The sequence below is a fragment of the Acinetobacter sp. WZC-1 genome (assembly GCF_052544965.1).
In genome coordinates this window covers 865,073-1,326,445 of sequence record NZ_CP199370.1, presented here as the reverse complement: position 1 = coordinate 1,326,445, position 461,373 = coordinate 865,073, and the positions used below count along the sequence as shown (strand labels likewise).

Below are 461,373 nucleotides of genomic sequence, written 5' to 3'. Positions count from 1 at the left end.
GTCGCGGTTTGCCCACTGAGGGTTCGCCGGATTGTGATTTAAAAATTCACGCCATACGACATCTGCAATATCAGCCATCCCCATTGGAGCACCCGGATGTCCGGAGTTTGCTTTTTGCACAGCATCCATTGCCAATACACGAATTGCATTGGCAACACGACGTTCATTCAGCGGGGTTGTCATAGATCAGAGTCCAATAAGATTAAAAATAAAGGAGGAGAATCAAAACTTGAAACTGCAACATATTGTCTTAAAAAAAGCGTACGGGGTAAAGACATAACTTTATATTTATGCAATGTGATGTCAAATTAATGAAATCGTACAGCCCGGAGAGCAACCACCAGACCGGACCGGATGCTGCACAGCCCGTATGTTAAAAATACCTGGACCCTTTTTGTAGCCAATCCTGACCGAAACATCAGGAAAACTCAGAATAAACTGAGATTTTTCATGCTCAGCCATCCACTGATGTGTCAGGGCACACCAGTGATAATCATTCTATTTTCCGATACTGAAAATATTTGATGCAATGCCTGATCACACTCATCAAAAAAACAACAAATTATTGTTTAATATAATATTTAATCCAAAAGGCAAATATAAAATGATGACAAGGATCCGCCATGCTGCCCGATCAGCCCCCGTAAATAAATGTAAATTGCATGTTTAATTTATTTTTTTCATCACAATGGCCTGGTGATTATAGGCAAGTGGATGTAACATATTGCATCTGAGAACAACAGCCGTAGGATTTTCATGCGCGAATACAGTGTTTTTACTTCTGAATCAGTAAGCGAAGGCCATCCAGACAAAATGGCCGACCAGATCAGCGACGCGATTCTGGATGCAATTTTAAAAGAAGACCCATATGCACGTGTTGCCTGTGAAACTTTAGTAAAAACAGGTGCTGTTGTATTAGCAGGTGAAATCAGCACAACGGCCAATGTAGACTTTGAAACTGTCGTTCGCCATACCGTCAACGGTATTGGCTATCATCATACGGATCTCGGTTTTGATGGTTCAACCTGCGCGATTATTAACATGATTGGCAAACAATCCCCCGAAATTGCACAGGGTGTGGATCGCCAGAAACCCGAAGATCAGGGTGCAGGCGATCAGGGGCTGATGTTTGGTTATGCCAGCCGTGAAACTGATGTACTGATGCCCGCGCCTGTCTCCTATGCACATCGACTCATGGAAAAACAGGCCGAACTGCGCCGAAATGGTCGTTTACCGTGGTTACGTCCCGATGCCAAAAGCCAGGTAACCTTTGCCTATGAAAATGGCAAACCTGTCCGACTGGATGCCGTAGTACTGTCGACTCAGCATGATCCTGAAATTTCTCAGGCGGCCTTAAAGGAAGCGGTGATCGAAGAAATCATCCGACCGATTATTCCTGCAGAAATGTTCCATGCGGGCACCAAATTCCATATTAACCCAACAGGCCTGTTTGTTATTGGCGGGCCGGTCGGTGACTGTGGTCTGACAGGTCGTAAAATTATTGTCGATACCTATGGCGGCATGGCCCGTCATGGCGGTGGTGCATTCTCCGGTAAGGACCCATCCAAGGTTGACCGCTCAGCAGCATATGCCGGCCGCTATGTAGCCAAGAATATTGTTGCAGCAGGCCTGGCAGATAAATGTGAAATCCAGGTATCCTATGCCATCGGTATTGCAGAACCGACATCCATTTCCATTAATACCTTCAATACCGGCAAAGTTTCTGATGAACTGATTATTCAATTGGTCCGTGAACATTTTGACCTGCGTCCTTACGGCATTACCCGTATGCTTGACCTGCTCCAGCCCATGTACAGACAAACTGCAGCCTACGGTCATTTTGGTCGTGAAGGTTCAGATCAGGCCTTTACCTGGGAAAAAACAGATAAAGTTGCCGATCTGCAAGCAGCAGCAAATCTATAATTTTTTGCTGCTGTCATTTTCCACCGGTTGATCCCTCCCTGGACAAGCGGCAATAAAAAAGAAGGGTTCTGTCTGAGCAGAACCCGTCTTTTTTATTCAACATTTAACCTGACTTAATCGTTTTAACCCAGATGCATCCGCCCCTGAATCCTGACCACTCCAACCTGATCGGCTCAGGATTATGATTTATTCTTCCCCCATCTGCCCCGGTTCGGACTGGTTTCCACCATACACCCCGGAATCAGTATTCCTCCCGGCATTAAAACCCTCTGTTTTTATCCTGTTTCAGTACATCCAGTAAAGTCTGCTGTTCCAGAACCTCACTCTGCTGATCCTGAACAAAAACATGCACCAGCTTAATGGTCACCACGACAGCAAGACATGCCATAACACAGAAAACCCATGCATTGAACGGACTGCGAATATGATGGGAACCGCAATGGGAACACTCTTTATCTTTACTGCTGAGAACCTTGTTACAGCAAGCACAGTGGTATTGGTACATCATTTATTTCTCCTATTTTTTTTATATGCCATCCATTTGCATATTTTATAATTGCAGCACTATATTATTTCAGCAGGATAAAAATTTCAATCCTGCATCGTTAATAAAATATGACTGCCTGCAATGGATGTCTGGGTTTATTAAAAAATTATCATCCATATATAGCAAACCTGTGGAGTGGATTCAACCATGCATGCTATTCCCGGCTGAAATATTCCAGAAAAGGCACATATAGCAAGATGCACTTTTTGAGCTACAATAGACAAACCCCTTTAAATTGCTTATCCATATGCCAAAGATATATTCAGAAGATTTACGCCGGAAAGTCATGGAATTCTACCGAAAGAGTGGTCATAAATCGAATACCTGCACGACGTTCAATATCGCCCGCACAACATTGGATGACTGGATTCTGCTTGAACAGCAGACAGGACAGCTGGCTCAGCCTAAACTTGTCAATGTGGGCAGACCTTCAACCATTAAGGATCTGCCTGCTTTCAAAGTATTTGTTGAAAATACAAAGTTCTCACAGGCAAAAGACCTGGTTCCACTCTTTAAAAACCAGTTCGGATATGCAGTTTCCTATGATGTCATATTGGCAACGCTTCATAAACTGGGATGGACGCATAAAAAAAGAGTTTCCTCTACAGACAGGCCTGCAAAATAAGCAGAACCGTATTTCAGTGGATTCTTCCTCAGTGGGAACAGGAATATGGCAGGGAAAATATTCTGTATATCGATGAATCAGGAATCAATACAACTGACACGGCAGAATATGGCTGGTCATTTAAGGGGAAACGCTGTCAGGATTTAAAGTCAGGCGGTCATGGAAAAAGAATGAGTATGATCAGTGCGGTAAGGTCGAGTGCTCCCTGCAGTTTTCTATCACCGCTGGTTTTTCAGGGTTCATGTGACAGACATTTATTTACAGGGTGGCTTGATTATTTATTTCGGAATTTACCCGGGTCAGGGTATCTTTTGATCCTGGACAATGCATCCATTCATAAAGGCCGGGAAATAGAACAGCTTGCTGAAACGTATAATGTACGGATCGCCTACCTTCCGGCATATAGCCCTGATTTGAATCCGATTGAACAGGCATGGTCTGTACTGAAAAGGAAAGTCAGGAATATTGTAAGTCAACAGAATATTTCCATCTGTGAGGCTCTGGATATCGGATTTAAAGAAATGTAGCCCTTAATTTGCATGTGGCTATAACATTTTGATGATACTTTTTGTGTTAAGATGCCATCTGTTAACATTTTCAGCCTCATCTGTGCAATTTTAGCTGAGCGTACAGATGGTTTGTGTACAACCAACAATCAACATCCACTTTTTTAAAGAATCCTAGTTATGGTTAAACTCATCAGCAAAGGCGGTTTCAGGGAAAGAGCCAATCGTAGTAAGGCTTATCAGTTTTCGGAGAACCGGCAAGCCGTATTGAATCCAGCACAATATCTACCGGCAAAAACACCATGTGCTGACAGCTCTGAAACAGCCACGCCACCCCGGGCCCTTACGAAAAAATCGGATGCGCCCTCTGAGAATACTTAAATAGATTTAGAAATTAAAAATAAAGTACAAAAAATCCAGCTATATAAAAAACTTAAAAAAGATCAATGGCAGCCAGCCATAAAAATACCGCAAAAAATAAAAAAAGCAGCCCGGCAATGATATCAATATAACTGCCCATCCGCTGATAACAGGCTTTTACACGGGGAATGGACAGCATCAGCATCAACAATGTAAAAACCACAAAACTCTGAACAGGAATGATGATCGCAAGCAGCAAAGTCAGGTTTTTATCTGTTGCAGCACTGAGTGCAAGTGAGAATACACTGCTGAAATAGATCAGCATTTTTGGATTGGATAAATTGGTAAATAAACCCCATAAAAAATAACTGCCACTTCTCTGCTCAACACGGCCATCCAGCACCACGTTCTGTTTCAGTAAAAGTATCCCACCTTTGAGCATGGCATAACCCATTTTTGCCAGTAAAAAACCGCCTGCCAGCATCAACAGCTGCTGTAACCACGGCCATTGCTTCATCAGCACATTAAAACCCAGCAGGGTTAATGCCACCCACACAATAACGCCTACAGAAATTCCCAGTATAATTTTCAGGGTATTGGTGCGGGTGGTCGACGCTGCACTCCTGGCCACCAGTAAAACGTCCGGACCGGGACTGAGCTGGGCAACAAAATGTAATAAGGACATGCAGAAAAAATTATGATTCAGACAAAAAGGAATTATAGCGCCTGTCTAATGTCTTCACTAAAAATTGATTGATTTTTCATATAAAAAAGCCGAATCGTTTCAATCGATCCGGCCGGATTTGCTTTGACGGACTGTCGTCACTGCTTCACCCGTCACTTATTCCTTACGGACATCCTTCACTTCAATCTGCTGACGTTCCGGCTCAACCTCACGCGCTTCACCGTCAATAATATCTGAGTCACCATACTGGCCACGCCCCTGAGCATTCTGCATGTCCTGCATCTGACGCATCAGATCTGCAAAAGGATGCTGGGCATCGCCTGCCTGATTCATATCCCCCATCATATTGCTCATCATCGCCTGTTGTTTTTTTGCCATATATTTCATGAAGGCCTGACGGGCAACAGACTGAACACCCGGGATCAGAATCAATAATGCAAGCACATCAGAGATCAGCCCCGGTATCATCAACAGAAAACCGGACATCACCATGGCCAGTTTTTTACTGACCTGTTTATCTGTCCCCATTTGTCCGGTCATCTGCATTTGCTGTAATTGCGGCATAATGGCAGATGCACTGGAACGGATCATATTCAGACCAATGACAAAGGCAATAATGAACCAGAAAAATACGTACCACCCGCTGATAAATTTTGCCACACCAATCCACACCAGGATTTCAGCAATGGTACCAATCAGGATTAGGGGAAATAATTTCATCAAAATAAATCGTCTCTGGGAAAATATAAATTCAATATGATAAGGCCTGATTGATCCGGCATTTTTCACATCTTATTTAATAGTATGGGCAGACTGATATTTTTAAAGGCCAGTACATGAATAAAATCAATAAACCCCCATAAAAATACTGTGCCATACTTTATTCAAATGCGTCATCCGGTTAGTCTATAGGAAAAATGGATGCTGAAACAGAAAATCCAGTCCGTATTGCACCATAGTGCATTGTCAGGTGAACATATCCTGCACCTGAAATCTGTACCTGTCATACACTCTGCATGACCCTCAAAAGGATTTCCATACTGAATGATGAATACCGCCACTGATCTTCGCTATACCTATCCGAATCAGATTGACAGACCGATTTCCGTCCTGAAAGTTGACTCAGGCATACCGGACTGGGAGTCCGGCGAGCATCAGCATCACCAGAGTCAGCTATTGGCCACCATTTCCGGCCTGATTACCATTTCAACGCATAAAGGCATCTGGGTTGTCCCGCCAAAAACAGCCATCTGGATTCCGTGCCATACCCTGCACTCTGCAAGCGGGGTCGGTATTTCGTCCTGCTACGTTGTCCTGGTAAAAGAACAGATTCTTGACCATGACAATTGTCAGATTATTCAGGTCAGCGATTTTCTTGACTCGCTGCTGAAAAGAACCAGTGTAATTGCGGTGGAGTATCAGGAAAACAGCGCAGAAGAACGCCTGATGCATGTGCTGATGGATGAAATTAAACAGGCACCACAGCAATGGCTGTATCTGCCTTTGCCGGAAGACAAGCGGCTGAAAAAAATCAGCACTACGCTGTTGAGTCATCCTGATTCAAAGGTGAGCCTGGCGGAATGGGCCACCATTTGCCACATGAGCGAGAGAAGCCTGACCCGGATATTCAAACAGGAAACCACTCTTTCACTGCACAACTGGCGGCGGCGTCTGCATATTATTCTCACACTGCAATGGCTGAGTGATGGCAAAAGTGTCACCTTCATTGCAAATGAACTGGGTTATATCAATGACAGTTCCTTCATTACCATGTTTAAAAAGGCCATGAAATATTCTCCAAAGAAATTCTTTGCGGAAAAAATGGTGGAATAACGGATCAATCAAGTGCCCTTTCAGACACTTTATTTCCCATTTTCACCGTAGGCAGGGTTTTCCAGACCACACAGGCCAGCACAAAAGTCAGGGCAATAATCAACAAAATATCCATGGTATAACCGACATACTGAGCCACCACCAGACTCAGGGCTGAATAAATGAATCCGATAAACACCATCAGACTCGTCTGCAGGGTAAAAACCGTTGCCTTGGATGTGCTATATGCGGTGCGATCCATGGCCATTGTAGCCAGTGTCGCCAGCAATGCAGGACTGATCGCGTTATAGCCCAGAATGGCAATATAAACAAACAATGTACTTGTATAGCCCACTGAAACCGGTAACAACAGCATCAGACTGGCAGCCTGTGCAAACGTCAGAAAGACCAATGTATTTTTTCGTCCCAGCCGATTCATCATATAAGTTGCAAAAAATGCCGAGCAAATACCAATCAATGAACCAATCACCTGAGTGGCAAACCCAATACTGCTCAGGGACCATCCACTGTCCACCAGAATCGGATTTAAAATGGAGAATCCTGCACTGAAACCAATGGGATACAACAGCAGCAAGAAAAACCAGTAACGATTCTGCCGGACAAAATTCACCGCATCGGCAATGATCGCCTTCATCTTCTGTTGTTTCAGGTCAGGCTGAGCATCCGCCGATAGCTCAGGCTCCCGGAACACAATAATCTGTAGCCAGCTGATCAGGGTTAAACCGGCAAGCAGCCACAAGGCACCCTGCCATTGCAACCAGGGATAAAGCATCAGAATAATACCGCCACCAATAATATTCCCCAACAGATTACTGCCATATTGCAGACTATTGGCCAGTTGTCGGTCATTTTCAGCAAAGACTTTACAGGTCAGGCCATCGATGGCTACATCCTGAATACTGGTGGCCAGTGTATATATAATCAGCAACAGCAGGATCGTATTAAAGTTCTGGTGAATATCCATCAGCCCGATATAAAATAACAGCAGCGCCATAACCAACTGAGAAAAAATCAGCCAGCTTCTATATTTGCCTTTAAAAAATAGACGAAAACGGTCAATAAAGGGAGCATAGAAAATCTTCCCGGCAATGGGAATGGCGATTAATTTCAATAAGGCCAGCTGTTTTAACTCCATACCGCTTTCCCGCAGAATGGCAACCGCAGCAGCAAGAATGAAAGCCACCCCAATATACTGGGTGGAGTAAATACTGACGAGTAACCATCTCGGTCTGACTGGTCTGGAATGAAGCGACATACGACATTACACCATGCTTGAACTGAAAATCATTCACCGATGACTGAAAGTGATCACTGTAATTGATAGCGGCGAATTCAGGTTCAGCTCACTCAGGCAGCATACTGAGCGACAAAATAACACCATGATCACGTTCAACTGTCCACAACCACTAAAGATCATCAGTCATCGGGCTGCAGTCTATTCAATAATAAGTCATCGGATAGACCGCAATTAGAATTGAGAATAATTATCATATGCAATAAATACCTGTAAATATATCACCAACCCGCCAGATTATTTATCAATTCAGCCAGGATCAGACGATTATTTATTTTAAATGACCCTGTTTTTCGGGGAAGGTCAAGAAAAGATGTGGGCGTGGGTGAAGAAGAAAAGGAAAGAATGGTGAGTGGACATCACTATTTCAATTATTTTTACAGATATGTATGGGGGATTACCCTCCATACCGCCGTATTTGCTTTTCCAAACATAATAGGTGGCATTACCAATACCATGCTTACGGCAGATATCATCCACTTTCATCCCAACATCTGCTTCTTTCAAAATGCTGATGATTTGGCTCTCGGTAAATCGTGATTTCTTCATGACTGTCTCCTGACCTTATTTAATCAGAAAACTTCCAATTATGGATGTCTCAGTTTAAGGGAAGTCGACAATTGCGTAAAACATCATCATCTATTTTCGATGGTTTATGTGGTCGGGTTCTTTTGATCTCTATACGTTTTTTCCATTGAACAATCGTATTTTTATCAATTTCAAGTTGTGCAGCAACCGCTCGAATAGAATAACCTTCATCGAGCTTTGCCAATACTTTTTGTCTAAAATGTTCTGAATAACTCATTTTACCATTGTATGGGATTTATAACAATTTTACTATAATTGAGACAGACCCTGGATCTTTTTCAAGACCATCCCTCAGGAAGCTCACTTACTTGTATTAACTCCACTCGAGTATCTCCAACAACTTTAAAAATATAATCACCTCTAGGCAATCTAATAATATCTCCTGTACTCACAGTAATATCTTCCAGAGTATCCCTATTTCGAAATAACATTGTGCCTTTTTGAATATAGTAAGTAGTAATACCAGATGAATGAGCCCAAAAACCATTTATGCTATCAGTTGGATTCCAATGATTTGATTGAATTCTATAGTTACCAGTATGGATATATCTTTTTTTTACATTTTCTAGAGTTAATGGCTCATCTGTTAAATCATTCCAACTTTTTGAAGTTAACATTTATACAACCCTCACGATTAATATATCTTAATATTGTTGCTTTTAAAAGCTGCCTCAGCAACAGCTTTTACGACTTGATTTTCAAGTTTCGTGGCTGCATTTAAAAAATGCCCACTATTCTGGTCCAAATCAAATGCAATAAATCCTCCTTTACCATCGGAAGCGATTTGGACTTCTCCAGCAGTTAATACCGGCTTTCCACCAGTGATTACAGCATGTTTAATTTCTACCCCATCTACATTTTTAGGAATAAAAAGCAAATTTCCATCTTCAGTAACCGCATATTTTAAATGGCCGTCATTAGCAACGATTCCTGCAAATCCATTATCTGAAATATTCATAGGCTTTACACCTAACCTGCTAGCATCTGCCATCTCATCAGCTAAACGCTCTGGAAGTAAATTATTAAATACATATTTGCCATCCTTAATTTCACAACACGCATTGTGAACCCATGTACCTAAACGCCCCACATGGTATGTGTGTGTTGCTTCAACCTCAATATTATAAACAGTGTCTGTATGTACTAATTTTTCATGATATATAACTTCTAAAACTCTATTATCTCTATCCACAAGCTTCATACCAGCTTGAAGTAACGCTGCTTTTAACCATCCTTTATTTTCTATCCAAAATGGATGTTCTTCCGTTGTAAATATAGTATCTTCTATGTTTTTATCATTTTTTATTACAATTTTATGTATAATTTGATTGTCTGTACGTTTAGTGCCAATAATCGCTTGATAATTATATTCAAAACTTGAATCATTTCTTGACCAAACAAAATCACCACTTTTCAATTGTTCAATAGGCTTTAATCCTTTATCCGTTTCTACTAATGTCCCAGCAACAAAACAAGCTGTGCTACCACACAGAGACGCATTTAATGGTTTATAATCTTGTTTTAAAACAACTTTACTATAAAGACCCTTTAGTTGATCTGCCTCTTTAAGCATTTGGTTTCTGGCCGCCAATGTAACTCCAGCTGCTCCAGGACCATAAATCGCCCCATCAGTAAACAAACTATCTATTGCTACGCGAAATGATACATTACATGCTGCTGTATTTGCTAAACAACTTCTAATTGCAGTTGTAGTAACGACACCACCACCCACTGAAGCAACCATTCCCAACAAAAGTACGATATCCGATTGTTGTTTTTCTTGATAGTTTTGCCATTTTGTATTACAAGTTGCATTTATAGTCCCACCACAATTGACATCAATAAACGCTAAAACTTTTGATGTACTTTGAATAAAAGCAGTATCGCCACTTGCACTTTTTAATAAGCCTATAGCAGAAGAATCTTGCCTATTAATAAATTTAGTCTGCAAATTATAATCAACAAATGGTGTGTTCTTTTTAGTTAAAATTCCAGCTTGACGCGCTGTCTCATGTTCTAATTTACAATCTAATGTTGAATAGCCACTAAGTTTGTCGATACCGAATAGTTAGATAAAATAGCTAATTAAGAGGTGTTTTTATGAGTGGCAAACGATTTACCGAAGAGTTCAAGATTGCAGCAGCGCAGCAAGTCATTGAGAAAGGCTACAGTGTTGCAGAGGTTGCGGGAAGATTAGGCACAACGACCCATAGTGTTTATGCTTGGGTTAAGAAATACTTTCCTAAAACACCCCAAGCTACTGCTCTTGAAGATCAAACCAAAGAGTTGGCTCGATTAAAGAAAGAGCTGCAACGAGTTACAGAAGAGCGTGATATCTTAAAAAAGGCCGCGGCGTACTTCGCCAGCCAGTCAAAATGAGGTACGCCTTTATCAAGGATCACCAGCAGGTCTGGTCAATTTATAGAATGTGCTCGGTACTGGAGGTTCATCCCAGTGGCTATTATGCATGGTTGAAACAACCTTTGAGTGCTACAGCCAAACGTAGCAAACAACTGTCAGGCCTGATTAAACAGTTTTGGTTAGAGTCAGGCGGTGTATATGGCTATCGCAAGATTTTCTGTGACTTGCGTGATATTGGTGAGCCTTGTGGAGTTAATCGTGTACATCGACTGATGCGACAGGAAGGCTTGAAATCCCAACGTGGCTATCGAAAACCAGGATATTCAAAGGGCTATCAACCTATTGTTCAAGCCAATACATTAGATCGGCAGTTTAATCCTGCACAGCCAAATCAAGCATGGGCAACAGATATCACTTATATCCGTACTCATGAAGGCTGGCTGTATTTAGCTGTTGTGATTGACCTTTTCTCAAGGTTAGTCGTTGGCTGGTCTATGAAACCAATGATCACTAAAGAGCTAGTTCTTGATGCTTTATTGATGGCAGTTTGGCGTAGATCGCCAACAAATAAAGTATTGGTTCACTCTGACCAAGGTAGCCAATATACCAGTCATGAATGGCAAGCCTTTCTGAAGCAACATGGTTTGGAAAGCAGCATGAGCCGTCGCGGCAACTGTCACGATAATGCTGTGGCAGAGAGCTTTTTCCAATTACTGAAACGAGAAAGAGTTAAACGGAAAATATATTCAACGCGTGCTGAAGCTAGATCAGATATATTTGAGTATATTGAGATGTTCTACAACGTGAAACGTCGCCATGGTGCTAACGACCAGCGGTCGCCAAAGGACTTCGAGACGTTTTATGAAATGAAGCTGGCGTGTATCTAGATTCTTAGTGGCTATTCATGTTTTACAATTTAAATATGCTTCCTGATTAATCGCAAAATATCCATTCTTACCAAAATATTTATTATCAACTTGGTTTAAGCAACTACTATCTCCACTGCAATCTCGGATATCTTTATCTAACTCAACCACTTGTTGAGAAGTTAAATAGTTATTACTAACAGCCACATTAGCTGCATTAGCCGCAATATTCACATCATAACCGGCATAAGCTGAAACTGTGCCTGCCAGTAACTGAGAAAGACCCAGCACCTTTTTACCATATTCAATTCGTTCATCGTCTGTCATTTGATCTACTGGTTTATTACTTGGAATTGCTCCTGCTACAATTTCACCAATTGCCGCTCCAATTGCGCCAGCTTCGCAGCTTTTTTGTAGAGCACCTGCAACGGCAACCAGCTGCAGCATGGGCAATCTTATGTAAAACGTAGTTTCCTTCCAATCCCTTTATTTGTTGAGCAAGCTCACCTTGTAATGCACCAGCAAGACCTGATAATAATGCTACTTTAAGATTTTCACTTAGATCACCACCATTAATTGCAGTTTGAACTAAAGTGGATCCTACCGAATTAGTGAAGTTATTAATTATTCGATCAGACAATAAAGTACTATCAGGTCGTAAACCAAGTGTAGTTCCTACTTGATTTAATAATCCAGCTGTAACCACGGAAGCTACAAGCCCTTTAACATTATCCTTACTACCCAAATCTTTAAGCGTTTTTCCAATATCACCACCATTATTAATCAAACTAACACTAGCCTGTGAGGCAAGTGTTGCTACAGCAGCTTGTGCTCCCGCCCCTAATGCTGTACTTCCAGTGGCACCTGCTACAGATGTGGCAGCTCCTGTACCTGCCCCAGCTGTTAAGACTGTTACAATGATTACAATAAGTGCAGCGCCAGCCCCCGTCAGGCCTTGCTGAGAATAATCCCAATCTTTTTGAGTTAAAATGACTCTATTCCAGTCAACATCATTTCTTTGAGTAAATTCTTTTAAATATTCATAACCTGGTTGATTTGAAAGTTTTACAATTTCATCTTTAATCTGAACTTTATTTTGATCTTGTTCACTAATTGGTATCTGTACAATCAATCCTCCTTCAGCATTAAAAACTGGAGCAGTTGGGCCATTAAAGCTTGGTAAAGTCATCGTTTGTGTTGTACTGCCTTCACCTTCCATTTTTTGCCATACAACACTGTTTTTCTCTAACGTTTTTGATTCCTCGATAATATTAGACGCACCTAATAGAGCTATATCGCCATTCGCTTTAATAGTCGCATCTTTCAAATAATCAAACTGAGTCCCGACAAAAACCGTATCTTGATTAGAATCCGTCGATAAATAATCGCCTTGTAGTTTCACAGGAAGTTGTGAAACACTCGTTCTATTACTATTAACTTTAGTTGTATCGTATTTAATCCCTAACAAAGAAGACGTAGATTTCGAATCGCTATCATATTTGTCTAATTCTTTTGAGGTGAAAAAGTAAAGATTTTCACCAATTATATCTACCTTACCCCCATTCGCTGCCATCAATGTTGAATATAATTCTATGTCTCCACGTGCCTGTAAATTGATATTATTTCCAGTTAATATTGTTGGTATAGCAGTCGCCAACTGCTTTTGCTCTACAATTGTTTTCGACTTTCTTTTCAAACCTGACCAGGATTCATTAATATACATTGTCGTAGATTTATCATAGGATTCTTCTACACCAGACTCCATTGCAATATTACCGTTTGATTTAATATTGATATTACCTTTAGATACTAAATCAGCAGCATTAATTACAATATTATCTTTTGCATTATTAATCACTTTTTTCAGCTGAATAGGTTGTAATTCAGCTTGAGTGTAATCTCCGCTTAACTGTGGATTATCCATCCACAATATTTCACCGAAACTCCCACTTGAAGTAATATTAATATCTTTATCAGCACTGATCATTGTGCTATTCACCAAACTTCTTTCCATATAGTTTGGATCCGTTTCTACACCTCTTTTGAATAGATCAACAGTTCCGTCAATGACAATAGCTGTATCAATTTGATCTTCTGGATTAGTCGCTGTTATAGTTTTATCCAATAATCCTTGTGCTTCTATGTTAACACTGCCTTTTGACTGTATATCAGCACTTCTCAGTAACACACCAGACTTAGATGCTATATTGACATCACTATCTGAGTTAATTTTACTACCTATATGGCGACTACCATTTAGATCTGCCAAATAAAACCCAACTTCTTTTTCTAATGAGTTAATTAAATTCTGTGTTATATTATCTGTTTTCCACTCGCAATTAATTCATCTCTTAGATTCTGCACAGGATTAAGTAAATCATACTGCCTCTGATTTACCTCGTTTTGCTCAAGTGCATTAACAACAACATCACCTGTTGTTGATATTAAGTTAACAGCATTATCAGCAGAAGAGTTTATTAATAAGGCGGAATTTAAATTAACACTTGAAGCATTTAAATTTATCCCACCTCCAGACTTCAAAGTTACGGGGTCAACCATTAATTGTTGAAACTTATCGTTGTTTACAGGGGGAGCTTTCCCATTTAAAGTTAAATTGCCTTCTGTTCTAACTTCCATTAGCCCTGTCGATAAAAAAATTGGCTTTACTTCCTGGTATTCAATACTTCGCCCAGAGTTATCAATTGCATTCAGAACTAAATCGGACTTTGTATTAACACTTAAATTTCCATTTATTTTTTGAAGATTTTCATCATTTTTCAATAAATCCGAACCAACTGCATTGATTGCAAACGATTGCCGAGGTTTTAATTCAGCTGATTGAGCAACATTTAATGCACCCCCAGATTCAATTAATACGGCTCCCCCAACCAAATTCGAATTGCTAATATTCTGATCCAGATTACTTGTTAAAGAGAGCACACCCAATGAATTCAATTGAGAGTATTCAGTAGACGTTGAATCAAGTGGCCCAACAGGAATGTAGCTCAGATCTGTTGTTCTCCAAGCATTATTTGTACTGGTATCAAGAACAATATTCTTATCAGAGTGTAACGCTGTATGACTTTTAGAGTTCGAACTAATCCCTTTCAACACTAAATCATTTTTTGCAAAAATTTCAATATTATCTTTTGTATTGAGTGAAGTATCATTAATATTTGCACCACCTTCACTGCGAATTTTTATACCAGATTCAGTAGAGTTTATTTTCGCAGCTTCAATATTGGTATTTCCTGTTCCTGTTGTTCCTATAACAACTCCATTTTTTGCTTCAATGACAATGGCATCTGAAGTAACAGCGGGAATCCTAGGAGGCAAACCTGGAATATCAGGAAAAGCACTAAATGGTTTATTTTTATTTAAATTAGCATCACCATAAGCGATCAATGAAACTTGTCCTGCTTCTGATTTTGCTTTTAAATCATAACTATTAAGATTGCCTTTTAAAGCTAAAACATTGATATCAGAACCTGCTGATAAATCAGTTCCTAAATTCAAATTAAGATCACTTTCTGATGCTGTGAGATTAATATCTTTATTTGATTTGAGCTGACTGTCCACGATCAACTCTGTTCCCAATAAATTAATTCCATCATTTGTAATAAACTGACTTCCTGAAATATCTAATTTACCATTAGAACGTAAATCCAATTTACCTGTAAATACAGGCAAAGAAGTACCAGCTTTCTGCCAAGTCAAATCACCTTGTGCATTTACATTAAAATTTTTAGTTTTTGTTGTTTCACCAACTTTATCTAAACCAAGATTGTTTATAGAAACAACACCTGCCCCATAAATATTAACATCTTTTTCGGCATTTAAACTGGTTGAATTTAGTGTCAGATTAGAGTCTTGCTTAGTCGTATCTAAATTTATATTTCCAGAATTTGCCCAAATTGGTGTCGTGTTCAATGACAATAAATCGCCTGCTGACAAATTAACATCATTGGTGCTTGATATATTTTTTACTGCATCGGCTTTCAGATTTTGTTGAGCGTCAAGCACAATTGAACCGTTGACTCCAAGATTGATATCATTGCCAAGATTGATATTATTTGCATCAATGTATAAATCCCCCCCTTCACCAAAATTTTGAACATTGCTACTGTTCTGTAAATTGACATCTCCTTTGGCACTCACAGAAATAATATTCTGATTATCAACGCCATGTTTTTCCAGCTTTGCATTATCCAGAGTAATATGCTGCCCAGATTCCAAAAACAAATTGCCATTAGTAATCATTGCCCCACTACTGACAATATCAGCTCCATCACCCGTACTGATACTCAATAAGCCACCTTGTGGATTGGTATTTTGCATAACCCCCGTATTTTCAATTTTACCTGTACTGGTGATGACTAAACTTTGCGGAGCTTGCAGAGTTCCCGCATTACTTACCCCTAAACCTTTATCCGTTCCAATAATGTAGATATTATTGGCATACATCCCACCGAGTGCTTTCACGTCTAATGCAAATGTTGGGGTGATGCTATTTTCTTGATTGGGTGTAATTGAACTCAAATCATCACTAATTGTATTTGAACCTGTAACCACTTGTAACGCTTGATTGGCATGAACCTGGGCATTGAGTTCAACAGCTTTTGCATAAATATCGACATAATCTGCATTGTTGTTATTACCACCAAGCCCTAAATTGTTTCCATTTGAGCTGACATTGACTGTTCCCTGGTCAACTACGAACTGTTGAATACTGCCATCTTCATTCAGTTGCGGTTTCCCTGTAGTAAATATTGCCTTATTGGCATTTATGAATCCACCACCTTGAATATTAATGCCTGATGGATTGGCAATAATCACATCTGCACGCTGACCAGCGACCTCAAGATTTCCCTCAAAACGTGAAGCTGCAGCAGAATTTACTTCATTTAAAATGACTTGCGCCTCACCTGTTTGTAGATAAGGGTTGGCTCCCACTTGTCCCACAATCACTGATTCTGCACCATTACGACTGTTATTTAATACCACACCAGGTTGCAATACATCAAATTGATTATAGATATTATGAGACACCCCATTTTTAGGTGTTTGAATATTCACCACAGGGACATTTTGACCTTGTTGGTTTTGCCCTACACCAATACTTGCCTGTTGATGAGCCGCTGCAGCAGGATCTGCCTGCATCTGTGCATAGACAGGTGAAAATGCTATAAATAAGCTCATCGATGCAACAATACTTTTAACTTGCCACAACTGATGAAATGATTTTGAATTTTGTATATTTACTGACTCTGCAAAGGAAGCTTGTTGTGTGCTTTGTCCTGCAGCTTTTGTTTGGTTCTTTATATTTTCTGCAACAGCAACAAACATATTTTTTGCTTTGCTAAAAATAATACGATAACAATTTTTATTCATTTCTTAGATTCCTAAAAAGTTTTTTGATTAATATGAAAAATTTAAGCTAAAGCCCGTAATCCATTCTTTCTTGATTACCTTAGGTGCCTTAATACCATGTCCAATAAAGGCATCCAAATAGATACCTTTAAAATAACTACGCGTGCCAAAGACACTGCCAATCAGATGGCGTTGTCCAGAATAACTATTGTGTCCATTTACCCATCCCTGATCTATACCTGCATAAAATTGTGTCGCAGGAATAGGTGAATTCCAGCTGAATTCTTGTTGTAAGTAGTGACCATTATCTCCAGACAGCATCACATCTCCATCAAAGCCTCTGACGCTATAACGCCCACCAATGTAAAAACGATCCTGAGGAACTAAAATTTTGGGTGCAAATTGTCCACGCCAATTTAGACGATACTGAACAGGACGGTTTAAAATAGTGAAAGGCTGGGAATAACGAAAGTCAGCACTCCATAGCGGAGCTCGAGCATATCCTTCCGCAGGAAGAATGATTTGCTGTTTTTTTACAGGATCATAAGCTGTAATTCTTTCTTCTGGTGCAGGTTGGGCGTTCAATGCTCCTGTACCTCGGCGGTAATCAATATTTAAATCCAGTAACGCATTGCCGATATATTAGACTTCTTGCGTAAGTCATATTTTAATCATCCAGTTGATAAGCCCTGCAATTAAATTCATTCTTAAGCCAAATCTTCTCCGCCTGTTTCTATATCGTTCACTAAGAATACGAAATACTTTTATTCTTCTATTTAAATGTTCAATTGGAATTCGGCGGCGGCTTATTTCCTTATTGATCAGTTTCGCCTCTGGAGAGAGCTCCTTTTTCTTTAACTTTTTTATTGGAATTAGTAACTTACTGCTTATCTCTTTAAAACCCTTATAAGCCAGATCACCTATAACAAACGCAAAATTCGCTAATTCCTTTGCATGTTTACGGGCTATTGTAAGGTCATGGGTTGTTCCTGGATCGATCTGGATACTGATAATTTGATTCAATTTCGTACTAAAAATAACCTGTGTCTTAAGCGTATGTTTCTTCTTTTTCCCACTATAGTACATTTTCTGTTTTTTTAGGGCGTTCTATTTGTGATTCGGTGACATCAATCAGCACAAAGTCATCATTTTCAATCTCCTGATTTCTCTTCGGTAAAACAAAATGGCGGGATTGAACAAGTGCATTCTCTATTTTCTGAATCGTTCGATTCACATTACTTTCAGCTAAGCCATAATCAGCAGATAATTCAATCTGAGTTCGATATGAGCGTAAGTAATTCAAAGTTAATAGTAATTGATCTTGCAGAGTCAGGGAATGAGGGCGACCGGATTTCTTCTTCGCACGTTCTGCCTCTTCCAAAATGCTCAACATTTTAGAAAATAAAGGGCGCGGAACTCCAACCAGACGTTTAAATTCCAGATCATCAAATCGCGTTAAATTTTCATATTTCATTCTCAAATTATAAACCCATTTTATACTTTCGCAAGAAGTCTATTGTCTATGTTGAATACCCGCATTCCACCCCGCAGTTTCTCTACGCTGCACACCGATCTCAACATTTTCAATAAAATTCTGATTTTCTTTATGATAACCCTTTGCGTAAATACTGGTTTTATGATGTGCACCGCGGCTAATCATACGAGATAGTGTGAGATTACTTTGTTTGGTTTTCCCACTATATAAAATCGGCCCATTAAAACCGGCAACTTTTTGCTCATATTTATATTCATTATGGGTTGCTGATAATTCATAATTTCGAAATGGAATTGAATAATTGATATAAAAGCTTTGATTAAAGTCTTTTTTCCAATCATCGAGCGAGTGACTTAAATTGATATTAAGCACATCATTCAAACGCAAGGGGTTATTTAAGCTAACCCCTAAACCACCAATATATTTCCCAGTATTTTTTAATCCGGAATTGTCAATATTTAAGCTCAATCCTAGTTTTTTATAAGACCTGGATGTCACAATAAGATCACTATAACCAACCAGTTCCGTACCATCTTGAGCTACCGTTGGCTCTATCCTGATATCCACATCTCGATTTGAAGTGCGCTTTAGATTTTCTAAACCCTGATCAATATTTTTAAGATTTAAAATTTCATTATTTTTTATCGGTAAAGCAGTGAATATCTCTATCTTATTTACAGATTTATCCTTTGAAAGAATTTGATGAATTCGTCCTACATATATATTTAAAACCAAACTACCTTGAGTCAAATCCTGTGGATTTACCACAATCTGAGTTGTAATCAATCCTTGCTTGATCAGCTCATTTTGTGCGTATTTCACTAGATTTTGTAAGCTCTTTGTCCCGATACATTGGCCAACAACAAAGTTTGGCTGATTTAGACCATATAACAAGCTATTGAAAATATTTTGATTTTCACTTTGTAAAGGATCGTTTATAACGAAACGGAGTTGGTTTATTTCAAAACATGGTTCTTCAGGAACAATGACATTATCACGACTAACTTTTTCACTTTTTTGTTGTGGCGCCAACAAATTATTTTCTTCATTTAACTTTTTTTCCAGTTCATTGATACGTTGGTCTTGTCTAATATTTTCATTTATTGACAAATCATCCTGGGCAGATATTTCTTGTGTAAATAAATAGGAAATCGTTAAAAATAAAACAATTTTTCCTCTATTTGCGATAATTTCCATAATATTAAAATATTAATTTTAGATTAATTTTGTACATATACTATACCACAGTTAACTAAACCACCACAATACACCCACATTTAATTAGCTTAGTTTTCCACCAAAAAAATGATAAACTTTTGATTTAAAATTAATATTTTTTAATAAAAGATATAATCTTTATCTCACTGTATTTAATATAAATTTCACTTAATTATTAAAAATAAATCTCTTGTTTTATATGATGTTAAAAGTAATTAACCCGAATCACAGATAAGGAATTGACTTGAAAAAACAGTAGACTGGAATCATCAGTTGAGTTACCACACCAAACTTACAACCCTATAGCTAAATTCTTATTTTGGGCTACAAATAAGTCAAATATTTACTTTCGTTGAGCACAATAGCTGTTTTATCTACCAATTTGAGAGTCCGAGCTGTGAAGCCTACGGACACAAAAAAGCAACCTCAACGCAAGCCTAAAAAAAGCACCCACTAAAAGGGTGCTTTCCGATTAACCAAGAGATCGGATTACGGTTTATGCTTCCGCTTCCTTCATTTTAGACAGGGTCAGGGCCAGATCCTCAATCATATCCTCCTGCCCTCCAACCGTACCACGACGCCCCAGCTCAAGCAAAATTTCACGTGCCGATACGCCATATTTTGCTTCAGCACGTTTTGCAAATAACAGGAATGATGAATACACGCCGGCATAGCCCAGTGTTGCAGCATCCCGATCAGCACGAATCGGATTGTGCATCATTGGAATCACCAGCTCTTCTGCAATGTCCTGGACTTTGAACAGATCAACACCAGTTTCCATCTGCATACGATTAGCCACAGCAATAAACAATTCAAGCGGCGTATTCCCAGCTCCGGCACCCAGTCCTGCTGAAGCAAGGTCCACCCGTATTGCACCGGCTTCAACCGCAGCCACGGTATTGGCCACCCCCATTCCCAGGTTATGATGCCCATGAAAGCCAAGTTCAATATCCGCATCCAGCTGCTGACGCAATAAGCCAACCCGGTCAGTGACATCCTGCGGGAGCATATAACCGGCAGAATCAGTCACATAAATACAGTTGGCGCCATAGGACACCATTTTTTCAGCTTCTTTCAGCAGCTGTTCCGGTGTCGCCATGTGTGCCATCATCAAAAAGCCCACCGTGTCCATACCCAGTTTACGGGCAGCTGTAATATGCTGTTCTGAAACATCGGCTTCGGTACTGTGTGTGGCCACACGAATGGTGGACACACCCACATCATAAGCCATTTTTAAATGGTCAACCGTCCCGATCCCGGGCAGCAACAATGCAGAGATTTTCGCCTGTTTCATGCGGGGAACAACTGCCCGGAGATATTCTTCATCCGTCGCCGCAGCAAAACCATAGTTGACGGATGAACCGCCCAGCCCGTCCCCATGCGTCACCTCAATCAGCGGCACGCCGGCTTCATCCAGTGCTGTGGAAATGGCAATCATCTGCTCAACTGTAGTCTGATGGCGCTGTGGATGCATACCATCGCGCAGGGTCATATCATGTACAATAATCTTAAACATCTGTTTTGCTCCTTAAGCCCCGGCCGTCGCCAGTAAACGTTCTGCAAACATTTCTGAAGTCCGTGCGGCGGCGGCCGTCATAATGTCCAGATTGCCCGCATATTTCGGCAGAAAATCCCCCAGGCCTTCCACCTCCAGAAAAACAGAAACCCGCTTACCATCAAATACCGGCCCATTCACCAGTCGGTAACCCGGCACATATTTCTGCACCTGCTGGATCATGGCATGTACGGATTCGGTAATTTTCTGCTGATCCGGCTCGCCTTCCACCAGGCAATGTACGGTGTCACGCATAATCAGCGGTGGTTCAGCAGGGTTAATAATGATAATCGCCTTGCCCTGTTTTGCTCCGCCAACCTGCTCAATTGCAGCAGCAGTGGTCCGGGTAAACTCATCAATATTTTTACGTGTTCCCGGGCCAACAGATTTTGTAGAAACCGTTGCAATAATTTCACCATAACTGACCGGCTGAACCTGTGAAATTGCAGCAACCATGGGAATTGTCGCCTGCCCACCACAGGTCACCATATTGACATTTGGCAGCTCACCGGCTTCCATCAGCCTTTCAAGGTTCACAGGAGGCACACAGAATGGTCCGATTGCCGCTGGCGTCAGATCAATCATCTGCACTCCGAGCGCATTTAATTTACGGCTGTTTTCGGCGTGAACATAAGCTGACGTTGCATCAAAAGCAATTTTGATATCATCTTCAATCACATGTGGCAATAAACCATCCACACCGTCGGCAGTGGTTTTCAGTCCCATTTTTGCAGCACGTGCCAGGCCTTCAGAGCCAGGATCTATGCCGACCATCCAGACCGGTTCCAGTACTTCACTGCGCTGCAACTTATAAAGCAGATCTGTTCCGATATTACCTGGCCCGATCAGTGCACATCTAATTTTGTTCATTTACATTCTCTTAAATCAGTTAAAAGCATGGAAATAATCGGATATTTAAAATCGATGATGTAACCACTCGATAATGCTGGGTTTAAACGATTATTTTCAGTACAACCGCACTGGAATTGTTTTGTGTTTAGATTCTAGTTGAGAGCATCACAATATGAATATCCAGTTTTGGACATTAATGTAAAATTTATTACTTAATTTTAAGTGAGTAGAAAAATTTCAAAAAATAAATATAATTCAAAAAGATAAATTTTAAAAACTCAATAAGTTTTAATAATAGCCATATTCCGTAAATTCATTGGATTCACTGGACCACCTTCAAGTAAGGTAGAGTGAATATATACATATGGAGTTTGTAATGATCGAAGATATTAAAACATTACCATTATATATCAATGGTCATTTCATAAATACAAAAAAAACATTTAAGAATATCAGCCCGGTCACCGGCCAGGTACTCTGTGAAGTATCTGAAGCCGGCATGGATGAAGTTGACCAGGCAGTTCGTTCAGCACGTCATGCAGTCGATCACGCATGGGGGAAATATCATCCCTCACAACGCGCCGATCTGCTCGATGAAATTGCCGATGGTATTGAAAAACGCTTTGAAGAATTCGTTCAGGCTGAAGTAGCTGATACTGGCCGTCCCATATATCTGGCCAGAACGCTGGATGTACCACGTGGTATTGCAAATTTCAGAACTTTTGCCAGCATTTTACGTGCCGGTGTCAGTGAAAGTGTCGACAGCTTAATTGGCGATGGTTCCAGACTATTGAATTATACGGTACGCAAACCCCTGGGGGTGGTTGCTGTAATTTCGCCCTGGAATTTACCGCTATTACTGCTCACCTGGAAAATTGCACCGGCTCTTGCCGCGGGAAATGCACTGGTCTGCAAGCCTTCGGAAGAAACCCCCTCCTCTGCGGCACTGCTGGCTCAGGTTATTGAACAGACCTCACTGCCCAAAGGCGCTTTTAATCTGCTTCATGGTTTTGGCAATCATTCAGCCGGCGCATTTTTAACACAACACCCGGATATCGATGCCGTATCATTCACCGGTGAGTCAAAAACCGGTTCACATATTATGGCTGCCGTTGCTGGAGGCGTAAAGGAAGTCTCCTTTGAACTGGGCGGCAAAAATGCTGCTGTCGTCTTTGAAGATGCAGATTTTGATCAGGCCGTTGCAGGTATTGTTAAATCTGCATTTTATAACAGCGGTCAGGTCTGTATGTGCACCGAACGGGTCTATGTGCATCGCACCATTTTTGACAGATTCGTCCAGGCCCTGAAACAGCAGACCGAAGCACTGATTGTGGATTTACCCGATACGGAAAATGTTGATCTGGGGCCATTGGTATCCTATAAGCACCGTGACAAAGTCACATCATATTTTGAGCTTGCCAGGCAGGAAGGCGCTACGGTCATCACCGGAGGCGGTATCCCGGTATTTGGTGATGACAGGGACAAAGCCGCTTTTGTACAGCCCACCATCTGGACCGGACTGCCGGATCATGCCCGCTGTGTGACGGAAGAAGTATTTGGCCCTGTCTGCCATATTGCTCCCTTTGATACCGAAGAAGAAGTGCTGGTACGTGTCAACGACAGCAAATACGGGCTTGCCTGTTCCATCTGGACGGAAAATGTATCACGAGTGCATCGCCTGACCCCACAAATCCATACTGGAATTGTCTGGGTGAATACCTGGTATTCCCGTGATTTACGCACACCTTTTGGTGGTACCAGACTGTCCGGCCTGGGGCGTGAAGGCGGTCAATATTCCATTGACAGCTATTCTGAAATCACAAATGTCTGCATCAAATATAGCTAATTGAGAGTCGAAATTATGGGAATTCAAAAAGATATCTTAAACAGGGCCGCCAGCTTGCTCTGGGATGCGGAAAAGAACAAACAGGCCTGCGCCCCGGTCAGCACCTTATTGGGTGAACATGCCACCATTCATGACGCCTACGCCATTCAGCAAATCAATATTGAAAAGAAGATTGCAGAAGGAGCAAGAATTGTCGGCAAGAAAATTGGCTTGACCTCCACCGTCGTTCAGCAACAGCTGGGGGTCGATCAGCCTGATTTTGGCAGTATCCTGCATGACATGATCCATACCGACGGAGCCAGTATTGCACTGTCTTCCCTGTTGCAACCCAAAGTCGAAGCAGAAGTTGCCTTTGTACTCAAAAAAGATCTGAACCGACAACACAACACCTTCCTGGATATCATTCATGCCATCGACTATGTACTGCCTGCCATTGAGGTGGTGGACAGTCGCATCCGGGACTGGAAAATCACCATTCATGACACCATTGCCGATAACGCTTCCTCTGCACTGGTGATATTGGGACAAAAACCGGTTTATCTGAATGAGATCGAAATCAACCAGCTGGGCATGTCACTGTATGTCAATAATGAACTGGCCACGACCGGGCATTCTGCCAGTTGCCTGGGCAGTCCACTGATTTCCACGGTCTGGCTGGCCAACACGCTGGCACAACAGGGTTCACCCCTGCGGGCCGGTGATCTGGTATTAAGTGGCGCACTGGGCGCCATGACCAGTATTGACACGCCTGCGCATGTACGTGCCGAAATACAGTCCCTGGGCAGTGTACGGGTCAATTTTGTCTAATGGTATACACAAGTATATTTTGAATAATAACGGATAAGGTGGATCAGAATCATGACTGAACAATTAAGGGAAATTGCCGGGCAACTGGATCAGGCACGTATTGAAAAGCAGGACATTGCTTCAATCTGCGGGGACAACTATACCCTTGAACAGGCATTTGAAATTCAGAACATCGGGGTACAGCTCCGTGAACAACGCGGTGAAAAACAGATTGGTGTCAAACTTGGTTTTACCAGTCATGCCAAAATGAAACAGATGGGAATTGATAAGCTGATCTTTGGCCGTCTGACCGATGCCATGCTGCTCAACAGCAATGACACTGTTGATGTGAAAGACTTTATTCACCCACGGATAGAGCCGGAAATTGGTTTTGTCACCGCCCGGGATATTACTGAACCCTTATCACTGGTCAACTATATTTATTATATTGACGGTATTTTCCCGGCAATGGAAATTATTGACTCACGCTATCAGAATTTTAAATTCACCCTGGCAGATGTGGTTGCAGATAACACCTCAGCCGCCGCTTTTGTGCTGGGTGAAATCCGGGATTTTTCACATTATGCCGCAAATATGGGCGTCATACTGTCTGAAAATGGACATGCAGCCGCCTATGGCTCCACGGCTGCAATTCTGGGGAATCCCATTCTTTCCCTGATCCAGGTGTCTCAGATTTTAAGTGCGCAGGGACAGACCCTGCCGGCAGGTTCCCTGATTCTGGCCGGCGCTGCGACCAATGCCATTCATATGCAGAACCACAGCTTTTATGAAACACAGGTTCATGGCTTAGGCACAGTTTCCATCAACACCGCTGCAAATTAATTCAGGAGCACACCATGTCTTCAACTGTCGTTACCGGTAAGGCAAAACCCAGAGGAAGATTTCCTCATGTAAAAAAAGTCGGCCATTTAATTTTTGTTTCCGGAACAAGCTCACGCTTACCGGATAACTCATTTGCCGGTGTTCAGGTGGATGAAATGGGCTCAACCAACCTGGACATCAGCGTTCAGACCGAAGCTGTGATTAACAATATCAAGGACATCCTGGAAACTCAGGGTGCTTCACTTGAACATATTGTCGATATTACAGCCTTCCTGGTCGATATGAATGACTTTGACCGCTATAACAAAGTCTACGCAAAATATTTCGATTATAACGGTCCGACCCGGACCACCGTTGCAGTGCATCAACTGCCACACCCGCATTTACGCATTGAGATCAAAGCCATCGCTTATCTTGATCCCTCTGCATGACCACAATCATCAGGAGAGATGAACATGGATTATAAATACGGTTTACCCAAAAACCTGAAGGACTGGGCAGAAAACCATTCAAATTTACTGGCCCCACCGGTCTGTAATGCAGCTGTTTTTGAAAATGGTGATTATTTTATCAATATGGTTGGCGGCCCAAATTTCAGGACCGATTTTCATGACAATCCAACCGAAGAAATTTTTTATCAGATGGCCGGTTCTGCCTATGTGATTATCTGGGACAGAAATAAATTTGAAAAAATTGTCCTGAAGGAAGGCGATATTTTTGTCATGCCAGCACATGCACAGCATTCACCACAGCGGCCGACTCCCGGATTGTGCTTTCTGGTTGAACATAAACGTCCGGAACAGGAAGATGACCGCTTTAACTGGTATTGCAGCCAGTGTGCCACACTGGTCTATTCAGATCAGCAGCACGTCCATGACCTGGTCGCCCAGTTACCGCCCGTTTATCGGACCTTCTACAACACCAGTGACGAAGTCCGTACCTGTCCATCCTGTGGATATATACACGCAGGTAAACATGCAAATCAATGGATTTCAGAGTTAAAACTTTAAATACGGACATCATGTATGAAAGTCATCGATATGCACTCTCACTTTTTCCCGGTTGTGTCTGAAGAAAGTGCCCATGCCATCAACCCCAGCACCGTGCCGTGGCTGAAGGTCAATGCAAATGCCCGTACAGGCAGCATTATCCTGAATGGAAAAAATTTCAGACCGGTCATCAGTCCGTTATGGTCACCGCAGGATCGGGTTGAAGAACTGGATCGAAACCATATTGACCTACAGATCATCTGTGCCACGCCCATTTTATTTGCATATGCCGAGCCCGTTGCCGCAGCCGTGGCATGGAATCAGCGGATTAATGACCTGGGTTCAGAGTTCTGTCATGCCTTTCCGGAGCGTTTAAGAGTGATGGCTCAGGTGCCCTTACAGGACATTGACGCTGCCTGCAGGGAATTATCCAGATGCAAGGCAAATGGTCATGTAGGCGTACAGATTGGGAACCATGTCGATGATAAAAGCCTGGATGATGAAGGCATACTGACCTTTCTGACCCATTGTGCCAGTGAAAACATGCCTGTGTTCATACACCCGTGGGACATGATGGGCGGCCCACGCCTGAAAAAATGGATGCTGCAATGGCTGGTGTCCATGCCTGCTGAAACTCAGCTCAGCGCACTGTCCCTGATTCTTTCCGGTGCCTTTGAGCGGCTGCCTGACAACCTGAAACTGTGCTTTGCACATGGCGGAGGCAGTCTGCCCTATCTGATCGGTCGTGTGGACAATGCCTGGAAACATCGGGACATCGTCCGGGAAGACTGCCCTCAGTTACCCTCCAGCTATTTAAACCGCCTATGGGTGGACTCAGCCGTCTTTGATCAGCCGGCACTCAATTACCTGGTCGATAAAATGGGTGAAGACAAAGTGATGCTCGGCTCAGATGCACCCTTCCCGCTGGGTGAGCAAAACATTGGGGCACTGGTCAAGGAGAGCACCTTATCAGATGATGCAAAAGCGAATATTTTATGGAATAATGCCAGGGAGTTTTTCAATTTGCCATAATATGGATATTCGGTGAGCAAAAAGCCCTTTCGCGTTCAGGATATTGCATTAAACAGAATTAAGCTCCGCCCCCTGGTGATTTTTCATCAGGTGGTGCAGAGTGGATCCGTACTGCGTGCTGCCAAAGCACTGAGTTTAAGCCAGCCGGCAGTTACCAAAGCCATCCAGGAACTGGAAAGTGAGCTGGGTGCCACACTTTTCAACAGAACCAATAAAGGTGTATTTCCAAGTGATGCCGGTCAGATCCTGGCCCATCGTGTATCCAGCCTATTTACCGAACTCCGTTACCTGATTGATGATCTCAACAGTTTTAATAACGGCAATTCCGGGCATATTGTCATTGGTTCAGTCCTGTCCGGCGGCGAATATTTAATTCCTGAGGCCATTCTGAAATTAAAACAGGACAATCCAGGAATTGTGGTATCCATTAAAATCGCCAGTATCAACGAGCTGTATCTTTCTCTGTCCAAGGGGGAACTGGACATGGTGGTGGGCCGTTTACCCAGGCCGCACTCTCCGTTTTACAGCAAATATAACTTTATTCATCAGCCCATCTACGAAGAAAGACTGTGCCTGGTTACCTCCACAGCTAACCCGAATATTGAAAAATATCTGCAGTCCGGTCAGTTATCCGATCTTTCTGAATTAAACTGGATTCTGCCTCATGACGGCTCTTCCATGCGTGAGTCAATTAACGAATATTTTATCAGTCATGACGTTCATATCCCTGCCAATATTGTTGAATCCACCTCTTTACTAACCAATATCAAACTGATCAGTAAAGGACACTTTATTGCTTTCATGCCTGAACTGATCAGCAAAAGTTATTGTGAAATGGGCATACTGCAAATATTGTCTACAAAGGAGTTTACAGAACTGGATAGCGTCGGTATCAGCTATAACCAGGATCGTACACTCAGTTCAGCTTGTCTGAATTTTATCAAAGCACTTGAAAATACCAACCCCTATCTGAATCAGTGATTTTAAGGTATTCACTTTTACATCATTTTTATTCCGTTATTCAGTCAGTAGATTATAAACAAAGAGAATTTAGCCAGTATTCAGATTAATTCCCCCCGGACAAACATAAATATATACTAAAATAGTAAATATTATATAACCAATCATGGATATAAATTTACATACCTGTAATATCACAAACATTCATACAGCACAAACAGCTGTTTATATTGAATATTTTTAAAATAATTTTTTGAAGACCTTCCCACTGAAATATAATTTGCTATATTAAAAAAATACATTTGAAATCGATCAGTATTTCTTAGTCACATGGATTTATGGTGAATGTTATGATTTTTTATTCTTATTATAAACGCACTGGAATAACACTGAACGATCAGGCTATTTTCAATTTTGATGACAATATTGCATATCGTTCACCAGAGGCTTCACAGCATTCACAGACAGGCCAGGCAAAGACACAGGCACTGGACTCCGGGCACATTCAACAACCATTATGCGGCTCGGCACTGGATACGCCTTTTTTTCTGATCAAAGCCCTGGTTTATATAGAAAATAATATTGTCAGTAAAATTCATATCAGTGACCTGGAAATCGCTTCCGGAGTCTCTGAAAAAACGCTGTACCGGTCCTTTAAAAAGAAATTTAAGTTATCTCCGATGAGTTATATCAAATTTTACCGCTTATATCATATCCGGGATGAATTAATGAATGCAGATAACTCCGCCAATATTACCGATACAGCCTTTAAATGGGGAATCACCCATATTGGCCGCCTTTCAGGTGAATATAAATTTTTCTTTGGAGAAAAGCCAAGCGACACACTGAAACGCTCAAATTTTCATCGCGATGCATAATCCCCAGTGTGATTTTCATTCAGACATTGTGCTTATGATTCCTCTCTGACTTATTAATGACGAATCTTTGCAACGAAGGAATAATGACAGGACATATCACCATTGTGCCAATTTTAGAAGGATTTAAAATGCCGTTTATACATGTAAATGATATAATTGACCAGAATAAACTTTCTTCATTGCAATGGTCTGTATTTGTACTGGCTCCTGTATTCAGTGCAGCCTTAAATAATCAGCAGCAAAAAGCGCAGAATATTCTGGCAAAAATTACAGGAAAACCGCCAGGGTCCGACACAACACTGATGTTATCTCCGTCAGATGAAAAAAATGCCGCAGTGCATCCTGTCAAAATGGTCCTGACGCGCCATCTGTGGATTTCCTGCATGCTGTGGTTATGCTGTTTTATGAGCCTGCTGGTCTTTTATCTGCTGAGCAGCTGGCTACCTGTCATTCTAAAAACAGCCGGATTCAGCACCTGGCAATTCAGCCTGGCCGGTATTTTCCATATTCTGGCTATTCCAACCCTGCTGGCATTTATGGCTCTGTATTTCAAAGTTATCAGGGAGCAACAGCATGTCTGAATATGTGCTGTTTATCCAGCAATTTACAGCCGATATCAACCAAGCACTCCATCCGATACTGGAATCATTTGAATACGCAGCGGCCTACAGACCTGCCAGGCTTCATGTAACTGCAAAACAATCCCTCAGACCATTGATAAAATTACTTTTTTACTCAGGAGAATAAAATGGAATCAATACAACTTGGTGCAAATTCATTTGACTATGATGACGGTGGTTCCGGACAGACGTTATTGCTGCTGTCCGGATGGTGTCAGGACCATCGTCTGTTCAAACATATTGTTGAACCCTTAAGACAGAATTTCCGGGTCATCCGTCTTGACTGGCGTGGACATAACAGTGCCCGCAGTTATGATGGTGATTTTACTGTCGATGACCAGATCAGTGACGTGGTGGCCTTCCTGGATGCAAAACAGATTGACCAGGTCATTCCTGTGTCAACCTCCCATGGCGGATGGGCCAATATCGGGCTGTCTGAACGCCTTGGCGTACAGCGGGTTCCCAGAACCATCGTGATTGACTGGCTGATGAAAAGCGCCTTTACCGGATTGATGGAAGATCTGCGTAACAGTCAGATCCCTGAAAAATGGAAACAGGCCCGTGATCATCTGTTCAATGAATGGGTCTCACATACTGACAATCAGGATGTGATTGATCATGTCTGGGTGGAAATGGATTCCTTTGATCAGGAGATGTGGGTTCGTTCCTGCCGGGAAATTGAACGGGCCTATGGTAAATGGAACTCTCCACTGGAACGCATTGCAGCCCTTGCACCGAAACGTCCGGTCGCACACATTTATTCCCAGCCGGTGTCTGAAGAGTATGATGAATTGCAGACCACATTCTCCCGGGCGAATCCTTGGTTCAACCCTTTTAAAATTACAGGAGAAACCCATTTTCCGACCCTGGAATCACCGGAAAAAGTCGTCAGCATTATTCAGGAATTCTGCTCTTAATTAAAACGCGCTTCCAGTCGCTCATCCGGATCAGCACCTGATGGGCAACGTGCAGGTACAGGCCTGTACTGATGAACTGGAGAGTACATCATTCTGATACATGGCTCGCAGTTCATTACCACAGCCACAATCAGACAGCAGCAACGTACAAGCAACCGGATCATTTTTATGTCTTATATTTATCGTTACCATGACCAACAGGAACTGGACCGCCAGTATTTTATCCGTGGCACTGTGCCGGATATTATGCCCATTATGCAGCAATATGCTGAACGTACAGCAACAGTCCGCAGGCAAATCCCCTGTTTCCTGGATATTGCCTATGGCGATACTGAAGCTGAACGACTGGATATTTTCCCAGCCACTGATCGCCAGTCGGATGCTCCCGTATTTGTATTTATACACGGCGGATTCTGGAAAATGCTGAATGCTGCTGATTCAGGTTTCATGGCCAGAACCTTTGCCGACCAAGGCGCCTGTGTTGTTGTGATCAATTATGCACTGGCACCCACGGCAAGTATTGACCAGATTGTAGACCAGTGTCGCAAGGCCATTGCCTGGACATACCGGCACATTACTGAATATGGTGGCAATCCCGATCGGATCCACGTTGGTGGCAGCTCAGCAGGGGGACATCTTGCCGGAATGATTCTGGCACAGAACTGGCGCGAGCACTATCAGGTTCCTGCCTTAAAAATTAAAGGCGGCCTGATGCTGAGCGGTTTATACGATCTGTTACCCATTGTACCGACCCATATTAACGAATGGGCCCACCTGGATGAAGACAAAGCCATACGCAACAGTCCAATCCAGTTTTTACCCGAAGCCGGCGTATCACTGATTTTTTCCTATGCCCCCAATGAAACCGAACAATTTAAAATGCAGACTGAAAGGTATATGACTGCCTGTCAGGTCAATGGCTGTTCATGCCAGTTCGTTGCTGTGCCGGACAGTAATCATTTCGATATTGTTTTTGAAATGGCTGATCCCGACAGTGAAATGTGCCGTCTGACTTTTGAAATGATGGGAATTTAAGCTGAACCTGTCCGGCGATCAACCCGTTAAATATTCAGGGGTATATTCAGACAGTTTTCTCAGCCACAGAGATAACCAGGCAATGCATCAGCAATTCACCCGCAGTAAATAAACCATACATAGATAAATTAACCATTCAAAACCATATTTTTATATGCAGTATCTTCCAGAATTGAAATAATATTGGACTGTGACGGTGTCAGTTTTCGCTCTGCATACCAGATCAGCCCAATATCAATATAAATATTTTCCATTTCAAGCGGTATAATATCAATCACGCCGGATTTCTTAAAATAATCTGCAAGCTGTTTTGATAAAAATCCAATCGCCTCAGTTTCCTGCAATACCCCAATATTGGTCAGTGTGGATAATGATTCCAGATAACGCTTGGACAGATTTACCTTTTTATTCAGCAGGAATTCTTCAATAATGGTCCGGGTCGAAGCAAATACCGGTGCCAGTACCATCGGATAATTGGATAAATCTGCCCAGTTGATCTGTTCCTTCTGAAACAATGGGTGAGCACTTTTCGCGACAATAACAATGGGATCCTTGTACAAATGTTTGGTTTTAAACTCAAGGCCCAGCGGTTTGTCCGATAGATTACCAATGGCCACATCCACCTCGCCGGCCCTGAGCAATGCCAACAGAGCATCTGAGCTGCCTTCCTTTGCTGAAATACTGGCAATGATATTGTCATTACTGATAGTTGACACAAATTTTGGAAATAACGATAAGGAAATGGAAGGCAATATACCAATGGAAATACTGGTGTCCCGTCCCTCACTGATTGCCACCAGTTCATCCCGTGCAGATGCAATTTCATTTAAAATGGTTTTTGCATGCTTAAGTAAGGTGACTCCGGCCCTGGTCGGTATCATTCCCCTGGTGGAACGCTCAAAAAGCTTGATATTCAGACCATCTTCAAAATCTGCAAGGGTTTTTGAAACTGCCGGTTGGGTTACATTTAAAAAACTTGCGGCCTTGCCAATATGACGCATTTCATCCAGCGTCACCAGTAATTGCAAATGTTTTAATTTTAAATTCGAGCGTAAATAATTATCGATTTTAGCCATAATATATAATTTACTCCAATTCCATTTACTTCAAACAGACCTTATGTATTTCTCTTTTATATACAGGTCTCTTCTGCTTAAATCAGCCCATTCATTATGGGCTTTTTTTAAGAAAAATGCATAAAATAAATGTAAATTTTAGTCAAAATTTCATCCTGATACTTTATAATGAAAACGCTGATTTTAAAACGTCCGGAATGCCAGTTCAGCAGCAATGGGATATAACAGAATCATTGTATCACTGATCTGATTCCCACTCGCCATAACAATATCTACAGACTCAAAGCATTCAGTTGTGTTCAGCTATCGATTCGCTGATCGATCAATAGAACCACCCCAGAATAAAAAGCAGATTGCCCGTTCAGGCAATCTGCTTTTAGCGTCCGCTTACTCGGTTGGCTGCTTTCTTACTCTATTCTCTTAGCTTCCTTAGCCCCTTTATTTTACTGAATCGCTGAAACCGAAATGATTCATCTGAAAACAGATGAATCAGCCCATCGGATACAGTTTAAATAAGCAGGTTTTTAAGAGGTCAACGCAGCATAGTGGCCACAATGGAACAGTAAGGGTTCTGCCTGATCATGCTGTCTCAGACCCGTGACCAGTCCAACAAACAGGGTATGATCTCCACAGGGATAAGCGAACTTTAACTCAGTGACCAGCTGCACACAGGCATTTTCAATGACTGGAAAACCATTCAGATATTCAAACTCAGGTTCAAAATTCTCAGAACGCTTGCCGGCAAAATGGTTACTGACCTGAAGCTGTTCAGCAGTCAGAATACTGATGCCAAAACGCTCACCCAGGGTAATTTTCTCATGCGATGCGGCACGATTTGCAACAGAAACAATCACCATTGCCGGGTCCAGTGAGCCTGACATAAACGCATTGGCGGTCATGGCATGCACCTGATTTTCATGCTGTGATGAAATGACCACCACGCCGGTTGCAAATTTCCCCATTGCATTGCGAAAATCGCGCTCATTAAAATCAACATCCATTTGGCTGGCCCTGACAATACTCATCATTTCACCCAATGTTGTCTCTGCAAGATTTGCTACTGCCATTGTTCATCTCCTTTCAGAACAGTACAGATCGTGATGATCAAGCATTTTTACGAATCAGAATACTGACATCGTCAGGATTAATTAAGTCCGGTACAGTCCATCCATTGATGTCATATTCATCCATCGCAGACTGTGCAAAGTCCTTGCAATAATCCAGTAAGCCTGTCCCCTGTGCAGCAAATAAATTGGTTTGCCGGGTGAGATCATTACTACCGATATAGTTAATTTCATAGAGTTCATGTCGGGCACCGAACTCTGTGCCAATGGAATCCCACAGTAATTTCATGACCTTGACACGCTCCATGGCATCCTTGCCATTTGAACCACGGACATAGGTGTCCAGATATTTGCGGATTTCCGGGTTTTTAAAATCATCAGCATGCGAGTTCAAATAGATCAACCCACTTGCAACAATCTGTTCAATGATATTTTTAATGCGGGGCATTGCCGTCTGGTTCATGACCCGATAGGCACCTGCATGATGCGGATCCGGTCGGATCATACCCTGCCACGCAATCCCGCTTTTGGCCATGGCATCCGAGAGTGCCCAGAAAGTATTGCGCCATGCAATCACTTCGCCCATCTGCGACATGACGCCATGAAATTTCTCGGAACCTGTAATTTCCAGGGCTTTTGCAAGTGTTCCCACCAGAAAATCCAGTTTGACCGCAAAACGGGTACAGCCATGCAAAGACGCTCTTTCCAGAAATCCTGAACCGATATTGAACGCATTGGCCTGTTCAAGGTTGTTATAAATGAAGACATCTTCCCAGGGAATGAATACATTATCCATGACGATAATGGCATCGTTTTCATCCATACGGCTGGACAATGGATAATCAAAGGGACTGCCTAAAACAGCGGCCCGATATTCATTGGAAACACGGCACAATAATTTCACACCAGGCGCATTGGTCGGCATCATAAACACCGGGGTATATGCCGGGTCCTGAATGGGCACCTGTCCCACATGACCAATAAAGGTGTAATGAGTCAGCACTGAACCTGTTGCCACAACTTTTGCACCGGAAACATAAATTCCCTTATCGTCTTCCTTAACCACACGGACAAATACATCCTTACCGGCATCAGCTCCCATGCCACGGTCCACCGGTGGGTTTAAAATGGCGTGGTTAATAAACCAGGTTTTTTCCTGCGCCTTGCGATACCAGCGGCGTGCGTTGTCTTCAAAACCTTTGTAGAAATCTGCATTGGCACCCAGCGAACCCAGCAGACAGCCCTTATAATCGGGAGAACGGCCCATCCATCCCCAGGAAATACGCTGCCACTCTGCAATGGCATCACGCGCAGCCAATTGCTCCTCAATGCTGTGTGCCGCACGGAAAAAGCGGTGTGTATAACCTCCCCACTCTGTGGGTACAGTCAGAATATCCTTACGTTCAGGGTCATGCAACGAGTCATACATTCGGGCAATCATTCGTGCTGAATTACGGAATGCCGGGTGTTCTGCCACATTTTTAACACGCTCACCATAAATCCAGACTTCACGATCATCATTCAGACTTTCCAGGTATTCCTGACCTGTAAATGGAATGTAATCTTTATTTATATTCTCATTTGCTTGTTGATGCATACCTTTCTCCATTAATTTAAACGCTATATTTTTCCATAAACGCTTTATCCTGGTTTTAAATGTTTTATTCGCCTCAAACATTTTCACTTGGTTTAAAAAAAGGTAACAACGATATATTATATCGTCCAATAATGAATTAATATGTGATTTATAACTTTAAACTTATAACCCAAATGATTCATGGTGATATTTTTAGACAAAAAAACAAAAATACAATTAAAATACAAACAATTATAATTTAAATAAAATTACAGGCAGATACAAACACCCCTATATAAAATAGGGGAATAGTTAAATAACAAAAACCTATACCACCCTACTATTATAAACTATCAAAAGAACAATAATGGTGCCTATTGTGATTATTATAAAGCACCACTTAAATAAAATGCACTCATATTGTACACTTTATATTGCAAAGGCCCAATAGATGAACCATTTAAATACTTTTGATATATTTTTTACTGAAGCTCCTTGCTTCCCGGTCAACTTCAATAACGGTCTCAATATCCGTATACTTTTTATTTTCAAGCGTGTTTAATACCTGCTCAATCAGCTGGACAATGCCAATATAGTCAATCTGCGAATGCATATAGGCATCTACAGCCACATCATTTGCCGCATTCAGAATAGCGCCGGACACACCTCCCGACTGAATGACGCTTTTTACCAGTTGCACTGCCGGAAAACGCTGAGCTGCCGGTTGCTGAAACGTCAGTACGGCACCTGTAAATAAATCCGGCAGGGATTCTTCTGAATGAAAACTCCTGAAAATGGACCAGTCCAGCGCGACCGCAATGGATTTATTCAGATCAGGATTGACCGCCTGCAGCAGGTTGGAATCATTACTGATTCTGATAATGGAGTGAACTTTATGCTGCGGATGTATGGTGAGATCCAGCATATTTTCGCTCAATGCACAAAAATGACTGAGGTTAACTAACTCCTGTCCCTTATCCATCAGCGTGGATGAATTAATCAATTGCTTCAGCTCATTCCTGGTGACCGATTTTTTTACAATATCGTCCGGCTTGACCTGTTTTAGCTCACTGAGCGGCATATACAACAGCGAGCCACCTGAAGCTGCCAATAAAACCTGTGAAATCTCCATATGCTGAAAATCATCTTTATCCTGCCGGTTAAAATACGTTAACAGCCTGTGCTTAATTAAATTGTATTCATAGTTAATGGGCAAAATGACAGCCCGACTGACTTCAGCCGCCTGCATCAGCAGGCTGCCTGCCATCATTAAGATATCGGTATGCGCCAGCAACAGTCGTTTCCCGGCCTTAACCGCAGCAAAACATGAAGGCAATGCCGCCACACCACTTAAGGCTGAAACAACAATATCAACAGATGAATGTGAAGAAACCGCAATCATCCCTGTTTCACCGGTCATGATGTCCGTCTTGATCTGATTTTCCCGGAACAGCTTCTGTAATTGATCCTGCTTATTTGCCGGGACGACCACAATACGTGGTCGGTATACTCTGCACATTTCCACCAGCTGTTCCAATGCCCCAGATGCAGAGATTGCAAAAATGGAATATTGTTCAGGCTGGCTGGCCAGTAATGCCAGCGTACGTTTGCTGATTTCATTAGTGGATTCAAGTACAGTGACATTGCATCTCATATTTTTACCTATATTCTTTCATCACTTTTCAAATTTAATGCAATCGATCCGGTACGTTTTCAAGCAATTGAATGAGCGAATAACTCATGCCCCTGGCAATTTCAATGGCTTCATCCTCCAGTCCCTGCACAATCGCTTTCACCAGGTTTTCATGTATCTGCTGACTGGGTTCCTGTAAGCGGTGGTCCAGTATGATCTGCCTGGTATAAGCCAGGCTTGAGTTGACAAAATAACGGTAGGTACCATAGAGCGCCTGGTTATGGCAGGAGGCAGCTATGGCCAGGTGCAGATCCCGTTCAATCATCAGAAATTCATCCAGCGCTTGCTGATAATCCGCATTGGAACGCTTTTCCAGAAAATAAAAAATGTTCTGAATGTCTTCATCAGTTCTGCGTTGTGCAGCAAAACGGGCCACCTCAATGTCCAGGATATAACGGATTTCCAGATGATCACGCAGATAAGCATGGTTCACCATCAGAATGGATTCTGAGAAATCATCGACAGCACGGACATAAGTGCCATCGCCCTGACAGACTTCCAGCACCCCCAGATAAGCCAGTATTTTTACGGCTTCCCGAACAGTATTACGGCCTATGCCAAAAATTTCACTCAGTTCAGCTTCGGCTGGAATCCGTTCATTCATTTTCCAGGTTTGATTCTGAATATTGCGTCTGATGGCCTGAATGGTTTCATCCACCAATGAATTTTTTTTGATTTTGTTCAGCATCACATCAGCTCAATGTAGATAAAACATGGAATGATACTATCATCCCATGTTTAAATGAGCAATGTTTAACCACCTACTCCCCCGGCAACGGCTCAGTCAATGAGCATCAACCGGCCCTGAGTTACAAAGCCCTGATAGACGTCTGGGTCAGCCTTATGTCTGCCTGAAAAAAATGCCATAAACCATGCTGGTTGATGGCATATTTCATGATGAATCCGTTTTATTTGACCACCAGTAACGGCACATTCGTATTCCTGAAAATTGTGGTCGTTACACTACCCAGGAAAAACTGCTGGATTTTACTGTGACTGAACGCCCCCAGCAGAATCATCTGAATCTGATGCTGCTGCTGATAATCAAGAATATTTTCAGCTACATCACCATAACGGTATTCAACCACAACATCCATACCGGCATCCCTGAGGAACTGAGCCGGTTCATTTAAAATTTCGGGATGATCACCGACGTACAGCAAATGACATTGCAGCTGACGCAACAAATCACTTCTGGCAACACGTTTCAGCATTTTCTGAACAGTTTCGGAAAGTTCGTAGGCAAAAATAAACCTTGTGGGCGGTTTAAAGCCATCACCCACCGTTAAAACCGGGCATTTGGCACCACGAATAAAGTTCTCAACATTCCCACCAATGATTTTATGTTTCTCCGCAGAGCGTTCACCCACCCGGCCGATCACCACGAAATCATTTTCGGTCAGTACCTGAAAACTCTGCTCCAGGAAGTCACCTTTTTCCTGAATACGGGCGGGCGTAATCCCATATTTTTCAGAAATCATATCCGAAATATGCTGAAGTAAATTATTGCTGTAATCCAGTGCAAGCTCACTCTGCTTCTGCTCAAGTTCTGCCAGCTCCTTCAGCAGCATGGCATTACTTTCAAAGCCAATCACACCACTGATCTCACCCAGGTGGTAACTCGCCGGATAATAATCAAGCACCTGTAACAACACCAGTTCACGCTGAGTTTTCTGCGCAACCCACGCTGCGGCCTCAGCAAGTGCATTAATACAGGGTGAAGAATCTATACAGGCAATCACACGATTCATTTTAGTCTCTCCTACCGGTCTGAACAGCCCCGGTTTTTATATTTATGATTTTAAGCTAGCATAACTGATCAGGGTGTTGGACTGTTTTAATGTAATCAATGTCAGGGCTTTATATGATATGCGTACAGAACATGCATCAGTCACGGTAACGGATGAATTTCGCCGGGTTCCCTGCAACAATCTCCCTTGTCCCGACGGATCGGGTCACCATACTGTTCATTCCAATGACAGCCTGTGCTGCAATTCTGACACCATCCTTCACACCGGTATGCGCCCCTAGCCAGACATCCCTTTCAATTTCAATGCCCCTGGAACGCACTGCCTGCTGATACACCGGCTGACTCAGTGCCATACCATGATCAAAAGCATATAAATGACAATATGCCGCCATACGCACCTGATCATGCAGCTTAATCCCGGCACGACCACCATCCAGAATACAATGATGATTAATGGCAACTTCATGACCAATATGCAACGGCCCATGCAGGGTACAATCTGCAGCAATAAAACTATGGTCACCAATGACAATTTTACGCCCGGGTTCAGCAAAAATATGGGCCAGTGGCGAAATAAAGCAGTTTTCGCCAATTTCAATAGTTTCAACGGACATTAAATATTGCTGATATTCATGCTGCCATTGTTCCGCCCAGCTGCGGTTTTTCGGTTTCAGTGACCAATAGAGCCACGGCATGTAATTCAGACGGTGCTTATGCTGTTCACGATATTGCAGCAAAGCGCCCTGCTCAGTCATGCTGTTGCTCCACAATGATTAACTGTTCACGTCCACGGGTCATATCCTGAATTTTTAATGCCAGTGGATCAAGCAGATGCAGCGCCGGCATCGCCTCAATGTCGACACCATCTGTTGTGTACCGCTCGATATATTCAATATCCTGCCGCTGTAATTCATATTGCATGATGGCCCACTCATGAAAAGTACAGCTGAAACGGACTTTTTTCCTTTCCACCAATTCAGTTTTTTCTGCCAGCAACAGACACTGACCGGCACAGCCGCCATAGGCACGGGCCAGGCCACCGGTGCCCAATTTAATTCCGCCATACCAGCGGTTGACCAGTACAATACTGTTGGTCAGTTCATGTGCTTCAATGGCATTCAGAATCGGCCGGCCGGCCGTTCCGGATGGTTCACCGTCGTCATTAAACCGGACACTATGGCCGATTTTCCACGCCCAGCACTGATGGGTTGCCGATGCATCTGCATATTTGTGCAGGAAATCCCTGAGCTGCTGTTCATTTTCCACAGGCGCTGCAATCGCCTGAAAGCGACTTTTTTTAATTTCCTGTTCACAGGTGGTTTCAGATACAAGACTGACAGGCATAATTGGTTTCTTTTATGGCGTCCATTTTCAAAAGCCGACTTTTATTCAGCCTTAAAACGTTCATTCACCCCTGAAAATTCAATTAAACCTTGAAGTCATCGCCCAGATATACTTCACGTACTGTCTCATCAGCCAATACTTCCTCCGGTGTTCCAGCCGCAATCACTGCACCCTCACTGACAATATAGGCATGCTCACAGATAGCCAGCGTTTCCCTGACATTATGATCAGTAATCAACACCCCGATGCCCCTGTTTTTCAACTGACGGATAATATCCTTAATATCACCCACAGAAATCGGGTCCACCCCGGCAAAGGGTTCATCCAGCAACATGAATTTGGGATCAGCGGCCAGTGCACGGGCAATTTCAGCACGCCGGCGTTCCCCCCCGGATACGCTCATGCCCAGTGAATCCTTAATGTGTGAAATTTTAAAATCTTCCAGTAATTCCTTCAGTCGTTGCTTGCGCTGCTGCTTGTTCAGATCCTTACGGGTTTCCAGAATGGCCATAATATTCTGGGCAATGGTCAGTTTCCTGAAAATGGATGCTTCCTGCGGCAGGTAGCCAATGCCCTTACGGGCACGCTCATGCATGGCTAGATCGGAAATATCCAGCTCATCCAGATGAATTTCGCCCTTATCCATCCGCACCAGGCCCACCACCATATAAAAACTGGTGGTTTTACCGGCACCGTTAGGGCCGAGCAGGCCAACAATCTGCCCACTCTGCATGGTAAAGGAGACATCCCTGACCACCCAGCGCTTGTTATAAACTTTTGCCAGATGCTTAATGCACAGGGTCTGTGGCTGGTTTGGCTGAGTCATCAGTTACGTGCCCCCGGAAATGATCGGCTGCTGGAGGGCGGGACAATAATCTGAATCCGGCCTTTGTCTGAACCACCCACATCAGAGCTGCCTGAGGCTTCAATATCCCCCTTGTTCATGCTGTATTTCAGACTGTTGCCGCGAATACTGGCGCCGTCCTGATACAAATAGGCATTCCCGATTAAATTAATGATGCCGGTTTCAGCATTGTAAATAATTTTCTGCGCTTCACCGCGGGCAATGCCCTTATTACTGTCCAGCTGTTGTTGAAATCTGGCCGGAGAACCGGTTGCCGTCACAGTACTGATCTGCTTACTCTTATTCAGTTGTGCCACAATTGAAGCAGCCTGTAATTTCATGGTGCCCTGCTCAACAACCACATTACCGGAATAAGTCATCAAACCGGTTTTTTCGCTATAAGTTGCCCGGTCTGCCGCCAGCGAAATCTGCTGACTACGATCTGAAGACAGCGCAAAAGTCATTGCAGAAGCCATGCATATTCCTGCGGTGATCAATACTTTTGCAAGGAAAGTTTTAGAAAAATAAAGTGATTCAGTGTGGTGCATACTTTCCTCGAATATTAAAGAATTCGTATTGACCTTCATTCAGATTTGCCTGTAAACCATTGCTGACAAATGTACCATTCGGTGAGGTCACCGTAACCTGATGAATTGTTTCCATTGTCCGCCGCTTAGGATAACCCGTCAGCTGATCCGTCTCAAAAACCATTGTACCCTGCCCGCCAATTTTAGTCGCCTTGACATTACCGGTTAAAATAACTTTCTCATTGTCATTGTACCCCTGCGCCTGCCGGGCAAAGAAGGTGGAATCCACCTGCTCATTGTGATACATCGACGCATGAAGATTGGTCAGCCGAGACGTTTTTTTCTGTACATCCTGTTGCAGACGGTCCACATCTGCCCTGATATATAACCGTCCCTGCTCGTCTGTTTGCAGCAAATGAATACCTTCAGCAGAGTCGGTTCTATTCTGTGCAGAGTCTGCATCCAGTTTTTTCCCCTTACCACTGTACCAATAATATCCACCACTGACCGCTGCAATCACAATCGCGGTTATATATAAAACTCTAGTATCCATAAATGATCATCTGAAAACTTCAGGCAAATATCAGTATTTGCTTATTAATGTGGTATCGCTGTAAATTTTTCAAGTAGTTCCTGGTAAACGCCTTTTGCACTCAGCAACATATCGCAGACTTCCCGGACTGCCCCACGCCCGCCCATTGCCTGGGTTACCAGATCAGCTCGGCGACGGACCTCAATATGGCCATTGGGCACTGTCACTTTCATACCGGCAATTGCAAATGCAGACAGATCAGGCCAGTCATCGCCCATATACAGACAGTCTTCCGGCAGAAGCTGAAACTGCGCACAGGCTTCCCTTAAGGCCACGCCCTTGTCTTCACGTCCCTGAAAAACCAGATCAACCCCCAGGTCAGACATGCGCTTTTCAACAATATGACTTTTACGGCCGGTAATAATAATGACTTTCATACCCGCCTGCTGCACCAGTTTCATTCCCAGCCCATCACGGATATCAAAGGATTTAATTTCGTCACCGCTATTGGTCAGAGTCACAAAGCCATCACTTAAAATACCGTCCACATCCAGCACCAGTGCTTCCATATGGCGTGCCTGTTCCAGCAAAACATAAGATGCCATGCGTTAGTTTACTCCAGCCTGAATCAGGTCATGCATGCTGATGACACCAATCAGCTTATGTTCATCATCCACCACAATAAACTGACTGATTTTCTTTTCATTCATTTTTTCCAGCGCCTCAACTGCACGGGCTTCCTGAGAAATGGTGGCCGGATTTCTGATCATCACATCTGCAACCGGTAAACTGATATCAAAACCCTGCTGTCGGTCAATCAGACGCCGCAAATCACCATCGGTAAAAATCCCCAATAACCGGTCACTGGCATCAACCACTGTGGTTAAGCCCAGACGCTTATTGGATATTTCATACAATACTTTATTCATGGGCGTGTCCGGAGAGACTTTTGGCAATTCAGCACCTGTATGCATCAGGTGTTTTACATGCAAAAGTAGCCGTTTTCCCAATGCACCTGCAGGATGAGACATGGCAAAGTCGTCTGCGGTGAATCCGCGCGCATCCAGTAATGCAACCGCCAGTGCATCCCCCAGTACCAGCGTCGCTGTTGTACTTGATGTTGGCGCCAGTCCTAATGGACAAGCTTCCTGGATTTCCCCCAGGGTCAGGGCAACATCCGCGTTTTGCGGCATCGGCCCCCGATCATCGCCACTAATGGTAATCAAGGGCACCTGCAAATGTTTGATCAGCGGCATCAGCATCATAATTTCATCGCTTTTGCCTGAATTTGAGATGGCAATCAGCACATCACCACGCACCAGCATGCCCAGATCACCGTGCCCGGCCTCGCCCGGATGCATAAAAAATGAAGGGGTACCTGTTGAAGCAAAAGTCGCTGCCATTTTACGGCCAATATGACCTGATTTTCCCATGCCGGTAATCACCAGCCGTCCCCTGCATTGCAAAATGATTTCACAGGCACGGGTAAAACGTGCGTCGATCTGAGTGGCCAGCACCTGCAGGGCATGTTCTTCAATACGCAGGGTGTGCAGGGCAATTTTCTGGAAATCAATCTGATCTGACTGGCTGGATGGGTTCAAAGTGCGCTTACCTTAACTCTGCAAAGAGTTGTTTAATTTCAGTCTGAATATTTTTGTGCATTTTAGCATAGCAATGCAACGGACTGCTTTTCGAAATGTATAAATTTCATCTGTATAGAAAAATAACGTATAAAACTTTATGAAGTATGGCGCTTACGTTATGATAATCGACCTTTTATCAAATTTTTTTCAGATCAGCCATGCAACCATTTGTTCTATATAATTCCGAACAGCGTAAAAAAGTTGAATTTGTACCACGTCAGGAAGGACATATAGACATCTACGTGTGTGGCATGACGGTTTATGACTACTGTCATATTGGCCATGCCCGGGTCATGGTTGCCTTTGACCTGATTACCCGTTTTTTACGCAGCCAGGGCTGGAAGATCAGATATATCCGCAATATTACCGATATTGACGACAAGATCATTCAGCGTGCCAATGAAAATGGTGAGACCATCACCGAACTGACTGACCGTTTTATCCGGGCCATGAATGAAGATGCCGCACAGCTCGGCTGTCTGCCGCCGGATCAGGCGCCCCGGGCCACTGAATATATTGGCCAGATGCAGAACCTTATTGGCAATCTGGTGGAAAAAGGCACCGCATATCCTGCAAAAAATGGCGATGTCTATTTTGAAGTGGAAAAATTTGCAAAATATGGCCGTCTTTCCGGTCGTAAACTGGAAGATATGCAGGCCGGTGCTTCTGAACGTGTCGATGTGGAAGTAGAGAAAAAACACCCTTTTGACTTTGTGCTGTGGAAACACGCCAGGGAAAATGAACCATTCTGGGCTTCGCCCTGGGGTAATGGACGTCCCGGCTGGCATATTGAATGTTCTGCCATGTCGACCTGCTGCCTGGGCAACCATTTTGACATTCATGGTGGTGGTTCAGACTTATTGTTTCCACACCATGAAAATGAGATTGCCCAGAGTGAAGCGGCAACAGGTGAACAGTATGTAAACTACTGGATGCATGTCGGCTTTATTAATGTCGATGGGGAGAAAATGTCCAAATCGCTGGGGAATTTCTTTACGATTCGTGAGGTCATGCAGAAATTTCACCCGGAGGTCATCCGCTACTTTATTGTGTCCTCGCATTATCGCAGTCCTGTCAACTTTTCAGATGTTGCATTAAAGGAAGCCAAAACAGCCCTGTCCCGTTTTTACCATTCCTTTAAAGCCTATCAGCAGGCCTATGGCGAAAAAACCGTTGAAACCCTGGATGAGACCCTGGTGGAACGTTTTAATCAGGCTATGCGTGATGATTTTAATACCGCAGAAGCGCTGGCGGTATTATTTGAAGTCAATAAGGAATTGAATCGTGCAGTCAAGGATCAGCATGCTGAACAGGCCACGGTGTATTATTCCACCTTACGTCACCTCACCAATATTCTGAGTCTGGTGCAGCACAACGTGGATGACTTTCTTAAATCAGACATTGGTCAGGAAGCTTCTGGTCTGACAGAAACTGAAATTGAGGATTTCATTCAGCTACGCCAGAATGCAAAAAAAGCGAAGGAATTTGCGAAGGCAGATGAAATCCGTCAGTCCCTGCTTGACCGCGGTGTGGTGCTGGAAGATACCCGTCAGGGAACCATCTGGCGTCGTGCTGATTAATTCACCATTTAAGCGCATAGAGAGTTGACAGTTTAATGAAATTCTCTATAATGCTGATCCATATTGCGGGAATAGCTCAGTTGGTAGAGCATAACCTTGCCAAGGTTGGGGTCGGGAGTTCGAGTCTCCTTTCCCGCTCCAGAATTTAAAGCCCTGATTCATCATCAGGGCTTTTTTATTGTCCGACATCTTCCGCCACTATATATAGATATAGCAAAAATTCCCAGCGATACGGCAATAAATCAATATCTGCAAAAAAAATCTGTTATTTCCAACTCCGCCATACCGATCAATCCATAACATCTGACCCCTCCATATCGCTATATTCAGTTTTAAATTTCCATTCCATCACAATAAATTTATTTATAAAAAACATATATTTGTATAAAAGTTAAATACAGATTTCATAAATAAGCCTTAGGCTGATCATTAAAAATGCTTTTTAAATTAATTGTTATGTTATAACATAACAAATAACCAATTAATAATTCTGCGCTGAACTGACGACGGCACGAAATACCATGAAGTCAATATACTCTGTGAGCCTGCTGTTATTGCTTTCTGCATGCAGTCCATCACGGCAACCCATACAGAAGGTGGTGCAGCCACAACCGCTGGTTACACAGAACAGCCACACATCGCATGCACATCCACCTGTTTCAGCAACTTACCTCAATTGGTTAGCCCTCCCTGAACACCAGCAACAGGTACAGCAGTATAAAAACTTCCTGGGCCAATACCATCTGGCCAGTGTGGTTCCCGATGATGCGTTATTCCACAGTGCAAGAGACTGGCAAAAATGCAATGCGCAGGAGTTTGAGGTCCCGCCCCAGGCGCTGTGGCATAACATTGTTCCCACCCTCAGCATACTGAAACAACTGGTGGATCATAGAATTCTGACGGATTTCACAGTGACCTCGGTATATCGCAATTCATACCTGAATCGCTGTGCGGGCGGTGCAGATTCATCCCGCCATGTGTTGAATGCCGCACTGGATTTCCGGATCGGGCCTGAACAACCATCCATAGATGAGCAGGCACACATCCAGCTCACCAAAACTAGATTGTGCCAGTTCTGGGCGCAATATGGTGAACCACTGCATATGGGACTGGGCGTTTATGCATCCGGACAGATTCATATTGACAGCCTGGGATATCGTTCCTGGGGGCCGGATCATCTCAGTACCTCTTCAATATGTTTAAAGCGCCATGATTTCCCCGGGCATCCCACATGACGCAATCAATTATCTGAAAAATTTTATCCTCCAGACATGAGAGCAGCAGCCAATGGACAATACTTCCTTAGCCACATCCAGCAGACTTCCTGTAACGGTTTTATCCGGATTTTTAGGGGCTGGAAAAACCACGCTTTTAAATCATATCCTGAATAATCGTGAAGGCCGCCGTATCGCCGTCATCGTCAACGATATGTCAGAAGTCAATATTGACGCAGCCCTGGTCCGGGAAGGCGGTGCCGAACTTTCCCGGACTGACGAAAAACTGGTCGAAATGAGCAACGGCTGCATCTGCTGCACCCTGCGTGAAGATCTACTGGTGGAAGTCCGCCGGCTGGCAGAAGAACAGCGTTTTGACAACCTGGTTATTGAATCCACTGGGATTTCCGAGCCCTTGCCTGTTGCAGAAACCTTTACCTTTGAAGATGAACAAGGCGCTTCACTGAATGAGTTTGCCCGACTGGATACCATGGTTACCGTTGTGGATGGCTTTAATTTTTTACGGGATTATGGCTCAACCGATCATTTACAGGAACGTGGTGAATCACTGGGTGAACAGGATGAGCGTACTGTAGTGGATTTGTTGATTGATCAGATTGAATTCTGTGATGTGATCGTCCTGAACAAGGTCGACCTAATTAATGATGAGGAAAAAGAACGTTTATTTGCCATTCTGCACTCTCTGAACCCCAGAGCACATATTGAAGTTTCCGAGTTTGGCAAAGTCAATCTGGATAAGCTACTGAATACACAGTTATTTGACTTTAATGAAGCCGCCCAGGCACCGGGATGGTTAAAGGAGTTGCGCGGTGAGCATACCCCTGAAACTGAAGAATATGGCATCAGTAGCTTTGTCTATCGGGCCAGACGTCCGTTTCACCCTGAGCGTTTTTACCAGTTTGTGAATACTGACTGGCCTGGTGTGGTCCGCTCCAAAGGTTTCTTCTGGCTGGCGTCTGATCCATCTCTTGCCGGTTCATGGTCACAGGCCGGGGCAATGGCACGTCATGGTGTTGCCGGTTACTGGTGGGCTGCCGTTCCTCAGGAAAACTGGCCACAGGACCTTCAGAGCATTACAGCCATTGAAAACAATTGGGACCCGAAAACCGGCGATGCCCGTCAGGAAATTGTCATTATCGGCATGAACATGAATGAACAGGCATTGAGACATCAATTGGATGAATGTCTGTTAACAGACACGGAGATGGCGCAGGGACCTGAAAGCTGGATGCAGCTGGCTAATCCGTTCCCAGGCTGGAATGATGTTAGCGCATAACCGAATTTAATGAAAAGGCGCGATTCACCGGTCATCAATGGATTGCCGGTGAATCTTATATTTTTCAGGCTACCTGCATGGCAGTGAACATCGGAAACGAATTCTAAATATTCCACCCATTTTTCTAAGCTGCCTACATGGCAGTGAACAGTAAAATTAACACAAAAAATAAAGCTATAACAGTAGGTTAAGCTTTAAATCCAATCAAAGACCCAAGTTTCAACCCACGTTTATAACTTATTGATTTTATTAAGCTATTAAAGAGTATAAAAATATTGGGTTAAAATTCGGGTACGGAACTCTGTGAACTTAAACCATAGGTACTAAAAATCTGAGTTTCAGATTTTTCAGCGGGTTTCTTTTCAATGAACAACTTAAACCGTTTCTTATCTTGTTCATCAGAAGTACTTAAACTTAGCAATTGGATATAAGGTAAATCCGTTGTTATTACAGCATTGCTATAACGAACCAATGCTTCATCAAAACCAATATCACCACGCTTCACACGATGATGAGCCAAACGCTGCGGATTAGTTTTCACCTGTTTACGCTTATATCTGTCGTCCAGATTGACCTCCTCCCGAAAATGAGCTTCTCCAGCAATATATTTATACGGCGATATCCAGGGGAGGATTCAGCATATATTCAACCGACAGGACTTTTGCAAGCACATCCTCAGACAACAGATTTTCTTCACGGATTAACTCAATCACACTTTTACCTGACTCGGCTGCGCTCTTTGCAATCCGGGTGGTCGTTTCATAGCCAAGATAAGGATTCAATGCAGTCACAATACCAATCGAATTTTCCACATAGTCCTTACACTGTTGCTTATTGGCAGTAATGCTACTGATGCATTTTGTTTCAAACATCTGCATTGCATTACCCAGCAAATCCATTGACTCAAACAACTTAAAGGCAATAAGTGGCTCCATGGCATTTAACTGTAACTGACCTGCTTCAGCGGCAAATGTAACAGCCAGATCGTTGGCAATAACCTGAAATGCCGAAATATTCACTGCCTCCGGAATCACGGGATTCACTTTACCTGGCATAATCGAACTACCCGGCTGCCGGGCCTCCAGATTAATTTCATGAATCCCGGTACGGGGGCCACTGGACAACAACCTTAAGTCATTGGCAATTTTGGATAATTTAGTTGCAGTTCTTTTGAGCAGACTGGATAAAAGCACAAAATCACCCATATCTGAGGTTGCTTCAATTAAATCCGGTGCAGATTTAATGGTCTTCTGACTGATACCGGCCAGTGCCGTAACAGCAAGCTGAACATACCCGGCATGCGTATTGATACAGGTACCAATCGCAGTTCCGCCTAAATTTACATAACTCAGGCTGTCAGGAACAATGCTGTTGATTTTCGCGAGGTCTTTTTCCAGAGTTACCGCAAATGCATAAAACTCCTGCCCCAGCGTCATGGGTACGGCATCCTGCAACTGAGTTCGGCCCATTTTCAGGACATCACTGAATTGTTCAGCTTTCATTTTCAGACTGGAAATCAAGCTTTTGAAACGCAGATTCAAACGGTCCAGGTCAAATAATAACGCCAGCCGTATCGCTGTGGGATACACATCATTGGTCGACTGTGACATGTTGACATCATTATTCGGATGTAAATAACGGTACATGCCCTTGTCATGCCCCATGAACTCGAGCGCAATATTTGCAATCACTTCATTGGCATTCATATTGGTGGAGGTCCCTGCACCACCCTGCAACATATCCACAGGAAATTGCTCATGAAATTTACCGGAAATCAGTTGCTGACATGCATATACAATACTGTTGTACTTTTCCTGATCCAGTAGTCCCAACTGATGATTCGCTGCTGCACAGGCCTGTTTCACCATCGCCAGTGCTTTAACGAAATTAAAATGATCACCGATTTTCGCCTGGGTCAGATTGAAGTTCTCAACCGCTCTTAAGGTCTGAATACCAAAATAAAACTGCTGAGGAACTTCCTTTAAACCCAATAAATCTTTTTCAGTTCTGGATAGAATTTCTGCGTTCATGCTGACACTACACTTTAAATGCGTTGACTCATCATAAGCAGTGGAATTTTCTGTCGCTAATGCATTGTCATCTTTTGCTATGCGTTTTTTGCATAGTTTGATTTATAATAATTCCTGAATTGTCAGCTGCCCCTCATCATGAATTTAGAAATCAGATGGATTGAAGATTTACTCGCGCTTGAAAAAACCAGATCAATTTCAAAGGCTGCCGAGGTACGCTTCATCAGCCAGTCTGCCTTCACCAGACGCCTACAGCATATTGAACAAACCCTGGGTTTTCAGGTTGTTGAAAGAAACTTCAGAGACATTCAGTTTACCGAGGCGGGTCAGGTCCTTCTTTCAACTGCCCGGAATATTGCCCGGCAATTACACGAAACCATCACCCTTTTGCATAACATGGAAAAGGAAAATAATCTGTCCATCCGTTTTGCAGTTGCCCATTCACTGGCATCCAACTTCTTTTCGAACTTTATTAAATTATTTCCCGGAAATATTGCCAACTTCAAACTGGAAATTATTGCCACCAATGTCAACGAAGGTATTAACCTGTTAAAGGAAGGCTCCTGTGACTTTATGATCTGCTATGCAGATACCCAGTTAATCTCCACCATCAATTCCAGCATTCTGTCCTATATGAAAATCGGGGAAACCGATATTATTCCGGTCACGCTGATGGATCAGCATCAACATAAAAAATTCAATATTCATCAGAATTTCCCGCTCATCACCTACAGCCCCAAAGCCTATCTGAGACTGCTGGTCAACAAACTGCTGATTGCAGAGCATCTGAATTACCGGGTTTTATACGAAACGGATAATGCCAACAATGTAAAGGATCTGGTCCTGCAGGGCCTGGGGATTGCCTGGCTACCGGAACTGACCGTCAGCAATGAATTATCTGCCGGTCAATTGGCAATCTGCGATGAGCGGCTGATTTACAGAAATCAGCGAATTTATATTTTTAAAAGTAATCTGATGCACCGGGAATCGATTTTAATGCTGTGGGAAAAGCTGATACAGCACCAATCGGCAACTGACCAGAATCATTCATAAATAAATCCAATATGGATGTATGTTTTAAATTTTAGATGGGTAAATTGAGTTTACAGACGGCTGAATGCCTGCGTGATGAGAATGGAACGCCACGGATTATGCCCCGTAAGCGAATAATTCTGATAGATATAAATGGTGGGCCCACCGTGACTCGAACACGGGACCAACGGATTATGAGTCCGCTGCTCTAACCAACTGAGCTATAGGCCCTAAACTTAAATCATATTTTATGTATGATTAATGCTGCCTGATCTTAGTCAAATTTAACTTAAATTACAAGCAGATGATTTTATCAAATTACTGAAAATAATGTTAAAAATCATAAACTGCGCTGATTTTATCTGATCTTCCCAGCTTGAGTAAAGATCATATTGCACTATTTTGATCATTAATAAGACATCCAATTTTTTTCATCTGGTGTTTTAGGATATGTATTTTCCTGAAAACTCGTATTACACTGCTGCGACGCAAAGCCTATGATGATAAACATGAAAAAATTTTTAGGAAAATCTATTTTTAAAGCAACAGGTTGGGAATATAACGTTGACCCAGGCATTTTAGAAAAAAAACAAGTCATTATTGGCTTTGAGCATACCTCAAATCTGGATACCATCCTCTCCCTCGCTTTATTTGAAATTTTAGAACTTAAAATTCATACCCTAATCAAAAAAGAATTATTCAAAGGCCCGTTGAAACCAGTCTTAGAACGTTTAGGCGGCATTGCAGTCGACCGTAAAGCCAATAAAGATATCGTGACGCAAATGGTTGAGCTATTTAATCAAAATGACAGCTTTAATCTAGTGATTGCGCCTGAAGCAACACGTGCAAAAGATGGTGAAGAGCGCAAACCTATCCGCACTGGTTTTTGGCATATCGCCAAAGCCGCCAATGTGCCGATTATTTTGATGTATGCCAATGCACGCACTAAACAAGGCGGAATTTTAGGTAAAATTTACCCAACAGATTTGCAACAAGATTTAGAAAAAATCAAAGCACTTTATGCTGAGTATGATATTGATGTGAAAATTAACTAAATTATTCCATCTATTTGATCAATCTTTGATACTTGATCAAGATTTTAAATTTTGAATATTGGCTCCGAGAGTTTTCAACAAAACCATCGCTATGCTAATATTCCTGCACTTTTTTGAGTTTTAATTTTTTGGAGTTACTTCCATGGCGGGTCATTCTAAATGGGCCAATATTAAGCATCGTAAAGCGAAACAAGATGCGAGTCGCGGTAAAGTTTTTACTAAATACATCCGTGAAATCGTGACTGCTGCAAGACTAGGCGGTCCAGACGCAGCGAGTAATCCTCGTTTGCGTGCTGTTGTTGAAAAAGCACTTTCAGTAAATATGACACGTGACACGATTAACCGTGCCATTCAGCGGGGAGCCGGTGGCGAAGACAATGATGATCTGAAAGAGATCACGTATGAAGGCTATGGAGTTGGCGGTGTTGCAGTTATTGTTGAAACCATGACCGACAACTTAAACCGTACTGTACCGGATGTCCGGCATTGTTTTTCCAAAACCAATGGGAATCTGGGAACCGCAGGTTCGGTTGCCTATCTGTTTACCAAACGCGGTGAAATCAGCTTTGAGGATGTCTCACTGGAAGACAAAATCATGGATATCGCGCTGGATGCCGGCGCCGAAGACATTGAAGTCAGTGAAGACGGCATTCTGGTGATTACTACGCCGGAAAGTTTCGGTGATGTACAGGATGCCCTGGCCGCTGCAGGACTGAAATCAGACAATGCAGAGGTGGTAATGAGTCCATCCACCAAAGCAGAAATTACTGATATCGATCAGGCAAAACAGATTATGAAAATGATTGATATGTTTGAAGATCTGGATGATGTTCAAAACGTTTATACCAATGTTGAATTCTCAGATGAAGTGCTGGAACAGCTTGACGCTTAGTTGCATGCTTTGACGCTGGACGGTTTCAGTTGAGTCAGTACAGATTAAAACGCACGGTTCGCTGTGCGTTTTTTATTTTCAGTAAAAGCTGTTGCATCATCCCGGACTATCCAGTTCCAGTCATGATGGATAGAAAATCCTGTGCCCTCAGTCATTCATACCCGGTCCAGTAAACCACTGCAATTAAATACCTTGTATTCCTTAATGACAAAACTGGAATGCAGTGCAACCACATGCTCAATCTTGCCCACCCGCTTTAATAGAATTTCACTGTAATTTTCCATATCCCTGGCAATCACTTCCACAATAAAATCAGCCGCCTGACCGGTAACCAGAAAAGCATTGATGACTTCAGGGATGTTTTCAAGTTCTTCCAGGAATCTGGCAAAGGTGTCGCTGTCATGTTTATTCAGGGACACCTGCAATAATACATGCAGGCTGAACCCCAGTTTCTCAAAATTAATATCGCGCTTCAGCCCTGTCATCACGCTGCTTTCAATCAGATTTTTTATCCGGCGATGCACCGAACTGACCGATAGATTAATACGCTCTGAAAGCTCATTCAGATTAAGGTCTTCGTGGGTCAGAATTTCAAGAATTTGTTTGTCGTAACGATCCAGTTCCATCACGGACTCCATCGATTGTGGTCATTCATGGCGGATGTGGACCTATAGTCATAAAGTGATATCAGGCAAATGATCAGGGTCAGGGGAAAACTTCCGTTTACTTCAACAACTATAAGGTCTGTAACTTATAGCCTGTGCCTATCAACTTGTGGTCAATAGCGTTTTCAGCCGAATCGAGCTCCTGTCGATGTTGTCAGCGTCCTTCTCCCAGATTCAGCTGACATGCTCTCTTCGATCCCCGTCTCACCCTGTGATATAAGTTACCGCTATCCTGCCCGAATTATTTCCCTAAAACAGATTAATTTCCATATTTTTTAATAAATATTTTCATATTTAAAAATAATTCCGGGAATTTTTATCAAAACCTGATATTTTACTGATTTTTTTCTCGTAACCCTGTCGTAAATTGCAATTTTATTCCACTGGATCTGATGAACAGCATGGTCTGTTCCCTGCTGTTTTATCACAGTGACGGATGTGCCGAGTACTGCTGAATCACAGGCTATTTTAACTTATGTATTTGTACTGTTTTAACTTATATACCTGGTTTTACATCCCACGCCAATCGACTCTGGCATTTCGTTCAGTCATATAAATGCGCTGTACATATTGCCCCAGTGGCAAATTCAGCAGATTTTGCTTATATTGAGTGAATTCTTCTGAGCCGGTCTGGTCATGCTCCTTTTCCCAGGGCGTTCCTTCCAGTTCGAGCAACGGCACCAGCATGGAACATACGGCAATATCAGCCAGACCCAACCGATCTGCAATGAAATAGCGGCAGCCATTCTGGACCAGGTAACCGTTCAGTTCGTCAATAATTGCATCCATCCGCTGCCGCGATTCGGCAACTTTGTCAGCATCGAGCTGATAACTCCTGGACACCAGCGTTTTGAGAATCGGCTTGGAAAATTTCTCAAACTGCCGCAAATACCCTTTTTCACCAATCATGATTTCCAGTGACTCATCGCTGTCTGCCAGGGTATGTGCCAGGCCCCAGCGGCGGACATGGAATCCCAGTTCACTGGCCAGTTGATTGACCTGCAATGCAGCTTCCCTGAGCCGGGGGTCTGAGCGCAGCAACGCATGCTCGGGATACACATCATCCAGATACAGGGCAATCTGTGTTGAATCAGCCGTCCAGTGATCACCATCCCTGAGTATCGGCAGATTGTTCTGTCCTGTTTTCATCTGAGCAAAAGCCCGATGTACACCCGGTATTAAATTATGCGCAACATAATCAAGCGCTTTATGATCAAGTAACCAGCGGGCTTTCTCACAAAAATGAGATAAAGGAAACTGGTAAAGCGTACGCATAAATTCTCCGGATTATCTTTAAATGGCATACTGACACGGACAGCGGGCCAGCCTGAGCAGCCCATAAACGTCATCATACTGACTCTAGTCATCTCAGACCCGTGTTTCAATGTACATTATGTAGTGAATATCCGTCAAAAAATCCATGTTAATCTGTTGAACTATCTATTGATTATGATCAGTTTATAATGTCATTCCGGGCATTTTAGCGTATTTATCGGAATCTGCTGTCTGACAGACTCATCCCTCATCCCGGCATGAATCATGCCTGAATCCGGGAAAAAGAATCCGGTCACGCCAGGCCATGCAGCTTTTTAAGGCAGTTGTCTGCCATGACCTGACTTTGTCATGGCTTTCATGTAAAATCATCCACAATTTTTATATTACACTTTGTGAGTCATTTCATGGGTTTTAATTGTGGTATTGTTGGCTTGCCTAACGTCGGTAAATCCACCCTGTTCAATGCATTAACCAAAGCTGCCATTGCTGCTGAAAACTTCCCATTCTGTACCATCGAACCCAATACCGGAATTGTGCCGGTACCGGATCCGCGTCTGGACAAACTGACTGCCATTGTAAAACCCCAGCGTGTAATTCCCACCAGTATGGAGTTTGTGGATATTGCCGGACTGGTCGCCGGTGCATCCAAAGGTGAAGGACTGGGCAATCAGTTCCTTGCCAATATCCGTGAAACAGATGCCATTGCCCATGTGGTCCGTTGTTTTGAAGATGAAAATGTGATTCATGTCAACGGCAAAATTGACCCATTGGATGACATTGCCACCATTAACACTGAACTGGCGCTTGCTGACCTGGAAACCGTGGCCAAGGCAATTACCCGGCTGGCCAAATCGGCAAAAGGCGGTGATAAGGAAGCGGTTGCCACCAAATCCGTTCTTGAAAAAATTCAGCCTCTGCTGGACGAAGGAAAACCTGCCCGTGCTGCTGATCTGGATGATGATGAACATAAACTGGTGCGTGGTTTCGGTTTAATGACTTTAAAACCAACCATGTATATTGCCAACGTAGCAGAAGATGGTTTTGAAAATAATCCGCACTTAGACGCTGTGAAAAAGTTAGCTGCTGAGGAAAATGCCATTGTGGTTCCCCTCTGCAACCAGATTGAAGCGGAAATTTCATTGCTTGAAGATGAAGATCGTGCTGAATTCCTGGAAGCACTGGGTATGCAGGAACCGGGGCTGAATGTTGTGATCCGTGCGGGCTATTCCCTGTTGGGGCTACAGACTTACTTTACCGCCGGTGTCCAGGAGGTACGTGCATGGACTGTAAAAACAGGAGCAACTGCACCTCAGGCTGCCGGTGTGATTCACACCGACTTTGAAAAGGGCTTCATCCGTGCAGAATGTGTTGCCTATGACGACTTTATTCAGTTCAATGGTGAAAATGGTGCCAAAGAAGCAGGTAAATGGCGGCTGGAAGGTAAAACCTATGTTGTACAGGATGGCGACATCCTGCATTTCCGCTTCAATGTATAAAGTTTGAATATAAAAAACTCCCGTTACCGGGAGTTTTTTTATCATTCATCAGCGTATCAACCTATTGTTGCATGCGTACTTTTTGCATTCATTTCTGCGCGTTGCTTTCTCGCTTCGTTCAGCATAATACTCTGTAGTTCCTTACGAAAACCAAGTAAAAAGATCAACTCCGCCAATACAAATAACGGGCCGATGATTAATCCCTGCAAATCATCAACGAATGCGGGTTTTTTCTTTTCATAATAATGTCCAATGAACTGAAAAACCCATCCGAAGACAAAAATACCGACACTGATGGCAAGCCAGCTCATGGTATCCATCTGGGCAATCTGCCACGCAAATGGATACGCCACTGCCAGCAACAACGTCAATATGCCACCAAAGATACGATCCAGATTCAGATAATAAATACCACTGATCACAATCAGCACCATGGCCAGTGTAACATCAAAACCTGAGACCATAAATCCTGCCCGTGCAGTCAGACAAAGGATCGAAAATACAATAACTGGGACACCAATAAAATGTGTCACAATATTTTTATGATCCAGATGATATGCTGCATATTTACTCAATACCTGTTCGAGTCTGGTCATGACATTCTTCCTTGTAAAATTCATTTTTATACCATATAAAAAAACAGAGCACAGGAATGTCAGATAGCTGACAACTTTACAAGAAATATTAAAAGGACAAACAATGCACGGAACCGCACACCTGAAAGACCTTGAAAATAATACATGGTTTTCCGCACTGCCCCAGCGATTTAAAACACTCCTACTGGAGCATGCCCGATATCTTCGGTTGGATAAACAGCAGAGCATTTTTCATGCAGGTGATCCCTTTAATGGGCTTTATGCTGTGTTGGACGGTGCCGTTCGCCTGGGCTATATTGACCTTGAGGGCAAAGAAGCGATTGCAGCCATTGCCGAACCCTTTATGTGGTTTGGTGAAATCTCACTGATTGATACCCGGCCACGCTCACATGATGCCATCACCATACAGAAATCTGTGATTCTGCACATTCCGGGAACCAACATTCAGCATTTATTACAGACAAACCCCGAACTCTGGTATCATCTGGCACAATTGGCTACGCATAAACTCCGCTACGCTTTCAGGGAGCTGATTGCAATTCATACACAGCCCCTCACCCAGCGGCTGGCTCAGCGACTGCTGTTTATTCTGAATGGTTATGGCAATCATCTGCATATTGAAAATAATGTCATTCATCTGTCACAGGAACAACTCGCGCAAATGCTGATGTGCTCAAGACAGACCATTAATCAGGAATTGCATCTGCTGGAAAAAAAGGGTTTGTTAAAAGTCTCTTTCCGCAAAATTGAAGTGCTGGAGATAGAAAAACTGACCGAAGCCGCCAACGGCATTATTCAGCTTTCATCGGGTTAAGCAACATTCTGAGGTAAGATTGTATATAACCAGTCTGTCAGTAATCACACCTTCAGGAGAACAAAAAGTACATGCACAGGACAGTCATATTCAGACCGTAATGTCCTGTCAATTGAACATCAAATGGACCTGTCATCCGTACGTTTACAGAATTTCACCGGAATAACAATCCATCATTTCAAGACATATATTTCTTAAAGGAAAACATACAGAACCCTTGTTTTTTCAGCTAAAAAATTATCATATATTGCGAAAATGGTGCTATTACCATAGTCAAATAAGCTGAAAAACCATGAAAAAAATCGCAACCCTGTTCACAGTCAGTCTCTTCACAATGCTAAGTGCCACAGCATTTGCATGTCCCAAAGGAACCACCATTACCGGCGGAAGCGGTCCCAACCATAAAGGCGGGAAATGTGTCGGTGCTTCAGGCCTGGTAAAAACCACAACCCGAACCAGCCATACGGCCGTTAAAACCACCCATGAGAAAGTCAGTCAACCTGCTGAAAAAGCAGCAGATAAAACTGCAAAAAAAGCAAAAGATACCGCAGCAGCGGTAAAACATGATTCAGCAATCACTGCAGGCACAGCAACAGAGAAAGTAAAATCGAAAAAAACTGAAGCGAAAAGCAGCACTTCAAAGGCAAAAGCTGATCTTAAAGCGCTGACTAAATCCTGATCATTTAAAAAAGCGGGATCAGGCATCCCGCTTTTGTTGTTTTCAGACCATTCTGCAAAGAAATTTTTAAGAGATGGATTTTTAAAAGCCATTAAAACAAATTGCTATAGGCTTTTGTATTGCCCTGAGCCGGGTTATCAATTGCATCCTTACATTGCAATTTGTCACGCTCATAGTCCCGCTGTTTCTGAAGCAGTAAACTGTCCTTTTCAAGCGTTGCACGGGCCCAGCTATCCAGGCTGGTCAATGCCTTACGGCACAATGCATATTTACCTTCCGTCACAGAGTCTGTCATCTTGACATGAATACGCCAGTCGGTACTTAATTTGCGTATCGGTTTACGTACTTTTGCTTCAATTAAATTCAACTGTTTACGGTAAACAAAAGCATCAACCTGGTTCATCAGTTTCCATGCTGCAGCCGCATAGACAGTCGCGTCATTGGTCAGTACAGGCGCGGCTTTAATTTCCACTTTCTGCTTTTGCCCTGAACCCGACTCCGACGACTCACCACACGCCTGTAATCCAACCACAGTAACGCCCAGCATCAACAAACATAAGCGTGTCTTTATGACTGACATGATTAAATCACCCGAAATAAACCATCCGGCACTATGCTAGTGAATTCGGGTTGAATACACAATCATCATTTTCCATTTTAATCTTCTTTTCAGTGGCAGATGCCACCTCTGCTTGTGTCAGCTATTTTAAATTCAGGTTCATTGCCCCGCTTAGCTCCGCCGGCCTGCAGCATCATTGCAATAACGTGATCTGAATATATACTTCATAAAACTATTATTTTATGTGAATCAAGGCTTAACACCGGTTGCAGTTCTGCTATGCTTAAAGCTCATCGCATTAAGATTAAGCACGGATGATTCATATGAGCGTAAGCATAGGCACTCCACTTCAACCCTCTGCCTTTCGGGTTCTGTTACTGGGTGCAGGTGAACTGGGCAAGGAAGTCGTGATTTCACTGCAACGCCTGGGCGTGGAGGTACATGCTGCTGACCGTTATGCACATGCCCCTGCCATGCAGGTTGCCCATTTCTCCCATGTCCACAACATGGCTGATGCCGCTGAACTCAGAAGACTGATCGAAAAAGTCAGACCCAATTTAATTGTTCCAGAAATTGAAGCCATTGCAACTGAAGTGCTGCTGGACATTGAAAACAACCAGACCGTAACGGTCGTTCCCTCTGCCAGAGCCGTCAATTTAACCATGAACCGTGAGGGAATCCGCCGGCTGGCAGCCGAGGAACTGGGTCTGCCCACATCCGCCTATCGCTTTGCAGACTCACTGGAAAGCTTCCGGGCAGCCTGTGATGACATTGGTTACCCCAGCTTTGTCAAACCAGTCATGTCATCTTCCGGCAAGGGCCAGTCCCGTATCAGCGAATTTGCAGAAGTTGATGCCGCCTGGGACTATGCACAGACCGGCGGACGCGTCAATCAGGGCAAGGTCATTGTCGAATCACAGATTAATTTTGACTTTGAGATTACCCTGCTGACGGTACGTGCGTGTAACCCGGAAACCGGTGAAATTCAAACCCATTTCTGTGATGCCATCGGTCACCGTCAGGAAGCCGGTGATTATGTAGAAAGCTGGCAGCCACAGCCCATGTCAGAGTCGGCACTTGAAGAGTCCAAAAGGATTGCCCATAAAGTCACGGCAGCGTTGGGTGGCTGTGGTGTTTTTGGTGTGGAACTGTTTGTCAAAGGTGATAAAGTATGGTTTAGTGAAGTGTCTCCCCGCCCACATGACACAGGCCTGGTGACACTGGCATCGCAATTTCAGAGTGAGTTTGAGTTACATGCCCGCGCCATTCTTGGCTTAGCGGTCAATACCCGTCGTCACAGCATTGCAGCCAGTGCTGTAATTTATGCAGGTGTGGATGCTGACAATCTTTCGTATAGCCATCTGGAACAGGCCCTGGCAAATCCGGACACTGACCTGCGCCTGTTTGGTAAACCCGAAGGTTTTAAACGCCGGCGCATGGGTGTTGCAACTGCCCGTGCCGAAACCACGGATCAGGCCCGTGAAATTGCAGCGGATGCGGCGGCAAAAGTCACGGTTAACAGCTAAAGTTACCTCATAGTTTATACTTGTCGGACCACATTCATGATTAAAACCCTTCCTCTGCTCCATTGTGTATCCGATGATCACGACATTCAGGCGATTAACCAGTGGCGTACCGATGTCGAACAGCAGTTGCAGGAACGTTTTGATCAGGGCCAGAGTATCCGTGAAATTGTCCGTGCCCGCTCAGACTCCATAGATGAAGCCTTAATTTTTATATGGAACCATGCCGGACTGAGTCAGATCCAGCTGGGGTTATTTGCCGTGGGCGGATATGGCCGCCGGGAAATGCTGCCCTATTCAGATGTTGATCTGATGATCCTGTCAGAAGGGGAACTGACCGAAGAACAGGAAAAAATCGTCTCTGCCTTTATTTCTTCACTGTGGGATGTCGGTAATTTTAAGCCGGGGATCAGCGTACGCAGCATTCCCAGTTGTTATGACCAGGCCAGCAGTGACCTGACCGTTGCTACAACGCTGATCGAAGCGCGCCTGATCACCGGAAATCCTCATCTTGAAAAATGGCCCCGTCAGATTGTTTCCCAGACCTGGACCGACAAAACTTTTTTTGATGCCAAAATGGATGAACAGGCCCGGCGTTATGCTCAGCACAACAATACCGAAAGCAACCTGGAACCGGATATTAAAAATGCACCGGGCGGCATTCGTGATATCAACCAGATTGGCTGGATTGCCAAACGTCACTTCCGGGTCAATCGTATCGATGACCTGGTACATCTGGGGTTCATCTCCGAGTTTGAACTGGGGGTACTGGAAGAAGCGGAAAGTTTTCTATGGGAAATCCGCCATCATTTACATCGCCTGACCAAACGGGATGAAAACCGCCTGCTGTTTGATTATCAACGTGAAATTGCAGCCAAATTCGGTTATGTCCGGGAAGAAGGCAAGCATATTAATTATCCAATTGAACAGTTCATGAAACGTTACTACCGGACGGCTCAGTCGGTGACCACGCTGAATGAAATGCTGCTTGCCTACTTTTATGAATCCGTCATTGCACCACGTCTGCCGGGTTATGAGCGCAATATTGAACATATCAATGAACATTTCAAACTGGTGGATGGCAAACTGGCGGTACAGCACCATAAAATTTTTGCAGAAAATCCGAGTGCAATTCTCGAGATTTTCCACTTACTGGCAAATCGTCCGGAAATAGAAGGCATTCGTGCACGCACACTGCGCCTGTTGATTCTGGCGGCACGGCGTATTGACCAGAACTACCGGAATAACCCGAAACATCAGGCCCTGTTCATGGCGATTATCCGCTCCCCCTATCGCCTGTATGACACACTGGTGTCCATGAAACGCTATGGCGTCCTCGGAAATTATATTCCGGCATTCGGACAGATTATGGGGCTGATGCAATATGACCTGTTCCATATCTATACCGTGGATGCGCACACGCTGTTACTGATCAGAAATTTAAACCGATTCAGGGAACCGGAATTTGCCCGGGACTATAGCGTGGTCAGCTCGGTATATCAGCGACTGGTCCGCCGCGATATTGTGCTGCTTGCTGCATTATTTCATGATATTGCCAAGGGCCGTGGCGGTGATCACAGTGAACTGGGGGCTGTGGATGGCGTTGAGTTCTGCCGGGCACATGGTTTTACCGAGCGTGAATGTAACCTGGTGGCCTGGCTGATTCAGAATCACCTGTTAATGTCCATCACTGCCCAGAAAAAAGATATTTCCGACCCGGATGTGGTCAGGGAATTTGCTGAAAAACTGGGGGATATGGAACATCTGGATTATTTGTATACACTGACCGTTGCCGATATCAACGCCACCAATCCCAAACTGTGGAACACCTGGCGGGCCTCCCTGATGCGACAGCTGTATACCCATGCACGGGATCTGATCCGGTCTGGGCTGGGGCGTCCTGTCGACTATCAGATGCTGATTGAAGATACCCGGTTTGCAGCCAGTGAACAACTGGTCAACGACTTTTCCCTGGAAGATGTGGAAAAAGTCTGGCAGGAACTGGGAGATGAATATTTCCTCAAGGAGTCTGCCGATGAAATTGTATGGCATACCCGCGCCATTTTACAGCATGGTGATAACCCAGCCCCGCTGGTACTGATACGTGCCCACCGCAAGGCAGCACAGGATGCCGTACAGATCTTTATTTATACCCAGGACCAGCCAAATTTATTTGCAACCACCGTGGCGGTACTGGACAAAATGAACCTGGATGTCCAGGATGCCCGCATTATTACTGCAACCAAGGCATTCAGCCTGGACACCTATGTGGTCCTAGATCGCTTCGGGACCCTGCTGACCGACCCGGAACGTGAACATACCGTACAACAGGCACTGATCCAGGCCTTGAGTAATGCAGATGTCTATCCAGGCCTGATGCAGCGCCGTATTCCAAGACAGTTGCGTCATTTTGATATTGAAAATACGGTTGATATCAGCCTGAATGAAGCACTGCAACAGAATATGATCGAAATCTCAACGCTGGACCAGCCGGGTTTACTGGCCCGTGTCGGTGGAATCTTTATGATGCAGGGGCTGGACATTCATTCTGCCCGGATTGCCACACTGGGAGAGCGGGCGGAAGATATCTTCTTTGTCACCAGGAAAGATGGCACGCCACTGCCACAGGAGCAGGCACAGCTCTTTGCCAGTCAGCTGAAATCCGCACTGGATGAAGCATCCAGCCTGGTCTCCAGCCAGCATGAATTTTAAAAGCATTTATTGAAATCGGTACATCGTTCATGAACCCAAGTCTGTCCCTGCTACACCCTTATCCTTTTGAAAAGTTAAATCAGCTTTTTCAGGATATTCAGCCCGCCAATTTACCGCTCATTCCCCTGTCAATTGGTGAGCCTAAACATCCTGCACCTGAATTTGTAAAACAGGCCATTATTGATCAGCTCAATCATTTATCCAGTTATCCAAACAGCAAAGGCCTGCCGGATCTGCGCCGAAGCATTGCCGACTGGCTGAACAGACGCTTCCAGCTCAATCACATCAGCGCTGAAGATCATGTGCTGCCAGTTTCAGGCACCCGTGAAGCCATTTTTTCCTTTGTCCAGGCCTGCATTAACCGTGACGAAGCGCCCTATGTGGTCATGCCCAACCCCTTTTACCAGATTTATGAGGGCGCAAGCCTGCTGGCCGGTGCCAGACCGTATTTCATCAACTGTACTGAAGCGAACCAGTATCTGGGAGATTTCGATGCTGTACCGGCCGAGGTCTGGGAAAAAACTGCATTATTATTTGTCTGCACACCCGGTAATCCCACAGGTGCAGTACTTTCCGGCGAACAGCTGAAAAAACTGATTGCACTTTCAGATCAGTATGATTTTGTGATTGCCTCTGACGAATGCTATTCCGAATTGTGGTTCGATGAAGCCCCGGTCGGCCTGTTGCAGGTCTGTGCTGAAATCGGACGTGATGATTATAAAAACTGTGTGGTTTTCCATTCACTGTCCAAACGTTCCAACCTGCCTGGTCTGCGCTCCGGTTTTATTGCAGGTGATGCAACTTTACTCAAACCTTATCTGCAATATCGCACCTACCACGGTGCTGCCATGCCGGTTCAGCATCAACTTGCATCCATTGCGGCCTGGAATGATGAAACCCATGTCGAAGAAAACCGTCAGCTTTATCGTGCAAAATTTGAGTTATTTCAGCATGAACTGGGCGGATTGCTTGCTCTGCAAAAGCCGGACGCCGGTTTTTATTACTGGCTGAACGTTGAGGATGATGAAAAATTTTCCCGAATGTTGCTGCAACACGCCAATATTAAAGTGTTGCCTGGCCGTTATTTGTCACGAAACACTGAACATGGAAATCCCGGCGAGAATCATGTCCGCATGGCACTGGTTGCCGATATTGCGCAATGTGAAGAAGTGGTCCGGCGGTTAAAGACCATTCTTTGATTTCTGATCATCCGGAAAACAAAAAACCTCAAAATTGAGGTTTTTTGTAGAGTTATAATTCATTAAAAATCAAAACTGGCACTCAGCATAAAGGTGCGTGGTTGACCTGCAACTAAATAACCATTGTTGGTATTACCTTCGTTATTGATATTATCGTATAAGCCAACCGACCCCCAATAATCCTTATCAAACACATTATTAACCATAAAGTTAAACGTTGTCGGAATCTGACCAATCTTTGTTTTATAGATAGCGCCGAGGTCCAGGGTTGTCCAGTCATTTACCTTCAGATTATTATCCAGGCTGGCATAGGTTGATCCGGTATATGTGATCTGAGCATTCAGTGAAATGTTCTGAGGAATTGGTAATTGCCAATCTGCTCCTAAATTTGCCTGGAACTTTGGAACACCGACTTCATATTTTCCGTCATAAGCTGCATCTCCAGTATCTTTTTGCCTGGCATGCATCCAGGTCAACCCACCCAATATTTTTATATCCTCAGTTAATTTTCCATAAGTATTTAATTCCATGCCACGATGGACATACTCACCACCATCACTCAAATTACCATTTTCCATGATGCCACGTTGTTTATTGATGTCATATAAACTGATGCTCGCACCAATCAGATCATTCTCATATTTGGCCCCGATTTCTTTTTGTTTAGCCACAAATGGTTTGAGTGATGTATTTACATTATTTACTGTGCCATTTAAACCTTTTGCCAATGACTCGATATAATTACCATACACTGAGATTTCAGGTGTAATTCTATAGGTTACCCCAACGGCTGGCGTAAATTTACTTTTATCATAAGATGGATCCTGCCCTCCGTTATCATATTGATAATTTTCCTGCATTATCGTCTGATAACGCCCCCCCAGCATAACGATCAATTTATCGTCCAATGCCTTTAGATTATCGCCAATGGCAATACTCCTTAGCCGAGTCCTGGTCTGGAGTTTTGGAGAGCCCATATCATTACCACGCCACATTGGTGTTAAAGCTGGTGGCTGATCATAGCTCACGGGCCGATAAATATTGGTTGAGAATTGATTCCCCATATCCATGAAATAAGCATTTCGGGTATTTATCTGGAATGCAGAAGCTGACACCACAAGATTGTGTTCAATCGGACCAGTATTGAATTTACTACGAATTCCAACTTCCCCAGTATTCACCATATCCTTACGGGCATTATCAAAACGATAAAAAGTTCCATCGCCTGTCGCTGCATTTGTTAGTGTGACATTCCCCAGACTATTCTGCTCTTCTCCATGTCTGAAACCATATGCTGCGTACGCCGTTATGGCATCATTCAGATCATATTCAGCACGGTAACTGCCAAAATAGTCTTCTTCATTGGAATATGACCATTTCTGGGCAAAATTATCAGAACTATCTACAGCCGAAGGGACTGAAGTGATGCCGCTACCCAGGGTCACACTTGGACGGGTCTTCTTTAAACGATTATTGGTATAGCCCATATCTCCGGATAAACGTAAACGGTCCCCACGGTAATCCAATCCAATTGAAACCACGCCTAAAGAGTTTTCTTCATCATCCACCGGTGTATCACCACCGTGGTAAGCCGTATTCAAGCGTACCCCGAATTGCTGATCTTCACCAAAACGATGCGATAAATCACTGGAGATATACCCCCCGTTAAAATCTGTCCCCACTGTGACTCGATTTAAGGGATCATTACCTGCCCGTTTTGGCAGTACATTAATTACCCCGCCAATGCCGCCGCCACTTGGCGCTGCACCATTTAAAAATGAAGAAGCCCCCTTAAAAACCTCTACTCGTTCAAAGAGTTCAGTTGGAATATACTGACGGGGTAAAATTGAATACAAGCCATTATAAGCGGTATCATCTGAGCCCAAATTAAATCCCCGAATATAATAGTTTTCCTGGAAATTACCAAAACCACGTCCAACCCGAACACTCGGATCAGCTTTCAGCACGTCACCCACACTTTTTGTCTGACGTTCCCGAATATATTGATTGGTATAGCTGGTCAGGTTAAAAGGTGTATCCAGATTTTTCTGATTGCCAAAAATGCCGACCCGACCACCTTTGGCAACCTGCCCACCGGCAAACTCCCCCATCAGACCTTCCACCGATGCATCAGCACTTGCCACAATATGAATCGTATCCAGTTTTGCAACCTGATTATTGTCGGCTGCTGTCTGATCTGCAGCAAGCTGCTCCGCATACACTACACCACACGTTGACACATATGCCATCATCATGGCCAATGGTTTGAGCTTTAACATCAATATTCCACTTTTAGAAAATCCGGCCTCAAATGATAAATGAGAATAGATATCATTCATACTATTTTTATATCAATGTACCTATATTTTTAAATAGAGATGCATAAACTGATGCTGATCATTGCTTTAAAACATGTCAATTTACACGCGACCGCACCATGCCGGTAAGCATCAGGCATAGAGCAACAACACCGCAAAAAGAACAAAACCGCTACCGCTGACATAATACAGCCATCGGGATTTCTGTCTGAATCTGCGAATCAGCCGGCTGTGACTGAATAAACGCAGTAACAGCATATTCCAGCTGAGAACCATCACCACCATCCACAGGCTCAGGCCCACGGTTTGCAACGTGTTGAAATTCCCATCAACCAATAACATCAGGTTACTGTAAAACAGAATATTTTTGGGATTGAATAGACTGGATTGCAGCCCCAGTGCCACATTTCCCCAGCCTGAAAATCGGCTATGTGGCACATTCGCTTCAGCCATTCCCGGCATTTCAGTCCCGCCGGAGTCATCCCACTGATAAAATCCCCGATAAAAGCAAAGTACCGCCAGATAAAGCAGATAGATGCTGCCTGCAATACGGATCAGATAAAATATTTCTGCATCCAGGCCACCCGCCATCGACAATCCGACTTGCAGGGCAACCAGAATAATGGCATTTCCTGCTGCAATCCCTACTGATACCTGCCGAGCGGCTGTTTTCCCCTGGTGTAACAGCGTGGTCAACAACAATAAAAAATCCGGCCCAGGTGACAGCAAAGCCATGAAATGTGTCAGCGCAATCGCAATAAAAAGTTCCATACTGCCCTCATTCATCTTCCGGACAGATTAAATGTGAAGAGGAATTAATTCTTGTATGAAATTGCGCGTTTTTTAAAAGCACGCTGATAGTGCCCCGGCGTGATGCCGGTATGCATTTTAAACACCCGATGAAAATGGCTCTGATCGGTAAATCCCAGCGCATGGGCAACCTGGGCAATGTCCACAGGCTGTTTCAGCAGTTGCCGTGCCCGATTAACCCGCTGATTTAACTGAAAGGCGTGTGGGGTCAGGCCTGAATGGGCCTTAAAGATACGAATCACTGCATAGCGGCTTACGCCTATTGCATCCGCCATTTCCTGCAGGCTCATCCATGAGGTGGACTGGGTCAGCTGATCCATTAAATGCTTCAGCTGTGCAGTAAAATAATGCTTCGCCCCAATACGCTGTAACTGAAACTCAGGCAACAGCAGATCAATCAGCATTGTAATTAATCGTTGTTCCTTTTCAGAAATACTGACATCCGGATTAAATAAATCGTGATTTAAGCGACAAAAAGCAGAATAAAGTACAGGCTGACTGAGCACCTGCGGCCTCAGCCTGGGCAAGCTGGATTGCATGACGCTGTTCAGTGGAGTGTCCACCGTTTCAGTCAGTAATTCATGCAGCCAATCAGCATCCAGATGCATCATCTGGTAACTCCATGCCTGATCCGGCAATGGATTACATGAATGTTCGACATGCGCCGGTATCACCACCAGACTTCCCGCCTGTATATGCTGTTCCCGGGCAAAATAACTACGGAACTGACTTTGCCCGGCATCTACTGCACCAATGGAAAATGTCGGATGACTGTGCGGCTTATAGCAGATCCGGCTGTGACATGCCCTGCGTGTTTCCACATAGGGCATCCGGGAATCCCCCCAGAACTCAACAGGCTGTTGCCCTGTGGCTGGATATACGCTGCCATGTCCTGCTGACATTACTATTGGGCCAGTGCTTTTTCGATATCTTCTTCCAGACTTTCCGGTTTGGTGGTCGGCGCATAGCGATGAATGACTTCACCCTTTTTATTGATTAAAAACTTGGTGAAATTCCACTTAATGCCACTGCCCAGAATGCCCTTACTGTTATTGGTCAGATATCTGAAAATTACATGCGCTTCCGGACCCTTGACATTCACTTTGGCAAACATGGGAAATGAAACCCCATAATTACGCTGACAATAGGCACCAATCTGTTCATTGCTCCCCGGGTCCTGTCCACCGAATTGGTTACAGGGAAAGCCCAGTACTTCCAGCCCCTGATCCTTATACTTTTCGTATAATTTTTCCAGTCCTGCAAATTGTGGGGTAAATCCACATTTGCTGGCCGTATTGACGATTAATAAAACCTTGCCCTGATAATCTGCAAATGCTTTATTTTCCCCTTCCAGTAATTCAGCTTCAAACTGATAAATATTACTCATGGATAACTTTCCTCATCACTTTTTTCCTGTGTCTGTAATTCCAGTGAAGCTGAATTGACGCAATAGCGCAGTCCTGTCGGTTGTGGACCATCTTCAAAAACATGTCCCAGATGTGCGCCACAATGGTGGCAGATGATTTCTGTTCTTGCCATGCCATGGGAATGGTCATCATGTTCCTCAATGGCCGCAGCATTCACGGGTCTATAAAAGCTTGGCCAACCACTGCCACTGTCATATTTTGTTTCAGATGAGAAAAGTGCTGTACCACAGCAACGGCAGACATAAGTCCCGTGTTGTCTGGTGTTCCAGTATTTCCCGGTAAATGCCGGTTCCGTTCCCCGCTGGCGGGTAATTTTGAATTCTTCTGGTGATAACTCTCTTTGCCATTCCCGGTCTGTTTTATTGAGTTTTCCCATCATTAAACTCCTTTAAATCTTTGACATTCAATGTCATGCTTCTGTACTTCCATATTTACGCCAGAGTCTTAAAAAACTCCAGCAAAATTTCAACATAGATTGTGATATTTCAGTAATCTATTTTCTCAAATTCAGAATGGGTGAATGAAACAATGTCCGTTTTAGGTAACACGACACCACGCGAAATCAGGAAATCGTCAAAGCTTGAGCATGTCTGCTACGACATTCGTGGACCTGTGTTACGAGCCGCCAATGAAATGGAGGAAGCCGGGCATAAGATCATTAAACTCAACATTGGTAATCCTGCACCGTTTGGTTTTGAAGCACCGCAGGAAATCATCAATGATGTGGCGCTGAATCTGCCGAATGCAATCGGTTATACCGACTCAAAGGGTATTTTCCCGGCACGTAAGGCCATCTGTCAATATTACCAGCAAAAAGGCATTCTGGACCTGCATGTCAGGGATGTCTATATCGGCAATGGAGTCTCCGAACTGATTGTCATGGCCATGCAGGGCTTACTCGATGATGGCGATGAAATGCTGATTCCCATGCCGGATTACCCCCTGTGGACCGCAGCCGTCAATCTGTCCGGCGGCACCGCAATTCACTATAAATGTGATGACCGGAATAACTGGTACCCAGACATTGCCGACATGGAAAGTAAAATCACCCCCAATACCCGTGGGATCGTGATTATTAACCCGAATAACCCGACCGGTGCGGTTTATCCACGTCATGTGCTGGAGCAAATGGTTGCGCTGGCAAAGAAATATGACCTGATTCTGTTTGCAGATGAAATTTACGACAAAATTGTCTATGACGGCATTGAACATGTGGCCGTTGCCGCCCTGGCCGGAGATCAGCTCTGTATTTCCTTCAATGGTCTATCCAAAGCCTACCGGGTCGCAGGTTACCGCTCCGGCTGGATGGTCATTACCGGAGATAAATCCCGTGCTGCCGATTACATTGAAGGACTGGACATGCTGGCATCCATGCGCCTGTGTGCCAACCATCAGGCGCAGTATGCCATCCAGACTGCACTGGGTGGCTATCAGTCCATTAATGACCTGATCCGTCCGGGCGGGCGTTTATACGAACAACGCAACATTGCCTGGGAAATGCTGAATGAAATTCCCGGGGTGTCCTGTGTCAAACCTGAAGGCGCAATGTACTGCTTCCCCCGCCTGGACCCGGAGGTTTATCCGATTCAGGATGACGAACAGTTTATGCTGGATTTTCTGCGGGCAGAAAAAGTGTTGCTAGTTCAGGGCACCGGTTTTAACTGGCCAACACCGGATCATTTCCGGGTGGTGTTCCTGCCGGCTGAAAATGAATTGCGTGAAGCCATGACCCGCCTGGGCCGTTTTCTGGCCAGAATGCGCTAAGCGACCAGGCGTCTGTCGGTTCTTTATTGCAGGGTAATATTTCAGATTAGATTACAGGTTAAATGTCGATCGTCGCTATTTAACCTGATTTTTATTTCGCTGGTTTGGTAATCCTCCTATAAATAACCGGACGAACACATCAGGGGAAAGTATGTAATGGCAGAATGCCATTTGAAACATTACTTGATGGAAAACATATTTGGGCTGAAAAGAATTTAGCTCAAATTTAACCTGACAGCCTCAATCAAATATCGGTAACTGTCAGCTCAGGTTTGAACTACTACATTTAATAAAATGTAGCAAAGTTTTTTTTAATTGGCTATATATATTTTTAGCTTCTCAAACTCTTCAATAACATTAAAATACTCATCATCACTCAACTTAAATCGAATATATGGTAATACCCCCATTTTTAATTGAATTAATGGGTAGAAAATCCAAAGCCCCTGTTATTGTTTAAAAATAGGTGGACAGCCATTTACTGACATATGAGGCCGTTCATGATTATAAAAGTACTGCCAGCCAGTTGTATAGTCCTCAACTTCGCTCAGATCTCGAAATAAATACTGATTTAGACACTCATAACGTACTGTACGGTTAAATCGCTCAACATAGGCATTTTGCTGTGGATTGCCTGGCTGAGTAAATACATGCTCAATACCATGCTGATCACACCACGTTTCCATTAGCTCACTGATATATTCCGGACCATTGTCGCTTCTAATACGTTTAGGTTTACCTCGCCATTCAATCAATTGATTAAGCCCTCTCAGCACACGTTCTGCGGGTAATGAAAAATCAATCAATATATCCAGTGACTCGCGATTATAGTCATCAATCACGTTGTGTACTCGATAGCTACGCCCATCACTGAGTTGATCATGCATAAAGTCCATGGACCATGATTCATTCTTAGCTGTCGGTACTGCAAGGGATTCAGGCTGTTCCCGTTTAATGCGCCTCTTTGGCTTGATACGTAGATTAAGTTCCAATTCCTTATAAATACGATAGATACGTTTATGATTCCAACCATATCCCCTGACATTGCGAAGATACAAAAAGCAAAGTTTAAAGCCCCAGGTCTGATGGTCCCTGGTAAGCTTTATTAGCCAGTCTGCGATCACCACGTTCTGCTGCTTTAATTGAGCTGCATAGCGATAGCACGTTTGACTGACATCAAAGATCAGGCAGGCCTTACTCACAGAGACTTGATATTGCTCAACAGCTTGTTGAGCAAGTAGTTTACGTTGAGCTGGCCTCACAACTTTTTTGAAAGTGCATCCTGAAGGATATCTGTTTTAAGGCGCTCATCAGCATACATGCGTTTAAGGCGGGCATTCTCGGCTTCAAGCTCTTTCAGTCGGGTTATCATGGAATGATCCATACCGCCATATTTGCTCTTCCACTTGTAGAACGTAGCAGAGCTCATACCGTGTTCTCGGCACAAATTCGGTACCGGGGTACCTGCTTCTGCTTGTTTCAAAATACTCATGATTAAGCTGTCTGAATATTTAGATGTTTTCATGGAAAATCTCCTTAAATCAAGGGTATTCGATTTTCTACTTTTAAGTTCAATTATTTTTGGGGAGTATTACCATATGATTGAATTATACTAGTTTCAAAAAGACCTACTTTCTTAATATTTAAGATTATAAAAAATTCATTATCTTCTTTACTCAAAATTAAATTAAAATTATTATCAATACTGTTAAATTCAGACTTTGTGAAAGTTTTACTTCCTAAAGAAGCTAAAAAACTATCATATTTTTTTGTTTCCACCCAGACTTCTCCGACATGCTTTAATTCATTTTGCATATTCGAAGTATCAAGATTGAATAAGAGTTTCATTGATGGAAGATGCTCATCCAACTCAATAACATTTAAATTTAACTTAAAAGGTGTATTAATTAAAAAATCCATTGCTTAACTCTCATTTAGGTAAGGCATGTTTAATTACTGGTAGTATTGCACCAGGTCCAGGCTGAGAAAAAATAAGCTCCCAACCATCCACTACAATTGGTTTATCATACCTAATCCCATTTAAAGTTGCTGTATTCACAGCACTTTGAAGACTTTTCAGCTGTATTTGGGATGATAATTTAACCGCTTCCGGTGTAAAATTCCCAGCTTTCGTTTTTGCAAATTCAGCAAGATGTTCTGTTGCATTACCATTAACACAAAGTTTTTGACCATTCTCAGGGTAATCCCCCCTAAAAATAAATAGTGTAAAAATCGTGCTTCTTCCTAAAACAACAGAAGCACGGATATACTCATTTTATTTTGTTAAGATTTTCCACATTTATAACAATGACAGTTTCACAATATAATTTACAGGCTGCATAAATACATTAATTTACAATTAACTATTATTTAGCCTGAAATGAACAAAAAACCGGATCAGAGATTTCTTTAGATTCACTCAAATCGTTACACCAATAATCCATAAAAGTTAGCTTAACAAAGTAACTATCGAAAATAATTAATTTAATGGCTATACGAAATAAATTGAATTCCTGTTGATCTGTTTGATCTAAATAGACCTCTGAATACGCTTGAAAATGTTTAATCTCACTTTCTACTGTCTGCCATTCTGATACCGCTGGCGGATAGCTTTCAATTAATTCTTGAATACTGGATTCAGCATAGTCCTGACGACTTTCTTTTTCCTGGTCAGGTCGATCCCATGCACCAATAAACAATTCTTTTTCAATAGGTGAATCATAACCATCTGGTGTATAAAAAAATCTAATTTCTTCAACTGTTCCAGTTGATAAGTCTGCTTTTTGTTCAGGATAAGCTTGTATAAGCCATTCTTTCGATAAAGCCACCTTCCACATATCCGTATCGATAAGTCTAAGTTGACTTAATTTTTCAGACTCATTTTGCATAACATCACTTTCAGCATATTGCTCTGAATTTTCAATTGTAAAATGCGGTGTATTAAAGACTTTAGTGCTATATTCTACTCTTGGAATCCGAATTAGATCATTTTCAGATCTCCCTGAAAAAAACCATAAAGTATCGCTACCTTTATATCCTTTCTCAGGTGTATAAAACACATAGCTATTTAAAAACTTTTTAATTTCTTCACGCTTAATTCGAATTTCTTCAGTTTTTTCTACAACATCACTAATACTTTCTGTTAATTGTATAAAAATTAATTCATCTGATAATTTTTCAACTTTAAAGGCAGGTACACCTAATAATAAGCTTTCTCCCCACAAATCAATATAGGGCTTGCCAAATACGACTCCCCAATACATATCAGGTAGCCAATGACGTAATTGATCCGTTGTTGGCTCAACTCCACCAATATGTGGATTAGCAAGATTCCAACTATCATTAACCTCTATATCAATAATAGCTAAGTCAGCATTAAACTCCAGACAAACTTTTTTTACATATTCGGTTAGCTTATGTTGATCAGTTTGTTGTAACTCACTGTGAATTACCTCATTAGCATGCATGTTACCATGTATAGGAACACTAAAAGCTCCCCAAGCTTTGGTTTTCTTAGCTTTAGACCAATACAGGCTATCAGCCTGTCCACCACGATCATCAGGTATTAATGTTTCGATGATGTCTGGAGAAAATTTAATTTCAAACGGTTCCCAAAAACCACATTTTTCAGGAACTAACTCAGGGTAGTTTTCACATCTAAACTTTATGCGCCGAAAAAAATTTTCGGGAGCGGCCAAGTTCTGATGAGTATAAATATTTGTACGTATGGGAGTGCTGATTTTCATATCAGTAGAGTTCCTATTTTTTGCTGAAATCTTTTAATATTTTCAGATCTTTCGTTTTCTGATTAAATGTATAAATAGTTCCTTTAGAATCTCGAATCGTTTGCTCAATAGTACCAGAGTATTTTGTATCTGGATTAATTACTAGTTTCACAGGCTTTTTAGTCGCAGCATAACCTCTAAATTGCTTTGTATCAGTAATGTACTTTCGGATATACGTAATGTCCATCAAATTCGAGCCAGAATTATTGAATCAATCCTGAAAGCTTTTGAATTCTTCAATATATCGTTTGCTACTGCTCATAAACACCTCGTTAATCAGCCATTTTATCTAACTAAAGAATGTCTGCAAAATCGGTGATTGTTCAAATTCAAGGGTTTGAATTTAAATGATATACAAGGATATGAATTGATATAATTTTATGATAATAGTCCCGATGGCCTGGACAGTGCCCTGAAAATACAGAAATATTGAAAGACACTATCCACGGAAAAGCTGAGTTGCTTTTGTTCCAGCACTGACCACAACCTGGCCTGATTGCGCCCGGACAGAAGATTACCCTTCAACTGATACAGGTAAACAGCCTGCTGATGCGCCAGAGCCTGGTTTTGCACCTGTGAATCCTGCGCTCCCCATAACTGACGGAAAGTATTGCGGGGAGAATCAATACGCCATTTCTGGCTGAACCACAGTTGTAATAAATCCCCCAGATACAAGGGCTGGGCTTCCAGAGGCCAGATTTCAATCCAGGCATCCCGTACCTTTGTGCTGTACTGAAGAGGATCAGAGATAATGGAAAGGTAGTGTTGTTTATAAAAATTCAGATTTGCAAAAATATCGGAAATACTGAGCGTATTCATTAGCTGTCTCCTGTTTAGCCATTTTAGTGCTGGCAAGTTGGTTTAAATCCACACTGTCTGAGCTGATACTCAAACCTTCTCATGGCTTTACTCTAACAAAGACGATACCCATGATGCAAGCCGCCATATCCTGTTTTTTACGTGCTTGTTTTTTTGTTCAAATAAAAAGCAGATGACCTAAAAATAAAAAAAACATGGTCATTTAGGCTTGACCCTGGTTAAAATCCCCTTATAATCGCATGCAGATTCTCCAATAGCTCAGTCGGTAGAGCGACGGACTGTTAATCCGCAGGTCCCTGGTTCGAGCCCAGGTTGGAGAGCCAGATTCTAAAAAGCCCGTTATATGATTAACGGGCTTTTTTTATAAAAAATAATTATTTCCAGAATCAGCTGCTGATTTCCGAATCAGATGATGCAACCCGTGCCGGTACGCCACTATGAAAACGAAAGGTATCATCAGGGCTTAAAATCAGCTGCTTTTCCACTTCACGAATATGTACAATACAACGCTGAATGTCTTCTTCCGGATCCTTCATTTTCGCGGTCTTTGCTACGTCCATTGCCAGTGCCAGATAATCTTCAAAATGACGTGACTCAGACTTCAGCAAATAACGGTAATAACGTCCCAGTTCTTCATCCACCAGCGGAGCCAGTGCATAAAAACGTTCACAGGAACGGGCTTCAACAAAAGCACCTATCACCAGCACATCAATCAGGGCTTCCGGCTCATAGGTACGGATTTCCTTACGCAAACCACCGGCATAACGTCCGGCACTGACCGCTTTCCATGACTGCCCACGCTTTGCCATGAATTCCAGCACCTGCTCATAATGCAACATTTCTTCCCGCACCAGCTGAGCAAGCTTCACCTGTAAATCGATAAAAAAGCTATAACGGAACATCAGGTTCATGGCCGTACCCGCTGCTTTTTTCTCACAGTTTGCATGATCCTGCATCAGTAATGGCAGATGATTCAGTGCCTCCTCCAGCCAGGCGGCCGGTGTCTCACATCCCAGGAAGTCAATCACCGGTTGCATCAGTTCAGCATAATTCATATTAGACATGGTTTTATTCAATGGTGTTGATTCAGTGATATTTGTTCAATGGCCAGGGACAGACTAACGGGCCGACTGTATCGCCGCCTGCATATCCCTGACAGCCTGTGCCAGCCCGACAAAGACACTGTCCGCAATAATCGAATGCCCAATATTCAATTCGTGAATCCGGGGAATCGCCGCAATCGCTGTCACATTATCCAGGTTCAGTCCATGTCCGGCATTGACTACCAGACCTTTGGCCACAGCATATTCAACACTGCTGACAATACGTTTCAGCTCCGTCTGCTGCACCTCCAGTGTTGCTGCATCTGCATAGGCACCGGTATGTAATTCAATGGTCGGCGCACCACAGGCGATTGCCGCATCAATCTGGGCAAAATCCGGATCGATAAACAAGGAAACATCACATCCGGCAGCCGCCAGTCTCTGAGTCGCTGCCTTGATCTGCGTCAGCTGAGCCACCACATCCAGACCGCCTTCGGTGGTCACTTCCTCGCGTTTTTCCGGAACCAGGCAGACATGCTGCGGTTTTATCTCCCTGGCAAACTCAATCATTTCCTCAGTCACAGCCAGTTCCAGATTCATCCGTGTTTTCAGCACCTGACGCATACGGCGCACGTCATCATCCTGAATATGACGACGGTCTTCCCTTAAATGCAAGGTAATTCCGGCTGCACCGGCCTGTTCACAAATCAGTGCTGCTTTGACTGGATCAGGATATACGGTTCCCCTCGCCTGTCTGAGCGTTGCTACGTGATCAATGTTTACACCAAGTAATGCAGTCATGATATGGTCCTAACTGAGTTTTGATTGAGAATTCTGAATCCACAGCTGACGACTCTTTAAGGGGCGATCACCCAATAGCGACGTAATCATCTGCCGATACAACCGGGTTAATAATTGTAACTGTTCCGGGTTGAAATCCATACCCTTCTGATGGCTCAGCATACTCTGAATCTGAGCACCAGCCAGGGTTGCAGATGACGTATGAGCCACCGGAATAAAACCATCATTCAGCTGAAACTGATAGCGCTGCTCCGGCAGCAGTTGCTGCTGCGTTGAATCATGGCTGAAATCGATGGCATAGCCCAGCTCCTGCAGCAGCACATGTTCAAACTGACGTAAAATCTGTTTCAGAAACAAAGCCGCATCCGAATGGATGGCTAAGGTCTGCAATGCTTCGAGGGTCTGGTGATATTGCTGAAAAGTTTCAGGCATGGCTTCTTCAAGCGGACAGAGTCGCAAAAGTACTTCATTCAGGTAAAACCCGGAAAAAAAAGCATCGCCATAAAAGAAAATCGGCTGATTCAGAATTTCCAGCTGAGTAAAATTTTTCAGTTCCGATTTGCCACTGGCCTGCAAACGGATCGGCTGATATTGCGGAGGCGGTGTCTGCCTGAGGATTCCATCCATACGGCCGTATTCCTCAGTAAACAAATGCACAATATGACTGCGTTCACGATATTTTCGATGATGGATCAAATAGCCATGCAGGACCTCATTACGCATCTTGCTGTCGCTTAATCATCCTTATCTTTTTTCTTGTCATCTTCATCATCATCGCCATCCGGAATGACTGCGCCGACCACAGCAGCAGTGCCCTTCACCACGCCCTTGGTGGTCTTATAGGCAATTTTCACAGGAACCGTAACGATTTTATGAATACAGCCCTGCAACATGAATACACAGGCAACAATTGCGAGTACTTTCATCATTTTCGGTTATCCTGTCGGTTATCCGCTGTTAAATATTGCTTGCTAAATATCACTATAGCCCAGACTTTTCAGGGCACGCTCGTCATCTGACCAGCCACCCTTGACCTTGACCCACAGCGTCAGCATGATCTTCTGTTCAAACATCTTTTCCATGTCAGTTCGTGCTTCTATACCGATACGCTTCAGTTTAGCGCCCTTATCTCCAATCACAATGGCCTTTTGCCCCTGACGTTCAACAAAAATTGTTGCATCAATATAGGTACAGGCCGGCTTTGGACGTCCGGTTTTTTCATTGACGGTCGCTTCTTCGGTCTTGAAGGATTCAATCTGTACCGTTAAATCATAGGGTAATTCCTCACCCAGCTGACGCATAATTTTTTCACGAATCACTTCCGATGCAAGAAAACGCTCTGAACGATCAGTAATCTGGTCCAGTGAATACAGCGGTGGCTGAAACGGCAAATAACGCTCAATGGTATCCCGCAGATGATTAAGGTTTGCACCGCGCAATGCTGAAACCGGCACAATTTCAGCAAAGTTCATCAATTTAGCACGTTCCTGAATCAGCGGTAATGCCTGGTTCTTATTCTCCAGCGTATCCAGTTTATTGATCACCAGAATCACCGGCATATCTGCATTTTTCAGTTTTTCCAGCACCAGTTCATCATTCTGGGTCCACTTTTGTGCATCAACCACAAATAACACCAGGTTAACATCACGCAATGCAGAATGTGCTGCCCGGTTCATCATTTTGTTGATGGCACGGACTTCCTTCTTATGCATGCCCGGCGTGTCCACAAACACCGCCTGTGATTTGTCACGGCTGTCGATACCAACAATTTTATGACGGGTGGTCTGCGGTTTACGTGAAGTAATGGAAAGCTTCTGACCCAGCAAATGGTTCATCAGGGTGGACTTACCCACGTTGGGGCGTCCGACAATGGCCACAAATCCGCTTTTATAATCCGCAGGAATCTCTGTACCCTGTGAACTGAAAAACTGATTCAGCAGATCATTGGTTTCCTGAGTTTCAGACTGATCGGTACGCTTGTGCTCATCTTGAGTCGACATGAAGATTATTGCTCCAATAGCTTTAAAAATTCTGCCGCTACCGCCTGTTCTGCGAAACGACGACTGGATCCCTCACCCACCAGTTTTGGCAAGCCTTCCACTGCACATTCCACCCTGAAATGCTGATTCGGTGCATCCCCCTGAATATCAATCACCTCATAAACAGGAAGCGGCTTTTTATGCGCCTGTAAATATTCCTGTAAACGTGATTTCGGATCCTTCAGCTGGTCTGTCGGTTCTATATTTTCCAGATACGGCTCATACCATTTCAGAACAACGGGTTCCAATACGGTCAGATCATTACAATCCACATAAATCGCACCAATAATCGCCTCGACGGTATCGGCCAGTATGGATTCACGATGATGCCCACCCGATTTTAATTCACCGGTACTCAATATTAAACTATGACTGAGTTTCAAATCGTTTGCAATTTTACCCAACGCTTCCTGACGCACCAGCGTCGCCCTCATTCGGGTCAGGCGTCCTTCATTTTCATATGGATAAGCATGGTACAGATAGTTTGCAATGATCATTCCCAGCAATGAATCTCCCAGGAACTCGAGACGCTCATAGTTGTATTTGTGGCTGACCGACCGGTGTGTCAGTGCCAACTGGAGTAACTCCGGCTCCAGGAACTGATAACCGATACGGCCGATTAAACGTGAATCACTGATTTTCAGCTGACCTTTGATCAAAATTTTTCTCGAATGTTAAGACTAAATCAATATTCAGCAGGAAATGTTTCCTGATTTCATATTTCTTGGCGACGCTCAGACCATCCTGGGTGGAAACGCTGGCAATATCGTCAAAGTGAATATCACGGATATTGTTCATTTCCAAACGCCGTCCCATCTGAGATGAGAATTTTAATGGCGTCATTTCAGCCGTACTGTCCTTCATCAGCTCAGTAATCTGATTGTTAATGACACGATCATCCCAATATGACGGCCATACTGCAACGATTATTTTTGCAATAAATGCAAAAGCCATGACCCCAAGTAAAATCGTAATATACGATGCACCCTGTTGTGTTTTACGCATTTTTTATTATCCGGCATCAAGCCCAGTCATTAATTAATTGTTCCATTGCGACCAAATGAAGGCAAATTAAGCCCTGGCTCCTTATGCATCCATATATAAATCGCATGCCCTGTTAGATTTTCTTCAGGAACAAAGCCCCAAAAACGGCTGTCCGCACTCTGATCACGGTTATCCCCCATGGCGAAATAATGCCCCTGTGGCACCGTCACTTCCCACGCCTGACCATTTGAACGGACAAACCGGTCAGTGGCCTGTGCAACAAACGGAATCTGACCGCTGTTAAATGCACTGGCCAGAATATTCTGCCCCTGCAACAAACGAACCGGATGTTTGTGCGTCCCCATCGTTTCATAATAATAAACCGGTTCAGGCGTAGCCATCATATCTTTCTGACGATTGAATTTTGCCGACACCTGCTCAATTTTTTTGCCATTGATGATCAGCTGGCCATGGTCAAATTCGATATGGTCGCCAGGCAGACCAATAATACGTTTAATATAACTGATTTTAGGATTTTCAGGATATCTGAACACTGCGACATCACCCCGTTGTGGCTCACCGACATCAATAATTTTCGTATTGGTAATCGGTAGACGCACACCATACTGATATTTATTCACCAGAATGTAGTCTCCGATTTCCAGCGTCGGTACCATCGATTCAGACGGAATATTAAAAGGTTCAAAAAAGAAGGAACGCAGCACCAGTACCACAGCCAGCACTGGCCAGAAATCATAAGCCCAGGTAATGATAAAATTTTCATTGCCCTTACCTTTGGTTTTACGCTGTTTAAATACCAATTTATCCAAAAGCCACAGCACAAAAAACAGCAGTGTGGCAGGGACCAGAATTAAGTTAAAATCAAAATCCACGGGTGTACATCCTCTTTTATTATCTTTCCACTTTTAATACAGCCAGAAACGCTTCCTGCGGGATTTCAACACTGCCCACCTGCTTCATTCGCTTCTTACCTTCTTTTTGCTTAGACAACAGTTTCTTCTTCCGGGAAACGTCGCCACCATAACATTTTGCCAGTACATTCTTACGCATTGCCTTGACTGTGGAGCGGGCAATGATCTGTGCACCAATGGCCGCCTGAATGGCAACATCAAACATCTGACGCGGAATCAGATCCTTCATTTTTTCCACCAGCGCAATACCACGATGCCGCGCATCATTGCGGTGGCAGATCATGGCAAGCGCATCCACTTTTTCACCATTAATCAGCACATCCACTTTAACCAGTGACGAACTTTCAAAACGTATAAAGTTGTAATCAAGTGAAGCAAAACCACGGGAACATGATTTCAGACGATCAAAGAAATCCATGACCACTTCCGCCATTGGGATTTCAAAAACAATGGAAACCTGATTCCCCAGAAACTTCATATCCTTTTGAACGCCACGACGTTCAACACACAACGTCATTACATTTCCAAGATATTCCTGTGGCACCAGGATATGACACTCTGCAATCGGTTCACGCAGGTCTTCAACAGCTGAACCATCCGGCATTTTGGATGGACTGTCGATATAAATGGTATCACCGGCTTTGGTCAATGCCTCATAAACCACGGTCGGTGCCGATGTAATCAGATCCAGATCATATTCACGTTCCAGCCGTTCCTGTACGATTTCCATATGCAGCATGCCCAGGAAACCACAGCGGAAACCAAAACCAAGCGCATCTGAGCTTTCAGGCTCAAAGAATAAAGCGGAATCATTAATCTGTAATTTATGCAGCGCTTCACGGAACGGTTCAAAATCACTGGCATCAATGGGGAATAGACCCGCATAGACCTGAGGTTTGACCTTTTTAAAGCCAGGTAAAACAGCAACCTCGGGCGTGGTGGATAAGGTAATGGTATCGCCGACGGGTGCCCCAAAAATATCCTTAATGCCGGCAATGATAAAACCGACTTCGCCTGCTTCCAGCATCCCGGTTTCGGTATGTTTTGGATTAAAAATACCTACTGAAGTGATGATATGGGTCTGACCGGTGGATTTGACCAGCATTTTATCGCCCTTACGGACCCGCCCCTGTTTAATACGGACCAGGGACACAACCCCCAGATAGTTATCGAACCATGAATCGACAATCAGGGCCTGTAATGGCGCCTCACGGTCATCCTGCGGTGCCGGAATGACATTGACCAGGGTTTCAAGCACAGTGTCGACACCCAGACCGGTTTTTGCCGAACAAGTCGGCGCATTGGTGGCTTCTATGCCAATAATTTCTTCAATTTCATGAATGACACGCTCCGGGTCAGCCTGCGGCAAGTCAATTTTATTGAGGACCGGCAGCACTTCCAGCCCCTGTTCAATGGCGGTATAACAGTTGGCCACTGACTGGGCTTCCACGCCCTGTGCAGCATCCACCACCAGCAATGCGCCTTCACAGGCCGCAAGTGAACGGGAAACTTCATAGGAAAAATCGACATGTCCCGGCGTATCAATAAAATTCAGCTGATATTCCTGGCCATTCGGATGGGTGTAATACAATGTCACCGATGCTGCTTTAATGGTAATCCCACGCTCACGCTCCAGCTCCATCGAGTCCAGTACCTGCGCCTGCATTTCACGATCCTGCAAACCACCGCACATCTGAATAAAACGGTCAGCCAGCGTCGACTTGCCATGATCAATGTGGGCAATAATCGAGAAATTGCGTATATTTTTAATATCAACGGATTTTTTAGCTTGCGCCATGGGTTACCCTGAGAAAATATGAGTGCCATACAATATGTCGGATTGCACAGCCAAAGCAGTTAAACAAAATTGCGGGAGATTATAACAGATGGCCTTTTCAATGTATTCATCTTAATGACTGCAGTCATGGAATTATTTAAGCAAAATACAATAAACCTCTTTCATAAATCAAAAAACGTTCATCTTTTTGTTTATTTTTCATCCTGAAAAATTTTAGATTTTCACGCATAATCTGTTTAGGCTTTGTTCGAAGTCTCATTCGTCTTTGCGGATCAGACTGGAGAGCACCTGTCCACTTCCCATTTATTGAGACACTTCTAAACTGGAGTTTTCCAGTTTTGCCCTGTACACCGCAGGGGGTAAATTGCCTAAACTTTCATGTGGTCTTTGCTCGTTATAATCCAAACGCCATAACCACGCCATTTCTCTGACCTGAGTCAAATTCTCAAACAAATACGCATTGAGAAACTCTCGCCTAAACGAACCATTAAATCGCTCAATAAAAGCATTCTGCTGTGGCTTCCCAGGTTGTATATGCACCACTTCAATGCCTTGATCTTTACACCAGTCCAGCAATCGCGCAGATATTAGTTCGGGACCATTATCAACACGAAGCTGCTTCGGCAAGCTACGTTGTTGAGCCAGTCGATCCAATACTCTGACAACACGCTCAGCCGGTAACGATGTGTCTACTTCTATATCCAGACATTCGCGAGTCCCCTCATCAACTATATTCAAGGTACGGAATCGTTTACCGCAATACAGACTGTCACTCATAAAATCCAGCGCCCATTGATGGTTGGCTTGTGCAACCACTTGCAGTGGTCGTGCAATACGCTGGGGCAACGTTCGTTTCTGTCGACGGGGTAAGTTCAATCCCATCTGGCAGTACACTCGATAAACACGTTTATGATTCCAGTCATAGCCCTGCCGACGTATGCGACCAAAACACTTCCAAAAGCCAGACTGGGGAGATTGTTTTAACACCTGATTTAATGCATCAATGACAGCAGCATCCCGTTTGCGCCAGCTCGTACTTTGCCGATAATAGCTGGCTCGACTTAGTCCACTCAGGCGACAGGCCTGTAATACAGTTAACCCAAGTGAAGCCAGAATACGAACGCATTCTCGTTGATCTGCTGTCACCAACCCTTTTTTGAGAACAGTTCCTTCATGGCATGGTTCTCCAGACTGAGTTCCGCAAACATCCTTTTAAGTCTGGCATTTTCTTCTTCCAGCTCACGCATGCGCTTAACGTCAGATGCCTCCATACCGCCGTATTTGCTTTTCCAGACATAATAGGTGGCATTGCCAATACCATGCTTACGGCAGATATCATCCACTTTCATCCCAGCATCTGCTTCTTTCAAAATGCTGATGATTTGGCTCTCGGTAAATCGTGATTTCTTCATGACTGTCTCCTGACCTTATTTAATCAGAAAACTCCAATTATGGATGTCTCAGTTTAAGGGAAGTCGACAACTCAACAGATTCGAAATTTTTGGGTGAAGGAGAATAGAAACGTAAAAAACATCAGCCTGAATATAGTCGGCAATGGCGTAAATTACATATTGCGATAGACGCTACCACCTTACAAATACGGGCAGTTCAGCTCACCACAAATAACGTGGGTGATTCACAGGTGCTCGGTGATTTACTTGATCAGATTCCACAGGATGAACCGATTGATTCTGTTTATACCGATGGAGCTTATGATACGAAATGCTGCCGACAGGTGATTTCAGATCGACAGGCGCATGCAGTGATTTCACCCCGAAGAAATGCCAGGCCGTGGAAAGATAAAAGAGCAAGCTCGATTGCAAGGAACGAGCTATTAAACACGATAAAGCGTTTAGGTAGAACCATATGGAAAAAATGGTCAGGTTACCATCGGCGGAGTCTGGTGGAAACTAAGATGCACTGTATCAAACTATTGGGAGATAAACTCAGCGCAAGGAATTTTCAACGTCAGGTGAATGAGGTGCATGCTCGTATAGCTGTATTGAATAAATTTACTGAATTAGGCAGACCTCACACCCAGGTTATATCTTAAATTTGGCAGGCTTGGGAGAAATATGCCTTTTAAATGTTTGTGCAACAAAGCCGTCCTGAACCAGGTTTTAGATTTTAAGATTAAGGTAAAGTTCAAAATAATCCCCCAAAACCTTTTTCACTTAGTTCTTCTCATAGATTTTTTTTAAATCTGGTCTAATTTTATGTATGTTACTTTGCAACTCAAATACATGGCTCAAGGCCTTTCCAATTAACAAAATATTTTCTCTGTTTTCTAATTCTGGAGCTTCCTGAATCATTTTTGGAATACCATCCAATTTAGAAGCAATTTCATACAAATCTGAATTTATAGTTTCCAATATGCTCATCTAGCGCCTCTGGGAATGAAATTGGCTCTTGATTATTAGAATTTCAAGAGCCAAAAATTTAAATTATAGTTTCAATTGAAGTTGGACCTTTATCAATAGATCCAAATAAATTCATCAATTTATTAGCAGTTGGTACTGGTAGATTTGGTGGAATCCAATCACCTGAAGTCATGCATGTATTTAAAGAATTTCCACACTGACTCATTCCACCACTACCAGCTGATCCATATATTTCTATGCAATCAGTATAATATTCTGCACACAACTCCTTAGACAAATAATATGAAGGGGTTGTAGGGTCAAATTGAGCTGCCAATGTAACACTACTGATAAATACTGTAGATAATATTAATAATTTTTTAAAAACCATTGTCGTTTTTTCCAATTTTTATGATAGGAAGAACAAAAAATACTTAAAATAAAATTAAATGTCAAGAATACATTAACAATTACACCAAAAGTCAACAAATAACTTTGCAACCTCACAAAATCCTCAAGAAATTGAATTGTATTTATATATCACACTAGAATTAAATCAAAATTATTTAATCATGAATAAAATTAAAACCAAATTAAAAAGCCTTTTGTACAAGCACTAATGATCAATGAAACCAATGAGCACCTGCAGTGATAAATTACTTTTAAAAAACAGCTCTTATTTAAGCAAAATACGATGATGGCTATTTATCCTCATTTTCATGATCAACATCTGAAAAATCGAATGGATTCAGTTCATGGCCCAATGGCTGATATGCCTGAGTAAAAGCTGGAGACATACGTTTTGGCCGGCCCGTTGCAATCTCAATACATGCCCATTTAGTACTCCCGGTAAACAGCAGACTTTTATCTGCGGGACGATAAAAAGCATACTGACGGAAAGAATAGAGAGAACTGAGATCATTCAGCCATGTACGCAGTATAACTTCCTCATCTGCCAGGGCTGCCTTACGGTATTGTACCTGATGCTCAACTGCAACCATTGCATGTTTAAGTGCCAGATACTGAGGCAGTCCAACCCCGAGCTGTTCAATATGAGCAGATGCCACATCCTGCATCCACTGTACATAGACCACATTGTTCACATGCCCAAGTACATCTATATGTTCAGGCTGTACAGTCAGTTTCAGGTCAAAAATTCCACTCACAGCACTTATCCTCTGAACCGTTTATATCTTGTTTTATGTAAAGCTTGCTATCCTGATCCAGCAAAACCTGCCCAGGAAATCTGCTGCAATAAAAAACCACTCATTTCGAGCGGTTTCTTAAGTCCGGTCATTTCATATTACTGAATCCGCAGACCGATCATGGCATGCTGACCTTCACGGACAATGGCAACCCGGGCAACGGTATTCTTCTGCAGCCCGGAAACCGCATCGACAAAATCATTGGGCGTGGTCACTTTTTTACCATTAATCTGCGTGATCACATCACCCGGCATAATTCGGGACTGTGCCGCCAGACCACCCCGGGTCACATCCTGAATCAACACACCGCCATCCAGATTGAATCTGGATTTTTCCATTTCAGTTAAAGCACGGATCGCTACGCCCAATACCGGTCCTTTTCTGGCGGTCAAAGCCGGGGTGGCACCTGCTTTGGCAGGGGTATCATCCGGAGCGGTGGTCAGCGTGGCTGAAATCACCCGTGGTTTGTCATCACGCAATACTTCCAGCTGGATCACCTGAGCCGGCGAGGTTCTGTTCAGATAATTCAAAAGATCCGCCGTTCTTGAAATAGGCGAGCTATTATATTTCATAATCACATCGCCTGATCTGAGTCCTGCTTTTGCCGCCGGGGAGTTCGGAGTCACCTGCGTAATCAGTGATCCTTCCGGTTTTGGCAGTTTGTAGGCTTCTGCCAGGTTGCGGTCGATATCCTGCAGCATCACGCCCAGATAGGAACGGGTCACCTTACCATTTTTCTTTAACTGGTCCACGACATCCATTGCCACATCCACCGGAATGGAAAATGACAGGCCCATATAACCACCAGTCCCACTGAAGATCCGGGAATTGACCCCCACCACCTGACCCTGCTGGTTAAATAACGGCCCCCCCGAGTTACCTGGATTCAAAGCCACATCTGTCTGGATAAAAGGCACCGACGTTTCACCCATCATATTGCGTGATTTTGCGCTGACAATCCCGGCAGATGCAGAGTAGTCAAACCCAAATGGCGAACCAATGGCCAATACAGGCTGACCCACTTTCAACTGATCAATATTGCCAATCGCCAGTGCCGGATAATTATTGCCTTCCACTTTCAGTAAGGCAACATCGGTCCGTTCATCACTTCCGACCACTTTTGCATCAATTTCACGGCGGTCATTCAGCATGATGGTAACCTTTGAGGCATCTTCCACCACGTGGTGATTGGTCAACAGATAACCATCCCGGCTGATAAAAAATGCGCTGCCGTAAGCTGTTTTTTCCTGTGGCATGCGCTGTTGCGGAATAATGATCTGATTACCAAAGAAACGCTTCAGAATTTCAGGAACCTGCTGCTGTAAAAGCTCTTCCTGAGACATTTTTTTTACAACATTGACACTCACCACGCCAGGGCTGACCTGTTCAACCAGGTTTGAAAAATCCACTGGTGCTGATGCCTGAGTTTGCGCTGCTGCCATTGTAAATACCGCAGCGTACATTCCTTTTTGTATAGAGCGACTATTCATGAAACACGAACCCATATAGATTAGATAATGATATTTCCGAAAAATTATTTGTAACATATTAATTGATGCATTTGCGTAATAATATGTTTCTATAGTTTTATAAAACAACACTTTACTTAAAGAATGCTTAAATTTATTACCCATACAGATTTTAACTGAAAAAGCTGGGCATCCTGCGCTTGTATTTTTATGAAAAAAATAGTGTTATTAGCAGACTTTATTTTTTAATTCACTGATGGACATGCCTAATTTAAACACAACACATCATTTCGATGTGATTATTGTGGGAAGTGGCGGTGCAGGTTTAAGTCTGGCCTTATCGTTACCTGATCATTTCAACATTGCCGTACTGGCAAAATCCGAACTGACCGATACAAGCACCTTTTATGCTCAGGGAGGTGTTGCTGCAGTACTGGATGAAACTGATTCCATTCAACAACACATAGATGACACCATGATTGCAGGCGCGTACTTGTGCGAAACTGCAGCGGTCAGACAGACAGTTGAGGGCGGAAAAGCCTCTGTGGATTTCCTGCTTGAACATGGAGTGCAGTTTACCCTGGATGAAGATGAACAACTGCATTTAACCCGTGAAGGCGGCCACTCCCAGCGACGTATTATCCATGCTGCCGATGCAACCGGACGTGCAATCTCCACAACGCTGGTGGAACAGGCCCGGGAAAAGAGCAACATTGTAATTTTTGAAAATTTTATTGCCATTGACCTGATCACCACCAGGAAACTGAATTCTGGGAATCAACCCAATCGGGCCGTTGGTTTATATGCGCTCGATGAAAAAAATGAAGGGGTGCACACCTTCCTGGCGCCGTTTACCGCACTGGCCTGTGGCGGTGCCATGAAAGCCTATCTGTATACTTCCAATCCGGATATTGCCACAGGTGACGGAATCGCCATGGCATATCGGGCCGGCTGCCGGGTGGCCAATATGGAATTCAACCAGTTCCATCCCACTTGTTTATATCATCCCAAAGCACGTTCATTTCTGATTACCGAAGCCATGCGCGGTGAAGGTGCCTATTTGCGCTTACCGGATGGTGAACGCTTTATGCTGCGATTTGATGAACGGGCAGAACTTGCGCCACGTGATATTGTTGCCCGGGCCATCGACTATGAAATCAAGCGGCTGGGCATCCGGCATGTCTGGCTGGACATCAGCCATAAACCGGCTGAATTCGTGAAGGAACACTTCCCCACCCTGTATGCGCATTTACTCGGGCTGGGTATTGACATCACCCGGGATATGATTCCGGTGGTTCCGGCTGCACACTATACCTGTGGCGGTGTCATGGTCAATGAGAACAGCCAGACCGATATTGAAGGGCTTTATGCCATTGGCGAAACCTCCTATACTGGTCTGCATGGTGCCAATCGCATGGCCAGTAATTCCCTGCTGGAATGTTTTGTCTACGGCCTGAGTGCTGCCCGGGATATTGAAGCAAAATTCAGACCATGCCTGAAAGTGCCGGATGTTCCTGCATGGGATGCAACACAGGTTGCCAATCCGGATGAAGATGTCGTGATTCTGCAGAACTGGGATGAGCTTCGCTCCACCATGTGGAACTACGTGGGTATTGTCAGAACCACCAAACGGCTGGAGCGTGCCCTGCATCGTATTGAGATGCTGAAACGTGAAATTACCGAGTACTACCGCGACTACCATGTCAGTAAAAATCTGATTGAACTGCGTAATCTGGTACTGGTTTCCGAAATGATTGTCCGCTGTGCCATGCAGCGCAAGGAATCACGGGGTTTACATTACACGCTGGATTATCCGGAGTTGTCTCCCGAGCTGCGTAAAACTGTGTTGATTCCACCAAATTTCGGCGTGGAGCAACCATTGGTCAATCACTGAGAATAAAATACGAATAAAGCCTCAGTGTGTGCAGATCTGCTGACACACTGAGGCCTTTTTCTGGAGCCTGACTGTCTGGTTGATATTTTGCCCATATTTTGCCTATGTTTTTACATCAGCAATCATATCACCGGGTTGCTCATCAGTTAACCGAAGGCCAACAGACTGCTTCCATCAGTTTTTCAGTGCTGCCAGATAGGGCTGAAAACCACTGATGGAATGTCTTCATCTGCTTTTAAATTAGCCGGCTTTTAAACCAGCCTGATTTTAAATCACTCCGCCTTTAACACTGAGTTAATGACTTCCTCAGCCTGTTGCCGGTTTTCAACAATAAACATCGGATAGCCGGAAAATTTAATAAAGTTATTGGCAAATTTCTGGGCCTCCAGACGAATTTTTTCATTGCTTTCAATCTGTATGAATGCTTTGACATACTGACTCAGAATCTCACGCCTCTGTTTTACCCAGGCAGCAACTCTTTTACGTTCTTCATGATCAGTTTGTCTGCGGCCATCCATCTCTGCCCGTTCCTGTGGGAAAGAAGCTTCATGCAGGAATACAAACTGTTGCTTTTTATCTAGCAGGGACTCGTAAATCGCCATATTTTCCTCAAATGGAATTTCGTCTTCAGGCAGAAAACTGACTTTGACCACCGGAAAATCCTGTGTATTTTTAATAAACATAACCGCCACCTAAAATAAGAATGATTATTATTTTTAATTATTTCTGATCTTCCCACACCCTGCAATTCAGCCAAAAAATTATGCTTTCCGGCCAGGTTTGTATATTCTGGATACAATTCTGTCATCAGCGGAATACAAAAAAAGGCTTGGCCCATTTCAGAACAACCCGCTTCCAGAAAAACGTTCAACTCCACTTTGGGAAAACCGTTATTTCAGATAATCCACTGCCTGCTGAAACACCTGTTCAGGCAGTAAAGTTGCATCCAGACGTTTCATACGCTCCGGTTCACGGGCATAAATTTCTGCATAACCTGAACGGACCTTTTCAAAGAAATCATATTTCTCCTGTTCAAAGCGATCCAATGCACCCCGTTCACGGGCACGCGCCATCCCGGTTTCAATCGGGGCATCCAGCCAGAAGGTCAGATCCGGCATTCTCAGAACAAAGTTGTCATTCAGCAATCTGAGTTTTTCCCGGCTCAGGCCACGCCCTGCACACTGGTATGCAAAGCTTGCATCACAAAAACGGTCACATAACACGGTTTTCCCGGCATCCAGGGCCGGAATAATCACCTGTTGCACATGCTGTGCCCGGGCTGCATACATCAGCAATAGTTCCGTATCATGGCTCATGGCTTCATCATGACTGACCGACAGTAATAAAGCACGGATCTGTTCCGCCAGCGGTGTGCCGCCAGGTTCACGGGTGAGCAACACCTCCTGACCGTTCTGCTGAAAATAGTCATGCAGCGCAGTAATCAGCGTGGTCTTTCCGACCCCTTCAGTCCCTTCAAAACTGATAAACATCATTCACTCCTTCACTTTTGAACGCAGGACGGTAAGGTATTCCTGTACTGCACGGTTATGCTCCGGCAGAGTACTGGTAAATTTATGTCCTCCCTTACCAGTTGCCACAAAATAAAGCGTGTCCGAATGATCCGGATGCATGGCGGCTTCAATCGCCTTTTTGCCGGGCAGTGCAATTGGCGTCGGCGGCAGGCCATTGATGGTATAGGTGTTATAGGCAGTCGGTGTGCGTAAATCCTGCCGACGGATATTACCCTGATACTGATCTCCCATGCCATAAATGACTGTCGGATCTGTCTGTAAGCGCATGCCTTTTTTCAGGCGGCGAACAAAAACACCCGATACCTGTTGCAGTTCGCTGTCCAGACTGGTTTCCTTTTCAATAATGGATGCCATAATCAGCGCTTCATATTTATTTTTATAGGGTAAATTCGGCGCCCGTTTCTGCCATGCAATGTCCAGGATTTTCATCTGGCGCTGGTATAAATCATGCAAAATATGCTGATCAGTAGCGCCTTTATCGAAAAAATAAGTATCCGGTGCAAACAGCCCCTCTGGATGATCATAGGGAATATTCAGTGCTTTCAGCATTTTTGCAGTGGGTAAACTCACAACACTATGCTTCACCGCAGGGTCTTTTTTCAGTGCAGCAATCAGCTGCTTTGCTGTGGTGCCTTCAATCACCAGAATACGATTCATTTGTGCATTTTCAGCATCGGATACCATTTCCAGCACCTGGCGGACATTCATCCCCCCGGACACTTCATACACACCGGCCTTTAAGGTATCGCGGATAAAAATCTTACGGTATAACTTTAAAATGATCGGAAAATGGACTTTCCCGTCTGCCGCGAGCCGATCAATAAAACCGGTATAGGTTTCACCCTGATTGATGGAAAGTTTCAGCGTCTGACCCTGAACAGGATATGTCCTGAAAATACTCATTTTTAAGATGACTGCCATAACAATCACCAATGTAATCAGCAGTACCGCAATGACCTGATAAAACCGATCGACTGGCTTTTTCTGCATTTTTTTCTTTTTCGGTCGGGTTCTGGTCTTGGTCTTAGGCATGGGCAGTCAGCTGGTTCAGTTGCAGGGTTTCTGATAGTTCAATACAGGTCTGAGCGTCCAACAGGCGTTCATCCAGCTGCCGGACTATTTTCATTGGGTTCAGCGCATTACAGAAAAACAGAGCCTGAATGTTTTTAATTTCATCAAAATCAACAAAGCGCTGTATACAGACCACATTATGCTGCTGCATCCGATTGAGAATTTCTGCCCGCATCACACCATGCACACCATTATAGCGAAGTTCCGGCGTAACCCAGCCATCATTTATACGAATAAAACAATTACTGCTTATTCCTTCAACAACAGCACCCTGCACATCTGTCACCAGTGCCTCCGACCACTGCCGTTGCTGTGCTTCTTTTTTCAGCAACACCTGTTCCAGCCGATTCAGCGTTTTTATCCCCACCAGACCCGGCATATTCAGGCCAATGGCCTGCTGCAATACACCACTCTGGATCAGTACAGGCTGAAACTCCACCACCGGACCCGGCTCATACAATACATAAATGTCTGCAGCATGCTCCGGCAAGGCATAGCCCCGTGTTCCTTCACCACGGCTCAATATGATTTTCAGCGTTCCGTTCAATACCGCAAACTGCTGTTGCAATGCATCCAGACTGCGCTGCAAATCTTCAAAATCCACCTTTAAAAATAGCCGTTCCGCAGACAGTTTCAGGCGGGCCAGATGCAGTGTCTCAAGCTGAAAAACATTCTGATGAAAACGTGCTGTACTGAAACAGCCATCTCCATAATGAAATGCCCGATCCATCACCGGTATGCAGTCAATCTGCTGGCCATTTTTAAAACATATCATGTGGTCTGTCCACCTTCCTATTGCATGAATTCTTCAAAGCATATCAGCATAATATATTTCTCTTTTGTTCATATAAAATGCTTTTTTTATTATTTTTTATGAATAAAGACTGGCGTTATTCTGCCTCCATATTACCGAAGTTCGCACCTATTTGGGGGAAATAACCATGCGTTTTTCAAAAATAAAACTGGCCGTTGTTGCAGCTTTAATCTCTGTGTCATCTGTCAGCCAGGCTGCAAAAGATTTTCTGAATGTTTCTTATGATCCGACCCGGGAACTGTATGATGACTTCAATAAGCAATTTGGCGCTTACTGGAAAAAAAGTACCGGTCAGGACATCAACTTCAAACAATCACATGGTGGTTCAGGCAAACAGGCCCGTGCCGTGATTGACGGCCTATCCGCCGATGTGGTGACGCTGGCACTGGCGGCCGATATTGATGCCATTGCAGACAAAACCACCCTGCTTCCAAAAGACTGGCAAAAGAAGTTTCCGCAGAATTCCACACCCTATACATCCACCATTGTGTTTCTGGTGCGTAAGGATAATCCAAAACAGATTAAGGACTGGGGCGATCTGATCAAACCCGGGGTGGAAATTATTACACCGAACCCGAAAACCTCAGGCGGAGCACGATGGAACTATCTGGCGGCCTGGGCATGGGCAAAACATCAATATGGCAGCGATGCCAGAGCACAGGACTTTGTCCGCCAGATTTACAAGCAGACCAAAGTGCTGGATTCCGGTGCCCGTGGCGCAACCACAACCTTTGCAGAGCGCGGGATTGGAGATGTTCTGCTGGCCTGGGAAAATGAGGCTTATTTAGCCGTTCGTGAACAGCCCGGCAAGTTTGAAATTATTACACCATCACTGTCGATTCTTGCTGAGCCTCCAGTGGCAATTGTAGACAAAAATGTACAGAAAGATGGCAATGCCAACCTGGCAAAAGCTTATCTGAACTTTTTGTATTCCCCGCTGGGGCAGGACATTGCAGCGAAAAATTACTATCGCCCACGCAATGCATCTGTGCTGAAAAAATACAGCACCGTATTCAAGCCACTGAAACTGGTCACTATTGACAAGGAATTCGGTGGATGGGGCAAAGTACAGAAACAGCATTTTGAAAACAACGGTATTTTTGACCAGATTGTCAGAGCCAATAACGCCAGATAATCGGGTGACACAGGGGAGCACAGACATGATTCATACAGTAATTGTACCCGGTGTAGGTGGCAGCGGTGCTGATCACTGGCAATCCTGGTTACAGCGACAACTGATGTCCTGCTCCCGTGTACAGCAATCGGACTGGAACCTGCCAATACTGGATGACTGGATTGCTCATTTTGTTCACACCATAACTCAGGTGAACAAACCAGTTCAGATTGTTGCACACAGTTTTGGCTGCCTGACCGCTCTTGCTGCACTGAATCAGTATCCCGAGCTGGCCGCAGGCGTGCAGAAACTGATTCTGGTCGCGCCTGCAAATCCCGCTCGTTTTGGTGAGCGGGGCTTTGCCCGTGACAGTCAATCGGACTACCAGGCCTACTTTTATTCGCTGAAAACACCGGTACCGACTGAAATGATCATCAGTGAAAATGATCCGTGGCTGAGCTTTGAAGACGCCCTGAAACTGACCATTGCCTGGAAAGTCAGATCACGTAATCTGGGACAGGTCGGACATATCAATGTTGCTTCAGGTTTTGGACCATTTCCTGAAATTTATGCGCATCTGATTCCTGAGCAGCAACGCCTGTCGCTGCATATCATGGATGACAGCGCAGCATTATGTGGATTTGCAGTTTAACCCGGATGGTCGATCTGACCTGATGTGTTTGATCCCGGTTTTAAATGTGGATGGCTCTGACTTTGTTTCTCCATCCGGATTCATTGAACTCTGATCTCAGACCTGATCCTGAACACCCTGTTTTATGGTCATATTTTTATTTGCTGACTGATTTCAGTCGGCCTACTCTCTTTGAGGAGTCAACATGTCGCAGCGTTCCCGAGTGCTGCCAGGATTTGGACTTTCACTGGGTTTCAGCCTGGTGTATCTGTCCTTGCTTGTGCTTATTCCACTGTCCGCAGTCTTTATCAAATCATCCGGTATTGGCTGGGACGGTTTTCTGGAGATTATCCGTTCTGAACGGATTCTGAAATCCTTACAGCTCAGTTTCAGCACTGCATTGGTTGCTGCCCTGATCAATGTGATTTTCGGCTTGTTGCTCGCCTGGTGCCTGGTGCGCTACCACTTTCCCGGTAAACGGATTATCGATGCACTGGTGGATTTGCCCTTTGCCCTGCCCACAGCCGTGGCAGGTATTGCGCTGACCTCACTTTATGCACCGACCGGCTGGATTGGGCAGTATCTGGCACCCCTTGGCATTCAGATCGCCTATACCCCGGTCGGCATTACCCTGGCGCTGATCTTTATCGGCATTCCCTTTGTGGTGCGTACCGTACAGCCTGTGCTCAGCGACCTGGAAACCGAGCTTGAAGAGGCGGCATCTGCGCTGGGGGCCAACCGTCTGCAGACAGTCATCCACATTATTTTACCGATTCTGTTCCCGGCCCTGTTAACCGGTTTTGCACTCGCTTTTGCCCGTGGTGTCGGTGAATATGGCTCGGTGATTTTCATTGCCGGCAATCAGCCCTTTAAAACTGAAATTGCACCGCTGATGATTATTTCCCGGCTTGAAGAATATGATTATGCCGGTGCCACCACCATTGCCGTGGTTATGCTGGTCATTTCATTTGCCATTTTATTCTTCATTAACCTGATTCAGGCCTGGGCAAGTCGTCGTACCGGGAGGACCGTACAATGAGTCTGATCACCAACAGCAATGCACTGGCTGAAAAACTGCAATCCCGCGATGCCACCCGTGAACCGGGATGGATGCGTTATCTGCTGATCAGCATTGCCCTGATTTTCTTTATCAGCTGCCTGATTCTGCCTCTTATTCTGGTCTTTGTTGAAGCTTTCAGACAGGGAATTGATGTCTATATTCAGGCCCTGACCAATTCAGACACTTTATCTGCGGTTAAATTGACCCTGTTGACCGCTGCAATTGCTGTCCCACTGAACGTTATTTTTGGTGTGGCTGCTGCATGGTGTGTTGCAAAATTTAATTTCAGGGGCAAAGCCATACTGACCACCATCATTGACATGCCCTTTTCAGTCTCTCCCGTGATTGCAGGTCTGATGCTGGTATTGATTTTTGGTTCCCAGGGATGGATCGGAGCATGGCTGATCGCCCATGACATTAAAATTCTTTATGCCACCCCTGCCATAGTACTGGCCACTATTTTTATTACCGTGCCCTTTGTCGCACGTGAGCTGATTCCCTTAATGGAGGCCCAGGGCACTGAAGAGGAAGAAGCTGCAATGGTGCTGGGGGCTTCCGGCTGGCAGACCTTCTGGAAAGTGACCCTGCCCAATATCAAATGGGGGCTGATCTATGGCGTCATTTTATGTAATGCCCGTGCCATGGGAGAGTTTGGTGCAGTCTCTGTGGTTTCAGGGCACATCCGCGGGGAAACCAACACCCTGCCACTGCATGTTGAAATTTTATATAACGAATATACCTTCAGCGCCGCATTTGCAGTGTCTTCACTGCTGGCTTTACTGGCAATTGTCACCCTCATTTTAAAAACATGGGTTGAATTACACCAGCAAAAGCAGGATCGCCGCCATGAAGAAACCACGATTTAAGGAATGAGCTCATGAGTATTCAGGTTCAAAACATTGACAAACATTTTGGTGCATTCCACGCACTGAAAAATATCTCACTGGACTTTCCCGAAGGTCAGCTGGTTGCCCTGCTGGGACCATCCGGTTGCGGTAAAACCACATTACTGCGAATCATTGCCGGACTGGAATCTGCCGATGAAGGCCAGGTGTTGCTTGAAGGTCAGGATGCCACGCATGTTCATGTCCGGGAGCGTCAGGTGGGTTTCGTATTTCAGCATTATGCCCTGTTTCGTCATATGACTATATTTGACAATATTGCCTTTGGCCTGCGGGTACGCCCACGTGCCACCCGTCCGAGTGAGGCTGAAATTAAAAAACGGGTGACCCGTTTACTGGACCTGGTCCAGCTGGGTTTCCTGGCTGGCCGCTACCCTGCTCAGCTGTCCGGTGGACAACGGCAGCGTATTGCCCTGGCACGCGCCCTGGCTGTCGAACCCCGGGTATTACTGCTGGATGAACCCTTTGGCGCACTGGATGCCAAAGTCCGCAAGGAACTGCGTCGCTGGTTAAGAACACTGCATGACGAATTGCATATCACTTCCATTTTTGTCACCCATGACCAGGAGGAAGCGCTGGAAGTTGCTGACCGGATTGTGGTGATGAACAAAGGTGAAGTACAGCAGACCGGTTCTCCCCGGGAAGTTTATGAGCAACCGGCAACCCCTTTTGTTTTTGATTTCCTGGGCCAGGCCAACCGCTTTGAAGGCGAAAACCACCAGGGAGTGATTCACATCGGTGACGACCGGATTCATGTGCCTCAGCCACAGCACGCGCCGCAGGGCAAGGTTATCGCCTTTTCACGCCCGGATGAATTACGCATTCACACTCAGCCCACTGAGCATGCAATACAGGCGACCTTTCTGCGTGAAATATGGATCGCCGGCAAAGTCATGGCCGAGTTGCAGGATCGTCAGGGTCAATTGATTGAAATTTCACTGAATCCTGAAGAGACAGCATTGCATCCATTCAAACCCGGCCAGACGGTCTGGATCCACGCCGTTTCACTACATTTATTTGCAAATCCGGTGACTTAGCTATATTAATATAGGTGAGCCTGGATAAGCTCACCTATTTTTGAGGGATTAACCACAATGAATTTCCAGCAATTACGAATTATACGGGAAACAGTCCGACAAAATTATAATCTGACAGAAGCTTCTGCTGCCCTGTATACCTCCCAGTCTGGTGTCAGTAAACACATTAAGGACCTGGAGGATGAATTAGGTGTACAACTGTTTATCCGTAAAGGCAAACGTCTGCTTGGTCTGACCGACCCCGGTCAGGCATTGCTCAGTATTGTAGAGCGCATGCTGATTGATGCAGAAAATATTAAACGACTGGCGGATGACTTTAATAAAGTCGATGAAGGAACATTAACCATTGCCACCACACATACCCAGGCACGCTATGTGCTACCGCCCATTGTCAATGCCTTTAAAAAGCTGTTCCCGAGAGTACACCTGATTTTGCAACAGGCCAGTCCTGTGGAAATTGCAGAACTGCTCTTACTGGGCGAAGCAGATATTGGCATTGCAACCGAATCCTTAACCACAGAGGAAAATCTGGGCAGTGTGCCTTTTTATGACTGGAAGCATTGTATTATTACCACGCAGGACCATCCACTGGCCAAAATGGATCCACGGGAAATCACGCTGGAGAAAATGGCGCAGTTCCCCATTATCACCTATCATGGCGGTTTCACCGGACGCTCCAGAATTGACAAGGCATTTGAAGATGCCAGTCTGCATGCAGATATTGTCATGTCAGCACTGGATGCCGATGTCATTAAAACCTATGTTGAACTGGGGATGGGCGTCGGCATTGTCAATGATGTGGCCTACGACCCAGAACGTGACCGTCGCTTAAAACAGATTGATACCGATCTGTTCGGTGTCAACACCACCTGGATTGCCGTGCGTAAGGGACATTTACTGCGTGGCTATGGCTATGAGTTTATTTCCCTGTGCGCGCCGGATGCAGATATTAAGGCATTGAAGCGAATTTCCTACCCTGAGGACTGACACAGACCTGGCCCGTGTTTCAGCTGAAACAAATCAGGCACCCTCTGAAAAATCACTTCATTCACTGCATAAAAAAACGGGCCGCAGCCCGTTTTTTTTATGCTTCATTTAAATACTGACTTTTACCAGTGAAAGCTGACACCCACTTTACCTACCGGTAACCATTCGTATTTATCATCATTACGGATTTTATTTTCTTCAGCACGTAAATCATTATCAAAATTAGCGCCGTTTACATTAACAAAGTTGCCGTTTGCATTCAGATTAACCGAAGGGTTCCCTGTGTAATATGCACCAATTTCACCAAACACCCCCCAGTTTTTTGTGATCTTAGGGGCATAACCCAAGCCTACATAAGGCGCAATATCATTTTTATAAGACATTTTGCCATCAACAGATCCATTAAAGTTATAGTTATTACCATTCACTCTAATCGTACCATCACTTGAGCGCTTGGATAAGTCATAGTCATTGTCAAGGTAAGCCACACCAGCTGCTACGTAGAATGCCTGCGCCCATCTGTTCTGACTGGCACCCCATGGACGGACTTCAGCGTTTAAATAAACGTTGTTATTGTCCATATCCACATCATATTTCGTTCCATTAATGGACAGGTCGTCACGCCATGAAATATCACCGCCATTATAGCCCAGCGCCAAACCGACATATGGATTTGCTGTCCACAGTAAGGCACCACCATAACCTGTGGTACCGACTTCAGCACGTACGCCGGTCGGAATCAGTTTGTTTGCTTCAAACACGTGACCAGGATTCACCACGGAATCATCAGCCATTGCGAAAGCTGATGCGGATAAAGCAGTGCTTACTGCAAGTATTTTGAACACTTTCATTTCTATAGCTCCTCAAAAAAAAATCAAAGTTTGTTCTTTAGTCATTCATATCTCTTGATTGACAAATATTAATTGATAACTTGTGCACATTTAATGGGCTTCTTGTGGGAATTTAACAATCATATTGATGATTTTTTGTTATCTTTTGATACAATTAATTTTTAGTCATTGTTTTTCATTCATTTTTATAAAACTTTAATTGTCTTAATCCCTGATTGCCATCTCCGCCTTCACTCTGCCCTACTGAATTTTACAGCCGGCTTGCGTATTTTTCTCTAATTCATACCACAATCTGGTGTAGAATCTGTGAAACTTTTTTGGGAAGGAAGATTATGTCTCAGCTTTCAACACTTATTGAACAGGCCTTTGAAAACCGTGCTGATTATTCTGCAGCGGAGTGCCCTGCGGAAATCCGTCAGGCCGTTGAAGAGGCCATTGCCGGTCTGGACAATGGCAGCCTGCGTGTTGCTGAAAAAATCAATGGCGAATGGGTGGTTCATCAGTGGTTGAAAAAAGCCGTGCTTCTGTCCTTTAAGCTGAATGACAATAAACCTGTTGAATCCGGTGATCTTCGTTTCTACGATAAAGTGGATACTAAATTTAAGGACTGGACGGAAGAACAGTTCCAGGCTGCCGGTGTCCGTGTTGTACCGCCTGCTGTAGCACGTAAAGGCAGTTTTCAGGCAAAAAATGTCGTGCTGATGCCGTCTTATGTCAACATTGGTGCCTATGTCGATGAAGGTACCATGGTGGACACCTGGGCAACCGTCGGTTCATGTGCACAGATCGGTAAAAATGTTCACCTGTCCGGTGGTGTCGGTATTGGCGGTGTATTGGAACCTTTGCAGGCCAATCCAACCATTATTGAAGATAACTGCTTTATCGGCGCACGTTCTGAAATTGTTGAAGGTGTCATTGTTGAAGAAGGTTCAGTCATTTCAATGGGCGTATATATTGGCCAGTCTACCCGTATTTATGACCGTGAGACCGGTGAAATTCATTATGGCCGTGTTCCGGCCGGTTCCGTTGTTGTTCCGGGTAACCTTCCATCCACCGACGGTAAATACAGTCTGTATGCTGCCATTATTGTGAAAAAAGTGGATGCACAGACCCGTGCCAAAACCAGTCTGAACGATTTATTACGCGCTGACTAATCAATTCATGCTGATCCAGTCCCTACGATCAGTCATGATCGCAGGGATTTTTGTTTTTCCATCATGTGGTTATTGTCTGTTATGAACGCTCTTCGATCTTCTGCCATTCCTGTTTCCGATCCGTCTGCGGGATTACGCATTACGGAGATTTTCTATTCCCTGCAGGGTGAAGCCAATACCGCAGGCCTGGCGACGGTTTTTATCCGCCTGACAGGCTGCCCCTTACGCTGCAATTACTGTGATACCACTTACGCCTTTGAAGGCGGTGAACGGCAGTCACTGGATCAGATTGTTCAGACAGCCCTCAGTTTTCAGACACCCTATATCTGTGTAACAGGCGGCGAGCCACTGGCTCAGCCCAATGCACTGCCCCTGATGAAAACACTGGCCGATCTCGGTTGTCAGGTTTCCCTGGAAACCAGCGGTGCGCTGGATATATCTGCGGTGGACTCCCGGGTATCCAGGGTACTGGACCTAAAAACCCCGGCTTCAGGTGAGGAACGACGCAATCTGTTCAGCAATCTGCAATATCTGACCCGGCATGATCAGATTAAATTTGTCATCTGCAACCGGGAAGATTACGACTGGTCAAAACAACAGCTGCAACAGCATCAGCTGCATGAAAAGGTCAGTACCGTCTGGTTTTCGCCTGCCTTTGCCGTTGAAAAAGGTGCTGCGCATCTGCCTCAGCTGGCCCGTGATCTGGCCCAGTGGATCCTGGAAGATCATCTGCCGGTACGTCTCCAGTTGCAGTTACATAAACTGCTGTGGAATGATGAGAGCGGACGCTGATGCAACCCATGACTGATTTAATCCGGAGAATTTAATATGCGCCCTCGTGCCATTGTCCTGTTATCAGGTGGACTGGATTCAACAACCTGTCTGGCCTGGGCACAGGCACACTATGAATGTATGGCCTTAAGTTTTATGTATGGACAGCGTTCAAGTACTGAACTGGATGCCGCCAGGGGTTTAACCCGGCGCAGCGGTGTGGAACATCGTGTCATTAACATCGATTTAGGTAATCTGGGCGGTTCTGCGCTAACAGATCATAATATTGATGTTCCTGAACAGTTGCAGGAAGGTATTCCTGTAACTTATGTTCCAGCACGTAACACAATCTTTCTCTCTTATGCGCTGGCAGCAGCAGAGGTTTTTGACGCTGAGGCCATTGTTATTGGCATCAATGCTGTTGATTATTCAGGATATCCTGACTGTCGGCCTGAATATATTGAAGCCTTTGCCCAGATGGCACGGCTGGCAACCAGGGCCGGCGTTGAAGGAAAACCCCTTAAATTTGAAACACCTTTGTTACATTTATCCAAAGGGAATATAATACGCCTGGGGCTGGAACATGGCGTAGACTATAGTCAAACAGTCTCGTGCTATCAGGCCGATGACCAGGGGCGTGCTTGTGGTAAATGTGATAGCTGTCGTCTGCGTAAGCAGGGCTTCATTGATGCCGGTGTCGCTGATCCAACACGTTATATACCGCAATAATAGGTACAATTTATGAAAAATTTTAAATCAGGTCTTATTCTTTCTGCTTTATTTTCTGCAACAGCATTGCTGGGTACAGCAGTTCAGGCCGCTGAATCCAACGGCATTCAACAGGCTTATAAAAGTACTGATGTAAAATCTGCATTAATTAATGTATGTAAAACTGAAACAGCCAAAGGTGGAAAACTGAGTACGGCTGAAGTCAGCAAATACTGTAGCTGTGCGGTTGAATCCGATGGTAAATTGACCAATGCACAGAAATGGGAAATTCAGAGTTCAATCAACCAGAAGAAAAATCCATCCAGCCTGGCTTTTGTCCAGAAACAGAATCAGGATTTACAGGCATGTTTCGGCCCTCAGTTAACCACCAAGTTAAAAGGCCTGACTGAACAGGCAATGAAGGCCGCTCAAGCGAAGAAGTAATTGATTCCGCGATAGAAAAGCCTGCGTAATGCAGGCTTTTTATTTGCACCCTGCTGATAAAAAGCTGCCTGTTTAAAAACCAGGCTATCCTGAAAAATAGCGGGCTATTTCAGGACTGGCCATTTTTTTATCGCTCAGAAATGCTATCTTTATGGTATTTGCACCAAAATACACTTTATTTTAATTTCTTTATTGTAATGACGGATGACACCATGTCTGCACAGATTACCCTTCCCAGTCAGCGTTTTGCTGCAACCACAGGCGAAATTAACTTAACCGAACTTTCCACCAGCTGGTTGATTTTATATTTTTATCCGAAAGATTCCACGCCGGGCTGCACCACTCAGGCCGTTGGTTTTTCCTGTCTGAAAGATCAGTTTGACGCATTGGACACCACCGTGATTGGCGTATCACGGGATTCAGTCAAGGCACACCAGAACTTTACCGAAAAACAGTCACTGAGCATTAACCTGATCAGCGATAAGGAAGAAATTTTATGCCGTCATTTTGACGTCATCAAAGAAAAAAATATGTATGGCAAGCAGGTAATGGGCATAGAACGTTCCACCTTTATTTTTCACAACGGCACACTGGTGAAGGAATACCGCAAGGTCAAGGCAGCCGGACATGCAGAACAGGTGCTGCAGGATTTAAAGGCTCTACAGACCGCTGAATAAATTCAGCAATACCGAACACAGCACAGCGATACAGTGATGAAACTGCATCGCTGTTTTTTTATGGTATTGCTTATTTGACCAGCGAGATTGCAATTCCCCACATCATGCAGCCAATGAGAAAATCGAGTAGTTTCCATGCCCTGGGGTTTCTGAACAATGGAAATAATAAGCGGGCGCCATAGCCCAGACCATAAAAAAACAACCATGAAGCAACAATGGCACCCAACGCAAAATACAGTCTGGCGGCGGCTTCAAACTGAGTTGATACTGAGCCGATTAAAACCAGCGTATCCAGATAGACATGTGGATTTAACCAGGTCAATGCCAGACAGATTAAAATCATTTTCCACAAATCATTTTCCTGGCCTGATGCAGGTTCCAGTCGATGCGTTGCCGTAAATGACTGATAAAAATGCTGGATACCATAAACAAATAAGAACACGGCACCCGTGTATCTGGCCACACTCAGCAGCGCCGGGTAAACCAGCATCAGTTTTGAAAAGCCCAGTACACCCATCAGAATCAGGATTGAATCCGACAAAGCACAGACCATGCAGATCCAGAAGACATATTGTTGCTTCAGCCCCTGCTTCAGTACAAAGGCATTCTGCGCACCGATCACCACAATCAGACTCAGCCCAATCATCAGACCCTGTAAAAATGCATGAAACATAATGCGAAAATAACCGTGAAAATGAATGCTGTGATTATCTATGTTTTTTTATAAAAATAAGTAAAATTAAGAAAATATTATATTTGATAAGTTTTTCTTAGTTATTGTTCAAGTATTGAGGCAGCGCCATGTTACAAAGCAAACAAAGTGAGGCCTTTCTGGCTGTTGCAGAAACCGGAAGTTTTGAGCTGGCCGCAGCAAAACTCTGCATCACCTCCTCAGCAGTGACATTACGTGTACAAAGTCTGGAAAAATCACTGGGACATATTTTAATTGTCCGGGAAAGGCCCTGCCGGGTGACGTCAGCCGGACAAGCTCTGTTGCAATGCCTGCAACATACCCGGTTGATGGAACAAAATTTAATGCAGCGTCTGATGGGGCAGTCTGATACATCCGCATGCTATAAAGTCAGCATTGCCTCCAATGCAGACTCGCTTGCCACCTGGCTGCTGCCTGCATTACAACAGACGCTGTTGCGTGAACATATTGTACTGGAGCTGAAAATTGAAGATCAGACCCAGACCTATGCCTTACTTGAAAATGGCCTGGTCAATGCCTGTATCTCCACCGAAAGCCAATCCATGCCTGGTTGTCTGGCAGAACCTTTAGGCAAAATGTACTACAGGATGGTGGCCACACCGGAGTTCCATCGAAAATGGTTTGCTCAGGGCATCAACAGGCAAAGCCTGAAAACCGCACCTTCTGTTATTTTTAATTCAAAGGACCATATTCATACGGAAATCCTCTCCAGCCAGGTCGGTTTGCCTGAAAACAGTTATCCGTGTCATTACATTCCATCATCCACCGCTTTTGTGGAAGCCATTGAACTGGGGCTGGGTTATGGTATGGTGCCTGAATTTCAGCTGGGAAATAGCCTGGAAAACGGCACATTGCTGGAAATCATGCCGGATGCCCGTACCGCCATCATGCTGTACTGGCATCACTGGAAACGTCCGTCAGCTCCCATGCAGCAACTGACCGTAGACATCATCAATCAGGCACAACAGATACTCAGTCAGTAATCCAGGCACATCGCATTCAACAGACAGGAACATGCATAAAACACTGCGCCCTGACCATGCCTGATAAACCTATTATTTGAGCTTCCACTGACCACTGACCTGAAGATTCACTTTTTCGCCAACACCACCCGTTGCTTTTTTCATACCGAAATCACTGCGATTGATCACAGTCGATCCTTCGGTACTGATCAGTTCAGGATTGGCAGGATCAGGTTTTAAAGTCGTATTGAATTTTACAGGTCGGGTCACTCCGCGCAATGTTAAATTTCCGGCCACGATATATTTGTTATTTCCCAGCGATTTAAAACCGGTGCTCTTAAAACTGACAGTTTTATATCTGGCTGCATAAAATAAGTCCTCTCCCATAATCATATTTTTCAGGGAGGATTTACTGAGACTGAGGCTATCCACATCCATAACAAAAGAGGTAGAAGAGCGTTCCGGGGCTTTAACATCAAAATCCATTGTGGACTGCACACGATTAAATTTCCCTTTCACAAGGGTCATTCCCAGCGAGTCGATATGAAAACCAACATTGCTGGACGGCGTCAGTGACCATGTTGCGGCACCAGCCTGAACCATTGCTCCCCATATACTCATGCCCAATACCAGCATCATCTGTTTTTTTGTACGGCCCTTTACATTCATCATCATGATTCAGTTCTACTCCATAAACTTTATCTGCATAGTCTAAATAATCCGGCATTCATACGAATGAACCCCGTGTTTAAGATTTGTGCAAAAATTGTCTTTAAAACGGGACATCACTGGTTTTTTTGTAATAAATCCAATTGATCAGATGTTCAGGCCCAACGTTATTCAACAGGAATATCTGAATGATCATCGCTCAGATATTTCTGTTTTAATTGCTGATAAATCTCTGTATGCATAAATTTCTGTAAAAAATCACGTGTCCCCAGCGGAAACTCGGATTCCACAATTTCACCACGATAATATGCCTCCCGCAGGGGCGTCGCCGAAATAGCATTATTCAGACTGGCCAGTTCAACCAGTTCCCAGTCTGGAAACAGCTGTAAATAGTAGGAGGATTCATCCTTGAAATGTCCAATTAAACCGACTTTATCCTCAGGTCTGACCACAGCGGCCACCAGGTTTTTTAACAGTTCAACCCATTTTTCATCGTTATGGACATCAATGACAGGAACAAACTCAATCCGCTGCTGATTAGTCTGCGAAAAATTAGACAGAATCATCTGTTCACGTTCTTCCGCCGTAAAGGGATTTTTGATATTGCGTTCATGCTGTGCGGAACCAAGTGCCAGAATAATCCGATGACTTTGCTGTAATGCAATTTTAACCGTTTGCATATGCGCCAGATGAAAAGGCTGGAAACGACCAATATAAACGAGATAATCGAAGCTGTATGTCATAGCGTTAGTTTTTTATGAACTCATCAGTTGCAACACAAATTCAAATATGCGACATAATGAAAACATAAAATTGTATTTGGTTTAAAGCAAGGATAGTACGATGACACTCAGTTGTATTCAACAGCCGCATCAACATTTAAATGCAAATCTGGAAAATGGCGTTCTGATGCTGGCCATTAACCGTCCTGAAGCCAAAAACGCGCTGTATGGCGAACTTTATTTGTGGATCGCCCGTGCCCTGGATGAAGCTGATCAGGACAATAAAGTCCGGGTGGTCATTTTACGCGGTGCCGATGCAGATTTCACGGCAGGCAACGACATGCAGGACTTTATGAAATTTATTCAGTCACCAGTGCAGGGCAAAGCCGGTGATGCTCCTCCTTTTGTTTTGCTCAAGGCCGCCGCCCGTTTTTCCAAACCCTTAATTGCTGCTGTGCGTGGTGTGGCTATTGGTATTGGTGTGACCCTTCTGTTGCACACAGACCTGGTGTACAGTGACACAACTGCCCTGTTCCAGATTCCTTTTGTCAGCCTTGGTCTTTCACCTGAAGGCGCTGCAAGTCAGTTACTGGTTCAGCAAGCCGGCTACCACAAAGCCGCTGAACTGCTATTTACGGCACAGAAATTCAACAGTGACAAAGCCCTGAATGCCGGCATCGTCAACAGCATAGAAGATGACGTCTACACACACGCACTGCAACAGGCACAAACCCTGGCAGCACTGCCACTGGCGTCCATCAGACAGACCAAGGCACTGATGAAACGCAACTTGCAGGACATTATTGACTGTGTGGACAGTGAAGCAGAAATCTTTATGAAGCGTGTCTCATCGCCTGAAATGGCAGAGGCTGTTGCCGCTTTCATGCAAAAGCGCAAGCCGGATTTTTCTCAGTTTAACTGATACAGTTGCTATACATCAAAAGCCGCTCAGTCAGATGGATAATTGAGTGGCTTAATCTTTTCCCCGTCTTTTACCCATTGATTCATGCATGAGTGTGCCGATATGACCCGTCAGACAGAAACCGAAAAGAAACGTTACTACGAACCTGCACCGCAGGATATTGATACTGAAAACTTCCGCAAGGTAATTCAGAGCCGCCGTTCTGTACGTAAATTTACCGACAGGGCCATCCCGGAACATGTGCTGAATGAATGCCTGGATCTGGCCTTACTTGCGCCGAACTCTTCCAACCTGCAACCCTGGACATTTTATGTAGTCAAAACACCGGAAAAGAAAAAACAGCTGGTCAAAGCCTGCTTAGGTCAACTGGCTGCAAAAACAGCCGCCGAGCTGATTGTCTGTGTGGCACGCACAGACCGTATAGATGAAATGGCCAGCAGGAACATCAGTGAATTCCCCTTTCCCGAAGCCCCTGCCACAGTCAAAAAATACTACCGTTTTATTCCCTATAACTACAAAACCGGTTATCTGAATACCTTAGGTAACTTTAAGAAAGTTGCTTTCAAAATTGCACGAACGATGGATAAGCAACTGCCAGTCACTGCATTCAATCCGGCCGATGCAAAACTCTGGGCCAGTAAAACCACGGCGCTGGCCTGTGAAAACTTTGTACTGTCACTACGCGCTTATGGTTTTGACAGCTGTATGATGGAAGGTTTTGATGAACCGCTGGTACGTAAACTGCTTAAGCTGAATGATCAGCAATATCCTGTCATGGTGATTGGTGCCGGTGAACGTGCCGAGGATGGTGTATTTTTCCCACAATACCGCTTTGACCGCAGTTTATTTATTCAGAAGGTTTAATATTGACTTTCTCAATGGAATCCTTTTATTAAAGTTTTAATTTCAGGATTAACCTTCGGTTCGACCTACTTTTCTTTCGGGAAAAGTAAGCAAAACCATTGTCATTCGCAAAACTCGTTCTATTCCGCCTTTTATCAATTTAGTCGCAGAAACTTTATCTGATAAATTAAGTCCTGCTTCAAACAGTTGCGAATGACGTTAACGTGTATCAAATATATTTTTAGATTCACCATTAAAGAACATCGACCATTTGAATAAACTCAAAAGCTGGCTCTTCATAGGGATGGCTTGCCTTTAAAGCGCTCGCAACCTGAGGAGCTTTATCTTCAGAAACAATGGTTTCCACACGCCACTCGGGTATTTGCTCCAGTATGTCCTGCAGACCGATGAATGGCTTCGCTCCCTTGATAGGCTTGAACTGTCCCATGCCCAATACCTGCCAGGCACAGTGTTCATAGTTGCCAACCGCACCGGCACCGGCTGCAAAAATCGCCATTTTAGTGGATTCCAGATGGGATTCAGGAACATAGTAGATCAGTTTCAGCATGGATACAGATACTCTCCATTCAGGCGCTTCAGGCCTTCATCACCCCCGATCGGGGCAGTCAATAACCCGCGTTCATGACCCGGATACCACCTCAGGCCACCAACCCCTGGACATGGTTTAACTCAGCCTGATCCTGCAATATATTTTTATGCACGTTATCGTTAAAAGTTGCCTGCCTGCAGGTTCAGCATAACCGGGCAATCATGACCCCGGCAATTGCATATTATTTGACCTTAATGGTCCATTCCACCTTTTTCTTCAAATGCAGGGTCGCAGAAATATAATCCGGATGATGACGTACATAGTCCAGGTACTGCTGCATATTGATCCCGAATAAGTCGACATCATCAACAATCAGACAACTTCCTGCATGTAAATTATGTTCAATGATTTTAAATACATCAAAGACCAGATCAGGAAATCCATCCAGCAAAACCAGATCAAAGCTTTCCGGTCTATTCTGCAGTGTCTGTAAGGCATCGCCCGTCAATATATGCACATATTCAGCCAGTCCTGTATCCTCTAAATGCTGACTGGCAATTGCCACTTTTTCAGGCAATATTTCCGTACTGATGACACGTCCACCGCCATTCTCCTTGACTGCACTGGCCATAATCATGGTGGAAAAGCCATGTGATGTACCAAATTCCAGCACCGATTTCGCTTGTAAGGCACGGATCTGCATATAAAGCCAGACCCCCTGCTCCGGTTCAATTGGGATGATTTTATTCTTAAAAAACTGAATATCGCTGGCTTTCCAGCGGATATTTCCGGTTTTCATCAGTTCAGCCAGGCGGGGCAAAAAATATAAGTTAATCCCGGCATATTCCTTATAGGCTGCCTGATAAAGCTCGGTCAGCTTCTTTTCCAGCACGGCATCATTTAAAATGGATAAATCAAATTTTCTCATTGACCATCCCCCCTGGTGATTCAGCACTACATAGTTATTTATAGTTATTAGCGATATGAGCCGGACTAAACCATCCTTCCTTACGGTTTAAATATGATTTTAATACCAGAAAACACAATCAGAAAATTACACAGTACAGCTGCCGGCCAGAACCGGGACAGGGTACATAATGCCTGGATTGTAAACCTGGCAGCCTGCACTCAGGCCTCCCGGACCAGCACGAGTCAGAAAACACCTGAGCAAGTCCCGGTATTAACCCATAAATTTACGGGCATTCCGGAACATACGTAACCATGCACCATCTTCAGTCCATTCTTCAGGCTTCCATGAATGCTGAATGGCACGGAAGTTACGTTCAGGGTGTGGCATCATAATGGTGGCACGGCCATCCTTTGACGTAACACCCGAAATGGCTTCCGGTGAACCATTCGGGTTCATCGGGTATTGCTGAGTCGGATTACCCAGGCTGTCTACATAACGCAGAATCACCTGATTCCCGGCACTCAGGGCAGCAAAGCTGTCTGCATCTGCTACAACACGACCCTCACCATGCGCAACAGCAATGGGTAGAATTGAACCTTCCATTCCCTCCAGCAACACCGAATCTGATTTTTCAACGCGTACATTGACCGCACGCGCTTCAAATACTTCTGAAGTATTACGATGGAACCGTGGCCAGTTGTCCGCCCCCGGAATCAACGGCGCCAGTTGTGACAGCATCTGACAGCCATTACAGACACCAAGACTGAAGGTTTCATCACGATGAAAGAATTTTTCGAACTGATCACGCAGTTTAGGGTTAAATAGCACAGATTTGGCCCAGCCACCGCCTGCACCCAGCACATCGCCATACGAGAAGCCACCACAAGCCACCAGTCCCTCGAAATCATCCAGATCTATACGGCCGGCAAACAGATCACTCATGTGGACATCAACTGTATTAAAACCGACTTTGTCAAACGCAGCTGCCATCTCGACATGACCGTTTACACCCTGCTCACGCAGGATCACCATATTGGGGCGACGTGAATTAATAAATGGTGCTTCAACAGGTTCGTTCAAGTCAAATGTCGGTTTTGCAATCAGGCCCTGATGTACACTATCGCTGATCAGAGAGAATTCCTGATCTGCCGTTTCCACATTGTCCCGTAAACGCTGGATCTGGTGTGACACCTCAGTCCATGCCCGTTGTAATTCAGCACGTTCCAGTACCAGACCATTAACAGATAACTCATCTGTATCATTGACCTGGCCCACAACGGCAATGGCATCCTTTAGGCTGGATGCAGCAATTTCAGCCTGCAGTGCTTCCCAGTCCGCCACAGAAATCTGCAGTACTGCACCAATTTCTTCAGCAAATAAGCTTGTAGTGGATTGATCCTGCAGCGTAACCCCCAGACGTGATGCAAACATCATTTCTGCAACAGTGGCCAGTAAACCACCATCACCAATGTCATGATAGGCCTGGATCAGACCACGGTTGTTCCAATCCTGAACCAGGGCAAAGAAGGCCTTGAAATCATCAAAGCTATCCACATCCGGCGTGATGCTACCAATGGCTTTATACACCTGTGCCAGGATGGAAGCCCCCAGACGGAACTGCCCCCTGGATAAATCAATACGGACCAGCAGCGAACCCTGAACTTTTTTCAGTTCAGGCGTCAATGTTTTACGGACATCAAGTACCGGTGCAAAAGCAGTAATCACACCCGACATCGGCGAAGTCACCGCTTTATCTTCACCCTGATCATTCCAGGTCGTGCGCATGGACAATGAATCCTTACCCACCGGAATGGCAATGCCAAGTGCCGGGCACATGTCCATGCCAATGGCCTGAACACCTTCAAACAGTGCCTGATCTTCACCTTTCTGACCTGCTGCAGCCATCCAGTTGGCAGACAGTTTAATGTCGCTGATCTGTTCAATACTGGCACACATGATATTTGAAATGGCCTCTGCCACCGCCAGTCGTGCAGAAGCAGCAGGATTCAGCAATGCAACCGGCGGCCGCTCCCCCATTGCCATCGCTTCACCGGTATATCCCTGTAAGCTGGTCGTGGTGACTGCAGCATCCGCAACCGGAATCTGCCACGGACCCACCATCTGATCACGGGCAACCATACCGGTAATGGATCTGTCACCAATGGTGATCAGGAATGATTTGGACGCCACTGTCGGGTTTTTCAGCACCCGGAAAATAGCATCCTTTAAATCAAGCTGAGATGCATCAAAGTCATTGCCTTTGCGCTCAATCGTTTCATATGAACGACTCATGCGTGGCGTCCCCCCCAGCATCACCTGCATAGGCATATCCACGGCTTTATTTGCAAAAAGTGGATCATCGACCGTTAACTGACGGGCTTCGGTCGCCTCACCCAATACAGCAAACGGACAGCGTTCACGTGCACAGATGGATTCAAACAGAGGCAGTGATTCAGGATGAATCGCCAATACATAACGTTCCTGCGCTTCATTTGACCAGATTTCCATTGGAGACATGCCCGGCTCAAGCGATGGAATCTTACGCAGATCCAGCACCGCACCCAGTTCATGGTCATTGACCAGTTCAGGCATGGCATTGGAAATACCGCCCGCGCCGACATCATGTACCGAAACAATCGGGTTAAAGTCTTCCATGCGCCAGCAACTGTCAATCACTTCCTGACAACGGCGTTCCATTTCCGGGTTTTCACGCTGTACCGAAGCAAAGTCGAGTTTTTCTCCCAATTTACCGCTGTCCACAGAAGAGGCTGCACCACCACCCAACCCAATCAGCATGGCCGGCCCACCCAGTACGATCAGTAAATCGCCGGGTTGAATGGCGTCCTTTTCCACATGATCAGGACGGATGTTGCCATAACCACCGGCAATCATAATCGGTTTATGAAAGCCTTTTACCTCACCATTGACCTTCTGTTCAAAGGTCCGGAAGTAACCATTCAGTGCAGGACGGCCAAACTCGTTATTAAACGCAGCGCCGCCCAGAGGACCCTCAATCATGATCTGCAACGGTGATGCCATGCGTGACGGCTTGCCATAGTTGTCTTCCCACGGCTGTTCAAAACCCGGAATATTCAGGTTGGATACGGTAAAACCGGTCAGCCCCGCTTTTGGTTTACCGCCACGTCCGGTTGCGCCTTCATCACGGATTTCACCACCTGAACCGGTTGCAGCACCTGCAAATGGTGCAATTGCAGTCGGGTGATTATGCGTTTCCACCTTCATCAGAATATGAGCGGCCTGACTTTTATATTTATAGATATAGTGCCCTGTTTCAGCATCCAGTTTCGGATAAAAACGCTGGGTGTCAAAACCGACAATCACCGATGCATTGTCCTTATAGGCGGATAATACGTCGGTTGGAGATTCCTTATAGGTATTTTTAATCATCTGGAACAGGGACAATGGCTGCACTTCACCATCAATGGTCCATTTGGAACCGAAAATTTTATGACGGCAATGCTCAGAGTTGGCCTGAGCAAACATCATCAGTTCAATATCATGCGGATTACGGCCCAGTTTAATAAAAGCTTCCGTCAGATAATCAATTTCCTGATCCGACAATGCAAAACCAAACTCAGCATTGGCCCTGACCAGGGCTGTTTTGCCCTGTCCCAGAATGTCAATGGAATTTAATGGCTTCGGTTCAGTCTCCAGAAACAATGCAGCAGCGTCATCCACCTGATCGAAAACACTTTCTGTCATACGGTCATGCAGGATCTGTTTTATTTCATCCGAAACCTCAGTAATACCCTTTAAAGTAAACAAAACACCGCGTTCAAGGCGGTGTACCGGGGTATTACAGCTGGCAAAAATATCAGTTGCCTTGGAAGACCACGGTGAAATTGTGCCAATACGTGGCGTCACTAAAACCTGGACTTCATCATTGGCCGCCTGGCGTAATTCAAAAGACTCACCGTCATTTAAAAGCTGTAAAGCAGATTGCTGTTGTTGCCCGTCCAGCGTCTGATCAAACAGATAAACCCACTGGCTATCACAGGACTGGACAGCACTGACTGACGTCAGACGTGATAATAATTGGGTTTTCTTAAAGGTAGAGTGTGCTGCTGCACCGGCCACGATAAACATGCTGAACTTGGCTCCACGGGCAGGTCTTGTGAACCTTGCCACAATGTGACTTGAAGAGAGCGCATATTCTACTTCGAAAGCATATTTTCAGCTAGTCATATCCATTTTAAAAATCGGCGTTTTTCAGATTCAATCCTTTCAATTTATTTCAATCTGCTTTATTTCAGGATATTTATTCCCCTGATTCCCGTTCCTTAATTTCAGGGACAGTGCAAATATCGCAGTAACGGGCTAGTCTTTTGGCATAGTGCATCCGCCACAATAAAAAGACAAGTTGTGTCGCACAAGCCTGGTACTTTGCCTGCTTTTCTGGCATGATGCAGACAGGTAATCAACGAATAAAGATCAATGACTGAAATGCGCTGGCTGGAACTGCTTTCCACCGTCCGGATTGGCAGTAAAAAGCAAAGTTCGGAACAGGCCCGCAGCCCGTTCCATAAAGATTATGATCGTATTATTTTTTCTCAGAGCTTCCGGCAGCTGAACCGTAAAACCCAGGTACACCCCCTGACTCAGCATGACGGCATTCATACCCGCCTGACCCACTCACTGGAAGTGTCCTGCATTGGACGTTCACTGGGAATGCTGGCCGCTGAAAAAATTAAAAATGAACTGCCGATGTGGATCTCACCGGCCGATGTCGGTGCCATCATCCAGGCGGCCTGTCTGGCCCATGATATTGGCAATCCGCCCTTTGGCCATGCCGGAGAATATGCCATCCGGGAATGGTTTGACGATGCCTCACATACCGATTTCCTGAAAGATCTCAGTCCGGAACAACAGGCCGATGTCCGCCAGTTTGAAGGCAATGCCCAGGGGCTGCGCCTGCTGACTAAAATTGATTACCATCCGAATGACGGTGGCATGCGTCTGACTTACGCCACCTTAGGCGCTTATCTGAAATATCCGTGGCTCTCCAGAACCATTGAATCCCAGGGAGATAAGCCGGCCAGCCAACGTGCCAAATTTGGCTGTTATCAGGCGGAAAAAGAGATTCTCAGACAGATTGCCGATCAATTGGGTCTGATTCAGCTGGACGAGTATCGTTATTGCCGTCATCCACTGACCTATCTGCTGGAAGCCGCAGATGATATCTGTTATGCACTGATTGATCTGGAAGACGGCATTATTTTAAATATGCTGCAGTATGAGGAAGTGGAACCGATTTTCCTTGACCTGATTGGGGACTATGGACAACCGGAAGAACTGAATATGCCCTATACCACCTGGCAACAGAAAATTGCTGCCCTGCGTGGACGGGTCATGAAACGACTGGTGGATGAAGTCACCACTGCATTTGCCAGACACCATAGCGAAATTCTGTCCGGTCAGCTCAGGGGCAGTTTATTGCAATATTGCAGCAGAGACATTGGCACCGGGATTAATAAAGCCAAAAACCTGGCACGGGACAAAATATTTGAGCATCCTCAGAAATCAGGTCTGGAAATTATTGCGCACCAGAGCTTACAGCATATACTGGATGCCTTTATTCCGCTGACAACACCCAATAAAATGCTGAATTTCAAGGATGGCCGCCTAAGCTCCATTCTCAGTCGTTTTGGTGCACGTTTCAGTGATGATCATTACGACAATATCATGCAGGTGCTGGATATTGTCAGTAAGTTTTCAGATCATCAGGCCTACAATCTGGCACAGGAATTACAGGGAAATAAGGTGGGGTTCTTTTAATATGACAGCAATCCATTGATAATAACCCCTGATAATACACTGGCCACAGAACAGCTGACCGCAAAATCATGGACTGCTGTCAATCAACCCATTTTCGGGCGGCTTACCATTCAACCAGCAAAAAGTGAATCTATTGAATGATCGGATGTCTTATTGGTGAAGTATTTGCGCTGGAAGCGCCCACAGTCCTGTTGAATGTCAATGGTGTCGGTTATGAAATTGACACCCCGCTGTCAACCTTCTGCCAGTTGCAAAAGGGCCAGAAGGTTACACTGTGGACGCATCTGGTGGTCCGGGAAGACGCACAGCAGCTGTTTGGGTTTATGCATGCACAGGACAAAATCATTTTCCGCACCCTGCTGAAGGTCAATGGTGTCGGCCCCAGGATGGCGCTGGGTATTTTATCCACACTGAGTGTGGAACTGCTGATTCATACCGTTGAAAGTGAAGACATCAACACCCTGATTAAAGTGCCTGGAGTGGGCAAAAAAACCGCTGAACGACTGATGATTGAACTGCGTGATCGCTTTAAGGCACTGGCGGGCGGATCAGCTCCGATAAATTCCACCGCCCCTCAGATCCAGTTCAGTGCAAATTCTCCTGTTGCTGAAGCAGAAGCTGCCTTACAATCTTTAGGCTATAAACCGGCTGAAGCACAAAAAGCAGTGGCTGCAGCAAAAAGTGAATTTACCGAATCTGCCGATATTATCCGTGCTGCACTTAAATCAATGATGAAATAAAGAAAAGAATCCTATGCAAGATCGTCTCATCAGTGGAACCGAAAAACCGGAAGATCATTTTGATCGGGCCATTCGCCCCACCTCACTGGAGGACTATATTGGTCAGCCGGTGGTCCGTGAGCAGATGGAAATCTTTATTGGTGCGGCACGTGGTCGTGGTGAAGCGCTTGACCACACCCTGATCTTTGGCCCACCGGGTCTGGGCAAAACCACACTGGCCAATATTATTGCCCGGGAAATGGGCGGGAATCTGAAATCCACTTCTGGGCCGGTACTGGAACGAGCCGGTGATCTGGCCGCCATGCTGACCAACCTGGAAGAAGGCGATGTATTATTTATTGACGAGATTCATCGTCTTTCTCCGGTAATTGAAGAAATTCTCTATCCGGCAATGGAAGATTATCAGCTGGATATCATGATCGGTGAAGGTCCGGCCGCCCGTTCCATCAAACTGGAACTCCCGCCTTTTACCCTGGTGGCCGCAACCACCCGGGCCGGATTACTGACTTCTCCACTTCGGGATCGCTTCGGCATTGTGCAACGGCTGGAGTTTTATTCTGTTGATGATCTTACTCATATTGTAGCCCGTTCAGCCAGCTTAATGAATGTGCCGACCACCCCGGAAGGTGCCCGGGAAATTGCGCGCCGGGCACGGGGTACGCCACGTATTGCCAACCGGCTGTTACGCCGGGTCCGGGATTATGCTCAGGTCAAGGGCACCGGTGAAGTTACCCGGGAAATGGCACAGCGCGCGCTGGATATGCTGAATGTCGATAAGGACGGACTGGATACGCTGGACCGTCGTTATCTGAGCATGTTACTGGAACGTTTTGATGGTGGCCCGGCCGGAGTGGAAGCGCTCGCCGCAGCAATGGCCGAAGACTCAGGCACACTGGAAGATGTGATTGAACCCTACCTGATTCAACAGGGCTATGCCATGCGTACCGCCAGAGGACGTATTGCCACTGCTCAGGCTTATTTACAATTTGGCATGACACCCCCCGAACCTAAAAACTGATCCTTAAAACGTGATGAATTTTAGGCAATTGAATTCATTTACATTGACTCAATTACCACAGTGATGTTTTATATCCCTTTGTTAAAACAGATCAATGTCAGAGTCATTGGCCAAAGATTCATCCGCCCTGCCAGAAAAGGACCTTATTTCATGCCATCTCAAATTTTAAAATCACTGACTTTAGCGGTCAGCCTGCTTGCGGTTCCATTTTCTCTTTATGCAAAAAATAATGTGGTTGTGGTGGCAACAGGTGGTACCATTGCCGGTGCCGGTGCAAGCTCAACCAACAGTGCAACCTATACTGCGGCAAAAGTTCCTGTCAACGCTCTGTTGGATGCAGTACCGCAGATTCAGAATCTGGCAAATGTTACGGGCGTTCAGGCGCTGCAGATTGCCTCAGAAAGCATCACCGACAAAGAGTTACTTTCTCTTGCCCGTCAGGTCAATGACCTACTGAAAAAACCTGATGTGAATGGCGTTGTCATTACACATGGCACAGACACACTGGAAGAAACTGCATTCTTTTTAAATCTTGTCATTCATTCAGACAAACCAATTGTAGTGGTCGGCTCCATGCGTCCTTCCACAGCCCTGTCCGCAGATGGTCCGTTAAACCTGTACAGTGCCGTTGCACTGGCAGCAGATGAAAGTGCCAGAGGCAAAGGCACCCTGGTCATGATGAATGATGATATTTTTGCAGCCCGTGATGTGACCAAGGGTATTAACATTCACACCAATGCATTCGTCAGTCAGTGGGGCGCACTGGGAACCCTGGTGGAAGGCAAGCCTTACTGGTTCAGACAGTCGGTCAAACGACACAATAAAAGCTCTGAATTCAATATTGAAGACATCAAGGGTGACGCATTACCATCCGTACAGATTGTCTATGGTTCCGGTAATATGCTGCCTGATGCCTACCTCGCCTATGCCAAAGCCGGTGTTAAAGCAATTGTCAATGCAGGAACAGGCAATGGCTCAGTTGCCGGCTATCTGGTACCCACGCTGAACCAATTACAGCAACAGGGCGTACAGATTATCCGTTCTTCACGTGTTCCACAGGGTTTTGTATTACGTAATGCTGAGCAACCGGATGATAAATATGGCTGGGTGGTTGCGCATGACTTCAACCCGCAAAAAGCAAAACTGCTGGCTGCACTTGCGCTGACCAAAGGCAAGGATGCAAAGGAAATCCAGCGTATTTTCTGGGAATACTGATGATGTAACGGATGTTCCATTCATCTATTTAAATCCCCCTTTTAAAAGTGCTGATCTGATTTCAGCACTTTTTTGTTATAGATATTTTTTATGATATACAGCGCTGCCAGGGTCTGACGATCCACGCTGTTGTCGATTCTCCACATGATGATCCGGCAACACAAAGACCTGCAAAAAATAACCGCTGATAGCCCCGTGTCTGGATGAGACCAGTAAAATATTCAGGATAAAATCCATCTGTACTGCCTTTTATGCCATAAATCACGATATGTTTTTATGTTTTTAGCTTGATGCAAAACCTCAGCCAGATATAAAAAACTCCCCGCGGATTCAATTGAAAAACTGACTTTTGTTCATGATCATCATTATGATCAGGCCAATGCTCAAAACCCTGAGCCGGATCAGATCAAAGACATTGCGAATCAAGTAATTGCAACAAAAAAATAAACTGCTGCACGGATGCTCCCGGATCATCCTTTCAAGTCATCCGGGATCAGCTGATCACATTACAGACACGAGCCACTGTATCTGATCCCTGTCTATGGCATTGAAGGCAAGTTTCCTCAGCACGAGCGTGAAAGAGCGTGCTAAAATAATGGCCGGTTCAGCACAGGATTGATTTATGCAGTTTGTACATCTTGGTATTCATACAGAGTTTTCGATTACCGAATCGATTGTACGTGTGCCTGATCTGATTAAAGCTGCTACCAGTGACACCATGCCGGCACTGGCCATTACTGACCTGTCCAATCTGCACGCCGCTGTTAAATTTTCCAGAAGTTGTTTGAGCCAGGGCATTAAACCCATTTTCGGCAGTACCCTGCGCTTAAATGATGCCGAACATAAAGTGACCCTGCTGGCCATGAACAATGATGGCTGGCGTGGTCTGACCGAAGTGGTCTCACGTGGCTTCACAGAAGGCCAGCAGATGAGTATTCCCTGCGTCCAGAAAGACTGGATCCTGGAACAGTCCCAGCACCTGATTGCCCTGCTGGGTTTACACAGTGATGTCGGCCAGATGCTTTGCTCTGCCTATCCACAGAAAGCAGAGCCATTGCTTGAAGCATGGATCGAAAAATTCGGCAATCGGGTCTATCTGGCACTGACCCGGACCGGACGTCCCCAGGAAGAACAGTTCATTCAGGAAGCGGTCCGACTGGCGGCTAAATACCAGATTGGTGTGGTTGCACACAATGATGTGCATTTCATTCACCCGGAAGATTATGAAGCCCACGAAGCCCGTGTCTGTATTGCAGACGGTTATGTACTGGGGGACAATCGTCGTCCCAAACAATACAGCACTGAACAATATTTCAAGACTGCCACACAGATGGTGGCGTTATTTTCAGACATCCCGAGTGCCATTGAAAACAGCTGGCAGATTGCCCGACGCTGTAATGTCAATTTACGACTGGGCTTTAACGATCTACCGGATTATCCCATTCCGGACGGTTATACCATTGATAGCTTCTTTGCCCATATTTCCCGGGAAGGTCTGGAAGAGCGCCTGAATTTTCTTTATCCCCCTGCGGAACGGGATGAAGACTGGCCGGATGTCCGTAAGCCTTATGATGAACGAATTGCCTACGAAATTGATATTATCCTGAAAATGGGTTTCCCGGGTTACTTCCTGATCGTCATGGACTTTATCCAGTGGTCAAAAAACAATGGCGTTCCGGTTGGTCCGGGCCGTGGTTCGGGTGCCGGCTCACTGGTGGCTTACAGTCTGAAAATTACCGATCTGGACCCGCTGCGCTACGACCTGCTGTTTGAACGTTTTCTAAACCCGGAACGTGTCTCCATGCCGGACTTTGACGTGGATTTCTGTATCGCCGGCCGGGACCGGGTCATTGACTATGTCTCCCGTCAGTATGGCCGGGAAGCGGTTTCACAGATCGCCACCTTTGGGACCATGGCGGCCAAAGGCGCCATTCGTGATGTTGCCCGGGTACTGGGTAAGTCCTATGGTCTGGCCGACCGGATTTCCAAAATGGTTCCAACCAAGCCGCTGGGAGTGGATTTACGTGGCGCCATTGAAATGGAGCCACAATTAAAGGATATTGTCACCAACCCATCCAACCCGGATTATGACGATGCAGCCGAAATATGGGAAATGGCGCTTAAGCTTGAAGGCATTACCCGCAATATCGGCAAACATGCCGGCGGTGTCGTCATTGCCCCGAGTAAAATTACTGATTACTCTGCGGTACTCTGTGATGCAGATGGCACCAACCGGGTGGCTCAGTTTGACAAGGACGATGTCGAAGCAGCCGGACTGGTAAAATTTGACTTTCTGGGGTTGCGTAATCTGACCGTCATTGAAGATGCTGTACAGAATATTAATAAACAGATACCACCAGATCAGCAGAAAGTGGATATTGCCCATATTCCACTGAACGATCCCAAAGCCTATTCAATTTTTGCAGATGCCAATACCACGGCAATCTTTCAATTTGAATCCACCGGCATGAAACGAATGCTGAAAGAAGCCCGTCCCAGCAAATTTGAGGAAATTATTGCCTTCGTTTCCCTGTACCGTCCAGGTCCGATGGATCTGATTCCAGATTTTATCCATCGGATGCATGGTGGTGAGTTTGAGTACTTACACCCCTTACTGGAAGGTGTACTGGAACCCACCTACGGCATTATGGTGTATCAGGAACAGGTGATGCAGGCCGCACAATACTGCGCCGGCTATACCCTGGGCGGTGCAGATATGCTTCGTCGTGCCATGGGTAAAAAGAAACCCGAGGAAATGGTCAAGCAGCGTCAGATTTTCATTGAAGGCGCAGCAACCAAACAGATTGACGAAGCCACTGCCAATCATATTTTTGACTATATGGAAAAATTTGCCGGCTATGGCTTTAACAAGTCCCATGCTGCAGCCTATGCATTGGTGGCTTATCAGACCGCCTGGCTCAAAGCCTATTACCCGGCTGAATTCATGTCGGCTGTGCTGTCCTCGGAAATGCAGAATACCGATAACGTGGTATTTTTGATTGATGACTGCCGGAACAACCAGCTGGCGGTGCTGCCACCTTCCATTAATATGTCGCTGTATCAGTTCCATGCCAGTGATGAAAAAACCATTGTCTATGGTCTGGGTGCGATTAAGGGCGTAGGTGAACAGGCCATGCAATCGGTGATTGACTCACGCATGCAGGATGGTCCCTATACAGACCTGTTCGATTTCTGTCACCGGATTGATCTTAAAAAAATCAACAAGCGCACACTGGAAGCACTGATCCGTGCCGGTGCACTCGACTGCCTGCGCATTGAACGTTCCAGTCTGATGGCGCAGTTACCGGAAGCCGTCCAGGCCGCTGAACAGGCCCGTTCCAACCGGGAAACCGGTATGATGGATTTATTTGGTGAGGTGGAAGAAATTCAGCGCAAACCGGCAAAACCGGTGAAGCCCTGGAGTGATGAAGTCCGCCTGAAAGGTGAGAAAGACACGCTGGGACTTTATCTGACCGGTCACCCGATTGATATGTATCGCCCTGAACTGAAAGCGTTCGTTCCGGTCCGGATTAATGAACTGACACCGACCCGCCGTGGTGTCACCACGGTTTTTGCCGGATTGGTGGTGGATGTTGCCAATTTCCCGAACCGAATGATGATCACCCTGGACGATGGAACCGCACGCATAGAAGTCTCTGCAAATCATGAGCGTTTTCAGCGTTTCAGAGAGATTATTCAGAATGAAAAAGTGGTGGTGGTTGAAGGCGAAATTTACGAACGTGAAGGTTTTGACCGCCCGATGGGCCGCCTGAACAAAGCCTTCAGCTTAAATGAAATCCGCCAGAAACGGGCCAGCCACATTGCGATTTCCCTGCCTCCGGAGGTGATCACTAACAGCCTGGCCTCAGAACTGAAAAAAATACTGCTGCCCTTTTGCAATGTGGATATGTGTCAGCATATTCCAGTACAGATTCAACTGGATTATGACTATGCAACGGCTGAATTACAGTTGGCACAGCAATGGAAGGTGGCACCGCTGGATGAGCTTCTCTATGCCCTGCGCGAGTATTTTGGCAAGGAAGCCATTCATATTGAATATCAGGTCAAATCCAGGGCGGCCAGGTCTGCAGAACCCTCACTGCCTGCATCCATGCCGGCGGCTCCGCCCGTCGACATGAGCATGGACGATGCCATGGATCAGTATCAGGCTGAAACTGGTCAGTACTCTTAAATTCCGGAACATATTATGGATCTTATTGACAATGCAGCCGTTTCAGCGCATTTGAGTCATGTACGTATTGTCATGGTTAACACCACGCTGCCAGCCAATATTGGCAGTGCCCTGCGCGCCATGAAAACCATGGGATTATCCCGGCTGGTACTGGTGGCACCGAAAACCTATCCGCATCCGGATATCGACGCCCTGGCGGCCGGTGCAACAGATCTGATTGAACAGATTGAGATCACGGATTCTCTTGAAGATGCCATTCAGGACTGTCAGCTGGTGTTTGGTACCAGCGCCCGGAACCGGACCATTCCCTGGCCTCTGCTTGAAGTCCGTCCTGCTGCCCTGAAATCGATGCAGGCCGTTATCCGCCAGCAACAGGAAATTGCCATTGTTTTTGGTCGGGAAGACCGTGGCCTGACCAATGAAGAGCTTGCATTGGCCAATTATCATGTCACCATTCCGGTCAATACCGATTATGGCGTGCTGAATGTCGCACAGGCCATTCAGATTTTATGTTATGAAATGCGTATGGCCACCCTTGCCCTGACTGATAAACAAGTGGATGATCAGGCCGACATGCCGGTGACCGATGAGCAGGCCATGCGCTGGGACGAACCACTGGTGACCCAGCAGCAAATGCAGCAGTTTTATCCACACCTGGAAAACATGCTGGCTGATATTGAATTTATGGATCCAGATAATCCAAGATTACTTCCTTTACGCTTGCGTCGATTATTTGGTCGTATACAATTGGATCGTATGGAATATCATTTACTCCGTGGCATATTCAGCCGGGTGCAGGCGCTTAACAACGGCACATGGAAAAAATCACAACCAGATGAGGATCAACCCAATGCTTAAACAGCTCAAAGAAGATATACAGGCTGTATTCGCACGCGATCCTGCGGCACGGAATATGCTGGAAGTACTGACCACCTACCCGGGGGTTCATGCAGTGTTCATGCATCGCCTTGCACACGAGTTGTGGAAAAAAGACTGCAAGGGCACCGCACGGCTGCTCTCTTCCTTCAGTCGTTTTGCAACCGGAATTGAAATTCACCCCGGTGCGAAAATCGGCCGGCGTTTTTTTATTGATCACGGCATGGGTGTGGTGATTGGTGAAACCGCAGAAATTGGTGATGATGTCACGCTTTATCATGGGGTGACCCTGGGCGGGACCACCTGGGATAAAGGCAAGCGCCACCCAACCCTCGAAGATGGTGTCATTGTCGGTGCAGGAGCCAAAATTTTGGGGCCATTTACCGTTGGCAGAAATGCCAAAGTCGGTTCCAATGCAGTAGTAACCAAAGCTGTCCCCGAAGGTGTGACTGCAGTCGGCAGTCCGGCCCGGTTTATCTCCCCGGTTAAAACAGCTGAAAATGAGCAGGAAGCACGGCGTCGTGACTATGCTGAAAGTATCGGCTTTCAACCCTATGCTGCTACACAGGATCAATCTGACCCGGTGCTGGAAGGTTTACGGGTGTTACTGGACCGATTACAACAGAATGAAAAACGCATGAATAACTTATGTGAACGTTTGTCACTGCTGGATCCGACTTTTAAAAAACGGCCCCAGGATGAACAACAACCCTATAGTCAGGAAGAATTACAGATTATTGAAGAAGTCAGGCGTGAATGTGAAGCTCAGAATAGCCAATCCAAAGCCTAATGTATAATTTTTAATAACAAAATGCTTTTCAAGTTGCATGTTCAATTTTCTTTTTTTAGACTGTTGAACATGCATTTTTTCACCTATACAACATCTATTCCCGGATAAAACATATGACGATTAAGCCGTTGGCGTACGCTTTGATTGCAGCATCAACCCTGACAGCGTGCAGTACCCCCGTTAAACAGAATAACATTAATAATGACCCTATCGTCTACACGGAACCTGACCTGACATCGGCCTTCTACCCACTGAATCCCTTTAATTATGACCAGCCACCGGCTTTTGAACTGGCCCTGAAAAAAGCTGCGGCTGAACCTGTCAATAAAATGGAAGTGACTGATCCGCAAAACCCTGGCAATAAACTGCTGCTGGACACCAACAAGCTGATTATCCCGACAGTCAACAATAACCAGCGAACCATGAGCTATGCGGTACTGGCCGGTGAAAATGAAATGGATATCACCAGTATTGATGACTTTTTACAGATGGTGGAAGCCAAGGCACGACACTATCCACCGCAGTTCAGTGACCGTCAGGAACGCAAGGGCTTTGAAAGTAAACTCAAGGAAGTCTCTACACAGCTGGACGGTCTGGCCGCAAAGGATAACGCCTCTTTTGATATCCTCATCCGTGCGTTCAAGGCAAGTGTGCTGGGGCGCAACCTGGATCTGGGGTCCAGCTACACCACCAAATCACTGGCCTATGCACAGCGCATTTTAAAACTCAATAAAGATGATCCTGAAGCCAACCTATGGTTCGGTTTCTCTTTATCTGAGGGCGGTGGCCAGAAAGAAGCCGTGCCTTATCTGGATAAAGCCATGAAAGCAGGTGTTCAGGAAGCTTATCTGTCTGCTGCCAACAACTACATTGGCATGGAACAAAAGAAAAATGCCATCCAGACCTTAAAAAACTACAAAGTCAAATACCCTGACGAAGCCGAAGTAGCAGACCGTCTGATTCAGGAAATTGAAAAACAGGGCCGCTATAATGTATGGCAGGTTCTGAAAACCCCGGCACAGCCATAACCGGGCCTGACAACACTGATGAAAAAATAGACTGAACATTCAGTCTATTTTTTTGATCAGCAAATTGCAATCTCTGCTGAATATCGTATGATCACAGCATTACCCTCGACCTTCTCTCTCAAGATCAGTATGCAGCATTCCAAAAAAAATATTCTGCTTGCCTCCATTGCTGTTGTCGCCACCATGGCATTCAGCGGTTGTCAGGTGGTCAGCGTCAAAAACCAGAAGGTCAACGTAACGCTGGCCAATGAGCGGGACAGCATTCTGACACGCTCCAGAATGAGTGAAGCCAGCCTGAATGTACTGTCCATGACCGGTCGTGAAGCAAAGGTCTGTACTGAAAATCCTGTCAACTGCGTACAGGAACTGGAAAAAATCCCACAGATTCAGGATGAACAGCTGCTTTCCACCGCCAGCGAAATTTATCTGACCAAAGCGCTGGCCCTCGGCACATCTTCAAGCTGTAAAATGGGTTTATTGTCCAGGCATCAGTCCAGGGAAAAACAACAGGCTGATCAGCAAAGTTATCATCAGTGCCTGGATGAACAGATGAACTTACTGGATAAAAGCATCCGTTATAGTTATGCCTACCTGTTTAAGAGTAAACGTCATCCTCAGGACCGGATTTTTGATAACAGACAGGTTCAGATCCGTGACTTTTATAATCAGGCACTCGCCAGACTGATCAGCACCTATTATCTGCGGCACCAGGATCAGAAAGTCAGAAAACAGATTCAGGTTGGTCAAAGTACCTACCTGATTGATTATGAAAACTATCCACAACTGGCCCATACTACACTGGACAGTCTGCTCTCCAGCTATAACTTTAACTTTTCAGGTTTACGGTCCATTAACCGCAGGGATGGTTTCGGTGCTGAATTTGTTGCCATTCTGCCGGACTCAAAAGCACCCGAAGAAGATAAATATATTATTGATCCGGTACATCATCGGTATCAGAACGGCATCAACCCCAACATTCATCCGCCCCGGTATTTATCTGTCACCATCACGGCAGAGCCTGTCAATGCGAAGCAATCGGTTGACAGTATTTTAAACAGTCCTGATTTTCAGCTGAAAGTTTTTGACCCCTACAGCGTCAGCAGCCTGAAAGTCGGCGCAAAGGATTACCCATTGGCAGCCAACTTTTCTGCGCCCTACGGCCTGTGGCTGGCAGAAAATAATCTGGGCATTGCCGCTTATCTCAGTTTAATTGACCGGGATAAACGTCTGACCATGCCACATTTATACATGCTCGAACCCTATAATCCCCAGAAAAAAGTGATTGTACTGATTCATGGCCTGGCCAGCAGTCCGGAAGCCTGGATCCGACTGACCAATGATGTCATGGGTGATCCTGTGCTGCGTGATCACTATCAGGTCTGGCAGATTTTTTATTCCACCAATATGCCGATCCTGGAAAGCCGATTCCAGATTAATACCATCATTAATCAGACCTTTAACTCGCTGGACCAGAATTCATCTTCAGTCAGGGATGCGGTACTCATCGGTCACAGTATGGGCGGAATTATTGCCCGTTTACTGGTCAGTGACGCAAACCTGACTCAGCCGGCCATAAAAATGATGAAAAACCACCAGATCAGCCAGTTTCAGAAAAATCAAGTGCTGATGGAACGACTGCAAATCAATTCAGTGCCAAACTTCAGCCGGGCCATCTTTATTGCCTCGCCACACCGGGGTACAGATTTTGCTGACCGATGGTTTACCCTGGCCGCACGCAGGATTATTAAATTACCGGGCGCATTCCTGGGTGCCCTTGCAGATGCAGTCGATGACAAGGATATGGATATCAGAAACCTACTGAAAGATGCCGGCCAGGGATTGGTACAAAATGGTCCAAGTGACCTGAGTCACAACTCTAAATTCACCCATTTGACAGAAAATATCATGCCAAAAAATGGCATGGTTTATCACTCCATTATGGGAAATATTACCAATAGCCATGATCCAAAGGTCATGACAGATGGCATTGTGCCTTATACCAGCTCACATCTGGACGGCGCCGTTTCCGAAAAAATCATCAAAGGCGGACATTCCATTCAGGAAACTCCGGAGGCAGTATTGGAGTTAAGACGAATTCTCAGACTGCATCTGAACCAGCTGGGCCTGTATAAATAGACCTGGGCTGTACACCGGCAGACCCAGGATCATCAGGTTTTTTTACAGCAATACTGCATCACTTTGATCCCTTGTGCCATGCCATAAAAATGACATTATGCTAAACTGTCATGCCCTGCGGCGTATGATTCCATACAGATTTTAGTTCATCGGGCTGAAAAAATACCTGTTGGCTTGCCCCGCATGCACTCCATCATTTATGTCAAAAATGGGACCGTATCATGGCAAACAGATTTGAATTCCAGCTCCGCGTATATATTGAAGATACTGATGCCGGAGGAATTGTTTACCATGCCAATCATATCCGTTTTATGGAACGTGCCCGCACCGAATGGCTGCGTGCCTCGGGCATAGATCACTATTGGCATCAGAAAGATTATGGCTTTGTGGTACATAAAATTGCGCTGAAGTACTCAAGACCCATTCTGATGGATGATTTTATTACTGTTACAGCAAGTGTAGTTTCGTGTAAAGCTACGTCATTTGTATTGCAACAGGATATTTATCGTGGTGAAATCATGCTTGCTTCCGGCGAGGTGGAACTGGCATGTATCAGCGCAGAAATGAAACCCCGCAGAATTCCTGAGCAAATCCGTGATTTAATTCAGAAAACCTTAAATCATGAATAAAAAACATCATTGGCACATGTAATTATGGCAACACACATCGAATCTTCTCTTCACGTTTCTGATTTAATTTTACAGGCCAGCCCTGTGGTTCAACTGGTCATGCTGGTGCTGGTGCTGGCTTCTCTGTTCAGCTGGTATCTGATTGCCAGAATGCACATGGGATATAAAAAAGCCAGTCAGCAGGATGAACACTTTCAGAAAATTTTCTGGTCCGGTGCAGAACTGAATACCCTGTTTAATAATGCCCAGCTGAATTCAAAGCGCGAAGGCCTGGAAGATATCTTCTATCAGGGTTTAGGCGAATTTTTAAAACTGAAAAAACGACATGCTGAAACCACACCGATGATTGAAGGCACAGAACGTATTTTACGGGTCGGTCTCAGTCGTGACCAGAGTCGTCTGGAACAGGGTTTAAGTGCACTGGCCAGTATCGGTTCCGTTGCTCCCTATGTCGGTTTATTCGGCACGGTCTGGGGCATTATGAATGCTTTTATTGGCCTGGCACAGGTTGATCAGGTCACACTGGCAACTGTGGCACCAGGCATTGCCGAGGCGCTGATTGCAACAGCCATTGGTCTATTTGCAGCAATTCCTGCCGTATTGGCCTTTAACCACTACACCGCTAAAAGCGAAGAAATTTACTCTGATCGTGCTTTATTTGCCGAGGAAATGGTGGCGCTGCTGCAACGTCAGTCTGTGGGATCTGCACAGGAAAATGACTGATGGCGATTCAACGATCCGGACGCTTTGAGCGTATTAAAAAGCCCCTGAAAAGTGATATGAATGTCGTCCCGTATATCGACGTGATGTTGGTTCTGCTGGTCATTTTTATGGTCACAGCACCCATGATTACCACCGGGGTTGATGTCGATTTACCGCAGGCAAATAACAACCCGATTGAATCAAAAGATGCACCGGCCATGGTGACACTGGATGCGAGCGGTAAAATTCTGCTGACTTATAAGGAGCATCGGGATGAAGCATTATCCCTGGAACAGCTCCAGGAAGTTTTAAGCACAGCGCAATCAGAAGCTGAAGCAAATAAACATCAACTGACGGTGATGATCAATGGCGATAAATCCCGGGCCTATGGCGATGTCATGAGCCTGATGGCAACATTACAGGATGCCGGATTAACCCAGGTTGGATTACTGACCAAGCCAGTAAAGTAACATATGAAAGATCTCACGCAGCCACAATCCACAGAAAAAAAAATTGCACTTGGATTTACCATCGGGGTCCATATAGTAGCGATTACAGCTTTACTTTTTCTGGGAATGAGTAAGCCCCCTGAACCGCCCAGACCCATCAAAACTGTTCTGGTGAAACCGGAGGACCTGGCTCCACTACAACAGACAGATTCCACCGAAACAGCCGACACTCAGGTTGCAGAGCATGTCCAGCAGACAGCTGAGCCTGATCAGACTGCACCTGAAATTCCTGTTGCTGCTGCACAACCTGTTCAGCAACCAAAAGCGGATATGCAAAAAGCACTGGCAGAAGCAAAAGCCGTAGAAGCAAGACAGGCTCAGGCCAAAGCAGAAGCGGCTGAGAAAGCCAGAGCGGACGCTGCAGAAAAAGCCCGACAGGCGAAAACAGCTGCGGAAAAAACCCGGGCGGACGCTGAAGCAAAAGCGGCAGCGGATGCCGCTGCAAAGGCTAAAGCAGATGCTGCCGAAAAAGCCAAAGCTGACGCTGCTGCAAAAGCCAAAGCAGATGCCGCGACAAAGGCCAAGACTGAAGCTGCTGCAAAGGCTAAAGCTGACGCCACTGCAAAAGCCAAAGCGGATGCCGCTGCAAAGGCTAAAGCTGATGCTGCTGCAAAAACCAAAGCTGACGCTGCTGCAAAAGCCAAAGCAGATGCTGCCGAAAAAGCCAAAGCGGATGCCACTGCAAAAGCCAAAGCTGACGCTGCTGCAAAGGCCAAAGCTGACGCTGCTGCAAAAGCCAAAGCTGACGCTGCTGCAAAGGCCAAAGCTGACGCTGCTGCAAAAGCCAAAGCAGATGCTGCCGCAAAAGCCAAAGCAGATGCTGCTGCAAAAGCCAAAGCTGACGCTGCTGCAAAAGCCAAAGCAGATGCTGCCGCAAAAGCCAAAGCAGATGCTGCTGCAAAAACCAAAGCTGACGCTGCTGCAAAAGCCAAAGCAGATGCTGCCGCAAAAGAACAGGCAGATGCAGAAGCAAAAGCATCTTCTGCCAAAAAAGCAGCAGAAGACGCGGCCAATAAAAAAGCTGAAGTCCGAAAAATTGCATCTTCTGCCAAACGTGATTTTGAGAACAAAATCAAAGGTGCATGGCGGATGCCACCAGGCTCTTCAGGACAGAAAGCAACTGCTCGTGTAACTTTAACAGATAGTGGAGCTGTCGCCTCTGTCGTTGTCAATGCATCTGATCCAGACGTGAAAGCCAGTGTGGAACAGGCTGTCCGTGCAGCAGCGCCTTATCCGATGCCTTCGGACCCCGATGCACGACGTGAAGCCAAAAGCTTCAGCTCATCATTTACAGTTAAATAAAACCAGTTAACTCTGCATTCACCCTGTCCCGACAGGGTGAATGCTTATTCAGACATCAGGTTTCACCGGCAGAGTTGTCCATAAGAACCTTAAGATGGATCTACAAATTTTATGACTGAATAAAAATTCATCTTAGATTCATATTTACATGCTTTATATAGATTAAAATCATGTCTGTATGTTACAAAGCTAAAACCAACGAAAAACCCGTATTTGAGTACATGGCGCCCAATGAAAATCACGTCTAAACATTTTTTAGGTCTGGCAATTATCGCAGCGTTCAGCCCTGCCGTAATTACAACCTCATATGCACAACTTCATTTAGAAATTGCCAAGGCACCGGAACAGGCCCCTAAAATTGCCATCGTGCCCTTCAGTGGTGATCAGTCCATTTATCCCATTGTGGAAAATGACCTGAACCGCTCTGGACGCTTTACCAGTGCTTCAAAAAATTTACCTGCAACCGCCAGTTTAAACAATGTCAATGCAGAGGCATGGAAAGCTGCCGGTGTTCCCTATGTGGTTTTAGGCAATGTCAAACCGAATCCGGACGGCAGCCTTGCAGTGCAATACCAGCTGTATGATGTGGACAAACAGAAATTTCTGCTGAATGAACTGCTGACTGTTCCTGCATCACGTGTCCGTTCAGCGGCGCATATGATCAGTGATGCAATTTACCAGGCACTGACGGGGATTCCCGGAGACTTCAGCGGCCGCATTGCCTATGTACTGCGTAACCCGGCCACACCGGAACAGCGTTACACCCTGCAGATTGCAGACAGTGACGGCGAACGGCCCAAGACTGTACTCAGCTCACGTGATCCGATTCTTTCACCGGCCTGGACGCCGGATGCAAAAAAAATTGCCTATGTTTCTTTTGAAACCAAACGCCCGGCCATTTATGTACAGGATCTGGCCACCGGCCAGCGTGAAAAACTGGCTGCATTCCGCGGTCTGAATGGCGCACCGAGTTTCTCCCCGGACGGTAAATACATGCTGTTTACTGCATCCATACATGGTAATCCTGAAATTTATCAGATGGATCTGAGTACACGCCAGCTGCAACGCATGACCAATGACAGCGCCATTGATACAGAAGCACGCTACGCTCCGGATGGTAAATCCTTTATTTTCACCTCGGATCGGGGTGGTTCAGCACAGATTTACCGCTATAGCTTTGCTGATGGCAGTACCCGGCGCCTGACCTTCCGTGGCGCATTCAATGCACGTGGTACCCTGAGTGCAGATGGCAAATATGTGGCATTGGTACACCGCCCATCCGGCAGTAACTATAAAGTGGCCATTCAGGAAATTTCGACCGGTATCACCAATATACTGACGCCAACTACCCTGGATGAATCTCCAAGCTTTTCACCCAATGGACAGATGGTGGTCTATGCAACCCGTGAAGGCAATCGTGGATTATTGTCCATTATGTCCACCGATAGCCGCTTCCGCATGAATTTACCAAGTGAACAGGGCGAAGTGCGTGAACCGGCATGGGCACCCAAATAAATACCTCTATACTTTTTAAAGACTACCTTCATGGAGATGAGTATGAATACTCTTAAATATTTAGCGTTACCCCTTCTTGCAGCCAGCCTGGTGATGACCGGTTGTGCCAGTCGCAAACCTGCTGCTGAAGTGACTGCGGGCACCAATCCAAATGGTGCGGTCAGTACCGATGGCTTAAGTGAAGATGCCGCTCTGAATGCACAGAATCTGACGGGTGCTTCTGCAAAAGGCGTGACAGACGCCAATAAGGCATTCCTGGCAAAACGTGCCGTACACTTTGACTATGACAGCAGTGACCTGTCCACTGAAGACTACCAGACCCTTCAGGCGCATGCCCAGTTTCTGATTGCCAATGCCAACTCTAAAATTGCCCTGACCGGTCATACAGATGAACGTGGCACCCGTGAATACAACATGGCATTGGGTGAGCGCCGTGCCAAGGCCGTACAGAGCTATTTAATCACCAACGGTGTCAATGCCAGCCAGCTGGAAGCTGTCAGCTATGGTAAGGAAATGCCAATTAATCCGGGTCACAATGACGCCGCATGGAAAGAAAACCGTCGTGTGGAACTCAACTATGAAGCTGTTCCTCCCCTGCTGAAATAATCGATCCGACATAAAAAAGCGCTCATTGAAATGAGCGCTTTTTTACGAAATCAATTAAATTAGGCGTCTGACTCTGCCTGAGCAGAATTCTGCAGGGATTCAATCAGATCATGTTTATTGAATTTCTTATATTCAGGTTTAACCTCATAATCCTTCCATGCATCCTTCATATGTTCAGCACTGATTTCATCCAGATCAATACCTTCACTTTCGGTCGGAGTCGCTTCAAACTTCTGAGTCGTCATGTGAGTACTCCCTCTATCCATGCTTCTGCAAATTAAACATAGCACTTTCCCCAACACTTGCAAGGGAAAAATCGCAACAAATAACACAGGATCATTTTTATTTTGTCCTGAACTCATCTAAAATAACAGAACTATTGAATTTATCAGCCTTATTGCCAGCGCGGAGCAGCCCTGATTATGTCTTATCGCACCTTATCCCAATACCTGGAACAGCAATCAGAACCAGGACAGGGAAATCTGACAGCTGAACTGGCGGATGTCATTCAGACCATTGCCACCACCTGTAAAACCATTGATCAGGCATTGCAAAAGGGTGCACTGGCCGGTGTGCTGGGCAGTGCTGAACATGAAAATGTCCAGGGCGAAACACAAAAAAAACTCGATGTCATTTCAAACGATTATCTGATCGATGCATTAAAAACCCATCAGAATGTCGGTGGATTGGCGTCTGAGGAACTCGATGATTTCACGCCTGCACAGGAAAATGGTCAGTACCTGGTGTTATTTGACCCATTGGATGGTTCAAGCAATATCGATATCAATATGTGTGTCGGCACCATTTTCTCCATTCTTCCTGCAAAAAATGCACGGACTCAGGCCAGTGATTTCATGCAGCCAGGCACACAACAGGTTGCAGCCGGCTATGTGCTGTATGGTCCATCCACCATGATGGCGCTGACCATCGGTACCGGCGTGGTGTTCTTTACCCTGGACCCTGAAAGCCAGCAGTTTCTGCTGACTTCTGAAAATGTTCAGGTTGCAGCCGAGACAAAGGAATATGCAATTAATGCGTCCAATCAGCGTCACTGGGAAGAGCCGGTGAAACGCTATATTGCCGAGCTTCAGGCCGGAAAAACCTCCGTCCGTGAAAAAGATTTCAACATGCGCTGGGTGGCCTGTATGGTGGGTGACATTCATCGTATTCTGTGCCGCAGTGGTATTTTCCTGTATCCATACGATACAAAGGATCCACAAAAAGCAGGTCGGTTGCGCCTGATGTATGAAGCCAATCCCATGAGTATGCTGATGGAGCAGGCAGGTGGTGCCGCAACAACAGGCCGTGTCCGGATTCTGGACATTCAGCCGACCGAACTGCATCAGCGTGTTCCTGTGGTGATCGGTTCCAGCAGCGAAGTTGAACGTGTCACCAGCTATCATCAATCACATCAGTAACGCAAACCTCCATTACTCAAAACCGGGCGTCTGTTCACACACGGACGCCCGTGGATCAGCTGCCCATGCCCACGATTTTCCTGGAATCCAGAGACAACCCGAAAATTAAACACTTACGTGGTTTGATTGAACAAAACACTTATCGTAAAAAACAGGGCCAGACGGTACTGGAAGGCACCCATCTGTGCCTGTCATGGCTGGAGCAAAACCGGAAAATCAATTCCATATTCACCACAGAACATGCACTTGAACACACCGATTTTGATGCCATTACGGCCTACTACCAGGGAACCATCTTTGTTCTGAGTGAATCACTCTATAAAGATTTAAGCACATTGGGCACCACCCTTGCCTGCCTGGCTATTGTAGATTTACCCAGTTCCAGTCAGTCGCTGAATTTCGAAGCGGATACCCTCATCCTGGAAAATGTTCAGGACCCGGGCAATGTCGGCACCCTGCTGCGCTCTGCTGCCGCGGCAGGAATCCGACAGGTGGTCTGCACCACAGGTTCTGCATCGCTCTGGTCACCCCGGGTACTACGGGCGGGCATGGGCGCTCATTTTTCATTGCAGACCTATGAAAACATTACGCTGGAACAATTGCTGGAACAATTCAGCATCCCGGTTTATGTCACCAGTTCACATCATTCGGACAGTCTTTACAATAAAGACTTAAGCCAGCCCTGTGTATGGATTCTGGGCAATGAAGGTCAGGGCGTATCTGATTATGCACTGACGCATGCCAAAGCAGTCAGCATTCCACAGCCCGGCGGACAGGAGTCGCTGAATGTGGCGAGCGCAGGTACGGTCTGTTTTTTTGAAATGGTCCGGCAGCGGCTTTAAACGTTAAATTATTGTAAATACAGCCTCAAGCCCCACAAAATCATTTACACTGTTAAAATAATTGCTTAAGTTGTCAACCTATCATTATTTTAAAACGTTATATAACTAATGATTTTTAAAATAATGGTGGGTACCCTATGACGGGATTTTCCATCTCTATGGACTTAGCACCAAAACATTCACAGTCTGAGAAAGCCAGTACCCAGGTGGGTACGACTGAACAACGCCTGAAATATTTTATGCAGGACGTGACTGGACGTGCACTGGTGATGATGGAAAGTGCCACACAGGGCCAGAATGGTATTGCCATGGATCTGGTACAGGAAGCTTTTATATCGCTGCATAAAGCCTATGCCGACAAAAGTACCGAAGAATGGTATCCGCTGTTCTACACCATTTTAAACAATAAACTACAGGACTGGCGCCGTCGGGAAGCGCGCCGGGCATCGCCTTTTTCTTTATTCAGAAAAACAAATCTGGATTCAGACGACCATGAAGCCATGGATGTGGTGGACGACTCCACCCCCAACCCGCTTCAGTTCCTGGACCAGCAACTGACTGTTGAAGAAATTCAGGACGCCATCAACAAACTTCCGGCCCGCCAGCAACAGGCTTTTATGTTAAGGGCCTGGGAAGGCTTTGATACCCAGACAACAGCACAAATTATGAATTGCAGTGAAGGCAGTGTTAAAACGCATTACCATCGTGCAATTCAGGGTTTAAAAACAACATTAGCTCATTTAAATCCTTATATGGGAGGGTCATCTGATGAATCATGATGATTTTACAAAACAGGTTATTTCCAGACTGGATGGTCTTGCAAAACACCATCGCAATAAAGTCATGGTCATGAATAATGTCCTGGAGCAGATTCAGGATAAATCGGTATCACGTTATCGCTCCTGGAAAATGACAGGTTTCGCACTGGCTGCTGCCATTACCGGTTTTGCGATATTACCCAATGCATTGGAACTCAGTGAAAAATCGCCTACTCAGCAAGTGATTGTCAGCCCCAAACTTTCACCGCAAATGGTGGAGGATCTGGAAATGTTATCGGTATTCGGCGAGGACAAAACCGCTCATGGCAGCTAGAAAACTAATGCTGGCATTCTGTGCGCTCAGTGTTCTGCAAAGCAGTTTTGCCGGTTTTGAACGTTTCTGGATTTTTTCAAAAGACACAGACAAGCAGGCCGGTGAAACCTGGAATGCTTTGTCTGAGGATGAACAGCGCGCGTTAATCAAACGATATCAGAACTTAAGGGAAATTCCGGAAGAGCAAAGTGATGCACTACAGCAGCGCATGGATTGGTTTACCCAGCTGCCTGAACAGGAAAAACAAAAAATGCGTGAAGCCTGGCAACAAATGAGCACCAGTGAACGCAATGAATTGCGCAAAAAAATGCAAAAAGCATCCACCGCTGAGCAGCGTACTGAAATCAGGGAACACTATCTGCAAAAATATTTAGAGATACAGCAAACCTCTTCAGTTCATTAAAAATCGGGCCTCCCATTGGGAGGCCATTGGCTGATCAGCTTGAAGCAATAACTCAAAAATACAGCATCTGTTATAAATAATCCCCTGCCTGCTCCGGCTGATAAATCACTTTTTCAATTTTTACTTTCATCAGCTGACCATCCGGCTGAGGCCATTCGATCTGCTGGCCTTCCGTCAGTCCCAGAATCGCAGCGCCAATAGGGGCCAATACATTCACCTGCCCTTTCTCACCATGAAAATCATGTGGATAAACCAGGCTTACTTCGGTCGGCTCAGTTGCCGGTGCAAGGCTGATCAGTACTTTTGCATTCATGCTCACCACATTTGCCGGCACATCCTGTGGAGCAACCACTTCAGCCCGTGCCAGTTCATCTTCAAGATGCTGCATGGTCGCCGTGAATTGCGTCTGATGTTCCAGCATGGTCTGCAAACGCTGTAAGTCCTGTGATGAAATAATAATATCCGGTTTTGTCATCGTCTGATGTCCTGTATTTAATCTATTCAATCCGGCAAATCAATCACCGGTCTGGCATTTTTGTTTCAAGTACGGTGCGCTGCTCACAATGTCTGTAGACAGGTGATTATGCACTGTTTCCAGGCGCCATAAAAAAGCCTCCCTGAGGAGGCCTTTTCAGGGATCAGGGCTTATTTTGCATAAACCGGAAATCTGGCACATACCACAGCCACTTTTTCTTTCACGGCATTGATCACTGCTGCATCACCCTTACTGTCAAGAATATCTGCAATCCATCCGGCCAGATCACGCACTTCCACTTCACCAAAACCACGTGTTGTCACCGCTGGCGTACCAATGCGGATCCCCGAGGTAACAAATGGAGAACGTGGATCATTTGGAACCGCATTTTTATTAACGGTAATATGTGCAGCGCCCAGCCAGGCATCTGCATCTTTACCGGTAATATCCTGTTTGATTAAGGACAACAGGAATAAATGGTTTTCAGTCCCGCCGGATACCACATCATAGCCACGCTGAATCAGTACTTCAGCCATCGCCTGAGCATTTTTCACCACCTGCTGCTGATACACTTTATATTCCGGTGTCATGGCTTCCTTAAAACAGATCGCCTTGGCCGCAATCACATGAACCAACGGCCCACCCTGATTACCCGGAAAAACCGCAGACTGAAGTTTTTTCTCAATTTCTTCATTGGCCTTTGCCAGAATCAGACCTGAACGCGGGCCACGCAGGGTTTTATGTGTGGTTGTCGTGGTCACATCTGCAATCTGAACCGGATTCGGATAGACCCCGGCTGCCACCAGACCTGCAATATGCGCCATGTCCACAAATAAATAAGCACCCACTTTGTCAGCAATGTCACGGAAACGCTGCCAGTCCACCACCTGACTATAGGCAGAGAAACCGGCCACGATCATGCGCGGTTTATGTTCCAGTGCCAGACGCTCCACTTCTTCGTAATCAATCTCGCCAGTTTCCGTATTTAAACCATACTGCACTGCATTATAGGTTTTACCTGAAAAGCTGACTTTGGCCCCGTGTGTCAAATGACCGCCATGAGCAAGACTCATCCCCAGCACGGTATCCCCTGGATTCAGAAGTGCCAGATAAACTGCTGAGTTGGCCTGAGAACCGGCATGCGGCTGAACATTGGCATAGTCAGCACCAAAGAGTTGCTTTGCACGGTCAATCGCCAATTGTTCAATAATGTCAACATATTCACAACCACCATAATAGCGTTTGCCTGGATAGCCTTCCGCATATTTGTTCGTGAGTTTTGATCCCTGTGCTTCCATCACTGCCGGAGAACAGTAGTTTTCAGAGGCAATTAACTCAATGTGCGCTTCCTGGCGCTCATCTTCTGCATCAATTGCTTTTGCTAATTCTGGATCAAATTCAGAAATGGAAATATTGGCGAACATTAGCGATGGGTCCTATCAATCAGGGCTTTTAAGCCGTGCTAAAATTGCGCATATTGTAGCATGAATTTGTTATTAAGCAGCGTGAAGTTTGCTCAGCATCAAATAAAAATGGCCCATGTCACACGCAACATAAGCCATTCGGAACCCCCATCAACATCAGACCTTTTCGTCTGACTCTGACCTGAATCCCTGCTACTGCACAACCATCCAGATATTATTTAGACAGCATATCTGTCACATCATTGACAATGTTATCAATATTCGCTTCATAGGCTGTAACGTGAGTCCACTCGGCGTTTTTAATATAGTTCACTTTGGTTCCCAGCGCCTCAGCCTGTTTAAACAGCCGGTCTGTTGCCCGTACAGGCACGGAGATATCTGCCTCACCCTGATAAATGGTTATTGGTGTTTTGACCCGGACCTGTAATGGCTGCGAATCCTTATCCATGAATTTCCTGATAATCGACTGCTGCATAAAGTTGTCGACAGTACGCGGGTAACCATCCAGGGTCTGGTTATGCGTCTCTGCATACTGATTCATGGCTGCTTCAAACTGGTTGATCATCGGCCACATACAGGCAGTTTCTGCACTGCTGGCCATTTCATCCATCGGAGATTTAAAAGCCTGACTGTACTGATACTTCGGATAAATACCTCTCAGTCCTGCAACAATCATGGATGTAAATACATCCCACTGACGATAGAAGGCAATCTTTTCTGCCACCGTTCCATTGGCCACTGCTGCATTACCACTGGTAATAATGAATTCAAAATTTGATCCAGGAGCAACGGCGATACTGCCCTTATAATCCAGATTTGCACGGGTTGCATACTGGGCGGCCCCAAGTGCCGCCTGTCCGCCCTGGGAATGACCGACAGCCACCCATTTTTCAGAGGTTTTGTTTTTCAGCCAGCTGCGTGTAGCCACGACTGCATCAGTAATGGAATAGGCACCACTTTTCAGGTTCAGATAAGGATGCATTTGCTGCCCCCCCGGCTCTCCCAGTCCCTCATAATCCGGTGCAACCACTACATAACCCTGGGCCAGCAATTTGGTAATCATGCTTTTAATCGCTGTCGGCATTACGTTACGGCTGGGAGCACAGTCATCTGCAAGACCCGTTGTCGGGTGAGCCCATACCACAATTGGCCATCCGCCTGCCGGAGCAGCCGTCTTAGGCGTAAATACCTCTGCTGTCGCCTGAACCACATTACCTTTAACACCCTTCATTTTATAGGTCATGATGACGCTGTCAGCCGCCACGTCCGACATATCATCCAGCGTATATGGTGTTGTCCGCACAACAGGGTTTTTAATGTTATTGACATCAACAGCAGCCGATGGCCTTATTGTATGATGGTGATGGGTTTTGCCATGATGACTGGCTTGTATATCATGGTTGGCTTTACTTTCAAAAGCCACCAGTCCTGAACTGAGTAATAGAACCGTAAGAAGCGTCTTTTTCATGTCATGATCCTTTTAAATCGTTATATTTCATTGTTTTTTACGAAATTCAGAAAACCTACTTCTTTAAGAATGAATTCATCATCACATAAAAACATTACGAGTAGTTCACAAAATATAGAGGATATTTTGTTCAATGCGCAATATATTTTTAAGTAATTCTTAAATGTTCACACAATCAGCCCCACACCAAATTCATAAATCATGATGTATTTTAATATTTTAGAGATAAACCGCATCCTGCCATTATTTGTATAAAATTATGTAAAGTTTATGATCGAATAGAATGAAATTTCCACAATACAATAAAAAATGGCCTATGTTGATTAACATAGGCCATTTGACATCAGCGCCTGCCTGTTTTTAGCCGTGCAGCTTCGACGATCGCATCGACAAAACAAGCGGCCCCACGATAATCAGCACATTACTTAGACAACATATCGTTGACATTGGTCACAATATTATCAATATTATCTTCAAAGGCCGTAACGTGAGTCCACTCGGCGTTTTTAATATAATTGATCCTGGTCCCGAGGACTCCAGCTCTTGCATACAGAACATCGGTTACCTGTGCCGGTACTGTAGTATCTGCCAGCCCCTGATACATCACAATCGGAGTCTTGATCTGTACCTGTAATGGCTGTGAATCCTCTTCCAGAAACTTTCTGATAATCGGCTGTTGTATAAAGCCATCCACAGTCCGTGGGTAACCATTCAGTGTCTGATTACTGGCGGCATAAGTCGCCATTCCGGCAGCAAACTGCTGATACAGTGGTTCCAGACAGATTGTTTCTGCATTTTTGGCAATATCGTCAGTCGGTGATTTAAATGCCTGATTATATTGGAATGTCGGATTGTTACTTTTCAATCCTGCTGCAATAAATGCAGTATACACATCCAGTGCTGCATAAACCGGGATCTGTTGATCCGGGATTGCACTGGCAACTGATGCATTACCGCCGGTGATAATCAGTTCAAGATAGGATGGAGGAGCAACCACAACGGTTCCCTTATAGTCCATATTTGCACGGGCTGCATATTGTGCAGCACCCAATGCAGCATGTCCGCCCTGGGAAGCCCCAACAGTCATCCATTTACCGGACGCCCTGCTTCCCAGCCAGTTCCGTGCTGCAACCACAGCATCGGTAATTGAATACGCTTCGCTTTTTAAGTTCAGGAAAGGATGTAATTCCTGGCCTCCTGGTTCTCCCAACCCTTCATAGTCAGGGGCAACCACAACATACCCCTGGGCCAGCAGTTTCTTGATCATTTTCTCGACCGAAGTGTCCAGGACTTTCCGACTTGGCGCACAGCTATCTGCAACGCCGTTTGCACCATGTGCCCAGACCACAATAGGCCATCCGCCCGCAGGAGCCGGTGTCTTCGGTGTAAATACCTGAGCAGTTGCCTGAACTTCATTGCCATTGACCCCTTGCATTTTATAGGTCATGACAATACTGTCAGTGGCCACCGCCGACATATCCGTCAATGTGTAGGCCGTTGTGGTCACTACAGGATTCTGGATCTGATTGACCTCTGTATTATCAGAAGGTGATGCAGCATTAGAACCATCATCACTGCCATTACAGGCCGTCAGCAATAATCCGGAACTGAGCAATAAAGCTGTCAGCAGATTCTTTTTCATGTGTCCATCCTTAAATCGATTATTTTTTTCTCACCTGTTTCAGAATCCTGAGACTCCACCAACGGGAACGGGTGAATCATGACGTAAAAATATGGTATTTTGCAAGGGGATTATTCCTTTTTTTCTCATGTAATGAACAATTCAATACATTTCACTTTCGTGACAAAGTCAATGCATTTAAAATTGGAAGTTTTCTTCATCCGGATTGATTTTAATTTGAAAGCTGCCGGTCCGGCAGGTACATTAATATTACCTTCCAATTTGCCCTGAAGCCGATCATGCAAACCATTATCCTCGATACCGAAACACATACCCTGAATGGCCTGCCGATCGAAATCGCCTATGCGCCCATTGAAATTCAGAACGGGAAGCTCAGCCTGGATCGCAGCCGGATGTTCGATCAGCTGTATAGCATTGGTGATGAAAGAATATCGCATGCTGCAATGGCTGTTCATCATATTCTGGAAGCGGATATTACAGATCAGCCCAATTTCGGCACTTTTGAGCTGCCACCGGAAACCCGTTACATTATTGGTCATAATATTGATTATGATATTCGTGCGATTCAGCAATGCGGTGTCGATACAAACGGGATAAAAGCCATCTGTACCCTGGCACTGGCCCGCCTGGCCTGGCCGGATGCAGAAGCACACACACTTTCCGCCCTGATTTATATGATCAGCAAAGGCAGTGAGAAAGCCAGGGAAATGCTCAAAGGCGCACATCGGGCAGATGCAGACATCATTCTGACCGCCAATATTCTGATGCATATCATTTATAAGTTGAACATTCAGAATATTGAGGAATTATTTACAGTCTCAGAAGATGCCAGAATCCCCCGCAGTATCAGTTTTGGTAAACATCGGGGCACGGCTATTTCCGACTTGCCACCCGACTATATCCGCTGGTTACTACGCCAGGATGAACTGGATCCCTACCTAAAGAAAGCCCTGGAAAATGTGATCAATATCACAATTTAACCCATTGATTTGTAATATAAAAGTCATATTAGTGTAATTATCACTCATTATAATGATGGCTAATTTATTTTGGGGAATAAATTGGATTATGGGTCATTATATAAAAACTGAACTGGGCATTCAGACTTTAAAACAACGTACACTTGATTTAAATGCCCGTCAGCGTCGTCTGCTTGTATTAATTGGTACTGAAGATTTTCAGATTCTGAATGCATCCATAAAGCAGAGACTTGCTCCACCTGAATTACTACAGCAACTCAGCGACATGGGGCTGATTACTCCCGAAAATACCCGGCCTGAAACAACGCCAATTCAGCCTGAAACCGGGGTCATCACATCAGCCGACCTGAACGTCAATCATACCCATCCGACTGAAACCATAACGCCTGCTGAATTGCAGCATTTTCATCCACCACAGGCAGAAGCGCCTCTGCCCCCCTTACCCAGACTGGGTTTTGACGAAATCCGCCAGCTGATGATCTCCATGTTGCAGCAATATTGTGGACTCATGGCAAAACAACTGATTATTCAAATTCAGGGCGCGCAGAATTTAAGATCACTCAAGCTATGTCAGATGCAATGGCTGACAGCCATGCAGGAAACCCGGATTTCACCTGTTGAGCTCAACAGGAATATGCAGCAGATTAATTCATCACTGCATCAGTTACAGCCTTCATAAGCCAGATGACACATGAACAGGCATGCTTTGAAAATGGCCTGCCTTTTCATGACCCTGTGATGTTTACTTACAAGTACCACCTGGCATTTTTACCCGAAAACCGCTATGTTCATGAGAGAAACTTCCCAATAAATCAAAGGAAAATAGACATGACTAAATTTGTTACCAGGCACACCAGCAAGACTGCACTGATTTTATCCAGCTTCCATTCCACCTTTGAAAACTCAATTTCAGGTTTGCATGCCATCAAACCCGCCATCCAATTAAATCTGCGCAATGACCCGGTTTCAACTCAACATATACTGGTTGAGCGTTTACGAAATGGCACTGTTGTTTCAGATAATTTCCGGCTGGAAAAGAAAGACATTGAAGACGCGAACAATGACCGACAGGCTTTATATCACCTGATGGCGACAGTTCTCAATCATTTTGGTGCCACATCCTGATACCGGGAAAATAAATCATAAGGCCATTCCCGAAAGCTGAATGAAAGATTAAAAGACAGAAGAAAGCCCACATTGCTGTGGGCTTTTTACGTTGGAAGGCTAGTGCTTATTTCTTATTTAAACTCAGGGAGTGATAAATTCAATAAGCTGTCATTGATCCGTCCAACCACAATGTAGCATCCTGACGGGCTACGATGATTTAAATATAGGATAGACTGTCCAGGCATACAATCCCTGCCAGCATTTCAAAACATTGACTGCCATAAATCCAGATTGAAAAAACAGTATTTCAGGCGGATAATGGATGCTTCGCCTGCAACAGGCTGCTTCAGCGGAACCAGCGTCAACTTCTTCAACAGCACCATGATGACGATGAACTGCCCGAATGGAGTAGCCATAATGTCCGGCTTTGCTGTTTCTACCGGGATATGAAAGACACATGCTGATACCCCGTGCAACTGTTGGAATATCAATTGCATCGGGGCCACGGAGATAGACTGCAATGAACCAGACAGATGCAGGATAAGCAGTAATCAGTTTTCAGAGGGTATACTTAATTGTTTTAACTCACTCCATTTTAAATCGAATCATATCCTGCCTGCATTTGTGCTTTAATAGTTTCATTATTCTGAGATTTAATAAATAACTCCATTTTAGATTTATATTCAGAATGGCCAGCTTTATACATCATTAATAAATATGCGAATTCCCCCAATACATAATCAGGATCATTTTCAGGTGTTTTTTTCAGTTCCTTTGCTAAAAGTTCCGCAACATTTTCATAACACTCCTCTACTTCAGAAGTTTTTTTATTCATTAGCAATAGTATCTGACATTTGAAAACCCGCCTGGCTGATTGCTCCGGATCTTGCTTCAACAGTATTTCGTTTAAATCATAAGCTTCCTGATACATGTTCAATAAAAGGTAAACATTCATTAAGATTTTATTACGCTCAGAATCATTTTCTATACGTTTAATCTGAGGAATATAGTTTTTCAGTTTTTCAAAAGTTTCTGTCGACTTCCCTTAAACTGAGACATCCATAATTGGAGTTTTCTGATTAAATAAGGTCAGGAGACAGTCATGAAGAAATCACGATTTACCGAGAGCCAAATCATCAGCATTTTGAAAGAAGCAGATGCTGGGATGAAAGTGGATGATATCTGCCGTAAGCATGGTATTGGCAATGCCACCTATTATGTCTGGAAAAGCAAATACGGCGGTATGGAGGCATCTGACGTTAAGCGCATGCGTGAGCTGGAAGAAGAAAATGCCAGACTTAAAAGGATGTTTGCGGAACTCAGTCTGGAGAACCATGCCATGAAGGAACTGTTCTCAAAAAAGGGTTGGTGACAGCAGATCAACGAGAATGCGTTCGTATTCTGGCTTCACTTGGGTTAACTGTATTACAGGCCTGTCGCCTGAGTGGACTAAGTCGAGCCAGCTATTATCGGCAAAGTACGAGCTGGCGCAAACGGGATGCTGCTGTCATTGATGCATTAAATCAGGTGTTAAAACAATCTCCCCAGTCTGGCTTTTGGAAGTGTTTTGGTCGCATACGTCGGCAGGGCTATGACTGGAATCATAAACGTGTTTATCGAGTGTACTGCCAGATGGGATTGAACTTACCCCGTCGACAGAAACGAACGTTGCCCCAGCGTATTGCACGACCACTGCAAGTGGTTGCACAAGCCAACCATCAATGGGCGCTGGATTTTATGAGTGACAGTCTGTATTGCGGTAAACGATTCCGTACCTTGAATATAGTTGATGAGGGGACTCGCGAATGTCTGGATATAGAAGTAGACACATCGTTACCGGCTGAGCGTGTTGTCAGAGTATTGGATCGACTGGCTCAACAACGTAGCTTGCCGAAGCAGCTTCGTGTTGATAATGGTCCCGAACTAATATCTGCGCGATTGCTGGACTGGTGTAAAGATCAAGGCATTGAAGTGGTGCATATACAACCTGGGAAGCCACAGCAGAATGCTTTTATTGAGCGATTTAATGGTTCGTTTAGGCGAGAGTTTCTCAATGCGTATTTGTTTGAGAATTTGACTCAGGTCAGAGAAATGGCGTGGTTATGGCGTTTGGATTATAACGAGCAAAGACCACATGAAAGTTTAGGCAATTTACCCCCTGCGGTGTACAGGGTGAAACTGGAAAACTCCAGTTTAGAAGTGTCTCAATAAATGGGAAGTGGACATTTCCTTGTCATCAGATCCTTTTAGATCCATTAACATTTGATTATAAGCCTCTATAATGTCCATATCATGTTCAGAAATTTGTATTTTCTGAACATGAACGTCATTAGATAATTTTTTTTCCTGTGTTGACGTGCTAAATGCAGTTAAAGGACTAACTGCAAAACAGATCAATAATGAAAGAACATATTTTTTCATTGGACACGTCTGGCTGCAGAGTTTAGGGGGGAATTACCAAAGCAAATATCATCCAAATTAAAGAACGGAAAAAGGGAATGGAAATGCCCTGACTTAATAAAGATCAGAGCATAAGTTGGGGAGGTGATGATTGCACACCTACTTTAATGTTAAACATTTTAGTTGATCTAAATAATCTTTATCTTCATTAAGTCTCTTAATGTAGAGATGTTGAAACTCTAAAGATTTCTTTGTATCTTCTTGAATACTTTGAGGCGTTTTTTTTAAATCTATAAGTGTTGAATACTTCTGAATGAACTTATTCATAATACATAGACCGTCTATTGTTTCTAATGACATATACTTATTGACGTTAATATCATTCTTAAAACTATCATGATTCACTTCATAATTCCCTATTAATGAATCCACCTTGCGAACAGTATAGATAAATAATTCATTATTTATTTCTGATTTATTATTAATAGTGTTATATGCCGTTATATATAATCTTCGTGATTGGCTTATATCATCTGCAATAGCAATAGTCCTGGATTTAAGTACATCACTAATTTCATTTTCACGCTCTTTTTGAGCCATATCATCTGCATGACTACAGCCTACTAAAGCCACACTAAACAATAAGATTGCTAAATAATTCATGAACTCTACCAACTCTTTTTCTTTATATCAAGGATTTCATTTTCTTCAGAGATTGGAACTTGATAACCATATTCTGTTCGACATAGCTCATAGGCTTGTCTATTCCATTTTTTATTGAAGATCATTTGATAGAGTCTATGTCCAATCATCAATGCACCTCTATTGTTTCTATTATTCATAGCTAATGCGGTGTATCTTGCGTTATCAAAAATACCATATCCTGCGGGAGTTAGCTTTATAATATCTTCTAAATTTTTATACTGTGCTGCGACTCGGATATCAAAACTATCTTTTAAAAGTTCTGTAGCTGCAATAAGTGCTTTATCTCTAGAAATTCTATATAGATAAGCAGAAAACCGCAGATACATCAATGTATGAAAGTATTGTGTATAAATAAACCCCGGATTATCTTTATCAATTTCCCTTAAATCAAATTCCAGACCAAATCGTAAAGCCATATCATATTCAAACGGCTGTTTTCTTTTTATATGATCCCAAAGATGTTGTGGAATACAAAAAGTATAGGGTACTATTTTTTTTACTTTTATTAGATTTTTCCAACCACTACATGCTGTCAAATACCCATCATCTGCCCGGCATAAATTAGTAGTTTCTTTTAGATTTATTCGACTTAAGGCTTCGGAACTTATAGCTGTTTTATCATAGTTTGAATGGAAAATTAATCGACCTTCATTGCTACTAACTCTATTACTGCTTCCCATATATATCCCTTAAAGCTCTTCTAATGGTTTTGATAAATCTACAGTGATTAACTGGACTGATTCTGGAGAATATTCGCTTTCATAAAGAGCAGTCATCCCCTGTTTATCTGTATATCCTCTTACCAGCAAGCTACCAGTATCTTTACTATAAATCTCATATAGCATTTCAGAGATACCTTCCTCTGTATCCTCATCTACAATTTTGAACTGAATTTTATGGATTTCTTCAGATGAAGTTTCCACAAGGGAGTTTTGTAAAGATGTCATAGGTGTCGCTGATGTTGAAGAATAATTAGAACCTTGACTATCTCCAACCACATGAGATTGTTGAGGTAAAATTCTCGCACCACAACTGAGTAAATCATTAACATAAGCTACGGGTTGACCATACATAATAATATGATTATGACTTGGCTGTATTGTTGACCAGCACTTACACTGAGGACAGTAGTGACCATCTCCTGCACGTAGAAATAAATTCCCCATTTGAGATGCGCGTTGCTGTGTTGCCTGAATAATTCCACCGTGAGTAGTCATGGAATTATGAATTGCAAAACCTTTCACCATGTTTCTATTCCTTTATATATCAGATTAATCTTATTGAAAATAGACTTCTTGCGAAAGTATAAAATGGGTTTATAATTTGAGAATGAAATATGAAAATTTAACGCGATTTGATGATCTGGAATTTAAACGTCTGGTTGGAGTTCCGCGCCCTTTATTTTCTAAAATGTTGAGCATTTTGGAAGAGGCAGAACGTGCGAAGAAGAAATCCGGTCGCCCTCATTCCCTGACTCTGCAAGATCAATTACTATTAACTTTGAATTACTTACGCTCATATCGAACTCAGATTGAATTATCTGCTGATTATGGCTTAGCTGAAAGTAATGTGAATCGAACGATTCAGAAAATAGAGAATGCACTTGTTCAATCCCGCCATTTTGTTTTACCGAAGAGAAATCAGGAGATTGAAAATGATGACTTTGTGCTGATTGATGTCACCGAATCACAAATAGAACGCCCTAAAAAAACAGAAAATGTACTATAGTGGGAAAAAGAAGAAACATACGCTTAAGACACAGGTTATTTTTAGTACGAAATTGAATCAAATTATCAGTATCCAGATCGATCCAGGAACAACCCATGACCTTACAATAGCCCGTAAACATGCAAAGGAATTAGCGAATTTTGCGTTTGTTATAGGTGATCTGGCTTATAAGGGTTTTAAAGAGATAAGCAGTAAGTTACTAATTCCAATAAAAAAGTTAAAGAAAAAGGAGCTCTCTCCAGAGGCGAAACTGATCAATAAGGAAATAAGCCGCCGCCGAATTCCAATTGAACATTTAAATAGAAGAATAAAAGTATTTCGTATTCTTAGTGAACGATATAGAAACAGGCGGAGAAGATTTGGCTTAAGAATGAATTTAATTGCAGGGCTTATCAACTGGATGATTAAAATATGACTTACGCAAGAAGTCTAATATTAAATTATTTATAAAAACTTACTTTGCAGATAATGAATAATATAGTTAATCAATTAAAAAATGCAAATGCCCCGGTGTAACCGATCATTATTTTTTATTTCCAAACACCCGCTTTTTCTTCACTATCAGGTGATTTTCCATGTGCTGAGATAGCAAATCTGATTTGCTATCAGTAAGTTTTATAATGGTTTGAGGCATTTTTACGGTACATTTTTATTAGATTTTGCAACATCCCCCCCCATATCTACCTTTATTATGAGGGTATACACAGAAACAAACTGCTACGAGAAGAATGTCCAGATGCTTCTAAAATATAAAGGCTCTTTTGAGACCAATTGAAACAGGAAGATGGTGCGCTCAGCGGGACTCGAACCCACGCCACAGGCTTCGGAGACCTGTACTCTATCCAGTTGAGCTATGAGCGCTATTTTCAGACTGCGCACATCATAACAAAAAAAAGCATAAGGTAAAGCACCTATCCACTGTTTCATGCTTTTAACTGCTTATGCTTTATACAACGTTGCAGATACGCAACACATAATTCACTGCCTGATACTTGGTTTCACTGCCAGGATACCGCACAATACACCCACATTCTCCCGAGTAAATATTTCATGACTGATGCATTGATACTGAGAAATTTGTCCAAAACCTATCGGAATGGTTTCCAGGCACTCAACGAAATTGACCTGACCGTTCCAGAAGGCGAATTTTATGCCTTACTTGGACCAAATGGTGCAGGAAAATCAACCACAATCAGTATCATCAGCTCATTAATCCGTAAAACATCAGGTATCGTCCAGATTTTTGGCAATGACCTGGATACGCAACCATCACATGCCAAACAGCGCCTGGGCGTTGTACCTCAGGAATTTAATTTTGGTCACTTTGAAAAGACCATGGATATCCTGGTGACCCAGGCTGGTTATTATGGCATTCCCAGGAAACTGGCCGAACAGCGTGCCGAATATTATCTGGAAAAACTGGGGCTGTGGGAAAAACGTAATCTCCAGGCCGGTAAACTTTCCGGGGGAATGAAACGGCGCCTGATGATCGCCCGGGCCATGATGCATGAACCCCGTCTGTTAATACTGGATGAACCGACTGCCGGCGTGGACATTGAATTACGCCGTTCAATGTGGGATTTTCTGACTGAAATGAATGAAAATGGCACTTCCATTATTCTGACCACACACTACCTGGAAGAAGCTGAAATGCTGTGCCGTCGGATCGCCATTATTGATCGCGGTATTATTAAGGAAGACACCAGCATGAAATCCTTCCTGAGTCAGCTGCATGAAGAATCCTTTATCTTTGATCTGGAAGAGGCTGCCCTGCCCATACAGGCGAATATTATCGGGGTGAAATTTCACCTGATTGACCCTTTTACCCTGGAAGTGACCATGGACAAGGCCTATAGTCTGAATGACCTGTTTCAGCTGCTGGAAGCACAGGGCATCCGGGTCAGAAGTATGCGTAATAAATCCAACCGACTGGAAGAACTGTTTGTGAAAATGGTGGAAAAAAACCTTGAAGGAGCAGCACAATGAACCTGACTCAACTCAGAATTGCGCTGTTTACACTTGTTCATAAAGAAATTCGCCGCTTTATGCGGATCTGGCCACAGACACTGCTGCCACCTGCCATTACCATGAGCCTGTATTTTGTGATTTTCGGTAATCTGGTCGGATCCCGTATTGGACAGATGGGCGGTTTCAGTTATATGCAGTTCATTATTCCCGGCCTGATCATGATGGCCGTGATTACCAACAGCTATGCCAACGTATCCTCCAGTTTCTTCAGCGCTAAATTTCAGAAAAGCGTTGAGGAACTGATCATGAGTCCGATTCCCCTGCATATGATCATCTGGGGTTATGTGATTGGCGGGATGGCCCGCGGCGTACTGGTCGGTGTCATTGTCACCGCAGTCAGTCTGATATTCTCTGAGCTGAGCATACATAACTTTTTCATTACCATCTATACCATCATCATGACGTCGTTATTGTTTTCCCTGGGGGGGTTTATCAATGGCGTATATGCAAAGACATTTGATGATATTTCCATTATCCCCACCTTTGTACTGACACCACTGACTTATCTGGGCGGCGTGTTTTATGCCATTAATACCTTAAGCCCATTCTGGCAGAATCTTTCCCTGATCAACCCGATTGTCTATATGGTCAATGCTTTTCGTTTCGGGATGTTAGGCCACAGTGATGTCAATGTTTCTCTTTCCCTGCTGGTCATTACACTATGCTGCGGTGTCCTGTATCTGATTGCGTACTATTTACTTTCCCGCAGCTCAGGAATACGTGAATAATGGCTGTAGAACTTTCCCCACTGGGCAAAAGCACCAGTTACCCGGTCAGCTATCAACCGGATATTCTGTTCCCGATTGCCCGTGCACAGGCAAGGGAAAATTATGCCCATATTGATGGCATATATCAGGGACAGGACTGGTGGCATGTGTTTGAAATTTCATGGCTGAATGCCCATGGCATTCCCCAGGTAGCCATTGGCCGGATCAGTCTTCCGGCTTCATCACCCAATCTGATTGAATCCAAATCACTGAAACTGTACTTCAACAGTATGAACTTCACTGAATTTGAGTCGGAACAGCACTTTATTGACACCGTTGAAAAAGATCTGTCGCAAGCGGCCGGAGCAGCAGTGACTTTAAGCCTGTTTCAGGTCGATGAACTGGCCATCAGTCCGCCTGAAGGAATCTGTCTGGATGCACTGCAACCGGAACAGCTGGCCACGCATCCGGATGCATCATTATTGCGTCTGGAAGAAAATACTGAGGCAATGGAAGTACAGCTCTATTCAAATCTGCTGCGCAGCAACTGCCCGGTGACAGGACAACCTGACTGGGGCACTATTTTTATCCGATATCGGGGCAAAAGACCTTGTTATCGCAGCATTTTAGCTTATATTATCTCCTATCGTCAGCATAATGGTTTCCACGAGCAATGCGTGGAACAGATTTTTGCCGATCTATGGCAGAATTTAAAACCTGAAAAGCTGATGGTATATGCAGCTTATACACGCCGTGGTGGACTGGATATCAACCCGTGTCGTGTATCCGATGAAACATGGATGCCGGGGCCGATCCGTCTGGCGCGACAATAAAACGAAAATATTGAGGTTTTGACCATGCCCTTTTTTGGTTTTGTACCTTCTGAAAATTTACTGAAAAATATTCAGATCGGTATTGAGAAAAAAAATTCCAATGAGCCACTCTATCCCTTACGTGATCAGACTGCACTGCTCATTAATGATGAAATCATGGATGCCGTTTTAACTGAACTGGTCCGACATTTTCCGGCCAGCGAAAAACGGGATACCGCAGAAAAACTTGCCGGTTATATCAAATCCACAGTGGCGTTACTGCTGAAACAGCTGCTGAGCAAAGCCGATAACAACGTGGTGCGTCAGTCCATTGAGTTTTCAGAAAAAAGTTTATTTACAGACCCGCAGGGTCAGTACCGGGTAGGTGAACCACTGGACGCCAGTCTTATCAGCGGTATAAAGCAGAGCTTTACTGCAATTAAAGCAGGCAATGAATTGAATCGGGCTGTACTGTCCGGGCAATACAAACAGTTTGCAGATGCCACCATTCAGCATTTTATGCGGGATTTCAATCAGACCCTGGATCTGGGCATGATCAAGCGCAAAGCTGCTGATCTTGGTGCAACAGCAGTGACCAAAGCCGTGCATATCGCCATTGATAAAATCATCCCTCACCTGACTGAAGATGAATTGCTGGTGGTAGCCGAATACCATGACACCCTGTTTTTTGACTGATTGGTCCGTCAGATCCAGTGAATATAATCAATGTCCTTTTCAATAAAGGGCATTTTTTTATCGGCCGGTTTGCATCCACTGTTTGGCTGTTGATTATCATGCCTTATCATCAACACTACAACCCCGCCATAACCCATGCAGGACCAATAAAGTTATCCACGGATATGCATTGCCTTCACCGGGGATTGTGTTAGCATTTGCACAGCATTTACCTTAAATATTCAAAAGATCAATGGCGCCCAGTTCTCAGTATAAATTTCTTCGTCAGGCCCCACGGGATGGACTCAGCACAGCCATGCTGCCTTCCAGGTGGCAGCGTTTGCATATTGATCCCTGGCTGTGTCTATTTCTCATCATGAATGCCCTGCTCGGTTTGACCGTACTCTACAGTGCTTCTGCTCAGGACACAGCACTGGTCACCAGACAGGCCATCAGTTTTGGTATTGGTTTTGTGGTGATGTTTTCCCTCGCTCAAATTCCTCCCAAGGTTTATCAGGCCTTTTCACCTTATTTTTATATTATCGGGGTCTTCGGTCTGCTTGCCGTGATTATTTTTGGTGAAATACGCATGGGAGCCCAGCGCTGGATTGATATTCCGGGTTTTGGCAGTGTCCAGCCGAGTGAGTTTATGAAAATCGGCATGCCACTGATGATTGCCTGGTTTTTATCCCGTGGACCATTACCCCCCGGATTCAGGAATGTCCTTGCATCCCTGCTGCTCATTGGTATTCCATTCGTGCTGATTGCCGAACAACCGGACCTGGGCACTTCCCTGCTGATTCTGGCCAGTGGTATTTTTGTGCTTTTTCTCAGTGGTCTATCCTGGAAAATGATTCTGGGCGCTGTGGCCGCGGCCGGCGTGTTGATTCCCATTGCCTGGGCGTTTTTACTGCATGACTATCAGCGGCAACGGGTGCTGACCCTGCTTAACCCGGAAGCGGATGCACTGGGTACCGGATGGAATATTATTCAATCCAAAACAGCGATTGGATCGGGCGGTTTCATTGGCAAAGGGTTTCTGGAAGGCACCCAGTCGCACCTGCATTTTCTGCCTGAAGGCCATACCGATTTTATTATTGCAGCATTTTCCGAAGAATTCGGTCTGATTGGTATTCTGATTCTGATTCTGATCTATTTTGCCATGATCTTCCGCATCCTGCAGATCAGTCTGAATTCTTTCCATAATTATGGACGGCTTGTTGCCGGAGCTTTCGGTTTGTCATTTTTTGTATATGTCTTTGTCAACGCAGGGATGGTCAGTGGTATTTTACCTGTAGTCGGGGTACCGTTACCCTTTATGAGTTATGGCGGCACGGCAATTATTACTTTAATGGCGACCTTTGGTATCGTCATGTCAATTCATACACATCGCTGAGCACAGACCATTCACAAATAACCTAATCCACAAATTATCAGGAAAATAGAACACATGTTTAAATATGGGCTTTTTCAGAAAGTACGCAATTTAACTTTTTGTGCAGCTGCTTTTTCTTTTTCAGATTTTTCACAGGCCAATGATTTTGCAGGCCATCCCGATTATAACAACTTTAAAACCAGAACCATGCAAAGTTATGGCCTGAGCAGTGAACAGGTCGACCAGGCCATGAATGGCGCCCGTAATTTACCCAATATTATTAATATCATGAACCGTCCAGGTGAAAGCAAACCCTGGTATCAGTACAAACCAAACTTTCTGGTTGAAAGTACCATCCAGCGCGGCGTCCGGTTTAAGAACCAGTATGCAGATACCCTGAACCGCGCAGAACAGCAGTATGGGGTGCCAAAGGAAATCATCCTGGGCATTCTGGGGGTGGAAACCGGATTTGGTGCCAACAAGGGTTCCTTTATTACCCGGGATGCACTGGCCACCCTGGGCTTTGGTTATGCACGTCGTGCTCAGTATTTCCAGGATGAACTTTCCGCATTAATTGCCTGGTCATATAAGGATGGAGTACTGACAAATTCAGTGGTCGGCTCCTATGCCGGTGCCATCGGTTATCCACAATTCATGCCAAGCAATATTCCTAAGTTCGGTGTCGATTATGACGGTAATGGACATATTGACCTGCGCAACTCTGCGGTGGACGCCATCGGCTCCATTGCACATTATCTGGCCCAGCATGGCTGGCAACGCAATCAACCCATTGCTTTCGCTGCACGCTACACAGGCAATAATCCCGATGCGGTTATTGCAAAGGATTTAACCCAGCCAACCCCCTACGGTGTGCTCAGACGTCAGGGGATTTCCCCGATGAACCCCATCGTAAAATTTGATGACCTGGATATGGTCAATATCATTCAGCTTCAGGAAAGTTATGGGCCGGTGTATTACATTACCTATCCTAATTTTCAGGTGATTACCACCTACAACAAAAGCAGAATGTATGCGACTGCCCTGTGGTTACTGGGTACAGAAATCACCAGTCGCTAATCATTAATTTTAACAAATGCAAAAAAGTCAAGAAATATTTTTGCAAATAAGGTCACAAAAACAGCTCATTTAATATCCTGTTACAATATTGATTATTTATTAACCATAAACTGTAAAGATTAATCCTTTTTGTAACTGTTTATCAAAAATTAGTAGACAGTTTTATGACAGCATGAATATTATCGCTACCGTTAAATGCAGTTGCGTAAGTGAATTTACAGCCCTCTATGTTTAATTTTCAGCAACTTATGAAAAATTAAACCCGGGTTTCAGGAGTTAAACGATGCATGCTTCGCTTAAATATATCACCGCGCTGACTATAGGTTTAAGTATGACGGCAAATGCTGAAATGGTTCAGTCATCATACTTAAACAATGAGTCAGACAACTCGAGTCTTGCTTCCCGTGTGATCAGCAAGGATTCAGGTAATTTTAATTCACATTTTTCAAACCTGAACAGCCTGGCCATTACGGAACGCTCTGGTGATCAGGTCCGTCGTCAGACTATTGCAGCGAAGATCGAAGTGCCTGAAGATGAACCTTCAGTCATTGACAGACTGAATACTGTTGCATCCAATACTGTACGTAAATTCAGCCAGACCGGTGTAGCTTCCTGGTATGGTCGTCAGTTTCATGGCCGTAAGACTGCCAGCGGTGAAACATTCAATATGAATGACATGACTGCCGCGCACCGCAGCCTGCCACTGAACTGTTATATTCGCGTGACCAATAAGGAAAACGGCAAAAGTGTTGTGGTTAAGGTAAATGACCGCGGTCCTTTCCATGGTAACCGTGTACTTGATTTATCCTACGGCGCTGCCAAACGTTTAGGCATTACCAATGCCGGTACAGCAAAAGTAAATATTGAACGTGTAGATGGACCAAATTCCTGAAATTTGCACATCGCTCCGCATTTAACATAAAAGCCACTGTTGAGTGGCTTTTCTTTTTCCCATTGTGTAACCTGACAGCGCATTGTCCGGCTTTTTTGTCTTAAAAGGCACCAGGGTAGCCTCCCTGAGCATAACTTCGCTACAAACGCATCCAGCAGCCAGGAATGCCACCCCACTCTACCGCGAATAATATCCTTATCATCCAGCTGCATGATCGCCGGCATAAATAGCAGAGAAACATCAGAAAAAGACCACAACCTGATGGCAAGTTTCGAAAAAGCATTCAAATATTCAACCTGACATGAGTCAGTACAACACAGAGTCGCTGTTTTATTTTTACAATCAGCCGGCATCAGCCATAAGTTTTCCCTTCATGCTTCAGCCAGCCGTTTTCATGCTGTCCCTGTGGATCATGATGCGTCCAGTGAATGACACCACCCTGAGTACTGTATTCATATTCACCATAAAATTCGACAACATCTCCTTTTTGCAGATGATCAATTCTCGGTGCCAGATCAATATTATGAGCAACCAGTACGGTCAGGCCATTCTCCAGTGACAGAATAAACTTCTGATGCCTGGAACCGTCATTGTCATCACGCAAAACAGCCTTTACCGTTCCACCGGCCTGGACCTGCATATTACTGGCACGGCGCTCATAAGCCTGCCGGATAACTTTCAGCCCATTCCGGTTTGCATTGTATTGTGCAGATGCTGAAGCCTGCCCCTGCTCAGTAACAGACGGAGATTGTGAGTGATCAGTCGTCTGCTGACGGGGATCAAGACCAAAATATGCCGCCGCCAGTAATGCCGCTGCAATCCCAATTCCCACTGTAGTTTTATTCGCCATAGAACAAAAATTCAAATAAGATAAAAAATATTATATGAGAATTATATCTGCCCCGGCGATTAAATTTTTACGCTGTTAATGGCTCAAAGTCAGCTGAACTTTATCTGGCATTTTTTCTGCGGAGACCGCTTAATTTTTTTAAATCATGCCAGGACTGATCAGCCAATAAAAAAGGCTCCCGATCAGAACAACCGGGAGCCTTTCATGCAACTCAGCAAAAAATTATTTTGCAGCAGCCTGAGCAGCAGCAACTTCTTCAGCGAAGCTTAATTCTGCTTTTTTCTCAATCCCTTCACCCACTTCAAAACGGACAAACTGAGTGATGGTTGTTGCTGTTGCCTTTAAGATTTCAGCAACTTTTTTGTCGTTGTCAATCACGTACATCTGACGCTCAAGCACAACTTCGTTCAGGTATTTTTCAACTGAACCAGAAACCATTTTTTCAACAATATTTGCAGGCTTACCAGATTCAATTGCTTTGGCTTCTGCAATTTCCTTCTCTTTTGCAACCAGGTCAGCAGGAACATCTTCAGCAGTTACAGCAACCGGGTTGAACGCAGCAACGTGCATTGCAATACCCTTACCGGTTTCAGCAGAGCCCGTGTATGCCACAACAACACCGATTTTTAAACCGTGTCTGTAAACTGCAAGGTTTTCACCTTCAACAATTTTCGCACGACGCACCTGGATGTTTTCACCGATTTTCTGAACCAGTGCAATACGCGCTTCTTCAACAGTGGCGCCATCTTCCAGTTTCAGCTCAGCAATTTTAGCCGCATCTGTCTCATTTGCAGCCAGTGCAGCAGCAGCAACCTGTGCTGAGAAGCCGGCAAAGTTTTCATCTTTGGCAACGAAGTCAGTCTGACAGTTGACTTCAACCAGAATGGCCTTGTTCCCTTCCTGAACGATGGTGATTGCACCGTCGGCAGCAATGTTTCCGGCTTTTTTAGCCGCTTTTGCCTGACCTGACTTGCGCAGATTGTCAATCGCCAGTTCAACATCCCCATTGGCTTCTGTCAGGGCTTTTTTACATTCCATCATTGCAAGACCAGTACGGTCACGTAATTCTTTTACCATGCTCGCAGTAACTGCAGTCATGTTGTTCTCCTAAATACGGTAGAAAAATGAATCTGTTCAACAAAAACGGCCCAAAGTATTCCCTGGGCCGTTTTGCTTTCTTGACGCTTAATTTGCCACGACTACATGTCGCAAAAATGACAAGCCTGCGTCAAAAACGCATTAAGCCTCTGGCGCTTCCTTAACAGCAGCTTCCTCACTCTTAGCCTGAGCATTGGACTGAGATTGCGCATATTCCTTACCGGCAAGAATTGCATCAGCCATTGCAGAAGTATACAGTGTCACCGCACGGATCGCATCGTCATTGCCCGGAATCACGTAATCCACGTTATCTGGATCAGAATTGGTATCCACGATACCAATGACAGGGATACCCAGGTTTTTTGCTTCCTTAATCGCAATCGCTTCATGATCGACATCGATAATGAATAATGCGTCAGGTAAACCGCCCATGTTTTTCACGCCGCCTAAAGCACGTTCAAGTTTATCCATTTCACGGGTACGTTCCAGCGCTTCACGCTTGGTCAGCTTGGCAAAAGTACCATCAGTAGACTGAGTCTGCAGGTCTTTTAAACGGTTAATGGACTGACGAAGTGTTTTCCAGTTGGTCAGCATACCACCCAACCAGCGATGATCCACATACGGCTGGCCGGCACGCTGAGCCTGTTCACGGATGATTCCGGAAGCAGCGCGTTTAGTCCCGACAAACAGTACTTTGTTCTTTTTAGTGGCCAGGTTGTTAACAAAATTCAGGGCATCATTCAGCGCCGGAACAGTGTGCTCCAGGTTGATGATATGAATTTTATTGCGGGCACCAAAGATGTATTGACGCATTTTTGGATTCCAGAAACGTGTCTGGTGACCGAAGTGCGCACCTGCCTGTAGAAGGTCACGCATACTTACGTTGTAATCTGCCATTTTTTTACCTTAAAAGTCTTGGGTTAGGCCTCCATATGTCCGCATTCTCCACCCTTTTTAAGAGCACCCAGAGGAATGTGTCGACATATGTGCGGATTTTTAAATAAGCCCTATCAGTTTTTTCATGAATTTAGTCACGAAAAGCATTTGATAAATTGGGCGGCTATTTATACCATAGTCACATATAAATTTCCAAAAGTTTTTAAAGATCATGAACAGTATTTACCAGGCTCCCCGTCGATTAATCAAAACCCCCGATGAAATTGAAAAAATGCGTGTGGCAGGGCGACTGGCGGCAGAAGTACTGGACATGATCAAACCGCATATCCAGCCTGGAGTAACCACGCTGGAACTGGACACCATCTGTCATGACTATATTGTCAATGTCCAGGATGCTGTTCCTGCCTGTCTGGGTTACGGCGCAGCACCCGGTCGTCCGGCTTTTCAGCACACCATCTGCACCTCCGTCAATCATGTGGTCTGTCACGGCATTCCCTCTGAAAGCAAGATTCTGAAAAAAGGTGATATCCTGAATATTGATGTAACCGTGATTAAAGAGGGTTACCACGGCGATACCAATATGATGTATATCGTCGGCGGTGAGACATCCATTCTGGCAAATCGTCTTTGTGCAGCTGCCCAGGAAGCTATGTACCGCGGCATGGAAACAGTCAGACCGGGTTCAACCATTGGTGATATTGGCCATGCGATTCAGAAATATGTTGAATCCGAACGTTTCAGTGTGGTTCGTGAATACTGTGGCCATGGCATTGGTACGGTTTTCCATGACGAACCTCAGGTGCTGCACTATGGTCAGGCACACAGTGGCATGGTGCTGGAGGAAGGCATGACTTTCACCATTGAACCCATGGTCAATGCCGGCGTGTGGCAGACCCGGCTGCTGGGGGATAAATGGACGGTCGTCACTAGGGATCATAAATTATCTGCTCAGTATGAACACACCATTTTAGTCACAAAAAATGGACTGGAAGTGCTGACTGCACGCCCGGAAGAGGACCTGTCACGCTTTAATCAATGATTGTCATTGACCCAAATTATACATATATACTTCAAAAGGTCACTCCGGGTGACCTTTTTTTACCGCAACAAAATTCAAATAAAATATAAGACATTGTTTTTAAAATTATTATTTACAAAATACAAACCATTATTACCATGTAACAAAACTGTACAATGTTACAGATTTTGTCATATTCCTTACGTTGTGAAAATAATTTGTCAGAATTGTAACATTGCTTAAAAAAAGTCATGTCAAATTCAACAATCAAAAAGCGCCGAAAATTTTAATAATGGGTGCATATAAAAATTAACATTAATCTGCTGGATCTATGGACATGGAGTCCCTTACGTATGAACAAGCCCCTATTGTGCCTTACTGCATCCTTACTCACATCTGCTGTACCTGCATTAAGTCATGCTGACTCTCCTTACTTCAGTCTGAAAGATGGAGACGGATTCAAGCGTTTTTCTGTCTCTGCCGGCTGGCTGCATGTCATGCCGCAAGGTAAGGGCAATCCTTTACAAACCAATACTTCTGTTTCTGAAGGTACACAATCCACGGTTGGAGATGTCTCAAAGAACGCTGTATTGGATTCAGCCGTAGAGAGCTCCAATCCCATCCTGTACAACCTCATTAAGCTATGGCCATCCAATGACCTTCCTGGAGCGATAACAGGTACAGCAACAATTAATGGACTTTCCGACTGGACGTCAGAGGGTACTGGCCTGGAAGCACAGGATGTTGATACACTTGGACTGATGGGCAGCTATTATTTCACTGATCATCTTTCCATTGAAATGAAAGCCGGTATTCCACCCAGAGTGGATATTAAAGGAATAGGCCAGGTCTTTGCACCTTTAAGAGGAAGAGATGAGATATCACCTGGTATTGGCCTTGATCTGAATAAGGATATCCCCATCACTAATTTATCAGGGCCCAGTAAAGCTGCATCAGCCCGCGCCTGGACACCTGCCATAGAGTTACAATACCAGTTCGGTAAATCAGGGGTCAATAAATTCAGACCTTATCTGGGCATTGGTGTAATGTATGCCTATTTTAATGATTTAAAACTTGACCCGGGAATTGAATCTGATCTGATTGCCGCAGGCCACATGATTCAGAATATTCATGACAACAAAGCCGGGCAATCACTGGATAATAAGACATCCAGTGCTGATCCAAGGGTGAAACTGGAGGCAGAAGATGCATGGGCACCCATGGTAACTGCGGGTTTTACCTATGATTTCAATCCGAACTGGTTTGCAGTTGCTTCGGTATCCTATGCCAAACTGGGCGGTGACAGCACCATTGAGGTCATCGACAATAATACAGGCAATCAGTTGATTCATTCCAAAACCAAAATTGATATTGATCCAATTATGACCTATATGGGCATCGGCTACAGATTTTAAGCACATATAATCTGAATATCATCTCCGCAATAAAAACAGCCTGTCATTTGACAGGCTGTTTTTATTGCGCTTTTAGCACCGGTGGTTTTCAGAACAAACCATCAGAACAAGCGGTTTATGCCATTTAAAGTGGCAACACGGTATGCTTCGGCCATCGTCGGATAGTTAAAGGTGGTCTCCACAAAATACTTAATGGTATTGTGCCCGCTTTGCATAACTGCCTGGCCAATGTGAATAATTTCCGCAGCATTATTGCCAAAACAGTGGACACCCAGAATTTCCAGGGTATTGCGGTGGAATAAAATTTTCAGTTCCCCGACAGTATCCCCGGTAATCTGCGCACGGGCCAGATGCCGAAAAGACGCCTGCCCCACCTCATACGGAATTTTTTCTTCCGTGAGCTGCTGTTCAGTCTTACCAAAGAATGAAATTTCCGGAATGGTATAAATTCCGGTCGGAATATCCTTCACCGGGTTGATATCCTGCTCACCTGCCATGTTGGAGCCAGCACAGCGTCCCTGATCATAAGCCGCAGAAGCCAGTGATGGCCAGCCAATCACATCACCGGCGGCATAGATGTTGTCCACTTCTGTCTGATACTGATCATTCACGGTCAACTGACCGCGGCTGTTCGGCGTGATTCCGACATTTTCCAATCCCAGTCCATCTGTATTTCCGGAACGGCCATTACACCACAGGATGGCATCCGCTTTAATTTTTTTACCGCTCTGCAGAGACAGCACCACATGATCATCAAATGTTTCAAGTTGATCAATCTGCTCATTATGACGCACCAGTACCCCCTGCTCACGCAGATGATAAGACAGGGCATCTGCAATTTCATCATCCAGATAGCTGAGCAGTTGATGCTGGGTATTAATCAGATCGACCTTATAATCCAGTCCGATAAAAATTGAGGCATATTCACAGCCGATGACCCCGGCCCCATAAATAATGATTTTCTGGATTGAAAAATCCAGGTCCAGAATTTTATCTGAATCAAAAACGCGGGGATGATTAAAATCCAGTCCCTGAGGACGATACGGACGGCTGCCTGTGGCAATGACCAGCTGTTTGAATACGATGGTTTCCCTTACTCCGTCTTCACTGAAAATAATGACGGTGTTTTTATCCTGGATATAGGCACGGCCATGAAAAACACTGATCCGGTTGCGATCATAAAAACGGGAATGCGTTTCAACCTGTTGCTGAATGACCTTATGTGCATGACGAAGCACCTGCTTCATGGTGAACTGTTTCCATTCACCGACTTTCTGAAACATCGGGTCACGCTGATAACGGATAATACTGGAAACGGTCTGACGCAGGGCCTTACTCGGAATCGTTCCGACATGGGTACAATTTCCGCCCAGTTGTTCACGCACATCGACAATTGCCACACGCTGACCTGATTTTGCAAGCTTCATTGCCGCGCCTTCTCCCGCAGGACCCGAGCCGAGTACGACTGCATCGTATTTCACAAAACTTCCGGCGGTGACTTCTTTTTTACGTGGCATCTAAAGCTCCTGATACTCAAAATCTGTCTTATGTTCTCTATATTATGACTGAATCTCCACGATATTTCTGTATTTCCCCTGCATATATTCAATGATACCCACATTTAGTATATGAATGGTGTTTTTATATCGGGGCCGGCCATTTAAGCATATAATATGCAGGAGTCTCTCCCGGCAAAACAGTGGAAAAGTCAAATATGTCAGTAAACCGTAAACCTGAACAGGGTGTAAAACTTCGTGGTGCAGAAAAAGTTGCGCGTATACCTGTCAAAGTGATTCCTACGGTTGAAACACCCCGAAAGCCTGACTGGATCCGGGTTAAAATGGCGGCGCCGGATGAAGTGCAGCGCATTAAAACCACATTGCGTGCCCAGAAACTACACACCGTCTGCGAAGAAGCTGCCTGTCCAAACCTGCCGGAATGCTTTGGCGGCGGTACGGCAACTTTTATGATCATGGGCGATATCTGTACCCGTCGCTGCCCTTTTTGTGACGTTGCACACGGCCGTCCGAATGCACTGGATCAGGATGAACCACGGCATATGGCAGAGACCATTGCCAACCTGAAACTGAAATATGCGGTGATTACCTCGGTAGACCGGGATGATCTGCTGGATGGCGGCGCTCAGCACTTTGTCGACTGTATTAAGGCAGCCCGTGAATTAAGCCCCGGCACCCTGCTTGAAATTCTGGTGCCGGACTTCCGTGGCCGTATGGATATTGCATTACGCATTATGACCGAATGCCCGCCGGATGTTTTCAATCACAACATTGAAACCGTACCACGCCTCTATAAAGCCATGCGGCCAGGTTCAGATTACCAGCACTCGCTGAATTTACTGAAAATGTTTAAGGAATATTGCCCGGACATCCCGACAAAATGCGGGCTGATGGTCGGTATTGGCGAAACTGAGGAAGAAGTGATTGCCCTGCTCGATGACTTAAAAGCCCATAATGTGGACTACATCACCATCGGCCAGTATCTACAGCCTTCAAAGGAACATGCAGCCATTGACCGTTTTGTGACCCCCGAAGAATTTGAGCGTTACACTGCACATGGTCAGCAGCTGGGTTTTAAAAATATCTGGGCAGCTCCAATGGTCCGTTCCAGTTATTTTGCAGACCGTCAGTATTATGGAGAACCCGTGCCTGCGGTGCGCCGCAAAACTGATCCTGCAAAGAAAATCGCAGTGCGTGCCATTGAAGCCTGAGCTGCAATTGGCGCTGCTGTTCTGTTAAACCGGTTCCTGTGCAGCAACCGCCTTTTACACATAAAGGCGATTGCTGAGACTGAAACCACCCGCTTCACACCCTCTCCCGCGCTCCCCACATGTTCGCATATTGTTAACTTTTTGTGACAAAACAATGTGTTTTCACACTTGATCAATGGCTCAGAAACCAGCTAAATCTAATAAAGATGAATTTTTGTCGCCAGCCTTCATATTCATTTTAGAATTCTTCCAATGAAATAGAAATAATTCAGCGCTCAACTGCTGATTTCTATTCGTCTTATCTCACTGAATTCAGATTTAAAGTTATAAAGGAGTAAGATTTTTATGGGCTTTTTACTATTTCTATTGAGCATCATTATTCAAATTATTGCACTCTGGGCAATTTTCTTTTTTGCCCTGCCACGATCATCCGGGGCGATCGCTACCATCATTATTGCAGTATTTGCAGCATTGATTACACCGTGGGCACTGCTGCTGGGCATTCCATTGATTGCAGTCAGTATAATTGTCATAGTCGACTCCCTTCGAATGTCGCTGTTTACCCGGCCAGCCTATCAGGCACTGGCCAATGCCATGCCCAGCATGAGTACCACCGAAAGAGAAGCACTGGATGCCGGCACCAGCTGGTGGGAAAAGGAGTTATTCATGGGCGCACCGGACTGGTCCACCTTTGAGGCCTATCCGTATCCAGAACTGTCTCAGGAAGAACAATCGTTTATTGACCATGAAGTCGAACAACTATGCAGCATGCTGGATGAATGGCAAATTCATACCGACCGGGATTTACCGCCGGAGGCATGGCAGTTTATTAAAGACAACGGTTTCCTGGGTTTAATTATTCCGAAGTCCTATGGCGGCCGTGAATTCAGTTCATTTGCCCAGAGCCGCATCATGAGCAAAATTGCGTCACGCTCACTGACCGCTGCGGTCACCTGTATGGTTCCCAACTCACTGGGACCGGGTGAACTGTTACTGCACTATGGTACCGAAGAACAGAAAAACCGTTATTTACCCGGCCTGGCCAAAGGTACTGAAATGCCATGCTTTGGCCTGACCAGTCCAGAAGCCGGTTCAGACGCCGGAGCGATTCCGGATACCGGGGTGGTCTGTCACGGCGAATATGAAGGACAGCAGGTGCTGGGCCTGAAAATGAATTTTTCCAAACGCTGGATTACCCTGGCGCCAGTAGCAACAGTGATCGGGCTGGCATTTAAGCTTTATGATCCCGATGGCTTACTGGGCGATGCAGACAAACAGGAATATGGTATTACCTGTGCGCTGGTTCCAGCCTCACACCCGGGGGTGGAAGTTGGTCCACGGCATAATCCCGGCGGTGCGCCATTTATGAATGGAACTATTGAAGGAAAAGACATCTTTATTCCCATTGACTGGATTATTGGCGGACCTGAAAATGCCGGTAAAGGCTGGCGCATGTTGATGGAATGTCTGGCCGTGGGACGTGGAATCTCCTTACCGGCACTTTCCACCGCAGCAGCAGAAATGACCTATCTGACGGTCGGTGCATTTGCAAAAATCCGTCAGCAATTTAAAATTTCAGTCGGCAAATTTGAAGGTGTGCAGGAAGCCACCAGTGATATTGCCAGTCAGGCCTATATGATGGAAGCCTTCCGCTATCTGGTGACCTGTGGTCTGAATCAGGGTGGAAAACCTGCGGTCATGACCGCCATGGCAAAATACTATGCCACTGAAACCATGCGTCGACTGGTCAACCACGGCATGGACGTGGTCGGTGGCCGGGCTGTCCAGCAGGGTCCACGGAATTTCCTGGCCCCGATGTATCAGGCCATTCCGGTCTCCATTACTGTGGAAGGTGCCAATATCCTGAGCCGTTCCCTGATGATCTTTGGCCAGGGTTCCATGCGCTGCCATCCATATTTATTTGAAGAATTACAACTGTTGCAGTCAGAGAATAAAGACATTGCCCTTCAGCGCTTTAATGAGATGCTATACCAGCACTTAGGCTATACCTTTAATCGCGCAGCGCGTGCCTTTGCCTATGGCTTTACCGGTGGTTCAGGCGATGCCCCGAAAAATGCAGACAGTTTCAGTGCGCCTTATTATAAAAAAATTAATCGTCTCAGTGCCGATTTTGCCCTGACGGCGGATATGTGTTTAGGACTACTCGCCGGTGACATTAAACGCAAGGAAATGTTATCCGGGCGACTGGCCGACATGCATGGCTACATGTTTATTGCCACGGCCATTCTTAAATTTTATGAACATGGTCAGAAAACTGAGCAGGAACAGACCCATGCACGACTGGCTCTGGAAGATGCCCTGTACCGGGCGCAGGAAGCCTTTATGGGACTCTATGATAACTTTCCGATGCCATTGGCCGCAAAGCTGGTGAAACTCATCTGCTTCCCATTCGGTCGTCCTGTTGCTAAACCTTCGGATCAGCTCAAAATCGAAACCGCTGAGCTGATCATGCAGGAAAATGCTTTCCGGGATCAGCTGAAACACCATGTGTATTACAGCACCGAACCCGATAATGTGACCGGCCGTATGGAAGCCACCTTCCAGATGCTGCTGAAAGTTGAACCGCTGTGGGACAAGTTCAAAAAAGCGGAATCAAAAGATCAGTTCAAGGGTTTAACATTTGAGGCACATGTTCAGGATGCCGTGGCAACGTCCTTTATCAGTCAGCAGGAAGCCGATCAGTTGATTGAATATAACGCCATGCGTTATGACAGCATGCTGACGGATATCTTCGATCAGCAGCTGAATGAAGTGCTGCCATTGGACAACCCACATTTACCTGAGCAGAAGACACCGGTTGAACCATCGGCAACGTCTGCTTCAACACCGGTTTAACCGCCCCTGAATGGCATAAAAGTGACTGATTTTTGTCGCTTTTATGCTGTTATGGACTGTATGATAAAGATCAAATTTGTGTAACCAGCTGAACAGGGTGAAAAATGTCACAACAGGATTATGAAAATGGTTTAAAGGTCCGCACTCAGGTGATGGGCGAAAAGTTTGTAAAACGGGCCCAGGACAACACCGTACCTTTTACCCAGCCCCTTCAGGACTGGATTAATGAACATGCATGGGGCTCAACCTGGCAACGTGAGGGCGTATTACCGCTTAAATACCGCTCACTGATCACCATTGCATTTTTAATTGCCCAGAAAAGCCCGACTGAACTGAAAGGCCATGTCCGTGGTGCACTCAATAACGGGGCAACGATCGAAGAAATTCAGGAAGTCCTGTTGCACAGCCTGCCTTACTGTGGTGCTCCGGCAACCCAGGAAGCCTTTCGTGCGGCACTGGAAGTGATTCAGGAATATCAGCAAGGCGAATCGTAAGCCGTCTGAGAATGATCCGGATCCAGTCGGGAACATTGCAATATTGCACTGCACTGTATTCCTGTACTGTTCCATATTCAGGCTTTGTTCCATTCGGGCTTTTTGAACAAGGTAAGTCACTTTAAAGAATATAGATCACGTCCCTTGCCGGACGTGTCTCCAACCGATTTTTCAGTCAGATTATTTTTCAGCAAAGAACATTGGAACAGAATTAATTTCCAGGTACAATGCTGCACAGGTCGAGGGATGTTGCGACGGTTTATCCACGTCAAGGGAAATCGCCAGGCTCGACAACCGGTCAATTCAAATCTGAACGGCCAGTAACGGCATCCGCGAACAGAATGATCCAGTCCATTATTTACAGGAGATCCTGATGAACGCGGTTACTGCTTCTCAAGACTACAAAGTTGCTGATATTTCCCTTGCCGATTATGGCCGTAAAGAAATTAAACTCGCCGAAGCAGAAATGCCGGCATTGATGGGCTTACGTCAACGCTATGCCGCGGCAAAACCACTGGCCGGTGCTAAAATCCTGGGTTGTATCCATATGACCATCCAGACCGCAGTGCTGATTGAAACCCTGATTGAACTGGGTGCCGAGGTGCGCTGGACCTCATGTAATATTTTCTCGACTCAGGACCATGCTGCTGCAGCCATTGCCGCTTCCGGCATTCCGGTATTTGCCTGGAAGGGTGAAACCGAAGAAGAATATAACTGGTGCCTGGAACAGCAGATTAATGTCAATGGCAAACCGTGGGATGCCAACATGATTCTGGACGATGGCGGTGATTTAACTGCACTTGTACATGAAAAATATGCTGAGCTGCTGAATCATATTCACGGCATTACCGAAGAAACCACCACAGGTGTTCAGCGTCTGCTGGAAATGTGGAAGGATGGTTCACTGAAAGTCCCGGCCATCAACGTTAATGATTCTGTCACCAAATCCAAAAATGACAATAAATACGGTTGCCGTCATTCATTGAATGATGCCATTAAACGCGGCACTGATATGCTGTTGTCCGGTCGTCGAGCACTGGTCATCGGTTATGGCGATGTCGGTAAGGGTTCTGCCCAGTCGTTGCGTCAGGAAGGCATGATTGTCCGTGTCACTGAAATCGATCCAATCTGTGCCATGCAGGCTTGCATGGATGGCTATGAAGTGGTATCTCCCTATAAAAATGGCGTCCAGACCGGTAAAAAAGAAGACATTAATCTGGCGCTTCTGCAAAATACCGATCTGATCGTGACCACGACCGGTAACTACCATGTCTGTGATGCTGCCATGCTGGATACCCTGAAAGCCGGTGCCGTCGTTTGCAATATCGGTCACTTTGACACTGAAATTGATACCAGTTATCTGCGTGGCTACACCTGGGTGGAAGTCAAACCTCAGGTACATCAGGTCTATCGGACCGAAAATGAAAGTGATTATTTAATCCTGCTGTCCGAAGGCCGTTTAGTCAATCTGGGCAATGCAACCGGTCACCCATCACGGGTCATGGACGGTTCCTTTGCCAACCAGGTCCTGGGTCAGATGCACCTGTTTGCTGAAAAGTTTGCCGACCTTCAGGCAGATCAGAAAGCGAAAAAAATCCGTGTTGAACTGCTGCCCAAAAAACTGGATGAAGAAGTGGCAGCGGCCATGGTTGCCGGTTTTGGCGGTGTACTGACCCAGTTGACGCAGGTCCAGGCAGATTATCTGGGCGTGGCTGTTGAAGGCCCGTTCAAATCTGATGCCTATAAATACTAAACGATAACCTGACCCTGTTCCTGCATGACGTTAAACAATAATACTTCCACATGCAGGAACAGACTCCCGTCTTTCAATGCACCTTTCAGCCAGATGTACTGCAGATGATGACGGTGACAGAGCAGCCCCATAAAAAAGGATTTGAAAATGACCCGACGTGTTCCGATTTCATTTGAATTTTTTCCAAGTAAAACAGATACAGGTGCAGAGAAACTGCGTGTCGTGCATCAGCAATTACAACTATTGAAACCTGAATTTTTTTCCATCACCTATGGTGCAGGGGGATCAACACGTGAACGTACCCTGGCAGCAATTCGCGAATTTAATGAAAAAGGCACACCGGTGGTCCCTCACCTGTCCTGCATTGGCGATGACAAGGCACGTATTACAGAACTGCTGAATATCTATAAAGCACTGGGGATTAATCGCGTTGTGGCACTCCGTGGTGACTTACCTTCCGGTCAGGTAGGTTTGGGTGAGCTGCCTTATGCACAGGATCTGATCCGTTTTATTCGTGAACATTCCGGTGATCATTTCAGCATTGAAGTGGCCGCATATCCTGAAATGCACCCACAGGCTGAAAGTTTTGATCAGGACATTCAGCGTTTTGCAGAAAAAGTCCGAGCCGGGGCAAACTCAGCCATCACCCAGTTTTTGTTTAACCCGGATGCCTATTTTTATTTTATGGATCGTCTGCAGAAGCAAGGCATTGATATCCCTGTTGCTCCGGGTATCATGCCCATTACCAATGCCAGCAACCTGATCCGCTTTGCCGATGGTACCGGTGCGGAAATCCCACGATGGATCCGTAAGCAATTGGCAGCCTATGGTGATGACAGTTCAAGCATTAAAGCCTTCGGTCATGAGGTGATGGTCAATCTGTGTAATCGGCTGATTGACGGTGGTGCTCCCAGCCTGCATTTCTATAGCATGAACCAGATCGAACCCAACCGTCAGCTGGTGCTGGATCTCGGCCTGGCCTGATCAGACCTGCTCATCCACTGATCTGAGAGTATGTGACATGCCCCGTTTTTATATTGAAGCTGACCTGACCATCGATACCGATCTCGAGTTAACCGAGACCGTTTTCCATCACTGGGTCAGGGTATTGCGCGCTCAGGTCGGTGAAACAGCCGTTTTGTTCAATGGTCAGGGCGGCGAATATGACGTCACGCTCACGGAAGTCACCAAAAAGTCTGCGCGGGTGTCGGTTCAGCAGTTTCATGCTGATGATCGTACGCCGCCCTTCAGCACAGTACTGGGTCAGGTGATGAGCAAGGGTGACCGAATGGATTATGTCATTCAGAAAGCCACTGAACTGGGAGTAACACAGATTCAGCTGCTGACCTCTGAACGCTGTGAGATGCGGCTGAAATATGATCGTGATCAGAAAAAAATAGATCATTGGCAGGGCGTCGCCATTGCAGCCTGTGAACAATGTGGTATGAACCGTATTCCACAGGTTCTTGCACCCTTGCCGCTGAATGAATGGCTGAACACCACACTGCCCGGAACCCGGCTGGTCCTTGCACTGAACCAGCAACAGGACAACAGGCCTGCGCTTGAAGATGCCGGTACAGATATTGTGCTGCTGACTGGTCCCGAAGGCGGATTAAATGAAATGGAAATTCAGTCCGCCAATCTGGCAGGATTTAAAAACTGGTGCATCGGTAACCGGGTATTACGTACAGAAACTGCGCCTGTTGCCGCATTAGCCATATTAAACTATGAGATAAATAACACAATTTCCTGAAAACGATATTTAAATCAAAAAAATATTGATTTTACATATGATCCAAAGTAATTTACGATCACTTAAAGCACGAACTGAAGTGTTTTACCCCACGTGTTATCACATCATTTATTCCAATATCTTCACCGCATAGATATTACAGGTACTGCAATATATGACTGATGTTCAGGAAGAGCTTCTTTCGCATGAAGTGTCAGCATCGCACATTAAAAGTGCTGCACATCTTATGCGGATATTCCTTATATGGGTCTTATTTGCATGCTTCTATGATATTTCCATCTATCATTTTAATGCCGATCAGTTTTCTCATTATCTGAATCTGTGTTTCCTGGGCATCAGCTGTGTGGCCGTGATCGGCTGGTCACTGATCACTTATCTATTATTTTCCAGAAATACCCATGTCTTTAATCTCGATATTTTATGTCAGTTATTATGTCTGATTATTGGCTGTGCACTTGGAATCGGGATCTTCATTATCAACCATTCTTCAGTTATGGTAAATGAACCTTTAAATTATATTAATCTTACTGTGTTGCCCGGATTAACACTGAGCATTGTGCACATATTGGGAATCACTTATTTAACACAAAGATTTCGTTACTTTTTATTTATTTTTATCCCTTCGGTTATTTCTATTTTTTTCTGGCAACTGTTATTCCCCCAGAATATACCGACATTATATAATTTAATTATTAATATCTGGTTTACTGTAATTTTTGTCAGTGCCGTTATTGCACACCAACATCGGAAGCAGCTGGAGCTGCTGAAATTTAAAAGTGACCACCTCTCTGAGCAATCAGAAATCCATCAGGAAAAAGCATATTTTCTGCAAAGCAAACTTCAGGAGGAAATCAACAAATCCCAGGAAATTAAACAACAGCTGCAACTGAACAATCAGCTGCTGGAGCAAAAGGTCAAGGAACGGACCTATGACATTAAACAGATTAATGACCGACTGGAAAATCATCAGGCCAATTTAACCCTCGCGCATGAGACTGCCGGCATCAGTTCCTGGCTGTGGAATATTGATAAAAGAACAATTTCCTTTTCGCATTCCAGGACAGAAACCTCTGATCGCCAATTTACCACTCATGCTTCAATTTTTGACGTACTCATCCATCCCGATGACCTGGAAAATTACCGTCAGTTAATGAGGCGGCATCTACGGGGCTTCACTGAACGCTTTGAAGCCACCTATCGTATTCATCGCCTGGGGGAGTGGTTCTGGATTCAGGACATCGGGAAAGTGGTTGCCCGGCACCCAGCCACGAATAAACCATTGCGCATGGTCGGCATCCATCGGGATATTCATAAAGAGAAAAAAGACCAGGAACAGTTAAAACTGGCAGCCAGTGTCTTTGACCAGGTGGCCGAAGGTGTATTCATCCTGGACAATAACCTATGTTACCTGGATGTGAATCCATTTTTTGAAAAACTGATTGGATTCAAAAAGGAACAGCTCATCGGCCAGCATATTTTTGATATTACCGTAAACGATCAGCGCGAAATTCACCAGACCCACAGTCAGCTGACCCAGCAGCTGATTCTGACCGGTGAATATGATGCCGAAATCCAGGAGGAATTTTTATCCGGAAGGAAGCTGACGCTATGGATTCATATCAATTCAATTACCGATGATAAAAACAAAGTCATTAATTACGTCGGTATTCTGACCGATCTGACTGACCGGATTAAACAGGAACAGCGCCTGTCCTACCTGGAAAATTATGATCTGCTGACCGACCTGCCCAACCGTTTTTATTTCAATTTGCAGCTTCATCATTACGTCACCAATAATGCACAATCCCTGAAGCATTTTGCCGTGATCCGTATCAATATTGACCGGTTCAGATCATTCAATGAATTCCTGAGCAATCATGCCGGCGATGAGTTGCTCAAACAGGTCTCGCAGCGTTTAAGACAATGCTGTGCCAATGCCCTGCTGATTTCCTATCTGAACAATGATGATTTTGCCATTATTTATAATCTGAACCACAACAATACCTCCATTCATCAGCATACTCAGAATATTCTGAATACGTTCAGGCAGCCTTTTGTCATTGATGGTCAGGAACAGATTATTTCCATTTCCATCGGGGTTGCGGTCTACCCTGAACATGGACGCCAGATTGACAGTTTAAACAGTCATGCCGAGCTGGCCCTGTGTGAAGCCAAACGACTGGGCGGCAACACCATTCATTACTATGCCAATAAATCTGCGCAATTACTGAATAAGGGCATCAACCTGGAACGTGATCTGCGTAATGCCATCAGAAATAATGAGTTTGAAGTCTATTACCAGCCTAAACTCTGCCTGCAGACTCGGCGTATTTATGGCTTTGAAGCATTGGTCCGCTGGAATCACCCGGAACTCGGCCTGATTGCACCGGACATGTTTATACCGCTGGCTGAGGAAAGCAGCCTGATTACAGATATTGGTCAGTTTGTGCTTTTTGAAACCTGTAAACAGATTAAAAGCTGGCAGAATATGGGGTTCGATAATCTCCGGGTCTCGGTCAATATTGTGGCTCAGCAGATTCACCGTGGCCAGCTGCTGGATGATATTGACCAGGCGCTGGCCAGATACCGGATGTCCGGCGATATGCTCGAACTTGAACTGACCGAATCTTCGCTGCTGGATAAATCGGAACATGTCATGCAACTGCTGCGGCAGATCAAGGAGCGTCATATCTCCATCTCACTGGATGACTTTGGTACCGGTTACTCCTCCCTCGCCTACCTGACCAACTATCCGATTGACACACTGAAAATTGACCGGGCCTTTATTTCAAAAATCGGACAGGAAAAGGATGAGGCCATCGTCAATGCCATTATTGCCATGGGAAAAGCCATGGGAATGACCCTGATTGCAGAAGGCGTGGAAACCCGGCAACAGGTCGAATTCCTGGAAAATCAGGGTTGTTTCATATTACAGGGTTTCTATTATGCAAAACCGCTGAATGCAAACGATAGCACCCTGTTTCTCAGCCAGTATAAGTTTTAACATTTCCGCTGATTCAGAATCCCTGCCTGCCCGGGTTTGTCCGAAAATTCAGCTTTTTTGACTGTCCGTAATGCTCAAGTAATGGTATATTCAAGAAAATTCAGTCACCCTGCCAGCGTTGCTGGAATATTGCAACAATAGAGATTCTGATGGACGATCAATCATTAAAACAGCAAGCCCTTTATTACCACGAATTTCCTACACCGGGAAAAATCAGCGTCACGCCAAGCAAACAACTGGTTAACCAGCATGATTTAGCCCTGGCCTACTCTCCGGGGGTTGCTGCGCCATGCCTGGAAATTGAAAAGGATCCGTCCACAGCAGCCCTGTATACGGCACGTGGAAACCTGGTTGCTGTAGTCAGTAATGGTACTGCGGTACTGGGGCTGGGCAATATTGGTCCGCTGGCATCAAAACCGGTCATGGAAGGTAAAGGCGTTCTGTTTAAGAAATTTGCCGGCGTCGATGTATTTGATATCGAAATTGCTGAAAATGATCCAGATAAAATCGTTGATATTGTCGCAGCACTGGAACCAACCTTCGGCGGCATCAACCTGGAAGATATTAAAGCACCGGAATGTTTCTATATTGAACGCAAACTCCGTGAGCGCATGAAAATCCCGGTGTTCCATGATGATCAGCATGGGACATCCATTATTGTCGGTTCTGCCCTGCTCAATGCCCTGAAACTGAATCATAAAAAAATTGATGAAATCAAGATTGTTGCTTCAGGAGCTGGTGCTGCTGCCATTTCCTGCCTGGATTTACTCTGTGCGCTGGGAGTGAAAAAGGAAAATATTGTTGTCGCGGATTCACGTGGTCTGCTGACCACCCGGCGTGAAGGTCTGGATGATTCCAAAAAACGCTATGTCCAGGATATTGAAGGTACACAGCTTGCAGATGTCATGGCCAATGCCGACATGTTCCTGGGCCTGTCAGCAGCGGGAATTCTGACCCGTGAAATGGTCAGGGAAATGGCGGCTGATCCTATCATTTTTGCACTGGCAAATCCTGATCCTGAAATTTTACCGGAACATGCTCATGAAGCCCGCCCGGATGTGATTATGGCCACTGGCCGTTCTGACTATCCAAATCAGGTAAATAACGCGCTCTGCTTCCCTTATATTTTCCGGGGAGCGCTGGATGTCGGTGCAACCACCATCAATGAAGAAATGAAAATTGCCTGTGTGCATGCCATTGCCCACATGGCACATGTCGAAGCAGACGCGTCCACCTACGGGGAAAAATCCGCTGTTTTTGGTCGTGATTATCTGATTCCACGTCCACTGGATCAGCGCTTAATCCTGGAAATTGCTCCGGCTGTTGCTCAGGCGGCCATGAGTTCAGGTGTGGCCACCCGCCCAATTGAAGATTTTTCTGCCTATCGGCAGCGCCTGTCCGAATTTGTCTATAACTCAGCCTTCATCATGAAACCAATCTTTACTCAGGCAAAATCTGATCCCAAACGCATTGCCTACGCTGAAGGTGAAGATCCGCGCGTACTGCGGGCGGTACAGATTGCAGTGGATGAGGGACTGGCTTACCCGATCCTGGTGGGACGTACCGCAGTCATTGAGGCAAATATCAAAAAATTGGGCTTACGCTTACAGCATGGTCAGAATATTGAAATTGTCGATCAGGAAAAAAATCCTGATTATGAAAAATTTGCGGACGATTACTATCAGACCATGAAACGTAAGGGCGTGACCGTGGAATATGCACAGCGTGAATCACGCCGCCGCTCCACACTCATTGCCGGTATGCTGGTTAAATTCGGCAAGGCGGATGGCATGCTCTGCGGTACTTATGCCAGCTATGACATTCACCTGGATTTTGTGCGCAACGTCATTGGCCTGAAAGCCGGCATGAATAACTTTTTCACGCTGAATGCGCTGATGCTGGAAGACCGCAATCTGTTTATTGCTGACACCTATGTCAATACCAATCCAACGGCTGAACAGTTGGCTGAGATGACCATTCTCGCTGCCGAAGAAGTCCGCCGTTTTGGCATAACACCAAAGATTGCCCTGCTTTCACATTCAAGCTTTGGTTCGGATCAATACGATCCAAGCGCACAGAAAATGCGTAAAGTGTTTGAAATTCTGAGTCAGATTGCACCGGAACTGGAAGTTGAAGGTGAAATGCATGGTGATGCAGCACTGGATGAGAACATCCGTCATTTTGCCTTCCCGAACTCACGTTTCAAAGGCTCTGCAAACCTGTTGATCATGCCGAATCTGGATGCAGCCAATATTTCATTCAATCTGCTGAAAGCAACCTCGGGCAATAACGTGACCATTGGACCAATTTTACTGGGCGCTGCAAAACCTGTACAGATTTTAACACCAACAGCCACAACCCGCAGAGTCGTCAATATGACAGCGCTGACGGTTGCTGAAATTCAGCAGGCACAGGCTTAAAAATCAGCAACCTGTGTGAAATACTAAAGTTGCACCCTTGAGAAAACCTCTGTTCTGTAGCATGATGACCATGAGAATAGAGGTTTTTTCATGCAAGTTTATTTAGTCGGCGGTGCTGTCAGAGATCAGTTACTCGGACATCCCTACCATGAGAAAGATTATGTTGTGGTGGGTGCAACTCCCGAACAACTGCTTGCTCAGGGTTACCAGCCTGTGGGCAGGGATTTCCCTGTTTTCCTGCACCCCGATACAAAGGAAGAATATGCGCTTGCCCGTACTGAACGTAAATCCGGGCATGGTTATCACGGTTTTGAATTTTTCACCTCCCCGGATGTTTCCCTTGAAGACGATCTGATCCGTCGTGATCTGACCATCAATGCCATGGCAATGGATGATCAGGGCAAAATTTATGATCCATGGCATGGCCAGGATGATTTAAACCATAAAATATTGCGTCATGTGTCCGATGCCTTTTCTGAAGATCCGTTACGAGTGCTGCGTGTAGCCCGTTTTGCAGCGCGTTATTATCCCTATGGCTTTACCGTAGCAGACGAAACCCTGGCGCTGATGCAGCAACTGGCACAATCCGGTGAGTTACAGACCCTGACTGCTGAACGGGTATGGAAAGAAACTTCACGTGCCTTAATGGAATCACATGCAGACATTTATTTTGAAATACTGCGCCAGTGTGGTGCCCTGAAAGTATTATTCCCTGAAATTGAAGCATTATTCGGTGTGCCGCAACGTCCTGAATATCATCCTGAAATTGACTGTGGCATTCATACATTCATGTCGCTGCGGCAGGCCTGCAAATCAGATTATTCACAGGATGTCCGTTTCGCGGTTCTGGTACACGATTTGGGTAAGGCCCTGACCCCCAGGGAGGAATGGCCACGCCACATTATGCATGAACAGCGTGGTATTCAGCCGGTCACCGAAATCTGTGACCGGTTAAAAGTGCCATTACAAACCCGGCAGCTGGCACTTGCAGTATGTAAGGAACATTTAAAATGTCATCAGGCGTTCAACCTTAAAGCAGGAACATTATGGCGCCTGTTACAGCGGCTTGATGTGCTGCGCCGCCCTGAACGGGTCAAAGCCTTTGTCCAGGCCTGTGAATGTGATGCCCGGGGACGACTGGGACTGGAAGACCGGGAATACCCTCAGGCACAATTCCTGCTGGAAGCAATGGAGATTGTCAGAAATATCAAGGCGCAGGACTTACCCCCTGAGATCAAAGGCCCGGATATTGGTGAAATGCTGATTAACAAACGTATTGAGGCCATTGCCGAATTAAAGCATGCCTGCCCTGAACTGAAATAAATGAATCCGGGGAAGGCAAAGTCTGACCTTTCCCGGATGTATTCATCAGGAGAGATGTGCAGGAAAGCTGATCACCTTCTCCAGTTGCATCTGCCGGGTAATGATCATCAGCAGACGGTCAATGCCCAGTGCAATACCCGAGCATTCCGGCATCTGAGCCAGTGCCGCCAGCAAATACTCATCCACAGGCATGATCTGCAGGCCCAGTTTTTGCCGTTCGGCATTATCCTTCATGAAACGTGAACGCAGCACCTCTGCATCAATCAGTTCATCATAGGCATTGGCCAGTTCCAACCCTTCAATATACAGCTCGAAACGTGCGGCCACCAACTCACCCTCTTCATCCATTCTGACTTTTGCAAGTGACGCCATTTCCGGTGGAAAATCGGTCAGAAACACCGGCGTATCAAATCCAAGACTCGGTTCAACCATATGGGAAAACAGCAAGTCGATATAAGCCAGCCGATCATCTCCCAGTTCAATATTTAAACCGACACGCCGCGCTGTATCTTTCAGCTGGCCGAGTGTTGCCTGCAGGGGATTAATCTCGAGACGATCCATAAATGCATGCTTATAACTGATCACCACAGGACGGACTTCATCAAAACGTTCTGCCAGCACCACATTCAGCAGTTCAGTCACTTCATGCATCAGTCCCTTCAGGCTAAGCCCCGGTCTGTACCATTCCAGCAGGGTGAATTCACTGTTGTGCTTACGACCATGCTCACCATCCCTGAAAACCTTACAGAGCTGATAAATTGCACCACTGCCACTGGCCAGTAATCGTTTCATGGCAAACTCAGGAGAGGTCTGCAGATAATGCGTCTGTGCCTCGCTACCCATATGACGCTGTGCTGATACAGAGGCCAGCTGTACATCGGTGGCACCGGCCTGAGACAGAATCGGCGTTTCAACTTCCAGTACATCACGTACCGCAAAAAACTGCCGGATCTGCGCATACAGCCTGGCCCGGGTTTTCAGTATGTCAATCTCGCAGGTTGGCTGATAATGACGTGTTTGCTGTAGATCACTCATGCCGCCGGCCCTCCATGTGCAGCCCACTCACGACGCAAGGGATAATTTCTGCGCAATTGGTCAAAGGCTTTCTGATCGACTTTACCCTCACGGATACAGGCATGCAGATCAGCATCATCCCGGGCAATATCATAAATATGATGAAGATATTGTTGCAGCACCGCCTTTAAATCCAGTGTGGACATGTTCTTTCCGGTAAAATATGCTTCCGTTTCAGTTAATTGTGTTTCAAATCGCTTATCTGCCTGTAACTGAAAAGTATGACAGAATGCTTCGTAAATCATCTGTGTCCCACGGGCTTTGCCTTCAAGGCTATAACCGGCAATATGCGGTGTTGCCAGACTGAGCACATTCAGCAATTGTTCCGAAATCTCAGGTTCATGTTCAAAAACATCCAGTACCACCTTACGCTGAGTTTGCTGGATATCTGACATTAAGGCAGCTTCTTCAATGACCGCACCACGTGCAGTATTCACCAGCATCGTATCCGGTTTTAATAATCCCAGTCGCTCTGCATTGATCAGGTGCCAGGTGGGATATGGCCCGGATTCAGTCAGCGGAACATGGATACTGACGGCATCCACGGATTTTAACAACGTGTCCAGATCAACCTGCTGAACCTGTCCGGATTGCACCAGCGGATCATAACCCAGTACGGTCCAGCCCAGCAATCCTGCCATATAGGCCAGCCGTTTGCCTACGTTCCCCAGGCCAATAATACCAAGACTGAATGGTGAATGCTGAGACAGCAGTTCCGGTTTCAGATATACAAGTGCGGTCAACACATATTCTGCAACAGCCTGTGCATTACACCCTGCTGCATTTGACCAGGCAATGGCATGCTTTTCGATGGTCGGAATATCCAGATGATCGGTGCCTATGGTGGCACTGCCAATAAATTTAAGCCCAGTCTGCTGAATCAGCGTCTCATCGACCCGCGTCACAGAACGGATCAGCAATGCTTCAGCATTTTTTACATCAGCATGGTTCAAATTGCGTCCGCTAACCTGGTGAATTTCTCCGAAATCTGAAAAAAAATATTCCGTCAATGCCAGATTTTCATCTGCGACAATTTTCATAACCCGCTCCCATTTCAGCTCTCATGCCAACTCCCACGTCAGGTCAGCGCCATCATAACGCTTTGCCACGACAATGACCATATAGCGCTATTCGCATACAAGCCGGTCGAGCATTATTTACATCGTGACTGTTAATCCGTCAGCCATGAAAAAATTCCGGTACTGGCAGCAATCCCCTCATAAAAAAACCGCAACACCAGGTTGCGGTTTTTTAGATGACAGGCATAAATCACCCGGTCATCAGTTCATGATTATTTCCACTGAATCCCCACAGCGGCACCACCGCCCATATTGCCACGGCTGTCACCAGTCCCTGAGAATTTCCAGACATAGTTGACCGGTTTACCAAAAACTTTTTTGTCTTCTGTGACACCCGAAGCCCCAATAGCAATACTTGACTCACCCTGCCATGCACCGGTACCGGCACTGAGCATGGTATAGCCCTTTTCAGTAGGCTGCGGTAAGGTTGCCACAGCCAGTGCCGAAGCAATACCGGCATTGGCTCTTTTCTCTACATCGTGAATCCGCCTATTGGTGTCATAAAAGGCCTGTTCCAGGGTATCTATGCGGTTATTGATTAACACATCCGCCTTATTCAGGGCACCCACCGCATCTCCGACATTGTTATATACGGAATTGCCAACTTTATAGTCCGGGTCCTTAAAGGTTTGTGTGATATTGTCATAGCCTGCACCTCCTCCCAGCGCTTGAACAACCGCCTGATTGGTGTTATTCAGCTGAGAACCATTCACCGCATCGGTCGATTTGTCATTCACTGCACCAGCCGCTACGCCTGTCACAGTACGCTCACCAGCCGTACCGGCCACATTGACACTTTTACCGCCTGTGTCTTTCGCGACAGTGACCTCGGCATCCTTGTCAGCCTGCCGGACCAACCCCACACTGCCGCTATTGATATCGTTTTTAATATTACTGATATCATTGCTATTATTGGTAATTTGTCCCTGCAGGTTGTCACGGACATTCGCAAGCTGGCCACCATTTATCGCATCTCTGGAGCCGGCTTCAATCTGTCCATCTGCCACATTGGAAATCTTCGTACCTTCTTCGCCACCAGCCAGTGTAATCGAATTTTTATCGACTACACCATTCTCATTCCTGTCGTACTGAACAGCACTGCCTGACAGGTTATCAATGTTCTGATTAATGTTGCCAATGGCATTATCCAGTTGTCCCTTGTTGACTGCATCGTTCCGATTAACACCATCAGCAACATTGGTCATGGTCCTGTTGCCGGCATTAATCCCCGCTGTCGTCACACTTGGACCACCATTGATCAGCAGACCTGTATGATTCACCTGAACAGTATCACCGACTTTCACACCGTTATCATTGATCACCGTATTTCCGGTTGTCACACTGTCCACTTTCAGATCTTTGTTCAGAGCAACTTTAATGTTGCCATCCTGATCAGCTGTGCTGGTCTGACTGACAGTCAGGTTGTCATCGCCTTCAAAATTCACACTGGAATTTGGCTTAATTTTTTTGCTGGTCGTAGCATCACCATTTGCCGAGAGTGTCCAGCCGGCATTGGCAGTGTTGCCGGCATTGGTAATGGCAGTATCAAGCGCCGTCAATGCATCCCCGACATTGGTTTGCTGAGTATTGGCCACATTGTAGGTCGGACCGCTCATGGAACCATCCTCATTGACTTTTGCACCACCGCCCAGAATTCCGGCAACCGAATCCCCGGTTTTAGTCACTCTGTTATCTACAGCTTTTAACTGCGCCACATTGGTTGCGTCGCTGTCCTGGGTTCCTGCTGCCACACCGGTAATCTGACGATAGACACCATTTACAGCATCACCCACAGCAACCGCACCTGTGGTTGATCTGGTGGCAGTAATCGCTGCCTGATCAGCAGCCGATGCAGTGGGCATATAACCATCCACATCCGCACCCGTTCTTGCAGCAGACTTGCCCCCCAACACAACAGACCCGGCTGTCGTTTCAGTGACATCATTGCCCAGTACAAAAGTATCATCCGTAGCCACAGTGTTGTTATTACCTACCGAATAACTGTTATTGCCATCAACCACTGTTGGATCACCAATCGCCCCTGAGTGATGGCCATTAACCACGTTCCCGACCCCGATGCTGATGGACTGATCACCTGTTGCCTGACTTAATTTACCAATTGCAATACTGTCCTCACCGGAAGCCAGTGCATCGTCTCCGACAGAGTTCACCCGGAAATATTTCACCCCCAGGTTGGTCTCCTGTAACTTATTAATTTCAGTATTTAATGCAGAAACAGCACCGGCAACTGTTGGTGTGCTTGTCGAGCCAGCCGTAGCAGATACTTTGGTACCGGCTACGTCTGTTTGCTGATCCTGACTATTTGCGGCCGTATAACCGGTCACTGCAAACTGTCCTGCTCCACCCTGTCCATTATCAATGCCCAGTATTTTATTCATCTGACCTTTATTGACCGCATCAGAATCATTGACCGCATCACCGACATTGTTGATGGTATTTCCACCTACATCGACCTTATTTGAATTGACCGTGACGTTCCTGCCATTGGAACCTGTGATTCCAAAGCCATCCGCACCATAGTGGGTATTGTTACCCGCTTTGTCCGTTACCGTCATCCCCTGGCCATTTGTAACCGTCTGGTTGCCGTCTGCATCCACCGTTTCAACACTGTTCAGGCCCTTCAGGTCCTTATTCAGGGCAATCGCGGCCTGACCCTGGCTCACCGTCGTGGTCAGGTTGCTGTCACCCACAATTGCAAATTCGGAACCCAGCGGGTTCACTGAGCTGCCGGTCCCGGCATCCTTAAAGGTCAGCGGCTGATTCACTGCCGTGTTCAGGCTGCTGATCGCATCACCCACGTTGTTCACGGCCGTTGTGCTGCCGGCGTCATTCGGGTTGCTGGTCACGGTGTAGGACGGGGCACTCACTGTACCGGTATTCCGGTCATACTCCGCACCGCCGCCCAGGTTCGCCGCAGTGCTCTGACCCAGTGCATCGCTCTTGTCGCTGCCTGCCTTGCTCACCGCAGTCAGCTGGTCAACGTTCACCGCGTCCTTGCCGTCAACACCGTCCTTCACGTTGCTGATGCCGGTGCCGTTGGCGTTGATGCCGTCCTTGCTGACGGTGACGCCGCCAGCATTCAGGCCATCCCTGCCGACAGTCACTGCACCGTCATTGACATTCAGGCCGTTCGCACCATAAACGCTGGTATCCGTGCCGTCGGTCACTGTGGTGCCGTCCGCTGTCAGGGTTGTGAGCTTGCCATCCGCTCCCGTCACCGTCGTGCCCTTGCCGTCCGTCACCACGCTGTTGCCGTCTGCATCCACCGTTTCAACACTGTTCAGGCCCTTCAGGTCCTTATTCAGGGCAATCGCGGCCTGACCCTGGCTCACCGTCGTGGTCAGGTTGCTGTCACCCACAATTGCAAATTCGGAACCCAGCGGGTTCACTGAGCTGCCGGTCCCGGCATCCTTAAAGGTCAGCGGTTTGTTCACCGCCGTGTTCAGGCTGCTCAGTGCATCACCCACGTTGTCTGATGTCTTCGATGTACCCGTGGTCGGATCCGTGGTCACGTAGCTCGGTGCCGTGATTGCACCCGTCACCGGATCATAGCCCGATCCGCCGCCCAGGTTCGCCGCAGTGCTGTTCCCCAGCGCATCGGTCTTCGCGCCGCCCGCCTGGTTCGCTGCATCCAGCTGGCCCTTGTTCACTGCGTCCTTGCCGTCAACACCGTCCTTCACGTTGCTGATGCCGGTGCCATTCGCGTTGATGCCGTCCTTGCTGACGGTGACGCCGCCCGCATTCAGGCCGTCACTGCCGACCGTCACTGCACCGTCATTGACATTCAGGCCATCCGGACCATAGACGCTGGTGTTCGTGCCATCGGTCACTGTGGTGCCGTCCGCTGTCAGGGTTGTGAGCTTGCCATCCGCTCCCGTCACCGTCGTGCCCTTGCCGTCCGTCACCACGCTGTTGCCGTCTGCATCCACCGTTTCAACACTGTTCAGGCCCTTCAGGTCCTTATTCAGGGCAATCGCTGCCTGACCCTGGCTCACCGTCGTGGTCAGGTTGCTGTCACCCACAATTGCAAATTCGGAACCCAGCGGGTTCACTGAGCTGCCGGTCCCGGCATCCTTAAAGGTCAGCGGTTTGTTCACCGCCGTGTTCAGGCTGCTCAGTGCATCACCCACGTTGTCTGATGTCTTCGATGTACCCGTGGTCGGATCCGTGGTCACGTAGCTCGGCGCCGTGATTGCACCCGTCACCGGATCATAGCCCGATCCGCCGCCCAGGTTCGCTGCAGTGCTGTTCCCCAGCGCATCGGTCTTCGCGCCGCCCGCCTGGTTCGCTGCATCCAGCTGGCCCTTGTTCACTGCATCCTTGCCGTCAACACCGTCCTTCACGTTGCTGATGCCGGTGCCATTCGCGTTGATGCCGTCCTTGCTGACGGTGACGCCGCCCGCATTCAGGCCGTCCTTGCCGACCGTCACTGCACCGTCATTGACATTCAGGCCATCCGGACCATAGACGCTGGTGTCCGTGCCATCGGTCACTGTGGTCCCGTCCGCCGTCAGCGTCGTGAGCTTGCCATCCGCTCCCGTCACCGTCGTGCCCTTGCCGTCCGTCACCACGCTGTTGCCGTCTGCATCCACCGTTTCAACACTGTTCAGGCCTTTCAGGTCCTTATTCAGGGTCAGCGTTGCCTTGCCCTGCTCAACCGTGCTGGTCAGGTTGCTGTCACCCACAATTGCAAATTCGGAACCCAGCGGGTTCACTGAGCTGCCGGTCCCGGCATCCTTAAAGGTCAGCGGTTTGTTCACCGCCGTGTTCAGGCTGCTCAGTGCATCACCCACGTTGTCTGATGTCTTCGATGTACCCGTGGTCGGATCCGTGGTCACGTAGCTCGGCGCCGTGATTGCACCCGTCACCGGATCATAGCCCGATCCGCCGCCCAGGTTCGCTGCAGTGCTGTTCCCCAGTGCATCGCTCTTGTCGCTGCCCGCCTTGCTCACCGCAGTCAGCTGGTCAACGTTCACCGCGTCCTTGCCGTCAACACCGTCCTTCACGTTGCTGATGCCGGTGCCGTTGGCGTTGATGCCGTCCTTGCTGACGGTGACGCCGCCAGCATTCAGGCCATCCCTGCCGACAGTCACTGCACCGTCATTGACATTCAGGCCGTTCGCACCATAAACGCTGGTATCCGTGCCGTCGGTCACTGTGGTGCCGTCCGCTGTCAGGGTTGTGAGCTTGCCATCCGCTCCCGTCACCGTCGTGCCCTTGCCGTCCGTCACCACGCTGTTGCCGTCTGCATCCACCGTTTCAACACTGTTCAGGCCTTTCAGGTCCTTATTCAGGGTCAGCGTTGCCTTGCCCTGCTCAACCGTGCTGGTCAGGTTGCTGTCACCCACAATTGCAAATTCGGAACCCAGCGGGTTCACTGAGCTGCCGGTCCCGGCATCCTTAAAGGTCAGCGGTTTGTTCACCGCCGTGTTCAGGCTGCTCAGTGCATCACCCACGTTGTCTGATGTCTTCGATGTACCCGTGGTCGGATCCGTGGTCACGTAGCTCGGTGCCGTGATTGCACCCGTCACCGGATCATAGCCCGATCCGCCGCCCAGGTTCGCTGCAGTGCTGTTCCCCAGCGCATCGGTCTTCGCGCCGCCCGCCTGGTTCGCTGCATCCAGCTGGCCCTTGTTCACTGCGTCCTTGCCGTCAACACCGTCCTTCACGTTGCTGATGCCGGTGCCATTCGCGTTGATGCCGTCCTTGCTGACGGTGACTCCGCCCGCATTCAGACCGTCCTTGCCGACCGTCACTGCACCGTCATTGACGCTCAGGCCGTTCGGACCATAGACGCTGGTATCCGTGCCATCGGTCACTGTGGTCCCGTCCGCCGTCAGCGTCGTGAGCTTGCCATCCGCTCCCGTCACCGTCGTGCCCTTGCCGTCCGTCACCACGCTGTTGCCGTCTGCATCCACCGTTTCAACACTGTTCAGGCCCTTCAGGTCCTTATTCAGGGCAATCGCGGCCTGACCCTGGCTCACCGTCGTGGTCAGGTTGCTGTCACCCACAATTGCAAATTCGGAACCCAGCGGGTTCACTGAGCTGCCGGTCCCGGCATCCTTAAAGGTCAGCGGTTTGTTCACCGCCGTGTTCAGGCTGCTCAGTGCATCACCCACGTTGTCTGATGTCTTCGATGTACCCGTGGTCGGATCCGTGGTCACGTAGCTCGGTGCCGTGATTGCACCCGTCACCGGATCATAGCCCGATCCGCCGCCCAGGTTCGCCGCAGTGCTGTTCCCCAGCGCATCGGTCTTCGCGCCGCCCGCCTGGTTCGCTGCATCCAGCTGGCCCTTGTTCACTGCATCCTTGCCGTCAACACCGTCCTTCACGTTGCTGATGCCGGTGCCATTCGCGTTGATGCCGTCCTTGCTGACGGTGACGCCGCCCGCATTCAGGCCGTCCTTGCCGACCGTCACTGCACCGTCATTGACATTCAGGCCATCCGGACCATAGACGCTGGTGTTCGTGCCATCGGTCACTGTGGTCCCGTCCGCCGTCAGCGTCGTGAGCTTGCCATCCGCTCCCGTCACCGTCGTGCCCTTGCCGTCCGTCACCACGCTGTTGCCGTCTGCATCCACCGTTTCAACACTGTTCAGGCCTTTCAGGTCCTTATTCAGGGTCAGCGTTGCCTTGCCCTGCTCAACCGTGCTGGTCAGGTTGCTGTCACCCACAATTGCAAATTCGGAACCCAGCGGGTTCACTGAGCTGCCGGTCCCGGCATCCTTAAAGGTCAGCGGTTTGTTCACCGCCGTGTTCAGGCTGCTCAGTGCATCACCCACGTTGTCTGATGTCTTCGATGTACCCGTGGTCGGATCCGTGGTCACGTAGCTCGGTGCCGTGATTGCACCCGTCACCGGATCATAGCCCGATCCGCCGCCCAGGTTCGCCGCAGTGCTGTTCCCCAGCGCATCGGTCTTCGCGCCGCCCGCCTGGTTCGCTGCATCCAGCTGGCCCTTGTTCACTGCATCCTTGCCGTCAACACCGTCCTTCACGTTGCTGATGCCGGTGCCATTCGCGTTGATGCCGTCCTTGCTGACGGTGACGCCGCCCGCATTCAGGCCGTCCTTGCCGACCGTCACTGCACCGTCATTGACATTCAGGCCATCCGGACCATAGACGCTGGTGTTCGTGCCATCGGTCACTGTGGTCCCGTCCGCCGTCAGCGTCGTGAGCTTGCCATCCGCTCCCGTCACCGTCGTGCCCTTGCCGTCCGTCACCACGCTGTTGCCGTCTGCATCCACCGTTTCAACACTGTTCAGGCCTTTCAGGTCCTTATTCAGGGTCAGCGTTGCCTTGCCCTGCTCAACCGTGCTGGTCAGGTTGCTGTCACCCACAATTGCAAATTCGGAACCCAGCGGGTTCACTGAGCTGCCGGTCCCGGCATCCTTAAAGGTCAGCGGTTTGTTCACCGCCGTGTTCAGGCTGCTCAGTGCATCACCCACGTTGTCTGATGTCTTCGATGTACCCGTGGTCGGATCCGTGGTCACGTAGCTCGGCGCCGTGACCGCACCCGTCACCGGATCATAGCCCGATCCGCCGCCCAGGTTCGCCGCAGTGCTGTTCCCCAGCGCATCGGTCTTCGCGCCGCCCGCCTGGTTCGCTGCATCCAGCTGGCCCTTGTTCACTGCGTCCTTGCCGTCAACACCGTCTGCAACATTCACCACTTTCTGATTGTTTGCATCAAAGCCGTTTGCCTTCACCTGGCCTGCAAATACCGGAGCATCCACCACATTGTATTTGTAAGTGTTGGTGGCAGGGTCATATACCGCTTTGGTATTGGTCCCGTCTGCAAAGTTGACGGTTTCACCCAGTTTGACGTTATCTGCCGTACCGCCATTGGCACTGAAATTCAGGCCCTTGTCTGCGGTTGCCTGGGCAGCAACGGCTTTTCCATCCGCTGTTGCTGCATTGGTTACTGCGGTATTCGCTGTGGTTTGCGCAGCATCTGCCTTCGTTCCTGCGGTATTGGCTGTAGTTTGCGCTGTCGTTACATTCGTATTGGTTGTATTAAGCTGGTCGCCTGTAACTGCATCTTTAGACCCTGCTGCAACCGTTCCATTTGCAACATTAATTACTTTTTGATTATTCGCATCAAAACCATTGGCTTTGACTTGGCCCACAAATACCGGTGCATCCACAATGTTGTATTTATAAGTGTTTGTTGCTGCATCATAGACTGCTTTGGTATTGGTCCCGTCTGCAAAGTTGACGGTTTCACCCAGCTTGACGTTATCTGCTGTACCGCCATTGGCACTGAAGTTCAGGCCCTTGTCTGCAGTTGTCTGGGCAGTATTTGCCGCTGTCTGGGCCGCAACGGCTTTTCCATCCGCTGTCGCTGCATTGGTTACTGCGGTATTCGCTGTGGTTTGCGCAGCATCTGCCTTCGTTCCTGCAGTGTTGGCCGTAGTCTGAGCGGCATTGGCTGCATTCTGTGCCGTGGTGACATTCTGGTTGGTGGTGTTCAGCTGACCGCCATTCACCGCATCCTTTGAATTGGCCGCAACAGTGCCGTTTGCAACATTCACCACTTTCTGGTTGTTTGCATCAAAACCGTTTGCCCTCACCTGGCCTGCAAATACCGGGGCATCCACCACATTGTATTTATAAGTGTTTGTTGCTGCATCGTAGACCGCTTTGCTATTGGTCCCGTCTGCAAAGTTGACGGTTTCTCCCAACTTGACGTTATCTGCCGTACCGCCATTGGCACTGAAGTTCAGGCCCTTGTCTGCAGTTGTCTGGGCAGTATTTGCCGCTGTCTGGGCCGCAACGGCTTTTCCATCCGCTGTTGCTGCATTGGTCACTGCGGTATTCGCTGTGGTTTGCGCAGCATCTGCCTTCGTTCCTGCAGTGTTAGCTGTAGTTTGAGCAGTATCTGCCGTATTTTTAACAACCGTTAATTGAGAAACCGTCACTGCATCCTGTGCTGCTGCGCCATCAGCAACATTCTGAATACGTCGACCACCTACAGCGACAGATCCATTACTTGTAGGAGCAGCCTGATTCGTTAAATATGAATTCCCCGTCAACGCGCTGGTCACAGACCCAGCCCCTAATGCCACACTATTGACTATTGCCGCTGTTGCTCCATTTCCCAGTGCAACTGCATTATTTGCTGTAGCTTGTGCCTTGTTACCAACAGCCAATGAATTTGCACCTGTTGCTGCAGAGATATGCCCTATTGCCTGAGCAGCACTACCCGTTGCTGCTGACTGTCGCCCTATCGCCAAACTACTATCTCCAGAAGCCTGCGACCATACTCCCAGCGCAATTGATGAACTGGCTGTCGCTTGTGCCAATGAACCGAGCGCCAGTCCAAATGGACCTGTAGCTTTGGCTTCTAAGCCAATTGCAACACCGGCACCAGCTTTACCAGCAACATAAGCAGTATTATACGGATTCCCCCTATCCAGTATATTTCCTAAAAACCCTCCTGCTTGAGCTACACAACCAATTGCAACTGCATAATTTTCACTGGTATTTGCTTGAGGATCCCCATTCGCACAATTACCAGATATCGCTGTCCCACTACCCGTACCCCCGTCTATTCCAACCGCAGCAAACAGATTCGGAGTAACCGTGACCGCCCCCACCAGAGCAAGTGCAGTACCCACTTTAGATTTTGCTGTTGTTTTTGTTTTACTCTTTGCCAGTTCAGAAACTGCCACCCAAGCCCCTAACGATACATTCCAAATCACTCGATATACTTTGTTCATACAGTTTCCCAACCAGGTCTGACAAAAGATTAATAGTGTTATGATTACTCAGGATGTTTACTACTTTGAGTAGGTTTTAAGTATAATTATTATACAAAACACAAGGTGATGTAAATCACATTTATTATTATTTTTGCTGGTATATTTATTTTTTATGAGAATAAGTAACTATACACTCCCGTATTCGACTTCGGGTTTCAACCAAACCTGTTGCATCAAGTATTTTTCAAGTAATTCCAAATTGTAAGTTCCAGTAATCAAATGAAGTTTTAAGCCCCGCCCTTTCTCTTAATTTCTGTATATTTCAAGTGAAATTTTAAAGAGTTTTAATATACTCAAGACATACTCGACTCTAACTTTCCATGTATTTAATTTCTCAGTTAAATCATATTAACCCATTATCAATTGTTTAACTTTTTTTGGCGTCTTATCTCATTTAAGGCATTGTATTGGAATACCTGTAGCATACCCCATAACATGCTCGTCAGCTTCTCCCCCCGCTTGATTTGATCAAGCATATGGTAAACTGAACGACTCTCAACTGATAGACAACCATCGACTGTCTACATGCTGATAAGTGACCCCTGAAGTTACTTCTTTGGACTCCATCGTGATCCCAATATGCTTCATGCACTCTTTAGGAAAATTAAAACCTTCAGTTCAATACTCTTTATCCAACAAGCTTCTAACAAGATAAAGACAACAGACGCTAACTATATCTCAATATCGTGGAGCACCTCCTTCATCCTAAAAACTTTAGACATTTGCATGGATTCACGCCAGACTAATACACCTCAATGATCCAGGCCCTTATGTCGTCATTATGTCTCACCTCTCTCGCTTAAGAGCACAACTACAACATCAACGCCGACAGCTTTCCATTTATCAACAACAGGTGACTCAGACCCACGTTACTCATCATTTACTTCGATTTTCACGGTTTCAATCTGCACAACGAGTTGGGCTGTACCTGCATGCATTTGGCGAGGTCTCTACGCACCGTTTAATAGAAACCTGTTATCAGCACCATAAAGAAGTGTATTTACCGATGATCAATACAATGAACCAGCAATTAGTCTGGGTGAAGGTAAGTCAGCATCAATACCGTAATCGGCGTTTTTCACATCATTCACTCGGTATGCAGGAACCAATGGCCAGCCGTGGTCAACATGTTTCCATTCTGGATCTTTTAATCATGCCTTTATTGGCCTGCGATCACTGGGGAACACGTATAGGAATGGGTGGTGGATTTTATGACCGAACCTTAGCCTCGGCAAAACACCGGCCCTTTCGTCTCGGTTTAGCTCATCAATTTCAATACATGCAGACGGATTTACCGCGCTCTTGCTGGGACCAGTCACTCGATGCACTCTTAACTCCCGATCATTTTTATCGGTTTAAACGCTAGACAGCAATTGCTTTTCAATGTTTATGCTGCGCTGCACAATGCACCATTTTTCAAGATTTTCTATTGTCATCCCCTTGTAATTTTTTAAATACCCATCACTATACAAAACATGGCAACCTCGTTGTCACTCATTAGGAGTGCCCATGTCTGAACATATTATGAACATAGAAACCTTAGAACCACAGGTTCCGACTGTATTACCGCTTTTAGCACTACGTGATGTGGTGGTTTATCCACACATGCAAATTGCGCTATTTGTCGGCCGTGAGAAATCCATTAATGCAGTTGATGTGGCTCGTAACAGTGACAATTTAGTATTCGTTGTTGCACAAAAAGATTCTCTGACCGAAGACATCGATCACAACAACCTTTATCAATACGGAACTGTTGCGAAAATTGTGCAAGTTGTAAACCATGAGAATGATGAAAATTGCATCAAGGTATTGATTGAAGGCCTGTACCGTTCACAGCTGGTCAAAATCATTGAAAATGACGAATACCTGTCTGCTGAACACGCACTCAGCCCGATGACGGTATCCACCGATGCGGATACACAGGCGACGCGTGTCCAGGAATTACGTGCATTGTTTGCTCAGTATGCAGAAGCAAAATTACGTAATGCCCGTGAGCTGATTGCGGCAGCCAATAAAATTGATGATCTGCTTCAGTTGCTGTTCTTTGTTGCAACACGTGTACCTCTGAATATCGATGTCAAGCAGAAGTTTCTGGAACAGGATGAGTTCGAAGCGCATTTACAGGAACTCATGACTTATCTGTTACAGCAGTCTGAAGAACAGCAGATTGAACAGACCCTGCATGACTCGGTTAAACGCCAGATGGAGAAAAATCAGCGCGAATACTTCCTCAATGAAAAAATGAAGGTGATTCAGCGTGAACTTTCCGACATGAATGGCGGAGGCGAAGATGACATTGCTGAAATAGAAAAACGTCTGGCAGAAGCCGACTTACCGGAACATGTCCGTAAGAAAGCCGAAGCGGAGTTCCGTAAGCTGAAAGCGATGCAGCCTGCATCCAGTGAAGCCGCTGTAGTACGCAACTACATTGAAGCCATACTGGATACACCGTGGAATAAAGCGAGTAAAGTCAGCATTAATCTGACCAAAGCGCAGGAAATCCTGGATACTGACCACTATGGTCTTGATGAAGTGAAACAGCGTATTGTGGAATACCTGGCAGTACAGTCACGCGTCAAAAAACTGCGTGGCCCGATTCTGTGTCTGGTCGGTCCTCCAGGGGTGGGTAAAACCTCGCTGGGAGAATCCATTGCCAAGGCAACAGGTCGTGAGTTTGTGCGTATGGCGCTGGGTGGTGTACGGGATGAAGCTGAAATCCGTGGTCACCGTCGTACCTATATCGGTGCGATGCCGGGTAAAATTGTGCAGTCACTGACCAAAGTCGGCGTCAAGAACCCATTGTTCCTGCTCGATGAAGTAGACAAGATGGCACAGGATTACCGTGGTGATCCGGCTTCTGCATTGCTTGAAGTACTGGATCCATCTCAGAACAGTAAGTTTAACGACCACTATCTGGATCTGGATCTGGATCTGTCCGAAGTAATGTTCATCTGTACTGCAAACAGCATGAATATTCCAGAGGCATTGCTGGACCGTATGGAAGTGATTCGTCTGCCGGGTTATACCGAAGAGGAAAAAGTCAACATTGCTGACCGTTATCTTGTTCCTAAAGCAATGAAGAACAATGGTCTGCGTGGCAAGGAGCTGACCGTTCATGAAGAAGCCATTCGTGACATCGTACGTCGCTACACACGTGAAGCCGGTGTCCGTAGTCTTGAACGTGAAGTCTCTAAAATTGCCCGTAAGGTTGTAAAGGAGGCGGTCAGCAAAAAAGTGAAAAATCTGCATGTTGATGTGACTGCCGAGAATCTGCCGGACTACCTGGGCGTCCATAAGTTCGACTATGGTATGGCAGAGGAAGAAGCTCAGGTTGGTCGTGTAAACGGTCTGGCATGGACTTCTGTCGGTGGTGAGCTGCTGACCATTGAAGTTGCGGCCATGAAAGGTAAAGGTACTTTTGTGACCACAGGTTCGCTGGGTGATGTCATGCAGGAATCCATCAAGGCGGCAATGACCGTGGTACGCACCCGTGCCGATGAATTGGGTATTGAAGCAACGCGTTTTGCTGAAACAGATATACACGTTCACTTGCCGGAGGGTGCAACCCCGAAAGACGGTCCTTCAGCCGGACTGGCACTCACCACGGCATTGGTCTCTGCCTTTACAGGGATTCCAATCCGTGCAGATATTGCCATGACCGGTGAGACCAGTCTGGGTGGCCGAGCCATGCGCATTGGCGGTTTAAAGGAAAAACTGCTGGCTGCACACCGCGGTGGTATTAAACTGGTGTTCATCCCGCAGGAAAATGTGCGTGACCTGGTTGAAATCCCGGACAACGTCAAAGAAGGACTGGAAATCAGGGCTGTCAAAAGTATTGATGACATCCTGCCACTTGCATTAACAGAAATGCCGAAGCCCTTGCCGAAAGCACCGATTGTTAAGCCTGTGGATGAAACCAAGGCTGCACGTCACTAAGCGGACGGCCGGTGTCATAAATCCTGAAAAAAGAGAGCTTCGGCTCTTTTTTTTATGGATGTTCATCCAACAGCTGAAGTTTAAAATAATGCTTGAAAAATGTACAGACAGCCTCATATACAAGGTATACTGAACTGATTCGTGTTGTTTTACTTCAATTACTGACACTTTTTCTGTACTCCAGACAGATGAAGTGTTGAATCGCAGTCCTATCACCCCTTTTAGGACTGCGTTTTTTTAATCTCCTCATGTCTTTATTTCCATGGTTTTTCAATTTTTAAGATTACCTTAAAAGTAGTGGACCGGTCAGGTTTTATCTGCCGATATACTCCATAAAAATGTCAATATAACGCTATAATCGGCGTCGGACAGCACATTTTAGACTTCAATCCATGAAAATTCGCATTCTCACCATTGGCCAGAAGATGCCAGACTGGGTACTGACCGGTTTTGCAGATTATTTCAGGCGTATTCAGCCGTTTGTACAAACCCAGCTGATTGAATTGCCTATGGCAAAACGCGGGAAAAATGATTCGGAAGCAGATATTCAGAAATATTGCCAGATTGAAGGTGAAAGCATTCTGAATGCGCTGAAGAGCGCAGAAGTGCTGATCGCCCTTGAAGTGGGTGGCCGTGAATTCAGTACTGAACAACTGGCGGATACCATGAAAGGCTGGATGCTGGAAGGACAGGATATTGCACTGGCAATTGGTGGGCCGGATGGGCATTCTGAAGAGGTCCGTAAGGCCGCTGCCTGGCACTGGTCATTATCCAGACTGACCCTGCCACATCCTTTAGTACGTGTGATGCTCATTGAACAATTGTACCGGGCGATGAGTATTAATCATCATCATCCCTATCATCGCGCCGGATAACACCGCGCCGTCGATTGTTGCAATTGTAAAACGATTCGTTGAAAGATCATGGGTTTTCGTTTGACATTATTTTATGCATGATGGAGTACAGCAGGACAAATCAGGCGCACTGACATGCATTTACAGACACTCCCCGGTTTATATATTTCTCATGGGTCACCCATGCTGGCACTTGATCCTGAGCAGATCGGTCCAGCCCTTAACCGTCTTAGTCTGAACCTTCCCCGGCCACAGGCCATTGTGGTAATGTCGGCACACTGGGAAAGCAATGCCATGGAAGTCAGTACTGCAATACGCCCCGAAACCTGGCATGATTTTCGGGGATTCCCTCAGCCCCTGTATGAAATCCGCTATCCTGCGCCAGGAAACCCGGAACTGGCTGAGGAAATTTTACGTCTGCTGGCAAATGCGCATATCCCGGCCCATGCCAACAGCACTCATCCCCGTGACCACGGTGTATGGGTGCCTCTGTTGCATATGTATCCTGACGCTGCCATTCCTGTCATTGAAATATCGCTGCCTGTTCACATGGATGCCCACGGCATTTATAAGGTCGGCCAGACCCTTGCTCCCCTGCGCGACAAACAGATTCTGCTGATCGGTTCAGGCAGCATTACCCATAATCTGCGTGAACTGTCCTGGAATGATCAACAGGCAGATACGCCCGAATGGGCATCCACCTTTAAGAGTCACGTCATCAGTAAACTGACGCATGGCGATTATGAGGCGATCCTGGACTGGAAAAATATTCCGCATGTTCAGCATAATCACCCGACCCCTGAGCACCTTTCTCCCCTGTTTTTTTCCATGGGAACCGGTCACCGTTTCAGTATTGTACACAGCAGTTTTTCCATGAGTACCCTGGGCATGGACATCTACCGCTTTGACTAAACCGGACCGGATTTCAGATCATCACAGCTGATGTTGCAGCAGCCAGTCACCGGGGCATCCTGTAAAAAAACTGCTCTATGCCACACAGAATATGGATACAAATAAAAACTGAAATTGTATCCATTTCTTTTCGGGGTTCATGGTTTAATCCGGATATATATTTTTATCAGCATTATTTTTATTATGAAATTTAAATATTTAGCGACCATATTATGGCCTGTCATACTGACAGCCTGTCAGGCAGATATGACACGAAATATTCAGGATGCCGCAGTGACCATGCCCCCACAGCAACAGCCGGCCCAGACCCTGACTGCCTATGAATGGTCATATCAGTTGCCAGGGACAGAACAACCGCTCATTTTACATTTTGATGAACAGCATTTGAGCATGACAACCGGCTGTAACAACCAGGGCACTTCCTGGAAAATTGAACAGAATCGGATTGTCACCACTGAACTGACATCCACCATGATGGCCTGCTCCCCTGCACGGATGAAACAGGAACAACTGAGCAGTGCTATTTTTCTGAAAGGTTCGGTTCCATTTGTACTGGATAGCACGCATACCGGGCACCCGGTACTGACATTAACAGATGCTCAGGGCCAGACTTATGCTTTCAAAGGCAATATGACCCCTGAAACCAGATACCAGTCACAGGCTGAAATCATTTTCCTGGAAATTTCACCTGAAACCAGATCATGTACCGGTGTAGCCCCGCAGACCTGTCTGCAGGTGCGTGAAATCAAATATGATGGCAAAGGCACCAAAACCCAGATTGATAAAGACTGGACCTTATTTTACGATCAGATTCAGGGGTACATCCACCGTCCGGATCAGCGCAGGATTATCCGGGTCAAACGTTATGAACTGAAGAACCCGGCAGCAGATCAGTCGAAATATGCCTATGTCTATGACATGACCATTGAACAGGAAATGGTGCAGCCTTAAGCCCACAGATTTATTGCATGGCTGATCTGATGCATTACACAATGCAGGATCAGCACAACCAAACCATTCATACCCTGCAAAATCGAATGTAGGCACGCGGATGTGACATAAATGCCACACGTTTCCCGACATGACAGGCTTATGTTTTTTTAAATTCCTGAACATCCGCACATTCTGCTCAGTAAATGCCCTGCGCCAGCATGGCATCGGCAACTTTAACAAAACCTGCAATGTTTGCCCCATTCACATAATTCACCCTGCCATCCGGCTCGGTGCCAAACCTCACGCAATTACGATGGATTTCCTTCATAATGGCATGCAGACGCTCATCCACCTCTTCAAATGTCCACCCCAGACGGATGGCATTCTGCGACATCTCAAGGCCTGAAGTGGCAACACCACCGGCATTGGAAGCTTTACCCGGCGCATACAGAATATCTGCCGCAACAAATTTTTCCACTGCCTCCAGTGTAGATGGCATATTCGCCCCTTCAGCCACACAGATGACCCCATTTGCCAGCAAAGTCGCCGCATCGTCTGCATTCAGCTCATTCTGGGTGGCGCATGGCAGAGCAATATCACACGGCACACTCCACGGGCGCTGACCTTCCATATATTCAAAGCCATGTTGTGCGGCAAATTCCGCAATCCGGCCACGCTGAGTATTTTTAAGCTGTATTACTTCAGCCAATAGTTCGCTGTTCAAACCATCCTTCAGATATACCGTTCCATTTGAGTCTGAAAGTGTGACCACTTTTGCCCCCAGAAACATGGCCTTTTCTGCCGCATATTGTGCCACATTGCCTGAACCGGAAATCGCAACCACTTTATCCTGAAAACTTTCACCACGGGTTTTCAGCATTTCTTCGGCAAAATAAACGGTACCGTAACCAGTTGCTTCAGGACGTGCCAGCGAACCACCAAAGGACATGCCCTTGCCGGTAAATACACAGGACGTGTCATTACTGAGCTTTTTCATCATACCGACCATATAGCCGACCTCACGGGCACCAACCCCGATATCACCGGCCGGGATATCAGTATTTGCCCCCAGATGACGGTAAAGCTCGGTCATCAGTGCCTGACAGAAACGCATGATTTCACCTTCAGACTTGCCCCGGGGATTAAAGTCAGCGCCTCCCTTACCACCTCCCATAGGCAAAGTGGTCAATGCATTTTTAAACGTTTGTTCAAAGCCCAGAAATTTGAGAATGGATAAATTGACTGAAGGGTGAAAGCGCATGCCTCCCTTAAATGGACCAATGGCAGCGTTATACTGAATCCGGAATGCCCGATTGACCTGTGTCTGTCCCTGATCATCCACCCACGCCACACGAAACTGGATCACACGCTCCGGCTCCACCAGCCGCTCCAGCAACCCCTGCTGGGCATATTGCGGATTTTTTTCAATAAATGGCCATAAACTGGTCATGACTTCTTCAACCGCCTGTAAAAATTCCGGTTGATCCGGATCACGCTGTTTCAGGCAATTCAGAAAGTCATTCAGGCTGGTGTATTTCAAGGCTTAACCCTCAGAAAAAGTGAAACAAAATTGATCACTGCGTTTTAAAATGTTTCATTTTAGCGCAAAATATTAAATCTCTTTTACATGACTTCCATCATAATTTCCACGAAATATTTATGATATTTTTTTAATATCAGTTATTTATTTTACAGATATAAAGCCACCTCATGGGTTTGAGCAATAGCGGCTTTATAAGCATGCTGTATTTACATGAGCAATGTTTGTGCATTTTTTGCTCCATATAGATGCAATCCATTCCATACAAAAACATGCTAAAATTGAGGCAGCTTTTCAGGCATTCATATGCTCACCCAGTGTGACAATGACGCTATAATCAATGGTTGGTTCTCTCCTGCAAGTTTTTTCAGCATGAATTCGCATATTTCCCTCATACAGCAAGTCGATGCTTTATTGCCACAGACCCAGTGCGGTCTGTGTGGGCATCGTGACGGCTGTCTGCCCTATGCCAGGGCAATCACTGATGGAGAAGCAGCCAATAAATGTGTACCCGGTGGACAGCCGGTTGCAGACTCACTTGCACAGCTGCTGAATCGTCCCCGGCTCATTGCTGAGGCCAGTGTATGGCCCATCCAGCCGGATGGCCGTCCACAACGGATGAAAGCCGTGATCCGTGAAGATGAATGCATTGGCTGTACCAAATGCATCAGCGCCTGTCCGGTGGATGCCATTATCGGCAGTGGCAAGCTCATGCACAGCATTCTGACAGAACTGTGCACCGGCTGTGAACTCTGCATTCCACCCTGCCCTGTGGATTGTATTGACCTGGTGGAAGACCATCAGCCCATTCCGGCAGAACAGTTGCGGATTGCGGAACAGAATGATTTACGCCAGCGTTACTATGCCCATATCCAGCGCGAGGAAAAACGCCGCCTGAATCGTAAGGGGCCTGTAGTCCGTGCAGAGATTGATACTGAATTATTTGCTCAGTTATTTGCTCAATTCCCGCAGCACAGTCAGGTGGTTCCCGCCATTGAAATCACCAATCAAAGCCAGTCGGCCGTCAGTCAACATGCCGGGACCACCATAGAACTGGCCCGGTTACGTACTCAGATTAAAAAACTTGAAAAACAGTTAAGTGTCCGTGCTGATGATCAGAAACAGTTGCAACTGGATGAATTACAGCAGCAATTATCTGCATTACAGGGAGTCTGAGGCATGACCGTAAAAAATATGACAAAGAAGCAGATTCAGATTTTTTTTGAACGTCTGAGGGCACAGCGGCCACATCCGGCCACCGAACTGAATTATTCCAATGCCTTTGAATTACTGATTGCGGTAACGCTTTCAGCACAGGCTACTGATGTCAGCGTCAACAAGGCAACCGATAAATTATTCCCCATTGCCAATACCCCTGAAAGCATTTATGCGCTGGGGGTGGATGGACTGAAGCAATATATAAAAACCATTGGCTTATATAACTCCAAAGCCGAAAATGTCATTAAAACCTGTAAAATACTGATTGAAAAACATCATAGTCAGGTTCCCGACAACCGCGCTGAACTGGAAGCCCTGCCCGGCGTTGGTCGCAAGACCGCCAATGTGGTACTCAATACTGCTTTTGGTCAGCCGGTCATGGCTGTGGACACGCATATTTTCCGACTGGGCAACCGGACTGGACTGGCAGTCGGCAAAAATGTGCTGGAAGTTGAACAACGCCTGGTGAAAGTCATCCCACAAGAATTCATGGTGGATGCCCATCACTGGTTAATCCTGCATGGTCGTTATTGCTGCATTGCCCGCAAACCGAAATGCCATGAATGCGTTGTGTCTGATGTATGCAACTGGCCTGACCGTTTTGAATTCGGTGCTGCCCGTCCGCTCAAAATCTCCGCCGGTGCTACATCTTCATAGCTGCGTCATAAAAGCAGCAAGCTGCTCAATATCGCTGCTTATTGATCCGCTTCAGGTTTATTTTTTCCGGATCGTTGCTGTTTCAGTTGTTCGATTTTTTTCAATTCTTCAGCCAGTTTCGGATGCACGCGATATGACAGCGGGTTTTCACGACGTTCCCGCGCCTGCTGTTGCTGCGCCTGACGCAATAATTTCTGACTGAGATACAGCAGATACAACAGCAAGGCAATACTCAGCACCACCAGCAGAATCAGTACAGTTTTCAGCACAATATGGTCTCCCTTGCTCTTCAGTGACGCCCGGATAAAATAAAGGGAGCCTTCTTCAATCAGGGCTCCCCGAATCCGGATTCAAACCGGGCCACTCAACACACAGGCCGGTAAATTATTTGCCCTGTTCCAGAATGGCAAATAAATCCTTCTGTACTTCTTCAATTGCCCGCAGACCATCCAGTTTATTGTAGGTCGGTGCGTTTTCACCGGACGCTGCGCGGCCCTGATAAAAACCAACCAGTTGTTCAGTTTCTGCATGATAGGAGGTAAGACGTTTGCGAATGGTTTCTTCCCGGTCGTCCGGACGCTGAACCAGTTCTTCACCGGTTTCATCATCCCGGCCTTCAACAGCGGGCGGATTATACACAATATGATAAATACGACCGGATGCAGGGTGCTGGCGACGGCCTGAAAGGCGTTTGACAATTTCTTCATCCGGCACAGCAATTTCAATCACATGATCAATGCTGATCCCTTCTTTTTCCAGGGCTTCAGCCTGCGGAATCGTACGTGGAAAGCCATCAAAAATACAACCGCTGGCACAGTCCGGCTGTGCAATACGTTCCTTGACCAGACCAATAATCAGTTCATCAGACACCAATCCGCCTGACTCCATGACACTTTTAGCCTTCAGACCTAATTCAGTCCCTTCACGAATTGCCGCACGAAGCATATCACCGGTTGAAATTTGCGGGATATTGTAGCGCTTACAGATCAACTGAGCCTGAGTACCTTTACCTGCTCCAGGTGGTCCGAGTAAAATAATGCGCATAAAAAACATCCTCATTAAAAACAAATAGGTATGACACCTTTCACACTGTCAGAAAAAGCAGCATCACCGATATCAAATTATAAGAAAGCCACAAACAAATGTATTAAACCTGCAAAAAATCCTGTGACGCCCCCCAGCACAATCAGAATCCATTCATCTTCCCTGAATGCAGGACGCAACAAATTCTGAAACTCGGTCGGTGTTAATTCACGAATCCGCTCTTTAAACATCTGAAAAATTTTCTGTGCCCGACTTGCATTAAAGGCCGGGTCACATACAGGCACCATCGTAATTTCAATTGACCGATCAATCAAGTCCGACTTCAGTTTAGCATATTCAGACGGGCCAATTGAAAGCTGTAATGCGGTCCGGATTAAAGGGGTTTCCATAATGCCGTTGACATGCCGTTTAATAATCCGGCGTGTTTTTTCCTTTTTCGGTCCATACATCATTTCAGTCATGATTGATTTTAGCGTAATCAGGTCTTCCGTGACTACACTTGCAAAAACATCAGAGACTTCTTCCTGACGCTTCATGAATGCGCCCTGAATATTATAGCTGCCAATCCGGGGAATGACCGGTTTAATCCAGGGAAATTTACGATTACTGGTCCGTTCAAAAATTTGCGGATAACGGATGTAATGGGGTTCCACCGGATTAAATACCATCCAGATGGCAATCCAGTTGGTCAGTAAGCCCCAGATGGCGGCAAAAAAGGGAACTGTCCAGTGCTGTGGCACAAACACATAGACAAACATCTGAAAAATACCGAAGAAACTGCCAATCAATGCACTGATATGCCAGATAAAATTAATTTCTTTCTGCCCCACTTTCAGGAACATGCTGACCATTAAACGGCGGTCACCTTCCATCTGCCGGACAATCATTTCCTTCATGTCCACCAGTGACTCAACGTTCATGGTCAGTTCAGTCACCAGATCCCTTAGAATGCCAGGCATCTGCCGATGCGCCTGGGCATAAATCCGGCGCTTGATGGAATAAGGCAGGTTTTCCCACAATACTGCATTACGGTCAATCATGACTTCATCAATCAGATGCTCAAGCTCAAAACCGACCTGTTCCCCGATGATGCGCGCCATATCCGCAGGGTCCATCGCCTCAAGAAATTCCTTGAGTGACCCCAGTTTGGACAGGGTGTTGTCGGTAATAATTCCCGAGATACGTCCTGCTTTACGCGGTACGATGCCCTGCCAGCCCACAGGCAATGGTCCGATATGGAAACCCCAGAATTTGATCGGGTAAAACACCATTTTCAGTGCCATCCACACATGTGCCCATGTTACAAAAGCGGTCACAGGGATAATACTCAGGATCGCAATATAATCCGGTCGACTGGTAAAGGCCTGCCACAGACCACTGAGGTATTCAAACATGCATGACACTCATATTCAGTTCCATATGCGGGTGAATGAATAATATAAAATTATCCCTGCGTCTAAAAACCAACACTCAGGGTATACGCAAATTGTATTTGAGGTTTGCTTTCAAATACAATTGAATTTCCATGAGAGGACTCATCGCCCACTCCAATTCCCACACTGAAAGTGCTGATTCTTTCCTTATTCAATAATACATAGGAAAGATCCACGCCACCACCTGCCTGGGTATCATCGCCATTTCCAACCGATTTACTTTTTAAATGGCCGGCATAGAACCCCAGATAAAAACCATTACTGTCTGTACCGTTCAGCACCACCGGATAACGAAAACCGAACTGAACTCCCGGTTCATGGTCACCATTAATAAAAGCACCCGCTTTGGCATAGGCAATGCCATAAGCGTTGACCCATTCTGCATTCAGATGAGCAAGCTTCATGGTCATCCCTGCGCCGGCATTCCACCTGGAAACAGCTGCAGATTTTAATTTTGCTTCAGGTAAATAGTCCCCAATATCTGCATAAACCGCACTTCCGGTCATCATCAGCATGACCAGGGAAAATATTTTTCTCATTATTTTATCCATAACCCCCAGTTATCTCCATCGCCCCGGCTTTCACTGGATTCCTTCCAGCACCTTCCCTATTTTTGACTTTAACAGAATTATTTAGCTGCATCATATACAAAACAATGGAAATTTACTGTCTGCAAAGTCAAAGTACGTTATATTTCCATCGGTCATGTTTGACCTTTTTCCGTTCCCGGTCTGTTTCAGGGTAGAATTGTACCCTGCACTCTCCTGATTAATGAGTTAGATAAGCCAACGACGTATGAAACAGCAGTTCCCCCTCAAAAATGTTCAACAGGAAAAACGTATTTTTCGTGGCCGTATCTTTTTTGCCATGGGACTGGTCACATGTTGTCTGCTGTTGCTGGTTGCACGTTATGCCTATTTGCAGATTTTTCATTATGAACAGTTCAGTGAGGCTTCAGACAAAAACCGCATACGCCTGCAACCGATCCCACCGGCACGCGGTTATATTTATGACCGTAACGGCATTTTACTGGCAGACAACTATCCGGTTTTTACCGCGACATTAAGCAAGGCCGATGTGAAGGATATTGACGATACCGTGAAACGGCTGACCCCGGTCATTAATCTTTCACAGGAAGATATCGAACGCTTTAACAGTCGTGTTAAAACTGCCAGAAAGACTGAACGTGTCACCCTGAAACTGAATCTGACTGAAACCGATATCGCGCGGTTCAGTGAAACCAAATTCCTGTTTCCCGGGGTGGATATTGAAACCCAGATGACCCGTTACTATCCACATGGTGAACTGTTTGCACATGTCATTGGCTATGTCGGACGCATCAATGACCGGGAACTGAAAAGCATTGATAAGGATGCCTATACCGGCACCAATTTAATCGGGAAAATCGGGGTTGAAAAGTATTATGAAGATTTATTGCATGGGATTCCCGGGTATGAGTCCATTGAAGCAGATGCACATGGCAATGTACTGCGTCATTTAGGACAAAAGCAATCCATCAGGGGCAATGATCTGTATCTGTCGCTCGACTATGGCCTGCAGACCGTTGCAGCAGAACAACTGGCCGGACGACGCGGTGCAATCGTGGCGATTGACCCCAGAACCGGTGAAATTCTCGCACTGGTTTCAAGTCCAAGTTTTAATCCCAACCTGTTTGTGACCGGTATCGGCCATGCAGAATACAGCGCATTGCGTGACAATCTGGACCAGCCGCTTTATAACCGGGCATTGCAGGGAACCTATCCACCCGGTTCAACCATCAAGCCAATGGAGGGTCTGGGCGGTATCCATTATAAAACCGTGGACTGGGATACCACCATTTTCGATCCAGGCTATTTTCACCTGCCGGGTGACTCACATAAGTTCCGTGACTGGAAAAAATCCGGACATGGTACGGTCAATCTGCACAAATCCATTGTGGAGTCCTGCGACACTTATTTTTACGTGCTGTCCTATCAGATGGGCATAGATCGGATGAATGAATGGATGCGTCAGTTCGGTTTCGGTGAAAAAACCGGCGTGGACTTACCCAGTGAAAGTTCCGGGCTGTACCCGAACCCTGAATGGAAAATGCGGACCCGTAAAAGCAAATGGCTCAAAGGTGAAACCATCTCGGTCAGTATTGGCCAGGGTGCATTCATTGCCACCCCCTTACAACTGGCCATGGCCACCGCAATTACTGCCAATCATGGTGCTCATGTCACCCCGCATGTGCTGCGCTCCACCCGGGGTGCCAGGGAACATCCGGTACATAATGCGCCCACCGGCAGAATTAATTTCAGTGGCACAGATGAAGACTGGATTAAAATGCGCAATGCCATGGTCGATGTGATCCAGGCAGGTACCGGCCGTGGAATCCGCACTGCTCAATATAAAATTGCAGGGAAAACAGGGACAGCTCAGGTTAAAAGTATTGCTCAGGGTAAACGCTACAACGAAGCACTGCTGACAGAACGTCAGCTGGATCATGGTTTATTTGTGGGCTTTGCACCTGCTGAAAATCCTGAAATTGCCATTGCAGTCATCTGGGAAAATGGCCGTCATGGCGGTTCTGCGGCCAAACTGGCCCGGCCGATTATGGATTACTGGTTACTCAACCGCAAAAAAAATCCAATTATCCCCACTCATCATCAGGTCAGTGGTGGCCTGATGACTGCCGGTATTAAACCCGGTGACCTACCCAGCGGCGAAATTCCGTTGTCAACTGATCCCCGTGCTGTACCCGGGTCAGATAATCGCGCAACTGCCTCAGTACCCGCTCAATCAGCTACCCAGGCACCACCGGCAGTCAACTCCGCAGATGTCAGTGAATAACGTGAAGAATCAACTACGCATTATCGGCGGACAATGGAAGCGCAGACTATTGCCTTTTGCAGAGATTGAAGGTCTGCGTCCGACACCGGACCGTGTCCGGGAAACCCTGTTCAACTGGCTGATGTGGGATATCCAGCATGCTGATGTACTGGACCTCTGTGCAGGTTCCGGCGCCTTAAGCTTTGAGGCATTATCACGTGGTGCTGCACGGGTGATCATGATTGAACCTGACCCGGTCCAGGCCCGCATACTCAAAAACAATATTGATTTGCTGCAGGCCACCCGCTGTACAGTAAAGCGCATGACCGCCCAACAGGCAATTCCCACATTAAATCATGACTTTGATCTTGTATTTATGGATCCACCCTATCGCCTTGATCTGTGGCAGGAGCTGGCAATCCTGACAGATCGGCTGGTCAGGGAAAATGGCTATATTTATGTGGAAGCAGACCGACCGCTGGATGATTTGTCCCTCCCCTTCAGCTGGAAACTACAGAAGCAGACCCGCGCCGGAATGGTACAAGCTGGCTTATTTCAGAAAGTTACACATGGTGACCACGACACAGCATAAACTGGAAACATGGAAATCATCTATTCCCACTGACTTATTTTCTGATTTATTCCTTTATCTGATTTCAGCCCATTCATTGTGCCCTGATCAGGTCATGAATAAGCAGACATACAGCCCTGCGCATATAGTCAAACTACCTAATTATTCACACACGTAATTTGATTCAGACTATTGGTTATCAATTAGTTTTTTGTACTTTTTAATCATGGATGGTTGTCCTGTCGTGGGGCGACATGGATGTCGCCTTTGGGCGGACTTGCGCTGCCTTCAAAGCAATGCTTTTATAGTTGCTCAGGATGCCCCCCTCGCCCATCAGAAGATTTTTGTCATCTTTTCATCTGAGCAAAAACAAAGCACTGCTTTGTTTGCAGCGCAAGAGTGAGGTATCGCCTACGCAAACTTATTCAAACTTTCAAAGCAAAATGTGGCAATGAAAGCTTTTTTATAATCAAACAACTCATTTTCTCATGCAATTGATTTAATTTAAAATATGAATCAAGAGAAATTATATTCATGTGTATGAGTTGTTTGACAGGTTGACTATAGACTTTATCTGGGTGCATTCCACCCTGGACGGCCCCGATTATAATCCCAACCCGGGCGCTGTGAATTTTTATGCCGCCAGTCAGGCCGCTTATCATCACGATCATAGCGGTAATCCCGATCATAATGATGGTGCCGGCGTGGATGGTCATCATAAGGAGCAACAATACAGCCTGTCAGTGAAATACCGGTTAAGGCCAGCAATAGTAATTTCTTCATCTCTTTATTCCTGATTCTGTCATGGGAATAAAGAGATTATTGAGCGGCTCTGTGGATTCTCCCGGTATGCACTGTTTCAAATTGCAATGTTTTTATGATATCAGTCACACGATATGCCATTTCCCTTCATGGTTGAATTTTCCCCGGATCCATCCTGCTGATGGAAAAATACAGGGCAATACAACTGGCCCCACTCCGTCAGTGACTGATTTCATAACGTCCAAGCTTGCCCTGATCATCATAATACAGGGTAACCCTTTTGGCCGTGTGCATGATCTGAATGTCCTGAATACCGACCTTAAAGCTTTCTGCAAGCTGCTGCTTACTCAGATCCTGCGGTGCCTTACGGCGTTCATTACCCGAAAAGCGTATCCAGTTATAAGATGCCCACAGCAATAAAAGCGAAATAAATACCGCAATCATGACTGCCATATTCACCAGGCTGAGCGGACTGTTGGGTCCGGCCTGAATCACCATCTGCTGGTAGATGGTTTTTCCCTGAAACCACCAGAAAACAGCAGTCAGCAATGGGAGAAATAACCACATCCACGCCAGCCAGCCAATGGCAATCAAACCATAGCCGGTCCCTTTTTTACGAATGTAGTCCGGTTGATCGATATATTCCGGCAATTCAAGTTTTGATTCATCACTGATCGGTTTATAGTCATTGTGAAGGGCCATTTTCAACTTCTCCTCGGAATCCGCGGTCAGGACTGACCCAGCGGGCCCGTTTCTGTGTTTTAAACAGGGTTTTCGGTAATGCAACCACGGTGGTCAGCATAGTCAGCAGCCAGAAAAATAATGGATACCAGATAACCCAGAAATAATTTCTAAGCATCCGATTTTTATCGTATGGTCTATCAATAAATAAGCTCACAAAAAACTGGATCAGGCAGGTCAGCCCCAGAATCACACCGTACCACTGTGGCAACATAGACTGGATGGCCCATTCGCCAGGCAATGAAAAGAACAGACCATAGACATATAAAACCAGAATACCTGACATGACATAAGCCCAGACCACACTGACCATTGATTCAATGGCAATGGGCCACATACGGCGCAATCGCCAGCAACTGGCAAGACGCGGCAAATAGGCCAGTAACACCTCAATGCCACCCTGGGCCCAGCGCAGGCGCTGTTTCCATAGGCCTTTCAGCGTCTCAGGCATGTAGATGTAACACAGGGCCCTTGGAATATATTGCAGATCCCAGTGATCAAACTGCAATCGCCAAGATACGTCAATATCTTCGGTAATCATGTCATCACGCCAGTAGCCAATGCGGTCCAGGGCCGATTTACGGAAGCCGGCAATAGCCCCTGACACCGTAAAAATCCGGCCATAGGTTCGCTGTGCCCTTTTGATCAAACCGATAATTGAAGAAAACTCGCCCACCTGAATTTTTGCTAGTACACTTGAACGGTTCACAATTCGCGGGTTGCCGGTCACTGCACCCACCCGGGGGTAGGTGGTTAAATGATGCATCATCCACAACACGGCATGAGGATGCAGCAATGCATCGCCGTCAATACAGATCAGATATTCATTCTGACTGACCATGGCACCGGCCCGCAGTGCATAGGCCTTGCCCTGGTTTTCTGCAAGATGAACCACCCGCAGTAAAGGGTACTGATGCGATAACTCATCCAGAATCTCTGCTGTTTTGTCCTTACTGCCATCATTGACCGCAATAATTTCAAACGCAGGATACTGACTCTGCATGGCAAATTTAATGGTTTCACGCACTTGTAGTTCTTCATTAAAACAGGGAATGATAATGCTGCAGGGCTGATCACCCGGTTGTGGCAATGCCGGTTGTCTGAGCTCACGTTTTAAGTAAAACCATATCCCGCCTGCAATCCAGGCCCAAGCCATGAATAAGGGATAGAAAAAAGCAAAACCAAAATATAGATCACTGGCACGAAGCTGGCTGAACCATTCCATTATTTTTTCTCCAGTGCAATCGTATCATTCTGATAGGGATCACGATAAGTTAATGGACTGCCATTTAAACTCAGGTCCTGATAGAGATAGCGATGAAATGCTGATCCACGTTTCAGCTGATAATTATTAATTCCAATTTTCTGCACAGCCAGGCTTCTTAATAAGCTGTAATCCTGCTGGTACTGCTTCCACTGTGCTTCGTTTGCATCCGGCCGGATCGTAAAGCTGACAATCAGGCGCTGAACCTCCTGCATATTCATCTGTCGTATCTGTTTTTTCAGCGCGTCAAAAGTTTCAGGCTGCTGAACAGGATCCAGTGTAATGTACAAAAAATCCGTATATTTCAGGCTGTAGTTCAACAGCGTCTTTAGGCCCTCAAGCTGCGTTCCCTTCAGGCCGAATTTAAAGGCGGTCTGATAGTTATTACTGATATTCGAATAATATTTTGCCTGCTGATTCAGCCGTTCCTTGAGATGCACCACATGGTTGACCTGCTGTGTACATGCCTCTGTCCATTGCTGCTGTTGTACCGCACATAACAGCTGATCATCTGTTTCCAGCATCAACCCCTCAATGGAAGGATTATTTCTGACCATGTCTGCGGTTAATTCAGCAAGATCGATCTTCTGCCGGGTTTCCAGCCGGATCGGCAATTCAGCGTATACACGGTGATGTGCCCGTGTCCGTGACTGCCACACCATACGGTTCAGAATGTCCTGGCGTACTTTCAGCTGACTGTTCGGAAAGTAGGCGACATCTATATTGCCATCGCCATCTTCATCACGGACCGCCTTTAACACCATGGTGTTGGACCTTAATGCGCTGGACTGATCCAGAAACTGACCAAGTTTTGCATCGAACTGAGCCGTTGTCTGACTTTCCATTTCAGCAAGATCCATGCGGATAAAGCTTTTTCGCTGTTTATAGGGCGCTCTTGCATAAGCCAGGAAATCCATCATTTCTTCCCGGATCATTTCAGGCGTCGGATTATTCATAATCAGAACCCGCTGATAGGTTTTGACCGAATCCGCAAGCGTAGCAATACTGCCGAGGCTGAACGACATTGGTAACCCGGCCTTGCCGGCAAAGTCTTCTGTTCCCGTGGTGACAGCACCATAAGGCCAGAAGATTGCCCGACTCTGAATCCCCAGTTCCTGCTGCAGGATCTGTCTGGATTTTTTCAGGTCGGCAATCACACGATCCTGATACGCCTGGTCAGACTCGTATTGACCGGTCTGGTTGCTGTATTGCCGTGTAATTGCAGCAGGTTGCATATTCTGCTGCGGATTGGCCAGTATTCCCTTGTGCATGTCGTCTGAATGAGACGCAAATTCAGCCAGTCCTGATTGCTGCATCTCCCGCATCTGATCCCAGTTCATCAGGTTACCTTCACCATAGGCTTCATAACCATCCTTGAAATTACCATTGATCCAGCTGGTGGGAATGGCAAAAACCGCCGGGAACTGATATTGCTTCAGCAAAGGAAAAACCCGGGTATAACCACTTAATGCGCCATCATCAAAGGTCAATAACACGGCCCGGGGCGGCAGTTTCTTTTTCTTCATCCTGGCCTGCCATACATCTTCCAGCCGAATCGGCTGCCAGCCTTCCTTTTTCAGCCATGCCATAAACTGTGCCAGATTTTTCGTACTGATCGCATAAGGATCACGATCACCACTTCTGGCGACATCATCGCGTACATCATGAAAAGTTAAGGTCACAAACTGATTTTCCGGCCGTTCTATGGCTGTCTTTTCTGTCTTTTCTGTCTTTTCTGTTTTTGCTGTTTTTTCTTTTTTCTCAGCAGCGAAACTCTGAGTGGCTGAAATCAGCATTGCCACCAGGGCAATGGCTGAAACAGGAATGATGATGATTGATTTCATTAAAAGCGCCCCTCAAATCCAATGACTGCATAGGTTTTATTTTCATCTTCGCCATCATAGGGATGCACCCCCCAGCCGATGCCATAGTTGAGTGCCCAGGTGCGGGATAGCTGCCAGTCATGCTGATAGAGCAAGTTATAAACAGCTTTTGAGGAATATTCAGCCTGATTGAAACTGCCGACACTGGCCACAAAATGCTGATTTAAACGCCGTTCATAGTTACGCCAGGTCATCCAGTCATGTTCCAGTGACAACTCTACACTGCGGCTTTTTTTCGGGTTGTAATAAACCACAGGCACATCATCATTTTTACCGTAGTAACCACTCAGCGTGGCGCGGGTAATATGATGTGCTGACTGTAAAAGCTGCTGTCTGAAATAGGCTGATACTTCCTGACGGGTATTGCCATCATCAATATCCGTCAGCTGATAGCTGAGTCCGGCCTTGCGCGATTCATTTTCCTGCCACCTGAATCCGGTTGAATACGACTTGCCTTCATGATCCTGCCGCAGTGCCTGCAAGGGAATACTGGCCTGACTGTCAAAGCCCAGTACATATTGCCAATGATCATTCAGCCGCCGGGTCCAGTTCAGCTGTAGCCCCAGGCGGTCTCCATCGGTAGATTGTGACAATACTGCCTGAGCGGATTTACCATTTTCTGCCCATTCAAGTCCCAGGCCCAGACGCTGATCATCAATAACGCCTTCGTCATATTTTGCCTTGCGATAATTGTGATCAATAAACATGCGATAGTTTTCGGCAAACCAGGGACTGGCCAACCGGGTCCAGTTACTCTGTTCACGTGTTCCCTTTAAACGATCCAGCAACTGCGAATTATCGGCCTTGCTGTGGGAAAAATGACTCTGATGCTGAATGGATGCGTGCTGTCGGTCTTCCAGTTCTTTCCGGCTTTTGATGACCCCGGTATCATTGGGAACTGTAGCTGACAGCGCTGCACTCTGCTGACGCCATTCGGTAATTTTCCCCAGTGCCTGTACATTCTGCAGGTGATTAATCTCTGTTGACTGATCCACCGGTTCAATGCCATTCCACTGTGCCAGGGTCTGCTCTGAAGTCCGGGGCTTTTCACGCCAGCGCTGCACCAGCGCCAGCGCATTCTGATAGGCAATGTTGTTCGGCGCACGGGCCACCAGCGCCTTGAAATATTGCTCGGCTCTGGCATGCTGATTCTGATAGGCATAATTCAATCCGACCAGGCTTAAATATTCAGCCCGATCATCATGTGCAGTTCTGTCAACGCCCCTGGCTTCACTGTAGCGAAAAACCGGTAGCAGCTTGTCCATTTGCTGAATCAGCTGATTGGCTTCCTTGTACCGGTCCTGTTCTATCAGTGAATAATAAAGCCCTGAGTAAACACTATAATCTGCATAGTTCCTTTCATTAAGTAAGCTTTTATAGTTTTTTTCCGCCAGCGCCGGTTTTTGAATTTTCAGATAGGATTCTGCCAGTGCCTGCCTGACATAGGCAGGTGTCTGCTCGGATGGCAGATCAATTTCAGACAACTGCGCTACAGCCAGTTGTGCATGACTTCTTTTATTCAGTGCATAGATATAATTGTAATAAAACTCACGCCTTATACTTTTATCTTCCGGCAGTTCAGACTGATAAGCCTGCATATCCGCCAGTACTTCATCCAGCTGCTGATAAGCAATATCACCATGTCCTTTATACATTGCAACTTTATAGTATTGGACGGCATTCTGAATACGCTGCGAAAACTCACTTAACTTGACCAGATGCTTTAATGCCGGTCGTTCTGCATTAATCTTTCCATGCTGTAAAACCTGCCAGGCTTTGCTGTAATCACTGCTGGCAATCAGTGCCAGCACATATTGCTCCTGTATATTGGTATTCGTACCTGTCTTCGGCTGCCGTTCCACCGCCAGTGTTGCAGCATTCAGCGCTTCCAGCGGCATATTTACCAATCGATATGCATAAGCGACCTGTGCCAGATAATCTGCGGTCAGTGTTGACTGATTTAATCGGGCCAGGTTTTGTACGGCTTGCTCTTTTTTACCGGCTTCAGCCTGAAGCACTGCGATCCACACCCGCCAGTCCTGTTGTCTGGATGTCCGGGCAAAGTTGCTGGCCCATTGTTCAGCCACATCCATCTGTTTCAGATCCCGCAGGGTCTTGATGACAGCAACCTTGCCGTATTCTGGATAATGTTCAGGCTGGATATGAGAAATATACTGAACAGCATCAGAATCAGCATGTCCGGTTTCATAGGCACTGACCAGATAATCTGCAATCAGTTTCTGATTTTCCGGCTGTCGGGCCAGTAATAATCTTAATTGTTGCAGGCCTTTGTCCACCTGACCCGCCCGGATCAGGGCAACCCCCTGCTCTCTTTGCCTGTCAGTGCCATCTGTTGTTGCAGAAAATGAGCCGGAAAATGGTATACAGCAAAGCGCTGATATATAACATGTAGACATTATGATTCTATGCTTTATCATCAAACATTCTCTATATAAACTAACCTAAATATTTAAAAATTCTTAAGAATAATGTGATTATTATCACTGATTATAAATTTTTAGTGAATAATTTAACACAATATGTAACATTATTTGTACGATGCAGGGCTCAATGGAAAAACCTGAAACTTTTAATTATCTTTATATTTATTTTTCATGTACTTAACTATGAAAATATTTCTAATCCGGGTCGTGTAAATTTTATGTATGATGGCCTGGATAACTATTGGGTATGCAAAATATCCAGTGAAAACCACATTTTTAAAAATGCAGTCCCATTTGTTCGACTGACTGTCAGCTCGCCTGCAACAAAACCGGATACAGAAAAACCGGGCACAAAAATCAGGCACAAAAAAAATGAACATACCGGAGTACGTTCATTTCTGATTCAGTTCAGTCGTGCTGAGCCAGCGACCGACTTAAGCCAGACCTTTGTCCTTCAACACCTGTAACATGGTTGAACCCAGTTCAGCCGGGCTACGTGTATATGCCATGCCTGCTTTCTCAAATGCAGCAAATTTTTCTTCCGCCGTACCCTTACCACCGGAAATAATCGCACCGGCATGTCCCATACGCTTACCTTTCGGCGCAGTCACACCCGCGATATAACCGACTACAGGCTTGGTCACATCAGATTGAATGAATTCAGCAGCTTCTTCTTCAGCAGTACCACCAATTTCACCGATCATGATAATGGCATCAGTCGCCGGATCCGCCTGGAACAATTTTAAGGCATCAATCTGATTCATGCCTGGAATTGGGTCACCACCGATACCGATACAGGTCGACTGTCCCAGACCCAGCTTGGTGGTTTGTGCCACAGCTTCATAAGTCAGGGTACCTGAACGGGAAATAATACCAATACGGCCTGGCTGATGAATATGCCCTGGCATGATCCCAATTTTACATTCTCCCGGTGTAATGACACCTGGACAGTTTGGTCCCACCAGACGAGTACCATTACCATTGGTTTCCAGATAACGTTTGGCTTTGAGCATATCCAGTGTCGGTACGCCTTCTGTAATGACAACGATCAGTTCAACACCCGAGTCCACAGCCTCAACAATGGAATCCAGTACAAATGGCGCCGGTACATAGATCACAGATGCATCTGCACCCGTTTCACGGACTGCGTCCTTCATGGTGTTAAACACAGGCAGGCCAATATGCGTCTGACCACCCTTGCCCGGTGTTACCCCACCGACCACCTTTGTACCATAAGCAATGGCCTGTTCCGAATGGAACGTACCATTTTTACCCGTAAAACCCTGTACCAATACTTTTGTGTCTTTATTAATTAATACGCTCATGACTGATACTCCTTACGCTTTTACTGCAGCAACAATTTTTTCCGCAGCATCAGACAGACCTGTTGCAGAAATTAATTTTAATCCTGATTCATCAAGTAATTTGAGACCGAGCTCAGCATTGTTCCCTTCCAGGCGAACCACAACCGGCACAGTTACATTGACTTCCTGAACTGCTGCAATAATTGCTTCAGCAATCATGTCACAACGTACAATACCACCAAAGATATTGATTAAGACGCCCTGTACAGACGTATCTGCCAGAATAATCTTGAATGCTTCAATCACACGTTCCTTGGTCGCGCCACCACCGACATCCAGGAAGTTGGCCGGCTGACCACCATAAAGTTTAATGATGTCCATGGTCGCCATCGCAAGACCTGCACCATTGACCATACAGCCAATGTTTCCTTCCAGCGCCACATAGTTCAGATCAAATTCAGACGCTTTTAATTCGCGCTCATTTTCCTGAGATTTATCACGCATCTCCGCAACCTGCGGTAAACGGTACAACGCGTTGGAATCAATTCCGACTTTGGCATCCACACACAGAATTTCGCCGTTTTCACGTACTGAAAGCGGGTTAATTTCAAACAGTGCAAAATCATTTTCAACAAAGGCTTTGTAAGCACCGGTCATAATGGTAACAAACTGACTGACCTGTTTGTCTTTTAAACCCAGGGCAAACGCAACTTCACGTGCCTGGAATGGTTGCAGGCCCACCAATGGGTCCACTTCAACCTTAATAATTTTTTCAGGTGTTTCCTCTGCGACTTTTTCAATTTCAACACCGCCTTCTGTCGATGCCATAAAGGTCACACGACGGCTTGAACGGTCCACCACTGCACCCAGGTACAGTTCACGCTCGACCGGATAAACGTCTTCACAGATTAAAATACTGTTGACCGGCTGACCGTTGGCATCGGTCTGATAAGTCACTAAACGTGTGCCGATAATTGAATTTGCATACGCTGCAACTTCTTCCCGGGACTTGGCAACCTTGACGCCACCAGCCTTACCACGACCACCAGCATGGACCTGAGCCTTCATTACGGCAAATTTTCCGCCGAGTTGCTCAAATGCAGCAACTGCTTCATCAGCATTGGTCGCAAGAATACCCTCCTGAACAGGCATTCCATATTTTTTTAATAGCGCTTTTGCTTGATACTCGTGTAAATTCATTTAATTACCTTTTTACGACTTATGACCACGTTGACTGACCAATACATGGATCTGTATTGCAGTAAATATTGGAATCGATAACATGATTGTCCACTCCAGAGAACGACAATCACTGAAAATCAAAATAGAAAAGAGCGGTCGGAACCGCTCTTTCCCATTTTATTTGCGTTTACGCTGAATCGCATGAATTGCACGTCCATCCACCGACAGTGCAGCTTCATGAACCACCTCTGAATAGCTTGGATGTGCAAATGTCATCAGTTGTAGATCTTCAACTGAAGATACAAATTCAAGGGCAATCATGCCCTGATGTACGATATCTGAAGCACCGGCACCAATCACATGCATACCCAGTAAACGATCTGTTTTTGCATCTGCCACGAACTTGACAAAACCGGCAGATTCAGCTGCGGCAAGCGCACGGCCATTGACCGCAAATGGGAACTGCCCGGTTTTCACTTCATGACCTTTCTCGACAGCCTGCTCTTCGGTCAGACCCACCCACGCCGCTTCCGGATGCGTATAGATCACGGAAATGATGGTATCGTAGTTGACCTGAGCCGCCTGACCGTGCATACGCTCTACGGCCATAACACCCTCTTCCATGGCCTTATGCGCAAGCATCGGTCCACGAACCAGGTCACCAATCGCATAAACGCCATCGACAGATGTCGCACACCAGTCATTCACTTCCACAAAGCCACGTTCAGTCAGTTTGACACCTGAATCATCGCTCAGCAGTCCTTCTGCATAAGGTTTACGTCCGACACAGACAATCAGCTTATCAAAGGTCTGAGTTTTGTCTTCACCGGCCTGGTTATACTGAACAGTGACTTCATTACCATCAATCTGCGTACCGGAAACTTTGGCACCAATACGAATATCCAGGCCCTGTTTGGTCAGAATTTTCTGATACTCTTTGGACAGTGCCTTATCAGCCATGGGCAGGAATGCGTCCAGTGCCTCAAACACCACCACTTCAGAACCCATGCGACGCCACACTGACCCCAGTTCAAGACCAATGACACCGGCCCCGATAACCCCCAGTCGCTTAGGAACTTCCTGGAACTCCAGTGCACCTGTTGAATCAACAATCAGGTTATCATCCACTTTGGCCACAGGAATACTCACAGGAACGGAACCGGATGCCAGAATCACATATTTAGCATCCAGTACCTGACCATCACCACCTTCCAATGGCGTAAATTCAACCTTTTTACCGGCCAGTAATTTACCTGTCCCCTGTAGCCACTCAATGCCATTACCCTTAAGTAACTGAGCAACACCACCGGTCAGCTGATCCACTACCTTGTCCTTACGGGCAAGAATTTTCGGCAAGTCAAAGGATACGTTTTCCACGGTAATACCGTGATCATCCAGACCGTGCAGGGTATATTCATAATGATGTGACGAGTCAAGCAACGCCTTGGACGGAATACAGCCTACATTCAGACAGGTACCGCCCAATGAAGGTTTACCCTTATGTATACGCTTTTCGATACAGGCAACCTTGAAACCCAACTGTGCAGCACGAATTGCTGCTTCATAACCGCCAGGTCCGCCGCCAATGACGACTAAATCGAACTGTTGAGACATTTTTATCTCCATGACCGGAATAGAGGATCACTCCATTCCGGATTTCATTTTATTGGTAAGTATTAAAGATCCAGGATAAGTTTTGCCGGCTCTTCCAGTAATTCCTTAATGGTCACCAGGAAGCCAACCGCTTCTTTACCATCAATCAGACGGTGATCATAGGAAAGCGCCAGGTACATCATTGGCAGGATTTCCACCTGACCGTTGATCGCCATAGGACGCTCCTGGATTTTGTGCATGCCCAGAATAGCAGTCTGAGGCGGGTTCAGAATCGGTGTTGAAAGCAGTGAACCAAAAGTACCACCATTGGTAATAGTAAAGGTTCCGCCGGTCATTTCCTCAATCGACAATTTACCGTCACGTGCTTTGGCAGCATAGGCAGCAATACCGGATTCAACCTCGGCATAATTCATACGATCCGTATCACGCAGTACAGGGACCACCAGACCACGGTCAGAAGATACCGCCACACCTACATCATAATAACCATGATAAACAATATCATCGCCATCAATAGACGCATTGACCGCAGGATAACGCTTCAGTGCTTCCGTCGCCGCCTTGATGAAGAAAGACATAAAGCCCAGACGCGCACCATGACGTTTTTCAAAGGCGTCCTTATATTGCTTACGCATTTCCATGACCGGTTTCATGTTGACTTCGTTGAAGGTTGTCAGCATGGCTGTCTGCTGTGTTGCAGCAAGCAGGCGCTCAGCCACACGCTTACGCAGGCGGGTCATTGGAACACGTTTTTCGATACGCTCACCAACAGCCACACTCAGTGGTGCCGCCGCAGCTGCAGCCGGTTTGCTCTGATGATTCACCACATCTTCCTTAGTGATGCGACCACCACGGCCTGTCCCTGAGACATCCGCAGCATCAGTACCGGTTTCAGTCAGTGCCTTGCGTACAGCAGGTGCCTGGTCCTGAGCAGTCTGAGCACTGGCTGCTGCAGGTGCAGTTTCAGGCTGTGCTGCCGGTTGTTCCGCTTTGGCTTCAACTGGCGCTGCTGCCGGCGTTGCCTCTGCTGCACCTGTTGCCGCACCGGCTTCAAACTGTGCAATGACTTCATCGGAAATAACCGTATCACCTTCATTTTTAATGATGGCAGTCAGACTGCCATCGGCAGGAGCAACAACTTCCAGAACAACTTTATCAGTTTCGATATCACAGATCACTTCATCACGTGAAACGGGTTCCCCCACTTTTTTATGCCATGTTGCGATGGTTCCATCTGCAACTGACTCTGGGAATACCGGTGCTTTAATTTCGGTTGCCATTAGTTTGAATCTCCTGATTGATCAGCTGTGATCGCAAGCGCGTCATTGACCAGCTGAGCTTGTTGTTTTGCATGCAAATAAGGTGAGCCACAGGCAGGTGCAGCGGATGCTTCACGGCCTGCGTAACTGATACGAATGTGTTGTCCGGATTTGATGATATCGTCGTATAGACGTGGGGCGAGGAACAACCAGGCACCCTGGTTTTTCGGCTCTTCCTGACACCACACAACTTCCCTGACATTCGGATAAGTCGCCAGCACTTCCGCAATACGTTCTTCTGGATATGGATATAACTGTTCAACGCGGACTATGGCAATGTTCAGATTCTGTTCACGACGCTTTTCAAGCAGATCGTAATACACTTTACCGCCACACAGTACCAGACGGGTCACATCAGCTTTATTAATCTGATCCACTTCATCAATCACGGTCTGGAAAGTGCCTGTTGCGAGCTCATCCAGCGTGGACGTTGCCAGTTTATGCCGAACAAGTGATTTCGGTGACATCACAATAAGTGGCTTCCGAATTGGACGAATCGCCTGACGACGCAATGCATGGAAAATTTGTGCAGGTGTTGTCGGTGTAATCACCTGCATGTTCTCTTCAGCACATAACTGCAAATAACGCTCTAAACGTGCAGATGAATGTTCAGGACCCTGCCCCTCATAACCATGAGGTAAAAACATGGTTAAACCACACACACGTTCCCATTTGGTTTCACCAGAAGCAATAAACTGATCAATCACAACCTGTGCACAGTTCGCAAAATCACCATACTGCGCTTCCCAGATAATTAAACTATTCGGAATAGTGGTGGCATAACCATACTCAAAGGCAAGGACAGCTTCTTCTGAAAGTAATGAATCGTAAAGTGCAAAACGCGGTTGATTTTCTTTCACATGACATAACGGGATATAGACAGAACCATCCGCCTGGTTATGTATTTTTGCATGCCGATGAGCAAAGGTACCACGCCCAACATCTTCACCAGTTAAACGCACCAGGTAATCCTGATCCAGCAATGTAGCATATGCAAGCGTTTCAGCAGCCCCCCAATTCAAAGGCGTTTCACCCGTTTGCATTTTCAGCCGATCATCAATTACTTTTTGCACCTGACGTTGCATCACAAAACCTTCAGGAAGTGCATGCATGCTTTCGCCAAGCTCTTTTAAACGCTCAAGCGGGAAAGAAGTATCCCAGACATCAGTGTAATTATGCCCTAAATATGGCGTCCAATCGACAAACATTTTTTTGTTAGGCTCAAGAACAAGCGCATTAGCGACATGATTGCCGGCTTCTAAATCTGAACGATAACCATCCATCATCTGGTCTGCTGTTGCACGATCAAGCACTTTCTCCTGAACCAGTTTATCGGCATACAATGTTCGAGTGGTTGACTGTTTGCTAATGGCCTGATACATCACCGGTTGCGTTGCCGAAGGTTCATCTGCTTCGTTATGGCCCCGGCGGCGGTAACAGAACAAATCGAGCACAACATCTTTACGGAACGTATGACGAAAATCATGGGCCAGTTGAGTAGCAAATATGACTGCTTCCGGATCATCTCCATTGACATGGAAAATTGGTGCCTGAATCATTTTAGCCACATCAGAACAATATTCTGTTGAACGGGCATCCAATGGGTCTGATGTTGTAAAACCAACCTGGTTATTCACAATAACATGAACCGTACCACCGACCGTATAACCACGGGTCTGTGACATCTGGAAGGTTTCCATATTCACGCCCTGAGCTGCAAAGGCAGCATCCCCGTGAACAATTACCGGAAGCACGTCATCACCACCAATATCCTGACGACGGACTTGACGTGCACGCACCGAACCTTCCACCACAGGCCCGACAATTTCCAGATGAGAAGGATTAAATGCCAATGCCAAATGAACCTCACCACCTGACGTCATCACGTTAGATGAAAAGCCCTGGTGATATTTGACATCCCCCGAACCTTTTTTATGAATTGCCTTCCCTTCAAACTCACCAAACAGGTCAACCGGATTTTTACCCATAATATTGACAAGAAGATTCAAGCGTCCACGATGGGGCATTCCAATCACAACTTCTTTACACCCAACAGCACCTGCGCGTTGAATGATTTCATTCATCATTGGAATAAATGACTCTCCCCCTTCAATACCAAAGCGTTTTGCACCGACATACTTATTACCCAGATGCTTCTCTAACCCTTCGGCAGCAGTTAACCGTTCCAGAATATGTTTTTTCTGCGCGGAGGTAAAATTAAATTGGCCACGCGCTTCTTCAAGACGCTGTTGAATCCAGCGTTTTTCTTTGGTATCCACAATGTGCATGTATTCCACACCAATGGAAGCACAATACACCGCTTCCATTGTTTCCACCATTTCAGCCAGGGTGGCTCCAGATTTCCCAATAGCCAGATTACCGGTATTGAAAACCGTGTCCAGGTCAGATTTGGTCAGGCCATGCGCAGCAAGGTCAAGATCCGGCACGTCTTCACGGACTGCAAGACCAAGTGGGTCAAGATTTGCCTTTTGATGGCCACGGTTACGATAAGCTGCAATAAGTTGCAAAACACCAATTTGACGACGCTCATGCTCCGTACTGACTTCACCCTGAACGACGGGCTGGACACGGTTTGAGTTGCGGCCCAATAACAGGAATTGCTCACGGATATTGCCGTGTGGCTGGTCGCCCTTAGGGAATTTATCAAAGTATTTGCGCCAGTCTTCACCAACCAGATCAGGAGAAGAAAGGTACTGTTCGTAAAGCTCTTCAATATACGCTGCACTATCAGCGGAAAGTTCAGTATCAAGACGCATTGCGTCAGCAACTTCTTGCATTTGTGGACCCATTTCCTATTGCAAAAACATTACAGGATGCTTTTTAAGCATACCCATGATTGATTATGCCAAATTGGTAAAATGACATTCACCCTGAGCTGGCACTATGACCACGGGCGTTCTGCACACTGTTTTTTTCAGTGCGCTCGACGAATCACAACACCTTTCTTTCGGTATCATCACTCATTTCAATACTCGATCTGGACCGAGCAATTTTTGCAAATCGACTTAGAAAAATAACCCCGGCCGGGCAACTTTTCTAAAACGACTCATCCATTCAATTTTATATACTTATCCAGCATCGGCATATGTTGAAAAAATGTATGTCAGGCCATTATTTTCACATATAAAATATTTTATAAATCCTAACATGATCCTGGCATTCGATTGATTTTTTTGACACATACCATTCATAAATTAGCTAAATACATAATCCTGATGATCAAATAACATATGGTGCTTTTTATAACGTATTTCAAGCAGACAGCCTGCCTTAAAATCATGACGGATTTATTGCTTATGACTAAAATATGACAATCACAAAAGCAAAAACCGGATATCGATAAAATAATAAGTCCGCCGGCTATAAAAGCCGACCTGTTTCATAAAGGCATATTCAATCAAAGTATGTTGCATAAAAATGTATTCAATAAAAAATCATCAGCCATAAAAAAGAGCGCATGTCCCAGGACTGCGCTCTCTCTTCGCTCATACGATCTTAACCGGCCTGCTCAAGCAGCATGCTGCGGATATGACCAATGGCTTTGGTTGGGTTCAGGCCTTTAGGGCAAACGGATACACAGTTCATAATGCCCTTGCAGCGGAACAGACTGAATGGATCATCCAGACGTGACAGACGATCCTGAGTTGCTGTATCCCGTGAATCAATAATGAAGCGGTATGCATTCAACAGTGCTGAAGGCCCCAGGAATTTGTCCGGGTTCCACCAGAATGACGGGCATGACGTTGAACAACATGCACACAGAATGCATTCATACAGACCATTCAGATGATCACGCTCTTCCGGAGACTGTAAACGCTCTTTCGGTGGCGCTGGCTGATTATTGATCAGGAATGGCTGAATCTTGTCATACTGATCATAGAACTGGTTCATATCAACCACCAGATCCTTGATCACCGGCAGACCCGGCAATGGACGAATGACAATCTTTTCAGGTAAATCATTCAGGTTCCACAGACAGGCCAGACCATTTTTACCGTTGATGTTGACACCATCAGAGCCACAGATCCCTTCACGGCATGAACGGCGGAAGGTCAGTGATTCATCCTGCACTTTCAGCGCCAGCAGCGCATCAAGCAACATACGGTGCTTGTCTGTCAGCTCAAGCTTGAAAGTCTGCATATACGGTGCTTTATCCTTGTCAGGATCATAGCGGTAGATTTCGAATGTACGAGTGCCTCTACTCATCTTTATTCTCCCGATTAGAATGTACGTGGTTTAGGTTCAATGGGCTCAACCGTTAATGGGCTGAAACGAACCGGTTTGTATTCCAGATGATTATCCGATGAATACCATAAGGTATGCTTCATCCATTCATCATCACGACGGCCATATGAATATTTAGGATCATCCGCAGCCAGTTCATAGTCTACAACCGTATGCGCACCACGACATTCCTTACGCGCAGCAGCCGAGATCAATGTTGCTTTGGCGACTTCATACAGGTTTTCAACTTCCAGTGCTTCAATACGTGCTGTGTTAAAGACTTTGGATTTGTCTTTCAGATGAATATTGCGTACCCGTGGCTCAATGGCAAGAATCTGTCTAACTCCTTCATCCAGCAAGGCCTGAGTACGGAATACACCGGCATGATCCTGAACAATATCACGGATTGCATCGGCAACTTCCTGTGCATTTTCACCGGCAGTGGAATCATCCAGTTGATGGATCCGCTTCATGGTGTTTTCAAGCACATTGACCGGAAGTGGCTGATAGTCATCGCCATGATGTTTGGTTACATAGTCAATGATATGTTCACCGGCAGCTTTACCAAATACCACCAGATCAAGCAATGAGTTGGTCCCTAAACGGTTTGCACCGTGTACTGACACACAGGAGCATTCGCCAATGGCATAAAAGCCTTTAACCGGTCGGGTAAAATCACGGTCGCCATCAACATGATATATTTTCGAATCGCGGTCATAACCTGCAACCAGTGCAGTCTGTTGCTGCTGCTCAACCGGTACACACACCTGACCATGAATATTGGTCGGAATGCCTCCCATCTGATAGTGGATGGTCGGTACAACAGGAATTGGCTCCCTGGTGATATCCACGTTTGCAAACTTCTTGCCGATTTCAAATACCGACGGCAAGCGCTTCATAATGATTTCTGTTCCCAGGTGGGTCATATCCATCAGAATATAATCACCTTTGGGACCACAGCCACGCCCTTCCTTGATTTCCTGGTCCATTGAGCGTGATACGAAATCACGTGGCGCCAGATCTTTCAGGGTCGGTGCATAACGTTCCATGAACGGCTCGCCGTCCTTGTTACGAAGAATTGCACCTTCACCACGGCAACCCTCTGTCAGCAATACGCCGGCACCTGCCACCCCTGTCGGGTGGAATTGCCAGAATTCCATATCCTGCAGCGGAATACCGGCACGTGCTGCCATGCCCAGTCCGTCACCAGTATTAATATAGGCGTTGGTTGATGCACGGTAAACACGGCCTGCGCCACCGGTTGCAAACAATGTTGCCTTGCCCTGGAAGACTGCAATATTACCGGTTTCCTGGTCAATTGCGGTTACACCCAACACATCACCGGCTTCGTTACGGATCAGATCAAGGGCAATCCATTCCACGAAAAACTGAGTACCCATTTTTACATTGCTCTGATACAGCGTATGCAGCAGTGCATGACCTGTACGGTCAGCCGCAGCGCAGGCACGTGGAACTGCTTTTTCGCCATAGTTGGCAGAGTGACCACCAAAAGGACGCTGATAAATTGTACCATCGGCATTCCGGTCAAATGGCATGCCCATGTGCTCAAGCTCATAAACCACTTTAGGAGCTTCACGACACATAAATTCTATGGCGTCCTGATCACCCAGCCAGTCAGAACCCTTGACCGTATCATAAAAGTGGTAATGCCAGTTATCATCCTGCATATTGCCCAGTGATGCACCAATACCGCCCTGTGCTGCAACTGTATGTGAACGTGTCGGGAATACTTTTGTTAATACAGCAACTTTCAGACCAGCCTGAGCGAGCTGATATGAAGCACGCATACCTGAACCGCCACCACCGACAATTACCGCATCGAAAGTGAGGTTTTGAATGTTTGTATAATCTTCTTTAGGGGTTATCGCGCCCATGATATTTTCCTATCAATTCGCCCAGAAAATCTGGATCGCCCAGATTGCATACGCAAAGACTGCAATAATGACAGCAGAGGTCAGCACCAGACGCAGACCGGAAGCTGAAGGACCCATCTGACGTGTCGTCACATAATCAGTAAAGACCTGCCACATGCCGATCCAGGCGTGTGCAACAAGAGATAAGACCGCCAGCAGGGATAAAATCTTCATTGGCAATGTCATCATAAAGCCTTTCCACTGGGTGTAGTCAAAACCGCTGTGACAAAGTATCCAGCCAAATACGGCAACTGTATAAACTGCCAGTACCACAGCACTGACCCGCTGGATATACCAGTCGCGGGAGCCTGAGCCCGTTAAACCTGTAGCACTTTTCATCAGAGAACAATCCATATAAAGGCTGCAACAATACCGATTGCAGACAGAATCAATGAAATAGTAGCTGCAATACGGCCACTTTGCAGTTCTTCAGCAAAACCAAGATCGGCAATTAAGTGCTTGATCCCTGCAATAAAATGAAAAATCAGGCCGGCTACAAATACCCATACGATGAAACGTACAATGAAGTGACCCAGAACTGCCTGAACCTGTGCAAAACCTTCCGGTGAAGACAGTGATTTATCCAGCAGCCACAAAAGGACCGGTACAAGCAGAAATACGATGACACCTGAGAGACGGTGTAGAATTGATGCAATAGCCACAGGTGATTTTAAATTGACTTCTAAAACCTGACCCATGGACAAATTGACAGGTCTGTTGCTTTTCACAGCGGGCATCCTGTAAGTAGAAACTCCTTCCGGAGTTTGTTGGAATTAGTTCGAAGGAAAGCTAGCATTGTCAGACAATATGATGTCTGAACTTTTAAACATCACTGAATTATAAAACGTGAGTTATCAAAATACAAACGATGCCGTGATGCTTTTTTCCTTTAAATTCATAAAATAAGAATCATTTACATTTAAATCAAATCCCGCCCTGTTGCCCATGATAAAACAATAAAAGTGTATCTTGTTATTTTTCAAAAGCTTTACACCCAATAGAAAATCATTGTGTTCCCGCCGGATTCATGACTGACACCTCCTGCGGTTCAACAGCTGCAGACAAAGAAATACTTTTCTCTGCATTGTTTTCCTCAATTATGCCGATATCGGTCAAAAATCCGACAATTTTTTAAATATCCCTGTCAAAGCAAAGCGCTTTTGCATTGAACAGAGCATGATGGTCTGCACTGTAAAATCCGACGATTTTTTAACCGAAAATTGCCACCGTTCTGCCTTGTCCGGACCTATGCAACATAAAAAATGAAAAAAAATATTTCAATAATTTCATCACTTATTCCTTATCCATATTCGGTCATCACAAATGTAAGTTATGAAATTTATATGGTTTTAACCGGAGTAACTGCCTCTGAACCGAAATAGCGTCATCCGCATTCCCTGACAAAAAAACCGATCCTGTCTGTCAGGATCAATTATTTTTCTGCACCTGTTCCTGAATTTACCTTATTATACTGATTCGATACTGACGTTTTCATACTTATACTCCCATGTGATTATCCGACACTAAGCCACTGTGCCAGCGTCACTTTTTATCCATAGATATGATTGACAAAATTTCAGTACTCACTAAGCTTATAGCTATTTTGATCCGTCTGACCCGTACATGAAAAATGACACTTACGAGTCAGATAAAACATTCACCAGGACAGGAGATCTATTGAATGTCTGAAGCAACTGGCAAAAAAGCCGTTTTACAGCTTGATGGCAAAGAAATTGAATTACCAATTTACAGCGGCACACTGGGCCCAGATGTAATCGACGTTAAAGATGTACTGGCCTCAGGCCATTTCACTTTTGATCCTGGTTTTATGGCAACTGCTTCCTGCGAGTCTAAAATCACCTTCATCGATGGAAACAAGGGCATCCTCTTACATCGTGGTTATCCGATCGATCAGCTTGCAACACAAACTGACTACCTGGAAACCTGTTATTTGCTGTTGAATGGTGAACTCCCAACCAAAGAACAGAAAGTTGAATTTGATGCAAAAGTGCGTAACCACACCATGGTGCACGATCAGGTCAGCCGTTTCTTCAATGGTTTCCGTCGTGATGCGCACCCAATGGCGGTCATGTGTGGTGTTGTCGGTGCGCTATCTGCGTTTTATCACAATAGTTTTGATGTTGAAAATGTTGATCACCGTGGAATCACGGCTGTGCGTTTAATTGCCAAAATTCCAACACTGGCTGCATGGACCTATAAATATACGATTGGCCAGCCATTGGTTTATCCGCGCAATGATCTGACTTATGCAGAAAACTTCCTGTATATGATGTTTGCCACACCGGCAGATCGTGATTACAAAGTCAATCCAATTCTTGCCAAGGCAATGGACCGTATTTTCACGCTTCATGCAGACCATGAGCAGAATGCATCCACTTCAACTGTACGCTTAGCCGGTTCTACAGGTGCCAATCCATATGCATGTATTGCTGCCGGTATTGCTGCACTGTGGGGACCTGCTCACGGTGGTGCAAACGAAGCTGTGCTGAAAATGCTGGATGAAATCGGCACCAAAGACAATGTTGCTGGCTTCATGGAAAAAGTAAAAACCAAAGAAGTCAAACTGATGGGCTTTGGTCACCGTGTCTATAAAAACTTTGACCCTCGTGCCAAAGTCATGAAACAAACCTGTGACGAAGTGCTTGCTGCATTGGGAATTAACGATCCTCAGCTTGAACTGGCCATGGAACTGGAACGCATTGCATTGTCTGATGACTATTTCATTCAGCGTAACCTATACCCGAACGTAGATTTCTACTCCGGTATTATCCTGAAAGCAATTGGCATTCCGACTGAAATGTTTACAGTGATCTTTGCACTTGCACGTACTGTGGGCTGGATCAGCCACTGGCTGGAAATGCACAGTGCTGCTTACAAAATCGGTCGTCCACGTCAGCTTTATACTGGCGAAACCCAGCGTGATATCAAACGCTGATCGACCTGATCAGACTGACCACCCTGCGGGGTGGTTTTTTATTTCACAAGATTTTAGTGTAAGACAGCAGTATCTTTGTTGATTTTACATGAATAATCACACAATAATAATCAATCATAAAAATTTCTATTGGCCCTGAATATCTGCGATTAAAAAATGCATAAGCAGCATCACCGCTCATTTTTCATCCTTATAAGAACGGAAACTTACAATTATTACACCATTTAACATTAGGCTTATCCTGTTAAATTTCCTTACCATTTCCATGAGTTTTATAGTTTAAATTTCATATTTTCTTCAAAAGGACTGAAGATGCTTAAAGCACAACGACAGAATGATCAGTCATTTTTTGGCCACCCACGACCATTAAAGGGTCTGTTTTTTACCGAACTATGGGAGCGTTTTTCCTACTACGGTATACGACCTTTATTGATTTTATATATGTCTGCCATGATTGCAGAGGGTGGACTTGGGCTGGATCGTCCGACTGCTGCGGCCATCGTTGGATTATTTACCGGTTCGCTGTACCTGATCACCATCCTGGGCGGATGGATTGCAGACAACTGGCTGGGACAGGCCAGAGCAGTATGGTATGGCTCCATGCTGATTGCACTGGGGCATTTATCCATTGCCCTGACTTATTTTTTCGACCAGTTTTTCTTTTATTTCGGACTGGTGTTAATTGTACTCGGTTCAGGACTGTTTAAAACCTGTATTTCCGTAATTGTAGGCACCCTGTATTCAGCTCAGGATTCGCGTCGTGATGCCGGATTTTCCATCTTTTATATGGGCATCAATTTAGGTTCTTTCATGGCACCACTCATTACCGGTCTGTTGATTCAGGATCATGGCTGGCACCTGGGTTTTGGCGCCGGAGGGATCGGAATGCTGATTGCCCTGCTTATTTTCCGTTTTATTGCCATACCACAGCTCAAAACGTTCAATACGTTGTGTGGTGAGGGCAACAACTGGAACCATGCCGTCGTCAGGAATAAAAATGCACCCCGTGTTGTATTGCTCTTTTTGCTGTTGGTGATGGCGGTTCTTACATTGACGTTCACCGGCATCATCACCATCAACCCAATTCAACTGGCAACCAGACTGAGCGTTGTCATCGGAATTGGCGTGCTCGGCTATTTTGCATGGTTACTGATTTTTAAGGGCCTGAATAAAACTGAAAAAATTCAGATCGTGGTTTGTTTTGTCCTGTTTATGGCGGCAGCATTATTCTGGTCGGCCTTTGAACAACAGCCCACTTCCTTTAATCTATTTGCTCAGGACTTTACCGACCGGCATGTGCTGGGGTTTAAAATTCCGGCAGTCTGGTTCCAGTCCGTCAATCCACTTTTTATTATTATTTTTGCACCGGTTGCCGCATGGTTATGGGTAAAACTGGGGAAAACCAATAAAGACCCCGGTTACATCAGTAAATTTATGATTGCGCTATTACTGGCAGCAGCCGGTTTTCTATTGATGGCATTTGCCAGTCATTCCGTTGCAACCGGTCATGGTGTGGCCATTTCTCCTTTGTGGATAATCGGCAGTCTGCTGCTTTTAACCCTGGGCGAGTTATGTCTGAGTCCTGTGGGCCTGTCTGCCATGACCCGGCTGGCCCCCGCAGTCATCCAGGGCCAGGTCATGGGACTGTGGTTTACAGCAACGGCACTGGGGAGCTTAATCGCCGGTCTGATTGGCGGTCATGTATCCGCAGACTCGATTGACCACCTGCCTGACCTGTTTATGCGCTGTGTCTTTATACTGGTGGCTGGTGCCATTATTTTACTGCTGTTGAAATCCCCGATTCAGAAATTACTGAACCAATGTCATTCAGAGTCCACTAAAACGGAAACACCATGAATACACTGACCATTCCTGAAAAACTGCAACAACTTCGCCGCCATATGCAGACTGCCCGAATTGATGCTTTTATCGTCATGAGTGCAGACCCGCACATGTCTGAATATTTACCCGAGCACTGGAAAATCAGACAGTGGCTGACCGGTTTCAGTGGTTCTGTCGGAACCATTGTCGTGACTCAGGACTTTGCCGGACTGTGGGTGGACGGTCGCTACTGGGTACAGGCCGAACAGCAACTGAGGAATACCGGTTTCAAATTACAGAAACTCAGCAGCGATGCATCGTCCACACATCTGGCATGGCTGGGCCATCATCTAAACCCACATGCCGTCATTGCGGTCAATGGGCAGACCATCTCGGTACAACAATTTGAATTACTCCAGCAGCTCGCCGAAAAACATCAGTTGCAGATACAGACCGGGCTGGATTTCATTGCAGACCTCTGGCAGGATCGCCCGGCGCTGCCGCTGCAACCGATCACACTTATGGCAGAAGGCTTGAATGCCTTCAGTCGCAGACAAAAAATTGCCATCATCCGTCAGCGCTTAAAGGATAGACAGATCGATGGGCATTTCATTTCCTCGCTGGACGATATCGCCTGGTTACTGAACAGCCGTGGCAGCGATGTTGACTACAACCCGGTTTTCCTGGCGCATCTTTACCTGAATGCACGGCAGATTGTTTTATTTGTGGATGCTGCAAAAATGAATACAGCGCTCAGACAGAAATTCCGGCAGGATGGCATTGAAATTCAGCCCTATGAAGCAAGCACTCAATTTTTAAGCCAACTCAGCGACCGGACTGTACTGATTGACCCGGCAAAAGTCTCCATTCTGCATCAACAATCAATTGCTGCACAGATCAGCGTTCAGCATGATATTAATCCGGCTACTCTGCTGAAATCATGCAAGGCACCTGCTGAAATCGCACATATCCGCAATGCCATGATCAGTGACGGTGTGGCGCTGTGTCATTTTTTTCACTGGCTGGAAACTGCCTTAAAGAATGGGGAAAACATCAGCGAACTGAGCATCGATGAAAAAATCACTGCGTTCAGGGCGCAGCAATACGGTTTTACAGGCCCGAGCTTTGCCACCATTGCCGGTTTCAATGCCAATGGCGCACTGCCACACTATCGGGCAACCAGAACGCATTACCAGATGATTCAGGGCGATGGCCTGCTGCTGATCGACTCCGGTGGCCAATATGTTGACGGCACAACCGATATTACCCGGGTGGTTGCTGTCGGCATTCCATCTGCAGAGCAGAAAAGAGACTACACCCTGGTTTTAAAATGCCATATTGCACTGGCTACCACGGTTTATCCTGAAGGACTGGCGGCCCCGCTGCTGGATGCAATTGCCCGGCATACCTTATGGCAACAGGGCCTGGACTACCGCCACGGTACCGGTCATGGGGTCGGCTATGCCCTGAATGTACATGAAGGTCCACAGGTATTGTCCTATTACGCGCCAATCACGCCCTACTCCGGTCTGCGTGAAGGCATGATCATTTCCAACGAACCCGGGCTTTATCATGAAGGTCAATACGGTATCCGTATTGAAAATCTGATGGTTAACCGTCTGAAACAGACTGAACACAAAAACTACGGAGATTTCCTGGAGTTTGAAACCCTGACGCTCTGCCCGATTCATCAGGAATGTATTGTCAGTGATCTGCTGAATCCAGCCGAAATCCAGTGGCTGAATGCCTACCATCAGATGGTCAGGGAACGCCTGTCCCCTCACCTACAGGGAGAAGTATTGCAATGGCTGATGACACAGACCCGCCCCTTAAGCTGATGGGCTGAATGCTTCATGTCGTGTAAGGTATAACCATGTATAGTATACTTTTTCCAGTATGAACAATGGGCCGGGGCTATGTTGAATACCACACGGATATTGATAAAACTGCTTAAAATCGATCAGTTCAGATATCGCCCACTGACTGAGGGCGAAATCCGGATCAGCCGTCAGGTGTTTGGTCATCTGATTAACTATCGCCAGGTCAGGATTATGAATCACCCTTTTCTGCCCTGGCAACCGGCCGGAATGGTCATGGCACCGAAGGGCTATATCCATTTAAAACACACAGATTACTGTACCGATTTTTCCCAGCAGAGTCTGGCCTGGCAGGCGATCTTCATTCACGAAATGGCCCATATTCTGCAACATCAGCAACAGATTAATGTCTTCCTGAAAGGTGCCGTGTTACAGATTGCGCACTACGCAACTTTTGGCCTGTACAACCCCTATGCCTACCAGCTGATTCCCGGAAAAAGTTACGCCGACTACAACATTGAGCAACAGGGCGATATCGCAAAAGATATCTTTCTGCAAAAAATAGACAATATTATCCTCAGGCCACAGATCAGCCCCTGAACAGGAAATAAATGGCTACGGCAAGCCCCAGGTTTTCATCACGGAAATGTACTGAATACTGACTCAGAGCGTCACGTCATCGAATAATTATTTTTATCGCTGGCATCTGATGTTTTTTTGGTTAAAATAGTCAATGTCTGTAATTTTTGCGCTGCAAGAAAATAAAGATTCCTTAATCATTCACTGATGATTTAAAAATTTCGCCATTTGGCCACATATGCAATGTCTGAACGCACAGCACTGAAAAATATTTTTATAAAAATCAGTAATTTTTGTGTGGGTCATGCTACAGGAACAGGACTCTGTTTAAATGAAAAGTTTTACAATTGCTCTTGCGCAATTTTCTCCACATGTTGGCAATATTGAATCCAATGTTCAGAAAATGATTGAACAGGTCAACGCAGCGAAAAAGCAGAATGCTGACCTGATTGTATTTCCTGAACTGTCCACAATCGGCTATCCGGCAGAAGATCTGCTGTTGCGTCCAAGTCTGAATAAGCGTACCGCACAGGCTTTTGAACAACTGGCTGCTATTCGGGACATTGTACTGGTATTCGGTTTTGTCAACCATACGGAAGATGGCCAGCGCTATAACTCAGCAGCGGTTATGAAGGATGGACAGGTACTGGGCGTTTATAACAAACAGAACCTGCCAAATTACAGTGTGTTTGATGAAAAACGCTACTTTAATGAAGGTCATCAGCACCTGGTCTTTGAATATCTGGGGCACAAGTTTGGCGTGCTGATCTGTGAAGATATCTGGTCGATCAATACCGTTCAGCAACTGACCCAGCTGAATGTTGAAAGTGTGCTGGTGCTGAATGCCTCACCCTATGAAGTCGGTAAACCACAGCATCGTATTTCGGCCCTGAAGGAACTGGCAAAACAACTGAATATTCACGTGGTGTACAACAACCAGGTGGGTGGTCAGGATGATCTGATTTTTGACGGCACAAGTTTTGTGATTAACCACGATGGCAACGTTGCACTACAGGCACCCAGTTTTAAGGAAGGCCTGTATTTTGCTGAATATGAGGCAAAGGATAAGTGCTATAAAGTGGTGGAGTCTGAACCGCCGCTTGAGACTATGGCCGAAATTTACCAGAGTCTGGTCATGGCCACCCGCGATTATATCCAGCATTCAGGTTTTCCAGGTGTTATCCTGGGATTATCCGGCGGGATTGATTCAGCACTGACGCTGGCGATTGCTGTGGATGCCATTGGTGCAAATAAGGTCCAGGCTGTCATGATGCCCTATACCTACACCTCACAGATCAGTGTTGAAGATGCAACCGAACAGGCAAACCGCATGGGTGTGACCTTTGGAATTGCTGAGATTCACCCCATCGTCAATAGTTTCATGCAGACTCTGTATCCCTTCTTTGGTAACGCCCCGGCAGACGCAACTGAAGAAAATTTACAGGCACGTGCCCGTGGCACTCTGTTAATGGGTCTGTCCAATAAATTTGGCAACCTGGTGCTATGCACCGGAAATAAATCTGAACTTTCCGTAGGTTACTGTACGCTATACGGTGACATGGTTGGTGGTTTTGCCGTACTGAAGGATGTGTATAAAACCATCGTCTTCGAACTGGCCAAATACCGTAACAGTATCGGTGAGACTCCGGTCATTCCTGAGCGGGTCATTACACGTCCACCTTCTGCCGAATTACGCCCGGACCAGAAGGATCAGGATTCCCTGCCCGCTTATGATGTACTGGATGCAATTCTGTATGCCTATATTGAAGAAGATCTGAGTCAGCAGGATATTATTGCCAGGGGTTTTGCAAAAGACGTGGTGGAAAAGGTCATTCAACTGGTCGACCGTAACGAATACAAACGTCGTCAGGGTACCATCGGCCCACGCATCACATCCCGCGCTTTCAGTCGTGAGCGTCGCTATCCGATTATCAACGGATGGAAACCCGGCATCTGATTCACCGGAATCTTTCACTGCTATGCGTCAGAAGCATTGTCTATCGGGGAATTTACTCAGCTTTTTATCTGAGTAAATTTCCCGATGCTTCTTATGCCCATTCCCAGCTTCATCAAACAAAAATTATCCGGCCATATTTTAGCTGGTTCATTCATCAAATGATATTGTGCAGGCAGTGGCCTGGCTTCTGAAAGATTGAAACAAAAAATACAGATTTTTTTAGCTAGTTATCATCAATTATTTTACAGACACAAAAAAAGAGACCATGCGGTGAGCATGGTCTATAAAAATGGTGGCTATGACGGGACTCGAACCTGTGACCCCAGCATTATGAGTGCTGTGCTCTAACCAACTGAGCTACATAGCCAAAAACTGTTTCGGAATTATCCAGACTTACAGACCATGAGTCAAGCGCTTTCCAGCTCTATTGATCATGCTTTAAACAATTGATAAATCAATGTTTAAAATCAGTACAGCTTTTGCCTTATATGGCTGCATTACGATTGTTTAATCATTAAACAGCACTGAATAGCTGTATCTGGGTAAGTCTGATTTCGTCCTTGTTTGCCTTTTTCTTCTGTATACCATGGAGGTATCAGGATCAAAAGATCACGATATTTTCCCGGTTAATCAACGCCCGGTTGGTTATAAGAAAGCCAATGGGTTGTACGATAAATTTCAGGTATAGGCTCATCATCTGAAAATTATATTACTGAATAGGCCTTTAGAGATAGGTTTGTACAACAAAGCCGTTTGTTTGAAAATACAACACATAAAAAAAGACCACGTTTTAGGAACGTGGTCTATAAAATGGTGGCTATGACGGGACTCGAACCTGTGACCCCAGCATTATGAGTGCTGTGCTCTAACCAACTGAGCTACATAGCCAGAAACTGTGCGCGCATTATCTGCTGTAATAGACATAACGTCAAGCACTTATTCAGAAGAAAATTGATTGAAGTGGGCCGATAAGCCGGGTTCTGTCGAAGACGATCATTCCTCTAGGCGTACAATCACTCATACGCTCAAGCAACCTACCCGAATCCAGTATGGGCCATACCTCAGGATTCCTATTTGGTCTTGCTTCAGGTGGGGTTTACCATGCCATGAACTGTTACCAGCCATGCGGTGCGCTCTTACCGCACCCTTTCACCCTTACCTCACGAATGAGGCGGTCTGCTCTCTGCTGCACTTTCCGTCGGCTCACGCCGCCCAGGCGTTACCTGGCACCTTGCCCTGTGAAGCCCGGACTTTCCTCTCCTGCTTCAGTCACGGAGACCTCCACAGCAGCGATCGCCTGGCCCACTTCAAGGGGCGCATGTTAGCAAACTTTGCATTTAATTGCTCGTGCTTTTTTGCGCAATCAGCCTTTTATACTTCGCCATCAGATCATCATGGCTTTCTGCATGCTCAGGGTCATGGGGAATACAATCCACCGGACAAAAAAGTGAACACTGCGGCTGATCATGGTGCCCCACACATTCCGTACACAGGTCCGGATTGATCTCATAAATCAGCTCTCCCATGAAAATGGCTTCATTAGGGCATACGGGTTCACAGACATCACAATTGATGCATTCATCCGTTATATATAGAGACACCTTACCATCCCTGCTGATGCTTGCGTTCAAACGCATCCACCACAACCTGCGGTACAAAGCGGGTGACATCTCCCCTCAAGCGGGCAATTTCACGGACCAGTGTCGATGAAATAAAGGAATATTGCTCTGACGGCGTCAGAAAAACCGCTTCAAACTTTGGGTCAAGCTGACGGTTCATATTCGCCAGCTGAAATTCATATTCAAAATCAGAAATGGCACGCAAGCCACGCAGCACTGCTGTAGCACCCTGTTCATGGAAAAAATTGACCAGCAGGCCATCGAAACCAATAAACTCGACATTCGGTAAATGACTCAATGATACTTTGGCCAGCTCTATGCGTTCTTCCTGGCTGAAAACAGGATTCTTATGATGTCCAAACGCAATTGCAACAACCACTTCGTCAAACATTTTCGCTGCACGTGAGACCAGATCAATATGACCATTGGTCATTGGATCAAATGTTCCAGGATAAATAACACGGGATTTAGACATCCATTAATACTCTGATTCGTTGTCATAGACTGACAGTTTACCTGAAACTTATTTCTTAGCGAAGATGCTGCTTTATTTTGAAATCACTTCACCTTATGCTGAGTTTAAGGCAAAATATGGCCAGTTCTGGAATATTAGTCTTATGTCGAAAACAATTGTGGTAAAAAAAAATAATGGTGGCACCATTGCACAAAACAAACGTGCACGTCACGATTATTTTATTGAAGAAAAATTTGAAGCAGGTCTTGCCTTACAGGGCTGGGAAGTTAAATCACTGCGTGCAGGTCGCATGACCATTACCGAAAGCTATATTCTGTTTAAGAACAATGAAGCATTCCTGTTCGGTGCCCAGATCCAGCCACTTTTATCAGCATCCACACATGTTGTACCGGAAGCAACCCGCACCCGTAAATTACTGCTATCACGCCGTGAAATTGAAAAGCTGCTTGGTGCTGTCAATCAGAAAGGTTATTCCTGTGTTCCACTGGCCTGTTACTGGAAAGGTCATCTGGTCAAAATTGAAATTGCCCTGGTGAAAGGGAAACAACTGCATGATAAACGTGCCACTGAAAAAGACCGGGACTGGCAGCGTGACAAAGCCCGTATTTTTCATAAATAAACCTACTGCAGACATTGTTCTATAAGTTTTAAAACCATTGAATCTTCAGCCCGGCATTTGCCGCTGTTCATACTGTAATGTCCGCTGCATGAGCGGCCCTGAAACAAAACTATTTTGCCTTTCATGAATAAAATCATATATATTCAGTCATCATCTCACTGATTAATCTAAATGAATTATGGATAAGTTACAGTGCATGGAAGCATTTGTCCGTGTCGCCGAAAGTGGCAGTTTCATTAAAGCTGCGGAACAACTTGGGGTCACACGATCTGTCATTACAGCCAGAATTCAACAGCTGGAAAAATTTGTCGATGCGCCGTTGTTTTTCAGAAGCACCCGCTCGGTCAGACTTTCCGATACCGGGCTGACCTATTACAAAGAATGTGCCGGGTTAATTAATAAGTTTGAACAACTGGTTGATCAGATGGCAAATTCCAGGTCCACCCTGCATGGTCGACTCAGGATTCACATGGCACCCGGCTTTGCCATTGATTATTTTGGGAAATATTTAACTTTATTTTTGCAGAGCTATCCGGATATCGATATGGATATTGTGGTGAATGACAAAGTCATTGATCCGATTTCTTCCGGTTTCGACATTGTGTTTCAGATGTTCCCACCCAATGGTGAAACGCTGATAGACCGAAAGTTGTTTAGTGTGAACCGGGTCGTCTGTGCCACTCCTGAATTCATTGAAAAACATGGTAAACCTGAGCACCCACAGGATCTGGAACAATTTACCCTCGGATTTTACTCAGGCTATCCCACCCGCAATAAATTACAGTTTTTAATTGATGATCAGTTTCAGGACATCAATTTAAACGTCAAGGTTTCTTCTTCATCCATTCATTTACTGCGTGATTTTGCCCTGAATCACGGGGCAATAGTCTGCCTGCCCACGCTTGTGGTTCATGGAAATATCCTGGCTGGAAAACTGACCACGGTTTTAAGGGATTTTCCACTGTCCAATTATGGACTGAGAGCAGTTTTCCCGGCCAATTCCAAAAATATTTCAAAAATAAGAAGTCTGCTCGATTTTCTGATTGAACGCTTAACCAATATTCCGGAATGGGATATCAAATTAATCGAGCAGGGTTACTTATCCGAACGGATTAAACATTTTCCCTGATTTCATACCCTTTCAATGATCATGGCAATGCCCTGACCCACACCGATACACATCGAACACAGCGCATACCGGCCACCCGTCACTTCAAGCTGATTCAGCGCCGTGGTCACCAGCCGTGCACCCGACGCTCCAAGCGGATGACCCAGGGCAATCGCTCCCCCGTTCGGATTCACCCGGGCCGCATCATCCGCCAGACCCAGTGCACGGGTACAGGCCAGCGCCTGTGCTGCAAATGCCTCATTCAGTTCAATCACATCCATCTGCTCCAGCTCCAGCCCGGTCCGCTCCAGCAGTTTGCGGATTGCCGGCACCGGGGCATAACCCATGATCCGTGGTTCAATCCCCACCGTCACTGAACCGATGATCCGCGCACGCGCCCGAAGTCCATGCTGTTGCAAAGCCTGATCCGAGGCAATCAGCAGGGCCGCGGCACCGTCATTGATCCCCGAGGCATTGCCCGCAGTCACGGTCCCTGTCGCTTTCACCACCGGTTTCAGTCCCGAAAGCCCCGCTGCCGTGGTCGAGGCACGCGGATGTTCGTCCTCTCTGATGGTCAGTGCATCTCCCCGCCGCTGGGGAATGGTCACCGCGGTGATCTCCCGGTCAAAGTAACCGCGCTGCTGTGCTGCTGCCGTGCGCTGCTGGCTGTTCAGTGCAAAGCGGTCCTGGTCCTCACGGCTGATGCCGAATTGTTCCGCAACGTTCTCCGCAGTCTGCGGCATGCTGTCCACGCCGTACATTTCCTTCATCTGCGGGTTGATGAAGCGCCAGCCCATGGTCGTGTCCTCCAGCTGCTGGCTGCGGCCATAGGCGGTACCCGATTTGCCCATCACGTAGGGGGCACGGCTCATGCCCTCCACTCCGCCGGCAAGGATCAGTTCAGCTTCTCCGGAACGGATCGCACGGGCCGCCATGGCGATGGCATCCATCGAGGAGCCGCACAGCCGGTTGACCGTGGTGGCCGGAACGCTATAGGGCAGACCCGCCAGCAGTGCCGACATGCGCCCGACGTTGCGGTTGTCCTCGCCGGCCTGGTTGGCACAGCCGTAGATGATGTCATCCACCTGTGTCCAGTCGAGTCCGGGCTGGCGCTGCATCAGGGCACGGAGCGGAATGGCACCCAGTTCGTCACTGCGGATTGCCGACAGCGCCCCGCCATAGCGCCCGAACGGGGTGCGGATCGCATCCACGATCCAGGCCTGTCTGTCTGTAATCTGTGTCATGTCTTGTTCTCCTGTCCCGCGGCGCCGGTGGCATCCGTCAGTTCGGCACCGGTCAGTGCCTGCAGCTCTGCAAAGCTCAGGCCCGGAATGATTTCTGTCACCTGCAGCCCTGCAGGGCTCACCTCAATCACGCACAGGTCGGTGTAGATGCGGTCCACGCATTGTTTGCCGGTCACCGGGTAGCTCAGGGCAGAGACGATTTTCGGTTCTCCGCTGCGGGTCACGTGTTCGGTGGTGACAAAAACCTGTTTTGCGCCTACGGCAAGGTCCATCGCACCGCCCACAGCCGGAATGGCATCGGCGGCTCCGGTGTGCCAGTTGGCCAGGTCGCCGTTGGCCGCCACCTGAAAGGCCCCCAGTACGCAGATGTCCAGGTGGCCGCCGCGCATCATCGCGAAGGAGTCGCCGTGGTGGAAGTAGGCGCCCCCCGGCAGCAGGGTGACGTATTCCTTGCCGGCATTGATCAGGTCCGGATCTTCTTCTCCTGCCGCAGGCGGTGGGCCAAAGGCCAGCAGGCCGTTTTCCGAGTGCAGGAAGATGTCCCGGTCCGGTGGGAGGTAGCTGGCAATTTTTGTCGGCAGGCCAATGCCCAGGTTGACGTAAGCTCCTTCCGGGATGTCCTGTGCCACCCGGCGGGCAATCTGTTCACGGCTCAGTCTGGTATGGCTCATGGGGTTTCTCCTGGCTGGATCGGTATCACGTGCTGTACAAAGATGCCCGGGGTGATGATCTGTTCCGGGTCAAGGCTGCCCAGTTCCACCACTTCGCTCACCTGGGCAATGGTCACCCGGGCGGCCATGGCCATGATCGGGCCAAAGTTGCGGGCGGCCTTGCGGTAGTTCAGGTTGCCCCAGCGGTCTCCCTGATGCGCACGGATCAGGGCGAAGTCGGCATGGATCGGTTCTTCCAGTACGTAGTCCTTCCCCTGGTAGTGCAGGGTCGGCTTGCCTTCTGCAAGCAGTGTGCCGTAGCCGGTCGGGGTGTGGATCGGGCCAAGGCCCAGGCCCGCGGCCTGAATGCGGCAGGCCAGGTTGCCCTGCGGCACCAGTTCCAGTTCGATTTTCCCGCTCCGGTACAGTTCATCAAAGACCCACGAGTCGGACTGTCTTGGAAAGGAGCAGATGATTTTTCGGACAGCCCCGCTTTTCAGCAGCCGGGCAAGGCCATGATCGCCATTGCCGGCATTGTTGCTGATGATCACCAGATCGCGTACACCCTGTTCAATCAGGCCATCCATCAGTTCCGCAGGCTGGCCGGCCAGGCCAAAACCGCCCACCATGATCCGGGAACCATCACCTATGCCTGAAAGGGCTTCCATCAATGAAGCTGAAATTTTATTGACCATCATCCATTCTCAATAAATAAGATTCATCATAATGAATTGATACATCATAAGAACGCTGATTCAGCAGACATGATTGTTTGTCAAAAACAAACAATCATGTCTAAAATTCTATTTATGATGTTTTTTTCAATCTGGAAACATCATAATGAATCAGCAACTCATTCAGACACTGGAAAATTTGCGCTGTACCGCATTAAGTGAAAAAGATTATGACCGCTTTAAAAGTCTATGTCACCCGGACTTAATTTACATTCATACCAGCGGAAAAATTGAGCATCTCGAAGAATATTACCAGAAGCTCTGTAGTGGCTTTTATCGCTATGAAGCCATTGAGTTTCAGATTCAGAACAACATCGACCTGGGAAGTTCCCTGCTGGTTGTAGGCGAATTCAGGTCTCAATTGACCGTGGATGGCAAACAAAGAATATTGCATAACCGAACCACATCCACATGGTTAAAAACCGATGCTTCATTTCAGTTAATCTGCTACCAGTCCACGCCAATGCCCTGACAGGCTGCTGTGAATAACCGTTCTGAATAAACACGGCACTGAATCAATGCCTCTGAATCCCGGTGACCAGCCCCAAGGGGGAGGAAAGCCAGACGTGCCAGATACAGAAAATACAGCGACTCCACAAACAGCCATCAACAAACCACTATCAAAAGGTATAGCGATATGTGGTAATGACTCGGTTTTCGGAATAATCACCACCAAAGTTATTTCGGTAATTGATATTCAGCCACTGAAATGCCAGCCCTTTAAACATGCCCTGCTGCACTTTATAGTTTAAAATAAAATCCATCTGCGACTCACGGGCATCCTGTCTGTTCTGTGTGCTGAAATCATCACCATTTATATATTTGACAGCGAAATTCAAGCCCGGCACCAGCCTGTCAAGATTATGACGATAAATCAGATGTACAGATGCCTCACCGGCACGGTTAAAGGTTCCCTGAGTCCAGTTGATGTAATCCAGTACCGGCACGGCACCATCCAGCATTGGAAAGTCAGTGTCTCCTTCCAGTTTCTGATAACCCATGCCAAACGTGTGCGCCCCGTAGTTCAGTTCCTGTAAAAAGCCATAATACTGGCTGTCGACATTCCCGAGTTTTTCATCGCCTGATTCCTGGCTGCTATAAAACCTGAATTTACTGGTCAGCAGAAAATCTGCGTAATTCTGCTGATATTGCAGTCCCACTGAAAACTGATCATACAGATCAATTAAATTGCCATAATAAAGGTTCAGTCTGGTTTTCTGTGTGGCATCAACATTGACATCCACATAGTTCAGTCCATCTGAGTCGGTATTTTTTACCGATAATTTTCTGAATTTTCCTTCATTGCGCGGTGAAAATTTATTGATCCGCCCCATTTCAAGTTCGGTATTGTGGGGAAATTTACCTTTATAGACCACGCCGTCATAAATGGTGACCAGCTGGCGGCTGTAATCTGTAGTCGCCAGCGGCGTATCCAGCCACTGTTCACCCCAGCTCAACTGATGCTGCTGATATTTCAGTCCAATGGATCCCGCTACTTTGTTATAGTTTTCTGCCTGTTTCTGATTTTCCGTATCAAAGGGCAGAATCATATCATTCAGATGTTTGTCCTGACTCAGCCGCTGTGCATACTGCACCGATCCTGTAAACAGTACATCCAGGTCTGAAGCCACTTGCTGACTACCTTTCAGCTTAGCAGTAATGCCCTGACTCCAGCTACCACGGTCCGGCTGATTGTCCCGGGCATCCCGTTCTGCGTAAAGATTTCTGAGTAAAATTTCAGCCTCGATATTTTCTGCGGACAAAGCCGGGCTTATTCCCCCTATTCCGGCAAGAATAGGAAGCCATTTCCATGTATTCATTATAATAATCCTTTTAAGTTTCTTTTTTCTTCACTGTCCTGAAACCAACATGACTGATTGCCAGATTGGCTTCCTGGGATTGTCTGGCAGTCGCCCGGTATCGCGCACAGTAATTCTCTGCACACAGATATGAGCCGCCCTTGATGGTGTAATGATTTGCAATTCCGGCGCTACCGCCTTTCAGCTGTTCATGATTTCCCAGGTGATCATCATGACTGCCTGAAAATGGGGAACCGGTATATTCCCAGACATTTCCCATCATGTCGTATAGGCCAAACGGATTCGGCGCATAGCAACCGACCGGTGCGACATCCTCAAAACCGTCTTTTACTTCATTGTCATAAGGGAACTGACCCTGCCATACATTAGCGCTGATATGCCCGTCATGATCATGCATGGACACATCCCGTTCATGGCTGAATGCTTTTGCAGCATATTCCCATTGCTCTTCGGTGGGAATTTCACGTCCCAGCCAGTCAGCATAGGCAATGGCATCCTTCAGCGTTACCAGTCTGACCGGTTCCGCAGGCAGAATTTTTCGTGCACTGTGGCTGCCCCACGGCTGACGCCATGAAATACCTTTTTCCAGTTTCCACCACCCCAGTTCCCTGACCTGATGTTCAGGCTGGACAAAGATCGCCGCCTCTCCCTGTTGTTCAGCTTCGGTCACATAACCGGTTGCCTGAATAAATGATTCAAACTGGGCATTGGTGACTTCTGTTGCATCAATATAAAAATCATCCACGGTCCGCTGACTGTTCAGCAGCGATTTTTCTTCGGGATAGGCATGGTTATTGCCAATCTCAAATGAGCCACCCTTGACCAGCACCATGCCTGAATTTTTACTTTGCTGCCAGCCTGGCGGTAAACCGCTATATTGACTGCATTTATCACGGTCGCCCAATTGCGGCAATGCTGCTGTCTGCTGCGGTGACGCTGCCGGTTGCCGTGATGTCTGATCACAACCGGTCACCGTCAGCAAGGTCAGTAAACACATGATTTTTTGTTTTTTCATATGACAATCCTGTCATCATCTTTCCGGCATTCAATGTTCAGATCATGGTCAAATCAGCGATCATGAAAATGAAAATAAACCGGTAAGTTTAAACCCTGTTCAGCTGCTGATTACAGCAACATTTTTTATTTTAAAACCAGGCCGACCATTTACGCAGCAATGGTCGGCCGTTCTGATTATTTTAAAAAGTCCGGTTGAATACAGGTGTCATAGAAACAGTTCATCTGACCATATTTAAACCGGATCGGTGCCTCAACAACCCCGACATGCTGTGCATATTTATTCCACTCCATCGCCAGGCCTTCCACTTTGTCCGGATACTGGGCAGAAACATTATGCAGGAAACTCGGGTCAGTTTTACGATTATAAAGCTCCCATTTTCCATTGCCATACGGCGGTGACTGCATCTGAACAGCCCAGTCGCCACGGTACAAGGCACGTCTTGAGTTAAACTCCCATCCCAGTGAACGTTCAGGCAATGGCTGATTTTTAAAGATGGGCAGGAACGATATACCATCCATCGCCAATAGCTGATTGCCCTTATATTCCGTTGGACGCGGTGCCTGGGTTAATTCCAGAATGGTTGGTACAAAATCCTTGACATGAATTAAATCAGATTTCACAGCACCGGATTTAACCAGTTTTGGATAGCGGACAATCGCCGGAACATGAATGCCACCATTTGCAAGCAGGCTTTTAAAATATGGCAGCGGTGTGGATGCCACCTGTGCCCACTGTGGCCCAAGTGTCACATAAGAGCCTTTCTTGCCCATATTTTCCAGGCTGTTATTAAAGTTCTGATCCACCCATTCACGAATACCGTGCTGGTCATCATTGGTTCCCAGTGATTCCGGTGTAGAAGATTCAGCGCCGTTATCCGACATGAACAGAATCAGGGTATTGTCCAATTCACCTGAGCTTTTCAGATAACTGATCACCCGACCAATGTTGTAATCCATGTTATCAATCATGGCGGCATAAATCTGCATGGTCTTGATCTGATCGGCCTTCTGCTGAGGTGTCAGTGCATCCCACGATGGAAATTTATCAAGCATCGGGTTATTGGCCTTCGTACCGGTCGGAACAATCCCCAGCGCAATCTGTTTCTTTAAACGATTCTGACGGATGTATTCATAGCCTTCCTTATAGGAATTTTGATACTTTTTCAGGAACTCATCCGGTGCCTGCAAAGGCCAGTGAGGTGCTGTATAGGCCAGATAGGCAAAAAATGGCTGATTTTTTTTACGGTCATTTTTCAGGTAGGACAACATTTTGTCAGTAAAGAAATCTGTTGAGTAAAAATTATCACCCATCGGCAGCTGTACATCCCTGCCATCTTCCATATAGCGTGCTTTATATTTACCCGGGAACATCGGACTGGTATCCATATGCGATGCACCACCCGGCATCAGGGTAAATGATTTATCAAAGCCCCGGGCGCTTGGCACACTGCTCTTTGTCGCACCCAGATGCCATTTCCCTGTTACAAATGACACATAACCCTGTGATTTCAGAATTTCAGGCAATGTCATCACCTGCTGATTGAGAATGCCCTCATAACCCGGCTTACCCTGCTGTTCAGGCTGTAAATATTCTGCCATCGTGCCAAAACCAGCCTGGTGATGGTCATTGCCCGTCAACAGCATGGACCGGGTCACTGAACAGGTTGGACCGGTATGAAAATTGGTCAACGTACTGCCGTCTTTTGCCAGTTTTTTAATATTGGGGGTCTGAATTTCACCACCGAATGGTTCTGTATCTGAAAATCCCAGATCATCGGCAACAATCACCAGCACATTCGGTTTACTGACTTCCTTGGCATAAGCCAGTTGCCATACCATCATTGAGGGTATAATCACCCCCAGGGCAATTTTTTTAATACCCATAAATACATCCTTTTTAGGTTAAACGAAAAATCCACCATTGACTGGCGGCCATTTAATTAAGCTAATTTTAAAAGTGTTTTAAAAATTGAGTTCAATATCCAGACTGGATGAACAATTATTGAAATACAGTATCCGGTCCATCACTTCGCATTTGATCTGACTCAGATGCTGCCCCTTGCAGGGACCGTCGATACATTCACCAGTCTGAATATTAAAAAGCGCAGAATGATGAGCACACATGATGACTTCATTGTTATAAATTGAAAATTCGCCCTCCCTGTAATCAAGTTGTACGGAAAAATGTGGACAGACATTTTCGTAGCCGAAATACTGCCCATCCCGATGGATCACCACAATTGAAATCTCCGGCCTGAAAGGATGTTTCAGCTTAACCGCCTGTTTCTGATGAAATGCATCGATATGACACAATTGAATCCGCTCTGCCATGCTTAACTGGCCTCAGGCAGTACAAACTGGTATTCAATTAAGTGAAATTGCTGTCCTGCTTCAACAAAATCAGACCATTGCTGATCTGCAATCAGGGTCTGATAGTCCACAATCAGCTGATCCTTTACGCCAAAGACAGTATCTTCCCGCAGGTGATCATCCCCGCTGACAAACAAATGGGTCACCAGGGTCTGATAACCCGGCGCAGTAATCATAAAATGAATATGCGCCGGCCGCCAGAAATGGCGTTTTGCATAATTGAGTAATTCGCCTACCGTACCATCAGAAGGAATCTGATAACTGATGGGTAAAATGGATTTAAGTGCATAGGCACCATCCGGCTGACTGATAAAGGCACCACGCATATTTGAAATGCTCTGTGCCGGATCCTGCCCGGAGTACATGCCATTGTCTGCAGTCTGCCACACTTCAATCTTAGCCCCGGCAACGGGCTGCTGTTGCTGATTCAGAATATTTCCCCGAATAATCAGGGGAGGCTGCGACGTCTCTTCCTCAATAATACTGTCCTTATATTCCCTGAGCGGCATATTGGGAATAAAGAAAGGACCAAATACCGTGCTTGGTGTCTGTTCAGCACTTTTTGAATGATTGATTTCATCCACAAGCATTGAAAGCCCCATGACATCCGAGAGTAAAATATATTCCTGACGGTGTTCATCACACTTTTGTCCTGTTCTGGTCAGGAAATCAATCGTCTTTTCCCATTCCTGCTGAGTCAGCTGAACTTCATTCACAAATTGATGAAGTGTCCGGGTCAACTGCTGGATCAGAAATTTATTACGCTCAGATTCAATTTTACCAAAACTGTCTATAGCACTCTGAGTCACTTTATTCATATAAAAATCCTTTTAAAGCGATGGGTATTAACCTGGCGGTAAACCTGCATAAGCAAGCTTCAGCAATGCCTCCAGTTCTGCCTGATCATAAGGACGTGGGTTGTAATATGGGTTGGCACAGGTAATTCGTGCCACCTCCTGAGGACCATCCTCAGGTAAGCCGATATCTTTTAAGGCCAATGGAATATTGAGTTGCTGATTCAGTTGATAAATCAGTTGCCCGACCTGTTCATGGCTGGTACCACCCAGCGCTTTTGCCAACTGGTCCATCGCTTCAATATCTGCATTACGGTTGTAATGCACGGAATAGGCCAGGGTAATGGCATGTGCCTGGGCATGCGGTAAATTAAAGGTTCCCCCCAGGGTATGACACAGTTTGTGATGCAATGCCATGCCCACTGATCCCAGACAGATTCCAGCCAGCCATGCACCATAGGTCGCCTGCTTACGGGCATCCAGATTTTCCGGGGACTGGACAATCTGTGGTAATGCCTGACTCAGGGAGCGGATGGATTCCAGTGCCAATAGCGTGATAATCGGATTTTTATCCTGCGCATATAAAGCCTCAATGGAATGCGCCATTGCATTCATACCGGAACTTGCCGAAATATCGGCGGGCAGGGTCAGACTTAATTCAGGATCATAAATCACCACCTTCGGCAGCACCCGAATGTCTTTTCCGGTCTTTTTCAGCTTGTTTTCAGTCAGTCCGTAAACTGTGGTCATTTCACTGCCGGCGTAGGTGGTTGGAATGGCCACAATCGGAATACCGGTCTTTAATGCAATTGCCTTGGCCAGGCCAATGGTTGACCCACCACCCAGCGCAAGACAACAGTCAATATTTTTATTCAGGGCAGTTGCAACCGCCTGGTCTGCAACTTCAACGGGAACATGCATGACCGCATGCGGATAAACCTCTGCGGTTAAGTCCCCAAGTTGCTCTGCCATGGCCAGTCCCGATTTATTTTGTTCCGGCGTAGTAATCACCATCACGGACGAATAACCCTGTTCGGTCAGAATGGATCTGACTTTACTGGATTCGCCCTGTCCAAAATAAACCTGAACAGGTAAAGCCCTGTAATAAAAATCTTCAATCATGATGTGCCCCGCTCCAGGTGAGGTGGAATTTTCGCATCGATATTGACCCAGACAGATTTTGCTTCCGTATAATCATGGATGGATTCAAATCCCATTTCACGACCATACCCTGATTTACCCACACCGCCAAACGGACTGCCTGGATTGACACGTTTATAGCTGTTTATCCAGCACATACCGACTTTAATTTTTCGGGCCAGACTGTGCGCACGCTGTAGATTACTGGTCCATAAACCACTGCCCAGACCATATTCGGTACTATTGGCCATTGCCAGTGCTTCTGCATCATCCTTAAAGCGCATGACCGCCACAAACGGACCAAAGACTTCTTCCTGAGCCACGCGATCCATCGGTTTTGCTTCCACAATGGTCGGCAATACGTAGAATCCATTTTTCAGATTTTCATCTTCAGGCACTGTGCCACCCAATAAAATTTTCCCACCCTGCTCTACAGCAATCTTTGCATAAGACAACACTTTAGTGCGGTGCAGCTCTGAAGTCAGAGGGCCCATTTCAGTATTTGCATCCATGGGATTGCCCAGACGAATGGTTTTTGCCAGTGCAATGAATTTGTCCAGGAACTGATCGGCAATGCTTTCATGCAACATCAGACGTGAACCCGCAATACAGGCCTGCCCCTGATTATGAAAAATTGCCCAGATTGCGCCGTTGACGGCAGCGTCAATATTGGCATCTTCAAAGACAATATTTGCACCTTTTCCACCCAGTTCAAGCTGAATGCGTTTCAAATTACCGGTAGAGGCATTGACAATATTCCGGCCGGTCTGTGTAGAACCAGTAAAGGAAATCTTACCAACATCCGGGTGCTCTGCCAGCCGCTGACCTGCAGTATAGCCATAACCTGGCACAATATTGACCACACCATCAGGGAAACCAGCCTGTTTAATCAGTTCTGCAATCCTTAATGTGGATAACGGGGTAATTTCAGATGGCTTCATGACCACCACATTACCGGCAGCCAGTGCCGGACCCAGTTTCCAGCTGGTAAACATCAACGGAAAATTCCACGGCACAATCTGCCCGACCACACCAATCGGTTCACGTGTCACATAATTGAGGAAACCCTGCTCCACCGGAATGACGCTGCCTTCAATCTTGTCAGCCATGCCGGCAAAATAGCGGAAACAGGCCACGGTACGCGGCACATCCAGACGACGTGAATCACGAATCGGATGTCCGGTGTCCAATGATTCCAGCTGGGCCAGTTCTTCCGTATGCTCTTCGATCAAATCGGCCAGCTTAAACAGCAAACGGCCACGTTCTGCCGCAGGCATTTCAGACCAGGCCGGAAATGCCTTTTGTGCAGCACTGACGGCAAGATCCACATCTTCTGCTTCTGCCGCAGCAATACGGGTAATTAATTCACCTGTTGCGGGATTCAGCACATCAATGGTACCGCCATTTTTTGCAGCCACAAATTCGCCATTAATAAATAATTGCGTATTGATATTCATCGCACTGTTTTTTTCAGGCGCAGCTGAACCTTCAATCGATACTTGAGTATTCATTTTGTTACCTATATTTGAGAACCAATCATAAAGAGCAGCCCAAATGATCGTGCTTAAAAACTCACGGGATATGGCGGCAGTTCACCTGATGCATATTTTTCAGGTAAATCCGGCGTTGCATTTTCCCAGACCAACAACATGGAACGTTTAGTGGAATAACCCTGATGACGAATATCAGCAGGCATGGCGCAGATATCTCCCGCTTTCATGACAATACGGGCAAACGGACTGCCATCATTTTTGTCTGCAATATCCCAGGTCAGCTCATCTGACATTTGCAGGAACCATTCCACACGGTCATTGCCGTGGAAAATCGGCAGAATATATTCCTCAGTTGTCGGGCAGAACAGGCTGGCCTTACAGACTGAAGTCACGGAAGGATTCCAGGTCACATCTGAACGTGACAGGTATTTAAATAAATTAAATGCGCCCAACTGACCTTCAAAGCCCGGCTCACAGGAAACCAATGGCTCATCCTGTGGTACATCCATAAACTGCCGGTTGACAGGCAAGTCATCACGTAAGGGTGAATCTCCTTCCATACCGGACATGCGTTTGGTGGCAATACGGTAACGATCAATGGCTTCGGCATTATCACCATGCTTACGCCCGAATGCACTGCCGGTTTCCTCCGGTGCAGCAAACGGGTCAAAGCCCTCATTAACCCAGTCGTGTAAAATTGCCTTGAATGTGGCCATGATTTTCGGTGTTTCAAAATTTTCCACGTAATCAACACCGGCTTCACTCAGCACACCATTAAAGGTCCCGGCATACATATCGACACTGCCATAATGGTTCTGAGTCCCGACCACGTGGTCAAAATTCACCCAGCCATAAAAAAAGCCCCATGCCACGTCACGCATGATCGCCCTTAAAAACGCGTCGGCAGACATTAAATGAGAATGTTGCTGGCCTTTGGCAGTCCAGCTGATTTTTGCGAAATATTCATCACGGGTCAAATAAAAATTGCCCAGTTTGAACTGCATATAGCCTGTAATGGCATCCTGGCCCGTGACTTCGACCTGCTCGCTTGCGAAAGTATTGCTAATAGAGTTCATCCGTATTCTCCCGTGCTTATTTAAGGCAAATCTCATCCCACTTTTCCAGTGAAAGTGGGCCTTTAATGGTCTGGATCAATATTGTTGCCGGTTTCTGGCTGTTAAAACGATACGCTGAACCTGCAGGAAGAAGGGCCTGATGCCCCTGTTTCAATACAACATAGCCCATCGGTTGCCCATCCGGCTGCTCGCCTGCCAATTGAGTACCTTCAATTGCGCTGTCTATAGCCTGGTTTAATTTCAGAAAATCAACACGAACCTCACCGTCCATTGCAATCACAAATTCATCGTGAGAACATGTGTACCAGGCTGAAGTGCCTTCTGCACGGACTGATTCAATAATATATTTCTGGTTCATACCCACTACCGTCTTATCATACGGTTGTGCATTACCCGCCACCTCAAATATATTTGAAAAGGCATAGTTTGAAGCCTTACCCTGAATCAGCTGGATGGTTCCCTTCTCGTAGTTATCCAGACTACCGAATTTTGTTGTATAAGTATTCATTCCATTTCCTTGACTGTCTTCATGACATACCTAAAAGTAAGTCAAGTATCTGCAGATGACAATGGCATTTTCTCGACAAGAATGTTCGTTATTCATGAACAATAATTTTATAATCATATTCAGCAACTACCATTCAAACCCACTAGCCACGCCCATTAAATAGAATGTAAATATAAAAATCCCACGCAGCAATAAAAAACATTCAACACTTAAACAAAACAATCATTAGCTAAAATCAAACAATAATCAATTATGAAAATTCAGCAAAAAACTTATATGCAATAACAAACACAACACTTCAGCATATCCGGACCATTAAAAACAACAAAATATGCATAACCTCATTCCATGGCATTGGTACCAGCTGGAACAATTAACATCCCGCACATAAAGATCACAACTTTTTATGTGTTTAAAAAACAAACAATCAAATATCCATTATCCGTCATAAAAATTTCATTATTCTTATAGTTTATATTTTTCAGCATCTTATATTTCATTGAATTTAAAATATTTTCATAAAAATACATATTTCTGCACAACACTCACTCCGGCAACACTTCATTTTTCCAACAAAAAATGCAGCGTGAACATTTCACTCCACATGCATAAAATCAATAAAAAAAAGACCATATTCTTTATCATAAACAACTAAACACACAAACTAATCAAAGAAAATAAAAATATTCCATGAAAATCATTAAAAGCAAATATTAAAAATAATTTAAAACACAATTCAAAGAATAGAAAATATAAAAAAATAATTAATTGATGGTTTTAAAATTAACTCAATATTAAATATAAAATTATTCATAATACAGCATAATTTTTTAATTACTCCCAACTGAATCACCCCTGAAATTATACGATGAAAATGTATAAATCCGATTTTATGGCATTTTATATACTTGACACATTTATGACTTTTACTCTTCAATAAATATGATTCACACAGGAACAATGTGTGAAATACGAACAATACTAAGAACAAACATGGACATGGTCGTCCAATGGGAACCAATGATGAAAAGTACATTATTCAACCTGAGTATGGTTGTCAGTCAGCTGCTGCTCTTTTCAGTGGATGCACTGGCAGAACAGCAACCTGCCCAGCCTCAGGGCTGGTTATTTGACCCAGTTATCCATAATGATTATGGCATCAGCGTCTCCGGATGGGCTCAGGCCAGTATCGCAGACAGCAACCATCATGGCCAGCTGACGCCAGCCACAGGCCTGAGACGGCATAATGGATTTACGCTCGACCAGGCCGGAATTATGGTCGAAAAAAAGCTGAACAGTAATCTGATCAGTCGTGTTGGGCCAGTGCCCGGCGAAATGCCTGCAGATTTCAATTGGGGATTTAATATTTCCATGCTCTACGGTGCGGATGCATTTTTCATGCGCACCTATGGACTGGACGAAGACTGGTCAACCAACCAGGTCGGTAATTTCAGATCATCTGACTATTACGTGGCACTGTCGCAGGTCTATCTTGAGTTTTATTTCCCCTACTTCGGCGGCAGCAATCTCATGGCCGGTTTATTTCATTCCCCCCTGGCCCGTGAAATCGGCTTCCCACTTCCGAGCCCGATGCCGACAGAGTTTTATACCCGGGCTTACAGTTTCATGCACGCCCCCGGCAAACACGCCGGCCTGCTATGGAACAGCTATATTATCAATCAGCCCGACCGTGCAAAACTTTCCTATGAACTTGGTGTAGTGAATGGCTATAACACGCTACAGCATGTAGATGACAACTGGAATGTAATTGCCAATCTCCGCTGGCGCAGTAAGGATTTTGCAACTGCAATTGACTTTGAAAATCTCTATGGCAATAACGCCAATGACTCCATTGCAAAATGTGGTTGTGGTTCACCCTATCCCACAGATTCAGCATTGGCCCAGGACAATTCACTGAAACGCTACCAGAGTTATTTAATCGTTTCACATCAGCTGGATGAAAAGAACACTGTGGTCGCAGAAGCCACCTATGGACGGCAGCAAAAATCACTGATTGCAGATATTTATAATCAGCCGCCGATCGGCATCCCCGCAACAGGCGGCACGGATGCATCCTGGTCAGGGATCAATTTTATTTACAAACATCAGTTCAATGACAATCTGAACACAGCGCTGCGTGCCGAATATTTTGATACCGATGGCGCCAATGTCATGTTGCCGTATGGCGGAGCCTATAAAGCCCTGACCGCAAATGTTGCCTGGTTTCCAGTGTCGTGGATCCGCCTGAGACCTGAAGTCCGTTATGACTGGTACAGCGGGAATGCCCGTCCCTATGGCGCCCGGGGCACTGACAACTATGCGCCTCCATTGGTCAACGGCAGATACGACGATCAGCTCAGTTACTCACTGGATCTTAGCCTGTTCTTCTGACTGGCTTTCTTTTGACTGACTGTTTTGCTTAATTTCCTTTTACTTGATTTTCTCACCCACGGATATGATTTGAGGTATATACAGAATGGATACGAAACAATGGAATACCAATTATGAATGGAAAGCTGTTTTACTGCTGTCCTTAGGCTTTGCACTGGTTGGATTGGATCGCTGGATTATTGCACCATTGCTGCCCTCCATCATGAGGGATTTGTCCTTAAGTTATCAGGATGTCGGTATTATTTTTGGTGCACTGGGCATTACCTGGGGAATTTTTGCCATTATTGCCGGTAATCTTTCCGACAAAATTGGTCATCGAAAAATATTGATTCCATCCTTAATTATTTTTTCACTGGCCTCCGGCTTTTCCGGTGCAGCCACCGGCCTGGTCAGTCTGATTTTTGTCCGTGCCATTATGGGAGTGTCCGAAGGTGCATTTTGCCCGACCAGTTTTGCAGCCACAGCCGTTGCAGCGAAACCTTCACGTCGGGGCAGCTTACAGGGCTTACAGCAAAGTGGTTTCGCATTATTCGGATTAGGCCTGGGGCCAATTATTGCAACACAACTGTTACTGGTGGTGCCGTCCTGGCGTGAAGTCTTCTGGGTGGTGGCCATTCCCGGGCTGATTCTGGCAGTTTTCATGTATTTTATTATTAAAGAACCTCAGGATACCCAAGGCGGACAATTGCTGCAGGCTGAAATTGCCAGTCTGGCGGAAAAACCGAAAGTCAACTGGGGGCAGTTGCTGAGAACACGCAACGTGCTGCTCAGCATGCTGGGGCTATTTTGTACTATGTCCTGTGTATTCGTCATCAGTGCCATGGTGCCACTGTATCTGGAAAACTATCTGAAACTGAGTTCCCAGAATATGGGGATCGTGGTTTCTGCCATCGGCTTCGGTGGCTTCCTGGGGCAATTTCTTGTTCCAGCGGTCTCTGACTGGATTGGTCGTAAAACTGCATGTTTTCTTGGGTTTCTGGGGTCCAGTATTTTTATCTGGTTCTTTGCAAATGCAGATGCCAGTGTGGTCACGTTGTTTACACATCTCTTTATTTTGTCATTCTTCAGTTTAGGGCTGATTGCCTTACTCAGCGGCCCGATTGCAACTGAATCTGCGCCTATCGGCCTGGTGGCTTCATCCATTGGTCTGGTGGTCGGGGCCGGTGAGATTTTTGGCGGCGGTATTGCACCATTTCTATCTGGTGTGGTCGCCGAACATTACGGAATTCAGAATATCTTTTATCTCAGCCTGGTCGGAACCATTGCCGGTATGATCGTCAGCTTATTTCTGATTGAAACTGCGCCACGGAAAAAGCAGGTTGCAACACCTGTTGCTGAATAAACACCAATTTATGGTTGTTGGTTCAGAACCACGCCCAAAAAAATCAGTAAATGGAAGCTCAGACTTCCATTTACCGGTGCTTTCCTTATGATTTTACTTCAGTGTATGACATATGAAATCATGGAATGGACTATTTTCTTCCTTTTCTTTCGCATAATCAGGCATTTTATTAAAATCAGCGATTTTTGAATATTTTTCAATAAATTTATTGCTGACACATAGTCCATCCTTTTATTTTTAGGGAGGATTATAGCCAGATATATTTTTTGAGCTACAATAGTAAACCCTTATTAGATTGCCTGCTATCATGCCAAAAATATATTCAGAAGATTTGCACCTGAAAGTCAGGAATATTGTCAGTCAGCAGAATATTCCCATCTGTGAGGCTCTGGAGGTAATACTCCCCAAAAATAATTGAACTTAAAAGTAGAAAATCGAATACCCTTGATTTAAGGAGATTTTCCATGAAAACATCTAAATATTCAGACAGCTTAATCATGAGTATTTTGAAACAAGCAGAAGCAGGTACCCCGGTACCGAATTTGTGCCGAGAACACGGTATGAGCTCTGCTACGTTCTACAAGTGGAAGAGCAAATATGGCGGTATGGATCATTCCATGATAACCCGACTGAAAGAGCTTGAAGCCGAGAATGCCCGCCTTAAACGCATGTATGCTGATGAGCGCCTTAAAACAGATATCCTTCAGGATGCACTTTCAAAAAAGTTGTGAGGCCAGCTCAACGTAAACTACTTGCTCAACAAGCTGTTGAGCAATATCAAGTCTCTGTGAGTAAGGCCTGCCTGATCTTTGATGTCAGTCAAACGTGCTATCGCTATGCAGCTCAATTAAAGCAGCAGAACGTGGTGATCGCAGACTGGCTAATAAAGCTTACCAGGGACCATCAGACCTGGGGCTTTAAACTTTGCTTTTTGTATCTTCGCAATGTCAGGGGATATGGTTGGAATCATAAACGTATCTATCGTATTTATAAGGAATTGGAACTTAATCTACGTATCAAGCCAAAGAGGCGCATTAAACGGGAACAGCCTGAATCCCTTGCAGTACCGACAGCTAAGAATGAATCATGGTCCATGGACTTTATGCATGATCAACTCAGTGATGGGCGTAGCTATCGAGTACACAACGTGATTGATGACTATAATCGCGAGTCACTGGATATATTGATTGATTTTTCATTACCCGCAGAACGTGTGCTGAGAGGGCTTAATCAATTGATTGAATGGCGAGGTAAACCTAAACGTATTAGAAGCGACAATGGTCCGGAATATATCAGTGAGCTAATGGAAACGTGGTGTGATCAGCATGGTATTGAGCATGTATTTACTCAGCCAGGCAATCCACAGCAAAATGCCTATGTTGAGCGATTTAACCGTACAGTACGTTATGAGTGTCTAAATCAGTATTTATTTCGAGATCTGAGCGAAGTTGAGGACTATACAACTGGCTGGCAGTACTTTTATAATCATGAACGGCCTCATATGTCAGTAAATGGCTGTCCACCTATTTTTAAACAATAACAGGGGCTTTGGATTTTCTACCCATTAATTCAATTAAAAATGGGGGTATTACCTGGAGATCGGTTTTAAGGAAATGTAGTCCTTAATCCACATGTGGCTATACCTTTGACTATAGAGTTGATGCCGTACCAGAAAGTATATTTTGCTATATGAGCCTAATAACTCTTTCCAGGAATGCAACAACGTTCAATATCCATAATTGTCTCAGTTAAGATTTAAGCATTGTGATCCGTTAATTAAATCAGGGTCATCCTTAAGAATACTAATATAGTTATTTTGATATTCAAGAGTCTTTGCCAAGACATCTGCATACATTTCTAAGATTTTTTCATTTTTTAGTTGTGGTTTATATTTTTTAAAAATTTATTAATAATACACATAGAGTCAATACCTTCTGATGAAACCAGTCTATACGTTCCGATCTCCTAACTATAGTTCAATTTTCCCATGTCATAAGAATTGAATAAAGACTCGATTGTATCTAAAGCATATATAAACAGTTTATCATTTATGTCAGATGGCCGATCTGCAGTCTTATACGCTGCCTTATATAAAAAACCTGCCAATTGAATATTACTCGAAATTGCCATAATTCTAGTCTGAACTATTTGTTTATCCAACTCTGCCTCACTAATATGCCTGGTATCTTTTGCACTACTGCAAGATGACATAGAACATGCCAATAAAATTATACAAAATAACTTTTGCATTAATAATAATCCCCGGATTGCTTATAAAACTCTTCTATTCTCGGCGTCTGATACCCTTCTGATCTGCATAAATTATATGCTTGCCGGTTCCAATTTTTTCCAAAAATCATTATATACAACCTTTCACTAATCATGAATTGACCACGATTATTTGAAATCTGCCCTGCCCTACCTATATATTCTGCTTTGGAAAACATTCCATACCCTGCAGGAGTTAAACTGACAATATCTTCCATTTTTTTGTAGAAGAGTGTCCACTTCCCATTTATTGAGACACTTCTAAACTGGAGTTTTCCAGTTTCACCCTGTACACCGCAGGGGGTAAATTGCCTAAACTTTCATGTGGTCTTTGCTCGTTATAATCCAAACGCCATAACCACGCCATTTCTCTGACCTGAGTCAAATTCTCAAACAAATACGCATTGAGAAACTCCCGCCTAAACGAACCATTAAATCGCTCAATAAAAGCATTCTGCTGTGGCTTCCCAGGTTGTATATGCACCACTTCAATGCCTTGATCTTTACACCAGTCCAGCAATCGCGCAGATATTAGTTCGGGACCATTATCAACACGAAGCTGCTTCGGCAAGCTACGTTGTTGAGCCAGTCGATCCAATACTCTGACAACACGCTCAGCCGGTAACGATGTGTCTACTTCTATATCCAGACATTCGCGAGTCCCCTCATCAACTATATTCAAGGTACGGAATCGTTTACCGCAATACAGACTGTCACTCATAAAATCCAGCGCCCATTGATGGTTGGCTTGTGCAACCACTTGCAGTGGTCGTGCAATACGCTGGGGCAACGTTCGTTTCTGTCGACGGGGTAAGTTCAATCCCATCTGGCAGTACACTCGATAAACACGTTTATGATTCCAGTCATAGCCCTGCCGACGTATGCGACCAAAACACTTCCAAAAGCCAGACTGGGGAGATTGTTTTAACACCTGATTTAATGCATCAATGACAGCAGCATCCCGTTTGCGCCAGCTCGTACTTTGCCGATAATAGCTGGCTCGACTTAGTCCACTCAGGCGACAGGCCTGTAATACAGTTAACCCAAGTGAAGCCAGAATACGAACGCATTCTCGTTGATCTGCTGTCACCAACCCTTTTTTGAGAACAGTTCCTTCATGGCATGGTTCTCCAGACTGAGTTCCGCAAACATCCTTTTAAGTCTGGCATTTTCTTCTTCCAGCTCACGCATGCGCTTAACGTCAGATGCCTCCATACCGCCGTATTTGCTTTTCCAGACATAATAGGTGGCATTGCCAATACCATGCTTACGGCAGATATCATCCACTTTCATCCCAGCATCTGCTTCTTTCAAAATGCTGATGATTTGGCTCTCGGTAAATCGTGATTTCTTCATGACTGTCTCCTGACCTTATTTAATCAGAAAACTCCAATTATGGATGTCTCAGTTTAAGGGAAGTCGACAAGAGCTCTTGCAAAAGTCAAAATTTTCACAACTATAAATTATGATTTTTTAACATCCAAAATCATTAAAAATGATACTTTCGCAAGAAGTCTATTGTATTAATTCAGAGTAGTTTTTTTACTTTTTATATTATAGATAAAGGTAGTAGTGAATTTGTTAGAGTCGACTCCTACTCCTATATCATTATTACTTTTAATAAAAAAACTAGAGATATCTGAATAAATAACTTTCGTATTGTTTTCAATTAGACTTTGTAGTGTTATATCGGAACAGTAATCAGGGAGAGATTTATTTACGGAAAGACACGGCGAAATGAAACTATTTATGCTCTTCAATACATCATACTTAGAAGTTTTTTTATCTTTAAGATACTCTGAAAGACTCAACTCCTTTTTATTGGAAAGACTCAGTGTGTAATACTTATTAAAGTATCTTTCTGTTGAGTTGCTGATATTATAATTAATTGAAAAACTTAATATATCTTTACTCTGAAATAGCTTTTTAAAACTGATTTCTGTAGGATACTCTTCATCTGCTCTATCAAAATTGGTTGCGATAAATTTAAAAATAGAATTATTAATCTCTTTAAATTGATTTCCTTTTATTGAAGGATATGAACCATTTAATTGAAGATTATGATTTGGTTTAACATCATTGCTAATTAAGTAGTTATTTGTTTTTGCATGTCCTATAGTTATGTATAAAAAACCCATAAATATTAAACTGAATATTTTAAACTTCATGCTGCTTTCCAAAAAATAGTATGACCTGCTGTTACTTTAGCAGTTAGTGATTTACTAACGTTGCTACCCGTGTTGTATTCAAAATTACCACTCGCCCAATTTATATTATCTTTAAAAACTTTTGCAGGAATTTCATAAAAAATACCACCATATTTAACTCGCCCTTTAGGATATTCCTTCAATGATCCAGCTAAAAATTCATCATATATTGCTTTAGGAATTATGATTTTTTTATATTCTCTAAATTTAGCATGTGGTTTATTTGTATTATTTTTATATTTATACGGACTTTCTAACCCCCATGCTAAGAAATCTGTTCCATCCCAATGTGTTGCCCCACCTGCAGGATCTTCCTCTCCTAGACAAACTTTTAAAACACCTTTACGTGCAAGTCCATATTTAGGGTCTTCTAATTTTCCACTATTTGGTTTATCTGGTAAGGGGGTCTTTGTTCCTGTGGGCATAGTGGAATAGCCTGACATTAATAATGAATGTAAATCCTTTTTTACTTGTTTTGCGTAATTTTTAGCAGTGAAAGCAATATATATACATTCTATGGTCGCTGTTCCTGATTCATGTGAAACAACCCTTGAACATTCTTGGAATTTTTTATGAGTAATATTTGCATATTGGGGAGAGATAAATTCGCTATCTGATTTCTTTCCATTACAAGCATATACATCTTCTAAATTACCTTTCCCATTAGAAATTCTCCCTTCATATAATCCTGTTTCTATATTGTAGTAATAACCATTCAAAAGCTCATTATTACTATCCATTAAATTATTATTGATATTTTGTTGGGAACTAATAGGCTGAAAAATAGGAGTAGAAGAAAGGAAACTTGAACCACCACTATCTCCAACCACATGAGATTGTTGAGGTAAAATTCTCGCACCACAACTGAGTAAATCATTAACATAAGCTACGGGTTGACCATACATAATAATATGATTATGACTTGGCTGTATTGTTGACCAGCATTTACACTGAGGACAGTAGTGACCATCCCCTGCACGTAGAAATAAATTCCCCATTTGAGATGCACGTTGCTGTGTTGCCTGAATAATTCCACCGTGAGTAGTCATGGAATTATGAATCGCAAAACCCTTAACCATGTTGAACATCCTCTTCTCGTTTTAAAAAACCTTCTGGAGCTTTGTCACCTTTAAAAATATTAATAGCAAAAAATTTATTGGGACTATCAACAATTTCGTCACCATTTTCCAGATGGCTACCCACCAATGCAACAGGCTTCCCTTTCACAATACAGGCGCTGCCTGCCCCTGAAACAATTTTAGAGATTGTACCATCTGCATAAATGACATCATCACCGACCCGGGCAACGGATAAACCGTCAATGATTAAACCGCTGACAGATGCCTTCACCAGGCCACTCTCCCTGGATCTGGCACCATTGACCGCCAGGTCGTGAACGGTTCTGGGCTTATTCTCCAAATAGAGTTGTTCAGCTTTTAAAGTCTGCTTAATATCTTCCTCTGACATTTGCTGTAATTGTTCAATGGGTAATTCATGTAAAAAAGTCGGCTTGGCCATTTTTATATCCCTTCCGGATGATCTGACTGAAAAGAGTGAATTAATTATAAGGAAATGACTTTATTTATTAAATCATATGTTTAACACATGCATAATGCAAACTTCAGATGTAACGGATCATTACAGACTGGCTGAAAAGTTCGGTATATGTACATTTCCCCGCCATAAAAAAGATCAGATGCAGGCTTATCATCCTGCCTGTATCTGACCGTTATCATGAATTCACCGCTATGCATTGATTAGTTATTATTCATCTGACAGTGATTCATTGAGTTGTGCAAACTCATCTTCAGGTGTTCCCCTGACCAGGTGATGCCGGCTATAAACCACAAAATAAACAATAAACAGCACATAAATGCCTGCGGAAAGCAACCATATTGCGGGATTCACCATTAAGCCGGCAACCACTGCAGCAACAGACAGCAGCAATGCAATAGCGGAGGTCAGCAGGCCACCCGGAGTTTTATAGGGCCGCGGCAGTTCAGGACGGGAGATTCTCAACCGGATATGTGACAGCATCATCAGCACATAGGAAATGGTGGCACCGAACACCGCCATTAAAATCAACAGATCGCCTTCGCCGGTCAGTGACAGAAGAAAACCGATAATTCCAGGAATAATAATGGCCAGATACGGTGTCTTATTCTGATTGGTCAATGACAGACGCTTTGGCAGATAACCAGCACGGGATAGCGCAAATATTTGCCGTGAATATGCATAGATAATGGAAAAAAAGCTGGCAATCAGGCCGGCCAGTCCCACAAAATTAACAAAAGTTGCCAGCCCGCTTTGTTTTCCGTATACGGCAATTAAAGCATCCACCAATGGCGCACCCGAGTTTTTCAGTGCATCTGAACCTGCAGCACCGGCACTTAAAAATAAGATCAGCAAGGCAAATACCGCCAGAATCATCATGGAACCAATCAGGCCACGGGGCAAAGCCCGTACCGGATCCCGGGCTTCTTCTGCGGCCAGTGGCACCCCTTCAACTGCCAGAAAAAACCAGATGGCATAGGGAACAGCAGCCCAGATGCCAATATAACCAAAGGGAAGAAAGGAACTGGCACCGGTATTTTCGCTCACAGCAATATCAAACAGACGCTGACTGTGAAAATGTGGCAGCATGGCGACAATGAACACCACCAGCGCCACACAGGCAATGGCGGTAATAACAAACATAATTTTCAGGACTTCGCCGGCACCCTTTAAATGCAAGGCCATAAATACCGCATAACACAGCAGATAAATCAGCCACCCGCCAATACCAAACAGGGATTCACAATATGCCCCGATAAACACGGCAATGGCGGCAGGTGCAATGGCATATTCCATGAGAATGGCGGTCCCGGTCAGATACCCACCCAATGGACCAAAAGCCACCCGTGCAAAACTATAACCACCGCCGGCAGTCGGTAGCATGGTGGACATTTCAGACATCGCCAGACTCATGCATAAATACATCAGCGCAGCAATCAGTGTCGCAATGAATAATCCGCCCCAGCCACCCTGGGCCAGGCCAAAATTCCAGCCGGCAAAATCACCGGAAATAACATAGGAAACTCCCAGCCCCACCAGTAACAACCAGCCGACAGCGCCCTTTTTTAATTGTCGTTTTGCAAAATATTCCTGCTGCGTTCCGGCATTTTCCATGTCGGTTTTCTGGTCAGTCGCTGCATGTTTCATGTGATGTAATCCTTATTCATGCGGTTGATCCTGTTCATCTTGCTGAAAAAGAATCCACAAAACTTGACTCTAAAACCCGGCTTCCATCTTCTGAAGTCAAGTTCATTCATTTTTTCTTTTATAAGATCAGATCATTCACCACCACACCATGTGTAGACAACCCAGCCCGAAGGGAGGATTTTATGTCCGTACAGCAAAATGAATTTTTAAGTGCTGAACAGCTTTTATCACTTGCCGGGCAGGCCATCCAACTCTATCCCCCCGAATACAGAGGCACCGTCCGCCTGCTGTGTCAGTCAGAAAATGCCACCTTTTCAGTGCAGACCGAACATGCACGATATGCACTCAGAATTCATCGCCCCAACTATCATTCCAGGCAGGATATTGAAAGTGAACTGCAATGGCTGCATGCCCTGAATGAATATGGCATTGCTGTACCTCAGGCTATTGCTGATATGCATGGGCAACATGTACTGACCCTGTCACTGACAGATGACATACATCGCTTTGCCGTACTGTTTAACTGGATTGAAGGTGACATGCCAACAGTGGATGTCGATCCAACCGCTTTCCGGCAGTTGGGACAAATTACTGCCCGGTTGCATCGGCACAGCAAAAGCTGGCAACGACCGGACAATTTTCAGCGGATTATATGGAACCATGAAACCATGCTCGGTACAGACGGTCACTGGGGGGAATGGCGTCACGCGCCGCATTTAAAACGGGCAGATCATCCATTGCTGGAAGAAACCATTGCAAATATTGGCCATGAACTGAATGCATTTGGAAAATCGGAGGATCGTTATGGTCTGATTCATGCCGATTTACGGCTGACCAATTTATTGCTGCAACATGAGCGCATTGGTGTCATTGACTTTGATGATTGTGGCATGAGCTGGTTTATGCATGATCTGGCCGCTGCCATCAGTTTCAATGAACATCATGCTGCTGCCCCTGAATGGGTGGAATGCTGGCTGAATGGTTATGAGCAGACGGGGCATATCAGTGATGCAGAGTATCGATTGATCCCGACCTTTATCATGCAGCGCCGTATTCAGATGATGGCCTGGAATGGTTCACACGCACAGACTGAAATGGCACTCAGTCTGGGAGACCGGTGGTCAGATGAAACCGCCCGCCTCTGTAAAAAATATCTGGACAACCAGCTCCCGGTCGGCGTCTGATTATCTGTTCTTTTGCTGCACTGCCTGTCCGTTCTCTCACTGCGTTTTGTCGGCCCGCGATTTGCCTGGTACATATTTTGCTTCATTTATACAGCAATTCAGCCTGCATGAATGAGGTTTTACATGATCCGGAGCAGTTCAACCCAACACCTGACGGCCAGTATGTGCAATCAGGGCGTATTATCAGCCGCAGCATCCGGACTGAGTGACTTTATTGTCAACAAAGGCGCCGATGTAGACCGGGTGTTTGGCATCAGTGGGATTAACCCGGAACTTTTACTGAGTCCAACCCTCAGTTTACAGCTGCCCAATTATTGCCGGGTGCTGGAACAGGCTGCGGAATTATCCGGCTGTGACAACTTTGGCCTGCATTATGGACAACAGTTTCAGCCTAAATCACTGGGGCTGATTGGCTATATTGGCCTTTGCTCGCCCACCCTTGAAACAGCCCTGCAGAATATGGCTGAATATTTTCATCTGCACCAGAAAGACACGCTGACCCGCATGGTGGACCTGGGTGAATGCTGGCGTCTTGATTATCAGATTCAGCACGGTGCAATTCTGACCCGGCGTCAGGACGCTGAATTAACCCTGGGCATGTTGATGAATGTCATTCGGGAAGTATTGGGTGCTCATTATTCTCCCCGTGAAATTCATTTTGAACATACCCGCCCCGAACTGTGGCAGGAACACAGTAAATTATTTAATGCATCGGTATATTTTGATCAGCCTTTTAACTCGATTGTGCTGCTGAAAAAGGATTTACAACACAGCATGCCCACCAGTGATCCACTGTTACTGACCGTTATGCTGGATAGTCTGCGTCTGTTGAATCTCAGCATGCAGTCACAGCAGTTCAGCGATCAGGTCCGCTCACATATCCAGCTGGAACTGAGTGAGGGTGAACCGGTGCTTGAAAAGGTTGCAGCAGATTTAGGGCTGCGCAGTTATGTACTGGCCCGGCGTTTAAAAACAGAAGGACTGAATTTCAGTGCGCTGGTGGATCAGGTGCGTTGTGAATTGGCTGAACACTATATCGGACAGAAAAACATCTCCATTTCAGAGATGGCTTTGCTGCTTGGATATTCAGAAGTCAGTGCCCTGTCCCGGGCTTTTAAGCGCTGGTTTGGCGTCAATCCACGCCAGTTGCGCCACTGAATAAAACCATCTTATACAACTTATACAACGCTGCTGTCGCTCAGGCACCGAGTCGGGTCAGGGACTGATCAAGCGCTCCCACCAGCCAGTCAATATCCTGTTGCTGGAACGCCAGCGGTGGACGAAGTTTCAGCACATTACCATATGGACCGGCCACGGAAGTCAGAACACGGTGCTGATTTCTCAATTCTTCAATCAGATCTAATGCCAGCAATTGATCAGGCGTCCGGGTAGAGCGGTCCTTCACAATTTCAAATCCAATAAACAGCCCTGCACCGCGTACATCACCAATACAGGCATGTCGGTTCATTAACTGGATTAATTCCGACTGGAGCTGCGCCCCCACCCGCTGACTGTGCGCCTGTAACTGTTCTTCCTGAATCACGTTCAGCACTGCCTGTGCTGCAGCCATGGCAACCGGATTGCCACCAAAGGTATTGAAATATGGAATCTGATCACTGAATGCAGCCAGTACATGGCTTTTTGCCAGTAATCCCGAGACCGGAATACCATTCCCCATGGGTTTGCCTGTGGTAATCACATCCGGGACCACGTCATGACGCCCAAAACCCCAGAAGGCATCCCCGGTACGTGCAAAACCCGGCTGGACTTCATCAGCAATAAAAATACCGCCATTGGCATGTACCACATCCACAGCTTGTTTCAGAAAACCCACCGGCCCGGGCATAACACCATCAGATGAAAAAATGGAATCCGCCAGCAAACCGGCAAATTTAATGCCATGTGCCTTCATGTCATCAATCTGCTGCTGGATCTGCTCAGCAAACCATATCCCCAGATCAACAGCATCCACCCGGTACGCATCCGGCGCCGCAACCAGACGGGTGGTTTCAGCCAGCGCCTGTCCTGCACCCAATGCCGGTGAACAGCCTGAAGTCAGGGCGCTGGTGCCATGATAAGCTTCCCGCGACACAATAATTCCCGTACCGCCACTGTACTCCCGGGCAATACGGATCGCCAGGTCATTGGCTTCTGAGCCGGTACACATATACATGGCACGGTCAATTTCGTGCGGTGTGGTCTGCAGCAATGCCTCGCTGTAATTCAGAATGCCTTCATGCAGATAACGGGTATGCGTATTCAGCATTTGCATCTGCTCATGCACTGCGTTGATGACTGCGGGATGACAATGCCCAATACTGGCCACGTTGTTATACACATCCAGATATTTATGTCCGGCGGCATCCCATAAATATTGCCCTTCCCCTTTCACCAGATGTACCGGATTCCGATAAAACAACCGATAGGATTCACCTAAGACCCTGCTGCGTTTATCCGTGAGTTCGCGGGTTCCTGCATCCAGCGCTTCGGCATGTTCCGCACGGAAACTGTTGGTATCCATAATGGTTGAACGTGTTGTCATGCTTCAATCCTCAGCTCTGTCTGATCCGGCAGCAGATCATTTTGATGATTCTTCTGTATGTTCTGATCATAGTCAGCTTTTGCATTAATCACAATAAAATACACAAATACTTTTTTATACATACCTATATTCGCTTTTTCGTCTTTTACAGGTAATATCTCCCGATCCAGTGTTATTTTAATCCAGCATTTTTTATGTCCGGGAAATTGCTTATGCTGCAGCAAGAGCGTTTACATCGTATTCAGGTATTACTGACCCAGTTACAACAGATCAGTACTGAACGGATCATGACAGAATTAAATATTTCCCGGGAAACAGCACGCCGCGATATGATTGAACTGCAGGTCATGGGGGTGGCCCGACGGGTCCACGGAGGCATGGTCTCGGTAAACAATCCCGCCACGGAGGCGCCGCTGAATGTCCGATCTACCCGGTATGCCCGGGAAAAACGGGCCATAGCCAGAGCCGCTGTTTCCCGTTTGACCGCCGGTCAGAGCTTATTTATTGATTCGGGCAGCACTACTGCCATTCTGGCAGAGGAGCTGCGCAGCCTGTCCGGTTTAACCATCATCACCAATAGTCTTCAGGCAGTCCTGAATCTCAGCATGGCAACAGAGCCGGATTCACTGAAGCATGACATCATTTTACTGGGCGGCCGGGTTCAGCAACGACCGCAGACTCAGGGCGATCTGGTGATTGCAGAGATCCATCGCTATCATGCAGATATTGCGCTGCTTTCTCCCGTCGGTGTCTCTGCTGAATATGGTGCAAGCAGTTTTTATAGTGAAGAAGCCGCCATTGCACAGGCCATGATCAGACAAAGCCGGTACACCATGATTCTTGCAGATCACAGTAAACTGGATGTCATCAGTCGTGTCCGCTATGCCAGCGTGCAGGACATTTCCACCCTGATTACCGACAGCCGGGCCACTGCACAGATTGCAGCTTCAGAATACCGGCACAGTTTCCCGGACCTGGTCATTGCTTAAACATCCAGCACCGGGCAACACTCTTTGTGCAGCACCATGCAGATAAACAGGCCTGGAACGCTGAATTTTTAGTTTTTTACATGATGAATCAAATATTGATCTGATGATTTAAATCTGATCAAACACAGCTCCCCCCATTTCTACATGAAGGGATTGCAACATTTAAACATGGATGAAAGCCCAGTATCCTCAGTTGGATTTTATCGCACTGGGGCAATATGTAGTCTATGCCCACAGCAACGATTAAACCCGGTCATCAATCAGAAAATTGCCAGATCTCTACAGATTTTAAAGTTTGAGAATGACTGATCAAAGTCACATTTGAATGATTTGATTCAGATCAGTTTTTCAGGCCTGCCAGCACACTGTTAATGCAACACTGAAACGTGTCTGCCTGATTCAGGACAAGACAGAAATGATCTTCATAAAAGCAGTCATAAAAAAAGAAGGTCCTGAGACCTTCTTCCTTTCTATCCAACAGTTTTAACAGTCAAATCAGAATAACAGCTGATGGTTCTGCACCAGTTGATCCAGCATTGTATCGGTATTATGCAATACCAGTAACTCGGTCGGATTATAGGTGGTACCACTGCTGCCATCCCTGTCAATACTGAGTACTGTATCGGCCCCCACTTTAGTGACCGTAACAAATTGACCGATATTGGCATTATTAACAGTCTGGCTTGTCAGCAAGGCTGTCACATCAACCTTATCACCTTCTGCAAGTTTGAAATCAGTCCAGTGATCCTTACCATTTCCACCTGCAGCATTAGTTGCATTCAACAGACTGAATATGACCGTATCTGCTCCGGCTCCAGTGGTATAAGCATCATTACCCGCTGTACTGGTTACAAAATCATTGCCAGTCCCTGTATTAAAGTGCTGTCCCAGATGCATGGTCAGAATTGCCACATTGCTTTCGTCACCATTGGCTGCAACCAGCTTATAGTTGAAAATCGCTTCTGTCTTACCGTCTGCACCGGCATTCGGTGTAAAGGTATAACTGCCATCAGCAGAAATTTTTAAACCGCCGGTACTATAGGCCAGCGTCTGACCGGTTGCTTCAACAAAGACACCCTGTGGATTCTCAATGAACACCCTGGTACCGGTGCCGCCGATCGTATCCTTACCTGCACCATTGTCATCAGTCATCAGGTTTCCTGACGCAGCTGTAAATGTACCGGAGGCAGTGAACTGATCATTATGGGTCAGGACCGGCTGTACAGAAGTCTGTACCGTGGTACTGTTGGTTCCATTGACAAGGAAAATTTCATTGCTTTCAGTGCTGCTGAACACAACACGCCACTGACTACTGGCTGCTGCAGCAGGAATTGTGTAGGTATCATCCACAATGACGACGTTGGCACCCGACAATATATTGTAACTATACACTTTAGTCGGCGCAGTATAGACACTTTTCCACACCCCACCTTCGAACTGCTGCACAATATAACCGAAACTGTCTCCATTGGCAGTACTGCCCTGCGTGGATGTGATTTTAATGGACAACACTGCCGAAGCATTTTTATCCACAGTAATCGTGTCCGATGTATCTGCACCTGCAGCCCGGTTCATGGTAAAACCACTGAATATACTACCCGTACGTGTCACCGACGCAGCCATTGAACCTGTATCCACAGCCCGTGTTTCAACACGGTTGGTATAATCCACCTGAGCATCATTACTGTTATTGACAGCAACCAGATGAACCGTACCATCCTGAGTTGGATCTGCAGGCCAGGTGATATCCACCTGTGAACTATCAATATGAATGTTCAGATTAGCCGTTGAAGTATGACCATCAGGGTCCTGAATGGTATAGGTAAAGGTGTCCACCTTACCAATCGTGTGCAGATCCTTTGGATTACGGATATATTCATAGTTACCATTTTTATCGATATACAGTGTTCCGTATGCACCATCGATTTTCTGGAAACCGGTTACAGACTGATTCACCGCCAGGGTCTGTCCTGTCTCTGACTGAACCTGAGTGACGGTCAATGCCTGATTTTCAGGGTCAACATCCGCTACATCACCCGGTGCCACAGGTACAATCACATTACCCTTGGCCACAGTTTCGCCATAATCCGTTGCCACGCCACCGGCTGGAATTGTCAGTGTCGGGAAGCCCAGACCGGTAAAGTTCAGACCCTGGCCATTTGACAGTACAATTGCATATTTACCCTGCGGTAAATCGGTAATATTCGTGCTTCCTGTATAGAACCCGATTGCAAGTGCCACCGCCTGCCCGGCGTTGGAAATATGTTTATATATTTCAAAGGTACCGGTATTTTCATTCATTCGGAGAATATCAAGTCCCAGAGTAATTGTCCCCAGACCTGTATAGAGCCCGCTGATATTGATTTTAAAATTTTCCAGTGTTCCCTGCGGTACATCAACCGTCAGCGCATTATTGGCAGCCCAGGTCGTGTCAAGACTCAGCCCGACAAATGAAGGATAAACCGCTGAAGTTTTACTTTGCCCCGGAACAGCACTTTCCACAGGATCAACTTTTGCGTCAAGCACGGCAAGATCGTCATGAGCCACCAGTTTTTCCGGTGCATGTACAATGGTTTCCGGTGATTTATTGCCACTGGCATCAGTCAGTGCCACCTGAGCTTCGGCACCACTGCTCAGCGGATTTGTAAGGCCCACTGTAAAAGTACCATCCGGGCCGACTGTACCGGTTCCGATTGGATTACCATCCTTATCATTCACCGTCACTGTACTGCCAGGCTCACCCTTACCGGTCACCTGGGTACCATCTTCACTGACTACAAGATCAGTTGGTGCCGCAGGTGCTGTGGTATCCGGCGCCAATGCAGAGACTGAAGGCGAACCGTTACCGGCCGCATCTGTCTGAACTGCCCTGACTTCCTCGCCATTGGTCAATGGTGTCGCCAATGGCGCAGTAAAGCTGCCATCAGCTGCCACGGTTGCCGTGGCAATTGGGTTACCATTTTTGTCACTGATGGTGACTGTCGCACCCGGTTCACCCTTACCGGTCACCTGAGTACCATCTCCACTCACTGCAACATCAGTCAGTGCAGGCGGTGGCGTGGTATCCGGATTGGTCAGAACCGGTGCAGTGGCAGTAGCCTCAGCAGAAGTGTTATTGGCTGCATCCTTCTGCACGGCACTGATATGTTCACCATTGGTCAGTGGTGTGGTCAACGGTGCTGTAAAGCTACCGTCAGCAGCCACAGTTGCGGTCGCAATCGGATTGCCATTCTGGTCACTGATGGTGACTGTCGCACCCGGCTCACCCTTACCGGTCACCTGCGTACCGTCACCACTCACTGCAAGATCCGTCGGTGCTGCAGGCGCAGTCGTATCCGGTGCAGTGGCAGTGGTTTCCGGTGAGTTGTTATTGGCCGCATCCGTCTGCACGGCCCTGACCTGTTCACCGTTGGTCAGTGGTGTCGCCAATGGTGCAGTGAAGGTACCGTCTGCTGCCACAGTTGCCGTGGCAATCGGATTACCATTCTGATCATTAATAGTAACTGTGGCACCCGGTTCACCCTTACCGGTCACCTGAGTTCCATCACCACTCACCGCAAGATCAGTCGGTGCTGCAGGCGCTGTGCTATCCGGTGCATTGGTGGTCGCTTCCGCTGAGGTATTGTTGGCTGCATCCTTCTGCACAGCCTTCACTTCTTCACCATTGGTCAGCGGTGTGGTCAACGGTGCACTAAAAGTACCATCGGCCGCGACTGTCGCGGTGGCAATCGGGTTACCATCCTTGTCACTGATGGTGACCGTATCGCCCGGCTCACCCTTACCGGTCACCTGCGTACCGTCTGCGCTCACTGCAAGATCAGTCGGTGCTGCAGGAGGTGTGGTATCCGGTGCCTTGGTGGTCGCTTCCGGTGAGGTATTATTGGCTGCATCCGTCTGCACAGCCCTGACTTCTTCACCATTGGTCAGTGGTGTGGTCAGAGGCACAGTAAAGCTGCCATCTGCTGCTACGGTTGCCGTACCAATCGGATTACCATCCTTGTCGCTGATGGTGACCGTATCGCCCGGCTCTCCCTTACCGGTCACCTGAGTTCCATCCGGACTCACCGCAAGATCCGTCGGTGCCGCAGGCGCTGTACTATCCGGTGCATTGGTAGTCGCTTCCGGTGAGGTATTATTGGCTGCATCCTTCTGCACAGCCCTGACTTCTTCACCGTTGGTCAATGGAAATGCAAGGCCAACCGTGAAATTACCGTTCGCATCTGCTGTCGCAGTACCGATTGGATTACCGTCCTTATCACTGACAGTCACTGTGGCACCCGGTTCGCCCTTACCGGTCACCTGCGTACCGTCTGCGCTCACTGCAAGATCCGTCGGTGCTGTAGGCGCTGTGGTATCCGGTGCCAGTGCAGAGACTGAAGGCGAGCTGTTACCCGTTGCATCTTTCTGCACGGCTCTGATTTCCTCGCCGTTGGTCAGCGGAGTCGCCAGCGGTGCAGTAAAACTGCCATCTGCTGCTACGGTTGCCGTGCCAATCGGGTTACCATCCTTGTCACTGATGGTCACTGTCGCACCTGGTTCACCCTTACCGGTCACCTGCGTACCGTCCCCACTCACCGCAACTTCAGTCAGCGCCGCAGGCGGGGTGGTATCCGGATTGGTCAGTACCGGTGCAGTCGTCACAGCTTCTGGTGATTCGTTATTGGCTGCGTCTTTCAGAACGGCAAACACTTCTTCACCATTCACCAGTGGAGCTTCCGGCGTTACACTAAAGGTTCCGTCTGCACCTACTGTTGCAGTTCCCAGTTCATTACCATTCTTATCATGGAGCGTTACTGTCGTACCTGGCTCACCCTTACCGGTGACCTGAGTCCCATCTGCACTCACTGTAAGATCAGTCGGTGCTGCAGGGGCTGTGGTATCCGGTGCATTGGTGGTCGCTTCTGGCGACGTATTATTGGCTGCATCTTTCTGCACAGCCTTCACTTCCTCACCATTGGTCAATGGCGTGCTCAGCGGTGCACTAAAAGTACCATCGGCAGCCACTGTCGCTGTCGCGATCGGATTGCCATCCTTATCACTGATGGTCACTGTCGCACCCGGCTCACCCTTACCGGTCACCTGGGTACCATCCGCACTCACCGCAACATCAGTTGGTGCCGCAGGCGCTGTGGTATCCGGTGCCAATGCAGAGACTGAAGGCGAGCTGTTACCGGCAGTATCTGTCTGCACAGCCCTGACTTCCTCACCATTGGTCAATGGTGTCGCCAATGCTGCAGTAAAGCTACCGTCAGCAGCCACGGTTGCCGTAGCAATCGGGTTGCCATCCTTATCACTGATGGTCACTGTAGCACCCGGCTCACCCTTACCAGTCACCTGGGCCCCATCTGCACTTACTGCGACTTCAGTCAGTGCAGGCGGTGCAGTCGTGTCCGGATTGGTCAGTACCGGTGCAGTGGCCGTGGCTTCAGGAGACGTATTGTTGGCGGCATCCTGCTGGACTGCACTGATATGTTCACCATTGGTCAATGGTGTGGTCAGTGGTGCGGTAAAGGTTCCGTCTGCTGCCACGGTTGCGGTCGCAATCGGATTACCATTCTGATCATTAATGGTGACTGTCGCACCCGGTTCACCCTTACCGGTCACCTGCGTACCGTCCCCACTCACCGCAACGTCGGTCGGTGCCGCAGGGGCAGTCGTATCCGGTGCATTGGTGGTCGCTTCCGATGAGGTATTATTGGCTGCATCCTTCTGCACAGCCCTGACTTCTTCACCATTGGTCAATGGTGTCGCCAATGCTGTAACAAAAGCACCGCCAGCTGCCACTGTCGCAGTACCGATCGGGTTACCGTCCTTGTCACTGATGGTCACTGTGGCACCCGGCTCACCCTTACCGGTGACCTGAGTTCCGTCCGGACTCACTGCAAGATCAGTCAGTGCCGCAGGTGCAGTCGTATCCGATGCATTGGTGGTAGCTTCCGCTGAGGTATTGTTGGCTGCATCCTTCTGTACAACCTTCACTTCTTCACCATTGGTCAGTGGTGTGGTCAACGGTGCACTAAAAGTACCATCGGCCGCGACTGTCGCGGTGGCAATCGGATTACCATCCTTATCTGTCACTGTTACTGTACTGCCCGGTTCACCCTTACCGGTCACCTCAGTTCCGTCACTACTTACTGCAACATCAGTTGGTGCCGCAGGCGCTGTGCTGTCCGGCGCCAATGCAGAGACTGAAGGTGAACTATTACCGGCAGTATCTGCCTGAACCGCCCTGACTTCCTCACCATTGGTCAATGGTGTCACCAATGCTGCAGTAAAGGTCCCGTCTGCTGCCACAGTTGCTGTGCCAATCGGGTTGCCATTCTTGTCACTGATGGTCACTGTCGTACCCGGCTCACCTTTACCGGTGACCTGGGCCCCATCTCCACTCACTGTAACTTCAGTCAGTGCAGGCGGTGCAGTCGTGTCTGGATTGGTCAGTACCGGTGCAGTGGCCGTGGCTTCAGGAGACGTATTGTTGGCTGCATCCTTCTGTATTGCACTGATATGTTCGCCATTAGTCAATGGTGTGGTCAGTGGTGCGGTAAAGGTTCCGTCTGCTGCCACGGTTGCCGTGGCAATCGGATTACCATTCTGATCATTAATAGTGACTATGGCACCCGGTTCACCCTTACCGGTCACCTGAGTCCCGTCCCCACTCACCGCAACGTCGGTCGGTGCCGCAGGGGCAGTCGTATCCGGTGCATTGGTGGTGGCTTCCGGTGACGTATTATTGGCTGCATCCTTCTGCACAGCCCTGATTTCCTCGCCATTGGTCAATGGCGTGCTCAATGGTGCAGTGAATGTCCCATCGGCAGCAACTGTTGCCGTAGCAATCGGGTTACCATCTTTATCTGTTACAGTCACTGTACTGCCAGGTTCACCCTTACCGGTCACCTGGACCCCATCTGCACTCACTGCAAGATCCGTCGGTGCCGCAGGCGCTGTGCTGTCCGGCGCTGTGGCAGTGGCTGCCGGCGACGTATTGTTGGCGGTATCCCGCTGAACTGCACTGACTTCTTCACCATTGGTCAACGGGGTCGCCAGTGGTGCAGTAAAAGTGCCATCGGCAGCAACTGTTGCACTGCCCAATGTATTACCATCCTTATCCGTAATGGTCACCGTATCGCCCGGTTCACCCTTACCGGTCACCTGGGTACCGTCTGCACTTACTGCAAGATCAGTCGGTGCCTCAGGCGCTGTGGTATCCGGCGCCAGTGCAGAGACTGAAGGTGAACTGTTACCGGTAGCATCTTTCTGAATAACTTTAACTTCTTCACCATTGGTCAATGGCGTGGTCAGAGGTGCTGTAAAGCTGCCATCTGCACCCACAACTGCCGTGCCGATCGGGTTACCATCCTTATCACTGACAGTGACTGTAGCACCCGGTTCACCCTTACCGGTCACCTGCGCACCATCCCCGCCCACCGCAACATCGGTCGGGGCTGCAGGTGCTGTAGTATCCGGGTTGGTCAGCACCGGTGCAGTCGCAGTTGTTTCAGCAGAACCATTGCCTGCCGCATCCCTTAAAACTGTTCTGACTTCTTCACCATTGGTCAATGGTGGGACCAGGCTTGCACTGAAAGTTCCATCAGGTCCTACGGTGCCTGTTGCAATTGGTGTTCCGTTATGGTCACTGATTGTTACTGTACTGCCAGGTTCACCCTTACCGGTCACCTGGGTACCATCCGCACTCACCGCAACATCGGTCGGTGCCACAGGTGCTGTGGTATCCGGTGCCAGTGCAGAGACCGAAGGCGAACTATTGCCTGCTTCATCTTTCTGAGCTGCTCTGACCTCTTCACCATTGGTCAATGGTGTCGCCAATGGCGCAGTAAAGCTGCCATCTGCACCCACAACTGCCGTGCCGATCGCGTTACCATTCTTATCCGTAATGGTCACGGTATTGCCCGGTTCACCCTTACCGCTGACCTGACTGCCGTCCCCACTCACCGCAACATCCGTCAAAGCCGATGGTGGTGTGGTATCCGGATTGGTCAGTACCGGTGCAGTCGCAGTTGCTTCCGGAGAAGTATTATTGGCTGCATCCTTCTGCACGACGCCGATATGTTCGCCATTGATCAACGGTGTCGTTAAATCTGCACTAAACGTTCCATCTGCACCGACTGTCGCCGTAGTAATCGGATTCCCATTCTGGTCACTGATGATAACTTCAGCACCCGGCTCACCCTTACCGGTGACTTTACTGCCATCCGGGCTGATCACGACATCAGACGGTGTCAGCGGTGCAGTAGTATCCTGTGCCGTTGCACTTGTTTCCGGTGAAGTATTGCCCGCTGCATCCGTTAGAACAGCCCTGACTTCTTCACCATTGGTCAATGGTGTCGCCAGTGGTGCAGTGAATGTTCCATCGGCAGCCACGGTTGCCGTAGCAATCGGGTTACCATCCTTATCACGGATGGTCACCGTATCACCCGGTTCACCCTTACCGGTCACCTGAGTTCCATCCGGGCTCACTGTAACATCAGTTGGTGCCGCAGGCGCTGTGCTGTCCGGCGCCAATGCAGAGACTGACGGTGAACTGTTACCGGCAGTATCTGTCTGTACAGCCCTGATTTGCTCCCCATTGGTTAATGGTGTCGCCAGTGGTGCTGTGAAAGTGCCATCTGCACCCACTGTCGCAGTACCAATCGGGTTACCATCCTTATCACTGATGGTCACTGCCGCACCTGGCTCACCCTTACCGGTCACCTGAGTTCCATCCGGGCTCACGCTAACATCAGACGGTGCCGGCGGTGGCGTACTGTCTGGATTGGTCAGCACCGGTGCAGTCGCGGTTGTTTCCGGGGAAGTATTATTTGCTGCATCCCGCTGGACTGCACTGATATGTTCACCATTGGTCAATGGTGTCGCCAGTGGTGCCGTGAAAGTGCCATCGGCGGCCACGGTTGCCGTGGCAATCGGATTGCCATTCTGGTCATTGATGGTGACTGTAGCACCCGGCTCACCCTTACCGGTCACCTGAGTACCATCCGGACTCACTGCAACATCAGTTGGTGCCGCAGGCGCTGTACTGTCCGGTGCGGTTGCAGTCACTGCAGGCGAATTGTTACCAACGATGTCCGTTTGTAGCGCTTTTACTTCTTCACCATTGGTCAATGGTGTAGTCAGGGGTAAAGCAAAACTGCCATCTGCACCGACTGTCGCAGTACCGATCGGGTTACCATCCTTATCACTGATGGTGACTGTATTTCCAGGCACCCCCTTACCGGTCACCTGAGTACCATCCGGACTCACTGCAACATCAGTTGGTGCCGCAGGCGCTGTAATGTCCGGTGCAGTTACTGTTGTCGCAGAGGAGACATTATTCGCCGGGTCCGTCTGTATCACACTGATCTGTTCACCATTGGTCAGTGGCTTGTCCAGCGGCGCCGTAAAGCTGCCATCTGCACCCACGGTTGCCGTGGCAATCGGATTACCATCCTGATCCCTGACTATCACTGTACTGCCGGGCTCACCCTTGCCGGTCACCTGAGTTCCATCCGGGCTCACGCTAACATCAGACGGTGCCGCAGGGGCTGTGCTGTCCGGCGCCAGTGCAGAGACTGACGGTGAACTGTTACCGGCATTATCTGTCTGTACAGCCCTGATTTCCTCGCCATTGGTCAGTGGCTTGTCCAGCGGCGCCGTAAAGCTGCCATCTGCACCCACGGTTGCCGTGGCAATCGGATTACCATCCTGATCCCTGACTATCACTGTACTGCCGGGCTCACCCTTGCCGGTCACCTGAGTTCCATCCGGGCTCACGCTAACATCAGACGGTGCCGCAGGGGCTGTGCTGTCCGGCGCCAATGCAGAGACTGACGGTGAACTGTTACCGGCATTATCTGTCTGTACAGCCCTGATTTGCTCCCCATTGGTCAGTGGCTTTTCCAGCAGTGCCGTAAAGTTACCATCTGCACCGACTGTCGCAGTACCGATCGGGTTACCATCCTTATCACTGATGGTCACTGCCGCACCCGGCTCACCCTTACCAGTGACTGTTGTCCCGTCCGTACTGACTGCAACATCAGACGGTGCCGGCGGTGGCGTACTGTCTGGATTGGTCAGCACCGGTGCAGTCGCGGTTGTTTCCGGGGAAGTATTATTCGCTGCATCCCGCTGGACTGCACTGATCTGTTCACCATTGGTCAGCGGCTTGTCCAGCGGTGCCGTAAAGTTACCATCTGCACCCACTGTCGCTGTCGCGATCGGATTGCCGTCCTTATCACGAATGGTCACCGTATCACCCGGTTCACCCTTACCGGTCACCTGAGTCCCATCCGGACTCACTGTAACATCAGACGGGGCCGCAGGGGCTGTACTGTCCGGTGCAGTTACTGTAACCGCAGAGGAGACATTATTCGCCGGGTCTGTCTGTATCACACTGATCTGTTCACCATTGGTCAATGACTTGTCCAGCGGCGCCGTGAAGTTACCATCTGCACCCACGGTTGCCGTGGCAATCGGATTACCATCCTTATCCCTGACCGTCACTGTACTGCCGGGCTCACCCTTGCCGGTCACCTGAGTCCCATCCGGACTCACTGTAACATCAGACGGGGCCGCAGGGGCTGTAGTATCCGGTGCGGTGACTGTAACCGCAGGAGATGTATGACCGGCTGGATCAGTCACGCCCACGCTGACTGTTTCACCATTGGTCAGTGGCTTGTCCAGCGGCGCTGTAAAGCTGCCATCTGCACCCACTGTCGCTGTCGCGATCGGATTGCCGTCCTTATCCCTCACCGTTACTGTACTGCCGGGCTCACCCTTACCGGTCACCTGAGTCCCATCCGGGCTCACTGTAACATCAGACGGGGCCGCAGGGGCTGTAGTATCCTGTGCCGTTGCACTTGTTTCCGGTGAAGTATTGCCCGCTGCATCCGTTAGAACAGCCCTGACTTCTTCACCATTGGTCAGCGGCTTGTCCAGCGGCGCTGTAAAGCTGCCATCTGCACCCACTGTCGCTGTCGCGATCGGATTGCCGTCCTTATCCCTCACCGTTACTGTACTGCCGGGCTCACCCTTGCCGATCACCTGAGTTCCATCCGGACTCACCGCAAGATCCGTCGGTGCCGCAGGGGCTGTAGTATCCGGTGCGGTGACTGTAACCGCAGGAGATGTATGACCCGCTGGATCAGTCACGCCAACGCTGACTGTTTCACCATTGGTCAGTGGCTTGTCCAGCGGCGCCGTAAAGTTACCATCCGCACCCACTGTCACCGTCGCGATCGGATTACCATCCTTATCCCTGACCGTCACTGTACTGCCCGGCTCACCCTTACCGGTCACCTGAGTCCCATCCGGGCTCACTGTAACATCAGATGGAGCCGCAGGGGCTGTACTGTCCGGTGCGGTGACTGTAACTGCAGGAGATGTATGACCGGCTGGATCAGTCACGCCGACGCTGACTGTTTCACCATTGGTCAGCGGCTTGTCCAGCGGCGCCGTAAAGTTACCATCTGCACCCACTGTCGATGTCGCGATCGGATTACCATCCTTATCCCTCACCGTCACTGTACTGCCGGGCTCAGCCGTACCGATCACCTGGGTACCATCCGGACTAATAGTTACCCCGGATGGCGCTGGTGGTGGGGTGGTATCCACTGGCGGCTGAGCTGGTGATTTATCACTGCTGCTGTCATGACTGGCAGCTGCTGCAATCCCTCCAGCAACCAAAGGAATCGCAGCCCATGCCCACGGGCTGATGGATGATGCTTCATGGTACAGAAGTGGATTGATTGATTCTATAGGCTGATAGGAGATTGCATCCAGTGCAGCACCCTGAGCATCAGTAAACTGTGCCAATTGCAATTTACCTGCTGCGTCCTGAAAGACCAGGCTATTTGTTACAGGTCCGGTATCACTAAAAAAGTTCTCGATGGTAATCACTTCGCCATTCTTTAAATGAATGACTGCATTGGAACCATCCCTAACGACCTCCTGAACATCTGCAACCGGCACATTGACGACCACGACGGAAGGTTCAGACAGCGTTGCTGAGTTATTTGTGGTTGTTGCAAGGACCTGATGACTATCCTTGGCAATAATTTGTATTTGTGACATGAATACTCTCCACCTTACGGCTATTTTCAATGAAATTAACTTGTTATGCTTTTGTTCTGTACGTCTGATTAAAAAAACTTATAGATTATATTAGCCATATTCATTGTGAAAAATAAATGCTTATTTTTAATAAGAAATTAGGTGAACTTGTAACTTCAAACAAAATATTTCAACGACTCCTTATAAATCAATCTTCTTGCTGATTTACAGTGTCATATAATATTTTCAGAATAGAAAATCAAAATCTGGATCAAACAGGAAATAATCAGTAAATAAAGGACTTAGCCCTTATTTTTAATGCAATAAAAAAACCCTGAAATTTCAGGGCTTTTCTTTTATTATCTTTCACGTAAAGCTTCTTTTGCCTTATTAAACGGTTTCAGCAGATAATCGAGTACTGTTTTTTCTCCGGTCCGGATATCCACCGTTGCCACCATACCCGGTGTGATGCCAAAAGCTTTTCCCTGCTTATTGTAAAGCTTGTCGGAATCGGTACGAATATACACACGGTAATAAAACTGATCCTGTTTGACTTCATCACGGATCGTATCCGGGGAAATGACCGTCACTTTACCTTTTAGACCACCATAGATTGAATAATCATAAGCCGTAATTTTAACCAGTGCTTCCTGCCCGGGGCGGATGAATGCAATATCCCTGGGTGAAATGCGGGCTTCAATCAGCAGTTGTTCATCAATCGGTACAATGGTCATTAATTTGCCATTCTGTGCCACGACCCCACCATGTGTGGGGACTGCAATTTCCTTGACCACTCCTCTGACCGGTGCCTTGAATACCGCTCTTTGCAGACTGTCATTCCGCCCCAGTACCACCTGCTGCTGTGTTTCAGTATCTGTATTGGCTTTGGCAAGTTCTTCACGCGCCTTGACATAATACTGGTTTTTGACGTCATTCATTTTATTCTGTAAATCGTTGGCTTCCCTTTTTAAACGCAGTACTTCAACCTCACTGGCAGCACCTTTGGCAACCAATGGTTCTGTCATGCGCAACTCCTGTTGTACCAGCTGTAAAGCTTCTTTGAGCCCGGCAATAGATTCTTCCAGATTTTCCCGTCTGGAGTTATAAAGTGCGGTTTCTTCACGCACCAGGTTGGGATCCTTCCTGACCACCTCAGGGAAGGCCAATGGCTTACCGGTCACTTCCGCCTGTAAGCGCGCCGCAGTTGCCTGGGCAGAAATCAGCAGTGATTTTGACTCTCCGACATTGGAAGCAAAACGGGTCGGGTCCAGTTGGGCGAGTACCTGCCCTTTCTGTACAATGTCGCCTTCCTGAACATTTAATTCAGTCAGAATCCCTCCCTCCAGCGATTGAATCACCTGCTCCTTGGACGTCGGAATCACCTTACCGGTTCCGGTGGATACCTCTTCAAGCTCAAAGGTCCATGCCCAGATCAGAAATGCAAGAAGACCAATGCCGACAATCCAGATCACCAGACTTGCCCGCGGCAATGGCGGCTCTGTATAGCTGACATTCATTGAACGAGTTTCCGGTTTCTGTTCGCTCATGAATCTTCTCCCTGTTTTATTTGTTTCGGTGAATTTGCCGATTGACTGAGAATCTGATCCCGCGGCCCATCCATCACAATTTTGCCATCACTGATGACAATAATCCGATCCACCAGCTCAAGCACTGCCCGGCGATGAGTGGCCACAATTAAAGTCCGATGTGCAAGCCAACTCTTTAAATGATCAATCAGCTGTTTTTCAGCGACATCATCAATTGCAGCTGTCGGTTCATCCAGCAGCAGGATATTCGGTTGGCGAATCAACAATCTGGCGAGTAATAACGCCTGTTTCTGACCACCGGAAAAACCGACACCACCTTCCAGCACCAGATGATCCAGTCCTTCTTTCTTTTCCTGCACAAAGCCATGTGCACCTGTCATCTTCAGGGCACGCAGAATATCTTCGTCTGTGGCCAATGGCGCACCCAGCGTCAGATTTTCACGGATCGTGCCATAAAACAAATTTGCATTCTGATTCAGCAGACCGGTATCCCGGCGGACATCGGATGGATCAATCAGTGACAGGTCCAGTCCATCCAGATGAATGGCACCCTGCACAGGAGACTGCATTCCTGCCAGCAACTGCAACAGGGTTGATTTCCCCGCCCCATTCCGTCCCAGTATCGCTACTTTTCCCCCGGCATTTATTTTCAGCTGCTGAATGGCAAGACTTGGCCTGGCATCTTCCTGGCCATACTGAAACAGCACAGCTTTTAATTCATAATCACCATTTAAAACAGCCTTATGCACCAGATGAGAACGATCAGCCTGATCAACCGGTTTCTGCATCAGACCATCCAGGCTTTGCTTGGCCACCCGGGCCTGCTGTAGGCGCCCCAATATTCCGGTAATCTGCGAAATCGGGGCAAGCATCCGGGAAGACAGAATCGAACAGGCCACCAGTGCACCTGTGGTCATATGCCCTTCCATGACCGCAAAACAGCCCACAAGTACCACAATGGCATAAGTCAGGCCCTGGATTTTCTGTGTCCATGCCGTCAGTACACCCACAATTTTACGCTGCTTCATGGAAATATCGGCAGACACTTCATTCATGTGATTCCACTGATTCTGAAAACGTGACTCTGCCCTGAGCAGTTTAATATCTTCAATGCCCTGAACCGCTTCAACCAGAATGGCATTCCGAATGGAAGACTCCCTCAGCCCTTCCTGTGCCAGCTGCGCCAGTTTCTTCTGGACCAGCAGCCCGGGAACAATCATCAGTGGGACCACCACCAGCATCACCCAGAATAAGTTGCCACCAATCAGCGCAAAAATAATCAGGAACAAAAAGAAAAAAGGAAGATCTGCAATGGCACTGACGGTGGTTGAAGTCACCAGATCACGTACGCCCTCAAGCTCACGGATCTGGGAAATAAATGTTCCGGTCGACCTGGAGCGCTCACTATTTTTAATTCTTAAGGCATGGCCAAATACCCGGTCAGAAATTCGCAAATCCGCACGTTTTCCAATAATATCAGATAGATATATACGAGCCACACGCAGCACAAATTCAAAAATGGCTGCAATCAGCACACCGCCAGCCAATACCCATAACGTTGGTACTGACTGGGACGGCACAACCCGGTCATACACCTGCATGGAAAAAATGATGGTCGCCAGCGCCAGTATATTGGCAATCAATGACGCCAGCATAATGTCGACATAACGCTTCCAGTCCCTGAGCACAATGGACCAGAACCAGCTGGCTTCATAAGGTTTAATGTATTCATCAATCCGGGCATCCGGTATGGAGGTTTCCGGTCTTAAAATATAAATATGACGGATGGTCCGCTGCAGTGCATCAATATGAAAATGCTGGGATAATCCCTGATCACCACTGAACTGAATACTGATATTCCCTTCAGTATCCGCCTTATCAATCACACCGACCTGCCCGTCATTGAATTCAGCCATCACCGGCAATCGCCACGGATTGATCAGATCCTGATCAAATTTCACTTTACGCAGATTCAATCCAACCTGACGGGTGATCAGTAGCAGAATGTCATCAATCTGCTGATTCTGATTCCAGTCCAGCTGTAGACGGATTCTTTCTTCAGAAGGTTCAATACGATAATGCCCGGCAATGGTCAATATGGCCTGCAACCAGGGTTGATAATTTATTTTTGTGGTCATGGCTGAACTTCAAACCCCTGAATTGAAATATTATTTAAACCGTAAGCCAGCCGTGAACGGCCTGTTGCTGCAACATACTGCACAATGCTGTCGTAAATATCATACCGGGCAATTTCCAGTTCACTGTTTGCGCTGTGGATCGCCTGTTCGGCATTGAGCAGATCAACCAGGGAACGTGTGCCCAGTTTATATTGTTCCTGGTACAACTCCCGGGTCCGTACAGTGGTGTCCTGCCGGTCCACCAGCACCTGTATCTGCTGCTGTTTATTTTCAATCTGCTCGCGCGTCGTGCGCACCTGATCCAGCACATTCATATAAATTGAGCTGACCTGGGCCTTTGCCGCTTCTTCAGCATAACTTGCAGCCCGCACCTGCGAAGAAACAGAACCGCCCTGATAAAACTGACTGGATGCTTCCAGCATAATGGAGCTATACAGCCCGTCATCCTCATTATTATTCGGGTTTCGCCCATTCACCGCCTGACTCACTGAACCCCTGACCGACAAAGTCGGATAACGGCTTAAACGGACCTGCTCTTTCTGGGCTTTTGCAACTTCCACATTGGCCTGTGCCGCAATCATTCGGGGAACATGAGTAAATTCCGGTTCACTGTATAAATCTGAAAGTTTGACCAGATCTTCGGGAATCGCCCATTCCACCGGGCTGACATCAAAGCCTAAAAGCGTTCTCAGATGCTGCTGATACTGACGCAGCAAGGATTGCTGGGCAATCAGCCCGGCCTGAGCCGTCTGCAGATAGGACTGTGCCTGAATCGGATCTGCCTGACTGCTGATCCCGGCCCGGGCACGCAAATCTGCAATGCCCCGGATTCGCTGAATCCCGTCAACCTGCTGCCCTGCAATCCGGATTAAGTTCTCATAACGCTGGATATTGACAATGGTCTCTGCAATATCTTTGGAAATATCCTCAATACTGACCAACACATTGGCCTGTTCCGCCTGAAGTTTCGCCTGCTCAATGGAAACCCCGGACTTGACTTTGCCAAAGTCAAAAAGCATTTGTGATGCATTCAGACTCAGCAGCTGCCTGCCCCGCTCACCCTTGGTTAAGTCTCCGGTAGTGAGCCCACCCGAAAGCTGCGGGTAATAACCGGCCTTTGCAACATCAATATTTGCATTCTGACTGGCCAGGCTGGCAATTGCTGCTGAGATATCAGGATTACGCTGTATGGCAATCTGTACAGCCTGGCGAATCGTCATCTGTTTGCCATATGCATGACCCTGTATGCTATCGGGCAATGGATTGGGCTGACCGACGATCGGTAATTCCTGAATCTTCGACTTATCAATTTCAAAGTTACTGAGTTTTTGCAGGTTTGCAATTTTGAAGTCGTCATTACTGGCCGGCGCGAACAGCTGCGTTATGTTGTCCTTTAAGGTGTGATATCGCTCACTGGGTTTCGCTGCATATGCAACGGGCGTGTATATCAAAAAAAATACCAATAAAGTCTTTGTATATAAGTAGTTTACTTCTGTCTTCATATTTCTTACTGAGTCAATGAATGCTCTATTCGTCATGTTTTTTTACTTAGGGCATAAAACGGTTAAACGAATACCATACTTTATGAGGAATATAAAACAAATATTTGGACTTATTTACATTTCATATATGATTGTAACCGTAGCATTTTTGGGGCTGTACGGACAAAACTGTCTTCATGCTGTCATACCACGAAGCAATCCACTGTTTCGCTTTAATTAAATGACAGACATCCCCCATAGCGCTTCCATATGAACCGGCAATTCAGCAAATACTTTTTTTTAACCCTTTAACTTCCAGTTCCCCCGGGCATTCCGTGTCCCCAGTATTTTCAGTACCAATACCAGACTCAGCAATAACAATAGATACCACGATCCCAGTTTTCCCCATCCCACCATATGCCAGCCATCCATCTGACTGGGATACAGCCAGATCTTATAAAAAGTGCTGATATTTTCAGCAATCCAGATCATAAACGCCAGTATCAGCAATACCGGCAACATAGGCAGCCGTATCAGCTGATGCTGAAGCCTGAACTGAATGCGGGTTCCCCAGAAAATGGCCACGCTCCACAAAAACAGGACATAGCGGAAATCATGAATAAAAAACTTGGTCATGAAATTCAGATAAGATAGCACCGCCAGCGTCAGCATCTGGGCAAAAGTCGGTAAGTCGGAAAATGAAACCTGATACAAACGCAATGACCGGGCAAAAAAACTGCCAACGGCAGAATACATAAAACCCGCAAACAAAGGAACTGTCATTATTTTAAATACAGCCGGTTGCGGATATTGCCACGACGCAATCTGTGGATGGGTCAGAAAAATTTCCATCACCATCGCCATGAGATGAAACAGCGCAATGACTTTTGCTTCAGCCCATGACTCCAGTTTCAAATACAGCAGACAGATCTGGATCAATAGTGCATAAATCAGCAGATAATCATAACGGAACAGCCCCAGATATTCATGACTGCCCATGCGCGCCGTTACTGCAAATGCAATCAGCAGTAAAATACCAAATAAGGCAGCGGAGGCTGCCTTATATAAAAGTTCGGAACATAATGTTAAATAGCGCATCACCGCACGTCAGCCTGAATATTTCACACTGTATTCATGTACAGTATCAATAAAGACCTGTGGTTTCGCTGGATCCACCCACTGGGTAATGCCATGTCCCAGATTTGCCACATAGCCAGTTTTTTCACCATGAGCATAAGCATCATCCAGCATGGCTTTCACAGCCTGTTCAATCGTAGCAGATGAACCATATAACGTTGCCGGATCCAGATTACCCTGGAGTGCCGCACGGCCATCCAGTGTCTGTCTTGCAACATTCAGTGGCGTGGTCCAGTCCAGTCCGAATGCATCGGCTCCTGTGGCCAGCATCGGTTCCAGCCACTGGCCCCCACCTTTGGTAAATAAAATCACCGGGACTTTGCGCCCTTCATTTTCACGCTTTAAACCTGCAACAATCTTCTGCATATAGTTCAGGGAAAATTCAATATATTCACGGTGTGCCAATGCCCCACCCCAGCTGTCAAAAATCTGGATGGCCTGAGCGCCGGCATCAATCTGCGCATTCAGATAATCAATGACTGCATCAGCCAGATGGTCCAGTAACGCATGCAGCACTTCAGGCTGCGCATACATCATCTGTTTGCTGAATCTGAAATCCTTACTGGAGCCGCCTTCAATCATATAGGTCGCCAATGTCCAGGGACTGCCTGAAAAACCGATCAGAGGTACCTGCCCCCCCAGTGCAGAACGGATTGCCGCTACCGCATTCATCACATAATCCAGGTCAGAACTGGCTTTCAACTCTGGTAAAGCAGCGACATCCTCTGCGGTCCGGATGGTTTTATGAAATTTAGGGCCTTCACCCACTTCAAAATAAAGCCCCAACCCCAATGCATCCGGTATGGTCAGAATATCTGAAAACAAAATGGCGGCATCAAGTGCATAACGACGCAGCGGCTGTAAGGTTACCTCACAGGCAAAATCGGTATTTTTACACAGGGAAAGAAAATCACCGGCCTTTGCACGTATGTCCCGATACTCAGGAAGATACCGTCCTGCCTGACGCATCATCCATACTGGCGTGACATCCACTGGCTCACGCAATAAGGCACGTAGAAAACGATCATTTTTTAAGGCCGTCATTCACTTTCCCGGTTTACTTTAGAAATTGCCCCCATCATAACAAAAAGGCTTCAGATATAATAATTTCCTGCAGACCAGATTTCGGCATTCTGTCCATGTTTCGACTGAAATTTCAGCACTGTCTTCATAAAAACCGGGGTTAAACAAAACAGATACTGCATATGACTTTATTTTCTGCGATACTCCCACATTAATTTAAAAATCAATATGAATAATTCTTAAGGTTGAATTACATGTTTGTACGCTCAATTCTTGCTTTGAGCTTAAGCTGTATCCTGACTGGCACAGCTTTCGCCGCTTCTGACACCGCTGAGCAACCATTAAACCCTAAAAAAGTTGTCTCTGCAGAAAGCGTTGAAGATCCGATTGATCCACTTGCAATTGACACAGTGACTTCATCTGCGCCGGTCAATACGGCTTCCAGTGAAGGCGAAGCCCAGGTCACTCAGCAGGAACAAAAAGATCTCAATCAGGCTGCCAATACCCTGCAGCATCTGGAAAATACTGAAGATACCAATGCAGACATCGGTGCCACACCGACCACAGATACAGCCCCGGCTCCAGCGACGGATATCCCGGCAGCAGCCACCACTTCCGGATCTGCTGCACCCAGAAGCACATGGACACTGGACGATTTAAACCAGGCAGAATGGTATGAAAACATTGGTAAAGGCCAGTTTCCGGTCTATGCCCGTGCACATGTCATGCTGAACAACGCGCACGCTTCACCAGGTGCAATCGATGGCGCCAGTGGTATGAATACCCTGAAAGCCATTGCATCATTTCAACAGATCAATGGCCTGAAACCAACAGGCATTCTCACCAGAGAGACCTGGGACGCCCTGATTGCAAAGCAAGGCAACAAACCGGCTTTTGTTGAGTACACCATTACCGAACAGGATCTGAAAGGGCCTTATGCTGCTTCAATTCCGCATGATTACGCCTTACAGGCAAAAATGAAAGGGCTGTATTACACCCGCGTGACCGAAATGCTGGGTGAAAAATTCCATATGGATGAGAATTTTTTAAAGAAAATTAACCCTGGCGCCACTTTTAAAAAAGCCGGTGAAAAAATTATTGTCACCAGCATCCGCAATGAATTACCTGAAAATATTCATTTGATTGTTGCTCATAAAGGTGCAAAACAATTGTATCTGTTCAACAGCCAGAATCAGATGGTAGGGTCTTTCCCGGCAACCATTGGCAGCTCAGATACACCATCACCTACAGGCACCTACAAGGTGACCGGGGTCGCACACAACCCGTGGTACAGCTATTCTCCAGGCAACTTCCTGCAGGGCAACAACCGTAAACCGCTGTCCCTGCCACCGGGTCCAAATGGTCCAGTCGGCAATATCTGGATTGGTTTAAGTAAAAAATCATTCGGGATTCACGGAACGCCTAATCCATCGGCAATTTCCAAAACGGCTTCACACGGCTGTATCCGTCTGACCAACTGGGATGCCAATGACCTTGGCAACAAAGTAAAATCAGGTGTGACCGTAAAATTCCTTGAATAATCGGTATGCTGTACACTGAACAATATACAAAACCTGCTTTCGGGCAGGTTTTTTTATTGCGCATATTTTTGCTGGGGGACTTTATTTTATTGCCCCTGACCCAGCCCTGCATCGTTTCATGAATAAAACAATACGTCTCTTATATCGACTTTTTTTGTCCCGGTCACACAATTAACATGGGAACCAATGAAAGAATAAAGATTTGGAGATTGAACATGAATACTTTCTTACACCGCAGTGAAGACCGTGGTCATGTCAAAGCAGGCTGGCTGGACACCAGACACAGTTTTTCATTTGGCAGCTGGTATGACCCTAAATACATGGGCGTTGGTTCCTTACGTGTCATTAATGATGACACCATCGCTGCGCATAATGGCTTTGGTACACATCCACATGACAACATGGAAATTTTAACCTGCGTATTGGCCGGCACAATTTCCCACCGCGACAGTATGGGCAATGAACGCCATATCAAAGCCGGTGAATGGCAGCTGATGAGTGCCGGGACCGGTGTACGGCACAGTGAAATGAATCACGGCGATGATCCTGTGCATATGCTGCAAATCTGGATTATTCCCAATGTAAAAGATGTTAAACCTAATTATCAGCAAATTCAGCGTGATCCGAAACAGACGCCGAATGAATGGCAGTTGATTACCGGACCTGGTTCCGATGCACCCATGCATATTCATCAGAATGCAGAAGTCAAAGCTGCGTGGCTGGAAAAGGGCCATGAACTGCCTGTACAGGCAACTCAGAAGTTCAATTATGTGCATGTCATTGAAGGTGAAATTGAGATTGCCGGTCAGAGTGTAAAAGCAGGTGATGCATATCTGTTTGATGAACCTGCAACGCTCAAAGCACATAAGGACAGTCAGTTTATCTGGTTTGATCTGGCTGCTTAATCTTCAATCTGCTCCAATACAGCCCCGGTTTATCCGGGGCTTTTTTAGGACGAGACGGATAACCATTATTAAAGTTTTTATTTTCGTAAATCCAGTTCTGTCAGTAGAAGATATGTCCCGGGACAACCATTGGTCCAACCACAAATAGAAGCTTGTAAGGATCAAGTAAAATCAGAGACGGACATAGAGAGATGATCTATTTTCTGCAAAACCCATCCAGAGTACAAAATAATTCTGTAATATTATCCATCGAAACAAAGCTTGTAGCCTGTTAACCGAACCTTATAATTGCAAGAGATTTTTGTATTTTCTTATGTCGGACTCAGGATTTGTTTAGTTCATTTTGTCTCGGAATTGATTTGGTGTCTCATTCGTGTTTTTTCGAAAGAATTTCACAAAATTAGTCGATTCACTAAAACCCAGACCATAAGAGATTTCATGAATCGACTTTGACGTATGCACCAGCCAGCGTTTGGCTTCTAAAATAATACGATCATCAATAACACGTTTCCCTGATTTGCCTTCTGCAGCAATACATGCTCGACTAATGGTACTTTGTGAATACCCTAATCGTTGTGCGTAAAATTGCAAGTTATGTTCTTTACTATAAAAAGACTCTAATTCTTTTTTAAATAACCGATAAGTGTTCCGATGTGTCGCAGTTGTAAAGAGGGTTTGAAATTTTGAAAAGAGTTGTTTTTCTATACGCAACAGTAAATTTACGACACCCAAACGTACTAAAGATGCATCCAGGTTACTGCCATCATATTGTCCGAGATCTGCTTTAAGTTGCTGAATATAATTTAAGAAGTAAGTTGTCTGATGTTCTGTTAATCTAGAAATAGCAGGCCACTCTTCCAGCATTGAATGAATGTGATCTTGTTGTGCTAACGAATCGTGTTGAGAGGGGATTGCATCTGCAATGAGTAAAATAATTTCTGAATTAATGGGGTCAGAAGGAAACCATTGTTGAACTTGATTAGGTTTCACAAAAATCAGTGTGTTTTTTTCTAATTTATGTTCAATAAAATCGATAGAGTGACGCCCATGTCCCTGAGTCACCAGCATAAGTACATAAAAGGTCACACGTTCGGGCGTGGCAAAATTGATATGACTGATTTTTGCCCGAATATCTGAAAAATTAATGACTTCAATTCCTAAAGACGCTAAACGGTCATTACGAAACTCAGTGCTTTTGAGTAGATTGGTATCCGTCAAACCGAACCCTCCTCCTTGCTCGATTTTTACCATTAAATGACTTTAATGTACCTTTAATGTTCTGTCCAATTGATTAATAATTTTTGCATGGTATACGAATGATGAATTTAACAAAAATTTAGGAGTTTATAATGTTACTCAATAAAGTAATGAAAGCTGGCGTATTAGTTGCTTCCTTAATCGGGCTCAATACAGGCGCTATGGCAGCGACAAGTGAAATCAGTAATAAAGAAAAAGTGGTAGCGTTGTTAAAAAGTATTGAAACTGGCGAGAGTGGCCCAGTCGCATACATCAACCCAAATAAATATATCCAGCACAACTTAGGCATTGCAGATGGTTTGGCAGGATTTGGTGAAGCATTACAAGCTTTACCTGAAGGCAGTGCCAGAGTAAACACTGTACGTGTGTTTCAGGATGGACCTTATGTGTTTGCACATACGGATTATGACTTTTTTGGCCCAAAAATTGGTTTCGATATTTTCCGTTTTGAACAGGGGAAAATTGTTGAGCACTGGGACAATTTACAAGAGAAACCAACGAAGTTAAATCCGAGTCAACGAAGTATGATTGATGGATCAACTACCATTAAAGATGTAAAATTAACCAGACATAATAAAGAGTTTATTCGTTCGTTTGTAACCGATATTTTAGTGAATGGGAAAATGAATAAGATCAATCACTACATTAAAGGTGATCATTATATTCAACATAACCCTGAAATTGCGGATGGTGTGACAGGTTTAAAGGCTGCGCTAAAATCTATGGCTGAACAGGGTGTTACCATGAAATACTCAAAAATTCACCAGGTTCTTGGTGAGGGTAATTTCGTGTTAACGGTAAGCGAAGGTGAGTTTGCCGGCAAGCCAACAGCTTTTTACGATTTATTCCGTGTTGAAAATAGAAAAGTTGTCGAGCACTGGGATGTTATTGAAACGATTCCTGCACCGTCTGAATGGAAAAATAGAAATGGTAAATTTTAAAAACTTAGATTGTTGGATTAAGTGCAACAGAGCTTAATTTACCGGGAGGAAGCAAGATGAGCGAGCATTTTGTTTCCGACCGACCAAAGTTTAAACTGCACTATAAAAACAATCACCAGAGCAGCCAGCACTGAAAAAGAAATGGGACTGATCAGAGTCAACCCACCCATCCATTTCGATTTTTGTGCATCAATCGACTGGTCTCTAAATAAGTTTTTATTCATATTTTCAGGCTCTATTGCCGGTTCCATCCTCAGCCTGTTTGATGGAACCGGCACATTGACATAAACTGATCAGCCAAGAATTTTTTCAACCAGTGGCGAGCTGAATAGTGAGAAAGGATCATAGTCATTTAAAACCTGACTTACCGAACTGATGGTTAATGCTGCAGGCTGCCCGTGGGCATGCACCTTCGGCAATTCCTGCTGAAAATAAACCACACTATCCCAGGCACTGAAATCACTGTAGCCCCAGCCTTTGGACCATTCAGGACGGATCAGTGAATCACCCTGATAACGCTTGCTCATCCATGCTTCCACTTCAGCATAAAACTCATTGGCAAATGGCGTTCCCGGCAGGGTCAGAATATCGAACCACACGGCACAGTCCCATTCAGGGTGATCGGGACAGGGCTTAATTGCCGATAACGCAGCGGTCTGTGCATTTTCAATCATGGAATCGGATGGATCATCCAGCCCCGTGACCCGAATTTCGACCGGACCATTCATGGGATATTTATTCAGTTTTTGATATTCATCCACTTTATCTGTGTAATATTCACAAAAATCTGCAATAACCGTCTGAATGTTGCTGCGACTGGTCAGCACAGCATATCCGTTTGCGGTAACCCGCAATGTTGTGGGCTTGACATATAACAGCAGATTTTTTGAAGCGCCCCACAAGTCATACGTCTGTGTCGATGCAACACCCTGGGTCAGTATTGTTGAAATCGCAGACAGCATTGTCCCCTGCAAGCCTGCCTTTGAAATCTCCAGCTGCATGCGTCCAAATTTCGGGGTTAACCAGGTGCTTTTATTGACAACAATTGCATGAATCAAATCCGTCATGGGTTTAATCAGATTATCAGAAAACCAATAGTTAAACGGCTGATTGACAATCCGTGAAGTCAATGGTCGTTCGGCAGTAACGGACCATACCTTTAACCAGGGATAATCGGTAAAGGGAAACCAGATGGCTTCCACCCGGCCTGAACGATCCAGGAAATGGGCAAAGGTCCGCCCTGAATCAGGATTGGCTGCAAATAATTCCCGGGTGTTAATGTCTGTAAAACTTTCACATCTCAGATGTTGATCGGCTGAAGTCTGTAACTGTACGGACAGAATAAATGCCCGGCCAACATGCACCATGAATGCCCGAATATCCGGATCCGTTCTTGAAAAAGTCCGTGCAACATACTGACCCAGCTGCGGGTCATAGACCACAGCCGTCACAGAAACCAGCAGATTACTGATTGAACCATAACTTTGACCTGCCAGGCGACTTTCATCCAGGGCAGGAATACCAGTCCCATGACCGCCAATCGCCAATACACCTCCCAGCGTCAGGTCACCCGGTGCAGGTATTGCAAGAAACCCACGCCCCTGTTCCTGCATCATATTCAGCAGTGCTTCCATCTGAATGCCGGCTTCAGCCGTGACTACGCCATTGCTGTCAATTGAGACCTGATGAAGATGAGAAGACATATCCACCAGCAGGATGCGGGTCACCTTGTCCTGATCATCCAGCATCAGTGGCGACCAATTATGTGACATGCCCTTGGCTCTGACCTTATAGCCATTCTCTTTTGCCCAGTTCACAATGCTCAGAATCTGGCTCTGATTTTTCGGAACAGCAGTCCAGGCATCTTCATAGCGTGATTCACCAGACCAATTTTCATAAAGCTGTTTATATAGCTCAATATCTGCAGGAAAATTTTCAATTCTCTCACGGGGTAAAAACCACCATGCTTCCGCCCGCTGAACGGGCAGCCAGGCTGAAACGATACCGACTGCTGCAAGTCCGCTCATGGTTTTTATAAATTCACGTTTGGATGGGTCAAATTCATTGTTATCATTCATATTTATAAACCTGTCTGATTTTTTATTTTTTAGGACAGGGAAGCAGATGACTGCTTCCCTGCTGGTTACGGATAAAACCTACGCCAGATCAGCCATAAAACTCAGCCGAAAGGATACAGGCCTTCCCCTTTCTCTTTTTCATAATGATTCTGCGTTTCAGCAATATCGCCACCTCTAACGCACGGCCCGGGCAATACTGGTTTTTGAAGCAACCAGGCTAACTTTCTCTGTGGCCTGATGAACTACCCCAGACCTACGACACTGGCAACCACACCAACAGATGAAAGCAAGGGAGTATTTAAAATCTGGTCAAGGCTATTGACTACAGTGATGATGATGCCCAATAAAGTACCTGCATCGGAAATTTCATTGATTTCTTCTTATTTCAGTTCTGTTAAGCTCATTTTTGCTCCCCTCTTTTTTGGATATTATGAAGATTGATTCAATTTAATTATTAACTAATTTTCAATATATATCATACTTTATGAAAAATATGTTAAATAAACCACATTATTTTTATTTTTTTGCAAAAAATTTTACACCCGGATCTGTTCAGCTGGAATTCATGATAAGAATCATTGCGGTATGACAAAAAAGTCAGAGAAATCAATCCAATCAATCAACCTCTTGTTACTGGCTAAACACATTCAGCCCCATGACAGCCGGAAAAAATAGGTAATCCATTGACTCAATGAATGGCATCAATAGCAGGTCGATAATCATCAATCACATTCAACAAGCGATATTTCCGCCTATCTGCAAGTTGGTCATATATAAAGTCCAGTGCCCCCATACCTGATCTGGACGAGTTGGCTCTTTTAATGGTTCAGGCGCATGTCATTTTTGTGTACCCTTTTTTAAATCCACCATAAGAAATAAAGTGGACATTGTATCTTTTGATTTTTTTAGCTTGACTCTATGATTATACGCATCAATACTCCCATCTGGCCACCGTGATGAATATATTCACCCAAGATTGATTAGTGAAAATTGCAACCCACAAACCTTATAAGAAATTGATATATTTAAATAAGAATTTTTACATTAAAACCATATCAACAATAAGCACGCCCCCTAACTCTCAAGACCTGCCCCACATCCATTTTGTCCGATTTTAACCCCGTTTTAGTCCGTTTTAGTACTCTCTATATTTACAAAAATATGAGTATATTTATTTAGAAATATTTCATCAGAAACTTCATCTAAATTCAGAGCGTTGATATGTCGGCAATCTTTACTATTAACAACGAACCATTTGTATGCATTATTGGCGCGGGGCCTGGGGGGCTTAGTGCTGCACGTGCCCTAAAATCTCAAGGTATTCAATACGAACAGTTTGAGCGACACAGTGATGTGGGTGGCGTTTGGGATATAAACAATGTGGGTAGTCCAATGTACGAATCTGCTCACTTTATCTCATCTCGCGCCATGTCAGGATTTTCTGACTTTCCAATGCCAGTAGAATACCCCGACTACCCCAATAATCAACAAATTCTGGCTTATGTCAGATCATTTGCTCAAGCCTTTGATCTTTATAAGCATATCAATTTCGGTGTTTCAGTTAAATCGATTCAAAAAACAGAAAATAATCGTTGGGTAGTCACTTTAGATAACATGAAGAGTCAGACTTATGATGCTGTTATCTGTGCCACAGGATGTAATTGGGATGCGAATTTACCTGAAATACAAGGAAGTTTCAATGGTGAGATTCGCCATTCTGTCACTTATAAACGTGGAGATGAGTTTAAAAACAAACGGGTTATGATTGTTGGTGCAGGCAACTCTGGTGCAGATATATCCTGTGATGCGGCCATTTATGCAGACAAGGCATTCATTAGTATGCGCCGTGGTTATCACTTTATCCCTAAACATATATTTGGTGTTCCAGCTGACGAGTTCTCTGAGAAAGGCCCCCATTTCCCCCTATGGCTTCAACAGCAGTTATTCAAAGTAATTCTTAAGTTTAATGTTGGGAAACTGTCCAGATTTGGACTTCCCAAACCAGATCACAAGTTATTTGAGAGTCATCCATTGATGAACACTCAATTGCTGCATTATTTGCAACATGGCGATATTTCGGTACGTCCCGATATTGATTATTATGATGGTGATGAGGTGGTGTTTAAGAATGGTCATCGAGAAAAACTGGATTTGGTATTGTATGCCACAGGTTATAAATGGAGTGTAAAATATGGTGATGAATATTTTGAATGGCAATCAGGTCGCCCACAAATGTACTTATCAATATTCAATCGAAAACATAAAAACTTGTTTGGTATTGGTTATATAGAAACCAACTCTAGTGCATTTAAATTATTTGATATGCAGGCACATTTAATTGCGAGCTATCTGCGGGAGCAAAATGCAAATTCTGAGAAGTTCCATCAATTTAACGAACTGATAGCAAACGACTACCCAGACCTTTCAGGTGGTGTAAATTTTATTAAAACACAGCGACACGCGGTCTATCTGGAAGCGTATGCGCTTAAAATTTATATCAGCAAAATTTATAAGCACATTGGTTTTCCTGCTTTAAAAAAAGGAGACTATATTCCAATGTTAAATTCACAATATCAATCCAGTGTAGAACCTAATAGTCGTCCCGCAACAATACGTGGATAAGTCACCACCTAATCGTTTAATTCTGGAGATCTAAAACGCATGATTACGGAGTAACCTGGACAAATTGGGGCTCAGGTGTGTGCCTATGATTGAACCGATGCTCCGTTTCTTCATGGTGCAAATAAAACATTATGCCGTTGAGACATCAGTTTCCAACAGCTATATTTTATATTCCATGCCTAAAACTACTGGGGGTCATTCCTGTCCATCGTTGAAAAGCTCGACGAAAATCCCTTAAATCATTGAAACCCAATTGATTACTAATAGCCGTCAAAGAAAGCGTAGAGTTTACCAACAGTGACCGAGCTTGTTTTTCAAGAACGCGATCACGAATTGCACTAAAGCTTTCATTAGCCTCAGTTAAGTTACGTCGTAACGTCCTCTCCGTTAAATTAAGTTGTCTGGCTACTTCCACCATCGATAATCGAACAGGTAAACTTTCTAATAAGATTCTTTTAATTGAACCCACTAAATCATAAGTGACATCTGATGCTTGAATCATTTGATGACATACTGCCAATGCTGTACTAAAACTGGAAGGGCTATAAGTAGAGATAGGATGCTCTAACAGCACCGTATCAAAAACCAATTTATTCGCAGGACTATTAAAATGAATTGGGCAATTAAAAAACTGACTATACTCCTGCGCATAAATAGGCGGTGGATACGTTAACTCAACACGGTGTGCCGATGTTACTGCTGGATTCAACAGTTTAAATAACGCAAAGGAACTGGAAAACACTTCTTCACACAAGAAAGGGAGTATATCTGGCTCAAAAAAGCGCGCTTCAAGTTTTAATGCGGCTTCAATGGCTGTTATTTCTGCAACCGCATCAATTAAGCTGCCCGCAGCTTGATGGTGCTTCACGCCAACTTCAAAGGCTTCTCGCATATTTCGACAAGATAGCATTGCAAAGCCTAACATTCCAAACGAGACCAAACCAGTTTGATAGCCTAAATGTAAACCTAATGCTGACTTGGGAAACTCACGTAAAGCACGACGGATAATAATGGCGGCCTGCCGAAAAGAAATTAATGTGTCTGGTAAATAGAGCTGATGCATTGTTAAACCAGTCCCCATAATCCAACGTTCTGGAAACATATTATTTTTGTTGCCATAATCTATCACACCAGCAATAACCAGCGGTGGAATCGTTGCCTCAGTGTATTTGGGATCGTCTTTAGGTTTTAACATATTGTAAAATGTCCGTTTATCCCCTCATTCTAGTCAAAGCTACCCTCTTAAACAAGTCAGAACTTTGTTTAACTAACCTGCATGGAAATAGTTTGTTGATGGCAAAATGAATAGCCAATTTCCTAATTAAAAATCTCTCTACGATTTTGACAAGTGATTCCAATGGTTCTGTTCTTATTTAAAAATATGCATACTACCAAATGTGTTATCGATAAGCCCCTAAAGGTACCATGATGAACTCCAGAATTAATAAATCTCAACAGATAGAGACAACAATAGTAAACGTCTCACCTCGCCCAAAAAAGGTGCATACGTTTAGCAATGATGCGCTTGGAGACCATGATGCAACGGGCATTGCCAAACTTATTGACTCAGGTGAGGTCAGTGCATGGGAAATTAATTGTGCAGCGATTAACCGTGCTCAATTAATTAACCCCTACATCAATGCAGTTCAGATTGATTGTTATGACAACGCATTGCAACAAGCAAATTCAGCTAAAAGCGGAGGGTTTTCTGGTGTGCCTTTTTTCTTAAAAGACAATACAGATATTAAAGGAATAGCCAGCAATCATGGATCCCTGGCTGTTAAAGCATTATCCGCTAAAAAAAATAGTGTCGTTACAGATCAGCTACTTGCACAAGGTTTTGTAGTGCTTGGTAAAAGCACATTACCCGAGCTTGGTTTAAATGCCAGTACAGAGTTCATGTCTCTTCCACCTACACGTAACCCCTGGCATACAGACTACTCCGCAGGAGCATCCTCGGGAGGTGCTGCTGCGCTTGTTGCTGCTGGCGTAGTTCCTATCGCCCATGCCAATGATGGCGGTGGCTCGATCCGTATTCCTGCTGCATGCTGTGGCTTAATCGGACTAAAGTCTTCCCGTGGCAGATTTATAGATAGTGATTTAGCCCGCGCATTACCCATCAATATTATTTCAGAAGGCGTAGTGACACGTAGTGTGCGAGACACTGCTCACTTCTTTGCGGGTATGGAAAAGACCTTCCAGAATAAAAAGCTTGCACCTGTCGGCTTAGTGGAAGGCTCAAGTAAAAGGCCGTTACGGATAGGTTTGGTTCTCGACTCAATCACTGGGAATACGGATGTAGAAACACGTGATAGCGTATTGGCAACCGCAAAATTGTTAGAAAGTATGGGGCATCACATCATAATGAGTCGATTTCCCATAGACCCTGTTTTTAGCAGTGATTTCAAACTTTATTGGGGCTTTTTGGCTTTTATGGCATCAACTTTTGGAAAAAAAAGTTTAAGTCCAAATTTTGATGCCAGTAAGCTGGATAATCTCAGCGTAGGATTATCCTTGTTTTATAAGAAAAATTTTTATAAAACACCATTGATGTTCTACCGTCTAAAAAAAATATCGTACACCTACTCTAAAGTTTTTAATCAATTTGACGTCATTCTCTCACCGGTACTTGGTCATACCACTCCTGAGCTTGGCTATTTATCACCTAATCAGCCGTTTGAGCAGCTATTTGAACGCCTTCAAAATTACGCCAACTTTACCCCCTTACATAATATTGCTGGCGCACCAGCTATTTCTCTACCTGTAGGCCACACCCATCATGGGCTACCAATAGGTGTGCAGTTTTCTGCCAAACATGGAGAGGAAAGAACACTATTGGAAATCGCTTTTGCAATTGAAGAAGCAATGCCCTGGCGCAGAATTCAAGATGAGCAGCGCTAATACAGTGAGGTATTAGATATCCATCCGCTTGTTAAGCAAGAAAATGAAGGCTTTAAATTAAATCTGAAGAGGGAATATCATCATGAGCAACCAAAGTAAGCTGGTAATAATGCTCGCACTGATGACTGGGCTGTCTGGTTGTGGTGGTGAGTGGATGAACTGGTTTGAAACCGAGAAAGTAACGCCAGAGTATCTTGCTCAGCCAGAAAACGCCGCACAGCTCACAGATTATGTGACAAAAGCAAGTTTAAACGGCAAACGTATTCGTATGACAGGTTCGGGACACTCTGCCTCAGATATCACCATTACCAGTGATGCATTACTCACACCAGAAAAACTAAACAAACCCTTATCACTCAACGTTAATAGCCTAAAAAACCCAAATGAAAGTCAACTTGTACGCGTACAAAGCGGCATCCGTATCTCTGACCTTAATGATTATTTAGATAAAAATGGCTTAGCTTTACAGAATATGGGCGGCTATGATGGACAAACCATCGCAGGGGTGATGATGACAGCGACCCATGGTTCTGGTTTGGCTTATGGGCCAATTGCAGATCAAGTGATGAGCCTGCAAATGGTCGTAGATGGTGGCCGAATGGTGCAAATTGAACCTACCAATGGCATTACTAATCCAGCAACATTTCATGGCCGATTAGATGAAAATACCAACATCCCTATCCAACTCATTCAGGATGATGATGCATTTAATGCTGCGCGTGTATCGATTGGCTCCATGGGAATTATATATTCTGTGATATTACGTACAGATCAAAAATTCTGGTTGCGGGAAGTGCGAACTTTAACCAAATGGTCTGAATTAAAAAAACCAGATGGTCAGCTTGACCGGCTATTGAGAGGGTTACCAGTTCATGCGGAGGGAGCCTCACCTGAACATTGGGAACTTCAATATACCCCTTATGCAGATAAAGATGGTGATCACTCATTTTTAATCACTGAACGCTATCGATCTTACACACCTTTACCTGAACAATCAGCAAGTGAGCGTGGTCAACCTGGCACAGACTTCCTTTCAACATTATTAACGCTTCGCCCAGTAGGAGTGTCCGCTGCAGCATTTTTAGACCTGTTCCCCTCTCTTGGTAAAACGCTACTTGAGACCACATTGAAATCTCAGCAAGACGACAACTACACCAATGTCAGTTATAAGGTTTTCAATATCGGGGTGGTCAACCACACTGCCGCTTTAGGTATTGAAACAGCCTTCGATATTAACCAAACCATTTCTGCCATTGAACGATCTTTTTCAGTAGCGAACGAAGAATTTAGTCAAGGCAGAGTACATTCAGCGCCAATAGCCATTCGTTTCGTTAAACAATCTAATGCATTAATTGCTATGCAATATGGCCATGACACCATGTTTATGGAAGTTATTGGCTTACGCGATGGTCAGCATGTCCGCGACTTGTTAAGTGCTCATCAACAGACCTATTTACAAGAGTTCAATGGCCGACCACATTGGGGACTTGACCTTAATTTTTTAAATAATGAAGCCCAATTACGTGCTTTATATCCGGCCTGGGATCGTTGGAAAACACAATATCACCGATTTAACGTAACAGGTACCTTTGATGGCAAAACCACAGATCGCTTAGGTATCTCTGTACGCCCACGTTAATAAAAACATAAACAGTGCATTGAGGAATGGATATAACCCAATGCATCACACAATTAAGGGACTGCATGATATGAAATCTAATATTCTTGTAAAAAATATACTTGTAACCATAGTTGGACTATGTATCTTCGCCATCATAGGCTTTACTTTAATGATAGCCTCTTCAGAAGGAGACATTTTTCGCCCGATAGTAAATAGCCCATCTTCATCATCAAGTCAAATTACCGTAAAAAATGAGCCCCCACCAGAAACTAACACAGCCACAACATATGAAAACAACGGAGAAAGCAATGCTTTGAGCTCATTACCACCTATCTCAGACAGTCAAAAAAAGCAGGTTCTTGCGCAATTTTTTGATGCAGCAGACCATGATATTGCTACATTAGAAAATGACATTAAAAATGCAAAGAACCTGGGCGAATCAAATGAAAAAATTAATGAAAAAGAAATCCGCCTCAGTCAGATGGAAGATATTCGCCAAAAAATGATGACTCAGAATATAAAATATCTATTCTAAATTAATAATATATACATTATGCATTTATCGGAGTTTACATTATGAAGATATGACCCCCAGCGAATTTGTAAGGAATCACCAACAGGTCATGCCTACAGTTTAGAGTGTATCGACTTTGGGAAGGAGGTCAATTTATAAAGTATTGAAGTCATCTCAAACCATCAAAATGAAGGATAGCAAATAAATAATGAAAATCTTAATCGTGGGTGCCGGTGCTGTTGGGCAAGTCTATGGCTGGCACTTGAAACAGGCAGGACATAACGTTACTTTTTTTGTTAAAGATAAATATATCACCCAGCTGTACCAGGGATTAACGTTGCATCGTTTAGGCTTTTTGGGCAATAAGACACAACATTGGTCTAAGATACAGGCTATTAGTGAGCTTGGTGAAGTAGCAAATGGACAATGGGATCAAATATGGTTAACGCTTTCATCTGATGCTTTACGTGAAGAGCTTGCCGCTCAAGTGATGGCCTTAGCAGATGCAGCCACTGTGGTTTGTCTACAACCGGACATGGAGGATGGTGACTATGTTAAAGCACATGTCGCGAACGAGACTCAGGTGGTTCAAGGTCTCATTACTTTTATTAGCTATCAATCACCTTTGCCAAATCAAACAGGACCCGAAGGAATCGCATATTTCTTAACACCGATATCACCTGGTTTATTTGCTGGTGATAAAACGCGTGTCCGTGACGTTGTTAAAGCATTGAACTCCGGTGGCATTTCAGCACGTATTATTCCTGACTTTGCAAAATCAGCCGCGAGAGCTCCTGCATTAATGCAACCCCTTATTGCAGCATTAGAAGCAAATGCATGGCAACTCTCAACCTTTAGTCGTGGCCCTTATCTTCGCTTAGGATTAAAAGCTGCCAGTGAAGCACTTTCAGTGGTCCATCACGAAACTGGAGCAAATATAAAGAGCTTCAAATGGCTACATAAGACAACCCTTTGGCGAATAATTTTACCTTTAAGCCAACTTCTATTGCCGCTTCCATTAGAAGCTTATCTACATTTTCATTTCTCAAAAGTAGGAGAACAAACTCGTTTTATGCTCAACACATACATCCGTTTAGGTAAAAAACATCAATTAAATGTTGAAGCTTTAGAAAAATTACAAAGCTTATTGACAACGGATTGAATAGTCACTAAGAATCTAGATACACGCTAGTTTTATTTCATGAAACGCCCCATACTGAATTATATAAATGACCTTATCCTGTCATTAAACAAGGTAAATGATGACTATGAACGGCTCTAAAGTATCCACTACACCTGAAATGCCGCTCATGGCCCATGCATCAGCGCAGTTGGTCGATCAATTTGGTCGTCATAAACATAAACTCAGAATATCACTGACAGATCGTTGCAATTTTCGTTGCAGTTATTGCATGCCCGATAATCCTGAATGGCTGACCAAAAAAGATATTTTAAGTTTTGAAGAATTATTAAAATTTTGCGAAGTCATGGTGCATCTGGGTATTCAACATATCCGTTTAACAGGTGGTGAGCCGTTAATGCGCCAGGGTGTTGTAAACTTTGTTCAAGACCTAAATCGGTTAAAGGTACACGGTTTACAACGTATTTCCATGACAACCAATGCGTTCTATTTAAAAAAATATGCTCAGGCACTACAGCAAGCGGGCCTGGATGATCTGAACATCAGTTTAGATAGTATTCATGCCGATACCTTTAAGCTTATGACTAAACGTCCACTTGAGCCAGTGTTACAAGGTATAGTTGCAGCACAACAGGTTGGTATTCCTATTAAGTTAAATTGCGTTTTGGTTGCAGGCAAAAATGATCATGAAATTGTTGAACTCACTCAATGGGCGTATCAACAGAATATAGAATTGCGTTTTATTGAATATATGCCTTTAGATCAACCCGAACATTGGCAGCCCGAAAAAGTGATTACGGAAGATGGGATTATTCAAAAACTTGCTGTTTATTTTCACATAAACAAACAACAAAGACAGCATGATCCTGCAACAATTTATCGACTCAATGATCGCTATAAATTAGGCATCATCTCTACAATTAGCAAACCTTTTTGCCAGACTTGTGATCGTTTACGTATAACTGCTACAGGTGAACTGTTTACTTGTTTATTTGCCAACTCAGGAACACCTTTGCGTCAATTACTTCAGCAAGATGATTTATCTTCACTGACATCCACAATTATGAATGCTGTATGGCATAAAAAAGCGGGATTTATTGCTCATCAACAAGCACCTTCCCGTAAAATCAGCATGCATGCCATTGGAGGTTAATTCCCTGGTGAATTTGGTGTTTATCAGACAGTGGACTGTATCATCACTTATTTTTATGTTATCTAAATAAGAAATTATTTTCCCTCTGATCAAAGTGTTTACTGTAGGTCAGTCCCTTAATTTTCGGAATATTCTATGAAAAATGTTGGCATGAAGCCAGAAAGCTATCGAATTGCTACTGCAACTTCTGAACTGCTTGCACCAGCACATTGTTTACAACTTCTTGCAGATGGCAATACCGAAAAAGGTGATGCGTTGAAAACAGCACGAATTGCAGGCATTCTGGCAGCAAAACGTACCGATGAACTGATCCCGCTTTGTCACCCTCTCCCGATTTATCGCGCAGATGTAGATTTTGAATTACTTGCAGATCGTGTCGTTATTCAGGCAACTGTTGAAACCATTGCACCCACTGGTGTGGAAATGGAAGCACTGACTGCAGCCAGCCTTGCAGCGCTCACCATTTACGATATGCTCAAACCACATTGTGAACCCCACGAACTCATTATTCAGCAATGTAAATTAGACCTGAAAAAAGGTGGAAAATCACACTACAAACGTCATTTACGCCAACCCGTTTCGGCTGCGGTCCTGGTGCTCTCTGATACTGTTGCAGCTGGTCGAAAACCAGATACAGCGGGACGTTCAGTGGTAGATACTTTAACCGAAGCAGGTTTTGACCCGATTCATTATCAAATTTTGCCTGACGAAGCAGATCAGTTAAAAGAATTGGTCTTAAAACTCACTGAATCCTATGCTTGTATTATCACGGTAGGTGGAACGGGTATTGGTAAGCGTGACATTACTGTAGATACTCTACAGCCTTTGTTGGAACGTGAGTTAAATGGCTTGATGGAAGCTGCTCGTGCATTTGGACAAAGACGTACCCCTTATGCAGCGATGTCCCGTGGCGTTGCAGGTTTTATTGATCGCTCACTGGTGATTACCCTACCGGGAAGTCGTGGTGGTGCGAGTGAATCCATGGCAGCCATTTTACCTGCTTTGGTACATATTTTTGATGTATGCCGAGATCTACCTCATCCCGGAGGTTATGAATGAGTTGTTCAGGTATCGGTTTAATTACAGTTGATCAAGCACTTGCACACTATCGTTCAGTCAAAACACTCTCTACTGCTTCTCTGCCTTTAATTCAGGCACATCAGCATGTTTTAGCCACAGATGTACGATCAACGGTTTCACTACCACTGTTTACTCAAAGCGCTGTCGATGGTTATGCACTCAGAAGTGAAGATTTACTTGCGGGCATCACTGAATTTGAATTGGCTGGAGAAGTCCGTGCAGGTATCGCAGAACACGTAGAAATTCAATCAGGTCAAACTGTGCGTATCTTTACAGGTGGAAAACTGCCCGATTCAGCAGATACTGTTGCAAGACAGGAAATCATCACTCGTACAGACAATCATACGATTTTAAATCAGGTTTTAGAAAAAGGGACGGACATTCGCTATCAAGGCGAAGAACTCACTGTCGGGACAATACTGGCACATAAAGGTCAGCGATTAAGCAGTGGTTTAATCGCAGCGTTGAGTATGGCAGGCGTGCATGAAGTACAGGTTTATCAACAACCTAAAATTGCGGTATTGATTACAGGTGATGAAGTCAGTACCCAGCTTGATAATGAATCTAAAGTTTTTGATGCAAATGCGCCTATGATTTTAACGTGGCTCAAAGAGCAAGGTTTAACTGATGTACATTTACAACATGTGATTGATGATGAAAATATTCTCAGCCAGGCCTTATCCAATGCAATGCATCAATATGACCTGGTCATTACAACAGGTGGAGTTTCTGTCGGAGACTATGACCTCATTCGACCTGTTTCCATGGCTTTGGGGGCAAAAGAAATTTTCTGGCAAGTTGCTCAAAAACCGGGTAAACCGCTTTATTTTGCAGAATATCAACGAGACAATCACTGCGCCTATTTACTTGGCTTACCGGGGAATCCAGCGGCTGTGCTCACCTGCCTTGCTATACATGCATCAACCTTAATAGCGGCATTACAAGGTATAGATTCACCCGCACCCGCCTGGAAAAAAGCTCGATTCACAGAAACGGTCAAACAAGACAGCCGTGAACAATTATTGAGAATGGTGGTTAATGTAGATGATTACGGTCAATTGACCGTTTCTAAACTAGGAAAACAACAATCGCACATGCTGAGTAATTTGAATCAAGCCAATGCACTTGTTCGCATTCCAGCCCGTCCAGATGTTACTATTGCAATGGACTATGTCGATTTTATCTCTTTATAATTGTGTACGGTTTTATGAAAACTGATTGATTGCGCTATGAGTGAACCATTTGCATGACTATCTATAGCATTGATTTCATTACTCTGGTTCCAGATGAATGTAGTAGATGCTTCAAAATAAATCATTCAAGATTCATTCAACAGCCAGTTAAATATCGTATATCGCTTTTAGGCAGAGATCAGGTAAATAGGATGCAAGACTACCCTGCAACAGCACTGGTTATTTTAGCAGGCGGACAAGCCACACGGATGAATGGCGTTAATCAGCTTTTACAAAGTTTTGACCATGAAATTCAGCTATTAAAAATATGTCATGCTTTTCAAGGCAACGTACAGGAAATGTGGATCAATAGCCATAGAGACTATGCCCGTTATCTTGAGTTGATGCCTGATATTGCGTATTTCAAAGATGATCAGGATGGCTTTCTTGGCCCTTTAATGGGCATGAAAAGTGCCTGGTCACATGTTCAGTCAGATTATATTTTATTTGTACCATGCGACATTACCGAGATTCCACGCGAAATCTTATCCAGTCTACACGCAGCATTGAAGCAAAATGCATCATCTTCTGTCGCCTATGTGTCATTTAATGGACAAGCACTCTACCCATTTTGCTTATTAAAACGTAGCAGTGTTGCAACATTAACAAAACACCTGGATCAGCAACAATTCAGTATCAGGCGATGCTTTGCAGAACTTATGCCACAAGTCGTGAATATTCAGAATCAGGAGCTGAATTACCATAGCCTGAACTCATTGGAAGAATTGCAACAGTATCGAAAATAACCCTTGTAAATAACTCTATTTACAACCATAAATGTTTTGATCCTATATGGAGATAAAATTGACTACACCACAGAAAATTGCTGAGAAAGCTGATGAATAAGTCACTTTCAGAAAATTACTTTTTCATTTTGATGATTAAATTGAATAATGTTAAAGTGCGTGAATAGCTAATTTTAGCTCGATGCACGATTGATTATTTTAAAAACAGTTTCAACAGAGGCAGATATGCAGGAAATTAATATTAAAGTCGAATCTTATGGTGCTATTGAAAAACACCTACCTGCTGACCTCAGCCTGACTTGTGCATCAAATAGTCCTGTTGCGGATGTACTCAATCAAATTAAAGTAATTTATCCATCTATTTCAGAGATGGTTGAACGCTGTGCCTGTGCAATTGGTGAGGATATTATTTCACGTCAAAGCATCTTAGAAAAAGACAGCACTTTAGTTCTACTCTCACCTGTTGCAGGAGGCTAATATGTTACAGTTCCCCCGAATTCAAGACACAGCACTTAACTTAGAAACATTTGACACCATTCAGGCTTTCCCTGAATGTGGTGGAACAGGAATTTTTATTGGTACGGTGCGAAATCACCATGAAGGTCGTGCAGTTCAAACACTTAAATATACAGCTTATGCACCTGTTGCAGAGAAAATGATCCGAGCGATTGAACAGGAAATACAAGAAAAATATGCGGTGCATTACGTCCGTGTCATCCATCGTATTGGGGCATTAGATATTGGTGATAAAGCAATTATTGCAATTGCCTATGCACCCCATCGTAGAGAAGCATTTCAAGCCTGTGAAGAAGCAGTTGAACGTGTAAAACACGAAGTACCTGTATGGAAAGAAGAATTTTATACGGATGGTAGTAGCCAATACGTTGCAGGTTGTTGTATTCGACAAGATTATGATCAAAACACTGATGAAAAGCATCAACATTCACACAAACCCCACACGCATGGGCATACATGTACATAAATTAGGTAATATTCCGTTAAATTTGTGTTGATGGCAGTTTTAAATAATAGACATTGAAAATCATTTTGTATAAATGGATATTTGAATAGTAGAATTTTAAAACTAGAGATCATGTTCTTAAATCTGAATTGTAGTTCTCATGAATGTTAAAATCACATAAAACTAAATAAACTCCACAAAAAATTAACTTTGCATATTCTACTTACAAATAATATTTTTTACTAAGCAACCTCTATTGACTTTAAAGTGTACTTTAAGCTTAGGATGATGGTTGAGCAAAAATGAAATCATTGTTCAACTCATCTAAACGGTTATCAAGGAGTCACATTATGAGCTATGTAAAGACTAATGACGGTGTGGAAATTTTCTATAAAGATTGGGGACCTCGTGATGCGGAAGTGTTGTTTTTCCATCATGGTTGGCCACTCAGTTCTGATGATTGGGATGCACAATTATTATATTTTCTTGGAAAAGGCTACCGAGTCGTTGCACATGATCGTCGTGGACATGGTCGCTCATCTCAAGTTTGGGATGGACATGACATGGATCATTATGCGGATGATGTGGCAGCAGTAGTGAAACATTTAGGCATTGATAAAGCGGTACATATTGGTCATTCGACTGGCGGTGGTGAGGTTGCGCATTATATTGCTAAACATGGTGAAGCCCATGTATCAAAAGCTGTATTGGTTAGTGCTGTTCCTCCATTAATGGTCAAAACAGACCAAAATCCAAATGGCTTGCCGAAAGCAGTCTTTGATGATTTACAAAATCAACTGTTTAACAACCGTGCAGAATTTTATCGTGCTGTTCCAGAAGGTCCTTTTTATGGATTTAACCGTCCAAATGCAAAACCTTCAGAACCTGTTATTCAAAACTGGTGGCGTCAAGGTATGATGGGTGGCGCAAAAGCGCATTACGATGGGATTGTGGCATTCTCTCAAACTGATTTTACTGAAGATTTGAAAAAGATTTCAGTACCAGTATTGGTTATGCATGGTGATGATGACCAAGTTGTACCTTTTGAAATTTCAGGAAAATTATCTGCGGAATTGGTACAAAATGGGACTTTGAAAGTGTATTCAGGCTATTCACATGGGATGTTGACTGTGAATGCAGATGTGATTAACCCTGATTTGTTGGCGTTTATCCAAAGTTAATACATGAATATTTCAATGAAAAGAGCAACTCAATGAGTTGCTCTTTTTTATTTGAAAATATTTTTTTGAAGATGTATTGACCTTAAAGTTTACTTTAAGGATATCGTATGTTCATAAACCATGAGGTCTATCTTATGAACATCTTCGAAACTTTGGCTCTACCAAACGGCATCAGCATTCCAAATCGCCTTGCGAAAGCAGCGATGGAAGAAAATATGGCAGATCAACATTATGCGCCATCATCCGCATTATTTAAGCTTTATCAGTCATGGGCGGATGGTGGTGTCGGTCTAATTATTACAGGAAATGTCATGGTGGATTATCGTGCGATGACAGGACCGGGAGGCGTTGTTTTAGAAAATGATTCAAATTTAGATGCTTTTAAAAAATGGGCTAAAATCGGGCGTTCAAAAGGCGCACAATTTTGGATGCAGATCAATCACCCCGGTCGCCAAATGCAATCAAATTTGGGGCAAGCAACATGGGCACCATCAGCTATTCCATTAGATTTGGGTAAAATGTCAGATAAGTTTGATACCCCGATTGAAATGACACAACCAATGATTGAAGAAGTTATTTATCGTTTTGCGCATACTGCTGAACTTGCAGAACAAGCGGGATTTACAGGTGTGGAAATCCATGCTGCACATGGATATTTATTGAGTCAATTTTTATCACCATTGAGTAATCAACGTAAAGATCAATGGGGTGGTTCTTTAGAAAATAGAGCACGTCTTTTGATTGAAATCGTGAAAGCAGTTCGTTTAGTCGTATCTAAACAATTTGCGGTTGCCGTCAAATTGAACTCAGCGGATTTTCAACGAGGCGGATTTAGTGCAGATGATGCGAAACAAGTCGTTCAAATGCTCAATGAATTACCTGTGGATTTGGTTGAATTATCTGGTGGTAGCTATGAAGCACCTGCTATGCAAGGTCAAGCACGTGATGGAAGAACATTAGCACGTGAAGCGTATTTCCTCGAATTTGCCACTGAAATCCGTAAAATTGCCAAAATGCCGATCATGGTTACAGGTGGTATTCGTCGTAAACAAGTAGCTGAAAATGTGGTTGCAAGCGGTGTGGAAATGGTAGGAATTGGGACTGCTCTTGCACTCGAACCTGATTTACCTAATGCTTGGAAAGTGGGCAATAATGATGCTCCTCAACTTAAACCGATTAGATGGAAAAACAAAGCACTTGCATCCGTTGCCAATATGTCTACAGTGAAATATCAACTGAAAAAATTGAGTCAAGGAAAAACAACCAATGCAAAAGTTTCACCACTTTGGGCATTGATATTGCAACAACTTGCTATGATGAAAAGGACAAAGCAGTATCGAAATAACATGCAAAATTAAAATAAAAAAATCGAGTGCTGAATAGCACTCGATTTTTTTATGGAGCTTGTGTCCGAACAAAATTATTTATTCCACACATCAATCGGTGTTGGCATATGCAACGCTAACTGCGCATCTTTGATTACATCCATACGCAAGATTTTCTTTGCACCCAATTGATCTAACAATTGGCTCACTGGACCACCATTGCGTTTTAACTCCACATGTTTAGGGAAAAACTTTTGCGCAAAAGTTTGGTTGTTTGCTTGAACGTAAGAGCTATACCAAGTCCCATCTACTTGATTGAGCATGGTTTTCTTTTCCTGGCGAGATTCATTTTTTACAGTTTTTAGTTTTGGTGTTGACGCAGTTAAACTGATATCTATATTACCTTTGGTATCATAGAGATGTGCTTGAACTTGATCATCTATTTTGAGATCAATCGCAGTTAACCATTTCGGTAAGCTATAGCCATATACACCACGAACACGCGCAATTTCAGTATCTACAGGTAAAGCAAGTACATAACCATAATAGTCACGATTACGAATAGAACTCATCAATTCAGATAAATTTGATCCTTTTGCATTTGGACGACGTACTACGATGGCAACGGATACTTCATCATAGGGATCATTATCACAAATATCATATGCAAAAAAGGTTAATGAAACCAAACCATAGCCATGAATCGGACTAAGTGGCTCAACTTGAGCAGGCAATTTGGCTTTTAATTTTTCCAAAGGTGCGAGCATCAACAATTGAACATTACTGGTTTTATAATAATAGTTAGGTGACCACACTTTACCTGCACGTGTTTCCACCAATTGTTTCGGTATTTTTCTAAAGAAATCTACATTTCCCACCAAAGGATCTTTAGCCACTTCATCTAAATTGGGTTGCATATGAAAGCGGTCATAAAAACCATCTTTAGGAACCAGTGCTTTATGTGGTCCAAATTCAACTTCCACAAATTCTTTGGCATTCGGATATTGTGTCTTTGGTTCATCTGCAATGACTAGATTTGTACTTGGCGCTGTATTGGTATTATTTTGCATAACCGTACCCTTTGGTGAATGTGAATCACTTGCAAACTGAAATGTTGGTACTAAATCCGTTGCAAAAGCCGAGTTTGATAAAGCTAAGCTCATGACGAGGACTTGAGAAGATCGTTTTAGGTTGGATAAAGAGGACATTTTTTTGTGCTCAGATTAAACGTTGATCTTATGCTATGTTTAAAGTTAACTTTAAGGTCAATAGGATGTTTTGAATTTATTTTATACATTTGAATAAAGTTGTATGTCAGATCGAGTGCTATGGATTTTTATTGAAATATATTCAGGATAAGATTAAAGTAAACTTTAAAGTAATGAGGTGCGTTATATGAATATCAGTGAACTTTCAAAATTGAGTGGGCTAAATTCACCAACGATTCGTTATTATGAACAAATCAAGTTGTTGCCTAAACCATTGCGTCTAGCAAATGGCTATCGGAAATACAGCAAAAATGATTTACAGCAGTTACTTTTGATCAAAAAAGCTCAACAGGTGGGTTTTACCTTAGAAGAAATCAAATCGATGATGCCTTCCAGCGTAGATCGTTGGGATCATGACAAATTGATCAACACCTTAAATGAAAAAGTTAAAGACATTATTCAGATGCAAAAGTTGCTTGCGACGAATAAGAAAAATTTATTAACCTTGATCGATTCAATTCAAAATAAACCAAATGATATGACGTGTACTGAAAATGCGCAGCGTTTAATGGATATTTATTTGGTTGAACCTGAAAAAGATAATATCGATGGACAAGCATAGCAATTGTCAGGATAGAAATTTTTATATGCAAAACAAGGATGTTCGAAATTAATTAAAAAGAATAAAAAATATACTTGACCTTAAACCTAACTTTAAGCTTATTCTTATACTGAAATCATTAACAGAGCAGTGTTATGTCAAAGGTATGGTTTATTCAACAGCGTTTTATTCAACAAATCTTGGTTATATTAGCAGCAATATTAACCATGCAATTGGCTTTTGCAGACAATAATATGAGTACGGCTATGTCAAATATATCAGCTCAAAATAAAGGTAAGATTTTGGTGGTTATGACCAATCATTCCAAATATCCAACACGCAAAGATACAACTGGTTTATGGGTAACAGAACTTACTCATTTTTATGATGTGGCGCGTAAAGCGGGTTATGACATGGATTTTGTTAGTCCAAATGGCGGTGCTGTACCTTTAGATGAACGTAGCCAAAAATGGATTTATATGGATAAAGAAGCTCGCGCGCATTTGGCTGATCCTGCTTTTATGAACCTTTTAAATAACACATTGAAGCCAACTGATGTAAAAGCTTCTGATTATAAAGCGATTTATTTCACAGGGGGTCATGGTGTAATGTGGGATTTTCCAAATAATCCTGAATTGACTGGGCTTGCTGAGCAAATTTATCGTCAAGGTGGCGTAGTGTCTGCGGTATGTCATGGTGTGGCGGGGGTACTTGCATTGAAAGATGAACAAGGACAACCTTTGATTGCAAATCGTAAAGTGACTGGATTTTCTAATCGTGAAGAAGTGCTTTCGGGTATGAAAAAACAAGTTCCATTTTCACTTGAGGATCAGCTAAAGTCTAAAGGTTCAAAATATTCTGAAGGATTCTTGCCATTTACGTCATTTGTGGTGGTTGATGATCGTATTATTACAGGACAAAATCCGCAGTCCCCACGTGAGGTGGGCGTGGAAGTTGTGAAGAAACTTTCGACAATAAAATAAGTTATCCCAAGACTCCTAACATAAAGGAGTCTTTTCTAATTTAGTTCGGTACCTAATCTAATCTATCTATTAATTTGGATAATACATTTTTATGTACATTTAATGTTCTAAGGTTATCTGATTCAGTAGTACAAATATTTTCAAGCATACTTTTTGTAAATGGATACTCATCGAGTATCTTCTCTATAAAAAAAAGCTCTGAATTTTTACTGTCAATTTTTTCAATTACATCTGTTAATTTTGTATTAAAAAGAATTTTCATTTTTTCATTAATTTTTGTCGACTTCCCTTAAACTGAGACATCCATAACTGGAGTTTTCTGATTAAATAAGGTCAGGAGACAGTCATGAAGAAATCACGATTTACCGAGAGCCAAATCATCAGCATTTTGAAAGAAGCAGATGCTGGGATGAAAGTGGATGATATAGCAAAATGCATTTTTTGAGCTACAATGGGTAAAGTCCTTTAAATTGTTTATCCAGATGCCCAAAATATATTCAGAAGATTTACGCCGGAAAGTCATGGAATTCTACCGAAAGAGTGGTCATAAATCGAATACCTGCACAACTTTCAATATCGCCCGGACAACACTGGATGACTGGATTCTGCTTGAACAGCAGACAGGACAGCTGGCTCAGCCTAAACTTGTCAATGTGGGCAGACCTTCAACCATTAGGGATCTTCCTGCTTTCAAAATATTTGTTGAAAATACAAAATTCTCACAGGCAAAAGATCTGGTTCCACTCTTTAAAAACCAGTTCGGATATGCAGTTTCCTATGATGTCATACTGGCAACACTTCATAAGCTGGGATGGACGCATAAAAAAAGAGTTTCCTCTACAGACAGGCCTGTCAAATAAGCAGAACCGTATTTCAGTGGATTCTTCCTCAGTGGGAACAGGAATATGGCAGGGAAAATATTCTGTATATCGATGAATCAGGAATCAATACAACTGACACGGCAGAATATGGATGGTCCATTAAAGGAAAACGCTGTCAGGATTTAAAGTCAGGCGGTCATGGAAAAAGAATGAGCATGATCAGTGCGGTCAGATCAAGTGCTCCCTACAGTTTTCTGTCACCGCTGGTTTTCCAGGGTTCATGTGACAGACATTTATTTACAGGGTGGCTTGATTATTTATTTCGGAATTTACCCGGGTCAGGGTATCTTTTGATCCTGGACAATGCATCCATTCATAAAGGCCGGGAAATAGAACAGCTTGCTGAAACGTACAATGTACGAATCGCCTACCTTCCGGCATATAGCCCTGATTTGAATCCAATTGAACAGGCATGGTCTGTACTGAAAAGGAAAGTCAGAAATATTGTGAGTCAGCAGAATATTTCCATCTGTGAGGCTCTGGATATCGGATTTAAAGAAATGTAGCTCTTAATTTGCATGTGGCTATATCTGCCGTAAGCATGGTATTGGCAATGCCACCTATTATGTCTGGAAAAGCAAATACGGCGGTATGGAAGCATCTGACGTTAAGCGCATGCGTGAGCTGGAAGAAGAAAATGCCAGACTCAAAAGGATGTTTGCGGAACTCAGTCTGGAGAACCATGCCATGAAGGAACTGTTTTCAAAAAAGGGTTGGTGACAGCAGATCAGCGAGAATGCGTTCGTATTCTGGCTTCACTTGGGTTAACTGTATTACAGGCCTGTCGCCTGAGTGGACTAAGTCGAGCCAGCTATTATCGGCAAAGCACGAGCTGGCGCAAACGGGATGCTGCTGTCATTGATGCATTAAATCAGGTGTTAAAACAATCTCCCCAGTCTGGCTTTTGGAAGTGTTTTGGTCGCATACGTCGGCAGGGTTATGACTGGAATCATAAACGTGTTTATCGGGTTTACTGCCAGATGGGATTGAACTTACCCCGTCGACAGAAACGAACGTTGCCCCAGCGTATTGCACGACCACTGCAAGTGGTTGCACAAGCCAACCATCAATGGGCGCTGGATTTTATGAGTGACAGTCTGTATTGCGGTAAACGATTCCGTACCTTGAATATAGTTGATGAGGGGACTCGCGAATGTCTGGATATAGAAGTAGACACCTCGTTACCGGCTGAGCGTGTTGTCAGAGTATTGGATCGACTGGCTCAACAACGTAGCTTGCCGAAGCAGCTTCGTGTTGATAATGGTCCCGAACTGATATCTGCGCGATTGCTGGACTGGTGTAAAGATCAAGGCATTGAAGTGGTGCATATACAACCTGGGAAGCCACAGCAGAATGCTTTTATTGAGCGATTTAATGGTTCGTTTAGGCGGGAGTTTCTCAATGCGTATTTGTTTGAGAATTTGACTCAGGTCAGAGAAATGGCGTGGTTATGGCGTTTGGATTATAACGAGCAAAGACCACATGAAAGTTTAGGCAATTTACCCCTGACCTCCTCCCCAAAGTAGCTACAACCTAAACTGTAGACATGGCCTGTTGGTGATTCCTTACAAATTCGCTGGGGGTCATATAACCGAGTGAGCTATGGGGTCTTTCCCGGTTATAATCCTCACGCCACGCTTCAATCTTATTTCTCGCATCGTCCATGGATAAAAACCAGTGTGTGTTTAAACACTCATCCCGTAGCTTACCATTAAATGATTCTATATAGGCATTATCTGTCGGGGTTCCCGGTCGGGAAAAGTCCAGGATAACACCTTGCTCATACGCCCATTTGTCCAATGCCCTGGAAATGAATTCACTGCCGTTGTCCGTTCGTATTTTTGCCGGCAGCCGGCCATGTAACAGCCTGAGCTCCTCCATAGCCATGACCACATGCTCCCCCTTAATCGAAGCAGCAATATGAATCATAAGACATTCCCAACTAAAATTATCGACTACAGTCAAGGCCCTGAAACGCTGACCATTGAAGAGGTTGTCAGCGACGAAATCCATGCTCCAGCACTGATTGATATCAAAGACCGGATCACGCTGCATCCGATGTTGTCCGCTGACATGACGACGGGGGCGTTTTCGTCGCAAATGCAGCCCTTCCTGACAATAGATACGATAGGTTTTTTTATGGTTAATGAGCCAGCCTTCCCGACGCAGCAGGACATGAATACGTTCGTATCCGTACCGGACCCGCGTTTCCGCAATTTCCCTGATCCGTTGTGTAATCACACGATCATCCTTACAGGATCGGTAGTGGTAATACGGCAAACCTCAGCGACCAGGACGCCACTTTCAGATTGCTTCAGTGCAAACGCGATTTGCTCTTCAGTAAATTTGCTTCTCTTCATCTTTGCATGCCTCTTAACATGAGTTAAATATACGGCATATCTCCAATTTTAAGTGAGCCTGTTTTCAGGGCGGAGGTCACTTAATATAACCGTATCAAAGCTATATTTAATAGCAAGTTTCTTAGAAATTGATGCAAAATCATTGTTGCCATAAATAATTAATCTAAACTATGTAGAAATCAATTTCTGAATTGACTTATAGCTTTTGGTCATTTTAGTGGAAATTACTAGTCAGTTAGGTTGAAAATCTCTTGTTCAAAAATCTTGCTTTTTAGTGGGCAATTAGGCTGAAAATATCCATATAAAAGACATTGTATTGGGGTCGATCTAATTTTTCCAATTGAGTCAAATGACATGCTCGATTCGAAATCGATATGCCTTGAGAAAAAACTCTGTCCAATTGACGATACGCTTTTCTAAAATTAGAAGTATCCAGAACCCCCATTAACATTTCTGATAAAGAGGTTTTTGAAAAATTACTAAAATATTTTTTGCAATTCAACAGGAATACCGTTGAGCGCCGCATTTCCTGATAAGGCATCAATAAAGTTATGATCCGTAATATCATTTACACTAATACCCGGATTAGATGAAGCGACCGAGAGCTGCATACCTTTTCGATGGTGTCCCCACCCATGAGGTAAGCTCACTACATTTGGCATAATATCTTCTGTGATCGCTATAGTGACTTTTAACGCCCCAGTCTCACTCGTAATATAGACTTGTTCTCCATGCTCAATGCTATAAACATTTGCTGTTTGAGGATGGATAAACAAGTCACAACGATTTTTACCTTTGACTAACCGTTGACTATTGTGCATCCATGAGTTGTTTGTACGCAAATCACGCCGACCAATTAAAGTCAATTTCTGCACATGTTCATGTCGGTTAACATAATCTTGTAAACGATTTAAATCATTGATAAATTGCTCTGGAAATAAATTTATTTTTTTATCTTTGGTAAAAAGTTTATCTGGTAAGCGAGGTTCAAGCGCTCCCAGATCCAGCCCATGCTTATATTGTTTGAGTTTCTTCAAAGTTAAGCCTTCACCTGTAAGATAGCTCTTCCAGCCACCGCCATAATGACCATTACGTAATCCCATATCGATAATATGTTCAATCGTCATCAATTCCCTTAACTTATGTTTTTGCTTCATTTTTAGTTTAGAGAAAGTTTTTTGTTTACCCGCTTTCAACTCTTCAATACGATTAGTCAGACTTGTGTAGATTTGTGCATCAGAACGCATAAAACTTTTTTTCTTGAAGAGTGGTTCAGAGAATCTTGTTACATTTCGAACAGCTAAATTAGTAAAGACCAGATCATAAAGCGGATGCTCAAATGGTCCACATGGCGGAAGAATAATATCAGCATGTTTTGTGGTTTCATTAATATAAAAATCGATCGCGACCATAAACTCCAAATTAGCCAGTGCTTGTTCCAGACGGCTGCCATTTGGTGTTGAAATCACAGGATTTCCAGCCGTGACAACAAAAGCTTTGACCTGCCCCTCACCTGATGTCAGCATTTCGTCAGCCAAAGTCGCAGATGGTAACTCACGATTAAACTCTGGTAATTTACGCACTCGACTATGGAAACCTGCAAAACTGCCCCGACTCACAATATCAGTCATATCTATCGCAGGTGTCGTAAACATCATCCCCCCTACACTGTCTAAATTTCCAGTAACCACGTTGAGAAGCTGAATAAGCCAATGATTCAGAGCACCGAACTCCTGGGCTGCAATTCCCATTCGACCATAGCATACAGATTTTTCTGCTGTTGCAAATTCCACAGCAATACGCTCTATTTCTACGACAGGAATATGCGTCAGCTCTGAAATTTTTGTTAATGGAATTGTATTAACCAAAGATTCTATATCTTTGATATTTCCATTTAGCGGAAGCCTGGACTGAACATGAGCCAAGCCTTTAGAAAAAATGACTTGAATCAGTCCAAGTAGAAACAGTGCATCACTTCCAGGTTTAATAAAATGATGTTCACTTGCATATAAGGCTGTCTCGGTTCGACGGGGGTCAACCAGGACTAATTTCCCCCCACGTGTTTTAATGCGTTCCAAACGTCCTAAGATATCGCCAGCCGTCATCAGACTACCATTCGATGCCGCAGGATTTGCCCCAAGCATCAGCATATAGTCTGTACGATCAATATCAGGAATCGTAAAATTCATACTATGACCATACATCAAATATGAGGTCAACATATGCGGCATCTGGTCAAGACTGGATGCTGTAAACATATTCTTTGAAGCAAGTGCTTTTCTAAAGGGTCCAATATTGATCATGACCTCAATATTGTGCGAGGCAGGATTACCCCAATAACCAGCTACAGCATCATTTCCATATTTCTTCTGGACCATGACAATTCGCTGTGCAACTTCTTCTAACGCCTCATCCCAGTCAATATCAACCCATTGATCACCAATTCGCTTTTTCGGGGTTTTTAAACGATCTGGATCATTGTGTAAATCCTGTAAGGCATACCCTTTGGGACAAATATGTCCATCACTATGTTTATCATGCTGATCGCCTGCTATCGAAATGATCTTTTCACCCTGATATTCAACAACAATGCCACACATTGCCTCACAAAGTGTACAGGTACGATGATGTGTTTGAATCGATTGAGATGAATCATAGTCTTTTACAGATACAACATTTTCACTCTCAGAAGTCGCTTTAGCGATCAGTGCTTCATTTACAGATTTAACATGGATCATTTCCTGTATATCAATTAGCTTATGACGAGGGCGACCAGCAGAAAGACCCAACTTCATCTCATGGCTATCCAATGCAATCCAATCCGCAAAAGTGAAAAAACCAACACCTTTTTGACTCAAATATTTTTTAAGTGAAATGGGATTATCAATCTTCGAGTCAGTCTTTTTTTCATTTAAATCAAACACAAGTTTTTTAACAGTATTCACAGCACATTGCTTATTGGTACCAATCACACCGCTCGCACCGCGCTTAATCCAGCCTGCGACGTATTCCTTTTCAGAAAGACTGCCATTTGCCAATAATGCCCTGCCTTCATGATGAACAATCGTACCGCGCATTTCATCAAATTTCAGACCCGGTATAGCTTTGCCCTGGTACCCCGTTGCACTGATGATTACACCTGTTTCCAGTGTTTTTCTTTCACCTGTGGCTTCCACGACAATTTTATGTTCAGAGTCCAGAGTGACTTTATTGATCCCAACACTTAAACCCTGAATACCTTGTTCAGTGTGAATGACCTCTTCCGGATTGGCATTAAAAATGAATCGGATAGTTTTTTTTGCTTTAACTTCCCGTTTTAAAATACTGCGAAGCAAAGCCACATTTTCCTTTGCTTCACTATTTTCGGGCAAATCCAGCATAGCTTCAGTTGCTTGATCCAATGCCAGATCATGAGGATTCACCTCAAGATTAATTTCAGAATGGTTGAGCAACTGTCGTAATTCTTTAGGTGTAAATGCCGCTTGAGCTGGCCCCTTACGAGCAATTACATTCACTGTCTGAATGCGACTTTTAACAATCACTTGCAAAGCGTGATCAGCAATATCTGTTTTTTGTAGCTCTTTTTCAGGCAGACAAACAATCCTTGCAATATCAAGTGCAACATTCCCCATACCGATAATAGACATACTGCTATGGTTCAACTCCGGGGCAAGTAATGCTTGTTCAGGGTGACCATTATACCAGCCAACAAATTCAGCTGAACCATAAATACCCAAGGCTGAAGCACCCTGAATTGTTAAGGCCTTACTTGCTGACCCACCCGTTGTATAAATAATTGCATCATAGTTTTCAAGTAAAGTTTCCCGATCAATATCTTTCCCGACTTCTACATTACCGTAAAATTTAAGGTTGGGATTCTTTTTAACAAGCTGAGTAAAATTTCCTGAGACTGATTTTATATCAGGATGATCCGGTGCGACACCAAACCGGACTAAACCAAACGGGGTTGGAAGTTTTTCCATTAAATCTATAGATGCATCAGGATACTGCTTCAATAAAGCTTCGCTGGCAAAAAAACCGGAAGGACCCGCCCCCACAACAGCAAACTTTTTATGATATAAATTAACTTCTTGATTTTTTGTAATATTTTCAGTCTTGCGCTCAGTAATAACTGGATGGCGTTTCGACTCGAGCGCATTAATTTGAATATATTCGTTCTGGTCTTCTGGAACTGATGACTCTGGGTAAATGGCGCGCGTAGGACATTCCGTTAAGCAGGCGTTACAACTAATGCAGACATCAGGGTCGATATAAAGCATATCATCGCCTTCACGAAATGCATTTACAGGACAAACATCAACACAGTTTGTGTATTTAGCGCCACTGCATGCACCAGTAATTACGTATGCCATTTTCCAATCCCTGTCATCATCCATTAGACCATTAAAATATTAATGCAGTAGAAAATAAGAATATTGACAAAATTTATACTATTTGTCATATTGTGCCAAAAGTACGATCAAAATATAAATATGTCAAAAAACTTCGTTTCATCCAGTTTTCTGAATACCTTACTCGTCTATTTGGAATCCAATGGCTATGACGATATAGAACTCATTTCAAAAATAGAACAATTCAAGGAACGTTATCAATGGCAGATGCCAAGAGAAGATTTTCTTCATTTACTGAATGCAATCAAGACCCGTTATAATCGACCTGCTTTAGGCTTTAGAATTGGCCGTGGATTAAAATCAGAACACTTTGGCATGGTTGGATATATGGGGATTTCCTGTTCAAGTTTAGGACAAGCTTTACGCCGTTATCACCATCACCAGCTATTAGTGGATTCAACACTCAATACATCATTTGAAACAACGGACACGCAAATTACGATACGATGGTGGCAGAATGATCCTACAGCACATGGTATCTGGGGAGAGTTTGGAGTCATGGTTTTTATTAATTTCTATCAAGCACTGATTGGGCGTGATATACCTCCTGAATGTGTAGAACTGCCCTGTAAACCTGATGGAGATCCTAAAATCTATGAAATTCTTTCAGGTTGCCCTGTTAAATTTGAAGCAGATGCTGTAGGAATTACTTTACCCAGATCTTTATATTCGATGAAAATAAGTACAAGTGACCCTTATCTTCGTAGTTTATACGATAGACAAGCAACTGCACTTCTTCATGACTTTTCTGAAAAAAGTGATTTCCTGTCTTTAGTGAAGCAGGCAATTAAAGAGGGTTTACAAGATGAACAAGATAAAGCGGAAGATATTGCAAAAAAATTAGGTTTATCACTACGAACATTTTACAGGCGTTTAGATGAACAGGGCTTTCGTTATCGTGCCTTATTGGCAGATACGCGTTTTGCCTTAGCTAAAACTTATCTTCAGGATAAAACTCTATCACTTTCACAAATCTCATTGATGCTCGGCTATGCTGAACAAAGTGCATTTACACGAGCATTCATAAGTTGGGGAGGTTTGTCTCCTTCCAAATATCGTAATAGGTATTATGGCGTAAAGTAGAGTTATTTTTTATATTAAATATTAAAATGATCCAAATATTGTCTGGACAGTGTACTCCAGTGTGCTATGTCATCGATAGCATGCATGTTAAGTAACATTCAAAGTCAATTTTTCTACTGTTTGTGAAATTTTTTCAAGCATTTTTATGCGTTCCGCTGGATTTAAAAAGTAAAAGTGATCTCCTTCCAACTCAACACTACCTAACCAATTGTCTGTGTGTTGCTGCCATGCATCCATCATTATTTTGTCCGGGATATCAGGATCATTTTTGCCATAAAACGTCATGACAGGAACCTCTGTCTTACGCAGTTTTTCGCTCAGCAATTGATCACTAAGATAGAAATCATTACGAATGATTCTGAGGAAAAAGGCCAGCGCCTCCGGATTATTTAGGATTTCATCTGGAAAATTATTATATCTCTTTAATTCATCTATAATTTTTTTATCCGTCAACTCATGTTTATAACGCATATGCTGGATATAACCATGTTCTGGACGGCTACTGATCACAATCAATTTCAACTGATGAAGCATTGAACTTGTCTCAAGCACATGGAGCACCTTCCAGATCAAACCTCCGCCAACGCTATGTCCAAACAAAATAAAGGGGAGTTCAGCATAGTGCTGTATCTCCTCCACAATCTGCCTTGCCAGCAAATCAGGATCGTCAAGCAACGGTTCATTTATTTTTAGACCATGCCCTGAATATTCAATCGGTTGAATACAGATATTCTTTACTTCAATCTTTTTCCATGAGTGATAAATACTCGCACTACTCCCTGCTGGCGGCAAACAGAACATGTTATGTTGATCTTTATTCATTTTTAATGATCCTACAGCCCCCTGAGCATTGCAAAATGCTCAGGGGGGTTCTGCATTAATCAGGTAAGGCAGATGCTAAAGTCAGTGTCTGGGTTGGTTGCCAAATCGTTGCGTCACGATGCGTAACAAAAATAACCGTAGAAGATAAACCACATATTTCTGCAACGATTTTTTGTTCAGTCCCTTCATCCAGGGCAGAAGTCGCTTCATCAAGTATTAAAATTGGCGCATCTTTGAGTAACGCCCGGGCAATCGCAACGCGCTGACATTCTCCTCCTGACAATGCTGAACCTTGTTGTCCGACTGATTGATTGATTCCTTCTGAATTGCGGTCAATAACCGTGCCCAATTCAACCCTTCTCGCAACAGCCTCTATTTCCTCGGGACTTGCGTCAGGTTTTCCCAACCTGATATTTTCCGCCAGGCTTCCTGTGAATAGAATCGGTTCCTGAGCTACATAAGCGATGTTTGCGACCAGATCCTCATAGTCCATTTGATCAAGAGATATTCCACCAAAAGTAATTTTTCCTTTTTGTGGATCGTCGAACCGCGTCAGCAATTCCAGTAAAGAACTTTTACCACTGCCACTTGGTCCAGTAACCCATACTCTGCTACCGAATGGAATATCGAAAGTAATATGTTCAAGTGCAGGCGCATAACTTATGCTTTTTATCGAAATATCGAAGCCAGCAGGAGTTTGAGCTTGCAATGGCTTAGGTAACTCTGGTGGGTGTGTAATCTGATTAAAGTTTCGTAAGGACGCAATCAAGTCATTAATATGTAAGCCTGCCACGGCGAGTTCAGCTAAAGGGGCTGCTGCACGTCCAATCAACACCAGCAATGCCAGCACCAGCGCAGCATTATTACTCCCCGTAAGTACCAGAAAGATTGCCATCCCTGCAATAGGTAAAAAACTTGCCAGGGTTGCAATAAAATTTGCAAATGCCGCAGCACGATTAATACGTAATAAAGTCGCTTCCTGTTCTCGCCAGCGATGCTCTATACGTTGAACTGCACCTTCTGGACCTGCTGCTGTTCGTAATAACTCAATATGATCCACCAATTCCAAAGTTGCTTGCGAAGCAGCTAAATCAACACTGTTGCGTTTTTCATCCGTACGCATCAGTGAACGTTGTGCAAGGAATTGTGCCAATAACGAGAGTAAAACCAGAATCAAGGCGACCAATGCAGTTCGCAATCCAGCAAGTAATGCTATTCCAGCCACTAAGAACAACGGCATGAATGGCGCATGTAAAAATGTTTGCAATTGATGAGCAGGGACGCTCATAAATCCAGGGATTCCCTGTCCTGCAATCGCAGCAACCTGAGTACGCTGTTCATTGCTAAACCAGGAAAGTTTAGCGCGAGCTAAAGATTTACCCAGCTCTTCAAATAAATCCCCAGCCAGACGAACGCCAGTAAGAAAACCAGCACGAGTAACAACCACTGTCACCAAAATGGCTGCAAAGGCACTGATCACAACCCAGATAGGAGACCAGTGATTCACCATTGCAAACGCGAGTACGGTATATGCAATTGCCTCAATTGCTGCAACAAAGATCCATCCTGTTCCAACGACAATTAACTTTTGTCTGGCAGCAGGAGGAAGCTTTGAAAAAACCTGTTCCTGGTTTAATTTAGCTGCAGTATTCATAAATATCTCCCTGCATCATTGATTGCATCGAGCGCTAACCTGCTATCTGCGCCGGCAGCTAAAACCAGATCATGTGTTACGATGACAATCGTTTTATTCTGGTTCCTGGCCAGGTCATTTAATTCATGCATTAATCTCGTGGTATTGACATGATCCAGTGCACTTGTTGGCTCATCCAATAAAATAACAGGAGCTGATGATAAGAATGCACGGGCAATTCCTACGCGCTGTTTCTCACCACCTGAAAGTAAAGTTGCATCTGCATCCAGATCTACTTTTAATTGAGCCTTGAACAATGCCTGCTCAAGCTGTTCATCGGTTGCATCAACAGCAGATAAGGCTAAGTTTTGTCTGACTGTTGCAGCTAATACATCACCACCTTGTGGGATAAATAAAATCTGTTGATGCCGCAACTTTTCGTGTAATTGTGATAAATCTGTTTCTGCAAATCGGACAACGCCTTTTTTCAATACAGCCAAACCGGCAAGCGCTCTAAGAAGTGTTGTTTTTCCAGCACCACTGGGTCCTGTAATTGCCGTGATTGACTGAGGTGGAAATGAATAACTTATTTGATCAAACACCGGCTGATCATCAATAACAAAGCTTGCATCTACAATTTCAAGAGGAGCATTTCCTTCAAGCTGTTGTATATGTCCCGATGGGAGCATTGGCTCTTTTAAGAATACAGATAAACGAGTAGCTGCTGCCCGCCCGGCAGTCACATAATCAAGCCCATGCCCTAACCGCAACGAGGGTGTCACGATAGCCAGACTAAAGAAAAGTGTTGCAGCCAATGTCATGCTGTCATATTGATAAGCCACGAGATAGGCTATGGCAAAGGTTGAAACAGCTTGTAATAATGCAATTGCAACAGCGGCAACGGTTGCCACTTTACCCACCCAGGAAACCATACTCTGAGTAAAATGTTGTGCAGACTGGGTATAGGCTGTTAAAGCACCAGACTGTTGACCATAGATTCGATTATCACGTATGCCACGCGCATAATCATCGGCAGCCGCAATAATATCGAGCATGACCTGCATACGCGCAGCGCCATCTCGTTTCGATACATGAGGTACGATAATCAAATAATACAACGAGGCTATTGCACCTGGTAACAGCACCCAGAGTGCCATTGGACCCACCAATAACAACAACAAAATAATTGAAGCCAGCGGGATCACAACAAAAATTGCAATTTCTGAAGGTAAATGTGCCACCATATGATGTAAGGTCGCAATATCATCTGAAACCAGACGCTTTAATTTTTGATCGCCTTGCTTAGCAAGTGTAGTCGTAGGTAAACGAGTTAAATGATGGACAACCTGACGGCGTAATCGAGCTGAAAATCCAGCTTCAGCATCATGTACCAGCCATGAAGCAAATGCTGCCAATACAGCTCCGATGATCCAGAACGCAACAGAAAAGATGACCCAATAGTAAGACAAGTTACCAATCAGCTGAACCATTGCCCATAACGCAGTTAACATCGCTAAACCTGAAAGTACAGCAACTAAAGTTCCTATCAATAGTTTAGGAAACGCTGGTCTCAGCGCAGGTGCCAGTGATGGCTCCATCATCACATGAGATAGCTTTAAATCACGCATACTCAACTCGCTTTATATCGAATGGAAAAACCAAAAGGCTATATCTTCTGGCCTCGTCCTTGTGTTGCTTTATTTTCAGCTTGAATAGCACATATCTGAAAACGCTATTTAATAAGTGTTCTTTTAAAATATTAAATTGCATACATTATTTCCTGGCAGCTATATCCGCGCATTTTTAGCTTATTTGCGATGTCTTAAAATAAATATTGATTCGATAAAACCGCACGGGTGGAGATCATTAAAAACCAACAGTACGTTTCGATGCACCTTGTAAATCAAGAATGACATCGTCAATTAAGCGATCAATCTGCTGGCTATCACGATGATGTGCTGTGGTAATTAAATGGGCAATATTTCCTGAGATTGCCAGATAATGCTTTTTCCATACCCGCTCTGAAGGACACGGGAAAACCACAGTAATTGAATTTGGATTTCGCCAGGCCGGGATTCCAACTGCCTGAAAGCGATCAACTGCATACTGGGCCATTTTCAAGCAATGTTGAACTCTCTGCTGTCTCTGTGAAAATGTCTGGCTACGTATTGCAGCCCACATAAGTAAAACCGTATGCCCATTACGGGAACCACTAATCGTTTGATCACGGGTGGAGATATAGTCGACATCTACTGCAATACGCCCCACATTTTGACGTTTTGCCACGACAATACCGCAAGGGATAGGTGAACCAATCATTTTATGACCAGACACACAAATCGAATCAACCCCATCAGCAAAAGAAAATGCCTGAGGATGATCAACAAAAGGTAAAATCATGCCACTCAATGCAGCATCGGCATGGATATAATAATCCTGCCGCATTAATCCGATTTGTTCCAACCGCGTTTGAATCATATTGATATCATCGATAGCACCTGTCATGGTTGTTCCAATATTGGCAAAAATAATGGGGTGCTTTTCTTTCGCGATCTGGATTTTGTTGATCAAATCATCATAATTAATTTCACCATTATCCAATGACTCAATCACACAGGATTTCATTTGCAATAATTTAGCAATTTTCACCACTGAATAATGTGTATCTCTTGAATAGTACAATGTTGCATCCGGGAATAATTCACGTGCCAGATAGCACCCAAACATATTGCCCTCAGTACCACCATTGGTTACATATCCCCAGCTTTCTTCAAATGGGATTTGAAAAAACTCAGCAAAATAACGCATGACATCCTTTTCAAAGTCAAAGGAGTTCAGGGCATAGTTACTGTCATCTTTCCAGTCACCACAATTATTAATAGAGAATTTGAAAAAACGAAATAATGAGGAATAATCGAAATCTGCAGATTCAGGATATCCAATATTAAAATATTGATGTTTTAAGCAATAATTCCAGAAGCTTTCTATTCGGTCTTGATCAGCAGGCGATAAAATCATTTTTTGCTCCGTTGCTATGACGATTACAAGTTGTCTAAGGAGTCGCTATCAAAGATGTAAATTTTCTATATAAATTTAGCGACCAGGATTTGCCTCGTACCACATAACCACAATCATTTAGCCCGCAACCCTTTGCCTCGCATCAACGAGTGACCACCAGTTAGATAAAGTGGGAGTGCGCCCAAGTTCTTCAAAACTGACATTGATTCCCTGTGCTTTAAGTTCAGAAGAAAATTGCATAATACGAAGTGAGTCCAATCCATATAGAATGAGATTTTCATCTGGATCTAATTCTTCATCTTCTTCAATCAATTGCTGTACACGTTTTTCTAACCATTGACGCGTAATGGTCTGAAGATCTTCCTGTAATAAAGATTGCGTATCGGTGACCTGACCACAACGTGAAGAAACATATTTCAATGCAAGACGGTGTTCATCTTCTGAGAAATCAGCAACCGCATCACCCACTAAAAATGGTTGTATATCACTCATGAAAGCTTCCACTGCTGTGATCATGCAACCAATATGTGCATAAACACCACCAATAATGAGCTGATCACGGTTCCAGTTCTGCATTCGCTCAAGCAAATCTGAGCGTTTAAAAGCGCTGTAACGCCATTTTGTTAAGACAATGTCCTGCTCATCTGGAGAGAGCTGATCAATAATTTTCTGCTGATCAATGGTTGAAGCAGGCAAACCCGCCCCCCACATTGCATTCAGTAATGCACGATCATCAGCTGGCTGCTCATAAGGCTGTGCTGTGTAAACAACTGGAACATTGTGCTGATGTGCCCATTTTTTTAATCGGACCAGATTATCAATAACCGTTTTAATTAACTCACTTTCAGTATCATAAAAATTCAAAAAGTAACGCTGCATATCATGGATTAATAAAACTGCTCCAGCAGGATCTAACTGCCAGTCTGTTTTGTTATCTGGATAGCTCTCCGGTTTGGGCATGAGATAAGTCGAAATCTTTGAAATAGCCATATGCTGCTCAATATTTATTTAAGATGTTGTAGAGGTATTTAAAATTGTGCGAAGTTGTTTTTTATCCACCTTACCCACTGCAGTCAGCGGTAAACTGTCAACAAATTTGATCTGATCTGGAAGTTTGTATTGTGCGATACCCAATTCCATTAAATGACGTTTAAGCGCCAAAGCTTTTAATGCAGGATTACGCGAGACAATAAAGGCACAACTTTTTTCACCAAATTGTTCATCGACGATTGCAACCAATGCGGTATGCACAACATCAGGATGTAAAAGCATGAGTTCTTCTATTTCCTCTGAAGCAATCTTTTCACCGCCGCGATTAATCTGGTCTTTAATCCGTCCTGCTACGCGCAAATTACCGTCAGGAGTACGTTGAACAAGATCACCTGAATAGTAATATCCCTCCTGATCGAACACCTGCGTATTGTGCTCAGGGCTGTGATAATAACCACAAAAAGTATAAGGCCCCCGGGTTGCAAGCATGCCAATCTCTCCGTCTGGGACTTCTCTATACTGCTCATCAACAATTTTAATTTCATCATCAGGACTGATTGGACGTCCCTGTGTGGTAAATATTTGTTCGTCAGTATCATCCAGTCGGGTATAATTGACCAAGCCCTCCGCCATACCAAAGACTTGCTGTAATTGACAGTTCAAAACCTCAGGCACTTGACGGGCTAAAGATTCCGGAAAACTTGCACCACCCACCTGAAGCAAAGCCAAAGACTGGATTTGAGCTTTATATTGTGGTGCTTTTTCCAGCCACATAATGACAGCGCTTGGTACCAAAGAGGCCATATTGACTTGATGACGTTGAATTAACGCAAAACAGTTCAACGGCTCAGGGTTTGGCGCCATCACTACACATCCACCCGCATGTAAAACACCCAATGCACCCGGTGAACTCAACATAAAATTATGAGGTGCAGGCAAAGCACACAGTAGCCGGGTATCTGAACTTAAACCACATATCCCGGCACTGGCTCTCACACTATAATCATAGTCATTATGCGTCCGTGGAATCAGTTTCGGTGTCCCCGTACTTCCACCTGATAATTGAAAAAATGCAACCTCACCGGCAGGCGTAGATGCAAAATCCACAATGCTTGTCGCTGCTGTTTCAATCCAGTCGACCAACCCGGAATCTGTCGGGTGATGATTAAACATCAGGACAATTTCAGGTGCCAGACAAACTTCATGAAGTGCATCAATAAACTGATTATTACTAAAGACTTCATGCTGCCGTGAACCGATTAAAAGCCTGGGTTGAATTTGTCTGACAAATGCATTCAGCTCATATTGCCGATGGCTATATAATGCATTCAGCGGTACAACACCAACCTTGAGCAACGCAAAAAAGACAATATAAAATTCTGCCACATTGGGAAGTTGCACTAAAGCGGTATCACCTTTACTCAAGCCATTCTCAGCCAATCGCGAAGCTAAATTGGTTGATAGATGATCCAATTCAGCATAACTAAACTGTCGTTCTCCACATATCACTGCGGGTGAATGTGGATGCAACTCAGCGCCTACCGTTAAAATTCGCGTCAAAGGCTGGTCAATCCAGTAACCTTTATTTCGATAACGCTGCGCCCGCTCCCTAGACCAGTAAACAAATTCAATCATCTGATTTTTCATATCGTTCTAAATATTCAAAATGGTTTAATGGTTACCAGGATATTGATTTTTCAATATTTCATCTCTACCGGCTACCAAACATTTTTAATCCATATCCAGTAAAAGAAATATATTGAGACCGAACAAACGATCTGTTTACTACAGCTAACTGAAAATGGCTATCAAAATGCAACTGGTAATCATTTTCATTTGTTTGTATGATGCTAAAACAAGATTAATTTGTCAACCGAGTTATCGTTCAATGTGTGAATTAACCTCGATGCAAGCTGCCTGTTGGTTTGGGCGGTCTGGCAGTACAACCTTAGGTGGAGTTTCAGCCCATCTTTATGCTGAATTTGATGGTCAACTCATCGATCTGCAAAAATTAAATTTAGCCATTCAACGGCTTTATCAGGAACACGACCTACTGCGGTTAAATTTAAGTGTCGATGGTGTCCCAGACATCACAGCGCATATTCATCCTCAAATATTGGAAGTCGAAGATTTTTCAATGCTGAGTAAAAATGAACTTGAGCAAAAACTCTTACAAAAACGTGAGCAATGGACGCATCAAAAATTAGATTTAAACAACAGTCAAACCGCAAGATTTTCTATCAGTGTATTCAAAGATGGGCATTTTCGTTTTCATATTGATACCGATATGATTGCAATTGATCCCTCCAGTTTTCGCAGGCTGATGGAAGACCTTTCTTTGTTCTACGAAGATCCAGAAGTATCATTCACTCCCCCCCCTGATTTTTTTGACTGGCATCACCAGATGCGCACAGATCCTGAGCTTAAAAAATTAACTCAGAGAGATCGATTATGGTGGAAACAACGCCTGCCCAATATGACTCCAGCACCATCATTACCTTTCATTAATGAAGAGTTACAAACAGCAAAAAGTTATCGTTTAAGCACATGGTTACAGCCCGAAGAACGCAAAGCATTGCGACAACTGGCACGGAAGCAGCACATCACGCTTTCCAGTCTGGTATTGGGGTTATTTGCATATACCCTTGGCAATGCAACTCAGGACCCTGCTTTTCGATTAAACATTCCGACCTTCTGGCGTGAACCTATTTTAAAAAATATCGAACGGAGTATCGGTGATTTTGCCAATCTGGTGATTCTCGATGTTCATATGAAGGAAGCAGATACCTTAGCGACACTATGCAAACAAATAGCAAAGCAAATGCTGGATTTACTCGACCACTCGCATTATTCAGGTATAAATATTCTGCGGGACCTATCACGCTATCATGGTCGTGCCGAACTTGCTCCAGTGGTGTTTACAGCAGCACTCGATTTAGCAGAGGGTGATTTACTTTCTGAACGTGTACACCGTGTTTTCGGTGAGATGAACTGGGTCATTTCACAAGGTCCACAAGTTGCACTTGATGCTCAGGTTGCCAGTCTCAATGGTGGCATTTTAGTCAACTGGGATATCCGTCTGGATGCATTACCCAAAACATGGATTACCACCTTATTTGAATCTTTCAGTAATTTACTTAGAGAACTTGCAGCACATCCCGAACAGCTCCATACCCCAATTATCGCTTCAGAACAGCGTCTACCATCACATATAACATCAACAAAATCATTAAATGCATTACAGCAGGCATATTTATTAGGTCGTACTCAGGCGCTTCCTCTTGGGGGTGTCGCTATGCAGGAGTTTCGCCAATATCACGGCAGCATGAATATTGTTTTATTAAGACAACGCTTAACCGAAATGGTACGACGGCATGAAAGCCTGCGCACTTATATTGATAAAAATAAATTGACTCAATATGTAAGTGATCAAATTACGGTTAACCTAAAAGAAATAGATTTAAGAGCGTTGTCGCCAGAGCTCGCTTTTGATCAAATACAATCTTATAAAGATCGCTATACACATGCCCTGTTTGATTTAAACCAGTCCCCATGGAATATAACGCTATTTTTATTAAAAAATAATCTATTAACGATTTTTGTTCGTTTTGATGCATTAATTTTAGATGGTCGATCTATTGCTGCACTGATGCTGGAACTATTTGATGATCAACAATATGATATTGAAACACAAACCCTGGAACATCAAATACCAGATAGCTCGTCTATACACCAGTCTGATCTGAGATACTGGAAAGAAAAATTTTCCAGACTGGCTGGTATCCCACAGCTCCCATGGACGACCCCCTTACAGCAGTTGATGACATCACATTACCAACGTAAAAGCCTAATTATTGCAAAAGATCAATTTAAACAATTGTCCAGAATTGGAGCAAAACATTCACTGTTTAAAAACTCAGTTATTATGGCTGTCATTTTAGAAGTATTGTCTCACTGGAATACAGATCGGGCATTATGTGTCGCCATTCCTACATTACCCTTATATACAGGACCATTTTCAAATAGCTCTACATTTATTGCTGTTGAATGGAAACATGCAGAGCAATTTATTCAACAAGCCAGTTACTTACAAACAGAAATCCTGGAGGGTTTACAGCATCTGTCATTTTCAGGTGTTGATCTCGCTCGACTCCTATTTGAAAAAACAGGCATAGCTCCTGTGTTGCCTATTGTCATTACAAATGGATTGTCATGGTCTATGCTACCAGAATCTCATTGTATCCGACTGGAGGACGGGCTCACTCAAACACCTCAGGTTGCTATCGATATCCGCTTTAGCACGCAAAATGATGGTGCTTTGGTCTTTGATATTGATTATGCCGAAGATGCACTTTCATCAGAGCTGATTGATGACTTTTTGCATATGCTTCAATCAGCAATCAACCAGATGATCGACTCAAACATGTTTACATTTGATTTAACTGAGTTTTTTTCAGTGCTTCAAAGCAATAGGCAATATTTCAAAAACAATGTTGCTAAACATCAATACAGATCACCTGACAATAATATTGCGGAGAACAAACAGCGTCATCAACTGTTGCAAATCTATTTAGAGACATTGGGTCAGTCTAAAAATGACATAACCGATGATTCGATAAATTTTACCCATATGGGACTCCGCCCACATCATCTAAAGATTATTTCGAAACGCATCAGTGAAACTTATGCAATTCAGCTCTCACCTGCTCAACTTATCCATTGTCGAAACATTACAGATGTGGAAAAACTCCTTGCACCCTATTCACCCGTATTCTGAACTTTAAACCTTTTGGAATTATATAAAGTATACTCATGAAAAATATAGATATTACTGGAATTGGTATTGGACCCTTCAATTTAGGATTAGCGGCTCTACTTTCACACCACCCTGAAATAAAAAGTATATTTCTGGAACGTAAACCAGAGTTTCGCTGGCATGAAGGACTACTCTTACAAGGTACGACCTTACAGGTTCCTTTTTTTGCTGATCTGGTCACCATGGCTAATCCCTGTCATCCATTGGGCTATATTAATTACTTACATCAGCATGATCGTTTACATCAGTTCTACTATTACGACAGTTTTCTAATTCCCCGCCGTGAATATGACCATTATTGTCGCTGGGCTTCAAAGCAATTACCTGACTGTCAATTTGGAGAAAATGTGAATAATGTTGAATATGATTCAACACTCGATAAATTTTTGATAGAAAGCGAATCTGCTTCAGGCAAAAAACAAAAATATATCAGCCAGAATCTGGCGATTGGTATAGGAACCAAACCCCGTATTCCTCAATGGCTGGAAGCATGCAGACATCCCCTGGTCAAACATGCCGCTGAATTTGCACAAATTCAGGAACAACTCAATCAGTGCAAGCAAGTCACTATTATAGGTTCTGGTCAAAGTGCTGCAGAATGTGTACTGGCGCTATTTAATGCACTGACTCCAGAACAGGTGGATGCAGGTGCATCCATTCGATGGGTGACACGCTCAGCAGGTTTTCATCCGATGGAATACTCCAAACTTGGACAAGAGTGTTTTACACCAGCGTATATGCAATATTTCCAGAGTCTCCCCAGAGCAAAACGTCGCGATATTGCTGCTGGTCAGGGCCTCATCTATAAGGGGATTAGCTTCTCGACCATCGGGGATATATATGATCTCCTCTATGAGCGTTCAGTCGGTGGGCAGAAATCTGGTCTTAGCTTATATTCAAGCTGTGAAGTTGAAGCGATTAAAGAATTAGAGCCTGGCAAGCTTTCCATCACCTGCTTGCATACACAATTAGAACAGCGTTGTCAGCTGGAAACGGATGCAATTGTTGCAGCAACAGGCTATGTTCATGACTGGCCTGAATGGTTTGAAAATATGAAAGGCTCAGTCTTAGCAACTGATGAACAAAATGATTGTATCGTTCAGGAAGACTTTACCGCTTTACGTTGTGATCAAGGACAAGGGCGAATTTTTATTCAGAATGCTGAAATTTTTCAGCAAGGTGTAGGTTCACCCGATTTAGGAATCGGTGCGACACGTAATGCTGTTATTATTAATCAGCTTTTGAAACGTGACGCTTATCGTATACCGAAAAAATCATCTTTCCAACACTACGGTTTGCCTGAATAAAATATTGATCCAATAAAAAAACCCGCGATTGCGGGTTTTTTATTAGTTTAATGGTTACAACAAATTAAAAGTCATATGACGCAGATAACATATACGTTCTTGGCGCGCCTAAAGCCAAATTCGTCAATTGTGGCTGTGCCCAATACGCTTTGTTGGTTAAATTATAGATATTGGCACGGAAAGTAACGGGGTGATTCGCGACTTTAGTGCTATAGCGTGCTCCAACATCTAAAAGTGTACGCCCAGGCACAGACAATGTATTTTCTGCATTAATATATTGCCTGGAAACTGCATTGATATTCCCTGATAGGGTTAAAGTCCCTGGTGCCACTTGTGTATCCCACTCTACCCCAAGCTTAGCTTGTCTTTTTGGAAGAGCAATTGCTGTATGACCATCATTTGTTCCATTCTGGGTATTGGTCAGTTCAGGATCAAGATAGGTAAAACCACCCATTAAACGAACATGCTCAATTGGCGAACCAAAAAATGACCATTCAACACCACGATTTCGTTGTTCTCCATCTGAAACAAAAGTGGGTAAGTCATTCACAAGCTGTGAAGCATCTGAATAACTACTTGGTTTGGTAATTTCAAATGCACTCAATGTATGCGCAAATGTACCAAGATCAGCCTTCAAACCAAGTTCTTTCTGTTTGGTTTTTTGAGGAGGAAATATTACCCCTGCATTTGATGTAGCTGCAGACGCCTGCTCACCCCTTGTCAAACCCTCAATATAGTTTGCATAAACAGAAATTTTATCGGTTGCTTTAATCAGTAAGGCTGCGCCAGGCGTGGTTGCTGTTTTACCATTTTCGGGCAGCGTATTAACAGAGTTTGTCGCTTTTACAGTCTGTTGACGAAGCCCCAGGGTCAATTGCACTTTATCCTGAGCAAACGATAATGTATCAGCTAAACCGATGCTGGAGATGGAGAGTGTCGTGTGATATAAAAATGGTGACGTAAATGGTGGTTCAGGTCCCCAATTCGGATTTGGATCATAAATATTCGTAATGATGGGGCCAAAACCCGGAGTACTTCTATAACCATAATCATCTTGCTCATGGTTATAATAGGTTGCATTGGCGACCCACTGATGTTTTACAGGACCTGTCTCAAACTTGCCTTTAAACCCTGCATCTGCAGATTTTTTATCGACTTGAAAAGCAAGTTGGCCAAGGGCTGTATTCAGTGTACCAATGCTGTCTGTAATAGTCCCCACAATTGCACCATTGTATTTATATTCAGTTTTACTCTGTCCGTAAACAGCATATGCCGTCAACTGGTCAGAAAAATCATATTCTCCACGGATCATTGCACCTTTATCTTTGGTTTCAACAAAGCCCCAATCCGGACTGAGCAAGGTATCTGCTTTCGGTGGTTTCGGAATTCCAACTGCAGTAGAGGCATTAACACCACGTATCACACCATCAACATGATCCAGGGCATCGTAAGCATCAACAAAAATACGTGCTTTCTCACCTTGCCAATCCAGGCCCAGAGAAAATAAACGATTTTCTTTTGCTTGATCATTAACTGCTGCATCTCCATCCCGATACATGCCATTTATACGAACACCAAACTCTTTATTTTCTCCAAATCTTCTTCCGAGATCAACATGTCCACCGAACTGAGCGTCAGACATATAAGTTGCGGTCAATCGTGCAAGCGGTTCATCAGCAGCATATTTGGTGACAAGGTTTACCGCTCCACCCACCGACCCTGCCGGTGGCATACCATTTAACAAGGCGGAAGGACCTTTCAACACTTCAACACGACTGAACATTTCTGGAGAAGTCCGATAAAACGGCGTGATACCAAAAAGTCCGTTCATCGACATATCATTCGTGCTCGCAGCAAATCCGCGAATATAATAGTTTTCACTCCAGCCACCACTTGCACCATTGGTATATATTGATGGATCAGTCGAGGCAATTACTTCTGTAATATCTTTTGCCTGTTTATCTTCGATATATTTATCAGTATAACTAATGGTATTAAATGGCGTATCTAGAAATTTTTTGCTGCCGAGAAATCCGATATTGCTCGATGTTGCAACTTGCCCACCCGCATAAACTGTTCCATTTTCAGCTCTTAATCGAATAACAGGCAAGGTTAAACCATCTGTAGCTGTGGTTCGTTCTTGTGTTTCGTTCTGGCTGACATCACTCACCGTTTCCGCATAAGCACTGGGTACACAGATAAATAATGTCCCAAGTGCACTCCCGAACAATAATGCCGTTCGTGCTGAGGTAATACGATTTAGCATAAATGAAGATTTTTTATGCGCTGCACACTCTATCTTTTTGACTTTATCTTTAGCGATATACTTGTTCATAGAAGATCCCTTAGTATTTTAACTGGTTTTTATACTCACAAAATACGGGTATTTTTTGAGTAAATTCATACGACTAATCATAAAAACCACATCAAAAAATATTATTTTTGATAGCCTTTTTTTACATCATCCATCATGATTTTAAGTGATGTCGGACTGGCAGCAGTGGTGTACCAGGCATCCGCATCGACGAAAATGACACGACCATTTTTCCAGGCCCTGGTTTGACGTAATAAAGGGTTACCAACACTTTCTGCATTAATCTTCGGGCGATGCTCCATCACAGCAGTTCGATCAACGATATAAAGAATGTCTGGATCTGCCTGTTTGATGAATTCACTGGAAATTGGTTGCCCATGTAAACTTGTATCTATAACGGTACTCGCAGGCTTTACCCCTAATGCATTAAAAACAAAGCCATATCTGGACTTAATACCAAAGTTGCTAAATGCACCATTATTATGTAAAACGACCAGTGCCTTTTCAGGACGATTGGCGGTTACCGCCTGTACCTGCTTCACTTCCGCATCAAGTTCCAATGCTTTCTGACGAGCCAGATCTTCTTTATTAAATATCCGACCTAAAGTCATTAAATGATCTTTAACGAGATTGATATGATTGCTCTCACTATCATTAAAATTAATATCGTAATGAATGGTTGGGGCGATCTTAGACAACTCCTGATAGTGATTAACATGCAATGGCGTCATCAAAATCAAATCCGGCTTTAATGCATATATCCTTTCCATATTCGGCTGTACAATTGCACCTAAATCCTGAATTTTCGGATCACTTTTATACTTTTCCAGAAAGTGTGGAATGTAATCTTTTGGCATGCCCACAATCGGGACATCCAGTTGATCCAGAAAATCAGCTTCATTCATATCAAGTACGGCGACACGCTGTGGAAGATGATCAATCACTGTATTTCCAAGCGCATGTTTTACCGTAATCGGTGCTGCTAACTTCTGCGAACTTTCGGCAGTATCAGCAGCTTTTTTATCACATCCCTGTAAAGTTATAGCTGCTGTGATTGCGAGGGCTAAGCCCCAATACTTTTTTTCCAATTTCATATTTATTCAAGCTCCAGATGAGTTGAAGTAATTGCACATACAGCCACGCGCACTGTATGTAATTTCAAAATCAAGTTCATACAGATCGTTGAGTTGTGCCTCTGTAATGACTTGCTCCGTTGGTCCACTAAAGTGAAGCTTGCCGTTCTTTAGCGCGACAATATGGTCTGAATAATTCGTGGCAAAGTTAATGTCATGAATGACTAAAATCACCGTACGCCCTTGTTCATCACATAATCGCCTTAATGCGCGCATAATTTGAACGGCATGTTTCATATCAAGGTTATTTAAGGGTTCATCCAATAAAAGTACGTCTGTTTGCTGAGCGATTGTCATCGCCAGAAAAGCCATTTGCCTTTGGCCACCACTGATTTCATCTATATAAGATTTTCGTAATGGCTCTAAAGAAAGGAATTCAATCGCATCATCAATGACCTGATGATCCTGTTCGGTTAAAGCACCGCGGCTATACGGGAATCGCCCAAATGAAATCAGCTCCTCTACGGTTAAACGCAGATTAAATCCCGGGGCCTGCCGTAAAGTTGCAATCTTTTTGGCGTATGCAGCAGTGCTTATATTGGCAATATTTTGATTATTCAGAAAAATATCACCTTTATCAGGCTCAATCAGACGTGCCATCATCATGAGCAAAGTTGATTTTCCTGCACCATTTGGACCGATGAGTGAAGTTATTTGCTGTGTAGGAAACTCAACATTCACGTCAGAAAGTGCAGGCTTTCCACCATATGATTTATAGATATTCCTGACATTAATCATGTAATACCCCTGGTACGAACCATTAGCGTCAGGAAATAAATGCCACATACCAGATTGACAAGAATACTGACGGTCGTTTTGTAATTGAAAACATGCTCAACCAGAATTTGAGCAATAATAAAGATGGCTATCGTAACCGCGCATCCGAGGGGTAAAGTTAATTGATGCTTATAATTGCCTGCCAATGCATAAGCGATATTTGCAATAAACACCCCCATGAATGCTGTAGGACCAATCAGACTTGTAGATACTGCGACAAGAATGGCGATCATTGCTAAATAGAAGCTGACATAGCGATGATGATTAATTCCAAGTGAGATCGTTTGCTCACGACCCAAAACGAGAACATCCAGCACAGGGAGTGTTTTTCTGGCCAACCATAAAACCATTGCTACAGCCAGGCTTGCATAAAATAGTGTTGCTGGCTGGGAACGATTAAATGAGGCATAACTAAAGCCCTGGAAGACAGAAAATTCCCCAGGACTGATTTTAAGTTGAATAAATTGAGTAATGGTTCCAACTACCATCGTAAGGACCAGACCCAATAGCAATAGCAAAAAGACATCGTTTCGACCAAATGGTAATAACCATTTATGAATCACCCACGAATAGAGCAACATTAAAATAATAGAAATGAAAAAGTTGCCATTTAATCCCAATAGGGTTAATCCATGTGTTCCTAAAAAAAACAGCAGCAAAACCTGCCACAATAAATAGATCGCTTCATAGCCCATAATTGAAGGGGTTAAAATACGATTACCAACTATGGTCTGGAAAACAATTGAGGAAACCGCAACACAAATACCGCCCAGAATGATTGTTGCAAGACGAACAAGCCGTTTAGGAATAACATAATCAAAATCCAGCCCCGAATTCAGGAATACAAAAAGTACAGCCAGACCCAGTACCAACAGAGAAACGATCCATAGCTTCGCAATACGCATTATCGAAGCCCCCTCAAAATGAGGATCAGGAAAATAACTCCTCCTACACCACCAGCCGTCAGTCCAATAGGAACTTCAAACGGATAAATGATTGAGCGGCCAATAATGTCACAGATCAACAATAACGAAGCACCGCCTAAAGCGACAATGGGTAAGGTTTTAGCTAAATTCTCACCGTATTTCAGTACAACTAAATTTGGAACAACCAATCCAACAAAAGGAATGGCACCTACAGTAATGACCGTTGTCGACACAGTAATAGCAACGAGTATTAACCCAATAGCCACCATAACGGCATAACTCAGTCCCAGGCTTGAAGCCATCTCCTCGCCCATCCCAATCACGGTAAAGCGATGTGCAAATAAGTAAGTCAGTAAAACGATCGGGAAAATGATGTAAATGATTTCGTAGTGACCCTGGACAATTTTTGAAAAATCCCCCATGAGCCACCCTTGCATACTTTGTAGAATATTGGTGCTATAAGCATAGAACTCAGCTAATGCACTCAGCACACTGCCATACATCAGGCCAATCACAGGAACCAATACCGTATTCCTGAAACGGATACGGCGAAGAATCGCGATATAGATTAAGCTTGCGATAAAACAAAAAAACATCGCAAACAGCATTTTACTGAGCGTACTCGTCACTGGAACCAAAGTTAACGACACCAGAATACCCAGTTTGGCCGCATCTAAACCACCTGACGTTCCTGGTTCTACAAATTTGTTACGGACAATGTGCTGTAAAATGACACCACAAACTGATAATCCAATGCCTGTCAGCACAATCGCAATCAAACGAGGTATACGGCTGGCTGTCAGAGTGAGCCAGCTATCTCCAGAAAATGAAAGCAATGCAGACCATTCAATTTGCTCGGCACCGAGCAACAATGAAACGATACATAAAACAATAAAAAGACAGAATAAGCCCGGTTGCATTAAGGGCATGCCCCACTTAAACGCGATAAAGCTGAAAAGAATCGAAAATCGAGGCACATACAAAAATTGTGATTGAAAACATGTTCAATATTTAATGTATTCATTGACCTTTCATGATTGAATATTCTCATGAAAATCCCTCAACCCTGTCGTAACTAAATGGCAAGTTCTCCCACGAAAAAACTAATTCAAATCAATATTCGTGAGTCTTTTTAATCATTTTTTAAGCTGTAACAACCGTGCAAGTTAAAGACAATTTAACTATTAATCAATAACTTACAAAAAACCAACAAGAGGTAGATTATTGTTACAGCGCTTATTAAAAATGATAATTTTAGTGCAAATGAGAATCAATTATAGTATGTTTTAAATAAAATGTAACCCCTGTTGGCACATGCATACCGTTTATGTGGTGGTCAATTCATTAAAAAAAGGGGGGTTACAAGCATGCAAATACATAACATCATGAATTATATAAATTTTAATCTGATGCCCAAAAATTTGCGAAATGGAAAATGATCAAAATAGCTTAATTGATAAAACAGGATTCATTTATGTTGGCACAACCTTCCGAAACTTCATCTCTCATGCCTGTTAGTGACCACGAAGAGCACATCTGGATGCTGCAATTACAACAACCAGAGCAAGTAACTCGTCACTTTAATCTATGGAAGCTAAATCAAGGATCCAATCTCCAGCTCCTCAACAAAGCAATTCAGGAAATCGTTGAAACTACACCTTATTTAAATGTACGTTATAAATTCAGTGATGACGGTGATTTATATAAATATCTGTTTGATGATTGGTCATCGTGTCTGGAACTTAAAAACATTAACGTTGAAAATATATTTGATCAGGTGACTCGATTAAAAGCACAAATCTGGAATGCAGAAATCGATCCCCCTTTTTTCACTTATATTTTTGATACTGAACAAGGTGTTTTCCTGCTTTTAACCCTTCACTCCATTCTTGATCAATCCTATCGAAAAGCCAATTTCATTGAGGCAATAAAAGATAAATATCAGCAACATTCAAAAAACAACGCTTCACTAATACTGACTGAAATTGAAATACCAAACCATATCGTTGAAAACACAACACAAACTCAGGCAGAGACTGATCAAAGCTCTATTTCTCAGGTCATTCTGGAGGAGTTCCGAAATACGCTTGCCGAACCTGAGATGACCCAGGATGATGACTTTTTTGATTTTGGTGGCCATTCACTATTAGCAACACGGATCATTGGGAATTTACTTAACAAACACGGGATTGAAATTCGGTTTAATGATTTCTTTAAATCCCCATCTGCTGCCGGTTTAGCGACCTATACATCCATAAAAACCGAGAAAATTAAACCAGGTACATTAAAAAATATAGAAAAAGCCCCCCTCACCCTGGCTCAGGACTTTCTTTGGCAGGCATATTCTGCTTTCGATTTCAGTCCAATTTATAACTTACCGTTTGCAGTAGAGTTTCTGGAAGAAATAGACGAGGATATTTTCTTTCAGGCAGTTAAAGATATCGTTGAGCGACATGCAGGCTTGCGTACCACTTTCCATACTGATGATGGACAGACCTATCAACAAACTGTCCCCGTTTCAGAGTTGAGTCAAAAAAAATGGTTCTGGAAGAGTAATGAAAGTAACAATACTACGCTTGCAGATGAGGCTGCATATAAATTTGATCTTAGCCATGAACTGCCGATCAGGATACGCCTGCTTCGAAATGCACAAGGTCGGCAAACATTATCATTTTTAGTCCATCACATGGTAATTGATGAGTGGTCTTTAAATACGATTATGTCAGACCTTGCACATGCTTATCTTGCCCGATCTAATGGCGAAATGCCTATATGGAAAGCACCAGCTCAAACAATTCATGATTTTTCCTTACTACAGCAAAAACAAGGGATAAATCAGGATCACATTAATTACTGGACACATATGCTGGAAGGCGCAACCCAAGGGTTACAACTCACCATCCCAGATCAGGAGTTAAACACTTCGGAAAAAACACCTCAGGTTAAATGGCTGGAAATCAGGTTTGAATCAGAAATGCATAACAGGCTTACTAAATTTGCCAGACAGCACAGCGCTTCTATTTTTACGGTTCTCTATACAGCTATTGCGGATGCCTTACATAAACAAGGGCAACTAAAAGAAATCGTGATTGGTACATCTGCATCTGGTCGAACTGATCCTCAATTTTTTGATACGGTTGGCTACTTCACAACAATGGTTGCACACCGTACCATATTTAACCCATTAGACTCATTCCAGTCATTACTTCAAAATATCAGTACGATGATTAATGATTCAATGGCATATGCAGATATCCCAATTAACCATATACAAAAAGCTTTAGGCATGCGTGCCGACGAAGGATTATTATTCGATGTATTTATCCACATTCATTCAAATAATGCTTTAAATGGCGCACTAAAATCACCACAGGGTCGGGATATTCCTTACCGTCAAATCCTGCCTGAGCGCGAAGAATCCATGTTCGGATTACATTTTGAAATCATGGAAAATGTCATTGATGGACAACATCAACTCAGTATGATCATCACTTATCAGGCGCATCGCTATCCAACTGCACTTGTAGAATGTATTTGTGAGAAAATTAATACAACCTTAGCGCAAATCCAGGTACCGTAAAAGACTGATAACAGCAACTGTGCTTAAAAGAAAGGATCATAAATCCAACTTTTAAGCACATTGCAATCCTTTACAATTCGAATCCACTTAAAGATTAAAGAAACATCAAAGCTGTCACAAAATAATCTAAGGATTTATTTTCTGCTGTACTTGATTCACAACATCCTGAACCGTTTTACATGAAATCAATGTATAAAAATCAATTTTTATATCAAGCCTTTGAGAAATCTTCTGTGCAATACTCATCAGTTGTTTAGGTCGAATTCCCATATCCAATATTTCACTTCTATAGAAAATATCTATATTCTCATCTTTATTTTCAGAGATATATTCACGAAAAATCATTAAAACGGAATTTCCTACCTCATGGAATGTTGACTCCGTTTTAACATAAGCAGCATAAATTTGATCCTGTGCAGTTGTCTGCAAAGTTTTCCGATCAATCTTACCATTTCGAGTTAATGGGATAAGATCGACGGCTAAATATCTGGACGGAATATGAGAGTCAGGCAAATGAGCTTTTAAAAAACGCTTTAACTCTAAACCATTTAACTCAGCCGTATTATCACGATCTACTATTGTGTAAATCGCCACCAGCTCCTGTGTTTCAGTGGTTGGATGCGTACAACCCACCACAACACAGTGATGAATATTCGGATTCTTTGATAAAGTATTCTCAACTTCAGCAGCTGAAATTCTCACCCCTTTTATCTTTAAATAGCCATCTTCACGCCCGGCAAAAATAATATTTTGATCTGGTCTGAAATAACCTTGATCACTCATACGAAATGCAGTTTGTCTTTCATTTTCATTGACTTGAATCTCAATAAAGTCCTGATAATCAATCTCCCCATCGCGTAAATATCCATTTGATAAATTTATCCCTGCCATATACATCGTACCCACCTCACCAATCTGGCAAGGCTGCATATTTTCATTCAGGATAAAATATTGATTGTTCTTTAAGGCTTTTCCATAAGGAATAACATCCTGATCCTCATCACCAATTTCATGCCATATACTCCAGATTGTGGTTTCTGTAGGCCCACCCAATGAAAATAAGCGTGCATTCTGCAATTGCTGTCTTAACCTGGATATTAACGAAGGTTTTACATAGTCACCGCCTTGCGCTATTAAACGTAGCGACTGTAGTTGCTCAGTACGAGCTACACTGACTAACATATCCACAATTGCTGGAACACTGCTCCAGATCGTTACTTTATATCTATCCAATAGTTCCGCCCAAACCACAGCATTCTTACTCTGTTCAAACGATGGAACAATCAAAGTTGCACCAACCGCCATGGTAGCAAATACATCGAACACAGACATATCATGGTGAAAAGGTGTTATCGCCATAACGACATCATCAGAACCAAGCTTCCATTCTGCGATGGTATGGGATAGCACATTTGCGGTTGCCTGATTGTTTAATACAACACATTTCGGCATTCCTGTACTTCCAGACGTATATAAGTAATACGCCGGGGCACGATTGATCTCATAACCCCAGTCTGGTTCACAGGCCATCGCATTGAACAACGCCTCATTTATATTTAAATTCAGAATACCCGCCACGAATGAATCACTTACAACGATATCTGCACGACTATTAGACAATAGATAATTCAGTCTTGATGGCGGTGAATCCATATCTATAGGTAACCAAATCATCCCTGTTAACGCACATGCTAAAGCGGTATAAATATGTTCAGGACTTTTTCTCAAACAAATTGCGACCACTGATCCTATTCTTAAATCCTGCTTTTTAAATGCAGCAGCAATTTTAATGACATTCTTTCCCACTTCAGCATAGCTGATATGCTGACCATTGAATATTAATGCTGTTTTATTAGAGTTTCCACCTGATATATTTTCATAAATTTTTTGAAGATAATTCTCTAAGTTTATATTTTTACTATCAATTTTTAGTAAATCTTGATTTGAATCTTTTTGCATACAACCCAATCCTCAACACATTCGCTATCTGGTACCGTCAAATCGAACATTCAAAAATAATGTGATAAAAATACTGAAAAATAAAAATTTAAGGCATCATTGGATTTGATCCAGATAGTTTAAAATGGATTGCCAAAACAACGATTAAAAAACCTTCTCTCTTATACTCTCTGTTCAATTTTCTGACAGTTTAACAAAATAATACAAATGATAATCATTTTCAATTGCTAATTGGTTAATCTTAACTCGATAAGCCTTTTTAAGAATTAAAAATTTGACTTGATCCTTATCCATAGTCAAACCACCTAATTATTCATACACTTGTCATACACTTGGTTTGATTCAAACTATTGGTTATCCATTAGTTTTTTGTACTTTTGAATCATGGATGGTTGTCCTGTCGTGGGGCGACATGGATGTCACCGTTGGCGGACTTATTCAGACTTTCAAAGCAAAATCCGGCAATTAAAGCTTTTTTATAATCAAACAACTCATTTCCTCATGCAATTGATTTAATTTAAAATATGAATCAAAAGAAATTATATTCATGTGTATGAGTTTTTTGACAGGTTGACTATACCTCTATCTAAACTGAAGAATATGGATGGAGAATTTCGCCTTCCGTTAGGTTTTTTTCACCTTTTTCATCTTATAAAAATCAAAACGGTCAATCACAAAAGCAAGGATGGCCATACCTAATCCCAACAAGGCACAGACTGACCATCCCCAGTGTTTCCACGCATATACCGCCATAAAAGACCCCAACGCTGCGCCACCAAAATACAGAGTCATATAAATTGAATTAATCCGGGAACGCGCCTGTGCTGAAAGCCGATAAACCAGATTCTGGTTCAGCACATGAAAAGCTGATAAACCAAAATATGCCATAATGACACCAATGGCATAAAAAATGAGGGATTTCTGGGCAAAGAACAAAGGTAACCATGCAAAAATCAACAGCCATGAGCAAATCATTGCAACTTTATTTTCTCGTTTGGCTACAATCTTTTTACCAGCCCACGACGTTGCAAATACACCAGCTAGACCCACAATCCCAAATAAACCAATTTGAAAATCATTAAAATGATAAGGTGCATTGGCGAGAATAAAAGTCATCGTGGTAAAAATCAGGGCAAGCATACCAAACCCAATACCACCTGCAAGACCACGGCGCAATAAATGCGGCTGATCAATGGATAAGGAAAATAAAGAACGATAAACCTGAAAAATATTTAACTGATGATCATTTTTAGCAGTAGGTAACTTTAACCACATAATTACAGCACAAAGTAAAATCAACACACCACTCGAAAGATAAATGGTATGCCATGACCAGATGGTTGACATTAAACCTGAGATGGATCGAGCCAACAGAATACCTAAAAATAATCCTCCCATCAGTGTCCCGACCAATTGGGGACTTTTTTGAGGTGTAGTTAAGCCTGCGGCAAACGGAATTAAGACTTGTGTAGCAATGGAGAAAAAGGCAGCAAGACCAGTAAAAAGATATAAAACAGGCAGTGTTTCGCTCCAGGCAAGCCCTATTTGTGCGAGACCTGTACAACACATGAGCAAACAAATATAGCGGCGCTTTTCAAACAAATCACCCAGAGGTACCAGTAAAAATAACCCCACGGCATAGGATAATTGACCAACCACAATGGTGAACGCAACTTGCTCTGCACTCACATGCAAAGCGCCGGCAATAGAATAAATTAATGGTTGGTTATAATAGTTCGACCCAGCACAAATGCCACAGGTCATTGCCATAATAAAAATAAAACCTCTGGACAATACCTGCTGGTTTGAACGGGATCGAACATTTGAAGTCATGTTAAATGATTCTTACTAGAACTTATACATGGACGTAAAATTAACACGAGAAACATCTGCTGTTCGACCATCAAAAACCTCACGTTTGCCCAAATGATACTCTACACCGAGATCAACTTGACTCACAGGACTATAAAATACGTTGGCAGCATAATCCGTTAAACGCTTATTGGCATCCTGATTGAGTCTGGCATATTCTGTCCCATCATCATATTCAAAAACTGAAGCTGATAAATTCGCACGCCACTGATCATTAATTTTATAGCTATACCCGACATTCAAGCTATTGAGTTTATTCATCTCTATATCGGTTTTATCTTCATTTAAAGAGAAATCACCCGCTGCATTTAAATTCGCACTTCCTGCATTCGCCAAACCACTTTGCACAGTGTAAGGCATAAACTTCTGGTCACCCACAATATATTGATAGTTTGCCTGTATAGAATGTTGAGGATTAAATTGATATTTAATGCCTGCGCCTGCACCCCAACTGACTTTTTTCACTGTGTCTTTTGAAACATCAACTGATTTTTCATTGACAAAAGCTTGCCCCAATGCAGTTAAACTGCCGTCTTTAAACACATATTTAGTGGTCAACGATGGAAATGCCGAAACGCGTGAACCTGTATATTCCAAAGCAACTTTTAGAGCATGATTCTGATCAATTTTCCAGTCATAGCGAACCTGTGGCGTTCGGGTATAAGATGTCCCGACAAATTGAGTATAATCCACAGATTCTGTACGAGTTTCCATATTAGACATCAATGACCATGTTTGCCCAAAAGTCCAGTCTTTATAGTTAAAGAATGCATGGCGAATACGGAATTTACCGTCTCCCGTTCCCCAGTTGGAGCTATCAAAAAAGTCTGCTTCCACATTACCTGTCACTGCTTTATCCGGGCTATTAAAATAAACCCCTATACGACTGGCATTAATGGTTGCATCAGAACGGGCATGATCAGCACGAGCGGCACTTTCAAATGGTGTCCGAAACAAGCTGCTGGTGGTACGTCCACCTGAGTCGGGTGAAGACTTAAAATCCACTGCCGCATCCAGACGGGCAATCCCATAAACCTTGACATTATCTGCCCAGGTAATCCATGACGGTGCGATGGGTTTATCATTTACAGCTGCTTTTTCCTTTTCAACCTGCTGCACAATACTGGCTTGCTTGACCTGTAGATCATTTTGAGCCGTTTTTTGTGCTTGAAGTTCAAGCTTTAAGCGTTGTAATTCAGCCTCAAGTACATTAATTCGCTGTTCAGTGCTATCTGGTGTATTTGCGAAAACAGTCCCTGAAGCCACTGCACAGGCAGTAGCCACAATTATTTTTTTCATCTTTGTTCCTTAAAGATTTCTTAATCGTCGCTCACCTGCATCACCTGTAATGTATCCATTAACATCGCGTCATGCAGGCAAGTGTAGTTTGAGATTCAGTTGAAAAGTTTAGTGACGGACATCCATCAGTGGACAGCCTGTTACGGCCTGCAACTCATCAAAGCTCAGGCCATCCACTATTTCAATCACCTTTGCCTGCCCATGATCGAGTTCAATAATGCACAGATCTGTATAAATCCGATTGACACATTGTTCACCTGTAATGGGATAAGTCAATTGACTGACTATTTTTGGTTCCCCTTGCCTGGTGATATGTTCCATATAAACGTAAATGCTTTTTGCACCTACTGCCAGATCCATTGCGCCACCTACGGCAGGGATATCATCTTCTTTACCTGTGTACCAATTGGCCAGATCGCCATTAACTGCTACCTGAAACGCACCAATCACACAGATATCAAGATGTCCTCCACGCATGATGTCAAAAGAGTCACCATGATGCATATAGCAACCACCTTCCAATAAAGTAATCGGCTGTTTTCCTGCATTCACAAGATCTTGATCTTCCTCACTTTCTGTTGGTGGCGGACCAAAAGCCAAAATGCCATTTTCAGAATGCAAAATGATTTCTTTATCTTGAGGTAAATATTTCGCCACATTGGTTGGCAACCCAATCCCTAAATTGACATACGACCCTTCTGGAATATCCTGAGCAATGATTTTTGCAATATCTTCACGAGAACGTTTTTGAATTGACATTAGATATCTCCTACCCGTACCACATGCTGTACAAAAATCCCGGGGGTAATAATGCCTTCAGGATCAAGCATACCCAATTGCACCACTTCATTTACCTGAACAATGGTTGTTTTAGCGGCTTTCGCCATAATTGGACCAAAATTACGAGCTGCCTTACGGTAAGTAAGATTGCCCCAACGATCTGCTTTATCGGCGTAAATAAAGGCAAAGTCTGCTTCCAGTGGATACTCCAATACATAGTTTTTACCATTAATGGTGCGCGTTTCCTTGCCTTCGGCAATTTGTGTACCATAACCTGTCGGGGTAAATACTGCACCCAACCCCGCACCTGCGGCCTGAATACGACAAGCTAAATTTCCCTGTGGTACAAGCTCTAATTCAATTTTACCTGCCCGATACATATCAGGGAAAACTGTTGAGCTGACTGACTTAGGAAAAGAACAGATTAACTTTTTCACCTGTCCTGCCAGAAACAATTTCGTTAATCCGTCAGGACCTGATGAAGCATTATTGTTAATAATCGTGAGTTCTTTAGTACCGATATCGAGCAATGCTTCAATTAACTCTGCCGGCTGACCTGATGTACCAAAACCACCTGTCATGATGGTTGATCCATCAGGAATCTGCTTTAAAACTGCTTCTATATCACGGGTAACTTTATTTATCATAGGATTTTACCTTTTGCTTAAAGTTGGACCGTTGGCCTTAATCTGCTTTTTGTGGGTTATATAAACGGTCTTTGATAAACAGCAATGGAATCACGCCACAGATAAAGTAGGCCCCTGCCATCACCAGCAAGCCCAGACCAATCGAACCATTTTGAGATAAATAACCAATTGTTAATGGTGAGAAAATAGACAGCACCTTGCCAACATTATAGGCACCGCCCACTGCTGAACCACGAATCGAGGTTGGGAAACTTTCCGTCATATAGACCGCATTGATGGCGTATGGAATTCCATACAGGAAACCAAAGAACAGCATGAGCCATAAAATGTTGGCTGGGGTATTCAGGTAGACAATCACAGGAATAAACAACGCTGTCCCAATTGTACCGAAAGCAAATACCGCACGACGACCCAGCCTGTCCGCCACAATACCCGCAATGACTTTGGCAAAAATCATGATCAGGAATGTACCGACCATATACATCGCCATTTCCTTAAACTTGATCCCCAGATCAGATTCCAGATAGGCAGGCAACCAGTTACTGACTCCGTAATAACCAAACTGCAATGCACCCGTACTAATTACCCAGAGAATAAACATGGTGCCATGCTTTTTATCCTTGAAGATTTCACGGTAAGTGCTTTGTGGTTTAGCTGCCTGAGTACCGGATTCCATTCTTGCAGCCCGAAGCTGGCGTGAACGTTTCCATGACTCGGATTCAGGCACCATAAAGTGCATCAGGATAGACAGTACAATCGGGGTAATGGCAATATAGTATAGGAAACGCCAGCCGTGCTCTGGAATAATATAACCTGCCAGTAAAGTCGCCAGTAATGAACCCAGCGTATAACCTGTCATCAGGGCAGCCAATGCAGTGGAACGATGCCTGGTCGGAATCATTTCCGAGATCAGCACGTTACAGGCAATATACAGCGCACCCAGTCCCATCGAACCAAATACACGAACCGTTGCAAATTGTTCATAGGAATGGGTAAAACCCAGTCCACAGGTTAAAATTGACGAATAGGCCACAAAAAACACGATAACCCGAACTCGCCCAAAACGGTCACAGGCCCAGCCCCCCAATAAACCGCCAATTGCCGAACCAAGCAGTGTCAGACTACCCAGCGTACCTGCCTGTAAACCTGTTAAATGAAACTCTGTCTTTAAACTGGTTAAACTTAATGCAAGAAAACCCAGATCTGCGCCATCACATAACAATGCAAAAAAGGCAAAGATAAATGCGGTGACCCATATTTTTTTAGGCGTCTGAATAGCTTCAGCCGTATTGCTTTCCTGCTTTATTGTATCTGTTGTCATTTCCATATCCCCCGGAGGAAGCATGAGGCATCCTCTGCCCCATGACTGATTTAAATTCTTATTAAGTAGTCACTTCCCGAATCATATTTTTGGCAATAATGATCTGTTGAACCTGTGTGGTGCCCTCATACAGACGGAACAAACGCACGTCACGATAGAAACGCTCAATCGCATACTCGCTGATATAGCCCGCACCACCGTGAATCTGTACACAACGATCCGCAACACGACCACACATTTCAGTGGCAAACATTTTGGCGCATGAAGCTTCGGTACTCATGTTCTCACCCTTATCACGACGACGTGCAGCATCCAGTACCATACATTTCGCAGCATAGATTTCCGCTTTTGAATCTGCCAGCATGGCCTGAATCAACTGGAAACTGGCAATCGGCTGGCCAAACTGTTTACGTTCAACCGCATAATGCAAGGCATCATCCAGCATACGTTCAGCTACACCCACACTATAGGCACCAATATGCAGGCGACCTTTATCCAGTACTTTCATTGCTGTTTTAAAGCCCACGCCCTCAACACCACCGATCAGGGCAGAGGCAGGCACACGACAATTTTCAAAAATCACGTCACAGGTATGTGAACCTTTCTGACCCATTTTCTTGTCGATTTTGCCCAATGAAATACCCGGGATACCGGCTTCCACCAAAAATGCCGAAATGCCACCTGCACCCTTGATTTCAGGATTGGTACGTGCCATCACGGTAAAGGTTGAGGCATGTGGTGCATTGGTAATAAAGCGTTTAGTACCGTTTAGGATATAGCTATCACCATCTTTTACCGCAGTGGTTTTCAGTGAGGCCGCATCCGAACCCGCTTCAGGCTCAGTCAGACAAAACGAACCAATAATTTCACCACTGGCATAACGTGGCAGATATTTCTGCTTTTGCTCTTCTGTACCATCAATCACCAGACCGCTTGAACCAATACCGTTATTGGTACCAATCAGGGAACGGAACGCCGGAGAAGTATGGCCCAGTTCAAAAGCCACATTGACTTCCTCTTCCATGGTGATACCTAAACCACCGTATTCTTCAGGAATAGTCAGACCAAACAGGCCGAGTTCACGCATCTGTTGCACAATATCTTCAGGAATCCGGTCAGTTTCCGCAACCTCATGTTCCCGAGGAATCAATTCATTTTTTACAAAATCCCGAATAGTCGAGAGTAGCTGCTCCAGCATCCCTTCATCGCGAATCATTGATACACTCCCTTTTATATTTTGCTTTAGCAATTCTGAATAAACATTTCGATCAACGATGTTCAAACTTCGCACTCCGAAATCTGATTTTTCATCTTATGCATTTCATATTACGAGAACAAAAAGCAAAAATTCAAGCTTTTTTAAAAATTAATTCCGTTAAACGAAATTAAAAAAGCTACCACACTTAAATATCAATGACTTATTAATGATGGTCTATCAAATTTGTCAGCGATAAAGAAAAATTGCTTGAAATAAGTTTCAAAATAAGCATTATTATAGAAATAAAATTTTGTTATGCGAAACAAAGGATCTAAAAATGAATACAAATTCAGGGAAGCATTTTGTAGAAATCGACTTCAGTATGCCGCAAGTCGCTCTGGTTCAAATCAACCGTCCTGATGCCAGAAATGCCTTAAATGGCGAAGTCCGTAAGCAACTGGCACAGGCATTTACTGAACTGAGTTTCAATGATGATATACATGCCATTGTCCTGACAGGCGGTACAGAAGTGTTTGCTGCGGGTGCAGATTTAAAGGAAATGGCAACTGCAAACTCCACTGAAATGTTGTTACGTCATACCGAACGTTACTGGAATGCAATTGCACAATGTCCAAAGCCTGTGATTGCCGCAGTCAATGGCTATGCATTGGGCGGTGGCTGTGAATTGGCGATGCATGCCGACATTATTATTGCAGGCAAAGGTGCAATTTTCGGTCAGCCTGAAATCAAGGTCGGTTTAATGCCAGGCGCAGGTGGTACACAACGCCTATTCCGTGCGGTGGGTAAATTTCATGCCATGCGCATGATTATGACAGGGGTCATGATACCCGCCGAAGAAGCTTATCTGATCGGTCTGGTGTCCCAGGTTACTGAAGATGACGACACCATCCCCACTGCCCTGAAAATGGCGCAAAGTCTTGCCAGAATGCCACCGATTGCGCTGCAACAAATCAAGGAAGTGGCACTCATGAGTGAAGATATGCCGTTAAATGCAGGCCTCACCCTTGAACGTAAATCGTTCCAATTGCTGTTTTCAACCGAAGATAAAAATGAGGGCATCAATGCCTTTATTGAAAAACGCAAGCCAGACTATCAAGGTAAATAAATCATTAAATCCTTAAGGAATGGAACATAACATGAATAAAATTTTTTATCAGCGTAGGCAACTCAGGACAAATTTTGCTGATTGATGGTAATAGACAGTATTTAAGTTAACCGCAGTTTAAACAGCAATCGATTTTAAAGATAAAACTTTCAGGATGAGCAAAATGAGTGATCAGATTAAAACCATTGCAGTCATTGGTGTTGGCATTATGGGCAGTGGTATTGCCCAGATCGCAGCACAGTCAGGTCATGTCACCTATTTATATGATGCCAGGGCAGGCGCAGCAGAACAGGCCAGGGCCAGACTGGCAGCAACCTTTCAAAAACTGGTGGAAAAAAACAAGATTTCCGCAGAACAGGCGCAGACTGCTCATGATAATCTAATCATTGCCGAACAACTTGAAGATTTAAAAGCCTGTGATCTGATTGTTGAAGCGATTATTGAACGCCTCGACATTAAACAGGGCTTGATGCAACAACTTGAAACCATTGTCCCAGAAAATACCATTCTGGCCTCCAATACCTCTTCGCTATCGATCACGGCAATTGCAGCCAGCTGCCAGCATCCTGAACGTGTAGTGGGCTATCACTTCTTTAACCCGGTACCATTGATGAAAGTGGTGGAAGTAATTCAGGGTTTAAAAACTGATCCAGGTATTGTAGATAGACTAAATGAGCTATCTCGTACCTTTGGTCATCGTCCCGTGGTGGCAAAAGATACCCCAGGATTTATCATTAACCATGCGGGACGTGCCTACGGTACAGAAGCACTGAAAATCCTTAATGAAAATGTCTGCGACATCAGCGAAATTGACCGTATTTTACGGGATGGTGTCGGCTTCCGTATGGGGCCTTTTGAATTGATGGACTTAACAGGTCTGGATGTATCGCATCCTGTGATGGAGTCCATTTATCATCAATATTATGAAGAAGCCCGTTATCGCCCGAATCCATTGACCAGGCAAATGCTGGATGCCGGGCAACTGGGCCGTAAAGCTAGTCGGGGTTTCTACACCTATGCTACAGGCAGCAAAACGGGTGAACAGCCAGCGCAAATTGTTGAACGTCTGAAACAATATCCAGGTGTCTGGATTGATGCAGACTTCCCAGAAGATAAACAACAGTTGCTTGATTATTTAACAAGTCAGAATATTAACCTGGATACAGGCGCAACACCGCAAACAGATAGTTTATGTCTATTGGCTTGCTATGGTGAAGATACCACGCAGGCAGCGCAGCGTTTTAAGGTTAATCCTGAACATACGGTTGCCATCGACATGATATATGGTATCCAGAAACACCGTACCTTAATGCCATCTCTGGTCACCAAAGCCGATTATCGTCAAGCCGCTCACTCGATCTTTAATCTGGATGATGCAACCGTCAGCATGATTGCCGAAAGCATTGGTTTTGTGGCGCAACGTGTTCTGGCAATGGTGATCAATCTGGGCTGTGACATTGCACAGCAGAATATTGCCACTGTGGATGACATCAATGCAGCCGTGCGTCTTGGCTTAGGCTATCCATTTGGCCCGATTGAATGGGGTGACCATATCGGCAGCAAAAAGATTCTACTGACACTGGAACGGATTACCACCTTAACCCATGACCCACGTTATCGCCCAAGTCCGTGGCTACAACGCCGTGTCACCCTCAATTTACCGCTTACTTTTAACGCATAATTCTGAAAAAGGAACTTCACCATGCTGAATGCTTATATTTATGATGGTTTACGTAGCCCATTTGGTCGCCATGCAGGCGAACTGGCTTCAATTCGTCCTGATGACCTGGCTGCAACTGTAATCCAGAAATTGGTTGAAAAAACAGGTGTGCCTGCGGCTGACATCGAAGATGTCATTCTGGGCGATACCAATCAGGCAGGTGAAGACAGCCGTAATGTGGCTCGTAATGCCCTGTTGATTGCAGGTTTGCCTGTGACCGTACCGGGTCAAACGGTGAATCGTTTATGTGCCAGTGGTTTGGGTGCAATTATTGATTCTGCCCGTGCCATTACCTGTGGTGAAGGTGATTTATATATCGCAGGCGGTGTGGAAAGTATGTCCCGTGCGCCATTTGTGATGGGTAAGGCTGAAACTGCCTATAGCCGTGATGCCAAGATTTATGACACCACCATTGGCTCACGTTTTCCGAACAAAAAAATTATTGCCCAATATGGCGGCCATAGCATGCCTGAAACAGGTGACAATGTTGCCGTAGAGTTTGGTATTAGCCGTGAACAGGCCGATTTATTTGCGGCACAATCACAGGCAAAATATCAAAAAGCCAAAGAAGAAGGCTTTTTTGCAGATGAAATTACCCCAATTGAAGTATCTCAAGGTAAAAAACTGCCACCAAAATTGATTGAAGAAGATGGTCATCCCCGTCCAGGCTCAACCGTTGAAGCATTAACCAGATTAAAGCCACTGTTTGAGGATGGTGTGGTGACTGCGGGTAATGCTTCTGGAATTAACGATGGTGCAGCTGCCCTGCTCATCGGCTCAGAAGCGGCAGGTCAAAAATACGGCCTTAAACCGATGACCAGAATCCTGTCTGCGGCTGCAGCAGGAATTGAACCTCGTATCATGGGTGCTGGCCCAATTGAAGCCATTAAAAAGGCAGTTGCTCGTGCAGGCCTGACATTGGACGATATGGATATTATTGAAATCAATGAAGCCTTTGCCTCACAGGTATTATCTTGCCTTAAAGGCCTGGGTGTTGATTTTAATGATCCCCGTGTCAATCCAAATGGTGGCGCAATTGCTGTTGGCCATCCATTAGGCGCATCAGGTGCCCGCCTGGCACTCACCGTATCCCGTGAACTGATCCGTCGCAATAAAAAATATGCGGTGGTCAGCCTATGTATCGGTGTCGGTCAGGGCCTGGCAATGGTCATTGAAAACGTGGCTGCCTAACGTTTTCTTCCATTGCTTAAAAATCCATTCATCATGGCTTAAGCGTGATGAATGGATTAATTTTGTATTGCGAAATATAATGGCCCCCATTAAATGGCTATTATATTTTTGAGGATTGAATGTCTCAGCCGGTAGAAACAGAAAAAACTGAAAAAACCACCAATTTTGATGAGATACGTTTAGACCCGATTTCACATATTCATCGGGAAAATAACCCGCAATTTATTGCGTCTCTGGCTCGTGGGCTGGAACTATTACGCTGTTTTTCTGCCAGCAATCAAGTGCTGGGCAATCAGGAACTGGCAAAAATGACAGGTTTACCCAAACCAACCATTGCCCGTATTACCAATACCCTGGTTTCTTTAGGCTATTTAAAACAATTGCCTAATTCTACTAAATATACACTGGATATTGGGGTGTTATCGCTAGGCTATGCGGCCTTGTCCAATATCTCGATTCGCAATATTGCCCATCCCTATATGGAGGAGATGAGCAAATATGTACAGGCACCTGTGGCGATAGCGACCCGTGACCGTTTAAACATGATTTATATTGATGTGGTACAAACTGAAACGACATTAAATATGCGTCGCCCCATTGGTTCAACCCTGCCCCTGTATAGCAGCTCAATGGGACGGGCTTGTCTGGCCGCCACACCGGAACGGGAACGCAATTTTTTAATGGATGCGCTGAAAAAACGTCATTCTGAGAACTGGACAGCGATTCAACGTTCTTTAGAACGTGCCTTCCGGGATTATCAGGATTATGGCTATTGCCTGTCTCTGGGTGAATGGCATAAGGCGGTCAATTCGGTGGCTGTGCCTTTGGTCAGCTCCAAATATGGACTTTATGTGTTTAACTGTGGTGCGCCCAGTTTTCACCTCAATCCAGAAAAACTTGAAAATGAAATTGGTCCACATTTAATCCATATGGTGAATAACATTCAGGATGCCCTGAACGAAAGCCATTAAAACAGTATAAACCTGATTCCTGCTGCAACTGGATAAATAGCGACCTTTTTCATTGTGAAACTCTTTATGATGAAAAACTCGATTTATACGCCCACCATTATTTTAATGGCCATTGCAGCAGGCATCTGTACAGGCGGTAACTACTTTAGCCAGCCCCTGATTCACTCGATTAGCCTGAATTTGCATCTGTCCGAAACGACAACGGCATGGGTGCCGACTCTGGCGCAAATCATGTATGCCTGTGGCTTACTGTTCCTAATGCCATTGGGCGATATTCTGGAAAAACGCAATCTGCTGTTTATCTTTATGCTGCTTGATGCTGCTTGCTTCCATTGGATTAATCATCAGTGGTTTTTCCCACAATATCCATCTGCTGATTTTCGGCACCGTGATCACTGGATTATTTTCCAGTGCAGCCCAATTGCTACTTCCGCTCGCTGCTAGTCTGGTTCCAATTCAGCAGAGTGGTCGTGTGGTCGGTTTCCTGCTCAGTGGCTTGATGATGGGTGTGTTACTCGCCCGTTCCCTGTCTGGGTTAATGTCCAGTCTGTTTGCATGGAATATGATTTATCTGGTCAGTGGTTTTCTGCTACTGGCGATTGCAATTATTTTATATCGCAATATTGGCATCTTTCCCCCAACCCGGTCGGAAAACTATGCCAAAACGATTGCTTCACTTCCCTCAATTTTTCTACACAACCAGCGTCTGAGAACCCGTACCTATATTGGCGGGTTGACCTTTGCAGGCGTAAGCATGACCTTTACCACCATGTCATTGCTCTTAGCACCTGCCCCTTATAATTTTAGTGACTTTAGTATCGGGCTGTTTGGTTTTGTGGGAATACTGGGCACATTGATTACCAATTTCTCAGGCAAATTTATTGATCAGGGCTATATACATCAGATCTCAATGTGTTGCGGGATCGGGATGATCCTGAGCTGGCTGTTATTTTTATTGTTGCCTTATCATTTTGGCTTTTATATTATTGCCACCCTGTTACTTTATGCCAGTCTCTCGGCAGTCCATGTCACCAATCAAAGTATTGTATTTAAACTGAATCAACAACTCCATGCCCGTTTTAATGCCATTTATATGACCGGCTATTTTGCAGGTGGTGCATTGGGGACAACCACAGGCAGTTATGCGTGGAAGCATTTTGGCTGGACGGGTGTTTGTATACTGGGAATGATTTTTGCCTGTTTATGCCTGATCTTTTGCAGGATGGATGCAAAGCAGACCTTAAAGACAGATCATTCTTAAATCCATCCCGAGTATTTTCCATTGAAAGCAATACAGGCAACCCTGAGTCCTCTGTATTGATGAAAGGAAAACATAAAAACTATAACAACCCCATCAAACGCTGGCGAATAATATCTTCAGCGTCTTTTACAATGCGCTTTACCAACTCTTCACAGGTTGGAATATCATGGATCAAACTGGCAACCAAACCACATGACCATGCACCTGCATCCATATCACCCTCAAGCATGATTTTCGGATAAACCCCTGCCACCTGCTCAATAATATCCTCAAATTTAAGTTGATCACCCAGGGCTTTTTCAGTTGCCATAATTTTTTCAACGGCCGTATTGTTCATGACCCGTTCAGTATTGCGTAAGGAGCGCATAATCAGGCGGGTGTCCCGTTCTGTTGCATTCAGAATAGCTTGCTTGACATTGGGATGGACAGGTGCTTCCTGTGTGGCAATAAAACGGGTTCCCATATTAATGCCATCTGCTCCCATTGCCAAAGCTGCTGCCAGAGAACGGCCATCCGCCATACCACCCGAAGCCACAAATGGAATGTCCAGCGCATCGGCAGCCAACGGTAATAAGATCATGTTGGGCACATCATCCTCACCTGGATGCCCACCACATTCAAAACCGTCCACAGATACAGCATCACAGCCAATTTGCTGCGCCTTTAAACTATGGCGAACCGAGGTACATTTATGAATCACCTTAATTCCCGCAGCTTTCAGGGCAGGCATGACTGCTACTGGATTACGCCCTGCGGTTTCCACAATCCTGACGCCGCCCCTGATAATCACATCCACAAAACCAGGATAATCAGGTGTATTCACCGTCGGTAAAAAGGTTAAATTAACGCCAAAAGGCTTATCGGTCATTTCCCGACAGCGAGCAATTTCCCTGGCCAGGTTTTCAGGGGTACGCTGGGTTAGTCCTGTAATCATGCCCAGACCTCCCGCATTGGAGACTGCTGCAGCCAGTTCGGCAAAACCGACATAGTGCATGCCACCCTGAATAATCGGATGCTCAACTTCAAATAATTCGGTAATTCTGGTTTTCATCGTTGTTTCTACTCACCGCTTGTATTGCTCAGATTGTTTGTTTCCACACTTGCCTGAACATGTTTAGGTTAATAATACATTTTTGTAAATGACAATCATTACATAAATTGCAAATTCCACCGTTATTTTATCCAGAAATTTCACAATACAAAATTATATACCAAAATATAAAACATATTATTAGCAAAATACATTTCCGCTAATATCGTTTAAATTTAAAGGGATTTAAGACAGTAACTTTTAAAATTCCCTTTTTAAATCATTACTTAGCCTAATAATAAGACGTCATAATGCAACAGGAAGACAATGTAAAAGCGCAGGTTAACTACAGGCACAATCAGGCAGGAGCAGGATGGAAAAGTCCTGACCTGGACCATAAATACACCCGACAAGAAAAATGCCATTCATTATGATATATATCCAGCCATGAGTCAGGCACTGGATCAGGCTGCAATCCATGATGATATGCATGTGGTACTGCTGACAGGAGCAGATGGGTATTCACCAGTGGAGATGAATTTAAGGCTGCCCTGTCCACTTTCCAGAAAAACAGGAAAGCTGCTATACAGCCAGAATAAATTTTAGACATTGTTTTGCCCAATAAAAACCAGCGCATCATGCTGGTTTTTTTAAGTTATCCGATCTAGCTAATCTCAGTGCGGATATTATTCACCATATGTAACAGACGAGGTGCAATATCATCTTCGAGCTTTGCACGGTTCATGATAAAGCTTGGGCCACCACAGTTAAACACCAGTAAACCATGCTGCTCATGTACTAAAGGCACAGCCACCGAATTGACATCCTTATGCCATTCGCCAATCGAGAAACAATAGCCAAAATCCTGATAATCACGGAATGCCTTATCCAGATCACGATTGATTTTAATCCAGTCTTCCTTATGTTTATTGCGAATCGCATCCAATAGAAATGTCCGCTCATCTTCTGGCATGGCAGCCAGACAAGCCCGCCCCATGGAACTTAAATGAATCGGCAAATAGGTTCCAACCTGACGACGCATGGTCATGTTGCCCTTGCCCTGCACAACATCCAGATAGATCATATTCAGGCGATCACGGGCAGCCATCGCCACAGCTGCACCTGCATAATCGGCCAGATTATTCATATAGGGATGAGTAATTGAACGTATCGATACATTAGACAGCATGGAATAGCCGAATGCCAGCACACCCACTGAAAGCTGAAATTTGCTTGAGTTGGGAACCTGCTTAATATAGCCCAGACGGGACAAGGTATAGGTTAAACGGGTAATGGTCGGCTTGGGCAGACCTGTCATTTGTGCCAGTTCCTGATTACCCAGATGCTGGTGTTTGGGGGTAAAACAACGTAGCAATTCCAAGCCACGAGCCAAAGCCGTAATAAACTGACGGTCATTTTCATCCTGCATGTCTTCAATCGGATGCAACAACTCATGCCTTAAAGACACTAATAATTTTTCTGTTTGCTCGATCTCTATTGCATCTGTCATGTATTAGCCCAACCATCCATTTATTTCGCACTGCGAAAATTATAATCTATTTACTGAATAAATAGCAAAAAAGCAAACGCCACTTTTACGCTACGCCTGCTTAATTTTTTAAAATGCCTCAATACATCAGGGGCTGTTGACATTTCAGCCAATGACTCCTTTATCTTTAAGTTCCGCCAATTTCTCAGCAGACACCACCCGCCCTAAAATCAGACGGGTATGCTCTCCCAGCAACGGTGGAGCATTACGGTATTCAACAGGTGTACGTGACAACTTAATTGGAGAACCAATCAAAGTCAGGTTTTCACGCAGAGGATGCGGCATATGAATCAACATATTACGGGCAATGACCTGCGGCTCTTTAAATGCCTGTTGCAGATTATTAATCACACCCACAGGCACTTTTACCGCATGAATTGCAGCAACCCATTCATCCGCAGTTTTATTCAAAAAATGCTGTGATAAGATTTCAACGATTTCAGAGCGATGCCTGATCCGATCTGCATTACGTTTAAAACGAGTATCATTGGGCAACTCAGGCAACCCAATACTATTACACAATTGAACAAACTGACCATCATTACCACAGGCAATGATAAATTCCCGATCCGATGCTTTAAATACCTGATACGGCACAATGTTGGCGTGAGCATTGCCATAACGTACAGGCACTTTACCTGAAGATAAATAATTCATACCCTGACTGGCGAGGGTCGCAATCTGTACATCCAGCAGCGCCATATCAATATATTGTCCCAGCCCCGTGCTATGACGGTTCAGCAAAGCCGCCTGAATGGCAATGGTTGAATATAAACCCGTGGTTAAATCAGAAAAAGCCACACCCACTTTTTGCGGGCCGCCTCCAGGCAGATCATCCTGTTCCCCAGTCACCGACATCAGGCCACCCATGCCCTGAATAATAAAATCATAGCCAGGTTCTTCGGCACGTGGGCCATTTTGACCAAAACCCGTAATGGAACAATACACCAGTTTCGGATTAATCGCAGACAGTGAATCATAGTCCAGCCCATATTTCCTGAGTGAACCTGCTTTATAATTTTCGATGACCACATCAGTATCCTGAATCAGGGCCTTAATCAACTCCTGCCCATTAGGACTGGCAATATCAATGGCAACCGACAATTTATTGCGGTTGGTCGACTGATAATAGGCGGCTTCATGGGTATCTTCGCCTGCATCATTTTTCATCCACGGCGGGCCCCATAGACGGGTATCATCACCCAGTTCCGGCCGTTCAACCTTGATCACTTCCGCACCCAGATCGGCAAGGATTTGACCACACCAGGGCCCTGCCAACACCCGACTTAAATCCAGTACCCGAATTCCGTTTAAAGCACCCATTTTTCAATCCACTCACTGATCTTGATTATGCCTACTCCCTTTCAGGAGAATCGATATAAATTTCGCATAGCGATATTATTTTTCAATATACTCTTCTCTATCTAAAAATCAATTTTTAATTTTTGAATCCATTGAAATCAAGGATTATCAATTAATATATACTTTATAAATCAACCAATTAAAATATTCATAATATATCGCATTGCAGGAAATCGGAATCCACCTGTCCGCTAAGGCCAGGGGCTGAAATATCAAATGATAGGGCAAGATGCTATGGATAGGTTAAACATTTAAGAGATTTCTGAGTAAATTCAATTACTTTAACATAAATCAAAGTGATTATGGTCTTATGTCGGTAATGGATTATGACTACAAGTTATAGTAATAATGTTCGTGCAATACGTTCATATACATGGAAAATTGCATTTATTTTTGTCTTTCTCGTCTTGCTGATTAATGACTCAGACCGTGTTATTGCCGTATAGCCTCAACAGCATTAAAGCCGGCCCTGGACTTAGTTCAGTACAGGCTGAGTGTCAAGCAGCTTACCCTTGCAGGCATGGCAGCAATCGCTGCCTACAAAGAAATATTAAGAGTAAACAAAACTCTGAAAATATCTCAACCCTTAAGTTAATGTTTCAAGATAAACGCAATCGCAAAAGAAAAGCAATTGATCCTCAAAAAACTGAATGTAAATTTTAAAACGCTAAGCCAGCTAATTAGCTGGCTTTTTTGTATATTCAAAACATTTTCCATCAATGGGAGTTTTTTAATTGCCATAACATAAAAAATAAACTAAAGTATCGCTGAGCGAAATAGAATTTCTTAAAATGGAAGATTTAAAAAGAGAGTCAATGGAGTTTGACGTAGTCATCGTAGGCGCTGGACCTGCGGGTTTATCTGCTGCGATTAAAATTCGTCAATTAGCGATTGAAAACAACCTACCGGATCTTTCTGTTTGTGTGGTTGAAAAAGGCTCTGAAGTTGGTGCGCATATCCTCTCTGGTGCTGTACTTGAACCACGTGCCATGAATGAATTGTTCCCGAACTGGAAAGAAGAAGGCGCGCCGCTGAATGTTCCGGTTACGGGAGACAAGACTTATTTCCTGATGTCTGCTGAAAAATCTCAGGAAGCACCGCACTGGATGGTTCCTAAAACCATGCACAATGATGGCAATTATGTCATTTCATTGGGTAATGTTGTTCGCTGGTTAGGTCAAAAAGCTGAGGAATTAGAAGTTTCAATCTTCCCGGGCTTTGCTGCTTCAGAAATTCTTTATCATGAAGACGGCACAGTAAAAGGTATTCAAACAGGTGATATGGGTATTGGCAAAAATGGTGAGCCAACACATAACTTCACGCCTGGTTATGAACTGCATACCAAATATACCTTATTTGCTGAAGGCTGCCGTGGTCACCTCGGTAAACGCCTGATTACAAAATTCAATCTTGATAAAGATGCTGATCCCCAACACTACGGTATCGGGATTAAAGAACTCTGGGAAATCGATCCTGCGAAACATAAGCCAGGCTTAGTAATGCACGGTGCAGGTTGGCCTTTGTCTGAAACAGGTTCTTCTGGCGGTTGGTGGTTATACCACGCTGAAAATAACCAAGTAACTTTGGGTATGATCGTCGATTTATCGTATGAAAATCCGCACATGTACCCATTCATGGAAATGCAGCGCTGGAAAACACACCCAACCATCAAGCAATTCCTTGAAGGCGGTAAACGTATTGCTTACGGTGCACGTGCAGTCGTCAAAGGTGGTTTTAACGCTTTACCTAAGCTTACTTTCCCAGGCGGTTGCTTAATCGGTGATGATGCTGGTTTCCTGAACTTCGCAAAAATCAAAGGCTCACACACTGCAATGAAATCCGGTATGTTGTGTGGCGAAGCAGTCTTTGAAGCGATTGCTGCGGGTGTTGCCAAAGGTGGTGATCTTGCGATTGCACGCGTACTCGAAGGCGACGACCATTTCGACAAAGAGCTTACCTCTTATACTGACAAATATAACAATTCCTGGTTAAAAGAAGAGTTATATCGCTCACGCAACTTTGGTCCAGCGATGCACAAGTTTGGTCAATGGGTGGGCGGTGCATTTAACTTTATCGATCAAAACATCTTTAAAGTGCCATTCACTTTGCATGATCTTAAACAAGACTTTGCAGTGCTTAAAACTGCGGATGCTTCAACGTTTAAACCAAACTATCCAAAACCAGATGGCAGGCTCACCTTTGACCGTCTGTCTTCTGTATTCGTATCAAACACTGTACATGAAGAAAACCAGCCTGCGCATTTGAAGTTAACTGATCCTTCAATTCCAGTGAACCTTAACTTACCAAAATGGGATGAGCCAGCTCAACGCTACTGCCCTGCGGGTGTTTACGAAATTATGGAAAATGATGATGGTTCCAGGCATTTCCAGATTAATGCTGCGAACTGTGTTCACTGTAAGACATGTGACATTAAAGATCCGTCACAAAATATCACTTGGGTAACACCTGAAGGTGGAGGTGGTCCTAACTATCCAAACATGTAATGATTGGATAGTTTTGCGGAGATTTAATTGCTCTATCCCGAACAAATTGAGGTATTACTACTCTCGATTTTAATTTTTTAGGTAAGCTTAGTTCCTGCGGGAGCTAAGCTTAAAAACAAATTGATAGGAATTTTATAAAACAATCATGAAGGAATAAATAATGAGCCGTGTAGAGTTTAACTGGAATGACCCTTTTCTAATTGAGCAACAACTGAGCGAAGAAGAACGCATGATTCGTGATACAGCCCATGCATTCTGCCAGGACAGGTTAATGCCACGGGTACTTGATCAATTCCGTCATGAAAAAACTGATCCGCAAATCTTTAGAGAAATGGGAGAGTTAGGCCTACTCGGACCCACCATCCCAGAACAATATGGTGGTGCAGGCTTGAATTATGTGAGCTATGGTCTGATTGCCCGTGAAATTGAGCGTGTAGACTCTGGCTATCGCTCTATGGCAAGTGTGCAAAGCTCATTGGTTATGGTCCCAATTAATGAGTTTGGTACAGAACAGCAAAAACAGAAATACTTACCTAAACTTGCAACTGGTGAGTGGATTGGTTGTTTTGGATTAACAGAACCTGATCATGGGTCAGATCCTGGCAGCATGGTTAGTCGCGCCAAAAAAGTAGAAGGTGGTTACCGTTTAAGTGGCTCAAAGATGTGGATTACCAACAGCCCGATTGCGGATGTTTTTGTGGTATGGGCTAAAGAGGTTTCGCCTGAAGGAAATGTCGGTCCTATTCGTGGCTTTATTTTAGAAAAAGGCTGGCAAGGGCTTTCTGCTCCAGCAATTCACGGTAAAGTCGGTTTAAGAGCCTCTATTACAGGTGAAATTGTCATGGATCAGGTTTTTGTTCCTGAAGAAAATGCATTTCCCGAGGTCCGCGGCTTAAAGGGCCCTTTCACCTGCTTAAACAGTGCCCGTTATGGCATTGCCTGGGGTGCAATGGGTGCAGCTGAATTTTGCTGGCATACTGCACGTCAATACACCCTGGATCGAAAACAGTTTGGTAAACCACTTGCTGCCAATCAGCTCATTCAAAAGAAACTTGCGGACATGCAAACTGAAATTGCGCTCGGTTTACAGATTGCTCTTCGATTTGGCCGAATGAAAGATGAAGGTATCGCATCGCTTGAAGCCACATCACTGATTAAAAGAAATAACTGTGGAAAAGCATTGGATATCGCTCGCCTGGCACGAGATATGCTGGGTGGAAATGGTATCAGCGATGAATTTGGGATTGCTCGTCACCTGGTCAATCTTGAAGTTGTGAATACCTATGAAGGAACCCATGATGTACATGCGTTAATTCTGGGTCGTGCTCAAACGGGACTGGCGGCTTTTTAAATCAGAATATTCCATAAGTGTACCAGCTCAAACCTGATCTGGCAGTTACCTATTTTTATTGTGTCTGTCAGTTTAAATTTAAGCTAAATTCTTTTCAGCCCGGTAATCCTCCCATAAATAACCGAAGTTAAAAGTAGAAGTTAAGCAGCCATTGACCTCCTCCCCAAACAACGCAGGATTAAATACATCACAATAGTGCTTTTGCGTACTTCCACGCTTATGATGCCATTTTCCCTGGGTTTAACAAACCTTGAGGATCAAAGTCTTGTTGTGCCTGAATAATTGCAGGATCCAAGTGACCGGCATGTTTACCATCCGCCAGGGTATAAACATGAGGATCATAAACCCGTACCCCTAATTGTCGGTGAATTTCAATCAATTCACGCAGCCGCGCATCATTACGATAGCGAACCAAAGGCATATAGCCACATGTAAATTAAAGGCTACATTTCTTTAAATTCGACACCAAAAACCCATTCTTAGAAATAACCATAGTCACTTTTCCATTGAGGAAGAGCTTAGAGTCTATCCAATGTAGTTCAAAAAGTGCATTTGGCTATATTAGTTCCGACTTGATCTGACACAGGTCTTGAAAAAGAAGAAGTTACCGATTTTGATTAAAGGTATCGAATCTCAATCAATAAAGGTAACTTCTCATGTTGCATACTGACAATCAAATCATCAAACACAAAGTGGTGGCAGCCCATTATTCATTTGCCTAAAAAGTATTGCTATATTAAACACTCATAAGTAAATAAAGTAGATGCGGTTATGAGATTGGAATTTCTTTTACCTGATGCACCATTATTGCGTGAGATCGCTAAACCTGTGACAGATTTTGGGAGTACAGAGCTCCAGATTCTTGTTGAAAATATGTTTGAAACAATGCGTGAAGGAGGTGGTGTTGGATTGGCTGCACCACAGGTTGGCATTTTACTTCGGGTTATTATTTTTGAATTTTCAGGAAGTGAACGTGCACCGAATGCGAATCCAATTCCTCCCACGGTACTAATTAACCCAGAGATTTCCTATGCCGAAGGAGAAGCAGAAGAAGACTGGGAAGGTTGCTTTAGTGTTCCTAGTCAAAGAGGCTGGATTTCGCGCCCTACTCTTATTCACTATCAAGCACAGGGATTAAATGGTGAACATATTAAAGGTGAGGCTGAAGGTTTTCATGCAAGAATTATAGCACGAAATTGATCATCTTAATGGTATTCTTGTCCACTTCCCAATTAATGAGACACTTCTAAACTGGAGTTTCCCAGTTTTGCCCTGTACACCGCAGGGGGTAAATTGCCTAAACTTTCATGTGGTCTTTGCTCGTTATAATCCAGACGCCATAACCACGCCATTTCTCTGACCTGAGTCAAATTCTCAAACAAATACGCATTGAGAAACTCCCGCCTAAACGAACCATTAAATCGCTCAATAAAAGCATTCTGCTGTGGCTTCCCAGGTTGTATATACACCACTTCAATGCCTTGATCTTTACACCAGTCCAGCAATCGCGCAGATATTAGTTCGGGACCATTATCAACACGAAGCTGCTTCGGCAAGCTACGTTGTTGAGCCAGTCGATCCAATACTCTGACAACACGCTCAGCGGGTAACGAGGTGTCTACTTCTATATCCAGACATTCGCGAGTCCCCTCATCAACTATATTCAGGGTACGGAATCGTTTACCGCAATACAGACTGTCACTCATAAAATCCAGTGCCCATTGATGGTTGGCTTGTGCAACCACTTGTAGCGGTTGAGCAATACGCTTCGGCAATGTTCGCTTTTGGCGGCGAGGCAGATTCAAGCCCATCAGGCAGTAAACCCGATAAACACGTTTATGATTCCAGTCATAACCCTGCCGACGTATGCGACCAAAACACTTCCAAAAGCCAGACTGGGGAGATTGTTTTAACACCTGATTTAATGCATCAATGACAGCAGCATCCCGTTTGCGCCAGCTCGTGCTTTGCCGATAATAGCTGGCTCGACTGAGTCCACTCAGGCGACAGGCCTGTAATACTGTTAACCCAAGTGAAGCCAGAATACGAACGCAATCTCGTTGATCGGCTGTCACCAACCCTTTTTTGCGAACAGCTCCTTCATGGCATGGTTCTCAAGGCTCAGCTCAGCAAACATCTTCTTGAGCTTGGCATTTTCTTCTTCCAACTCACGCATGCGCTTGACGTCAGATGCTTCCATACCACCGTATTTGCTCTTCCACACATAATAGGTGGCATTGCCAATACCATGCTTACGGCAGATATCGTCTACTTTCATACCAACATCAGCTTCTTTCAAAATATTGATAATCTGGCTTTCGGTAAATCTTGATTTTTTCATGTATGTCTCCTGACCTTATTTAATCAGAAAACTCCAGTTATGACTGTCTCAGTTTAAGGGAAGTGGACATTCTCTATCCAGATATTGCAAATCGCGTAGAAATATTCGAGAGAACTTAAAATCTCTTTCATAAAGGCTTTGTTGCACAAACCTACCGATAAGGTCTTATTCCGCAATATAATTCTGAGATGAATAAGCCTACACCTAAGATTTATCGTACAACAAATTGGTCATCCTACAATCGCGCTTTGATCAATCGAGCAAATCTCTCAATTTGGTTTGATCCCAAAACTCAATGGTATGCCCAGGCAAAAGGAAAACAAGGACGAAATCAAACTTATTCTGATACTGCCATCCAGTGCTGTCTGATGATTAAATCTCTCTTTCGATTGTCTTTACGTATGGTCACAGGCTTTGTTAAAAGTCTCATTAAACTGTGTGGTCTGGATTGGACAGCTCCGGATGATTCGACCATCTGCAGAAGACAAAAGCATATTGACATTTAAATTAACTATCAAAAAAGCAGTGGTGGGCTTCATATACTCGTCGATTCCACGGGCTTAAAGTTTTAGGTGAATGGAAACGCAAGAAACATCAACCTGAATATCGTCGCCAATGGTGTAAATTACATATTAGTATAGATGCTAAAACCCTGCAAATACGGGCAATACAGCTTACAACGAATAATGTGAGTGATTCGCAGGTTCTCGGGGATTTACTTGATCAAATCCCACAAGATGAGCAGATTGACTCCGTTTATACCGATGGTGCTTATGACACAAAAAAATGCCGTCAGGTCATTGCAGACTGGCAAGCACATGCAGTGATTCCACCCAGGAAAAATGCCAGGCCCTGGAAAGATACAAAGACCCGTTCGCTAGAGCGAAATGAATTACTTCGGACAGTTAAACGTTCAGGCAGGACACTATGGAAAAAATGGTCAGGCTATCATCGCCGCAGTCTGGTAGAAACCAGGATGCACTGCATCAAATTATTGGGCGATAAACTCAGTTCAGGAAACTTTCGAAGCCAAGTCAATGAGGTTCATGCACGTGTAGCAGTCCTCAACAGATTTACGGAATTAGGTCGACCACATACCCAGGTTGTAACTTAAATTTGAGTTGCTTAGGAGAACTCTATCTTTAAAGGCTTTATGCAACAAAGCCGTTTCAATGTGGGACAAAAGCACAAGCAATAAAAAAGCCCTTGTAAAAACAAGGGCTTTTTAAAATATTTGGCGGAAGCGGTGAGATTCGAACTCACGGAGGGCGTGAACCCTCGTCGGTTTTCAAGACCGGTGCATTAAACCGCTCTGCCACGCTTCCAATGGCGGCTATCATATAAATAAAAACCCGTCTTGGCAAACTTTTTATGTGTTTTTAGTCGCAAATGTTCAAAATAAAATCAATCCATCAACACAGGAAATTCTGACTCTGCATAATGTTATAGTCCTGATATAACAAGGTTTGTAATATAAATGCCCTGTCTGGCACTTCCTTTCAAACCAGGCTGAGCACATGAACCATTCCATCATATGTAGACCAGCAGAATAAGCATAAATTTCTTTTCCTGCTGTCCTGAAAGTTTTCACCCAGCCGACTGATTCTCAATCAAACCACTTACCAGCTTGCCCTGACCCCCAGGCTGCCACGAATCGGTTGGTCAGTTTCTGCTTCACCTCCCACACTCCACAATCTGCCAATTTCCCCATAAAGACCGGTACTGTCATTTAAAGCCACTGTTAAACCTGCTACCAGTTCCATTCGGGTCCCCCCCTCCTTGACTTCTGTAGCAGTAGAACCTACCTGTGTAGCAAAATCCGTACGGCTGGCTCCATCAAACTGATGATAAACATTAAGCTGACCATAAGGCTGTACCAGCCCAACAGGGGTATTGATCATATTCTTCAGCTGCAATCCTCCCCGAACCGTCCAGCTATTGTCTGAATCCTGTGCCACCCTGGCATAGGCAATATCAAGATCCTTTAAACGCTGATGTGTGTAAATCACCTGTAGCTGTGGTTCAAGCCACCAGTTTCCTGCCAGCAACATTTCCTGACCTGCTTCCACAGAAGTCAGTAAACTACGGCCTTTACCCGCATACCCCATGTTCTGAGGATGTATTGAATACTTACTCCATCCTGCCTGTACAACACCATCAACATAGAATCCCGTCTCATTATGGTAAGTAAGATAAGAACCCACATATTTATTGCGCAAATCATTTTTCCCGGCATATTGATCAGCAAGCCCTCCCACAACACCACTGACAGAGGCATCACCGAGAAGCTGGCCGATATAGAAACCCTGACGCCAATGGTCACTGGCAAACAGATCAACCCCTGTCTGAAAACCACTGATCTCTCCATTGCTGTCAGGCGAAGTTAAACCCTGCTGACTGGTTTTCCATTCCGAAGCAATAAATCTTCCCCATAGCCGTGGGCGAGCTGTAATCTCCACAGATTCAGCAGACTGCACAGAACTGGCATTGACCTCATTACCCATTCGCTGGCTCCGACTCCCAAGCATTGTCATATCGGATTGATACAATTGCTGAGGTAATGCCAGAAACAGGGAAACCTCAGGTCGGTAAGATGTTTGTCCGGTCGCACTGGATGATCCCAGATAACTGCCTGTCCCAATATTATTCAACCGATAGCGATAAGCTCCGCCATCAATATAGCCACTGCCTGCAAGTCTGAATGCTTCCCCTTCAATCCTTGCTCCGCTCTCGGTACCGACCACTTCAATTCCAGAGCCTGTAGTTACCTTCCCAAGCACAGTTCCAGCATTTTCAATACTGACCCTGGTTTCACCACTGGCTACGGCATCTGTACCACTCAGAATGACCTGATCACCTGTTCCGTCAGTAGCCACATTCATCCGAAGCAACCCATTTCCTCCCTGCCATGGGCCCGTTACTTTCAGAAAAGATGGATTTCCCGCTGCCATGGAAATAACACCGGCATTGGTCACACTGGCCACCTGCTGGGAATACCCAGCCAGATCCAGTGTCCCCGCGCTGTGTACATTCATCGCACTATTGGGACTGAACGCATTTTCAGCACCGGCTCGCAACACGCCGCCTGTGACCAGGGTTGGTCCTGAGTAAGTACTCATCCCTGAAAGGGTCAATATACCGGCACCGGCCTTGTTCAGACTGCCACTATAATCCGCCTCTGTCTTGACTTTCAACGCATCAATACGAGCCTGTAATATTTCAATTTCATTTGAAATCGCTTCCTGATCAGCTGCATCTGATAATTGCGCTTCCAGCGCTGCTTTTTGCTGTGACCAACCGGCAATCTCTGCTACCTCCTCCTGTTGTCGGTGTCTTAAAGCCGCATCCGATATTGGATTACTCCAGTGATCACTGATATTTTCCGGAAGATCCGCCACAAAATCGCCAAGTAACTGGCCAGGACCATTTAAACCCTTTTGCAGATCAGGAACACCCCAGCCAAAGGTTTCATTTGGCAAGTCTGCTGCCCCCTCTCCCTGATGTGCCGAAGTTGTCAATAAAATTGTTCGAATCTCATTATTCCCAAGATATGGATAGCGCTGCATCAGCACCCCAACAGCACCCGTCACATGCGGTGCAGACATGGAGGTTCCACTACTGGTTTTATACTGATCATTCCCTGCAATATTTGCACTGACAATATTCACACCCGGTGCTGCAACACACCAGTATTTAGCCACCCCACAACGGTTGAATCTTGTCCCACCCTCCTGATTCAAACCACTGACTGCGATCCAGTGCTGCTCCAGCTCAGGCCTGAAATAAGGTAAAATTGCTCTGATACTTGAATTATCCACACCAGCATTTCCATTTGCCCATACCTGCAATACATTATATTCCTGAGCGACATCTGCGGCAGCATCCAGCCAGGTTCCAGCCCCTTTCTGCTTCAATCGAATATACGCTGCGACCACACCTGAAACAGAATCATAGTTATCTCCCTTCGGTGGACTTCCCCAACTGCTATTGATTACACGCACCCCCTGCTTCGCCAGGTTGCCGTAGGCCGCCTTAAAATAATTGTAGTCCATATTCGAGCCATAAATGGAACCATCAGTTCCATTCGTATTACTGACATAGTAAGTACCATCAAATGCTACTCCCAGTATTCCAGTTCCATTTTTAGCCGCGACAATCGTACCAGACACATGATTACCATGGTTGTCATTTATCCCTTCAATATAGCTGCCCTGAACCGGTCCAAAGGCCTGACCTGCCTCCCATCTTACATCATCAGTTTCCCGATCATACTGGCTACCAGCACTGTCATAGGTTCCCTCTATCCCCACCCCATGTACATTTCCACCCTGAAATTCCTCATGGTTGACCAAATAGCCTGAATCCACTGCTCCCAATGTCACACCACGACCGGTCAGACCCTGTGCATAGGCATATTGCGCTTTCATGGCAGCCAGCCCCCAGTTCGCCTGGAATTCAGGTGCATTTTCCCAGGACATGACTGCTGACCTGAGATTATTTGCTACAGAACCATCATAATTGATAAAATTTTCCGCTTGTCCATGTACACTCACACCGGCTCCCAGAACCAGCAATATCGCCATCTGCAACTGATGAAAACGAAAACCTGCCTGCTGACCAATTATCCACCTTCTGTTTTTATTACTCATTCCCTACCTCATTCTTAATTTATAATGGTTAAAAGTTCTTATGCCCAGCCTGGTGAATCATACCAAATAGCAGCAAATCACATGCCAGTTTTTCTCACTCTTTCCAGGAAACGCAGATACCACCAGGAGATTCAGATTGTAATGACTGAATCTCCAGCAAATATTCAGGACCCGTAATTTATTTATATTTGATGAATAGCTACCATCAAGTCCAGCCCTTTCTCAACCTCCTGGAGTTTTTATCATGAACCGAAAACTTTTAACTGCTGAAGGTTACCAGCGTTTACAGGATGAACTGAATCATCTGGTGCGTAAGGAACGCCCTGAAATTACCGCAATTGTTTCCTGGGCTGCCAGTTTAGGGGACAGATCGGAGAATGCGGACTACACCTACAACAAAAAGAAATTACGGGAAATCGACCGAAGAATCAGATATCTGACCCGACTTTTTGAAACAGCCCAGAAAGTGGAATACCATCCGCAGCAGGATGGCAAAGTCTATTTTGGTGCCTGGGTTGAACTGGAGAATGACGACGGCGAAACAGTAAAATTCCGAATTGTCGGTGATGAAGAAATTTATGGAAATAAAAACTATATTTCCCTTCAGTCCCCCATGGCAAAGGCCTGTTTAGGTAAGTCGACAGATGATGAAATACAGGTCCAGACCCCCAAAGGGAAAATCAGTTGGTTTATTGCACAAATCAACTATCATTCTGATCCTTAATTTTTCCATCTGCAAGCCACCGATTGATCCTGCATGATTTAACTCCCGGCGTTGGAATACTGCCATTCAGCCAACGGGCGATTGTGTGGAAAAACAGTAGCAAAAAAACGATCATTCAGTTTATGTTCATAATTCAGGACATCCATAACCCAAACAGAAATTTACATATTGAAATCATTTGTCCGTCATTTTCACACAGCGCTGCATTATAAAATTAATTCCCGAAATGAATCAGTTAATTGTGTTACTTATGAGCAATAAATTCTGTACAAAATTTGACAATGCTATTTTTCATCTTTATGATGCGCCCTTGTTTTAGCTGAGATGCTTTTTTCATTCTGTAAATTTTCTGCGAAATTTCTTTCAACGCCATATGTCATTTTGAATGACGTCCATGAATGCCCACCCTTATTGTATTTCACAACTTTAAAAGTTCAGGCAATGTTTTGTTTCAACTTTTCAGGGCAGTAAATTACTTGTAGCGGAGACAACATGCACAGTAGTTCAACTTCCGGGTTGAGGCCTTACCTGAACTCACCATTTCACAAACTTTCCCTAAAAGCACTGGTGTTATCCAGCGTCTTCATCCCCTTTCACAACATCAATGCCACCAAAACCAGTCAGTTTAATGAGGTGGTCAAAACCAGCACACTGACCGTGGTTGCCGTATCCAACCCATCCATTGTTTTTAAGGATGGTGATTTTGCACACGGATTCGGACATGACCTGGTGAACAGCTATGCTCACAGTCTGAATGTCAGACTTGATTTCAAAACAGTACCTGATAATGCCACGGCACTGAACATGGTGGCACAGGGTAAAGCAAATTTTGCCATGACCACCGCCAGCATGTCCGGTATTGAAGCAAAGCAACTGACGGCTTTCTCAGTCAGTTGCGGTGACTTTAACAGTCTGCAGAAAAATGGCCTGAACAGTGAAATCAACTGGGTGTTTAAGCGTGCCGATGATCCACTGACCGATACCGCAAGCGGTTTTGTCTGTCAGAGCAAACAGAATGGCACCATTCAGCAACTGGCTTCTTTTTATAATCGTAATATTGTCAAAAAGAATGACTGGGATACCATCCAGCGTGATCTGAGCAAGCGTATGCCCATTTACAAGGCAAGCTTTAAAAAGACTGCCAGGCAGTATGACCTGGACTGGCATCTGCTCGCGGCCATCGGTTATCAGGAATCCTACTTAAAACCAGATTCGGTTTCACCGACCGGTGTGCGTGGCATTATGATGCTGACCAATGATACTGCCCGGGCGATGGGCGTCAGTAACCGTACCGACGCTGCACAAAGTATTCAGGGCGGTGCCAGATATTTTGATTTAATGCTGAGCCGCTATGCCGGCATTCCCAATCCAGACCGTAACTGGTATGCACTGATTGCCTATAACATGGGGCCGGGTGCCGTGGACAATATTCGTAAACAGCTGAAAGCCCGCGGCAAAGATCCTGACAACTGGCTGAACATGTATGATTACCTCAACCGTAATCAGGCACGCAATGGTCGTTATAAACAGGCGGTCCAATACGTGAAGCGTATCCGCATCTATCTGGAACATATTAAGACCACACCAAAGCTACAGCAAATCTGATAGCCCGGTGGTCCGATCAATATGCAAAAAAAGCTTAACCGAAACGGTTAAGCTTTTTTATTTACAGCAAAAACGACAGCAACCGGAAAATCAGGCCGTCTGTTCAAGAATTTTCGTGAACAGATCTTTTTGTTCCTGACTTGGTTTGGCAGTCTGTAATGCCATTAACTGAGACATATCGCCCTGGACCTTAATCTTACCGGTCATGAAGGCCTGCATGGCTGCAGCCATATCAAACTCAAGGAATACCTTACGTAAAGTTTCCGCATCCATATTCAGCGTTGTTTTGGCATTCGGTGAACTGCCCTTCTGGATTTTTCCGCCATCCAGGAATAACGCTGTATTGCCGTCTGCATCTGCAACCACCAGATTAAGTGCCAGACCCGCCAATGCAGGTGGTAAATTTAAATCACCAGCTTCGGCAGTCAGTTTATCGACTGTTGCAAACCAGTCATCAGTTAAAAATGCAGGCATAACCATTCCTCAAAATTATTTATTTCATTCATTGTGTTGCCAGTCTGGCAACATGATGGTGAAGCGATTTTGCTTGCACATTGTTATAGCATGATATTTAAAGTTTGCGATAAAATTTTTTGTACGCAGAATTCAGTTTTTATATAAACAATTATTTTGCATAAAAAAACAGGCACTGAATTCGTTAATCAGTGCCTGAAAAAATATCAGTCTGAAAAAACCGTCACTCCGCAGCAAAGCTGAGATTGACCAGCTCCAGTCGATTCTTCATTTCCCCGGCATCACATTTCAGGTCAAATTCACGCTGCCCGTCCAATGCTTCAAAATCAAATAATTCACGGTCTGCCAGCTGCGATGGCGATACATTCTGCAAAGCACCGAATATGCTGTGCAGACGTTTGGGATATTGCCTGTCCCACTCACGCAACATCTCGTTGATCATGGCACGCTGCAAGTTTTCCTGAGAACCGCACAGATTACATGGAATAATTGGAAACTTACGCATTTCTGCATATTTGATAATATCTTTTTCCTCCACATAAGCCAATGGACGAATCAGGATATTTTTCTTATCCGAAGACAGAAGTTTCGGTGGCATGGCCTTGAGACTGCCGCCATGAAACAGGTTCAGAAAGAACGTTGCCATAATGTCATCACGGTGATGGCCGAGGGCAACTTTGGTCGCCCCAATTTCCTGGGCAAAGCCATACAGGGAACCACGACGCAAGCGGGAGCACACCGCACAGTAGGTTTTACCTTCCGGTGTCAGCCGTTTGGTAATGGTATAGGTGTCTTTTTCCAGAATATAATATGGAATATTATTTTCTTCCATATAGCGTGGTAGGACATGCTCCGGGAAACCCGGTTGTTTCTGATCAAGATTGACCGCCACAATATCAAAATTGATGGGCGCAATCCGTTTAAACTGCAGCAGAATATCAAGCATGGTATAACTGTCTTTACCGCCGGACACACACACCATGACCTTATCGCCGTCTTCAATCATTTTATAATCACGGATCGCATGACCGGTCTGGCGACGAATTTTTTTCAGTAAGCGGTGATATGCCGAGCTTACCGGTAATTCCGGTTTAAAATTAAACCCCTGGTCGGACTCAACTGGCGCGTACATAGACAAGATTTACCCATAAAAAAATACCGGGCAATTTTAGCTGATTTGCGATCTGCCCGCATCTAAAGTTTTCTGATTTTTATATCTTCATTTTTTCTTCATGTTTTTGTCTTACTGCTGTCTTATTCATGTATCTAAAATGGGAGTTTACGATCTTTTTTTATACAAGGTGCTTATCTTTTGGACTTTTCCACAGTTTTCCACAAAACCTGTGGATAAAATTGTGGATTCTTTAGTACTTGACATGGGAAACTATCGCAACAACGGGGATCGCGTTTAGATTGACTACTTTTTAACCACTGTTTTTTATTTTTATTTTTCAACATCTTATACAAGTCAAGTTTCAACTGGAAAAAAAAATTTTTATTTTTTTGCGAATTATCACTGCAATCATTGCTTGATTTTTTGCTGACGAATTGCTAAAACTGTAAACACGCTTTTTAAAGCAAAAAACACCTGTTCAGACACCCGTCGTTCAACACGCCAGGTCAGGGCCATAACGAATTACTACAATGAAAATATTGTTTACATGTTTGCTGCGCAGTTTTTTGGGGTATATCAGCCTGGTCTGTATTATACCGCACAGTCATGCCGGTCAGATTTATGTATATCAGGATAAAAATGGCAGTACCCTGCTGACCAACCGAAAAAGCTCAGATCAGTCCTTACAGCGCATTAAAGTCACCTATTATCCTGACAGTAATATTCACAGTTATAGCAACTGGGGAAAATCTGAATCTTCAGTACTGCCCAGTTACAGTAAAAATAAAAATGCCTACGATCATCTGATTCGCCAGGCGGCACAAACCCACGGAATTTCAGAAGGCTTGATCAAAGCAGTCATGCATACCGAATCCGGGTTTAATCTCAATGCCCGTTCACCGGTGGGTGCTCAGGGACTCATGCAACTGATGCCGGCAACAGCCCGGCGCTTCAATGTTGCCAATGCCTATGACCCGCAACAGAATATTTTCGGTGGTGCAAAATATCTGGGCTGGTTGCTCCGGCGCTTTAACGGCAACACCCAGCTGGCGCTGGCAGCCTATAATGCCGGCGAAGGCAATGTTGATAAATATGGCGGTATTCCGCCCTTCCGGGAAACCCAGGACTATGTCCGCCGGGTCACCAGTCGGCTGAATAACCTTTATTCAAACGGGATATCTTCCAGCAGCAATGATTCATCTGCCCTGCCCCGGCAGGTGATTGCCCAGTCGGTCAGTGATGGTGATGCAGACCGTACAGCATCAGCGACACCGGTTGTTACAGCAGCAAAATATTCACCGCGCCCCATTATTGTTGCCAGTGACGGAACATTTACTGATGCCCCTTCCCGTTCATATTCCACCTCTCACGCCACGGCGTCAGCACGCATCACCATTTCAAATTAACCATTCGCCATTAAAATATTAATTTTGCAATTATTCTTGATTTTTTAAACAGGCATACCCATATCTCATGCATGATTTATAATTTATAAATCAGATCATTTTTTATTTATAAGAGGATAATCTCAATGATGCGGATTGGTTTGTTTTTGCTAACCAACCTCGCGGTTCTGGTTGTAGCTGGTATCATCCTGTCTTTGCTGGGTGTTGGCAGTTATTACGGTGCTGGTGGTCTTAACCTAGGCAACCTGATGGTCATTTGTCTGATTTTTGGTATGGTGGGATCGCTGATTTCACTGTTCATGTCAAAATGGATGGCTTTAAAAACAACAGGTACCGAATTAATTGATCCCAATGCTCCACGCAGTCAGGCCGAAGTCTGGCTGTTACAGGAAGTTGCTCAATTATCTCAGCGGGCCGGTATAAAGATGCCGGATGTTGGTATTTTCCCTTCATATCAATCCAATGCCTTTGCCACTGGATGGAATAAAAACGATGCACTCGTTGCCGTTTCAACCGGTTTACTGGAGCGGATGAATAAGGATGAATTACGTGCAGTACTGGCGCATGAAATTGGCCACGTTGCCAATGGCGACATGGTCACACTTGCACTGATTCAGGGGGTGGTGAACGCTTTTGTCATGTTCTTTGCCCGGGTGGTCGGTGATTTTATTGACCGCAGCGTATTTGGACGTGCCAATGGTGAAGCACCTGGACTGGCTTATTTTGCAATTACCATTGTACTGGATATCGTGTTCGGTATTCTGGCTTCTGCCATTGTCATGTGGTTCTCACGCCATCGCGAATACCGGGCTGACGAAGCAGGCGCACGTTTAGCCGGTAAGGATGCCATGATTTCTGCCTTACGCCGTTTACAGGCTGAATCGGAAATGCCGGATCAGATGCCAAAGGAAATGAAGGCTTTTGCAATTGCTGAAGGCAAAGAACAGGGGTTCAGTCTGGCGGCCTTATTCCAGACACACCCAAGCATTGACCAGCGTGTTGCAGCCTTACAACAACTCAATGTCAACTGATCATATGAATTGATTCCCCCAACAGACATAAGCCTCCACATTGGAGGCTTATGTTTTTTTGTTTGTTGCCGGTCATCCTGACAATTTTTCAGTCATCCCCGTCTTCCAGACGGATACAACGCAGCAGGCTGCCATTCGGATCAATCAGATAAAACAGATCAATCTCTTCAAGCTGTTCAATGCCCGTCATCCGTGCCCCCGGATACTGACGCCAGTCAAGTGCCTTCCACTCATTGAGTAAATCCTCCAGTGCCTGCACCCGGACACAGGCACTGTGCCAGGACTGTGATCGATCCAGCTGAGGATGATGGAAAAACTCCAGATGCAATTGTCCCCGCTGCAAAATCATCCACTCATCAGACTGATACTGACAGTCAAATCCCAGTTGCCGGTAAAACTCCCGGGTCTGGTCAAAATCAATCGCCGGTAAATTGGCAGAAATATAATCCTGCATGATCACACCCTCCTGTACCCATGTTCCTCCCGGTCCATGTTCAACCTGAGCCAGACTCTCTCCGATTAGTCATATTCCCGCTTGACATGCTCCTGCCATTCAGCCCTTCTTACATTCACAGGCCCTGATACCACTGCCATAAACCACTGAATGCAAACCAGCTGCCTACAGCAATCAGCAGCAACACCAACAGACCGAATAAATCAGGAATATGCAGCCACAGCCACGCCACAACCGGATTTCTCCACAATGCAGAGTGCTGCTGCTTCTGTTCCAGTCGTTCATGCAGAAATGGATGAATGACATGATCCTCGGTTTTGATCTGATATTCAGTCCGGATATGTTCATGCACCACATCCAGTGCTTTACGGCTTGGGCGAATAAAAATATCAAACAGAGTCCCGGCAACGGGAATAAAACCAACCACAGCATCAATTGCCGCCAGTCGGATCACTGCATTGAGCTTCGCCTGAGGGACACCGATCTGTCGGGCTTTATATACGGCATAACAGGTCAGTACAAAACCTGCGGCATCACCGGCAACTGGAATGGTACTTAATGCAGCGTCTGCACCAATGCCCTGTTTTGTGAATGGAATCCGCACCACAGCATCCATCATATTGGCAAATTTAGCCAGTTCACGTTCCAGCCGGATCACCTGCTCGGTGCTTAATTTTTTTTGTTCACTCATCTGTGTTTCAGACACCTGTCAGAATCATGGAGGCAATGAATAAATAAACCAGTACGCCAGTTGCATCGCAGATTGAGGTCACCAGCGGCGCTGATGCACTGGCCGGATCCAGTTTCATCCGATTCAGAATAAACGGCAGACTCATACCGATTAAACAGCCCAACAGCACAATTCCCATCATGCTTAAAGCAAGTACCAGTGCCACCTGAGCATCTCCCCGATAATAGCCCAGTAAGGAAACCGCACAGGCCATGGTTGCTCCGAGACAGAGTGCAACCAGCGTTTCCTTGCCAATCAGGTAAAACCAGTCCTTAAAATGTACGTCCCCCGTGGCCAGAGCACGGACCATCAGTGTGGCTGATTGTGAACCTGCATTTCCACCGCTGCCCACCAATAAAGGCAGAAAGAATACCAGCACAATATTGGCAGCAATAATGTCTTCAAAATGCGCAATACCAATGCCGGACAACAGACTACCAAACACCAGGATCACCAGCCAGTAGACCCGCTTCTGATATAACTGCAATACGGGCGCCGTTTTCAGACTCAGCCTGGAAGACGCCTCCACAGCACCGACTTTCAGAAAGTCCTCGGTGGCCTCATCCCGGGCAACATCCATGGCATCGTCATAAGTAACTATACCGACCATGACCCCTTCAGCATCAACGATCGGCAATGCCAGCAGATCATAACGGGCAATGATTTTGGCCACTTCATCCTGATCGGTATCCACATTTGCAAAAATCAGGTTCGTGGTCATCAACTGATCAATCCGGTCCGTTTCCTGGGCGAGAATTAGCTCTTTCAGTGACACCACACCCAGCAAACGCCGCTCTTCATCCAGGACATAGGCAAAATAAATGGTTTCAGTATCCGGCGCTTCCTGACGCAACATTTTAATCGCATCGGCAACGGTCATATTGGTTTTCAGCGTGGCATATTCGGAGCTCATAATCGCGCCGGCCGTTTCCTCAACATAAGCGGACAACTGACGGATATCTTCCCGCTCAGCCTGCGCCAATGCAGGCAACAATGCATTCTGCTGTTCCCTGTTCAGGCACTTGAATACATCCGTCCGTTTATCTGATGGCATTTCACCAATGATTTCAGCCAGCGTGGCGCGTGGCAACACCCTGGCAAACTCGACCTGTTGTTCAGGTTTCAGATAGGAAAAAACATAAGCCCGGTCTGGCAGATGCATCAGCAGTATCTGACTGGTCTGAATGGGCAACTGAGCAAGCACATCTGCCAGGTCAGCAGCCTTAAAGCTTTTGACTGCTTCCAGGGCACGTGACAGGTGCTGATTTTTAATGGAATCGCTGAGAAGATCAATAAAATTATTATAGCTCATAAAGCCTGCCCCTTTCAGGTCAGACCGATATAAAGGCAATGCAACTTAATCCGTTCATACAATGCTGCCCCTCATATCCGCCTGACCAATAAAAAATAATTCAATTCAGTGTTATCAATCATTGTGCATCATGCAATGATACATTCATTTTCCACCGCTTATACGGTACAGCAATCTGATACAGATTGCCTTATTTCTGCGGAAAAATTCCGGTATATGTCTGTTTTATATTAAGCAACACACAGCCCTGGTCCTGTACCCCGGTAAAACGGCTGAAATACTCAACCTGGCCATTGACCGTGCAACTCTGTCTTTAGTCCGAATTTCCAGGTGAAGATCGTGTTATGTGCTGATTTTTCCACGGAACATATTGCGGATAATCACATACATAAAGGGAATAAAGATCAATACCAGCACGGTCCCGAAAATTACCCCGCCCAACACGCTGACCCCAATTTCCTGACGGCTGGCAGCACCGGCACCGGAGGCCAGTACCAATGGAATCACGCCGGCGCCGAATGCCAGCGAAGTCATCAGAATCGGACGCAGTCGCAGACCGGCACCTTCCACCGCAGACACGATGGCAGATTTTCCCTGCTGCTGTGCCATGGCCGCAAATTCCACAATCAGGATGGCATTTTTACAGGACAGCCCAATGGTTGTCAGCAAAGCAATCTGGAAATAGATGTCATTAGGGAAGCCTGTCAGCCAGCTGAAAAAGATATTCCCACCAATCCCCAGCGGAATCGCTGCAATCACCGCCGTTGGAATTGACCAGCTTTCATACAATGCTGCCAGACACAGGAAGATAAATCCAACCGAGATTAAATAAAGCCAGATCGCCTGACTGCTGGATTTATGTTCCTGAAATGACAGCCCACTCCACGCAATATCAATATCCTTATGCTGAGCAACCAACCGACTGATGTCCTGCATCGCCTGTCCTGAACTCACCCCATTGGCCGTATTGGCCTCCATCTGCAGGGCCGTATAGCCCTGAAAACGGTTGACCACATCAGCTCCGCCATCCCAGCTGATTGTAGAAAAATTACTGAAGGGAATCATCTGATTATCAGCATTGCGTACTGTCCATTGCTGTAAATCTTCCGGTTTCGAACGAAACTCCGCATCACCCTGCATGATGACCCGCTTGATCCGCCCACGATCAATAAAGTCATTGATATAGGAGCTGCCCCATGCAGCAGTCAGTGTGCTATTGATGGCAGACTGATTCAGCCCGTTTGCCAGTGCAAGCTTCTGATCAATATTGACTTTCAGCTGAGCTTTATCCGGATTGGATTTTTTGTCAATGTCTGTAAAACTACTGTATTGCCCGGCTTCTTTTTGTAAGATGCTGAGCTGGTTGTCCAGATACTGTCGCCCCTGTCCATTCAGATCCTGAATCCAGAACTCAAGGCTGTCGGTATCGCCCAGACCATTCACCGAAGAGGGCAAATTCACCATGATTCTGGCACTGCGATTTTTATTGAAATAGGCCATGGCCCGGTCACGAATGGCCTGGGCTGAATTGCGGCTGCCCGGACGCTGATCCCAGTGCTTCAATGCCACAAATCCGGTACCCAGATTCTGACCTGTCCCGGAAAAATTCTGTCCGTAACGAATCAATACAATCTCGACATTCTGTTTTTCCTGTTCCAGGAAATAACGACGGATCTGCTCACCGACAGCTGCACTGGCCGACATGGGTGCGCCATCGACCAGACGGAACTGGACACTGAGAATCGCCTGATCCTCACTGGGAATAAAGCTGGTCGGTAAGGCCTGATACACCAGGGCAAAGCTACCAGTCAACCCGACAAAAATCACCAGCACCACCAGTTTCAGATTCAGGGTTTTCTGAATCAGGCCGACATATGTCCGTTTCAGGCGTTCCATCTGACGGTTAAACCATACCGCCCAGTTCGATGCCCTGACATTGGGTTTTAAAATCAGGGCACACAGCGCCGGTGTTAAAATCAGGGCAACCAACAGCGACAGTGACATGGCCGCCACCAGCGTGATTGAGAATTGCCGGTAAATGACACCGGTGGAACCGCTAAAAAAAGCCATCGGAATAAAAACCGCTGTCAATACCACGGTAATCCCGACCAGTGCGCCGCTCATCTCCCGCATTGATTCAATTGAAGCCTGTGTGGCACTCAGCTGCTGTTCATGCATCAGCCGTTCCACATTTTCCACCACCACAATGGCATCATCCACCAGCAGGCCAATGGCCAGTACCAGTGCAAACAGCGTCAGTGTGTTGACACTCATCCCCAGCGCAAACAGGATGGCAAAGGTACCCAGAATCACAATAGGAACGGTAATGGCCGGAATCAGTGTAGCCCGCCAGCTTTGCAGGAACACAAACATGACAATCACCACCAGCACAATCGCCTCGAACAGGGTTTTGACAACTTCCTTAATGGATTCCTGTACAAATGGTGTATTGTCCCGTGGATACACAATTTTATAGCCGTCCGGCAATTTCTGTGCAATCTGACTCAGCTCAGTTTTAATCAGTGCCGAGGTGGCCAGTGCATTTGCACCCGAAGACAAGGAGACTCCCATACCTGCCGATGGATAGCCATTAATGGTGTTATAGGACTGGTAATTTTCAGCACCCAGTTCCACCCTTGCCACATCCTTCAGATAAATGAAGCTGCCATCCGGACTGGATTTGACAATGATATTCTTAAACTCATCCACAGTACGCAGACGAGACCCGGCGGTGACCTTCGCATTTAAGTACTGGTCCCGCAACGTGGGCAAATCACCAACACCACCGGCAGCCACCTGGGTATTCTGTGCTTCAATTGCCGCACGGATATCACTGGGCATCAACTGATATTGCCGCAGCTGATTGGGGTTCAGCCAGATCCGCATGGCATATTGCGAACCAAAAATATTGACCTCACCTACACCTTCCACCCGGGAAATCTGCTCTTCAATATGATCGGCCATATAGTCAGACAGCTGAATATTGTTACTGTGACCATTGGAATCAAACAGCCCGACCACCATAAAGGTATCACCCAGCGACTTCATCACCCTGACACCCTGGCGCTGTACTTCTTCCGGCAAGCGGTTAATGACACTGTTGATACTGTTTTGCACCTGAACCTGTGCGGTATCCGGGTCCGTGCCATTTTCAAAACTCAGGTTAATACGGGCACGACCTGAAGAATCACTGCTTGAACTGAAATACAGCAAATGGTCAATACCCTTGATCTGCTGTTCAAGCACCTGCGTCACGCTTTCTTCGACGGTTTCTGCGTCTGCACCTGCATAATTGGCAGAGATGGTAATTCGGGGCGGCGCAATATCCGGATAACGTTCCACAGGAAGATTCAGAACTGAAAAAATACCCAATGCCATCACGATGATGGCGAGCACACCTGCAAAAATTGGACGTTCAATAAAGAATCTGGAAAGCATCAGTTTTCATTCTGGTCAGTGATGATAAGAAACCGGCAGGATACCCATTTCAGAGACATTTATATTCTGCGTCCCAGATTGAAAATACAAGAATAAATAACAGAAAGCTGAATATTTAGAGTCAATTAAGAAGGAATTATGGAGAGGCTTATGGCAGGATGCACTCATCTCATTCTTTATTGTAGACAGATCAATATGTCATTTTCCTGAAAAATAAAGTTTTTATACTCAACTGGAATAAACCAAAAATTCCCTGAGGATATAATGATTAAGAAAGCATTGCTGGGTCTGTGCCTGGCCGGTCTGTTGACTGCCTGTAATGATGACAAGGACCCGGTTGTCATTTCGGTACCAGAATACTCCGAACCTGACATTATTATTATTGGACATCGCGGAGCAAGTGCCCTGCGCCCTGAACATACACTGGCAAGCTACCAGCAAGCCATGGATGATGGTGCAGATTTTATTGAGCCGGATCTGGTGCTGACCAAAGACAATGTGCTGATTGCACGTCATGAAAATGAAATCAGCGAAACCACCAATATCAGTACACTGTCACAATTTGCTGATCGCAAAACCACCAAACAGATTGAATGCAGAACCATCAAAAAGGATGACTGTAAAATCTATACGGGCTGGTTTACCGAAGATTTCACCGCAAATGAACTGAGTCAGAATGTCAGAGCCCGCGAACGTCTGCCACAATATCGTCCTGACAATGCCGCCTACAATGATCAGTTCCCTATTCCGACCCTGGATCAGATTATTGATCTGGTCGAACAGAATTATAAAAAAACCGGAAAAATTGTCGGTCTGTATATTGAAACCAAGCACCCGACCTACTTTAAACACAACCAGCAGGACATGGATGGCATTTTACTGAAAACCCTGGCCGAACATGAATATACCCGGGACATTGCCCCAGTCTACCTGCAGTCCTTTGAAGTGAACAATTTAAAGGAAATGAGAAAACAACTGGAACAGGATAAGAACCTGAAACATGTGAAATTTGTTCAGCTGCTGGACAACCCGACAGATCAGCCTGCTGATTATGCCGATGAAGGCAGCGCTCAGACCACCTATGCAGATATGGCCACACCGGAAGGCCTGAAACAGATTGCCACCTATGCAGAAGGTGTCGGACCCAGCAAAACCTATATTTTCTCCAATACAGAATTCACAAAAACCAGCTTCATTGAAGATGCGCATACAGCAGGCTTAAAAGTTCATCCCTATACCATGCGTCCGGAAAATGATTTTATGCCTGAATACTTAAGATGCGGTACCGCTGGTACGGATCGCTGTGAAAGCGGTTCCACTACCGAGTTTGAAAACTTCTTCAAGGCAGGTGTCGATGGTCTGTTTGCCGATGATCCTGGATTTGGCCGCAGAACACTGGATGCCTATTTAAAGAATAACCCATCTATGAAACCATAAAGCTGAACCAGATAAAAAGGCTCAGACTGAGCCTTTTTATTAGCTGATACAACGGGTTTAATTCTTTTTTAAGCTGACTGTGCTATGTTCCCCACGACTTTCCAGAGTTTTTAAGTGATGAATGAACACTCTCCCTTTAAAGGCCAGACGGGTTTAAAGCGCATTATCAATGCCACCGGTTATTCCCTGGCAGGTTTTAAGGCAGCTTATCTGAATGAAGCTGCATTCCGGCAAATTGTGCTGATCAATATAATTCTGATACCGTTGAGCTTCTGGCTGGATGTCAGCCGGGCTGAACAGGCTCTGATGGTTGCAGTCTGTCTGTTATTACTGATTGTAGAATTGTTTAATTCAGCATTGGAAGCTGTGGTGGATCGTATTTCACTGGAACAGCACCAGCTTTCCAAAAATGCCAAGGACATGGGCAGCGCAGCCCAGTTTATTGCATTGGCCATTCTGTTTTCCACCTGGTCAATTATTCTCTTTACTTAAGGCCTGTGGCTTTATCAGCACGGGAAATAAAAAACTCCCCGCGTAAGGCGAGGATTTTTTATTTACAGGCCAGGTACAGGTGTTGTATGTACTTACTGCATTACATCACTCTTACCTTTTATGTAGAATGGGAATCCGCAACATTAAAAAAGGTCACAAATAAATTTGTGACCTTTTTTGTAACAAACTCGAATGTGAGTAACATTATGAGTAAGTTTAACAAATATAGTTTAAATATTATTAAATTATAATAACTTAAACTACATATGAGTGGTTTACATCATGCCGCCCATACCACCCATGCCGCCCATATCAGGCATGGCTGGTTTTTCTTCAGGGATATCGGTAATCATACATTCAGTTGTCAGCATTAAACCGGCAACAGAAGCTGCATGTTCAAGTGCAGAACGGGTCACTTTGGCCGGGTCAAGAATCCCCATGTCCAGCATATCGCCGTATTCACTGGTTGCTGCATTATAACCGTAGTTGCCTTCACCCTGTTTCACTGCATTAATCACCACTGAAGGCTCATCACCTGCATTGGCAACGATCTGACGCAGTGGTGCTTCAATAGCACGGCGCAGAATGTTGATCCCGGCATTCTGGTCATCATTGATGCCTGCCAGACCGTCAAGCGCTTTTGCAGCACGAACCAGCGCAACACCACCACCGGCAACCACACCCTCTTCAACCGCAGCACGTGTTGCGTGCAGGGCATCGTCGACACGGTCTTTTTTCTCTTTCATTTCAACTTCAGTAGCTGCACCGATTTTAATCACGGCAACACCGCCTGCCAGTTTGGCAACACGTTCCTGCAGTTTTTCCTTATCATACTCAGACGTTGACTCTTCCACCTGGGCACGAATCTGCTGAACACGTTCAGCAATGGCAGCAGTATCACCGGCACCGTCAACAATAACGGTATTTTCCTTGGAAACGGTAACTTTATGCGCTGTTCCCAGATCTTCCAGCGTTGCCTGCTCAAGTGACATACCGACTTCTTCGGAAATCACATTGGCACCGGTTAAAATTGCGATATCCTGCAACATGGCCTTACGACGGTCACCAAAGCCCGGCGCTTTTACAGCACACACCTTGATGATGCCACGCATATTATTGACCACCAGGGTCGCCAGTGCTTCACCTTCAACATCTTCAGCAATAATAAGCAGCGGCTTGCCGGTTTTTGCAACAGCTTCCAGTGTCGTGATCAGCTCACGGATGTTACTGATTTTTTTGTCCACCAACAGAATGAACGGATTTTCAAGTTCCGCAGTCAGTGTATCCTGTTTATTGGCAAAATACGGAGAGATATAACCGCGGTCAAACTGCATACCTTCCACAACATCCAATGCATCTTCAAAGCCTGAGCCTTCTTCAACAGTAATGACGCCTTCCTTGCCAACTTTTTCCATCGCCTGAGCAATCAGCTTACCCACTGTTTCATCAGAGTTGGCAGAGATCGAACCGACCTGTTCAATGGCACGGGTATCTGAAGCAGGTTTAGCCGTTGCCTTAATGTTTTCGACAACCTTCTTAACCGCGAGGTCAATACCGCGTTTCAGATCCATTGGGTTCATCCCTGCAGTCACAGATTTGATCCCTTCATTTAAGATCGCCTGAGCAAGTACAGTTGCAGTGGTGGTACCATCACCGGCAATATCATTGGTTTTTGATGAAACTTCACGAACCAGCTGAGCGCCCATGTTTTCAAATTTGTCGGCAAGTGAAATTTCCTTGGCAACGGTCACACCGTCCTTGGTAATGTGCGGTGCACCGAAAGAACGGTCTATCACTACATTACGGCCTTTCGGGCCTAAAGTCACTTTGACTGCATCTGCAAGTGTGTTGACACCGGCAATCATTTTTGTACGCGCTGAATCACCAAATTTTACGTCTTTAGCTGACATGTTCAACTCCAAATATTCTTAAATTTTTAAAAATTTTCCATCAAAAAACCAGTCGGAATCAACCTTCCAGCACCGCCAGAATATCAGCTTCCTTCATAATCAGCAGTTCTTCACCGTTCACTTTGACCGTCGTACCCGCATAAGTACCAAACAGTACTTTATCACCCACTTTAACATCCAACGCGCGTACACCATTGTCCGTGATCTGACCATTACCCACAGCAATCACTTCACCCTGAGCAGGTTTTTCAGCAGCTGAACCCGGCAACAGAATGCCTCCGGCAGTTTTGGTTTCTTCTTCAACACGACGGATTACCACACGATCATGCAATGGACGAATATTGCTCATAAAAAAACTCCATCAGACTAAGTCTTATATAGTGGACAGGGATGATGACTTTTTATTCCTCGGGTCATCATTCATTAAAAATAATTTCGATGACACTTTTGTGGGGATGGAAAAACTCTCTTCAAGGGGAAAACCAAAAAATATTTATCATTTTGTACTTTTTTTATGCTTTTATTCAGATATTCAATATTTTCAGTACAGATCAGACTTTTAAGATGAATTCCCGGGTCGCTTCATCAAAAATATAATGCTGAAAACGGCCATCATTCAAAATCACATTAAAACTGTTGGGCATATGGTGATACAGACGGTATGAGGTGGCAGTCCCTGCGTGGACTTCATAAACCGGACGTTCAAGCTGCAAGCCATAGAGCTGATTCAGGTCATGCACTGCAGTATGGTGCAAATGACCATGCAATAATGCAAATAAACCATGTTCACCCCACTGGCTCACCGCACGCCGGGCCCGTACCGGACAGTCCCTGCGGTGATGATCCTGAATGGCCGTATAAAATGGCTGATGACTGACAATGATATTCAGTTTATTCTTCGGCGCCTGCAGCAGTTGCTGGTCCACCTGCTGAATCTGTGCCACTGAGATATCTCCCCGGGTATGGTAGCGCCGACGAATGCTATTCAGCCCAATCAGATAAAAATGCGCCGTGACCAGGGTTTTTTCAGGACTGCCAAAAAAAAGCTGATACAGACCAAAGGGCCGCAATAGTCGATGCCAAAGGTGATACAGCGGAATATCATGATTTCCCGGCACCACCAGATAAGGTGTTTGCAGCGAAGTCAGAAATTCTCTACAACGCTGGAATTCACTACGCCTGGCCCGCTGGGTCAGATCTCCGCTGACCACCACCGCTTCAGGTCGATGCTGCACACAGAACTTTTGAATGGCCCGCAGACATTCATCCCGTTCGGTACCGAAATGCAGATCAGACAGATGCAGCAGCATGAGGCACCATAATGTTCAGCGCATTCTTTTCAACATGAATATGCAATGGGGTATTCATTTCTACAATTTCACCGTCAATTGCAACCGTCAATCTTGATTTTCTGGAATACACCCGGACCTGAACAGCACTGAAACTATACACATCAGATGCTTCTTCCAGCTGACCACGGACCAGCTGAAACAGCGTCTTAAACAAGGTCATTTTATCTGCCTTTGCCACAACCACACCGGCAACCTGCCCAATTTTTGCACATTCCGCTATTTTCAGTTTCATTTCTGCCAACTGCAACTGATTATTCCCAAAGAAAATCAACGGGGTTTTGACCGGATACTTTATGCCATCCACCTCAACCTCAAGTTTCAGCTCCTTCCGGTCCCGGATCAGTACATCCAGACCCGAAGTATAGGCATTCAACGGCAAACGTCCAAACCAGCGGTTATATTGCTCACGCTTTTTAATAAATAAGGGATAAAGCCCCAGGCTGGCATTATTTAAATAAATATGGTCATTGATTCTGGCCACATGGGAAGCCCGGGCAACCCCGGTTGCAATTACCTTTGCCGCATCAATAATATCCAGCGGAATATTCAACGCCCGAGCCACATAATTAAAGGTGCCCAACGGTAAAATCCCCATTGGAATATCCTGACCGGTCAGCATGGAAGCCACCGCATTTAAGGTACCATCGCCGCCGGCCGCCACAATCACCCCCTGCGCTGTATATTCTCCATGCCTCTGCCGCACTTTCTCCATTAACGTTGCAATATCCGGCTCTGTACTGACATCAAATACCTGTATTTCATAGCCATAAGCAGTCCATATGGTCATGAGTTGCTCATAGACTTCCTCGTGTTTACTCGCATGAAATCCTGATTTTTCATTGTAAATCAGGGAAAGTGGTTTTAAATGTGTCAGCATCGTCCTGATTATTCTGCAGTAATACCTTTAATTTCGCCGAAATATTCGCCAGATAACAGTACCTTTATGTAAAATACAAATGATACTCATTTATTTAATCAATCATAAATTGCATCAAAAATAAATAATTAAGTTTTTAATTTTTAAAAATATTTTTTTTAAAAATACCATCCATAATAAAAAAATATGTTTCAAAATACCCCGATTATTCAACTATATAACATTAATTAACAAAGACTTATGTCAATAATTGCATCACACCTATTTTACAGCCTGCGTCTTATTTTTTTTATGAATTTATGCTTTAATACTGCCACTTTTTTCATATTTAAATCTGAATGCTGTACCCCACCATTCAGATTATGTGTACATAACACTGTACATCTTTTAGATAGGCCTCACCATGACCCAAGTGAACGCACCAGAATTTGTTCGTCATCCCAAGCTGATTGCATGGGTTGAAGAAATTGCTGAATTAACCAGACCTGCAAAAATTGAATGGTGTGACGGCAGCGAAGAAGAATATCAACGTTATATCGATTTGATGATCGCTAACGGCACCATGCAAGCGTTAAACCAGGAGAAGCATCCTGGTTCCTATTTAGCAAATTCTGATCCTTCAGATGTTGCCCGTGTTGAAGACCGTACCTATATCTGCTCTGAAAAACAGGAAGATGCCGGTGCCACCAACAACTGGGAAGCGCCTGCTGAAATGCGTGCCCGTCTGAACGGTTTATTTGATGGTGCAATGGAAGGCCGCACCATGTATGTGGTGCCATTTTCCATGGGCCCACTGGGCAGTCATATTGCACACATCGGAATCGAACTGACAGATTCACCTTATGTTGCAGTCAGCATGCGCAAAATGGCGCGCATGGGTAAAGCGGTCTACGATGTCCTGGGAACAGATGGTGAGTTTGTACCCTGTGTACACACCGTCGCTGCGCCATTGATCAATGGTCAGAAAGATGTGGCATGGCCATGCAACCCTGAAAAATACATTGTGCATTACCCGGAAACCCGTGAAATCTGGTCTTACGGTTCAGGTTACGGCGGCAATGCCTTATTGGGTAAAAAATGCCTGGCACTGCGTATTGCCTCCTCCATGGGTCGTCAGCAGGGTTGGCTTGCTGAACACATGCTGATTCTTGGCGTGACCAATCCACAGGGTGAAAAGCACTACATTGCAGCAGCATTCCCTTCCGCATGCGGTAAAACAAACTTTGCCATGCTGATTCCACCTGCAGGCTACGAAGGCTGGAAAATTGAAACGGTCGGTGATGATATTGCCTGGATTAAACCAGGTGAAGATGGTCGTCTGTATGCAATCAATCCGGAAGCGGGTTTCTTTGGCGTAGCGCCGGGGACCAACACCAAAACCAATCCAAACTGCATGGCAACCCTGTATAAGGATGTCATTTATACCAACGTTGCCGTCACTGACAATGGCGAAGTCTGGTGGGAAGGTCTTTCAAAGGAAGCACCTGCCAACCTGACCAACTGGAAAGGCCAGCCGCATACCGGTGAGGAAAAAGCTGCACATCCGAATGCGCGCTTTACCGTAGCAGCCGGTCAGTGCCCTTCAATTGATGCAGACTGGGAAAACCCGGCCGGTGTTCCAATTTCTGCTTTTATCTTCGGTGGCCGCCGTGCAGATACAGTGCCTTTAGTATCTGAAGCCTTTGACTGGATCGATGGTGTCTATAAAGCAGCAACCATGGGGTCTGAAACCACTGCTGCGGCTGTAGGCCAGCAGGGTATTGTACGTCGCGATCCATTTGCCATGTTGCCATTTGCCGGTTACAACATGGCAGACTATTTCAGTCACTGGCTGGAAATGGGCGAAGCAGTCAGCACCAGAGCGAAAGCTGCCGGCAATGCACTGCCTAAGATTTACAACGTCAACTGGTTCCGTCGTGATGCCGAAGGTAACTTTGTATGGCCTGGTTTCGGTCAGAACATGCGGGTCCTGGAGTGGATTATTGACCGTTGTGAAGGCCGTGCTGAAGCAACTGAAACCCCGATTGGTCTTGTACCTACCTATGAACAACTGAACTGGGAAGGGATTGAGTTCACTAAAGAACAATTCAATACCGTCACCACCCAGGACAAACAACAGTGGATCAGTGAGCTGGAAAGCCATACTGAGCTGTTTAACAAGTTGGGACCTCGTCTGCCTCAGGCACTGAAGGACCGTCAGACTGAGTTATTGAATGCAGTAAAATCTGCATAACGACTGATCAACCATGGAAAAGATCGCTTCGGCGATCTTTTTCTTATTTTTTACTCAACAATTGGGGAATACAATGAAAAAAACGCTGCTTCTTATACTGACCACGCTGACCCTTTCCAGCGCTGCACTGGCGCAGAACACCGCACTTCGTGCTGAAGAAAATATGCCAGAAGTAGACACAGCAAAAACACCTGTCTGCCTGCTTGAGGTCGCACCGGCCGATAGCAAGTTCACTGTAATTAAACGCCTTAAACTGGGCAAGGGAACCTACGGCGGTGTTGAAGAGCTGTACCCCCGTTTTGCTGAAAGTGCAAGAAAGCTGCATGCTGACGCCATTATCAACTATCGTGCAGGTCAGCGTTTTGGTTTCTGGCCGTGGCGTATTGTCAGACCTGTGGTTTCCGGGACCGCAATCCAGTGGCAATCTCAGCCACCAATCGACTGTACGGCAATGGGCGGTAAGGAAATCCGTTAATCATTACCGGCAACACAAAAAAGATCGCCCTATGGCGATCTTTTTTGTACGGTATTTTTACAAGGTTTTTACATGACATCGCTTTTACATCAGCAGACAGGACAAAGCTTAAGTCTGTTCATTTGCCTGTGCCAATTTATGCCGCCTGGTTCTGTTTTCGCTGCCGATGTAGTTTCACAAGATAATCATCCAGCCGTATGGTTTCTGCTTCAGTAAATACCAGTCCCAGTTTGCTTCTTCGCCATAAAATATCCGTACTGGAGATCGCCCATTCCTGATCCACCAGATAGTCAACTTCCCGGGCATATAATCCATGCCCGAAATGCTGCCCCAGTTCATGGATGGACGCAGAATGATCTAAAAATTTCCAGGCCCTGGTGCCATAAGCACAGGCCCAGCGTTCAGCCAGTTCCACAGAGGCCCCTTCACTTTGTGCAGCATCTGCTCCGCCAGCTGCTCAACCGAATCCAGTTCTTCTGCACCAGGTAATAATGCCTGTACTGTCCACGGCTTCTGCATTTCCGGAAAAATCCGGTCCAGCAGTTTCATTGCAGATTCTGCCAGTTTCCGATAGGCGGTTAATTTACCGCCGAACACTGACAATAATGCGGCCTGCCCTTCCTCCTGCTCAGACAGAGCTAGTGTATAGTCACGGGTAATTGCCGAAGCCTGATCCGACTCATCATCACACAAGGCACGCACGCCGGAATAGGTGCTGACAATATCCTGACGGCTGAGCTGCGCCTTAAAATGCGTATTGGCAACATCCAGCAAATAGTCCGTTTCTTCATCCGTAATTTCAATATGATCCAGATCACCGGTATATTCACGGTCTGTGGTGCCAATCAGGGTATATTGTTTCAGCCACGGAATGGCAAACACAATACGCTGATCGTCATTCTGCATAATGAAGGCTTTGTCACCTTCATAAATTTTCGGCACAACCAGATGACTGCCCTGAATCAGGCGAATGCCGTAAGGGGATGGCAGTTGTAGATCCTGCTGAATAAACCGATTCACCCACGGCCCGGCGGCATTGACCAGCACACCGGCACTGATCTGAAACACCCCCTGTTCATTTTCAAGGGTCACCTGCCATTTCCCCTGCGCTCTGCACGCAGCAACACACCGGGTCCGGGTTACCACAGTCGCACCCTTTTCACGTGCCTGCATGGCATTCAGCACCACCAGCCGGGCATCATCAACCACACAGTCCGAATATTCAAAACCACGATACATATCCTGCTTTAAGGGACTTTCAACTGGATTAAAAACCACGGAATTTGAAGATGCCAGCTGTTCACGCTTTCCCAGATAATCATACAAAAACAGACCGGTACGAATCAGCCAGGCCGGACGCAAATGCGGTCGATGCGGCATGACAAAACGCATGGGGCGGATAATATGCGGCGCTTTGGTCAACAGCACTTCACGTTCAGCCAGGGCTTCACGCACCAGGCGGAACTCTTTATGCTCCAGATAGCGCAACCCGCCATGAATCAGCTTACTGCTTGCAGACGACGTGTGACTGGCCAGATCATCCTTTTCACACAGAAATACAGATAACCCTCTTCCGGCAGCATCAGCCGAAATTCCCACTCCATTTATACCACCGCCAATAACTGCAATATCATAAGATTTCACACTGTCTGATGGATGGGTCATTTCGGTCACCACCTGATCTATTTTCTATAAAAAAAGATATAAGGGAACATCGGGCCTGATTATAACATCCACAGTTCACACGTCCACTTTCCCCATATTCAGCTTTCCGCAACAGTATTCAGCTTTTCATAATCCATCAGCAGACTCCTCCATCATTCATAATTTTGCTGCTACTTTAATGGAAAGCTGCGTTTCAGAATTAACGTCAATCCGGCGTCGTTAATTAAAATCAGCTATGGCATACTGAAAACAACAACAAAAGTGGGTATTTTAAAGATGAATACAGTAAAACTGACAGCACTTGGATGCCTGGCGCTGGTGCTTGCAGCATGTCAGACCACCCCAAGTCAGTACAATGGCGTTACAGGCTATCAGATAGAAAACCAGACAGCCACCAGTGCAACACTGGCCTACACACTGGCCGGGCGGGCAAATCGTCAGCTGGATGATGAGAAATTACAACGGGCGTGCCAGAAAGTGCTGGGACCAGGCAAAAGCTATAAAATCTCGGTATTGAGCAGCAGTGAAATTGCCAACCCTGCTGTGACCAATGAAAAGCAGTATGGTGTACAGCTGGGTCACTCCAGAACATCATTCGGATTGTCCAATACACCGAGTTTGACCAATAGTGAAGACTATGCAACACGTCAGGCCCTGGAAACCCGGCCCGGGACATTGCATGTAGTACGCTATACCTGTTCATGATCCCCGGAAACCGCAATATGGACAGGACGCCGCCTATCGCGTCCTGTAAAAACTGACATTGCGGAATTCCCTGGCTTCATCCAGATCCGGCCAGGTGGTTGCGCTGTGCTCTTCCAGTTTAATGTACCGGGGATGGCTGAAGTTTTTTACACGACTGTCTGCCACCCATACTGTTTCTGCAAAGTTCAGAAATTCATCCAGAAAAAAGCGATTGCTCTGATCATACAGCACATCTGCGGCCAGCAGCACATCCACCTGTGCCGCGCTGTACAGGTCATCCAGGTACTCGAGTGTCACCCCATTCAACAGGGCATTTTCGCGACAGGCAGCCAGACTGACCGGATCAATATCACAGCAGATCACCTGTTTTGCACCGGCCATTTTTGCTGCGATTGCCACCACACCGGAGCCGGCACCAAAGTCCAGCACCACTTTGTCCCTGACATGATGTGGCTCTGCCAGCAACCATTGTGCCATCGCCAGACCTGACGCCCAGCAGAAAATCCAGTAGGGCGTGTCATTCCAGATCCGGCGTATGACCTCATCATCCAGTCGATCAGTCGGAAATACCGGTGGAATCAGCCACAATGAAATGGGAATTTCCGGCAATTGCTGAACCATCAGCTCACAACCGGGAATCACCTCATGCAGGGCCTGAAGTAAATGCCGAGGAGTGCCGGGAGGCTGCAAAGTATCGCTCATGGATAAACTCCGGACGAATCCTTCAAATTGATCAATCCAGCCGGATACATGCAGTCGCCCCCGGCAACGATTTGAATCAGACCAGTGCCTTTTCAGCAGCTTCCACCGTCTGACGGATCAGCGTGGTAATGGTCATTGGCCCCACTCCGCCCGGCACCGGTGTGTATGCAGACGCAATGTTCTCAATTCCGGTCAGTTGAATATCTCCCACGCCACCACCATCACGCGGATGGAAACCGGCATCCACCACCACTGCACCCGGTTTGACCCAGTTGCTCTGAATCAGTTCCGCCTTACCAACTGCCCCCACGACAATATCCGCCTGTCTGACCAGTTCCGGTAAATTCTGAGTGTGTGAATGACAAATGGTCACTGTTGCATTGGCCTGCAGCAGCATCATTGCCATTGGTTTTCCCAGAATAGCAGAACGCCCGACCACCACTGCATGCTTCCCGGAAATCTCAATGTTATTTTCCTGAAGGATGGTCATAATTCCGGCGGGCGTCGCTGAACCATAAGCGGCCTCACCCATTGCCATGCGGCCAAAGCCCTGGCAGGTTACACCATCAACATCCTTAGCCAGCGAAATGGCATCAAAACAGGCCCGTTCATCAATCTGAGCCGGCACCGGGTGCTGTAAAAGAATCCCGTGTACATCGGGATTGGCATTCAGCTTTTCAATTTCAGCCAACAATTGTTCTGTTGTGGTTTCCTTCCCCAGCTCAACCTTCAGCGAATCCATCCCCACCCGTTTACAGGCATTGCCCTTCATGCGGACATAGGTCGCAGATGCGCCATCATCACCCACTAAAATTGTTGCCAGAATTGGCGTTCGCCCAGTTTTTTGCTTTAACGCTTCAACACGTGTCAACAACTCAGTTTCTATTTGTTTTGCCAGCACACGACCATCTAAAACCAATGCCACAGCGCGTCTCCCGGGTAGATATGAATCAATTTTGCAAATAATACATGATTATTGGGATAAATTTATTTTAGATGTTGTTTTTCTGTGCATATTGACTGAATTTTCTATTGTTTTTTTCCGAAAGGTTGCTAATATGTGCATCACAAAATCATGGCGGGGTGGCAGAGTGGTCATGCAGCGGACTGCAACTCCGTGTACGCCGGTTCGATTCCGACCTCCGCCTCCAGTTTTGTATATATAACGATGCCCGGGTGGTGAAATAGGTAGACACAGGGGATTTAAAATCCCCCGCCCTCAAAGCGTGCCGGTTCGAGTCCGGCCCCGGGCACCATCAGATATTCAATCAGGCTTCAATCATAACAACACCTGATCCCGGCTCATTTTTTCACCCATCCGTTTTCACACATTAAAACCAGCCAGGTTTTTAAATCTCTTATTCGCCGGAAATGTCTTCTTCTATTTTATATCTGCTGAAATTTTGGGTATCTGAATACATCACAGCACCATAGAACACGACAGCCATGATGCCCGCACCATAACAAAAAAACCGGACGCACTGGCCCGGTTTTCTACATTCACATAAATACTTAAACAGTCGGTTTAACCTGCTCAACAAATTCTGTTTCGGCCAGTTGAGTATCATAACTCACTCTATAGCCATGCTGGGCATCCACCACTTGATACTGCTTGTCCTTCACTGTATTGATATGAATCCATTCAGACTGCATCACATCCGGCATGAAACTGACTTTCAGATAACCACGATAACGTAAATTGGTGTATTTCACATCCTCTGCAAACAGTTTAATGACCGATTCAGCAATGTTCTCTACAAGATCTGAATTTGCCCCCACATATTTTTCTATACCCGGGGAGGTGACTGAGGTCGTGCCAAGCTCAACCCCTACATAATCACCGGCTTCGGTATGCAGATTGATATGCCATGAATTATGGCTGTCCCCAGCCAATACCACCATTTTCTTATTCAGACTTTTCAGCTTGTTAAAAATGATTTCACGTTCCGCATAATAACCATCCCACGCATCCAGGTTATATGGGGCAACGTTGTTGATACGGTCTCTGTTCCACGGCAGAATGATCGGCAGACCCAGCTTTTGCAGGTTTTTGAAATACAGTAATTGTGCCACTTTCGGGATCAATTCATTCCTGGCTGCACCAACAACCTCAGGTGAAGTATCACCGGCGTTGATAACTTTGTATAAAGGAATCATCAGTTCCTGTGGGAACGATATTCTCCCCATTAATACCTGCTGTCCAAGTACATTCCACACTGCATCTGCCTGCTCAATTTTTTCAAGCAGCCAGTCACGCTGTTCATATCCCATCATGGTACGACTGGGATCCTTCAGATCCTTCATAAACCGATCCCTGTCCAGGTCTCCTGTACTGGTTGCGTAATCCACATAGTTCAATTGTTCATCACGCGCCAGTATCCGGGTATCCAGCATGGTCAGCTGCACCAGTGAACCGAAATTGAACTGACGATAGATGTGTAAATGATCATTTTCAGCAATTGGACGTATAGGCATCCATTCAAAATAGGCCTGTAATGCAGCCAGTTTTCGCTCGTCAAAATTACCCTCATCCGACTGGTGATTTTGTGCGCCTTCCTTCCAGGTATCATTGGCTACTTCGTGGTCATCCCAGATCACAATAAACGGATGCCGCTGATGTACTGCCTGTAAATCTTCATCGGTACGGTACAGGGCATAGCGTCTGCGGTAATCATCCAGTTGAATGATTTCCCTGGTATTATCTGCAGCGAACAGACGATCCATTTTTTCAGCATCTTCAGTTGCATATCCACCCTGACCATATTCATAAATATAATCACCCAGATGAAGTACCACATCGACTTCCTGCTTTGCTATTTCCCGATACACGTAGAAATAGCCTGCCGGATAATTGGAACACGAACAGACTGCGAATCTGACCAGATCGGTAGTTTCAGGCAATGTCTTAGTCCGTCCGATCGGAGAAATGATGTCACCGTATGTAAAGCGGTAAAAATAGGTCTGCGCCGGCAGCAATCCATCTGCATCCACTTTAATGGTAAAATCCTGCGCCTGTGTGGTCAGGACCTTTCCGCTATTGATCACATTCCTGAAATCCCGGTCGGTTGCAATTTCCCAGCCGACTTCCAGACGTGCCGAAGTATCTTCCGGCGTTAACCTGGTCCACAGGATGACTCTGTCCTGAAGTGGATCACCACTGGCAATACCATGCTGAAATCCAGCCTTTACTGTTGGAATAAATGAACTCTGCGTTCCTTCAGATCCTGACCCGCCACAGGCAGTCAGTCCAATCGGTAATGATATCGCTCCAAAGCCGGCCAGTGACTTTTGAATAAGTTCACGGCGTGACATATTCGATGACATTATTTGTTTTCCTGAAATTTGAATCCGGTCAAAATTAGACCGTAAATGTTTCAGCTGGATATCAGATTAATGAAAGAATGGTGACAGGCCGGCGCAGTGATTTTATGGAACAGAATAGTCCGTCATGTAAAGTTATGAATTCATTAAAAAGGCCATGAATACTGAATGAAAGTTCTTTTATCCAGATGAATGATGTACATTATTACTACACAAATATAGTGAATTTTAAGCCCTCAATACGGCCGGAAATAAAAATTAAAAGCTGATCTTTCTCTGATTTTTATCATTTATGACTATTTTTATACCGCTAAGCCTGGATCATGGCCCGCCATATACTGATCGCATCGTGCATGGCTTTAACATCATGGGTCCGTATGATACTCGCCCCCTGCTGAATGCTCAGTAAATGCCCTGCAACCGATCCCACTGCCCGATGCTGCGCGTCTGCACCCTGTAATACTTCACCAATAAAACGCTTGCGTGAAAGCCCGGACAGGAGTGGATAGCCCATCGCATCCAAACGGTATAATTCCTGCAGCAATTCTAAGTTCTGCCGGGTATTTTTAGCGAAGCCAAACCCTGGATCGATGATAATATTTTCAGCATGAATGCCTGCACTCAGCGCTGCATCCACCCGCTGCTGCAATTCCTGCATGACCTCGCGGCTGACATCGTCATACTGAGCAAAATCATTCATGGTCGCCGGTTCACCACGCATATGCATGATAATGACCGGTATCGCCAGCTCAGCAGCAGTTTGCAGCGCACCGGGCCGGGTCAGCCCCCGCACATCATTCCAGATATGTGCACCTGCCCTGACCGCTTCACGAATCAACTGCGGCTCAGAACTGTCAATAGACAGTACCACTTCATATTCAGACAGGGCCTGCACCACGGGGATGACCCGCCGGATCTCTTCTTCCACCCCAACAAAAGCTGCACCCGGACGGGTGGATTCACCACCGATATCAATGATTGTTGCGCCATCAGCCATCATCTGCAGGGCATGTTCAACTGCATGTACCGGATTCAGATATTGACCACCATCACTGAATGAATCCGGTGTGACATTCAGAATGCCCATAATATTCGGCTCAGACAGATCCAGCTTCAAAGGCCCGCATTGCAATGTCCGCATAGGTAATGGCACAAGACGCATATCAGAAATTCCCCTTATTCACCCAAAGATATCCAGCCCAATATTAACCTGGGCAGCATATGGAAAGAGCCTCTTAACAGAAGCTCTTTTGACTGACAGTTCAAATCACATCAGGTTGCCGGTAAAGGCGGCGGTGTGGATGGACCATCTGTCGGCATGACATCAATCACCGGATTATCTGCAACATATATCTTCGGTGGTTTTGGCTCACGACCTTCCATGATGTCACGGATCTGTTCACGATCAATGGTTTCCCATTCCATCAGTGCCTTGACCATTGCATGGGCAATATCCTTGTTACTTTCAAGAATTCCCCGGGCAACTTTATATTGTTCATCCAGAATACGACGTACTTCCTGATCAACCTGTTGCTGAGTTGCCTCAGAAATGGTCCGGCTACCCAGGCTACCCATAAATGACTGCTGTGATTCATCTTCATAAACCATGACACCCATTCTATCAGACATACCATACTTGGTCACCATTGCCCGTGCCATTTTGGTTGCACGTTCAAAGTCGTTGGATGCACCTGTTGACATCTGATTGACAAACACTTCCTCAGCAATACGACCACCAAACAAAATTGAAATTTCGTTCAGCATTTTGTCTTTGTAATTGCTGGTCTGGTCATGTTCAGGCAACTGCCAGGTTACACCCAGTGCCCAGCCACGCGGCATGATTGTCACTTTATGCACAGGGTCAGTCCCCGGCAGAATTTCAGCAACAATGGCATGTCCCGCCTCATGGTAAGCTGTTGCACGACGCTCTTCGTCACGGATCACCATCGACTTGCGTTCAGGTCCCATGTACAGCTTATCTTTTGCATCTTCAAAGTCATGCATGTCAACCGTGTTCTTATTGCGGCGTGCAGCAAACAGTGCAGCTTCGTTCACCAGGTTTGCCAGTTGCGCACCGGAGAAGCCCGGCGTACCCCGTGCAAGTACCTTGACATCCACACCGGTTACTGAAGGCAGTTTTTTCAGATGCACATTCAGAATCTGTTCACGGCCCTTGATATCCGGCAAACCAACCATCACCTGGCGGTCAAAACGACCTGGACGCAGCAGGGCTTTATCCAGTACATCGGCACGGTTGGTTGCTGCAATGACGATAATCCCTTCATTGCCTTCAAAACCATCCATTTCCACCAGCATCTGGTTCAGGGTCTGCTCACGTTCATCGTGACCACCACCGGTACCTGAGCCACGGTGACGACCAACAGCATCAATCTCATCAATAAAGATGATACATGGCGCATGGCGTTTGGCCTGCTCAAACATGTCGCGGACACGGGATGCACCCACCCCCACGAACATTTCAACAAAGTCAGAACCGGAAATACTGAAGAATGGAACCTTGGCTTCACCGGCAATGGCTTTTGCCAACAGGGTTTTACCAGTCCCCGGAGGACCAACCATCAACACCCCGGTCGGAATACTGGCACCCAGCCGCTTGAATTTTGCCGGATCCTTCAGGAAGTCTACAATTTCAACTACTTCCTGCTTGGCTTCATCACAGCCGGCAACATCGGTGAATGTCACTTTAATCTGATCTTCGGCCAGCATTTTTGCCTTGGACTTACCAAAACTCATCGGACCGTTTTTACCGCCTGTACCACCACCCATGTTTCGCATAAAGAACATGAACAGTAAAATAATCAGAAGTACAGGAAAACTTGCAATGAGAAGCTGCATCAACAAACCCTGACGCTGAGGTGCAGTTCCTTCAACGACAACTTTGTTTTTGATCAGATTCGGCATCAGCTCAGGATCCTGAACCGCAGGGCGAATACTTTCAAAGGGCGAACCATTTGTTTTTTCGCCGTTTATTCTTTCGCCATCAATTGTGACCTGCTTAACCTGTCCCGCATTCACTGCTGTAACGAACTCTGAATAGTTCATTACTGCCGGCTTTTTGCGGTCACTGATGTTACTGAAAATTAAAATCAGCACACCCAGTATGACCAGCCACAATACGGCGTTTTTGAAAAGATCGCTCAAAGCTCTATTCCCATATCAATCTAATTTGATCATGCCCACAACCGCTGGCTGACCCTGACAAAAGCAAGTAAAATGAATTTCGCAAAAGGTACAAAATGCACAATTTCTAACAACTTGGCAAGTAAACTTTACTGCGAAACCTTTTTACGACCCTGTCCAATTAAAAAAACTTCTTTCGAACGTGCACGTGAAGCAGCAGGTTTTGCTGTTTTCAGTACATCAAAACTGTCGACCACCTGCTTTCGAAATTCATCAAAGCCTTCTCCCTGGAAAACTTTGACCACAAATTGCCCTTTTGGTCCCAGCACCTTGCTGGCAAAATGCAGCGCCAGTTCACACAGATAAATCTGCCGGGGCTGGTCAACAGACCTGTTACCTGATGTATTGGGGGCCATATCTGAAATTACAATGTCTACTGTACGTCCATTTAAAATATTTAACAATTTTTCGAAAACTTCTTCTTCACGGAAATCACCCTGTAAAAAAGTCACATCAGGCAATGCGTCCATTTCCAGGATATCCGATGCAACCACCAGGCCCCGATCTCCCACCAGTTTTCCGGCAATCTGAGACCAGCTGCCCGGTGCAGCCCCCAGGTCGACTACTGTCATCCCGGGTTTAATCATTTTATATTTTTCTTGTATCTCCAGTAGTTTATATGCCGCACGAGCCCGATACCCCTCTTTCTGTGCTTTCTTCACAAAAGGGTCATCCAGGTGTTCCCTCATCCATGCACGGCTGCTTTTGGATAATTTCTGGTTGGTAATGCGTGTTGCCATAACTCTTTATTGACTGATACAGGATTGCAATGTTCAATTGTACTCCAGAATCCGCTTTGATGCAGTATTCATCTTTATCTGTCTGCATTCTTCTGCAGATTATTCCCATCAGGCGCCTGTATGAATTATTTGCTGAAATTCCGGCACATTTAAGGTCCGGTTTTGCTATAATAGCCCGTTAGTTAAAATCAGGTTTCTTTTTTATATGGCAGCTTTATCCATTCAGGAACGTAAACGTTTACGTCAAATCGGGCATGCACTTAACCCTGTGGTCATGACTGGCGGACAGGGACTGACTGAAAATGTCATTGAAGAAATCCGACGTGCCTTAAATGACCATGAATTAATTAAAGTCAAAATTGCCGGGGAAGACCGTGAAGCACGGGCCGCAGCAATCACGGAAATTGCTGAGGCCACTGAATCACAGATTGTACAGACCATCGGTAAAATTGTCCTGCTCTATAAAAAAGCTCAGCAGCAGAACCCGAAGCTCTCCAACCTTGTCCGTTATGCGCATTCGGCCAGATAAAATAACGCTGGTTCTTTATGGCAAGTTATGAATTACATGCTTTTGATCGGGCACCACCATCCATCTCGGTGGTTGCAGCGGTTGAACAGCAAAGTCCATTTACCCTGAATGCCGGTTACTGGATTCGTGACCCGGATCAGCTGATTCAATATCCTGATTCAATTGCCGGACATCCACGCCGGGACTACTTATGGCAACAAACCTGCTTTGAAATCTTTGTCGGTGTCCAGCATCAGGACTTTTATCGGGAAATTAACCTCTCTCCCTCTCAGGCATGGCAGGTCTATCAGTTTGAAGAATACCGCTACCCTGAAGATATGCCTCCCCGCACTGCCCATGATATTGCGCTGAATCAATTGCAGCGTACACATTATGGACTGAACGTCAGCCTGGATCTGACCGACTTCATGACCGAAAACAATCTGAAATGGGCGGATCTGTTTTTCGGTCTCAGCGCCGTAATTAACATTACAGACCGTCAGCACGCAGATCAACAGCATCACTACGCCATACAACACAGCAGTCCGACTGCCGACTTTCATAACAAACGGGACTGGCTGCATCGCTTCTGAGTTTAATTATTCATTGCTTTTAAAATATAAAACACAGCCCTGCCCGGTATTTTTTACCATCAGGTAAAATATACATGCTGCATGCCGCATGATTTAAAAACAATATCAAACAGATAGCCTCAACCGTGCTTTTAAATAAATCCCAGATAAAAATATATGATTGAAAATTCGATCGATCCAACCTGTATATCGCACTTTTAAAATGAGAAAAAAATTTAAAAAGCAAGCCAATAATCCAGTAGTTTACTGGTATTTTACGTGGACTTTAAGCCCTTTCATGCGTATAATGCGCTGTTAAGTTCAAGCGAGCAGACATGAGGAGGAAAGGTTTTAGAATGGCCTTCCTTTTTTTTCGTCTACTCGCTTTTTTACAGCCCTATTTTGTGGTTTTGAGTTCAGGAGCTTTGGTTTGAGCATCCCCGCGATTTTAGCCCTCGCAGATGGAACGATCTTTAAAGGTACATCCATTGGCGCGACGGGAAATACGACTGGTGAAGTCGTTTTTAATACAGCCATGACCGGTTATCAGGAAATTCTGACTGACCCGAGTTATGCACAGCAACTGGTCACTTTGACTTATCCGCATATCGGTAATACCGGCTGTAATGAAGAAGATGCTGAGTCCGGTCGAATTCATAAAGTATGGGCAAATGGTTTAATCATTCGTGATCTGCCTTTGTTGCACAGTAATTTCCGTGCCAGCCAGTCACTGGGCGACTATTTAAAACAACACCAGATCGTTGCCATTGCCGATATTGATACACGCAAGCTCACACGAATCCTGCGGGATAAAGGCGCACAGAATGGCTGCATCCTTGCCGGTGAACATATTACTGCAGAAGAGGCGCTGGCAAAAGCCCGTGCATTCGGGGGCTTAAACGGACTGGACCTGGCAAAGGAATGCTGTGACCCTGACGGTTTTGAATGGACAGCCGGTTCCTGGAGGCTGGGACAGGGCTTCGCTCAACCCGAACTTAAATTTCATGTGGTTGCATACGATTACGGTGTCAAAACCAACATCCTGCGTATGCTTGCAGACCGTGGCTGCAGACTGACAGTGGTCCCGGCGGAAACTCCGGCAGAAAAAGTCCTGGCCATGAATCCGGATGGTATTTTTCTTTCCAATGGTCCCGGCGACCCTGCGGCATGTGACTATGCCATTCAGGCGGTCAAAACTATTGTTGAAACAACCGAAATTCCGGTATTCGGCATCTGCCTGGGGCATCAGATTCTGGCACTGGCATCCGGTGCAAAAACCATGAAAATGAATCATGGTCATCATGGAGCCAACCATCCGGTACAGAGCATCGAAGATGGCACCGTCATGATCACCTCACAGAATCACGGATTTGCCGTGGATGAGTCTACCTTGCCGGCAAACCTGAAAGTGACCCATCGCTCACTGTTCGATGGAACCAACCAGGGCATTCATCGTACAGACAAACCTGCATTCAGCTTCCAGGGTCATCCTGAAGCAAGTCCCGGTCCACATGACTGTGCCCCGCTGTTCGATCATTTTATCGAACTTATTCAATTCGCCAGACCGTAATTAAGGAACTCAGATATGCCTAAACGTACAGACATAAAAAGCATCTTAATTATTGGTGCAGGGCCGATTGTGATCGGTCAGGCCTGTGAGTTTGATTATTCCGGTGCCCAGGCGTGTAAAGCACTGCGTGAGGAAGGTTATCGCGTTATCCTGGTCAACTCCAACCCGGCCACCATCATGACCGACCCGTCAATGGCGGATGCGACCTATATTGAACCCATTACCTGGCAGACTGTGGCGCAGATCATTGAAAAGGAACGCCCGGATGCAATCCTGCCAACCATGGGTGGACAGACAGCACTGAACTGTGCACTTGCACTGGATGAACACGGCATTCTCAAAAAATTCAATGTTGAACTGATCGGTGCCACCAAAGAAGCCATTGAAATGGCGGAAGATCGTAAATTATTTGATGATGCCATGCATCGTATTGGCCTTGAGTGTCCACGTGCTGCTGTTGCAAGCTCGATGGAAGAAGCATTTGAAATCCAGGCAAAACTGGGCTTTCCTTCCATTATTCGTCCATCATTTACGATGGGCGGTTCCGGTGGCGGTATTGCCTATAATCGTGAAGAATTCATTGAAATCTGTGAGCGCGGCTTTGACCTGTCTCCGACCCACCAGTTACTGATTGATGAATCATTAATCGGCTGGAAAGAGTACGAAATGGAAGTGGTCCGGGACAAAAATGACAATTGCATTATCGTCTGCGCCATTGAAAACTTTGACCCAATGGGCGTACATACCGGCGACTCCATCACAGTAGCTCCGGCACAGACCCTGACCGATAAGGAATACCAGTTAATGCGTAATGCATCACTGGCGGTTCTGCGTGAGATCGGGGTTGAAACCGGTGGTTCAAACGTCCAGTTCGGGATTAACCCCAAAGATGGCCGTATGGTCGTCATTGAGATGAATCCACGTGTATCACGTTCCTCTGCCCTGGCCTCCAAGGCAACCGGTTTCCCAATTGCCAGAATTGCGGCAAAACTGGCTGTGGGCTACACCCTGGATGAATTAAAGAATGACATTACCGGTGGTACCACTCCTGCATCGTTTGAACCGTCCATTGACTATGTGGTCACCAAAATCCCGCGCTTTAACTTTGAGAAATTCCCTCAGGCAGAAGCCATTCTGACCACACAGATGAAATCAGTCGGTGAAGTGATGGCCATTGGCCGTAACTTCCAGGAATCACTGCAAAAGGCACTCCGTGGCCTTGAAACCGGCAACAGCGGTTTTGATGAAAAAGTTGAAGTGGGTGCCGATGGTGCAAGGGATAAAATCCTGCAGGAACTGAAAGTTCCCGGCCCCGAACGTATCTGGTATATCGCCGATGCATTCCGTCATGGCTTTAGCCTGGACGAGGTATTTGCAGCCACCAATATTGACCGCTGGTTCCTGATTCAGATTGAAGACATCATCAAAACTGAAGAACAGGTGAAGACACTGGGCTTCAGTGATCTGAATGCAGACAACATCCGTTCATTCAAACGCAAGGGCTTATCTGACCTGCGCATTGCCAATCTGATGGGCATATCACAGAAACAATTCCGTAAGCACCGCTGGAACCTGGGCGTATACCCGGTTTACAAACGCGTGGATACCTGTGCTGCTGAGTTTGAATCTGACACAGCCTATATGTACTCCACTTATGATGAAGAGTGTGAATCCAGTCCGTCTGCCAGAGATAAGATCATGGTGATTGGCGGTGGTCCAAACCGTATTGGCCAGGGGATTGAGTTTGACTACTGCTGTGTACATGCAGCACTTGCCATGCGTGAAGATGGCTATGAAACCATTATGGTCAACTGTAACCCTGAAACCGTTTCCACAGATTATGACACTTCGGATCGTCTGTACTTTGAACCGATCACACTGGAAGATGTGCTGGAAATTGTACGCACTGAAAAACCCAAAGGCATTATCGTGCAATATGGTGGTCAGACGCCATTGAAACTGGCCAGGGCACTTGAGGAAGCCGGTGCACCGATTATTGGTACATCCCCCGATGCCATTGACCGTGCAGAAGACCGTGAGCGTTTCCAGCAGATGATTCAGCGCCTGCAGCTTCGTCAGCCAAGCAACAGCATTGTCAAATCTGCCGAAGAAGGCATGGCTGAAGCCGCGAAAGTCGGTTATCCGCTGGTGGTCCGTCCATCTTATGTGCTGGGTGGCCGCGCCATGGAAATTGTGTACAACGATGACGAACTGAGACGCTACCTGCGTGATGCTGTTCAGGCCTCCAACGAAGCACCGGTATTGCTGGATCACTTCCTGGACGACGCGATTGAAGTCGATGTGGACTGTATTTCTGATGGCAAGGATGTAGTGATTGGCGGCATTATGCAGCACATTGAACAGGCCGGTATTCATTCCGGTGATTCCGCCTGTTCAATTCCACCGTATTCCCTGTCCAGCGACATTCAGGACGAAATGCGCCGTCAAACCGTGGCAATGGCCAGGGAATTGGGTGTAGTTGGCCTGATGAATGTACAGTTTGCCGTCAAGGGCAATGATGTCTATATTCTGGAAGTAAACCCACGTGCATCACGGACCGTACCATTTGTTTCCAAATGCATTGGTGAATCACTGGCAAAAGTTGCAGCACGCTGTATGGCTGGTCAGTCACTGGTATCGCAGGGCTTTACAAAAGAAATTATTCCGGCTCACTTTGCTGTGAAGGAAGCGGTGTTTCCATTTAACAAGTTTCCGGGGGTTGACCCGATTCTTGGGCCTGAAATGAAATCCACCGGTGAAGTCATGGGTGTGGGTAAATCGTTTGGTGAAGCCTTCTATAAAGCGGTACTCGGCTCAAATGAACGTTTACCGGGCAAACCGACCGCAGATGAAATAAAATATGCCTTTATTTCAGTGCGTGATTCTGACAAACCTGCTGTTGCACAAATTGCGCAACAACTTGCAGATTATGGCTTTAAGCTGATTGCAACCGGAGGTACACATACGGTGATTACCAATGCAGGTATTGCCTGTGAACGGGTCAATAAAGTCACCGAAGGTCGTCCGCATATTGTAGACCGCTTGAAAAATGGTGAAATTCACCTCATTATCAATACATCTGAAGGCAAACAGGCTCAGCAGGATTCATTCTCAATCCGTCGCTATGCACTCCAGGGGAAAGTGTATTACACCACAACCCTGAGTGGCGCTGATGCAGTATGCCAGGCTTTAGCAATCAAACTGCCAATGGACGTATATCGCCTGCAGGATTTGCAGACCACAGGTTAATTCTTTTACCGATAAGTCCCGTCACCTATCGGTGGCGGGATTTTTTCATTTCCACACCCGTATTTTTTAAATACCCGAACATGAGGGACAACAATGCAACGTTATCCTATGACGCCAGAGGGCAAAGAAGCTCTTGAGAAAGAATTGCATCAACTGAAAACAGTTGATCGTCCACGTATTATTGCTGCCATTGCAGAAGCAAGGGAACACGGGGACTTAAAGGAAAATGCGGAATACCATGCGGCACGTGAGCAACAGGGCTTCTGTGAAGGCCGCATTCAGGATATCGAGGGCAAACTGGGCGCGGTTCAGGTCATTGACGTCAAGGACCTTGAACAAAATGGTCGTGTGGTCTTTGGCGTCACCGTGACCATTGAAAACCTGGAAACCGAAGAACGTAAAACCTATAAAATTGTAGGTGATGACGAAGCTGATTTTAAGATCAATAAAATTTCAGTCAACTCCCCCATTGCCCGTGGTCTGCTGAGCAAAAATGAGGGCGATGAAGTCAAAATTACCACCCCACAGGGTGAGGTGGAATATGAAATCATGGCAGTTGAATATCTTTAACCGCCCAGACTTTCATCCATATCAATTACAACTGAATCCACCACACAGGTGGATTCAGTTTGTTTAAAACACGGTTCTGTGATGCCTGGATGCAGTCTTTTTTATTTTCACGCTGACTCTGACCTTCCCAGGACGCCCTTTCTTCCCAGGACATAGCATTCACGATCCATACAGCCAGAAACTATATGGCTGCATTATTTCACTGAAAATATGCATGACGTTGCACTGATGCTGTCGGTAAATCCCTACCACACAAACTGTTTCATATTGACCTTGCCATTCAGGACTACAACCCCTTCTTCCAGCAATTTAATCTGCTGAATATTCTCGCCCTGCTCATTCAGTTTATTTACCCTGATTCTCCCCTGAGAATTAATCACACGATGCCAGGGAATATCAACTCCCGCTTCCATCTGCCCCAGCACTCGCCCCACCAGTCGCGCATGTCTGGGCAAACCTGCCATTCTGGCCACCTGCCCATAACTGGCCACTTTTCCATGAGGGATTAAAGCCACCACCGCCAGAATCATTCTGGCCAGTTCATCACGATGAGACAGATTTTCTTCCTGCATGACATTTTCTCCCCATGAACAACATCAACGGTGTTTTATATATCAAGTCATATGACCAGTTATTGCAGCCATTCAGAATGGCAGCCTGACCCATTTGATCAGAATCATTTCATCAAAACGGTTTCATCAGAAATTATTCGGATTTTCCAGCCGTTTCACTTCCTCCGACTTTTCAGCCTGATCAGACGCTGCCAGACCAGCCTCGAGGTTTTTATCCTCCAGCACTTCAGGATTATAAATCGTAATGGTTTCATGGCCCTGTGCATCTTCACCGACAATATATTTAAAGCCCTTACGGTTCATTTTATTGCACATCCGCTGATACCATCCCTGAAAGCCTTCGACAGGTTCATCCGGATTATAATAAAACGCATTCATGACCGCAGGTAACCCCAGGCCGCAGACAATCCCTGACAGCAATACACTGATGAATGTATAACCGATCAGAATACTGCTGTATTCACGTAATTCAGCAATATTTGCAACGGCCAGGATCAATGCCAGTGAAATCCCGCCACGGACTCCGCCCCAGGACAATATGGCCAGGCTGCCGTTATAACTTTTGTGTCTGAATGAGGGGAAAAATGAAAAAGCCAGAAAATTGGCTGCAAAACGGGAAAGATGTAATGCAAAAAATGCCACAATCCCTCCAAGAATCAGCCCGGTGCTCAGATCGAGAATAAAAATTTCAAGGCCAATCAGGGTAAACAGAAACGAGTTAATAATGCCTTCCACCGTATGCCAGAAGTGGTTAATTTCCAGAATTTCACTGTTCTGTAAAATTTCCTTCCATTTATTGCCAACAATCAGACCACCAATAACACAGGCAATAGGTGCAGAGGCGTGTGCAAATAACGCCACCAGGTAGGAACCACAGGCCAGCAATGCGGTGCTTAAAATCAGCGATTCCATTTCGTGTTTCCCACGCAGTAAGCGCAGAATGCCCAGGCCGAATGCCCAGCCGATCACCACGGCAACAATAATTTCATAAAATAAATTCTGCAGTGTCACCAATAAACTGAAATGTTCACCCTCGAGCACATTCAGCAGCGTCATAAACACGGCAATACACATAGCGTCGTTAAATAATGACTCACCTTCCAGTTTGACAATCAGGTGGTGTGGCGCACGTACTGAACTCAGTACGCCCTTGATGCCAATGGGATCGGTTGCCCCCAATGCAGAACCCAGTAACAGCAGTACCAGAATGGGTACCGGATTGCCCATTAAATACTGGAAACCGAACAGTAATCCGGCAAACAATACCGCACACAGCACCAGGGCAATGGTTGCCAGAATAGTGATGGGTTTCCAGTGAACCCTGAGATCGGAAACCTTAAATTTCAGTGCCGAGGACGTCAGAATAAAACAAATGACCCCATTCACCAGGAAATCATAAAAATCAATATGACGTACCGCGGCTTCAATGTTATGAATATTAATTGAAATAAACTGGTTGCCATTCAGCAGACTTGCGCCCCATTGCAGCACGAAAACCAGAATTGCTGAAACCAGTGGCACACCAATGGCCTGTGGGAACCCCAGGATTCGCGTATTAAAAATGGTAGTCGCAATGGATAATGCAAAAACGACGGTAAACACCTGAAGGAGAAAATAATTACCCATGCGAATCCTGGTATTGATTTTAATTGAGACAGCAACGTCGGACAGATATTTTAAATTGGCAACCACTTAGATGGTGCCTGAAAACAATACAATTCTACAAAAAATACTGCATGAACGTTTGCAATATATAAAATATTTAACATAAACCCAGAAATTGACAGGGCTTTAGCCACCTGTTCAGCTATAAAGCAGGCGAAAACATCTGCGTCTTTTCGGCACATAAAAAAGGAGAGCCACTGCTCCCCTTTTTGTCATCACTTGCCATTCATATCCGGTTCAGGCCTGAATGGTCCTGTTCAACCTGAGAAAGTATCACACTCGTTGACATTTCCGGATTTCAGACCTGTCTGAAACCATTGCATACGCTGGGCGCTGGTGCCATGCGTAAAGCTGTCGGGCACCACCTGCCCCTGGGCTTTTCTCTGTAAATAGTCATCCCCGATTTTATGTGCAGCATCCATTGCTTCCTCAATATCACCCTGTTCCAGGAACTGTGTTCTCTGCTGGGTGCGATTTGCCCAGACACCGGCCAGGCAATCTGCCTGCAGTTCAAGACGAACTGACAGCTGATTTCCCTGCGCCTGACTTGACTGTTGACGGGCTTTTTGGACCTGCGCTGAAATACCGAGTAAATTCTGCACATGATGCCCGACTTCATGTGCAATCACATAAGCCTGTGCAAAATCACCGGCTGCATCTTTCGCTGCAAGCTCGGTCTGATTCTGTTCACCGGAAATGTCCATTTGCTGACGCATGGCCTTAAAGAATGACGTGTCAATATAAACCGTCTGATCCGCCGGGCAGTAAAAAGGTCCCATTGCCGATTCAGCAGTACCACAGGCAGATCTGTCCACTCCACTGAACATGACCAGTTTTGGTGGCTTATACTGAGCCCCCTGTTGCTGAAAAATCTGTGACCAGGTGTCTTCCGTATCGGCAAGCACCGTTCCGACAAAGGCTGCAACTTCTTTCTGCTCCGGACTTAAATTCTGTGGTGCAGCTCCCTGCTGGCCCTGACCGGCAGAAGTCACCTGTTTGGTGGCCTGATAGGCCATCTGTGGATCAACACCAAAAAATTTCCAGGCAATAAAAGCCACAATCAAACCCAGAATGCTGATTCCACCTGCTCTGGCACCACCGCCACCACGGCGATCCTCAAGATTTTCACTGACACGACGACCTTTCCAGCGCATAGCCTTATCCTTATTTTTCGTTCAACGGACGTGTTTTAACTATCTTTATTTGATGACACAGATGCTGATTTTCCCCGAATTTTCTGGATAAGTCCAATCACAATCAACACCAGCAGACCTGCCACGATGCCAATGGCCAGATTGATCAGGGTTGGTGTCACTGCCCCCAGAATATTGCCGACATTCGGAATCAGCGCTGCATGATCGACTGTTTCTTCAGTCAGATGATGAATCGCAGGCACAGCATGATTAATAATGCCACCACCCACCAGAAACATGGCAATGGTCCCGACAATGGTCAGTGCCTTCATCAGCTTTGGTGCAAATGCCAGCAGACCGCGCCCAACCGACTGTTTAAAAGCTGAAGCCTGTTGCGTTAAATACAGACCAAAATCGTCAATTTTCACAATGATGGCAACGAAACCATACACGCCGACCGTCATGAGAATTGCAATCACCGAAAGCACCATCACTTGTGTAGCAAAGGTTGCCGCCGCCACAGTACCCAATGAAATCACCACAATTTCTGCAGAAAGAATAAAGTCAGTACGCACCGCCCCCCGGACTTTCTCTTTTTCAAAATTTGCCAGATCAGTCTGAAGCGCCTGTTTCTCATGACTGGCAGCTTCATGTGTACCAGCCTTTTTATGTCTGAGATTGTGCAGAACCTTTTCCACCCCTTCATAACACAAAAACAGGCCGCCGATCATCAGTAAGGGATTAATCAGCCATGGTGCCACCACACTGATCAGCAATGCCAGCGGCACTAAAATGAGTTTGTTGATAAACGAACCCTTCGCCACCTGCCATACTACCGGCAGTTCCCGATCCGAGCGTACGCCACTGACCTGCTGTGCATTCAGAGCCAGATCATCTCCCAGTACACCTGCAGTTTTTTTTGCCGCCATTTTACTCATTAAAGCAACATCATCCAGCACGGTTGCAATATCATCCAGCAAGATTAATAAACTGCCTGCCATATTTTTTTCCTGAATTTTAGTTATGCCGCCATTTTAAAATGAAAACCCGGATTCCCCCAGTAAAATTTGTATGATTATGATTCCACATCAAAAACGATAACTGAAATTGTGGGTGACATGAAAAAAAATAATACCGTACAATATGCCCCATTCATCATATATTACTGCCGTATCACACGGCTGGAACAGCTCATGAGTAATCAGGATTCACGCCCTGTCATTCTGACAGGGGACCGTCCCACCGGACAACTTCATTTAGGACATTTTGTCGGTTCACTGCGTTCACGCGTAACTTTACAGGACAGCCACCAGCAGCACCTGCTGCTGGCCGATGCACAGGCCCTGACCGATAATGCTGACAATTTTGAAAAAGTCCGCCGCAATATTATTGAAGTCGCGACAGATTACCTGGCTGTGGGCATTGACCCCACCAAAACCACCATTTGTGTCCAGTCCTGCCTGCCGGCACTCAATGAACTGACTATGCTGTATCTGAATTTTGTGACTGTCTCACGCCTGGAACGTAATCCAACCATTAAAGCTGAAATTCAGCTGCGGGGCTTTGAACGGGACATTCCGGCCGGTTTTTTATGTTATCCGGTGGCTCAGGCTGCAGATATCACGGCATTTAAAGCCAGTGTGGTTCCTGTCGGTGAAGACCAGATTCCCATGATTGAACAGACCAATGAAATTGTCCGTCGTATCAACCGCCAGACTGGTCATGAAATACTCCCGGAATGCAAAGCCATGCTCTCAGACGTCAGTCGTTTACCGGGTTTTGACGGCAAGGCAAAAATGTCCAAGTCACTGGGTAACACCATTGTGCTGGATGCATCAGATAAAGAGATCAAAAAAGCAGTGAATGCCATGTATACCGACCCGAACCACCTTCGCATTGAAGATCCGGGGCAGGTTGAGGGCAATGTGGTCTTTACCTATCTGGATGCCTTTGATCCCAACAAGGAAGAAGTGGCAGAACTCAAGGCACATTACCGTCGTGGCGGACTGGGAGACGGTACGGTGAAGAAACGCCTTGAAGCAGTACTCAAAGAGTTGATTGGCCCTATTCGGGAACGTCGGATTGAACTTGCAAAAGATCCCGATTACATCATGGATATTTTAAAAACCGGTACCGCAAGCTGCCGTGAAATTACCCAGCAAACCCTGGATGAAGTAAAAAATGGCCTGGGTGTTTTCCATTTTTAATACCATCTGAAATAAAAAAAGCCTTTCAAAAGAAAGGCTTTTTTTATGACAAGGAGCATTATTCGCCATAATGGTCACCTAATTACGTGAATTTACACTTAATTACGTGAATACCAATGAACTTTTTAAAGCGGTTCATTAATATCTATACATAGTTATGAATATCCCCAATATTCATAACATTTCTCCTTAACCGAAGCTGTGCGAGCAGATTCGTTGTTCTACGCAATGGTCACCCCAATCATTGCGTATTTTTTTGCCTGAAATTTACTCAGAACAATGCTGATAGTTATAATCAAATCCAGATCCGGCTGCAAGCATTATTTTATACGGCAGACTTATCATAAAAAAATCATAATATATTGATATTAATAAAATTAAATATAAAAAATATCAACAGAATTGGAATTAGCATAGAAATTCAACAAATCAATAGAATTTATTCATACCGGAATCAGAACCGGTTGGCAAATTAATAAAATATTCAGCCACATAGCGCATATTTTCACACCTGATCTGAAAAACAACCAGGCAGGTGATTCTATTTCAGGCATATTATGCAATAATATAACATTACATAGCAGCAGGATTATCCATATGAAAGTCATTTCATCGTTAAAAAGTGCAAAGCAACGTGGCGATTGTCAAATTGTAAAACGCCGCGGCAAACTGTACGTCATCTGTAAGTCCAATCCACGTTTCAAGGCAAGACAGGGTTAATCCCCTGTCTTTTTTATTTCAGGGCTGTGTTATTGCAGTTTTTATTAATGTTAATATTTTTTAATCAAATTGACCTTGTTGTTAAATAAAAATAAATTAAAATTCCTCCCCAAATGAGTAAAATATAATGAAAAGTAAACTAACTCGTATTTTTATTATAAGCTGCCTGAGTTTTTTTCTGATTGCCTGTAATAATGATGATAAAAAAGAAGAGAATAGCAAACCTGTTACTTCATCTTCCACCCTGTCTTCCAATGCACCTGAATATATGATCAGTGATCATTACCAGGTCGACACCCAGTATTTGTCTCCCAATCAGGATGATCGGCAAATGATGCTGATTCTGCATTATACCGCCCTGCCCCTGGACGAAACTTTGCGTATTTTTATGAATGATCAATATGCGGTAAGCAGTCATTATCTGATTCCGCAAAAAGCTGTGGGAGCAGAGTTTACGGTCTATAACCTGGTACCGGATGATAAGCGTGCATGGCATGCCGGTGCCAGTTACTGGCAGGGAAACCGCAGCCTGAATGCTTCCAGTATTGGCATCGAACTCGAAAACCCGGGCTTTCCGGCCGAAGATGAAAATCTGCCCTTGATGCAAAGACGCTGGTACCCTTATGACTCAAAACAGCAACTGGAAGTGCTGGCTGAGGTGATCCAGAGAATTGTACTGAAATATAAAATCACGCCGACCCGTATTATTGGTCACAGTGATATATCACCAGGCCGCAAGTTTGATCCAGGCCCATTACTGCCGTGGAAACAGCTTTATACCGATTATAATATTGGCGCCTGGTATGACGATGAAGCTGTCAATTATTATCGGCTGTATGCACCATGGGAAGGCGATGTTACCGATTTGCAGACCAAACTTGCCCTTTATGGCTATGACGTACCCAACAATGGTATTTATGACCAGGCCACTGAATTTGCCGTTTCTGCATTTCAGATGCATTTTTATCCTGAAAAATATGATGGTCAGGCCGATATTGAAACTGTCGCAAGGCTGGACGCGTTGCTGGAAAAATATCGTGGTCAGAAAAGACCGGATGCATAAAGCCGGGAACCACTGGCCAATGACGGCATGAAAGAAGCTGCCCAGAACGATATATTCTGAAAAAAGATAGCCGGTAATGGACTGACTCATTCAGGCTTTCCCCGAAAAGCAGAACAGTGCATCCTGATCTTCTGACATGGTCTGACGGCATTTCTGTGTTTTTTCAGACAACAAAAAAACCGCCCATTCGGGCGGTTTTTCTGAATCAATTCAATACTCAGTGAGCAGCGAACTGGTTCATGGTGTTTTTAGCATCATCATGGGCTTTAAGCGCGTTGTCACCAGAGAAGATTTCCTTGTGATCATCACCGATGTCAGAACCCGCCATTGCCTGGTGTTTAACGCAAGCGATACCACCGCGGATTTCTTTACGCTGTACGCCAGCAACATAAGCCAGCATACCTTCAGTACCGAAGTAACCCTGTGCAAGCTCGTGTGTAGAAAGCGCAGCAGTGTGGTAAGTCGGCAGTGTGATCAAGTGATGGAACACACCCGCTTCACGGGAAGCATCTGCCTGGAAAGTACGGATCTTGGCATCAGCATCAGCAGCTAATTCAGTATTGTCATACTCAGCGCTCATTAATTTAGCACGGTCGTAGCTCGACACATCTTTACCTTCAGCAACCCAACGGTCATAAGCCTGTTGACGGAAGTTTAAAGTCCAGTTGAATGATGGGCTGTTGTTATAAACAAGCTTCGCATTTGGAACTGTTTCACGTACACGATTGACCATGTGAGCGATTTCTTCTACGTTTGGCGTCGCAGTTTCGATCCACAGCAGGTCAGCACCATTTTGCAGGCTGGATACACAGTCAAGTACCACACGGTCAATCTGAGTGTCCGCACGGAACTGATATAAACCAGAAGCCAGACGCTTAGGACGGTGTAATTTACCATCACGCTTGATCAGGATTTCGTCTTCCTGAGCGTCAGCGATGTCGATTTCAGTTGTATCCAGGTAGCTGATGTATTGAGAAGCGATGTCGCCTGGCTCTTTAACCACTGGGATTTTCTGAGTCAGGTCAGCGCCTTCAGAGTCAGTACGCGCAACGATGATACCGTCATCAAGACCCATTTCCAGGAATGCATAACGTAATGCATGGATTTTAGCGATGAAGTCTTCATGTGGAACCGTGACTTTACCCGCCTGGTGACCACATTGTTTCGCATCAGATACCTGGTTTTCGATTTGAAGCGCACAAGCACCCGCTTCAATCATTTTACGCGCAAGTAAGTAAGTCGCTTCTTCGTTACCAAAACCAGCATCAATGTCTGCAATAATTGGCACAACGTGAGTCTGGAAACCGTCAATTTGAGCAGTGATTTCAGCAGTTTTTGCAGTATCACCCGCTTCTTGAGCTTTTTTAAGTGCACGGAATAAATCATTTAATTCTTTCGCATCAGCTTGACGTAAGAATGTGTAGATTTCTTCGATCAATGCAGGAACAGAAGTTTTTTCATGCATAGATTGGTCAGGAAGAGGACCAAATTCTGAACGAAGTGCAGCAACCATCCAACCAGACAGGTAGATATAGCGACGTTCAGTTGTACCGAAGTATTTTTTGTTCGCAATCATTTTTTGTTGCGCGATAAAACCATGCCAGCAACCCAGAGATTGAGTATATTTACTGGAATCAGCATCATAAGCAGCCATATCACGACGCATAATTGCAGCAGTATATTTAGCAATATCCAGACCAGTTTTGAATTGGTTTTGCAGTTGCATACGTGCAGCATCTTCTGGGCTAATATCGCGCCATGTGTTTCCGAATTTTGCTTTTAATTCACGGATTGCATCAATCGCTGTCTGATAAGTAGTCATGATATTTTCCTGTACTCATTTGAGGATTTCATCAAGCAAAGCACCGGATCCACCCGTTGGAGATCTGCAGGGATTCGAGAGGGCTTTGCTGTTATTGAGCACAGCTTAGAGTGACTCTGTTAATTAATCCAATATTCTGCGTTAATTCTCAGTATTTATTTAAAAAATATAGTAATCAAATTCGTATTATAAGCACCGAGATCAACTATAATTACATGTTTTATATTATTTTTTATACTTAAGATTTCATGCCGTCATGCAATTTTCCGATCAAATTGCCCCAACATCAGGTAAATTACCGTATCCTCTTCCCCCCGACCAGATAGATAATTTTAGAGATCAACAGGTGTTTCAGCCATTTAAATAATGGTTTTAAACTGGCAACCTGGCATTTAACAAATAAATTAGCTCATCATGCTCTGAATATAATACTTTTCCCGGTATGTTTTTACACAAAAGCATTCAGCTGTGGCATAATCCAAAATGATTTCATGATTTTATTTTCGGTATTTTTTTTATGAATCTGGAGCGGGTTGACCTCAACTTACTGATTTACCTGGATGTGCTTTTACGTGAAAAAAATGTGACTCGTGCCGCAGAACAACTCGGGGTTACTCAACCTGCAATGAGTAACATTCTGCGCCGTTTGCGTAATTTATTCAATGACCCGCTACTGATCCGTTCCTCTGAGGGCATGACCCCGACCGAAAGAGCACTGGAACTGCAGCCCCGGATCAGGGATGCACTGTCTGATTTATCCATGATTCTGGAACCGCGTACCGAGTTCCGCCCCTATACTTCAAATCGTGTTTTTCGCATCATGACCTCGGACTATGCAGAGGCAACCCTGGTTCCCCGACTGGTCAAGGCACTGCGTTCCGAAGCACCCAATGTGGTTCTCGATTTTCTGACACCCAGTGATGTATCCTATCGGGATATGGAACAGGGTAAAGTTGACCTGGCGATTAACCGTTTTAATGAAATCCCACAGAGTTTCCATCAGGTATTGGTATGGCGTGACAGCTTTTCCTGCCTGCTGAACAATAAGCACCCGGCCAACAGCAATCTGAACCTGAAAAGTTACCTCGATGCCCAGCACATCTGGGTGTCCAAAACAGGTATGGGGGTTGGTTTTGGTGTCAATCCAGAAAAACAGGCCGGACTGGGCTGGATTGATCAGGCGCTGGAACGGATTGGTCAGAAACGTAAGATTTCGGTCTTTACCCGTCATTACCAGATGCCTGCCCTGCTGGCGTCAAACGTGGACCTGATTGCCACCCTGCCAACGCGGATTGCCCAGTTGCAGGCAAAAAACCAGAATCTGCTGATTAAGGATCCACCATTTTATATTCCTGAGTTCGAACTTAAAATGGCCTGGTGTCCGTTACTGCACCATCATCCGGCACATCGCTGGCTGCGTCAGTTGATTCTTTATGTGGCCCGTCAGATGATTGAAGAGGAAAACCGTGAGTTTTTAATGAATAACTCCGCTTTTTCACAATATTAACAACAATTGACTCTTAAACTGTGGCCGCTTTAATATTATACTTTAGCCTCAGGGGGTGATAATTCACCGCCTGACCGTTTTTTGTGTTACAACCATCTCATAATAATGACACCCCCAGGTGATATGTGAGTCTCTTCCAGAATATTGTAATTATTGTCATATTGATTATCAGTGCAGGTTTTTTATCATTAGCTGAAATTGCACTTGCAGGTGCCCGTAAGGTTAAATTAAAAATACTCGCCGAATCAGGGGATGACCGGGCACAAAAAGTGCTGGACCTGCAGGCACAGTCTGCCGATTTTTTTGCCGCATCACAGGTCGGACTGAATGCAGTGGCAATTCTGGGGGGGATCCTCGGTGAAGCTGCTTTCCGCCCTTATTTTGTCACACTGATTGACCGCTTCTATACAGGCCCCTGGACAGATACCATCGGCTTCACTCTCTCCTTTACCCTGGTCACTTCACTGTTTATTTTATTTGCCGATCTGATGCCCAAGCGACTGGCCATGATTGCCCCGGAAAAAATTTCCATTTCAGTCATTAACATGGTGCAGATCTTCATTAAAATCTGTAAACCGATGGCCTGGGTGATCAATGCCATTGCCAATCTGCTGTTCCGTCTGTTCAAGGTCAATACCATCCGTGATGACAATATCACCTTTGATGACATCTCTGCTGTGATGGATGCGGGCGCCCAGGCCGGTGTATTGCAGAAACAGGAACATCATTTCATTGAAAATGTATTTGAACTGGAAGAGCGCAATGTTCCATCAAGCATGACACCACGTGAAAATGTCGTGTACTTCACGCTGAAGGAATCCGAAACCAGCATCCGCCAGAAACTGGCTGAATACCCTTTTTCCAAATTCCTGGTATGCAGTGAATCCATTGACGATGTAATTGGTTATGTCGATGCCAAGGACATCCTGGTGCGTATCCTGAATAATCAGTCCTTATTACAGCTGAATGAAAATACCATCCGGACTGTGCTGACGGTGCCGGACACGCTGACCCTGTCCGAGTTACTGGACCGTTTTCGTTCCACCAGGGAAAAGTTTGCGGTGGTGATTAATGAATATGCATTGGTGGTCGGTGTCATTACACTTTCCGATATCATGATTACCGTCATGGGCGACTGGGTTATCCCAATGGAAGAAGAACAGCAGATTATCCGGCGGGATCATCACTCCTGGCTGATTGATGGCAGCACCCCGGTTGAAGACCTGAAACATGCGCTTGAAATTGACGAAATGCCGGATGAAGAAAGTTATGAGACACTGGCCGGTTTCATGATGTATCAGCTCAGGAAAATTCCCCGCCCTGCCGATACCGTCATTTTTGGCGGTTATAAATTTGAAGTGGTGGATGTGGACCATTTCAAAATTGACCAATTGCTTGTCACCCGGCTGCTTGAAGCACAGGAAGACGCCCTGACTGATGAGGATTGAGACTGTTCCTTCCGGTCTTCTGCCTTTCTGATCTTTTACCCCGGGACACTGAACTGATGTTAAGGACTGATGTTCAGCATCACAAAACTGAGCGGCACGATGCCGCCAGACCGTTTAAATCACACCATGTACAATCCAGCCATACACCCCGGCATTGCATGAATTCTGCATACAAATGATATTAATCACATGACTCTGCTATTTTTCTGATGTATCTGGTTAAATTGATGTTCATACTTTATGCTGACCAGCCATAACAACCAAAAAAATAATATATTGTTTTTCAAAAATATTTATTCATGACATGCTTTTTAAAAGTCCATTTATATATGATTATTCAACTAAAACCCGAAAGCGATTAATATCAATTTATCAGCATATATAAATTACCATTTCACCATACAAAGGATTGCCCATCATGCTTACGGTTTTAGGTCTGTCAATGATTATATGCTTTATGTATTTAATCATGTCCAGACGTCTCAGTGCCCTGGTTGCCCTGACCCTGATCCCCATTCTTTTTGCCCTGATCAGCTATGTACTCGGTTTTTACTTTGACAGTCTCAGTCATATTCAGCTGGTCGGGTTAAGTGAAATGATGCTGGATGGCATCAAAAAACTTGCACCAACGGGGGTCATGCTGCTGTTTGCCATTCTGTATTTTGCGGTCATGATTGATACCGGGCTGTTTGATCCTTCGGTTAAATGGATACTGAAACAGGTGAAAGGTGATCCACTGAAAGTCACACTGGGCACCATTACCCTGACGCTGATTGTCTCACTGGATGGTGATGGCTCAACCACCTATATGATCTGTGTCGCAGCCATGCTGCCGCTTTACAGGCGCCTGCAGATGAGTCCACTTGTCATGGCATGTCTCATGATGCTTTCAAGTGGTGTCATGAATCTGACCCCGTGGGGTGGACCAACGGCACGTGCAGCCAGCGCCCTGCATGTGGATCCCAGCGATATCTTTGTACCGATGATTCTTCCAATGCTGTTTGCAATTGGATGGATTTATTTTATCGGCTTTATGTATGGCCGTATGGAGCGCAAACGGCTGGGCATCATTCAACTGGATATCAGTCATGGCGACAAAATTCAGATTTCAGACAACCCCGGCGTCAATCGCATGGATTTAAGATGGTTTAATGCATTGCTTACCCTTGGGCTGATGATCTGTCTGATTCAGGGTGTACTTCCCATGCCGGTATTGTTCATGATCGCATTATGTATTGCCCTGATGGTCAATTATCCAGATCTGGATATGCAAAAACGCCTGATCGCCAGTCACTCCGGCAGTGCCCTGGCGGTGGCAGGCATTGTTTTTGCTGCCGGAATTTTCACAGGAATCCTGTCCGGTACCGGCATGGTGGACGCCATGTCCAGACAGCTGATTGACATTATTCCAGCCAGCATGGGACCTTTCCTGGCGCCATTGACTGCCATCATCAGCATGCCTTTAACCTTCTTTATGTCCAATGATGCCTTTTATTATGGTGTGCTGCCCGTTCTGGCAGACGCTGCAACCCATTATGGCATTCATCCCGTGGAAATAGCCCGGGCCTCGATTATCGGCCAGCCGGTCCATCTGCTTTCACCGCTGGTTCCCTCCACCTATCTGCTGTGTGGGCTAGCAGGGATTGAACTGGGAGATCATCAGAGATTCACCCTGAAATGGGCAATCGTCACCTGTCTGGTGATGCTGCTGACTGCCATGCTTTTCGGTATTTTTCCGCTCTATTCTTCTCTCTGATCCATAACACACTGAGTAAATAACTGTCTGAGTGAGAAATGGCAAGGACTCCCCTGTGGTCTGGATGGAAACGAATTGACTGAAACCCCGGATTAATACCGGGCAATCAGCACATCCAGTACCGCCTGATAATGAATATAAATGTCGTCTTCCAGAATTTTATAAACATTGTCCAGCTGAACCATCGGCCAGCCTTCTTTCCAGAAGGGGAAAATATTATGCAGCTCACGGGTCACAATGGCATCTTCCCGGGCGATGGCCTGGGTAATCTGTGACAGCACCTGTGCGGTTTCTGCCCCATCCACGGCCAGATAATCAATGCCCCGGGCTTTCAGAATACGGATCCGGTCTTTTTTATAACGGATTTTTTTGGCCTGGCCATCATTTAAATGCAATGCCACAGTCACTGCTTCAACAAATTTATGTTCAAAGTCGGTATAAAGTGCAACCAGCGCCTTTTTATGTGCTTCCTGACGTCTTGCTTTGCCTTCTTCACGAATAATCTCACAGGCTTCTGTATTCAGCACATCTTTTTTCATGGACTGCAGAATATCCAGGATTTCGATATCGCTTAAAGAAGATTGATCGGTCATGAAACAGGCCTGATATATAAGGTTAAGGTCCGGTCATTGTCTCATAAAAGTCATATCAAAACAGAAATAAAATATCTTCAGGCCCACATCAGCCACATATCACTTGTCGACATTGCAATGCATTGGTTATGCTCTGAGGAACAATAATGGAACCCAAACTGATACTTTTTTCAGTCACCCTGATTTAATCACCCTATTTTTTACTCCACCAGAATAGTTTAAGGACAAATACATGAAAGCCATTGCCTTTAAAAGCCCCCATCCCGTCAGCCACCCTGAAGTGTTTTCCGATATTGAATATGACATGCCCATTGCCCGGGGCCGTGATTTATTGGTTGAAGTCAAAGCCATTTCCATTAATCCCATTGATATCAAAGTCCGTCAGCGCACACCGGTAGATAATCAGCAATGGAAAATTTTAGGGCATGATGCCGTGGGTGTGGTCCGGGCAATCGGTGAAGAAGTTGAACATTTTGGAATCGGTGATGAAGTCTTTTATGCCGGCACCATTCACCGGGACGGTTCGTATGCAGAATATCAGCTGGTTGATGAACGCATTACCGGGCATAAACCCGTCTCCCTGAACCATGCTGAAGCAGCCGCCTTACCCCTCACTTCGGTCACTGCCTGGGAAATGCTGTTTGATCGGTTACGGGTACATAAGCCAGTGGCAGGACAAAGCCCTTCCATTTTAGTGATTGGTGCTGCGGGGGGGGTCGGTTCGATTACCGTACAATTACTGAAAGCCCTGACGGATTTAAAAGTCATTGCCACAGCATCACGTCCTGAATCCCGTGCATGGCTGACAAAAATTGGCGCAGATTATATTGTAGACCACAATCAGCCTTTACAGCAGCAGGTGATGGCGCTGGGTATGGGCCTGCCTTCCTATATTTTTTCAGTTACAGGGACCACACACTATACCCGTGATCTGGAAAACCTGATTGCACCACAGGGACGACTGGGATTAATTGATGATCCTGAAAATTTTATGATCCAGGGCTTTAAAGCCAAATCAGTATCCATTCATTGGGAGTCCATGTTTACCCGGTCATTTTTCCAGACCGCAGATATGGATAGACAGGGCGAAATACTGGATCAGATTGCAGCGCTGGTGGATTCCGGAAAAATCAAAACCACGCTGGCTGAACATTTCGGCAGCATCAGTGCCGCAAATATCACCCGTGCGCATGCCCTGATTGAAAGTGGTCAGAGTATCGGTAAAATTGTACTGGAAGGGTTTTAATCGCGTTTAAATCACTTGCACGACAATTTTGCCCACATGATCACCGCTATCCATGGCCGCATGTGCAGCCTGAATCCGGTCAAATGTAAATATCTGATCAATCATGGGCAGGCATTCACCTTTCGCCCATAACGGTACGACATGTTGCTGCAAACCCTGCGCAATCTCTGCTTTTTCTGCCGCATTACGTGCCCGCATGGTTGAACCGGTGATGGTCAGGCGCTTCATCATGATGGGCCACAACTGTACCTGACTGGCCATGGAACCCCCCATAAACCCCAGATAGACCAGTCGGCCATCCCGGCGCAGCAGATTCAGATTCTGCTCAAGATATGGCGCACCGACAATATCCAGAATGACATCAACTCCACCCTGACTGGTTTTTTCATTAATGACCTGTTCAAAGTTATGGGTTTTATAGTTAATGGCGTCAGTTAAGTGCGCAATGGCCTGAATTTTTTCATCGGAGCCTACCGTGGCAAAAGTCTTAATTCCCAGCGACTGACATAACATTAAGGCCGTAGTGCCAATTCCACTGCTGCCACCATGAATTAATACCGTTTCACCTGCACTGGCGCGCCCCATCTGAAACAGGTTTGCCCAGACCGTAAAAAAGGTTTCCGGGATCGCAGCGGCCTGGACGAAACTCACACCCACAGGAACCGACAGAAGCTGGGTTTCAGGAACCACACAGTATTCCGCATAACCACCGCCATTGGTCAGGCCACAGACTTTATCCCCCACCTGAAACAAACGGACAGCTGACCCCACAGCCACCACTTCGCCTGCAACCTCAAGGCCCGGTACCGGCGTTACTCCTTCCGGCATCGGATATAAACCCTGCCGTTGCAGGATATCCGGGCGGTTAATGCCAAACGCATGCACTTTAACCAATACTTCATCTGTTTTTGCAACCGGAACAGCCGTGTTTTCAATCACCAGTTTTTCAGGGCCGCCGGGCGCTGTGATGATCACCTGTTGCATGGTATTTTGAGTCATGATTTACGTCCCGATGAATTCATTACTGTTCAGGTTTTCTCTATTTGAACATAAAGCCCGGCAGCAGTGAAGAACAGTGGACTTATGTATGTCTGATTTTAAAGTTTTGATCTTCAATTAATTTTTATTTAAACGGATCTTTTATGATTATTTTCTGCTTGCAGTTTTAATTTTACCAGGGTAATATTATTTTACCCCCATAAAATTATTTGCTGAGATTTTAAAATGAATCCTGAAAATACCTATAGCGTTTTTGCAGATGATCAGCATTTAATGACTGATCATTTGCTGAACGTCGCCCTGGCCCTTAAAAACCGGACTGAAACTGACCGCACCATACTGATTTTTAATGATCAGACCGGACAACAGGTTGATGTCGATACCACTGGTGCTGAAGCAGAGATTCAGCAGCGTTATGCCGAACCTGATAGCGTCAGAAAAGTCGGTCGTCCAAAACTGGGGGTTATCTCCCGTGAAGTGACCTTGCAGCAGAAACACTGGAACTGGCTGGACCAGCAAAGCACAAGTGCTTCAGCGGTGATCCGTAAATTGATTGATCAGGAACTGAATAACCCGGCGTCTGAAAGCAATATCATGCTTGCAAAACAGGCAACGGACCGTTTTATGTCCGCCATGCTGGGAAATATGCCGAATTATGAGGAGGCCACCCGTGCCCTGTATCAAGGCAATCGGGCGGTATTTCTGCAGTTGATTCAGGCTTACCCTGCCGATTTAAAAACCTATATCACTGGGTTGGCAGAACGTGCTTTTATTCATCAGCAATGATGAAACTGTTTTCAGTCAAAGGCAATCGAGAACGCACAAAACAGCTTGAAACAAGCACTACAGTCGTTCAGCGCAATACAGAAGCAGTTTCAAAGTACAACGCAGTACACCGAGCAGATCAATGGCAAAGTTCGAGAGATGAGCAAGATCACAGCCAACAACGAATAAATGCTGGAGAGAATCTCAACGGTAATACCCCCATTTTTAATTGAATTAATGGGTAGAAAATCCAAAGCCCCTGTTATTGTTTAAAAATAGGTGGACAGCCATTTACTGACATATGAGGCCGTTCATGATTATAAAAGTACTGCCAGCCAGTTGTATAGTCCTCAACTTCGCTCAGATCTCGAAATAAATACTGATTTAGACACTCATAACGTACTGTACGGTTAAATCGCTCAACATAGGCATTTTGCTGTGGATTGCCTGGCTGAGTAAATACATGCTCAATACCATGCTGATCACACCACGTTTCCATTAGCTCACTGATATATTCCGGACCATTGTCGCTTCTAATACGTTTAGGTTTACCTCGCCATTCAATCAATTGATTAAGCCCTCTCAGCACACGTTCTGCGGGTAATGAAAAATCAATCAATATATCCAGTGACTCGCGATTATAGTCATCAATCACGTTGTGTACTCGATAGCTACGCCCATCACTGAGTTGATCATGCATAAAGTCCATGGACCATGATTCATTCTTAGCTGTCGGTACTGCAAGGGATTCAGGCTGTTCCCGTTTAATGCGCCTCTTTGGCTTGATACGTAGATTAAGTTCCAATTCCTTATAAATACGATAGATACGTTTATGATTCCAACCATATCCCCTGACATTGCGAAGATACAAAAAGCAAAGTTTAAAGCCCCAGGTCTGATGGTCCCTGGTAAGCTTTATTAGCCAGTCTGCGATCACCACGTTCTGCTGCTTTAATTGAGCTGCATAGCGATAGCACGTTTGACTGACATCAAAGATCAGGCAGGCCTTACTCACAGAGACTTGATATTGCTCAACAGCTTGTTGAGCAAGTAGTTTACGTTGAGCTGGCCTCACAACTTTTTTGAAAGTGCATCCTGAAGGATATCTGTTTTAAGGCGCTCATCAGCATACATGCGTTTAAGGCGGGCATTCTCGGCTTCAAGCTCTTTCAGTCGGGTTATCATGGAATGATCCATACCGCCATATTTGCTCTTCCACTTGTAGAACGTAGCAGAGCTCATACCGTGTTCTCGGCACAAATTCGGTACCGGGGTACCTGCTTCTGCTTGTTTCAAAATACTCATGATTAAGCTGTCTGAATATTTAGATGTTTTCATGGAAAATCTCCTTAAATCAAGGGTATTCGATTTTCTACTTTTAAGTTCAATTATTTTTGGGGAGTATTACCCTGGCAACACTTCATAAGCTGGGATGGACGCATAAAAAAAGAGTTTCCTCTACAGACAGGCCTGTAAAATAAGCAGAACCGTATTTCAGTGGATTCTTCCTCAGTGGGAACAGGAATATGGCAGGGAAAATATTCTGTATATCGATGAATCAGGAATCAATACAACTGACACGGCAGAATATGGATGGTCCATTAAAGGAAAACGCTGTCAGGATTTAAAGTCAGGCGGTCATGGAAAAAGAATGAGCATGATCAGTGCCGTGAGATCTAATGCACCCTACAGCTTTTTGTCACCCCTGGTTTTTCAGGGTTCATGTGACAGACATTTATTTACAGGGTGGATTGATTATTTATTTCGGAATTTACCCGGGTCAGGGTATCTTTTGATCCTGGACAATGCGTCCATCCATAAGGGTAAAGAAATAGAACGGCTTGCTGAAACGTATAATGTACGGATCGCCTATCTTCCGGCATATAGCCCTGATTTAAATCCGATTGAACAGGCATGGTCTGTACTGAAAAGAAAAGTCAGGAATATTGTAAGTCGGCAGAATATTTCCATCTGTGAGGCTCTGGATATCGGATTTAAAGAAATATAGCTCTTAATTTTCATGTGGCTATATTATGCAAATCGCCTAGACAAATATAATAAAACCCACTTAGAAAGTGGATTTTTATTAGAGCTCTTGCAAAAGTCAAAATTTGTACAACTATGAACTATGATTTTTCAGGAATTTTTAACATCCAAAATCATTAAAAGTGATACTTTCGCAAGAAGTCTATTATATGAAACAATTCAGCCTTACAGACGAACCAGCTCCACAATCTTTTCAGCCAACTCTTCGGCGGACAGCTGAGTCAATACCACGTCAGCGTCTTCAGCCACCGTACTGATTACCGTAACGCCTGTTTCACGCAACAAAGTAAGCTGAGCCCTGTCAAGATCAGCCCGGGCAAGGGCGACAACACCCTGTTGCAATAACAGATTTTCAAGTGCCTGTGCGTTTTGCAATCCATTTGCAGGAACTGCCACCACTGCCGGTTTCTGTCCCAGCCGGGCCGCCCGTTCTTCAGCAGTGACCGGTGTGGTATGTGCAGTCCATTCAACCGCAGCCTCAACCATACCTGCACCAACAGTGACGTTGCTTAGACGGTCAATAAAGATAAATGAACCGGTATAACGGCTGTCCTGGTATTGATCAAAGACCACTGACGCATCAAACTCAACCACAACATCTGCAATTGCATTCAGCTCAAGCGCTTCAACCTGAGTATGTTCTAATGTGTTTACATTGACACGGAAGTTAATTGCAGTGACTTTAGCAGGAACTGTCTGTGTACCAATTTTAACGTTGTAAAGCTTCCCTTTTACCAATGGATGCTCATTCATCCATACCACTGATGCACGTACGCTACGTGAAATCAACGGTTGTTCACCTGCACGAACCAGAACGTTACCACGAGAAATATCAATTTCATCGTTTAAGGTTAAGGTCACGGCTTGACCGGCAACAGCTTGTTCAAGGTTGCCATCAAAGGTTACAATTTCTTTAACTGTTGATTTTTTACCAGATGGCAAAGCAACAATTTCATCACCAGCGTTGATTTTACCCAACGCAATGGTCCCTGCGAAACCACGAAAATCGAGGTTTGGGCGATTCACATATTGAACAGGGAAACGAAATTCATGTTTATTCGATTCGCGTTTAATTTCCACTGATTCAAGAATGCTCATCAAGGTTTGACCCTTGTACCAGGGCGTACTTGCAGATGGATTAACAACGTTATCGCCATTCAGTGCCGAAATCGGTACGAATACAATATTCTCAGGGCGGCGCTCACCGAGTTGGCTCACAAAAGCATCATATTCAACCTGGATTTCATTGAAACGTGCTTCAGAAAATCCAACCAGATCCATTTTGTTGATCGCAACAATAATGTTTTTAATGCCCAGCAGACTGGCAATATAGGTATGCCGACGCGTCTGTGTCTGAACCCCATAACGTGCGTCAATCAGGATAACTGCCAGGTCACAGGTCGAGGCACCGGTTGCCATGTTACGGGTATATTGTTCATGTCCCGGCGTATCAGCAATGATGAATTTACGCTTCTCTGTTGAGAAATAGCGATAGGCCACATCAATGGTAATACCCTGCTCACGTTCCGCCTGTAAACCATCCACCAATAATGCCAGATCCGGTGCATCTCCCGTGGTTCCGACTTTTTTACTGTCCCTGGTCACCGCCTGTAACTGATCTTCATAGATCAGTTTTGAGTCATAAAGTAAACGGCCAATCAGGGTACTTTTACCGTCATCGACATTACCGCAGGTTAAAAAACGCAGCAGGTCTTTATTTTCGTGCTGTTTTAAATAGGCCAGGATATCCTGACTGATCAATTCTGATTGATGAGACATTGCTCACACTCCACAAATATTTAAAAATCGGGGACTGAATATGGGTTAGAAATAGCCTTCCTGCTTTTTCTTTTCCATTGAGCCGGCTTCATCATGGTCGATCATCCGACCCTGACGCTCTGAGCTGGTTGCCAGCAGCATTTCCTGAATAATTTCCGGCAGGGTATTGGCTGTTGATTCAACCGCACCCGTCAATGGGTAGCATCCCAGCGTACGGAAACGTACCGATTTCATTTGTGGAACTTCACCCTCTTTTAAACGCATACGCTCATCATCCACCATAATCAGCGTTCCACCGCGTTCCACCACAGGACGTTCAGCGGCCAGATACAGCGGTACCAATGGAATGCTTTCCAGATAGATATATTGCCAGATGTCCAGTTCCGTCCAGTTGGACAATGGGAATACCCGGATGCTTTCGCCCTTGTTCACTTTACCGTTATAAAGATTCCATAATTCAGGGCGCTGGTTCTTTGGATCCCAGCGATGCTTTGCATCACGGAATGAATACACCCGCTCTTTGGCACGCGACTTTTCTTCATCACGGCGCGCACCACCGAAAGCTGCATCAAAACCATATTGATCCAGAGCCTGTTTCAGCGCCTGGGTTTTCATAATATCGGTATATTTTGAACTGCCATGATCAAATGGATTAATTCCGGCATCACGGCCTTCCTTATTCTGATGCACAATCAGATCAAAACCATGGGTTTTTGCCATATTGTCACGGAACGCAATCATATCCTTAAATTTCCATCCTGTATCGACATGCAATAGTGGAAATGGAAGTCTGGCAGGATAAAATGCTTTAAGGGCCAGATGCAGCATCACTGCTGAATCCTTACCAATTGAATAGAGCATGACCGGATTTTCAAATTCGGCAGCTACTTCACGAATAATATGAATACTCTCAGCTTCAAGCTGTTTAAGATGAGTAAGTCTTTCCTCAGTCATGGACATTGACAACACCGGCTCTACTATATTTGTGTGCTTATCACACAATTGAAAATTGATATTCATTATAGTGATTTACACTGCATTTCTTTTGCTTGTTTTATGATATGAATATTCAAAAACATCATATGCAAAAAAGGAGTTTCCCCTTGGCCATACAGATTATCCCAATCGCCACATGCAGCTACACAGAGTGGTTAACTCTGTGGCAAGCTTACCTGAGTTTTTACCAGACTGCATTATCTGAACAGCAGTCCCTGCTCAACTGGCAGCGCCTGACCAGTCAGGAATACCCGGAAATGTCGGGCTATATGATCCGGCAGGATAATCAGATGGTCGGATTCGTGCATTTAATTTCACACGCCAGCACCTGGACAACGCGTCCATATTGCTACTTACAGGATTTATTTATCGATGAAAAATACAGAAATCAGGGGCTGGCCCGCAAATTAATTGAGCATAGCTATGCGGTCTGTTCAGAACACTTTGACCGGGTCTACTGGCTGACGCATGAATCCAATTTGACTGCACAGTTGCTGTATGACCGGATTGCAGACAAAACAGGCTTCATTCAATATAAGAAGATACTGCCACCATAATCTGCGGTCATCAAAGCACCGGTAATAAAAACAGGGACAAATAAAAAAACCTGCAATTGAATTGCAGGTTTTTTTACGGCGACTCAGATTAATAACCGAATAAGCTTTTATCCAGCGGAATTTCAACGCCAATCGACGCGCCGGTATCATTTCCATGTTTATCTGAATCACTGACCCAGCCATTAATTTTCAGGGGAATGCTTGGTTTGATATAATGGGTCCAGGTCAGATCGAGTGCCTTGATCTTATCCGTTTCAGGGAAAGCCTGATTGATCACACGGTTCCCCATCATTGCCGCTGCTTTATTGACATCTGCATAAATCACACGACCACTCAGGCGGTTCATCACATCAAAGCGAATATCCCCGCCCACGGAAACCATCTGACCATCACCACCAATGGCGTGACCCAATGGGAAACCATGCTGGTAATAACCATCTGTATATTGATGATGGTTATATGAAATCCCTTTTACCTCACCATTCGTACGCGTATCAGCCCATTCAGCATAAAGTTGATAAGGCATATTTTTATAGCTCGATGAAAAATCTGCACCCGCGAGATAAAGATACTTAGCAGGCAATCCACCCGCTTCATCTTCACCAACGAATTGAGTATATAAACTTACTGGTACATTAAATAAAGGCTGAAGCAATAAGCGTCCATCGAAACCGGCAATCTGGTTAGATGCATTGTCATCTCCTACACAGCCACTATTATCACAACCATTATCTTTGCCAATCATTGCATTCCAATAAGCCTTAAAGCTATTTGGCTGGCCTTTACCCCCAATTTGAATTGCACGGGAAGCTCCAAGCTCCAGATATGGTAAAGGTTGAGCAGTAAAACGCAGACCAATCAGCCTGGTATTCGGTACGGCTTTATAGTCATCCAACTGCCCTGCAAATACCTGATACTGCCACGGTCCGATCCAGGACAGCCATTTTGTTTCAAACGCCTTCTGTTCAGCACGCTGTGCTGTAAATCCATACACCGGACGACTGGCATCACCACGAATTAAACTGCCGTCATGTCCCGGCCCCCAGTAAGTCGGAATCTGTCCAGCCACAATCCACTGGTTCCACAATTTACCGGCCAGATAGGAACCTTCAACATTGACATCGTGCCCATTGTCAATCTGGGGATCTTTTTCACCATTTACTCTGATTTTTGCATCCCAGTTGTCACCGCCGGCATTCAGTTCAAGTGAGCCGACATATTGTGCTTTATGGTTATCGCCAAAGGCCTGTGGAATATTCTTCTGGTCTGTCTCAGCAAATAAACCGAGTTTTGCTGTCTGATTATCTGCTTTCAGGGCATTCTGAACCGAATCAATGACTTTTTGCTGGGTATTGTCTGAAACTTTTGCCTGAGATAAAGCGCGCTGGATTTCATCACCACTCATGGGCCAGGTGGAGGTGCTGATCTGGATCACACCCTGTTGATTCAACCAGTTTAAATCGGTACGGAGATTCTGATCATTCAGCACCAGCCCCTGTGCAAATACCGGCATTGATATTGTTGTAAACAAGGCTGTGTATAATGATTTCTTTAAAAACATGCGCTTTCATTTCTCAAGTTTATTTACCGCCTTCACCATAAGTTCTTTATGATCAATTTTCAACATGAAAACTGTGTAATTGCATTTTTATTGCCACACACATCGGCGGCATCATCAAAAAGGCCACTGTTCAAGTGGCCTGTGAGCTAAAAATGCCTGTGTAAAATAAATATCACGGGTTCAGTGGCGGAATAACTTCCCGGATCAGACATCCTTACGGCGCATATGCGGAAATAAAATCACATCACGGATACTCGGCGCATCGGCAAACAGCATCACCAGACGGTCAATCCCAATCCCCTCACCCGCCGTCGGTGGCAGGCCATATTCAAGCGCTTCCACAAACTCTGCGTCATAGTGCATGGCCTCATCATCTCCGGCATCCTTCTCAGCCACCTGGGCCTGAAAACGCTCTGCCTGATCAATCGGGTCATTTAACTCAGAGAAACCATTCGCCAGTTCACGACCACCAATAAAGAATTCAAACCGATCAGTAATGTGCGGGTTATTGTCATTACGACGCGCCAGTGGTGAGGTTTCTGCCGGATATTCAGTAATAAATGTCGGTTGCCGCAGTTGGGCTTCAACGGTTTCTTCAAAAACAATGGTCTGCAGACGACCAAGTCCAAAACCAGGTTTCACCTGCTCTTTCAGCTCGCTCTGAATAAAGCCGGCCAGGAAGTCACGATCTGCCACATTTTCCGGCGTCAGGCCCGGATTATGCTGCAGAATGGCATCAAACATTGAAATTTTTCTGAATGGCCCCTTAAAGCTGTAAACCTCACCCTGGTAAGGCACATCAGTGGAACCAAGAATATCAATGGCCAGTTTTTCCAGCATATTTTCAGTCAGCACCATCAGGTCCTGATAGTCGGCATAGGCCTGATAGAATTCAATCATGGTGAATTCCGGGTTATGACGGGTTGAAACACCTTCATTACGGAAATTACGGTTAATTTCAAATACCCGTTCAAAGCCACCCACCACCAGGCGCTTGAGGTATAATTCCGGCGCAATACGCAGGAACAGCGGCATATCCAGTGCATTATGATGTGTTTCGAACGGACGTGCTGACGCGCCCCCCGGAATCACATGCATCATTGGCGTTTCCACTTCCATGAAACGTTCACTGTTCAGAAAATTACGGATGCCGGCAACCACCTTTGCACGAATCTCAAAGGTTTTACGGGTTTCTTCATTGACTATCAAGTCCAGATAACGCTTACGGTACTTCACTTCAGTATCGGTCAGACCGTGGAATTTATCCGGTAAGGGACGCAGGGATTTGGTCAGCAGTTCAAAATGTTCAATATGCACATAGAGATCACCTTTTCCGGAACGGCCAATATAGCCCTGAACGGCAATGATATCGCCCAGGTCCAGTCCCTTAATGCTGTCCAGTACATCCGGCGCCAGTTCCTTACGGTCCACATACAGCTGAATACGTCCGGTCATGTCCTGAATCACAATGAAGGAACCACGGTTCAGCATGACACGACCGGCAACGCTGACATGCACATGTTCAGCAGCTTCTATGGCATCCTTGGACTGATCTGCAAATTGCTGCTGCAGGTCCTGTGCATAATGTTCACGTTTGAATGTGTTGGGCCAGGCACTCACACCGGTTTCCCGTGCCTGTTCCTGTATTTGCCTTAATCGGGCATGACGCTGTGCAATTAAATCGTTTTCGGAAATGTCCTGTTCAGAAGTCGATTGAGCGTTATCTTGCGCCATCTGTGCCTCAATTTATGGTAAAAAACGGAAGTTGCATAGCATAGCAGATTCAACTGCAATTTCGTATGACTTAATGACCGACCTGAATAAATGAACCGGGGCCGTATCTTCATTCAATACTTACTGGCCTTCTGCCATCTGCCGGACCAATTCAAAACCCTGATGAAAGCCTTTGTCCATCATGTCCTGAAATGCTTCATCAGTTTGCAGTTCTGCGCGCAGCCGGGTCTTCCCCTGCAGATCATCCAGCATATATTTTTCCAGCGATCCACTCCATTTTTTTACGTCTTCACTGTCCAGGTCTTCAACCCCGCCCTGCAGGGTTCCAAGATGCTTAAAAATAACCACTTTAAATGGTTCAAGCCGGGTAATGGTTGAAACCATGCCATCCCCGGATGCATCCAGAAACAGCGTACGTCCATTGACTTTCCAGTCCGACTGCATGGTCGAATCCGGAGTAAAAAACTGTGTCCATGTACTGTAGGATTCAGGAGTCCACAATATTTCCCAGACTTTTTGCGGTGTTGCTTCAATCACAATTTCATAGTTCAGATTTTTCATGATTCCGTCCTTTTTATTTTCGTCTCATCTTTGTTTTCATCTCATCAGCAGACATGCTGTATTCAGCATTTTATACGCTTTAAGCAACAGATAAAATTCCGATTCAGTCCGGCACCGGACCAGTGATTCCCATTTATCATACCGGTCAGACGCTGATTTCTGCTTTACTTTGTACATATAGCTGCGTCAGAATTTTTGTACATATAGCTGCGTCAGAATTCCGATAGACATATATACATCACGGCGTCATATCAATATCATAATACACGTGGGAGATGTTTTCTGACAGTCGCTGATCACTGTTCAGAAGTAAGCGGTCATATGGAGAGTTCAATGAAAAAATTTCAATGCATCGTCTGTGGATGGATTTATGACGAAGCACAGGGTTGGCCACAGGATGGCATTACAGCGGGAACCAGATGGGAGGACATCCCTGATGACTGGACATGCCCGGACTGTGGTGTTTCCAAAGCAGACTTTGAAATGATAGAAATCTAAATTTAAACAGCGAAGACCATGTTGACATGGTCTTTTTTTATCTGCATTCAACTGAAAATGGAGCAACATATGCAACCGATCATCATTGTGGGTTCAGGCATGGCAGGCTATACCCTGGCCCGGGAATTCCGCAAATTAAACCCTGAACAGGATCTGATCATGATCTCTGCAGATGATGCGGTGAGCTATGCCAAACCCACATTATCCAACGCGCTGGCAGGTAACAAGACGCCAGAGCAGATTGGTCTGGGGGATGCTGAAAAAATGGGAGCCCAACTGAACATCCGCATAGAACCACACAGCTGGGTCAGGCAGATTCAGAGCGATCAGCATCAGCTGATTGTTGAAAAGGAAGGCCAGACTTCAACACTGAATTATTCAAAGCTGATTCTGGCTGTCGGTGCAAACCCAGTCCGATTGGCCATTGCCGGTGATGGCAGTGATGATCTGCATGTAGTCAATTCACTGACTGATTATCGAACGTTCCGTGAAAACCTGAACAGCTGTGCCGATAAAAAAGTAGTGATTCTCGGCGCCGGACTGATTGGCTGTGAGTTTGCCAATGATTTACAGCACACCGGACATCAGGTCACAGTGATTGATCTGGCAGCACAGCCGCTGGGACGCCTGTTACCTGTACATGTAGCTCAGACTTTTAAGGAAAACCTGGAAAACGCCGGCATCAAGTTTGCACTTGGGACAACTGTTGAAAAAATTTCAAAACAGGCACAGCACGGTTATGTGGTCACATTGGCCAGCGGTCAGTCACTGGCTGCAGATATCGTACTGTCAGCCATCGGCTTACAGCCTGATCTGAGCCTGGCCAAGGCAACCGGTATGCAGACCAGCCGGGGTATCATCACCAACAGCTTCATGGAAACCAACCAGGCTGATATTTACGCCATTGGAGACTGCGCCGAAGTCAATGGACTGTTATTACCTTATGTCATGCCCATAATACAGCAAGCCCGTGCCCTGGCAAAAACACTCAATGGGCAGACCACGGCAGTACACTATCCGGCAATGCCGGTTGCAGTAAAGACCCCGGCAGCTCCCCTGACCGTGCTGGCTGTGCCTGCTGACGTGGATGTCACCTGGGAAACCGAAGTGTTTGAAGATGGCATGCTCTCCAGGGCAACAGATTCAGTGGGCACTCTCCGGGGCTTTGTATTGCTCGGCCAGACAGCCGGGAAACAGCGCCTGACATTGACTAAACTGGTGCCTGACTTGATTCCTGCAGCAGTTTAAGGGTTTAATAGCGGGGATATTCTGCACACTGAATATCCTTTTTCAGGAAAAGAACAATGAACAGTGCATTACAATACCAGCCGTCCCCCTATACCTCTTTCATGCAGGAAACCAGCGTCGACCTGGGCAATGGCATACAATTACACGTTGAAACAGGTGGCAACCCTGAACATCCAGCCATTCTGCTGATTATGGGCCTGGGTGCACAAATGCTATTCTGGCCTGATTTCTTCTGTAAGCAACTGATTGAACAGGGCTTCCGTGTCATTCGTTTTGATAATCGGGATATTGGACTGTCATCCAAAATAAAGTTTCAGGGCCGTCGTATGAATCCCATCAAACTGATGGGTCGTTTTGCACTGGGTCTAAAAAACAGTGGTTCCCCCTATACCCTGTATGACATGGCTGAAGATGCTGCCTTACTGATTGACCGGCTCGGACTGGAAAAAATCCACATTATCGGCGCATCCATGGGTGGTATGATTGCACAGATCCTGGCAGCAGAGTATCCCGAAAAAATTGATAAACTGGGATTAATGTTTACCAGTAATAATCAGCCCTTTCTGCATCCTCCGTTTCCCAGACAATTATTTGCTTTGCTTGGTAAACCGGCATCACGTGATGAAAACGCCATTATCAATCACAGCCTGAAAGTATTCACCACTATTGGCTCACCAGGCTATGTCAATGTCCCGGAGATCATGCAGACCGCGCGTAAACTATATCAGCGCAGTTATTACCCGGCGGGTGTACTTCAACAGTTTTTAGCCATATTATGTACAGGCTCCCTGCTGCAACAGGACAGACAGATTCAGAAACCGACCCTTGTGGTACACGGCTCCCGGGATCGTCTGCTTCCACCCAGTCATGGCAAGGCTGTTGCAAAAGCAATTTCCGGCGCTAAGTTTGAATTAATTGAAGGAATGGGGCATGATATCCCTCCGCACTTTATTGCTCAGCTCAGCGGTTTATTTGTTCATCACTTCCAATCATAAACATTAGGACACTATGGCTGCATTACCATCCCTGAGACAGCTGTCATACCTGGTGACATTGTCAGAAACACTGCACTTTACTGAAGCTGCACGCCGTTCATTCGTCACACAGTCCACACTTTCCGGTGGGATTATGGAACTTGAACGCCTGTTGAGTGGCGTACTTGTTGAACGTGATCGTCAGAATGTCCGATTAACCCCGCTGGGTGAACAGGTCGTTGCCCGGGCTCGCGTCTTACTGGCCGATGCCCAGGATCTGATGCGGCTAAGCCGTGAAATGAGTGAACCCCTGACCGGTGATTTACATCTGGGTATTATTCCGACTATTGCACCCTTTATTCTGTCGCAACTACTGGATGAAGTACACAAGCAGCTCCCTAGAATTCAGTTGCATCTGCATGAAGCTCAGAGCGAGAAAATTGTAGAACGGCTGGAACATGGCAATCTGGATATGATTGTACTGGCCCTGCCTTTTGATACCCGTGGTTTAAAAGTGGCTGAAATTGCCAGGGAAAACTTATTCCTGGTCTGCAATAAATCTGATAAAAATGCCGTCAATGCCCGTTCACTGGATGACCTCGACTTAACGCACCTGATGCTGCTGGAAGAAGGCCACTGTCTGCGGGACCACACCCTGAGCGTCTGCCCGGTTGGTGAACGTAAGAATGACCACCGTCTAAAGGCAAGCTCACTGCCGACACTGGTGGAAATGGTCAGCTCCAATCTTGGATTCACGCTATTGCCTGAGATTGCCATTCATACCAGCATGCTCAAAAGCAATGATCAACTGATCATTAAAGCCATTGATGATGCACCTTCACGGGTACTGGCACTGATTACCCGTAAAAGTACACCTCTACAAAGTGAGTTTGATGTACTGCTGCAGATTCTGCAAAAAATCACGGCAACAACCTTAGATCAGTCATAACACAGGCACAGAGCAATAAAACATAAAAAAGGAGTCCGGTAAATCGGGCTCCTTTTTTTAATAGTCATGTAATCAGACAACATAATACATCATCAATGACTCATATCACCAGTCAGGAACAACATCTACTATCCGGCTGATTCAATCCACAACCGGTTAAATCAAATCATGGGCAATCCAATCCGGTTCAAATCACTTCGCTCAGCAAGATCTGTTGTGCATTGTGTGGTTCTTCTCCCTGCGCCAACTGAGCCCGAATCCAGCGACCATCTCCCTGTAACAACCAGGCCTGCTGGTTGTCCTTCAGATAGTTGACCAGACCCTGCTGATAAATACGTTTTTTCAGGGCGGCATCCTCGACAGGGAAACAGACTTCAACACGATTGAACAGATTACGGTCCATCCAGTCTGCACTGGAACAGTAAACACGTGCATTGCCATCATTACTGAAATAGTAAACCCGGGTGTGTTCCAGGAAACGACCGACAATGGAGCGAACCCGGATGTTTTCTGACAACCCCGGCAACCCCGGACGTAAACAGCAGATTGAACGAATGATCAGATCAATCTGTACACCCGCCTGAGAAGCTTCATAGAGTTTATTGATCAACTGGACTTCTGTCAGGGCATTCACCTTGACAATAATCTGTGCCGGTTTCCCTGCCTTAACATTGGCAATTTCATCATCAATATAAGACAGTAACTGCGCATGCAACGTAAATGGTGCATGCAGCAGCTTTTTCAGCTTGGCCATTTTGCCCATACCGGTCAGTTCCTGAAATATCCGATGGACGTCCTCGCAGAGTTCCTTATCGGTAGTCATCAATCCATAGTCGGTATAAATACGGGCATTGGTGGCATGATAATTCCCCGTTCCCAAATGCACATAACGCACCAGTTTATTGTTTTCGCGGCGCACCACCAGAATCATTTTGGCATGGGTCTTATAGCCTACAATCCCATACACCACGACAGCTCCGGCTTCCTGCAACACATTGGCCACGGCAATATTGGACTCTTCATCAAAACGGGCACGCAGTTCAATCACCGCGGTCACTTCCTTGCCATTCCTTGCGGCTTCGGCAAGCACCTGCACAATTTCAGAGTCGGCACCACTGCGGTAAAGCGTCTGTTTAATGGCCAGAACCTGGGGATCCCGTGCCGCTTCACGCAACAGGTTAATCACTGGTGCAAATGATTCAAAGGGATGATGCAGTAGAATGTCCTGCTTCTGCATGGCAGAAAAAATATTTTCGGTTTTTTTCAATACCCGGGGAATGACCGGCGTATGCGAATCATAACGTAAATGAGGACGCTTAAAGTTTGAAAACAGGCGCGCCAGATTGACCGGCCCATCCACCCGGTAAAGCTGATCCTGATCCAGACCGAACTCATTGAGTAAATATTCATAAATATGCTGCGGACAGTTTTCGGTCACTTCAAGACGCACAGCCCGGCCAAAACGGCGCGAGCTCAATTCGCCTTTCAGCGCCTTGGCCAGATCTTCCACATCTTCATTCAGCGCCAGATCCGCATTACGTGTGACACGGAACTGGTAGCATCCGGTTGCCGTCATGCCTGGGAACAGGTCTGAAATATGTTCGTGAATAATAGCCGACAGCATCACAAAATGTTCCTTGCCACCGGTCAACTCATCCGGTAACCGTACCACCCTGGGCAGGGAACGCGGCGCCGGGACCACCGCCAGATCAATCTGACGGCCGAAGGCATCCTTACCTTCCAGCGTGACAATAAAATTCAGACTTTTATTGACCAGTCTTGGGAATGGATGTGCAGGGTCCAGGCTGATCGGAGTTAAAACCGGCGCCACCTGTTCCTGAAAATACTTTTTAATCCACACCGATTGTGCCGGAGTCAGTTCTCCACGACGCAGGAAACAGATGTCCTCTTCGCGGAGTTTGGGGAAAATTTCTTCATTCAGAATCCGGTACTGACGTTCCACTGCAGCATGCGTGGTGGCAGAAATACTTTCCAGTACCTGTTTCGGTGTCAATCCATCCGGACTGTGGCTTTCATTGCCAAGAGTCAGCTGTTCCATGACCCCAGCCACCCGGATTTCAAAAAATTCGTCCATATTGCGTGAGAAAATCAGCAGAAAATTCATCCGCTCAAGCAATGGATGCAACGGGTCAACCGCCTGTTCCAATACACGCAGATGAAAGTCCAGAATGGATAATTCACGATTAATATAACGTTCGTTATAGCTATATTCCGTATCTGTCGAGGTGCTGTTCACTGCGGTATTCATGCCATTGACCTGTAATCAAATCTTCCTGAATCAGTATGCTTCAAATTTATGACAATTTCATAAAAAAAGCACACGAAATGTGTTTCCCGTGCGGTTCAGGACTGCATATTAGCCAGGGATCCGAGTGCTGCGCATATATTTCAGAATCAGTCCTTTTCTGTATGTTACTTTACGGTCATTCGGATGTTGCTGGTAATATTTTGGATTGGGTAAAATGGCCGCCAGGAATGCCGCCTGTTCACGACTCAGGTTACGGGCACTTTTGCCAAAATAATGTTGTGCCGCAGCGTCCACGCCATAAATATGATCACCGAATTCCACAGAATTCATATAAGCTTCCAGAATACGCTGTTTACTCCACATTCTTTCCATCATAGTGGTGGCAATCGCTTCCTGTCCCTTGCGGATGACTGAACGGCGGTTATAAAAGAACAGATTTTTTGCCAGTTGCTGGGAAATGGTTGAACCGCCGGCCACCACTTTGTCTTTTTTCAGATTGCGTTGCAGCGCAAATTCAATACCATCCCAGTCAAAACCATGATGATCCACAAATTTTGCATCTTCAGCGGCCACAATGGCATGCTTGAAATTATCACTGATCTGATCATAGTCACGCCACTGATGCTGAATGGGCTTAAAATCAGAGAAATAGGTCCAGCGCATGAACATGGTATTTTCCACAGGATGAGTTCGCCACCACGCCAGGCTACAGAAAATCCACAGTTGAATGATAATGAGTATGCTGACAATGATTAACAAAGATCGAACAATAAAAGCTTTCATGTCAGTGTGTTACTCCTGAAAAAATATCATTTCATGCTAAGCTGAGCCATCGGATGCACATACAGAATATATTGATATGTCTGAATTACAACCTCCTCAGGTACATACGCGACAACGCCAGCCCATTGGTCAGATTACACTGCTGCTGATTATACTGAATGTCGGTCTGTTTGCCTGGCAAATCCTGAGCGGTGTGGATATTACCAGTCCCAGTACCATGGATGCCATCCGCTGGGGAGCTGATTATGCACCATTGACCTATTCAGAGGAACCATATCGCTTATTCAGCAGCATGTTTTTTCATTTTGGACTCATCCATCTGATGTTCAATATGTGGGCGCTGTATATCTTCGGCAATATTGCCGAACAGACTTTCGGACGCTTTTATTATCTGGGTCTGTATCTGCTGGCTGGATTCATGGGCGGTCTGCTCAGCGGATATCTGGACATCCGTAACAGCCATCAGTTACTTCAGCATTTTGATCCCGCTTTATTTCCACGGGTTTCAGCCGGCGCCTCCGGTGCCGTCATGGGGCTGGGCGGCGCACTGACGGCTCTGTCTTTTTTTGCACCACTGCCCCGACAGCGTTTTATCCTGGATAAAAAAGCACTGATCATCATCATGATCATTAACCTTGCCTTTGGTTTTTTTGCAACAGGCATCAACAATTCTGCACATGTCGGTGGCATGCTGATGGGCGTTATACTGGCCATCAGCTGGTATTTTCTGCAACGCAGTCAGCGCAGCAATCCTGGCGGGTATGTCCTGGTCCTGTTGCTGGCTGCCGGTCTCTGCTATGCTTTTTACCAGTATTCGCTGAGCCTGCTTCCTCCCATTGCTCCCCTATGGCAGGAAACAATCCATCAGCTGAAAAGCCTGACCGGGCGCTAAACATACTTGCTGAGCGCTCACCGCACTCAGCGAAATTTCAGTCAGGCCACTGCAAAGCACTGCTTACTGGCTGATTTCCCTTAAGCTCTGCAAAGGTGGCAGATCCGACAGATAACTGAGCCGGTAACGACCGATAAGGACACAGAGTACGGTCATCACCAGCGGTAAAATCACCCAGATTTCCCAGTGCAGCTGAAGCTCCAGCTTCATTCGGTACGCCGCAACGGCTCCAATCCCTTCTGCAAATAAACAGGACACCAGCCCGGATAACAAGCCAATAAAACCGATTTCCAGGCTCAGCATATTTTTCAGTTGCCGTCTGGAGCTGCCAAAGGAACGTAATAAGGCGACTTCCCGCTTACGCTCATCCATCATCAGATTAATACAGGCAATCAGAACCAGAAAACCGGACACACTCACCAGTACAGCCAATATTCCAATAATCTGTACCAGGATATTCACCAGTCGTTTAATTTCATCCAGAATCAGGGAAACATCAATAAATACAGTCCCCGGAAATTGCTGAATCATGCTGACCAGCTGTAATCTCTGCTGCGGCGGCACATAAAAACTGCCCAGATAACTGCCTGCATTTTCATCCAGCGTACCCGGTGCAAAAATAAAGAAGAAATTGGGATTGAAACTTTGCCACTCCACGGTCCTCAGATTGACAACTGTTGCCTGGACCTGCCCCTCAGGCAGGGAAAATGTCAGTTGATCCCCAATGTTTATGGCCAGTGCTGAAGCCAGTTTTTCTTCGACTGACACCCCACCCCGGTGGGGTAATCCGGCCGTGCCCTTAATAATCTGATTATCCTGCGGATACTGATCAGCCTGGGTCAGGTTCAGCTCCCGACGCAATGAATTATTCTGTTCAACCAGGCTGGCGGCAAAGGGTTGACCATTTTTTGCCACCAGTCGTCCACGGACATTCGGATACAGCGGCGTACTCTGCCACTGATAATGCTGTAGCTGCTGTTGAAACTGTGCCACATCAAAAGGGGCCAGGCCGTAAATAAACTGATTGGGTGTCCCTTCCGGCAACTGCTGTTGCCAGCGCTCAAGCAAATCTGTGCGCAATACAGCCAGTACCGTAATCAGACTTAAACCCAGCGCCAGTGCGGTAATTTGCAATGCTGTCTGTGACGGCACACGTACATAAACCGCCAACTGATTTTTCAGGGCTTTTATTGATTTCAGAAGCAGCCACACCAGACTATACAGTAGGCCACTGAGTAACATAACCGCAGCAATCACCAATGCTGTCAATATGACATTTTCCGTCAGTACCAGGCTGAAAACGATCAGACTGACCGTACCGGTACTGAACATCCAGGCCAGTGAACGCACCGATTTTTCCTGCTGACGGATCACGCGGACCGGCGGAGTATTCAGTAATTGCCACAGACTGGGCAGAACAAATCCGGCCAGTACCACGGCACTGGTAAAAATAGCCACCGGTAACGGCCCAGTCAGCAGATCCAGCATGGAAAACTGCAATGCAAGCGCTGGAATCAATTGCAGCATAAACTGCAATAGCACATAGCCCAGTCCAAACCCCATCAGACTGCCCACGAACATGGCAATGAACACCACCACCATCAGCAACGCCAGATAAGCCTGAAAAATCCGGTTTTTCCTGCCGCCCATACAGCGGATCAGTGCAATATGATCCTGATTCTGCTGTAAATAGCGCTGACTGGTTAAGGCAATGGCAATCCCACATAACAGAATGGTCAGAATATTGGCCAGCTGTAAAAAAGTGTCCAGATTCTGCATCGGCTTCATCAACCGGGCATTGGCATCCATGGCATTTCTCAGTTGCAGATGACCTGCCTGTCCATCCGGCTGGTCTGTAGCAGCATCTGTATCTGTAGCAGATGCAACATGTGCTGCAGATTCGGAAAAAGTTTTAAAAGCCTGTTCAAAGCGCTGTACATCCCGGGCTTCACCTGCCATTAGCAGCCGATAATCAATCCGGCTGCCCACCTGAATGGCATGGGTTGCGGCCACATCTTCCTGAGCAATCATCACCGTCGGAGAAAAAGCAGAAAAACCGAGCTCCTGACTGGAATCATGCTCAATTACAGCACTGACCCTGAAACTGCCATCGGCAATATTCAGGGAATCTCCCACCCTGACTTTTAACAGGTCCATGGCCCGCTGACTCAGCCATATTTCACCGGGTTGAATATGTGCCGCCTGCGGACGGACCCTGAGCTCTCCCCGTAATGGAAATGCCTGATCAATTGCCCTGACATTGACCATGACAAACTGATCCCGGGTGTGTGCCATGGAACCAAAGGCAGTCACCGTGGACTGCTTTAAATTTAAGGCGGTTGCCCGATTTTTCCACTGTTCAGCAATCGGGGCATTGTCACTCAGCACCAGGTCTGCTGCCTGCATGCTGGCCGCCTGCAGCGCCACCGCCTGTCGGACCTGGTCATTGCTGAATTTCAGGGCCGTGGTTGCACTGATGGCCAGACTCAGCGCAATGATCAATAAATAGATTCCGGTACTGCCAAAACTCTGTTTCAGTAACGGTTTAAATAAAGGCATCATGTCACACCCCGGCGGTTTCAGCATGTTCTGTCAGCTGCCCATCACGCAGTTCAAAATGACGCTGGCAACGTGCCGCCAGTTGTGGATCATGTGTCACCAGTACCAGTGTGGTTCCCCGTTCCCGGTTCAGGTCAAACAGCAACTGTTCAATTTCTTCAGCAGTATGCCCATCCAGATTTCCCGTCGGTTCATCAGCAAAAATAATTTCCGGTTCTGAAATTAAGGCCCGGGCAATCGCCACACGTTGCTGCTCCCCACCGGACAGGACCCTGGGCGTCTGTGCACTTTGTCGTTCCAGCCCGACCCTGGCCAGTAATGCCCGTGCCTGCTGCTCTGCTTTTGCATAATGAAAACCCGGTTGCAGACGCAGGGGCAGCATGACATTCTCCAGCGCAGTCAAATGCGGCAACAACTGAAAGGACTGAAATACAAAACCAATGTATTTTAACCGTACCGCCGCTCTCTGCTCTTCATTGAGTGCATGAATCGGCTCACCGCATACATAAAGCTGCCCGGTCACCGCCTGATCCAGTGTTGCAAGAATCCCCAGCAGCGTTGATTTCCCGGAACCGGAACGTCCGGTAATCGCAACCTGTTCCCCTGCAAAAATTTCCAGATTCAATGCACTGAAAATGCTCAGGGTCTGCTGCTGCAATTGAATACTTTGTGTCAGCTGCTGTGCAGAAATAATTGCCTGTGGCATGATGGGAGAAGTGAAATCCTGTTGAACCATAAAAGACCTGTGGACAAGCTGAAAAAATGTTAAATCTGAATACTGTGAAAAAAACCGGCCGCTGCTTAATATTTAGCATGATTTGGCTCTTTCCTGCGAGCAGTTTTGCAAAAACCATCATGATTCTGGGGGACAGTCTGAGTGCCGGATATGGCTTTGATCCTCAGCAGGGCTGGGTCAATCTGTTACAGCAACGACTGAATCAGCAATATCCGAAACAGCACAAAGTGGTCAATGCCAGTGTCAGCGGTGAAACCACCAGCGGTGCCGTGGCAAGATTGCCAAAACTGTTACAGACGCATCGGCCAGACATTATTGTCATTGAACTGGGCGGAAATGATGGATTACGTGGTCAGCCACCTCAGCTGATGCACAAAAATCTGGCCCGGATGATTGAACAGAGTCAGAAAACAAAAGCCACCGTTCTGCTGTTTGGCATGAAAATTCCGCCAAATTATGGCACGGCCTACAGCCGGGCATTTGAAAATAATTATCAGGTGCTGAGTCAGCACTATTCGGTAAAATTGCTGCCATTCTTCATGCAGGGCGTCGCCGGCCACCGCACACTGATGCAGGCCGATTTAATCCACCCGAACGCTGCTGCACAAAAGATTCTGCTGGATAATGCCTATCCCTATATCAATGGAGCACTATAAAACGTTTTTCCTTCCATGATCCTGCAGATGGTCTGTTTGTAAGTGTTTTAAAAGTCAGCCGCTAAATGATATCCGGTGATCAATGAAGGGCAATCGCAATATTACCGGGTTCTGCCATACATTCAACACATACAGAACATACATTTAAAAATCATAGAAAGTCACTTCACCGGTTTCCAGTGAATATTCTGCACCAACCACTGTAAACCTGCCCTGAACAATCAGGTTTTCCAGTACCGCTGAACCATGACGCAACTGATTCACTGACGCAAAAACATTGGAGCGTACCGCATGCTGGGACAGTTTCTCCAGATCATCCTTCAACTCGGTCTGCATTAAAATTTCAACCGAAGGACGCACCCGATTGACAATGGACATCAGATTCGGTGACGGCGGACGGTCCGGATTACGCAACATTTCAATGGTCGAATGAATGGCGCCACAATGGGAATGTCCCAGCACCACAACCACCGGACAACTGAAACTTTCAGCTGCAAATTCGACACTGCCCACCTGGGAAGGTGCCACAATATTGCCGGCAACCCGGATCACGAATAAATCTCCAAGCCCCTGATCAAACACCATTTCTGCAGGCACCCGTGAATCTGAACAGCCCAGTATAATGGCAAATGGACTTTGTTTCCCAGCCATTTCTGCCCGTTGCTGATGTGTTAAAAGCTTAGGATGATAGGTTTCCCCATTAACAAAACGCTGGTTGCCTTGTTTTAAACGGTCTAAAGCTTCTTCTGCACTCAGCATGCCTGTTCTCAATTTTCAGCAAAGTCAATTATTTTAGTCCTGAAATTTTTGAATGTCACTGACAAAAAACAAACTATGTTACAATTTTTGTTAATGTCACCCAGGCCGTGGCTTTAAAGCAAACAGGATAACTTAAGCTGCTGAATTTTATTATAAATGTAATAAAATTCAATTTTATTCAGCACAAAAACACAATGGACAGCAAAAGCGACTGGCAGAAAATTATCCAGTTAAATAAAAATGGCGCATGTCAGCATAAATTAGATCATCAATAATCAGCAGGCTTTTATATAATGGTCATCTGACTTCAAGGAACACGATCAATGCCCGCATTGCTGAACAAAAAATTTCTTCAGGCAGCTATGGCTGCCGCACTGGCCATTTCCACAACCGGCCTGGTTTTCACCGGCAACCCGGCGCACAGTGCCGAAGCTGAACACATTGATTACCAGAAAATGCTGCAGGAAGAAAGAGCATGGGCAGGGCTGACCAGCAAAACACTGCGCGTCGGCGATGTTGCCTGGTCCTACAGCGAAGGCGGGCAAAAATCCAGACCTACAATTCTGCTGATTCATGGCGTGGCCAGCAGTCGTGATACCTGGAATGAAATTGCCCACAGACTGACCCCTTATTATCATGTCATTATCCCCGATCTTCCGCTTGCAGGCAGCACACAGGTCCCTGAAAATTTCGACATTTCCGTTCCCAATGTAACCGAGCAATTGCGTCGTTTCGTGGAAGCTGCGCATATCCAGAACAATCTGAATATTGCCGGCCATTCACTGGGTGGCTCCATTGCCACGCTGTATGCTTCACAGTATCCATTTGACACACAGAGTCTATTCCTGCTCAGCACAGGCGGCATCTTCCAGAACAACAACACTAATTATCTAAAGAACCCGGTGTATTTAAAGCAATTACTGATCTCTCAGCCCGGCGACCTGGATTTTGTACTGAAAAAAGTTATGTATCGCCCACCATTCACGGCCAGTATTGTCAAACGCGAACAGGAAAAACTCTTTATTGCAAAATCCGGAGAGACCTCCAGAATTATTAACCAGATTAATGAGCTGAATAAGCTGTATACCCCTGCAACGTTTGCAGTGATGCTGAAACGCATCGAAGCACCATCCCTGATTTTATGGGGAAAACAGGATCAGATCATCAATATTGAAGTCGCTCAGGACTTAAAAAATCTGTTAAAACGGGCAGAACCGCCTATACTGCTGGATAATGTCGGGCACATGCCTCTGCTGGAAGCACCGGAGCGTGTAGCAGATAATTACCTGAGTTTCCTGGATAAGGTTCAGCAGCAAAAAAATCCACTGGCTGAACATAAAATATATAAATAGGATATTTATGACCCATCCATTGGTTGAGCAACTGATTGAAGCCCATCTCAAATTTCTGGAACAGGAATTTTCACAATCCGATCAGGTGCAGACTGAATTCCTGCACTTTTATGACTGGTTCAAAAAACAGTCACTGCATGATCTGTGGAGTTTTGAGCAAATCAATCATCTGATTCAGCAACAGATACTTGCCACACCAGCCAATGACTTTCTAATGGAACAGATTACTGCGCATATCCACCTGGCACTGACTCATCCAGCCAATGATCACACGCTGATTGAAGATATCATTCCAGTCACCACCATTGATAAAATTGCCCTGTACATTGCAGGTAAAAGTGCGCATCGCAAAGCACTGATCAAACGGATGGTCAATAACCCCTCTTTTTCCACCATGCTGAGCCAGCTGATTCACCACTCCATCCAGGACTATATTGATAATTCCGTCATGAGTAAAAAAGTTCCGGGCGTCGGGCGCTTTATGAAAATGGGGAAATCAGTGCTGGAGTCAGTCACTGACAGCAATCTTGATGATACCGTAAAGCACTATCTGCAAAAAAACATCATTAAAATCAGCCAGCTCAGTGAGCAGGTGATCAACCAGCAATTTGATGATAATCAGCTTTACCATCTTCAGGCCAGTTTATGGCATAAAATCAAAAAAGTGCCCCTGTCCAGTATTCACAACTATGTTGAAATTCATGACCTGCCGCAAACCGTCGGGCTGGGACATGAAATCTGGGATCACATCCGCCAGACCGATTATCTGAGAAAACAGGTTCAGGATGGCATATTTGCATGGTACACGCGCAATCAGCAACGCAGTTTTGAATTGCTGCTGACCGATCTGAATATTGATGAAAACCTGATTCAGCATCAGCTACAGGATTTACTGGCGCCGGTGATCCAGCAGATGGTTTCCTCAGTCTATCTGAAAGACCGTGCCCGTTATTATCTGGAAAAATTCTATTATTCAGATCAGGCACAGCATATTTTCACCCAAATGAAAAAAGGCGCTTAAAGCGCCTTTTTTTAGACTATTTACCTCATTCAACCGGATGCCGTCTTAAAAGCTGGCCACCAGGCTGATACCATAACGACGACCATCCAGTATCTGGTCACCATTTGAGTTTTCTGCTTTTTCATCCAGCAAATTATACACACCGAATTTACCCTTTAAATTCGAAGTAAATTTGTAGTTCATGCCCACATCCAGGAACTCATAGCCAGGATCAGGTCTGGCAGCTCCCATGGAGGTCCGGCTTAAATAAGCCGGCGTACTGCTGCGGTATTGCATCCGTGACCAGACATTCAGTGCATCATTAATGTTGTAATCCACCGTGATATTGAACAGATGCTCAGGAATGCCATTCAACGGCTGTCCCTTGAAGTCACCGGACTTAATCTCTGTGTCACTGTAGGTATAATTTGCAGCCAGGGTCAGATATTCGGTCAGATCCGCCGCAACAGTAGCTTCTATCCCCTTCAGCTCTGCCCGGTCAACGTTAATATACTGACTGGTAAAATAAAATGGTGTAGCACCAACCGAACATTCCGGATTCCAGCCGGCAACATTATCCGAATTGGTATTTGAACCATCGGTGTCCGTTTCACAATCCCGGACATCGGTAATCCGATCTTTAAACTGAGTGAAATAACCGGTCAGGGAAGCACTCATAAAATTATTTTGCCAATTGGCCGCCAGTTCATAAGAGACACTCTTTTCCGGATCCAGTCCCGGATTGGCCTTAACCACTGCACGCCCAGTCGGTGATGGTGATCCAGGGCCACCGGTAATCAGATAGAAGCCATCCGACACAGCGCGAAAATCCGGTTGTTTATAGCCGGTGGATACACCGCCCTTTAAACTGAAATTATCATTAAAGCTATATACCCCATATAAACGGGGTGATAGATTGCCTTTATAATTCTCATCATAGTCATAACGCAAGCCACCGGTTAAATTAAACTTGTCCGTCAGGCTCCAGGTGTCCTCCAGGAATGCAGCGGCAGACCACCGGGTAAACTCGGTGACAACTGCATTCGGATTACTGTTGGTGGCCCGATCCTCAAGTTTTTCATCCTTATAATAAGCACCGAATGCCAGTGTATGATCAGCCAGTTTCCAGTTCCACTGATTATTGAAAGTCCATGTTTCAAGCTCAATCCCATTGGTTCCCAGTGACGTATTGCCCCGGTCCGGGTTTTTTGAATCTTCATATTGCAAATAAGTTGTGCTGTCCAGTGTATCGGAATAACGGCCATTATGCGTAACCGAATAGACACTGCGATAGTTCCTTGCATTCCAGTCCACTCCCCTTGGGCCTGGTGCAATGGTCTTACCTACTGTGCCCTTTGAGTCCTGGTTGACAAAGTTTGCTTCAAACTGCAAATCATGGTCGTCATTGACCACGTAGCTTAACCGGGTATCCAGGCTTTCTTCTTCATTTCTGCGGAACCCACCGACATAGCTACTTTCTTCACGTTCCTGTTTACTGGCGCTGAGTTGCAAGCCCAATTTATTCTGCGCCAATGGACCAGACAGATAAACAGTCCCTTTTTTAATATCCCCGCCCTTACTGCTGTCCTGAATGACGGTGCCCAGCTCAACTGTACCGGACCATTCATCAGAGACTTTTTTGGTAATGATATTAATCACACCGCCCATTGCGTCACTGCCATATAACGTTGATGCAGGACCACGGATCACTTCTATACGCTCAATGGCAGCAATCGGTGGCAGAATATTTTTTTCAAAACCGTCATTGTCACCATTGGGATTGACGTCCCGGGAATACTGACGCTTACCATTGATCAGAAACAGCGTGTAACTGGAATTCATGCCCCGAATGCTGATGGTCTGTGCTGAACCATTGCTTCCAGTGACAGCAACGCCCGGTACATTTCTCAACACATCGGTAATATCGGTATATTCACGTTTATCCAGCTCTTCCCGGTTAATGACGGTCATGGATGCCGGCGCTTTACTGATATCCTGTTCATAACCGGCCGCCGTTACAACAATGGTTTGCAGCTTTGCCGGCTGATCAGATTGAGTTTCACTTGAATTTTGCTGTGATTCAGCTGCATTTGCAGCATTCATCATCAGCGTTACAACAGAAAGGGATAACACGGACTGGAAGATACGGTTGGTCATAATAAAAGTATTCCAAAGAAACAATATTGTGAATAAGCATGAATGTTTTGTTACAGCACTGTAACAAAGTGCAACCGTAATTACAATGGATATTAATAATTATTCTCATTAGCATTTATATAAAAAACTTTATGCCTGTTTTGAACACAAACAAAAAACCTCCACAAGTGGAGGTTTTTCAACGAATTTTCAGGCAGATTATATTATTTGAAATATGCGCCATCCGCCTGGCTGTGATCAGTCTGGTCAACTACCCGGCTTAATTCTGGGATGTATTGTTTCAATGTTGTTTCAACACCCTGTTTCAAAGTGACATCAATTGCAGAACAGCCCTGACACCCGCCACCGAATTTCAGAACAGCGGTCAGGCCCTGTTCTTCATCTTCCACCACTTCAACCAGTGCACAATTACCGCCATGACTGGCAAGCCCAGGATTAATTTCAGCCTGGAGCACATAGGTAATCCGTTCTTCCATCGAAGCATCCGGGCCCACGCGGGGAACTTTGGAATTGGGTGCACGGAAAGTCAGCTGACCACCAAAACGGTCCTTGTTGTAATCAATGACCGCATCTTTCAGATAGGGAATGGACGGCGTATCAATATAGGCAGCAAAGTCCGCATAGTCCTGTCTATAGTCAGTCGGAACCACTTCTTCCGGGGCACTATAGGCCATACAGCACTCAGCACGTGGCGTCCCTGCATTTTCAACAAAAATACGTACCGCAATGCCTGCCGTCTCCTGTTTCTCCAGCAGGTCATGCAGATACTCCTGAGCAGTCGGAGTAATCAATAAGTTTGGAATTTCTTCTGCAACTGCAGTAGGGGTGTTTTCAGTCGACATGATCATTTTCCTCAAGCTGAAGCTGCCATTTTAACTGAAAATGGGGCAATTTAAGTAAAAATCAACCGAAATGGTCGGAATTAATCAAAACACTGACAGAAAGCCTCACGTCATCAAACCAGCGACCAGCAGAATGCACCGTGAAAACAACTGCATGTCGGATTTCACATGTTGCCTGTAATTACTGACCACCTGCACTTTAAGGCATGTCATGGCAACAAAGCGAAGTTCCCTATTGTGCTGGATATGATATTTCGCTCATTGTCGGCAAACCGGTCAAATGATTTATAAAAGAAGCTATGGTCCACAGCAGAATAATGGCATGATGGTGGCATTATTCAGTTTATTCCAATGGCGTTTTATGTTGCATTTACCATTTAATCATACTGTCAGTCTCATTATTCTTACCGTCATTATTTCCCTGCTGGCTTTTTCAAACCAGAAGATCATGAACCGTCTTATTTTCTGGCCACCTGCAATGCAACGGGGGCAGTATGACCGTTTTATCACTCACGGTTTTGTCCATGCCGATGGAACCCACCTGTTGTTCAACATGATTACCCTGTTCTTTTTCGGCAGTGTCATTGAAAGCTTTTACCGGCAGTATTTTTACGACCTGGGCTTTGTACTGTTTTATCTGGGCGGGCTGATTGTTGCAATCCTTCCCAGCTATCTGCAACATAAAAATGACAGTAACTGGGCTAGTCTTGGCGCATCCGGCGCCGTTTCCGCGGTGTTATTTGCCTATATTCTGTTTCAGCCCTGGAAACTGATTTTTGTGTTCTTTATTCCGGTACCGGCCATTATCTTTGCCGTGCTTTATGTGGCTTACAGTATCTGGTCAGGCAAACGCGGCAATTCCAATATTAATCATAGTGCTCACTTATGGGGAGCAGCCTATGGTGTGGTCATGACCTTGATTCTTGAACCAGGTCTATTGCCTCATTTTCTGCACCAGCTCAGTCAACTTCCGTTCTGATCCTGACCGGCCCGCTCAAAGCATCCATTAACCTGCCAGGCTGAACTGCGGCCACAGCTGAACCCGCAGTCTGCCTGGCAAGTGCTTTGCCTTTATTCTGATTTCAATCGTTTAACATGTGCTCATCAAAAAAAATGAAAACCAAAGCTGAATTCATTATTTTTGTCTGAAAAAACCATCCATTAATCTAGGCTGACCAAACAGCCCAGACAATTTTTATGAGAATACAGACACTTGTTAGCCCGGTTGTATTTATCCTGCTCAGCTTTCACCTGAGTGGCTGTAATGATGACAATCATGCTGAAACCCAGACCAAAGAACAAAAAAAACCAAATATTTTATTTATTATGGCCGATGACCTGGGATATTCCGACCTGGCCGCATTCGGTGGTGAAATTCATACCCCGAATCTGGATGCACTGGCCAGTGAAGGACGGATTCTGACTGACTATCATACTGCGGCCACCTGTTCTCCAACCCGTTCACAACTGATTTCCGGTACGGATCATCATCAGGCCGGGATTGGTGCCATGGCTGAACTGACGCCACCGCATTTAAAAGGCAAACCGGGCTATGAGGGCTATCTGAATGACCGCTCGCTGTCCATTGCCGAGATATTGCATGACCATGGTTACCGCACCTATATCAGCGGAAAATGGCACCTGGGTTTAACCCGGGAGACCAATGCCCATGCCAGGGGGTTTGATCATTCCTTTACCCTGCTCCAGGGACTGGATTTACATTATAAACATGGGCCTGCGGAATATCAGCGTAATGCAACCTATACCGAAGATGGTGAAAAGGTGCCTGTGTCTTCCTTACCGGATGATTTCTTTTCGACAGACTATTACACCGATAAACTGCTGCAATATCTGGAAAATGATAAGAACTCCGGGAAACCATTCTTTGCTTATGCAGCCTACACTGCACCGCACTGGCCAATACAGGCGCCAAAGGCCTATAGTGATCAGTACAAAGGGGTCTATGACGCAGGCTATGACGTGATCCGTGATGCCCGCATTGCCCGTCAGAAACAACTTGGCATTATCCCCCTGAACTTTCAGGCGGCAGAACCACTCGACGCAAAAAGCCTGCCTGCCTATGGTCAATGGTCCACACTCAGTGATGAGCAAAAAGCACTGGAGGCCAGAAAAATGGAAGTCTACGCCGGTATGGTGGACAATCTGGATTACAACGTTGGACGCATTATCCAGTATTTAAAGGACAATGGTCTGTATAACAATACCCTGATCTTCTTTGTATCCGATAATGGTGCCGAAGGATTTGTCAGAGGCAGTTATGGCAGTGAATCCGGGTTTGACAACTCGCTGGCCGAGGTGGGAACCGCGAAATCCTATCATTATATCGGGCCACGCTGGGCAGAAGTCAGCGCAGCACCTTTTCATCTCTGGAAAGATACCGCCGGTGAAGGGGCTACGACTGCTCCGGCCATTGTAAAACTGCCTGAACAGAAAAAAGCTGAAGCCCAGTACAATGGTTTTGCGTCCGTTCTGGACATTCTGCCCACCGTACTTGAATATGCCGGAATCGCTGTACCCAAAGATGAGTACAAAGGCCGTAAAATCAACAACCCCAGCGGTTTCTCGTGGAAATCCACACTTGAAAAGAAAACCGGAACCATCCGACCGGCAGATTTCAGCTTCGCGGATGAACTGCACGGCAATAAATACGCCCGGGCAGGTGACTGGAAAATTGAACTGGAGTCGAATCCCCGATTGGGCACAGGAAAATGGGAACTCTATAACTTAAAGGATGACCGTGGTGAACGGGTCAACCTGGCAGACAGTTACCCGGAACAGGTCTCCAGACTGGTTGCGGTTTATGACCAGTATGCAAAACAAAATGGTGTACTGGAATATAACGTACCATGACAGCCAGGCAATGCTTATACCTCAGTTGTAACCTGCTGCTGGCAGGCTGTAACCTTTCTTACTCCGGTTCAGACCAGCAACCATCTGCTGCATCCTTATGAAACTGGAAAGCACTGCAAGTTGCCAGCAATACCGTGGCTTGCCTGAAAACTGGCTGAAAGACCCACATGCCAGCATGGTCTGGATGCCAGCCGGTACATTTGAACCGGGTTCACAACTGGCATATCCCGATGAACAGAATTTCGGTGACAGGCAAAGAGCTGTTTCCGGGTTCTGGATGGATCAGACCGAAGTCACCGTGGCACAATTTGCATCTTTTGTGCAAGCCACTCATTATGTCACCGATGCTGAACAACAGGACACCGCTACAGTATTCAGTCCTGACCGGAAACACCCGGAACAATGGTGGCAATTAAAGTCAGGTTATCCCTGGAAAACGCCCTATGGCCGCGTTGGCAAGTCCCCGGCTCCCTCAGAACCCGTCCGCTATGTCAAAGAATGATGCCAGGCAGTTTGTGATTAAAGGCGGATCATTCTTATGTACCCGTCATTATTGTGCCAGATTCCGGGCAAGCAGCCGCTATCCTCAGGAGGCCGACCTGGCTGCGTCCCATATTGGATTCCGTACCATTGCAGAAGATCAATAAAATAATCAGCAGTGCATAAGGAAATATGTCGCTAAAGCTTAAAATCCCCTTGTCCTGAATGACATATTTCTTCCACTCTGTTCAATCATGCTTCATTATTTTCAACTAAAATGGAACAACAACATTCAGGGGAAATGAAAACATGAAAAAAATATCCACCTTACTGGCCGCAGCTTTAATGCTCAGCCTGACTGCATGTGCAGTCCACACACCGGCAGGCAGCGTCATTGTTGACCCCGATGGCCATGGTTATCATGATCACCGTGGCAATGGAGACTTCTGCCCACCTGGACAGGCGAAAAAAGGCCGTTGCTGATCATGGCAACCTGTTATGTTGCTGTCACTTTACTGTGGCAGACTGCCGGACTGAAGGTATCCCGTCATACCGCAGTTCCGGCTGCAATATGATTTCCAGACCACAAAACCATGAACAAAAAAACAAAAATAACCGTTCATGATGATCAGACCATATAACAATATTCTCACGCTTTTCCAGTCATTTTGTCACTTAATGCCAACCCGAAGCATAAATTGATATAGATAATATATACAGTCGTATATTTATCAGAGAAACTGAGATATTTCACATGCCCAGGAATTTAGATGGTTTACATTTCCCAATAGACCCGGAAACCCAGAAAGCCAGTAGCTCCATTGCAGGGCGGGAAATCATTGCTGAAGCGCTGTCACTGGTTGACCACAAAACATCACAGCAGGCACTGCAGGAAAAAAACTGGCGGAAAAACTATCCAGAGTATTTCAGGGCATTGGTCAGCCAGGGTATTGCCTCGGTTCAGAATCCGGTCACAATTGCCCGGCAGGGACTCCACAAAGCCCGACACAGTTTTGAGTTTTATCGGAATGGACAGCGCTGGCTGTTAAAGGATGTCATGGAAATTTCCGCCATACAAAAATTGTATAGCGTAAAAATTCAGGGCCAGAGTCACAGCGAACCGGAATGGTATGTTCCCTATCACGGCGAAAAGCTACAGGGTCAGACACTGCTGAAACAAATAGAAAAATGGGAGCAGGCTGGAATTATTGAACCCAGTCATGCTCAGGCACTGAGGGAAGTCAATGCGCATCCGGAATGGTTTGACTTATCAGATCAGACCATGGTGCTGTTTGGTGCCGCCTCCGAAGCCGGACCACTGACCTGGCTTGCAAAATGGAAAGCCAATATTGTGGCGATTGACCTGGCCGATGAAAAAGTCTGGGAAAAAATCCTGAGCACGGTACAACAGGGCAATGCAACACTGTATGCGCCCAGCCCTGAAAAAATTGCAGATCACACCCCCATTGATCAATTAAAAACCCAGTTGGGTGTCAACTTACTGACCCAACTGCCGGAAATTGCCCATTGGCTGATCCAGAATCCACACCAGCTGAACCTGGCAGCCATTGCTTATCTGGATGGTGAAAAACATGTCCGGGTTTCCATGGCCATGGACAGCATCATGAGTTATGTCAGTGAACATAAACCGGATAGCACGCTGATGTATATGTGCACCCCGACTGATATCTATGCAGTCCCCGGCGAAGTTATTCAGGCCTCCACCCGTAAATATCAGCAGCGCTCTGCAATGGAAAAAACCATCAGCAGTGGCTTTTTTACAATGTCCCTGAAAAAGCTGTTCCAACAGAATAATCAGCAGTTGATTGCATCGGACAACGGTAAACAGTACGGCATTGCCGACTGCATGGTCCCTGAACAGGGGCCCAACTATGCGCTGGCAAAACGGATTCAGCAATGGCGTGCCACCCTGGCCCGACATCAGGGTCAGCAGGTCAGTATTAATATTGCCCCTTCCACCACCACAAAATCGGTTATCAGCAATCCACTGCTCAAAGCTGCTTTCAACGGCGCTGAACTTTTCGATGTCGAAGCTTTTTCCCCTGAAACCACCAATGCCATTATGGCCGCCTTATGGATTCATGATTTACGTCATCCTCAATCAGTGGCCAATCCTGCAACCCATATGGATCATCCACTTGAACTGATGATGGAAGGCGCCAATCATGGTGGTTTATGGCGGGTCGCTTATCTGGCAAGAACTGCCCTGCCCTTTGCTGCCATCTACGGTTTTGCAAAAGACAAACTGGGACGCCACAAAACTGCAGACTCACAGGCGAAACATTGATTTTCCAGGGTTCAGACCAAACAAACCCATAAAAAAATGCTGCAGATGCAGCATTTTTTAAATCCCGATGACTTTAAAACAAGATAAGATGGCTTTAAACAAACTGTAAAAACAGCCAATACAAACCACCAGACAAACAAATGGTTGCCGGTAAAGTAAACACCCAGGCCGATAAAATGGTTTTGACTGTACCAAAATTTAAACCGGACTTATTGGCCACCATCGTCCCTGCTACCGCACTGTTCAATACATGCGTGGTGGAAACCGGCATACCAAAGCCGTCTGCTGCAGCAATGGTTGACATGGCCACCAGCTCTGCAGACATGCCCTGACCATAGGTCATATGGTGCTTACCAATACGCTCACCCACTGTCACAACAATACGTTTCCAGCCCACCATGGTGCCAAGCCCAAGGGCTAATGCGACCGCAACCTTTACCCAGGAGGGAATATACTGCAGGAATGCATCGAGGTTTTTACGGTATTCCTTCACCACTTTTTCCTGATCAGCAGATAATGCCGGCAGCTTTTTCGCTTTATCCAGCCGTTTAAAGGCAGTTGTACTCAGATACATATCATTGCGCAAGACAGAAATTTCAGTCTCTGGAATATTCTTCAGACTGCCATACTGTTCAACCCGTTGCCCCAGATGATCGATCAGCGCCGCCAGTGCAGGAAGCACTTCCGCCTGAATTTCACGTGTCTGAATATACCGGGTCAGCACCTGACGTGCCTGATCATCCGGCATTGCAGCATGATCCGCATAAATTACCGTGGCTGTCTGCGCAGATAATTGTTCAAATGATTGCAGATGCTGCTGGTCCAGGCTTTTATTCAATGAGTAAGCCAGTGGCACCAGACCAATCAGAATCAGCATGATTAATCCCATACCTTTCTGGCCATCATTTGAACCATGGGCAAAACTGACCCCGGTACAGGTAAAAATCAGAATGGCACGAATCAATGGCGGCGGCGGCTTATTGCCTTCAGGTGGCTGAAATAATTCCAGCTGTTTTCTGAATACACCTTTAATCAACAGGAAAACCAGCGCAGCAAAGGCAAAACCGATTAACGGTGAAAACAGTAAGGCCTTACCGACTTTGATGACCTGATCCGTATCTATGCCACTTGCACCACTTGAGGCATGCAACAGATAGTTCATGATGCCCACACCCAGAATTGAACCAATCAGGGTATGTGAACTGGAAGCCGGAATTCCCAGGAACCAGGTCCCGAGATTCCACATAATTGCTGCAATCAGCATGGCAAACACCATGGCAAAACCGGTTCCACTGCCGACATTCATGATCAGCTCAACCGGCAACAGAGCAATAATTCCATAAGCAACTGCACCGCTGGCAACCATCACACCCAGAAAATTACAGAAACCGG

General features: G+C 45.2%; 374 protein-coding genes, 9 tRNA genes, 1 other RNA gene and 17 pseudogenes (2 of these 401 only partly in view). 188 read left to right on the top strand and 213 right to left on the bottom strand.

The window, feature by feature from the left end; translation table 11 throughout:
* A protein-coding gene (gene tkt, locus ACT6PV_RS06090; protein ID WP_445115545.1) for a transketolase crosses the window boundary here: on the bottom strand, positions 1-183 show its 5' portion. 1,806 nt of this gene lie to the left of the window's left edge; 183 of the gene's 1,989 nt are visible here — the first part of the coding sequence; the start codon lies at positions 181-183; its stop codon lies off the left edge, out of view.
* A gap of 573 nt (positions 184-756) precedes the next feature.
* On the opposite strand from tkt, the gene metK reads away from it, so the two are divergent.
* Complete coding sequence (gene metK, locus ACT6PV_RS06085) at positions 757-1,923, top strand: methionine adenosyltransferase (RefSeq protein WP_445115544.1); 1,167 nt, start codon at positions 757-759, stop codon at positions 1,921-1,923.
* A 259-nt stretch (positions 1,924-2,182) separates the two neighbouring features.
* Here metK and ACT6PV_RS06080 read toward each other — a convergent pair whose 3' ends face one another.
* Entirely contained in the window at positions 2,183-2,431 is a 249-nt protein-coding gene (locus tag ACT6PV_RS06080; protein WP_445115543.1) for a hypothetical protein, read from the bottom strand.
* A 286-nt stretch (positions 2,432-2,717) separates the two neighbouring features.
* Here ACT6PV_RS06080 and ACT6PV_RS06075 point away from each other — a divergent pair, with 286 nt between their 5' ends.
* The 3 genes from ACT6PV_RS06075 (at position 2,718) to ACT6PV_RS06065 (ending at position 3,982) form a co-directional block, all read left to right on the top strand.
* Positions 2,718-3,095 carry a helix-turn-helix domain-containing protein gene (locus ACT6PV_RS06075; protein WP_445114631.1) on the top strand — a complete coding sequence of 126 codons (378 nt, stop codon included), beginning with the start codon at positions 2,718-2,720 and terminating at the stop codon, positions 3,093-3,095.
* Positions 3,092-3,622, top strand: coding sequence for an IS630 family transposase (locus tag ACT6PV_RS06070; RefSeq protein WP_445117042.1), 531 nt, complete (start codon positions 3,092-3,094; stop codon positions 3,620-3,622). Before ACT6PV_RS06075 ends, ACT6PV_RS06070 begins: the two co-directional genes overlap by 4 nt.
* A 159-nt stretch (positions 3,623-3,781) precedes the next feature.
* Positions 3,782-3,982: a hypothetical protein gene (locus tag ACT6PV_RS06065; protein ID WP_445115542.1), complete on the top strand. Its 201-nt coding sequence runs from the start codon at positions 3,782-3,784 to the stop codon at positions 3,980-3,982.
* Between the two features lie 52 nt (positions 3,983-4,034).
* Here ACT6PV_RS06065 and ACT6PV_RS06060 read toward each other — a convergent pair whose 3' ends face one another.
* Entirely contained in the window at positions 4,035-4,646 is a 612-nt protein-coding gene (locus tag ACT6PV_RS06060) for a LysE family transporter (protein ID WP_445115541.1), read from the bottom strand.
* Between the two features lie 156 nt (positions 4,647-4,802).
* Positions 4,803-5,366, bottom strand: a complete 564-nt coding sequence (locus ACT6PV_RS06055; protein ID WP_445115540.1) for an FxsA family protein — start codon at positions 5,364-5,366, stop codon at positions 4,803-4,805.
* A 324-nt stretch (positions 5,367-5,690) separates the two neighbouring features.
* Between ACT6PV_RS06055 and ACT6PV_RS06050 the strand changes: the two genes are divergently transcribed.
* Positions 5,691-6,479, top strand: coding sequence for a helix-turn-helix domain-containing protein (locus tag ACT6PV_RS06050; RefSeq protein WP_445115539.1), 789 nt, complete (start codon positions 5,691-5,693; stop codon positions 6,477-6,479).
* 4 nt (positions 6,480-6,483) lie between these two features.
* Here the strand turns inward: ACT6PV_RS06050 and ACT6PV_RS06045 are convergent, their stop codons facing one another.
* The 5 genes and pseudogenes from ACT6PV_RS06045 to ACT6PV_RS06025 form a co-directional block, all read right to left on the bottom strand.
* The gene (locus ACT6PV_RS06045) at positions 6,484-7,734 is read right to left on the bottom strand and encodes an MFS transporter (RefSeq protein ID WP_445115538.1); all 1,251 of its coding nucleotides are present in this window, start codon (positions 7,732-7,734) and stop codon (positions 6,484-6,486) included.
* 435 nt (positions 7,735-8,169) lie between these two features.
* Positions 8,170-8,322, bottom strand: a pseudogene (locus ACT6PV_RS06040) (transposase); the annotation flags it as partial.
* Positions 8,323-8,395: 73 nt separating this feature from the next.
* Positions 8,396-8,578 (bottom strand): annotated as a pseudogene (locus ACT6PV_RS06035) (transposase); the annotation flags it as partial.
* 61 nt (positions 8,579-8,639) lie between these two features.
* Positions 8,640-8,978 (bottom strand): cupin domain-containing protein, encoded by a 339-nt coding sequence (locus ACT6PV_RS06030; protein ID WP_445115537.1) that lies wholly within the window; start codon positions 8,976-8,978, stop codon positions 8,640-8,642.
* Positions 8,979-8,995: 17 nt separating this feature from the next.
* Positions 8,996-10,312 carry a polymorphic toxin-type HINT domain-containing protein gene (locus ACT6PV_RS06025; protein WP_445115536.1) on the bottom strand — a complete coding sequence of 439 codons (1,317 nt, stop codon included), beginning with the start codon at positions 10,310-10,312 and terminating at the stop codon, positions 8,996-8,998.
* Between the two features lie 149 nt (positions 10,313-10,461).
* Between ACT6PV_RS06025 and ACT6PV_RS06020 the strand changes: the two genes are divergently transcribed.
* Positions 10,462-11,609 (top strand): IS3 family transposase gene (locus tag ACT6PV_RS06020; protein ID WP_445114756.1). Its coding sequence is split into 2 segments (ribosomal slippage): positions 10,462-10,708 and positions 10,708-11,609, totalling 1,149 coding nucleotides; the frame shifts between segments, so codons are not numbered across the junction.
* A gap of 15 nt (positions 11,610-11,624) precedes the next feature.
* Here the strand turns inward: ACT6PV_RS06020 and ACT6PV_RS06015 are convergent.
* The 8 genes and pseudogenes from ACT6PV_RS06015 to ACT6PV_RS05980 form a co-directional block, all read right to left on the bottom strand.
* Positions 11,625-12,035 (bottom strand): VENN motif pre-toxin domain-containing protein, encoded by a 411-nt coding sequence (locus ACT6PV_RS06015; RefSeq protein WP_445115535.1) that lies wholly within the window; start codon positions 12,033-12,035, stop codon positions 11,625-11,627.
* Positions 11,959-13,857: a DUF637 domain-containing protein gene (locus ACT6PV_RS06010; RefSeq protein WP_445115534.1), complete on the bottom strand. Its 1,899-nt coding sequence runs from the start codon at positions 13,855-13,857 to the stop codon at positions 11,959-11,961. Before ACT6PV_RS06010 ends, ACT6PV_RS06015 begins: the two co-directional genes overlap by 77 nt.
* Before the next feature lie 1,988 nt (positions 13,858-15,845).
* Positions 15,846-16,979 (bottom strand): annotated as a pseudogene (locus ACT6PV_RS06005) (two-partner secretion domain-containing protein); the annotation flags it as partial.
* Positions 16,980-17,006: 27 nt separating this feature from the next.
* A pseudogene (locus ACT6PV_RS06000) lies at positions 17,007-17,600 on the bottom strand (ShlB/FhaC/HecB family hemolysin secretion/activation protein); the annotation flags it as partial.
* Positions 17,601-17,618: 18 nt separating this feature from the next.
* Positions 17,619-18,432, bottom strand: a protein-coding gene (locus ACT6PV_RS05995; protein WP_445114676.1) for an IS5 family transposase whose coding sequence is annotated in 2 segments (ribosomal slippage) — positions 17,619-18,051 and positions 18,050-18,432 — 816 coding nt in all. Because the reading frame shifts where the segments join, the coding sequence is not laid out codon by codon here.
* Between the two features lie 39 nt (positions 18,433-18,471).
* The gene (locus tag ACT6PV_RS05990; protein ID WP_445115533.1) at positions 18,472-19,650 is read right to left on the bottom strand and encodes a ShlB/FhaC/HecB family hemolysin secretion/activation protein; all 1,179 of its coding nucleotides are present in this window, start codon (positions 19,648-19,650) and stop codon (positions 18,472-18,474) included.
* A 517-nt stretch (positions 19,651-20,167) separates the two neighbouring features.
* Positions 20,168-21,187, bottom strand: coding sequence for a 4-hydroxy-2-oxovalerate aldolase (gene dmpG, locus ACT6PV_RS05985; RefSeq protein WP_445115532.1), 1,020 nt, complete (start codon positions 21,185-21,187; stop codon positions 20,168-20,170).
* A 12-nt stretch (positions 21,188-21,199) separates the two neighbouring features.
* Positions 21,200-22,096, bottom strand: coding sequence for an acetaldehyde dehydrogenase (acetylating) (locus ACT6PV_RS05980; protein WP_445115531.1), 897 nt, complete (start codon positions 22,094-22,096; stop codon positions 21,200-21,202).
* Between the two features lie 358 nt (positions 22,097-22,454).
* Between ACT6PV_RS05980 and ACT6PV_RS05975 the strand changes: the two genes are divergently transcribed.
* The 12 genes and pseudogenes from ACT6PV_RS05975 to ACT6PV_RS05920 all read left to right on the top strand — a co-directional run bounded on the left by ACT6PV_RS05975 (position 22,455) and on the right by ACT6PV_RS05920 (position 31,984).
* A complete protein-coding gene (locus ACT6PV_RS05975) occupies positions 22,455-23,924 on the top strand; it encodes a 2-hydroxymuconic semialdehyde dehydrogenase (RefSeq protein WP_445115530.1) in 1,470 nt (489 codons plus the stop codon).
* Positions 23,925-23,939: 15 nt separating this feature from the next.
* Positions 23,940-24,731: a 2-keto-4-pentenoate hydratase gene (locus tag ACT6PV_RS05970; protein WP_445115529.1), complete on the top strand. Its 792-nt coding sequence runs from the start codon at positions 23,940-23,942 to the stop codon at positions 24,729-24,731.
* A 51-nt stretch (positions 24,732-24,782) separates the two neighbouring features.
* Positions 24,783-25,553 (top strand): 2-keto-4-pentenoate hydratase, encoded by a 771-nt coding sequence (locus tag ACT6PV_RS05965; protein WP_445115528.1) that lies wholly within the window; start codon positions 24,783-24,785, stop codon positions 25,551-25,553.
* 14 nt (positions 25,554-25,567) lie between these two features.
* A complete protein-coding gene (locus ACT6PV_RS05960; RefSeq protein WP_445115527.1) occupies positions 25,568-25,984 on the top strand; it encodes a RidA family protein in 417 nt (138 codons plus the stop codon).
* A gap of 24 nt (positions 25,985-26,008) precedes the next feature.
* Positions 26,009-26,563: a 3-hydroxyanthranilate 3,4-dioxygenase gene (gene nbaC, locus ACT6PV_RS05955; protein WP_445115526.1), complete on the top strand. Its 555-nt coding sequence runs from the start codon at positions 26,009-26,011 to the stop codon at positions 26,561-26,563.
* Between the two features lie 15 nt (positions 26,564-26,578).
* Positions 26,579-27,574, top strand: coding sequence for an amidohydrolase family protein (locus tag ACT6PV_RS05950; protein ID WP_445115525.1), 996 nt, complete (start codon positions 26,579-26,581; stop codon positions 27,572-27,574).
* Between the two features lie 12 nt (positions 27,575-27,586).
* Positions 27,587-28,555, top strand: a complete 969-nt coding sequence (locus ACT6PV_RS05945) for a LysR family transcriptional regulator (RefSeq protein ID WP_445115524.1) — start codon at positions 27,587-27,589, stop codon at positions 28,553-28,555.
* A gap of 329 nt (positions 28,556-28,884) precedes the next feature.
* A complete protein-coding gene (locus ACT6PV_RS05940; protein WP_445115523.1) occupies positions 28,885-29,412 on the top strand; it encodes a helix-turn-helix domain-containing protein in 528 nt (175 codons plus the stop codon).
* A 338-nt stretch (positions 29,413-29,750) separates the two neighbouring features.
* Positions 29,751-29,915 (top strand): annotated as a pseudogene (locus tag ACT6PV_RS05935) (MFS transporter); the annotation flags it as partial.
* Between the two features lie 70 nt (positions 29,916-29,985).
* Entirely contained in the window at positions 29,986-30,159 is a 174-nt protein-coding gene (locus ACT6PV_RS05930; protein ID WP_445115522.1) for a hypothetical protein, read from the top strand.
* A gap of 1 nt (position 30,160) precedes the next feature.
* Positions 30,161-30,949, top strand: coding sequence for an alpha/beta fold hydrolase (locus ACT6PV_RS05925; protein WP_445115521.1), 789 nt, complete (start codon positions 30,161-30,163; stop codon positions 30,947-30,949).
* A 168-nt stretch (positions 30,950-31,117) separates the two neighbouring features.
* A complete protein-coding gene (locus tag ACT6PV_RS05920; RefSeq protein ID WP_445115520.1) occupies positions 31,118-31,984 on the top strand; it encodes an alpha/beta hydrolase in 867 nt (288 codons plus the stop codon).
* A 128-nt stretch (positions 31,985-32,112) separates the two neighbouring features.
* Here the strand turns inward: ACT6PV_RS05920 and ACT6PV_RS05915 are convergent, their stop codons facing one another.
* From ACT6PV_RS05915 to ACT6PV_RS05855, 13 genes are all read right to left on the bottom strand, one after another.
* Positions 32,113-33,060 carry a LysR family transcriptional regulator gene (locus ACT6PV_RS05915; RefSeq protein ID WP_445115519.1) on the bottom strand — a complete coding sequence of 316 codons (948 nt, stop codon included), beginning with the start codon at positions 33,058-33,060 and terminating at the stop codon, positions 32,113-32,115.
* Between the two features lie 524 nt (positions 33,061-33,584).
* Positions 33,585-34,127 (bottom strand): flavin reductase family protein, encoded by a 543-nt coding sequence (locus ACT6PV_RS05910; protein ID WP_445115518.1) that lies wholly within the window; start codon positions 34,125-34,127, stop codon positions 33,585-33,587.
* Between the two features lie 37 nt (positions 34,128-34,164).
* The gene (locus ACT6PV_RS05905; protein ID WP_445115517.1) at positions 34,165-35,721 is read right to left on the bottom strand and encodes a 4-hydroxyphenylacetate 3-hydroxylase N-terminal domain-containing protein; all 1,557 of its coding nucleotides are present in this window, start codon (positions 35,719-35,721) and stop codon (positions 34,165-34,167) included.
* 439 nt (positions 35,722-36,160) lie between these two features.
* Positions 36,161-37,354, bottom strand: coding sequence for a hypothetical protein (locus ACT6PV_RS05900; protein WP_445115516.1), 1,194 nt, complete (start codon positions 37,352-37,354; stop codon positions 36,161-36,163).
* Between the two features lie 34 nt (positions 37,355-37,388).
* A complete protein-coding gene (locus tag ACT6PV_RS05895) occupies positions 37,389-38,081 on the bottom strand; it encodes a FadR/GntR family transcriptional regulator (RefSeq protein ID WP_445115515.1) in 693 nt (230 codons plus the stop codon).
* A gap of 220 nt (positions 38,082-38,301) precedes the next feature.
* Entirely contained in the window at positions 38,302-39,144 is an 843-nt protein-coding gene (locus ACT6PV_RS05890; protein WP_445115514.1) for a universal stress protein, read from the bottom strand.
* A 136-nt stretch (positions 39,145-39,280) separates the two neighbouring features.
* Complete coding sequence (locus ACT6PV_RS05885) at positions 39,281-39,898, bottom strand: acyltransferase (protein WP_445115513.1); 618 nt, start codon at positions 39,896-39,898, stop codon at positions 39,281-39,283.
* Positions 39,891-40,487, bottom strand: a complete 597-nt coding sequence (locus tag ACT6PV_RS05880) for an IMPACT family protein (RefSeq protein ID WP_445115512.1) — start codon at positions 40,485-40,487, stop codon at positions 39,891-39,893. Before ACT6PV_RS05880 ends, ACT6PV_RS05885 begins: the two co-directional genes overlap by 8 nt.
* A gap of 82 nt (positions 40,488-40,569) precedes the next feature.
* A complete protein-coding gene (gene lptB, locus ACT6PV_RS05875; RefSeq protein WP_445115511.1) occupies positions 40,570-41,313 on the bottom strand; it encodes an LPS export ABC transporter ATP-binding protein in 744 nt (247 codons plus the stop codon).
* Complete coding sequence (gene lptA / locus ACT6PV_RS05870) at positions 41,313-41,879, bottom strand: lipopolysaccharide transport periplasmic protein LptA (RefSeq protein WP_445115510.1); 567 nt, start codon at positions 41,877-41,879, stop codon at positions 41,313-41,315. Before lptA ends, lptB begins: the two co-directional genes overlap by 1 nt.
* The gene (gene lptC, locus ACT6PV_RS05865; RefSeq protein WP_445115509.1) at positions 41,866-42,411 is read right to left on the bottom strand and encodes an LPS export ABC transporter periplasmic protein LptC; all 546 of its coding nucleotides are present in this window, start codon (positions 42,409-42,411) and stop codon (positions 41,866-41,868) included. The genes lptA and lptC overlap by 14 nt, the downstream gene beginning before the upstream one ends.
* Before the next feature lie 44 nt (positions 42,412-42,455).
* Positions 42,456-42,995, bottom strand: coding sequence for a KdsC family phosphatase (locus ACT6PV_RS05860; protein ID WP_445115508.1), 540 nt, complete (start codon positions 42,993-42,995; stop codon positions 42,456-42,458).
* A 3-nt stretch (positions 42,996-42,998) separates the two neighbouring features.
* Positions 42,999-43,964 carry a KpsF/GutQ family sugar-phosphate isomerase gene (locus tag ACT6PV_RS05855; RefSeq protein WP_445117041.1) on the bottom strand — a complete coding sequence of 322 codons (966 nt, stop codon included), beginning with the start codon at positions 43,962-43,964 and terminating at the stop codon, positions 42,999-43,001.
* 227 nt (positions 43,965-44,191) lie between these two features.
* On the opposite strand from ACT6PV_RS05855, the gene cysS reads away from it, so the two are divergent.
* From cysS to zigA, 4 genes are all read left to right on the top strand, one after another.
* The gene (gene cysS / locus ACT6PV_RS05850) at positions 44,192-45,613 is read left to right on the top strand and encodes a cysteine--tRNA ligase (RefSeq protein WP_445115507.1); all 1,422 of its coding nucleotides are present in this window, start codon (positions 44,192-44,194) and stop codon (positions 45,611-45,613) included.
* Between the two features lie 65 nt (positions 45,614-45,678).
* Positions 45,679-45,754: transfer RNA gene (locus ACT6PV_RS05845), tRNA-Gly, on the top strand.
* Positions 45,755-46,134: 380 nt separating this feature from the next.
* Entirely contained in the window at positions 46,135-46,848 is a 714-nt protein-coding gene (locus ACT6PV_RS05840; protein ID WP_445115506.1) for a D-Ala-D-Ala carboxypeptidase family metallohydrolase, read from the top strand.
* Positions 46,849-46,900: 52 nt separating this feature from the next.
* On the top strand, positions 46,901-48,124 hold the full coding sequence (gene zigA / locus ACT6PV_RS05835; RefSeq protein WP_445115505.1) for a zinc metallochaperone GTPase ZigA: 1,224 nt from the start codon (positions 46,901-46,903) through the stop codon (positions 48,122-48,124).
* 280 nt (positions 48,125-48,404) lie between these two features.
* Here the strand turns inward: zigA and ACT6PV_RS05830 are convergent.
* Positions 48,405-48,680 (bottom strand): annotated as a pseudogene (locus tag ACT6PV_RS05830) (type I-F CRISPR-associated endoribonuclease Cas6/Csy4); the annotation flags it as partial.
* 52 nt (positions 48,681-48,732) lie between these two features.
* Entirely contained in the window at positions 48,733-50,154 is a 1,422-nt protein-coding gene (locus ACT6PV_RS05825) for an aspartate ammonia-lyase (RefSeq protein WP_445115504.1), read from the bottom strand.
* 138 nt (positions 50,155-50,292) lie between these two features.
* Here ACT6PV_RS05825 and ACT6PV_RS05820 point away from each other — a divergent pair, with 138 nt between their 5' ends.
* Positions 50,293-51,207: a LysR substrate-binding domain-containing protein gene (locus tag ACT6PV_RS05820; protein WP_445115503.1), complete on the top strand. Its 915-nt coding sequence runs from the start codon at positions 50,293-50,295 to the stop codon at positions 51,205-51,207.
* Between the two features lie 133 nt (positions 51,208-51,340).
* Here the strand turns inward: ACT6PV_RS05820 and ACT6PV_RS05815 are convergent.
* A tRNA-Ile gene (locus ACT6PV_RS05815) sits at positions 51,341-51,417 on the bottom strand.
* A gap of 278 nt (positions 51,418-51,695) precedes the next feature.
* Between ACT6PV_RS05815 and ACT6PV_RS05810 the strand changes: the two genes are divergently transcribed.
* Both ACT6PV_RS05810 and ACT6PV_RS05805 read left to right on the top strand, forming a co-directional pair.
* Complete coding sequence (locus ACT6PV_RS05810) at positions 51,696-52,241, top strand: 1-acyl-sn-glycerol-3-phosphate acyltransferase (protein WP_445115502.1); 546 nt, start codon at positions 51,696-51,698, stop codon at positions 52,239-52,241.
* Positions 52,242-52,383: 142 nt separating this feature from the next.
* Positions 52,384-53,133, top strand: a complete 750-nt coding sequence (locus ACT6PV_RS05805; protein WP_445115501.1) for a YebC/PmpR family DNA-binding transcriptional regulator — start codon at positions 52,384-52,386, stop codon at positions 53,131-53,133.
* 155 nt (positions 53,134-53,288) lie between these two features.
* Here ACT6PV_RS05805 and ACT6PV_RS05800 read toward each other — a convergent pair whose 3' ends face one another.
* Together ACT6PV_RS05800 and ACT6PV_RS05795 are read right to left on the bottom strand one after the other, a co-directional pair.
* Positions 53,289-53,759 (bottom strand): Lrp/AsnC family transcriptional regulator, encoded by a 471-nt coding sequence (locus ACT6PV_RS05800; protein WP_445115500.1) that lies wholly within the window; start codon positions 53,757-53,759, stop codon positions 53,289-53,291.
* A gap of 549 nt (positions 53,760-54,308) precedes the next feature.
* On the bottom strand, positions 54,309-55,073 hold the full coding sequence (locus tag ACT6PV_RS05795; RefSeq protein WP_445115499.1) for a glutathione S-transferase family protein: 765 nt from the start codon (positions 55,071-55,073) through the stop codon (positions 54,309-54,311).
* A gap of 404 nt (positions 55,074-55,477) precedes the next feature.
* On the opposite strand from ACT6PV_RS05795, the gene ychF reads away from it, so the two are divergent.
* Positions 55,478-56,569: a redox-regulated ATPase YchF gene (ychF, locus tag ACT6PV_RS05790; RefSeq protein ID WP_445115498.1), complete on the top strand. Its 1,092-nt coding sequence runs from the start codon at positions 55,478-55,480 to the stop codon at positions 56,567-56,569.
* Between the two features lie 56 nt (positions 56,570-56,625).
* Here the strand turns inward: ychF and ACT6PV_RS05785 are convergent, their stop codons facing one another.
* Positions 56,626-57,165 (bottom strand): Mpo1 family 2-hydroxy fatty acid dioxygenase, encoded by a 540-nt coding sequence (locus ACT6PV_RS05785; RefSeq protein WP_445115497.1) that lies wholly within the window; start codon positions 57,163-57,165, stop codon positions 56,626-56,628.
* Between the two features lie 103 nt (positions 57,166-57,268).
* Between ACT6PV_RS05785 and ACT6PV_RS05780 the strand changes: the two genes are divergently transcribed.
* Positions 57,269-57,979: a Crp/Fnr family transcriptional regulator gene (locus ACT6PV_RS05780; RefSeq protein ID WP_445115496.1), complete on the top strand. Its 711-nt coding sequence runs from the start codon at positions 57,269-57,271 to the stop codon at positions 57,977-57,979.
* Positions 57,980-58,474: 495 nt separating this feature from the next.
* Here the strand turns inward: ACT6PV_RS05780 and ACT6PV_RS05775 are convergent, their stop codons facing one another.
* A complete protein-coding gene (locus tag ACT6PV_RS05775) occupies positions 58,475-58,750 on the bottom strand; it encodes a hypothetical protein (RefSeq protein WP_445115495.1) in 276 nt (91 codons plus the stop codon).
* Complete coding sequence (locus tag ACT6PV_RS05770; protein WP_445115494.1) at positions 58,750-59,238, bottom strand: hypothetical protein; 489 nt, start codon at positions 59,236-59,238, stop codon at positions 58,750-58,752. The genes ACT6PV_RS05775 and ACT6PV_RS05770 overlap by 1 nt, the downstream gene beginning before the upstream one ends.
* Before the next feature lie 293 nt (positions 59,239-59,531).
* On the opposite strand from ACT6PV_RS05770, the gene purT reads away from it, so the two are divergent.
* From purT to dapC, 3 genes are read left to right on the top strand one after another with little or no spacing between them, the layout of a single operon-like run.
* A complete protein-coding gene (purT, locus tag ACT6PV_RS05765; RefSeq protein ID WP_445115493.1) occupies positions 59,532-60,743 on the top strand; it encodes a formate-dependent phosphoribosylglycinamide formyltransferase in 1,212 nt (403 codons plus the stop codon).
* 36 nt (positions 60,744-60,779) lie between these two features.
* A complete protein-coding gene (glnD, locus tag ACT6PV_RS05760; protein ID WP_445115492.1) occupies positions 60,780-63,452 on the top strand; it encodes a [protein-PII] uridylyltransferase in 2,673 nt (890 codons plus the stop codon).
* Positions 63,453-63,481: 29 nt separating this feature from the next.
* Positions 63,482-64,651, top strand: a complete 1,170-nt coding sequence (gene dapC, locus ACT6PV_RS05755; RefSeq protein WP_445115491.1) for a succinyldiaminopimelate transaminase — start codon at positions 63,482-63,484, stop codon at positions 64,649-64,651.
* A gap of 62 nt (positions 64,652-64,713) precedes the next feature.
* Here dapC and ACT6PV_RS05750 read toward each other — a convergent pair whose 3' ends face one another.
* From ACT6PV_RS05750 to msrB, 5 genes are all read right to left on the bottom strand, one after another.
* Entirely contained in the window at positions 64,714-66,930 is a 2,217-nt protein-coding gene (locus tag ACT6PV_RS05750) for a TonB-dependent receptor (RefSeq protein WP_445115490.1), read from the bottom strand.
* 171 nt (positions 66,931-67,101) lie between these two features.
* Positions 67,102-67,740, bottom strand: a complete 639-nt coding sequence (locus tag ACT6PV_RS05745; RefSeq protein ID WP_445115489.1) for a LysE family translocator — start codon at positions 67,738-67,740, stop codon at positions 67,102-67,104.
* A gap of 44 nt (positions 67,741-67,784) precedes the next feature.
* A complete protein-coding gene (locus ACT6PV_RS05740; RefSeq protein WP_445115488.1) occupies positions 67,785-68,681 on the bottom strand; it encodes a helix-turn-helix domain-containing protein in 897 nt (298 codons plus the stop codon).
* Positions 68,682-68,683: 2 nt separating this feature from the next.
* Positions 68,684-69,166 (bottom strand): glutathione peroxidase, encoded by a 483-nt coding sequence (locus ACT6PV_RS05735; protein ID WP_445115487.1) that lies wholly within the window; start codon positions 69,164-69,166, stop codon positions 68,684-68,686.
* Positions 69,163-69,582, bottom strand: coding sequence for a peptide-methionine (R)-S-oxide reductase MsrB (msrB, locus tag ACT6PV_RS05730; protein ID WP_445115486.1), 420 nt, complete (start codon positions 69,580-69,582; stop codon positions 69,163-69,165). The genes ACT6PV_RS05735 and msrB overlap by 4 nt, the downstream gene beginning before the upstream one ends.
* A gap of 152 nt (positions 69,583-69,734) precedes the next feature.
* Here msrB and ACT6PV_RS05725 point away from each other — a divergent pair, with 152 nt between their 5' ends.
* Positions 69,735-70,970: a pyridoxal phosphate-dependent aminotransferase gene (locus tag ACT6PV_RS05725; protein ID WP_445115485.1), complete on the top strand. Its 1,236-nt coding sequence runs from the start codon at positions 69,735-69,737 to the stop codon at positions 70,968-70,970.
* A 449-nt stretch (positions 70,971-71,419) separates the two neighbouring features.
* Here the strand turns inward: ACT6PV_RS05725 and ACT6PV_RS05720 are convergent.
* From ACT6PV_RS05720 to ACT6PV_RS05700, 5 genes are all read right to left on the bottom strand, one after another.
* A protein-coding gene (locus ACT6PV_RS05720; RefSeq protein WP_445114685.1) for an IS3 family transposase occupies positions 71,420-72,495 on the bottom strand; the annotation gives its coding sequence in 2 pieces (ribosomal slippage) (positions 71,420-72,243 and positions 72,243-72,495; 1,077 coding nt in all).
* Positions 72,496-72,545: 50 nt separating this feature from the next.
* Positions 72,546-72,890 carry a hypothetical protein gene (locus ACT6PV_RS05715; protein WP_445115484.1) on the bottom strand — a complete coding sequence of 115 codons (345 nt, stop codon included), beginning with the start codon at positions 72,888-72,890 and terminating at the stop codon, positions 72,546-72,548.
* A 446-nt stretch (positions 72,891-73,336) separates the two neighbouring features.
* Positions 73,337-74,716: a hypothetical protein gene (locus ACT6PV_RS05710; protein WP_445115483.1), complete on the bottom strand. Its 1,380-nt coding sequence runs from the start codon at positions 74,714-74,716 to the stop codon at positions 73,337-73,339.
* 13 nt (positions 74,717-74,729) lie between these two features.
* Positions 74,730-74,942, bottom strand: a complete 213-nt coding sequence (locus tag ACT6PV_RS05705; protein WP_445115482.1) for a hypothetical protein — start codon at positions 74,940-74,942, stop codon at positions 74,730-74,732.
* A 191-nt stretch (positions 74,943-75,133) separates the two neighbouring features.
* Positions 75,134-75,574, bottom strand: a complete 441-nt coding sequence (locus ACT6PV_RS05700; RefSeq protein ID WP_445115481.1) for a hypothetical protein — start codon at positions 75,572-75,574, stop codon at positions 75,134-75,136.
* A gap of 247 nt (positions 75,575-75,821) precedes the next feature.
* Here ACT6PV_RS05700 and ACT6PV_RS05695 point away from each other — a divergent pair.
* Positions 75,822-75,897, top strand: a tRNA-Asn gene (locus tag ACT6PV_RS05695).
* 63 nt (positions 75,898-75,960) lie between these two features.
* On the opposite strand, the gene ACT6PV_RS05690 is transcribed toward ACT6PV_RS05695, so the two are convergent.
* From ACT6PV_RS05690 to ACT6PV_RS05645, 10 genes are all read right to left on the bottom strand, one after another.
* Positions 75,961-76,638 (bottom strand): tRNA-(ms[2]io[6]A)-hydroxylase, encoded by a 678-nt coding sequence (locus ACT6PV_RS05690; protein ID WP_445115480.1) that lies wholly within the window; start codon positions 76,636-76,638, stop codon positions 75,961-75,963.
* Positions 76,639-76,692: 54 nt separating this feature from the next.
* Positions 76,693-77,418, bottom strand: a complete 726-nt coding sequence (gene pdxJ / locus ACT6PV_RS05685; RefSeq protein WP_445115479.1) for a pyridoxine 5'-phosphate synthase — start codon at positions 77,416-77,418, stop codon at positions 76,693-76,695.
* A gap of 9 nt (positions 77,419-77,427) precedes the next feature.
* Positions 77,428-78,141, bottom strand: a complete 714-nt coding sequence (recO, locus tag ACT6PV_RS05680) for a DNA repair protein RecO (RefSeq protein WP_445115478.1) — start codon at positions 78,139-78,141, stop codon at positions 77,428-77,430.
* A gap of 11 nt (positions 78,142-78,152) precedes the next feature.
* Positions 78,153-78,347, bottom strand: coding sequence for an NF038104 family lipoprotein (locus ACT6PV_RS05675; protein WP_445115477.1), 195 nt, complete (start codon positions 78,345-78,347; stop codon positions 78,153-78,155).
* A 42-nt stretch (positions 78,348-78,389) separates the two neighbouring features.
* A complete protein-coding gene (gene era, locus ACT6PV_RS05670; protein ID WP_445115476.1) occupies positions 78,390-79,418 on the bottom strand; it encodes a GTPase Era in 1,029 nt (342 codons plus the stop codon).
* A 5-nt stretch (positions 79,419-79,423) separates the two neighbouring features.
* Entirely contained in the window at positions 79,424-80,116 is a 693-nt protein-coding gene (rnc, locus tag ACT6PV_RS05665) for a ribonuclease III (RefSeq protein ID WP_445115475.1), read from the bottom strand.
* Positions 80,088-80,462, bottom strand: coding sequence for a DUF4845 domain-containing protein (locus ACT6PV_RS05660; RefSeq protein ID WP_445115474.1), 375 nt, complete (start codon positions 80,460-80,462; stop codon positions 80,088-80,090). The genes rnc and ACT6PV_RS05660 overlap by 29 nt, the downstream gene beginning before the upstream one ends.
* Positions 80,463-80,491: 29 nt before the next feature.
* Complete coding sequence (gene lepB / locus ACT6PV_RS05655; protein WP_445115473.1) at positions 80,492-81,334, bottom strand: signal peptidase I; 843 nt, start codon at positions 81,332-81,334, stop codon at positions 80,492-80,494.
* A 19-nt stretch (positions 81,335-81,353) separates the two neighbouring features.
* Positions 81,354-83,171, bottom strand: coding sequence for a translation elongation factor 4 (gene lepA / locus ACT6PV_RS05650; RefSeq protein ID WP_445115472.1), 1,818 nt, complete (start codon positions 83,169-83,171; stop codon positions 81,354-81,356).
* Between the two features lie 303 nt (positions 83,172-83,474).
* A protein-coding gene (locus ACT6PV_RS05645; protein WP_445115110.1) for an IS3 family transposase occupies positions 83,475-84,583 on the bottom strand; the annotation gives its coding sequence in 2 pieces (ribosomal slippage) (positions 83,475-84,331 and positions 84,331-84,583; 1,110 coding nt in all).
* A gap of 68 nt (positions 84,584-84,651) precedes the next feature.
* Here ACT6PV_RS05645 and ACT6PV_RS05640 point away from each other — a divergent pair.
* Positions 84,652-85,224 (top strand): annotated as a pseudogene (locus ACT6PV_RS05640) (IS5 family transposase); the annotation flags it as partial.
* 121 nt (positions 85,225-85,345) lie between these two features.
* Here the strand turns inward: ACT6PV_RS05640 and ACT6PV_RS05635 are convergent.
* The 4 genes from ACT6PV_RS05635 to ACT6PV_RS05620 form a co-directional block, all read right to left on the bottom strand.
* Positions 85,346-85,552 carry a hypothetical protein gene (locus ACT6PV_RS05635; RefSeq protein ID WP_445115471.1) on the bottom strand — a complete coding sequence of 69 codons (207 nt, stop codon included), beginning with the start codon at positions 85,550-85,552 and terminating at the stop codon, positions 85,346-85,348.
* A gap of 58 nt (positions 85,553-85,610) precedes the next feature.
* Entirely contained in the window at positions 85,611-85,922 is a 312-nt protein-coding gene (locus ACT6PV_RS05630) for a hypothetical protein (protein ID WP_445115470.1), read from the bottom strand.
* 310 nt (positions 85,923-86,232) lie between these two features.
* Entirely contained in the window at positions 86,233-86,697 is a 465-nt protein-coding gene (locus tag ACT6PV_RS05625) for an acyl-CoA thioesterase (RefSeq protein WP_445115469.1), read from the bottom strand.
* Between the two features lie 137 nt (positions 86,698-86,834).
* Positions 86,835-88,226, bottom strand: a complete 1,392-nt coding sequence (locus ACT6PV_RS05620) for a Do family serine endopeptidase (protein ID WP_445115468.1) — start codon at positions 88,224-88,226, stop codon at positions 86,835-86,837.
* 235 nt (positions 88,227-88,461) lie between these two features.
* On the opposite strand from ACT6PV_RS05620, the gene nadB reads away from it, so the two are divergent.
* Positions 88,462-90,099, top strand: coding sequence for an L-aspartate oxidase (gene nadB, locus ACT6PV_RS05615; RefSeq protein WP_445115467.1), 1,638 nt, complete (start codon positions 88,462-88,464; stop codon positions 90,097-90,099).
* Positions 90,100-90,371: 272 nt separating this feature from the next.
* On the opposite strand, the gene ACT6PV_RS05610 is transcribed toward nadB, so the two are convergent.
* The 4 genes from ACT6PV_RS05610 to pabC form a co-directional block, all read right to left on the bottom strand.
* Entirely contained in the window at positions 90,372-90,782 is a 411-nt protein-coding gene (locus ACT6PV_RS05610; protein ID WP_445115466.1) for a hypothetical protein, read from the bottom strand.
* A gap of 207 nt (positions 90,783-90,989) precedes the next feature.
* Complete coding sequence (tmk, locus tag ACT6PV_RS05605) at positions 90,990-91,589, bottom strand: dTMP kinase (protein ID WP_445115465.1); 600 nt, start codon at positions 91,587-91,589, stop codon at positions 90,990-90,992.
* Positions 91,590-91,592: 3 nt separating this feature from the next.
* Positions 91,593-92,663 (bottom strand): endolytic transglycosylase MltG, encoded by a 1,071-nt coding sequence (gene mltG / locus ACT6PV_RS05600; protein WP_445115464.1) that lies wholly within the window; start codon positions 92,661-92,663, stop codon positions 91,593-91,595.
* Positions 92,656-93,477 (bottom strand): aminodeoxychorismate lyase, encoded by an 822-nt coding sequence (gene pabC, locus ACT6PV_RS05595; protein ID WP_445115463.1) that lies wholly within the window; start codon positions 93,475-93,477, stop codon positions 92,656-92,658. Before pabC ends, mltG begins: the two co-directional genes overlap by 8 nt.
* A 166-nt stretch (positions 93,478-93,643) precedes the next feature.
* Between pabC and ACT6PV_RS05590 the strand changes: the two genes are divergently transcribed.
* The 6 genes from ACT6PV_RS05590 to ACT6PV_RS05565 all read left to right on the top strand — a co-directional run bounded on the left by ACT6PV_RS05590 (position 93,644) and on the right by ACT6PV_RS05565 (position 99,247).
* On the top strand, positions 93,644-94,651 hold the full coding sequence (locus ACT6PV_RS05590; RefSeq protein WP_445115462.1) for a sulfate ABC transporter substrate-binding protein: 1,008 nt from the start codon (positions 93,644-93,646) through the stop codon (positions 94,649-94,651).
* 25 nt (positions 94,652-94,676) lie between these two features.
* A complete protein-coding gene (locus tag ACT6PV_RS05585; RefSeq protein ID WP_445115461.1) occupies positions 94,677-95,282 on the top strand; it encodes an alpha/beta hydrolase in 606 nt (201 codons plus the stop codon).
* Between the two features lie 184 nt (positions 95,283-95,466).
* Positions 95,467-96,300 carry a sulfate ABC transporter permease subunit CysT gene (cysT, locus tag ACT6PV_RS05580; RefSeq protein ID WP_445115460.1) on the top strand — a complete coding sequence of 278 codons (834 nt, stop codon included), beginning with the start codon at positions 95,467-95,469 and terminating at the stop codon, positions 96,298-96,300.
* Positions 96,297-97,187, top strand: coding sequence for a sulfate ABC transporter permease subunit CysW (gene cysW, locus ACT6PV_RS05575; RefSeq protein WP_445115459.1), 891 nt, complete (start codon positions 96,297-96,299; stop codon positions 97,185-97,187). Before cysT ends, cysW begins: the two co-directional genes overlap by 4 nt.
* An 11-nt stretch (positions 97,188-97,198) precedes the next feature.
* On the top strand, positions 97,199-98,260 hold the full coding sequence (locus ACT6PV_RS05570) for a sulfate/molybdate ABC transporter ATP-binding protein (protein ID WP_445115458.1): 1,062 nt from the start codon (positions 97,199-97,201) through the stop codon (positions 98,258-98,260).
* A gap of 57 nt (positions 98,261-98,317) precedes the next feature.
* Entirely contained in the window at positions 98,318-99,247 is a 930-nt protein-coding gene (locus ACT6PV_RS05565) for a CysB family HTH-type transcriptional regulator (protein WP_445115457.1), read from the top strand.
* 122 nt (positions 99,248-99,369) lie between these two features.
* On the opposite strand, the gene carO is transcribed toward ACT6PV_RS05565, so the two are convergent.
* A complete protein-coding gene (gene carO, locus ACT6PV_RS05560; RefSeq protein WP_445115456.1) occupies positions 99,370-100,098 on the bottom strand; it encodes an ornithine uptake porin CarO in 729 nt (242 codons plus the stop codon).
* A 332-nt stretch (positions 100,099-100,430) separates the two neighbouring features.
* Between carO and dapD the strand changes: the two genes are divergently transcribed.
* The 5 genes from dapD to ACT6PV_RS05535 all read left to right on the top strand — a co-directional run bounded on the left by dapD (position 100,431) and on the right by ACT6PV_RS05535 (position 103,852).
* Positions 100,431-101,252, top strand: a complete 822-nt coding sequence (gene dapD / locus ACT6PV_RS05555) for a 2,3,4,5-tetrahydropyridine-2,6-dicarboxylate N-succinyltransferase (protein WP_445115455.1) — start codon at positions 100,431-100,433, stop codon at positions 101,250-101,252.
* A gap of 81 nt (positions 101,253-101,333) precedes the next feature.
* Positions 101,334-102,044: a 7-carboxy-7-deazaguanine synthase QueE gene (queE, locus tag ACT6PV_RS05550; protein WP_445115454.1), complete on the top strand. Its 711-nt coding sequence runs from the start codon at positions 101,334-101,336 to the stop codon at positions 102,042-102,044.
* Between the two features lie 36 nt (positions 102,045-102,080).
* Positions 102,081-102,752, top strand: coding sequence for a 7-cyano-7-deazaguanine synthase QueC (queC, locus tag ACT6PV_RS05545; protein WP_445115453.1), 672 nt, complete (start codon positions 102,081-102,083; stop codon positions 102,750-102,752).
* 12 nt (positions 102,753-102,764) lie between these two features.
* Positions 102,765-103,175: a hypothetical protein gene (locus ACT6PV_RS05540; protein WP_445115452.1), complete on the top strand. Its 411-nt coding sequence runs from the start codon at positions 102,765-102,767 to the stop codon at positions 103,173-103,175.
* A gap of 212 nt (positions 103,176-103,387) precedes the next feature.
* Positions 103,388-103,852 (top strand): peroxiredoxin, encoded by a 465-nt coding sequence (locus tag ACT6PV_RS05535; RefSeq protein ID WP_445115451.1) that lies wholly within the window; start codon positions 103,388-103,390, stop codon positions 103,850-103,852.
* Positions 103,853-103,922: 70 nt separating this feature from the next.
* Here ACT6PV_RS05535 and ACT6PV_RS05530 read toward each other — a convergent pair whose 3' ends face one another.
* On the bottom strand, positions 103,923-104,525 hold the full coding sequence (locus ACT6PV_RS05530; protein WP_445115450.1) for a LysE/ArgO family amino acid transporter: 603 nt from the start codon (positions 104,523-104,525) through the stop codon (positions 103,923-103,925).
* Positions 104,526-104,653: 128 nt separating this feature from the next.
* Here ACT6PV_RS05530 and ACT6PV_RS05525 point away from each other — a divergent pair, with 128 nt between their 5' ends.
* Entirely contained in the window at positions 104,654-105,547 is an 894-nt protein-coding gene (locus tag ACT6PV_RS05525; RefSeq protein WP_445115449.1) for a LysR family transcriptional regulator ArgP, read from the top strand.
* A gap of 72 nt (positions 105,548-105,619) precedes the next feature.
* Here the strand turns inward: ACT6PV_RS05525 and ACT6PV_RS05520 are convergent, their stop codons facing one another.
* Both ACT6PV_RS05520 and ACT6PV_RS05515 read right to left on the bottom strand, forming a co-directional pair.
* Entirely contained in the window at positions 105,620-106,165 is a 546-nt protein-coding gene (locus tag ACT6PV_RS05520; protein WP_445117040.1) for a YceI family protein, read from the bottom strand.
* Positions 106,166-106,362: 197 nt separating this feature from the next.
* Complete coding sequence (locus tag ACT6PV_RS05515; protein ID WP_445115448.1) at positions 106,363-106,938, bottom strand: nicotinate-nicotinamide nucleotide adenylyltransferase; 576 nt, start codon at positions 106,936-106,938, stop codon at positions 106,363-106,365.
* Positions 106,939-107,038: 100 nt separating this feature from the next.
* Here ACT6PV_RS05515 and ACT6PV_RS05510 point away from each other — a divergent pair, with 100 nt between their 5' ends.
* Both ACT6PV_RS05510 and ACT6PV_RS05505 read left to right on the top strand, forming a co-directional pair.
* On the top strand, positions 107,039-107,839 hold the full coding sequence (locus ACT6PV_RS05510; protein ID WP_445115447.1) for an enoyl-CoA hydratase: 801 nt from the start codon (positions 107,039-107,041) through the stop codon (positions 107,837-107,839).
* 102 nt (positions 107,840-107,941) lie between these two features.
* The gene (locus ACT6PV_RS05505) at positions 107,942-108,703 is read left to right on the top strand and encodes a nitroreductase family protein (protein WP_445115446.1); all 762 of its coding nucleotides are present in this window, start codon (positions 107,942-107,944) and stop codon (positions 108,701-108,703) included.
* Between the two features lie 232 nt (positions 108,704-108,935).
* On the opposite strand, the gene ACT6PV_RS05500 is transcribed toward ACT6PV_RS05505, so the two are convergent.
* The 3 genes from ACT6PV_RS05500 to purL all read right to left on the bottom strand — a co-directional run bounded on the left by ACT6PV_RS05500 (position 108,936) and on the right by purL (position 114,249).
* The gene (locus ACT6PV_RS05500; RefSeq protein ID WP_445115445.1) at positions 108,936-109,250 is read right to left on the bottom strand and encodes an NGG1p interacting factor NIF3; all 315 of its coding nucleotides are present in this window, start codon (positions 109,248-109,250) and stop codon (positions 108,936-108,938) included.
* A 223-nt stretch (positions 109,251-109,473) separates the two neighbouring features.
* Complete coding sequence (locus ACT6PV_RS05495) at positions 109,474-110,160, bottom strand: O-methyltransferase (RefSeq protein ID WP_445115444.1); 687 nt, start codon at positions 110,158-110,160, stop codon at positions 109,474-109,476.
* Positions 110,161-110,412: 252 nt separating this feature from the next.
* A complete protein-coding gene (gene purL / locus ACT6PV_RS05490; RefSeq protein ID WP_445115443.1) occupies positions 110,413-114,249 on the bottom strand; it encodes a phosphoribosylformylglycinamidine synthase in 3,837 nt (1,278 codons plus the stop codon).
* A gap of 348 nt (positions 114,250-114,597) precedes the next feature.
* Here purL and ACT6PV_RS05485 point away from each other — a divergent pair, with 348 nt between their 5' ends.
* The 15 genes from ACT6PV_RS05485 (at position 114,598) to pal (ending at position 133,196) form a co-directional block, all read left to right on the top strand.
* A complete protein-coding gene (locus tag ACT6PV_RS05485; protein WP_445115442.1) occupies positions 114,598-115,938 on the top strand; it encodes a deoxyguanosinetriphosphate triphosphohydrolase in 1,341 nt (446 codons plus the stop codon).
* A gap of 137 nt (positions 115,939-116,075) precedes the next feature.
* Positions 116,076-116,678: a Holliday junction branch migration protein RuvA gene (gene ruvA, locus ACT6PV_RS05480; RefSeq protein ID WP_445115441.1), complete on the top strand. Its 603-nt coding sequence runs from the start codon at positions 116,076-116,078 to the stop codon at positions 116,676-116,678.
* 13 nt (positions 116,679-116,691) lie between these two features.
* Positions 116,692-117,696, top strand: coding sequence for a Holliday junction branch migration DNA helicase RuvB (gene ruvB, locus ACT6PV_RS05475; protein WP_445115440.1), 1,005 nt, complete (start codon positions 116,692-116,694; stop codon positions 117,694-117,696).
* Positions 117,697-117,846: 150 nt separating this feature from the next.
* Positions 117,847-118,911, top strand: coding sequence for an asparaginase (locus ACT6PV_RS05470; RefSeq protein WP_445115439.1), 1,065 nt, complete (start codon positions 117,847-117,849; stop codon positions 118,909-118,911).
* A 622-nt stretch (positions 118,912-119,533) separates the two neighbouring features.
* Positions 119,534-123,103: a DNA polymerase III subunit alpha gene (gene dnaE, locus ACT6PV_RS05465; RefSeq protein WP_445115438.1), complete on the top strand. Its 3,570-nt coding sequence runs from the start codon at positions 119,534-119,536 to the stop codon at positions 123,101-123,103.
* A 15-nt stretch (positions 123,104-123,118) separates the two neighbouring features.
* A complete protein-coding gene (locus ACT6PV_RS05460) occupies positions 123,119-123,961 on the top strand; it encodes an RNA methyltransferase (RefSeq protein WP_445115437.1) in 843 nt (280 codons plus the stop codon).
* Positions 123,954-124,769: a serine O-acetyltransferase gene (gene cysE / locus ACT6PV_RS05455; RefSeq protein WP_445115436.1), complete on the top strand. Its 816-nt coding sequence runs from the start codon at positions 123,954-123,956 to the stop codon at positions 124,767-124,769. Before ACT6PV_RS05460 ends, cysE begins: the two co-directional genes overlap by 8 nt.
* 113 nt (positions 124,770-124,882) lie before the next feature.
* The gene (locus ACT6PV_RS05450; RefSeq protein ID WP_445115435.1) at positions 124,883-125,797 is read left to right on the top strand and encodes an ABUW_2363 family tetratricopeptide repeat lipoprotein; all 915 of its coding nucleotides are present in this window, start codon (positions 124,883-124,885) and stop codon (positions 125,795-125,797) included.
* Between the two features lie 129 nt (positions 125,798-125,926).
* On the top strand, positions 125,927-127,933 hold the full coding sequence (locus ACT6PV_RS05445) for an esterase/lipase family protein (RefSeq protein ID WP_445117039.1): 2,007 nt from the start codon (positions 125,927-125,929) through the stop codon (positions 127,931-127,933).
* Positions 127,934-128,154: 221 nt separating this feature from the next.
* Positions 128,155-128,562, top strand: coding sequence for a tol-pal system-associated acyl-CoA thioesterase (ybgC, locus tag ACT6PV_RS05440; protein ID WP_445115434.1), 408 nt, complete (start codon positions 128,155-128,157; stop codon positions 128,560-128,562).
* A gap of 24 nt (positions 128,563-128,586) precedes the next feature.
* A complete protein-coding gene (tolQ, locus tag ACT6PV_RS05435) occupies positions 128,587-129,285 on the top strand; it encodes a protein TolQ (protein ID WP_445115433.1) in 699 nt (232 codons plus the stop codon).
* A complete protein-coding gene (gene tolR, locus ACT6PV_RS05430) occupies positions 129,285-129,734 on the top strand; it encodes a protein TolR (RefSeq protein ID WP_445115432.1) in 450 nt (149 codons plus the stop codon). Before tolQ ends, tolR begins: the two co-directional genes overlap by 1 nt.
* A gap of 3 nt (positions 129,735-129,737) precedes the next feature.
* Positions 129,738-131,075 (top strand): cell envelope integrity protein TolA, encoded by a 1,338-nt coding sequence (tolA, locus tag ACT6PV_RS05425; RefSeq protein ID WP_445115431.1) that lies wholly within the window; start codon positions 129,738-129,740, stop codon positions 131,073-131,075.
* A gap of 231 nt (positions 131,076-131,306) precedes the next feature.
* Positions 131,307-132,590 (top strand): Tol-Pal system beta propeller repeat protein TolB, encoded by a 1,284-nt coding sequence (tolB, locus tag ACT6PV_RS05420; RefSeq protein ID WP_445115430.1) that lies wholly within the window; start codon positions 131,307-131,309, stop codon positions 132,588-132,590.
* 42 nt (positions 132,591-132,632) lie between these two features.
* Positions 132,633-133,196 carry a peptidoglycan-associated lipoprotein Pal gene (pal, locus tag ACT6PV_RS05415; RefSeq protein ID WP_445115429.1) on the top strand — a complete coding sequence of 188 codons (564 nt, stop codon included), beginning with the start codon at positions 132,633-132,635 and terminating at the stop codon, positions 133,194-133,196.
* Between the two features lie 59 nt (positions 133,197-133,255).
* Here pal and ACT6PV_RS05410 read toward each other — a convergent pair whose 3' ends face one another.
* Positions 133,256-133,441: an NF038105 family protein gene (locus ACT6PV_RS05410; RefSeq protein WP_445115428.1), complete on the bottom strand. Its 186-nt coding sequence runs from the start codon at positions 133,439-133,441 to the stop codon at positions 133,256-133,258.
* Positions 133,442-133,618: 177 nt separating this feature from the next.
* Here ACT6PV_RS05410 and ACT6PV_RS05405 point away from each other — a divergent pair, with 177 nt between their 5' ends.
* The 5 genes from ACT6PV_RS05405 (at position 133,619) to ACT6PV_RS05385 (ending at position 136,951) form a co-directional block, all read left to right on the top strand.
* Positions 133,619-134,614, top strand: a complete 996-nt coding sequence (locus tag ACT6PV_RS05405; protein ID WP_445115427.1) for a class 1 fructose-bisphosphatase — start codon at positions 133,619-133,621, stop codon at positions 134,612-134,614.
* Positions 134,615-134,679: 65 nt separating this feature from the next.
* Positions 134,680-135,456, top strand: a complete 777-nt coding sequence (locus ACT6PV_RS05400) for a TrmH family RNA methyltransferase (protein ID WP_445115426.1) — start codon at positions 134,680-134,682, stop codon at positions 135,454-135,456.
* Between the two features lie 158 nt (positions 135,457-135,614).
* On the top strand, positions 135,615-136,235 hold the full coding sequence (locus ACT6PV_RS05395; protein ID WP_445115425.1) for an RNA polymerase sigma factor: 621 nt from the start codon (positions 135,615-135,617) through the stop codon (positions 136,233-136,235).
* Positions 136,225-136,548 carry a hypothetical protein gene (locus tag ACT6PV_RS05390; protein ID WP_445115424.1) on the top strand — a complete coding sequence of 108 codons (324 nt, stop codon included), beginning with the start codon at positions 136,225-136,227 and terminating at the stop codon, positions 136,546-136,548. The genes ACT6PV_RS05395 and ACT6PV_RS05390 overlap by 11 nt, the downstream gene beginning before the upstream one ends.
* Positions 136,538-136,951 (top strand): DUF3106 domain-containing protein, encoded by a 414-nt coding sequence (locus tag ACT6PV_RS05385; RefSeq protein WP_445115423.1) that lies wholly within the window; start codon positions 136,538-136,540, stop codon positions 136,949-136,951. Before ACT6PV_RS05390 ends, ACT6PV_RS05385 begins: the two co-directional genes overlap by 11 nt.
* 70 nt (positions 136,952-137,021) lie before the next feature.
* Here ACT6PV_RS05385 and rnk read toward each other — a convergent pair whose 3' ends face one another.
* The 4 genes from rnk to ACT6PV_RS05365 form a co-directional block, all read right to left on the bottom strand.
* A complete protein-coding gene (gene rnk / locus ACT6PV_RS05380; RefSeq protein ID WP_445115422.1) occupies positions 137,022-137,426 on the bottom strand; it encodes a nucleoside diphosphate kinase regulator in 405 nt (134 codons plus the stop codon).
* Positions 137,427-137,596: 170 nt separating this feature from the next.
* A complete protein-coding gene (gene glyA, locus ACT6PV_RS05375) occupies positions 137,597-138,850 on the bottom strand; it encodes a serine hydroxymethyltransferase (RefSeq protein ID WP_445115421.1) in 1,254 nt (417 codons plus the stop codon).
* Between the two features lie 214 nt (positions 138,851-139,064).
* Complete coding sequence (locus ACT6PV_RS05370; RefSeq protein WP_445115420.1) at positions 139,065-140,318, bottom strand: alpha/beta hydrolase; 1,254 nt, start codon at positions 140,316-140,318, stop codon at positions 139,065-139,067.
* Between the two features lie 421 nt (positions 140,319-140,739).
* Positions 140,740-141,960, bottom strand: coding sequence for an alpha/beta fold hydrolase (locus ACT6PV_RS05365; protein ID WP_445115419.1), 1,221 nt, complete (start codon positions 141,958-141,960; stop codon positions 140,740-140,742).
* Between the two features lie 278 nt (positions 141,961-142,238).
* On the opposite strand from ACT6PV_RS05365, the gene ACT6PV_RS05360 reads away from it, so the two are divergent.
* The 3 genes from ACT6PV_RS05360 to ACT6PV_RS05350 all read left to right on the top strand — a co-directional run bounded on the left by ACT6PV_RS05360 (position 142,239) and on the right by ACT6PV_RS05350 (position 144,065).
* On the top strand, positions 142,239-142,940 hold the full coding sequence (locus ACT6PV_RS05360; RefSeq protein WP_445115418.1) for a 3'-5' exonuclease: 702 nt from the start codon (positions 142,239-142,241) through the stop codon (positions 142,938-142,940).
* Between the two features lie 88 nt (positions 142,941-143,028).
* The gene (locus ACT6PV_RS05355; protein ID WP_445115417.1) at positions 143,029-143,619 is read left to right on the top strand and encodes a hypothetical protein; all 591 of its coding nucleotides are present in this window, start codon (positions 143,029-143,031) and stop codon (positions 143,617-143,619) included.
* A gap of 149 nt (positions 143,620-143,768) precedes the next feature.
* The gene (locus tag ACT6PV_RS05350; RefSeq protein WP_445115416.1) at positions 143,769-144,065 is read left to right on the top strand and encodes a hypothetical protein; all 297 of its coding nucleotides are present in this window, start codon (positions 143,769-143,771) and stop codon (positions 144,063-144,065) included.
* Between the two features lie 245 nt (positions 144,066-144,310).
* Here ACT6PV_RS05350 and ACT6PV_RS05345 read toward each other — a convergent pair whose 3' ends face one another.
* Together ACT6PV_RS05345 and ACT6PV_RS05340 are read right to left on the bottom strand one after the other, a co-directional pair.
* Positions 144,311-144,463: a hypothetical protein gene (locus ACT6PV_RS05345; RefSeq protein WP_445115415.1), complete on the bottom strand. Its 153-nt coding sequence runs from the start codon at positions 144,461-144,463 to the stop codon at positions 144,311-144,313.
* Positions 144,464-144,642: 179 nt separating this feature from the next.
* A complete protein-coding gene (locus tag ACT6PV_RS05340) occupies positions 144,643-144,882 on the bottom strand; it encodes a hypothetical protein (protein WP_445115414.1) in 240 nt (79 codons plus the stop codon).
* Between the two features lie 267 nt (positions 144,883-145,149).
* Between ACT6PV_RS05340 and ACT6PV_RS05335 the strand changes: the two genes are divergently transcribed.
* Positions 145,150-146,258 (top strand): IS3 family transposase gene (locus tag ACT6PV_RS05335; protein WP_445115334.1). Its coding sequence is split into 2 segments (ribosomal slippage): positions 145,150-145,402 and positions 145,402-146,258, totalling 1,110 coding nucleotides; the frame shifts between segments, so codons are not numbered across the junction.
* A gap of 348 nt (positions 146,259-146,606) precedes the next feature.
* On the opposite strand, the gene ACT6PV_RS05330 is transcribed toward ACT6PV_RS05335, so the two are convergent.
* From ACT6PV_RS05330 to ACT6PV_RS05320, 3 genes are read right to left on the bottom strand one after another with little or no spacing between them, the layout of a single operon-like run.
* Positions 146,607-147,110, bottom strand: coding sequence for a hypothetical protein (locus ACT6PV_RS05330; RefSeq protein ID WP_445115413.1), 504 nt, complete (start codon positions 147,108-147,110; stop codon positions 146,607-146,609).
* 5 nt (positions 147,111-147,115) lie between these two features.
* Positions 147,116-147,832: a hypothetical protein gene (locus ACT6PV_RS05325; protein ID WP_445115412.1), complete on the bottom strand. Its 717-nt coding sequence runs from the start codon at positions 147,830-147,832 to the stop codon at positions 147,116-147,118.
* Between the two features lie 9 nt (positions 147,833-147,841).
* Positions 147,842-148,399, bottom strand: a complete 558-nt coding sequence (locus ACT6PV_RS05320) for a PAAR domain-containing protein (protein ID WP_445115411.1) — start codon at positions 148,397-148,399, stop codon at positions 147,842-147,844.
* Between the two features lie 82 nt (positions 148,400-148,481).
* On the opposite strand from ACT6PV_RS05320, the gene ACT6PV_RS05315 reads away from it, so the two are divergent.
* A protein-coding gene (locus ACT6PV_RS05315; RefSeq protein ID WP_445114676.1) for an IS5 family transposase occupies positions 148,482-149,295 on the top strand; the annotation gives its coding sequence in 2 pieces (ribosomal slippage) (positions 148,482-148,864 and positions 148,863-149,295; 816 coding nt in all).
* A gap of 370 nt (positions 149,296-149,665) precedes the next feature.
* On the opposite strand, the gene ACT6PV_RS05310 is transcribed toward ACT6PV_RS05315, so the two are convergent.
* A tRNA-Arg gene (locus ACT6PV_RS05310) sits at positions 149,666-149,741 on the bottom strand.
* 189 nt (positions 149,742-149,930) lie between these two features.
* Between ACT6PV_RS05310 and ACT6PV_RS05305 the strand changes: the two genes are divergently transcribed.
* The 7 genes from ACT6PV_RS05305 to ACT6PV_RS05275 all read left to right on the top strand — a co-directional run bounded on the left by ACT6PV_RS05305 (position 149,931) and on the right by ACT6PV_RS05275 (position 156,446).
* A complete protein-coding gene (locus ACT6PV_RS05305; protein WP_445115410.1) occupies positions 149,931-150,866 on the top strand; it encodes an ABC transporter ATP-binding protein in 936 nt (311 codons plus the stop codon).
* Positions 150,863-151,636: an ABC transporter permease gene (locus ACT6PV_RS05300; RefSeq protein ID WP_445115409.1), complete on the top strand. Its 774-nt coding sequence runs from the start codon at positions 150,863-150,865 to the stop codon at positions 151,634-151,636. The genes ACT6PV_RS05305 and ACT6PV_RS05300 overlap by 4 nt, the downstream gene beginning before the upstream one ends.
* The gene (gene queF, locus ACT6PV_RS05295) at positions 151,636-152,448 is read left to right on the top strand and encodes an NADPH-dependent 7-cyano-7-deazaguanine reductase QueF (protein ID WP_445115408.1); all 813 of its coding nucleotides are present in this window, start codon (positions 151,636-151,638) and stop codon (positions 152,446-152,448) included. The genes ACT6PV_RS05300 and queF overlap by 1 nt, the downstream gene beginning before the upstream one ends.
* A 24-nt stretch (positions 152,449-152,472) precedes the next feature.
* Positions 152,473-153,123: a hypothetical protein gene (locus ACT6PV_RS05290; protein ID WP_445115407.1), complete on the top strand. Its 651-nt coding sequence runs from the start codon at positions 152,473-152,475 to the stop codon at positions 153,121-153,123.
* A gap of 232 nt (positions 153,124-153,355) precedes the next feature.
* A complete protein-coding gene (gene rodA, locus ACT6PV_RS05285; RefSeq protein WP_445115406.1) occupies positions 153,356-154,498 on the top strand; it encodes a rod shape-determining protein RodA in 1,143 nt (380 codons plus the stop codon).
* A 54-nt stretch (positions 154,499-154,552) separates the two neighbouring features.
* The gene (mltB, locus tag ACT6PV_RS05280; RefSeq protein ID WP_445115405.1) at positions 154,553-155,554 is read left to right on the top strand and encodes a lytic murein transglycosylase B; all 1,002 of its coding nucleotides are present in this window, start codon (positions 154,553-154,555) and stop codon (positions 155,552-155,554) included.
* A gap of 283 nt (positions 155,555-155,837) precedes the next feature.
* Positions 155,838-156,446, top strand: a complete 609-nt coding sequence (locus ACT6PV_RS05275) for a septal ring lytic transglycosylase RlpA family protein (RefSeq protein ID WP_445115404.1) — start codon at positions 155,838-155,840, stop codon at positions 156,444-156,446.
* 352 nt (positions 156,447-156,798) lie between these two features.
* Here ACT6PV_RS05275 and ACT6PV_RS05270 read toward each other — a convergent pair whose 3' ends face one another.
* The 3 genes from ACT6PV_RS05270 to rpsB all read right to left on the bottom strand — a co-directional run bounded on the left by ACT6PV_RS05270 (position 156,799) and on the right by rpsB (position 159,291).
* Positions 156,799-157,296, bottom strand: coding sequence for a DUF3465 domain-containing protein (locus ACT6PV_RS05270; protein WP_445115403.1), 498 nt, complete (start codon positions 157,294-157,296; stop codon positions 156,799-156,801).
* Positions 157,297-157,518: 222 nt separating this feature from the next.
* Entirely contained in the window at positions 157,519-158,394 is an 876-nt protein-coding gene (gene tsf, locus ACT6PV_RS05265; RefSeq protein WP_445115402.1) for a translation elongation factor Ts, read from the bottom strand.
* 141 nt (positions 158,395-158,535) lie between these two features.
* Positions 158,536-159,291, bottom strand: coding sequence for a 30S ribosomal protein S2 (rpsB, locus tag ACT6PV_RS05260; RefSeq protein ID WP_445115401.1), 756 nt, complete (start codon positions 159,289-159,291; stop codon positions 158,536-158,538).
* Between the two features lie 211 nt (positions 159,292-159,502).
* Here rpsB and map point away from each other — a divergent pair, with 211 nt between their 5' ends.
* Together map and ACT6PV_RS05250 are read left to right on the top strand one after the other, a co-directional pair.
* Positions 159,503-160,330 (top strand): type I methionyl aminopeptidase, encoded by an 828-nt coding sequence (gene map, locus ACT6PV_RS05255; RefSeq protein ID WP_445115400.1) that lies wholly within the window; start codon positions 159,503-159,505, stop codon positions 160,328-160,330.
* A 332-nt stretch (positions 160,331-160,662) separates the two neighbouring features.
* Positions 160,663-161,724 (top strand): OmpW/AlkL family protein, encoded by a 1,062-nt coding sequence (locus ACT6PV_RS05250; protein ID WP_445115399.1) that lies wholly within the window; start codon positions 160,663-160,665, stop codon positions 161,722-161,724.
* Between the two features lie 101 nt (positions 161,725-161,825).
* Here the strand turns inward: ACT6PV_RS05250 and sthA are convergent, their stop codons facing one another.
* On the bottom strand, positions 161,826-163,241 hold the full coding sequence (gene sthA / locus ACT6PV_RS05245; RefSeq protein ID WP_445115398.1) for a Si-specific NAD(P)(+) transhydrogenase: 1,416 nt from the start codon (positions 163,239-163,241) through the stop codon (positions 161,826-161,828).
* A 197-nt stretch (positions 163,242-163,438) separates the two neighbouring features.
* On the opposite strand from sthA, the gene lipA reads away from it, so the two are divergent.
* From lipA to ACT6PV_RS05200, 9 genes are all read left to right on the top strand, one after another.
* Positions 163,439-164,452, top strand: coding sequence for a lipoyl synthase (gene lipA / locus ACT6PV_RS05240; RefSeq protein WP_445115397.1), 1,014 nt, complete (start codon positions 163,439-163,441; stop codon positions 164,450-164,452).
* Positions 164,453-164,797: 345 nt separating this feature from the next.
* Positions 164,798-167,308 (top strand): acyl-CoA dehydrogenase, encoded by a 2,511-nt coding sequence (locus ACT6PV_RS05235; protein WP_445115396.1) that lies wholly within the window; start codon positions 164,798-164,800, stop codon positions 167,306-167,308.
* Between the two features lie 104 nt (positions 167,309-167,412).
* Positions 167,413-167,802: a carboxymuconolactone decarboxylase family protein gene (locus ACT6PV_RS05230; RefSeq protein ID WP_445115395.1), complete on the top strand. Its 390-nt coding sequence runs from the start codon at positions 167,413-167,415 to the stop codon at positions 167,800-167,802.
* Between the two features lie 373 nt (positions 167,803-168,175).
* The gene (ahcY, locus tag ACT6PV_RS05225; RefSeq protein ID WP_445115394.1) at positions 168,176-169,555 is read left to right on the top strand and encodes an adenosylhomocysteinase; all 1,380 of its coding nucleotides are present in this window, start codon (positions 168,176-168,178) and stop codon (positions 169,553-169,555) included.
* 147 nt (positions 169,556-169,702) lie between these two features.
* Positions 169,703-170,539: a methylenetetrahydrofolate reductase [NAD(P)H] gene (metF, locus tag ACT6PV_RS05220; protein ID WP_445115393.1), complete on the top strand. Its 837-nt coding sequence runs from the start codon at positions 169,703-169,705 to the stop codon at positions 170,537-170,539.
* A gap of 37 nt (positions 170,540-170,576) precedes the next feature.
* Positions 170,577-171,308: a 16S rRNA (uracil(1498)-N(3))-methyltransferase gene (locus ACT6PV_RS05215; RefSeq protein WP_445115392.1), complete on the top strand. Its 732-nt coding sequence runs from the start codon at positions 170,577-170,579 to the stop codon at positions 171,306-171,308.
* Between the two features lie 154 nt (positions 171,309-171,462).
* The gene (locus tag ACT6PV_RS05210; RefSeq protein WP_445115391.1) at positions 171,463-174,312 is read left to right on the top strand and encodes an EAL domain-containing protein; all 2,850 of its coding nucleotides are present in this window, start codon (positions 171,463-171,465) and stop codon (positions 174,310-174,312) included.
* Between the two features lie 149 nt (positions 174,313-174,461).
* A complete protein-coding gene (locus ACT6PV_RS05205) occupies positions 174,462-176,732 on the top strand; it encodes an NADP-dependent malic enzyme (RefSeq protein WP_445115390.1) in 2,271 nt (756 codons plus the stop codon).
* Positions 176,733-176,822: 90 nt separating this feature from the next.
* A complete protein-coding gene (locus ACT6PV_RS05200) occupies positions 176,823-178,055 on the top strand; it encodes a multifunctional CCA addition/repair protein (RefSeq protein ID WP_445115389.1) in 1,233 nt (410 codons plus the stop codon).
* A 45-nt stretch (positions 178,056-178,100) separates the two neighbouring features.
* Here ACT6PV_RS05200 and epmA read toward each other — a convergent pair whose 3' ends face one another.
* The 3 genes from epmA to ACT6PV_RS05185 all read right to left on the bottom strand — a co-directional run bounded on the left by epmA (position 178,101) and on the right by ACT6PV_RS05185 (position 189,945).
* Positions 178,101-179,090, bottom strand: coding sequence for an EF-P lysine aminoacylase EpmA (epmA, locus tag ACT6PV_RS05195; protein ID WP_445115388.1), 990 nt, complete (start codon positions 179,088-179,090; stop codon positions 178,101-178,103).
* A complete protein-coding gene (locus tag ACT6PV_RS05190; protein WP_445115387.1) occupies positions 179,087-180,169 on the bottom strand; it encodes a 4-phosphoerythronate dehydrogenase in 1,083 nt (360 codons plus the stop codon). The genes epmA and ACT6PV_RS05190 overlap by 4 nt, the downstream gene beginning before the upstream one ends.
* A gap of 251 nt (positions 180,170-180,420) precedes the next feature.
* Positions 180,421-189,945, bottom strand: coding sequence for an ESPR-type extended signal peptide-containing protein (locus ACT6PV_RS05185; protein WP_445115386.1), 9,525 nt, complete (start codon positions 189,943-189,945; stop codon positions 180,421-180,423).
* Between the two features lie 823 nt (positions 189,946-190,768).
* Here ACT6PV_RS05185 and ACT6PV_RS05180 point away from each other — a divergent pair.
* From ACT6PV_RS05180 to ACT6PV_RS05160, 5 genes are all read left to right on the top strand, one after another.
* Positions 190,769-191,353 (top strand): 5-formyltetrahydrofolate cyclo-ligase, encoded by a 585-nt coding sequence (locus ACT6PV_RS05180; RefSeq protein ID WP_445115385.1) that lies wholly within the window; start codon positions 190,769-190,771, stop codon positions 191,351-191,353.
* Between the two features lie 143 nt (positions 191,354-191,496).
* On the top strand, positions 191,497-193,923 hold the full coding sequence (lon, locus tag ACT6PV_RS05175) for an endopeptidase La (RefSeq protein WP_445115384.1): 2,427 nt from the start codon (positions 191,497-191,499) through the stop codon (positions 193,921-193,923).
* A gap of 392 nt (positions 193,924-194,315) precedes the next feature.
* Positions 194,316-194,798, top strand: coding sequence for a 23S rRNA (pseudouridine(1915)-N(3))-methyltransferase RlmH (gene rlmH, locus ACT6PV_RS05170; RefSeq protein WP_445115383.1), 483 nt, complete (start codon positions 194,316-194,318; stop codon positions 194,796-194,798).
* Between the two features lie 114 nt (positions 194,799-194,912).
* Positions 194,913-195,689, top strand: a complete 777-nt coding sequence (locus tag ACT6PV_RS05165; protein ID WP_445115382.1) for a dioxygenase family protein — start codon at positions 194,913-194,915, stop codon at positions 195,687-195,689.
* Positions 195,690-195,872: 183 nt separating this feature from the next.
* Positions 195,873-196,640, top strand: coding sequence for a DUF4377 domain-containing protein (locus ACT6PV_RS05160; RefSeq protein ID WP_445115381.1), 768 nt, complete (start codon positions 195,873-195,875; stop codon positions 196,638-196,640).
* A 178-nt stretch (positions 196,641-196,818) separates the two neighbouring features.
* On the opposite strand, the gene gdhA is transcribed toward ACT6PV_RS05160, so the two are convergent.
* Entirely contained in the window at positions 196,819-198,162 is a 1,344-nt protein-coding gene (gene gdhA, locus ACT6PV_RS05155; protein WP_445115380.1) for an NADP-specific glutamate dehydrogenase, read from the bottom strand.
* Between the two features lie 372 nt (positions 198,163-198,534).
* Here gdhA and ACT6PV_RS05150 point away from each other — a divergent pair, with 372 nt between their 5' ends.
* Positions 198,535-199,338, top strand: a complete 804-nt coding sequence (locus ACT6PV_RS05150) for an RnfABCDGE type electron transport complex subunit B (protein WP_445117038.1) — start codon at positions 198,535-198,537, stop codon at positions 199,336-199,338.
* 3 nt (positions 199,339-199,341) lie between these two features.
* Positions 199,342-200,037 carry an endonuclease III gene (gene nth, locus ACT6PV_RS05145; protein WP_445115379.1) on the top strand — a complete coding sequence of 232 codons (696 nt, stop codon included), beginning with the start codon at positions 199,342-199,344 and terminating at the stop codon, positions 200,035-200,037.
* Between the two features lie 38 nt (positions 200,038-200,075).
* Here the strand turns inward: nth and ACT6PV_RS05140 are convergent, their stop codons facing one another.
* From ACT6PV_RS05140 to ACT6PV_RS05125, 4 genes are all read right to left on the bottom strand, one after another.
* Positions 200,076-200,306, bottom strand: a complete 231-nt coding sequence (locus tag ACT6PV_RS05140; protein ID WP_445115378.1) for a hypothetical protein — start codon at positions 200,304-200,306, stop codon at positions 200,076-200,078.
* Between the two features lie 115 nt (positions 200,307-200,421).
* Complete coding sequence (adk, locus tag ACT6PV_RS05135; RefSeq protein ID WP_445115377.1) at positions 200,422-201,081, bottom strand: adenylate kinase; 660 nt, start codon at positions 201,079-201,081, stop codon at positions 200,422-200,424.
* Between the two features lie 77 nt (positions 201,082-201,158).
* Positions 201,159-202,475, bottom strand: a complete 1,317-nt coding sequence (locus ACT6PV_RS05130; protein ID WP_445115376.1) for a hypothetical protein — start codon at positions 202,473-202,475, stop codon at positions 201,159-201,161.
* Between the two features lie 62 nt (positions 202,476-202,537).
* Positions 202,538-203,053 carry a hypothetical protein gene (locus tag ACT6PV_RS05125; RefSeq protein ID WP_445115375.1) on the bottom strand — a complete coding sequence of 172 codons (516 nt, stop codon included), beginning with the start codon at positions 203,051-203,053 and terminating at the stop codon, positions 202,538-202,540.
* Positions 203,054-203,309: 256 nt separating this feature from the next.
* Between ACT6PV_RS05125 and mrdA the strand changes: the two genes are divergently transcribed.
* Together mrdA and rsmD are read left to right on the top strand one after the other, a co-directional pair.
* Positions 203,310-205,346, top strand: coding sequence for a penicillin-binding protein 2 (mrdA, locus tag ACT6PV_RS05120; protein WP_445115374.1), 2,037 nt, complete (start codon positions 203,310-203,312; stop codon positions 205,344-205,346).
* A 1-nt stretch (position 205,347) separates the two neighbouring features.
* Positions 205,348-205,917 (top strand): 16S rRNA (guanine(966)-N(2))-methyltransferase RsmD, encoded by a 570-nt coding sequence (rsmD, locus tag ACT6PV_RS05115; protein WP_445115373.1) that lies wholly within the window; start codon positions 205,348-205,350, stop codon positions 205,915-205,917.
* Between the two features lie 549 nt (positions 205,918-206,466).
* On the opposite strand, the gene ACT6PV_RS05110 is transcribed toward rsmD, so the two are convergent.
* The 14 genes from ACT6PV_RS05110 to sdhC form a co-directional block, all read right to left on the bottom strand.
* Positions 206,467-206,679, bottom strand: a complete 213-nt coding sequence (locus tag ACT6PV_RS05110; RefSeq protein ID WP_445115372.1) for a hypothetical protein — start codon at positions 206,677-206,679, stop codon at positions 206,467-206,469.
* Positions 206,680-206,877: 198 nt separating this feature from the next.
* Positions 206,878-207,360 carry a poly-beta-1,6-N-acetyl-D-glucosamine biosynthesis protein PgaD gene (gene pgaD, locus ACT6PV_RS05105; protein WP_445115371.1) on the bottom strand — a complete coding sequence of 161 codons (483 nt, stop codon included), beginning with the start codon at positions 207,358-207,360 and terminating at the stop codon, positions 206,878-206,880.
* Positions 207,344-208,624: a poly-beta-1,6-N-acetyl-D-glucosamine synthase gene (gene pgaC / locus ACT6PV_RS05100; protein WP_445115370.1), complete on the bottom strand. Its 1,281-nt coding sequence runs from the start codon at positions 208,622-208,624 to the stop codon at positions 207,344-207,346. The genes pgaD and pgaC overlap by 17 nt, the downstream gene beginning before the upstream one ends.
* Entirely contained in the window at positions 208,624-210,507 is a 1,884-nt protein-coding gene (gene pgaB, locus ACT6PV_RS05095) for a poly-beta-1,6-N-acetyl-D-glucosamine N-deacetylase PgaB (RefSeq protein ID WP_445115369.1), read from the bottom strand. Before pgaB ends, pgaC begins: the two co-directional genes overlap by 1 nt.
* Positions 210,507-212,963, bottom strand: a complete 2,457-nt coding sequence (gene pgaA, locus ACT6PV_RS05090) for a poly-beta-1,6 N-acetyl-D-glucosamine export porin PgaA (RefSeq protein WP_445115368.1) — start codon at positions 212,961-212,963, stop codon at positions 210,507-210,509. The genes pgaB and pgaA overlap by 1 nt, the downstream gene beginning before the upstream one ends.
* A gap of 461 nt (positions 212,964-213,424) precedes the next feature.
* A complete protein-coding gene (sucD, locus tag ACT6PV_RS05085) occupies positions 213,425-214,315 on the bottom strand; it encodes a succinate--CoA ligase subunit alpha (RefSeq protein ID WP_445115367.1) in 891 nt (296 codons plus the stop codon).
* Positions 214,316-214,327: 12 nt separating this feature from the next.
* On the bottom strand, positions 214,328-215,494 hold the full coding sequence (gene sucC / locus ACT6PV_RS05080) for an ADP-forming succinate--CoA ligase subunit beta (RefSeq protein WP_445115366.1): 1,167 nt from the start codon (positions 215,492-215,494) through the stop codon (positions 214,328-214,330).
* Positions 215,495-215,653: 159 nt separating this feature from the next.
* The gene (lpdA, locus tag ACT6PV_RS05075; RefSeq protein ID WP_445115365.1) at positions 215,654-217,090 is read right to left on the bottom strand and encodes a dihydrolipoyl dehydrogenase; all 1,437 of its coding nucleotides are present in this window, start codon (positions 217,088-217,090) and stop codon (positions 215,654-215,656) included.
* A 62-nt stretch (positions 217,091-217,152) separates the two neighbouring features.
* Positions 217,153-218,370, bottom strand: coding sequence for a 2-oxoglutarate dehydrogenase complex dihydrolipoyllysine-residue succinyltransferase (odhB, locus tag ACT6PV_RS05070; protein WP_445115364.1), 1,218 nt, complete (start codon positions 218,368-218,370; stop codon positions 217,153-217,155).
* The gene (locus ACT6PV_RS05065; RefSeq protein ID WP_445115363.1) at positions 218,370-221,207 is read right to left on the bottom strand and encodes a 2-oxoglutarate dehydrogenase E1 component; all 2,838 of its coding nucleotides are present in this window, start codon (positions 221,205-221,207) and stop codon (positions 218,370-218,372) included. Before ACT6PV_RS05065 ends, odhB begins: the two co-directional genes overlap by 1 nt.
* Positions 221,208-221,925: 718 nt before the next feature.
* The gene (locus tag ACT6PV_RS05060; protein ID WP_445115362.1) at positions 221,926-222,636 is read right to left on the bottom strand and encodes a succinate dehydrogenase iron-sulfur subunit; all 711 of its coding nucleotides are present in this window, start codon (positions 222,634-222,636) and stop codon (positions 221,926-221,928) included.
* Positions 222,637-222,650: 14 nt separating this feature from the next.
* Positions 222,651-224,549, bottom strand: coding sequence for an FAD-dependent oxidoreductase (locus ACT6PV_RS05055; RefSeq protein ID WP_445115361.1), 1,899 nt, complete (start codon positions 224,547-224,549; stop codon positions 222,651-222,653).
* Positions 224,550-224,561: 12 nt separating this feature from the next.
* On the bottom strand, positions 224,562-224,927 hold the full coding sequence (gene sdhD / locus ACT6PV_RS05050; RefSeq protein WP_445115360.1) for a succinate dehydrogenase, hydrophobic membrane anchor protein: 366 nt from the start codon (positions 224,925-224,927) through the stop codon (positions 224,562-224,564).
* On the bottom strand, positions 224,927-225,325 hold the full coding sequence (gene sdhC, locus ACT6PV_RS05045) for a succinate dehydrogenase, cytochrome b556 subunit (protein ID WP_445115359.1): 399 nt from the start codon (positions 225,323-225,325) through the stop codon (positions 224,927-224,929). The genes sdhD and sdhC overlap by 1 nt, the downstream gene beginning before the upstream one ends.
* A gap of 944 nt (positions 225,326-226,269) precedes the next feature.
* Here sdhC and gltA point away from each other — a divergent pair.
* The 5 genes from gltA to ACT6PV_RS05020 all read left to right on the top strand — a co-directional run bounded on the left by gltA (position 226,270) and on the right by ACT6PV_RS05020 (position 233,718).
* Positions 226,270-227,544, top strand: coding sequence for a citrate synthase (gene gltA / locus ACT6PV_RS05040; protein WP_445115358.1), 1,275 nt, complete (start codon positions 226,270-226,272; stop codon positions 227,542-227,544).
* Positions 227,545-227,856: 312 nt separating this feature from the next.
* The gene (locus tag ACT6PV_RS05035) at positions 227,857-229,401 is read left to right on the top strand and encodes a peptide MFS transporter (protein WP_445115357.1); all 1,545 of its coding nucleotides are present in this window, start codon (positions 227,857-227,859) and stop codon (positions 229,399-229,401) included.
* Entirely contained in the window at positions 229,398-231,203 is a 1,806-nt protein-coding gene (locus ACT6PV_RS05030) for an aminopeptidase P family protein (RefSeq protein WP_445115356.1), read from the top strand. The genes ACT6PV_RS05035 and ACT6PV_RS05030 overlap by 4 nt, the downstream gene beginning before the upstream one ends.
* A gap of 78 nt (positions 231,204-231,281) precedes the next feature.
* On the top strand, positions 231,282-231,782 hold the full coding sequence (locus ACT6PV_RS05025; protein WP_445115355.1) for a hypothetical protein: 501 nt from the start codon (positions 231,282-231,284) through the stop codon (positions 231,780-231,782).
* 310 nt (positions 231,783-232,092) lie between these two features.
* A complete protein-coding gene (locus ACT6PV_RS05020) occupies positions 232,093-233,718 on the top strand; it encodes an NAD+ synthase (protein ID WP_445115354.1) in 1,626 nt (541 codons plus the stop codon).
* Between the two features lie 290 nt (positions 233,719-234,008).
* Here the strand turns inward: ACT6PV_RS05020 and ACT6PV_RS05015 are convergent.
* The 6 genes and pseudogenes from ACT6PV_RS05015 to coaD form a co-directional block, all read right to left on the bottom strand.
* Positions 234,009-234,085, bottom strand: a tRNA-Met gene (locus ACT6PV_RS05015).
* 139 nt (positions 234,086-234,224) lie between these two features.
* Positions 234,225-234,404, bottom strand: a pseudogene (locus ACT6PV_RS05010) (transposase); the annotation flags it as partial.
* 125 nt (positions 234,405-234,529) lie between these two features.
* A tRNA-Met gene (locus ACT6PV_RS05005) sits at positions 234,530-234,606 on the bottom strand.
* Between the two features lie 65 nt (positions 234,607-234,671).
* Positions 234,672-235,027: RNase P RNA component class A (gene rnpB, locus ACT6PV_RS05000), an RNA gene on the bottom strand.
* A gap of 28 nt (positions 235,028-235,055) precedes the next feature.
* Complete coding sequence (locus ACT6PV_RS04995; protein WP_445115353.1) at positions 235,056-235,319, bottom strand: YfhL family 4Fe-4S dicluster ferredoxin; 264 nt, start codon at positions 235,317-235,319, stop codon at positions 235,056-235,058.
* Position 235,320: 1 nt separating this feature from the next.
* On the bottom strand, positions 235,321-235,812 hold the full coding sequence (coaD, locus tag ACT6PV_RS04990) for a pantetheine-phosphate adenylyltransferase (RefSeq protein ID WP_445115352.1): 492 nt from the start codon (positions 235,810-235,812) through the stop codon (positions 235,321-235,323).
* Between the two features lie 142 nt (positions 235,813-235,954).
* Here coaD and smpB point away from each other — a divergent pair, with 142 nt between their 5' ends.
* Positions 235,955-236,431, top strand: coding sequence for an SsrA-binding protein SmpB (smpB, locus tag ACT6PV_RS04985; RefSeq protein ID WP_445115351.1), 477 nt, complete (start codon positions 235,955-235,957; stop codon positions 236,429-236,431).
* Positions 236,432-236,627: 196 nt separating this feature from the next.
* Positions 236,628-237,560 (top strand): LysR substrate-binding domain-containing protein, encoded by a 933-nt coding sequence (locus ACT6PV_RS04980; protein ID WP_445115350.1) that lies wholly within the window; start codon positions 236,628-236,630, stop codon positions 237,558-237,560.
* 2 nt (positions 237,561-237,562) lie between these two features.
* On the opposite strand, the gene pcaF is transcribed toward ACT6PV_RS04980, so the two are convergent.
* Genes pcaF through ACT6PV_RS04965 form a run of 3 tightly spaced genes read right to left on the bottom strand, consistent with a single transcriptional unit; the run spans position 237,563 to position 240,128 of the window.
* Entirely contained in the window at positions 237,563-238,783 is a 1,221-nt protein-coding gene (pcaF, locus tag ACT6PV_RS04975) for a 3-oxoadipyl-CoA thiolase (RefSeq protein WP_445115349.1), read from the bottom strand.
* Positions 238,780-239,454, bottom strand: coding sequence for a 3-oxoacid CoA-transferase subunit B (locus ACT6PV_RS04970; RefSeq protein ID WP_445115348.1), 675 nt, complete (start codon positions 239,452-239,454; stop codon positions 238,780-238,782). The genes pcaF and ACT6PV_RS04970 overlap by 4 nt, the downstream gene beginning before the upstream one ends.
* The gene (locus tag ACT6PV_RS04965; protein WP_445117037.1) at positions 239,451-240,128 is read right to left on the bottom strand and encodes a 3-oxoacid CoA-transferase subunit A; all 678 of its coding nucleotides are present in this window, start codon (positions 240,126-240,128) and stop codon (positions 239,451-239,453) included. Before ACT6PV_RS04965 ends, ACT6PV_RS04970 begins: the two co-directional genes overlap by 4 nt.
* Before the next feature lie 145 nt (positions 240,129-240,273).
* Here ACT6PV_RS04965 and ACT6PV_RS04960 point away from each other — a divergent pair, with 145 nt between their 5' ends.
* A complete protein-coding gene (locus tag ACT6PV_RS04960) occupies positions 240,274-240,639 on the top strand; it encodes a nuclear transport factor 2 family protein (protein WP_445115347.1) in 366 nt (121 codons plus the stop codon).
* Between the two features lie 148 nt (positions 240,640-240,787).
* On the opposite strand, the gene ACT6PV_RS04955 is transcribed toward ACT6PV_RS04960, so the two are convergent.
* The 9 genes from ACT6PV_RS04955 to ACT6PV_RS04915 form a co-directional block, all read right to left on the bottom strand.
* The gene (locus ACT6PV_RS04955; RefSeq protein WP_445115346.1) at positions 240,788-241,987 is read right to left on the bottom strand and encodes an OprD family outer membrane porin; all 1,200 of its coding nucleotides are present in this window, start codon (positions 241,985-241,987) and stop codon (positions 240,788-240,790) included.
* Positions 241,988-242,000: 13 nt separating this feature from the next.
* Positions 242,001-243,002 (bottom strand): SUMF1/EgtB/PvdO family nonheme iron enzyme, encoded by a 1,002-nt coding sequence (locus ACT6PV_RS04950; RefSeq protein ID WP_445115345.1) that lies wholly within the window; start codon positions 243,000-243,002, stop codon positions 242,001-242,003.
* Positions 243,003-243,178: 176 nt separating this feature from the next.
* Positions 243,179-244,888, bottom strand: coding sequence for an arylsulfatase (locus ACT6PV_RS04945; protein ID WP_445115344.1), 1,710 nt, complete (start codon positions 244,886-244,888; stop codon positions 243,179-243,181).
* A 78-nt stretch (positions 244,889-244,966) separates the two neighbouring features.
* Entirely contained in the window at positions 244,967-245,335 is a 369-nt protein-coding gene (locus ACT6PV_RS04940; protein WP_445115343.1) for a Rieske (2Fe-2S) protein, read from the bottom strand.
* A gap of 2 nt (positions 245,336-245,337) precedes the next feature.
* The gene (locus ACT6PV_RS04935) at positions 245,338-246,192 is read right to left on the bottom strand and encodes a dioxygenase family protein (RefSeq protein WP_445115342.1); all 855 of its coding nucleotides are present in this window, start codon (positions 246,190-246,192) and stop codon (positions 245,338-245,340) included.
* A 27-nt stretch (positions 246,193-246,219) separates the two neighbouring features.
* Positions 246,220-247,290 carry a maleylacetate reductase gene (locus ACT6PV_RS04930; RefSeq protein WP_445115341.1) on the bottom strand — a complete coding sequence of 357 codons (1,071 nt, stop codon included), beginning with the start codon at positions 247,288-247,290 and terminating at the stop codon, positions 246,220-246,222.
* Positions 247,287-248,819, bottom strand: coding sequence for an aldehyde dehydrogenase family protein (locus tag ACT6PV_RS04925; protein WP_445115340.1), 1,533 nt, complete (start codon positions 248,817-248,819; stop codon positions 247,287-247,289). The genes ACT6PV_RS04930 and ACT6PV_RS04925 overlap by 4 nt, the downstream gene beginning before the upstream one ends.
* Before the next feature lie 53 nt (positions 248,820-248,872).
* Positions 248,873-249,877, bottom strand: coding sequence for a hydroxyquinol 1,2-dioxygenase (locus ACT6PV_RS04920; protein ID WP_445115339.1), 1,005 nt, complete (start codon positions 249,875-249,877; stop codon positions 248,873-248,875).
* A 16-nt stretch (positions 249,878-249,893) separates the two neighbouring features.
* Positions 249,894-250,385 (bottom strand): hydroxyquinol 1,2-dioxygenase, encoded by a 492-nt coding sequence (locus tag ACT6PV_RS04915; RefSeq protein WP_445115338.1) that lies wholly within the window; start codon positions 250,383-250,385, stop codon positions 249,894-249,896.
* Positions 250,386-251,408: 1,023 nt separating this feature from the next.
* Here ACT6PV_RS04915 and ACT6PV_RS04910 point away from each other — a divergent pair.
* The 3 genes from ACT6PV_RS04910 to ACT6PV_RS04900 all read left to right on the top strand — a co-directional run bounded on the left by ACT6PV_RS04910 (position 251,409) and on the right by ACT6PV_RS04900 (position 255,658).
* Positions 251,409-252,776, top strand: coding sequence for an outer membrane beta-barrel protein (locus ACT6PV_RS04910; protein ID WP_445115337.1), 1,368 nt, complete (start codon positions 251,409-251,411; stop codon positions 252,774-252,776).
* An 85-nt stretch (positions 252,777-252,861) separates the two neighbouring features.
* On the top strand, positions 252,862-254,118 hold the full coding sequence (locus tag ACT6PV_RS04905; RefSeq protein WP_445115336.1) for an MFS transporter: 1,257 nt from the start codon (positions 252,862-252,864) through the stop codon (positions 254,116-254,118).
* Between the two features lie 464 nt (positions 254,119-254,582).
* Positions 254,583-255,658, top strand: a protein-coding gene (locus ACT6PV_RS04900) for an IS3 family transposase (protein ID WP_445114685.1) whose coding sequence is annotated in 2 segments (ribosomal slippage) — positions 254,583-254,835 and positions 254,835-255,658 — 1,077 coding nt in all. Because the reading frame shifts where the segments join, the coding sequence is not laid out codon by codon here.
* 709 nt (positions 255,659-256,367) lie between these two features.
* Here ACT6PV_RS04900 and ACT6PV_RS04895 read toward each other — a convergent pair.
* From ACT6PV_RS04895 to eat, 6 genes and pseudogenes are all read right to left on the bottom strand, one after another.
* Positions 256,368-256,604 carry a hypothetical protein gene (locus ACT6PV_RS04895; RefSeq protein ID WP_445115335.1) on the bottom strand — a complete coding sequence of 79 codons (237 nt, stop codon included), beginning with the start codon at positions 256,602-256,604 and terminating at the stop codon, positions 256,368-256,370.
* A gap of 29 nt (positions 256,605-256,633) precedes the next feature.
* A protein-coding gene (locus ACT6PV_RS04890; protein ID WP_445115334.1) for an IS3 family transposase occupies positions 256,634-257,742 on the bottom strand; the annotation gives its coding sequence in 2 pieces (ribosomal slippage) (positions 256,634-257,490 and positions 257,490-257,742; 1,110 coding nt in all).
* Positions 257,743-257,909: 167 nt separating this feature from the next.
* Entirely contained in the window at positions 257,910-258,554 is a 645-nt protein-coding gene (locus ACT6PV_RS04885) for a hypothetical protein (protein WP_445115333.1), read from the bottom strand.
* An 847-nt stretch (positions 258,555-259,401) separates the two neighbouring features.
* Positions 259,402-259,672: pseudogene (locus ACT6PV_RS04880) on the bottom strand (PAAR domain-containing protein); the annotation flags it as partial.
* Positions 259,665-260,111 (bottom strand): PAAR domain-containing protein, encoded by a 447-nt coding sequence (locus ACT6PV_RS04875; RefSeq protein WP_445115332.1) that lies wholly within the window; start codon positions 260,109-260,111, stop codon positions 259,665-259,667. The gene ACT6PV_RS04875 and the pseudogene ACT6PV_RS04880, both read right to left, overlap by 8 nt.
* Positions 260,112-260,357: 246 nt before the next feature.
* A complete protein-coding gene (eat, locus tag ACT6PV_RS04870; RefSeq protein ID WP_445117036.1) occupies positions 260,358-261,761 on the bottom strand; it encodes an ethanolamine permease in 1,404 nt (467 codons plus the stop codon).
* 215 nt (positions 261,762-261,976) lie between these two features.
* Between eat and ACT6PV_RS04865 the strand changes: the two genes are divergently transcribed.
* Together ACT6PV_RS04865 and qhpR are read left to right on the top strand one after the other, a co-directional pair.
* Positions 261,977-262,978: a phosphotransferase enzyme family protein gene (locus ACT6PV_RS04865; protein WP_445115331.1), complete on the top strand. Its 1,002-nt coding sequence runs from the start codon at positions 261,977-261,979 to the stop codon at positions 262,976-262,978.
* A 123-nt stretch (positions 262,979-263,101) separates the two neighbouring features.
* On the top strand, positions 263,102-264,136 hold the full coding sequence (gene qhpR, locus ACT6PV_RS04860) for an AraC-like transcriptional regulator QhpR (protein ID WP_445115330.1): 1,035 nt from the start codon (positions 263,102-263,104) through the stop codon (positions 264,134-264,136).
* A 40-nt stretch (positions 264,137-264,176) separates the two neighbouring features.
* Here the strand turns inward: qhpR and ACT6PV_RS04855 are convergent, their stop codons facing one another.
* Positions 264,177-265,520: an aspartate aminotransferase family protein gene (locus ACT6PV_RS04855; protein ID WP_445115329.1), complete on the bottom strand. Its 1,344-nt coding sequence runs from the start codon at positions 265,518-265,520 to the stop codon at positions 264,177-264,179.
* 212 nt (positions 265,521-265,732) lie between these two features.
* On the opposite strand from ACT6PV_RS04855, the gene ACT6PV_RS04850 reads away from it, so the two are divergent.
* Complete coding sequence (locus ACT6PV_RS04850; protein ID WP_445115328.1) at positions 265,733-266,509, top strand: DeoR/GlpR family DNA-binding transcription regulator; 777 nt, start codon at positions 265,733-265,735, stop codon at positions 266,507-266,509.
* A gap of 495 nt (positions 266,510-267,004) precedes the next feature.
* On the opposite strand, the gene ACT6PV_RS04845 is transcribed toward ACT6PV_RS04850, so the two are convergent.
* The 6 genes from ACT6PV_RS04845 to hemE all read right to left on the bottom strand — a co-directional run bounded on the left by ACT6PV_RS04845 (position 267,005) and on the right by hemE (position 285,898).
* Positions 267,005-278,572, bottom strand: a complete 11,568-nt coding sequence (locus ACT6PV_RS04845) for a BapA/Bap/LapF family large adhesin (protein ID WP_445115327.1) — start codon at positions 278,570-278,572, stop codon at positions 267,005-267,007.
* Between the two features lie 338 nt (positions 278,573-278,910).
* Complete coding sequence (locus tag ACT6PV_RS04840; protein ID WP_445115326.1) at positions 278,911-280,098, bottom strand: HlyD family type I secretion periplasmic adaptor subunit; 1,188 nt, start codon at positions 280,096-280,098, stop codon at positions 278,911-278,913.
* The gene (locus ACT6PV_RS04835) at positions 280,095-282,236 is read right to left on the bottom strand and encodes a type I secretion system permease/ATPase (protein ID WP_445115325.1); all 2,142 of its coding nucleotides are present in this window, start codon (positions 282,234-282,236) and stop codon (positions 280,095-280,097) included. Before ACT6PV_RS04835 ends, ACT6PV_RS04840 begins: the two co-directional genes overlap by 4 nt.
* On the bottom strand, positions 282,233-283,738 hold the full coding sequence (locus tag ACT6PV_RS04830) for a TolC family outer membrane protein (RefSeq protein WP_445115324.1): 1,506 nt from the start codon (positions 283,736-283,738) through the stop codon (positions 282,233-282,235). Before ACT6PV_RS04830 ends, ACT6PV_RS04835 begins: the two co-directional genes overlap by 4 nt.
* Positions 283,739-284,017: 279 nt before the next feature.
* Positions 284,018-284,815: a DUF817 domain-containing protein gene (locus ACT6PV_RS04825; protein WP_445115323.1), complete on the bottom strand. Its 798-nt coding sequence runs from the start codon at positions 284,813-284,815 to the stop codon at positions 284,018-284,020.
* A 9-nt stretch (positions 284,816-284,824) separates the two neighbouring features.
* Positions 284,825-285,898, bottom strand: coding sequence for a uroporphyrinogen decarboxylase (gene hemE / locus ACT6PV_RS04820; protein ID WP_445115322.1), 1,074 nt, complete (start codon positions 285,896-285,898; stop codon positions 284,825-284,827).
* Between the two features lie 233 nt (positions 285,899-286,131).
* Between hemE and ACT6PV_RS04815 the strand changes: the two genes are divergently transcribed.
* Together ACT6PV_RS04815 and ACT6PV_RS04810 are read left to right on the top strand one after the other, a co-directional pair.
* Positions 286,132-287,418 carry a L,D-transpeptidase family protein gene (locus ACT6PV_RS04815; RefSeq protein ID WP_445115321.1) on the top strand — a complete coding sequence of 429 codons (1,287 nt, stop codon included), beginning with the start codon at positions 286,132-286,134 and terminating at the stop codon, positions 287,416-287,418.
* A gap of 215 nt (positions 287,419-287,633) precedes the next feature.
* Positions 287,634-288,323 carry a pirin family protein gene (locus ACT6PV_RS04810; protein ID WP_445115320.1) on the top strand — a complete coding sequence of 230 codons (690 nt, stop codon included), beginning with the start codon at positions 287,634-287,636 and terminating at the stop codon, positions 288,321-288,323.
* Positions 288,324-288,656: 333 nt separating this feature from the next.
* On the opposite strand, the gene ACT6PV_RS04805 is transcribed toward ACT6PV_RS04810, so the two are convergent.
* Complete coding sequence (locus ACT6PV_RS04805) at positions 288,657-289,574, bottom strand: AraC family transcriptional regulator (protein ID WP_445115319.1); 918 nt, start codon at positions 289,572-289,574, stop codon at positions 288,657-288,659.
* Positions 289,575-289,672: 98 nt separating this feature from the next.
* Here ACT6PV_RS04805 and ACT6PV_RS04800 point away from each other — a divergent pair, with 98 nt between their 5' ends.
* Entirely contained in the window at positions 289,673-290,521 is an 849-nt protein-coding gene (locus ACT6PV_RS04800; RefSeq protein WP_445115318.1) for a nuclear transport factor 2 family protein, read from the top strand.
* A 293-nt stretch (positions 290,522-290,814) separates the two neighbouring features.
* Here ACT6PV_RS04800 and ACT6PV_RS04795 read toward each other — a convergent pair whose 3' ends face one another.
* Both ACT6PV_RS04795 and ACT6PV_RS04790 read right to left on the bottom strand, forming a co-directional pair.
* Positions 290,815-292,599: a cholesterol oxidase substrate-binding domain-containing protein gene (locus ACT6PV_RS04795; RefSeq protein ID WP_445115317.1), complete on the bottom strand. Its 1,785-nt coding sequence runs from the start codon at positions 292,597-292,599 to the stop codon at positions 290,815-290,817.
* Positions 292,600-293,311: 712 nt separating this feature from the next.
* Positions 293,312-293,436, bottom strand: a pseudogene (locus tag ACT6PV_RS04790) (IS3 family transposase); the annotation flags it as partial.
* A gap of 384 nt (positions 293,437-293,820) precedes the next feature.
* Here ACT6PV_RS04790 and ACT6PV_RS04785 point away from each other — a divergent pair.
* A complete protein-coding gene (locus ACT6PV_RS04785) occupies positions 293,821-295,221 on the top strand; it encodes a flavin-containing monooxygenase (RefSeq protein ID WP_445115316.1) in 1,401 nt (466 codons plus the stop codon).
* 166 nt (positions 295,222-295,387) lie between these two features.
* On the opposite strand, the gene ACT6PV_RS04780 is transcribed toward ACT6PV_RS04785, so the two are convergent.
* On the bottom strand, positions 295,388-296,416 hold the full coding sequence (locus ACT6PV_RS04780; RefSeq protein ID WP_445115315.1) for an AraC family transcriptional regulator: 1,029 nt from the start codon (positions 296,414-296,416) through the stop codon (positions 295,388-295,390).
* Between the two features lie 233 nt (positions 296,417-296,649).
* Here ACT6PV_RS04780 and ACT6PV_RS04775 point away from each other — a divergent pair, with 233 nt between their 5' ends.
* The 12 genes from ACT6PV_RS04775 to ACT6PV_RS04720 all read left to right on the top strand — a co-directional run bounded on the left by ACT6PV_RS04775 (position 296,650) and on the right by ACT6PV_RS04720 (position 309,109).
* A complete protein-coding gene (locus ACT6PV_RS04775) occupies positions 296,650-298,122 on the top strand; it encodes an amidase (protein WP_445115314.1) in 1,473 nt (490 codons plus the stop codon).
* Positions 298,123-298,204: 82 nt separating this feature from the next.
* Complete coding sequence (locus tag ACT6PV_RS04770) at positions 298,205-299,761, top strand: FAD-binding protein (protein ID WP_445115313.1); 1,557 nt, start codon at positions 298,205-298,207, stop codon at positions 299,759-299,761.
* Positions 299,762-299,831: 70 nt separating this feature from the next.
* Positions 299,832-300,278, top strand: a complete 447-nt coding sequence (locus ACT6PV_RS04765) for a hypothetical protein (protein WP_445115312.1) — start codon at positions 299,832-299,834, stop codon at positions 300,276-300,278.
* 187 nt (positions 300,279-300,465) lie between these two features.
* Positions 300,466-301,419 carry a ketopantoate reductase family protein gene (locus tag ACT6PV_RS04760; protein ID WP_445115311.1) on the top strand — a complete coding sequence of 318 codons (954 nt, stop codon included), beginning with the start codon at positions 300,466-300,468 and terminating at the stop codon, positions 301,417-301,419.
* A 106-nt stretch (positions 301,420-301,525) separates the two neighbouring features.
* On the top strand, positions 301,526-302,551 hold the full coding sequence (gene moaA, locus ACT6PV_RS04755; protein ID WP_445115310.1) for a GTP 3',8-cyclase MoaA: 1,026 nt from the start codon (positions 301,526-301,528) through the stop codon (positions 302,549-302,551).
* Between the two features lie 135 nt (positions 302,552-302,686).
* Positions 302,687-303,610 carry a bifunctional molybdenum cofactor biosynthesis protein MoaC/MoaB gene (gene moaCB / locus ACT6PV_RS04750; RefSeq protein WP_296277909.1) on the top strand — a complete coding sequence of 308 codons (924 nt, stop codon included), beginning with the start codon at positions 302,687-302,689 and terminating at the stop codon, positions 303,608-303,610.
* A complete protein-coding gene (locus ACT6PV_RS04745) occupies positions 303,607-304,824 on the top strand; it encodes a molybdopterin molybdotransferase MoeA (protein ID WP_445115309.1) in 1,218 nt (405 codons plus the stop codon). Before moaCB ends, ACT6PV_RS04745 begins: the two co-directional genes overlap by 4 nt.
* A gap of 191 nt (positions 304,825-305,015) precedes the next feature.
* Complete coding sequence (mobA, locus tag ACT6PV_RS04740; protein WP_445117035.1) at positions 305,016-305,609, top strand: molybdenum cofactor guanylyltransferase; 594 nt, start codon at positions 305,016-305,018, stop codon at positions 305,607-305,609.
* Positions 305,610-305,834: 225 nt separating this feature from the next.
* Positions 305,835-306,086, top strand: coding sequence for a MoaD/ThiS family protein (locus ACT6PV_RS04735; protein WP_445115308.1), 252 nt, complete (start codon positions 305,835-305,837; stop codon positions 306,084-306,086).
* A gap of 1 nt (position 306,087) precedes the next feature.
* Entirely contained in the window at positions 306,088-306,591 is a 504-nt protein-coding gene (locus tag ACT6PV_RS04730; RefSeq protein ID WP_445115307.1) for a molybdenum cofactor biosynthesis protein MoaE, read from the top strand.
* Positions 306,592-306,920: 329 nt separating this feature from the next.
* On the top strand, positions 306,921-307,751 hold the full coding sequence (locus ACT6PV_RS04725) for an alpha/beta fold hydrolase (protein WP_445115306.1): 831 nt from the start codon (positions 306,921-306,923) through the stop codon (positions 307,749-307,751).
* A gap of 134 nt (positions 307,752-307,885) precedes the next feature.
* Positions 307,886-309,109, top strand: coding sequence for an NADH:flavin oxidoreductase/NADH oxidase family protein (locus ACT6PV_RS04720; RefSeq protein ID WP_445115305.1), 1,224 nt, complete (start codon positions 307,886-307,888; stop codon positions 309,107-309,109).
* 62 nt (positions 309,110-309,171) lie between these two features.
* Here ACT6PV_RS04720 and ACT6PV_RS04715 read toward each other — a convergent pair whose 3' ends face one another.
* Entirely contained in the window at positions 309,172-310,146 is a 975-nt protein-coding gene (locus ACT6PV_RS04715) for an acetoacetate decarboxylase (protein ID WP_445115304.1), read from the bottom strand.
* Between the two features lie 325 nt (positions 310,147-310,471).
* Here ACT6PV_RS04715 and ACT6PV_RS04710 point away from each other — a divergent pair, with 325 nt between their 5' ends.
* The 6 genes and pseudogenes from ACT6PV_RS04710 to ACT6PV_RS04685 all read left to right on the top strand — a co-directional run.
* Positions 310,472-310,906 (top strand): MerR family transcriptional regulator, encoded by a 435-nt coding sequence (locus tag ACT6PV_RS04710; protein WP_445115303.1) that lies wholly within the window; start codon positions 310,472-310,474, stop codon positions 310,904-310,906.
* A gap of 134 nt (positions 310,907-311,040) precedes the next feature.
* Positions 311,041-311,868, top strand: coding sequence for a type 1 glutamine amidotransferase domain-containing protein (locus ACT6PV_RS04705; RefSeq protein ID WP_445115302.1), 828 nt, complete (start codon positions 311,041-311,043; stop codon positions 311,866-311,868).
* Between the two features lie 346 nt (positions 311,869-312,214).
* Positions 312,215-312,301: pseudogene (locus tag ACT6PV_RS04700) on the top strand (transposase); the annotation flags it as partial.
* A gap of 49 nt (positions 312,302-312,350) precedes the next feature.
* On the top strand, positions 312,351-312,728 hold the full coding sequence (locus tag ACT6PV_RS04695) for a helix-turn-helix domain-containing protein (RefSeq protein WP_445115019.1): 378 nt from the start codon (positions 312,351-312,353) through the stop codon (positions 312,726-312,728).
* On the top strand, positions 312,725-313,255 hold the full coding sequence (locus ACT6PV_RS04690; RefSeq protein WP_445117034.1) for an IS630 family transposase: 531 nt from the start codon (positions 312,725-312,727) through the stop codon (positions 313,253-313,255). Before ACT6PV_RS04695 ends, ACT6PV_RS04690 begins: the two co-directional genes overlap by 4 nt.
* A gap of 22 nt (positions 313,256-313,277) precedes the next feature.
* Positions 313,278-314,275 (top strand): annotated as a pseudogene (locus ACT6PV_RS04685) (IS3 family transposase); the annotation flags it as partial.
* A gap of 7 nt (positions 314,276-314,282) precedes the next feature.
* Here ACT6PV_RS04685 and ACT6PV_RS04680 read toward each other — a convergent pair.
* The 3 genes and pseudogenes from ACT6PV_RS04680 to ACT6PV_RS04670 all read right to left on the bottom strand — a co-directional run.
* Positions 314,283-315,020, bottom strand: a pseudogene (locus ACT6PV_RS04680) (IS3 family transposase); the annotation flags it as partial.
* Entirely contained in the window at positions 314,987-315,109 is a 123-nt protein-coding gene (locus ACT6PV_RS04675) for a transposase (RefSeq protein WP_445115301.1), read from the bottom strand. The gene ACT6PV_RS04675 and the pseudogene ACT6PV_RS04680, both read right to left, overlap by 34 nt.
* Positions 315,110-315,588: 479 nt before the next feature.
* On the bottom strand, positions 315,589-319,482 hold the full coding sequence (locus ACT6PV_RS04670; RefSeq protein WP_445115300.1) for a molybdopterin-dependent oxidoreductase: 3,894 nt from the start codon (positions 319,480-319,482) through the stop codon (positions 315,589-315,591).
* 120 nt (positions 319,483-319,602) lie between these two features.
* On the opposite strand from ACT6PV_RS04670, the gene ACT6PV_RS04665 reads away from it, so the two are divergent.
* Positions 319,603-320,604 (top strand): AraC family transcriptional regulator ligand-binding domain-containing protein, encoded by a 1,002-nt coding sequence (locus ACT6PV_RS04665; protein ID WP_445115299.1) that lies wholly within the window; start codon positions 319,603-319,605, stop codon positions 320,602-320,604.
* A gap of 87 nt (positions 320,605-320,691) precedes the next feature.
* On the opposite strand, the gene ACT6PV_RS04660 is transcribed toward ACT6PV_RS04665, so the two are convergent.
* From ACT6PV_RS04660 to basE, 6 genes are all read right to left on the bottom strand, one after another.
* Complete coding sequence (locus ACT6PV_RS04660) at positions 320,692-321,426, bottom strand: thioesterase II family protein (RefSeq protein WP_445115298.1); 735 nt, start codon at positions 321,424-321,426, stop codon at positions 320,692-320,694.
* A 55-nt stretch (positions 321,427-321,481) separates the two neighbouring features.
* The gene (locus tag ACT6PV_RS04655; RefSeq protein ID WP_445115297.1) at positions 321,482-323,080 is read right to left on the bottom strand and encodes an ATP-binding cassette domain-containing protein; all 1,599 of its coding nucleotides are present in this window, start codon (positions 323,078-323,080) and stop codon (positions 321,482-321,484) included.
* The gene (locus ACT6PV_RS04650) at positions 323,077-324,687 is read right to left on the bottom strand and encodes an ATP-binding cassette domain-containing protein (RefSeq protein WP_445115296.1); all 1,611 of its coding nucleotides are present in this window, start codon (positions 324,685-324,687) and stop codon (positions 323,077-323,079) included. Before ACT6PV_RS04650 ends, ACT6PV_RS04655 begins: the two co-directional genes overlap by 4 nt.
* A 238-nt stretch (positions 324,688-324,925) precedes the next feature.
* Complete coding sequence (locus tag ACT6PV_RS04645; RefSeq protein WP_445115295.1) at positions 324,926-326,077, bottom strand: histidine decarboxylase; 1,152 nt, start codon at positions 326,075-326,077, stop codon at positions 324,926-324,928.
* A gap of 117 nt (positions 326,078-326,194) precedes the next feature.
* On the bottom strand, positions 326,195-327,067 hold the full coding sequence (locus ACT6PV_RS04640) for an isochorismatase family protein (protein ID WP_445115294.1): 873 nt from the start codon (positions 327,065-327,067) through the stop codon (positions 326,195-326,197).
* A gap of 18 nt (positions 327,068-327,085) precedes the next feature.
* The gene (basE, locus tag ACT6PV_RS04635) at positions 327,086-328,714 is read right to left on the bottom strand and encodes a (2,3-dihydroxybenzoyl)adenylate synthase BasE (RefSeq protein WP_445115293.1); all 1,629 of its coding nucleotides are present in this window, start codon (positions 328,712-328,714) and stop codon (positions 327,086-327,088) included.
* Positions 328,715-328,880: 166 nt separating this feature from the next.
* Here basE and ACT6PV_RS04630 point away from each other — a divergent pair, with 166 nt between their 5' ends.
* Both ACT6PV_RS04630 and basC read left to right on the top strand, forming a co-directional pair.
* Positions 328,881-331,844, top strand: coding sequence for a condensation domain-containing protein (locus ACT6PV_RS04630; protein ID WP_445117033.1), 2,964 nt, complete (start codon positions 328,881-328,883; stop codon positions 331,842-331,844).
* A gap of 35 nt (positions 331,845-331,879) precedes the next feature.
* Positions 331,880-333,190, top strand: a complete 1,311-nt coding sequence (basC, locus tag ACT6PV_RS04625; protein WP_445115292.1) for a putative histamine N-monooxygenase — start codon at positions 331,880-331,882, stop codon at positions 333,188-333,190.
* A gap of 64 nt (positions 333,191-333,254) precedes the next feature.
* Here basC and ACT6PV_RS04620 read toward each other — a convergent pair whose 3' ends face one another.
* From ACT6PV_RS04620 to ACT6PV_RS04600, 5 genes are all read right to left on the bottom strand, one after another.
* Entirely contained in the window at positions 333,255-335,525 is a 2,271-nt protein-coding gene (locus tag ACT6PV_RS04620) for a TonB-dependent receptor (RefSeq protein WP_445115291.1), read from the bottom strand.
* Positions 335,526-335,626: 101 nt separating this feature from the next.
* Positions 335,627-336,598: a siderophore ABC transporter substrate-binding protein gene (locus tag ACT6PV_RS04615; RefSeq protein ID WP_445115290.1), complete on the bottom strand. Its 972-nt coding sequence runs from the start codon at positions 336,596-336,598 to the stop codon at positions 335,627-335,629.
* A gap of 6 nt (positions 336,599-336,604) precedes the next feature.
* Positions 336,605-337,375 carry an iron ABC transporter ATP-binding protein gene (locus ACT6PV_RS04610; RefSeq protein WP_445115289.1) on the bottom strand — a complete coding sequence of 257 codons (771 nt, stop codon included), beginning with the start codon at positions 337,373-337,375 and terminating at the stop codon, positions 336,605-336,607.
* Positions 337,372-338,319, bottom strand: a complete 948-nt coding sequence (locus tag ACT6PV_RS04605) for an iron chelate uptake ABC transporter family permease subunit (protein ID WP_445115288.1) — start codon at positions 338,317-338,319, stop codon at positions 337,372-337,374. The genes ACT6PV_RS04610 and ACT6PV_RS04605 overlap by 4 nt, the downstream gene beginning before the upstream one ends.
* Positions 338,319-339,260, bottom strand: coding sequence for an ABC transporter permease (locus tag ACT6PV_RS04600; RefSeq protein WP_445115287.1), 942 nt, complete (start codon positions 339,258-339,260; stop codon positions 338,319-338,321). The genes ACT6PV_RS04605 and ACT6PV_RS04600 overlap by 1 nt, the downstream gene beginning before the upstream one ends.
* A 554-nt stretch (positions 339,261-339,814) precedes the next feature.
* Here ACT6PV_RS04600 and ACT6PV_RS04595 point away from each other — a divergent pair.
* Positions 339,815-341,920 (top strand): condensation domain-containing protein, encoded by a 2,106-nt coding sequence (locus ACT6PV_RS04595; RefSeq protein ID WP_445115286.1) that lies wholly within the window; start codon positions 339,815-339,817, stop codon positions 341,918-341,920.
* Between the two features lie 126 nt (positions 341,921-342,046).
* Here the strand turns inward: ACT6PV_RS04595 and ACT6PV_RS04590 are convergent, their stop codons facing one another.
* From ACT6PV_RS04590 to ACT6PV_RS04560, 7 genes are all read right to left on the bottom strand, one after another.
* Positions 342,047-343,879, bottom strand: coding sequence for an AMP-binding protein (locus ACT6PV_RS04590; protein ID WP_445115285.1), 1,833 nt, complete (start codon positions 343,877-343,879; stop codon positions 342,047-342,049).
* A gap of 624 nt (positions 343,880-344,503) precedes the next feature.
* Positions 344,504-345,712 carry an MFS transporter gene (locus tag ACT6PV_RS04585; RefSeq protein ID WP_445115284.1) on the bottom strand — a complete coding sequence of 403 codons (1,209 nt, stop codon included), beginning with the start codon at positions 345,710-345,712 and terminating at the stop codon, positions 344,504-344,506.
* Positions 345,713-345,727: 15 nt separating this feature from the next.
* Positions 345,728-347,050 (bottom strand): outer membrane trimeric porin-like protein DcaP, encoded by a 1,323-nt coding sequence (dcaP, locus tag ACT6PV_RS04580; protein WP_445115283.1) that lies wholly within the window; start codon positions 347,048-347,050, stop codon positions 345,728-345,730.
* A gap of 108 nt (positions 347,051-347,158) precedes the next feature.
* Entirely contained in the window at positions 347,159-347,809 is a 651-nt protein-coding gene (locus tag ACT6PV_RS04575; protein WP_445115282.1) for a 3-oxoacid CoA-transferase subunit B, read from the bottom strand.
* Positions 347,809-348,477, bottom strand: a complete 669-nt coding sequence (locus tag ACT6PV_RS04570) for a 3-oxoacid CoA-transferase subunit A (protein WP_445115281.1) — start codon at positions 348,475-348,477, stop codon at positions 347,809-347,811. The genes ACT6PV_RS04575 and ACT6PV_RS04570 overlap by 1 nt, the downstream gene beginning before the upstream one ends.
* Positions 348,478-348,514: 37 nt before the next feature.
* Positions 348,515-349,798 (bottom strand): MFS transporter, encoded by a 1,284-nt coding sequence (locus ACT6PV_RS04565; protein WP_445117032.1) that lies wholly within the window; start codon positions 349,796-349,798, stop codon positions 348,515-348,517.
* A gap of 61 nt (positions 349,799-349,859) precedes the next feature.
* A complete protein-coding gene (locus ACT6PV_RS04560) occupies positions 349,860-351,014 on the bottom strand; it encodes an acyl-CoA dehydrogenase family protein (RefSeq protein WP_445115280.1) in 1,155 nt (384 codons plus the stop codon).
* A 319-nt stretch (positions 351,015-351,333) separates the two neighbouring features.
* On the opposite strand from ACT6PV_RS04560, the gene ACT6PV_RS04555 reads away from it, so the two are divergent.
* The 5 genes and pseudogenes from ACT6PV_RS04555 (at position 351,334) to ACT6PV_RS04535 (ending at position 357,265) form a co-directional block, all read left to right on the top strand.
* Entirely contained in the window at positions 351,334-352,122 is a 789-nt protein-coding gene (locus ACT6PV_RS04555) for an enoyl-CoA hydratase (RefSeq protein WP_445115279.1), read from the top strand.
* Between the two features lie 163 nt (positions 352,123-352,285).
* A complete protein-coding gene (locus tag ACT6PV_RS04550; protein ID WP_445115278.1) occupies positions 352,286-353,803 on the top strand; it encodes a 3-hydroxyacyl-CoA dehydrogenase in 1,518 nt (505 codons plus the stop codon).
* Between the two features lie 21 nt (positions 353,804-353,824).
* Positions 353,825-355,033, top strand: a complete 1,209-nt coding sequence (locus ACT6PV_RS04545) for a 3-oxoadipyl-CoA thiolase (protein ID WP_445115277.1) — start codon at positions 353,825-353,827, stop codon at positions 355,031-355,033.
* Positions 355,034-355,152: 119 nt separating this feature from the next.
* The gene (locus ACT6PV_RS04540) at positions 355,153-356,004 is read left to right on the top strand and encodes an IclR family transcriptional regulator (protein ID WP_445115276.1); all 852 of its coding nucleotides are present in this window, start codon (positions 355,153-355,155) and stop codon (positions 356,002-356,004) included.
* Between the two features lie 66 nt (positions 356,005-356,070).
* Positions 356,071-357,265: pseudogene (locus ACT6PV_RS04535) on the top strand (MFS transporter).
* A gap of 79 nt (positions 357,266-357,344) precedes the next feature.
* Here the strand turns inward: ACT6PV_RS04535 and ACT6PV_RS04530 are convergent.
* The 3 genes from ACT6PV_RS04530 to ACT6PV_RS04520 form a co-directional block, all read right to left on the bottom strand.
* Complete coding sequence (locus ACT6PV_RS04530; RefSeq protein WP_445115275.1) at positions 357,345-358,316, bottom strand: NAD(P)H-dependent flavin oxidoreductase; 972 nt, start codon at positions 358,314-358,316, stop codon at positions 357,345-357,347.
* A 643-nt stretch (positions 358,317-358,959) separates the two neighbouring features.
* On the bottom strand, positions 358,960-359,805 hold the full coding sequence (locus ACT6PV_RS04525) for an IclR family transcriptional regulator (protein WP_445115274.1): 846 nt from the start codon (positions 359,803-359,805) through the stop codon (positions 358,960-358,962).
* 144 nt (positions 359,806-359,949) lie between these two features.
* A complete protein-coding gene (locus tag ACT6PV_RS04520) occupies positions 359,950-361,167 on the bottom strand; it encodes a CaiB/BaiF CoA transferase family protein (protein WP_445115273.1) in 1,218 nt (405 codons plus the stop codon).
* Positions 361,168-361,997: 830 nt separating this feature from the next.
* On the opposite strand from ACT6PV_RS04520, the gene ACT6PV_RS04515 reads away from it, so the two are divergent.
* A complete protein-coding gene (locus ACT6PV_RS04515) occupies positions 361,998-363,710 on the top strand; it encodes a 4Fe-4S dicluster domain-containing protein (RefSeq protein WP_445115272.1) in 1,713 nt (570 codons plus the stop codon).
* Between the two features lie 160 nt (positions 363,711-363,870).
* Positions 363,871-365,061, top strand: coding sequence for an acyl-CoA dehydrogenase (locus tag ACT6PV_RS04510; protein ID WP_445115271.1), 1,191 nt, complete (start codon positions 363,871-363,873; stop codon positions 365,059-365,061).
* Between the two features lie 217 nt (positions 365,062-365,278).
* On the opposite strand, the gene ACT6PV_RS04505 is transcribed toward ACT6PV_RS04510, so the two are convergent.
* Positions 365,279-365,482, bottom strand: coding sequence for a hypothetical protein (locus ACT6PV_RS04505; RefSeq protein ID WP_445115270.1), 204 nt, complete (start codon positions 365,480-365,482; stop codon positions 365,279-365,281).
* 356 nt (positions 365,483-365,838) lie between these two features.
* Between ACT6PV_RS04505 and ACT6PV_RS04500 the strand changes: the two genes are divergently transcribed.
* Complete coding sequence (locus ACT6PV_RS04500; RefSeq protein WP_445115269.1) at positions 365,839-366,261, top strand: peptide deformylase; 423 nt, start codon at positions 365,839-365,841, stop codon at positions 366,259-366,261.
* A 32-nt stretch (positions 366,262-366,293) separates the two neighbouring features.
* Here the strand turns inward: ACT6PV_RS04500 and ACT6PV_RS04495 are convergent.
* Positions 366,294-367,402, bottom strand: a protein-coding gene (locus ACT6PV_RS04495) for an IS3 family transposase (RefSeq protein ID WP_445115268.1) whose coding sequence is annotated in 2 segments (ribosomal slippage) — positions 366,294-367,153 and positions 367,153-367,402 — 1,110 coding nt in all. Because the reading frame shifts where the segments join, the coding sequence is not laid out codon by codon here.
* A gap of 188 nt (positions 367,403-367,590) precedes the next feature.
* On the opposite strand from ACT6PV_RS04495, the pseudogene ACT6PV_RS04490 reads away from it, so the two are divergent.
* Positions 367,591-368,516: pseudogene (locus tag ACT6PV_RS04490) on the top strand (IS5 family transposase).
* A 121-nt stretch (positions 368,517-368,637) separates the two neighbouring features.
* Here ACT6PV_RS04490 and ACT6PV_RS04485 read toward each other — a convergent pair.
* Together ACT6PV_RS04485 and ACT6PV_RS04480 are read right to left on the bottom strand one after the other, a co-directional pair.
* Positions 368,638-368,727 (bottom strand) — tRNA-Ser (locus ACT6PV_RS04485).
* Positions 368,728-369,021: 294 nt separating this feature from the next.
* Positions 369,022-372,051 carry an autotransporter outer membrane beta-barrel domain-containing protein gene (locus tag ACT6PV_RS04480; RefSeq protein ID WP_445115267.1) on the bottom strand — a complete coding sequence of 1,010 codons (3,030 nt, stop codon included), beginning with the start codon at positions 372,049-372,051 and terminating at the stop codon, positions 369,022-369,024.
* A gap of 244 nt (positions 372,052-372,295) precedes the next feature.
* Here ACT6PV_RS04480 and greB point away from each other — a divergent pair, with 244 nt between their 5' ends.
* Together greB and ACT6PV_RS04470 are read left to right on the top strand one after the other, a co-directional pair.
* Positions 372,296-372,775: a transcription elongation factor GreB gene (gene greB, locus ACT6PV_RS04475; RefSeq protein ID WP_445115266.1), complete on the top strand. Its 480-nt coding sequence runs from the start codon at positions 372,296-372,298 to the stop codon at positions 372,773-372,775.
* Positions 372,776-373,267: 492 nt separating this feature from the next.
* Positions 373,268-374,380: a transglycosylase SLT domain-containing protein gene (locus ACT6PV_RS04470; RefSeq protein ID WP_445115265.1), complete on the top strand. Its 1,113-nt coding sequence runs from the start codon at positions 373,268-373,270 to the stop codon at positions 374,378-374,380.
* 90 nt (positions 374,381-374,470) lie between these two features.
* On the opposite strand, the gene ACT6PV_RS04465 is transcribed toward ACT6PV_RS04470, so the two are convergent.
* Entirely contained in the window at positions 374,471-374,854 is a 384-nt protein-coding gene (locus ACT6PV_RS04465; RefSeq protein ID WP_445115264.1) for an SCP2 sterol-binding domain-containing protein, read from the bottom strand.
* A gap of 223 nt (positions 374,855-375,077) precedes the next feature.
* Complete coding sequence (ttcA, locus tag ACT6PV_RS04460; RefSeq protein ID WP_445115263.1) at positions 375,078-375,986, bottom strand: tRNA 2-thiocytidine(32) synthetase TtcA; 909 nt, start codon at positions 375,984-375,986, stop codon at positions 375,078-375,080.
* A gap of 512 nt (positions 375,987-376,498) precedes the next feature.
* On the opposite strand from ttcA, the gene ACT6PV_RS04455 reads away from it, so the two are divergent.
* Positions 376,499-377,374: a lytic transglycosylase domain-containing protein gene (locus tag ACT6PV_RS04455; RefSeq protein ID WP_445115262.1), complete on the top strand. Its 876-nt coding sequence runs from the start codon at positions 376,499-376,501 to the stop codon at positions 377,372-377,374.
* A 125-nt stretch (positions 377,375-377,499) separates the two neighbouring features.
* Entirely contained in the window at positions 377,500-378,405 is a 906-nt protein-coding gene (gene htpX / locus ACT6PV_RS04450; protein WP_445115261.1) for a protease HtpX, read from the top strand.
* An 88-nt stretch (positions 378,406-378,493) separates the two neighbouring features.
* Here the strand turns inward: htpX and ACT6PV_RS04445 are convergent, their stop codons facing one another.
* The 4 genes from ACT6PV_RS04445 to ACT6PV_RS04430 form a co-directional block, all read right to left on the bottom strand.
* Complete coding sequence (locus ACT6PV_RS04445; protein ID WP_445115260.1) at positions 378,494-378,859, bottom strand: hypothetical protein; 366 nt, start codon at positions 378,857-378,859, stop codon at positions 378,494-378,496.
* Between the two features lie 115 nt (positions 378,860-378,974).
* Entirely contained in the window at positions 378,975-379,550 is a 576-nt protein-coding gene (locus ACT6PV_RS04440; RefSeq protein ID WP_445115259.1) for a DUF4112 domain-containing protein, read from the bottom strand.
* A 7-nt stretch (positions 379,551-379,557) separates the two neighbouring features.
* Complete coding sequence (gene mgtE, locus ACT6PV_RS04435; RefSeq protein WP_445115258.1) at positions 379,558-380,901, bottom strand: magnesium transporter; 1,344 nt, start codon at positions 380,899-380,901, stop codon at positions 379,558-379,560.
* A 342-nt stretch (positions 380,902-381,243) separates the two neighbouring features.
* The gene (locus ACT6PV_RS04430) at positions 381,244-384,339 is read right to left on the bottom strand and encodes a multidrug efflux RND transporter permease subunit (protein ID WP_445115257.1); all 3,096 of its coding nucleotides are present in this window, start codon (positions 384,337-384,339) and stop codon (positions 381,244-381,246) included.
* Positions 384,340-384,603: 264 nt separating this feature from the next.
* On the opposite strand from ACT6PV_RS04430, the gene ACT6PV_RS04425 reads away from it, so the two are divergent.
* Together ACT6PV_RS04425 and ACT6PV_RS04420 are read left to right on the top strand one after the other, a co-directional pair.
* Positions 384,604-385,776, top strand: a complete 1,173-nt coding sequence (locus tag ACT6PV_RS04425; protein ID WP_445115256.1) for a glycerophosphodiester phosphodiesterase family protein — start codon at positions 384,604-384,606, stop codon at positions 385,774-385,776.
* A gap of 117 nt (positions 385,777-385,893) precedes the next feature.
* Positions 385,894-386,268, top strand: a complete 375-nt coding sequence (locus ACT6PV_RS04420) for a diacylglycerol kinase (RefSeq protein ID WP_445115255.1) — start codon at positions 385,894-385,896, stop codon at positions 386,266-386,268.
* A 275-nt stretch (positions 386,269-386,543) separates the two neighbouring features.
* Here ACT6PV_RS04420 and groL read toward each other — a convergent pair whose 3' ends face one another.
* From groL to ACT6PV_RS04400, 4 genes are all read right to left on the bottom strand, one after another.
* Positions 386,544-388,178 carry a chaperonin GroEL gene (gene groL, locus ACT6PV_RS04415; RefSeq protein WP_445115254.1) on the bottom strand — a complete coding sequence of 545 codons (1,635 nt, stop codon included), beginning with the start codon at positions 388,176-388,178 and terminating at the stop codon, positions 386,544-386,546.
* A gap of 58 nt (positions 388,179-388,236) precedes the next feature.
* Positions 388,237-388,527, bottom strand: a complete 291-nt coding sequence (locus ACT6PV_RS04410) for a co-chaperone GroES (RefSeq protein WP_445115253.1) — start codon at positions 388,525-388,527, stop codon at positions 388,237-388,239.
* 202 nt (positions 388,528-388,729) lie between these two features.
* A complete protein-coding gene (locus ACT6PV_RS04405; protein ID WP_445115252.1) occupies positions 388,730-389,488 on the bottom strand; it encodes a metallophosphoesterase family protein in 759 nt (252 codons plus the stop codon).
* The gene (locus ACT6PV_RS04400; protein WP_445115251.1) at positions 389,469-390,407 is read right to left on the bottom strand and encodes a diacylglycerol/lipid kinase family protein; all 939 of its coding nucleotides are present in this window, start codon (positions 390,405-390,407) and stop codon (positions 389,469-389,471) included. The genes ACT6PV_RS04405 and ACT6PV_RS04400 overlap by 20 nt, the downstream gene beginning before the upstream one ends.
* A 403-nt stretch (positions 390,408-390,810) precedes the next feature.
* Here ACT6PV_RS04400 and ACT6PV_RS04395 point away from each other — a divergent pair, with 403 nt between their 5' ends.
* Together ACT6PV_RS04395 and ACT6PV_RS04390 are read left to right on the top strand one after the other, a co-directional pair.
* On the top strand, positions 390,811-392,640 hold the full coding sequence (locus ACT6PV_RS04395) for a phosphoenolpyruvate carboxykinase (GTP) (protein WP_445115250.1): 1,830 nt from the start codon (positions 390,811-390,813) through the stop codon (positions 392,638-392,640).
* 73 nt (positions 392,641-392,713) lie between these two features.
* A complete protein-coding gene (locus ACT6PV_RS04390; protein WP_445115249.1) occupies positions 392,714-393,115 on the top strand; it encodes a hypothetical protein in 402 nt (133 codons plus the stop codon).
* Positions 393,116-393,251: 136 nt separating this feature from the next.
* Here ACT6PV_RS04390 and glpD read toward each other — a convergent pair.
* Positions 393,252-394,780: pseudogene (gene glpD, locus ACT6PV_RS04385) on the bottom strand (glycerol-3-phosphate dehydrogenase).
* Positions 394,781-395,056: 276 nt separating this feature from the next.
* Between glpD and ACT6PV_RS04380 the strand changes: the two are divergent.
* Positions 395,057-395,485 carry a hypothetical protein gene (locus ACT6PV_RS04380; RefSeq protein ID WP_445115248.1) on the top strand — a complete coding sequence of 143 codons (429 nt, stop codon included), beginning with the start codon at positions 395,057-395,059 and terminating at the stop codon, positions 395,483-395,485.
* A gap of 33 nt (positions 395,486-395,518) precedes the next feature.
* Here ACT6PV_RS04380 and ACT6PV_RS04375 read toward each other — a convergent pair whose 3' ends face one another.
* Both ACT6PV_RS04375 and folD read right to left on the bottom strand, forming a co-directional pair.
* Positions 395,519-396,187 carry a class I SAM-dependent methyltransferase gene (locus ACT6PV_RS04375; RefSeq protein WP_445115247.1) on the bottom strand — a complete coding sequence of 223 codons (669 nt, stop codon included), beginning with the start codon at positions 396,185-396,187 and terminating at the stop codon, positions 395,519-395,521.
* Between the two features lie 76 nt (positions 396,188-396,263).
* Positions 396,264-397,112 (bottom strand): bifunctional methylenetetrahydrofolate dehydrogenase/methenyltetrahydrofolate cyclohydrolase FolD, encoded by an 849-nt coding sequence (folD, locus tag ACT6PV_RS04370; protein WP_445115246.1) that lies wholly within the window; start codon positions 397,110-397,112, stop codon positions 396,264-396,266.
* Positions 397,113-397,264: 152 nt separating this feature from the next.
* Between folD and ACT6PV_RS04365 the strand changes: the two genes are divergently transcribed.
* Positions 397,265-397,338, top strand: a tRNA-Cys gene (locus ACT6PV_RS04365).
* Positions 397,339-397,357: 19 nt separating this feature from the next.
* Positions 397,358-397,443, top strand: a tRNA-Leu gene (locus ACT6PV_RS04360).
* A gap of 256 nt (positions 397,444-397,699) precedes the next feature.
* Here the strand turns inward: ACT6PV_RS04360 and ACT6PV_RS04355 are convergent.
* The 4 genes from ACT6PV_RS04355 to rlmE all read right to left on the bottom strand — a co-directional run bounded on the left by ACT6PV_RS04355 (position 397,700) and on the right by rlmE (position 403,449).
* Positions 397,700-399,511: an alkaline phosphatase D family protein gene (locus ACT6PV_RS04355; protein WP_445115245.1), complete on the bottom strand. Its 1,812-nt coding sequence runs from the start codon at positions 399,509-399,511 to the stop codon at positions 397,700-397,702.
* 307 nt (positions 399,512-399,818) lie between these two features.
* Positions 399,819-400,670, bottom strand: coding sequence for a dihydropteroate synthase (gene folP, locus ACT6PV_RS04350; RefSeq protein ID WP_445115244.1), 852 nt, complete (start codon positions 400,668-400,670; stop codon positions 399,819-399,821).
* 110 nt (positions 400,671-400,780) lie between these two features.
* The gene (ftsH, locus tag ACT6PV_RS04345) at positions 400,781-402,670 is read right to left on the bottom strand and encodes an ATP-dependent zinc metalloprotease FtsH (protein WP_445115243.1); all 1,890 of its coding nucleotides are present in this window, start codon (positions 402,668-402,670) and stop codon (positions 400,781-400,783) included.
* 128 nt (positions 402,671-402,798) lie between these two features.
* Entirely contained in the window at positions 402,799-403,449 is a 651-nt protein-coding gene (gene rlmE / locus ACT6PV_RS04340) for a 23S rRNA (uridine(2552)-2'-O)-methyltransferase RlmE (RefSeq protein ID WP_445115242.1), read from the bottom strand.
* A 205-nt stretch (positions 403,450-403,654) separates the two neighbouring features.
* Here rlmE and yhbY point away from each other — a divergent pair, with 205 nt between their 5' ends.
* The 5 genes from yhbY (at position 403,655) to greA (ending at position 409,918) form a co-directional block, all read left to right on the top strand.
* The gene (gene yhbY / locus ACT6PV_RS04335) at positions 403,655-403,978 is read left to right on the top strand and encodes a ribosome assembly RNA-binding protein YhbY (protein WP_445115241.1); all 324 of its coding nucleotides are present in this window, start codon (positions 403,655-403,657) and stop codon (positions 403,976-403,978) included.
* 17 nt (positions 403,979-403,995) lie between these two features.
* On the top strand, positions 403,996-404,550 hold the full coding sequence (locus ACT6PV_RS04330) for a DOMON-like domain-containing protein (RefSeq protein ID WP_445115240.1): 555 nt from the start codon (positions 403,996-403,998) through the stop codon (positions 404,548-404,550).
* A 409-nt stretch (positions 404,551-404,959) separates the two neighbouring features.
* The gene (gene carA / locus ACT6PV_RS04325) at positions 404,960-406,099 is read left to right on the top strand and encodes a glutamine-hydrolyzing carbamoyl-phosphate synthase small subunit (RefSeq protein WP_445115239.1); all 1,140 of its coding nucleotides are present in this window, start codon (positions 404,960-404,962) and stop codon (positions 406,097-406,099) included.
* A gap of 15 nt (positions 406,100-406,114) precedes the next feature.
* Positions 406,115-409,348 (top strand): carbamoyl-phosphate synthase large subunit, encoded by a 3,234-nt coding sequence (carB, locus tag ACT6PV_RS04320; RefSeq protein WP_445115238.1) that lies wholly within the window; start codon positions 406,115-406,117, stop codon positions 409,346-409,348.
* A 93-nt stretch (positions 409,349-409,441) separates the two neighbouring features.
* The gene (gene greA, locus ACT6PV_RS04315) at positions 409,442-409,918 is read left to right on the top strand and encodes a transcription elongation factor GreA (RefSeq protein ID WP_445115237.1); all 477 of its coding nucleotides are present in this window, start codon (positions 409,442-409,444) and stop codon (positions 409,916-409,918) included.
* A 25-nt stretch (positions 409,919-409,943) separates the two neighbouring features.
* On the opposite strand, the gene ACT6PV_RS04310 is transcribed toward greA, so the two are convergent.
* The 5 genes from ACT6PV_RS04310 to ACT6PV_RS04290 all read right to left on the bottom strand — a co-directional run bounded on the left by ACT6PV_RS04310 (position 409,944) and on the right by ACT6PV_RS04290 (position 414,289).
* A complete protein-coding gene (locus ACT6PV_RS04310) occupies positions 409,944-410,072 on the bottom strand; it encodes a hypothetical protein (RefSeq protein WP_445115236.1) in 129 nt (42 codons plus the stop codon).
* 91 nt (positions 410,073-410,163) lie between these two features.
* A complete protein-coding gene (locus ACT6PV_RS04305; protein ID WP_445115235.1) occupies positions 410,164-410,490 on the bottom strand; it encodes an MGMT family protein in 327 nt (108 codons plus the stop codon).
* Positions 410,491-410,616: 126 nt separating this feature from the next.
* Positions 410,617-412,116, bottom strand: a complete 1,500-nt coding sequence (locus ACT6PV_RS04300) for a cation:proton antiporter domain-containing protein (RefSeq protein WP_445115234.1) — start codon at positions 412,114-412,116, stop codon at positions 410,617-410,619.
* Between the two features lie 296 nt (positions 412,117-412,412).
* Complete coding sequence (gene ypfJ, locus ACT6PV_RS04295; RefSeq protein WP_445115233.1) at positions 412,413-413,309, bottom strand: KPN_02809 family neutral zinc metallopeptidase; 897 nt, start codon at positions 413,307-413,309, stop codon at positions 412,413-412,415.
* A gap of 35 nt (positions 413,310-413,344) precedes the next feature.
* On the bottom strand, positions 413,345-414,289 hold the full coding sequence (locus tag ACT6PV_RS04290) for a DUF808 domain-containing protein (RefSeq protein WP_445115232.1): 945 nt from the start codon (positions 414,287-414,289) through the stop codon (positions 413,345-413,347).
* A gap of 192 nt (positions 414,290-414,481) precedes the next feature.
* Between ACT6PV_RS04290 and trpS the strand changes: the two genes are divergently transcribed.
* From trpS to ACT6PV_RS04275, 3 genes are all read left to right on the top strand, one after another.
* On the top strand, positions 414,482-415,495 hold the full coding sequence (gene trpS, locus ACT6PV_RS04285) for a tryptophan--tRNA ligase (RefSeq protein WP_445115231.1): 1,014 nt from the start codon (positions 414,482-414,484) through the stop codon (positions 415,493-415,495).
* A 597-nt stretch (positions 415,496-416,092) separates the two neighbouring features.
* Positions 416,093-416,215, top strand: coding sequence for a type B 50S ribosomal protein L36 (gene ykgO / locus ACT6PV_RS04280; protein ID WP_445115230.1), 123 nt, complete (start codon positions 416,093-416,095; stop codon positions 416,213-416,215).
* Positions 416,216-416,342: 127 nt separating this feature from the next.
* Positions 416,343-417,278, top strand: coding sequence for an N-acetylmuramoyl-L-alanine amidase (locus ACT6PV_RS04275; RefSeq protein ID WP_445115229.1), 936 nt, complete (start codon positions 416,343-416,345; stop codon positions 417,276-417,278).
* Between the two features lie 217 nt (positions 417,279-417,495).
* On the opposite strand, the gene ACT6PV_RS04270 is transcribed toward ACT6PV_RS04275, so the two are convergent.
* The gene (locus ACT6PV_RS04270) at positions 417,496-419,100 is read right to left on the bottom strand and encodes an isocitrate lyase (RefSeq protein WP_445115228.1); all 1,605 of its coding nucleotides are present in this window, start codon (positions 419,098-419,100) and stop codon (positions 417,496-417,498) included.
* 517 nt (positions 419,101-419,617) lie between these two features.
* Between ACT6PV_RS04270 and ACT6PV_RS04265 the strand changes: the two genes are divergently transcribed.
* From ACT6PV_RS04265 to ACT6PV_RS04255, 3 genes are all read left to right on the top strand, one after another.
* Complete coding sequence (locus ACT6PV_RS04265) at positions 419,618-420,607, top strand: LysR family transcriptional regulator (RefSeq protein ID WP_445115227.1); 990 nt, start codon at positions 419,618-419,620, stop codon at positions 420,605-420,607.
* A 125-nt stretch (positions 420,608-420,732) separates the two neighbouring features.
* Complete coding sequence (locus ACT6PV_RS04260; RefSeq protein WP_445115226.1) at positions 420,733-422,055, top strand: hemolysin family protein; 1,323 nt, start codon at positions 420,733-420,735, stop codon at positions 422,053-422,055.
* 418 nt (positions 422,056-422,473) lie between these two features.
* Positions 422,474-423,811, top strand: a complete 1,338-nt coding sequence (locus ACT6PV_RS04255; protein WP_445115225.1) for a CitMHS family transporter — start codon at positions 422,474-422,476, stop codon at positions 423,809-423,811.
* A gap of 92 nt (positions 423,812-423,903) precedes the next feature.
* Here ACT6PV_RS04255 and ACT6PV_RS04250 read toward each other — a convergent pair whose 3' ends face one another.
* Positions 423,904-424,404: a hypothetical protein gene (locus ACT6PV_RS04250; RefSeq protein ID WP_445115224.1), complete on the bottom strand. Its 501-nt coding sequence runs from the start codon at positions 424,402-424,404 to the stop codon at positions 423,904-423,906.
* A gap of 232 nt (positions 424,405-424,636) precedes the next feature.
* Here ACT6PV_RS04250 and ACT6PV_RS04245 point away from each other — a divergent pair, with 232 nt between their 5' ends.
* Positions 424,637-425,650 (top strand): zinc-binding alcohol dehydrogenase family protein, encoded by a 1,014-nt coding sequence (locus tag ACT6PV_RS04245; protein WP_445115223.1) that lies wholly within the window; start codon positions 424,637-424,639, stop codon positions 425,648-425,650.
* Positions 425,651-425,656: 6 nt separating this feature from the next.
* Here ACT6PV_RS04245 and ACT6PV_RS04240 read toward each other — a convergent pair whose 3' ends face one another.
* Entirely contained in the window at positions 425,657-426,649 is a 993-nt protein-coding gene (locus ACT6PV_RS04240) for an NAD(P)H-quinone oxidoreductase (RefSeq protein WP_445115222.1), read from the bottom strand.
* A gap of 225 nt (positions 426,650-426,874) precedes the next feature.
* Here ACT6PV_RS04240 and ACT6PV_RS04235 point away from each other — a divergent pair, with 225 nt between their 5' ends.
* Positions 426,875-427,435, top strand: a complete 561-nt coding sequence (locus ACT6PV_RS04235; protein ID WP_445115221.1) for a DUF2239 family protein — start codon at positions 426,875-426,877, stop codon at positions 427,433-427,435.
* Between the two features lie 241 nt (positions 427,436-427,676).
* Here ACT6PV_RS04235 and ACT6PV_RS04230 read toward each other — a convergent pair.
* Positions 427,677-428,752, bottom strand: a protein-coding gene (locus tag ACT6PV_RS04230; RefSeq protein ID WP_445114685.1) for an IS3 family transposase whose coding sequence is annotated in 2 segments (ribosomal slippage) — positions 427,677-428,500 and positions 428,500-428,752 — 1,077 coding nt in all. Because the reading frame shifts where the segments join, the coding sequence is not laid out codon by codon here.
* Between the two features lie 139 nt (positions 428,753-428,891).
* Between ACT6PV_RS04230 and ACT6PV_RS04225 the strand changes: the two genes are divergently transcribed.
* Positions 428,892-429,422: an IS630 family transposase gene (locus tag ACT6PV_RS04225; RefSeq protein WP_445117031.1), complete on the top strand. Its 531-nt coding sequence runs from the start codon at positions 428,892-428,894 to the stop codon at positions 429,420-429,422.
* A gap of 203 nt (positions 429,423-429,625) precedes the next feature.
* Here the strand turns inward: ACT6PV_RS04225 and cysN are convergent, their stop codons facing one another.
* Complete coding sequence (gene cysN / locus ACT6PV_RS04220; RefSeq protein ID WP_445115220.1) at positions 429,626-431,239, bottom strand: sulfate adenylyltransferase subunit CysN; 1,614 nt, start codon at positions 431,237-431,239, stop codon at positions 429,626-429,628.
* Between the two features lie 45 nt (positions 431,240-431,284).
* Complete coding sequence (cysD, locus tag ACT6PV_RS04215) at positions 431,285-432,193, bottom strand: sulfate adenylyltransferase subunit CysD (RefSeq protein ID WP_445117030.1); 909 nt, start codon at positions 432,191-432,193, stop codon at positions 431,285-431,287.
* A 149-nt stretch (positions 432,194-432,342) separates the two neighbouring features.
* Between cysD and ACT6PV_RS04210 the strand changes: the two genes are divergently transcribed.
* Positions 432,343-432,792: a GNAT family N-acetyltransferase gene (locus ACT6PV_RS04210; RefSeq protein ID WP_445115219.1), complete on the top strand. Its 450-nt coding sequence runs from the start codon at positions 432,343-432,345 to the stop codon at positions 432,790-432,792.
* An 88-nt stretch (positions 432,793-432,880) separates the two neighbouring features.
* Here ACT6PV_RS04210 and ACT6PV_RS04205 read toward each other — a convergent pair whose 3' ends face one another.
* The 3 genes from ACT6PV_RS04205 to ACT6PV_RS04195 all read right to left on the bottom strand — a co-directional run bounded on the left by ACT6PV_RS04205 (position 432,881) and on the right by ACT6PV_RS04195 (position 436,648).
* Entirely contained in the window at positions 432,881-434,353 is a 1,473-nt protein-coding gene (locus ACT6PV_RS04205; RefSeq protein WP_445115218.1) for a capsule assembly Wzi family protein, read from the bottom strand.
* Between the two features lie 204 nt (positions 434,354-434,557).
* A complete protein-coding gene (gene lysS / locus ACT6PV_RS04200; protein WP_445115217.1) occupies positions 434,558-436,087 on the bottom strand; it encodes a lysine--tRNA ligase in 1,530 nt (509 codons plus the stop codon).
* 120 nt (positions 436,088-436,207) lie between these two features.
* A complete protein-coding gene (locus tag ACT6PV_RS04195; RefSeq protein WP_445115216.1) occupies positions 436,208-436,648 on the bottom strand; it encodes an SRPBCC family protein in 441 nt (146 codons plus the stop codon).
* A 333-nt stretch (positions 436,649-436,981) separates the two neighbouring features.
* On the opposite strand from ACT6PV_RS04195, the gene rubA reads away from it, so the two are divergent.
* From rubA to oxyR, 4 genes are all read left to right on the top strand, one after another.
* A complete protein-coding gene (rubA, locus tag ACT6PV_RS04190; protein WP_445115215.1) occupies positions 436,982-437,146 on the top strand; it encodes a rubredoxin RubA in 165 nt (54 codons plus the stop codon).
* Between the two features lie 69 nt (positions 437,147-437,215).
* On the top strand, positions 437,216-438,394 hold the full coding sequence (locus tag ACT6PV_RS04185; protein WP_445115214.1) for an NAD(P)/FAD-dependent oxidoreductase: 1,179 nt from the start codon (positions 437,216-437,218) through the stop codon (positions 438,392-438,394).
* A 56-nt stretch (positions 438,395-438,450) separates the two neighbouring features.
* Complete coding sequence (locus ACT6PV_RS04180; protein ID WP_445115213.1) at positions 438,451-439,389, top strand: alpha/beta fold hydrolase; 939 nt, start codon at positions 438,451-438,453, stop codon at positions 439,387-439,389.
* 13 nt (positions 439,390-439,402) lie between these two features.
* Positions 439,403-440,317 (top strand): LysR family transcriptional regulator OxyR, encoded by a 915-nt coding sequence (gene oxyR, locus ACT6PV_RS04175; RefSeq protein ID WP_445115212.1) that lies wholly within the window; start codon positions 439,403-439,405, stop codon positions 440,315-440,317.
* A 187-nt stretch (positions 440,318-440,504) separates the two neighbouring features.
* Here oxyR and ppk1 read toward each other — a convergent pair whose 3' ends face one another.
* Positions 440,505-442,586 carry a polyphosphate kinase 1 gene (gene ppk1 / locus ACT6PV_RS04170; protein WP_445115211.1) on the bottom strand — a complete coding sequence of 694 codons (2,082 nt, stop codon included), beginning with the start codon at positions 442,584-442,586 and terminating at the stop codon, positions 440,505-440,507.
* Positions 442,587-442,694: 108 nt separating this feature from the next.
* Complete coding sequence (gene mtgA / locus ACT6PV_RS04165; RefSeq protein ID WP_445115210.1) at positions 442,695-443,369, bottom strand: monofunctional biosynthetic peptidoglycan transglycosylase; 675 nt, start codon at positions 443,367-443,369, stop codon at positions 442,695-442,697.
* Positions 443,370-443,445: 76 nt separating this feature from the next.
* On the opposite strand from mtgA, the gene ACT6PV_RS04160 reads away from it, so the two are divergent.
* Positions 443,446-444,261, top strand: coding sequence for a rhomboid family intramembrane serine protease (locus ACT6PV_RS04160; protein WP_445115209.1), 816 nt, complete (start codon positions 443,446-443,448; stop codon positions 444,259-444,261).
* Positions 444,262-444,324: 63 nt separating this feature from the next.
* Here the strand turns inward: ACT6PV_RS04160 and ACT6PV_RS04155 are convergent, their stop codons facing one another.
* Both ACT6PV_RS04155 and ACT6PV_RS04150 read right to left on the bottom strand, forming a co-directional pair.
* Entirely contained in the window at positions 444,325-446,823 is a 2,499-nt protein-coding gene (locus ACT6PV_RS04155; RefSeq protein WP_445115208.1) for an ABC transporter permease, read from the bottom strand.
* A 1-nt stretch (position 446,824) separates the two neighbouring features.
* Positions 446,825-447,556, bottom strand: a complete 732-nt coding sequence (locus ACT6PV_RS04150) for an ABC transporter ATP-binding protein (protein ID WP_445115207.1) — start codon at positions 447,554-447,556, stop codon at positions 446,825-446,827.
* A 77-nt stretch (positions 447,557-447,633) separates the two neighbouring features.
* On the opposite strand from ACT6PV_RS04150, the gene ACT6PV_RS04145 reads away from it, so the two are divergent.
* Positions 447,634-448,212 (top strand): arylesterase, encoded by a 579-nt coding sequence (locus ACT6PV_RS04145; RefSeq protein WP_445115206.1) that lies wholly within the window; start codon positions 447,634-447,636, stop codon positions 448,210-448,212.
* Positions 448,213-448,356: 144 nt separating this feature from the next.
* On the opposite strand, the gene ACT6PV_RS04140 is transcribed toward ACT6PV_RS04145, so the two are convergent.
* A complete protein-coding gene (locus tag ACT6PV_RS04140) occupies positions 448,357-448,971 on the bottom strand; it encodes a carbonic anhydrase (protein ID WP_445115205.1) in 615 nt (204 codons plus the stop codon).
* A 323-nt stretch (positions 448,972-449,294) separates the two neighbouring features.
* On the opposite strand from ACT6PV_RS04140, the gene ACT6PV_RS04135 reads away from it, so the two are divergent.
* A complete protein-coding gene (locus tag ACT6PV_RS04135) occupies positions 449,295-450,323 on the top strand; it encodes an alpha/beta fold hydrolase (RefSeq protein ID WP_445115204.1) in 1,029 nt (342 codons plus the stop codon).
* Between the two features lie 7 nt (positions 450,324-450,330).
* On the top strand, positions 450,331-451,344 hold the full coding sequence (locus tag ACT6PV_RS04130; protein WP_445115203.1) for a hypothetical protein: 1,014 nt from the start codon (positions 450,331-450,333) through the stop codon (positions 451,342-451,344).
* 45 nt (positions 451,345-451,389) lie between these two features.
* Here ACT6PV_RS04130 and ACT6PV_RS04125 read toward each other — a convergent pair whose 3' ends face one another.
* Both ACT6PV_RS04125 and nfuA read right to left on the bottom strand, forming a co-directional pair.
* Complete coding sequence (locus ACT6PV_RS04125; RefSeq protein WP_445115202.1) at positions 451,390-453,480, bottom strand: TonB-dependent receptor domain-containing protein; 2,091 nt, start codon at positions 453,478-453,480, stop codon at positions 451,390-451,392.
* A 203-nt stretch (positions 453,481-453,683) separates the two neighbouring features.
* Complete coding sequence (gene nfuA / locus ACT6PV_RS04120) at positions 453,684-454,322, bottom strand: Fe-S biogenesis protein NfuA (RefSeq protein WP_445115201.1); 639 nt, start codon at positions 454,320-454,322, stop codon at positions 453,684-453,686.
* A 361-nt stretch (positions 454,323-454,683) separates the two neighbouring features.
* Here nfuA and ACT6PV_RS04115 point away from each other — a divergent pair, with 361 nt between their 5' ends.
* From ACT6PV_RS04115 to ACT6PV_RS04095, 5 genes and pseudogenes are all read left to right on the top strand, one after another.
* Complete coding sequence (locus ACT6PV_RS04115) at positions 454,684-455,301, top strand: rhomboid family intramembrane serine protease (RefSeq protein ID WP_445117029.1); 618 nt, start codon at positions 454,684-454,686, stop codon at positions 455,299-455,301.
* 218 nt (positions 455,302-455,519) lie between these two features.
* A complete protein-coding gene (locus ACT6PV_RS04110) occupies positions 455,520-457,193 on the top strand; it encodes an arylsulfatase (RefSeq protein WP_445115200.1) in 1,674 nt (557 codons plus the stop codon).
* Positions 457,190-457,840: pseudogene (locus ACT6PV_RS04105) on the top strand (formylglycine-generating enzyme family protein). Before ACT6PV_RS04110 ends, ACT6PV_RS04105 begins: the two are co-directional and overlap by 4 nt.
* Positions 457,841-457,982: 142 nt before the next feature.
* Entirely contained in the window at positions 457,983-458,156 is a 174-nt protein-coding gene (locus ACT6PV_RS04100; protein ID WP_445115199.1) for a hypothetical protein, read from the top strand.
* A 271-nt stretch (positions 458,157-458,427) separates the two neighbouring features.
* Positions 458,428-459,981, top strand: a complete 1,554-nt coding sequence (locus ACT6PV_RS04095) for a hypothetical protein (protein ID WP_445115198.1) — start codon at positions 458,428-458,430, stop codon at positions 459,979-459,981.
* Between the two features lie 94 nt (positions 459,982-460,075).
* Here ACT6PV_RS04095 and ACT6PV_RS04090 read toward each other — a convergent pair whose 3' ends face one another.
* Positions 460,076-461,373 carry the 3' portion of an inorganic phosphate transporter gene (locus ACT6PV_RS04090; RefSeq protein WP_445115197.1) on the bottom strand. It continues 325 nt past the right edge of the window, so the window shows 1,298 of its 1,623 coding nt (coding positions 326-1,623); its start codon lies off the right edge, out of view; its stop codon occupies positions 460,076-460,078.

Bases quoted from the DNA above. Each gene is read 5' to 3' on its own strand.
- ypfJ (WP_445115233.1), bottom strand. From the start codon at position 413,309: ATGCGCTGGAAAGGTCGTCGTGTCAGTGAAAATCTTGAGGATCGCCGT.
- ACT6PV_RS04765 (WP_445115312.1), top strand. From the start codon at position 299,832: ATGAAATCTAATATTCTTGTAAAAAATATACTTGTAACCATAGTTGGA.
- ACT6PV_RS05290 (WP_445115407.1), top strand. From the start codon at position 152,473: ATGCCCTTTTTTGGTTTTGTACCTTCTGAAAATTTACTGAAAAATATT.
- ACT6PV_RS04965 (WP_445117037.1), bottom strand. From the start codon at position 240,128: ATGGTCAATAAAATTTCAGCTTCATTGATGGAAGCCCTTTCAGGCATA.
- ACT6PV_RS04915 (WP_445115338.1), bottom strand. From the start codon at position 250,385: ATGAATACTTATACAACAAAATTCGGTAGTCTGGATAACTACGAGAAG.
- ACT6PV_RS05570 (WP_445115458.1), top strand. From the start codon at position 97,199: ATGAGTATTCAGGTTCAAAACATTGACAAACATTTTGGTGCATTCCAC.
- queC (WP_445115453.1), top strand. From the start codon at position 102,081: ATGCGCCCTCGTGCCATTGTCCTGTTATCAGGTGGACTGGATTCAACA.
- ACT6PV_RS05795 (WP_445115499.1), bottom strand. From the start codon at position 55,073: ATGCGTACGCTTTACCAGTTTCCTTTATCTCATTTTTGTGAGAAAGCC.
- ybgC (WP_445115434.1), top strand. From the start codon at position 128,155: ATGGCAAACAGATTTGAATTCCAGCTCCGCGTATATATTGAAGATACT.
- ACT6PV_RS04205 (WP_445115218.1), bottom strand. From the start codon at position 434,353: ATGTTTTTAAAGAAATCATTATACACAGCCTTGTTTACAACAATATCA.
- ACT6PV_RS05525 (WP_445115449.1), top strand. From the start codon at position 104,654: ATGTTACAAAGCAAACAAAGTGAGGCCTTTCTGGCTGTTGCAGAAACC.
- ACT6PV_RS04665 (WP_445115299.1), top strand. From the start codon at position 319,603: ATGTCAAAAAACTTCGTTTCATCCAGTTTTCTGAATACCTTACTCGTC.
- ACT6PV_RS05160 (WP_445115381.1), top strand. From the start codon at position 195,873: ATGAAATTTAAATATTTAGCGACCATATTATGGCCTGTCATACTGACA.
- ACT6PV_RS05880 (WP_445115512.1), bottom strand. From the start codon at position 40,487: ATGCCTGTCAGTCTTGTATCTGAAACCACCTGTGAACAGGAAATTAAA.
- moaA (WP_445115310.1), top strand. From the start codon at position 301,526: ATGAACGGCTCTAAAGTATCCACTACACCTGAAATGCCGCTCATGGCC.
- ACT6PV_RS05980 (WP_445115531.1), bottom strand. From the start codon at position 22,096: ATGAACAAAATTAGATGTGCACTGATCGGGCCAGGTAATATCGGAACA.
- ACT6PV_RS05200 (WP_445115389.1), top strand. From the start codon at position 176,823: ATGCAAGTTTATTTAGTCGGCGGTGCTGTCAGAGATCAGTTACTCGGA.
- ACT6PV_RS05390 (WP_445115424.1), top strand. From the start codon at position 136,225: ATGAATCATGATGATTTTACAAAACAGGTTATTTCCAGACTGGATGGT.
- ACT6PV_RS05585 (WP_445115461.1), top strand. From the start codon at position 94,677: ATGATTCATACAGTAATTGTACCCGGTGTAGGTGGCAGCGGTGCTGAT.
- ACT6PV_RS04785 (WP_445115316.1), top strand. From the start codon at position 293,821: ATGTCGGCAATCTTTACTATTAACAACGAACCATTTGTATGCATTATT.
- ACT6PV_RS05370 (WP_445115420.1), bottom strand. From the start codon at position 140,318: ATGAAAAAGACGCTTCTTACGGTTCTATTACTCAGTTCAGGACTGGTG.
- ACT6PV_RS04930 (WP_445115341.1), bottom strand. From the start codon at position 247,290: ATGATTGAAGATTTTTATTACAGGGCTTTACCTGTTCAGGTTTATTTT.
- ACT6PV_RS05030 (WP_445115356.1), top strand. From the start codon at position 229,398: ATGAATACACTGACCATTCCTGAAAAACTGCAACAACTTCGCCGCCAT.
- ACT6PV_RS04470 (WP_445115265.1), top strand. From the start codon at position 373,268: ATGCACAGTAGTTCAACTTCCGGGTTGAGGCCTTACCTGAACTCACCA.
- ACT6PV_RS05660 (WP_445115474.1), bottom strand. From the start codon at position 80,462: ATGCGTAAAACACAACAGGGTGCATCGTATATTACGATTTTACTTGGG.
- ACT6PV_RS05675 (WP_445115477.1), bottom strand. From the start codon at position 78,347: ATGATGAAAGTACTCGCAATTGTTGCCTGTGTATTCATGTTGCAGGGC.
- pcaF (WP_445115349.1), bottom strand. From the start codon at position 238,783: ATGACACAGATTACAGACAGACAGGCCTGGATCGTGGATGCGATCCGC.
- ACT6PV_RS05320 (WP_445115411.1), bottom strand. From the start codon at position 148,399: ATGGTGAAAGGTTTTGCAATTCATAATTCCATGACTACTCACGGTGGA.
- nadB (WP_445115467.1), top strand. From the start codon at position 88,462: ATGGACATGCCTAATTTAAACACAACACATCATTTCGATGTGATTATT.
- glnD (WP_445115492.1), top strand. From the start codon at position 60,780: ATGATTAAAACCCTTCCTCTGCTCCATTGTGTATCCGATGATCACGAC.
- ACT6PV_RS04150 (WP_445115207.1), bottom strand. From the start codon at position 447,556: ATGGTTCAACAGGATTTCACTTCTCCCATCATGCCACAGGCAATTATT.
- ACT6PV_RS05775 (WP_445115495.1), bottom strand. From the start codon at position 58,750: ATGGCTTTTAAAAATCCATCTCTTAAAAATTTCTTTGCAGAATGGTCT.
- ACT6PV_RS05235 (WP_445115396.1), top strand. From the start codon at position 164,798: ATGGGCTTTTTACTATTTCTATTGAGCATCATTATTCAAATTATTGCA.
- metK (WP_445115544.1), top strand. From the start codon at position 757: ATGCGCGAATACAGTGTTTTTACTTCTGAATCAGTAAGCGAAGGCCAT.
- pgaA (WP_445115368.1), bottom strand. From the start codon at position 212,963: ATGTCTACATGTTATATATCAGCGCTTTGCTGTATACCATTTTCCGGC.
- ACT6PV_RS05385 (WP_445115423.1), top strand. From the start codon at position 136,538: ATGGCAGCTAGAAAACTAATGCTGGCATTCTGTGCGCTCAGTGTTCTG.
- ACT6PV_RS04245 (WP_445115223.1), top strand. From the start codon at position 424,637: ATGAAAGCCATTGCCTTTAAAAGCCCCCATCCCGTCAGCCACCCTGAA.
- ACT6PV_RS05860 (WP_445115508.1), bottom strand. From the start codon at position 42,995: ATGGCATCTTATGTTTTGCTGGAACAGGCACGCCATATGGAAGCACTG.
- ACT6PV_RS04405 (WP_445115252.1), bottom strand. From the start codon at position 389,488: ATGCTGCTGCATCTGTCTGATCTGCATTTCGGTACCGAACGGGATGAA.
- ACT6PV_RS04825 (WP_445115323.1), bottom strand. From the start codon at position 284,815: ATGCGCTATTTAACATTATGTTCCGAACTTTTATATAAGGCAGCCTCC.
- ACT6PV_RS04910 (WP_445115337.1), top strand. From the start codon at position 251,409: ATGAAAAGTACATTATTCAACCTGAGTATGGTTGTCAGTCAGCTGCTG.
- ACT6PV_RS05500 (WP_445115445.1), bottom strand. From the start codon at position 109,250: ATGCTGAAACTGATCTACTATGTTCCTGAATCCCATCTGGAATCCACT.
- tsf (WP_445115402.1), bottom strand. From the start codon at position 158,394: ATGACTGCAGTTACTGCGAGCATGGTAAAAGAATTACGTGACCGTACT.
- ACT6PV_RS05710 (WP_445115483.1), bottom strand. From the start codon at position 74,716: ATGAAAATCAGCACTCCCATACGTACAAATATTTATACTCATCAGAAC.
- ACT6PV_RS04180 (WP_445115213.1), top strand. From the start codon at position 438,451: ATGAACAGTGCATTACAATACCAGCCGTCCCCCTATACCTCTTTCATG.
- ACT6PV_RS04395 (WP_445115250.1), top strand. From the start codon at position 390,811: ATGACCCAAGTGAACGCACCAGAATTTGTTCGTCATCCCAAGCTGATT.
- ACT6PV_RS05270 (WP_445115403.1), bottom strand. From the start codon at position 157,296: ATGGCGAATAAAACTACAGTGGGAATTGGGATTGCAGCGGCATTACTG.
- ACT6PV_RS04330 (WP_445115240.1), top strand. From the start codon at position 403,996: ATGGCAAGTTATGAATTACATGCTTTTGATCGGGCACCACCATCCATC.
- ACT6PV_RS04515 (WP_445115272.1), top strand. From the start codon at position 361,998: ATGGAAGATTTAAAAAGAGAGTCAATGGAGTTTGACGTAGTCATCGTA.
- nbaC (WP_445115526.1), top strand. From the start codon at position 26,009: ATGGATTATAAATACGGTTTACCCAAAAACCTGAAGGACTGGGCAGAA.
- ACT6PV_RS05630 (WP_445115470.1), bottom strand. From the start codon at position 85,922: ATGGTTTTTAAAAAATTATTAATATTATCTACAGTATTTATCAGTAGT.
- ACT6PV_RS05065 (WP_445115363.1), bottom strand. From the start codon at position 221,207: ATGCAAGAAGTTGCTGACGCAATGCGTCTTGATACTGAACTTTCCGCT.
- ACT6PV_RS05800 (WP_445115500.1), bottom strand. From the start codon at position 53,759: ATGGAACTGGATCGTTACGACAAACAAATTCTTGAAATTCTGACCCAC.
- ACT6PV_RS04830 (WP_445115324.1), bottom strand. From the start codon at position 283,738: ATGAAGACAGAAGTAAACTACTTATATACAAAGACTTTATTGGTATTT.
- ACT6PV_RS04835 (WP_445115325.1), bottom strand. From the start codon at position 282,236: ATGACCACAAAAATAAATTATCAACCCTGGTTGCAGGCCATATTGACC.
- pdxJ (WP_445115479.1), bottom strand. From the start codon at position 77,418: ATGACTGCATTACTTGGTGTAAACATTGATCACGTAGCAACGCTCAGA.
- rodA (WP_445115406.1), top strand. From the start codon at position 153,356: ATGGCGCCCAGTTCTCAGTATAAATTTCTTCGTCAGGCCCCACGGGAT.
- ACT6PV_RS05470 (WP_445115439.1), top strand. From the start codon at position 117,847: ATGCCATCTCAAATTTTAAAATCACTGACTTTAGCGGTCAGCCTGCTT.
- groL (WP_445115254.1), bottom strand. From the start codon at position 388,178: ATGTCAGCTAAAGACGTAAAATTTGGTGATTCAGCGCGTACAAAAATG.
- ACT6PV_RS06055 (WP_445115540.1), bottom strand. From the start codon at position 5,366: ATGAAATTATTTCCCCTAATCCTGATTGGTACCATTGCTGAAATCCTG.
- ACT6PV_RS04135 (WP_445115204.1), top strand. From the start codon at position 449,295: ATGCCCGCATTGCTGAACAAAAAATTTCTTCAGGCAGCTATGGCTGCC.
- ACT6PV_RS04565 (WP_445117032.1), bottom strand. From the start codon at position 349,798: ATGACAACAGATACAATAAAGCAGGAAAGCAATACGGCTGAAGCTATT.
- ACT6PV_RS05305 (WP_445115410.1), top strand. From the start codon at position 149,931: ATGACTGATGCATTGATACTGAGAAATTTGTCCAAAACCTATCGGAAT.
- sthA (WP_445115398.1), bottom strand. From the start codon at position 163,241: ATGCCACGTAAAAAAGAAGTCACCGCCGGAAGTTTTGTGAAATACGAT.
- pgaC (WP_445115370.1), bottom strand. From the start codon at position 208,624: ATGGAATGGTTCAGCCAGCTTCGTGCCAGTGATCTATATTTTGGTTTT.
- lptB (WP_445115511.1), bottom strand. From the start codon at position 41,313: ATGACTCAGCCAAACCAGCCACAGACCCTGTGCATTAAGCATCTGGCA.
- ACT6PV_RS06075 (WP_445114631.1), top strand. From the start codon at position 2,718: ATGCCAAAGATATATTCAGAAGATTTACGCCGGAAAGTCATGGAATTC.
- ACT6PV_RS05920 (WP_445115520.1), top strand. From the start codon at position 31,118: ATGTCTTATATTTATCGTTACCATGACCAACAGGAACTGGACCGCCAG.
- ACT6PV_RS04265 (WP_445115227.1), top strand. From the start codon at position 419,618: ATGAATCTGGAGCGGGTTGACCTCAACTTACTGATTTACCTGGATGTG.
- dapD (WP_445115455.1), top strand. From the start codon at position 100,431: ATGTCTCAGCTTTCAACACTTATTGAACAGGCCTTTGAAAACCGTGCT.
- gltA (WP_445115358.1), top strand. From the start codon at position 226,270: ATGTCTGAAGCAACTGGCAAAAAAGCCGTTTTACAGCTTGATGGCAAA.
- glyA (WP_445115421.1), bottom strand. From the start codon at position 138,850: ATGTTCGCCAATATTTCCATTTCTGAATTTGATCCAGAATTAGCAAAA.
- msrB (WP_445115486.1), bottom strand. From the start codon at position 69,582: ATGGGAAAACTCAATAAAACAGACCGGGAATGGCAAAGAGAGTTATCA.
- ACT6PV_RS05590 (WP_445115462.1), top strand. From the start codon at position 93,644: ATGCGTTTTTCAAAAATAAAACTGGCCGTTGTTGCAGCTTTAATCTCT.
- ACT6PV_RS05915 (WP_445115519.1), bottom strand. From the start codon at position 33,060: ATGGCTAAAATCGATAATTATTTACGCTCGAATTTAAAATTAAAACAT.
- ACT6PV_RS04505 (WP_445115270.1), bottom strand. From the start codon at position 365,482: ATGCCTTTGGTTCGCTATCGTAATGATGCGCGGCTGCGTGAATTGATT.
- ACT6PV_RS05565 (WP_445115457.1), top strand. From the start codon at position 98,318: ATGAATTTCCAGCAATTACGAATTATACGGGAAACAGTCCGACAAAAT.
- ACT6PV_RS04715 (WP_445115304.1), bottom strand. From the start codon at position 310,146: ATGCAAAATAATACCAATACAGCGCCAAGTACAAATCTAGTCATTGCA.
- ACT6PV_RS04235 (WP_445115221.1), top strand. From the start codon at position 426,875: ATGAATCCTGAAAATACCTATAGCGTTTTTGCAGATGATCAGCATTTA.
- ACT6PV_RS05735 (WP_445115487.1), bottom strand. From the start codon at position 69,166: ATGAGTAATATTTATCAGTTTGAAGCTGAATTACTGGAAGGGGAAAAT.
- sdhD (WP_445115360.1), bottom strand. From the start codon at position 224,927: ATGAAAAGTGCTACAGGTTTAACGGGCTCAGGCTCCCGCGACTGGTAT.
- ACT6PV_RS05885 (WP_445115513.1), bottom strand. From the start codon at position 39,898: ATGACTGAGCAGGGCGCTTTGCTGCAATATCGTGAACAGCATAAGCAC.
- ACT6PV_RS04550 (WP_445115278.1), top strand. From the start codon at position 352,286: ATGAGTGATCAGATTAAAACCATTGCAGTCATTGGTGTTGGCATTATG.
- ACT6PV_RS04950 (WP_445115345.1), bottom strand. From the start codon at position 243,002: ATGAAAAAACAAAAAATCATGTGTTTACTGACCTTGCTGACGGTGACC.
- ACT6PV_RS04660 (WP_445115298.1), bottom strand. From the start codon at position 321,426: ATGAATAAAGATCAACATAACATGTTCTGTTTGCCGCCAGCAGGGAGT.
- ACT6PV_RS04645 (WP_445115295.1), bottom strand. From the start codon at position 326,077: ATGATTTTATCGCCTGCTGATCAAGACCGAATAGAAAGCTTCTGGAAT.
- ACT6PV_RS05300 (WP_445115409.1), top strand. From the start codon at position 150,863: ATGAACCTGACTCAACTCAGAATTGCGCTGTTTACACTTGTTCATAAA.
- lysS (WP_445115217.1), bottom strand. From the start codon at position 436,087: ATGGCGCAAGATAACGCTCAATCGACTTCTGAACAGGACATTTCCGAA.
- ACT6PV_RS04745 (WP_445115309.1), top strand. From the start codon at position 303,607: ATGAGTTGTTCAGGTATCGGTTTAATTACAGTTGATCAAGCACTTGCA.
- queF (WP_445115408.1), top strand. From the start codon at position 151,636: ATGGCTGTAGAACTTTCCCCACTGGGCAAAAGCACCAGTTACCCGGTC.
- basC (WP_445115292.1), top strand. From the start codon at position 331,880: ATGAAAAATATAGATATTACTGGAATTGGTATTGGACCCTTCAATTTA.
- ACT6PV_RS04795 (WP_445115317.1), bottom strand. From the start codon at position 292,599: ATGAATGATAACAATGAATTTGACCCATCCAAACGTGAATTTATAAAA.
- ACT6PV_RS04940 (WP_445115343.1), bottom strand. From the start codon at position 245,335: ATGGCAGAGCGGATTCAATTGTGTCATATCGATGCATTTCATCAGAAA.
- ACT6PV_RS05930 (WP_445115522.1), top strand. From the start codon at position 29,986: ATGTCTGAATATGTGCTGTTTATCCAGCAATTTACAGCCGATATCAAC.
- ACT6PV_RS05125 (WP_445115375.1), bottom strand. From the start codon at position 203,053: ATGAGAAAAATATTTTCCCTGGTCATGCTGATGATGACCGGAAGTGCG.
- ACT6PV_RS04440 (WP_445115259.1), bottom strand. From the start codon at position 379,550: ATGAGTGAACAAAAAAAATTAAGCACCGAGCAGGTGATCCGGCTGGAA.
- lipA (WP_445115397.1), top strand. From the start codon at position 163,439: ATGTCAGTAAACCGTAAACCTGAACAGGGTGTAAAACTTCGTGGTGCA.
- ACT6PV_RS05340 (WP_445115414.1), bottom strand. From the start codon at position 144,882: ATGAATAAAAAAACTTCTGAAGTAGAGGAGTGTTATGAAAATGTTGCG.
- ACT6PV_RS04445 (WP_445115260.1), bottom strand. From the start codon at position 378,859: ATGCAGGATTATATTTCTGCCAATTTACCGGCGATTGATTTTGACCAG.
- tolB (WP_445115430.1), top strand. From the start codon at position 131,307: ATGAAAATCACGTCTAAACATTTTTTAGGTCTGGCAATTATCGCAGCG.
- ACT6PV_RS04410 (WP_445115253.1), bottom strand. From the start codon at position 388,527: ATGAGCAATATTCGTCCATTGCATGATCGTGTGGTAATCCGTCGTGTT.
- sucD (WP_445115367.1), bottom strand. From the start codon at position 214,315: ATGAGCGTATTAATTAATAAAGACACAAAAGTATTGGTACAGGGTTTT.
- ahcY (WP_445115394.1), top strand. From the start codon at position 168,176: ATGAACGCGGTTACTGCTTCTCAAGACTACAAAGTTGCTGATATTTCC.
- qhpR (WP_445115330.1), top strand. From the start codon at position 263,102: ATGATCCGGAGCAGTTCAACCCAACACCTGACGGCCAGTATGTGCAAT.
- dapC (WP_445115491.1), top strand. From the start codon at position 63,482: ATGAACCCAAGTCTGTCCCTGCTACACCCTTATCCTTTTGAAAAGTTA.
- purL (WP_445115443.1), bottom strand. From the start codon at position 114,249: ATGTTTATCGTGGCCGGTGCAGCAGCACACTCTACCTTTAAGAAAACC.
- ACT6PV_RS05740 (WP_445115488.1), bottom strand. From the start codon at position 68,681: ATGTCAGCAGGACATGGCAGCGTATATCCAGCCACAGGGCAACAGCCT.
- ACT6PV_RS04100 (WP_445115199.1), top strand. From the start codon at position 457,983: ATGAAAAAAATATCCACCTTACTGGCCGCAGCTTTAATGCTCAGCCTG.
- ACT6PV_RS04270 (WP_445115228.1), bottom strand. From the start codon at position 419,100: ATGACTACTTATCAGACAGCGATTGATGCAATCCGTGAATTAAAAGCA.
- ACT6PV_RS05450 (WP_445115435.1), top strand. From the start codon at position 124,883: ATGACGATTAAGCCGTTGGCGTACGCTTTGATTGCAGCATCAACCCTG.
- ACT6PV_RS06015 (WP_445115535.1), bottom strand. From the start codon at position 12,035: ATGCTGCAGCTGGTTGCCGTTGCAGGTGCTCTACAAAAAAGCTGCGAA.
- ACT6PV_RS04300 (WP_445115234.1), bottom strand. From the start codon at position 412,116: ATGGGTAATTATTTTCTCCTTCAGGTGTTTACCGTCGTTTTTGCATTA.
- dcaP (WP_445115283.1), bottom strand. From the start codon at position 347,050: ATGAAAAAAATAATTGTGGCTACTGCCTGTGCAGTGGCTTCAGGGACT.
- folP (WP_445115244.1), bottom strand. From the start codon at position 400,670: ATGCGTCTTGTGCCATTACCTATGCGGACATTGCAATGCGGGCCTTTG.
- ACT6PV_RS05820 (WP_445115503.1), top strand. From the start codon at position 50,293: ATGAATTTAGAAATCAGATGGATTGAAGATTTACTCGCGCTTGAAAAA.
- nth (WP_445115379.1), top strand. From the start codon at position 199,342: ATGACCGTAAAAAATATGACAAAGAAGCAGATTCAGATTTTTTTTGAA.
- ACT6PV_RS04130 (WP_445115203.1), top strand. From the start codon at position 450,331: ATGACCCATCCATTGGTTGAGCAACTGATTGAAGCCCATCTCAAATTT.
- ACT6PV_RS05950 (WP_445115525.1), top strand. From the start codon at position 26,579: ATGAAAGTCATCGATATGCACTCTCACTTTTTCCCGGTTGTGTCTGAA.
- ACT6PV_RS05350 (WP_445115416.1), top strand. From the start codon at position 143,769: ATGACTAAATTTGTTACCAGGCACACCAGCAAGACTGCACTGATTTTA.
- ACT6PV_RS05325 (WP_445115412.1), bottom strand. From the start codon at position 147,832: ATGGGAAGCAGTAATAGAGTTAGTAGCAATGAAGGTCGATTAATTTTC.
- queE (WP_445115454.1), top strand. From the start codon at position 101,334: ATGAACGCTCTTCGATCTTCTGCCATTCCTGTTTCCGATCCGTCTGCG.
- map (WP_445115400.1), top strand. From the start codon at position 159,503: ATGAACAGTATTTACCAGGCTCCCCGTCGATTAATCAAAACCCCCGAT.
- pgaB (WP_445115369.1), bottom strand. From the start codon at position 210,507: ATGAAATCAATCATCATCATTCCTGTTTCAGCCATTGCCCTGGTGGCA.
- ACT6PV_RS04800 (WP_445115318.1), top strand. From the start codon at position 289,673: ATGTTACTCAATAAAGTAATGAAAGCTGGCGTATTAGTTGCTTCCTTA.
- ACT6PV_RS05965 (WP_445115528.1), top strand. From the start codon at position 24,783: ATGACTGAACAATTAAGGGAAATTGCCGGGCAACTGGATCAGGCACGT.
- ychF (WP_445115498.1), top strand. From the start codon at position 55,478: ATGGGTTTTAATTGTGGTATTGTTGGCTTGCCTAACGTCGGTAAATCC.
- ACT6PV_RS05780 (WP_445115496.1), top strand. From the start codon at position 57,269: ATGCACGGAACCGCACACCTGAAAGACCTTGAAAATAATACATGGTTT.
- ACT6PV_RS05025 (WP_445115355.1), top strand. From the start codon at position 231,282: ATGTTGAATACCACACGGATATTGATAAAACTGCTTAAAATCGATCAG.
- ruvA (WP_445115441.1), top strand. From the start codon at position 116,076: ATGATCGGATGTCTTATTGGTGAAGTATTTGCGCTGGAAGCGCCCACA.
- ACT6PV_RS05060 (WP_445115362.1), bottom strand. From the start codon at position 222,636: ATGAGTAGAGGCACTCGTACATTCGAAATCTACCGCTATGATCCTGAC.
- ACT6PV_RS04735 (WP_445115308.1), top strand. From the start codon at position 305,835: ATGCAGGAAATTAATATTAAAGTCGAATCTTATGGTGCTATTGAAAAA.
- tmk (WP_445115465.1), bottom strand. From the start codon at position 91,589: ATGTTTATCAGTTTTGAAGGGACTGAAGGGGTCGGAAAGACCACGCTG.
- basE (WP_445115293.1), bottom strand. From the start codon at position 328,714: ATGAAAAATCAGATGATTGAATTTGTTTACTGGTCTAGGGAGCGGGCG.
- ACT6PV_RS04560 (WP_445115280.1), bottom strand. From the start codon at position 351,014: ATGATTCGCGATGAAGGGATGCTGGAGCAGCTACTCTCGACTATTCGG.
- ACT6PV_RS04605 (WP_445115288.1), bottom strand. From the start codon at position 338,319: ATGCGTATTGCGAAGCTATGGATCGTTTCTCTGTTGGTACTGGGTCTG.
- ACT6PV_RS05895 (WP_445115515.1), bottom strand. From the start codon at position 38,081: ATGCTGAACAAAATCAAAAAAAATTCATTGGTGGATGAAACCATTCAG.
- lon (WP_445115384.1), top strand. From the start codon at position 191,497: ATGTCTGAACATATTATGAACATAGAAACCTTAGAACCACAGGTTCCG.
- ACT6PV_RS04110 (WP_445115200.1), top strand. From the start codon at position 455,520: ATGAGAATACAGACACTTGTTAGCCCGGTTGTATTTATCCTGCTCAGC.
- ACT6PV_RS05230 (WP_445115395.1), top strand. From the start codon at position 167,413: ATGTCACAACAGGATTATGAAAATGGTTTAAAGGTCCGCACTCAGGTG.
- ACT6PV_RS04575 (WP_445115282.1), bottom strand. From the start codon at position 347,809: ATGTCAATTCAAAAACGTTCTCGTGAAGATATTGCAAAAATCATTGCT.
- cysW (WP_445115459.1), top strand. From the start codon at position 96,297: ATGAGTCTGATCACCAACAGCAATGCACTGGCTGAAAAACTGCAATCC.
- ACT6PV_RS04140 (WP_445115205.1), bottom strand. From the start codon at position 448,971: ATGCTGAGTGCAGAAGAAGCTTTAGACCGTTTAAAACAAGGCAACCAG.
- ACT6PV_RS05905 (WP_445115517.1), bottom strand. From the start codon at position 35,721: ATGCATCAACAAGCAAATGAGAATATAAATAAAGATTACATTCCATTT.
- ACT6PV_RS04465 (WP_445115264.1), bottom strand. From the start codon at position 374,854: ATGCCTGCATTTTTAACTGATGACTGGTTTGCAACAGTCGATAAACTG.
- ACT6PV_RS04545 (WP_445115277.1), top strand. From the start codon at position 353,825: ATGCTGAATGCTTATATTTATGATGGTTTACGTAGCCCATTTGGTCGC.
- ACT6PV_RS04380 (WP_445115248.1), top strand. From the start codon at position 395,057: ATGAATACAGTAAAACTGACAGCACTTGGATGCCTGGCGCTGGTGCTT.
- ACT6PV_RS04310 (WP_445115236.1), bottom strand. From the start codon at position 410,072: ATGTCCTGGGAAGAAAGGGCGTCCTGGGAAGGTCAGAGTCAGCGTGAA.
- ACT6PV_RS05620 (WP_445115468.1), bottom strand. From the start codon at position 88,226: ATGAATAGTCGCTCTATACAAAAAGGAATGTACGCTGCGGTATTTACA.
- rnk (WP_445115422.1), bottom strand. From the start codon at position 137,426: ATGACAAAACCGGATATTATTATTTCATCACAGGACTTACAGCGTTTG.
- ACT6PV_RS04895 (WP_445115335.1), bottom strand. From the start codon at position 256,604: ATGGAAGATATTGTCAGTTTAACTCCTGCAGGGTATGGAATGTTTTCC.
- oxyR (WP_445115212.1), top strand. From the start codon at position 439,403: ATGGCTGCATTACCATCCCTGAGACAGCTGTCATACCTGGTGACATTG.
- ACT6PV_RS05725 (WP_445115485.1), top strand. From the start codon at position 69,735: ATGTCCGTTTTAGGTAACACGACACCACGCGAAATCAGGAAATCGTCA.
- ACT6PV_RS04195 (WP_445115216.1), bottom strand. From the start codon at position 436,648: ATGAAAAATCTGAACTATGAAATTGTGATTGAAGCAACACCGCAAAAA.
- ACT6PV_RS04955 (WP_445115346.1), bottom strand. From the start codon at position 241,987: ATGAATACATGGAAATGGCTTCCTATTCTTGCCGGAATAGGGGGAATA.
- ACT6PV_RS05745 (WP_445115489.1), bottom strand. From the start codon at position 67,740: ATGGAACTTTTTATTGCGATTGCGCTGACACATTTCATGGCTTTGCTG.
- ACT6PV_RS05055 (WP_445115361.1), bottom strand. From the start codon at position 224,549: ATGGGCGCGATAACCCCTAAAGAAGATTATACAAACATTCAAAACCTC.
- ACT6PV_RS04240 (WP_445115222.1), bottom strand. From the start codon at position 426,649: ATGACTCAAAATACCATGCAACAGGTGATCATCACAGCGCCCGGCGGC.
- sdhC (WP_445115359.1), bottom strand. From the start codon at position 225,325: ATGCCCGCTGTGAAAAGCAACAGACCTGTCAATTTGTCCATGGGTCAG.
- ACT6PV_RS05485 (WP_445115442.1), top strand. From the start codon at position 114,598: ATGACTGAAATGCGCTGGCTGGAACTGCTTTCCACCGTCCGGATTGGC.
- ACT6PV_RS05785 (WP_445115497.1), bottom strand. From the start codon at position 57,165: ATGACCAGACTCGAACAGGTATTGAGTAAATATGCAGCATATCATCTG.
- trpS (WP_445115231.1), top strand. From the start codon at position 414,482: ATGAGTAATCAGGATTCACGCCCTGTCATTCTGACAGGGGACCGTCCC.
- ACT6PV_RS04615 (WP_445115290.1), bottom strand. From the start codon at position 336,598: ATGAAATTGGAAAAAAAGTATTGGGGCTTAGCCCTCGCAATCACAGCA.
- ACT6PV_RS06060 (WP_445115541.1), bottom strand. From the start codon at position 4,646: ATGTCCTTATTACATTTTGTTGCCCAGCTCAGTCCCGGTCCGGACGTT.
- ACT6PV_RS04760 (WP_445115311.1), top strand. From the start codon at position 300,466: ATGAAAATCTTAATCGTGGGTGCCGGTGCTGTTGGGCAAGTCTATGGC.
- ppk1 (WP_445115211.1), bottom strand. From the start codon at position 442,586: ATGAATACCGCAGTGAACAGCACCTCGACAGATACGGAATATAGCTAT.
- ACT6PV_RS04925 (WP_445115340.1), bottom strand. From the start codon at position 248,819: ATGAATACTCAAGTATCGATTGAAGGTTCAGCTGCGCCTGAAAAAAAC.
- ACT6PV_RS04945 (WP_445115344.1), bottom strand. From the start codon at position 244,888: ATGGGTATTAAAAAAATTGCCCTGGGGGTGATTATACCCTCAATGATG.
- ACT6PV_RS05165 (WP_445115382.1), top strand. From the start codon at position 194,913: ATGCATTTACAGACACTCCCCGGTTTATATATTTCTCATGGGTCACCC.
- recO (WP_445115478.1), bottom strand. From the start codon at position 78,141: ATGCGTAATGAGGTCCTGCATGGCTATTTGATCCATCATCGAAAATAT.
- rlmE (WP_445115242.1), bottom strand. From the start codon at position 403,449: ATGGCAACACGCATTACCAACCAGAAATTATCCAAAAGCAGCCGTGCA.
- lptA (WP_445115510.1), bottom strand. From the start codon at position 41,879: ATGCACCACACTGAATCACTTTATTTTTCTAAAACTTTCCTTGCAAAA.
- ACT6PV_RS05635 (WP_445115471.1), bottom strand. From the start codon at position 85,552: ATGAGCATATTGGAAACTATAAATTCAGATTTGTATGAAATTGCTTCT.
- ACT6PV_RS04770 (WP_445115313.1), top strand. From the start codon at position 298,205: ATGAGCAACCAAAGTAAGCTGGTAATAATGCTCGCACTGATGACTGGG.
- ACT6PV_RS06080 (WP_445115543.1), bottom strand. From the start codon at position 2,431: ATGATGTACCAATACCACTGTGCTTGCTGTAACAAGGTTCTCAGCAGT.
- ACT6PV_RS04775 (WP_445115314.1), top strand. From the start codon at position 296,650: ATGAACTCCAGAATTAATAAATCTCAACAGATAGAGACAACAATAGTA.
- ACT6PV_RS04585 (WP_445115284.1), bottom strand. From the start codon at position 345,712: ATGACTTCAAATGTTCGATCCCGTTCAAACCAGCAGGTATTGTCCAGA.
- mltG (WP_445115464.1), bottom strand. From the start codon at position 92,663: ATGCCTAAGACCAAGACCAGAACCCGACCGAAAAAGAAAAAAATGCAG.
- ACT6PV_RS05495 (WP_445115444.1), bottom strand. From the start codon at position 110,160: ATGAGAAAATTTGATTTATCCATTTTAAATGATGCCGTGCTGGAAAAG.
- ACT6PV_RS04520 (WP_445115273.1), bottom strand. From the start codon at position 361,167: ATGGGTGCTTTAAACGGAATTCGGGTACTGGATTTAAGTCGGGTGTTG.
- ACT6PV_RS04425 (WP_445115256.1), top strand. From the start codon at position 384,604: ATGATTAAGAAAGCATTGCTGGGTCTGTGCCTGGCCGGTCTGTTGACT.
- ACT6PV_RS05890 (WP_445115514.1), bottom strand. From the start codon at position 39,144: ATGAATCGTGTGATTGCCTGTATAGATTCTTCACCCTGTATTAATGCA.
- ACT6PV_RS05770 (WP_445115494.1), bottom strand. From the start codon at position 59,238: ATGTCAGTCATAAAGACACGCTTATGTTTGTTGATGCTGGGCGTTACT.
- greA (WP_445115237.1), top strand. From the start codon at position 409,442: ATGCAACGTTATCCTATGACGCCAGAGGGCAAAGAAGCTCTTGAGAAA.
- ACT6PV_RS06050 (WP_445115539.1), top strand. From the start codon at position 5,691: ATGATGAATACCGCCACTGATCTTCGCTATACCTATCCGAATCAGATT.
- ACT6PV_RS04620 (WP_445115291.1), bottom strand. From the start codon at position 335,525: ATGAACAAGTATATCGCTAAAGATAAAGTCAAAAAGATAGAGTGTGCA.
- ACT6PV_RS05825 (WP_445115504.1), bottom strand. From the start codon at position 50,154: ATGAACGCAGAAATTCTATCCAGAACTGAAAAAGATTTATTGGGTTTA.
- ACT6PV_RS04850 (WP_445115328.1), top strand. From the start codon at position 265,733: ATGCTGCAGCAAGAGCGTTTACATCGTATTCAGGTATTACTGACCCAG.
- ACT6PV_RS04710 (WP_445115303.1), top strand. From the start codon at position 310,472: ATGAATATCAGTGAACTTTCAAAATTGAGTGGGCTAAATTCACCAACG.
- ACT6PV_RS04530 (WP_445115275.1), bottom strand. From the start codon at position 358,316: ATGAAAACCAGAATTACCGAATTATTTGAAGTTGAGCATCCGATTATT.
- ACT6PV_RS05185 (WP_445115386.1), bottom strand. From the start codon at position 189,945: ATGAACAAAGTATATCGAGTGATTTGGAATGTATCGTTAGGGGCTTGG.
- ACT6PV_RS04290 (WP_445115232.1), bottom strand. From the start codon at position 414,289: ATGGCAGGCAGTTTATTAATCTTGCTGGATGATATTGCAACCGTGCTG.
- ACT6PV_RS05215 (WP_445115392.1), top strand. From the start codon at position 170,577: ATGCCCCGTTTTTATATTGAAGCTGACCTGACCATCGATACCGATCTC.
- ACT6PV_RS04420 (WP_445115255.1), top strand. From the start codon at position 385,894: ATGAATGAACACTCTCCCTTTAAAGGCCAGACGGGTTTAAAGCGCATT.
- moaCB (WP_296277909.1), top strand. From the start codon at position 302,687: ATGAAAAATGTTGGCATGAAGCCAGAAAGCTATCGAATTGCTACTGCA.
- ACT6PV_RS05405 (WP_445115427.1), top strand. From the start codon at position 133,619: ATGTCTTATCGCACCTTATCCCAATACCTGGAACAGCAATCAGAACCA.
- ACT6PV_RS04555 (WP_445115279.1), top strand. From the start codon at position 351,334: ATGAATACAAATTCAGGGAAGCATTTTGTAGAAATCGACTTCAGTATG.
- ACT6PV_RS04695 (WP_445115019.1), top strand. From the start codon at position 312,351: ATGCCCAAAATATATTCAGAAGATTTACGCCGGAAAGTCATGGAATTC.
- ACT6PV_RS05975 (WP_445115530.1), top strand. From the start codon at position 22,455: ATGATCGAAGATATTAAAACATTACCATTATATATCAATGGTCATTTC.
- rpsB (WP_445115401.1), bottom strand. From the start codon at position 159,291: ATGGCAGATTACAACGTAAGTATGCGTGACCTTCTACAGGCAGGTGCG.
- ACT6PV_RS04400 (WP_445115251.1), bottom strand. From the start codon at position 390,407: ATGCTGACACATTTAAAACCACTTTCCCTGATTTACAATGAAAAATCA.
- ACT6PV_RS04160 (WP_445115209.1), top strand. From the start codon at position 443,446: ATGTCTGAATTACAACCTCCTCAGGTACATACGCGACAACGCCAGCCC.
- zigA (WP_445115505.1), top strand. From the start codon at position 46,901: ATGGACAATACTTCCTTAGCCACATCCAGCAGACTTCCTGTAACGGTT.
- mgtE (WP_445115258.1), bottom strand. From the start codon at position 380,901: ATGAGCTATAATAATTTTATTGATCTTCTCAGCGATTCCATTAAAAAT.
- ACT6PV_RS04640 (WP_445115294.1), bottom strand. From the start codon at position 327,067: ATGGCTATTTCAAAGATTTCGACTTATCTCATGCCCAAACCGGAGAGC.
- ACT6PV_RS04655 (WP_445115297.1), bottom strand. From the start codon at position 323,080: ATGAATACTGCAGCTAAATTAAACCAGGAACAGGTTTTTTCAAAGCTT.
- rlmH (WP_445115383.1), top strand. From the start codon at position 194,316: ATGAAAATTCGCATTCTCACCATTGGCCAGAAGATGCCAGACTGGGTA.
- hemE (WP_445115322.1), bottom strand. From the start codon at position 285,898: ATGACGGCCTTAAAAAATGATCGTTTTCTACGTGCCTTATTGCGTGAG.
- lepA (WP_445115472.1), bottom strand. From the start codon at position 83,171: ATGGCGCAAGCTAAAAAATCCGTTGATATTAAAAATATACGCAATTTC.
- ACT6PV_RS04095 (WP_445115198.1), top strand. From the start codon at position 458,428: ATGCCCAGGAATTTAGATGGTTTACATTTCCCAATAGACCCGGAAACC.
- ACT6PV_RS04570 (WP_445115281.1), bottom strand. From the start codon at position 348,477: ATGATAAATAAAGTTACCCGTGATATAGAAGCAGTTTTAAAGCAGATT.
- ACT6PV_RS05150 (WP_445117038.1), top strand. From the start codon at position 198,535: ATGAATTCGCATATTTCCCTCATACAGCAAGTCGATGCTTTATTGCCA.
- metF (WP_445115393.1), top strand. From the start codon at position 169,703: ATGACCCGACGTGTTCCGATTTCATTTGAATTTTTTCCAAGTAAAACA.
- ACT6PV_RS05925 (WP_445115521.1), top strand. From the start codon at position 30,161: ATGGAATCAATACAACTTGGTGCAAATTCATTTGACTATGATGACGGT.
- cysT (WP_445115460.1), top strand. From the start codon at position 95,467: ATGTCGCAGCGTTCCCGAGTGCTGCCAGGATTTGGACTTTCACTGGGT.
- adk (WP_445115377.1), bottom strand. From the start codon at position 201,081: ATGCGCATTATTTTACTCGGACCACCTGGAGCAGGTAAAGGTACTCAG.
- ACT6PV_RS05330 (WP_445115413.1), bottom strand. From the start codon at position 147,110: ATGAATTATTTAGCAATCTTATTGTTTAGTGTGGCTTTAGTAGGCTGT.
- ACT6PV_RS05020 (WP_445115354.1), top strand. From the start codon at position 232,093: ATGAAAAGTTTTACAATTGCTCTTGCGCAATTTTCTCCACATGTTGGC.
- dmpG (WP_445115532.1), bottom strand. From the start codon at position 21,187: ATGTTTAAGATTATTGTACATGATATGACCCTGCGCGATGGTATGCAT.
- purT (WP_445115493.1), top strand. From the start codon at position 59,532: ATGATTCATATGAGCGTAAGCATAGGCACTCCACTTCAACCCTCTGCC.
- ACT6PV_RS05705 (WP_445115482.1), bottom strand. From the start codon at position 74,942: ATGGACATTACGTATATCCGAAAGTACATTACTGATACAAAGCAATTT.
- ACT6PV_RS05035 (WP_445115357.1), top strand. From the start codon at position 227,857: ATGCTTAAAGCACAACGACAGAATGATCAGTCATTTTTTGGCCACCCA.
- ACT6PV_RS05345 (WP_445115415.1), bottom strand. From the start codon at position 144,463: ATGGCTACTCCATTCGGGCAGTTCATCGTCATCATGGTGCTGTTGAAG.
- ACT6PV_RS05250 (WP_445115399.1), top strand. From the start codon at position 160,663: ATGAACAAGCCCCTATTGTGCCTTACTGCATCCTTACTCACATCTGCT.
- htpX (WP_445115261.1), top strand. From the start codon at position 377,500: ATGATGCGGATTGGTTTGTTTTTGCTAACCAACCTCGCGGTTCTGGTT.
- cysN (WP_445115220.1), bottom strand. From the start codon at position 431,239: ATGTCTCATCAATCAGAATTGATCAGTCAGGATATCCTGGCCTATTTA.
- yhbY (WP_445115241.1), top strand. From the start codon at position 403,655: ATGGCAGCTTTATCCATTCAGGAACGTAAACGTTTACGTCAAATCGGG.
- coaD (WP_445115352.1), bottom strand. From the start codon at position 235,812: ATGTCTAAATCCCGTGTTATTTATCCTGGAACATTTGATCCAATGACC.
- ACT6PV_RS05360 (WP_445115418.1), top strand. From the start codon at position 142,239: ATGCAAACCATTATCCTCGATACCGAAACACATACCCTGAATGGCCTG.
- ACT6PV_RS04670 (WP_445115300.1), bottom strand. From the start codon at position 319,482: ATGGCATACGTAATTACTGGTGCATGCAGTGGCGCTAAATACACAAAC.
- ACT6PV_RS04840 (WP_445115326.1), bottom strand. From the start codon at position 280,098: ATGAGCGAACAGAAACCGGAAACTCGTTCAATGAATGTCAGCTATACA.
- rubA (WP_445115215.1), top strand. From the start codon at position 436,982: ATGAAAAAATTTCAATGCATCGTCTGTGGATGGATTTATGACGAAGCA.
- carO (WP_445115456.1), bottom strand. From the start codon at position 100,098: ATGAAAGTGTTCAAAATACTTGCAGTAAGCACTGCTTTATCCGCATCA.
- ACT6PV_RS04875 (WP_445115332.1), bottom strand. From the start codon at position 260,111: ATGGCCAAGCCGACTTTTTTACATGAATTACCCATTGAACAATTACAG.
- ACT6PV_RS04155 (WP_445115208.1), bottom strand. From the start codon at position 446,823: ATGATGCCTTTATTTAAACCGTTACTGAAACAGAGTTTTGGCAGTACC.
- ACT6PV_RS04980 (WP_445115350.1), top strand. From the start codon at position 236,628: ATGGAAGCATTTGTCCGTGTCGCCGAAAGTGGCAGTTTCATTAAAGCT.
- cysS (WP_445115507.1), top strand. From the start codon at position 44,192: ATGCAACCATTTGTTCTATATAATTCCGAACAGCGTAAAAAAGTTGAA.
- ACT6PV_RS06065 (WP_445115542.1), top strand. From the start codon at position 3,782: ATGGTTAAACTCATCAGCAAAGGCGGTTTCAGGGAAAGAGCCAATCGT.
- ACT6PV_RS05610 (WP_445115466.1), bottom strand. From the start codon at position 90,782: ATGTTTATTAAAAATACACAGGATTTTCCGGTGGTCAAAGTCAGTTTT.
- ACT6PV_RS04725 (WP_445115306.1), top strand. From the start codon at position 306,921: ATGAGCTATGTAAAGACTAATGACGGTGTGGAAATTTTCTATAAAGAT.
- dnaE (WP_445115438.1), top strand. From the start codon at position 119,534: ATGCAGTTTGTACATCTTGGTATTCATACAGAGTTTTCGATTACCGAA.
- pgaD (WP_445115371.1), bottom strand. From the start codon at position 207,360: ATGGCCCTTCACAATGACTATAAACCGATCAGTGATGAATCAAAACTT.
- ACT6PV_RS04650 (WP_445115296.1), bottom strand. From the start codon at position 324,687: ATGCGTGATTTAAAGCTATCTCATGTGATGATGGAGCCATCACTGGCA.
- ACT6PV_RS04920 (WP_445115339.1), bottom strand. From the start codon at position 249,877: ATGAACTCTATTAGCAATACTTTCGCAAGCGAGCAGGTCGAAGTCACG.
- greB (WP_445115266.1), top strand. From the start codon at position 372,296: ATGAACCGAAAACTTTTAACTGCTGAAGGTTACCAGCGTTTACAGGAT.
- odhB (WP_445115364.1), bottom strand. From the start codon at position 218,370: ATGGCAACCGAAATTAAAGCACCGGTATTCCCAGAGTCAGTTGCAGAT.
- mltB (WP_445115405.1), top strand. From the start codon at position 154,553: ATGTTTAAATATGGGCTTTTTCAGAAAGTACGCAATTTAACTTTTTGT.
- ACT6PV_RS04390 (WP_445115249.1), top strand. From the start codon at position 392,714: ATGAAAAAAACGCTGCTTCTTATACTGACCACGCTGACCCTTTCCAGC.
- ACT6PV_RS04905 (WP_445115336.1), top strand. From the start codon at position 252,862: ATGGATACGAAACAATGGAATACCAATTATGAATGGAAAGCTGTTTTA.
- ACT6PV_RS05395 (WP_445115425.1), top strand. From the start codon at position 135,615: ATGGACTTAGCACCAAAACATTCACAGTCTGAGAAAGCCAGTACCCAG.
- ruvB (WP_445115440.1), top strand. From the start codon at position 116,692: ATGCAAGATCGTCTCATCAGTGGAACCGAAAAACCGGAAGATCATTTT.
- ACT6PV_RS05535 (WP_445115451.1), top strand. From the start codon at position 103,388: ATGTCTGCACAGATTACCCTTCCCAGTCAGCGTTTTGCTGCAACCACA.
- ACT6PV_RS05275 (WP_445115404.1), top strand. From the start codon at position 155,838: ATGCATGCTTCGCTTAAATATATCACCGCGCTGACTATAGGTTTAAGT.
- ACT6PV_RS04815 (WP_445115321.1), top strand. From the start codon at position 286,132: ATGTTTGTACGCTCAATTCTTGCTTTGAGCTTAAGCTGTATCCTGACT.
- ACT6PV_RS05365 (WP_445115419.1), bottom strand. From the start codon at position 141,960: ATGAAAAAGAATCTGCTGACAGCTTTATTGCTCAGTTCCGGATTATTG.
- ACT6PV_RS05460 (WP_445115437.1), top strand. From the start codon at position 123,119: ATGGATCTTATTGACAATGCAGCCGTTTCAGCGCATTTGAGTCATGTA.
- ACT6PV_RS06045 (WP_445115538.1), bottom strand. From the start codon at position 7,734: ATGTCGCTTCATTCCAGACCAGTCAGACCGAGATGGTTACTCGTCAGT.
- ACT6PV_RS05445 (WP_445117039.1), top strand. From the start codon at position 125,927: ATGCAGCATTCCAAAAAAAATATTCTGCTTGCCTCCATTGCTGTTGTC.
- ACT6PV_RS05910 (WP_445115518.1), bottom strand. From the start codon at position 34,127: ATGGCAGTAGCAAATCTTGCAGAGACAACATTGGGTGAAATGATGAGT.
- ACT6PV_RS05400 (WP_445115426.1), top strand. From the start codon at position 134,680: ATGCCCACGATTTTCCTGGAATCCAGAGACAACCCGAAAATTAAACAC.
- ACT6PV_RS05960 (WP_445115527.1), top strand. From the start codon at position 25,568: ATGTCTTCAACTGTCGTTACCGGTAAGGCAAAACCCAGAGGAAGATTT.
- ACT6PV_RS04810 (WP_445115320.1), top strand. From the start codon at position 287,634: ATGAATACTTTCTTACACCGCAGTGAAGACCGTGGTCATGTCAAAGCA.
- ACT6PV_RS05840 (WP_445115506.1), top strand. From the start codon at position 46,135: ATGAAGTCAATATACTCTGTGAGCCTGCTGTTATTGCTTTCTGCATGC.
- ACT6PV_RS05190 (WP_445115387.1), bottom strand. From the start codon at position 180,169: ATGAAAATTGTCGCAGATGAAAATCTGGCATTGACGGAATATTTTTTT.
- carB (WP_445115238.1), top strand. From the start codon at position 406,115: ATGCCTAAACGTACAGACATAAAAAGCATCTTAATTATTGGTGCAGGG.
- ACT6PV_RS04525 (WP_445115274.1), bottom strand. From the start codon at position 359,805: ATGACAGATGCAATAGAGATCGAGCAAACAGAAAAATTATTAGTGTCT.
- ACT6PV_RS05515 (WP_445115448.1), bottom strand. From the start codon at position 106,938: ATGACATACAGCTTCGATTATCTCGTTTATATTGGTCGTTTCCAGCCT.
- ACT6PV_RS05355 (WP_445115417.1), top strand. From the start codon at position 143,029: ATGGGTCATTATATAAAAACTGAACTGGGCATTCAGACTTTAAAACAA.
- ACT6PV_RS06030 (WP_445115537.1), bottom strand. From the start codon at position 8,978: ATGTTAACTTCAAAAAGTTGGAATGATTTAACAGATGAGCCATTAACT.
- eat (WP_445117036.1), bottom strand. From the start codon at position 261,761: ATGGAAAATGCCGGAACGCAGCAGGAATATTTTGCAAAACGACAATTA.
- nfuA (WP_445115201.1), bottom strand. From the start codon at position 454,322: ATGTCGACTGAAAACACCCCTACTGCAGTTGCAGAAGAAATTCCAAAC.
- era (WP_445115476.1), bottom strand. From the start codon at position 79,418: ATGTCGACTCAAGATGAGCACAAGCGTACCGATCAGTCTGAAACTCAG.
- ACT6PV_RS05210 (WP_445115391.1), top strand. From the start codon at position 171,463: ATGACTGATGTTCAGGAAGAGCTTCTTTCGCATGAAGTGTCAGCATCG.
- ACT6PV_RS04845 (WP_445115327.1), bottom strand. From the start codon at position 278,572: ATGTCACAAATACAAATTATTGCCAAGGATAGTCATCAGGTCCTTGCA.
- ACT6PV_RS04455 (WP_445115262.1), top strand. From the start codon at position 376,499: ATGAAAATATTGTTTACATGTTTGCTGCGCAGTTTTTTGGGGTATATC.
- ACT6PV_RS04865 (WP_445115331.1), top strand. From the start codon at position 261,977: ATGTCCGTACAGCAAAATGAATTTTTAAGTGCTGAACAGCTTTTATCA.
- cysD (WP_445117030.1), bottom strand. From the start codon at position 432,193: ATGACTGAGGAAAGACTTACTCATCTTAAACAGCTTGAAGCTGAGAGT.
- ACT6PV_RS04430 (WP_445115257.1), bottom strand. From the start codon at position 384,339: ATGCTTTCCAGATTCTTTATTGAACGTCCAATTTTTGCAGGTGTGCTC.
- ACT6PV_RS04255 (WP_445115225.1), top strand. From the start codon at position 422,474: ATGCTTACGGTTTTAGGTCTGTCAATGATTATATGCTTTATGTATTTA.
- ACT6PV_RS04705 (WP_445115302.1), top strand. From the start codon at position 311,041: ATGTCAAAGGTATGGTTTATTCAACAGCGTTTTATTCAACAAATCTTG.
- ttcA (WP_445115263.1), bottom strand. From the start codon at position 375,986: ATGTACGCGCCAGTTGAGTCCGACCAGGGGTTTAATTTTAAACCGGAA.
- mobA (WP_445117035.1), top strand. From the start codon at position 305,016: ATGCAAGACTACCCTGCAACAGCACTGGTTATTTTAGCAGGCGGACAA.
- ACT6PV_RS04675 (WP_445115301.1), bottom strand. From the start codon at position 315,109: ATGAAGAGAAGCAAATTTACTGAAGAGCAAATCGCGTTTGCACTGAAG.
- ACT6PV_RS05900 (WP_445115516.1), bottom strand. From the start codon at position 37,354: ATGAGATGCAATGTCACTGTACTTGAATCCACTAATGAAATCAGCAAA.
- ACT6PV_RS05520 (WP_445117040.1), bottom strand. From the start codon at position 106,165: ATGATGCTGGTATTGGGCATGAGTATATGGGGAGCAATGGTTCAGGCT.
- ACT6PV_RS05205 (WP_445115390.1), top strand. From the start codon at position 174,462: ATGGACGATCAATCATTAAAACAGCAAGCCCTTTATTACCACGAATTT.
- ACT6PV_RS04250 (WP_445115224.1), bottom strand. From the start codon at position 424,404: ATGACCGATCAATCTTCTTTAAGCGATATCGAAATCCTGGATATTCTG.
- ACT6PV_RS04935 (WP_445115342.1), bottom strand. From the start codon at position 246,192: ATGAATAAAGTGACTCAGAGTGCTATAGACAGTTTTGGTAAAATTGAA.
- ACT6PV_RS04720 (WP_445115305.1), top strand. From the start codon at position 307,886: ATGAACATCTTCGAAACTTTGGCTCTACCAAACGGCATCAGCATTCCA.
- ACT6PV_RS05130 (WP_445115376.1), bottom strand. From the start codon at position 202,475: ATGTTTGAATACCTCAGTGGTCTGTGGCAGGCCTTTACCAGTCGACCG.
- ACT6PV_RS04355 (WP_445115245.1), bottom strand. From the start codon at position 399,511: ATGTCATCGAATATGTCACGCCGTGAACTTATTCAAAAGTCACTGGCC.
- ACT6PV_RS05990 (WP_445115533.1), bottom strand. From the start codon at position 19,650: ATGGAAATTATCGCAAATAGAGGAAAAATTGTTTTATTTTTAACGATT.
- tolR (WP_445115432.1), top strand. From the start codon at position 129,285: ATGGCGATTCAACGATCCGGACGCTTTGAGCGTATTAAAAAGCCCCTG.
- ACT6PV_RS04595 (WP_445115286.1), top strand. From the start codon at position 339,815: ATGTTGGCACAACCTTCCGAAACTTCATCTCTCATGCCTGTTAGTGAC.
- ACT6PV_RS04305 (WP_445115235.1), bottom strand. From the start codon at position 410,490: ATGCAGGAAGAAAATCTGTCTCATCGTGATGAACTGGCCAGAATGATT.
- ACT6PV_RS04115 (WP_445117029.1), top strand. From the start codon at position 454,684: ATGTTGCATTTACCATTTAATCATACTGTCAGTCTCATTATTCTTACC.
- sucC (WP_445115366.1), bottom strand. From the start codon at position 215,494: ATGAATTTACACGAGTATCAAGCAAAAGCGCTATTAAAAAAATATGGA.
- pal (WP_445115429.1), top strand. From the start codon at position 132,633: ATGAATACTCTTAAATATTTAGCGTTACCCCTTCTTGCAGCCAGCCTG.
- ACT6PV_RS05970 (WP_445115529.1), top strand. From the start codon at position 23,940: ATGGGAATTCAAAAAGATATCTTAAACAGGGCCGCCAGCTTGCTCTGG.
- ACT6PV_RS04960 (WP_445115347.1), top strand. From the start codon at position 240,274: ATGAATCAGCAACTCATTCAGACACTGGAAAATTTGCGCTGTACCGCA.
- ACT6PV_RS04540 (WP_445115276.1), top strand. From the start codon at position 355,153: ATGTCTCAGCCGGTAGAAACAGAAAAAACTGAAAAAACCACCAATTTT.
- mtgA (WP_445115210.1), bottom strand. From the start codon at position 443,369: ATGAAAGCTTTTATTGTTCGATCTTTGTTAATCATTGTCAGCATACTC.
- ACT6PV_RS04275 (WP_445115229.1), top strand. From the start codon at position 416,343: ATGAAAAGTAAACTAACTCGTATTTTTATTATAAGCTGCCTGAGTTTT.
- tolA (WP_445115431.1), top strand. From the start codon at position 129,738: ATGAAAGATCTCACGCAGCCACAATCCACAGAAAAAAAAATTGCACTT.
- ACT6PV_RS04610 (WP_445115289.1), bottom strand. From the start codon at position 337,375: ATGATTAATGTCAGGAATATCTATAAATCATATGGTGGAAAGCCTGCA.
- tolQ (WP_445115433.1), top strand. From the start codon at position 128,587: ATGGCAACACACATCGAATCTTCTCTTCACGTTTCTGATTTAATTTTA.
- ACT6PV_RS04730 (WP_445115307.1), top strand. From the start codon at position 306,088: ATGTTACAGTTCCCCCGAATTCAAGACACAGCACTTAACTTAGAAACA.
- ACT6PV_RS05110 (WP_445115372.1), bottom strand. From the start codon at position 206,679: ATGAAGAAATTACTATTGCTGGCCTTAACCGGTATTTCACTGACAGGC.
- ACT6PV_RS04590 (WP_445115285.1), bottom strand. From the start codon at position 343,879: ATGCAAAAAGATTCAAATCAAGATTTACTAAAAATTGATAGTAAAAAT.
- ACT6PV_RS05715 (WP_445115484.1), bottom strand. From the start codon at position 72,890: ATGGATTTTTTAATTAATACACCTTTTAAGTTAAATTTAAATGTTATT.
- ACT6PV_RS04600 (WP_445115287.1), bottom strand. From the start codon at position 339,260: ATGCAACCGGGCTTATTCTGTCTTTTTATTGTTTTATGTATCGTTTCA.
- ACT6PV_RS05510 (WP_445115447.1), top strand. From the start codon at position 107,039: ATGACACTCAGTTGTATTCAACAGCCGCATCAACATTTAAATGCAAAT.
- ACT6PV_RS04805 (WP_445115319.1), bottom strand. From the start codon at position 289,574: ATGGTAAAAATCGAGCAAGGAGGAGGGTTCGGTTTGACGGATACCAAT.
- mrdA (WP_445115374.1), top strand. From the start codon at position 203,310: ATGAAACAGCAGTTCCCCCTCAAAAATGTTCAACAGGAAAAACGTATT.
- ACT6PV_RS05810 (WP_445115502.1), top strand. From the start codon at position 51,696: ATGAAAAAATTTTTAGGAAAATCTATTTTTAAAGCAACAGGTTGGGAA.
- ACT6PV_RS04125 (WP_445115202.1), bottom strand. From the start codon at position 453,480: ATGACCAACCGTATCTTCCAGTCCGTGTTATCCCTTTCTGTTGTAACG.
- ACT6PV_RS05530 (WP_445115450.1), bottom strand. From the start codon at position 104,525: ATGTTTCATGCATTTTTACAGGGTCTGATGATTGGGCTGAGTCTGATT.
- ACT6PV_RS04885 (WP_445115333.1), bottom strand. From the start codon at position 258,554: ATGAAGTTTAAAATATTCAGTTTAATATTTATGGGTTTTTTATACATA.
- ACT6PV_RS04480 (WP_445115267.1), bottom strand. From the start codon at position 372,051: ATGAGTAATAAAAACAGAAGGTGGATAATTGGTCAGCAGGCAGGTTTT.
- ACT6PV_RS05690 (WP_445115480.1), bottom strand. From the start codon at position 76,638: ATGTCTAATATGAATTATGCTGAACTGATGCAACCGGTGATTGACTTC.
- ACT6PV_RS04970 (WP_445115348.1), bottom strand. From the start codon at position 239,454: ATGAGCCATACCAGACTGAGCCGTGAACAGATTGCCCGCCGGGTGGCA.
- ACT6PV_RS05805 (WP_445115501.1), top strand. From the start codon at position 52,384: ATGGCGGGTCATTCTAAATGGGCCAATATTAAGCATCGTAAAGCGAAA.
- ykgO (WP_445115230.1), top strand. From the start codon at position 416,093: ATGAAAGTCATTTCATCGTTAAAAAGTGCAAAGCAACGTGGCGATTGT.
- ACT6PV_RS05700 (WP_445115481.1), bottom strand. From the start codon at position 75,574: ATGAATACGCTCAGTATTTCCGATATTTTTGCAAATCTGAATTTTTAT.
- ACT6PV_RS05940 (WP_445115523.1), top strand. From the start codon at position 28,885: ATGATTTTTTATTCTTATTATAAACGCACTGGAATAACACTGAACGAT.
- pabC (WP_445115463.1), bottom strand. From the start codon at position 93,477: ATGATATGTTTTAAAAATGGCCAGCAGATTGACTGCATACCGGTGATG.
- cysE (WP_445115436.1), top strand. From the start codon at position 123,954: ATGCTTAAACAGCTCAAAGAAGATATACAGGCTGTATTCGCACGCGAT.
- ACT6PV_RS04510 (WP_445115271.1), top strand. From the start codon at position 363,871: ATGAGCCGTGTAGAGTTTAACTGGAATGACCCTTTTCTAATTGAGCAA.
- ACT6PV_RS04780 (WP_445115315.1), bottom strand. From the start codon at position 296,416: ATGTTAAAACCTAAAGACGATCCCAAATACACTGAGGCAACGATTCCA.
- ACT6PV_RS05540 (WP_445115452.1), top strand. From the start codon at position 102,765: ATGAAAAATTTTAAATCAGGTCTTATTCTTTCTGCTTTATTTTCTGCA.
- ACT6PV_RS04630 (WP_445117033.1), top strand. From the start codon at position 328,881: ATGCAACTGGTAATCATTTTCATTTGTTTGTATGATGCTAAAACAAGA.
- lptC (WP_445115509.1), bottom strand. From the start codon at position 42,411: ATGGATACTAGAGTTTTATATATAACCGCGATTGTGATTGCAGCGGTC.
- ACT6PV_RS04185 (WP_445115214.1), top strand. From the start codon at position 437,216: ATGCAACCGATCATCATTGTGGGTTCAGGCATGGCAGGCTATACCCTG.
- ACT6PV_RS05410 (WP_445115428.1), bottom strand. From the start codon at position 133,441: ATGACGACTCAGAAGTTTGAAGCGACTCCGACCGAAAGTGAAGGTATT.
- ACT6PV_RS04375 (WP_445115247.1), bottom strand. From the start codon at position 396,187: ATGAGCGATACTTTGCAGCCTCCCGGCACTCCTCGGCATTTACTTCAG.
- epmA (WP_445115388.1), bottom strand. From the start codon at position 179,090: ATGAGTGATCTACAGCAAACACGTCATTATCAGCCAACCTGCGAGATT.
- ACT6PV_RS05750 (WP_445115490.1), bottom strand. From the start codon at position 66,930: ATGTTAAAGCTCAAACCATTGGCCATGATGATGGCATATGTGTCAACG.
- ACT6PV_RS04145 (WP_445115206.1), top strand. From the start codon at position 447,634: ATGATTTGGCTCTTTCCTGCGAGCAGTTTTGCAAAAACCATCATGATT.
- ACT6PV_RS04855 (WP_445115329.1), bottom strand. From the start codon at position 265,520: ATGACAACACGTTCAACCATTATGGATACCAACAGTTTCCGTGCGGAA.
- ACT6PV_RS05505 (WP_445115446.1), top strand. From the start codon at position 107,942: ATGACCCGTCAGACAGAAACCGAAAAGAAACGTTACTACGAACCTGCA.
- ACT6PV_RS05180 (WP_445115385.1), top strand. From the start codon at position 190,769: ATGTCTCACCTCTCTCGCTTAAGAGCACAACTACAACATCAACGCCGA.
- lpdA (WP_445115365.1), bottom strand. From the start codon at position 217,090: ATGTCTCAACAGTTCGATTTAGTCGTCATTGGCGGCGGACCTGGCGGT.
- smpB (WP_445115351.1), top strand. From the start codon at position 235,955: ATGTCGAAAACAATTGTGGTAAAAAAAAATAATGGTGGCACCATTGCA.